Genomic DNA, 461373 nt, shown 5'->3' with positions numbered 1-461373 from the left:
CGCGTGGGTGAGCGAGGCCGAGATCGAGCGTGTCGTCAAGCACGTCACTCGCGAGGCGCGCCCCGAGTACCGCCAGGACGTCGCCGCCGTCGCCGCGAAGAAAGAGATCGACTCCGACATCGGCGACGACCTCGAGCTCCTCCTGGCTGCGGCGGAACTCGTCGTGTCGACGCAGTTCGGCTCGACGTCGATGCTGCAGCGGAAGCTCCGCGTCGGCTTCGCCAAGGCCGGTCGACTCATGGACCTGCTCGAGTCGCGCGAGATCGTCGGCCCGTCCGAGGGCTCCAAGGCGCGCGACGTGCTCGTGACCGCCGAGCAGCTTCCTGGCGTGCTCGCGAAGCTCCGCGGCGAAGAACCCGCGCCGGCTGCTCCTTCCCCGGCACGAGCTCCTGAGCAGCCTGCGGTCGACGAACGCTATGCCGATGACCCCGTCGCGCGACAGTCCGACGGGTACGCCGAGGTCGACGGGGAGTCCGACGAGGACGCCTGGGGCCTCACCGGAAGGGACTGACCATGGATGCCGCGCCCGAATCCACCGCGCGGACGTCGAACTGGAATCTGCCGAACGCGATCACCGTCGTGCGGATACTGCTCGCGCCGCTCTTCTTCTGGATGCTCCTCGCCGACGCGGGGGAGGACGGCTGGCTGCGCTGGGCCGCCGCCGCGGTCTTCATCATCGCGATCGCGACGGACGGCATCGACGGCCACATCGCGCGCTCCCGAGGTCTCGTCACCGACCTGGGCAAGATCCTCGACCCCATCGCCGACAAGCTCCTGACGGGTGGCGCGCTCGTCTGCCTGTCGATCCTCGGCGAGCTCTGGTGGTGGGTGACGATCCTCATCCTCGTGCGTGAGGTCGGGATCACCGTCTGGCGGCTCGTCGAACTCCGCCGCGGCAACGTCGTTCCCGCCTCCTCGGGCGGCAAGCTCAAGACCGTCGTGCAATCGGTCGCGATCTCGCTCGCGCTCGTGCCGCTCTGGACCCTCGTCGGCGACTGGATCTTCTGGGTCAACTGGGTCTTCATGGCCGCGGCTCTCGCACTCACGGTCATCTCGGGCGTGCAGTACATCGCGGCCGCCATCGCGTTGCGGCGCGCGCCTCGCCCATGAGCGACGCCGCTCGACTCCTCGACGCGTTGGCGCGCCGCGGTGAGCGTGTCGCCACCGCCGAGTCGCTCACGGGTGGCCTGCTCGCCGCGGAGATCGTCGCCGTTCCCGGCGCCTCGAACGCCTTCTCGGGCGGCGTCGTCGCGTACAGCACCGAACTCAAGCACTCGATCGTCGGGGTGGATGCCGATCTGCTCGCCGAACGGGGCGCGGTGGATGCCGACGTCGCGTGCCAGCTCGCCGATCGCGTGCGCCTCGTGTGCGCCGTCGACGGGCGGCCGGCGGATGTCGGGATCGCGACGACGGGAGTGGCCGGACCCGATCCTCAGGACGGCCACGCGCCCGGAACGGTCTTCGTCGGGATCGCCTCGGCACGAGGCATCCGTTCGGTTCGACTCGAGCTCGGCGGCGATCGAGATTCGATCCGCCGAGCGACCGTGGCGGCGGCTCTCGCTCTCGCCCTCGAGGATTTCGACTCCGACGCGGAATAGGTGCGGTTACGACGTCGTTACAGGTAGCGCATTCACAAGAAATCGCCAGAGTGCACCGGTAGAGTCGACGCAGCGGGAGTTCGGTGACGGACTCCTCGACCGGCTCTCGGGCCATGGCAGACAGAAGGAGGTTCCGATGATTCTGGTTCGTCAGGAGATCGGCGATGTGCTCAGGGACTTCCGTCTTCAGAAGGGCCGAACCCTTCGACAGGTGGCTTCCAAGGCGAGCGTCGCCCTCGGGTATCTGAGCGAGGTCGAACGCGGCCAGAAGGAGGCCTCGTCAGAGATCCTCGCTTCGGTCGCCGAAGCGCTCGAGACCCCGATCTCGGTGATCATGCGTGAAGTAGGAGACCGTCTCGCGGTCCTCGAAGGCATCGATCCCATCCCCGACACCGTGCCCGACGAGTTCGTGGCCGGTTTCGACGCCGACATGATGGTCCGCTAGGACCGAAGACCCGAGAACGGCAGCCGGCTGAGTCGGCTGCCGTTCCTCTGTGCGAGGTGCCATGAAGCTCTCCGAGTTCCGTTTCGCGATCGAACACGAGTTCGGCGGCGGCTACGCGCGGGTACTCGTTCGCGACCTCGTGCTGCCCGCGCTCGGCGGTCGCACCGCTGAGGACGCTCTCGCCGCCGGTATCGCACCGAAGGACGTCTGGATCGCGCTCTGCGACGAGCAGGGCGTGCCTCTCGAGCGCCGCGCGGGCGTGGGTCGCCCGGACCCTCGTCGCGACTGACACGCCGACACGCGGGCACTGCTTCTCGAAGATAGGTTCGAATCGCGCTAGGCTCCTGCACAACGAAGCGATTCGGGTAGTCCTCCACAGATCGACGCCGACATCCTCGCGATGTCGGAGGTCGCTCCTACGGTCGGAGTACGACGAAACGCACCGCCTTGTCGACGAGGCGAGCGGGGTCACGGCCCCGCCGCGGAGCGCGACAGCCTATAGGCAGCAGCATCGAGATCAGGAGAAGAACATGCCCTCAGCAGTAGACCGCGAGAAGGCCCTCGAAACGGCCCTTGCACAGATCGACCGCCAGTTCGGTAAGGGCTCGGTGATGCGCCTGGGAAGTGAAGAGCGCGCTCCCGTCGCCGTCATCCCCACCGGCTCCGTCGCTCTCGATGTCGCCCTCGGCGTCGGCGGGCTGCCCCGCGGCCGCATCATCGAGATCTACGGTCCGGAGTCGTCGGGTAAGACGACGCTCACCCTGCACGCGATCGCCAATGCGCAGCGCGCCGGTGGAATCGCCGCCTTCATCGATGCTGAGCACGCGCTCGACCCCGAGTACGCCAAGAAGCTCGGCGTCGACATCGACGCCCTCCTCGTCTCGCAGCCCGACACCGGTGAGCAGGCGCTCGAGATCGCCGACATGCTCGTGCGTTCGGGCTCCATCGACCTCATCGTCATCGACTCCGTCGCAGCCCTCGTGCCGCGCGCCGAGATCGAGGGCGAGATGGGTGACTCGCACGTCGGCCTCCAGGCTCGCCTCATGTCGCAGGCGCTCCGCAAGCTGACCGGTGGTCTCAGCCAGACCAACACCACGATGATCTTCATCAACCAGCTGCGCGAGAAGATCGGTGTCTTCTTCGGCAGCCCCGAGACGACGGCCGGTGGTAAGGCGCTGAAGTTCTACGCGTCGGTCCGCCTCGACATCCGTCGTATCGAGACCCTGAAGGACGGCACCGACGCCGTGGGTAACCGCACCCGCGTCAAGGTCGTCAAGAACAAGATGGCGCCGCCCTTCAAGCAGGCTGAGTTCGACATCCTCTACGGCGTCGGCATCTCGCGTGAGGGAAGCCTCATCGACTACGGCGTCGACCAGGCCATCGTCAAGAAGTCGGGTGCCTGGTACACCTACGACGGCGACCAGCTGGGCCAGGGCAAGGAGAATGCCCGCAACTTCCTGCTGCAGAACCCCGACATCGCGCTCGACATCGAGAACAAGATCCTCGCGAAGCTCGGCATCGGAAACGCGGGCGCAGTCGCACCCGTCGAACCCATCGCCCCCAAGGTCGCCGCCCGCAAGGGCGCATGACCCCGCGAGACCGGAGCGAGGAGCACATCATGAGTCGAGACGAATCGACGGGTGACGAGCGCCTCGCTCCGGTCTCGTATCTTCCGGGGGCGAGCGGCGCGGTCCAGGGGCCTGCGTCCGCGAGCGACGCGATCGCAGCGGGTCCGAAGCCCGGCTGGGAGTTCGGCGAAGACGAGACGCCGCCGAGCCCGCGGGTCTCACGCCTCGCTGCGTCCCCGACAGCCGCCTCTCCGGCGGGAGCGCGAGTCACGGTCGCCCGTTTCGGCGCGGGCGCTCGAGACTCCTCCGATCCCGACATCGACGGCTCCGATGAGGATGCCGACGATCTCGAGGACGACGAGACCGAGACGCGCCAGGCGGCCGAAGACCGGCTTCTCCGACGCCTGCGATCGAAGTCGCTCTCGATGGATGAGGCCTATCGTCTGCTGACGGCCGAGGGTGCCGTCGGAGACGACGCCGACGCGATCCTGTCGCGCTTTCAGCGGCTCGGCTATCTCGACGATGCACGACTGGCCGAAGAGATCGTGCGCTCGCATCACGAGCGGAAGGGCATGGGGCGTGCTCTCGTCGAACGAGAGATGTTCCGCCGCGGCATCGATTCCGCGGTCATCATCGAGACGATCGCCGCTCTGCCCGACGACGATGCCGGTGCAGCCCTCGAACTCGCCGAGAAGCGCGCCCGCAGTATGCGTTCGCTCACGTCCGACGTCGCCGAGCGGCGGCTGGTCGGCTTCCTCCAGCGCAAGGGCTACAACGGCTCGGTCGCACGCCAGGCGGCGCGCTCCGCGTTGGGCCTGCGCTGAGACGCTCACGGGCGACGTGAGACTCCGCACACGGCGAACGTAGACTTGTCCGCATCATGAGCACCCTCACGACCTCGCCGAACGCCATCGACGTCTCGTCGGCCTCTCTCGATCCGACCGGTCGGGCACGCACGTACGAAGTGCGCACCTTCGGCTGCCAGATGAACGTCCACGACTCCGAGCGCTTGAGCGGGTCGCTCGAGGCAGCCGGTTACGTGCCGGCGAACGGCACCGAGGCCGACATCGTCGTGATCAACACGTGTGCCGTGCGTGAGAACGCCGACAACAAGCTCTACGGAAACCTGGGCCACCTCGCGAGCGTCAAGAGGCGTCATGAGGGTATGCAGATCGCCGTCGGCGGCTGCCTCGCCCAGAAGGACAAGAACACGATCCTCGAGAAGGCGCCGTGGGTCGACGTCGTGTTCGGCACCCACAACATGGGCTCGCTGCCGAGCCTCCTCGAGCGAGCTCGTCACAACGACGAGGCCCAGCTCGAGATCCTCGACGCCCTCGAGACCTTCCCGTCGACACTCCCGACAAAGCGCGACTCGAGCTACAGCGGCTGGGTGTCCATCTCCGTCGGTTGCAACAACACCTGCACGTTCTGCATCGTGCCCTCGCTCCGCGGCAAAGAGAAGGACCGTCGCCCGGGCGAGATCCTCGGCGAGGTGCAGGCTCTCGTCGACGACGGCGCCATCGAGGTCACGCTCCTCGGCCAGAACGTCAACTCGTACGGCGTCGAGTTCGGCGATCGACTCGCGTTCGGCAAGCTCCTGCGCGCGGCCGGCGCGATCGAGGGGCTCGAGCGCATCCGCTTCACGAGCCCGCACCCCGCGGCGTTCACCGATGACGTCATCGATGCGATGGCCGAGACGCCCGCCGTCATGCCGCAGCTCCACATGCCCCTGCAGTCGGGCTCCGACCGCGTCCTCCGCGCGATGCGACGTTCGTACCGCTCGGAGAAGTTCCTCGGCATCCTCGACCGCGTTCGCGCGAAGATCCCGAACGCGGCGATCTCGACCGACATCATCGTCGGATTCCCGGGGGAGACCGAGGAAGACTTCCTTGAGACCATGCGCGTCGTCGAGGCCGCACGCTTCGCCTCCGCCTTCACCTTCCAGTACTCGATCCGCGCGGGCACTCCGGCGGCGACGATGGACGATCAGGTTCCGAAGGAGGTCGTCCAGGAGCGCTACGAGCGACTGACGGCACTCCAAGACCGCATCTCCCGCGAAGAGAACGAGAATCTCGTCGGCCGTCGGGTCGAACTGCTCGTCGCCACGGGCGAGGGCAAGAAAGATGCCGAGACGCATCGCCTTTCCGGCCGCGCCGAAGACTCGCGACTCGTGCACTTCGAGGTGCCCGAGGGCAGCGACATCCCGCGCCCCGGCGACATCGTGAGCGTCGTCATCTCGCAGGCGGCGTCCTTCCACCTCATCGCCGATTCGCCCGACGGTTCGCCTCTCCGTATCCGACGCACCCGTGCCGGCGACGCGTGGGATCGCGCCCAGGCCGACAGCTGCGGCGTGCCCGCTGCGCCGTCCGACGGCTCGGCACCCGCGCGTGTGTCACTCGGTCTTCCCGCGCTGCGGCCCCGCAGCGACATCCGCCCGCTCATCAAGCCGGGCTTCGGCCCCGACCTCGTGAGCACCGTGCCGATCTACGACGTGAACGACGACGAGCGCTGAGGTGAGCGTCGTCGCCGTCGTCGGTGCGACGGGAACGGGCAAGTCGGCGTTCGCGCTCGACGTCGCCGAGGAGATCGCGCGACACGGGGGCCGCGCCGAGGTCGTGAACGCCGATGCGATGCAGCTCTACCGCGGCATGGACATCGGCACCGCGAAGCTCGCCGTCGGTGAGCGACGCGGAGTGCCCCACCACCTCTTCGACGTGCTCGACGTGACCGAGGAGGCCTCGGTCGCGCGCTACCAGGTCGAGGCTCGCGCCGCGATCGATGCGATCATCGCGCGGGGCGCCGTGCCCATCCTCGTCGGAGGATCGGGCCTCTACGTGTCATCCGTGCTGTTCGACTTCCAGTTCCCGGGCACGGATGCCGCCGTCCGCGCGCGACTCGAGGATGAACTCGAGCGACTCGGTCCCGGCATCCTCGCGCGCCGTCTCGCCGACCTCGATGCGGAGACGGCCGCGGCCATCGGGTCGACGAACGGTCGGCGGATCGTTCGAGCACTCGAGGTCATCGAGATCACGGGAGAACCGGCGGCGGCGCGACTTCCCGACGAGCCCCTCGTGTGGCGCGAGCACCGCACGGTGATGCTCACGACGCCGCGCGACGTACTCGTCGATCGACTCGACCGGCGGGTCGAGGCCATGTGGGCCGACGGCATCATCGACGAGGTAAGGCGGCTGCTCCCTCTCGGCATCGAGCGCGGCGTCACCGCGAGTCGCGCGATCGGTTACCGTCAGGCGATCGACGAGATCCACGGCACCGTCTCGCGAGACGAGGCGATCGCCGAGACGCAACGCCTCACACGCCGATACGCCCGGCGACAGGTCGGCTGGTTCTCGCGCTACCGGGAGGCCGCCCTCGTCGATTCCGGCGATGCCACCGCCGTCCGCGAGCAGATCGCCCGCCTCTCGTCCCTAGACTGAAGTCATGGCGTTCGAACTGACATTCACCAAGGGCCAGGGCACGGGAAACGACTTCGTGCTCTTCTCCGACCCCGATGGTGCGATCGAGCTCACTCCCGAGCAGATCAGCGGTATCTGCGATCGTCATTTCGGGGTCGGCGGCGACGGGATCATCCGTGCCGTCCGCTCGACGAACCTCGCGGCCGGGGCCGCGGCACTCGCTGAAGACTCCGAAGCCGAGTGGTTCATGGACTACTGGAACTCGGACGGCACCGTCTCGGAGATGTGCGGCAACGGAATCCGCGTGTTCGCCCGCTACCTCGTCGAGCAAGGGCTTGCCGAGATCGCCCCCGGTTCGACGCTGCCGATCGGCACCCGCGCGGGCGTGCGCGATGTACAGCGCAGCACCTCGGGCTTCCAGGTCGATCTCGGCCGTTGGCGCCTCGACGGGGGAGAGCCGCTCGTGCGAGCGCGCGATCTCGCCGTTCCCCGACCCGGGCTCGGCATCAACGTCGGTAACCCGCACGTCGTCGTGGCCCTCGCCGACGAGCGCGAGCTCGACGAGCTCGATCTCGGCGTCGCGCCGATCCTCGACCCTCCCGCCGCCGACGGAGCGAACGTCGAGTTCGTCGTGCCGGCAGACCCGCTCGTCCATGACGGGGTGGGTCGCATCCGCATGCGCGTCCACGAACGCGGATCGGGCGAGACGCTCTCGTGCGGCACGGGAGCCGTCGCGGCGGCCCTCGCCGTGCGGCACTGGGCCGGCGCCGGTGCGCCGAACGACTGGCGCGTCGAGGTTCCCGGTGGAGTCGTCGGCGTCAGGATGTTCCCGACCGAGGAAGGCGAGCACGTCGCCCTCTCGGGGCCCGCTGAGCTCGTCTTCGACGGAGTGCTCGCGCTCGGTTAGTGCGTGCGCTTCCGTACGTGCAAGACGCGGTAGCCCTTGCCCGTGGCGGCGCGCACGACGCCGTAGGTGCTCGGCAGCTCGTCCTGCAGCCAGCGCTGCAGCGAGTCGGAACCGAGGTTCCGCTGCACGACGAGCCATGCGTCCGAGTCCGGCTCGAGACGCGGCAGCCAGTGCATGAGCATGTCGTGGAGGATGTTCTTGCCGACGCGGATCGGCGGGTTCGAGCGGATCGTGCGGAAGGTGATCCCCTCGGGAACATCCTCGGGCGTCACGGCGTTGACATTGGAGAGGCCGAGAGTCGCGGCGTTCCGTCGCACGAGGTCGAGCGCCCGCTCGTTCACGTCGACGGCCCAGACGGTCGCCTCGGGAGAGGCGAGCGCGAGGTCGAGGGCGATCGGCCCCCAGCCGCACCCGAGGTCGAGCAGATCGCCGCTCGGGGGAGCGACGGGAGAGTTCGCGAGCAGCACCTGGGTGCCGACGTCGATGTGGTCGGGGCTGAACACGCCCCCCGCGGTCGTCAGCCGCACATCGCGGCCGCCCAGATGGACCGTGATCTCGCGGAGCGCCGATCCGCTTGCGGGTTGCGAGGTGAAATAGTGCTCCGACGCCATACAGGGGAAACTACAGCAGATCCACGGATCTGAGGAACTAGGGTGGAGACGATGACTGAAGCGCAGCACGATGCCCCCGGCGACGACGCCGTCGCGCGCATCCTGAACGGCGCCGAAACACGCTCGAGCGGCTATTCGCTGTTCGGCGATGGTTCGGCGAACGCCCTCCAGACTCGATCCGCGGATGTCGCGGGCGGGAGCGACGGCGAGCAATTCGAGCGCGAGGAACGTGCGGCTCTCCGCCGAGTCGCCGGCCTCTCGACCGAGCTCGAAGACGTCACCGAGGTCGAGTACCGGCAGCTGCGCCTCGAGAACGTCGTGCTCATCGGCGTGTACTCGCAGGGAACGCTCTCCGACGCCGAGAACTCGATCCGCGAACTGGCCGCCCTCGCCGAGACGGCGGGCGCGCACGTGCTCGACGGACTCCTGCAGCGTCGTCCGCACCCCGACCCCAGCACGTACCTCGGCCGGGGCAAGGCCGAAGAACTCGCCGGCATCGTCAAGTCGCTCGGCGCCGACACCGTGATCGCCGACTCCGAGCTCGCACCGAGCCAGCGGCGTGCGCTCGAGGACGTCGTCAAGGTCAAGGTCATCGACCGCACGGCCGTCATCCTCGACATCTTCAGCCAGCACGCGAAGAGTCGCGAGGGCAAGGCGCAGGTCGAACTCGCCCAGCTCGAGTACCTCCTCCCGCGCCTGCGCGGCTGGGGTGACTCGATGTCGCGCCAGGCCGGTGGCCAGGTGGGTGGCGCGGGCGCCGGTATGGGTTCGCGCGGCCCGGGTGAGACGAAGATCGAACTCGACCGCCGACGCATCCACAACCGCATGGCGAAGCTCCGTCGACAGATCGCCGGCATGAAGCCCGCCCGTGAGGCCAAGAGAGCGAACCGTCGCCGGAACGCCGTGCCGTCGGTCGCGATCGCGGGCTACACGAACGCCGGCAAGTCGAGCATCCTGAACCGCATCACCGGAGCCGGGGTGCTCGTCGAGAACGCGCTCTTCGCGACCCTCGACGCGACGGTGCGCCGCAACACGACGAGTGACGGACGCGTCTACACGATCGCCGACACCGTCGGCTTCGTGCGCAACCTCCCTCACCAGCTCGTCGAGGCGTTCCGCTCGACGCTCGAAGAGGTCGCCGATTCCGACCTCGTCGTGCACGTCGTCGACGCCGCGCACCCCGACCCGGCGAGCCAGCTGACGACCGTTCGCGACGTCATCGGTGAGACGGGCGCACGCGACATCCCGGAGCTCGTGGTCTTCAACAAGGCCGACCTCGTGACCGAGGAAGAGCGTCTCATCCTTCGCGGACTGGCGCCGAACGCGGTCTTCGCGTCCGCGCGCACCGGCGAAGGCGTCGACGAGATCCTCGCGGCCATCACGCGCATGCTGCCCGACCCCTCGATCGACGTCGAGCTCGTGATCCCGTACGACCGCGGCGACCTCGTGTCGAGCCTTCACGAGACGGCCCGCGTGCTCGAGACCGAGTACCTCGAGGACGGCACGCGTGTGCACGCCCTGGTCAGCCCGGAGCAGGCGAACCAGCTCGCCGAGTACGCGCGCGCCCAGCCGGTCGGCTGAGTCCGCCGCCGTCCGCGTCACAATCCGAAACGCGCATTTCCGTCAGAGCCGCTGAGTCGTAGTCTCGAATCACTCGTTGCGAGCACCCCGTGCTCGCCGGAGCGACAGCCGAGCCCGGCATCCGCCCGCGAAGAAACGCCACCGCTCGACATCCGTCGGGCGGGGTCAGTCTCCCTCGCGAAGGATCCCCTCGATGCCCGTCTCCAGTCCCTCGGCCGCCGCCGACGCGGCCTGTCGCCCGCGCGTCTCGTTCGAACTCTTCCCGCCGCGGAACGATGCGGCGGCACTCGCCCTCGGCCGCACCATCGATCGCCTCGCCGAGGCCGATCCCGACTTCATCTCCGTGACCTTCGGCGCGGGAGGCACCTCGCGCGGGCCCTCCCTCACGGTGCTCCGCTACATCCTCGACCACACCGACGTCGAGCCGATGGCCCACCTCACGTGCGTCGGTTCGTCGCATGCCGATGCGAACCGACTCGTCCGTGAGTTCCTCGACGCCGGGATCACGAGCTTCCTCGCGCTTCGCGGCGACCCGCCGAAGGGCGCCGTCGACGGCGACGACGCCATCGGCGATCTCGCGTCGTCCGCCGAGCTCGTGCAGCTCATCCACCGCGTGCAGGAGGAGCGGGAGCCGTTCGGCCAGTCGCGCATCCCGGGAACGCGCGCGAGCGAGATCCGCGACCGTCCGCGCCCCGAGCGCGTCGCCGTCGCGGCGTTCCCGACCGGGCACCCCCGGTCGCGTTTCCCCTCGCAAGACATCGACGCACTCCTCGCGAAGGAGGTCGCCGGCGCGAACCTCGCGATCACGCAGCTGTTCTGGTACGCGGACGACTACCTCGGCTTCGTGGATCGCGCCCGCGCTGCGGGCGTCACGATGGACATCCTGCCGGGCATCATGCCGGTCACGACTCCCGCGCGTTTGCGCCGTCTGGCCGAGCTCACCGGGGTTCCCGCTCCGTCCGACCTCGCGATCGCGCTGCAGGTCGAGCCGTCGGAGGCCGGCCAGCTCGAGATCGGTGTCGACTACGCGGCCCGTCTCGGCAGCGAGGTGCTCGCGGGCGGCGCCCCCGGCCTGCACCTCTACACCTTCAACCGCCACGAGGCCGTCCTCTCGACGATCGACCGTCTCACGGTGTCGACCCCCACCCGTTCCAGCCTCTCCGAGAGAATCGAGTACACGATATGAGCAGCACCCCGTTCCCGTCCGGCACCATCCTCGGCTACCCGCGCATCGGTCGTCGACGTGAGCTGAAGAAGGCCGTCGAGTCGTACTGGGCGGGTCGTTCGTCGCTCGACGACCTCGAGACGGCGGCCGCCGAACTGCGTGCGGTCACGCGTACCCGACTCGCCGGACTCGGGCTCGGTCAGGACGACTCGGCGATTCCCGAGACGTTCTCGTTCTACGACCAGGTGCTCGATGCGGCCGTCGCCGTCGGCGCGATCCCCGCGCGTTTCGAGCGTCTGCGCGAGTCGGACGGCTCGATCGGTCTTCCCGCGTACTTCACGATCGCGCGCGGCGAGGGCGACGACGCCCCTCTCGAGATGACGAAGTGGTTCGACTCGAACTATCACTACCTCGTGCCGGAGATCGGACCCGACACCGTGTTCTCGCTCTCGAGCGATCGCATCGTCCGCGAGTTCGAGGAGGCGAAGGCCGCCGGATTCCTGACGCGCCCGTCGATCGTCGGACCGGTCACGTTCCTCCTGCTCAGCAAGGCGGCGGATGACGCGGGCGCGGGCTTCTCGCCGATCGAGCGTCTCGACGACCTGCTCCCCGTCTACGTCGAGCTGCTCGAGCGCCTCGCCCTCGCCGGCGCCGAGTGGGTTCAGCTCGACGAGCCCGGTCTCGTCAACGAGAGCATCACCGTTCCCCGCGATCAGCAGCTCGCCGCCCTCGAGCGTGCGTACGCGGTGCTGGGCGCGGTCGCCGGTCGGCCGCAGCTGTTCGTCGCGGCCCCGTACGGCAGCCTCGACGACGCCCTGCCGGTGCTCGCGGCCTCGACGGTCGACGCGATCGGCCTCGACCTGGTGCGCGGCTCGCTGCCGACCGGGCTCGACGATGCAGCGGTCTCCGCCCTCGCCACGAAGACGCTCGTCGCCGGCGTCGTCGACGGCCACAACGTGTGGCGCGGCGACCTCGCGGGAGCGTTCGCCGCGGCCGAGGGCGTGCGCGCCCTGAGCCCGAACGTCTCCGTGTCGACGTCCACCTCGCTCCAGCACGTCCCGCACGACGTCGCCGACGAGTCGCTCCTCGATGCTCGCCTCGTCAGCTGGTTGGCCTTCGCCGACCAGAAGGTCGCGCAGGTCGTGGCGCTCGCACGCGGCATCCGTGACGGGGGCTCCGCGATCGAGGCCGAGCTCGCCGCCGCCACCGCCGCTCTCGCCGACCGCGCCGACGCGCCCGGCGTTCGCGACGGCGCCGTCCGTGCGCGCCTCGCCGGCCTCGACGACAGCGCCTTCTCGCGTGGGTCGTACGCCGAGCGCCTCGCCGCGCAGGACGCCGCACTCGACCTCCCGCCGCTGCCGACGACGACGATCGGCTCGTTCCCGCAGACCGGCGAGATCCGCCGTGCCCGCGCCCAGCTCCTGAAGGGCGACATCGACGAGGCCGCGTACCTCGAGCTCATGCGCGACGAGATCCGCCGTGTCGTCGATCTCCAGGAGGAGATCGGTCTCGACGTCATCGTGCACGGTGAGCCCGAGCGCAACGACATGGTGCAGTACTTCGCCGAGAACCTCGACGGCTTCGAGGTGACGCAGAACGGCTGGGTGCAGTCGTACGGCAGCCGCTGCACGCGTCCGTCGATCCTGTGGGGTGACGTGTCGCGCCCGGCGCCGATCACCGTCGATTGGTCGGTCTTCACGCAGAGCCTCACCGAGAAGCCCGTCAAGGGCATGCTCACCGGCCCCGTGACGATCCTCGCGTGGTCGTTCGTGCGCGACGACCAGCCGCTCGGCGAGACGGCACGTCAGGTGGCGCTCGCGCTGCGCGACGAGATCGCCGACCTCGAATCCGCCGGCATCGGTGTCATCCAGGTCGATGAGCCCGCACTCCGCGAACTGCTCCCGCTCAAGAACGCCGACCACGCCGACTACCTCGACTGGTCGGTGGGTTCCTTCCGTCTCGCGACGGCGGGCGTTGAGGCGAAGACGCAGATCCACACGCACCTCTGCTACTCGGAGTTCGGCGTGGTCATCGACGCCATTCAGAACCTCGATGCCGACGTCACGAGCATCGAGGCCGCGCGCAGTCGCATGGAGGTCGTCGACGACCTGCAGTCGAGCGGGTTCGACCACGGCATCGGTCCGGGCGTGTACGACATCCACTCGCCGCGCGTCCCGAGCGTCGACGAGGTGCGTTCGCTCCTCGAGAAGGCCGTCGCCGCGATCCCCGAGCGCCAGGTCTGGGTCAACCCCGACTGCGGACTGAAGACGCGCGGATACGACGAGACGGTGGCCTCGCTCCGCAACATCCTCGAGGCCACGCGCGCCGTGCGCGCACAGCTCGCCGACGCGTAGACGCGATCAGCACGACAGAACGCCCCCGGCTCGGTGCCGGGGGCGTTCTCTCGTTCGTGTCGGTCAGACGGCGCGGAGCACGGCGACGACCTTGCCGAGCACGTCGGCCTCGTCGCCGAGGATCGGCTCGAAGGCACTGTTGCGGGGGAGGAGCCACGTGTGGCCGTCGCGCTGCCGGAACACCTTGACGGTCGCTTCTCCGTCGAGCATCGCGGCGACGATCTCGCCGTTCTCCGCCTCTTTCTGCGCGCGCACGACGACCCAGTCGCCGTCGCAGATGGCCGCGTCGATCATCGATTCTCCGACGACCTTGAGCATGAAGAGCTCGCCCTTGCCGACGAGCTGCCGGGGGAGCGGGAACACCTCATCGATCTGCTGCTCGGCGGTGATCGGGATGCCGGCGGCGATGCGACCGACGAGGGGGACCATCGCGGCGTCGCCGATGGGCGTGCTCGAGTAGGAGTCGACGTCGGTCGTCGTGCCCTCGCTCTGAGGCACGTCGATGAGGATCTCGAGCGCGCGCGGGCGGTTGGGGTCACGGCGGAGATAGCCGCTCAGCTCGAGCTGGTTGAGCTGATGGGTGACGCTCGACAGCGATGCGAGCCCGACAGCATCGCCGATCTCGCGCATGCTCGGCGGATAGCCTCGCTGGCTCACCGACCGCTGGATGAACTCGAGGATGGAGAGCTGCTTCGCGCTCAGGCTCTTGCGACGGCGCGTGCGCGCCGGCCGTTCGGCGTCGGTGTCGTTGCTCACTGGTGTGCCCCTCTCCGGGCTCCGCACGTCGTGGGCGGGCCGAGTGTCAGTGGTCCCTGATCGAATGTCACCAGGTACTCGAAACTGTATCGCCGCCGTTCGACCGAGACAAACATCTCTTCGAGTGTGTCGCGATCTCAGAACCGAAATCTTCCGAAGAAGTACTTGAACTTTCGAATAATCGAAGATAGGTTCGGAATACATCTTCGCATGCGGCTCTCCCGGCCGAGGGCCGCATGCGAACACTCAGGAGGTGTGACATGAGCACGGTTATCGCCAGCAGCCCGTTCGTTATCGGTAGTGGTGTCGACGCAGGTCGATCCGTCGCCCCGCGTACCCGTCTGCGTCTCACGCGACGCGGGCGCATCGTGCTCACCTCCCTGGCCGCAGTACCGGTCGTCGCCGTCGCACTCTTCGCGGGGTTGAGCGCTGTTCCCGCGGTGGCCGGCAGTTCCAGCGCCGATGTCTCGTTCCGCTACGTCACGATCGAGCCGGGTCAGTCGCTCTGGTCGTTGGCCGAGTCGCTCGCGCCGACGGTCGACCCGCGCGACGTCATCGCCGAGATCACGAGCCTCAACGGCCTCACGAGCTCGTCGCTCGAACCGGGTCAGCAGATCGCCGTTCCTCTCGGTTACTGATTCGGGCACGGTCGCACAGAGGCGGCCGTCACGCTCGTTAGGCTGATCGGGTGACTTCTCTCGACGACCTCCCGCTGCGCGACAATCTGCGCGGTAAGACCCCGTACGGTGCACCCCAGAAGACGGTGCCCGTCGCGCTCAACGTCAACGAGAACACGCATCCCATCCCCGAGGCTGTCGCCCACGACGTGCTGGGGCGGCTCGCGGCCGCGATCCTCACGCTCAATCGTTACCCCGATCGTGAGTTCACCGAGTTGCGCGAGCAACTCGCCGCCTATCTCGGCCACGGCCTCGTGGCCGATCAGATCTGGGCCGCGAACGGGTCGAACGAGGTGCTCCAGCACATCTTCCAGGCCTTCGGCGGCCCGGGCCGCTCGGTGCTGAGCTTCACGCCGACGTACTCCATGTACCCGCTTCTCGCGGGCGGCACCGACACCCGGTGGATCGGCGTGCCTCGTGCCGACGACTACTCGATCTCGATCGCGTCGGCGGTCGCCGCCCTCGACGAGCACGACCCCGACATCGTCATCCTCTGCGGTCCGAACAACCCGACCGGCACCCCGCTGTCGCTCGACGTCATCGACGCCGTGGCGTCGCACGCTCGCGGCATGGTCGTCGTCGACGAGGCGTACATCGAGTTCGCCCCCGAGGGCACGCCGAGCGCGCTCTCGCTGCTGTCGAAGCATCCTCGACTCCTCGTGTCACGCACGATGAGCAAGGCGTTCGCCTTCGCCGGGGCACGCGTGGGCTACCTCGCCGCCGACCCGGCGGTGACCGACGCGCTCCGCCTCGTCCGGCTGCCGTACCACCTGTCGGCGTTGACGCAGGCGGCCGCCCTGGGTGCGCTCGCCCACTCCGACGAGATGCTCGCGATGGTCGGCGAGATCCGTGAACAGCGCGATCGCATCGTCGTGCGACTGCGCGAGCTGGGTTTCACGCCTCACGAGAGTGCGAGCAACTTCGTGCTCTTCGGCGGGGTGGACGATCCGCACGCGGTGTTCGAGGCGCTCCTCGACCGCGGCGTCCTCGTGCGCGACGTCGGCATCCCCGGTCACCTGCGGGTGACGGCCGGCACCGAAGCCGAGACCAGGACCTTCCTCACCGCCATCGCCGAACTCGCCGCAGAACGCGGCAATAGGATGACCTCATGACGAGCACCACCCCGAACCGGACCGCACGCGTTCAGCGCGAGACGAGCGAGTCGAGCATCGACCTCTCCCTCGACCTCGACGGAACCGGTACGAGCGACATCGAGACCTCCGTCCCGTTCTTCGACCACCTCCTCACGGCGTTCGCGAAGCACTCGCTGACCGACCTGCGGGTGCGTGCGAAGGGCGACATCGAGATCGACGTCCACCACACGGTCGAGGACATCGGCATCGTGCTCGGACAGGCGATCCGTCAGGCGCTCGGAGACAAGCGCGGCATCTCGCGTTACGGCGACGCCCTCGTCCCTCTCGACGAGGCGCTCGCCCAGGCCGTCGTCGACATCTCGGGCCGCCCGTACCTCGTGCACACGGGGGAGCCCGCCGGTTTCGAGTTCCACCTCATCGGCGGTCACTTCACCGGTTCGATGGTGCGCCACGTGTTCGAGGCCATCACGCTCAACGCGGGGCTGACCGTGCACCTCACGGTGCTCGGCGGCCGCGATCCGCACCACATCGCCGAGGCCGAGTTCAAGGCGTTCGCGCGCGCGTTCCGTCAGGCGAAGGCGCTCGACCCGTTCGTGTCGGGCGTGCCGTCGACCAAGGGCGCTCTGTGAGCGCTCCGCGCGTCGTCGTCCTCGACTACGGCTCGGGCAACGTCCACTCCGCCGTCAAGGCGCTCGAGCACGCGGGCGCCGATGTCGTGCTGTCCTCCGACAAGCGCACGGCGGTCGAGGCCGACGGCCTCCTCGTGCCGGGAGTCGGTGCGTTCTCGGCCGTCGTCGACGCGCTGCTCGCGGTGCGCGGCGACGAGATCATCGATCGCCGGCTCTCGGGCGGTCGCCCCGTGCTCGGCATCTGCGTCGGCATGCAGGTCCTCTTCGAACGCGGCATCGAGCGCGGGGTCGACACCGAGGGACTCGGCGAATGGCCCGGAGTGGTCGACGAACTCGAAGCACCCGTCCTCCCGCACATGGGCTGGAACACGGTCGACGCTCCCGAGAACTCCGTCCTCTTCGACGGCATCCGCGACGAGCGTTTCTACTTCGTGCACTCGTACGCGGCGCGCTCGTGGACCCTCGACGTCCAGCCGCCGTTCCCGCAGCCGCGGCTGACCTGGGCGACGCACTCCGATCGATTCCTCGCCGCGGTCGAGAACGGCCCGCTGTCGGCGACGCAGTTCCACCCCGAGAAGTCGTCGGCGGCCGGCATCCGTCTGCTGCAGAACTGGCTCGGCACCCTGTGACGGTGAACGTCGGCGCGTCGGCGGCCGAGTAAGATTCTGTGACTGTGCCGGCTGAGTCCAACCGGTCAGGATCCGAGGATAGTGATGAGCGAGTTCAGCAGGTCGCCGAAGCTGGTGCTGCTTCCGGCCGTCGACGTCGCGGGCGGTAAGGCCGTGCGTTTGACCCAGGGCGAAACGGGTACCGAGACCAACTACGGTGACCCCGTCGATGCCGCCGCGGAGTGGGCCGACCAGGGCGCCGAGTGGATTCACCTCGTCGACCTCGACGCAGCGTTCGGCCGGGGCAGCAACGCCGGTGTGCTGAAGAAGGCCATCCGTCAGGTGCGCGGCGTGAACGTCGAGCTGTCGGGCGGCATCCGTGACGATGAGAGCCTCGAGAACGCCCTCGAGATCGGCGCCAAGCGCATCAACCTCGGCACGGCTGCTCTCGAGAACCCCGAGTGGGCCGCTTCCGTCATCGCTCGCTACGGCGAGGCGATCGCCGTCGGTCTCGACGTTCGCGGTACGACTCTCGCGGCGCGCGGGTGGACCCAGGACGGCGGCGACCTCTGGCAGGTCATGGACCGCCTCGAGGATGCCGGTTGCGCGCGCTACGTCGTGACGGATGTCACGAAGGACGGCACCCTGCAGGGCCCGAACGTCGATCTCCTCCGTCAGGTCATGGAGCGGACTCACCGACCCGTCATCGCGTCGGGCGGCATCTCGAGCCTCGACGACATCGCGGCGCTCCGCGATCTGGTTCCGCTCGGTCTCGAGGGCACGATCGTGGGCAAGGCGTTGTACGCCGGTGCGTTCACGCTCGGCGAGGCCCTCGATGTCGCCGGCTACTGACGACGGCGCGACGCCTGCGCTCCCGGCCGATTCGGCCGGCCAGCCGTGGGCCGGTCGGTCGTTCGAGGCGAACGCGCACTCGGCGGATGACGGCAGCGCGCCCGCCGAGCTGGTCGACGCACTCGCTCGATTCCGCGGGAACGATGTCGGTGCGTCCGTCGTCGTCGACGCCTTCCGCGGGTCGCGCCTGCTCATACCGCTGCTCGCCGAGCTGGGCGAGTCGGCCGAGGGCGTGCACGGTCTCGCGGCCGACAAGAGCCAGGAGCTCTCGATCGTGACCGTCGCCGGACCGGACGGCCGAAAGGTGCTCCCGGTCTTCAGCTCGGTCGAGGCGATGACGCGCTGGAACCCCGTGGCCCGTCCTGTGCCGGCCGACGGTGTTCGGGTGGCTCTCGCTGCGGCGGACGACGGCACGGACCTCGTCGTGCTCGATGCCGGATCGTCGACCGAGTTCGCGATCCGTCGGCCGGCGGTGTGGTCGATCGCGCGCTCGCTCGAGTGGCGACCGAGCTATGCCGATCCTGCCGTCGAGCAGGCGTTCGCCCGGTCGATCGAGACCGAACTCGCGGTCGTCGGGGTCGATCTCGACTCGGGAGACCCGGATCACCGTCTCGCGGGCCCTGAGCTCCTCGTGCGCCTCCGCATCCTCGCGGGACTCACGCGCACCGAGCTCGACGCCGTGCTCGCGCGACTGGCCTCGCGGTGGGCCGCCGACGACGTGATCGCCGAACGCGTCGACTCGCTCGCCGTGCGAATCGTAGCGGCCGACTGAGCTGAGTGCGAGGCCGAATGCGATGTCGGCCGTATCTGATGTGATGGTCAGATGAGCACCGTGCTCGATCTCTTCACGCCGGCGACGCGAACGTGGTTCGCCGAGTCGTTCGCCGCGCCCACCGCGGCTCAGGCCGAGGCCTGGCAGGCCATCTCGCGCGGCGACGACGCGCTCGTGATCGCCCCGACAGGCTCGGGCAAGACGCTCGCCGCGTTCCTCTGGGCGATCGACCGTCTCGCGCATGATCCCGACCGTGAACCCGGTGCGGGTACCCGCGTGCTCTACCTCTCGCCGCTCAAGGCGCTCGGCGTCGACGTCGAACGCAACCTGAGGGCGCCGCTCGTCGGCATCGGCCGCACCGCCGAGCGCATCGGCCAGCCTCTGCCCGCCGTGTCCGTGGGCGTGCGCTCGGGCGACACCCTGCCCGCGGCGCGGCGAGCCCTCCTGACGAATCCTCCCGAGATCCTCATCACGACGCCTGAGTCGCTCTTCCTCATGCTCACATCGAGCGCGCGCGAGACCCTGCGCCACGTCGACACAGTCATCATCGATGAGATCCATGCGATAGCGGCGACGAAGCGCGGCTCGCACCTAGCTGTCTCGCTCGAACGGCTCGACGCGCTGCTCCCGTCGCCCGCGCAGCGCATCGGACTCTCGGCGACCGTGCGTCCGCCCGAGGCCGTCGCGCGCTTCCTCCAGGCCTCGAAGCCGGTCGCGATCGTCGATCCGCCGAGCGAGAAGAAGTTCGACCTGCGGGTCGTCGTGCCGCTCAGCGACATGACCGACCTGTCGGAGTCGGCCGGATCGATCTGGCCCCGCGTCGAGGAGGCGATCCTCGACGAGGTGCTCGCGCACCGGTCATCCATCGTCTTCGCCAACTCGAGGCGCCTCGCCGAGCGACTGACCGCGCGTCTCAACGAGCTCTACGCCGAGCGTGTCGGCGTGCTCGAGCCGGCGAACGCGGTGCCCGCTGCCATGCTCGGCGGGGCGGGGCAGACCTCGGGCGCCGAGCCGCTCCTCGCCCGGGCCCACCACGGGTCGGTCAGCAAAGAGGAGCGCGCCGACATCGAGGCCGACCTGAAGTCGGGCTCGCTGCGCTGCGTCGTCGCGACGTCGAGCCTCGAGCTCGGTATCGACATGGGTGCGGTCGATCTCGTCGTGCAGGTCGAGTCGCCCCCGTCGGTCGCGAGCGGGCTGCAGCGGCTCGGTCGTGCAGGCCACCAGGTGGGCGAGGTCTCACGCGGTGTGCTCTTCCCCAAGCATCGTGCCGACCTCGTGCACTCGAGCGTCGCGGCGGAGCGCATGGTGGCCGGGCTCATCGAAGAGCTCACGGTGCCCTCCAATCCTCTCGACATCCTCGCTCAGCAGACGATCGCCGCGTGCGCGCTCGACACGCTCGACGTCGAGGAGTGGTTCGACCTCGTGCGCCGTTCGGCACCGTTCGCCGCCCTCCCGCGCTCCGCCTTCGATGCCACGCTCGATCTGCTCGCCGGTCGCTATCCGTCCGATCAGTTCGCCGAGCTCCGCCCCCGCATCGTGTGGGACCGCGAGGCCGGCACGATCACGGGTCGGCCCGGCGCCCAGCGGCTCGCGGTCACGAGCGGTGGCACCATTCCCGACCGCGGTCTGTTCGGGGTCTACATGGTCGGCGAAGCCGGGCCGGGTCGCCGTGTCGGTGAGCTCGACGAAGAGATGGTCTACGAGTCACGCGTCGGCGACGTCTTCGCTCTCGGTGCGACGAGCTGGCGCATCCAGGAGATCACGCACGATCGCGTCGTCGTGAGCCCGGCGTTCGGCGAGCCGGGGCGGCTGCCGTTCTGGAAGGGCGACGGCATCGGGCGTCCGGCCGAGCTCGGCCGAGCGATCGGGGCGTTCATCCGCGAGACGCTCGCGGCCGACTCGTCGGCCGCCGCCCAGCGGCTCGCCGCCATCGGTCTCGACACGAACGCCGCCGAGAACCTCATGACATACCTCACCGAGCAGCGCGCAGCGACGGGGCGCGTGCCGAACGACGAGACCCTCGTCATCGAGCGATTCCGCGACGAGCTCGGCGACTGGCGCGTCGTCCTGCACTCGCCGTACGGCATGAAGGTGCATGCACCCTGGGCGCTCGCGATCGGAACGCGTGTGCGCGAGCGGTTCGGGGTCGACGCCAACGCCGTCGCGAGTGACGACGGCATCGTCATCCGTGTACCCGACACCGAGAGCACGCCTCCCGGCGCCGACCTCTTCCTCTTCGAGACCGATGAGATCCTGCCCATCGTCACGGAGCAGATCGGCGGCTCTGCCCTCTTCGCGTCGCGATTCCGGGAGTGTGCCGCTCGTGCGCTCCTGCTCCCGCGCTACAACCCCGGCCGACGCTCACCGCTCTGGCAGCAGCGCCAGCGAGCCAGTCAGCTCCTCGACGTCGCTCGTGACTACGCCGACTTCCCGATCATCCTCGAGACGATCCGCGAGTGCTTCCAGGACGTCTACGACGTCCCCGCGCTCCTCGACCTCACCGGGAGGATCGCCAGTAGGGAGGTGTCCGTCGTCGAGGTCGAGACGCCGCTCGCAAGCCCCTTCGCGTCGAGCCTGCTGTTCGGCTACGTCGGCGCGTTCCTCTATGAGGGCGACTCCCCGCTCGCCGAGCGTCGCGCCGCCGCGCTCTCGATCGATCCCGCGCTCCTCGCCGACCTCCTCGGAACGGTCGAGCTGCGCGAGGTCCTCGACCCGTCGGTCATCGAGACGACCGAGAGCGAGCTGCAGCACCTCGCGGAGAACCGGCGGGCACGTGGAGCCGAGGGGATCGCTGATCTCGTGCGCGACCTCGGCCCCTTGACGGTCGAGGAGATCGGGCTGCGCGTGGAACCCGGAACCGAGGTCGCCGAGGCCCTCGCCGACCTCGCGCGCGCGAAGCGCGTGGCCGAGGTGGGTTTCGCGGGTCGCTCCTGGTGGATCGCGGTCGAGGATGCGGCTCGGCTCCGCGATGCCCTCGGAGTGCCGGTCCCTCCGGGCGTGCCTGCCGTCTTCGGTGAAGCCGTCGCCGACCCGCTCGGAGACCTCGTGGGCCGCTACGCGCGCACCCACGGTCCGTTCGACGCGAGTGCCGTCGCCCTCCGATTCGGTATCGGCACGGCGGTCGCTCTCTCCGCTCTTCGCCGACTGGCCTCCGAGCGCCGTGTCGTCGAGGGCGAGTTCCGCCCGACCGGAACCGGGTCGGAGTGGTGCGACGCCGAGGTGCTGCGCCGACTCCGACGTCGGTCCCTCGCCGCGCTCCGCAACGAGATCGAGGCCGTGCCTCCGCAGAGCTACGCACGGTTCCTGTCGTCGTGGCAGAACATCGGGGGAGGGCTGCGCGGACTCGATGGCGTGCTGTCGGTCGTCGAGCAGCTCGAGGGTGTCCGGCTGCCGGCATCGTCGTGGGAGACACTCGTGCTCCCTGCTCGGGTCTCCGACTACCGGCCCGCGCTGCTCGACGAGCTGACCGCGACCGGTGACGTGCTGTGGGCCGGCGCGGGCGGCATGGCCGGCAACGACGGCTGGGTGAGCCTGCACCTCGCCGACTCGGCGGCGCTCAGCCTGCCGATCGGCGCCGATGCGAGCGACCTCTCCGACCTGCAGCGCGAGATCGTCGCGCAGCTCGGAACCGGGGCAGGCTACTTCTTCCGTCAGCTCGCCGATGCCGTCGGTGTCGACGGTGACGACGAACTCGTCGACGCCCTGTGGGACCTGGTCTGGCGGGGCACGATCACGAACGACACCCTCGCGCCGCTCCGCGCCCTGCTCTCCGGCGGCTCGACGACGCACCGGCAGGCGCCGGTCACTCCGCGCGCGCGACCCGGGCGACCCGGGCGACCGAGCAGAGCCGGCGCACGCGCGCAGCTGCTCGCCCGCACGGGGCCGCCGACCGTCGGCGGTCGCTGGTCGATCCTTCCGCTCGCCTCGACCGACGCGACCGCGCGAGCCGCCGCGCTCGGTGAGACCCTCCTCGACCGCTACGGCGTGGTGACCCGTGGCTCCGCCGTCGCCGAGTCCATCATCGGCGGCTTCGCGCTCGTCTACCGCACCCTCGGCGGGTTCGAGGAGTCGGGCCGCGCCCGGCGGGGCTACTTCGTGGAGGGGCTCGGCGGCGCCCAGTTCGGAGCACCCGGCGCGGTCGACCGGCTGCGGGCTCCGGCGAAGCCGCAGGCGGTGGCGCTCGCCGCGACCGACCCGGCGAATCCGTTCGGCGCCGCCCTGCCGTGGCCCGCTGTTCCCGGAGAGGGCACGCATCGACCCGGTCGGAAGGCCGGTGCCCTCGTCGCTCTCGTCGACGGCGAGCTCGTGCTCTACCTCGAACGCGGCGGGCGGTCGGCTCTCGTCTTCTCCGACGACGGCGAGGTGCTCGAGCGCGCCGCTGCCGCTCTCGCCGCCCTCGTGAGGCTCGACGGCATCGGCATGCTCCGCGTCGAGACGTCGAACGGAGACTTCGTCATCGGGTCGGCCCTCGGTGCGGCCCTGCGGGCGAACGACTTCCGAGAGACACCGAAGGGGCTGAGGATCAGTGCCCGAGGGTGACACCGTCTGGCGACAGGCTCGCCTGCTGCGCGACGCGCTCGTCGGGCTCGAGCTCACGAGCACCGACTTCCGCATGCCGCGCTTCGCGACCGTCGACCTGAGCGGGCGCGTCGTTGACAGCGTCGACAGCCGCGGCAAGCACCTCCTCGTACGTGCGGGCGATGCCGTCATCCACTCGCACCTCAAGATGGAGGGCATCTGGGACGTCTACCCGGCCGGGGCACGGTGGCGGAAGCCGGCGTGGAAGGCCCGCGTCATCCTCCGGAACGAGCAGGTGGATGCCGTGGGCTTCGAGCTCGGAAAGCTCGAGGTCATCGCGCGCGACGACGAGCACGATGCGCTCGGCTACCTCGGCCCCGACCTCCTCGGACCCGACTGGGATGCCGCCGAGGCCGTGACGCGGCTCGGAGCGAGTCCCGAGGCGGAGGTCATCGTCGCGCTCGCCGAGCAGCGCAACCTCGCCGGCCTTGGAAACGTGTACGTCAACGAGCTGTGCTTCCTCCGCGGCATCCGGCCCGACCGTCCGGTCGCCGACGTCGACCTTCCCGCACTCGTCGATCTCGCACGCCGCGTGATCGTCGCCAATCGCGATCGACCCGAACGGGTGACGACGGGTGATCTGCGCCGCGGACGTCGTCTCTGGGTCTACGGACGCGGGGGAGAGGCGTGCCTGCGATGCGGCACCACCATCCAGCGCGGAGAGTTCGGCCGCTCGGCGCTCGAACTGCGCGTGACGTACTGGTGCCCGTCGTGCCAGATCTGAGGGGTGCTCGAGCGCGCCCGGCGGGTCAGTTGACGGGGCCGGTCCACTTCTCGCCGGGGCCCTTGCCGATCGGGTCGGGGATGACCGACGCCTCACGGAAGGCGAGCTGAAGCGAACGCAGACCGTCGCGGAGACTGCGCGCGTGCATGTCGCTCACTTCGGGGGCGGCGGCCGTGATGAGACCGGCGAGAGCGTTGATGAGCTTCCGCGCCTCATCGAGGTCCTGCTGGCTCTCGGGGTCGTCGGCGAGCCCGCACTTCACGGCTGCCGCGCTCATGAGGTGGACGGCCGTCGTGGTGATGACCTCCACCGCCGCGACATCGGCGATATCGCGCGTGGCGTCGGCTGCGGCATCCGAAAATGCGCGGTCGGCGTCGTCGATCGCTCGCTGGTTGTCGTCGAAACCCTGCTCGACCGGGGATGAAGTGTCTTCCACGCCGTTCCTCTGCTAGACTCATGCGGGCTCCGGGGTCACACCCCGGTACGAAAGTGGAGAATCTCCCACCCGCGCAACCGCTTCATCAAGGTTACCGGGTCTTGCACTCCGCTCCGTCGCGGTGATCGAAGGATCACCACGGGGGAGTAGGCAGGGTGCGGCACGAACAGTTCGATCATGTGTTGTGATCGCGCCGTCGTGCGTGGATCTCCGTTCTCGTCTGCACGAGGCATCCGTCTCGTTCGGTAGCCGCAGGCTTGAGTAGAGGAGAACCCGCATCAGCGATCCCCGTACAAACGACCGTATCCGCGTCCCCGAGGTCCGCCTCGTCGGACCGAGCGGAGAACAGGTCGGCGTCGTCAAGATCGAAGTGGCGCTGCGTCTGGCGCAGGAGGCCGAACTCGATCTCGTCGAGGTCGCACCGAACTCCAAGCCCCCGGTCGCCAAGATCATGGACTACGGCAAGTACAAGTACGAGGCTGCGCAGAAGGCGAAGGAAGCCCGGCGCAACCAGGCGAACACGATCCTCAAAGAGGTTCGCTTCCGCCTCAAGATCGACAAGCACGACTACGAGACCAAGATGAAGCGCGCCATCGGCTTCCTGCAGGGCGGCGACAAGGTGAAGGCGATGATCCTTTTCCGTGGCCGTGAGCAGTCCCGCCCCGAGATGGGCGTGCGTCTGCTGCAGCGCTTCGCAGAAGATGTCGCCGAATTCGGTGGCGTCGAGCAGAACCCCACAATCGATGGTCGGAACATGGTGATGGTTATCGCCCCGATCAAGAACAAGTCCGAGGCCAAGGCCGAGGCAAACGCACAACGTGCCGCCAGCAAGGCGGCTCGACAGGAGGAGAACAATGCCTAAGCAGAAGACCCATTCGGGGGCGAAGAAGCGCTTCAAGATCACCGGAACCGGCAAGCTCAAGAAGCAGCAGGCCGGTATGCGCCACAACCTCGAGGGCAAGTCCTCCGTGCGCACGCGTCGCCTGAACCAGGACAAGGTCCTGTCGCCGGCTGACGCCAAGGTCGTCAACAAGCTCCTCGGCCGCTGAGCCGCGCCCGATTCGTTAGGAAGATAGAGAAATGGCAAGAGTAAAGAGGGCTGTCAACGCCCACAAGAAGCGTCGGGTCATCCTTGAGCGCGCCGAGGGCTACCGCGGTCAGCGGTCGCGCCTGTACCGCAAGGCCAAGGAGCAGGTCACTCACTCGCTCGTCTACTCGTACCGCGACCGTCGTGCCCGCAAGGGTGACTTCCGTCGTCTGTGGATCCAGCGCATCAACGCTGCGTCGCGTGCGAACGGCCTGACCTACAACCGCCTCATCCAGGGCCTCGGCCTTGCGGGCGTCGAGGTCGACCGTCGTATCCTCGCCGAGCTCGCCGTGAACGAGCCCGCGACGTTCGCGGCTCTCGTCGAGACGGCCAAGAAGGCCCTCCCGGCCGACACGAGCGCGCCGAAGGCTGCTGCGTAAAGCATCTTCTTCAGAAAGGCCCGGCCCCTCAGGGGTGCCGGGCCTTTCTGTTACCTCCGACCTCTAAGCTGGCGACATGCTCGAGAACCCCCGTTCCCCGCGCGTTCGCGCCGTCGCCAAGCTCGCGCGCAAGGCGGCACGTGCCGATAGCGGCATGTTCCTTCTCGAAGGCCCGCAGGCCGTCTCCGAGGCGTTGACGTTCCGACCCGAGCTGCTCTCCGAGCTGTACGGCACGCCGACGGCGCTCGAACGTCACCCCGAGATCGCCGAGGCGGCCAGTGCGGCCGGCGTCGATCTCGAGTTTGTCTCCGAAGAGGTGCTCGAGACGATGGCCGATACGGTGACGCCGCAGGGCTTCGTGGCCGTGTGCAAGCAGTTCCCGACGGCCGTGAAGGACATCATCGCCGCGGAGCCCAAGCTCATCGCCATCCTCGAAGAGGTGCGCGACCCCGGCAACGCCGGCACGATCATCCGAGCCGCCGACGCGGCGGGCGCCGACGCCGTCATCCTGACCGGGCGCAGCGTCGACCTCTACAACCCGAAGGTCGTGCGAGCCTCGACCGGGTCGATCTTCCACGTCCCCGTCGCCGTCGGCGCCTCGCTCGACGACGTCCGCGATCGTGTGCGTGCCGCGGGCCTCACGATCATCGCGGCCGACATCAAGGGCGACGATCTTCTCGACGCGCGCAACGCCGGCGCCCTCGACGGCCCCACCGCTTGGCTCTTCGGCAACGAGGCGCGGGGGCTGCCGGATGACGCCCTCGGCCTCGCCGATCGGGCCATCACCGTGCCGATCTACGGTCATGCCGAGTCGATGAATCTCGCGACCGCGGCCTCCGTCTGCCTGTACGAAAGTGCGTTCGCCCAGCGCTCCGTCGACCACTAGGTCTCGAGTCGGCCCGCAAACGAGGGTCACGAAACGGTAACCGATCATGTGTCGTCATGTGACGGAAACGCGGCGCTCACTAGTTTGGGAACTATGGAGCCCACAGCGACCCCGGCGACGTCCAACATTTCCGTTCGACGCGGGGAGCCTCTCGTCATCGTCGACAAGGTCAACAAGCACTACGGCGAACTGCATGTCTTGAACGACATCAACACCGTCGTCAACCGCGGCGAGGTCGTCGTCGTGATCGGCCCGAGCGGATCGGGCAAGTCGACCCTCTGCCGCGCGATCAACCGTCTCGAGACGATCGACTCCGGTTCGATCACGATCGACGGCAAGGTGCTGCCCGAAGAGGGTGCCGAGCTCGCCAAGCTGCGAGCCGATGTCGGCATGGTGTTCCAGTCCTTTAACCTCTTCGCGCACAAGACCGTGCTCGAGAACGTCACGATCGGCCCGATCAAGGTCAAGAAGCTCTCGCGCAAGGATGCCGAGAAGAAGGCCATGGAGCTGCTCGAGCGCGTCGGCGTCGCCAACCAGGCCCAGAAGATGCCCGCTCAGCTCTCGGGCGGCCAGCAGCAGCGCGTCGCGATCGCGCGATCGCTCGCCATGAACCCGAAGCTCATCCTCATGGACGAGCCCACGAGCGCGCTCGACCCCGAGATGATCAACGAGGTCCTCGACGTCATGGTCGGTCTCGCGAAGGACGGCATGACGATGATCGTCGTGACACACGAGATGGGCTTCGCCCGCAAGGCCGCCGACCGCGTGCTGTTCATGGCCGACGGTCAGATCGTCGAGGAGGCGACTCCGATCGAGTTCTTCGACAACCCGCAGTCCGAGCGGGCCCAAGACTTCCTGTCGAAGATCCTCGAGCACTGAGGCGACGGCAGGATCTGAACCGCTACCGCGGTCAGGCACCACGGATACACCGAGAGGGGACTACACGATGAAGATGCAGAAGAGGTTCGCAGGCGTCGCACTGGCGGCTGCGGGAATGCTGCTGCTCGCGGGTTGCGCGAGCGGAGGCGACGCCGGAGCGACGACGGCGCCGGTCGAGGAGGCCCCGGAGTTCGAAGCGGGCACGACGATGGCGACGCTGGCCGACGCCGGCAAGATCACCATCGGCACCAAGTTCGACCAGCCGCTGTTCGGCCTGCTCGGCCCCGACGGAGACCCGGTCGGGTTCGACGTCGAGATCGGCAAGATCATCGCCGGCAAGCTCGGCATCGCACCCGAGAACATCGAGTGGGTCGAGACGGTGTCCGCGAACCGCGAGCCGTTCATCGAGAACGGTCAGGTCGACCTCGTCATCGCCACGTACACGATCAATGACAAGCGCAAGGAAGTCATCTCCTTCGCCGGGCCGTACTACATGGCCGGACAGTCGATCCTCGTGCTCGCCGACAACGACGACATCACGAGCGAAGACGACCTCGTCGGCCAGCCCGTCTGTTCGGTCACCGGCTCGACGCCCGCGGCGAAGCTCGCCGAGATCGGTGCCGAGCCCGTGCTCACGGACACGTACTCGAACTGCCTCGAGCCGCTGCGCTCGGGCGCGGTCGTCGCGGTGTCGACCGACAACGTGATCCTCGCGGGCCTCGCCGCTCAGAACGAGGGCGAGTTCAAGATCGCCGGTAAGCCGTTCACCGAAGAGCCCTACGGCATCGGTCTCGCACTCGACGACACCGAGTTCCGCAACTGGATCAACGATGTCCTCGAGGAGTCGTACAGCGACGGCACCTACGAGGCGGCATGGAACGAGACCGCAGGAACCGTCCTGCCGTTCGTCGATCCTCCCGCAGTCGACCGCTACTGATTCGATCCGGGCCGGCGTTGATCGCCGGCCCGGACTCCCTCTGATGGAAGGACTCGCGTGGACGTCGTTATCGACAACCTGCCGCGCTATCTGAGCGGTTTCCAACTGACGCTCCTGCTGCTCGTCGTCTCGGGCCTGGCGGCGCTCGTCATCGGTACGCTCATCGCGGCCATGCGGATCTCGCCCGTCGCGTCGCTGCGCGGCTTCGCCACGGTCTACACCGAGATCGTGCGCAATACGCCGCTGACGCTCGTGCTCATCTTCTGTGCGTTCATCCTCCCGTACCTCGGATCCGATCTGCCGTACCTCATCGCCGCGATGATCGGCCTCGCGGTCTACACGTCGCCGTTCGTCGCTGAGGCGTTGCGCTCCGGCATCAACGGTGTGGCCGTGGGTCAGGCGGAGGCGGCTCGCAGCATCGGCCTCGGATTCGCCCAGACGGTGGGTTTCATCGTCTTCCCGCAGGCGTTCCGCATGACCGTTCCGCCCCTGATCAACGTGTTCATCGCACTCACGAAGAACACGTCGGTCGCCGGCGGCTTCTTCGTCGCCGAGCTCTTCACGGTCGGTAAGGAGTTGGCGAACGCGAACGGCAACGCGGTCATCGCGGTCCTGCTCGGGGTCGCGACGTTCTATCTCGTGATCACCGTTCCCCTCGGGCTCCTCGCGGCCCGCCTCGAAAGAAAGTGGGTGGTTCAGCGATGAGCGGTTCGAGTGTTCTCTTCGATGCCCCGGGCCCGCGTGCGCGCGCCCTCTCGAGGACCTTCTCCATCGTCGCCGGCGTCCTGATCGTCGCCGGCCTCGTCTGGATCTACTTCACGCTCGCCGCTCCGCGGCCGGCGTCGGGCGGCATGGTCCTGCCCGGAATGTTCGACGCGACCCGGTGGGACATCTTCGCCGACCCCGTGGTGTGGCGGTTCATCGGCGAGGGTGCCGTCGCGACGCTTCAGGCGGCGGCCGTCGCCGCCGTGGGCGCGGTCGCTCTCGGTATCGTCTTCTCGATCCTGCGGAGCGCCGAGACGAAGTGGATCAGCATCCCGATCGCCGTCGTGCTCGAGTTCTTCCGCGGCATGCCCGTGCTGCTGATGATGCTCTTCATCCTGCTCGTCGGTTCCACCGGGGCGTTCTGGGCCGTCGTGATCGCGCTCATCGTCTACAACGGCGCGCTCATCGGCGAGTCGTTGCGCGCCGGACTCGCTTCACTTCCGCGCGGACAGCGCGAAGCGGGGCTGAGCCTCGGCATGCGACCTCTGCAGTCGAAGATGCTCGTCGAGTTCCCGCAGGCTTTCCGTCAGATGCTGCCGATCATCGTGGCGCAGCTCGTGGTCCTGCTCAAGGACACGTCCCTCGGCTACATCGTCGGCTACGACGAGTTGCTGCGCCGCACGATCAACAACCTCGGTTCGTTCTACGGCAACCGCTACCTGTTCTCGCTGTTCGTCGTCGCGACGCTCATCTACCTCGCGATGAACCTCGCGCTCTCCTTCTTCGCGCGCTGGCTCTCGAAGCGCACGGCGAGCGGCGGGCGGAAGGCTCGTCGCGGTGGCCGCGGCAGCGGGCCGGTCGGAGGACCGGAAGAGCTCGATCCGTCTCTCGCGACGCTCAAGCTGCAGGCATACGGCACCGATAAATAGCGGAGCTCGTACGAGTACGGTGCGCGTCCTCCGCAGGGCGCGCACCGTAGACTCTTCTCTTGTGTCCGAACCCACCGAGATCACCGAATCCGCGGTGAACGCCGCCGTCGAGGCCGCTCTGCGAGCGATCGATGCCGCTGACGATTCATCCGCTCTGACCCAGGTCCGCGCCGAGCACACGGGCGGCACGTCGACCCTCGCGAAGCTCAACGCGCTGCTGCGCGATGTGCCGAACGACCAGAAGGCCGCCATCGGCAAGCTCGTCGGCGGTGCACGGGGCCGCGTCAACCAGGCCTTCGCCGCTCGCGAGTCGGCGATCGTCGAGGCGGAGGCCACGGCTCGCCTCGCCGCCGAGGCGATCGACGTCACGGCGCTCGGAGCGCTCCGCTCGACCGGCGCCCGTCACCCGCTCATGCTCCTGCAGGAGCGCATCGCCGACATCTTCGTCGGCATGGGATGGGAGATCGCCGAGGGGCCCGAGCTCGAGCACGAGTGGTTCAACTTCGACGCGCTGAACTTCGACGAGGACCACCCGGCTCGCGCGATGCAGGACACGTTCTTCGTCGATCCCGCCGAGCGCCACCTCGTCATGCGCACGCACACGTCGCCCGTGCAGGTGCGTTCGATGATCGACCGCGAGTTGCCGATCTACATCCTCGCTCCGGGCCGTACGTACCGCACCGACGAGCTCGATGCGACGCACACTCCCGTCTTCAGCCAGTTCGAGGGTCTCGCCGTCGACAAGGGCCTGACGATGGCGCACCTGCGCGGAACGCTCGAGCACGTCGCACGCATCATGTTCGGCGACGAGGCGAAGATCCGCCTGCGCCCCAACTACTTCCCCTTCACCGAGCCGAGCGCCGAGCTCGACATCTGGCACCCGACCTTCCAGGGCGGTGCGCGCTGGATCGAGTGGGGCGGCTGCGGCATGATCAACCCCAACGTCCTGCGCGCCGCGGGCATCGACCCCGACGTCTACTCGGGCTTCGCGTTCGGTATGGGCTTCGAGCGCACTCTCATGTTCCGCAACGACGTCTCCGACATGCGCGAGATCATCGAAGGCGACATCCGTTTCAGTCAGCAGTTCGGGATGGTGGTGTGAGATGCGGGCCCCGCTCTCCTGGATCAACGAGTTCACTCCTCTCGTCGAGGGGTCGACCCTCGACGACGTTCATGCGGCGCTCGTCCGCGTCGGACTCGAGGAGGAAGACCTCCATTCGTTCGACCTGCAGGGTCCGATCGTCGTCGGCGAGGTGCTCGAGTTCGTCGAGGAACCGCAGTCGAACGGTAAGACGATCCGCTGGTGCCAGGTGCGCGTCGCGCCTGGCGACGAGACCGCGGCCGACGGCGGCCCGGCCGTGCACGGAATCGTGTGCGGTGCCTCGAACTTCTTCGTCGGCGACAAGGTCGTCGTGACCCTCCCGGGCGCCGTCCTCCCCGGGCCGTTCCCCATCGCGGCGCGGAAGACCTACGGTCACGTCTCCGACGGCATGATCGCCTCGGTGAAGGAACTGGGGCTCGGTGACGAGCACGACGGCATCCTGCGCCTGTCGACCCTCGGACTCGACCCCGAGGTCGGCACCGACGCGATCGCGCTCCTCGGGCTCGACGATTCCGCCGTCGAGGTCAACGTCACTCCCGACCGCGGCTACGCCTTCTCGATCCGCGGCATCGCGCGCGAGTACTCGCACGCGACGGGGCAGCCGTTCTCCGATCCGGCCGCCGGTGTTGCGCCGATCTCGGCATCCGGTTTCTCCGTCGTCGTCGATGACGTCGCTCCCATTCGTGGCCGCGTCGGTGCGACCGGATTCGTCACGCGCGTCGTGCGCGGTGTCGACGCCTCCCGCCCGACTCCGCCGTGGCTCGCCGCCCGTCTGAAGCTCGCCGGTGTGCGCTCGATCTCGCTCCTCGTCGACATTACGAACTACGTCATGTTCGAGCTCGGGCAGCCGATCCACGGCTACGACCTCGACACGCTCCAGGGCGGCATCACGGTGCGTCGCGCGACGGCCGGCGAGACGATCGAGACGCTCGACGGCCAGGTGCGCAGCCTGTCGACGGAAGACCTCCTCATCACCGACGACTCCGGCCCCATCGGGCTCGCCGGCGTCATGGGCGGCGGAACGACCGAGATGAGCGACACGACGCGTGACGTGCTCATCGAGGCGGCGACGTTCGACCCCGTGACCATCGCGCGATCCGCGCGTCGTCACAAGCTCCCGAGCGAGGCGTCCAAGCGCTTCGAGCGCGGCGTCGACCCTCGCGTCGCGGCCGCGGCCGCGAACCGCGCCGCACACCTCATGGTCGAGCTCGCCGGCGGGACGATCGACGCGGTCGGTTCCGACCTGGTGACGGATGACGCGCGCGAAGCGATCTCGCTGCCCGAGGCCTTCGCCGCCGGGCTCGTCGGCGTCGACTTCACGCCGGAACAGCAGCGCGAGGCGCTCGAACTCATCGGTGCGACCGTCGTCGACGCGGAGGACGGCTGGACCGTCACGGCACCGACGTGGCGCCCCGACCTCACGGACCGATGGACCCTCGCCGAGGAGATCGCGCGCATCGTCGGCTACGACACGATTCCGTCGGTCCTGCCGGTGGCTCCGCCGCAGCGCGGGCTCACGCGCGCGCAGGTCCTGCGGCGACAGGTGTCGAACGCCCTCGCGGCGAGCGGTGTGACGGAGGTCGTCTCCTACCCGTTCCTCACCGAGGCGACGAACAACCGCTTCGGTTCGGCCACGGGTGAACCCATCGCGCAGGTGAAGCTCGCGAATGCACTCGATGCGAGCGCTCCCTACCTGCGCACGTCCCTGCTGCCGGGTCTCGTCGAGGTCGCGCACCGCAACCTGTCGCGCGGGTTCGGCGATCTCGCGATCTTCGAAGCCGGTGCGGTCTTCCGCCCCGAGCCCGGGGTGACCTACGGCACCGACACGATCCCGCCCGGAGCGGCGCGGCCGAGTGACGAGCAGCTCGCGGCGATCGATGCGTCGATCCCGCCGCAGCCGCGCCACGTCGCCGTGCTCATCCTCGGCAACCGATCGGTCAAGCAGCCGGGCGTCGCACCCGTGCCCTCGGGCATCGCCGATGCGCTCGAAGCAGCACGCACGATCGTGCGCGCCGCGGGCGGCACGCTCGAGGTGGCCAATGGCTCGCACGCCGCCCTCCACCCGGGACGCACCGCCGAGCTGCGCGTCGCCGGCGAGATCGTCGGCTTCGCGGGTGAGCTCCTTCCGACCTACGCCGACGAGGCCGATCTCCCGCGCGTCGTCGCCGTCGCCGAGATCGACCTCGACCGCGTCATCCGCCTCACCGACGGCATCGTGCAGGCCGCGCCGATCTCGGTCTTCCCGGCCGCCACGCAGGACCTCTCGCTCGTCGTATCGCGCGCGATTCCCGCGGGCGACATCGAGGCCGTCGTGCGCGACGGTGCGGGCGAGCTCCTCGAGTCGATCGCGCTCGTGGACGACTACCGCGGCGCGGGAGTCGGGCCCGACGAGAAGAGCCTGACCTTCGCCCTGCGCTTCCGCGCGACCGATCGCACTCTCACGGCTGCCGAGGCGAGCGAGGCGAAGCTTGCCGGTGCCGCGCGAGCGACCGAGAGCTACGGGGCGACGCTCCGCGAGTGAGCCGTCGAGGGGTCATCGGCAGTCGTCGGTGACCCCTCGGTGCTCTCCTCCGTCTGCCAGCGGAACAGCAGCGCGTAGACCGGGCCGAAGACGAGCCACGCGACGAGGACGAGCGTGATCCGCGCGACCCACGACCAGAGGTCGCCCTCGAACGCCGCCTCGATGCTCGTCGGAACGGTCCAACCGGAGACGGCGATCATCACCAGCAGCGCGGGCACGGCGAGAGACCAGGCGACGAGCGCGCGCAGCCACTCGGCCCACATGCGCCGGATGTACGCAGGACCGCTCTTCGGGTGTCGCGCCGGAGCGGGCCCTCCGGCGAAGCGGTGAGAGAACCAGGCGTCCATGCTGGTGATGATCGAGTGGCCGAATCCGACGGTGAAGCCGAGATAGACGGCGGCGAGGGCGTGCGACCAGTTGGGCGTCGCCCCGTTCGCGAGGTCGATCGCGGTGAGTGTGATGAGTGCGACGTCGACGAGCGGCACGCTGAGCAGCAGCACGCGGCTCACGCGGGTCCATCGCGCGAGATAGCGGGCGGCGAGCCCTCCGACGAGGAGCAGCCAGAAGAGCACCTCTGCACCGAGGATGGCGAAGACGAGCGGGCTGTCGTGCATGAGAGAGTCCATGGTTCGACGATGCCGGTGCGGTGCCCGGCGCGAATCAGCCGGAATCGTGCAGTGCGCCGCCCGGGCATACATCTTTCGATGCAGGGCGCATCCAGCCTTTCGGCGGTCGACGCGGAGGGTCAGCCTTGGTTGGATGGGACAGTGCGCGATACCGGGGTGGGACTGAAGCAGTGGGGGAGTCGTCACGCCGACACCCTCCTCACGGTCGCCTACGCGGCGCTCGGCATGATCCTCGCAGCCCTCGGATTCTCGCTCGAGTGGCGGCCGGCGGCCCCTGACGCGCCCGTCGGCATCGACCTCGCGTTGATCGGCGTGCTCGCCGTCATCCACCTCTTCCGCCTCCGTCGGACGACGCTGTGCCTCGCCCTCTCGGTCGGGCTCGTCGCGGCCGACGCCATCGTCTTCGGTTCCACGCCGATCGGGGCGTTCATCCTCGTCGCCGACCTCGTCTACCTCCTGGGTCGCGACGACGACCGCCGTGTCGTCGACGTGCTCTGGTACGTCTCTGCCGCGACCGCTCTCGCCGCGGCGCTCCTGCTCGCGACGTCGGCCGCTCCGCTCGTCGCACCGTTCGCGGTGATCCCGATGACCCTCGCCATCTCGCTGTGGTGGGGGCGCTCGGTGCGCGCCCCGCGCGTCGAGGCGGAACGCGAGCGGGCGAGGGCCGAGGCGATCGAGCGCGCCGTCGACGCCGATCAGGCCCGGGCGCTCGCCGAAGAGCGCCTGGCGATCGCGCGAGAGCTCCATGACGTCCTCGCCGGTGACCTCGCTGCCATCGCGTTGCGGTCGGAGATCGCGCTGCGGCGCGGCGGAGGCGACGACCCCGTGGTGCGGGAGTCGCTCGAACAGGTGCGCACCGCGGCCCACGACGCGATCGGCAACGTGCGTCGTACGATCGGAGCACTCCGCGACCCTGGCGACTCGGCCGCACCCGGCATGCTCCTCGAGAACTGGCGCGACGTCGTCGAGCAGGCGCGGGCGGTCGGCATCGACATCACGCTCTCCGAGAGCGGCGACACCCGTGCTCTCCGCGGAGACATCGATCTCGCGCTCGCCCGCCTCGTGCGCGAGGCACTCACCAACGTTCGAAAGCACGCGCCGGGCGCGCGCGTGATCATGGTGCTCGACATCGACGAGAACGCGCTCAGCCTCACGGTGACGAACGCGATCGTCGTCGAGGGTGCGGCATCGACGCGCGACGCGCGACTCACGGGAGGCCTGGGCCTCGTCGGAGCGCGGGAACGAGCGCGCCTCCTCGGAGGAACGGTCGAAGCCGGCCCGATCGACGACGAGTGGGTCTTCGCCGCTCGCCTACAGCTGACGACCCGGCTGGAGGCAGCCCCGTGATCCGCGTGCTCATCGTCGACGACCATGCCGCGGTGCGTGCGGGTCTCACCGCACTCCTCGATGGCGAGGACGGCATCTCCGTCGTGGGTGACGCGGCCGATGGCCGCGAGGCGCTCCACCGGGCCGACGTCCTCGATCCCGACGTCGTGCTCATGGACATCCAGATGCCCGTGCTCGACGGCATCGCCGCGACGCGGGCCCTCCTCGAGCGCGATCCCCACCGTCGTATCGTCGTGCTGACGACCTTCGGCTTCGACGAGTACGTCGATGCCGCGATCGGCGTCGGCGCTCGTGGCTTCCTCCTCAAGACGGCCTCGGCCGACGAACTCGCCGACGCCGTCCGCCGTGTCGCGGCAGGGCAGTCGATCCTCTCCCCGGAGGTGACCGAGGCCGTCTTCGCGCGGTTGCGCGCGCCGTCCCCGCCGGCACGGGTCAGCCCGTTCCCCGAAGCCTCGGCGCGTCTCGGCGAGCTGACCGCGCGCGAGCGGGACGTGCTCGACGCGCTCGGCTACGGCGACTCGAACGCCGCGCTCGCCGCACGTCTCGGGATCTCGGAGGCGACCGCGAAGACCCACGTGTCGCGCGTGCTCGCGAAGCTCGGCATCGTGTCGCGCACTCAGGGCGCACTGCTCGCCCGGTTCGAGCGCGACGCCCCATGACGGCGACGTTTTGCACGGCGGGGCGCCCGAGCGCTAAGGTCGCACCATGCAGAGCATCGTGACCGACCAGCGCCTCGCGCAGGTCTCCGGTGCGCGTCGACGTCGGGGCGAGCGACTCTAGGCGACCCTTCGCCGCGGCTCCGGCCGCGCGTCGAGGAGGTCGCCGGTCCCGGTCCCGTTCCTCGACACCCATAAGGTAGATCCATGACGTATTCGGTCGCCGTCTCCGGCGCATCCGGCTATGCGGGAGGCGAACTCCTACGCCTCATCGCCGACCATCCCGAGTTCGATGTGCGTACCGTCACCGCGCACTCGAATGCGGGGCAGCCGCTCACAGCCGTTCAGCCCCATCTCCGCTCGTACACCCATCTGACGCTCGCCGAGACGAACGCCGAGAATCTGCGCGGGCACGACATCGTGTTCCTCGCGCTCCCGCACGGAGCCTCGGGTGCGATCTCCGCCGAACTCGACGAGCATTCGCTCGTGATCGACTGCGGTGCAGACCACCGCCTCGAGAGCGAGGCCGACTGGGCCGCGTTCTACGGGGGAGACTTCTTCGGCGCGTGGCAGTACGGCGTTCCCGAGCTTCCGCGCACGAAGGGCACCCAGCGGGATCGGCTCGCCGGGGCGACGCGCATCGCGGCTCCCGGCTGCAACGCCTCGACCGTCGCCCTCTCGCTCGCTCCCGGCATCCGTGCCGGCGTGATCGACGAGCGCGACCTGGTCACCGTCCTCGCCGTCGGACCGTCGGGCGCGGGCAAGAGCCTCAAGACCCACCTCCTCGCGAGCGAGATGCTCGGCAGCGCGAGCGCGTACGCCGTCGGAGGCTCGCACCGGCACATCCCCGAGATCCAGCAGGCCCTGCGGTGGGCGGGCGCGAACGCGCCGACCATCTCCTTCACCCCGCTCCTCGTCCCCATGTCGCGCGGAATCCTCGCGACGTCGACGGCGAAGCTCGCCCCGGGTGCGGATGCCGCGAGCGTGCGGGCCGCATGGACGGACGCCTACGCGGGCGAGACGTTCGTGCAGGTGCTGCCTGAAGGCCAGTTCCCGCGCACGGCCGACGTGCTCGGCGCGAACACCGCACTCATCGGCCTCGCGGTCGACGAGGCGGCGGGTCGCGTCGTCGTGGTCGCCGCCGTCGACAACCTCGTGAAGGGCACGGCGGGCGCCGCGATCCAGTCCGCGAACATCGCCCTCGGCCTGCCCGAAGCCACGGGCCTCAGCGTGAATGGAGTCGCCCCGTGAGCGTCACCTCTCCTCTCGGATTCGACGCGGCCGGCATCGCAGCTGGCATCAAGGCCTCGGGTGCCCCCGACCTCGCGCTCGTCGTCAACCGCGGCCCACGTCAGGCCGCAGCGGCGGTCTTCACGTCGAACCGCGCCAAGGCCAACCCCATCCTCTGGAGCGAGAAGGTCATCCTCGACGGTCAGGTCGCGGCGATCGTCCTCAACTCGGGCGGGGCCAACTGCTTCACCGGCCCGCGGGGCTTCCAGGTCACGCACCAGACGGCTGAGGCGGTCGGTGAAGCTCTCGACGTCTCGGCCGGCGACGTGCTCGTCTGCTCGACGGGGCTCATCGGCGACCAGCTCGATGCCGACGTCCTCGTGGCCGGCGTCCACACGGCGACGTCGGTTCTCTCCGCCGACGGCGGTGACGATGCCGCTCGGGCGATCATGACGACCGACTCCGTGCCGAAGACCGCCCTCGTGAGCGGCGACGGCTGGAGCATCGGAGGCATGGCGAAGGGTGCGGGAATGCTCGCGCCGGGCCTCGCGACGATGCTCGTCGTGCTGACGACCGACGCCGACGTCGATGCCGCCGGTCTCGACACGGCACTCCGCGCTGCGACGCGTGTGACGTTCGACCGGCTCGACTCCGACGGCTGCATGTCGACGAACGATCAGGTGACACTGCTCGCGTCGGGTGCGTCGGGCGTCGTCCCCGACGCCGCAGCGTTCACCGATGCCGTCACGGCCGTCTGCCGTTCGCTCGCCGAGCAGCTCCAAGCGGATGCCGAGGGCGCGAGCCACAACATCGCGATCGAGGTCGTCGGAGCAGCGTCCGAGGACGACGCCGTCGAGGTCGGCCGTTCCGTGGCGCGCAACAACCTCTTCAAGGCCGCGATCTTCGGCAACGATCCGAACTGGGGCCGGGTGCTCGCCGCGATCGGAACGACCGAGGCCGAGTTCGATCCCTACGCGGTCGACGTCAGCATGAACGGGGTGCGCGTCTGCCACGCGGGCGAACCCGATGCCCCGCGCGACGCCGTCGACCTCACGCCGCGTGCCACCCACGTGCTCATCGAGCTCCATTCGGGCGACGCGACGGCGACGATCCTCACGAACGACCTCACGCACGACTACGTGCATGAGAACAGTGCGTACTCGAGTTGAGAGGGGAGCGCGACATGAATGACGCAGCGGCGAAGGCCGGAACACTCATCGAAGCCCTTCCGTGGCTCAAGCGCTTCCACGGCGAGACCGTCGTCGTGAAGTTCGGCGGCAACGCCATGGTCAGCGAGGAGCTGCAGCGCAGTTTCGCCGAAGACATGGTCTACCTGCACTACGCCGGCATCCGCCCGGTCATCGTGCACGGCGGCGGCCCGCAGATCTCGTCGATGCTCGAGCGCCTCGGCATCGAGAGCGAGTTCCGCGGCGGCTACCGTGTGACGACGCCCGAGGCGATGGACGTCGTGCGTATGGTGCTCACGGGGCAAGTCAACCGCGAGCTCGTCTCGCTCATCAATGAGCACGGCCCCCTCGCGGCCGGTCTGTCGGGCGAGGACGCGGGCCTCTTCCGCGGCCGGAAGCGCGGCGCGATCGTCGACGGCGTCGAGGTCGACCTCGGGCTCGTCGGCGACGTCGTCTCGGTCGACCCCGCCGGTGTGCACGCTCTGCTCGATGCGGGGCGCATCCCGGTCATCTCATCGATCGCACCCGACTCCGACGTCGCGGGTCAGTCGCTCAACGTCAACGCCGATTCGGCCGCGGCTTCGCTCGCGATCGCGCTCGGTGCGGCGAAGCTCGTCATCCTCACTGACGTCGCCGGACTCTACAGCGACTGGCCGAACCGCGAATCGCTCGTATCGGTCATCGAAGTTCCCGAGCTCATCGAACTGCTCCCGCAGCTCGAGTCGGGCATGATCCCCAAGATGACGGCGTGCCTCGAGGCCGTCGAGGGCGGCGTGTCGAAGGCGGCGATCATCGACGGCCGTGTTCCGCACTCGATCCTGCTCGAGATCTTCACGCAGAGCGGCATCGGCACCGAGGTCGTGCCGGCAGGAGGAAACGCATGAACTGGCACGCCGACTTCGACCGCGTGATCATGCGCTCCATCGGTCATCCGCTCGCCCAACTCGTCTCCGGTGAGGGATGCCGCGTGCGAGACTCCGACGGCAACGAGTACCTCGACTTCCTCGGCGGTATCGCCGTCAACGCCCTGGGTCACGCCCACCCGGTGTTCGTCGAGGCCGTGACGACGCAGGCCGGAAAGCTCGCGCACGTCTCGAACTACTTCTCGACACCGCCCCAGCTCGAACTCGCCGACCGCCTCGTGCGGCTGACGGGTGCGGGCGACGGCGGCCGGGTGTGGTTCGGCAACTCGGGCGCCGAGGCCAACGAGGCGGCGTTCAAGCTCGCCCGTCTCAACAACACCAACGGTTCGCGCACCCGCATCCTCGCCCTCGTCGACGCGTTCCACGGGCGCACGATGGGCAGCCTGGCTCTCACGGGCAAGCCGCACATGCGTGCTCCCTTCGAGCCCGTGCCGGGAGGCGTCGAGCACATCCCCGCCACGATCGAGGCGCTTGAGCACGCGATCGACGATTCGGTCGCCGCGCTCTTCCTCGAGCCCATCCAGGGCGAGGCGGGCGTCGTCGATCTTCCCGAGGGTTTCCTCGCCCGTGCACGTGAGCTCACGCGAGCACACGGCGCCTTGCTCATCATCGATGAGATCCAGACCGGTGCCGGCCGCACGGGGGAGTGGTTCGAGTTCCAGCGCGCCGGAATCCTGCCCGATGCCGTGACCCTCGCGAAGGGCATCGGCGGCGGCTTCCCGATCGGCGCGCTTGTCACCGTCGGCGCGGCATCCGACCTCTACTCGAAGGGCCAGCACGGCTCGACGTTCGGCGGCAACCCGCTCGCGACGGCCGTGGCGAACGCCGTCCTCGGCGAGATCGAGGGCGCGGGGCTCGTCGAGAACGCGCGTATCCGCGGTGACGAGGTGCGCGCGCTCATCTCGAGCATCGACTCGCCCCTCATCGCCGAGGTCCGCGGGCACGGCCTGCTCATCGGCATCGGGCTCACCGAACCGCGTGCGGGCGAGCTGGCGACGGCTGCTCTCGCCGAGGGCCTCATCATCAACGCGGCGAACGACGCGAGCATCCGTCTCGCCCCGCCCCTCATCATCGGAGACGCCGAGGTGACCGAGTTCGGCGAGAAGTTCCGCGCCGCTCTCGCTCGACTCGACGCATCAGACACGACCACTCTGGAGAACGCATGACCCGCCACTTCCTTCGGGATGACGACATCACGACCGTCGAGCAGACCGAGATCCTCGATCTCGCCGAGCAGCTGAAGGCCGACCGCTGGTCGCGCACCCCGCTCGCCGGACCGCAGACGGTCGCCGTCATCTTCGACAAGTCATCGACGCGCACGCGGGTCTCCTTCGCGGTCGGCATCGCCGACCTCGGCGGCAGCCCGCTCATCATCTCGACCGCCAACAGCCAGCTCGGCGGCAAGGAGACCCCGAGCGACACGGCTCGCGTGCTCGAGCGCATGGTCTCGGCGATCGTCTGGCGCACGTACGGGCAGGCCGGTCTCGAAGAGATGGCCCGCGGCACGACGGTTCCCGTCGTCAACGCGCTCTCCGACGACTTCCACCCGTGCCAGCTCCTCGCCGACCTGCTGACGATCCGCGAGCACAAGGGAACCCTCACCGGCCTCACGGTCGCCTTCCTCGGCGATGGCGCGAGCAACATGGCGCAGTCCTACGTGCTCGCGAGCGCCACGGCCGGCATGCACGTGCGTGTCGGTTCGCCCCAGGAGTTCTCACCCGCCGCGAGCGTCGTCGCCGACGCCGAGGCCATCGCGGCGACGACGGGTGGATCGGTCTCGATCCACACGGATCCCGTCGCCGCCGTCGCCGGGGCCGACGTCGTCGTCACCGACACGTGGGTGTCGATGGGCAAGGAGGACGAGAAGGCCCACCGCGTCGCGACCTTCGGCGCCTACCGTGTCGACGACGCTCTGCTGGCGCACGCGAAGGACGACGCGATCTTCCTGCACTGCCTGCCCGCCGACCGTGGCTACGAGGTCACCGCCGAGGTCATCGACGGCAAGCAGAGCGTCATCTGGGACGAGGCGGAGAACCGTCTGCACGCGCAGAAGGCTCTTCTCGTCTGGCTCCTCGCGAAGAACGGAGTCGGCGCATGAGCGGTCAGACGAACGAAGGCTCGCTGTGGGGCGCACGATTCGCCTCCGGGCCCTCGCCCGAACTCCAGGCTCTCAGCCGGTCGACGCACTTCGACTGGCAGCTGGCTCCCTACGACCTCGCGGGTTCACGCGCGCACGCCCGTGCGCTCTCGGCCGCGGGCTACCTCGATGCCGATGAGCTCGCCCGCATGATCGCGGGTCTCGATCGTCTCGAGGCCGACGTCGCGTCGGGTACGCTCCTGCCGACGGATGCCGATGAAGACGTTCACGGAGCGCTCGAGGCCGCGCTCATCGAGGTCGTCGGTCCCGAGCTCGGCGGTAAACTCCGTGCGGGGCGCAGCCGCAACGACCAGATCGCGACGCTCGTGCGTCTGTACCTGCGCGACCACGCGGCCGTCATCGGCACGCAGCTCGTGCACCTCATCGATGCGCTCGCGGCTCAGGCCGACGCACATCGCGAGGCGATCCTCCCGGGTCGCACGCACCTGCAGCACGCACAGCCGGTGCTCCTCGCGCACCACCTGCTCGCGCACGCGTGGGCGCTCTCGCGCGACCTGGAACGCATCGCCGACTGGGACAAGCGCGCGAACGTCTCGCCGTACGGCTCGGGCGCGCTCGCGGGTTCGACCCTCGGCCTCGACGCCGCATCGGTCGCGCACGACCTCGGGCTCGGCGGCGTCGTCGAGAACTCGATCGACGGCACGGCGAGCCGCGACGTCGTCGCGGAGTTCGCATTCATCACCGCGCAGATCGGGGTCGACCTGTCGCGCATCTCGGAGGAGATCATCCTCTGGAACACGCGCGAGTTCGCCTTCGTCACGCTGCACGACGGCTACTCGACGGGTTCGTCGATCATGCCGCAGAAGAAGAACCCCGATATCGCCGAGCTCGCGCGCGGGAAGTCGGGTCGTCTCATCGGCAACCTCACGGGCCTGCTCACGACGCTGAAGGGTCTGCCGCTCGCGTACAACCGCGACCTGCAGGAGGACAAGGAGCCGGTCTTCGACTCGGTCGAGACTCTCGAAGTCCTGCTTCCCGCCTTCACGGGCATGGTCTCGACGCTCACGTTCCACACGGAGCGCATGGCCGAGCTCGCACCGCAGGGATTCTCGCTCGCGACCGATGTCGCCGAGTGGCTCGTGAAGCGCCATGTGCCGTTCCGTGATGCGCACGAGATCACGGGAGCGCTCGTGCGTGCGGCGGAGGAACGCGGCGTCGACCTCGCCGGCCTCTCCGACGACGAGCTCGCTGCGGTCTCGCCGCTGCTCGAACCGTCCGTGCGCGACGTGCTCACGATCGAGGGCTCGGTCGCGAGCCGTGATGGGCTCGGGGGCACCGCTCCCGCGCGCGTCGCCGATCAGTTCACCGCTCTCACCGCGCGGATCCGGCTCCTGTCGGCCGCGCTCCCCGAACGGCGCGTCTGATCGATCGCTCCGTCTTCCGAGACGATCCCGTCAGTGTCGCGCCGAGGCTCCTCGGCGCGACACTGACGCACGTCACGGACGCCGGGACCGTCTCGATCCGTCTGAGCGAGGTCGAGGCGTATCGCGGAGTCGGCCGAGACCCGGGTTCGCACGCCCATCGCGGCCCGACGCCGCGCACGGCGACGATGTTCGCCGAGCCGGGGCACCTGTACGCGTACTTCACGTACGGTATGCATGTCTGCCTCAATGTCGTCGCGCACTCGAGCGGTGAGGCGGGTGCCGTCCTGCTGCGCGGAGGCACGGTCGTCGCGGGGCTCGAACTCGCTCGAGAGCGTCGCCCGACGGCATCCATCGATCGCGACCTGGCCCGCGGTCCGGCGCGACTCGGTCTCGCTCTCGGAGTTCCTCTCGCGGCCGACGGCGCAGATCTGCTGTCGTCGCCGTTCTCGCTCACGCTGCCGGCCGAGACGGTGACGTTCGAGTCGGGACCGCGCACGGGAGTGAGCGGAGCGGGCGGCGGCGGCGACTATCCCTGGCGATTCTGGATTCCCGGGGACGCCGGGGTGTCACCGTACAAGCGTCACCCGCGCGCCCTCGGCTGATTTCAACCGGCGAGTACGCGCAGCTCGCTGATCTGCTGGATGCGGTCGGCACTCGTGCGAGCGAGGGGAGCGACCGTGAGCGTCGTCACCCCGGCCTCCCTGAACGCCGCGATGCGCTCGGCGACGTACCCGGCCGGTCCGATGAGCGAGAGCTCGCGCGCGAGCTCGTCGGGAACGGCGGCCGCGGCCTCGTCCTTCCGCCCGTCGAGATAGAGGTCCTGGATGAGGGCGGCTTCGGCCTCATAGCCGTAGCCGGCCACGAGATCGTTGTAGAAGTTCTTGCCCCGCGCGCCCATACCGCCGATGTAGAGCGCGAGGTGCGGCTTGATGAGGGGCAGGAACGCATCGGCGTCCTCGCCGATCGCGAGGGCGGGGCTCGCGACGATCTCGAGCGGGCCGAGTTCGGGGGATCGCTTCGCTCGGCCCTTCGCGAGCGAATCGCCCCACACGCGCGCGGCTCGTTCGGGGTGGAACAGGTGCGGCTGCCATCCCTCGGCGATCTCGGCGGTCTGTGCGACGCTCTGCGGACCGAGAGCGGCAATGACGATGGGGATTCGATCACGTACAGGCTGGTTGATGAGCTTGAGCGGCTTGCCGAGCCCCGTGCCCTCGTCGGCGGGAAGCGGGATGCGATAGTGGCGCCCGTCGTGCTCGAGACGCTCGCGGAGCCAGACCGACCGGCAGATCTCGACGATCTCGCGGATGCGCCCGAGCGGAGCGTCGTACCGCACTCCGTGGAAGCCTTCGATGACCTGCGGGCCGGATGCGCCGATGCCGAGGATGAATCGGCCGTCCGAGACGTAGTCGAGTCCCGCGGCGGTCATCGCGGTGAGCGTCGGGGTCCGCGTGTAGATCTGGAGGATCCCGCTCGCGAGGCGGATGCGTTCCGTCGCAGCGGCGAGATAGCCGAGCTGGCTCACCGCGTCGAACGAGTAGGCCTCGGGAACGACGATGACGTCGAGCCCCGCGTTCTCGAGCTCGCGCACTTCGGCGACGGCCTCGCGGAAGCCGCCTGAGTAGTCGAGCATCATGCCGATGTCCATCGTGCTCCTTCGCATTCCGGTGGTGTCGGGGCGTGGTCGTTCAGGAACTCGCGAGCCTCACGAGGATCGCTGCGGCGCACGCCCAGATGAGGCTCGCGAGCGTACCGATGATGAAGCGTTCGCGGGACTCGGCCGCTTCGAGTTCGGTGAAGCGGCCGACGCCCTTGACGGCCACGACGATGGCGAGGGCCTCGGGGAAGCCGAGCAGGATGGCACCCGCTGTGGCGATGCGCTCGAGGATGCCGATCGTCGTGCCGCCTCGGAGGACCTCTCGACGTTCGGGGAGGACGCCGGGCGCCGTCGAGGCGGGCATGACGAGGATGCCGCCGTGCGCACCGGCTTGGACGCTCCCGCGCATGGCGAGGTCGAGAGCCAGGACGGCCGCAGGCCCGCCGCCGAAGATGGCGATCGCCAGCGAGGCGAGCGAGAGGTAGACGGTGATGCTCGCGGGCGGGGCCTCGGGTACCAGTGCGGCCACGAGAAGAGAGGCTCCGAGCAGGACGGCAGAGATCCACGTCAGTGCTCGGTTGGGCCGGTAGAACGAGAAGACGGCGATGGTCGCGCTCGCGGACACCGCGATGACGAGCACGATCCAGCTGAGCACGGGGGCCAGCTCGACGGGTGCGATCATCGGTCCTCCTCGCTCGTCGACGCCTCGCGGTCGAGGCTCTCCAGCAGCCTACAGAGTGCGGGTTCGGCATCCGCTTCGATCCTGAGGTTCGCTGCTCGCGCCCGTGAACTGACGGCGGGCTGGCTGATGGCGAGTTCGGTCGCGGCATCCGACTGGGGGAGCCCCGAACGCAGCAGGTCGTAGAGCTCCCACCCGGCGGCACTCCGTCGTTGCCGTAGTGCGAGGAGGAGATCAACGAGCGCCTCGGCGTCGCTCGTCGCGACCGCCGATCGCGAACCCGCGAGGACTCCGATGGCGAACCGTGTCAGTTTGCGCTTGGCGCGGTCGACACCGAGCCGCGCGGCGAAGAACGCGTCGCCGGTCGCCTCTCTGACGTCGTCGGGAAGCGGGCGTCGCACGGCGCCCACGCCGAGCCCGACGCTCCACGCGTCCGTGCGGGTGAGTTCGAGCACGATCTCGAGCGCGGTGCCGGCATCGGCGGTCAGTATCTGCAGCTCGTCGCCGGCATTGCGGTCGGCGGCGAGTGCGAGCCGGTCGCGGTACCGATCGTTCAGATCGGTGCGTGCCGGCCCGACCCTGTCGGGGGTCGTGCGGCTGTCGATCTGGTCGGCGGTGATGACGAACATGATGCGTCCCTCCTCAACGTGGAGGCTTATATCGGTTCACATAAGCATACAGGGTTATATCCGCAAACATAAGCCTCTATACCTCATCGTGGCGGAGGCGCGTCGTGTGCGGCGATACACTGACAGGCGTGTCTGCGATCCTCGACGCCCAGAAGAACGATCCTTCCTTCCCCGACGTGTGGGAGGAGATCGTTTGGCGTGGCCTCGTTCACGTCTCGACGAACGAGACCGAGCTGAAGGAGCTGCTCGCGGGCGGATCGATCACGTACTACTGCGGGTTCGATCCCACGGCGCCGAGTCTCCACCTGGGCAACCTCGTGCAACTGCTGCTCATGCGCCGCCTCCAGCTCGCGGGGCACCGCCCGCTGGGTCTCGTCGGGGGCTCGACAGGACTTGTGGGTGACCCGCGGCCGTCGGCCGAGCGCACGCTGAACACCAAGGAGACCGTCGCCGAGTGGGTCGGATACCTCCAGGGGCAGGTCTCCCGATTCCTCTCGGATGACGGCGAGAACGGCGTCACGCTCGTCAACAACCTCGACTGGACGGCGCCGCTGTCGGCCATCGACTTCCTCCGAGAGATCGGCAAGCACTATCGCGTCGGCACCATGCTCAAGAAGGACGCCGTCGCAGCCCGGCTCAATTCGGACGCGGGCATCAGCTACACGGAGTTCAGCTACCAGATCCTTCAGGGCCTCGACTTCCTCGAGCTCTTCCGTCAGTACGGATGCGTGCTGCAGACCGGAGGCAGCGATCAGTGGGGAAACCTCACGAGCGGAACGGACCTCATCCGACGGGTCGAGGGCGAGGGCGTGCACGCCATCGGCACGCCCCTCATCACGAACAGTGACGGCACCAAGTTCGGCAAGAGCGAGGGCAATGCGATCTGGCTCGACGCCGAGATGTGCAGCCCGTACCGCTTCTACCAGTTCTGGCTCAACACCGACGACGCCGATGTCGTCGAGCGCCTGAAGATCTTCACCTTCCTGAGCCGCGCGGAGATCGAGCAACTCCAGTCGCTCGTCGAAGCCGAGCCCTTCCGGCGTGAGGCGCAGCGCACCCTCGCTCGCGAGGTCACCCGCATCGTGCATGGCGACGAGGCGACGGATGCCGTCATCCACGCTTCTCAGGCGCTGTTCGGCAACGGCGATCTCGACGTGCTCGACGCTGCGACCCTCGAAGCTGCTCTCCGCGAGCTGCCGAACACGACGACATCGATCGATGCATCGATCGCGCACCTCCTCGCCGACACCGGTCTCACGCAGAGTCTCAGTGAGGCGAGGCGGGCGATCTCGCAGGGCGGTGTCTACGTTAACAACGTCAAGGTCGACGACGCCGATGCCACGATCGAAGGTCGATCGCTGGCGAGCGGCATGGCCGTGCTCCGTCGCGGCAAGAAGACCCTCGCCGGCGTCTTCGTCGTCTGACCCGCACCGCTGCCCTCGCGTCTGACTATGGTCGGATGTGACGGGCGGGGGAGCGCGGCGATGATGCACACGGCGGGTCCGTCGAAGTCTGACGCTGCGCGAATCGCCGTCGTGCTCTGCCTCGCTGCGGTCGCGGTCGTCGCCTGCTGGGCGCTCGCGCCGATGCGATCGCTGTGTCCGACCGTCTACCCGGCCCCGCCGGAATGCTTCGGGACGGATCGCGCCCCGATCGCCCTGCTCGCGAGCACGATCATCGTCGTCATCGCACTCGTGCTGTTCGTCGTCTTCGTCGTGCGCGGGCGGGATGCGCGAACTCGAATCGGGGCGAGTCTCGGCCGCGCCCTCGGGATCGCCGTCGTCGCCGGCCCTCTGGTCGTGGTGTCGAGTGCCGGTTTCGTCGTCGACGGGGGACTGGTCGCTCTCGGTGCGGTGGTTCTCTCGTGCGCCGTCGGCATCGTTGCGCTGACGCGTGAGCGATCTGAGCATCGCTCAGATGACAGAGAACCCCGGAATTCCGCGGAAGTGACCCGCGACACGCCCGGGATGCAGGGGTGATTTGCGGCACCCCTGGAATCCCCGTAATGTAATCACTCGTCGCCCCAAAGGTGCGGGAAGCGGAAGAGCTTCTCGGCCTCAAGCGGGACAATCCAAGCCTCAGAAACAAGATCACATCTTGGGTCGAGCTTGATGACGTCGGGTCTTATTCCACTCGTGGAGAAGATCGGGCGGAACGAGAAAAGCCTCGTGAGACCACTCCTTATATAAGGGGTGAGAACCGAGAGCGTCCGTTCCTTGAGAACTCAACAGCGTGCACTATGTTCAATGCCAAATTTATACCTCGGCATTGCCTCGTTTGGGGTGATGTGGTGGTTTCTTTGAGATTGATACGGACAGCCAGCAATGTTGGTTGTTTGTTCAGCTAGTATCAAACAATTTTTTTTGGAGAGTTTGATCCTGGCTCAGGACGAACGCTGGCGGCGTGCTTAACACATGCAAGTCGAACGATGAAGGAGAGCTTGCTCTTTGGATTAGTGGCGAACGGGTGAGTAACACGTGAGTAACCTGCCCTGGACTCTGGGATAACTGCGGGAAACTGTAGCTAATACCGGATATGACCTTGGATCGCATGATTCTTGGTGGAAAGTTTTTCGGTCTGGGATGGACTCGCGGCCTATCAGCTTGTTGGTGAGGTAATGGCTCACCAAGGCGTCGACGGGTAGCCGGCCTGAGAGGGTGACCGGCCACACTGGGACTGAGACACGGCCCAGACTCCTACGGGAGGCAGCAGTGGGGAATATTGCACAATGGGCGCAAGCCTGATGCAGCAACGCCGCGTGGGGGATGACGGCCTTCGGGTTGTAAACCTCTTTTAGTAAGGAAGAAGCCTTCGGGTGACGGTACTTGCAGAAAAAGCACCGGCTAACTACGTGCCAGCAGCCGCGGTAATACGTAGGGTGCAAGCGTTGTCCGGAATTATTGGGCGTAAAGAGCTCGTAGGCGGTTTGTCGCGTCTGCTGTGAAATCCCGAGGCTCAACCTCGGGCGTGCAGTGGGTACGGGCAGACTGGAGTGCGGTAGGGGAGAATGGAATTCCTGGTGTAGCGGTGGAATGCGCAGATATCAGGAGGAACACCGATGGCGAAGGCAGTTCTCTGGGCCGTAACTGACGCTGAGGAGCGAAAGCGTGGGGAGCGAACAGGATTAGATACCCTGGTAGTCCACGCCGTAAACGTTGGGCGCTAGATGTGGGGACCTTTCCACGGTTTCCGTGTCGTAGCTAACGCATTAAGCGCCCCGCCTGGGGAGTACGGCCGCAAGGCTAAAACTCAAAGGAATTGACGGGGGCCCGCACAAGCGGCGGAGCATGCGGATTAATTCGATGCAACGCGAAGAACCTTACCAAGGCTTGACATGTACGAGAACGCCTCAGAAATGAGGAACTCTTTGGACACTCGTATGCAGGTGGTGCATGGTTGTCGTCAGCTCGTGTCGTGAGATGTTGGGTTAAGTCCCGCAACGAGCGCAACCCTCGTCGTATGTTGCCAGCACGTAATGGTGGGAACTCATATGAGACTGCCGGGGTCAACTCGGAGGAAGGTGGGGATGACGTCAAATCATCATGCCCCTTATGTCTTGGGCTTCACGCATGCTACAATGGCCGGTACAAAGGGCTGCGATGTCGTAAGGCGGAGCGAATCCCAAAAAGCCGGTCTCAGTTCGGATTGAGGTCTGCAACTCGACCTCATGAAGTCGGAGTCGCTAGTAATCGCAGATCAGCAACGCTGCGGTGAATACGTTCCCGGGCCTTGTACACACCGCCCGTCAAGTCATGAAAGTCGGTAACACCCGAAGCCAGTGGCCTAACCGTAAGGAGGGAGCTGTCGAAGGTGGGATCGGTGATTAGGACTAAGTCGTAACAAGGTAGCCGTACCGGAAGGTGCGGCTGGATCACCTCCTTTCTAAGGAGCAACTCGGAATCCTCTTCGGGGGGTTTCGCAGTGCGCCAGATCACGATCATCAGACCGTTGGGTTTGCTCTGAGTCGTGCTGGTTGCTCATGGGTGGAACATTGACATAGGTGCTTTCGTGAATTGCTTCTGTTGAGTACGCCGGCCCTTGGGTTGGTTGGAAAGGTGGGGGTGGTGAGTGGGGGTACATGCACGCTGTTGGGTCCTGAGGGACCGGACAACATCACCGTCACGGTGGTGGTTTCCCGTAAGGGGGGCTACTGGTGTGGTGGGGGTGTGGCGGGATCTCTCGGATCTCTGCTGAAGGTGGCTGTGGCTGCTGGGGGTGGGGGTTCCGACCGTATTTTGAGAACTACATAGTGGACGCGAGCATCTTAGATTCAACACATTCGTGTGTTGGGTCACAAAGATTTTTAGGACATCACCTTCTGGGTGGTGTTCGACTAATCATTGGTCAATTTCGCAGCACCCTTTGGGTGTTGCAACGAATTCGATCGAACTCATGTGATTTCAAGTTTCTAAGAGCAGACGGTGGATGCCTTGGCATCTGGAGCCGAAGAAGGACGTCGTAATCTGCGATAAGCCTCGGGGAGTTGATAAACGAGCTGTGATCCGAGGATTTCCGAATGGGGAAACCCCGCCAGGCCCTTTGGGTGACCTGGTGACTCCCGCCTGAATATATAGGGCGGGTAGAGGGAACGTGGGGAAGTGAAACATCTCAGTACCCACAGGAAGAGAAAACAATAGTGATTCCGTTAGTAGTGGCGAGCGAACGCGGATCAGGCTAAACCGTGCCTGTGTGATACCCGGCAGGGGTTGCAGGTTCGGGGTTGTGGGACTTTCCGTGATGTGCTGCCGCACATCGACAGTGACGTGTTGCGTATAGACGAACAGGATTGAAAGCCTGACCAGAGACGGTGTGAGTCCGGTAGTCGAAATGCGTGGCCGGCTGGGGAAGTATCCCAAGTAGCACGGGGCCCGAGAAATCCCGTGTGAATCTGTCAGGACCACCTGATAAGCCTAAATACTCCCAGATGACCGATAGCGGACAAGTACCGTGAGGGAAAGGTGAAAAGTACCCCGGGAGGGGAGTGAAATAGTACCTGAAACCGTCTGCTTACAAACCGTTGGAGCCTCCTTGTTGGGGTGACAGCGTGCCTTTTGAAGAATGAGCCTGCGAGTTAGTGATATGTGGCGAGGTTAACCCGTGAGGGGCAGCCGTAGCGAAAGCGAGTCTGAATAGGGCGATTCAGTCGCATGTCCTAGACCCGAAGCGAAGTGATCTATCCATGGCCAGGTTGAAGCGACGGTAAGACGTCGTGGAGGACCGAACCCACTTCAGTTGAAAATGGAGGGGATGAGCTGTGGATAGGGGTGAAAGGCCAATCAAACTTCGTGATAGCTGGTTCTCTCCGAAATGCATTTAGGTGCAGCGTTGCGTGTTTCTTGCCGGAGGTAGAGCTACTGGATAGCCGATGGGCCCCAAAAGGTTACTGACGTTAGCCAAACTCCGAATGCCGGTAAGTGAGAGCGCAGCAGTGAGACGGTGGGGGATAAGCTTCATCGTCGAGAGGGAAACAACCCAGACCACCGACTAAGGTCCCTAAGCGCGTGCTAAGTGGGAAAGGATGTGGAGTTGCACAGACAACCAGGAGGTTGGCTTAGAAGCAGCCACCCTTGAAAGAGTGCGTAATAGCTCACTGGTCAAGTGATTCCGCGCCGACAATGTAACGGGGCTCAAGCACGCCACCGAAGTCGTGGCATTGACGCTATAGATCAGCCGCACCCTTGTGGTGTTGGTTCAGTCGTGTTGATGGGTAGGAGAGCGTCGTGTGGCCAGCGAAGCGGCGGTGTAAACCAGCCGTGGAGGCTACACGAGTGAGAATGCAGGCATGAGTAGCGAAAGACGGGTGAGAAACCCGTCCTCCGGAAGACCAAGGGTTCCAGGGTCAAGCTAATCTTCCCTGGGTAAGTCGGGACCTAAGGCGAGGCCGACAGGCGTAGTCGATGGACAACGGGTTGATATTCCCGTACCGGCGAAGAACCGCCCAAGCTAATCCAGTAGTGCTAACCATCCGAAACCCCCACCGTGCTCCTTCGGGAGTGCATCGGGGGTGGAGCGTGGGACCCCGTTCTGGTGCGGTTAGCGTATTAACAGGTGTGACGCAGGAAGGTAGCCGAAGCCGGGCGATGGTAGACCCGGTCCAAGCGTGTAGGCCGAGAGATAGGCAAATCCGTCTCTCATATAAGGCTGAGACGTGATGGGGAGACGCAAGTCGAAGTCGGTGATCCTCAGCTGCCAAGAAAAGCATCGACGCGAGGTTCTAGCCGCCCGTACCCCAAACCGACTCAGGTGGTCAGGTAGAGAATACTAAGGAGATCGAGAGAATCGTGGTTAAGGAACTCGGCAAAATGCCCCCGTAACTTCGGGAGAAGGGGGGCCTGAGGCGTATTAGGACTTGCTCCGAAAGCGTTCGATGGCCGCAGAGACCAGTGGGAAGCGACTGTTTACTAAAAACACAGGTCCGTGCTAAGTCGCAAGACGATGTATACGGACTGACGCCTGCCCGGTGCTGGAAGGTTAAGAGGACCGGTTAGCCGCAAGGCGAAGCTGAGAATTTAAGCCCCAGTAAACGGCGGTGGTAACTATAACCATCCTAAGGTAGCGAAATTCCTTGTCGGGTAAGTTCCGACCTGCACGAATGGCGTAACGACTTCCCAGCTGTCTCAACCGCGAACTCGGCGAAATTGCACTACGAGTAAAGATGCTCGTTACGCGCAGCAGGACGGAAAGACCCCGTGACCTTTACTACAGCTTGGTATTGGTGTTCGGTGTGGCTTGTGTAGGATAGGTGGGAGACTGTGAAGCGGGCACGCTAGTGTTCGTGGAGTCATTGTTGAAATACCACTCTGGTCACTCTGGATATCTAACTTCGAACCGTGATCCGGTTCAGGGACAGTGCCTGGTGGGTAGTTTAACTGGGGCGGTTGCCTCCCAAAAAGTAACGGAGGCGCCCAAAGGTTCCCTCAACCTGGTTGGCAATCAGGTGGCGAGTGTAAGTGCACAAGGGAGCTTGACTGTGAGACTGACAGGTCGAGCAGGGACGAAAGTCGGGACTAGTGATCCGGCAGTGGCTTGTGGAAGCGCTGTCGCTCAACGGATAAAAGGTACCTCGGGGATAACAGGCTGATCTTGCCCAAGAGTCCATATCGACGGCATGGTTTGGCACCTCGATGTCGGCTCGTCGCATCCTGGGGCTGGAGTAGGTCCCAAGGGTTGGGCTGTTCGCCCATTAAAGCGGTACGCGAGCTGGGTTTAGAACGTCGTGAGACAGTTCGGTCCCTATCCGCTGCGCGCGCAGGAAATTTGAGAGGATCTGACCCTAGTACGAGAGGACCGGGTTGGACGAACCTCTGGTGTGCCAGTTGTTCCGCCAGGAGCACCGCTGGTTAGCTACGTTCGGGATGGATAACCGCTGAAAGCATCTAAGCGGGAAGCCGGCCTCAAGATGAGATTTCCATCCCTTCGGGGGAGAGGCTCCCAGCCAGACGACTGGGTTGATAGGCCGGATGTGGAAGCGAGGACGAAAGACTCGTGAAGCTGACCGGTACTAATAAGCCGATAACTTGACAATCACTACACCCATACGTTTGAACACATTCATGTAAAGGCCGTATGAGGTGGCAGAAGATCTGCTCGCGTCCACTCTGTGGTTCCCGACATACGGTCGGGCAACACACAACACAACATATGTTTCGTGAAACGCCCTACCCACACCCCTCACCGGGGTGTTGGTCGAGAGAGTTTCGGCGGCCATAGCGCGAGGGAAACGCCCGGACACATTCCGAACCCGGAAGCTAAGACTCGCAGCGCCGATGGTACTGCAGGGGGGACCCTGTGGGAGAGTAGGACACCGCCGGACAACCATTACATGATGGCCACCCCACACCGGGGTGGCCATCATGCTTTAACACCACGCACTACAGTTCCACGTAGTCAACGACAGGAAAACAGTGAGCGAGAACGACAACTCCAACGGCAACCGCGACGAGCGGCGAACCGAGCGGGGTGCGCCTCGCTCGAATGACCGCGGCCGGTACGGTGACGAGCGACGAAGCTCGTCCGATCGGCCTCAGCGAGACGATCGGAAGCCCTACGGCGAGCGACCGCAGCGCGATGGTCAGCGTTCCTACGGTGACCGTCCGCAGCGCGATGATCGGAAGCCGTATGGCAACCGCCCGCAGCGCGATGGTCAGCGTTCCTACGGTGACCGTCCGCAGCGAGACGATCGGAAGCCCTACGGCGACCGACCGCAGCGCGATGGCCAGCGCACTTCGGGCGACCGTAAGCCGTACGGTGATCGTCCGCAGCGCGATGATCGGAAGCCCTATGGCGACCGGCCTCAGCGCGACGGTCAGCGTCCCTACGGTGACCGTCCGCAGCGTGACGATCGGAAGCCCTACGGCGACCGTCCGCAGCGTGACGGCGCACGCCCGTCGGGCGACCGCAAGCCGTATGGCGACCGTCCCCAGCGTGACGATCGGAAGCCGTATGGTGACCGTCCGCAGCGTGATGGACAGCGTTCCTACGGCGATCGCCCGCAGCGTGATGGACAGCGTTCCTACGGGGATCGCCCGCAGCGCGATGATCGGAAGCCGTACGGTGACCGTCCGCAGCGTGATGGACAGCGTTCCTATGGTGATCGTCCGCAGCGTGACGACCGGAAGCCGTACGGTGACCGCCCGCAGCGTGACGGCGCACGTCCGTCGGGCGACCGGAAGCCCTACGGCGACCGTACCCAGCGAGACGACCGCAAGCCCTACGGCGACCGTCCTCAGCGCGATGGCCAGCGATCCTACGGGGACCGTCCGCAGCGCGACGACCGGAAGCCCTACGGCGACCGTCCGCAGCGTGATGATCGGAAGCCCTACGGTGACCGTCCGCAGCGTGACGGCGCACGTCCGTCGGGCGACCGCAAGCCCTACGGCGACCGTCCCCAGCGTGACGACCGGAAGCCCTATGGCGACCGTCCTCAGCGCGACGGACAGCGATCCTACGGTGATCGTCCGCAGCGTGACGACCGTAAGCCGTACGGCGACCGCCCGCAGCGCGATGGCCAGCGTTCCTACGGTGACCGCGATCGTGGAGCGCGTGATGAGCGCCCGAGCGACTCGGCACCCCGTCACGACGATCCGTGGCTCGATGATTCGATCGAGGCGAAGCAACTCGATCGCGGAGCTCGCGCTGAACTGAAGACCCTCAGCAAGGAGAACGCCGACTGGGTCGCCCGCCACCTCGTTGCGGCAGGTGAGGTTCTCGACGACGATCCTCAGCTCGCTCATGAGCACGCTCTCGCTGCAGCGCGTCGCGCCGGACGCATCGGCGTCGTGCGCGAAACGCTCGCGATCACGGCATACGCCACGGGCGACTTCACGCTCGCACTCCGCGAGCTGCGGACCTACCGGCGACTCTCGGGCAGTAACGAGCAGCTTCCGCTCATGGTCGATAGTGAGCGCGGGATCGGTCGACCCGATCGCGCACTCGAGCTCGGCCGATCGGTCGATCGCTCGACGCTGCCTCCGTCGGTGCAGGTGGGACTGGCGATCGCGATGTCGGGCGCACGCCTCGATCTCGATCAGCTGGAGATGGCGCGTGCGGAGCTCGAGATCCCGCAGCTCGATGCCGACGTCGCGTACACCTACAGCCCCGCGCTGTTCGCGGCCTACGCCGAGGTACTCGAAGCGCTCGGGCTGAACGTCGAGGCCGGCGCTTGGCGCGGCCATGCTGAGCGTGCGGAAGCGGCTCTCGACGCGCATCTCGCCGACGACGAGACGATCGAGATCTTCGAGCTCGAGGTTCCCGTCGATGAGATCGCGCAATCGACGGATGCCGCTGACGACGTCTCCGAGGATGGAGAGGCGATCGCCGTCGACATCGACGCCGACGAATCCGAGCTCGCTGCTGATGAGCCGGCTCCTGTCGTCGACGAGGAGTTGGATGCCGCGGCCGTCGCCGCCGTCTCGGCGGAGGACGAGCTCGAGGAACTCCTGGCGGAAGCGGAAGCGGAAGCGGAAGCGGAAGCCGAAGCGGAGGCGTCTTCCGAGCCCGACACGGCCGATGCGGTCGCCGAACCGGTGGTGGAGAAGATCGCCGCGCCGAAGGCGAAGCGCGTGTCGAAGGCGAAGGCCGTAGCCGTCGAGACTGCTGAGGTCGAGGAAACGCCGGCGCCGAAGGCGAAGCGTGTGACGAAGGCTAAGGCCGCACCCGTTGAGACTGCTGAGGTCGAGGAAGCGCCGGCGCCGAAGGCGAAGCGTGTGACGAAGGCTAAGGCCGCACCCGTCGAGACTGCTGACGTCGAGGAAGCGCCCGCGCCGAAGGCGAAGCGTGTGACGAAGGCTAAGGCCGCACCCGTCGAGACTGCTGACGTCGAGGAAACGCCGGCGCCGAAGGCGAAGCGTGCGACGAAGGCCAAGGCCGCACCCGTCGAGACTGCCGAGGTCGAGGAGGCGCCCGCGCCGAAGGCGAAGCGCGTGACAAAGGCCAAGGCCGCAGCCACGGAGGCGGACTCGAAGGGAGACGCCGGTGCGCGCTAAGCGGACCGGTCCTACTCCGCTCGAGGGCGTCGACGTGGTCCTGACGGATCTCGATGGCGTCGTCTACGCGGGCCCCCACGCGATTCCCCATGCCGTCGAAGCGCTGAACCGGGCGAGCGAGTCCCGCCGCGTCGGCTACATCACCAACAACGCGTCGCGGAGTGACGCCTCGGTCGCCGCACACCTGAGCGAGCTCGGTCTGAACGTCGCGCCCGCCGATGTGGTGACGTCTCCTCAGGCCGCCATGAGGCTCTTGGCCGAGGTCGTCCCGGCCGGATCCCGCGTGCTCGTGATCGGTGGCGAGGGCATCACCACCGAGCTCGAGCGCAACGGCTACACCGCGACGCGCTCCGCCGATGACGCGCCCGCCGCCGTCATCCAGGGCTTCACGCCCGAGATCGGGTGGGCGCACCTGGCCGAGGCCGCGTTCGCGCTCGCGCCGGATGCCGCGGGCGAGCGGATCCCATGGATCGCGACGAACACCGACTGGACGATCCCCGTCGCGCGGGGCATCGCTCCGGGCAACGGCACCCTCGTCGCCGCCGTCCACACGGCCGTCGGCATCCTTCCGCAGGTCGCCGGCAAGCCCGAGACGCCCATCTTCGACGTCGCGCGAGAGCGCTTCGCCGCCGAGAACGCGATCATGATCGGTGATCGCCTCGACACCGACATCCTCGGGGCCAATCGTGCCGGTATCCGATCCGTCGCCGTCCTGACGGGTATCGATCGTGAGAAGCAGCTGCTCGCGGCCAAACCCGACGAGCGCCCGACCTTCATCGTTCGCGATCTGCGCGAGCTGGACGAGCCGTATCCCGAGATCGAGCGCCGTCGCGATGAGGTGCGGGTGCGTGGTGCACGCGTCAAGCTCAGCGGCAACCGCGTCGAGATCGTGAAGGCCGGCGATGACGCGACCGACCTGCTGCGCGCCGCATGCACGCTCATCTGGGAGTCGGGCACGCCCATCCACGCCCTCATCGTGCCCGAGTCGCTCTACCTCTGACGGGTCGTTGTCGGGGTAACGTAAAGGGATGAGCGACATCCCCGATGACCGAGCCGAGAACGAGCTCGTCTCTCGTATGCGCCTCATCGAAGACCAGCCGCTCGAAGCGCGCGCGGCGTCGTACACGCAGGTGTACGACGAGCTGCGTGCGGCACTCGAAGACGCCGATCCCGCTCGAACCGACGCCCGCACTCCGGGGCCGGGGCGGTCGGTGTAGCCCGTGGCACCTGCTTCCGACGATTCCCTCCGACTCGACGCCGCTCTCGCCGCGCGCGGTCTCGCTCGATCGCGGACGCACGCGGCGACGCTCATCGCCGACGGCCTCGTGAGCATCGACGGTCGACCCGTCGTCAAGGCTTCGATCCGTGTCGCTCCGGACGCCGTCGTGACAGTCGCCGGCGCTGACCACTACGTGAGCAGGGCTGCGCACAAGCTGATCGCGGCGCTCGACGAGTTCGACGTCGTCGTCGACGGTCGTGTCGCGCTCGACGCCGGAGCCTCGACCGGCGGCTTCTCCCAAGTGCTCCTCGAGCGCGGCGCCCGCACGGTCTTCGCGGTCGACGTCGGGCACGGACAGCTCGCCCCCGAGCTGCGTTCCGAGCCCCGTCTCGTCGTCGCCGAGGGCGTCAACGTGCGGCACCTCACCCGAGCGTCCCTCGCTGAGATCGTCGGCTCGAGGGACGTACCCGATCTCGTGACCGCCGATCTGTCGTTCATCTCTCTCACCACGGTGCTTCCCGCACTGCGGGAGACCGCGACCGACGACGCCGACTTCGTGCTGCTCATCAAGCCGCAGTTCGAGGTGGGCCGCGGGGGAGTGCGCGAGGGAGTCGTCCGTGACGCATCGCTTCGACAGGACGCCGTCATGAACGTGCTCTGGGCCGCGCACGACCTGGGTCTTCGAACGGTCGGACTCTCGTCCTCCCCATTGCTCGGAAGTCACGGCAATCACGAGTATCTCGTCCGGTTCAGCGCGATCGAGGGCGGTGATCCGTCAGAATGGACGAAGCGGATTCCGGCCGTGACGGGAGGGTGATCGAGTGAGCATTCGACGGTTCCTCGTCGTCTCGCACACCGGGCGCCGCGAATCGCTCGAGGCGACGACCGAGGTGTGCCACCGGTTGTCCGAGGCCGGGGCTATCGCGGTCATCGACGGTGACGAGTGGGACGATGTCCTCGCATTCGACCCGACCCTCGACGGTTCGGTCGAGCGCCTCGGTGACGGCATCGACGGCATCGAGCTGGCGATCGTGCTCGGAGGCGACGGAACGATCCTGAAGGCCGCCGAATTGGTGCGCGGCTCGACGGCGCCGCTCCTCGGCGTGAACCTCGGCCATGTCGGCTTCCTCGCCGAGAGCGAGCGCGACGATCTGGCCGACGCCGTGGCACGTGCGCTCGCGGGTGACTACCGCGTCGAAGAACGCATGACGCTCGCCGTACGCGTGAAGCGAGACAGCGAAGTGGTCTTCGAGACGTGGGCCCTCAACGAGGCGACGGTCGAGAAGGCGGAGCGCGAGCGCATGCTCGAGGTCATCGTCGAGGTCGACCGTCGACCGCTCTCGAGCTTCGGCTGCGACGGAGTCGTCATGTCGACACCGACTGGCTCCACGGCCTACTCGTTCTCGGCCGGAGGGCCCGTGGTCTGGCCCGGTGTCGAGGCACTGCTCATGGTTCCGCTGAGCGCCCACGCGCTCTTCGCGCGGCCGCTCGTCGTCGGCCCCGACTCGTCGCTCGCGGTCGAAGTGCTCCCGCGCACCGGCGCGTCGGCGGTGCTGTGGTGTGACGGTCGCCGATTCTTCGAACTTCCGCCGGGAGCGCGCGTCGTCGTCACGCGCTCCGACGTGCCGGTGCGACTCGCACGTCTTCACGAAGCGCCCTTCACCGATCGCCTCGTGAACAAGTTCCAGCTTCCGGTCGCAGGATGGCGAGGGCCGATCGCGCGTGATTGACGAACTCTCGATCAGAGATCTCGGCGTCATCGCCGATGCGACGCTGCCGCTCGGTCCCGGCTTCACCGCGGTCACCGGCGAGACCGGCGCGGGTAAGACCATGGTCGTCACCGCCCTCGGCCTCCTTCTCGGCTCCCGAGCGGATGCCGGCGCGGTGCGATCCGGCCAGCCGCAGGCCTGGGTCGAAGGGCGCTGGATCGTCGCCGAAGACGGTGCCGTCGCCGAGCGTGTCGTCGAAGCCGGCGGACAACTCGACGGCCCTGAGCTTCTGCTCGGCCGTTCGGTGTCCGCCGAGGGGCGCAGTCGCGCCGTCGTCGGCGGACGGAGCGCGCCGATCGGTGTTCTCGCCGAGCTCGGCGAACAACTCGTCGTCGTGCACGGTCAGTCCGAGCAGGTTCGCCTGCGCTCGGCGACGGCCCAGCGCGACGCGCTCGACCGTTTCGCCGGTCCCGATCTCGCACGCGCGCTCGGCGAGTACCGCGTCGTCTTCGATCGCTGGCGTGCGACGGCGGACGAGCTCGAACGACTGACGACCGCGCGCGACCAGCGTGCGCGGGAAGCGCGTGACCTGCGCTCCGCGCTCGACGAGATCGAAGCGGTCGATCCGCAGCCCGGCGAAGACGATGAGCTCCAGGCGCGTGCAGAGCGTCTCTCGAATCTCGAAGAGCTCCGATCTGCGGCGGCGCAGGCGCATGACCTGCTCTCGAGCGAGGCGGCCGACGGCGCGATGGATGCCGTCGCACTCGTCGAGACCGCTCGCCGCCAGATCGAGCGCGCCGTCGCGCACGACGCCGTGCTTTCACCGATCAACGACGGGCTGGCGAACGTCGGCTTCCTGCTGGCCGATCTGGCGACCGAACTCTCCGGCTACCTCGCCGGCCTCGACGCCGATGGTGCGCGCGAGCTCGAGGTCGTACAGGAGCGTCGAGCGGTGCTGTCAGCGCTCATCCGGCAGCACGGCACGTCGCTCGACGATGTGCTCGCACTCCGTGAGAACGGTGGCCTCCGCCTGCTCGACCTCGACGGCGACGCCGACCGCGTGGTCGAGCTCGAGGCACTGCTCGCCTCGGACACCGAGCAGATCGGTGAGCTGCGGGCGAGGGTCACCGCACTCCGCGAGGCGGCAGCGGTCGAGCTCGAGATCCGCGTCACCGACGAGCTGACGGCGCTCGCGATGCCCGACGCCCGACTGACCGTGCGCGTCGAGCCGCTCGATGAGCCGTCGTCGCACGGCGGTGACGCCGTCACGCTGCTCCTCAGCCCGCATCCGGGAGCTGAGCCTCGCCCCATCGGCCGCGGCGCGTCCGGCGGCGAACTCTCACGAGTCATGCTCGCGCTCGAAGTCGTCATCGCGGCGACCGACCCGGTTCCGACATTCGTCTTCGACGAGGTCGACGCGGGCGTCGGCGGTGCTGCCGCGATCGAGATCGGTCGTCGACTCGCGAAACTCGCCGAGTCGTCGCAGGTCATCGTCGTGACCCATCTCGCGCAGGTCGCCGCCTTCGCCCGCAATCATCTGAGCGTCGTCAAGGGCACCGACGGCTCGGTCACCGAGTCGAGTGTGCAGCAGCTGACCGGCGATGCACGCATCGGAGAGATGGCCCGACTCCTGTCGGGTCTCAGCGACTCCGACAACGCCCTCGCCCACGCTCGCGAGCTGCTCGATGTCGCAGCCCGTCCCACTCCAGCCTGATAGGATAGAAGCCCGTGGTGGAAATTATTGACGCGGATCGTTCAAACGGCATTACCAAGCACATCTTCGTGACCGGTGGTGTCGTTTCTTCGTTGGGCAAGGGCCTGACAGCTGCCAGTCTCGGCAACCTTCTGACGGCACGCGGCCTCCGCGTCGTCATGCAGAAGCTCGACCCCTATCTGAACGTCGACCCGGGAACGATGAACCCGTTCCAGCACGGCGAGGTGTTCGTGACGGACGACGGCGCTGAGACCGACCTCGACATCGGCCACTACGAGCGCTTCCTCGACATCAACCTGAGCCAGGCGGCGAACGTCACGACCGGCCAGATCTACTCGAGCGTCATCGCCAAGGAGCGCCGCGGCGAGTACCTGGGCGACACCGTGCAGGTCATCCCGCACATCACCGACGAGATCAAGCGCCGCATGCGCCTGCAGGCGAGCGAAGACCCGCGCCCCGACGTCATCATCACCGAGATCGGTGGAACGGTCGGCGACATCGAGTCGCAGCCGTTCATCGAGTCGGCACGACAGGTGCGCCACGAGCTCGGCCGCAACAACGTCTTCTTCGTTCACGTCTCGCTCGTTCCCTTCATGGGCGCCTCGGGCGAGCAGAAGACCAAGCCGACGCAGCATTCCGTCGCCACCCTCCGCTCGATCGGTATCCAGCCCGATGCGCTCGTGCTGCGCAGCGACCGCCCGGTCACAGAGTCGAACAAGCGCAAGATCGCGCTCATGTGCGACGTCGACGAGTCCGCCGTGGTCAACGCGGTCGACGTGCCGAGCATCTACGACATCCCGACGATGCTGCACGACCAGGGCCTCGACTCGTACATCATCGACAGCCTCGGCCTGAAGGCCGACGGAGTCGACTGGTCGGGCTGGAGCGAACTGCTCGACACCGTGCACGACCCGAAGCACGAGGTGCGCATCGGCCTCGTCGGCAAGTACATCGACCTGCCCGACGCCTACCTCTCGGTCACTGAAGCGCTGCGCGCGGGCGGCTTCGCCCAGCAGACGAAGGTCAACATCGAGTGGATCCCGTCCGACGAGTGCGAGACCGACGAGGGTGCGGCGCGTCTGCTGTCGCACCTCGACGGCATCTGCGTTCCGGGCGGTTTCGGCGTGCGCGGTATCGAGGGCAAGCTCGGCGCGCTGCGATTCGCTCGCGAGAACAAGATCCCGGTGCTCGGCCTCTGCCTCGGCCTCCAGTGCATGGTCATCGAGTACGCCCGCCACGAGGCCGGCCTCGAGGGCGCCTCGTCGTCGGAGTTCGATCCCGACACTCGCTTCCCCGTCATCGCGACGATGGAGGAGCAGGTCGAGATCATCGCCGGGGGAGACCTCGGCGGCACGATGCGACTCGGCCTCTACCCGGCACAGCTCGGCGAGGGCACGCTCGCGGCCGACCTCTACGAATCGAACGAGGTCTCGGAGCGTCACCGTCACCGCTACGAGGTGAACAACGCCTACCGCGAGCAGATCGCTGAGGCCGGTCTCGTCTTCTCGGGCATGTCGCCGAACCGCCACCTCGTCGAGTTCGTCGAGCTGCCGCGCGACGTGCACCCGTTCTACATCGGCACGCAGGCTCATCCCGAGCTGCGCAGCCGCCCGAACCACGCGCACCCGCTGTTCCGCGGTCTCGTCGGTGCCGCGCGTGAGCGCCAGCAGGCGAGCCTGCTCTTCGACGACGTGAAAGATGACTGAGCCTCTCGGCGATACCCCGGCGCCGGTTCGGGTGCTCGAGACCGAGACGGTGTTCGCCGGTCGCGTGTGGGACATCCGCCGCGACACGTTCGAGTTCGGTGACGAGACGCTCGTGCGCGAGTACATGGATCACCCGGGCGCCGTCGCGGTGCTCGCCCTCGACTCGGAGGATCGCGTTCTGCTCATCAAGCAGTACCGACACCCGATCGGTCGCCGCGAGTGGGAGATCCCTGCCGGTCTCCTCGATGTCGACGGCGAGTCACCGCTCGTGGGCGCGCAGCGCGAGCTGGCCGAGGAGGCCGATATCGTCGCCGACGAGTGGAACGTGCTCGCCGACTTCGACACGACTCCGGGCGGCAGCAACGAGGCGATCCGCATCTACCTCGCCCGCGGCATCCGTGCGGCGGAGACCGTATTCGAGCGCGGAGGTGAGGAAGCCGACATGGAGACCCGCTGGGTCGACCTCGACGAGGTCGTGCAGGCGGTGCTCGCGCGTCGCGTGCAGAACCCGAGTCTCACCGTCGGCGTGCTCGCCGCGTACGTCTCGCGTCAGCAGGGATGGTCCACTCTCGGCGCGCCCGACGCCCCGTGGGACGCGCACCCGAAGAGCGGCTCCCGCTCCGAATGACGGCGGCGGCCGAGGTCGACACGTTCCTCCGGCATCTCGCGATCGAGCGGGGGCTCTCGACCAACACGATCTCCGCCTATCGTCGTGACCTCGCGCTCTACACCGCGTGGCTCGGCGATAACGGGGTCACCGCGATGGGCGACGTGACCCCGGATCACATCTCGGCCTTCGTGCGCCACCTCGGTACCCGCGAGGAGGCGCCGCTCACGTCGTCGTCGATCGCGCGCGTGACGTCGACGGTGCGCGGCTTCCACCGCTTCCTGCTCGACGAGGGCGAAGTCGAGACGGATGCCGCGCGCGACACGAGACCCCCGAAGCTCTCCGCACGACTCCCGAAGGCGATCTCGATCGACCAGGTCGAGCGTCTGCTCGCGGCGACCGATGGCGACAGCGTTCAGCAGCTGCGCGACAAGGCCCTGCTCGAACTGCTCTACGCGACGGGTGCGCGCGTCTCGGAGGCCGTCGCGCTCAACGTCGACGACGTCATCGACGGCGATGTCGTGCGTCTCTTCGGCAAGGGCGGCAAGCAGCGCATCGTGCCCGTCGGGCGCTTCGCGCAGGCGGCGATCGACGCGTACCTCGTGCGTGCGCGCCCGGTGCTGTCGCCGCGCGGTGCGGCGACGCCGGCGCTCTTCCTGGGGCTCCGCGGCCAGCGGGTGTCGCGGCAGAACGCGTGGCTCATCATCCGCGGTGCCGCCGAGCGCGCCGAGCTCGACGTCGAGATATCCCCGCACACGCTCCGGCACTCGTTCGCGACCCATCTGCTCACGGGCGGCGCCGATGTTCGCGTCGTGCAGGAGCTCCTCGGCCATGCCTCCGTCGCGACGACGCAGATCTACACTCTCGTCACGGTCGACACACTCCGGGATATGTACACGTCTGCCCACCCACGTGCTCGGTAGAATCACCAGAGCACGATCGGGCCGACCGCCCATCGCGCCCGACGACAGCAGTAAGGAACCCACGTGACCCGCACGAAGCACGACCAGGCGGACTCCACGATTCCCCTCGGACCGACGGGGCGACCGTTCCGGGAGTTCCCCGCGCCGCCCGCCCTGAACGGCCACGGTCCGGCGCGCATCATCTCGCTCTGCAACCAGAAGGGCGGCGTCGGCAAGACGACGACGACCATCAACCTCGGCGCGACGCTCGCTGAAGACGGTCGACGCGTGCTCGCGGTCGACTTCGACCCGCAGGGTGCCCTCTCGGCCGGACTCGGCGTGCAGACCCACGACGTCACGACGATCTACGACCTCCTGCTCTCGCGCCACCGCGACCCCTTCGAGGCGATCCAGAAGACGAGCGTCGAGGGTCTCGACGTCATCCCCGCCAACATCGACCTCTCGGCGGCCGAGGTGCACCTCGTCAACGAGGTCGCACGCGAGCAGATCCTCGCGGGCGTGCTGCGCCGCGTCGCGCCCGAGTACGACGTCATCCTCGTCGACTGCCAGCCCTCGCTCGGCCTCCTCACCGTCAACGCGCTCACCGCGAGCCACGGCGTCGTCATCCCGCTCGAGTGCGAGTTCTTCGCCCTGCGCGGTGTCGCCCTCCTCATCGAGACGATCGACAAGGTGCGTGACCGCCTGAACCCCGCGATCGAGCTCGACGGCATCCTCGCGACGATGTACGACTCGCGCACCCTGCACTCGCGCGAGGTGCTCGAGCGCGTCGTCGACGCGTTCGGCGACGAGGTTCTCGAGACCGTCATCACACGCACGGTGAAGTTCCCCGACGCGTCGGTCGCGGGTACGCCGATCACTCAGTTCGCGCCCGAGCACCAGGCGGCGAAGGCGTACCGGCAGCTCGCCAGGGAGCTGGTCTTCCGTGGCGCCATCGCCTGATTCGCCGGCGGAACTCGAGGCCCCGGCCGACGAGAGCCGCTTCCGGGTCGCACTCTCGAACTTCGAGGGCCCCTTCGACCTCCTGCTCTCGCTCATCACGAAGCACGAACTCGACATCACCGAGATCTCGCTCAGCCGCGTGACCGACGAGTTCATCTCGTACCTGCGCGGCCTCGACACCGAGGAGGAGCTCGACCAGGCGAGCGAGTTCCTCGTCGTCGCGGCGACGCTTCTCGACCTGAAGGTCGCGGGCCTCCTGCCGCAAGGCGAGCTCGTCGACGCCGAAGACGTCGCGCTCCTCGAAGCCCGTGACCTGCTCTTCGCGCGTCTGCTGCAGTACCGCGCGTTCAAGCAGGTGGCGAAGTGGTTCTCCGACGGGTTCACCGCCGAGGGCGAGCGCCACCCGCGACAGGTGCGTCTCGAAGACCACTACCGGCAGAAGACTCCCGAGCTCGTGTGGACGCTCTCGGCCGAGGACTTCGCGGCCATCGCGACCCTCGCCCTCACTCCGCGCGAGATTCCCGTCGTCGGTCTCGACCACCTGCATGCGCCGCTCGTCTCGATCCGTGAGCAGGCGGCGCACATCGTCGCCGTGCTGCGTTCCGGCGAATCGGTGACGTTCCGCCAACTCGTCGCGGGAGCCGAGCAGCACGGCATCGTCATCGCGCGCTTCCTCGCGGTGCTCGAGCTCTACCGCCACGCCGCGATCGCTTTCGAACAGCTCGAACCGCTCGGTGAACTCACCCTGCGCTGGACCGCCTCGTCGTGGTCGGAGGAGAATCTCGTGAACCTGGGGGCCGACTATGACCGATGAAGTGATCGACGCATCGACCGAGACGGTCGCAGGCGACGAACAGACGACGGATGACGGCGTCGACGCCGAGCGCATGCTCGAGGCCATCCTCCTCGTCGCCGACGAGCCGCAGAGCGTCGTGCGACTCGCGACCGCGCTCGGCCGACCGGTGCGCGAGGTCCGACAGGCGATCGCGAACCTCGTCGCCGACTACGACGGTGAACTCGACGGGGGAGTGCGGCGCGGTTTCGAGCTGCGCGAGGTCGGCGGGGGCTGGCGCTTCTACGTGCGGAGCGACCACGATGCCCTCGTCGCCGACTTCGTGCTCACCCAGAACCCGTCGAAGCTCTCGCAGGCCGCCCTCGAGACCCTCGCGGTCATCGCCTACAAGCAGCCGATCTCGCGCGGAGCGGTCGCCTCGATCCGCGCGGTCAACGTCGACTCGGTCGTGCGCACGCTGCTCAGCCGTGGCCTCATCACCGAGGTCTCGACCGACCCCGAGACGGGCGCGATCCACTACGGCACGACCGATCTGCTGCTCACGCAGCTCGGCATCAACTCTCTCGACGAGCTTCCGCGCATCTCGCCGCTGCTCGACGACGGACAGGAAGGATTCGACGGTGACATCCGCTGACTCGCACGACCCGGCCGACACCACGACGGGAGTGCGCCTGCAGAAGGTGATGGCCGCCGCGGGCGTCGCCTCGCGACGCGTGTGCGAAGACCTCATCGCCGCGGGTCGCGTGACCGTGAACGGCGTCATGGTGCGGGAGCCCGGCACGCGCATCGACCCCGAGACGGACCGGGTGACGGTCGACGGCACGGCCGTGCAGCTCGACACAACCCGCCGGTACTACATGCTCAACAAGCCGACGGGCATCGTCTCGACGATGCGTGACGAGCGCGATCGGCCCGACCTCCGCCGGTTCACGGACGCCCTCGAGGATCGCGTGTACAACGTCGGCCGACTCGACACCGACACGAGCGGGCTGCTCGTGCTCACGAACGACGGCGAGCTCGCGCACGTGCTCGCCCACCCCTCGTTCGGCGTCGAGAAGACGTACATCGCGAAGGTCGAGGGCCGCCTCGAACCGCGCACGCTCACGACGCTCAAGAAGGGTTTCGACCTCGACGACGGCTTCATCCAGGCTGATCGCGCGAAGATCATCTCCGCGCAGTCGGACTCGACCCACTCGATGATCGAGCTCACCCTGCACTCGGGCCGCAACCGCATCGTGCGACGCATGCTCGACGCCGTGGGCCACCCGGTCGTCGAGCTCGTGCGCCGCCAGTTCGGCCCGCTGCACCTCGGAACCCTGCGATCGGGCCAGGTGCGTGAGTTGACTAAAGTGGAGCTCGGTCACCTGCTGACCGTTTCTCGCGCGCAGAACAGGGAGGACTGAGTGGTCGAGTCCCGTCTGTCCGGGCCCGTTCGCGTCGTCGGCGTCGGCCTCCTCGGAGCCAGTATCGGCCTCGGTCTGCGTGCCCGCGGCATCGAGGTCCAGCTCGCTGACGCTTCGCCGACGCACCTCGCGATCGCCGTCGACTACGGCGCCGGACGCGCGGCCGAGCCGGGCGACGCGCCCGCCCTCATCGTCGTCTGCGTGCCCCCGGATGTTACGGCCGACGTCATCGCTGCAGAGCTCGATGCCTACCCCGACGCCATCGTGACCGATGTCGCGAGCGTGAAGCTCGGCATCCTCGACGATCTCGCGGCACGTGGGGCCGACCTCTCGCGCTACCTCGGGTCGCACCCGCTCGCCGGTCGCGAGCGCGGCGGACCCCTGTCGGGTCGAGCCGACCTCTTCGTCGGTCGCCCGTGGGTCGTGGCCGCTCACGACGGCATCTCGTACCAGCGCGCGAGCGTCATCGACGACCTCATCCTCGACCTCGGGGCGACCCTCGTCGAGATGACGGCCGCCGAACACGACCGTGCCGTCGCCCTCGTGTCGCACGCGCCCCAGGTCGTCTCAAGCCTCATGGCGCGCCGCTTGACGGATGCTCCGCACTCCGCGGTGAACCTCTCGGGCCAGGGCCTTCGCGACGTCACGCGCATCGCCGCGAGCGATCCCGAGCTGTGGGTGCAGATCCTCGGCGCCAACGCCGAGCCCGTGCTCGAGATCCTCCGCGCGTACCGCGACGACCTCGACCGGTTCATCGACGCCCTCGCCGACCCCGCGGCGCCCGGCGCTCGGCGTCGCATCGCCGAGGAGATCGTCGGCGGAAACACGGGTGTGCAGCGCATCCCCGGCAAGCACGGTGTCGACCGACGCTTCACGACGCTCGTCGTTATGGTCGACGACACCCCCGGGCAGCTCGCGCGTCTCCTCCACGAGATCGGCGAGGTCGGCGTGAACCTCGAAGACCTGCGCCTCGAGCACTCGCCCGGCGCGCAGTTCGGCCTCGCCGAGATCCAGATCGTTCCCGAGGCCGCTGAGAGCCTCACCGAAGAGCTGGCCCGTCGCGGCTGGCGGATTGCAGGATGAGTATGACGACCGTCGTCGCCGTCGACGGCCCCGCGGGCAGCGGCAAGTCGAGCGTGAGCAAGGCGGCCGCGCGTCGCCTGGGCTTCGCTTACCTCGATACGGGAGCCGCGTACCGCGCCCTCGCGTGGCACGTCGCCGCGTCGGGGGCCGACGCCTCGCACGCGTCATCCGTCATCGATGCGCTCGAGAGCTTCGACTATTCGATCGGAACCGACCCCGACGGGTATGCCGTGCACGTCGGCGGGACCGACGTGACCGCGGCGATCCGCGAGCCTCGGGTGTCGTCGGTCGTGAGCCTCATCGCCCGCGTGCCGGAGGTGCGTGCGCACCTCACCGCGCTCTTCCGATCGATCATCGCGTCGACCGATCGCCCGGGCATCATCGTCGAGGGCCGCGACATCACGACGGTCGTCGCCCCCGACGCCACAGTTCGCATCCTGCTCACGGCGTCCGAAGAGGCTAGAATGGCGAGACGCTCCGCGGAACTCGCGGGCGAGAAGCCCGCCGACGTCGGCGAACAGCTCAAGAAGCGCGACCAGGCCGATTCGAAGGTCGTCGACTTCATGACCGCCGCTGAAGGTGTGACCACCGTCGATTCGACAGAACTCGACGTCGAGCAGACGATTCAGGCCGTACTCGACGTCATCACGAACTCCGCTGCCGCGCGTGCGCGCACCGAGGGAGGAACCCCATGACCGACACCGACACCGAGTACGACGGCCACGACGACGACCTCGCCGCTCGCCTCGCCGACGTCGATGAGGAGCTCGCGACGCAGCGAGCCGCCGCACTCCGCTCCGGCCTCGACGACTACGAGCTCGACGAAGACGACTTCGGCGTGCTCGACTCCGCGACCGACGACCCCGATGCGATCCGATACCTTCCCGCGCTGCCCGTCATCGCGATCGTCGGACGCCCGAACGTCGGCAAGTCAGCCCTCGTCAACCGCATCCTCGGCCGCCGTGAGGCCGTCGTCGAAGACACCCCCGGTGTGACGCGCGACCGCGTGTCGTACAAGGGTGAGTGGCTCGATCGTCGCTTCACCCTCGTCGACACCGGTGGATGGGAGCCCGACGCGAAGGGCATCGACGCATCCGTCGCGGCTCAGGCCGAGGTCGCGATCGACCTCGCCGACGTCGTGCTCTTCGTCGTCGACGCCCGCGTGGGTGCGACCTCGACCGACGAGCACGTCGTGCGTCTGCTGCGGAAGACCGACCGACCCGTCTTCCTCGTCGCCAACAAGGTCGACGACGCCCGCCAGGAACCCGAAGCCGCAGCCCTCTGGAACCTCGGGCTCGGCGAACCCTTCCCGGTCTCGGCCCTGCACGGTCGCGGCGTCGCCGACATGCTCGACGCCGTCTTCACGAAGCTTCCCCTCGTCTCGGCCGTCGCGAAGGACGAAGTGGGCGGCCCGCGCCGCGTCGCGATCCTCGGTCGACCGAACGTCGGCAAGTCGAGCCTCCTCAACAAGGCCGCCGGCGAAGAGCGCGTCGTCGTCAACGAACTCGCGGGTACGACTCGTGACCCCGTCGACGAGCAGATCGAGCTCGGTGGCAAGATCTGGCGGTTCGTCGACACCGCCGGCATCCGTCGCCGTGTGCACCTCCAGCAGGGCGCCGACTTCTATGCATCGCTCCGCACCCAGGCCGCGCTCGAGAAGGCCGAGGTCGCCGTCGTCATGCTCGACGTCTCGCAGCCGCTCTCGGAGCAGGACGTCCGCATCATCGACCTCGTGCTCGAGTCGGGCCGGGCCCTCGTGCTCGCGTTCAACAAGTGGGATCTCCTCGACGATGAACGTCGCCGCTACCTCGAGCGTGAGATCGAGCAGGACCTCGCGCACGTGTCGTGGGCGCCGCGCGTCAACATCTCGGCGCGCACCGGTCGTCACCTCGAGAAGCTCGTCCCCGCCCTCGAGACGGCTCTCGAGTCGTGGGACACCCGCATTCCGACAGGCAAGTTCAACGCCTTCATCACCGAACTCACGCAGGAGCACCCGCACCCCGTGCGCGGCGGAAAGCAACCCCGCATCCTCTTCGGTACGCAGGCCGCGAGCCGTCCGCCGACATTCGTGCTCTTCACGACCGGGTTCCTCGACCCGGGCTACCGCCGGTTCATCCAGCGTCGCCTGCGCGAGATCTACGGCTTCGAGGGTTCACCGATCGTCGTCAACATGCGTGTGCGCGAGAAGCGCAAGCGCACGTAACGAGACGGTTCACGAGAGCGGGCGGCGAGGAATCGCCGCCCGCTTCGTCGTTCCTCAGACCGTGTCGAGTGCCGTGAATCGGCCGGCATCGATCGCGGTGCGGAACGCCTCGTAGTCGGCGAGGGACTGATCGGCGTACGCGAACGCCCACTCGACGACCGCTTCGTCAAACGCGGTGCCGCCGCCCAGGTAGCCCGCGATGAACGCGGCCTCGGGGCTCTGCGCGTGCGCACGGGCGAGCATCGCTCCGCACGACGTGACGTAGTCGGTGAACGGTTCGGCCTTCAGCGTCTCGATGTCGAACGACGCGTTGCCGTCGCGGAACTGGCGCACGTAGAAGCCGCGGCCCGCCACGGTGAGGTACCCGAGGAACGGATCGGAGGCCGCCTGCAGGATGCGCTGGTTCGAGACCACGCGGTAGCCGTGGTGCAGGGCGCTCAGCTCGGGGTCGAGCGCGGCGGAGGCGTGGGGCGGCAGACCGCCGAACTCGTGCAGCACCGACTCGGTCGCCTGCTTGACCTGCAGGATGAGCGGCTCGCCGTTGGGGCCCGTGAACACCACGATGAAGCACCGCGTGCCGACGCTCCCGACTCCGACGACACGGCGCGCGACGTCGGTCGCCGTGTACTGCGAGAGCAGCAGCGCGATGTCGGGTGAGACGGTGCGTCGGTACTCGTCGACGAGCTCGCTGAGGCGCTCCTCGAGCTCGGCGCTGACGTGCGTGAGGGTGGGTGGAGCCTCGATGATGTGCATCGAACCGTCATCCGCCACCTCGGTGATCTTCGCGAACGCGCGAGCCGACGTGCGCTTCGCGGCCGCCTTCTCGACCTGGCGCACGGCCTTCTGCGTCGCGCTGCCGAACGCCCGCCCGCCGTGCACCTCGGCGCGGAGGTAGTAGCGCGAGACGGGGTCGCGCTTGAGCGCGCCGCGCAGGAATTCGCGGTACCCGCGAGCTGCGCCGAGCGCATCGGCGCGCGCGGCCTCCGGAGAGTAGCCCTTCGATCGCGCGGCGATCACGACGCTCGTGACGAGCCGTTTGACATCCCACTCCCACGGGCCGAACGCCGCTTCGTCGAAGTCGTTGAGGTCGAAGACGAGGGAGCGGTTGGGTGCGGAGAACATGCCGAAGTTCGAGATGTGCGCATCGCCGCACGACACGACGAAGTGCCCGGTGTTCGGTTCGTTCGCGAAGTCGGCGGCCTGCAGAGCGGCAGTTCCCCGATAGAACGCGAATGGGCTCGCGGCCATGCGCGCGACGCGCAGCGGCACGAGGTCGGGGAGCCGCTCGCGGTGCTGCTGCTCGAGGATGCCCAGGGGATCGCGCTCGGGTGCGGGGGAGTAGCGCGCGTGGCTCGACCGCGTGAGGTCTGCGCGAGCGGCGCGGCCGGCGGCATCCCTCTCGTCGTGCGTCGTGACGTGGGCGTGGTCGAGTCGGAGCGTGCCCGCGGCAGCGCCCGCGTGAGCGTTCATCGACCCGGGGAGGGTTCGGCGGTGTGCATGCCGCCAGCGTAGTCCTGCGTGAGGAGCGGGTGGGATGACGGCCGTGAGCTGATCTAGACGGTCGCGGCCGAGGCCGGCCACCACGGCGGCACGAGGAGGCTGAAGTCGGTGAGGAATCCCTCGACGGTGCGATCCTCATCGGTCAGCCACGCCTCGATCGCACCGACCGTGCCATAGGCGATGTAGCGGGAGGCGACGGCGGCCGGCATGCCCGTGCCGTCGTGCTCGGGCAGTTCGACGTTGTGCCGGTCGAGGAGCCAGAGAACTGATTCCTGGAAGTGCGTGCCGAGCATGGCGTGCAGGCTCGCGCCCGCGGAGTCGGGGCCGAGGCCGTGCCGGTACACGTCGGCGTGCTTGTCGATGTGCTCGAAGACGCCGAGGGTGACGGTTCCTATCGCCGCGGTGACCTCGTCGCTCGTCGCGTCTTGAGGCAGGCGGGAGAGGTGGCGCTCGCGCAGGTCGTCGAGCTCGGTGCGGAGGACGGCTGCGAGGAGGTCGGCGGGGTTCCGCGCGTGCTGGTAGAAGGTCGAGCGGTTCACGCCCGATTCGGCGGCGACTTCCGCAGCCGTGATCTGGTCGGCGGGTCGATCTGCGCTGAGCCGGAGGATGGCGTCGGCAAGGTTGCGACGTGAGCGGAGTATGCGCGGATCCATGTCAACGATTGTAGGATCGAATCTGTCCAACACGTGTTGGATAAATACGGAGAAAGGACTCCTCATGCCTCGATTCACCGATCGCGTCGCTCTCATCACGGGCGGCGCCTGCGGAATCGGCCGTTCCACCGCGCTCCGCCTCGCGGCTGAAGGCGGCGTCGCCGTCATCGCCGACGTGCAGGACGACAAGGCTGCGGCCGTCGTCGCCGAGATCGAAGCCGCCGGCGGAGTCGCGCGCGCCGTGCACCTCGACGTGACGAGCGAATCGGAGTGGACGGCCGTCGTCGACGGTGTCGTCGCCGAGTTCGGTCACCTCGACATCCTCGTGAACAACGCCGGCATCGGCGACATCGCTCTCATCGAAGACACGACGATCGAGACGTACAACCGCGTCGTCGCCGTCACGCAGACGAGCGTCTTCCTCGGCCAGAAGGCTGCGAGCGCCGCCCTCAAGGCGACGGGCAAGGGCTCGGTCGTGAACGTCAGCTCGATGTACGGTATCGTCGGCGGTTTCGGCACGAGTCCCGCGTATCACGCCGCCAAGGGCGCGGTGCGTACCCTCACGAAGAACACGGCGATCGCGTGGGCGACCGAGGGCGTGCGCGTGAACTCGGTGCACCCGGGCTTCATCGACACCCCGATCCTCACGGGTGCCGACAAGGAGCAGCTCGCCGCCGCCGAGCCCGTCGGACGCCTCGGCCGGCCCGAAGAGGTCGCCGCTGTCATCCTCTTCGCCGCGAGCGACGACGCCTCGTTCGTCACGGGCGCCGAACTCGTCGTCGACGGCGGCTACATCGCGCGCTGACCCGGAACCCGCTGACCCCCGAGCCCGCGGCATCCGTTCGTTCTCAGGCGAGCGGATGCCGCGTTCGGCGTTTCTCCGCGCTCGCGAGTTGCCGCGAATGCCCCGTGCCGGGTCGCTCGGACGATGCGTTCGTGGCAACTCGCGGGAGGGGCGGGAGGGGGCTTGTCCTCACATTGGGGGACAGGGTTGGGGGAGTCTTGAGGTTTTCCTGAGGGTCGCCTGAGGGCGCGGTTCTAGCGTTGAAGGTAGTCGGGATGTCACCATCGCGGCCGTTCTTTCGCTCCCTACCCGAAGGACACCCCGTGACAGCCGCGCCCACTTTCCGGCCCGCAATGAAGCGTCAGCTCGGCGCCGAGAAACGACTCACCCCGCTGCCCACGCAGCACGAGAAGCCGTCTGACCGCTCGATGCTGTGGGGTCGCGTCGCCATCGTCGCGACCGTCGTCTTCTACCTGATCTACCTCGTCACGACGATCATCCGCCAGTTCCTCGACGGCGACTCGCAGACGTTCCGCTTCACGATGGAGGCCGTCGGCTACGTCATCGTCGTCACGTTCCTCACCCTCTCGGCACTCGTCTACCTCATCGCGAGGCAGGGCGCGCTCGAGCGGTTCAGCACCCACGTGCGTGTGCCCCGCGCCGAGCTCGACCGACACTTCGGTGAGAACGAATCGTCGATGACGGTCCTGGTGCCGAGCTACGCCGAAGAGCCGAACGTCGTGCGGGCGACGCTGCTGTCGGCCGCACTGCAGGAGTACCCGTCGCTCCGCGTCGTGCTGCTGCTCGACGACAACCCGAACCCGACCGACCCCGCCGTCATCGCTCGCCTCGAAGCGACGCGTGCTCTCGCCTCCGACATCAGCGACCTGCTCGCCGAACCGCGCATTCGCCTGACCGATGCGCGCATGCACTTCGAGCTGTGGGCCGATACCGACGGAGTGCTCGGCTCGGACGAGACCCTCGACCTCGCCGAGCACTACGCGTGGGCGGCGAACTGGCTGAACGCCCTCGCCGAGGCCGAGACGGTCGAAGACCACGTCGACGTCTTCTTCGTCGAGCAGGTGCTCGTGGCTCTCGCCGACGAACTGCGCCTGACCGGTCGGGCCATCGCGGCATCCATCGCCGACGGCAGCGGGCTGCCCGTCAGCCGTGCGAGCCAGCTCTACCGCCGCCTCGCGTGGACGTTCGACACCGAGCTCGCCGTCTTCGAGCGGAAGAAGTACGCCTCGGTCTCGCACGAGGCGAACAAGGCGATGAACCTCAACGGCTACATCGGCCTCATGGGTGCGTCGTACCGCATCGAGGAGAGCCCCGCCGGCGACATCCTGGTGCCGACGACGGACGTCGCGAACGCCGATCTCACGCTGCCCGACACCGACTTCCTGCTCACGCTCGACGCCGACTCGATCCTGCTGCGCGACTACTGCCTGCGACTCGTGTACTTCCTGCAGCAGCCCGACAACGCGCGCGTCGCGGTGACGCAGACGCCGTACTCGTCGTTCCGTGGAGCGGGCAGTCGCATCGAGCGTCTCGCGGGTGCGACGACCGACATCCAGCACATCCTGCATCAGGGCATGAGCCGGTACGGCGCGACGTTCTGGGTCGGCGCGAACGCCGTCATCCGCAAGCGCGCCGTCGAAGACATCGTCGAGGTCGAGTACGTGGGCGGCTTCGAGGTGCGCCGCTACATCCAGGACCGCACCGTCATCGAAGACACCGAGTCGAGTGTCGACCTCGGCACGCACGGCTGGACCCTCGTGAACTACCCCGAGCGCCTCAGCTACTCGGCGACGCCGCCCGACTTCGGTTCGCTCGTCGTGCAGCGCCGGCGCTGGGCGAACGGCGGACTGCTCATCATGCCGAAGCTCTGGAAGCAGATGCGGGAGCGGAAGCGCCTCGGCGAACCGATCTCCCGCGTCGAGCTGCTGCTGCGCGTCAACTACATGGCGTCGATCGCGTGGGCGAGCTTCGGCCTCGTCTTCTTGCTCGCGTACCCGTATGACGGACGTCTGCTGAGCCCCGTCGTCGTCATGGCGGCGCTGCCGTACTTCCTCTGCATGGCGAGCGACCTGCGGAAGACGGGGTACAAGGCGAGCGACGTTCTGCGCATCTACGGCTTCAACCTCATCCTCCTGCCCGTCAACCTCGCGGGCGTGCTGAAGTCGGTGCAGCAAGCGCTCACAGGCAAGAAGATCCCGTTCGCGCGCACGCCGAAGGTCAAGAACCGCACGGCCGTGCCCCTGCTCTACGTCGTCGCGCCGCTCTTCATCGTCGGCTTCTCGGCGTTCACGTTCTGGCGCGACTACACGGCCGGCAACTGGGGCAACGCGAGCTTCGCGGCGTTCAACACGATCCTCGCGGCGTACGCGATCGTCGCGTACATCGGCATCGGCAACACGATCGCCGACATCTGGCGCGGCCTCACGAACTGGCTCTACGTCGAGACGAAGCCGAAGGCCGTCGTCGCCGAGCCGGCCGCCGTGACGGCGAGCATCGACTGGCGTTCGGTGCTCTACTACGGTCACGCCGACGGCGCGTCGCACCGCACGCCGCGCCACCGGGTGGAGCGGGCACGGGACGAGGAGCTCGTCGCATGAGCTCGATCGAGACGACCCGTCGACTGTCGCCGTGGCGCGTCGGCATCGCCCTGCTCGCGCTCGGCGGGCTCGGCACCGCCGCGGTCTTCGGCATGCAGTCGTGGGCGGCGAATGCGACGGCCGAGCCCGATGAGCCGTGGTTCGCGGCCTACGTCGACGTGACCGCGACCCCGCACTACGCGTTCGAGACACCTGCCGACCCGACGGCTCCCGACGTCATGCTCTCGTTCGTCGTCGCGTCGCCGACGGCCGACTGCGAACCCTCGTGGGGAGCCGCGTACACGCTCGACGAGGCATCCTCGGCCCTCGATCTCGACCGACGTATCGCGCGCCTGCAGCAGAACGGGGGAGCCGTCGCCGTCTCGTTCGGTGGCCAGGCGAACGACGAGCTCGCCCTCACCTGCACCGACACGTCCGATCTCGAGAAGGCGTACGCCGACGTCGTCGAGCGCTACGGAACCGGCACGATCGACCTCGACATCGAGGGCGACGCGCTCCGCGACCGTGCGGCGAACATACGCCGTGCGACCGCGATCGCCGATCTCCAGTCGGCGCGACGAGCCGCGGGGGAGCCGCTCGCCGTCTGGCTCACCCTGCCGGTCGCGCCCGGTGGGATGACGGAGGACGCGACGACCACGATCGCCGAGTTCCTCGCCGCCGACGTCGACCTCGCGGGTGTGAACCTCATGACCATGAACTACGGCGCGTCTCTCGAGGACGGCGTGACGATGGTGGATGCCGCGGAGTCGGCCCTCTCGGAGGCCCGGCGCCAGCTCGGTGCTCTGTACACCCGCGCCGGCCAGAGCATCAGTGACCGCGACCTGCGCTCGAAGATCGGCGCGACACCGATGATCGGGCAGAACGACGTGAGCGACGAGGTCTTCACGATCGCCGACGCCGAGGAGCTGAACGCCTGGGCGCTCGAGGAGAAGCTCGGCCGTGTGTCGATGTGGTCGGCGAACCGCGACCAGGAGTGCGGGTCGAACTACGTCGCGACGGCGATCGTGTCGGATGCCTGCAGCGGCGTCTCACAGGACGGCGACACGTTCACGGCGGTGCTTTCGGCAGGCTTCACCGGCTCGCTCGCGCTCGACGAGCACCTCATCACGACGCCCGAGCCGACGACCGCGGCCGAAGCCGTCGACGATCCCGCGACGTCGCCGTACCCGATCTGGGCCGCCGACGGTTCGTACGTGACGGGCGCGAAGGTCGTGTGGCACCGCAACGTCTACGAGGCGAAGTGGTGGACGCGCGGCGACCTGCCCGACAATCCCGTGCTCAACTCGTGGGAGACGCCGTGGCAGCTCATAGGCCCCGTCATGCCGGGGGAGACCCCGGTGCCGCAGGCCGTGCTGCCTGCGGGAACCTACCCGGACTGGTCGGGAACGGTCGCCTACCAGAAGCGTGATCGCGTGCTCTTCGGCGGGGTTCCGTTCGAGGCGAAGTGGTGGACGCAGGGCGACAGCCCCGAGGCGTCGGCCGCCGATGCGGACTCGTCGCCGTGGGTCGCGCTCACGCAGAAGCAGATCGACGTACTGATGGCGCCCGCCGCCGACCCGACGCCCGTTCCCTGAACCCGGCTGCCGCTAGAGACCCGGCACGTGGCGGATGTTCGACTGCGCCATCTTCACGGCCTCGGCGGCGCCGCCGTGCAGCACGATCTTCGACATCGCGAGGGCGAATCCCTTGACCTGCGCACCGGTGATCGCCGGCGGTAGTGAGAGCGCCCGCGGGTCGGTCACGATGTCGACGAGCGCGGGGCCGGGGTGCGCGAGAGCTCGGCCGACGGCATCCCTCAGCTTCTTCGGGTCCTCCACCCGCTCGGCGTGGAAACCAGCGCCCGTCGCGATGGCCGCGTAGTCGACCTCGGGCACGTCGACTCCGAAGTCGGGGAACCCGTCGACGAGCATCTCGAGCTTCACGAGCCCGAGGGTCGAGTTGTTGAAGACGAAGATCTTGACCGGCAGGTCGTACGCCGTCGCCGTGATGAGCTCGCCGAGCAGCATCGAGAGCCCGCCGTCGCCCGCGATCGCGACGACCTGACGGTCGGGGTAGGCGACCTGCGCGCCGATGGCCTGGGGGAGGGCGTTCGCCATCGAGCCGTGCAGGTACGAGCCGATGAGCCGGCGCTTCGCCGTCGGCGTGACGTAGCGCGCCTGCCACACGTTGCCCATGCCTGTGTCGGCGGTGAAGACCGCGTCATCCGCCGTCAGCTCGTCGATGACCGAGATCGCGTATTCGGGGTGGATGGGCGCGGTGTTCGCGACATCCGTGTACGTGCCGACGACCGTGTCGAGGAGCTTCGCGTGCTTCTTCAGCATCGAATCGAGGAACCGCGTGCTCGTCTTCTCGGTCACGAGCGGGGCGAGCAGCTCGAGCGTCGCGAGCACGTCGCCGTGCACGGGGTGCGCGACACTCACGCGGCGGCCCAGGTGCTCCGCGTTCGCATCGACCTGCGCGATGACGACCTTCGACGGGTCGGGCAGGAACTGGCTGTAGGGAAAGTCGGTGCCGAGCAGGATGAGCAGATCGGCGTCGTGGATGCCGGCATGCGCGGCGCCATAGCCGAGGAGGCCGGTCATGCCGATGTCGTAGGGGTTGTCGTACTGAATCCACTCCTTGCCGCGGAGCGAGTGGCCGATCGGCGCCTTGATGCGCTCGGCAAAGGCGATGACCTCGTCGTGGGCGCCCTGCACACCGAAGCCGGCGAAGATCGCCACCGTCTTCGCGTCGTTGATCGCCTTCGCGAGGCTCGCGACGTCGGCGCCATTCGGGATGACGCGGGGCTTCTCGGTCAGCACGAGGCTCGGCGTCTCGGCCTTCGACGCGAACTCGGCGACATCGCCCGGCAGCACGATGACCGAGACGCCCGGGCCTGCGATCGAATGGCGGATGGCGGAGTTCACGACGCGCGGCGCTTGCTCGGCCGTAAGGATCATCTCGCAGTAGTTCGAGCACTCGACGAAGAGACGCTCGGGGTGGGTCTCTTGGAAGTAGCTCGAACCGATCTGAGCACTCGGGATGTGGCTCGCGATCGCAAGTACCGGCGCTCCCGAGCGGTGCGCGTCGTAGAGGCCGTTGATGAGGTGCAGGTTGCCCGGGCCGCAGCTGCCTGCCGCGACGGCGAGCTTGCCCGTGAGCTGCGCCTCGGCGCCCGCCATGAACGCGGCGGCCTCTTCGTTGCGGACATGAATCCAATCGATGCCGCCCTTCGCCGAGCCGCCCGTGCGGCGGATGGCGTCGACGATGGGGTTCAGCGAGTCGCCCACGATGCCGTAGATGTGACTCACCCCCGCATCGATCAGTTGGGCGACGAGCTGGTCAGCGACGGTCTTCGGCACAGGATCTCCTCCGGTCGGTCCCTCCAGTCTGCACTCATCATCTGACGTCGTCACGGTGGTTCGGAGCACTCTTCGGATGCCGCTATGATGGTCAAGTTGCCTCGACGAGTTCGGGGCATCGGGCTGTGGCGCAGCTTGGTAGCGCACTTGACTGGGGGTCAAGGGGTCGCAGGTTCAAATCCTGTCAGCCCGACCAATACAGGCTTATTCAAACCTTTGGACTGAGTAAGCGGGTATAGGTCCGAAAGAGAGTCTTCCGCAGAAGTGCGGGAGGCTCTCTTTTCTTTGGCGGGTGGGTGCGTGCTCGCGCTGAGGCGGTGCTGGGAGCGCCAGTCGTGGAGGCCGGCGTTGAGTTCGGTGCGTTCGACGCCGATGCTCACTTCGCGATCGGTGACCTGGACGTCGAGTCGCGTGAAGAACGCAGTGAGCAGCTGGCGGCGGACGTTGTCGGGCAACTGCCTGTAGAGCGCGGCGGGATCTTCGAGGAGGTCGACGAACGCGAAGGCCTTGTCGACCCCCTGTCGGATGCGCTCGACCGTCCGTGTGAGCTTCTCGGTGATGGCGCCCTTCTGGAGCGTCACGTATTCAAGCCGCTGACGCAGCTTCTCGACGGCGATCGTTCCGTCGGCGGCGAGTTCGATGAGCCGCTCCTCTTGGGCTTCGAGCTTCTTCAGTTGCTTGCGGAGGGCGTCTTCCTCTTCCTGGTCCGCGGCTTGGAGCTCGACGAGGGCGCGTCGAACTTCCTCACGAACGGACGCGATGTCTTCTGCATCGAAGCGCTCAGCCGCGACCCGTTGCGCCACCTCGTCTTCGAGTTCGTCGAGTCGCGCCGACGGCATCGAGCAGTGACCGCGCTGCTTCGCGGTGCAAACGTAGTACTCATACGTGCCGCCATGCCCCTTGTTCTGGCTGTAGACGAGTCGACTCGTGCGCCCCTCCGACTTGCATTCGGCGCAGTACAGCAGGCCGCGCAGGAAGTGGAAGTGGATCCGGTCGCGGTCACCTTTGCGATTGCGTCCGTCGAGGATCTTCTGCACCGCGAGGAACAGCTCCTTCGAGATGAGCGGCGTGTGCCTGCCAGGGTGGAGCTTCCCCTTATAGCGGATGACTCCGGTGTAGTACGGGTCGCGCAGGATCATCGCGAGCTGGCTGCTCGACAGCGGCTTGGCGGCCCGCTTGCTCGACTGCCTCGTGGTCAGGCCCTGGTCTTCGAGCATCATCTGGAGCTGCGTGATAGAGAACTGATTTGTGGCGTATTGCTCGAAGGCCCAGACGATCAGCGGTGCGCGCACTGGATCGACATCGATCGTGTTGACGAGTCGTCCGTCGAAGTCCTTTCGCACGTTCAGGTAGCCGAGCTTGGCGCGCCCGACGCTTCCGCCCCGTTCGACCTTGTGCGCCATCTTGATACGGATGTCCTCGCCGCTCATACGGACCTGGAGTTCGTTGACGACGTCGGTGATGGCTTCCATCGCATCACCCATGTAGCCGTCGCCGAAGTTCTCCTTCGCCGAGATCAGTTCGACGCCCTTGTCGCGAAGTTGACGTTTCGTGATGGCAGCGTCGAGGTGATTGCGGAAGACGCGCGAGCGCATGTAGATCACGACGTAGCGGATGTCGGGGTTGGCATCGACGAAGCGGAGGAGCTTCTTGAACTCCGGCCGCTTGTCGATGGTCTGCGCGGACTGGCCCGGTTCGACGAACTCGGGAAGAATCGGCACGCCGAGCTCCTTCGCCTTGCGGATCGCCCACTCGCGCTGGGTGGCGATGCTATTACCGTCCTCGTCGAGGTCGGCTGCGGTGTTGAGCTGGCGCGTCGTGGAAACGCGCAGGTAGCTGATTGCCATGCCCGTGCGGAGCGGGACGTGCATCGTGTCGTCGCCCTTGAATAGGTGTTCAAGCCCTGCGACTGATGTGAGATTCGGTTGCGCCAGGGTGGCTGCCGCTTCCTCGCCTTCTTGGTACATATGAGGCCCTCCTTCGGTTAGGTCCTCCGGATTTACGCTCCTCTCGGCCGGGAAGTCCAGTCCTGCGGCGGCTTCCAGGGCATCTCCACCGCCGTCGACCGGGGTCGCGTCGGCGATGTAGTTTTCACCTCGCTCATCCCGCTCGTCCATGAGCCTTCCCTTCTTGTGTCTGGCGCTCTTTCGTTGGCTGTTCGATGTGAACGACGAGGCCGAGGAGTACGCGAGCGAGCCGACGCGGATCGGGTCGCGCACGCCAGACGGGTGCGAAGTCGATGCGCCTGTCTGCGCGTGGGCGCCCTCGTCGGCGTGGTGGATCGTTACTACTTGTTGAAGGCATAGAGCATGCCTCCCTCGTCGACGAGGTCATAGACTTCCCGGGTGCGCTCAATGATGTAGTCGATGTTCAGTTGGACCGCGTCCGCAGGCAGGCCGTGATCATCAGCCCAGTTGCCGAGCTCGATCTCCCAGTCCTCGAGCGGACTGAGCGCATAGACCGCGTCATCGATGGAGTTGAAGCTGCCGACGTAGTTCTCCTGGAAGCTGTCGAACAGATCCGCCGCCGCGGCGTTCACATCCGGCAACGACAGGAACGCTCTGAATGCGGGGCCGAAGAACTCGTCGCACTCTTCGAGGCGGACGATCAGCTGCTCCATCCCGGCGGCGTCGAGGCTGGCGGGAACATGCACCGTGACTGGCTTACCGCTGGTGGTGAGGGTCGTGCGCACCAGGAGACGGTCGAGCTTGGGTGGCAGGTGCTCGTTCTGATACGTCCGACCGGAGCCGGTCCCCATCTTGTCGATGAGGTACGTGCCGAGCCAGTCGATGAGCTCTTTGGCCTCGGCGGTGGCGCCATCGTCCGTGTAGAGGCGTAGGTACTCCTCGCGAAGATCTACGTAGGTGCTTTCACCCGTCCTCCCGAACTCGGCGAGGGCGGACTCTCTTCCAAACGCGCGCCCGAGCGCGTGGGCGATGCAGCGGGCGGTGTCCTGGTCGACCTCCCGGTGCTCCGCGAGTGCCGCTGCAATCCCGTCCGCAATGGGATGTCCGAAGCGGCAGGAGGCGACTTCGAGTCGACGCCAGTCAGGTGACGTGCGTTCAGGCGCGAGACGCGCCTCGGGTGTGACCGTGGGCTCGTGCTCGCTCATGAGCGCTTCCCCGCGGTTATGATGTAGCGCCCGAGCGCGTCGAGCCAGGGCTCTCGCTCGATCGGGACCGTGACATCGTTGAGTTCAGCGAGCGCAGCTTCGGCGTCGAGGATGCCGGTTCCGGCGAAGCGCTCGAGCGCGCTGCCGGGGCCGTCGTGAATGGTGGCTGCGATGAGTTGCGCGAGGAAGGCGTCGCGGCTGTTCGGGTCGAGCGTGAGCCAGGCGTCGATGATGAAATGTGCGTGCTCGGTCTGGTCGATGGTGCGCATCCACTTCGGGAACTTGGGCATGGCGCGCAGGTTGTTGTTGTTGTCGGCGCCCGCAGGCGCGACGGGGATGGTTGATGAGTTCATGTGATTCCTCCTTTCGGGATGAGTGATGATGACGACCCGTACGGGGCCAGCGTCGCGAGCGTGTGCTCGCCGGTGATGATGGTGAACAGGCCCGGGTCGAGCCCGCGGTCGGCAGCGATGGCTTCGCGGATCTTCTGGGCGCGGTCGATGCCGGGAACGATCCAGACGACGGCCGGGTACAGGTCCCGCGTCTGCTGCTCGATGCCCGTGCGCCAGTGGCGCTGGTAGGTGTGGCACTTTCGAAGTACGGCGGGTAGGTGCTCGGTGGCGCGGTCGACCTCGATGAACGAGTGCGTCTCGGTGTTGGCGTCCGCGGTGACGACCAGGAGGTCGGGCTTGAGCGTGATCACGGATGCGCCGCTGCCGTTGAAGCTGCGCCAGTTGGCCGGCTCGAGTTCGAGCTCGAGGAGCTCGAGGCGGCGGGCGTGAGCCTGCTCAAGCAGACTGACCGCGATGTCGGCGACGGCGAGGGTGTGAGCGGCGAATGTGAGACCTGGCTCGTCGTAGCGTCGCCGCCGTGGTTCGCCGCGTCGGGCACGAAGGTAGCGGTCGCCCGCTGGCCCGAGCTGCCAGATGGTGACGGCCGAGCCGTGCTTGATGCCGCCGATTCTCCGGGCCGGCCGAGTGATTGCACCTCGAGTTTCGAGTCGGTTCAGCACGCGGGTCGTCCCTCGCGTCGCACCGCTCACCGTGACATGTGGACCTAGCGGCTCAGCCGGAAAGTGCAGTCTCTGCAGCTGTCGAGTAGTAAGAAGTCGAAAGCGTTCGAGATCCTCGAGTATGCGAACGTCGCGTTCGGTGAGGTGCTCCTCGAGGTCGAGATGACGAACAGCGGCCATCACTAGGCTGCCCTCCGGGCTGACGTGAAGGCTCGTGCAACGCAGGGGCAGTCCGCGCCTGCACCGGCCGAGGTTCGCCGGAACACGGCCGAACGTGGCGGCGGGTGTTCGTCGTGGAGCGAACAGCGGCTGGAACGTCGAGCGGACAGGGCGATCCAGTGGTTGAAGACGTAACAAACGATCATGCGCGCCTCGCCTTCTGGTTGGTCGGTCGGCCCGCCTGTTCCTTTGGCGACGTGGTTGCTGCGGCTTCGGATGTGGTTGGTGGCAGGGCGCCATAGCGGTCCCGGCTGCGCTGGCGGACTTTCGCGCGAGTACCGAGCGCGGGGCGCGGCGGCAGGGTGCGCCCCGAGCACCATTCGACTGGCACGCCCCCAGCAACCAGGTGGGCGTAGATTTCGAAGCGGGGCAACGCCTGGAAGTCGTCGGCAGACAGTTGCGGGGCCATCCGGGCGAGATCTCGGGCGTCGTCCGGGCCGACGGCGAAGCAGATCTTGCTGCGCGCATTCGTGTCGAGCGCCGCGCGCATGGCGGGTGGAAGCTGGCCCCGGTACTGGTGCGCCAGATGCCAGGCGACGCCATAGGAACGTGAGGTCGCGAGGGCGTCGGCGATCGAAGTCGGCAGATGGAGATAGTTCTGCACTTCGTCGACGAACACCATCCCCGGCCGCTTCGTCGGATGCTTCTCGCGGGCACGCTCCAGCGTCGCGTTCCAGAGTTCGGCGACGATCAGGCTGCCGAGGAGCTTGGCGGCACCGGTGCCGATCAGTGCATCGTTCAGTGGCACCAGGACGACGCTCCGCTCGCGGAAGACGTCGCGGAGCCGGAAGCGCGGTCGTGCCTGTCCGAGCATGCGGACAAGCGGCCCTCGCAGCAGGATCTTGCGGAGCTTGTTGAGCGGCGCGGCGACCATGGCGGCGCGCTGGGCGGGACTGAGCTCCTCGAATTCGGCCCAGAAGGAGGCCAGCGTCGCGTCGTCCTGGATCGCGGCGATCACTGGGCGTCGGAAGGCAACGTCCGTTAGGAGGCGTGGCAGTTCGATGAGCGTGTATGGATCGGTGGCCCGTTGCCCAGCCCGGGCGAGCGATAGGAGCGCACCGTGGATCAGGTACTCGGTGCGTGGCCCCCACCCCTCTTCAAAGACGGCAGCGAGGGCGGCGATGATGCCGTCGACCACGACGTCCGGATCGCGGTCGCCGATGTCGAGCGGGTTGAACCCCACCGGCATCGCGTCGGCAGCGTCCAGTACAACAACGCATTCCGCACGCTCCGGAGCGATGCGATCGAGCACGCTGTCGATCAGTTGCGCCTTGGGCTCGACGACTACGCAGGCCCGACCAGCCTCAATGTCGGAGAGGATGAGGTGCTCCAGCACGGTGGACTTGCCCGAGCCCGTCGGCCCGGTCGCTACCAGGTGCTGCAGCCGACTGGCCGGATCCATCCCGATCAGACGCTCCGGACCCGGTGCGGTACCGGTCGCAAATACCGACGACGTCGCGCTGACGATCTCGAGCACCGGCAAGCGACGCGGATGGGCGCCGGCGATGCCGGGATAGTCGCGCTCGCCGAGCGGCCACGCCAGCATCGACGTCAGTTCGTCCGGTGAAAGCCGAAACGCGGCGCGAGCGGTTGCCGCGCGCCAGCGGCTCGACGAGTCGTAGTTGAGACTGAGTCGAAGTTCAGGACTCTGCAGGAGTTGGACAGCGCCGAATACTTCCCAGACGAGCGCGCCGGTGCGCTTCTGATTTCCAGCAATGACCCCGATTCGGAGCGTCGCCGCGGTCGTCGGCTGGGCGGCACGCTGCTGAAGGCGCCTACGGGTCTCGGGCTCCACGGCGCGGACGCCTTCGAACACGAGGGACGCGAGTGGCTGCATCGGGTCCGCCGACTTCGCTGAGACCGAACGCGCCGCGTGCGTACGTCCCAGGATGAGCTGCAGCGCAACATGATCTTCGCCGCGTCGTGCAGCGAGTGCTTGGTAGATCGCCGACGCGACCTGCTCCGGATCGATGTCGGCGAGTGGCAGGACGCCGGGGTGCGCCACAATGCGGCTGACGGCGGCCACGTCCGGCCGTGTGGCGGGCTCAAGGGCGAGGCCTGGCAGGTGGCCCTGAAGGAGGCGCTTGAGGCGCGGTGTGGCCGCTGACGGGTAGCCGACGAGGTGCTTCACACCGTCAGCGCTGGCGTGTACCTCGAAAATGAGCGGGCGTGGAGCGTCGACGCTCATCAGGCGCGCCATCAGCCGAGTCACGCTGTCGGCGCCGAGTGGGCGCGGCAGATGCAGACGAGTGAGAACCAGGTCAGGCATGCTCGCCTCCTTCGTCACGTTCGACGTGTTCGGCGCGAGCGGCGGCTTCGACGCGAGCTTGTTCGAGGCCGGCGCTAGTGATGATGCGGGCGATCCGCTCGGTGCGCGTTTCGCTGTTGGACTCGGAGAACACCTGGACGCGCCGGTCCACGCTCTTCCGATAGCGGCGGTTGCCGCGGGCACGATTGGTCATGCGCCAACCTCCTTCCCACCACGGATTGGGGTTCGCGTATCAGTCGCAGAAGGTCGGTCGGATCGCCCATGGCCATAAGCCGAATGGGCACAATGGCGCTTATTACGAACTCGAACGGCACATTTGTCAAGCGTTTTGAAGCGTCGTTGTCCATTCCACAACGACTCGACAGAGGTGAACGTGCTCATGCTTAGAATCGCCGACCCCACCAGTAGCGGTAGATGATGACCGCGCACCACCAGACGAGGGCTATGCCAGCGATCAGGAGGAGCCATCCCCAGAAGTGCGCGAGCAGCTCCAAGGCGAGCCAGAGAGCGACGATTCCGCCGAGAATCAGCAGGCAGGCGCGAAAGAAGCGCGTCGGCGTGGGCGCGGGGGTTTCGTCCGGCATCATTCATCACCAGCCCCTCCATCTGCGCCGGCCCGCGTGAAGTCGCTCGGCACCGGATACCCCGGGATCGTGATGTCGGACTCGATCTCGTTGCCCCACACCGACCAGTCCGCGTGGCTGTTGGGACGCTGCCTGGCGAACAGTTCGAGGTAGGGGCCGTCGAGCACGCGCTCGATCAGCGGGATCATTTCTTCGGGCTTCTGGCTGTGCGCCTGCCGCGGGAACAGCAGCGTGGAACGCTGGCCGCGGAACTTGAATGGCGCCTTGCCCCGCACGCCGTGGAGCAAGATCTCGTGCGAGCCGCGGAAGTAGTTCCCGAGCCCCATGTAGTACTTGTCCCAGACGGCGTTCGTCTTGTAGGTGAAGCCCCACGCCTTCATGACCTCCAGCGCCCCGGGCAGCGCCGCGTTGGTCGTCCACAGCAGCAGCGTCGCGTTGTCGGCGGCGAGCTCGGCGATCGGCATCTGCTTGATGCGGTCGAGGTTCATCAGGTCGTAGTGGTTGACGGCGCCGCGGGCGCCGGCCTGGGCGATGTCCCAGGGCGGGTCGGCGTAGATCACGGCGTACTTCTTGTGCGGCGACGCTACTGCGGCGCCCGGTGTCTGGTTGATCATGTCAAGGAACTCCTTTCTCCAGCCCGCAGCGAAGCGTGCGAGCGATGGCGAGGACTGGTTATGCGCGTCCGAAATCGGGTCGTCAATATTCCGGTCGTTGTCGTTGCGAAAACCACAACGAACGGAACACCGGCGAACACTGGTGCGGCGACGCGGACGCGGATGGTCAGCGTCTGCGCCGCCGCGGTTCAGATCACGAGTCCGAGGGCTCGCTCGGCGTGCGCCCCGAGGCGAGGAAGGACTCGCGGATGAGCGCCTTGCGTGCCTCGTGGGCTTCCATACCGAGCGCGTCGGCCAGCTGGAGCACGGTGCGGCGCAGCTCGTCCTGCTTGCGGTCGAGCTCGGCCTCGATGCGCGCACGGCGGCGCTCGCCGAAGGAGTTTCGGACGGCGACCACCAGTTCGCGTGCCCACTGGATCGTCTCGGCGGAGACATCGACCAGGCGGTCGAAGGCGTCGCGGGTCGTGGTCGCCATCACTGCCACCGCCGAATCGCCGCCGAGGCGCCCAGCGTGTAGCTGTCGACGATCTCGCGGTAGCGGGCCTCCCCGAGCGGCGCGACCGTGATGAGGTGCTGCTCGAGCGCGGTCAGGGCACCGACGTGCTCGAGCGCCGCGTGCGTCACGAACGCACGGCCGTCCTCGGTGAGCTTGGCGACGATGGCGCGGGACTGCACCCGCTCCACCTCGCGACGGGTCTGCCGCTGGATGCCCAGCGACAACGAAGAGAGCCCCTGCGGGCTCATGGCACTCCCCGTGGTGGGGAGCAGTTCGGATGCGGTCATCTTCTGCCTCCTGGAGGTAGCTCCCTGCGGATGGGGAGTTCGTACTTCCAGGCTCAGGCGCGGCGTTCGTCCTGTCTTTGGCGCAAAATTGGCAACATGGCAGAGCCCGCTGATCCAGTGCGCGATGAACTGATCCGCGAGCTGCGGCTGTTTCGGCGGGGGCAGGGCGAGCCGACCGTCACGCGAATGACCGGGCTGTTCTACCTCGTCGAAGCGCTCGGTGACGGGATCCTCGAGCGCGCATTCGATGAACTGATGCGCCTCTACGAGCAGCACGGCACCGATCCGGGCACGTCGGTCGGCGCGTTCTTCTACCTGTCAGGTGCGGGCGTGGGGTTGGGCTCCGTGGATCAGCGGCGCACCCAGTATGTGAGCGAGCATTTCGCTGCGGACGTGTCGACACCATGGCGTCGCTCCGAGCGCGGCATCAAGGAGCTTGTGACGCTCATCCGCGACCGCGACGAGCACGCTCGCCCCTGGGCGTTCGTTTCCGTATTCCTGTCCGGCAACGCGTTCCAACCGGTCCTCGACTTCAACCTCCGCAAAGAGGCGTGGGAGCCTCCCGTCGTTGAGATTGACGGCGAGCCGGTTGCGTTCGACTTCACGGTTCGACCGCACCCCACGATGCCCGACTTCGTGCATCGCCGCGTCGTGCTCCCGGAATCATCCCTCAATCTGGATGCTGGGTTCGCCGAGCGCATGGCCGTCGTCCGCGTCGGCTGGAGCATGCCGATCTGGCCAGTATGGAGTGTCTTCGCCTGGACAGCCGATCCCCGGGTCGCTGTTCACCGGCGCACGTTCCGTGAGCGCGCCGTCGAGGTGTCGCTGCAATGGTGGCGACACACACCTCCAGGCGACGTAACCGGCCTCGTCACTGACGGCGCCATCTGGGCCGAACGGCGCGACCCGAACACGATGAACCTCCCAGAGGGCTGGGAGGTTCGCTGAGTGGGCTGCTAGCTCTGCGCCTCGAGGAGTCCGATGGCTTTCCCGACCATGTACTCGATATCGGGGTGCCTGGGGCTTGGGCACACCGTTCCGCTAGCCGCGTTAACGCTGCATTTACTCGGATCGATGGTCGCGAGCCCCTGCTCGAAGTAGACGAAACCAAGGCGACGAGCCAGCTTCTCCTGGACTCTAACCATGTCGGCGTAGACATTCCCTCGTGCTCCAAGCGTGTACAGCCCCCCTTCTTCAGTGACAGCGAACCGGGCACCGTCGACGTAGGGGAGCACCCAGACCTTGCGTCCAGCTTTCGGTCGATTGAAGAAGCTGCCTCCGCCGGTCACTTCGAGCTGTGGCTTCACGCCGTGAGTGACAAGGTACTCCGCGGCACTCCTGCCAACGGCGATGATCTTCGCGGCAGCCACTTCCCCGTCCCGCCGAGCCTTCAGCGCTGCTTCGGTGAGCTTCCGGTTGATCTCCTCCGCGGTCGTCTGACCGGCGGCGATGCCATCTTCAAGCCCCATGTCGCAACGATACCCAGCGGTCGAACTTCTGCCGTCACCTCAGGCCTGTGTGAACTATCCTTCGAGCAGGGAGGGAACCAATGGCAAAGCGAAAGACGACGGGGGCTCCGATTCTGCCCGCCCATCTGTTCGATGAGATCTATCAGCTGTGGGGCGAAGACGGAGCTGTCGAGATCCTCGACAAGGTGCAGCTCGGCGAGATGACAGTCGAGCAGGTCGAAACTGCCCTCCGTCGGCCGGACATCGAGCCCGAGGACTGGCAGCGATTCGAGGAGGGATGGCGCCCCGACGGCTGGTGACTGGGTGCGAACGCGGCATGACCTGAGTCCCGCGACGCTAGTTGGCAATCCATGACTGCCACGCGCCAGCTTGATACGCCCACAATTGCGCGGAACCGGTTGTGATTCCCGCTTGCGAGCAGAGTGTCGCGCTGGGCACATTGAAGGTGTCTCAGTTGGATCGGGACATGCTCGTCACGGAACCGTCCAACCATCGGAAGAGATTGCCGCTGGCGGAAGACGCGATAAGAGCGAACCGAGTCGGATCACTCTGAGGGCGACAGTAGAGAAGGTTGTAGTCGCCAAGGTTTGCGGTCGCGTGACGCCCGTACGATCCGCGAGATGCGCCTAGCTTCGCCGCAGCAAGTTGCGTGGTGTCCTGCGGGTATGCGCCGTTCTCCACGTAGTATGCCTGGAGTTTATTTGCGACCGCGCTCAGGTCACTCTGCACTGCGCTGTCATTAGCGCGCGCCGTGATGCCTTGGTAACTCACGATCGTGATCGCTGCCAGGATCGCGATGACGACTACCACTATGAGCAGTTCGACGATGGTGAAGCCGCGACCGCGTTGCTTCAAGAGATCCACTCGAGGCGAGCGGGGTGCGAGTCCGAAACTGGTGCGTGATGCCCTTCGCGCCAGAACTGCCCTTGACTACGAAGCACGAGCGCGATCATGGCAAGCGATCTGCTGACGTATTTTCCACAACATTGGACTGTGGTTAACTCATCGAAGCACGCGTCGCCTGTGGAGAATTACACGGATGTAAGTACCGAATTGGTCGACTCGACCGTAAATCCGGGCCTAGAAAGCCCTCAGGGGCGCCTCTAGTACCCGAAAAGCCTGCGAATAAGGTTCGGTACCCAAATGGACCCCCAACGCCACCGCTGGCCGTCTGTCGGCGGTGCGCGTTAGGCTATGAACTGCGAGAAAAGCCCCGACCGACTGGTTCGGCGCGAGGCTCGAATCGCAGCAGATCGGGGCTGAGTGTCTTGGTACGACTACTCGACTCTAGAGGCTCAGGTGGCCTCTTCGCGACCCGGTGAGCCGGTCGTCGGGAGATCTGCTTCAACTCAAGAAGCGGAAGGAGTACCTGATGGCGAAGTCGTCGTCACGGTCGTCCGGAAAGCCCTCGAAGGCGGCGCTGAGCAAGGCGGGACGGACGCTTGCGTCCGACTCGTCGAGCAAGACCGCCAAGTCGAAGGCCGGCTCGAAGCTCGGCAAGGGCTGAGCACCGGGGAGGGTCGATCACCTGCTGGTCGGCCCTCCCTACCAGCACTTCACGCGACGCGATACCGCTCCGGGTGCTCCGACTGCTTCGCTACCCGCTCCCGCGAGCGGAGAGGCAGTTCACCAGATGAGCAGTTCGTTCAAGTTCGACAAGAACGCATTCATGCGCGAGGTTCAGCGCGAGGCCCAGAAGGGCATCGATCAGATAGCGCTTGAGCAGAACCGGGAGCTCGAGCGCATGAGCGCCACGTATACCGGTCGCCCAATCGAGGAGATAAAGCCCGCACTGCGGCGCCTGTTTGCGCGCTACGACGGCAAGATCACCGACCCCGAGCTGACCGAGTGGGCGCAGCTGATCAGCGACGGCACGAAGATCACGCTCAAGCCCGACAGGATCCGCTTCTAGGCCATACGCAGAGGGCGTCCCAAGTTCGCGGGCGCCCTCTTCGCATGTCTGCAGGGAGCGGCGCCGATCGGTGTCCGGCCGCATCGATAGCCTCAGATCGTGGTCGATACGAAGCAGACGAAGACGATCGGCGAACACCATGTCGCCGCCGAGCTGGCTCGACGCGGCTGGGCACCGGCCCTCACCCGAGACGGACTCGAACGCACCGACATCCTCGCGGTGCTCGCAGAAGGCACTGAGCGTCGCCTCGTCGAAGTCCAGGTGAAGGCAGCGCGCGGCGCCAAGATGGATTCGATCAGCTGGCCGCTCGGCGCGAAGTCGCAGGCACCGAGCCTGCACGAGCGGGAGTACTTCGTCATGGTCGCAATCCCTCACGATCTCCGCGACCATCCCCGCAGTTTTGTGGTGCCCCGCGTCCACGTCGCAGCGGCGGCTTGGATCGAGCACATGAACTGGCTCACCCATCCCGATGCGCTCCCTGGAAAGCGGAATGCGCCGGTCGAGCGCTCTCGGGTGCTCCTTCGGACCTTTGCCGACTACGAGGACCGCTGGGACCTGCTCGAAGTTGACCAGAGCGCCGCCCCGGTTCTGCTGCCCTCGGGCTTCCGAGACCTTGCGCTCACGGAACGCGTCGGCCTACCGCCAGACCACGAGTGGCACGAGGGGCTTCCGGAGTGGTGAACGAGATCGAGGACGCTTGGTATGCCGAACTGCGCGCCCAGTATCAGCCCGAGCATGTCCGCCTGCTCCTGATCGGCGAGAGCGCACCGACCGACCACGGCGGCACTCGCCCGCGGAATTTCTTCTATGCCGATCACCTCGGGTACGACAACCTCTACCGCGGCGTGGTCGAGGCGCTGTACGACCTCCGTGGGCTGGAGAAGCGCTCGCATGACAAGCGCCCTTGGTTGCGCCGACTCCAGGATGACGGCGTCTTCCTGATCGATCTGGTTCCGTACCCCGTCAACGATGTATCAAGCAAGAAGCAGCGCAAGGCGATTCTTCGCGAGAACGTCCCAAGCTGCATCGAGCGCGCCCGCGCCCTCAACCCGGACGGCATCATTCTCTGCAGCAGCGATGTCTTCGATGCGCTCGCGTTGCCGCTGCGCGAAGCTGGGCTGCCATTGCTTCACACCCACGCCCTGAGCTTTCCGCTCGGCAACGTGCGTGATCAGTTCGTCGCGGACTTCCATGAGGCATACGCTCGCCTGGGCGATCACTAGACAGCACAGCTGCCTGGCGTCGCCCGCCGTTGCGGAATTGACAACGCTCGCGATCGGAAGATTGGCCCCGCGAACAGGCGGTGCATAATCGGCCTCGCTCCTCGTCGGCGTGCGGCGTCGATGATCCCAACCGGGGATCGTCCGTCGCTTCCGATGAGGAGGCTCACCATGAGTGAGAACACCCCTGCCGACGTGCCGGCCTCAGCACTCGGTCCGTTGCGGACGCTCGCCGTTCGCATCACCGATGGCCTGCGGGCACAGCTGGACGTGCTCGCCCAGCTCAACGACCGCACCGTCACCGAAGAGATCCGCCTCGCCCTCGAGTCGTGGGTCGAGACCAGCAAGTCCGACCCGAAGGTGCTCGAGCGCGCCGAGACGGTGCGCGCCGAGATCGAGCGCGAAGCCAAGACCAGGCAGAGCGCGATCGAGGCCATCTTCGGCGGTGCGAGCGGCGGCAAGACGCCGCGCCGGTCGTCGGGTTCCGCCTGACCGCAGTTCGGCATGCAGGGAGATCCGGCTGTTCGGGACTGGGCGCTTCACCGCGCTCGTCCCGGACAGTCGGTACACCATCAACGCCAGCGCTTGCGCGACGTGAGATGCAGACCACGGCAGTCGTCGCAGAAGTAGACGCGCGCTTCCTGCTTCGGACGCGAAGCCTTGTCTTGGTTCTGAATCTGAGCCAGCACCAGCAACGCCGCGTTCCGGTCGCGATAGCGCGTCTTCGTGCAGGTCGGCATGAGCCGGAGTCTTCCAGTGGCCACCGACATGATCAGTTCCTCGTTGCTGCCCCGCGGCTTCGGAAGAGAACCCGAGAGGGGTTCTCGGCCGCGACAACAGTAAGGAGGTGGGACGAATGGTGCGCAGCATCGTCATCCCGCACGACACAGAGCGGCGCCCGGCCCTCGTCGAACTCGCCGATCTCGGCGCGTTCCAGGAGGTGGTCGACGGCTGGCTAGATCTCATCGAGATCCCGTCCATCGGCGTGACCATCTACATGAACGAGGCGGCACGCCTGACGCGTGGGCAGCTCAACACCCGGGCCACTGCGTTCTGGTGGCTGCACAGCGCACAGCCGACCGACTATCCGGTCATCCTCGGCGACGTCGTCCTGACGGGTGTCGGCGACCGGGAGAACGAGGGCGACGTCCCGGAGGCGGTCATCGAGCAGATCTTTCACCGCGACAACTTCGTGGTGCAGGTCCGTCCGTACGACCGCAGCTCCTGGTGCGACTCGTTCGCGCGCTTCGACAGCGTCTTCGATGCCGCCCTCTGGTGTCTGCTGTTCGAGGCCACGATGCGTCCCGGAGCTCGATTCCGCGTGCGGAGCGAGCCACCGATTCACATCGCCGAGCTTCCCCTCTTCGGAGGGGACCGGTCATGGTGAAGGCGCTCGTCATCCCCGCTGCCGAGGATGAGCCGATCACGGAGTGCGAGGTTGACAGGCTCGAGGACTATCGGGCCGTGGGTGGGTGGCTGGATCGAGCTGGTCGACATCCCGGCGATTGGCGTGATGGCCTACGTCCACGAGGAGGGGGTGATGCTCGACCTCCCCTTCAAGCCGCGGGCCACGTTCCTCTGGTGGTAGTTCGTACCCGAAGCCCGCCAGAAGGCCATGCTCGTCGGCCCAGCGCTCATCACGGGGCTGCCCGACCGTAGCGGCGACAGCACCGACGTCCCGAGCAAAGTGGTCGCCATGCTCGCCCATCCGGGAGAGTGGCGCGTTGAAGTGCGGACTGTCGGTGCGATCGGGCTCGTGAGTTCCTCCAGGCATACCTCACGGCCTCCAGTCAGCTGTCGGCGTTCCTCCCGCTATTTGTTCGTCGATGCGCACGCGCACTCGACTACCTCGTCACACAAGCTGAACTTGACGACGCGACGCGGCTCGGGCTCGTGAGCGACACGCTCGCTAACCTCGCAGCAGGGGTCAAGTACTTCTCAGACGCGGCGACCACGCGGTACCTGCTTGAGCACTACCGCGACCTGCCAGCGCTGATCTCAGACAAGCTCGACCCGGAAGCGGCGGGGCGTATCAGGATCGTGTACGGAATGGCCAGCTTGAAGCTGCCTGACCTGGCACCGCTCACGCCGACGGTTCGCGATTCATTCGTCGCCCGGAACGTCTACGACATCACGCGGCAGAATCTGGAAGCGGCCCTCGGAGACGCCGCAAGTCTCGCGCTCGACTCCATCCGGGCCAGTAGCGATGCGGTGTACGGCTACATGATGGAGAACCTCGGGAGCTACCTGGCGGCCGTGGATGGTCACGCCAACACGAACGATTCAGCCGACACATTCACCGTGACGATTGAGGATGTACTCAAGCACGATGCTGATCGACTCGACGACGTGATCGCGAAGGCCTCCGAAGCAAGCCGGATAAGCGACCTCGACGACGTGCCTGAGGCGGCGTGGCCTGCCCTCGCTCGGTCGACGCGCTTCCCTGCGACATTCAGTAACGTCACTCGGTACATGACCCTGGTCGGATCAGTGGACGAAGACCTCGCGCGCGTATTGAAGCTCGACGGACGGATTGCGGACGCGGACAGCGCGAGCGAGGAGGAAAAGGTTGCGCTCGCAGAGTCGATCCTGGCGTCACGGCCGCACCTCCATTCAACTGTGCGGGTGCCGTTGGTGGCGAGTCTGGGGCTCGATGAGCTCCTCGAGACCTCGACTATTCAGGCCGAGAATGGCGCACTCTTTGCACTGCTCGTGAAGAGCAATTTGGTCAAGGATGAATCAGACACCTACGAGCACATCGAGAACATTGATTGGCAATGGCGCGAACAGTTCATCGCGGCTTCAAGCGCGTTCAAGAACTACATGACGCCCGAGCTTGTGGGCGATGACCTCGGCAACCTGCTCTCGAGCGGCAACATCAGCAAGCCAATCAAGCTGGCAGTGTTGGACAACGCGAGCGAGTACTCGCAAGCAACCGATGCAGCTGGGCGTCGCGAACTCGCCCGTTTTGCCCTCGCGAACAAGCGCCAGCTCCCTCTGGACGTTGTCGAGGCACTGCCTGGTGCGCGAACGAGCGCTTCGACCGTCATCGAGCTACTCGCACCGCATCTCGGTGAGATTGATGATGCGAGACTGTTTGCGATACTCAGCGCGCTGGGCACACCCTACTCGCAGCTCACCGAGGTGGGTCGCGATCAACCTAAGGTCTCAAACACCCCATCCGATCAAGCCCTCCTCCGCAGCCTCCATGCGCGGGGAATCGTGAGTACCTGGGACCCGCACGAACGGCCAATCGTCGTGAACAAGAGGCGCAAGTAGACACTTGCCGTCGGCACGGCCGCCGCGGGGACGAGTGCAGTCGTGCCCTACGCCTTGGACGCCGACGGCTTGTTGTCGTTACGGGCATCGATGACCACGATCGACTCCTCGCCTGCAAGCTTCAGCTCGCCGAGGATGCGATCAACCTTCGCCTGTTGTTCGGCCGTGTAGCAGACGATGACTTTCACTGACTTGCGCACGCCGTTGGCCTTCTCATAGATCGCCACCTGATTCTCCAGGTTGCGCTTGAGCTGGCTGTTGCTCGCGAGCTTGAACTCGATGAGAGACTTGTCAAACGCGCCCTTGCTGACCTTGAAGTCGACGGGGCCGCGACCGTTGTTCACCTCTCGATTGACGTCGAACTCGGTCCGGTACCAGATCAGGCCAAAGAAGATCTGGACGTCCGTTTCCCGCGAGAATGGACGGTCGCGTCGGTTGATTACCAGGTAGCCGTCGTTGTTCTCGATGTAGTCCTTGAACGCCTTCGCACGGACGAGCGACTCTTCGTAGCTGCCATGCGGTAGCTGATAGAGGTTGCTGCCCTGCTCGATCGCGGGAATTGCCTCGCGCACTTGCTCCACGAGCGCGTCGTAGACCTCACCTCGACGATCGGCGCTAAGGGCTTCAGCGTGATCACCGTTCTCTTCCTGACGTCGGATGTAGTAGTCGACCAGTTCCGGGAACTTCCAGATCGTGTCCTGCGCAGCCTGCGCATACTCCTTGGGGGACGGACGCTCGCTCAACCGTGAGCGGAAGTAGCTGTCGATCTGGCCGCGCATCTGGTCGTCGTCGATCGCATCGGGGAGATGAGGGAAGCTGTGGATCATGTCACCGTGGTTGATCCACGTGTCGTCACTCGTGAGGATGTCGAACGGCGTCAATAGAACGAAGTCGCTGCCGAGCTTCGGCAGGTAGTAGCGCTTTGTCTTCCAGGCCTTGGTGGCGTAGTCGAACTCGGCTCGGGTCACGGCGAAGGTCGCACAGTCCTCAGGGTTGAGGTGGTTTTGCGCGAACGTCTGCGTGTACTGGAGCAGGTAGTTCTTGATGAGGTTTGTCGTGAAGTCGCTGATGTTGTCGCGGCCCACGCCCTTGCCGATGAGCGCCAGCTTCTCGAGGTGCGGACTCTGCGTGATCAGCTCGTCACCAAAGTTGTTGAAGATTGATCCAAGGGCGCGGTGAAGTTCGCGCGCGAACTTCGGTCCAAGGCCACTCCCGCCGTTGCCAAGAACCGTGAACCCGAGCCAGTTCTGCTTGACCTCCTTGAAGGAGTACAAGTTCTTGATAACCGCGTCATCCAGGTTGGGGTCGGCCTCGTCCCGAAGAAACTTGAGGTACTTGATGATGCTCTCGTGGAGTTCCTGGTATTCGGGCTTGTCGCTGTGGAACAGCAAGAACGGGTCGATGAAGACAGGCAGGTCCGAGACGACACTCACGTTGAAAGCGCCGTACTCTTCGAGCACATCTGACGCGACATTGAACTGGTCTGAGAAGTAGAGTTCTATGCTCTGATTCTACGCGACGAGGCCATTCCGATAAAGCATGAGCGGACTACTTGTCGTTCGCCTCCAGTGGATCGAACCCCGTAGGCGGGCGAAGCGTTACGCCCGCATCGAGGATCGCAACTCGCATCGTCTCCTTTAACCTCGAGCCGCTCCGCCACCTGCGACAGCGACAATCCAGACTCATACAGCCGCGCGGCTTCATTCACCTGCTCCTGGGTCTGTGGCTGCCGTCGCACGACCACGCTGTTCGCCCTCAGGATGCCGAGGATAGTGGACTTGGCGACGCCATACGCCTCCGCGAGGGCCGTTGACGTCTCGCCCGCTTCGTATCGCTCAATCACCGCAGCGCGGTCCTCATCGCTCAGGCGCGTCCACTTCCGGCGCGTAGCGGTGGTCTCGCCAGGGGTTTGCGTATCGGCGGATTCGCGCAGGGTTCGACGCATCGCGGCCGTCGTGACCCCTGTTTCTGAATTTGTGGAACAGAGGTAACAAGGCCGACCGAAAAGCCCTGGTGAGAGGCAACTGTCACCAGGGCTTCGTCGTATCCGGGGATGGTCACTCGCTGGTCCATTCGCCCGATCTGCTCGAGCCGGCCGCCGTCGAAGTGGACCAACCCTGTTCGGCGTCGTCGCCCGCGAAGTGCACCAGAAGGTGCCCGCCGAGTGGACCAGAATCGCGTAGGACAGTGCTCCGGCCCCTTCTGGAAGGGTCGGAGCGGCGTTCGGAGGCGGTCACAGTCGGGGTCCGTCGCGGCGGGTGGTGTCCCTTCTGGTGGGGCTGCGGAGAGGAACAGGTTGGCCTGTTGGGCTGCTTCGGCGAGGTGCCGATGGTCGGCGTGCTGGTAGCCCTCAGTGGTTTCGATCGACTGGTGCCCGAGAATTTCTTGGAGGACGTTCAGGGTGATGCCGACGTCGGCCATCCAGGTGGATCCGATGCGGCGCAGCCCGTGCCAGGTGAGAGGGACTCGTGGACCCGGACACCCCGGCGACAGAGGCCCTGAATGGCGAGAAAATCGTCATCGTCCGAGTGATCGTAGGCTGACGGCATGAGTAGCGCACCGACCCACGGGACCACCATGAACGGCCGCCGTCACGGCGAGCTCGTCGACTACTTCCGCAGCTACCCCGACCAGATCCTCGCCACCCTCTCCAACATGGACGGCGACTCATTCTTCGCCTGGCAACTGTGGGAACTGCCCGAAGGCGCACGACACCACGATGTCGACGTCGTCACACTCGACCAGCGCACCTACATACAGTGCGCAGGGTCCGCAGACGCGATGAGTGTCGAAGTCCGAGCGTTCGATGACGATGGCGTCCCGCACCAGCTGATCGTCGGACGTCCGGGATCCAGGGAAGGCGAACCGGGCGTCGCGATCACATTCGCCGAGAACACACTCCACGTGTACGAGCTTGAAGTGTTCAACGCAACCGAAGCCGCCGGAATCTTCTACCAGTACTTCCTCGACGGAACGATCCCCGCGCAGTACGTCACACGAGAGTTCGATATGACACGGCCGACATCCTGACGTTCGACATCGCGGCGATCGCCCAGCGGGACGCCACTTTCTCCGACGCAGCCACCGAGGTCGGGACCACGCGGCGGCCTCGAACTGAAATTTACGGACGGCGAACGGGCCGGAGAAGCTCCAGCGTCCGCGCGCAACACCCAGCGGTTCGCAGCTCAGCCGATGAGCTCGCACGACTCCACTGGGACGTTGCCGATGAAGACTCCGGTCTTCGCCCACGACCACTCTCCGACATCTAAGTCGTCGCGGTTGAACAGGCCGTCGATCGTCCACGAAATGCCCTCGCCCTGGCGAGTGGTGTGCACACCTTCGAGGACAACGCTCACCTGGTCCCACTCGTCCGAGCTTGGTGCGGAGAGATGAATGACATCGCCAGGAGCAACCTCGCTCGGCAGATCGCTGCTCGTGAGGACTGGGCTGGATGCAAGCTCACCGTCGGCACGTTCGTAGGCGACGGCGTTCACATCGGTGATGGAACTCAGCACGTGACAGGTGGCGAAGTCGAATGAGCCGTCTTCGTTGAGTCGGAGTGCTGTGCGGTCCACTTCCTGACATCCCGTCAGAAGGATGACTCCCGCGCAGGCGAGCGCAGCAGCAACGATTCGAGTTGTGAACGCACTCATGACGGTGACTCTAGTACCCGGCCGTGCTCACCCTCACTGACGGTGGACGAGCGCTCAGCAGTGGCACGACGAGGAGGCAGGCGGCGAGGACGACGAGGACGGCGAGGAGGGCGACGAGTGTCACGGAGACCGCGCTGATGTCGCCACTGGGCAGCAGCGTGAGGAAGATGCTCGTGACGAGTGCCGAGCCGATGCCATTGGCGACCTGTTGGACTGCGCTCAGCGACCCACTGGCCGAGCCTGCTTCGTGGGCGTCGACGTCGTCGAGCGCGGTGTTGAAGATCGAGCTGAAGCAGATGCCGGCGCCGAGACCCATCACGAGGGTGGCGATCGCGAGTTGCCACCAGGTGAGCCCGGGCCCGGCGACGGTGACGACGATGAGCATGAGAGCGAGGCCGGTGATCATGGCTGCGAGTCCGATCACGACCAGACGCCGGGCGAGCTTCACGATCAGGGCGGCGGCGATCCCCGATCCGCCCATGATGCCGAGCGTGAGCGGGATGAGGCTCAGGGATGTCTGGGTGGGGGAGTAGCCGAGCCCGAGTTGCATGAACAGAGAGATGACGTACATCAGTCCGCTGAAGCCGGCGCGCACCAGGGCACCGACGGCGCGCCACCCCTGCATGGCAGTAGCTCACCGATCTCACCGGCACGCTGGATGCCGCGTCCTCTGAGCGTCATCCCATTCTGCGTCGAGTGGGGTCGGCAATCTTCACGTCCGGAGCGCCGGAGGTCAGGTCGCGGTCGGCGACGATGGGAATCGTGGACGGAATTCTCGCCAGCTCCCGCAATCGCGCACTGCGTCGCTCTCACTGTCGCAGACGGAGCGCCCGCACCGCGACCGAATCGGGCCACGATAGTCGGGTGCGTCGCGCAACTGACGGGCATGCTCGATATCGAAGGGAGGGACCGTGATCGCAGACCTCAATCGACTCGTCGAGTACGTCGAGGATCACCTCCGAGACGACATCGACATCGGGCAGCTCTCGACAGTGTTCGGCACGACCGAGTATCACCTGCGACGGATGTTCTCGTCGCTCGCGGGCATGCCGCTGTCGGAGTACATCCGGCGGCGCCGTATGTCTGTCGCGGCGGCCGAGGTGATCGGTGATTCCGACATCTTGGACGTTGCAGTGCGCTATGGCTACGGCTCGAGCGAGGCGTTCGGTCGAGCGTTCCGTGCTGTTCACGGGGTCAGTCCGGGCGATGTGCGGCGGAACGGTGGTCCTCTTCGCTTACAACCGCAGATCAGGTTTCGCCTGACCATCGAAGGGAGCACACCCATGGATACCCGCATCATCGACCGACCGTTGTTCCGACTCATCGGCCACGCAGCCCGCGTGCCGCTCATCCACGAGGGAGTCAATCCGCACATCCAGGCGCACATCGCGTCTCTGCCCGAGGCCGAGCATGCGCGACTCGCGGGACTCAGCGACACCGAGCCGTCGGGATTGCTTCAAGTGACGGCGGATGTCGACCCGGATTACGCAGAGGGAACTGACCTGACCTACCTGCACGGCGTCGCCGTTGGCCAGGACACGCTACTGCCCGCCGGTCTCGACGCGATCGAGGTGCCGGCCGGCTCCTGGGCGGTGTTCCGAACCGAAGGCCCCTATCCTGAAGCGCTGCAGTCGACGTGGGCGGCGACGGCGACCGACTGGTTCCCGTCCAACCCGTGGCGACTGCGGCCCGGCCCGTCGATGGTCGCCGTGCTCGACCGTGCTGCCGACTTCAGCACGGCGACGTGTGAGCTCTGGCTACCGATCGAGCGCACCGATGATCGCGGTGAGGCTACGGCTGATTGACCAGGATCGCGACGAGCGGGCCGCCGAAGTAGATGGCCAGGGTGATGATCCACGGGCCCATGAGGCTCGCGGGCCGCGAGAGCTCTCGGCCGGCCCTGTCGCGGGTCATGCCGCTGAGCACGAGCGCGATGTCGATGAGCGTCCAGACGCCGAACCCGCCGAGGGTGACGAGCTTGAGCGCGCCGGTGCCGATCTTGCCGAGGTAGAAGCGGTCGGCTCCGAGCGTGCCGAGCAAGATGGAGAGCAGCCAGGTGGCGTAGAACGACTTCAGCTTGACTGAGGATGCAGTCGGGCCGGGGGCGACGGGGGTCGCGACGACAGAGGGAGCGCCCATACACAGGTTCCTTCGACGGTGAACGATTCGATCAGCGATTGATCGTTTCAGGGCGCCGCGGCCGCAATCGCGGGCTCACTCGAATCTGCACGCCATTTGCTCACGTCGTGCGCGAATTGATCGTCGGCCATACGCGACTGATAACTTTGTGCGGTTGTCGAAGGGAGACATCGATGCAGCGAGACGGCCTCGGCGAGCGCTCCATCACCGAGTTCCGACACGGCGATTTCGTGCGCGGGGGCGTGCGCGGAACCGGAGGCGACCTCGGCATGCAGGCCAGGGTGCGCGTCTTCGGCGAGACGCTCATCATCGAGGCGTCGGGCACGGGCTCGGAGTTCGAGCGGAGGCCCCTGCGACCGGGTCTGCCCACGATCGACATCATCTTCGTGCAGGAGGGCGGCTTCGCCTACCTCGATCGTGGCGCCTGGATCGAATCACGCGGTCCGCTCATGATCGCCCCGAGTGGACTGCCGAACACCGTGCGCTTCACGAGCACGTGGCGATTCGTGGTGGCCCGATTCTCACGCGAGGCACTTCTGCCGTACGTGCCGATGCTCTCCGACGACGTGAACATCTACTCGACCTTGGCGATTCCCGAGCGCGCGATGCAGGGCTTCCTCGAACAGACCGTGCGCAGCGAAGACGAGGTGTCGCCGTCCGACAGCAGCACGGTGGAGCGTATCGCGCTCGAGATGGCGGGCACCATGCTGCGCAATCGCCTGGGCGACGCGTGGCAACCGGGCACACCGCAAGCCGTGCTGCGGGACCGCGCTTTCGCACTCATCGCGGCGCGGAGCGGCGATGTGAGACTCGACCCCGCCGCGGTCGCCCGCGAGTTGGGTGTCTCGCTGCGGCACCTGCAGACGATCTTCGCCGATGCGAGCAGCTCGGTCTCCGCGGAGATCCGTCGGGAGCGTGCACGGGTGGCGCGATCGATCCTCCAGGACCCGCGATCGGACGCGCTGAGCGTCGCCGAGATCGCCGAGCAGACCGGATTCGGATCGAACGTGAGCATGCGACGCGCTCTCGACGCCCTCTACGGACTGAGCGCGACCGAGCTGCGCATGCGACGCGCCCCCGCCACGGAAACACCGTCGAGGGTCGACGCGTGACGACCGACAGGGCAGACGGGCGCCCCCGGCGGACCCTCCTCGTCGGCTGCGGCACGGTGGGCACCCTCCTCGGCGAGCGGCTCGCCGCGCGCGGCGGCGATGTCATCGGTCTGCGGCGCACCGCCCACGATCTGCCCGCCGGCATCACCGGACTCTCCGTCGATCTCCTCGAGCCGCTCGAGCACCCCCTGCCGGATGCCGACGAGATGGTCATCACCCTCACCCCGAGCATCGGGGGAGCGGCGAACCCGACCGGGTACGTCACCGCGCTCGAGAACCTCGCGCGCGCCCTGCCCTCGACTCCCGCACGAACCGTCTTCGTGTCATCCACCGGCGTCTTCGAGAGCCGCGACCGCGGGCGGGCGCTGACCGAAGCGGATGACCCGGAGCCCGTCACTCGACGAGGCCTGACCCTGCTCGCGGGCGAGAGCCGCGCGCGCGAACTGTTCGGCGCGCACATCGTGCGGCCCGCGGGTATCTACGGCCCGGGCCGCGGGCGCCTGCTCCGCCAGGTCATCGAGCGGGAGCCCGTGCAGTACGGCAAGCGCACCAACCGCATCCACGAGGCCGATCTCGTCTCTGCGCTGGACGCTCTGCTCGAGTCATCCGCACCTCCCGCACTTCTGCACGCCGTCGACGAGCGCCCGGCCCCTCTCGGCGACGTCGTGACGTTCATCGCACACGAGCTCGGCATCGAACCGCCGCCGCGCATCGAGCCCGACGAGGTCAGTGGTGCGATCTACGACGGATCACAGCTGCGCACGCTGCTCGGCGCTCTGAGCTACCCGGGTTACGACGACGGCTATCGCGAGATCGTCGCCGCTCTGCCGCCGTCGACGCTGCGCTGACGCCGGGGCGCAGCGGGGAGCGTCGGAGAGCCCGGGTATCGTGGGATGCGAAACAACGATCAGGGGGATCATCGTGGGGAATCATCGACGCGCCGCAACAAGCCGTGCAGGCCTCTGGGCCATGGGGGCAGTGCTTGCCGCGACACTGACGGGCTGCAGTTTGCCCTCGGCGCCCGCCGCCGACGAGACGCCGACGAGCAGTGAGACCGAGAGCACGTCCGCTCCGACCGCCGGCGAGGCCGAGCGGGAGTTCTACGACAACCTCGTCGTCTACCGTCAGATGGCGCACCAGTCGGACGCGGTTCCGAGTTCATGGAAGACTCCGCCCGAGGGAACCTGGAGTGAGGTCGACGCATCGACGCGTGACCTCTACGTCTCCGTCGGTAAGGAGATGTGCGCGAGCGGCTTCTCAGACACTGGCCTCGCGGAGGGCAACACCGACGTCTACATGTCGTGGCTGAGCGCGCGGTTCCTCTGCCCCGAACATCTCGACGTGGCGGAGAGCGAGCTCGTCGCATTCACGAGCCAGCAGTTGCTCGACGTGCTCGAGTATTCGGTGCTGAAGGGCAACGCGACGACGGAAGACGTCATGCTGGGTCTCGTCTCGTGCGAAGCGGCGATGGAACTCGCGTACGAGCCGCCGCCCGGATACGACAAAGGCTACTTCTGCTGGATCATGCGCGTCAGCGCCATCGGTGAGAGCGGCGACGAGTGGGACTTCCTGAAGTTCTTCGACGGCGAAAACGCTGACGAGGCGGGCTTCGATGCGCTCGCGAAGGAACTCGGAGCGACTTCCGGCGTGCTCGGCGGCCTGCTCGGCGACGAGTAGCGACATGATCGAGTCCGGTGTCGGGAGACGATTCGGCGAGCGCCCGACCGGCAACCTCGATGCACCGGCCGAGGCGATCATCGACGCGGCCGCCGTGTCGTGGTACCCGCCTTTCGCCACCGAGGTGGCGGCCATCCGCGCCGCGTTCGAGCGCGAGGCGCGGTCCGAGATGGAGTCGACCACCGCGGCGATGATCGCTTCAGACCCTCGCCGACGCGACACGGTGACGCCGGCCCCGTGGCGAACCGGCCTCCGAGTTCTGGGCTTCCTCGCGGGAGCGACGGCGCTCGCGGGCATCCTGATCTCCCTGGGTGTGAGTCGCCGCAATCAGCCGCCGATCGATGCCTCGGTGGCCGCGATCGTCGTCGGCATCGCGTCGGTGATCGCGCTCGTGTGCCTCGGTGCGTCGCTGCTCTCTCCGTCGCGCATGGGTGTTCCCAATCGCATGATGTCGATCAGCCTCGGAGTCGCGACGGTCGGCGCACTCGGCTCGGCCCTCGCGCTGCTCACACGGCCGGCCACCTGGGACGAGACGACGATCGTCTGGTGGCTGCTCATCGTGGGCTCAGGCCTGGCGATGGCCGTGCTCCTCGTGATCGTCCTGCGTGCGCGCCACGTCTATGCGCGATCGACGACAGCGGTGACCGACACCGACGTCGACGAGTTGCGACTCGCGATCATTACGCGCGCCCTCGACGCAGCGACGCGGGCCGCAGACGAGGCCTGGAGCCGGGTTCCGCCGGAGACGCGACGTGCGATCGAGAGCGAACGGGATGACGCGATCGACGCCATCGAACAGCGCACTCCTGCCCTCATCGATGCCGTGATGGTGCGCTCCATCGCACCCGGTGCGGCCGGTCTGCCCCACGCCGCCGATACGCTGCACAGCGTCATGCACCTCGGTGCGGCCCAGCTCGCCGACCGTCGCGAGCCCGGGCGATACGGCTACTTCGTGAAGCGCGCCCGTGCGGGCGCCACACGCCTCGACTGAACCGAGCGATCACTCACCGGGCGGTCGGCTTGCCGTCGGCGGCCCATGCCGCGCCCAGGGCGAAGAGCGTCGAGACCCCGTATCGCTCCATCGCCGCGGCGATACGGCGCCGACCCGTGCGCGGATTGATGCCGAGCCGGCGGGATGCCGCGTCGAGAGTGACTCCTCGCTCCATGAGCTCGAGGAGCGGAGCCCACGGCTGCACGGCGTGGCCGATCGGCTCGCCGCGTCGCCAGAGCTCGCGGTACAGGGTCCGGCCGAGCTCGGCGAGGGCCGCGCTCCGCACACCGATCACACTCGACGGCCATCCCTCGCCCCATTCGACCGGCAGGGCGAGCACGTCGCCGTCGATCCAGAACCAGCTCGGAAGCTCGTCGAGGGTGCGGAACTCCACGCCGACGGCGGAGTAGCGCTCCGCGATCGCCACGAGTCGGGGGTCGTCGGCCATCGAACGCGGGAGGAGAGCGCGCACGGACCGCTTTCCGGCGAACAGTTCGGCGAACCGGCTCGCGCGTGCGGGATCGGTCTGTAGGAAGCGCCCGAGGTCGGGGAGCACCGACCAGGCCGTGTCGCCCTGCTCGCGCGCGATGTCGTACCAGAGGTCTTCGGCGGCCCGAGGACCGTGACGGATGAAGACGGGAACGACCTCGCCCGATTCCTCGCCGACGGCCCAGTGGCGCAGCAGCACCGGGAGGTCTGACACGAGCGATTCGATGCGCGAGGCCGCGTCATCCGCCGACTGCCGCATCGCACGCACCTCGCGCTCGACGGCCTCGGCCGTCCACGAGGCCGGTGTCGCGTAGGCGATCGCGCCGTCGCGCACCGAGATCGCACCTCCGCGCGCGAGCCGTTCGACGACCTCGGCGATTTCGCCGGCATCCTCGTGTGCGGTGGTCGCGAGTTCTGCCACGGTGTGCGGGCGGCTGCGGTAGATCAGTTCGAGCAGTGCCTTGTCGTCCATGTCGCCTCCCGCGCGCCGGTAGTCACCATCATGGCGCAGCTGACCGCTTCCGGACGCCCGCTTGCGGTCGTGTCCGCAAGCGGAGGTTGCTCTGTCCGCTTCTGTCCACTCACACTGATCGGAGGGGGACCGGGCCCATGGCTTCGCACGCGTCCGCATGCAATGCCGTGGGTCCGCGGACCCATGGTCGAGCGGAGGCAACGACATGACGAGCAGCAGCACGAACACAGGCGTCGTACGAGGTGGGGCGGTCGCGGCAGCGGTGGCCCTCTCGCTGGGGATCACGGCGTGCACGGGGGAGCCACCCGAAGAGGCATCCTTTTCGAGCGGGGTTCCGGTCGTGCTCGGCGACGAGCCGAGCCAGGACGCCGTCGGCCTCTACACGGATCGGGATGCGGCGGTGGCTGCGGCCGTCGACGCCCTTCCCGAACTCGTCGAGAAGGCACTCGAGCAGACCGGAGTGCCCGGCGCTTCCGTGGCGGTCGTCTCGAACGGCGAGGTCGTGTTCGAGGAGGGATACGGAGTGCGCGACGTGACGACCGACGCGCCCGTCGACGTCGACACCGTCTTCCCGATCGCATCGCTCTCGAAGCCGCTGTCGTCGAGCATCGTCGCGAAGGCGATCACCGATGATGCCGAACTGTCGTGGGAAGACCCGGTCATTGAGTACCTCCCTGACTTCGCGCTGAACGATCCGTACGTCACGGAGCACGCGAAGATCGCCGACTTCTTCTCGCATCGCACGGGCATTCCGACCGGTGGCGGCGATGATCTCGAGGATGTCGGTTTCGACGTCGAGTACATCATGAGCCGCATGGATCAGATTCCTCTCGCGTCGTTCCGCGACACCTACCAGTACTCGAACTTCGGACTCACGGTGGGCGGCGAGGCGGTCGCGGCGTCACGTGGGCAGACGTGGGCGGAGACCGCGCAGGAGCTGTTGTTCGAGCCGCTCGGTATGACGTCGACGACCACCGTCCACGACGAGTACCTCGCGGCCGACGATCGCGCGGCGATGCACGCTCGCACCGGCGAGGGCCAGTACGAGCAGCTCTTCGATCGCGACGCCGACGCCGAGGCGCCCGCCGGAGGCGTCGCTTCCACGGCCGGCGACATCGCGAAGTGGATGACCATGGTGCTCGCGGACGGCGAGGTCGACGGTCAGGCGTTCATCGACCCGCTCGTGCTCGCGAAGACGTATTCCGCGCATTCGATCACGGGCGGCGACGCGAAGAACCTGACCTCGCGAACGTCGCACTACGGGTTCGGCACGAACGTCGGTGCCACCGTGACGGGCCGCGTCAGCATCAGCCACTCGGGCGCATTCGGCTGGGGTACCGCCACGAACGCCACGATGATCCCCGACCTCGACCTCGGCATCGTCGTGCTCACGAACGGAGCGCCGTCGGGTGTTCCTGAGGCGATCGTGTCGGAGTTCGTCGACCTCGTCCAGTTCGGCGAGGAGACGCGACCCTGGCTCGACCTCTGGCCCTCGGTCTTCGCCCACTTCTCCGACCCGGCGGGCGACCTCGTCGGTGAGACGGCTCCCGCGGATGCCGCGCCCGCTGGTGCGTCGAGCGATTACGTCGGCACCTATACGAGCCCGTACTTCGGCGACTTCGTCGTGACCGAGGCGAACGGCACGCTCACGGGCGCACTCGGCCCCGACGGCGGCTACACGTTCGAACTCGACCCGTGGGACGGCGACACGTTATCGTTTGTGCCGACGGGTGAGAACGCTCTGCCCGGCTCGCTCTCCTCGGCGGTCTTCGTTCGCGACGGCGATCGGATCACCGGGGTCACGCTGACGTACTTCAACACGTTCCCGGCGCCCGGGCAGGAGCCGAACGGACTCGGGGTCTTCACGCGCGTTGGTTGAGCCGCCGCCGAGCTCAAACTCGATGCCACGTGGCTCGACGACGGCCGTGTGGTCGGCCTCGTGACGCAGGGGAGCTCGACGTGCGTGCCCAGCGCGACGGATGTCTCGTACGAGAACGGCGTGCTCTCCGTCACGCTCGACGACGGTGAGGCGCAGGCCTGCACCAAGGACCTCGTGCCACGCCTCTCGCTCGTCAGCCTGCCGGAGGACGTCGACCTGACCGCGTCGCTCGAGATCGCCGTGACGTACGGTGACGCCGTCGGCGACACCGATCTCGACGGCATAGCGGGGCTCGGGTCGGGCTCCGCCGAAGAGGGCACGCCGAGCGCGGCCTGGGTCGGCGACGACGAGCTCGCGCTGCTGACGTGGGGTTCGAGTTCCCGTGCCTGCTACCCGGTCGCCGAGTCGATCGTCGTCGACGACGGCGTGATCACCGCGACGATGGCCGAGCCGGCCGCCGACCAGGTCTGCACGTCGGACTACGGTCCTCAGGGCAGCCTCCTCTTCGTCGACGGCGCCGCCGACGACGCGGAGTACGAACTGGTGTTGACGGGCTTCGGCTTCGAGGGGGACGTGCGAGTACCGATCATCGGAACGCCCTGACTGGTCGGGCGCTGATTGTCGGGCACCCGACTCGTCGTCAGCCGAGGAACGGGCGCAGGTCGGGGTAGCCGCTCGTCTGCCACGCGCCATCGACGACGATGTTCTCGCCGTTGATGTACGAGGCGTCGGTGGAGCCGAGGAAGAGGGCCACTGCGGCGATCTCTTCCGGTTCGGCGGCGCGCCCGGTGGGGATGCGCTCCATGTAGGCCTCCGTGACGCCCGGCATCGACATGAGCCCGCCGGTGAGCGGAGTCGCGACGAGCCCGGGCGAGACGGCGTTGACACGGATGCCCTGGTCGGCGAGTTCGAGCGCAGCGTTCTCCGTGAGCATGACGACGCCGGCCTTCGCGGCCGCGTACCCCGCGCCGAAGTGCATGGGTACCAGCGAGTTCAGGGAGGCGACGTTGACGATCGAGCCGGGCTTCTTCTCGGCGAGGAAGTGGGCGGCACCCAGCTTGGTTCCGAGGAACGCGCCGTAGAGGTTCAGGCGGATGTTGAAGTCCCACGTCGCGAGGTCGGTGTCGACGATGCGGCCGGGCTTCGAGCCGCCCGCGACGTTGTAGACCGAGTCCACGCGGCCGAAGCGCTCGAGCGCGCCGTCGAAGAGGGCGGTCATCTCGGCTTCATTGGTGACGTCGGTGCGCAGGCCTGCGACGTTCGGTCCGAAGGTGTCGGACGCCGCCGCCACGGCGTCGGCGTTGATGTCGGCGACGAAGACGCGCGCGCCTTCATCGACCAAGCGGCGGGTCACCGCGGCGCCGATACCGGACACTCCGCCCGTGACGATCGCGACGGTGTCATCAAAACGTGCCATGTCTGCCTTCCCGCGCCGCCTGCTCTGGCGCCGCTGACAGAATCCAGCCTACAGAACTATCTGACAACTGTCTTTATAGATGCGCGTCACAGTAACCACCAGGCGGCCGAGGAGGCGAGCACGATCTGCACAGCACGTTCGACGTCGAGCTCATCGTCGCGCAGCCACTGTTCGATGGCGGCGATCGTACCTCCGGCCGCGTAGGCGATCGCCATCCGCATCGCGGCGTCATCTCCCGCGATCTCGGCGGGCACGATGTTCGGCCGACGTTCCACCCAACCGAGCAGGCCCTCGCGCAGGGCGTCCTCCAACGATGCCCGCACCCGTGCGGCCAGCACGGGGTCCATCGCCGACCGGTACACATCTGCACGCCGGCGCACGTGCTCGAGCAGCACTCGCTCTCCGTCGCCGATCGCCGCATCATCGGGCAGCCCGGCCGTGGCCTCGGCGATCTCGTGGGCGAGGGCGTCGGCGACGAGCTCTTCGACGCTCGACACGTGCCGGTAGAAGGTGTCGCGAGTCACGCCGGCCGTTCTACACACGTCCGCGACGGAGATCTGCGACAGCCGCTCGTTCGACGCGCGTTCGAGCGCCGCGCTGCGGAGACGCTCGCGCGTGCGGCGAGCTCGGGGGTCCATCTGGCCATGGTACGGCCGCTCAGGGGTGCGTCTGCGTTCGCTCGCGACGAAAAGGCCTCGTGAGTTCTACGACGCGCGGCGAGCGGGCGCGGCGTTCCAGGCCTCGATGAAGGCGTTCGCGTCGGCGGCGCCATCGGCGGTGCTGATCGTCGAATCGGCGTCGACGCAGAACGTTCCCTCGGGGCTGTCGACGCAGACCCGCTCGCCCGACCGCGACAGTGATTTGAGCGATCCGGCAGCGATTGCGAGGTCGTCATCGGTCGGTGGGACCGCGAACCCGAGGCGCATCGAATGCTCGGGCTGCACACTGAGCGTCTCGACACCGTCGCGCTCCAGCAGCGCGAGCGCGATGGCCGCGTCGGCCGCGAGTGCCGCCGGCTCCGAGGCGAGGCGGAGGACGGGCGCATCCGCCGCGCCAACCGTGAGCGTCACTGAGTCGAGCGTCGCGGGCGCGCGAGTGACCTCGGCCGCCACGTTCTCGACCTCGGCGAGGGATGCGATCGTGAGAGTCGCCGTCGAGTCGTCGGTCCACACGCCATCGAGGTCGTCACGCGTCTCGTCAGCAAGTGCCGCGAGCAGTGCCCGTACCTCGTGACCGTGCGCTCCGGGTGCGAGGGTCACGAGGTCGCTCGAGAAGAACACCTCGATGCCCGAGCCGTCGAGGGCGTCATCCGTTATCGCTCGCGCACGTTCGACGTCGGCTTCGTCGCGTACACGCACACCGATCGCGGTCTCGCCCGCCTGGAACGCGGTCAGTGCGACAGCGGAGCGCAGCGCGTCGTACGCGGCGAACGCGGCATCCGTCCACGGACCGGGGCGCCCCGTGAACTCGACGGCCTCGGCAGGGCCCGCAAGCCGCCGAACGCTGAGGGTCGGCGACATCCCGGTGTCGGCGAGCAGCGTCGGTGCGTCGGAGAAGAGCGAGCGGATGTCGGTCTCCGCCGTCGCGATCAGCATGACGTGATCGATGTCGGCGTCGTAGTCCGACGAGCTGAACGTCGCGGTCTGCACGCGGGCATCGGCCCTGAGCTGTCCGACGACGTCGAGCAGGTCGGTGTTCGCGCGTGACTCCCGGAGCACGGGTACGCGCCAGTCGTCGAACGCGAGGTCGATGCGCACGCGGTAGTCGTCGCCGAACTCGGCGACACGTGCAGAGAGGTCGACGACCTGCGACTGATCGACGTCGTCGACCAGATGGACGGTGCCGCCGACGCCGCCCGAGAACGGCATGTTGTCGGCGCTCGAGAGATCGAGGCGCGACACCACCGGGTCGTTCGAGAACTCGCGTGTGAAGGACGTGACCGCGGCGTCTCCGGTGAAGCAGCCCGAGAGCAGGAGGGCCAGGGCGGCCGCCCCGGCTGCGAGCGCGATCCGGCGCCGTGTGCGCACGGTGTCTCTGACGGTCACTGCTGCCGTGCCTTCCGCGACCGCCGCACCGCCGCGATCACGATCCCGACGATGCCCGCCACGACGACCCCGACGATGAGGGTGTTCGCCGTGAACGCGAACCAGTCGTACCTCGTGACGATGGGGTCGTGCCACGCGCGTTGCCAGGAGAAGTCGATCGTGGTGGGGAAGCCGATGGGCTCGTAGCGCGAGAGGTCCTGCTGAACCCAGTCGAACGGCCATCCGTAGCTCGCTCGCGCGAGGTCGCTCGCGTTCGAAGCGGTGAACCGGTCGGTGACGAGCAGGTAGAAGGTCACGACGGCGGCTACGGGGAGAAGCACGACGTAGAGAAAGAGCGCGTCCCGGATGCGTGATGCCGGCTGACTCGCGCGACGCTCATCGACGACCTCGTTCACCCCCGGCACTCGATCAGCCTATCGATCCGCGGAACGCACGCGACTGCTCCTCACGTGGCGACGTGCCGGAAGGGAGAGAATTGCCTCTTGCATTACTTATCGGATGAGTTATCGTAAGACATGAAATAAACCCCGAACCCGATCGAGAGACCATGTCAGAGACGACGACACGCGGCCTGCGTCGCCGCAATCGAGCACGAGTGCTCAAGTGGGTCATGTTGAACCCGGGTGCGACGCGACTGAACCTCGCGACCGTCACCGGTCTCTCGCTCGCCACCGTCACGAACGTCGTCGGCGACCTGATCGACGACGGCATCATCGAAGACAGCGGCACGGTTCCCTCGCAGGGCGGCCGCCCCACGACGACGCTCAGCGTGCGTCCCGAGGCGGCCCACTTCATCGGGGTGGATGTCGGCGAGCACGGCGTCGCCGTCGAGGTCTTCGATCTGTCGCTCAACCGACTCGCGAGCAGCTTCCGCTACACGTCGGCGCGCGCCTCCGACCCCGACTCGATCGCCGCCGACATCGAGCACTGCGTGAACGAGGTGCTCACCGAGACCGGCGTTCGCGAGAGCGTCGTCGGCATCGGGCTCGGACTGCCGGGCATCGTCGAGCACCCCGAGTGGTCGAGAGTCGACGACCACGGCGACGCCATGCTCTATGCGCAGTCCATCGCCTGGGACGGCCTCGAGGTCGGAACCCTCGTCAGCCACGACATCCCCGTCTTCGCCGACAACGGAGCCTCCACCCTGGCCCTGTCGGAGCACTGGCTCGGTGCCGCACGCGGAGTCGACCACGGCATCGTCGCGCTCATCGGTCGAGGCATCGGTGTCGGCATCATCTCGGGCGGCGAGATCCTCCGCGGTCGGTCGAGCAGCGCAGGGGAGTGGGGCCACACGATCGTCTCGTGGGGTGGTCGACCGGACGCCACGGGAATCCGCGGAACCCTCGAGGCCTACGTCGGCGGCACCTCGATCGCCGACCGGTGGGCGGAAGCCGGCGGCGACCCCGACGAGGACTACGAACTCGCACTGGCCCAACTCATCGAGGCAGCGCCACGCGATGAGACCGCTGCAGCCGTGCTCGATGACACGGTGGAGCTGCTCGGCGTCGGTCTCGCCAACCTCGTGAACCTCATCAACCCCGGTCGCATCGTCATCGGCGGTTGGGCCGGTCTCGCGCTCGTGGCACACCTCGGCGACCGCATCGCCGATGCTGCGCGTCGCAACTCGCTCGAGCGCTTCGCCGGCCAGTTCGATCTCGTGCCCTCCCACTTCGGCCGTGACGGAGTCGCGCTCGGCGCGGCCCTGCTCGTCGTGCAGGAGTTCATCGACGGCCGTGCAGTGGTCGGTGGCCGCACCATCACCGCACCTCACCAGCGCGCGGGCTCGCCTCGCGTCACCGGGGGCCCTTCGGGGCCCTGAACCGAAACGACGGGGCACTCGCGCCAACGAGTACCCCGTCTGAAATCCCTTCGCACCATGCACACACAGAGAAAAGGAACCTCAATGAAGAGACTAACCGGGAGCATCGTCGCTCCTGTCGCCGTACTGGCCCTCGCCGCAGGCCTGACCGCGTGCTCGTCCGACGGAGGCGGATCGTCCGAGGAGGGCGGTGCGATCACCGTCTGGATCATGGGCGACACCGGCACCGCGTTCGAAGAGCTCGCCGCGGGATACACCGAGAAGACCGGTACGGATGTCAACGTCGAGGCGATCCCGTGGGCGAACCTCAACGACAAGATCACGACGTCGATCGCTTCGGGTTCGGGCCCCGACGTCATCCAGATCGGGCTGTCGGTCCTGCCGACCCTGGCCGATGCCGAGGCGCTCCTTCCTCTCGACGACCTGCTCGGCGACTACCCGGCCCTCGCGGCAGAGAACTTCGCCGACGCCGTCGCCGGTGAGGCGACCCAGATCGGCGGTCAGACGCTCAGCGTGCCGTGGGTCGCCGATACCCGCGTGCTCTTCTACCGCAGCGATGTGCTCGCCGAGGCCGGGTTCGACGCACCGCCCGCGACCTGGGACGAGCTGACCGAGACGGCGACGGCGCTCGCGGCGCGCGGTGACGGCCAGTACGGCTACTACATCCCCCAGTGGGACTCGTCGCTCCCCGTCGTGTGGACCTGGGCCGCCGGTGGCGACGCTGTGGATGCCGAGGGCAACGTCGACTTCGACAACGACGGATTCGAGGACATGGTCGACCTCTACACGGGTCTCTACGCCGACGGACTCGTGCCGACGAACTCCGACTTCGACCAGGTGCAGGGCTTCGTCACCGGAATCACGCCGATGCTCGTCTCGGGGCCGTACCTCGCGAAGTCGATCGAGGACGCCGCCCCGGAGCTCGACGGCAAGTGGGCCGCTGCTCCCATGCCGAAGAATGTCGACAACACGTCGCTCTTCGCCGGATCGAACCTCGGAATCTGGCACAACAGCTCGAAGGTCGACGAGTCGCTCGCTCTTCTCGACTACTTGGCCGACCCCGAGATCCAGCTCGACTGGTACGACAAGGTCAACGAGCTTCCGACGAACAAGTCGGCCCTCGCCGACCCGCGCCTCGCGGAAGACCCGAACGTCGCCGTCTACGTCGAGACGCTCGAGAACGCTCGCGTCGTGCCGCTGGTTCCGAACTGGGACTCGGCCGTCGGTCAGAAGCTCACGGACGCTCTCAACGCGATCGTGCTGACCGGTGCCGACCGGCAGTCGACGCTCGACGCGTTCTTCGCCGAGACCGACGGGCTCGCCGTCCAGTAGTGCCCGGTGGGCGGGGCCGCGTGCCCCGCCCACCCCGCAGTCCACTTGACCACCCCTGCCTCAGAGAGGAGGCCCACTGCATGGCACTCACCACCTCCGCGATACCGCCGCGGATGAAGAAGCGCCGCTCGGTCACGAGCGCCGGCGCAACGCCCTATCTGTTCCTCAGCCCCGCGATGCTGCTGCTCTGCGCCTTCGGCCTTCTGCCGATCCTCGTCGCTGCGTTCGTGAGCTTCACCGACCTCAACATCAAGGGTCTGGCGAACTGGTCGAACGTGCAGTTCATCGGCATCGACAACTACACGACGCTCTTCACCGATGCCGCGTTCTGGTCGGCGATGGGCAACACGGCGATCTTCGTCGTCTTCGGTGTGCCCGTGATCATCGGTGTCTCACTCGCCGTCGCGCTCATGCTCAACTACTCGCAGACCCGGTTCTTCCGCTTCCTGCGCGCCTTCTACTTCATCCCCGCCATCACCGCGATCGTCGCGGTGGCCCTGATCTGGGGATACCTCTACAACACCCAGTTCGGACTGCTCAACTACCTGCTGTCGCTCGTCAACATCCCGCCGCTGCAGTGGCTGTCAGACCCGACCCTCGCGAAGTTCTCGGTCGCCCTCGTCGCCGTCTGGCGCGCGACGGGACTGAACATCATCATCTTCCTCGCCGCCCTGCAGGGCATCCCGCGCGACTACCTCGAGGCGGCCGAGCTCGACGGAGCGAACAGCTGGAAGCGGATCACGCGCATCATCCTGCCGCTCATGCGATTCGCGATCTTCTTCGTCACGGTCACGACTGTCATCAGCTGGCTCCAGTTCTTCGACGAGCCCTTCGTGCTCACCGAGGGCGGGCCGCTCGGAGCGACGACCTCCATCTCGCTCTTCCTCTTCCTCGAGGGGTTCCGACTGAATCAGTTCGGGTACGCGAGCGCCGGTTCTCTCGTGCTCTTCGTGATCATCATCGTCGCGACGCTCGTGCAGCTGAAACTCCGAAAGGCCGACGATGAGTACTAGCCTTCGCGAACGTCGCCCCACCCTCGTTCCGACGAAACCTCCGACCCGGAACGGCCGGGGTACCCGCACCGATCCCACCCGGATGCCCCGCATCCTCATCGGAGTCGTACTCGCTCTCGGCGCCGCGATCACGGCGTTCCCGTTCTTCTGGATGATCTCGACTTCGCTGAAGCCCGCGAGCGAATCGCTGCAGTACCCGCCGACGCCCTTCCCGCAGACGGTGACGTTCGAGTACTACGTGCAGCTCTTCACGCAGCTCGACTTCGGTCGGTACACGATCAACACGGTCATCATCGTGCTGTTCGGCTTCATCGGCATGATCCTCATGGCGATGGCCGGATACGCCTTCGGCAAGTTCCAGTTCCGCGGTCGGGAGCCGCTCTTCGTCCTCGTGCTCGCGACGATGATGATCCCGGTGCAGGTCACGATGATCCCGACCTACCTGATCCTCAACGGCATGAAGCTCACGAACACGTTGATCGGCATCGCCTTGCCGACGCTCGTCGGCGGGTTCGGGATCTTCCTCTTCCGGCAGTTCATGTCGACCATCCCCACCGAGATGCTCGAAGCCGCCCGTCTCGACGGAGCGAGCGAGATCAGGATCTTCTTCCAGGTCGTGCTGCCGATGTCGAAGCCGATCCTCGCGGTGCAGACGATCCTCACGTTCATCGCCGGGTGGAACAGCTTCCTGTGGCCGCTCATCATCGCGGGCGAGCAGAAGAACTACACCCTCTCGGTCGGACTCTCCCTCCTCAACCAGCAGATCGCCATCAATCCGCCGCTGCAGATGGCCGCGGCATCCCTCATGGTGATCCCGATCCTCATCATCTTCGTGATCTTCCAGCGCTACATCGTGCAGGGATTCACGCTCTCCGGCCTCAAATGACCCACGCGACTCACTCTGAAAGCGACACCATGACCACCACTTTCGATGGATTCCTGCGCACCGACGGCACCCGCATCGTCGACGGACACGGCCGCACCCTCGTGCTCCGCGGCATCGGGCTCGGCAACTGGCTGCTGCCCGAGGGCTACATGTGGAAGTTCGCCGACCATGCGAGCTCTCCGCGACAGATCGAGCGCGTCATCCGCGATCTCGTCGGCGACGAGACGGCCCGCGAATTCTGGTCGGAGTTCCGCGCCCGGTTCATCTCCGAGCGCGACATCGAGCGCATCGCCGAAGCCGGGTTCGACCACGTTCGCCTGCCGATCAACTCGCGCGAGGTCATCGATGACGACGGCCGATTCATCGAGGCGGGGTTCGACGCGATCGACGACGTCATCGAGTGGAGCCGTCGCAACGGTCTGTGGGTGCTGCTCGACCTGCACGGTGCACCGGGCGGCCAGACCGGCACGAACATCGACGATTCTCCGAACAACAAGCCCGAGCTCTTCATGGACGAGCGCTACCGCAGACTGACGCTCGACCTGTGGCGCGAGATCGCCACGCGCTACCGCGACAACACGGTGGTCGCGGGCTACGACCTGCTCAACGAGCCCTTGCCGAACGAGTGGCAGGACATCTATCCGGCGGAACTCGTCGCTCTCTACAAGGAGCTGACGGCCGTCATCCGCGAGGTCGACGAGAACCACATCATCATGTACGAGGGCAGTCACTGGGCAACGAACTGGTCGATCTTCGACGAGCGCTGGGACGACAACTCGGTGCTGCAGTTCCACCGCTATTGGTGTGCGCCCGACGAATCGAGCATCCAGGAGTATCTCGACGCCCGTGACCGCCTGGGCGTGCCGATCTACATGGGCGAGGGCGGCGAGAACAACCCGGCGTGGGTCTACACGGCGCACCGTCTCTACGAGGACAACGGCATCGGCTGGAACTACTGGCCCTGGAAGAAGGTCGACACGTTGACCTCGCCGGCGTCCATCGTGCCGCCCGACGGGTGGGGCGAGATCGTCGCGTTCGCGAACGGAGACGGGCCGGCGCCGAGTTCCGATCACGCCCGAGCGGTGCTCGGGGCGTTCCTCGAGAACGCGGCGATCGACTCGTGCGTCTGGCGGTCGGAGATCATTGCGGCGCTCTTCGCCGAAGCCCCGCTCGACGTGCCCGTCTGGGCGTGGGGATTCCGTGGTGAGGGGGTGTCGTGGTCGTCGACGGGAGAGCCGATGGCCGGCGTGCGAGAAGCGGATGCCGTCGCGATCCGTTACGCGGACGGCGAGGTGCGTGCCGAGCACGACTGGCATCGCGTCGACGGGTCGACGACTCCGTCGAGCGACGCGTTCGTGGTCGAGCTGTCGGCGGGCGACTGGCTCGAGTACACCGTTCGCGGGGGAGAGAACGTCGAACTGGATGCCTCGGGCGAGGTGTCGGTCGAACTCGGCGACTCCGCCCTGCGCGTCACTGCCGTGACCGATGCCGTGCTGCGGCGCATCAGCGTCGCCTGATCGACGATCGCCGCTCATGACGACCGAGTACCTCCCCTTCCGTGACCCCGGGCGCCCCATCGACGAGCGCGTCGACGACCTCCTCCGACGCATGACCGTCGAGGAGAAGATCGGCCAGATGCTGCAGCTCGATGCGCGCGACGACCTCGACGACCATGTCCTGAGGCGACACGTGGGGTCGATCCTGCACACCTCGCCCGAACGCATCGTGCGGGCGAACGAACTGACCGATCAGACGCGACTGCGCATCCCGCTCCTCGTCGGCGAGGACTGCATCCACGGGCACTCGTTCTGGCCGGGCGCGACGATCTTCCCGACGCAGCTCGGCATGGCGGCCTCGTGGGATGCAGACCTCGTCGAACGGGTGGCACGCGCGACAGCGGTCGAGGTCTCGGCGACCGGCATCCACTGGACGTTCTCGCCGGTGCTCTGCATCGCGCGCGACCTGAGGTGGGGGCGAGTCGACGAGACGTTCGGCGAGGACCCTGTTCTCATCGGCGAGCTCGCGTCGGCGATGGTGCGCGGCTACCAGGGTGACGGGCTCGACGACTCGACCGCGATCCTCGCGACCGCGAAACACTTCGCCGGGTACTCGGAGACGCAGGGCGGGCGCGATGCGAGTGAGGCCGACATCTCCAGGCGGAAGCTCCGATCGTGGTTCCTGCCGCCGTTCGAGCGTGTGGCACGCGAGGGCTGCCGTACGTTCATGCTCGGGTACCAGACGATGGACGGCGTTCCGATCACCACGAACGACTGGTTGCTGAGCGATGTGCTCCGCGGCGAGTGGGCTTACACCGGCACCCTCATCACCGACTGGGACAACATCGGGCGCATGGTGTGGGAGCAGCGGGTGCAGCCGGACTATGCGCACGCTGCCGCCGCAGCCGTGCTCGCGGGCAACGACATGGTGATGACGACGCCCAGGTTCTTCGAGGGCGCTCTCGAGGCCGTGCGGATCGGGCTCCTCGCGGAGGACGCGTTCGACGCCGCCGTCGCGCGCATCCTCACGCTCAAGTTCGAGCTCGGCCTCTTCGAGAACCCTCGCCTTCCCGCCGACGAGCGTGATGGCGTCGTCGGGAGCGCCGAGCACGCCGCGCTCAACCTCGAGGTCGCGCAGCGTTCTCTCGTGCTGCTCGAGAACGACGGCGTGCTTCCCCTCGCTGCCGACCGGCGCCTGCGGCTCGCCGTCTCAGGGCCACTCGCCGATGACGCGCAGACCCAGCTCGGTGACTGGGCGGGCGGCTCCGGTCAAGCGGGGTGGCTCGACGGTCAACCACGGGACATGATCACGACCGTGCTCGACGGGCTTCGCGGCGTGGATGCCTGGGACGTGCGGTACACGCGGGGCGCCGACATCCTGACGCTCGAACCCGACCCTGCCGGCCCGACGTTTCCGGATGGACAGCCGCGCCCGCCGCTGTTGCAGCCGTGTGTCCCCGACGCCGACCTCATTGCGGACGCCGTCGCCGAGGCGCAGGCGGCGGATGTCGCCGTCGTGGTGGTCGGTGATCGCATCGAACTCGTCGGTGAGGGCCGCTCGACCGCGACACTCGAACTCATCGGAGGACAGAACGCTCTGCTGGATGCCGTGATCGCGACGGGCACGCCGGTCGTCGTCGTGCTGCTCGCGTCGAAACCGCTCGTGCTTCCGTCATCCGTCTCGTCCGCTGCGGCGGTCATCTGGGCGGCGAACCCCGGTATGCAGGGAGGGCGGGCGCTCGCCGATCTCGTCTCGGGCGCCATCGAGCCCACCGGCCGACTGCCGATCTCGTTCGCGCGTCACGCCGGTCAGCAGCCGACGTACTACAACCAGATCCGCGGGCAGCACGGCGACCGGTATGCCGATCTCACGCAGGCCCCCGCGTGGGCCTTCGGTGAGGGACTGAGCTACACGACAGTCGAGTACGGGGACGTGCGGCTGGTGCACACCGAACTGAGTGAGGACGACACGATCGTCGCGGAGGTCGACGTCACCAACACCGGCTCCCGTCCCACCCGCGAGACGGTTCAGATGTACGTGCGCGACGAGGTGACCTCGGCGAGCTGGGCGGACCGCGAGCTGAAGACCTATCGGCAGGTCGACGTCGACCCGGGGGAGACGGTGACCGTTCGTCTCGAACTCCCCGTTGCCGAGTGCACCATCGTCGATGCACGGGAACGACGCGTCGTCGAGCCCGGCGAGTTCACTCTGCTCGTCGGTCCGTCATCGCGGATCGAGGAACTGCGTGCGGCGGCGTTCACGGTCGTTCGGTGACTCGCGCTCACCGGGCGACGAGGTCGCCCGCGACACGCACCATGGCCGTCTCGTCGGCGGGGCCGAAGCCGAACTTCCGGTAGAGACCGTGCGCGTCCGCCGAGCAGGCAGGTCGCGGCCACGGCCGTGACGTGGGGCGACCGGGCCGACACTTCGTAGGCGAGGAGACCTCCGATGCTCGCACCGAGCAGGTGGAGCGGCCGACCGTCGCGTTCGGCATCGATGAGGTCGACGAGCAACTCGACCCAGTCGTCGTAGCGCACCGCCGCCGGATCGGGCGACGACGTCCGCCCATGAGAGGCAGATCGACGGCAGCGACATCGATTCCTCGCGAGGCGAGCACGGCGGCGAGCGGCCAGAGCGCTCCGCTGTGGCCGCCGGCACCGTGCACCACGAGAAGGCGAACGGATGACTCGGGCCGCTGGGCGCGTCTGATGTGCACGTCGTGACCGCGCCACGACCACCACGACTCCTCGGGTTCGAGCGCTGCGGCGGCCTGGAACCCGCGCGGAAGGAACGCCGCGTAGGGGTTCGTGATCATTCCTCCAGGCTACTGAGGGAGACTGCGATGACGAGAGACGTAGCGACGCACAGGAGCACCCATGCAGCAATCCCCTCCACCTCGCGCGAGGAGGATTCGGCGCGCGCTCGCCGCATCCGGCCTGGCCCTCGCCGCCGGGGTGCTCACGTCGTGCGCGACCGCTGCGCCAGAGCCCCGACCGACGACACCGCAACCGACCTTCACCGCGGAGCCCCCGACCGTGACGCCCACACCGAGTGAACCGAGCGACGAAGAACGTGCCGCGGCGACGAGCGCCCTCATCGACGCGATCGCCTCGGGAGACACCGCTGCGGCGAGCGCCGCGATCGACGCCGGGGCCGACCTCGAACAGCGTGGCGAGCAGGGACGCACGCCGGTGGTCGCCGCGACGAAGACCGGTCAGGTCGAGATCGCAGTTCTGCTGCTCGAGGCAGGAGCAGACCCGAACGCGCAGGACGACCTACAGGACTCCGCGTTCCTCTATGCCGGGGCCGAGGGCCTCGACGACATCCTTCGCGCGACTCTCGATCACGGCGCGGACGTGACGTCCACCAATCGCTTCGGCGGAACGGCGCTGATTCCCGCATCCGAGCACGGGTACGTGAGCACCGTCGAGATGCTTATCGAAGCGGGAGTGCCGGTCGATCACATCAACAACCTCGGCTGGACGGCGCTGCACGAGGCGATCATCCTGGGCAACGGAAGCGACGACCACGTGCGTGTGGTCGCCGCGTTGCTGAACGCGGGCGCCGATCCGAGATTGCCGGAGGGCAACGGGGTGATGCCGCGCGACCTCGCGGTCTCGAACGGATACACGGCAATCGTCGCCGAGATCGATCGGGCACTCGCCCCCGCGTAGGGTCTCGGTTATGTCGCGCACTTCTGACGTCGATGCCGAACTCCGTGCGATACCGGTCGCAGACTGGCCCGCCTATCTCGACGCGCATTCCGGTCTTCCCGGCCCCCGTGCGAACCTCACGCTGGTCGATGCCGTCGCGCGCGTAGCCGACGAGGCGGCGATCGATGAGCTCGAACGTGACGGCGGGGAGTATGCGATGCTCTGCGTCGCCGCCGCACGGGGGCGTCGCGCCGACGACCCGGCGATCGAGGTGCGTGCTCGCGCGCTCGCCGCAGACGAACGATGGCGTGTGCGCGAGGGTGTGGCGAGAGGCCTGCAGCTCCTCGGTGATGCGACCCCCGACGCGCTCGCCGCGATCGTGCGTCGCTGGGCGGATGACGCGGATCCGCTCGTACAACGCGCGGCCGTCGCGGCGATCTGCGAACCGCGGTTGCTTCGCGCCCCTGAATCCGCCGCACTCGCTCTCGACGTCTGCCGACTCTGCACCGAGCATCTCGCAGCGCTGCCGCGCACTGAGCGATCGCGCCCCGACGTGCGCTCGTTGCGGCAGGCGCTGGGCTATGGATGGAGCGTCGCCGTGGCCGCCGACCCGACGCCGGGCCTTATCGCGTTCCGGGCTCTGCCGACAGTCGACGCCGACATCGTGTGGATCGTGAAGGAGAACCTCCGGAAGAAGCGACTCTCGGCGCTCGTCTGAACCTCAGCCGTTCGGGCGACTGTGGTCGTCGCTTCGCAGCCACTCGTCGAATGTCATCCGGGCTCGGAGGGACTCGCGCCGCTATACGCTCTGCCTGTGGCTGATACGAAGCAGACGAAGACCATCGGTGAACACTGGGTGGCGAGTGAACTCGCGCGCCGCGGGTGGGCTCCCGCGCTCACGCGCGACGGAATCGAGAGGACCGATATCCTCGCCGTCCACACGGGGTTGGAACGTCACTTGATCGAGGTGCAGGTCAAGTCGATTCGCGGAGACAGTCCGCGGTCAAGTTGGCCTTTGGGCCTCAAAGCACAGCAGCCGCCGAGGAGCCAGCACGAGTGGTTCATCTTCACAGCGATACCCGATAACCACCGTCTGCCGGTGCGCGGCTTCGTAGTTCCGCGGGCGCATGTGGCCGCTGCGGCGTGGATCACCCACTGGCATTGGATAACTGAGCCGGGTATTGCCGCGGGCAAAAGAAACACGACGGTGGATCGTAGTCGTGTCCCTCTGAAGACCTTTGCCGCATATGAGGGGCGCTGGGATCTGCTCGAAGCACCCGCTGATGCTGCCCCGATCCTCCTCCCCGCAGACTTTCACGGCTACGCGCTCGAGTCGCGTGTTGGGTTGCCCGACGGGCATCCGTGGCGGCAGTCGATGCCTGATCCGTGGCGAGTGGAGTAGAACCTACTGAGTAGGTTCGGGACCGTCGGCGTGGGTCGCCCCTGGGTCGGGGAGAACGACGCCATCGAGTGAATCGATGACGGAGAGGAGTTGTAGCCATCCTGAACTCACGAGCGCCGTCACATCTGTGCCAGCGGCACCGAGCTGATTGATTCGGATCGTCCGTCCCCTCGTGTGGTTGGACCATCGGCCGCGCAGTTCTATGTCGGCGGGAAGCCATTCGTACGCTGCGCTCACGGCGTTCGTCTCCGAGTCGATCAGTACGAACAGTGCCGCGTCGAAATCTAGCGTACGAATGATGGAGAAGGTCTGTGACGGGCTCGTTGAGCGATCGACGGAACGTGCCTTCACTTGTATCCGTCGACCATCGCGCGCAATGAGGTCGAACGACTTCTTCGAGTTCTTGGCGAGCACACCCCCGTAAGCGAGTGCGGCCGCATACTCGGCCAGATCTCCGAGCGGCGCGTTCTTGGTGCGCACGAGCCCTCGTCGACGAAGCTCCCGGAGAATGTCTGCATGCATGCGTAGTAGCTGTCCCACGCTGAGCTCTCTCACTCCATCCGGGCCCCCCAACGGATGAGGTTGTGGCTCATTCGTCCGTGCACCCGCCAATAGCGATTCGATCGCGAGCAGGTCGGCATCTCGGCTTCGCCGAAGCCGTCCGCTCGGCTTGCTGTCGAGGTCGCTCGCGCGGATGACAAACAGCCGAAGACCATGCTCGGGGATCACATGATCTCGGCGCTCGTCGTACATGCGTCGTTGAATGCCACGATGTACACCGCTCAACGTCAGTCGTTCGGGTTTGTCGAAGAACGCAATGGGCTCGTCATGTTGGCGCTCGCGGTACTCGACGACGATCCCATGCGTCGGCCAGAAAGAATCGACGGGCAACCTGACTCGGCGGCCGTGAGCGCCCGGGTCACCGAGGAGCCAGTCGAATCGGTGCTGGCGCGAGCCGGCTGAACCGAGAACCTCATCGCAGAGGTCGAGAACGTAGTGTTCGTCGCTGTCCGCTCGCGTCATGTGCCGGAGTCTACTGACGCCGGTGGATTGAACCGGGCCGACGATGGTCGTCGCTTCGCAGCCACTCGTCGAATGTCATTCGGCCTTCGATCGCGCCCGGTCCGCCACGCAGTGACCCCGACGCGAGGCCCGCGCCGTAGGTGCCGGGCAGGCGCACGCTGAGGACTCTGCGACGGATGCCGTCGAAGCGCAGCTGCCGGCGAGCGACGTCGGCGAGCTCTTCATCCTTCGGGCCGACGAGATCGGGTGCCCGGCCAGCGGGCCCGGCCTCCACGACATCGACGAGGTGTTCGCCGACCTCGCGCGCGGCGACGGGGCGCATGAGCGTTTTCGGCAGGATCGCGAGCGGGCCGCGCATGCTCGAGAGCAGCTGGCCCGCGAACTCGTGGAACTGCGCGGCGCGAGCGATCGTGAACGGCACCTCTCCTGCGGTGACCGCGCGTTCCTGGTCGAGCTTGCCCGCGTAGTACGACGCATTGATGCGGTCTATTCCGACGATCGACAGAGCGACGTGATGCCCGACCCCCGCCGCCTTCTCGGCGCGTAGGAGGTTCGTCGTCGACGTCTCGAAGAACTCCCGCGCCGCAGCGGCCGACAGGGTGACGATGTTCGTGACGTCGATGACGGCGTGCGTTCCGTCCAGAGCGGCAGCGAGGCCGTGGCCCGTGATCACGTCGACACCGTCAGCACGGGAGAGCACGACGGCTTCATGGCCGCGCCGATGCACCGCCTCCGCGACGTATCGCCCGACGGTGCCGGTGCCCCCTGCGACTGCGATCCTCATGCATCCACCTTTCGCCACGACCATCATCGACCCGCGACGTCACCGGGCGCATCGCACTTGTAGTCTGAACGCGACAATCGGGCAGGTCGAGGGGATCGAGAGATGCTGCACCGCGATCGAGGGGGCCGATGAACGTGCGCGCATTCGTCGGCGAATCGACCGTCACCCCCGATGCTCTGACCCTCGCCCTCGCTCCGGCACTCACACCGGCCGGCATCGACGACTCGCCGAGTTTCTTCCACGGCTTCGCGTCCGAACCGCAGACGCTCGCACGAGGACTCGTCGTGCTCGCCGACATCACGGCGACTCGGTACTTCCAGTACACGCCCGAGAGCCAGCGCGACCCCGTGCTCACCGCGCAGGGAGATCGCCTGCGAGCGGAGTGCTTCTCGGCGTGCAACGGTGTCTATGCGCGACTCGACATCCTGCAACCCGGACTCGACGGCGGAGAGATCGGCTTCGGCACGACGAACGTCGACATCTCGGCGGCGACGCGGCGTGCCTTGGTGAACGTCGCGCGAGCGGAGCTGCTGCATCTCGACGTCGGGCGCGCTGGTCTCGCCGTCAGCACGCCGCAGACGAGCATCATCGAGCGGCCCGTCGAGATGCCCTCACGCTGGGTGCGAGCACTCGGGAACGTCGCCGAACTCCACCGCGGCATGACACCGGCATTCTCGCTCGATGCCCGGCAGGCGCAGGAGTTCATCGCTTCGCTTCCGTCGGCGACATCGACGGCGCGTTCGGGCTGGTTGGCCGTATCGCGCGGTGGCGTGCGCCTCCTCCCGCGCGACGCCGGGCAGAGCGTCCACATCGCGGGGCTCCACCGCCTGTCAGCCCTCAAGAGGCTGCTTCCGCACGCGCGCGGTGCGACCTTCTTCGGCGATGCACGCACGGGCGCCGCTGCCGTCGCCGTCGACCTGCCCGGAGCCCGAGTGACTCTCGGCGTGACCGACGAGGCGTGGCGCGGGCACTCGGGTGAGGGTTCGCTCCTCGAGGGACTCGCCGATGCGTCATCCCTCGACGACGCCGAACTGATCTCGGCGATCCTCGCCTTCGAGCCGGTCATCGATGTCGATGCGCTGATCATCGAGTCGGGTGTCGCCGCGCACCGCGTGCGCTCGGCGCTCGCCGTCCTCGCCGCGTCGGGGCGCGTCGGCTGGGATGTGAGCGATCGCACGTACTTCCATCGGGAGCTGCCGGATGACACGGAGCGAGTGACGCGCGACAACCCGCGACTCGTCTCGGCCCGCCGACTCGTTGACGAGAATGCCGTGCGCCGCGATGGCGAGCACTGGGCGGTGTACTCGCACGGCGGCGAGTATCGCGTGCACCTCGACCCTCCGCGGTGCACGTGCGCCTGGTACCTCCGGCACGGCATCGGGCGCGGGCCCTGCAAACACCTGATCGCCGCGCGCATCGTCGACGGGGGACAGCAGGCATGACGAACGACAAGCTGGGCGACTCGCTCCGCGTCTTCGCCGAGCTCGGATGGGACCGCGCGCCCCTCGACGAACTGCGCGGGATGACGCTCGGCACGCCTCAGCAGCAGAAGGTCGCTCGGGCCGGTCTGCCTCGGGGGTTCTTCAGCCTGCCGGCGGTTCACGACGCTCAGAGCGAGGCTCAGTACGCGCGCGCCCTCGATGAGCTCACACGCTACGGGATCTTCGCCCTCCGTCTGGGCGTCGATGCGCGGCGAGCGGTCGACATCATGACCGGTGCGACACGTGCGCCCGCCCTCATCGCCGCCCAGATCATCGCCGACCGGGGTCCCGACTACGCCGAGAGCTTCATCGATCGGGCGTGCGTCGCGCGGTGGCGCCTGTGGACGCACTCCGAGTCGGTGTGCGGGGCGATCGCCGTGCACCTGGTGCACCTGCTCGACTTCGAGGTGCCGTTCTCAGCCGAGTACCTGAAGGACTGGTCGATCTTCGCGGCCGCGGCGTTCGGACGGCCGACCGATCTCGTGACGACGGAACGCATCGGGCTCGACGTCATCCGTTCCCGATTCGACGATCACCTGCGCCGCGGTATCGACGTCGGAACGCCCGCGACCGGCCCGTTCGCCGACGTGTTCGAGGCGGGTCTCGACGCCGGCCTTCTGGGACGCGCGGATGCTCGGGAACTCGCGCTCGCCGCGCTCGACTCCTCGGTGCGGCCGGGGGATCGGCGGGTATGGACGCGCATCCTCATCGATCGGCTCGGTATGACGGACGACGAGATCGTCGCGCGCGTCGATGCGCTCGTGCCGCTCATCGCAACGGGCGATGCCGTCGCCATCGAGTGCTTCGCGCTGCCCCTCATCGCGCGGATCGATGACGAGAGACTGATCGATGTCGCGGTCACCGCGCTCCTGGCACCGACGAAGAAGTCGAAGCTCGCCGTCCTCGGCGCACTCGCTGCGCGCTCGACGCCCGCATCGGCGACCGTCGCTGTGCTTGCGGCGCACCTCGCCGCCCTCGCTGACGGCCGCGATCCGGTGATCGCGAGTGCAGCCGAAGACGTCATGCGGGCATGGGAGGCCGCGGTCACTGACACGACAGCGAAGCCGGAGCGCCGCGGGGTATGGCGACGCACCCCTGATGTCTGGGAGGTGCCCCGCCTCGACATACCGGTCTCGACGCCCGAGGCACTCGCCGATCTGGCGGGTGTGCTCCTCGGAATGCCCGATGAGACTTTCGACATCGAGTCGGAGCGCTTTCTCGCCGTGCTCGTCGACCTCGCGTCGACCGACCTCGACGCGGTGCGCACAGCCCTTCGCGGCGTGGGCTCCCGCGCCGTCGGCGGACTGATCGGAGTGCCCTCGTGGCTCCGCGGTGACGCGGCCCCGTATCTCGTCGACGAGAACATGCCCGCCGACATCCTCTTCGCACGCGCGTACGTCGCGACGGGCCGTCTGGGCGAGCTCCCGGTGCTGCTGTCGACTCCGACCTGGATCGATATGCGTATCGACCCGGCAGACCTTCTCGACCGCTTACGGCTCTATGGCGACAACGGTGTCGACGTCGCCGAGGCAGACCTGCAGCTCGCACTCGCCCGCCTCGATCTCGCCCGGGTGACGGACGCGCATCTCGAGGAGTTCAGCGCGCTCGACCTGCCCGTGCGGATCGCGGCGGGTCGTCCTCGGACACCGGACTCCGACTTCGGACCGTGGGAGTTCCTGCCCGGCACGCTGCACTCACAGACGACAGGCTCGTTCATCACCGCGTACGTGCGAGAGCCGATGCGGGAGCCCGACATCGCCTTTCGCGACCACGTCGGTTGGGGTGTTGAGACCTGGGGAGCACGAGATGTCGAGCCGTCGCCCGCGCTCGCCGCCCTACCCTCCCGATTCACTCGTAGAGGTTTCTCCTCGTGGCACTCGAGCGTCGTCCACCCGACGTGGGGTGAGGCTGTGGCGGTCGACGTGCCCCTCTCTGCGTTACCCCACAGCGGGATCGAACTCCGGCAGTCGGTGAGGCGTGCAACGCCGATGGGTCCTGTGGCCTCGGCGCATCTCGTGGGCGCGCTCCGGCTGCTGCATGATCGCGCCGCGGGTGACGCCGTGACGGCGGCCATCGAGGCGTTCGATCGCGGACTGCTGCGCCCGGGCGTCGCTGAGGCGCGTTACCTCGACGGACGCGAACTCGCGGCGCTCGCGCGCGTGCTTCTCGACCTCGCCGACGACGGGCTCGCCTCGGTCGTCTGGCTCTTCCTCGACGGCATCATCGAGCTTGCTCTCGCCGGCACGCGCATGCTCGCGGGCACGGCCGACGTCGCCGAGGCGATGCATGAGCTCGTCGCCGGGGCGATCGCGGCCGTGGATGAGGGGATCGTCGAGGGCGGCATCCTCGCCGTGCCCGGCCTCCGGGCGCTCGCGGCGCGGCCGGGTCGTTCGCGCGCCGTGGTCGTCGCGCGCGAGGTGGTGGCACGCCTCCCCGTCGTCGATACCTCCGCAACGCCGGCGGTCACACCGTCCACGGCTCGGGACTTCGATGAGATCTGGCCTGGCGGAGAAGGGGATCTGCCGGCGATCGACGATGGAGCTCACCTCAGTGCCGAGTGGGTGGACCCGACCGCGCCGACGAAGATGCTCGCGCTCGACGTCCGCCTCGATGATCGCGTGGGCGAGGTGTTCCGTGTGATGTCTGGCTCGATGCGAAGTCTCATCCTCGATCGAGGCTGCGCCGCGAGCAGTCGACGCGAAGACGAGGTGCCTGTTCTCGGCGCCGTGGCCGATGTCGACCTGGTGTGGACCGGAGCGCGCCTCGCCGCCGGCACACGCTTCAGGTCGAGTCGAGAGCCGCAGCCGTTGACGGTCGCGATGCATGCCGCGGTATTGACGACGATCTGCCACGACGGTGATCAGGGCTTAGCGGGCGAATCTCTCGTGACATGGTTGCAGGCCGAGGGCAGGATCGGTTGGCGCGGAATGCAGCTCGCGATTCGCCGGCTTCTTTCGTGGCCGGATGTGAGCCCTGCACGCATGGTGCGCGTGCTCGACAAGCACCCGCGCTCGCTGCCGGTGCTCTGGCCGATCCTCGTCGAATCGATCGCCCATGCCGCGTTGCACGAGGGGCCGCCGCCGCGATGGCTGAACCGCGTGCTCGACGTCGCTCTCGTGTCGGCGCCGTATCTCGCCGAGGCCGCGCGGCGGGGGTGGATTCCTGAAGAAGCCGCACGCTTCCCGGGTCTCGCGGACATCATCGCTCGTGGCGGGTCGTCTGCCGTGGTGACGAAGGCACGCACGCTGCGCTCCGTCATCCTGCCGTGACGGCGCTCTAGTCCTCGCCCTCGAACAGCCCGCCGTCGAGCAGCCAGTGGTAGCGGAGGCGCAACGCGCGCTCGGTGCTCGCGATGATGCTCGCGACGATGAGTGTGACGTTGACGGCGCTCGGCAGATGGATCGGCGAGGTGAACGTGCCGATGTTCTCGGCGACCCAGTCGATGCTCGTCACGAGTTCGAGGAGCTGGGGGAGGCCCAGCACGAGTGAGATCAGCAGAATCGTCACCGACGTGATGCTGAGGGCGCGACTGAGCCCACGGTGCTCGCGATCGAGCCAGGCGCGGCGACCCTCGGCCGATCGCGGGTCGGGCGCGAGTTGACGGTCGCTGCCGTCATCCCCGACGAAGTGGCAGCGGCGCAGGCCGTACGTGCTCGTCTCCACCTCGATCGTTCCGCCGGGAACAGCGAAGGCGGCGGGCAGCTTCGAGAGAGCCGTGTTCGAGCCGTCGCGGTAGAGCTTCGCTCGCACCTCGCCGTCGGAGTCGCCCCACAGTCGCACGTCGACCGACCACGTGTGACGTTCGCCGTCGTCCTCGGTCAGACGCAGATGGAACAACGCCCGCGAGAACGGCTGCCACCACCGGAATCGCTCGAGCGGATGACCGTCGCCGGGCTTCACTTCTCGTCGTCTGCCGTTCGCCCCCATACGATCCAGCCTAACGAGAGCGCTCTGCGGCCTACTTGAACGGTTCGACGACCGACTTGATGGTCGACGGGTCGGCGGTCGACTCGAGCGCCTCGCGCGTCTGGTCGAGGGGGAACGTGCCCGTCACCATCGCGTCGAGATCGACACGGCCCGACGCGGCGAGGGCGATCGCGGTCGGCCACGTGTTCGCGTACCGGAAGACGCCGGTGATCGTGAGCTCTTTGTTCTGGATCGTCGACAGGGGGAGCGGGATGTCGCCGCTGCCCATCCCGACGAGCACGGCACGGCCGCCGGCACGCAGAGCACGGATGCCGCTCTGGATCGCCGGCGTCGCACCCGAGGCATCCACGAAGGAGTCGACGCCGAGAGCGTCGATCTCTGCGGCATCCGATCGGGGGTCGAGCACGCGCGTCGCACCGAAGCGGAGTGCGGATTCGCGTCGGCCCTCGCTGATGTCGGTGACGATGATCTCGGTCGCGCCCGAGGCGCGCGCGACCTGCGCGACGGCCAGGCCGACGGGTCCGGCGCCCGTGACGAGCACGCGGTCGCCCGCCTGGAAGCCGGCCTTCCGCGCGGTCGCGACGGCGACGGAGAGCGGCTCGAGCATCGCGGCGGCCCAGTCGCTGACGTTGTCGGGGAGAGCGTGGGCGAAGTGCGACTGGATCGTCACGTACTCCTGGAACGCGCCGTCGGTGCCGGGCACCGCGTAGAACTCCATGTGCGGGTCGAGGTTGTAGTCGCCGCGCAGCGTCTCGGTCGAACTCGTCGACGGGTGCTGCGGTTCGATCGAGACACGCTCGCCGATGCGTGATGCGTTCACGTCACTGCCGACGGCGACGATCACACCGCCCGATTCGTGGCCGAGCACGAGCGGCTCCTCGACGATCCAGTCGCCGAGGTGCCCGTCGCGGTAGAAGTGCACGTCGGAGCCGCAGACGCCGACGGCGCGCACCTGGACGAGGACTTCGTCGGCTTTCGGCTGAGGTACAGGCCGCTCTTCGAGGCGGATCTCACCCGCGCGGACGAGGACGCTCGCGCGCATCGTCGACGGAACCTGCTGCTCACTCATGCTGCTCCCTTGCTGCTTGTCGAGTTCTCATCACCGAGACTCAAATGTGATTTGTCGTGTGTTGAAATCACATCTATCGTATGTCAAGATCACACGAAAGGTAACACGTGAGGTTCGCCCCTCAGTGTTCGAAATCCCGATGAAGCGGTGCGGAGACCGCCTCATCGACGGGGTAGTTCGCCAGCGCCGGCCCTCCGATCCGACAACGGTGTTGGCCATAAACGGGAGCAAGCAATGCGCGCAGTTGTATTCACATCGGAGGGCGTCCTCGCCCTCGAGGATCGCCCCACACCCACGCCGGGATACAAAGAGATCCTCATCGAGACCGCCGCCGTGGGAATCTGCGGCACCGACACCCACGTGTTCGACGGCGAGTTCGAGGGCACGATCTTCCCTCTCGTTCCGGGCCACGAAGCGACCGGCACGATCGTCGCGCTGGGAGAAGGAGTCAACAGCGGCGTCTTCGACTTCCAGGTCGGCGACCGCGTTGCGATCAACCCCAGCACCACATGCGGTGAGTGCGAGTTCTGTCTCAACGGACACCAGAACCTCTGCCGGTTCTGGAACGGCCTCGGCGTCGTCGCCTCCGACGGCGCATCGCAGCAGTTCTTCACCGCTCCCGCAGCGAACGTCTACAAGCTGAAGCCCGAGACCGACATCTACGAGGCCGCGCTCATCGAGCCCCTCGCGTGTGCGATCCGCGGGTGGGACGTCCTTCCCCGCCGCCTCGGCGACCACGTGCTCGTCTACGGCGCCGGCACCATGGGCCTCCTGATGGCTCAGCTCGCCTCGAAGGCCGGCGCATCGACGGTCACGATCATCGACCTCAACGAGAGCCGACTGCAGGTCGCGAAGGAATGCGGCATCGAACTGCGCTACACGAGCGCGGATGACGCGGAGCGCGAGAAGTGGGATGTCGTCATCGACTGCACCGGCAACATCCGGGCCATCGAAGACGCGCTCACCCGTGTGAAGCCCGCCGGCTTCTTCCAGGACTTCGGCGTCGCCCCCGCCGACCGCACCGCGCAGTTCTCGCCGTTCCGGATCTATCGCGACGAGATCTCGATCGTCGGCACCATGGCCGTGCTCAACTCGTTCGGCCGTGCCGTCGAGCTGTTCGAGGCCGGAGCCATCAACGCGACCGCCATGATCAGCCACTCGTTCACCCTCGACGACTACGAAGAGGCGCTCGAACTGTTCCGCAAGGGCGAAGGACGCAAGCTCCAGATCCGCCCGAACGACACCGAATCGCGGGTCTTCCTGTGAGCGCCGCGCGCGAGACCGCCGCGAAGAAGCGCCGGAAGCCCCTCAGCAAGAACGCCCGACGCGGCATCCTCGCCGGAGTCGTCGTCGTCGCCGTGCTCGGCATCGCCCTCGGCACGAAGGTCGTCTCGACCGACGACCCGCTCGCGCAGGGCAGCGTGCAGTTCGACCCCGCGACCTTCGGCGCCGAGAACTTCCCGACCGTGCAGGAGGGTGTCGAAGAGCGCGCCGTCGACGCGGTGACCCTCGCCGAGGCGATCGCCGCCGACCCCGAGGCCGCAGCGGCCGAATACGCCGTGCAGAGCTCGGGCGGCCCCGTCTTCAGCGTCGAGTTCGAAGGCGTCGTCGGCGAAGGCCAGTCGGGCATCTACGAGGTCGCCGTCGAGGGTGTTCGCGCCGACCTGCTCATCCGCGTGCAGACCGGCCCCGCCATCAACGGCACGGAGCTTCGCGACGCGACGGGCGACATCGCCTTCGGTCAGTTCACGAACCAGATCGAGTACCAGAACGCTGCTGCAGCGCTCAACGACGAACTGAAGATCGAGGTGCTCGCCGACGTCGACACCACCGCCCTCACGGGCAAGACCGTCTCGATCACGGGCGCCTTCACGCTCGTGAACCCCTCGGGCTGGCTCGTGACCCCCGTCAAGGTCGACGTCGAATGAGCGACACGACGCACTTCGACAACGTCGTCCTCGAGGCCCGCAACATCGTCAAGACGTACGGCGGAACGCGAGCACTCAAGGGCGTGAACTTCGAGATCCGCGAGGGCACCGTCACGACGCTGTTCGGTGAGAACGGCGCGGGCAAGTCGACGCTCATGAAGATCCTCTCGGGCGTCGAGCAGCCGACGGCCGGCGAGATCGTGCTCGACGGCGAGCCCGTCACGTTCGCCTCGACGAACGACGCGCGCGACCGCGGCATCTCGATCATCCACCAGGAGCTGAGCCTCGCCCCGAACCTCTCGGTGCGCGACAACATCTTCATGGGCCGCGAGATCATGGGCACGTTCGGCGTCGACTTCGCCGAGGAGTCGCGGCAGGCCCGAGCGCTGCTCGAAGACCTGCAGCTTCCGATCGATCCCGACACGCTCGTCGCCGACCTCCGGGTCGGGCAGCAGCAGGTCATCGAGATCGCTCGCGCGCTCTCGGTCAACTCGCGCATCCTCATCATGGACGAGCCGACGTCGGCCCTCGCCGCGGCCGAGGTCGAGGTGCTGTTCGGCATTATCCGCGACCTCCTCGCGCGCGGTGTGGCGATCGTCTACATCTCGCACCACCTCGAAGAGGCACTCGAGGTCACCGACCACGCCGTGGTCCTGCGCGACGGCACGATGACGGCACGCGGTGAGCGCGCCGACATCGACCTCGAGTGGATCGTGCGCAACATGGTCGGCGAGAACTTCGACCTCGGCTCGCCCCCCACGGGCTACGAGTTCGGCGACACCGTGCTGAGCGTCAAGCGACTCACCGTGGTCGACCGCGAGAACCCCGAGCGCGCAATCGTCAACAGCCTGAACCTCGACATCAAGGCCGGCGAGATCGTCTGCATCTACGGGCTCATGGGCGCCGGTCGCACCGAACTGCTGGAAGCGGTCGCGGGCAAGGAAGCCGTCGCTGCGGGAGACATCCTGCTCGACGGCAGTTCGATCCTCGGCGACTCGATCGCGAACCGCATCGACGCGGGAATCGGGCTCGTTCCCGAAGACCGCCAGCGCGACGGCCTCGTGCAGACCTTCGACGTGGGAACGAACCTCACGCTCGCGAGCCTCGACGCGAGTCTCGTCAACGGAGTCATCTCGCGTCGCGTCGAGAAGCAGCGCTCGAAGGAGCTCATCAGCGCGGTCACGGTCAAGACGCCGGGGCCCGAGCTTCCGATCGGTTCGCTCTCGGGCGGTAACCAGCAGAAGGTCGTGATCGGCAAGATCATCGCCACGAATCCGCGCGTGATGCTCCTCGACGAGCCGAGCCGCGGCATCGATGTCGGCGCGAAGGGCGAAGTCTTCCGCCTCCTCGCCGAGAACGCCCGTAACGGCCTCGCCGTCCTCTACTCGACCTCCGAAGTGGGCGAGTGCCTCAGCATCGCGCACCGAATCATCGTGATGCGGCGTGGTCGCATCTCCGCTGAGTTCACGCCGGACGTCTCCAAAGACATGATCATGGCCGCCTCGGGCGAAGCCGTGACCGCCTGACTCTCTGAGAACGGATCAGACAATGACGACTACAACGACCACGACCATCATCGAAGACAGGAAGAAGTTCTCGCTCGCGAAGCTTCTGCTCGAGGGCCGCGCGTTCCTCGCGCTCATCCTCATCATCGTGGTGTTCTCGCTCCTCTCGCCCAACTTCCTCACGGTCGGGAACGTGCTCATCATGGCCTCGCACGTGGCCATCTACGCGCTCCTCGGCCTCGGCATGCTACTGGTCATCCTGAACGGCGGTATCGACCTCTCGGTCGGCTCGACGCTCGGATTCTCCGCGGTCATCGCCGGCTTCCTCCTGCAGGGAGTGCCCATCAACTTCCTGGGCATCACGCTCTTCCCGAGCCTGCCCGTCGTGGTGCTGCTCTCGTGCGCGGTCGGCGCCGCCGTCGGCTTGGTGAACGGAATCCTCGTCTCCAAGTTCAACGTCGCACCGTTCGTCGCGACGCTCGGCATGCTCTACGTCGTGCGCGGTCTCGCCCTGCTCATGACCAACGGCCTCACGATCAACGACCTCGCGGGCGACCCCGAACTCGGCAACACGGGCTTCGACTGGCTCGGCTTCAACCGTCTGTTCGGTGTTCCCATCGGCGTCATCATCATGGGAATCGTCGCGCTCGCGCTCGGATTCACCCTCGGTCGCACGAAGTTCGGCCGCTGGCTCTACGCATCGGGCGGCAACGAACGCGCCGCCGAGCTCTCGGGCGTGCCCGTGAAGAGCGTCAAGATCTGGGTCTACGTGATCTCGGGCATCTGCGCCGCGATCGCCGGACTCATCCTCGCCTCGACGCTGACGAGCGCGAGCCCCACCGCGGGCAACACGTACGAGCTGACCGCCATCGCGGCCGTCGTCATCGGCGGCGCGGCCCTCACCGGTGGCCGCGGCAACGTGCGCGGCACCCTCCTCGGAGCGTTCGTCATCGGCTTCCTCTCCGACGGTCTCGTCATCGTCGGCGTCTCGGCCTACTGGCAGATGGTCTTCATGGGTGCGGTGATCGTCGTCGCCGTCCTCCTCAACACCCTGCAGTACGGCCGCCGTCGACGCCCCGCGTCGAGCAAGTCGTCACCTCCTCCCGCGGCATCGCCCGATGCGGTCGCTGCGGGCACCCCAACGTCGGCACAGGATGCGTCTGCGAAGGCTGATCGCAAGCTCTGACCGTCGAATCGGCATCGAAGATCGCTGCCGATCCATCAAGAAAGGACCATTCACATGGTGCGCAACAAAGCACTCGGAGCCCTCGCAGTAGCGGGTGCCCTCGTCGTCAGCCTCGCAGCCTGCTCAGACGCCGGCTCGGGAGGGTCCGCGACCGAGGCCGGTGGAAGCGGCGAGGCCGGAGGCCTCATCACGATCATCGTCAACGACCCCGCGAACCCCTACTGGAAGACCGAAGGCGACGTCGCCTCGGCTGCAGCGGAGGAACTCGGCTACGAAGCCACGGTCGGCGCTCACAAGGGCGACACGAACACCGAGAACACCCTCATCGACACCGCGATCGCGAACAAGTCGGTCGCGATCATCCTCGACCCGGCGAACGCCGACGGTTCGGTCGCCGCCGTGAAGAAGGCCGATGCTGCCGGCATCCCCGTCTTCCTCGTCAACGCGGAGATCAACGAGACCGGTATCGCGAAGGCGCAGCTCGTCTCGAACAACGCCCAGGGTGCCGCTCTCGGCGCCCAGGAGTGGGTGAAGCAGATGGGTGAGGCGGGCACGTACGTCGAGCTCTTCGGCGCTCCGTCGGACAACAACGCGCAGACCCGCTCGAACGGCTACCTGACCGTCATCGGCCAGTACCCCGACCTCGTGCAGGTCGGCAGCGAGGTCGCCGACTGGGACCGCACCAAGGGTCACGACAAGATGCAGGCTCTCCTCCAGGCGAACCCTGACATCACCGGTGTCATCGCCGGCAACGACGAGATGGCGCTCGGCGCGATCGCCGCTCTCAAGGAGTCGTCGAAGCTCGAGGGCATCGTCGTCGGTGGCTTCGATGGCGCTCCGGATGCCGTCGCCGCAGTCATCTCGGGAGAGATGGCGTACACCGTGCTCCAGCCCGTCGCCGTCTTCTCGAAGGAAGCCGTCGCGCTCGCGGACGAGTTCATCCGCACCGGCACCGCCCCGGAGACCGAGAAGCAGTCCTTCGACTGCATCCTCATCACCCCGGAGAACGCCGACAAGATGACGGAACCGTTCACCTACTCCGGCTGATCCCGGTTCACAGCCGGCCGCGCGCTCCCGTGCGGCCAGCGGGGGCGGATGCCGCGCATCCGCCCCCGCACCTCCCGACTGACGAAAGACGTGATGAGTTACGTACTGAATGACCCTGCGGCGTTCGCAGACGAGTCGACCGACGGCTTCGTGGCCGCGCACCGCTCGCTCGTGCGTCGTGTGCCGGGCGGCGTCGCCCGGACCACCGCGGTGCCCGAGGGGCATGTCGCCGTCGTCATCGGCGGCGGCTCCGGCCACTATCCGGCGTTCGGCGGCCTCGTGGGCGCCGGCCTCGCCGACGCCGCTGTGCTCGGCAATGTCTTCGCTTCGCCGAGCGCGCAGCAGATCTACACCGTCGCCAAGGCGGTTGCCACCGAAGCGGGCGTTCTGCTCAGCTACGGCAACTACGCCGGCGACGTCTTGAACTTCGATCAGGCCGAGCAGCGCCTGATCGCCGAGGGCATCCCGACCCGCACGGTGCGTGTCACGGACGACATCTACAGCGCCTCGTCGGACGAACGTCAGAAGCGTCGCGGCATCGCCGGCGACCTCGCGGTCTTCCGCGCCGCCGCGTGGGCCGCCGAGCAGGGCCTCGACCTCGACGCCGTCGCGGCGGTCGCCGCCCGGGCCAACGAACGCACCCGATCGATGGGCGTCGCCTTCTCGGGCTGCACGCTTCCCGGCGCGACCGAACCGCTCTTCACCGTTCCCGAGGGCCAGATGGCCGTCGGAATGGGTATCCACGGCGAGCCCGGCATCGGGGTGCAGCCGCTTCCGACCGCGAAGCAGCTCGGCGAGCTCTTCGTCGAAGCGCTCCTCGCCGAACTGCCCGACGGCGTCACGTCCGTCGACGGTGCGCGTCTCGCCGTCATCCTCAACGGTCTCGGATCGGTGAAGGCCGAAGAGCTCTTCGTCATCTACGCGACGGTCTCGACCGAGCTCGAGCGCGCGGGTGCGACGATCGTCGACCCCGAGGTGGGGGAGTACGCGACGAGCTTCGAGATGGCGGGCGTCTCGCTCACCCTGCTCTGGCTCGACGACGAGCTCGAGAGCGCGTGGACTGCACCCGCCTACGCACCGGCGTACCGGAAGGGCGCGGTCGCCACGGGCGACACCGAGCTCTTGACGGATGACGACGCGGCGGCCGAGACCGAGACGATCGCTGCCGCGGCGACGCCCGAAGCCGCCGAGGCGGGTCGCACCGCGCGCGACGTCATCGTCGCGATCCGCGACATGATCGACCGTGAGGCCGACGAACTCGGCCGTCTCGATTCCATCGCCGGTGACGGCGACCACGGCATCGGAATGAAGCGCGGTACCGTCGCTGCGGCCCGCGCAGCCGAAGCCGCAGCCGACGCCGGCGCCGGAGCGGGCACCGTCCTCGCGCTCGCGGGCGACGCGTGGGCCGACAAGGCCGGCGGAACCTCGGGTGCTCTGTGGGGACTCGCTCTCCGTGCCGCGGGCGACGTCATCGGCGACACCGAGGCGCCGAGCGCGCACACCGTCGCGGAGGCCGTCGAGGCCGCTCGCGCCGGCATCCAGAACTTCGGCAAGGCGGTCGTCGGCGACAAGACCCTCGTCGACTCGCTCGTTCCCTTCTCCGACGGCCTGACCGCGCGCGCGAACGAGGGCGCGGCCCTCGCGGTCGCCTGGGCCGGTGCGGCGGATGACGCGACGCGCGCCGCCGCGGCCACGGCCGATCTGCTCCCACGGATGGGCCGCGCCCGACCGCACATGGAGAAGAGCCTCGGCACGCCCGACCCCGGCGCGATCTCGCTGGCCCTCGCCATGCACGCCGCCGCATCCGTCTTGAACCACACGACCGCTCAGAAGGAGGAATCATGACTCGGGAATGGCGAGTGGTCATCGGAAGCGATGACGCAGGATTCGATTACAAAGAGGTGCTGAAGGCCGACCTCGAGAAGGACCCGCGCGTGTCGGAGGTCATCGACGTCGGCGTCGATCACGACTCGCACAGGGCCTACCCGAGCATCGCGATCGCTGCCGCCGAGAAGGTGCGGGACGGCGTCGCCGACCGTGCGCTCCTCGTCTGCGGCACCGGTCTCGGCGTGGCGATCGCCGCGAACAAGGTTCCCGGCATCCGCGCAGTCACGGCGCACGACAGCTTCAGCGTCGAGCGTTCGGTGCTGAGCAACAACGCCCAGGTGCTCACGTTCGGCCAGCGCGTCGTCGGCATCGAACTCGCGCGGCGTCTGGCTCGCGAATGGCTCGGTTACGAGTTCGACGAGTCATCCGCGTCGGCCGAGAAGGTCGCCGTACTCTCGCAGTACGAGCAGACCGGGACCTGTGAGTGACTCGCCGGGCTCCGGCGCAGCGTCGCCGAGCAGAACGATCACCCTCGGCGTCAGCCTCAAGATGTACCTCGGCGTCGACCAGGCCGCCGAGTGGGCCGACGCGGTCGCCCTGATCGCGTCGACGCACGACGCGGTCCGGAGCGGCGCCGTGCGGCTCTTCGTGCTGCCGTCGCTTCCGGCTACGGTCGCCGTGAGCGCGAAGCTCAGCGACTCCGCGGTCGCCTGGGGCGCGCAGGATCTGCACTGGGATGACCGGGGGGCCGTGACCGGAGGAACGAGCGGAGCCGACCTCGTCGAGCTCGGCTGCACTCTCGTCGAGGTCGGTCATGCCGAACGCCGGAAGATCTTCGGAGAGGACGCGGGCGTCACGAGGCGGAAGTTCGCGGCGGCGACGCGGAACGGGCTCACTCCCGTCCTCTGCGTCGGCGAGCGCGAACCGATGCCCGCCGCGGACGCCGCCGCCGAGTGCATCGCGCAGCTCGAGTCCGCCTTCGCCGGTGACCGGGGGAGCACCGAGGTCATCGTCGCGTACGAGCCCGAATGGGCGATCGGCCAGCCCCAACCCGCTCCGCCCGAGCACGTGCGCGCCGTGGCCGACATCGTGCGCGAGCACCTCGCTTCGACCCGAGGTACGGCGGGGGAGACGACCCTCATCTACGGCGGAAGCGCCGGGATCGGCACCCTGTCGTCGCTCGGCGACAGTGTCGACGGGTTGTTCCTCGGCCGCTTCGCTCACAATCCCGCTGATTTCGCTCGCATCATTGACGACGCTGCCGCGCTAACTTGATTCGCGGAGGTATCACCGCAATGGACCTGAGCACCGACGACACTGCCGAGAGCCCGTCGCGTCAGCGACGTCAAGCACTGCGCCAGCGCGCGATCACCGAGGCCGTCATGGCCGAAGGGTCGATCCGCATCGAACAACTGGCCGAACGCTTCGACATCAGTGTCATGACGGTGCACCGCGACCTCGACGATCTCGAGGGGCGGGGTCTGCTCCGCAAGAGCCGCGGCATGGCGACGGCGCTCTCGAACGCCCTCGTCGAGTCGAGCGACGTCTATCGCTCGGGGCGCGAGAGCCTCGAGAAGGATGCCATCGCGCACGCCGCGCTCGAGTTCGTCGAGCCCGGTCAGGCGATCTTCCTCGACGACTCGACGACGGTCATGCATCTCGTGCCGCACCTCCGCACGAAGCGACCCCTCAACGTCATCACGAACACGCTCACGATCATGGATCAGCTGCGCGTCACGAACGGCATCACACTCCTCGCCCTCGGCGGCGAGTACCACAACTGGTGCAGCGCCTTCATGGGCCACATGACGACGACGGCCGTCAAGGCGCTCCGCGCCGACCTCTTCATCATGTCGACGGCGGCCATCACCGACGACGTCGCGTTCCATCAGACGCTCGCGACCGTCGACGTCAAGCGGGCGATGTTCGAGTCGGCGCGCACGCGCATCCTCCTCGCCGACCACACGAAGTTCGAGAAGCGGGCGCTGCACGCCCTGCTGCCGTTGACGGAGTTCGACGCCGTCATCGTCGATGACGGAACCGATCCCGCGCACGTGTCGCGCCTACGTGACAAGGGCGTGACGGTCATCGTCGCCCGCCGGGGTGCGTCGCGCTGAGCCTCGGCGTCAGTCCGCGGTCGTCGCGCTGAGCGCCGCCGCGACCTCCGCGGAGAGCAGCGGCACGGTCACCTCGTCGAACCACGGGTTCTTCGAGCGCCAGCCGCGCGCGAGCGGTGACGGGTGCACGATCGGGAAGTACGGCAGGTGCGACGGGGCGTTCCGCACGTTCTCGGTCAGTGTTCCCGGTCCGAGGTAGTGGCGCTGCGCGTAGGCGCCGATGAGGATCGTCAGGCGCACCTCGGTGAGCTGTTCGAGGATCGGCGGATGCCAGCGATCGGCGAATCCTCTCCGCGGAGGCAGGTCGCCGCTCGCAGCCTTTCCCGGGAAGTAGGCGTCCATCGGAACGATCGCGACGTTCGCCGGATCGTAGAACTCGGCATCCGTGAGTCCGAGCCACGAGCGCAGCAGCCGCCCGCTCGGATCGTTCCACGGCACTCCTGTCTCTTGCGCGAGCCGGCCGGGCGCCTGGCTGATGATGAGCACGCGCGCTCGGGCGTCAGCGATGTAGAGGGGGGCGTAACCCAGGTCGCGAGCCCACGCGTTCGAGGGGTCGGCCATCATCTCCGCGCGGATGTCATCGAGCACCGTCATCCTCAGCCCTGGTCCTCCAGGAAAGACCGCAGCTCGGCACTCAACTCTCGCGGCTTCTCGGTGTTGAGTTCGTGGCGGCCGCCCTCGATGATGCGGAGCCGCGCGCCGGGGATACCCGCGGCGAGGCTGCGGGCGGCCGGCAGGTTCGCGACGTCCTTCGACCCGCAGAGCACGAGTGTCGGCACCGCGATGTCCGCGAGGTCGTCGCGGAAGTCGATCTGCGCGACCTCGGCGAGGACGCCGCGCACGCGCTCGCGGCTCGATCCGTCGGGGGCGACGATCCGCTCGGGGAGAACGCGCATGAGCAGGGACTGCAGCGCCATGAGCGCGCGGGGCGGGTGCACCTGACCGCCCGAGAGCACGAGCGACGCGACCCGGTCGGGTCGCTCGACGGCGATCTGCAACGCGAGCATCGCGCCGAGGGACAGGCCGCAGAGGTGAGCCCGTTCGACACCGCCCTCGTCGAGGGACCGGATGACGGCCGCCGTCGCCGCGGCCATGCTGAAGGGCGGGTCGGATTCGGCGAGCCCGACGGTACGCGGCGCGAACGCCGAGTACCCGTCGGGGAGGTCGTCGATCTGCGCGGCCCACGAATCGGGGCCGACACCCAGCCCGTGCAGGAACACCACCGTCTGCGGATCGTTCATCCCGTCAGGATACGGCGGCTGCGCCCGTCGCATCGTGAACGCCGAAGTTGTCGCGGAGCACGGCGTCGGGGTCGACCCGCTGCTTGATCGCTCGCAGCTTCGCGAGTGTCGCCGGCGGGAACGCCTGCTCGACGATGTGCTCGCCCGTGCGCGACTCGAAACTCAGATAGAGCCCGTCGAAGTGCTCGGCGAGAGACTCCCACAGCGCATCGAATCGCGCCGAACGACCGATCAAGGTGATCGAGAAGTTCGCCGAGCGGTGCGCGTAGGCCGTGGCGTCCTCCGCGACATCGCTGACAGCACCGCCGACGGGCCGGATCTGGAACCAGGGTGCCGATCCCGACGTCGCGAGTGCTGCAGCGGCGCGCGCGGTGTCGGCATCGAGATGGCGGACGAGACCCGATCGGAACGAGGGCTCGCCCTGGCCGTCGTGCGCGACGTCGGATGCATTGGCCATGACCGAGGCGTACGGCAGAAGCTGCACCTGCTGGCCGACGAGTGGGGCGAGGTCGGCGAACGGTTGGAGTCTCGCGATGATCGTGTCGGGATCGGACGAGTCGACGACGCCGTAGAGCTGAGCGCTCGCGGGTTCGGCTGGCCGCCCGGCGCTCAGGATGAGGAAGAGTGTCGTGTCGCGCGGCGACTCTTCGGTGAGTCGACCGAAGTCCTCGAGGAAGGTCGCCGCGTCGTCGACGCGGAACGCCAACTGCGCCCAGCCGACATCGCCGACGACATCCGCTTCGAACTCGAACGAGACCACGATGCCGACGTTCGCGCCGGCGCCACGCACCGCCCAGAACAGGTCGGCGTTTTCCTCCGCCGTCGCGTGCGCGAGGGTGCCGTCGGCGAGCAGCACGTCGGCTGCGACGAGGTGGTCGATCGTGAGGCCGTGCTCGCGGGCGAGGAATCCGACTCCGCCGGCCGTTGCGAGGCCTCCGACGCCGACCCCGCCGTAGTCGCCGCTCGAGAGGGCGAGTCCGTGCGGCTGGAGGGCCGCGGCGACGTCGGTCCAGCGTGCGCCGGGGCCGATGCGCACGCGACGCGCCTCAGGATCGACGACCTCGATGTCGTTCAGGTGCTTCAGATCGATGACGATTCCGCCGTCGTTGGTGCTGCGTCCGCTGATGCCGTGGCCACCGCTGCGGATGCCGAGGGGGAGCGCCGGATGCTTCCGGGCGAACGCGAGGGCGTCCCGCACCGCATCGATCGTGCGCGGTCGGAGGACGAGTCCCGGCGTTCCGCCCCGCATGTACGTCGACTTCGCGGTCGCGTACCCCGAGTCGCCGGGCTCGACGGCGTCGGCGCGCAGCGACTCGGGCAGATCGTCGTACGCGATGCCGTCGCGGCGCAGTGCGATGGCTCGAGCGGGTCGCACGGCATCGACCGCGGTGATGCCGCGTCGCGCGCGTTCGGCGGCGACGGCCTTCCGCATCGGCGCCATGATCTCGCCGGCGAAACGCTCGAGTGACGACGGGTCGTCGCCCATGACGATGAAGGTCGACACGCCCTCGTCGAGTGCGAGGGCCGTCAGCTCGTCGAGGCTCTCGGACCCGGTGACGTTGAGGAGCCGGCGGATCTCGGCGGGATCGCGTCCGACGTCGGCCGCCGCGTCGTCGATGCGCTGGTTGCCCGCGCGCAGGTCGCCGGGCTTCATGTACGGGCGGCTCGGCAGCCAGCCGTCGCCCTTCTCTCCCGTGAGCTTCAGCATGCGCGGCTTGTAGGCGCCGATCCAGATCGGGATGTCGTGGGCGGGCGCCGGTCCGCGCTTCGCGCCGTTCACCGTGTAGTACTCGTCGCTCCGCAACACCGTCCGGTCGCCGACGGCCCAGATTCCGCGGATGATGTCGATCGCCTCGCTCAGCGCATCGACCGCCTGGCCGGGGGAGAGGCGTCGCCCGCCCATGGCCTCGATCGCGTCCCAGAAGCCGCCCGCGCCGAGCCCGAGGTCGAGGCGCCCGCCGCTCAAGAGGTCGAGCGAGGCGGCGGCTCGCGCCGTGACGGGCGCCGGGCGGAGGGGCAGGTTGAGGACGTTCGGGGCGAGGTGGATGCGCTCCGTTGCGGCTGCCGCGTACGAGAGCAGGGTCCAGGTGTCGAGGAATGACGGTTGGTACGGGTGGTCCTGGTAGGTCACGAGGTCGAATCCGAGCGACTCCGAGAGTCGAGCGAGCTGCACCGCGGCCTGAGGCTGCGCGGCGGTCGGTGTCACGAAGGTGCCGAAGCGGAGGGAGTGACCGTAATCCATGAGAGCCCTATCTGTGTGGTGCGGTAGATCGTCTGTGGAACAACCTATCTGCCTCGCAACATATTCCGTTACGATTCTCGTATGGATGACCGTCACGACCTCGGGCGCTCGCTCGGCGCTCTCTTTCGCGCCTGGCAGCTCGCCGTCAACGACGCCGTCGCGGGGCTCCCGCACGGCCCGCGCGGCTACCAGATCCTCACCACTCTCGCCACGGAGCCCGACGAGCCCACGCAGGCCGGACTCGCGACGCTCCTCGGCATCGACCGCACCGTGCTGACGTACGTCATCGACGATCTCGCCGCCGCCGACCTCGTCGAACGCCGCCCGGATGCACGCGACCGACGCGTGCGACGTATCGCGCTCACCCCGGCCGGCGACGCGAGACGCGCCGAGCTGGCCTCGAGCGTCGCCCTCGCCGAGGCCCGGCTGTTTCCGACCCTCGATGCCGAGGAGGCCCGCGTGATGCGCGACCTCCTCGCGCGGGCGGCGACCGGCGTGCACGGTCACGACCGTGACGCGTGCGCCGTCGTCGCCGAGATCATGGAGGACGCGGCGCCCGTCGCTACTCCTCGCTGATCGATCCGCCTGTCATTCTCGGGTCGAACGTCGGGTCCCAGTACATGGTCGGGCACCCTTCGGTCACCGCGTCCGGCCGCAGTTCGAAGTGCCACGGCTCGTTGTCGTAGATGCGGCAGAGCCCGTACGCGTCGCCGTGCTCGTCGAGCCAGGCCGCGGCGGCGAACATGCCGATGTCGATCGCGTCACCCGACACGTGCGCTGACGTCTCGGGCGTCGCGACCCAGCGCGCGGCCTCCTCCTCTGAGCCGTACTCGTCGACGGCCTCACGCAGCAAGCGCTCCTGGTACGCGGCCGAGCGCCATCCGCCGTTGACGAAGAACGTGAGGTCCTCGGCCGCCGCGTCCTCGGCGGCACGGCGGACCGCCGCGAGCAGCTCGGGGTCGAGGTTGCCGACGGCGGGGATGTCGTCGTCGACGACCGTGGTGCCGTCGGGCACCTCCCCGTCGGCGTGCTCCGGAGCAGCCGGGAGACCGGAGCCGAGCAGCGATGACGGCGACGGAAGCGACGACGTCGACGGCGCGAGGAGCAGGTAGCCGATCGTCGCCGCGCTGCCGGCGAGCACGAGGGCGGTGAGGAAGAGGGCGAGGCGACGGGTTCTGGTGCGAGTCATCATGCGTCCAGCACAACGGAGCGCGTGTTGCCCTGCCGTATGCGTTCGGCGATACACCGACGATAGGTCGCACTTCGTACCATCGGAGTATGCGCGTACTGGTGGTCGAGGACGAGCCGTACCTGGCGGAGGCGATTCGCGACGGTCTCCGGCTCGAAGCGATCGCGGCGGATGTCGCGGGCGACGGTCACGCGGCCCTCGAACTGCTCTCGATCAACACCTACGACGTCGCTGTGCTCGACCGCGACATCCCCGGCCCGTCCGGCGACGATGTCGCCGCCCACATCGTCGCGACGGGCAGCGGGATGCCGATCCTCATGCTCACCGCGGCCGATCGCCTCGACGACAAGCAGTCCGGATTCGAGGTGGGAGCCGACGACTACCTCACGAAGCCGTTCGAGCTTCGGGAACTCGTGCTGCGACTGCGTGCCCTCGATCGTCGCCGCGCCCGTCATCGACCGCCGGTGCTCGAGGTCGGCGGTCTCCGCATCGACCCGTTCCGGCGTGAGGTCTTCCGCGACGGTCGATACGTCGCCCTCACGCGCAAGCAGTTCGCGGTGCTCGAGCTGCTCGTCGACGCCGGCGGGGGAGTGATCAGCGCCGAAGAACTGCTCGAACGCGCGTGGGACGAGAACGCCGACCCGTTCACGAACGCGGTGCGCATCACCGTGTCGGGGCTGCGTAAGCGTCTCGGCGAGCCCGACCTCATCGAGACCGTCCCCGGCGTCGGGTATCGCGTCGTCTCCGGCGGAGGCGGCCATGAGTAGGCCGCCGGGGCTCAGCGTTCGCCTGAAGCTCACCCTCAGTTACGCCGGCTTCCTCGTCGTCGCGGGCGCACTGCTGCTCGCGATCGTCTGGGCGTTCCTGCTGCGCTACGTGCCCGACGGCGATCTCACCGGTACGGGTTCGGGCGGGTTCGTGCCCAACCGGTCGGACCTCCTGCGTGCCTTCGCGCCCGCGGCCGCGGCCGTGCTCGTCTTCCTCCTCGCTCTCGGCGTGCTCGGCGGCTGGTTCCTCGCCGGTCGCATGCTCGCGCCGCTCACCCGCATCACCGATGCCGCTCGCCTCGCCGCGCGGGGTTCGCTCGCGCATCGCATCGACCTGCAGGGGCGACAGGACGAGTTCCGTGAACTCGCCGACGCCTTCGACACGATGCTCGGTCGCATCGAGGCGAGCATCGCCGAGCAGAAGCGGTTCGCCGCCAACGCCTCGCACGAGCTCCGCACCCCTCTCGCCGCCACGAAGACCGTCATCGAGGTCGCGCAGGGCGACCCCGAGCGTGACGTCGACGCCGTGCTCGATCGTCTCGCCGTCGTGAACCGACGGGCGATCGATCTGAGCGAGGCGCTCCTCACTCTCAGCCGCGCCGATCACGGCGCCGTCGAGCAGGAGCTCGTCGACCTCTCACTGCTCGCCGACGATGCCGTCGAGATCCTCGTGACGCTCGCCGACTCGCGGGGAGTGGAGATCGACGTCTCCGGCCCTGTCGCGAGTGTTCGCGGGTCGCTCCCACTTCTTCGGCAACTCGTGACAAACCTCGTCCACAATGCGATCGTGCACAATCGGCCCGAAGCGGGCTCGATCTCGATCGTCACACGCATCGATCCGGCGACCGCGACGCTCGTCGTCGAGAACACGGGCGCCGAGCTGCCGGAGGACGTCGTCGTCACCCTCATCGAGCCGTTCCAACGGGGCGCCGCTCGTGTTCGCGGGCACGACGAGGGACTCGGCCTCGGTCTCGCGATCGCCCAGAGCATCGTGCGCGCACACGCGGGTTCGCTCTCGGTCGACGGTCGGGCCGGCGGCGGGCTCCGGGTCACGGTGTCGCTCCCGGCCGCGCGCTGATCAGGCGCGGATCGTCACTCCGAGGTGCGCGCCGAGCACGTCGCTCGGCGCGACGCCGAACACGCGGCGTGCACTCGTCGAGAAGTGCGACGCATCGGCGAACCCCGCGGTCGCGGCGGCATCCGTCAGCGAACTGCCCTCCGCTATCGCCGCCGCCGCGGCATGAAGTCGCAACCACACCCGGTATCGCCGGATCGGCATGCCGACGTGCGTGCGGAAGAGCGCCGAGAGCCGGCTGGGGGACACGTGCACGAGCGCGGCGAGGTCGGCCGCGCCGTCGCTGCGATCGAGGTGCGCGCGCATGTGCGCGACGACCGCGGCGACTCGAGGATCGTGACCGTCGGCGACGACCGGACCCAGAGGGAGCAGCTCGCGTTCGATCTCGTCGTGGATCGTGTCATCCTCACCCCACTCGAACCGAGCCCAGTCGAGCGGAAGCGCGGGGTCGAGCGTGATCTCGTCGGTGCGGAGCACGTAATGAGACTCGAAACGCCGATGCATCGTCGACGTCGGTTCGGCGAAGAACACCGCGACGTCGCCATCCGAGTCGAACTCGTGCGGAACGTCCGGGGGAACGTACATCGACGTGACGTCGTGCCGCACGCCGTCATCGGAGCGGACGCGCAGAGGAGGGGAGATCGCGGCGACGATCGCGGCGGCCGAGTGCCGGTGCAGACCCGCCCGCCCGACGGGCCCGCGGTAGAACGTGCTGCGCGAGCCGATCGAGAGGATTCGCCTCATCGTCACCCCGCGATGCAGTCGGTTTGTACAAGCGCCCGGCTCGTGGGCCTCCCTAGCGTAGCGATCGGAGGAATCATGACGCGAGACACCGACACGACACCGCATTTCGACGCTGCACCGGTGCAGAGAGCGACGATCGACGGAGTGCCGATCGCCTTCCGAGACGTCGGCGACGGGCCACCGATCCTCTTCCTGCCGGGCTGGCCGACGGATGGCCGCACCTTTGCCCCGCTCGTCGACGCGCTTGCGCCACGCTACCGCTGCATCATTCCCGATCTCCCCGGTGCGGGACAGACCAGGTGGGTGAGAGGTCGAGATCTCGGGCCGCGCGCTCAAGCGGCCCTCGTCGAGCGTCTCGTCGCGGAGCGGGGTGCGCTCGACGACCTCACCATCGTCGGAAGCGACAGCGGCGGAATGGTCGCGCGCTGGCTCGCGGCGCGCTGCGCTCCGCGAGCCCTCGTGCTGTTCAACACCGAGATCCCCGGATGGCGGGCACCGTTCCAGCGCCGAGCTCGCACGTTGGCCCGATGGCTGCCCGGCTACACGTCCATCGCGATGAGACAGCTGACGAGCGACCGCTACCTCACCTCGCCCGCGGGCTTCGGCGGCACGCTCGCCGACCACGACCTCCTCGTCGGGAGCTTCCGCGACCGCTTCATCGACCCGCTCACCCGCTCCCATCGACGAATGGATGACGCGCGCCGATCGTTCATCGCCGTGCTCGACTGGGCTGAACTCGACGCCCTCTCCGACATCCATCGGCGCATCACGGCGCCGACGTGGTTCATCTGGGGTCGCGACGACCCGACCTTCCCCGTTACCCGCGCACGGGCGATGCATGCCAAGTTCCCTGACCCCCGCGGCTTCGAACTCATCGATCGTGCCCGTCTCTACGTGCACGAGGACCAGCCGGCTGTGGTCCGCCGGACGCTGACGGGCATCCTCGCCGAGGTGCATGAGGCGCGACGACCGTCGTGAGAGCGCTGTCATCGCTACGCTGAACGTGATCTCACCCCGATGGCGGCGGGCCGGCGTCCGTCGAGAAGGAGCACACCGTGTTCGACACCGTCACGTCCCCGCACCGTCGTCGGCAGCGCATTGGCTTCTTGCTCTTCGACGGCGTCAAGATGCTCGACTTCGTCGGCCCGGCCGAGGTATTCCAAGAGGCCAACCAGCGCGTCGACGGCTACGAGATCGTCATGCTCTCTTCCGATGGGGCCGACGTCACGACATCCATGGGCGTGCGGGTCGGGGTGCACGCCGCGGCGCGGGATGCCGGCGACCTCGACACGCTCATGATCCCCGGCAGCGAGTCGGCGCCGAGCGTCTACGACGATCCCGCCATCCTCGAGGCGATCCGCGGTCTGGCACCGGGCGCACGGCGCGTCGCATCGGTCTGCAGCGGCGCGTTCGCCCTCGCCGCGACGGGCCTGCTCGACGGGCGCCCGGCCACGACGCACTGGAAGTTCGCTCCGCGCCTCGCGGCCGACTACCCCCAGATCGACGTCCAGCCCGACGCGCTCTTCGTGCGCGACGGCCGCATCTACTCCTCGGCCGGTGTCGCCGCGGGCATCGACCTCGCCCTCTCGCTCGTCGAGGAGGATCACGGCGCCGAGGTCGCCCGCATGATCGCTCAGCTCCTGCTCGTGTACATGAAGCGCTCCGGGGGCCAGTCGCAGTTCTCCGCATCGCTGCGGGCCGCTCCGCCCCGCACGGATGTCGCCCGGTCGGTCGCCGAGTACGTCAACGCCGACCCCACCCGGCCCTGCACGATCCACGAACTCGCCAAGTACGCCAACGTCAGCACCCGCCATCTCAATCGTGTCGTGCGCGAGGAGCTCGGCATGTCTCCGCGCGACTACGTGCACTCGATGCGTCTCGACTTCGCGACCGGCTACCTCGAGGACGGTGCGCCCGTCGCTCTCGCGGCCGAGCAGTCCGGGTACACGAGCGTCGTCGCGTTCCGTCGCGCCTTCATCGCACGCCTCGGCGTCACCCCGTCGGAGTACCAGCGCAAGTTCCTCACGACGAAGCGCGTCGTCGCCGTCTGACTCGGGCTCGCTTGATCGACCTGTCCTGAAACGACCGTCACGCGGCCTGATTCGGCTCACGGTGACGGCGGGTGACCTGGGAAGGTGAACCTGAGGCCAGCGACGACTGCGACGGGAGACCGCGTCGGACGACACTGACTCCCTGACTCTCCTCGTGGCCGTATCGGAACAGGAAGAAGAGAATCATGTCTCAGCCCATCACCGTCGTTCTCGTCCACGGCGCATTCGCCGAATCGTCCAGCTGGAACGGCGTCCTCGCCGCTCTGGCCGGCCGCGGTGTGCCCGCGATCGCGACGCCCAACCAGCTCCGCAGCGTCACGACCGACGCCGACAACGTGCGCCGCGCCGTCGGCTCGATCGACGGCCCCGTCCTCCTCGTCGGTCATTCCTACGGCGGAGCCGTCATCACCGAAGCAGCCGTGGGCGCCGAGAACGTCGTCGGCCTCGTCTACGTCGCCGCCTTCGCTCCCGAGCACGGAGAGACGTCCCTCGGCCTCACCGACAAGTTCCCCGGATCGACCCTCGGCGAGACCGTGCGGCCCATCCCGCTCGGCGACGGCACCAACGACCTCATCGTCGACCGCGAGATCTTCCCGTCGCAGTTCGCCGGCGACGTGCCCCTCGCCGACGCACAGCTCGCGGGTGCGACGCAGCGCGCGATCCGCGACTTCGCGCTCGGTGAGCCGCAGCCGGCGGAGACGCCGGCGTGGAAGACGCTCCCGTCCTGGTTCGTCTTCGGTTCGGGCGACAAGAACATCCCCGTCGAGGGCCTGCGATTCATGGCCGAGCGCGCCGGTTCGCGGAAGACCGTCGAGATCGACGGTGCCTCCCACTCGGTCATGGTGTCGAATCCGGATGCCGTCGCCGATCTCATCACCGAAGCGCTCTCTCACCTCTCCTGATCAGCCCCTCCCACACGAAAGAGAAGACGATGCCCTACTTCACGACGTCCGATGGAACCGAGATCTACTACACCGATCAGGGCGAGGGTCAGCCGGTGCTCCTCAGTCACGGCTGGCCGCTGTCCTCCGACGCATGGCAGGTCGAGATCAAGCTGCTCGCCGACAACGGCTACCGCGCGATCGCGCACGACCGACGCGGCCACGGCCGCTCGGCGAAGACGTACACGGGCAACGACATGGACACCTACGCCCGTGACCTCGCCGAACTCGTCGAGCACCTCGACCTGACGAACCTCGTCATCATCGGCCACTCGACGGGCGGCGGGGAGGTCGTCCGGTACGCCGCGCAGCACGGCGCGGGTCGAGTGGTGAAGGTCATTACCGCCGGAGCCGTGCCGCCGCAGATGGTCAAGACCGAGTCGAACCCCGAGGGGCTGCCGATCGAGGTCTTCGACGGCATCCGCGCGGGTGTGCTGAAAGACGCCTCGCAGTTCTACATCGACCTGACCGAGTCGTTCTTCGGTGCGAACCGCGAGGGATCGAACGTCTCGGAAGGCGCGAAGCGCGACTTCTGGCGCCAGGGTATGAACGTCAACCTCGCGGCGGCCTACGACTGCATCGCGGCCTTCTCCGAGACCGACTTCACCGAGGACCTGAAGGCGCTCGACGTCCCGATCCTCATCGCGCAGGGTGACGACGACCAGATCGTGCCGATCGGCGCATCGGGCCGGAAGGCGATCGACCTCGTCTCCGACGGAACCCTCACGGTGTATCCGGGAGCCCCGCACGGAATCTACGGCGACTACCAGGTCGCACTCGACGCCGACATCCTCGCGTTCATCGCGAAGTGATCCGAGCGTCGACGACGAACGCCGGAGCGCCGGGCGGGACACCGCCCGGCGCTCTCGCGCCTCTCCGCGTCACGGTGTTCCGCTGGCTGTGGATCGCGGGTCTCGTCAGCAGCATCGGCAGCTGGATGCAGTCCGTCGGCGCCCAGTGGTTCCTCGTCGAGCAGAACGCGTCGCCCGCCGTCATCGCTCTCGTCTCGACGGCCGCCGCGGCGCCCGTGCTGCTGTTCGGCATCCCCGCCGGTGTGCTCGGCGAGTTCATGAATCGCCGCCGACTGCTCATCGGCGTGCAGGCGGCGCAGGCCGCTATCAGCCTCGTCCTCGTCGTTCTCACGGCGGCGGACCTCATGACTCCTGCGCTCCTGCTCGCACTCACCTTCGCCCTCGGCGCGGCCACGGCCGTACAACTGCCCGCGTATCAGGCGATCGTCCCCGAGATCGTCCCGACGCCGCTCATCGCGAACGCCGCGTCACTGTCGTCGATCGGTGTGAACGTCGCCCGGGCCATCGGGCCGGCCGTCGCCGGTGTCCTCATCGCTCAACTCGGCATCCCGTTCGTCTTCGCCGTCAACGTCGCGAGCTTCCTCTTCTTCCTGCTCGTTCTGGTGCTCTGGCGCGGGTACACCGCTCCGCCCACGAGCCGCGAACCCTTCATCGCGGCGTCGCGGGCGGGGCTGCGGTACGTCGGACACAGCGCGATCGTGCGACGGATGTACGTGCAGCTGTTGCTCTTCATGATCCCCGCCAACGCCCTATGGGCGCTCCTACCGGTGCTCGCGAACGGTCAGCTCGGACTCGCGGCGAGCGGATACGGGCTCCTCCTCGCCGCCGTCGGGCTCGGATCGGTCTGCGGCGCATTCGTGCTGCCACCCCTTCGGGCGAAGATCGGCGTCGGCGGACTCGTGATGGTGTCGAGTGCGGTCTACGGCGTCGGTATCGCCGTCATCGCGTTCTCGACGACTCTCGCCGTGACGCTGCCGATCCTCGTCGTCATCGGCACCGCGTGGATCGGTGTCATCGCGTCGCTCAACGGCACCGTGCAGTCGTTCCTGCCGGTGTGGGTGCGGACGCGTGGCCTGTCGGTCTATCAACTCGTGTTCTACGGCGGGACGGCGCTCGGCGCTGCGGTGTCGGGTGTGCTGAGCGGCATCCTCGGCGTCGCCGCGACGATGGTCGGCACAGGCATCGTGGTCGTCGTGGTCGCTGCCCTTCAGCTCGTCTGGCCGTTCGGATCGACCGTCGACAAGAAGCGCGATGTCGTGCCGCTGCCGTTGACCGATGTGCCTCCCGTCGCGCTCGTGCTTCCCGGCGATGAGGCCTCGACCCGCACACCCGCGAGGGAGAGCGAGTCCGACGGGGCGACGCTCGTCATCGTGCGCTACGCGGTCGCTTCCGCCGACCGGGCCCGCTTCGTCGACGCGATGCAGTACGTCGAGCACTCGCGGCGCCGCACGGGGGCGCGAGCCTGGCATCTCTACGACTCGCGCGAGCAGCCCGGGACCATGGTCGAGGCGTTCACCGTCGGATCGTGGAGCGAGCATCTGCGTCAGCACGAGAGTCGTACGACGGGCTACGACGCCGAGGTGCTCGAGGCGGTGCGCGCATTCGCCTCGGCCGACCCGGTCATCGAGCATCTCGTGGCGGTCGACCGCGACTGAGCGCCGCCGGCTTCGCTACGATCGGTCGGGTATGTCTCGCTCGTTCTCCGACTCGCCGAACGTCCTGTTCAGAGCGTTCGTCGCGACCGTGCGGCGGGTGTCGACCGGGTTCGTCCGTGTGACGCTCCGCGGCGACGATCTCGCCGAGCTCGTGCCGCGGGGCCTCGATCAGCGCATCAAGCTGCTGCTCCCGCAGGGCCGGTATCCCGACGAGCTCCGGCACGCGTTCCTCGCCGAGAGCGACTGGCGGTCGCGGTGGCGGAGCGTGCCTCTGTCCGAGCGACCCGCGATGCGCAGCTACACGATCGGTGAGGCGAGACCTGAGTCGCGAGAGCTCGACATCGACTTCTACGTCCACGCGCGGCCCGGCCCCGGAAGCGCCTGGGCGCTCCGAGCCGCCGTCGGCGACGAACTGCTGCTCTCCGCGCCCGATCGGCGCCTCGAGCAGGGCACGCACGGTGTGCAGTGGGCGCCGGGAGCCGCCCGCCACGTCCTCATCGCGGGCGATGAGACGGCGTTCCCCGCGATCGCCGGCATCGTGCGATCGCTCGCTGGCGATGCGCGAACGGATGTCGCGATCGAGACGGGTCATGCCGACGATGCCGAGCTCGTGACGCGGTGGTCGCCGCAGGCCGTCGTGGTCGAGCGCGGTGACCGACGCGGGGGAGAGGCTCTCCTCGAGCACGTGACGGAGTGGGCGGCGACGCACGGTTCGACGGCTGCCGCGGCGGGAGCGGACTTCTACGCGTGGTGCGCGACCGAGAGTGCTCGCGTCGCCGAGATCCGCGACGTCCTCGCGCGTTCGGGGATCGATTCCGACCGCATCCACGTGCAGGGCTATTGGCACGACCGCGAGAGGGCCGGCCTTGCTTAGGCTAGGCTAACCTCTTGTGCCGTCATCCGGCGGCGTCCCCCTCGATCAGGAGTCGTATGCCTCGTCGCGCTCTCGCCCGTACCGTTCTCAGTTCCCTCGCGCTCGTCGGCGCCGTCGCTCTCACGGCCTGTTCGACCGCCGCTCCCGAGGCCGACACCGCCCCGACGACGGCATCCTCCGCCAGTGAGACACGCGTGTTCACGCACGCTCACGGTGAGACCGAGATCCCGACGAGCCCGCAGCGCATCGTGGTGCTCGAGCCCGTGCAGCTCGATACCGCCGTCGCTCTCGGTGCGACTCCCGTGGGTGCGGCCGTGCTCAACGAGACGGCAGGAGTGCCCGCCTACCTCGGCGACGACGCTGCCGACATCGAGATGGTCGGAACGGTCGCCGAGCCGAGCGTCGAGCGCATCGCCGCTCTCGCGCCCGACCTCATCCTCGGCACGGAGTCGCGTCACTCCGCCCTCTACGACCAGCTGAGCGCGGTCGCGCCGACCGTCTTCATGGCGACCCAGTCCGACCCGTGGCAGGAGAACGTCGCCTTCGTCGCCGACGCGCTCGGAGATCCCGACGGAGCGAGCGAACTGCTCTCCGCCTACGAGGAGCGGTGCGACGAGATCGCCGAGGAGTTCGGCACGGAGGGCTCGACGGCGCAGCTCATCCGTCCGCGTGATGGCATCCTCACCCTGTACGGCCCCACGTCGTTTGCGGGGAGCACCCTCGAGTGCGCCGGGTTCACCACTCCCGAGCGCGCGTGGGAGGACATCTCCCTCGACGTCTCGCCCGAGAACGTCGTCGACGCGAGCGCCGACCTCGTGCTCGTCACGACGACCGACGTCGACGACCCCACCACTCTGCCCGCCGCCATCAGCGACAACGCCGCCGTCTTCCCCGACGTCCACCTCGTCGACCAGTCCTTCTGGATCACCGGTGTCGGCCCGCTCGGCGGCATGACCGTGCTCGACGACCTCGAGCGCATCCTCTCCACGCGCTGACGTGGGTTCTCTCGAGGCGCCGTCCCGCCCGCGTCACCGCGCTGCCGTCGCAGCGTGGTGCGCGGGAGGGGCGCTCCTCGCCCTGACCGTCATCCTCTCGCTCCTCGTTGGATCGAATCCCATCCCGCCCGGCGACGTCATCGCGTCGCTCCTCGGGCACGGCGGCGCCGAGGTCGACTACATCGTGTGGGGTCAGCGGGTTCCGCGCACGGTGGCCGCGATCATCGTGGGGGCGGCCCTCGCCGCGGCGGGATGTCTGATCCAGGCGTTCACCCGCAATCCTCTCGCCGACACGGGAATCCTCGGCGTCAACGCCGGTGCCGCGTTCTTCGTCGCGGTCGGCATCGCGTTCCTCGGCATCGTGGACCCGGGCGCCTACGTGTGGCTCGCGTGCATCGGCGCGTTCGCCCTCACGATCGCGGTCTCGCTCATCGGATCGAGTGCTCGGTCCGGCACGGACCCGATCCGGCTGACCCTCGCGGGAGTCGCGCTCGGCGCGGTGTTCGCGGGTGCGACGACGGGCATCGCCCTCACACACCCCGACGCGTTCGATCGCCTCCGCGGCTGGAACGCCGGCAGCCTCCTGGGTCGCGGCTTCGACGTCATCCTGCCGATCCTGCCCGTCATCCTCGTCGGACTCGTGCTCGCCCTCCTGGCGGCTCCCGCGCTCAACTCGCTCGCCCTCGGGGCGGACGTCGCCCGATCGCACGGTGTCGACGTACGCCGCTCCGACCTCATCGTCGTCACCGGCACGACGCTCCTCGCCGGCGGCGCGACCGCCCTCGCGGGGCCGATCGCGTTCGTGGGTCTCATGGTGCCGCACATCGCGCGATGGACCCTCGGCACCGATCAACGCCGCATCCTCGCGGGGAGCCTCGTGCTCGGCCCCATCCTCGTGCTCGTCGCCGACATCGTCGGGCGCGTCGCGATCGCACCGAGCGAGATGCCGGCGGGAATCGTCACGGCCTTCATCGGTGCGCCGGTGCTCATCGCTCTCGTGCGGCGGCGGAAGGCGACGGGACTGTGACGGGCACCGTGCGGTTCGCGCACCGGCGCCTCGTGCTCGGCGGTCGTCGTGCGCACGTCGTCGTGCGCGTCCGTTCGCTCATCGTCGCCGTCGTCGCGTGCGCGATCACGGCCGTGCTGCTCGTGCTCGCGCTGGCGCTCGGCGACTTCCCCCTCGCGCCGTCCGACGTCGTCGGAGCACTCATCGGGACGACCGACGGGTTGCCGCGGACGGTCGTGCTCGAGTGGCGGCTGCCACGCGCCGCCGCCGCGATCGTCTTCGGCGCGGCACTCGCCGTCGCCGGCGCGCTCTTCCAGACGATCACCCGCAACCCGCTCGCGAGTCCCGACATCATCGGGCTCGCCAACGGATCGTTCACGGGAATGCTCATCGCCCTCATCGTGCTCGGCGGTTCATGGCCCCTGCTCGTGACCGGGTCGCTTCTCGGCGGGCTCGTCGCCGCGCTCGTCATCGTGCTGCTCTCGGCCCACGACGGCCTGCAGGGGTTCCGCTTCATCGTCATCGGAATCGGCGTCTCGGCGATGCTCGCCGCGTTCAACACGTGGCTGCTGCTGCGTGCCGAACTCGAGACCGCGCTCTTCGCCGCCGCGTGGGGCGCGGGCAGTCTGAACTCGGTGAGCGCGACGACCGCGTGGCCCGCCATCGCGCTCCTCGTCGTGATCCTCGCACTCCTGCCGCTCGTCACGCGTCCGCTGCAGCAGCTCGGCCTCGGTGACGACGTCGCTCGATCGACGGGTGTGCTCGTCCGCCGGAGTCGCATCGGAGTGCTCGTCATCGCCGTCGCGCTCGTGAGCGTCGTGACGTCGATCGCGGGGCCCATCGCCTTCGTCTCCCTCGCCGCACCGCAGATCACCCGCAGGCTCACGGGAACAGCGGACATCCCGCTCGTTCCCACCCTGTTCGTCGGAGGCGCCCTGCTGCTCGCCGCCGACATCATCGCGCAGCACGTCATCCCGCTCACCGTTCCGGTGGGCGTCGTCACCGTCGTCTGCGGTGGGGCCTACCTCGTGTGGCTCCTCGCACGCGAGATCAGGAGAGCACCGTGAGCCACGACCCCGTCGACCTGCGCGCCCGTGACGTCTCTCTCGCGTACGACGGCCGTGTCGTCAGCGAGCATCTCGACGTCGTCGTCGAGCCCGGCTCGTTCACCGTCATCATCGGTCCGAACGCGTGCGGCAAGTCGACGCTGCTGCGCGCTCTCTCCGGCCTGCTCGCGCCGAAGGACGGCGCGGTGGTGCTCGACGGCGCCGACATCGCGCGCACACCCACCCGGGCGATCGCCCGTCGTATCGGACTGCTCCCGCAGACCGCCGTCGCCCCCGAGGGCATCACCGTCTCCGAACTCGTCGCGAGAGGGCGGTACGCGCACCAGCGACTGCTGCGATCGTGGTCGCCGGCCGACGAGGCAGCCGTCGCGGATGCGCTCACGAAGACGGGCGTCGCCGACCTCTCGACCCGTCGGGTCGACGAGCTCTCGGGCGGGCAGCGGCAGCGTGTCTGGATCGCCATGGTCCTGGCGCAGCAGACGCCGCTCGTGCTCCTGGACGAACCCACGACCTATCTCGACGTCACCCACCAGATGGAGGTGCTCGACCTCCTCGACGATCTGCATCGCGAGGGGCGCACCATCGTCGCGGTGCTGCACGACCTGAACCATGCGGCGCGCTATGCGACCCACGTGATCGCCATGCGCGAGGGACGCATCGTCGCGCAGGGCACCCCGGCCGACACCGTGACCTCGTCCCTCGTCGACGAGGTCTTCGGTCTCGCCAACGTCGTGATCCCCGACCCCGTCACCGGTACTCCGCTCGTCGTGCCACTCGATCGACGGTCGCGGTAGCACCAGGTGCGGACGCCCGGGACTCGTGCGACACTGGGCGGCGACAGTCAGGAGCCCGCGCATGAACCCCGACCTCGACCTCACCCTCCAGCGCGTCATCCGCGCCCCGCGCTCGCGCGTCTGGGACGCGTGGACCGATCCTGCCCTGCTCGCCTCATGGTGGACGCCCGCACCCACGATCTCGGTCGTCGATCGCCTCGACGTGCGCCCCGGAGGAGCCTTCGTGACCCGGATGTCGGAGGACGGCGTCGACTTCGTGCCGCACACCGACGGTGTGTTCCTCGTCGTGGAGCCGGGGGAGCGACTCGTCTTCACGAACGCGCTCACGAGTTCGTGGCACCCCGCAACACCGCAACCCGTCGCGATGAGCGCCGAGATCATCGTCGGCGAGCACGCCGACGGCACCGACTATCGCGTCGTCGTGAGGCATGGCGATGCGGCGGCTCGCGCTCACCACGAAGAGCTCGGGTTCTTCGAGGGCTGGGGCGCCGTCACTGATGCCCTGGCAGCACTCGCCGAGGGCGACGCGCGCTAGCTCGAGCCCTCGCGCCGCCGCACGATCTCGGCGATCCAGAGCGGAGCATAGGGCGATGTGCAGTTCGGCGCCGTGGGGTAGTCCTTGAGCACTTCGAGGCGTTCGCCGATCGCGATGGCACGCGCGCGGAGGTCGGAGCGGTGGATGCCGACGGCCGCGAGCACCTCGTTCATCGACCACTGCAGGCGGGCGGGCGCGTCCTTCATCTCGCGCTCGATGATGTCGAGAAGACCGTCGGCGTCGATGTCGTCCGGCGCGGCGGCGACGTGTTTCGCGGTCAACGACCAGCCCGCGCTCGCGACGATCGGGTCGGGGTCGGCGAACCAGGCCGCCCGTAGTTCATCGGCATGAGGGCCCTTCTGGACGAGGTAGTTCAGCAGCCAGTCGTGCACCTTCGGCACGCGCGCCTCGCGCAGCATCTCGTCGAGTTCGGGTGCCGAGTATGATCTCGGTCGGCTCGTCAGGATCGCGACCAGGCGTGCGGCGGAGTCGCCCGTGGCCCACAGTTCGCGGGCCAGATCGGGCTGCATGCCGACGCGCTTGGCGACGGCCCGCAGCTGCGTGAGGTTCACCCCGTGGTCGTCGCCGTGTCGCTCGTTGACCGCCCGGATCTTCGGGTCCTCGAGGGCGCCGAGCTCGGCCAGTACCTCGTCGACGGTCGTCTCGGGTGCGGTGCGCGTCGCCACGATACGGTCCTCTCGCTCGGTGAACTGCTGCCAGGGTACGCCGGGTCGTCGGGGCGGGGCGCACCTGGAACACTGGGACGATGACCGAGCCCCGACCGATCGACCTCGACTCCTGGCCCCGCCGCGAACTCTTCGAGCACTATCGCGCCTCGCCGTGCACATATGCCCTGACCGTCGAGATCGATGTCACGGAGTTCGTCGCCGAACTCGCGCGTGTCGGGCGGAAGACCTACGTCGCGCAGATCTGGGCGATCGCGACGATCATCAATCGGCACGACGAGTTCCGGATGACGCTCGACGACGAGGGCCGCCCCTCGGTGTGGCCCGTCGTGCACCCCGCGTTCACGGTCTTCAACGCCGAGCGCGAGACGTTCGCGTGCGTGTGGGCTCCCTACGACGACGAGTTCGCCGCATTCCACGACGTCGCCGCACCGCTCCTCGCCGAGCACGCCCGCGCGACCGAGCTCTTCCCGCTCGGGGCTCCGCCGAACATGTTCGACGTGTCGAGCCTGCCGTGGGTCTCCTTCACGGGCTTCACGCTCGCGATCCGGAACGGCTGGGACCATCTCGCTCCGATCATCACCCTCGGTCGGTACGTCGAGCGCGACGGGCGGGTCGTCCTCCCGCTCGCGTTCCAGATCCACCACGCGGCCGCCGACGGCTTCCACGCGAGCCGCTTCGTCTCCGAGCTGCAGCAGCTCGTCGCCGAACCGACCTGGGTCACGTCCTCCTGACGAGACGACGGCTCGCGAGAGGGGCCCTCGCGGCTCCGCTCGTCACCGGATGGTGAACGAGTCGAAGCGCTCCCTCGGGAGACCCGACAGCTCGACGACGCCGGAGCGCGGTGCCACCCGAGGCAACGGCGATCGTGCGCCCGTCTCGCGGAACCGCTGCACCGCCCAGCGCGTGACCCCGGCATCGGCGAGCCGATGCCCCAGTCGAGCGAGCCCCGCCTCGTCGAACGCACTCGCGTGCACCGTCGTCCGCACCTCGTACCGCAGCGGTCTCTCCGACGACGCTCGAGCGGCGACGGCCCCGAGGACGAGCTTGAGCGATCGCCACGCGTTCTCGGCGCTTCCCGGGCGGCCCGTGACGGCGGCGTAGTCGACCGCCTCGGCCTTGATGTCGAGCCCGATCCAGTCGACGTGGGGGAGCACGCGAGAGAGGTTCGCGGGGTACGCCCCGCCCGAGTGCAGCCCCACGGCGAACCCGTACTCGCGCGTCGCGAGGAGGGCCGGCAGGAGCGCCGCCTGCATCGTCGGTTCGCCGCCCGAGAAGACGACGGCGTCGAGCAGTCCGACACGGCGCGCGAGGAACGCGTCGACGTCCTCCCACGGCAGAGCCCCGGCGGCGCGCGGCGCGATGAGCGCGGGATTGTGGCAGTAGAAGCAGTCCCACGGGCATCCCTGCAGGAAGAGGGTCGCCGCGAGCCGATCGGGCCAGTCGACCGTCGACAGCTTCGAGAGACCCGCGATCCGAAGGTCGGCCGCGACGCACGCACGCCGGGTCACGTCAGCGACCCGAGAGAGCGAGCGACGCGGCATCCTCGCCCTTCAGCTGGTCGAAGTAGAGCCGCTCCGCCGCCTCGCCCTTCTTGCCGATGTTGAACGAGGAGATCGGTCGGAAGTAACCCATGACGCGGGTCCAGACCTCGCATTCGGCGCCGCAGTCGGGGCACGCGACGTGTTCGCCCGAGCGGTAGCCGTGGCTCGGGCAGATCGAGAAGGTGGGGGTCACGGTGATGTACGGCAGACGGAACCGTTCGAGCGCCCGGCGCACGAGCGTGCGGCAGGCCGTCGCCGACGCCACGGCCTCGCCCATGTACAGGTGCAGCACCGTGCCGCCCGTGTACTTCTGCTGCAGCTCCTCCTGCAGCTCCATCGCCTCGAAGGCGTCGTCGGTGAAACCGACGGGCAGTTGCGACGAGTTCGTGTAGTAGGGGTTCACGTCGGTTCCGGCGTGCACGATCCCGGCGTCACCGAACCTCGCGATGTCCTCCTTCGCGAACCGGTACGTCGCCCCCTCGGCGGGACTCGCCTCGAGGTTGTACATGTTGCCCGTCGACTCCTGGAACTCGACCATGCGCGCTCTCACGTGATCGAGGAGTCGCGCGGCGAGGGCTCGACCGGACTCGGTCGTCACATCGTCGGCGTCGCGCGTGAAGTTCCGCACGTACTCGTTGAGTCCGTTGACGCCGATCGTCGAGAAGTGGTTCTGCAACGAACCCAGGTAGCGCTTCGTGTACGGGAAGAGCCCGCCCTCGATGTGGTGGTCGATGAGCACGCGCTTCGCTTCGAGCGTGTCGCGCGCGAGTGCGAGCAGCTCGTCGAGTCGCGCGAAGACGCCGGCCTCATCGCCGGAGTGCAGGAACCCGAGCCGTGCGCAGTTGACGGTCACGACTCCGAGTGAGCCGGTCTGTTCGGCCGAGCCGAACAGGCCGTTGCCGCGCTTCAGCAGCTCGGTGAGGTCGAGCTGCAGTCGGCAGCACATCGAGCGGATCATGTGCGGATCGAGGTCGGAGTTCACGAAGTTCTGGAAGTAGGGGAGTCCGTACTTTGCGGTCATGCCGAAGAGCGCCTCGACGTTCGGTCCGTCCCAGTCGAAGTCGGGGGTGATGTTGTAGGTGGGGATCGGGAAGGTGAAGGCGCGCCCGTCGGAGTCGCCCGCGCTCATGACCTCGATGAACGCACGGTTGAGCATCGCCCGCTCGGCGTCGAGATCGCCGTACGTGAAGCCGCACACCGAGCCCGCGATGAGCGGGCGTTGTTCGGCGAGGTCGTCGGGGCACGTCCAGTCGAACGTGAGGTTCGTGAAGGGCGTCTGGGTGCCCCAGCGTGACGGCACGTTGAGGTTGAAGACGAACTCCTGCATCGCCTGCAGCACGTCGTCGTACTCGAGGCCGTCGAGGCGCACGAACGGAGCGAGGTACGTGTCGAACGAGCTGAACGCTTGAGCCCCGGCCCACTCGTTCTGCAGCGTGCCGAGGAAGTTGACGATCTGCCCGAGGGCGCTCGACAGGTGCTTCGGCGGCGTCGACGAGATCTTGCCGGGTGCGCCGTTGAAGCCCTGCTCGAGCAGCATCCTGAGCGACCATCCGGCGCAATAGCCGGCGAACATGTCGAGGTCGTGGATGTGGATGTCTCCCGCCCGGTGCGCCTCGCCGGCCGCGGGCGCGTAGACCTCGTCGAGCCAATAGTTCGCGATGAGCTTGCCCGACGTGTTGAGCATGAGCCCGCCGAGGGAGTAGCCCTGGTTGGCGTTCGCGTTCACCCGCCAATCGCCTCGACTGAGGTACTCGTCGATCGTCGATCCGACGGCGATCGATCGACGGTCTGATGGCGTTGCTGGCGTGGTCATGGGAGTGCCTCCGAGGTTGTGGAGCGACACCGAGTGGCGCCGCATAAGCACTATATGTAGTGATTATTTTTCACGGCGCTACTAGATGTTGCGTGTCGCGTGTCGCGCGACATACTCGGAGGGCGGTGCTCCCGCGGCGCTCGAACGCGCCCTAACGGCCGAACGGAGCCCGCAGATACGGGGCCGGCGTGTAGTCGACGTCGACGCCGAGCTCGGCCGCAGCCCGGAGCGGGAAGTTCGGGTCGCGAAGGAGCTCGCGGCCCATCATGACGACGTCGGCGAGCCCGCTCGCGACGATCTCCTCGGCCTGACGCGGGCCGTCGATCAGTCCGACGGCGATCGTCGGGATGTCGGCTGCGCCTCGGATGGCCGTCGCGAGCGGTACCTGGTACGCGGGGCCGACGGGGATCGCATCGGTCGGCGCGTTCCCGCCCGACGACACGTCGATCGCGTCGGCGCCGTGTTCGCCGACCCACCGCGCGACGGTCTGCGTCTCCTCGAGCGTCCATCCGCCCTCGATCCAGTCGGTCGCCGAGAACCGGACGAGGATCGGGACGTCGTCGCCGACGGCCGCGCGCACGGCATCGAGGCTCTCGAGCAGCGCGCGAGCGCGGTTCTCGAGCGAGCCGCCGTACTCGTCGGTGCGTGTGTTGCTGAGCGGAGAGAGGAACTCGTGAAGGAGGTAGCCGTGTGCGGCGTGCACCTCGATGACGTCGAAGCCCGCGTCGCGTGCCCGGCGGGCGGAGGCAGCGAACGCGTCGACGACGGCGCGGATGCCCTGCGTCGTGAGCTCGGTCGGCACGGCGTAGCCCGGGTAGGCGATCGCGCTCGGGCCGAACGCCTCCCAGCCGCCCTCCGAGATCGGCACGCTGCCGCGCTCGGGAGCCCACGGCCGGAAGGTCGATCCCTTGCGACCCGCGTGGGCGAGCTGGATGCCGGCGGCGGCTCCCTGCCCGTGGATGAAGTCGACGATGCGGGCGAGCGCATGCTGCTGCTCGTCGTTCCACAGCCCGAGGTCTTCCGGGCTGATACGTCCTTCCGGCACGACGGCGGTGGCCTCGGTCATGACGACACCCGCACCGCCGCGCGCGAGGGCACCGAGGTGCACGAGGTGCCAGTCAGTCGCCACGCCGTCGTGGGCTTCGACGGAGTACTGGCACATCGGGGCGACCCACAGTCGATTGCGCAGCGTGAGACCGCGCAGAGTGATGGGCTCGAAGAGGGAAGTCGTCATCCCTCCAGCCTAGGCACCTCGAGAGGGCCTCCGGCCTCAGGCGAGCGCGTCCCAGCGCGCGAGTGCGCGCTCGGCGAGGAAGGTGACCCATCTCGACGGTTCGCCCGCCGGAACGTCGATGTCGAACCAGACGCGTCCCTCGTAGCGGATCTCCTGGATCCAGCGGCCATCGCTCGGGCGCGCGGAGCGCAGTAGCTCGACGGCTTCGTGCGCCCGCGGGTCGGGTCGCACGCCGTCGTGGAGGGCTGCTTCGGTGACGTAGTCGACCGCCTTGAGCCCCGAGTACCACGCGCGGTACGGGTACTCGACCTACCAGCGGAGACTCGGGTCGGAATCGAGGAGCCAGTCGACGACTGCGGTGTCGATCATGCCGACAGGCTCGTCCGATTCGTCACGGACCGACCAGTGTCGCCCCGCCCACGTCGAGTCCGTCGTGCTCGATCATCCAGGCGACCGACTGCCGTGCGGCCTCGTCGGCCGAGTAGCGCGGAGAGTAGCCGAGACGTTCCACGCCGTCGACGATGCTGCAGACGTGGTTGCGCACGAGGTGCTCCCAGCTCGTGTTGGCCGAGGCCTCGTCGGTGCTCGCGCGGAAGTCCTCCCACGAGCCCGGAACGAGATCCGCCTCGCGGCCGAACCAGGCGGCCGCCCGCTCGGCGAAGCCGCGCACGGTCAGGGCCTGACGGGCGACAGCGTGGAACGCGTACCCGATGGCCGCCTCAGGCTGGGTGACGGCGAGCTCGAAGAGCTGCGCGACGTCGTCGGCGTGCACGTGGTGCATCGCCTCCGCCCCGACTCCCGGCACGCGCAGGGCCGACCCCGTGGCGAGGGCCGTCCACACCCGGTGGTCGCGGTTTCCGACCGGATTGATGACGTCCCAGCCCGGGCCGCTGATGTGGCCGGGGTGGATGACGGTCGAGGGCACACGGTCCTGGTCGAGGAGCAGACGCTCGATGGCGTACTTCTGCACGCCGTAGTCGCCGAAGGGGCGCTTCTCGACGGCGTTCTCGCGGAGTGGCAGCGCGTCGCTCAGCCCGTGGGTCCAGATCGTGCCGCAGTGCAGGAGGTGCGGGGGAGTGTCGAGGCCCGCGAGCGAGTCGAGCAGATGCGCGGCCGACTGCTCCGAGAAGCAGATGAGGTCGATGACGGCGTCGGGTTCGAGTGCGGCGATGCGCGGGCCGAACGTTCCGGCGGCGTCCTCGGCCTCGCGGTCGGCGTGGACGACGTCGATCCGGCTCCACGCGTCATCCGCCCCGTAGGGGGCGCTCGAACCGCGACTGACCACGGTGACGGCGTGCCCGGCCGACACGAGGCGGGGGATGAGGTACGTGCCGATGTGACCGGTCGCTCCGATGACGATGATGCGCATCTGTCGAGGCTAAGCGACGTCGGCGCGCTCGTGTAGCGGAACGCGTCTCGACCCCACTTGTCGACCGGTTCACCGAACTGCCACTATGTGCTCAGAGCGCCCGCGGGAGGCGTCTGATCATGCGGGGAGATCACGTGGTAGAGGTAATCACGCAGACGAAGCAGTCCGGCTGGGCACGGTTCTGGAACCACGGCGGCTGGTGGCGCGCCCTCCTGCTCGTCGTGGGGTACCTCGTGATCTACGAGGGCATCGGCCTGCTCATCGGAACGGCCTTCCACGACCAGATCGACACGAAGAACCTCTTCGCGACACCCGAGAGCATCGTCTTCGGCATCGCGCTCGCGATCCTCATCGCCGGGCTGCTCGCGCTCACCTTCACCTGGTCGGTCGGCTGGCTCCGCGAGGTCTTCGGGCGGCAGCCGGTAGCCGGGCGCGGGTGGATGTGGATCGCGGTGCCGCTCCTCGTCATCCCGATCATCCTGCGCGCGGCGGGAACCGATTGGTCGAAGTACACGGTCGCCGTGATCCTGACGACCCTCGCCTTCGGGTTGTGCGTCGGATTCGCCGAGGAGCTCGTGACGCGCGGACTCGCCGTCAACATCCTGCGTCGCGGTGGGTACAGCGAGCGCGTCGTCATGGTGATCTCGTCACTGCTCTTCGCGCTCATGCACTCCATCAACGCGCTGAACGGCCAGGCGCCTCTCACGGTCGTCATCACGGTGCTCTACACCTTCGGATTCGGAACGATGATGTACCTCGTGATGCGCGTCACCGGCAGCATCATCTGGCCGATGCTCCTGCACGCGGCGACCGACCCCACGACGTTCCTCGCGACCGGCGGCATCGACACGACGACCGCGAGCGCGGGCTCCGCCGAACTCCTGAGCCTCGCCGGAATCTTCAACTGGATCTACATCGTCTTCGCCATCGTGGCGATCTTCCTCGTCAAGGGAACGGTGTTCCCCGAGCGCAAGCGCCTACGCTGACACGCGTCGACGGCGGCTCACGGCGAACGCCACGAGCCGCCATCCGACGAGGAAGGCGCCGAGCGACACGGCCGTGACGATCACGAACGACAGGGCCGTGCCCTGCCCGCTGAGCGCACGGAACAGCATCGTGACGGCGACCGTGACGATCCAGACCGGCACGCCGGTGCGGAGCGGTGCGGTGGGTCGGCGCCACGCGAGCGTGACGAGCCAGGCGATGCCGAGCGCCGCGATGAACGGCCAGGCCGTCGTCATCAGCCCGACGCCGCCGTCACCGAGGAGCCCCTCCGCGTGACTCGCGCGACCGATCGTCGCGAAGGCGAGCACGATGACGAGGTCGCCGAGGAATGCGCCGAGGGCGATGCGCGTCGACCGGCTCACGCGTCGAGCTCGAGGCCGATCGCGGCCGAGCATCGAGCGAGTTCGTCGGTCGAGAGCTCGAGGTCGGCGGCGCGCGCCGAATCGCTGATCGAGGCGGCGCGGCGAGCCCCCGGGATCGGGATCACGACGTCGGCGAGCGAGAGCTCCCACGCGAGGACGACCTGCTGAGGGCTGACGCCGCGGTCGGCTCCGATGTCGGCGAAGACGCCGAATCGGTCGCCGACCGATCGACCCGCGCCGCCCGTGCCGCCGAGCGGGCTCCAGGGCAGGAAGGCGATGCCGCGTTCCGCGCAGTGCCGGAGTTCGTCGAAGCTGCCGGGATGACGCGGGGAGAACTCGTTCTGCACGCTCGCGAGGTTTCCCTCGCCGAGCACCTCGACGGCGATGTCGATCTCCTCGACGCTCGCGTTCGAGATGCCGATCGCGCGGATCTTGCCCTCGTCGCGCAGCGTCGCGAGGTGCTGGATGATCTCGCCGTAGACGATCCAGCGGTCGGGGCGGTGGTACTGGTACAGGTCGATCGCCTCGACGTCGAGCTGTCGGAGCGAGGCCTCGACGGCCGCCCGGAGATAGGGAAGTGAGCCGTCGCGGCCCCAGACCTCGCCGTCGGCGCGCGTGATGCCGCCCTTCGTGCCGATCACGATCTGCGAGGCATCCCCGCCCCAGCTCTTCACCGCGCGGCCGACGATGCTCTCGTTGTGACCGACCGTGTCCCACGAGGGGGCGTAGATGTCGGCCGTGTCGATGAAGGTCACTCCCGCGTCGAGTGCGGCGTGCACCGTGGCGATGGCCGATTCGTCGGACGGGATCTGCCTGTCGTTGTTCATCGAGAGCGGCATCGCTCCGAGACCGATCGCCGAGACCGTGTAGGGGCCGAGGGTGCGGGTGCGCATGGAACTCCTTCGTCGAAAGCGTCCTTCCATTCTCGCCCTCAGTCGCCGGGATTCAGGATGACGTTGCCGACCTTTCGTCCCGAGTCGACGCGCTCGTGAGCGCGCACGGCCTGCGCGAGCGGGTAGGTGCTGTCGATGACGCTCTCGAGCCGGCCCGTCGCGAGGAGCTCGACGAGATGCTCGACGTCGACGGCGCGCTCGGCACCCGACCCTGATTTCACCCGGCGACGGAGGCTGAGCGTCTCCGAGAGGTCGGCGACGGCGAGCAGCAGCGTTCCGCGCTCGCTCAGGAGAGTCACTCCGCGGCGAGGCGAGATGTTGCCGACGGCGTCGAGCACGATGTCGAAGCGATCGGTGAGCGTGAGGGGCGGGGTGACCGTGTAGTCGACGACGCGGTCGGCTCTGAGTCGGCGCGCGAGATCGAGGTTCGCCGTGCTCGTGACGGCTGTCACGGTCGCGCCGGCGTTCTTCGCGAGCTGTACGGCGTTCGTGCCGATCGCGCCCGATGCGCCGTTCACGAGCACCGTGTCGCCCGGGCGCACGGTCACCGTGTCGCGCAGGAAGTGCAGCGCCGTGAGGCCGCCGAAGATGACTCCGGCCGCGTAGCCTTACGCATGTAAGTACGCAAGGCCCCGGAGGGATGACATGGCTGAACGACCCGCTCTCACTCGCGATCGCGTCATCGAGGCCGCTGTCGCCGTCGCCGATCGCGGTGGCCTCGCCGCGGTGAGCATGCGCAACGTCGGTCGCGAGCTCGGCGTCGAGGCGATGTCGCTCTACAACCACGTCGCCAACAAGCAGGCCCTGCTCGACGGGCTCGCCGACGTGGCCTTCGCGAGCATCGCCCTCCCCGTCGCCACGGCGCCGTGGCGAGACGAGATGGTCACGCGCGCCGATTCCGCACGCGCCGTGCTCTCGAGTCATCCGTGGGCTCTCGGTCTGCTCGAGTCCCGATCCTCGCCCGGCCCCGCCGTACTGATCCACCACAACGCCGTGCTCGCGTGCCTCCGCACGAACGGCTTCTCGATCGCACTCGCCTCGCACGCCTTCTCGGTGCTCGACGCCTACGTCTACGGGTTCGTGCTGACCGAGGTGAACCTGCCCTTCGACTCGGCCGACGGCCCGGAGGACTTCGCGGCGGGATTCGAGGTCCCGGCCGACGAGTACCCGTTCGTTCGCGAACTCATGACGGAGCTCGTCGTGGGCAAGGACTACGCGTTCGGCAACGAGTTCGGGTACGGCCTCGACATCATCCTCGACGAGCTCGAGAGGCGCCTCGCCGCGGAGTGACGGCGCACCGCTTGACCCCGACGTAACGTCAGGGTCTTCACTCGAAGCATGAACCTCGTTCCCTTCGTTTACCTCGCGTCGTACACGCTCTCGCTCCTCGGCAACTCGATCGCGGCCATCGCGCTGCCCCTCATCGTGCTGCAGTCGACGGGCAGCGCGCTCGGCGCCGGTGCGGTCGCGGCCGCGAGTGCGATTCCCGCGTTCGTCGTCGGTCTCGTCGCGGGCGTCGTGATCGACCGCATCAACCGGTTGACGGCCTCGGTGATCTCCGACGTCATCTCGGCGGCGGCTCTCGCGGCGCTGCCGATCGTCGATCTCGTGACCGGCCTCGACATCGGGTGGTTCGTCCTGTTCGGCATCATCGGCACGATCGGCGACGTCCCCGGCATGACGGCTCGCGAGGTGCTGCTCCCCGCGATCGTGTCGAACGGCCGGATGACGGCGGACCGGCTCCTCGGCCTGCGTGAGAGTCTCGGTGCCGTCGCCCTGCTCCTCGGCCCCGCCGCCGCGGGCACGCTCCTCGTCGTCTTCGACGGCTCGACGGTCCTGTGGATCACGGCGGCGACGTCACTCTCGGCCGCGGCGCTGACACTGCTCATCCCGCATCGCGTCGGCGCGATCGCGCCGCGAGGGGAGGGCGCCGTCGCGACGGGCGGGTGGGGAGCGCTCCGCGAGGGCTGGCGTGCACTCTTCCGCAGTCGGTTCCTCGTCGTCGTGACGGCGCTGACCGTCGCCTCGGCCGTCGCCCTCGCCGGTCTGCAGGGTCTCGTCCTCCCCGTGTACTTCACCCTCGAGGGCCACCCCGAGATGCTGGGCTTCGTGCTGAGCGCGCTCGCCCTCGGCATGCTCGTCGGCGGAGCGACCTACGCGTTCGCCGCGACCCGACTGCTCCGGCGGGTGTGGCTGCTCACGGGCCTCGTCGGAACGACGATCGGCCTCGCCATGATCGCGGCCCTCGCGTCGGTGTGGCTCGTCTTCGCCGGCGCCTTCGTCGTGGGTCTCGCGAGCGGGCTCTTCGGAGCGCTCCTCGGCGTGCTCATGATCGAGCGCATCCCCGACGCCGTGCGCGGCCGCGTCCTCGGCACGCAGAACGCGATCCTGACGCTCGCGGCTCCGCTCGGAATCGTCGTCGCCGCGGTCGTGACCGAGTACGTCGGGGTGGGCGCGGCCGTCCTCGCGCTCGTCGCCGTCTGGGTCGTCGCGGCCGTCGGAGGGCTGTGCGCCCGCTCCCTGCGTACGCTCGAACCCGAGGCGCACGCACCCTGCGCCGACGACGTGAGGGCGGTGGAGCATGCAGAGCGTTGAACTCGCGCGACTCGCGGGGGTGTCCGTCCGCGCTCTGCGGCACTACCACTCGGTCGGCGTCCTCCCCGAGCCGCCGCGATCCCACTCGGGCTATCGCCGGTACTCGGTGCACGACCTCGTGCGGGTGCTTCGCATCAAGCGACTCGCCTCCCTCGGCATCCCGCTCGAGGGCATGCCTCCTCTCCTCGACGACGATTCGACGTCGGCCGCACCGCTCCTCGAGCGGCTCGACGCCGAACTGGCCGCCGAGATCGAACGGCTCGAGCGGCAGCGAGCACTGATCGCCGACCTGCGCGAGAACGGAACCCCGCCCGCGCTTCCTCCCGCACTCGCGCGCTTCGTCGGCCTGGGAGGAACGCTGCCGCCGTCATCCGCCCTCGATCGTCTCGACCGCGATCAGGCCGTGCTCCTCGCGCACGTCGTCGGCGACGAGGGCCTGCCGGGCATCGTCGAGGCGTTCGAACGGCTGGCCGTCCCCGAGCTGCGCGAGGCGACCGTGCTCCTCACGCAACGGTTCGACGCACTCGACGACGCCACGCCGCGCGAGGACGTCGACGCGTTCGTCGCCGACTTCGCCGTCCTGTTCGGGCCCGTCGTCGCGGAGCTGACCGCGACGGGGCTCTTCGCCGTCCCCGATTCCGCGACCGACCTGCTCGCGACCCTCGCCGGCGACCTCCTCAACGAGACTCAGCAGCGCGTCATCGAGCGGTTCGACGAGCTCTTCCCCGCGCCGCCCCGCGAGGTGCCGCCACCGGTCTAGCCTTGACGTCGTGAGTACGGGAACCGTCGACCATCGCCGCCTGCCGGTCTACGACGCGGGCTCGGTCGAGGTGCCGTTCGTGATCGCCGGCGCGAACGAGCAGATCATGCGCAACACGCACTGGGACGATCACTCGCACCCCACGCACGAGCTGCTCTGGAACGAGCGCGGTGCGTCGACGGCGACGATCGGGTCGCGCACGTGGACCGTGACGCCGTCGGTGGGGCTCTGGATTCCCGCCGGGGTGCTGCATTCCGGGTGGATGCCGGCCGGCACGTGGTACCGCGCGGCGCAGTTCAGCGTCGTCTCCGTGCCGTCCATCTCGGCCGATGCCGTCGCCGTCGAGATCTCGCCGCTCCTCAGGCAGTTGCTCGAGCGCCTCGCGGGCGAACTCGAGCCCGACGCGCGCTCCCGCACCGAGGCCGTCGTGCTCGACGTGCTCACACCCGCGTCGCGAAGCCTCCTGCTCCGCATGCCCCGGTCCGAGCTCCTCGCTCCCATCGCCCGCGCGCTCCGCGACGATCCGGGCGACACGACGCCGCTGAGCGAGTGGGCCACGCGACTCGGTGTGAGCACACGCACGATCACGCGCGACTTCCGCGCCGAGACCGGTCTCGGGTTCGGTCAGTGGGTCGCGACGGTACGCGCGCACCACGCGATCACCGAACTCGCGCAGGGGGTGCCGATCGACGAGGTCGCGGCGATGGTGGGGTACACGTCGGCGAGCGCGTTCGGCACGGCGTTCCGGCGCATCACCGGCGAGAGTCCCGGGCGCTTCCGAGCCTCCTGAGCGGTGTCCGTTTCGCGAGATCCGCTGTCTCTTCTGCTCGATTGCAATGCCGTGACCTCTCGCCTACCTTTGGTAAGGCAATCCTTAGCTCGCTGATGAGCGTCGTACGTCGACAGCCGTGAGCGACCCTCGAACCGGTGACACACCGGTCGGTTCCGCATGCCCCGACGTCGATGCCCTCGGTCCGAGCGTCACCCCCCCCTCCGAAAGGACACCATGCCTCGCGCATCCCGTTTCGTCGCCCTCTCGGCGGCCGCCCTCCTCACGGCCGGCCTCGCCGCCTGCTCGACCCCGTCGGGTGACGACGCGGCGAGCACCGACGGCGACACCATCACGATCGAGCACGCCCTCGGCACGTCCGAGGTTCCCGCGAACCCCGAGCGCGTCGCGACCGTCGCGTGGGCCAACCAGGAGGTGCCCCTCGCACTCGGCGTGGTTCCCGTCGGAATGGCGGCGGCGAACTTCGGCGACGACGACGGCGACGGAGTGCTGCCGTGGGTGACCGAGAAGCTCGAGGAGCTCGGCGCCGAGACGCCCGTGCTCTTCGACGAGACCGACGGCATCGACTTCGAGGCCGTCGCCGACACGAACCCGGACGTCATCCTCGCCGCCTACTCGGGCCTCACGCAGGAGGACTACGACACGCTCAGCGAGATCGCTCCCGTCGTCGCGTACCCCGAGACCGCATGGGGCACCTCGTGGCGCGACATGATCTCGTTCAACGCGGCCGGCATGGGAATGGCCGACGAGGGAGAGGCGCTCATCGCCGACCTCGAGAAGGAGATCGCCGACACGGCCGCGAAGCACCCGTCGCTCGAGGGCACGACCGCGATGTTCCTCACGCACGTCGACACGGCCGACCTCAGCGAGGTGAGCTTCTACACGACGCACGACACGCGCACGATGTTCTTCGAGGACCTCGGCCTCACGTTCCCCAAGAGCCTCGTCACGGCATCGGCGACGACCGACAAGTTCGCCCTCACGCAGAGCGCCGAGCAGGCCGACGCCTTCGACGACGTGCAGATCATCGTGACGTACGGCGGCGACGAGCTCGTCACGGCCCTCGAGGGCGACCCGCTGCTCTCGCAGATGCCCGCCGTCGCGAGCGGCTCGATCGTGAGCCTCCCGGGCACCAGCCCGCTCGGCACCGCGGCGAACCCGACCCCGCTGTCGATCTCGTGGATCCTCGACGACTACGTGACGCTGCTCGCCGAGGCCGCCGACAAGGCCCAGTGACCTCTCTCCCGTCGCACACTCCCGTCTCGGGTGCCGCCGTCGTGCGGCGCCCGAGACGTCTGCGGTCGGCCTGGCTCCTCGCCGTGCTGGCCGTCCTCGGCGTGCTCGCCGTCGCCTCGATCGTCGTCGGGTCGCGTGACGTCGATCTCGACGACGTCCTCGCGGCACTCGGCGGCGGCGCCGACGGCTTCGGGCAGGCCTCGGTCGCGAAGCGCATTCCGCGAACGCTCCTCGCGATCATCGTCGGAGCGGCCCTCGGGGTCTCCGGCGCCGTCATGCAGGGCGTGACGCGCAACCCGCTCGCCGATCCCGGCATCCTCGGGGTCAACATGGGTGCCGCTCTCGCCGTCGTCGTCGGCATCGCGTTTTTCGGGCTCGTCTCGGCGACGAGCTTCATCTGGGTCGCGATCCTCGGTGCGGCGGCCTCGGCGACGTTCGTCTACATCATCGGGTCGCTCGGGCGGGGCGGCGCGACGCCGCTCAAGCTCGCGCTTGCCGGTGCTGCGACGTCGGCCGCTCTGATCTCGCTCATCACGGCGATCATGCTGCCGCGCAACGACATCGCGGGAGGCGTGCGGTCGTGGCAGATCGGCGGCGTCGGGGGAGCGAGCCCCGAGAGCATCCAGCAGGTGCTGCCCTTCCTCGCCGTCGGTTTCGTCATCTGCTTCCTCTCCGCCCGCGGCCTCAATTCGCTGGCTCTCGGAGACGACCTCGCCGCCGGACTCGGTGAGCGGGTCGCGATCGCCCGGGGCACCGCCTCGCTCGGAGCCGTCATCCTGTGCGGTGCGGCGACGGCCGTCGCAGGCCCGATCGCCTTCGTCGGCCTCGTCGTGCCCCATGCCGTGCGGCTGCTCATCGGCGTCGATCACCACTGGGTGCTGCCGTTCTCGGCCGTCGTCGGTGCGGCACTCCTCACGGCGGCCGACGTGATCGGTCGCATCATCGCCCGGCCCGCCGAGATCGACGTCGGCATCATCACGGCGCTCATCGGCGCGCCGTTCTTCATCTACATCGTGCGGCGCCAGAAGGTGAGTGCCCTGTGAGCATCGCCCTCGACACCCTCGCCGCGTCGATCCGCAGCTCCCGCCGGCGACGCAGCCGACGGCGTCGCGTCACGATGGTCGTGCTCGCGGTGCTCATCGCCACGGTCTTCGTCGTGAGTCTCATGGTGGGCCAGACCTTCTATCCGCTCGCCGACGTCATCGCCGTGATCGCGGGGCAGGACGTCGCGGGAGCGACCTTCACCGTCGGGCGTCTGCGTCTTCCGCGCGCGGTGCTCGCGATCCTCGTCGGGCTCTGCTTCGGGCTCGGCGGAGTGACGTTCCAGACGATGCTCCGCAACCCGCTCGCGAGCCCCGACATCATCGGGATCAGCGCCGGGGCGAGCGCCGCGGCGGCCTTCGCGATCGTGACGCTCTCGCTCGGCGCCGCCCAGGTCTCGGCCTTCGCCATCGTCGTCGGCCTCCTCGTCGCGCTCGTCATCTACGCGCTCTCGTTCCGCAGCGGAGTCGTCGGCACGCGCCTCATCCTCATCGGCATCGGCGTCGCGGCCATGCTCGAGAGCATGACGGCGTACGTGCTGTCGCAGGCCGCCGAGTGGGACCTGCAGGAGGCGATGCGCTGGCTCACCGGAAGCCTCAACGGGTCGAGCTGGTCGCAGGCGCTCCCCGTGCTCATCGCCCTCGCCGTGCTCGGGCCCGTGCTGCTCTCGCAGTCGCGGAACCTCTCGATGAGCCAGCTCGGCGACGACACGGCGTCGGCGCTCGGCGTGCGGGTCAACCGATCGCGCCTCGTCGTCATCATCGCCGCCGTCGGCCTCATCGCGTTCGCGACGGCAGCGGCCGGACCCATCGCGTTCGTCGCGTTCCTCGCCGGTCCGATCGCCGCGCGCATCGTCGGCCCCGGCGGCTCCCTCCTCGTCCCCGCCGCTCTCATCGGAGCGCTCCTCGTGCTCGTGGCCGACGTCGTCGGGCAGTACGCACTCGGCCTCCGCTACCCGGTGGGCGTCGTCACGGGAGTGCTCGGCGCTCCGTATCTGATCTACCTGATCATCCGCACCAATTGCGCGGGAGGCTCGCTATGACCCACGACCACTCACTCAGCGTCGAGGGCCTCGCCCTCGGCTACGGCGATCAGACCGTGATCACGGGGCTCGACCTCGTCGTTCCTCCCGGCCGCATCACGGCCATCGTCGGCGCCAACGCGTGCGGCAAGTCGACGCTCCTCCGCTCGATGTCGAGGCTCCTCGCGCCGCGCGCGGGCCGGGTCGTGCTCGACGGCCGCGAGGTGCATCGGATGCCGGCGAAGGAGCTCGCTCGCACCCTGGGGCTGCTCCCGCAATCACCGATCGCACCCGAGGGCATCACGGTCGCCGACCTCGTCGGCCGCGGTCGGCACCCGCACCAGGGCATCCTGTCGCGGTGGAGTGCGGCCGATGATCTCGCGGTCGCGGAGGCGCTCGAGGCCACCCACACGGTCGACCTCGCGGATCGACCCGTCGACGAGCTCTCGGGCGGCCAGCGCCAGCGGGTGTGGATCGCGATGGCGCTCGCGCAGCAGACCGACCTCCTCCTCCTCGACGAGCCGACGACCTTCCTCGACGTGAGCCACCAGGTCGAGGTGCTCGATCTCCTCACCGACCTCAACCGGTCACGCGGCACGACGATCGTCATGGTGCTGCACGACCTGAACCTCGCGGCGCGCTACGCGGATCACCTCATCGCCCTGCAGGCGGGCACCGTGCACGCGGCGGGCGAGCCGGTCGACGTCCTCACGGAGGACTGCGTGCGCGCGGTCTTCGGTCTCGACAGCCGTGTCATCGTCGACCCCACGTCGGGCAAGCCCCTCATGCTGCCGCTCGGTCGTCATCACGTGGCGGCGTGAGTCAGATCCAACCCTGTTGCCAGGCCTTCTCGGCCGCTTCGTGCCGCGACGACGCATCGAGCTTCGTCATCGCCGCCGAGAGGTAGTTGCGCACCGTGCCCGAAGCGAGGTGCAGTCGGTCGGCGATCTGCTGCACGCTGAGCGTCGATCGGCTGAGGCGCAGCGCGTCGAGTTCGCGGTCGGTGAGCGGGCAGCGTTCGGCCGACAACGCGGTCGCCGCGATCTCGGGGTCGACGTAGCGTCGGCCGGCGGCGACGTCGCGGATGACGTCGGCGAGCTCCTCGGCGGGGGTCGACTTCGGTACGAATCCCGAGACGCGCGTGGCGAGTGCTCGCCTCAGCACACCCGGGCGAGCGTGCCGCGTGACGATGACGACGCGGGTCGCGACGGAGTCGAGGATGCGCGCGGCGGCCTCGAGTCCGTCTGCCTTCGGCATCTCGAGATCGAGCAGACACACGTCGGGGGTCGTCTCGCGAGCGACCCGCACGGCGTCCTCACCGTTGTCGGCGGAGCCGACGACCTCGATGTCGTCCTCCAGATCGAGGAGGGCGATGAGGGCGCCGCGGATGAGGTGCTCGTCGTCGGCGACGAGCAGACGGATGACGGAGCCGGGCTCTCTCACGCCGCTCATGCGTTCACCCGCACGGGAACCCACGCGCGCAGCTCGAAGCGCCCGCCGTCGGCATCCTCGTCGGTGTCGAGCACGCCGCCGAGTGCGGCGAGCCGCTCACGGAGGCCGGCGAGTCCGGTGCCGGGTGCGCGGGCGGACCGAGCCGTCGCCGTGAGCCCGTCGTTGGTGACGAGGATCGATGTGCCGTCGTCGATGCGGGTCAATCGGATGCCGACGGTCTCTGCCGCACTGTGCCGCAGGATGTTCGTCGTCGCCTCCCGCACGACGAGCGCGAGCACGCGCTGCGTCTCGGGATCGTCGATCGTGGTGTCGACCCGCACGTCGCAGACGGCACCCGCGGCGGTGAGCACCTCGCGCGCGTTCTCGAGCTCGTCGTCGAAGCTCGTCTCGCGGTAGCCCGCCACGAGGGAGCGCGTCTCCTCGAGCGCCTCCTTCGCGATGAGGCGCGCCTCGTGCAGGTGTCCGCGCGCGGCCTCGGGGTCGATCGAGAGGAGTCTCTCGGCCAGTTCGGTCTTGAGCGCGATGACCTGCAGGTGGTGTCCCTGGATGTCGTGGAGGTCGGCGGCGAACCGGAGGCGTTCGCGGGCGACGGCGAGGTCGGCCGATGCCCGACGGTTGCGGTCGAGGGTCACGACGATGCCCCACCACCAGATGCTCGACATCACCATGACGGGGAGGAGCCCCGCGTAGATGCCGATGAACCACAGTCGGTCGGCGTTCTCGAGCCCGACCTCCAGGGGCCGACCGAGGATCGCCGCCGAGAGCGGAGCGTGGACGAGCGATACGACGGCCGCGGCACCGATCAGGACCCAGCGGTGCAGCACGGGCAGGAGGCACGCGACGAGCGAGAGCGACATCCAGAGGGGGAGCACCGAGGCGATGACGCTCGTCGACGAGACGAGGCCGACGATCCACGCGAGTGCGGCGGGTGCGATGAGCGCGATCGTCCACCGGCCGGGCACCCCTCCGCCGAGGCCCGCGCGCAGGAACCAGCAGTACCGGATGTGCAGGGCGGCGGCGACGATGGTCAGCACGAGCAGCGTGCCGTCGACGAGTGACGGTGCCGTGCGGAAGGCGTTCGTCACCGCGACGACGACGACCGCGTCGAACACGACGTAGAAGAAGACGACCGAACCCAGTGTGTACGCCCATGTGGTCTGCACGCTTCGACCCGACTCGCCGCGGGCGATGGTCGACGGGGTCTCGGGGGGCATGCCTTCGAGCGTAGGCCAGTGACAGATGTCACGGTCAGCGCGTGACGCCGCGGCACTGCCCCGGGAAGGGCAGCGCCGGAAGTATGGGATCACGCCGTCATTCGCCGACGAAAGGAACCCCCGTGATCGACTCCCTCCAGGACTTCACCGCCTCTCTCCCCGCCGTCGCCCAGTGGCTCGGAATCATGCTCGCGGGGGCCGTCCCGTTCATCGAGTCGTACTTCGGAGCGGTCATCGGTGTGCTCGCCGGCCTGAACCCCGTCGTCGCCATCGTCGCCGCGATCGTCGGCAACATCCTCTCGATGCTCATCGTCGTGCTCACGGCCCACGGTGTGCGCTCGAAGGTCGTCGAGCGCGGCACTCCGAAGCCCGAGTCGCCGCGACGTCGGAAGCTGCGTGAGCGATTCGACCGCTACGGCGTCGCGGGCGTGAGCCTCCTCGGCCAGACACTGCTGCCGAGTCAGATCACGTCGGCCGCGATGGTGTCCTTCGGGGCCTCGCGCAACGCCGTCATCCTCTGGCAGATCATCTCGATCATCATCTGGGGCGTCGCGTTCGGCGTGCTCGCGACCCTCGGCGTCTCGTTCATCGGCTAACGTTCCCCTCGGCGGATGACGCGGAAGGGGCCTGCCATCTACATCAAGATCTGTGGACTCTCGACCGAGGCATCCGTCGAGGCGGGCGTCGCGGCCGGCGTCGACGCGATCGGATTCGTCTTCGCTCCGCGGAGCGTCCGGTTCGTCGAACCCGAACGCGCGGCGACGCTCGGCCGCCGTATCCCCGAGGGGATCGAACGGGTCGGCGTGTTCCAGAACGCGAGCCTGGCCGAGGTGCGCGATATCGCACGGCGCGCGCGGCTGACGACCGTGCAGCTGCACGGCACGGTCGAGGATGCCGATGTGCATGCTCTTCGCGATGAGGGACTCCGGCCGATCCGCGCGCTCAGCGCCGCGAGCTTCGCCGAGTACCGTGCGAGCGCACGACCGGCCGAACGCCTCCTGCTCGACGCCGAGGAGCCTGGTGCTGGTGTGCCCTTCGACGTCACGGCTCTCGGCGGCGCTCGCCCGACCGGGTTCTGGCTGCTCGCGGGCGGCCTCACTCCCGAGAACGTCGTCGAGCGGATCCGTGCCCTCTTGCCGAGCGGCGTCGACGTGTCGAGCGGTGTCGAATCGGAGCGCGGCGTGAAGTCGCTCGCGCGCATCGCCGCGTTCGTCGATGCGGTGCGAGCTACGGGCGCCGAGCCTACGGACGCCGAGCCCGCTGCCGCCCGATAGGCACGACCGACGGCGTTCCCGTCACGGGGTCCGGCACGACGATGCACGGCAGCCCGAAGACGTCCTCGACGAGCAGCTTCTTCACGACGAAAGTCGAGCGATCGGTGCCGCTCGAGTGGCACGATAGCCCTATGGCGCGACGGGGGCTTCCATCATGACGGGCAACGACGCGGCCGATCGTGTGCCGATCGCGCCTCAATCGATCGATGCGCCGCTCAGTCGCTCCGCGATCTTCCTCGTCGTCACGATTGCACCGTCGGCCGATGCCCTCGACGCCGTGCGCTCGGCTCTTGCCGACCTCGACGGACTCGTCAAGACCGTCGGCTTCCGCGACCTGAACGGCCGGCTCTCGTGCAACGTCGGCATCGGCAGCGAGGCGTGGGCGCGCCTCTCCTCACGCGAGAGCCCCGCCGAACTCCATCCCTTCCCCGTCATCGCGGGTTCCGTGCACACGGCCGTATCGACACCGGGCGATCTGCTCTTCCACATCCGGGCCGAGCGCGAAGACCTCTGCTTCGAGCTCGAGCGCCTGCTGCTCGACGCCCTCGGAGACGCCGTGACGGTCGTCGACGAGGTGCAGGGGTTCCGCTACTTCGACTCTCGCGACCTGCTCGGCTTCGTCGACGGAACGGCGAATCCCGTCGGTCTCGATCTGCCCGCGTCATCCCTCGTCGGCGATGAGGACCCGGCGTTCGCGGGCGGGAGCTATGTCGTCGTGCAGAAGTACACGCACCCCCTCGATGCGTGGGCGGCGCTCAGCACCGAACACCAAGAGGCGATCATCGGGCGCACGAAGATCGACAACGTCGAACTCGACGACGCGACCTCGGGCCAGAAATCGCACAAGACCCTCGCGACGATCGTCGACGAGAACGGCGACGAGCACGACATCCTGCGCGACAACATGCCGTTCGGGCGACCGGGCCGGGGCGAGTTCGGCACGTACTTCATCGGCTACGCGCGGCACCTCTGGGTCATCGAACGCATGCTCGAACGCATGTTCATCGGCGACCCCGTCGGGTCTCACGACCGCCTCCTCGACTTCTCGACCCCGCTCACGGGCACGGCGTTCTTCGCGCCGCCGCTCGACATGCTCGGAGCCCTCGACGCCCCGGAGCCGGATGTGCGCGACGACGTCGAGGAACGCCCTCCCGCGGCATCCGGGCTCGGAATCGGTTCACTGAAAGCGCACCCCATCGAAAGGCACGAATCATGACGGACCACCTGCTTCGCGGGCTCGCCCCGATCACCGACGCTGTCTGGGACATGCTCGACGACGAGGCGAAGACGCGCCTGTCGACGGCGCTCGGGGCGCGGAAGCTCGTCGACTTCGCCGGCCCGCACGGATGGCAGCACTCGGCCACGAACCTCGGTCGGGTCGGACCGGTCGTCGCCGCTCCGGCCGATGCCGTGATCGCTCGCACGCGCTCGGTGCTGCCGCTCGCGGAGGTGCGTGCCGACTTCACCCTCAGCCGCTCGGAGCTCGATGCCGGAGCCCGCGGGGCGCTCGACGTCGATCTCGGCGCCCTCGACGCGGCAGCACGCCGCATCGCGACGGTCGAGAACGCCGCGGTGTTCGCGGGATGGGACGCCGTCGGCATCACGGGCATCACGCAGGCGACGCCGCATCCGCCGATCTCCCGAGACGACGACCCGCGGCGGTTCGCCCAGCAGGTCGCCGCGGCCGTGGCGGTGCTGAAGGACGCGGGTATCGACGGACCCTACGGGCTCGCCCTCGGCCGCGACGACTGGGTGAACGTCGTCGGCGGCAACGACGCGGGCGGGCAATCCCTCCTCGAGCACCTGCGGCGCATCCTCGACGGTCCGGTCGAGTACACGCCGGGTGCCGAGGGCGCCGTCGTGCTGAGCCTCCGAGGCGGCGACTTCGTCTTCGACTCCGGCGAAGACCTGTCGCTCGGCTACAGCTCGCACACCAGTGAGAGCGTGAGTCTCTACCTCGAAGAGACGTTCAGCTTCCGCGTCGCGACGCCCGAGGCGGCCATCGCGCTCGTGTAACGTGCGGCCGGCGTCGCCTACCGTGGGAGCCATGCCTGCTCACCCCGATTGGATAGCGCACCGCCGTGGCGACGGCGAGATGCTCGGCTGGATGCTCCCCGACGGTGAGGGATTCGTCGTCATCGACCTCCTCGGGCGCCCGCGCACACCGCCTCTCGAGTGGCTCGACGCCGAGGAGATGCTCGAAGCCACCGGCATCGGCTACCTCGCCGACCCTTACGAGCTGCGACTCGACGACGGCCGCTGGTTGCGCGTGCGCATCGTCGAGGTGTCGACGGATGTCGTGCGTGTGAAGAAGGAGGACTGGGGTGCCGTCGACATGCCGGGACTCCACTACACCGTGCCGTTCCCGGTCGATGAGAGGCTGAGGACCCTCGCCTGAGCGGGGGCTGCGGCGTGCCTCAGGCCGTCGTGCGCTCGAGCTCGGTCACCCAGTGCCGCAGGAATGCCGCGCCGGCCTCGTCGTGGATGAGGTCGCCCTCGACGATCACGTCGTACGGCTTCTCGAGGATGCCGTCGCTCGGGCGCACATCGACGTGCGAGACGTCGTAGCCCGTCGCGTGCAGTTCGTCGGCCATCTTGTAGTCGCTGCGTGAGTCGCCGATCGTGCGCCAGCGCTTCGGCACCTCGCCGAGCGACAGGAAGTGCTCGAGGGCACGGCGCGCACCCCGGTCCTTGTCGAGCAGCACCGACTCGATATCGGTCGAGATGATCGTCGGGTCGAGGCGGAACGGGGTCTCTCCCGAGTCGTCGGGGTGACGGCGATCGCCGTGCGAGACGCCGACGCCGTGACGGATGGCGGCGTCGTACGCGGCGTCATCGAAGGCGTCGCGTCGTGCGCGGAACGCGTCGTTGCTGACATCCGTGCGCTGTTCGACCGAGATCATCGCGCGCTTCGTGTCGTCGAAGAAGACGATGTCGGAGAACTCGTTCTCGACGAGAGAGCGGATCTCGTCGACGAGCGCCGCCGGGGGAGCGACCGACTCATCGATGATCACGTCGCCGAGGCCGTCGGACGAGATCGTCGACCACGTCGCGCCCTTCTCATAGACGCCGAACATGCGTGCGCCGGGGGTGTCGAGCGCCTCGGCGAGCCCGCGAGCGAGGAGCGGCGCGATGACGGCGTCGCGGATGAACGCGTCGGAGCGCCCCGTGATGAATGCGATCGGCACGCCGATGCGCGTGAGCGTGACGATGTCGTCGAGGATGCTCTCGATCGCGATGGTGCGCGTCTCCGGGCTCGCGATCGGCCCGTCGACGTCGAAGAGAATGCCGAGATCGGGGGAGGAGGGCGGGGTGCTCGCAGCTGAAGACGTCACCGTCTCATCCTCCCATCTCGCCGCGGATGGCTCGTCGCGGGGTGATGTGCGGAGTTGTCCACAGGTGCTCGGTAGGCCGGCGGGATGTCGGTGGTTCGAACTAGTCTTCTAATGTGATCGAATCGACGGATGAGACGGGCGGTGTGCCCGAGGGTGCTGATGGTTCTGCTGGCGCTCGTGGCGTGACGATCTCGCAGGCCGAGCTCCTCGACATGGTCATGACCGACGCCGAGCAGTTTGCCTTCGAAGCGAACCGGGTCGCGGCCCGTCGTCTCGCGACCATTGGCCGGGCGATTCGGATGGCTCAGGAGAACCCGCACATCTACGTGCTCCCCGAACTCATGACCCGTGCTGAAGCGCGTGACTGGGCGGTGCGTGCCGCGGCGACCGAGCTGTCGATGCGGTTGCTCATTCCGACAGCGACCGTCGTGAACGAAGCCGCCGAAGCACACACGCTCGCCGCACGGTTACCGAAGCTGTGGCTCGAGTTCCTCGACGGAGCGACGTCATATCCGATCGTGCGTGCCGCCGTCGAAACCATCACCGGGTGGGACGACGCCGACGCCATCGCACGCTTCGACGACGAACTCGCCGGAATCGCCGGACGCGTCACCGTCGCCTCGTTCCGGTCTCGCGCGAAGCGCTTGCGCGACCGGCTCAGCGCCGCGACCCTCGCCGAACGCCACCGACGCGCCCTCACCGAACGACGGGTCGTGTTCGAGGACGCCCCCGAAGGCATGATGTGGCTCCACGCGTTGGTGCCCGCACTCGACGGAGTCAAGATCCGCACCCGGTTGAACGCGACCGCCAAGCAAGCCTCACGGGTTACCGGTGAGACCCGCACCCGCGATCAGCTGCGTGCCGACCAGTTCTCCGCCTGGCTCACCGGCACCGGAACCCCGACCGCCGTGCAGACGCGTGTCCTCGTCACCGTGCCGCTCATCGCGGGACTCCTCGAGAAGCCCGTACGTGATGCGCGTGTGAGTACTGAAACAACAGGTAGCGCTCTTCCCGAGCACCCCTGGCTCGATGTCGCCACGATCGACGGATACGGACCGATCAGCACCGAGACCGCCCGCCAGATCTTCGACACCGCGACCGCATTCCGATGCCTCATCGTCGACCCCATCACCGCCGAACCGCTCCACCTCGACCGCACCCAATACCGGCCGAGCCAGGCACAACGCGACTGGTTGACCCTCACCTACCAACGCTGCTCCAGACCCGGATGCAACAGCCTCGCCGCGACCTCCGATATCGACCACATCCACGACTGGGCCCACGGCGGCAGAACCGACATCGACAACCTGGCACCACTCTGCCCACCCGACCACACGCTCAAACACACCACGTGGCTCGGCCCCGAACAGCCACCCGAACCGAGACCCGAACAGGCACCCGAAACGAGACCCGAGCAGTCACCCGAGTCGAAGAAGAGCGCCGACGTTCGAGCAGCTCTCGAGCACCTCCTCACGTCGAGCGCGCCCTCCGACGGACCCGACTCGGACCGCGCCACCCGCGACTGGCCCGACGAGAACCTCACCCTCGACCCGAAACCACCCCGCCGCCGCTGGGCCAGCCCCACCGGGTACACCAGCGACACCGAACCGCCACCCTTCTAGCGTCGGTAGGCTCCCGCGACGAGCGGCCGAGACCGAGCTGCCGAGACCGACCCGCGCCGAGACCGACCCGCGCCGATACCGACCCGCGCCGATACCGACCCGCGCCGCTACTACCGAGTGACCCGGTACCAGACATCCGTCGAGAGCGGGCTCTCGGTCACGCTCACGCGCTCGAGACGCACCTGCTCGCACGACTCGCTCTCGAAGAGACGCGTGCCGCTTCCGAGGAGCACGGGAACGATGAAGACGAGCACCTCGTCGAGGATTCCGTGCTCGATGCACTGGCGTGCGACATCCGCGCCGAGCACATTGACGTACTTCTCTCCGGCCGCCGCCTTCGCCGCGATCGTCATCTCGAGCAGGTCGTCGCCGAAGAACACGTCATCGGGAAGCTCGTCCGACGGCGCGGCGTGCGTGAGCACGTACTGCGGCCCGTGCCACTGGCCGCCGAACGCTCCCTCGTGCTCCGGGTCTCCCGCATTGGGGTCGTCGCCCCCGTAGGTCCGCGCTCCGACGAGCAGCGCTCCGGTCTCGTTCATGAGTCGATCGGCGAGGTCGTTCTGCTCCGCAAAAGGAGTGAGCCACGACATGTCGCCACCCGATCCGGCGATGAAACCGTCGAGCGACATGGTGGCCGAGTAGATCAGGCGTGCCATCGTTCCTCTTCTCTCGTGAGGCCGACGCACACTCGGCGGCCGCAGGGGCGGGCGTCGACGGAGTCACTCCAGACTACGCGGGCACCTCCGCGGCACCGCGGGAGGTACCGGAGGCAGCGCGCCGGCCGGCCTCCCACTCGAGCAGCGCGCGTCGTTCGTCATCGCGAGGCGCGAGCGCGATCGGGTCATCCGCCCCGTCGAAGACGCGGACGGGCCGCGTGGCATCCCACTCCGTCCAGTCGGCGCGACCCGACCGGATGAAGGTCAGCCACGACGCGTGCATCGAGCGCGCGAGCGAACGCGGGGGAGCCTCGCCGACGAGCGGGGCGGCATCCGTCGTCTCGGCGTTGTCGAAGACGAAGGGGATCTCGACCGCGTGCGCTGCCCCGAGCACATCGCCGTCGGCGCTCTCGACCGGGCTGCGCCAGGCGAATTCGAAGATCCACGTCGCGGCACCCTCAGTCAGGCGCCCGTCCGCGACATCCTGGGCTGGGGCGCGGAGGATGAGCTCGGTGACGATCGCGCCGAGGATCTCGCCCGGGCGCGCTCCGGGACGCGCGTCGCGGAACGTCGCGACGAGCGAGCTCGGCATGCGCTTCGCGACCCGTGCGCCGAGGAGCATGAGTTTCGAGATCTTCCGCAGCCGACCCGTGGGCACGAACCACAGGCGGTACTCCTCGGTCGTCGTACCGATGAGCAAGGGCAGGTTCGCCGACACCCCGGAACGCAGCGCATCGCGCGGGTTCTCGGGTACGAGTTCGCCGCCGATCGTGAGCGTGAAGGAGGGCCCGGAGGTGAGCGGACTGCCCCCGGCGAGCACGTGCTCCTGGGCCTCGAGCAGCCGCTCGGGCGTGACGGCGGCGAAGGCCTCGCGCGTCGCCGCGATCCCCAGGTGCTTCGCCATGGCGTCGGTCACGCGTCGCGCTTCGCTCTCGGGCTGAGCGTCGAGGGGACCGCTCTGCACGATGGTACGCGCGAACAACGTCTCCGCGTCGGGCATCGCGAGCAGCGCCGCGGTCAGAGCCCCTCCCGCCGACTGACCGCCGACCGTGACGTCGGCTGGGTCGCCGCCGAACGCTGCGATGTTCTCCCGCACCCACTCGAGGGCGGCGCGGAGGTCGGCGAGCCCGAGATTGCGTGGAGCGTCGTCGAGCACCGAGAAGCCCTCGGCGCCGAGGCGGTAGTTGACCGCGACGACGACGACGCCCTGCTCCGCGAATCGCGAGCCGTCGTAGGCGTCGAGCGAGTTGGCTCCGCGCGTGAGGCCTCCGCCGTGAATCCACACGAAGACGGGATGGCTTCCGGCCGGGTCCTCGTCGGGCGCCCACACGGCGAGGTTCAGGATGTCGGTGCCAGCGATCTCGCTCGTCGGCAGGATGGCGCCCAGCGGGCCGGGGTATGGGGTCTGCGGCGACGTCGCGCCGAAGACCGTCGCGTCGCGGATGCCGTCCCACGGCTCGACCGGTTGCGGAGCGCGGAAGCGATTCTCGCCGAACGGTGCGGCGGCGTATGGCACGCCCCGGAACACCGCGACACCATCGGCGGCACGACCCTCGATCGTCCCCGCCGGAAGATCGATTCTCCGCGCTGCCGTCTCCGCTGCCATGGCGTTCCTCTCGTCGGACTTCTGAGACTAGAACGGATGTCGGTGAGTGCGCCTATCGTGCTGTCATGTCTCCTGCCGGAACCGCGTCGTGACCGTCGTGGCGCGTGTCTGCGGCATCGTCGAGGGCGATGCCGCGCCGTGCGGCCGACCGGTGCCCGCCGAGGCGGCCCTCAACGTGTGCGCCCGCCACCTCGTCGTCATCTACGACGGCGTCGCGGGGGCCGTCGGTGAGACCGATCTGCTCCCCGCGCCCTGCGCGTGGTGCGGCTGCCGTATCGGGGTGCACTACCCCTCGGGCTGGGTCTGCGCCGAGTGCGAGTGGCGATTCGGCGATGCCCCCGACGACGTGCAGGCTCCACCGCGCGTCGAGGTCGTCTACTACGTGCGCTACGCCGACCGCATCAAGATCGGCACGAGCGCCGGGCCCCGGGCACGCATCGCCCAGCTGCCGCACGACGAGGTCCTCGCCTTCGAACGGGGCGGCCGCGAACTCGAAGCGCGCCGGCACTCCGAGTTCGCGGCGCATCGTATTCCGCGAACGGAATGGTTCGAGGAGCACGTCGCGCTCACGCACCACATCGACGCGCTCCGCGACGGCGTCGACGACCCGTGGCAGCTCTATCGGTCGTGGGTCGCGCGAGCGGCGGCGAAGGCCCTGCTCTGACCGCTCGTCACTCGTGACCGATGATGCGGGCGCACAGTTCCATCGTGTGCACGTTGTCGGCCGCGGTGCTCGCGTGCGTGAGGTCGCCCGCGGCGAACGCCCGCATCTGGTCGACGAAGCCGCGTACGAAGAGGTCGCGCTCGACGCCCGACATCGCGCTCTCGACGGTCCGGTGGACGCTCGTCGTCTCGGTGAGATCCGTCCACGACGGCGCAGCCGTCCCCGTGCGATGAAGCGTCAGCTCGCCGACATCCCGCACGGTTGCGATGCCGCGCGTGCCGACCACTCGCAGCACTTCGGTCTCGCTCGAGTAGGAGGGCAGCCCGACGAGGTCGAGCGAGCCGACGACGCCCGACTCGAATCGCAGGGCGACGGCGAGGGCCACCTCCGGGCCGGTCGAGTTCGAGTGAGTCGTGACGTCGACGACCTCGCCGAAGAGGTGCCGCACGAGATCGATGACATGGATCGCCGCGAGGTGAACGAAGTCCGCCTCGGTCCGGCAGAACGCCGTGCTGTCGCAGCCGAACGTCAGCTGGAAGGAGCGCACGTCTCCGAGCGCGCCGTCACCGATGAGCGCGCGAAGACGCCGGTACGACGGAGCGTGCCGCTTCATGAATCCCACGACGACCTCGACGCCCGCACGTTCGGCTGCCGCGGCGATCGACCGGGCCTCGTCCACCGAGGTGCCGAGCGGCTTGTCGACGAACACGGCGGCGCCGTGGGCGATCGCGGCGTGCACGAGCTCGGGCTGATCGGCGGGCTGGGCGACGACGGCCACGCGTCCGACGGCGGGGTTCTCGAGAAGCTCCTCCGCGTCGCCGTAGGGAACGCCGTCGGAGCCGAAGCGGCGGAGCGCAGCGCGAGAGCGATCGATGTCGCGCGTCGCGATCGCGTCGATGCGCACACCGGCGATGACCGCGGCCGGCAACAGATTGCGGGACGCGTGGAACCCGGCGCCGATGAACGCGATCGACGGCGAAGGTTCGAGACGCTCGACGACCTCGAAAGCCGTCGCGATCGCGGGTTCCGCCGTGCCGAGCGTCCACTCGTCGTCGCCCGTGAACTCGCGGATCGCGGGAACGAGACTCGACCAGTAGTCCGCATGCGCGGCACGCCACTGCGCTATCGACGAGGCTTCGTGGACGATGAGGTCCTCGGTGATGTCGTCCGAGCTCGTCAGTTCGACCCGCGTGTAGCGGATGACGGCGACGGGCCGGTTCGTGGAGTCGACGAGCACCCGTCGTTCGCCCTCGACGGGAATGGGGGTACCCGACATCCGGTACGCGATCCGGAGGTTCGTCGATCCGGTCTTCCGCCCGCTCAGCACCTGGCCGACGGTGAACTCGCGGAACTCTCCCGGCTCTCCGAAGGCGAGGGGAAGGAGCGCGGACGTCGCAGAGTCGGTCATGGTTCCCCATCCTTGCCGATCCGGCGGCAGCCCGGCCGGTCGGTCGCGCGAGCCGCGAAACGGATGACAGGCTAGGCGCACGATCAAGAGGAGATCCCGTGAGCCTGTTCCGCCGACCCGCACCCCGCCCGACCCCCGAGGCGAAGCCGGTCACCCGCTCGGCGAGTGCGCTCTGGACCGATGGTCCCGGCCGGCTCGCTACCCGCGCCGTCCAGATCCTCGCCGTCCTTGCGGTCGTCGCGATCTTCGTGTGGGGGATGACGCAGCTGAGCCTCGTCATCATCCCCGTCATGATCGCCCTCATCCTCGCCTCCGCGATCCACCCCGTGCTCTCGTGGGTACGCGGGAAGGGCGTGCCGTCGATCCTCGCGACGTGGCTCGCGCTCATCGCGATCATCGTCGTGCTGAGCGGGCTCGTCTTCCTCATCGTCCAGGCAGTTCGGTCGCAGTGGAGCGAGCTCTTCGACAGCGCAGCCGAGGGCATCGACCAGTTGCGCGATTTCGTGCTCGGGCTGCCGTTCTCGATCACCGATGAGCAGATCCAGGACGCGACCGACGCGGTCACCGACTTCCTGACGAGTGCGCAGTTCGGTTCGGGTGCCATCGCGGGCGTTTCGGCGACGGCCTCGTTCATCACGGGTCTCGTGCTCATGGTCGTCGTGCTGTTCTTCTTCATGAAGGACGGCCCGCGCATCTGGGAGTTCCTCCTCCGCCCGTTCGAGGGCGTGGCGTACGAGCGCGGCAAGCGCATCGGCACCAAGGCCGTCGACACCCTCGGCGGTTACGTGCGCGGCACGGCGACGGTCGCGGCGGTCGACGCCATCGGCATCGGCGTCGGTCTGGCGATCCTGCAGGTGCCCCTCGCGCTCCCTCTCGCCGTCATCGTGTTCGTGCTCGCGTTCATCCCGATCGTGGGTGCGACGCTCGCGGGCGTGCTCGCAGCCTTGGTCGCCCTCGTCGCGAACGGTCCGGTCGTCGCGCTCATCGTCATCGCGATCGTCGTGGGTGTGAACCAGCTCGAGGGCAACTTCCTCCAGCCCATCGTCATGGGCCGATCGCTCCGTCTGCACGCGCTCGTCATCCTGCTCGCGTTGACCGCAGGAACCATCGTCGGCGGCATCGTCGGAGCGGTCCTCGCCGTACCGATCACGGCTGTCGCGTGGGGCATCGTGAAGGTCTGGAACGGTCCGAACGAGCCGGCTCGACCGGCGCGGCAGAAGCGCGCGGAAACGGTCTGAGCGGCCCTGTCGAAACCGGCGATTTCGTCTACGGAAGAATCCGAATTCTCAGGGCATTAACAGCATTCACCCGGTGACCGTGGAGACGGCGTCGACATACTTGCGGCTTTGTATCGCGCCCCCGCGATGCACCCCCCACTGAAGCCGAAACGATTGTTGATGAGGTCCGCCACGCGCTCTGCGCCGCGGACCGAATGTGAAGCCTATGCGAAACCTTTTCCCGTCCAGTCCCGCCAGCACCACCCCTGAAACCGGCTCGCCCCGCGAGCACGGACGCCGACGTAAGAGCCGGCCGATGCGCGATTCGATCCTCGCCGCCGGAGCCATCGTCACCATCGGAGCCCTCGCCGGCACCGGGTTCGTCATCCAGTCGGCCGTCACCGCTCAGAACGAGCGCATCGCCGAGACGGCCGCACTCACGAACAGCCGAGGCCTCGACGCCGAGCACCTGCAGCACGCGAGCACCGTCCTCGATGCGCGAGCCGCGCAGAAGGCCGAGATCACCCTCGCCGATGCGAGCGCCGCGATCGCCGCCGCCGCGGGCAAGACCGATGCTGCAGCACTCGAGACGACCGTCGCGTCGCTCGCGCAGCACGACCTCCTCGCCCCGAAGCGCATCTTCCTGCTGTCCGAGCAAGCCGCCGAGCAGGCCGCCGCCGTGAAGGCCGCGACCGCCGAGGCCGACCGGATCGCTGCTGAGGCCGCCGCGGCAGCGGCCGCTGAAGCCGCTGCCGCCGAGGCTGCTGCAGCCGAAGCCGCCGCATCGGCGAGCGTCGGCGCCTCACGCCCGACCGCTCCCTCGAACCCGAGCGAGGCCCAGGCCATCGCTCGCGACATGATGGCCGCGAACTACGGCTGGGGCGACGACCAGTTCGGTTGCCTCGTCGCGCTCTGGAACAAGGAGTCCGGCTGGAACGTCAACGCCTACAACTCGTCGAGCGGCGCCACGGGAATCCCGCAGGCCCTGCCCGGCAACAAGATGGCGAGCGCCGGCGCCGACTGGCAGACGAACCCCGCGACGCAGATCGCGTGGGGCCTCGGCTACATCGCCAACCGCCACGGCTCGCCGTGCGGTGCGTGGGAGCACTCGGAGTCGAGCGGCTGGTACTGATCCCAGCTCGGTGACCCACGACGGCCCCGATCCGCGCGAGCGGACGGGGTCGTCGTCGCGTCCGGTACAGTAGATCGACCGACAACCTTTAAGACCGTCCTGTGAGGCGGAGAAGGGAGTCAGCGTGGCTGCGCGTACCGTGCTGCAACAGGCTGATATCGCCCGAGCGATCACTCGAATCGCTCACGAGATCCTCGAATCGAATCGTGGGGCCGAGAATCTCGTTCTCCTCGGCATCCCGACACGGGGCATCTTCCTCGCCGAACGCCTCGCCCGCGTGATCCGCGAGATCTCCGACGTCGAGGTTCCGACCGGCACGCTCGACGTGACGATGTACCGCGACGATCTGTCGCGGACTCGTACGCGAACGCCCGGCCCCACCGACATCCCCACCGGCGGCATCGACGACCGCGTCGTCGTTCTCGTCGACGACGTGCTCTACTCGGGCCGCACGATCCGAGCGGCGTTCGACGCGCTCGGAGATCTCGGCCGCGCCCGTGCCGTGCGACTCGCCGTCCTCGTCGATCGCGGTCACCGCGAGTTCCCGATCCGCGCCGACTTCGTCGGGAAGAACCTTCCGAGCGCGAGCTCGGAGCGCATCAACGTGCACCTCGCCGAGATCGACGGCGACGACAGCGTCACGATCGATGGGGGCGTGCAGTGATGCGGCACCTCCTCTCGACCCGCGACCTCACCCGCGCCGAGGCGATCGAGATCCTCGACATCGCCGAGGACATGGCCGCCGTGCAGTTGCGCGAGGTCAAGAAGCTCCCGACGCTCCGCGGCAAGACCGTCGTCAACCTCTTCTTCGAGGACTCGACCCGCACGCGCATCTCGTTCGAGGCCGCGGCCAAGCGGCTCTCGGCCGACGTCATCAACTTCAGCGCCAAGGGCTCGAGCGTCTCGAAGGGCGAGAGCCTCAAGGACACGGCGCAGACTCTGCAGGCGATCGGCGCCGACGGCGTCGTGATCCGGCACGGCGCGTCGGGTGCACCCCAGACGCTCGCGACGAGCGGATGGATCGACGCCGGCGTCATCAATGCCGGCGACGGAACCCATGAGCACCCCACGCAGGCCCTCCTCGATGCGTTCACGATCCGACGCCGCCTGCACGGCGCGGCATCGCGGGGTCGAGACCTCGCGGGGGTGAGAGTCGTCATCGTCGGCGACATCCTGCACTCGCGCGTCGCGCGATCGAACGTCTGGCTGCTGTCGACCCTCGGCGCCGACGTCACGCTCGTCGCTCCGCCCACGCTCGTTCCCGTCGACCTCACGGCGTGGCCCGTCACGGTCGGCTACGACCTCGATGCGGCCCTGGCCGCCGGCCCCGACGTCGTCATGATGCTGCGCATCCAGGCCGAGCGCATGAACGCGGCGTTTTTCCCGAACAGCCGGGAGTATTCGCGAACCTGGGGGCTCGACGACGAGCGATTCCACAGGCTCGCGCCGACTAGCATTGTCATGCACCCCGGGCCGATGAATCGCGGACTGGAGATCTCCTCCGCCGCCGCCGATTCCCCCCAGTCGACGGTGCTCGAACAGGTCTCGAACGGAGTCTCGGTGAGAATGGCTGCCCTCTATCTGCTGCTGTCGGGCGAACGCGAGGCCACGGCATGACCCGCCACCTCGTCACGGGCGCGACGCTGCCCGACGGCACCCGCGCCGACATCCTCTTCGACGAGACGATCCTCGCCGTGGGGTCGAACCTCGACGCGACGGGCGCGACCGTCGTCGACGGCGACGGGCTGCTCGCACTGCCGGGTCTCGTCGACTTGCACACGCACCTCCGCGAGCCCGGTTACGAGCAGAGCGAGACGGTCCTCACGGGAACGCGCGCGGCCGCGGCCGGAGGATTCACGGCGGTGTTCGCGATGGCCAACACATCGCCCGTCGCCGACACCGCCGGCGTCGTCGAGCAGGAGCTGCGGCTCGGCGAGGCGGCCGGCTTCGCGACCGTCCAGCCGATCGGCGCCGTCACCGTCGGACTCAAGGGTGAACGTCTCGCCGAACTCGGCGCCATGGCCTCGTCTCGTGCGCGCGTTCGGGTCTTCTCCGACGACGGGTTCTGCGTCTACGACCCTCTGCTGATGCGCCGTGCCCTCGAGTACGTGAAGGCCTTCGACGGCGTCGTCGCCCAGCACGCTCAGGAGCCGCGCCTCACCGAGGGCGCGCAGATGAACGAGGGCGCACTGTCGGGCGAGCTCGGCCTCACCGGCTGGCCCGCCGTCGCGGAAGAGTCGATCATCGCGCGCGACGTCCTGCTCGCCGAGCACGTCGGCGGCCGACTCCACGTCTGCCACGTCTCGACCGCTGGTTCGGTCGAGGTCATCCGGTGGGCGAAGGCGCGCGGCATCGACGTCACCGCCGAGGTCACGCCCCACCACCTCCTCCTCACCGAAGACCTCGTCGCGAGCTACGACGCGCGCTTCAAGGTCAACCCGCCCCTCCGCTGTGCCGAAGACGTCGAGGCGCTCCGTGCGGCACTCGCCGACGGCACGATCGACATCGTCGCGACCGACCACGCCCCGCACCCCGTCGAGGCCAAGGAGAGCGAATGGGATGCCGCGGCGAACGGCATGGTCGGCCTCGAGTCCGCTCTCTCGGTGGTGCATGCCTCCGTCGTCGAGAACGGTCTGCTCGACTGGACCGACGTCGCGCGCGTTCTCTCGAGCGCTCCCGCTCGCATCGGGCGCCTCGACGGCCAGGGGCAGCCGATCGCCGTCGGATCGCCCGCGGAGATCACGCTCTACGACCCGACGGCCTCGCGCGAGTTCTCGACCGGTGACCTCGCGGGCCGCAGCGTCAACTCGCCGTACCTCGGCCGTGCACTGCCCGGCCGCGTCGTCGCGACGTTTCACGCGGGCTACGCGACGGTCCTCGACGGCGCCGTGCGACCCGTCGACGAGATCGCGGAGGCCGCACGTGGATAAAGTGCTGCCCACCGTCATCACGGTCGTCGTCGTCGCCCTCGCGGTGACACTCATGATCCTGTCCTGGCGTGCGCGCCGCCGACGCGACTCGGGGCTCTCCGCCTACGAGCTGCCCGCGACGGCCGGCGACGAGATCCTCGCGGCCGACGTCTTCTACGTCGCGACGACCCCGCACGAGGTTCCCCACGAGCGCCTCGCCGTGCGCGGTCTCGCCTTCCGCGCCTCCGCACGACTCGCGGTCACCGCCGACGGTCTGCGCCTCGAGATCCCGGGGGAGTCGGAGACGTTCATCCCGACGAGCGCGATCACGGGGGCCGACCGAGCCACGTGGGCGATCGACCGCGGTGTCGAGCCGCACGGTCTCGTCGTCGTGACGTGGACCGCCGACGGTGACGACGCGCACCCGTCGGTCGACAGCTACTTCCGTGCCCGATACCTCGACGACACGTCGAAGATCATCGACGCACTCCGTTCACTCATCGCCGGACGCACCGGCAGCATCATCGAAAGAGAGGCCTGACATGGCGACTCCCGGAACCCGTTCGGGCGGCCCCGCCGTCCTCGTCCTCGAGGACGGCACCCGGTTCACCGGTCGTGCATACGGCGCTCGCGGGCGCACGCTCGGCGAGGCCGTCTTCGCGACCGGCATGACCGGCTACCAGGAGACCCTGACCGACCCGTCGTACGCGGGGCAGATCGTGCTCATGACCGCGCCGCACATCGGCAACACTGGTGCGAACGACACCGACATGGAGTCGTCGCGCATCTGGGTCGCGGGCTTCGTCGTGCGCGACCCCTCCCGCGTCGTGTCGAACTTCCGCGCGCAGCGCAGCCTCGACGACGACCTCGTCGACGGGGGAGTCGTCGGCATCAGCGGCATCGACACGCGCGCGCTCACCCGCCACATCCGCTCCGGCGGTGCGATGCGCGCCGGCATCTTCTCGGGCGACGACGCGACGCTCTCGAACGCCGAGCAGCTCGAACTCGTGCGCTCGGGCGCCGAGATGAGCGGTCAGAACCTCTCGGGCACGGTGTCGACGTCGGAGCGCTACTCGCTCCCCGCCGTCGGCGAGAAGGTCGGGACGGTCGCCGTCCTCGACCTCGGCGTCAAGAACTCGACCCTCACCTACCTCGCGGAGCGCGGCTTCGACGTCGAGGTGTTCCCCCAGTCGGTCACGGCCGACGAGATCCTCGGCATCGCGCCGAGCGCCCTCTTCTACTCGAACGGCCCCGGCGACCCGAGCGCGTCCGACCAGCACGTCGAGATCCTCCGCACCGCGCTCCGCTCGGGCGTGCCCTACTTCGGCATCTGCTTCGGCAACCAGCTCCTCGGCCGCGCCCTCGGCTTCGGCACCTACAAGCTGCCGTTCGGTCACCGCGGCATCAACCAGCCCGTGCTCGACAAGGCGACCGGCCGCGTCGAGATCACCGCGCACAACCACGGATTCGCCGTCGACGCGCCCATCGAGGGCGTGAGCGACTCGCGTGAGGGCTTCGGCCGCGTCGAGGTGAGCCACTACGGCCTCAACGACAACGTGGTCGAGGGCCTCAACTGCCTCGACATCCCGGCGTTCTCGGTGCAGTACCACCCCGAGTCGGCGGCCGGCCCGCACGACGCCAACTACCTCTTCGACCGCTTCCGCGACATGGTGCTCGCGACCACCGCCAACAAGGAGACTCACGCCTGATGCCCAAGCGCGACGACATCAACAGCGTTCTCGTCATCGGGTCCGGCCCGATCGTCATCGGCCAGGCGGCCGAGTTCGACTACTCGGGAACCCAGGCCTGCCGCGTCCTCCGCGCGGAGGGCGTCCGCGTCATCCTCGTGAACCCGAACCCGGCCACGATCATGACCGACCCCGACTTCGCCGATGCGACCTACATCGAGCCGATCACGTCGGAGATCATCGAGTCGATCATCATCAAGGAGCGCCCCGACGCGATCCTCCCGACCCTCGGCGGCCAGACCGCGCTCAACGCGGCGATCGCCCTGCACGACGCGGGAATCCTCGAGAAGCACGGCGTCGAACTCATCGGTGCGAAGGTCGAGGCGATCCAGAAGGGTGAGGACCGCCAGCTCTTCAAGCAGCTCGTCCTGGATGCCGGTGCCGACGTCGCCCGCTCGCACATCGCCCGCACGCTCGAGGAGGCGAAGACCTTCGCCGAGGACCTCGGCTACCCGCTCGTCGTCCGGCCGTCCTTCACGATGGGCGGACTCGGTTCGGGATTCGCCTACGACGAAGCCGATCTCGTGCGTTACGTCACCGCCGGCCTCCACTCGAGCCCGACGACCGAGGTGCTCCTCGAGGAGTCGATCCTCGGCTGGAAGGAGTACGAGCTCGAGCTCATGCGCGACACGGCCGACAACACGGTCGTCGTCTGCTCGATCGAGAACGTCGACCCCGTCGGCGTGCACACGGGTGACTCGATCACCGTGGCGCCGGCGCTCACGCTCACTGACCGCGAGTACCAGAACCTCCGCGACATCGCGATCGACATCATCCGCGCCGTCGGCGTCGACACCGGTGGCTGCAACATCCAGTTCGCCATCGACCCGAAGGATGGCCGTGTCATCGTCATCGAGATGAACCCGCGTGTCTCGCGGTCGAGCGCGCTCGCCTCGAAGGCCACGGGCTTCGCGATCGCGAAGATCGCCGCGAAGCTCGCCATCGGCTACCGCCTCGACGAGATCCCGAACGACATCACGAAGGTCACCCCCGCGAGCTTCGAGCCGACGCTCGACTACGTCGTCGTCAAGGTGCCCCGGTTCGCGTTCGAGAAGTTCCCGGCCGCCGACCCGACGCTCACGACGACCATGAAGTCGGTCGGCGAGGCGATGGCGATCGGCCGCAACTACGCCTCGGCGCTGCAGAAGGCCCTCCGCTCGCTCGAGAAGCGCGGTTCGAGCTTCCACTGGGGCGACGAGTCGCGCTCGGTCGACGAGCTGCTCGAAGAATCGCGCACGCCCACCGACGGCCGCATCGTGCTCGTGCAGCAGGCGCTCCGCCTCGGTGCGACGATCGAGCAGGCCTTCGAGGCGACGAAGATCGACCCGTGGTTCCTCGACCAGATCGTCCTCATCAACGAGATCGCCGACGAGGTCCGCACCGCCGAGGCGCTCGACACCGACCTCCTCCGCCACGCCAAGGACCACGGCTTCTCCGACGCCCAGATCGGTCAGCTGCGCGGCTTCGGCGAGGCCGATGCCCGCGAGGTGCGTCACATCCTCGGCATCCGCCCGGTGTTCAAGACTGTCGACACGTGCGCCGGCGAGTTCCCCGCGCTCACGCCGTACCACTACTCGAGCTTCGACCAGGAGACGGAGGTCACTCCGAGTGACCGCCGCAAGGTCGTCATCCTCGGATCGGGTCCGAACCGCATCGGTCAGGGCGTCGAGTTCGACTACTCGTGCGTGCACGCGTCGTTCGCCCTCTCGGCCGCCGGGTACGAGACGATCATGATCAACTGCAACCCCGAGACCGTCTCGACCGACTACGACACGAGCGATCGTCTCTACTTCGAGCCGCTCACGCTCGAAGACGTGCTCGAGGTCATCCACGCCGAGATGCAGTCGGGTGAGCTCGTCGGCGTCGTCGTGCAGCTCGGCGGCCAGACCGCTCTCGGCCTCGCAAAGGGCCTCGAAGCCGCCGGTGTGCCGATCCTCGGAACGAGCCCTTCGGCGATCGACCTCGCCGAGGAGCGCGGCCTCTTCGCCGGCATCCTCGACGACGCCGGGCTGCTCGCCCCGCGCAACGGCACGGCCGTCGACCTGCAGGGCGCCGTCACCATCGCCGAGGAGATCGGGTACCCCGTGCTCGTGCGCCCGAGCTACGTGCTCGGCGGCCGCGGCATGGAGATCGTCTACGACTCGCCGTCGCTCGCGGACTACTTCGCGCGCATCGAGGGCCAGGGCATCGTCGGCGCGGGTCACCCGCTGCTCGTCGACCGCTTCCTCGACGACGCGATCGAGATCGACGTCGACGCACTGTACGACGGCGAGGAGCTCTACATCGGCGGTGTCATGGAGCACCTCGAAGAGGCCGGCATCCACTCGGGCGACTCGAGCTGCACCCTCCCGCCCGTGACCCTCGGCCGCGCTCAGATCGACCGCGTCGTCGAGGCGACCGGCAAGATCGCCCGCGGCATCGGCGTGCGAGGCCTGCTCAACGTGCAGTTCGCGATCGGCGCGGGCGTGCTCTACGTGCTCGAGGCGAACCCGCGTGCGAGCCGCACGGTGCCGTTCGTCTCGAAGGCGCTCGGCATCCCGCTCGCGAAGGCCGCGTCCCGCGTCATGGTCGGCGACTCGATCGCGTCGCTCAAGGCCGAGGGCCTCCTCCCCGAGCAGGACGGCTCTCGCGTGCCGTTCGACTCGCCCGTCGCCGTCAAGGAGGCCGTGCTTCCCTTCCACCGCTTCCGCACGCGCGACGGCCGCATGGTCGACTCCGTGCTCGGCCCGGAGATGCGCTCGACCGGTGAGGTCATGGGCATCGACCGCGACTTCCCCCGCGCGTTCGCGAAGAGCCAGCTTGCGGCGTACGGCGGGATGCCGCTCGAGGGCACCGTCTTCGTCTCGGTCGCCGACCGCGACAAGCGTTCGATCATCCTCCCGGTCCTCCGCCTCAAGGAACTCGGTTACCGCATCACGGCGACCGAGGGAACGGCCGAGGTGCTCCGCCGCAACGGCATCGAGTCGGAGATCGTGCTCAAGTTCAACGAGAAGAGCGACGACAGCGCCGACTCGGTCGTCGAACTGATCAACCGCGGTGAGGTCGACGTCGTCATCAACACGCCGAGCGGTCGTTCCGCGCGTGCCGACGGCTACGAGATCCGTGCCGCTGCCGTCGGCGGCGACATCCCGCTCTTCACGACGATCGCCGAGCTCTCGGCGGCCGTCGCGTCGCTCGACGTCGTGCGTCACGGCTTCGACGTGACGAGCCTGCAGGAGTACGCCGAGAGGCGGCAGGCCGCACTGTGAGCGATACGGCGAGTTTCGGCGACCGCCTCGGCGCGGCGTTCGATCGGTTCGGGCGCCTCTGCGTCGGCATCGACCCCCACGCGAGCCTGCTCGATTCGTGGGGGCTGACCGACGACGCCGACGGCGTGCGTGAGTTCGGACTGCGCGTGGTGGACGCCGCGCACGGCCGCGCCGGCATCGTCAAGCCGCAGATCTCGTTCTTCGAGCGCTTCGGTTCTCGCGGATTCGCGGCGCTCGAACGGGTGCTCGCCCACGCGGCGTCGGCGGGTCTTCTCGTGATCGGCGACGTCAAGCGCGGCGACATCGGTTCGACGGTCGAGGCCTACGGCGACGCATGGCTCTCTCCGGGGTCCCCGCTCGAGGTCGACGCCATCACGCTCTCGCCGTACCTGGGACTCGGCTCGCTCGCCTCGACGCTCGAACGAGCCGAGTCGCTCGGCAAGGGAGCATTCGTCCTCGCCGCGACGTCGAATCCCGAGGGAGCGGCCGTCCAGCAGGCCGTCCTGCAATCGTCGAGTCGCGAGGGCGACACGGTCGCCGCCGCCATGGTGGGCGGCGTCACCGACTGGAACGCGCGACGAGCGGATGGCGCTGAGGCGCGTTTCGGCTCGATCGGAGTCGTCCTCGGCGCGACGCTCGACCTCTCGCGATTCGGGATCGACCGCGATTCCGAGCAGCCCGGCCCGATCCTCCCCGTTCTCGCTCCGGGCTTCGGCAGTCAGGGCGCCGCCGTGTCCGACATCCGCTCGACCTTCGGAGCGCTCGCGCGCGGCGTCATCGTGAGCGAGTCCCGCTCGCTCCTCGAAGCGGGCCCCGACGGGATCACCGACGCGATCGCGCGCCGGGTCGACGAAGTGGAGAAGGCACGTGGCTGAGTCGGTCGATCGCGGTCACGGTCCGATTCCCGAGGTCGACCGCGTCGCGGCCTCTCGCGCCGCTGTGGCGGCGCGCCGGGCACGCGCCGAAGTGAAGGCCGCCGTCACGTCGGGGGAGCGCAGCCCGCTCGACGTGCTGCGCGTCGCCTTCGACGACCCCGAGGGCGTCGAGGGAAGACTCCGGGTCACCGAGTTCCTCACGGCGATGCCCGCGATCGGTGTGACCAAGCGCGAGCGCATCCTCGAGCAGCTCGAGATCTCGCCGGCGAAGCGGCTCGGCGGCCTCGGCCGTCTGCAGCGCCGACGCCTGCGTGAGTTCGTGAGCGCCTGGGTCGCCGCCCACGGCGGAACGGGCAGCCGTCTCGTCGTGCTCGCCGGGCCGACCGCCGTCGGCAAGGGAACGGTCGCGGGGTACATCCGCGACAACCATCCCGACGTCAAGCTCTCGGTGTCGGCGACGACGCGGAAGCCGCGCCCCGGCGAGGTCGAGGGGGAGCACTACTTCTTCGTCGACGACGCCGAGTTCGACCGTCTCATCGCCGAGGGGGAGCTCCTCGAGTGGGCGACGGTCCACAACGCCTCGCGCTACGGAACGCCGCGCGGACCCGTCGACGACGCGATCCGTGCCGGTTCGAGCGTCCTGCTCGAGATCGACATCCAGGGCGCACGGGCCGTTCGCGAGGCCATGCCCGAGGCGACGCTCATCTTCCTCCAGCCGCCGACCTGGGACGAACTCGTCCGTCGACTAGTGGGGCGCGGCACCGAAGGACCGGCCGAGCAGCAGCGTCGGCTGGAGACCGCGAAGGTCGAGCTCGAGGCCGCTTCCGAGTTCGATCACGAGGTCGTGAACCGCGACGTCGCCGAGGCCGCTCAAAAAGTCGTAGACTTGATGAAGCCCACAAAGCCGCTCGGTCGAGCGCGCTCACGGCCCTGACTTCCCGCGACCACCGCCCGGAGCGCGGTTGACGCCGATCCGTAAGGAGCATCCCCATGGCTGACAAGCTGACCGGAATCATCGACCCGCCCATCGACGACCTGCTGTCGAAGGTCGACTCGAAGTACGCACTCGTGATCTTCGCCTCGAAGCGCGCGCGTCAGATCAACGACTACTACGCCGACCTCCACGAGGGCAGCCTCTTCGACAACGTCGGCCCGCTGGTCGACTCGTCGATCGACGACAAGCCGCTCTCGGTCGCGATGCACGAGATCAACGAAGACAAGCTCCAGATCCGCCCGGCCGAGTAGACCGAGCCGAGCGAGCGACATGGCGAGGCTCACGGTCGTCGTCGGCATCACGGGCGGCATCGCGGCGTACAAAGCCGTCGGTGTCGTCCGTGCGTTCGTTCTCGCGGGTCATGACGTCCACGTCGTGGCGACCGAAGCCGCCCTGCGGTTCGTCGGTCGTCCGACCCTCGAGGCGATCTCGCGCAACCCGGTCCACGATTCCCTCTACGAGGGGGTCGCCGAGGTGCGTCACGTCGCCATCGGGCAATCCGCCGACCTCATCGTGATCGCCCCTGCCACGGCGAACACCATCGCGAAGCTCGCGGCCGGCATCGCCGACGACCTCCTCGGCAACACGGTGCTCGCGAGCGAGGCGCCTCTCGTCATCGCCCCCGCGATGCACACCGAGATGTGGCGGAACGCCGCGACCGTCGCGAACATCGCGACGCTCCGCTCCCGCGGCGTCACGATCGTGGGGCCGGCCTCCGGCCAGCTGACCGGTTCCGATTCGGGCCCCGGTCGTCTCGAGGAGCCCGAGGTCATCGCCCGGCGGGCCCTCGAGCTCGTCGAGCCCCGCCGCACCGATCTGGCCGGCCGCCGCATCGTCATCACGGCGGGCGGCACGCGAGAGCCCCTCGACCCCGTCCGCTTCCTCGGCAACCGCTCGAGCGGCAAACAGGGCGTGGCCCTCGCCGAGGCGGCGCGCTCCCGCGGAGCCGAGGTCACGCTCATCGGAGCGAACCTCGAAGTGGCGCACCCCGAACGCTGCGACGTCGTGGCCGTCTCGACGACCCTCGAACTGCGCGACGCCGTGCGTGCCGCTGCCGCGACGGCCGACGTCGTCATCATGGCTGCCGCCGTCGCCGACTACCGGCCCGCCGAGGTGCGCGACTCGAAGATCACGAAGGAGGAGCAGGGCGACGAGCTCACCCTGCGACTCGTGAAGAACCCCGACATCCTCGCCGAACTCGCCTCCGAGCGACCCGCCGGGCAGACGATCATCGGCTTCGCCGCCGAGACCGAGCCCGACGACGCGCTGCTCGTCGAGCGCGGTCGCGCGAAGCTCGCCCGCAAGGGCGCCGACTTCCTCGTCGTCAACCGCGTCGGGTGGCACGAGGGCTTCGCGACCGACGAGAACTCCATCGTCGTGCTCGCCGAGGGCGGCCACGTCGTCACAGAGGGCAACGGAGACAAGCTGTCGGTGGCCAACCGCATACTCGACGTGATTGTCTGACACGATCGACCTGATCGACACGAGCCGTCCGGCTCGAGAGGAGCACTGCGCAGTACATGAGCGAACTTCGCCACTTCACGTCCGAGTCCGTCACCGAGGGTCACCCCGACAAGATCTGTGACCAGATCTCCGACACGATCCTCGATGCACTGCTCACCGTCGACCCGCACAGCCGGGTCGCCGTCGAGACGCTCGTGACGACCGGCCTCGTCCACGTCGCCGGCGAGGTCGCCACCTCGGGCTACGTCGAGATCCCGGCCCTCGTGCGCGAGAAGATCACGTCGATCGGCTACAACTCGTCCGACGTGTGGTTCGACGGCCGCTCGTGCGGCGTCTCGGTCTCGATCGGCGGGCAGTCGCCCGACATCGCGCAGGGCGTCGACGACGCGTACGAGTCGCGCGAAGAGACGAGCCTCGACGCCTACGACAAGCAGGGCGCGGGCGACCAGGGCATCATGTTCGGGTACGCCACGACCGAGACCCCCGAGCTCATGCCGATCCCCATCTGGCTCGCGCACCGACTCGCCGAGCGCCTCGCGCACGTCCGCAAGAGCGGCGAGGTCGATTACCTGCGTCCCGACGGCAAGACCCAGGTCACGATCGGCTACGACGGCCAGGTGCCGCGCACGATCGAGACGGTCGTGCTCTCGACGCAGCACTCGCCGTCGATCTCGACCGAGCGCCTGCGTGCCGAGGTCGAGGAGCTCGTCATCCTTCCCGTCCTCGAGACGGTCGATCTCGACGCCCGCTCGCTCCGCACGCTCATCAACCCCACCGGTCGCTTCGAGATCGGCGGGCCGCAGGGCGACGCCGGCCTCACGGGTCGCAAGATCATCATCGACACCTACGGCGGCGCGAGCCGTCACGGCGGCGGTGCGTTCAGCGGTAAGGACCCGTCGAAGGTCGACCGTTCGGCCGCCTACGCCATGCGCTGGGTCGCGAAGAACGCGGTCGCCGCGGGCCTCGCCGACCGACTCGAACTGCAGGTCGCCTACGCGATCGGCAAGGCGGCCCCCGTGGGCCTCTACGTCGAGACGTTCGGCACGGCGCACGTGCCCGAAGAGCGCATCATCGGTGCGATCCGCGAGGTCTTCGATCTTCGCCCGGCGGCGATCATCCACGAGCTCGACCTTCTCCGCCCGATCTACGCGCAGACCGCGGCCTACGGCCACTTCGGCCGCGAACTCCCCGACTTCACGTGGGAGCGTCGCGACCGGGTCGACCAGCTGCGCTCGGCTGCCGGTCTCTGACGTGGGTGCGCCGTCCGGCGCACCCGTCCTCGTCGCGCGGGTGCTCGTCGACTCGCCACTTCCTCAGCTCGACCAGCTGTTCGACTATCGCGTTCCCCCTGCTCTCGTCGCCGAGGTGATCGCGGGCATGCGCGTGCGGGTGCCGCTTCGCAGCGGAGGCCGCATCGCGACGGGCTGGATCGTCGAACTCGCCGACACGAGCGAGTTCGCGGGGCGCCTCAGCGATCTCGAGGGCATCGTGTCGAGTGCACCGCTCCTCGCGCCCGACGTGTGGCTCCTCGCGCGGAAGCTCGCCGACCGTGCGGCGGGCAACGCGAGCGACATCCTCCGCGTGGCGATCCCGAGCCGCTACGTCCGTGTCGAGAAGGCGTGGCTCGAGGCCCGACAGGCCGGGGGAGGAGCGGCATCCGACGCGTCATCCGTCGACGAGATCGCGGAGCCGATCGTGCCCGCCGCCGGGTCGTTCGCCGAGTCGGTCGAGCCGGGGCGTCGTCTCGCGCTGACCCCGCGGCCGCGCCTCGTCGAACTCGCGTCGGGCACCTGGGTCGGCGGCTGGGCCGTCGATCTCGCCGAGGCCGCGGCCGCGACCCTCGCGACGGGGCGCACGTCGCTCCTCTGCGTCCCCGACTACCGCGATCAGGAGCAGCTCGAGGCGGCTCTCGCCGAGGCGGTTCCGGCCGGCGCCATCGCGCGACTCGATGCACGGCAGCCCGGGGGGCGCCGCTTCGCCGACTTCCTCCGGTGCCTCGACGGCGAGCCGCTCGTCGTCATCGGAAACCGATCGGTGCTCTACGCACCCGCCGAACGGCTCGGGCTCATCGCCGTGTGGGATGACGGCGACGCCCTCCTCGCCGAGCCGCACGCACCGGGCGTGCACGCGCGCGACGTCGCGCTCGTCCGCCAGGAGCAGAGCGGCGCGGCGCTCGTCTTCGCCGCGCACTCGCCGAGCGTCGAGGTCGAGCGTCTCGTTCGGGTGGGCTGGCTCGACGTCGTCGCGCTCCAGCGCACCGAGAGGCCTCGCATCGTCGTCACCGCCGGGCAGCCGGGGGATGTCTCGCACGCGCGCATCCCGTCGAGCACGTGGACCGATGCACGCGAGGCACTCGCTCACGGCCCGGTGCTGATCCAGGTCGCCCACCCCGGCTTCGCTCCGCTCCTCGCCTGCGCGACGTGCGGCGAGAACGCGCGGTGCACGCGGTGCGCCGGGCCCCTGGGGCTCGGTTCGCGCGGCGGAGTGCCGCGCTGCCGGCTGTGCGGCGCACTCGCCGCCGACTGGTCATGCGGGGAGTGCCACGGCACCGCCATCCGCCCCGCTTCCGTCGGTGCCGGGCGCACGGCCGAAGACCTCGGGCGCGCGTTCCCCGGCACGCGGGTCATCATCTCCGACGGCGAGCGTCCCGTCCTCCGGGTCGGACCCGAGCCGGCACTCGTCGTCGCGACGCGCGGTGCGGAGCCGATCGCCGAGGGCGGGTACCGTGCGGTGCTGCTCCTCGACGGTGAACGGATGCTCCTGCGCGAGTCGCTCCGCGTCGCCGAGGACTGTCTGCGCTGGTGGTCGAATGCGGCGACTCTCGCGGCTCCCGGCGCGCCCGTCCATCTCGTGGGGGTATCCGGTCGCATCGCGACGGCCCTCGCGACGTGGCGGCAGGCCGAGTGGGCACGCGACGAGCTCGACGCGCGTCGAGCCCTGCGGTTCCCGCCCGCCGTGCGGATCGCGACGATCCGCGGACGCCGGACGAGCCTTCTCGAGGCTCTCGAAGCCGTTGCCGAACTGGGCGACGGCGTCGACGCGCTCGGTCCCGTGCCGGAGGACGACGGCATCGAACGCGCCATCGTGCGCTTCGACTACGCGCGCGGAGCCGAGGTCGCCACGACCCTGCGTGCTGCCATGATCCGCGTCGCGACGCGTCGACGTCGACCTGTCGCGGGTCAACCACCGCGGCCCGCTCCGACACTCAGAGTCCGATTCGACGATCAGGAGATCCTCTAATGCGCCTCATCTTCGCGGGCACGCCCGCCGTCGCCGTGCCGAGCCTCGACGCCCTCGTCGCCGGCCCGCACGAGGTCGTCGCCGTCGTGACCCGACCCGATGCCCCCCTCGGTCGGAAGCGTGTGCTCACACCCTCGCCGGTCGCGGCGCGCGCCGCGGAGCTCGGCATCCCCGTCGTCCGCGCGGCTCGCCTCGATGAGGCCGCGACGACCGAGATCGTCGCGTTCGGCGCCGATCTCGGTGTCATCGTCGCGTACGGCGGACTCGTGCGCGAGCCGCTCCTCTCCGCTCCGCGGCACGGCTGGATCAACCTGCACTTCTCGCTCCTTCCCCGCTGGCGCGGCGCCGCCCCCGTGCAGCACGCGATCATCGCGGGCGACGCGACGACCGGGGCCGCGGTCTTCCAGCTCGTTCCCGGGCTCGACGCCGGGGCCGTGTTCGACGAGATCACCCGCGACGTCGGAGCGGACGAGACGGCCGGCGAATTGCTCGACGCCCTCTCGTACTCGGGAGCCGCGTTGCTCGCGAGCGTCGTCGACGAGATCGCGGCGGGCACGGCCGTCGCGCGCGAGCAGGAGGGCGAGCCCACGCTCGCGCCGAAGCTCGGCCAGGACGACGCACGACTCGACTGGACGGCGCCGTTCGACGAGGTCTACAACCGCTTCCGCGGCGTCACGCCCGAGCCGGGCGCCTTCACGACGATCGCGGGCAACCGACTGAAGGTTCTCGAAGCCCGCGCCGCGGCCGACGACGCCCCCGACCTCGAGCCGGGCGCGCTGCTCGTCGAACGGTCCCGCGTGCTCGTCGGAACGGGGTCGCGCCCGCTCGAACTGCTCCGCGTCCAGGCGGCGGGCAAGCCCGCGGCTGCGGCGGCCGACTGGGGCCGCGGCCTCCCGCCCGGCACCGAGCGCCTCGACGCGTAGGGTGAGACGGTGCAGCAGCAGAGTCGACCCCCGCAACTGTCTCCCGCCCGCATCGTCGCCTTCGAGGTGCTCGAGGCCGTCGAGATGGATGACGCGTACGCGAATCTTCTCCTCCCCGTGCGTATCGGGCGAGCGGCGCTCTCCGACGTCGATGCTCGTCTCGCGACCGAGCTGACCTACGGCACGCTCCGCATGCGTGGGTTCTACGACCGCGTCATCGAGATCGCCGCGAACCGACCGACCTCGAAGATCGATCCGCGCGTCCTCGACGCGCTCCGCCTCGGCGCGCACCAGTTGCTCTCGACCCGCATCCCCACGCACGCGGCCGTCAACGAATCGGTCGAGCTCGTCCGCCGCTACGCCACACGTTCGGCAATCGGCTTCGCGAACGGCGTCCTCCGCGCGATCTCCCGACGATCGACCGACGAATGGCGCGACGATGTCTCGGCCGAGGCGAGGACCGACGACGAACGTCTCGCCGAGCTGTCGTCGCACCCCGAATGGGTCATCCGCGCATTCCGGGGCGCGCTCGAGCGCGACGGTCTCGGCGACACGCTCGACGAGCTGCTCGAGGCCGACAACGTCGCCCCGGTCGTCAATCTCATCGCATTGCCCGGCGTCGGCCTGGGCGAACCCGACGACTACGGCACCCCGAACCGATACTCGCCCCTCGGCTTCACGCGCGACGGCGAGGGCGCCCTCGAGCTCGACGTCCACGGCGGCCGCATCCGCGTGCAGGACGAGGGTTCGCAGCTCGCCGCCCTCGCGCTGTCGCGTGCGCGGCCCGTCGTCGCGGGGGAGCGGTGGCTCGATCTCTGCGCGGGCCCCGGCGGCAAGGCCGTGCTTCTCGCCGCCGAGGCTCTCGCATCGGGGGCGGTGCTCGACGCGAACGAGGTCATCCCCGTGCGCGCCGATCTCGTCCGTTCCGCGCTCTCGGCCGTGTCGACCGGCATCCCCGTGAGCGTGGTCGACGGTCGTGCGATCGGTGACGAGAGGCCCGGGTACTACGACCGGATCCTGCTCGACGCGCCGTGCACCGGCCTCGGTGCGCTCCGCCGCCGGCCCGAGGCGCGCTGGCGGAAGAGCCCGCGCGACGTCGCCGAGCTCACGCGCCTGCAGGGTGAACTCCTCGACTCCGCCGTCGCTGCACTCCGCCCCGGAGGCATCCTCGCCTACGTCACGTGCTCGCCGCACACGGCCGAGACGCACGGCGTCGTGAAGGGCGCACTGTCGCGCTGGGGCGACACTCTGACGCCGCTCGATGTGCCGACGGTACTCGACGGCCTCACGCGTCATCCGCTCGACCTTCCCGCCGGCCCGCACGCGCAGCTCTGGCCGCACCGCGACGGCACGGATGCGATGTTCATCGCGCTGCTCGAGAAGCACTGACGCCGCGGCGTCGGCTCTAGGCTGGAACCATGACGACCCGGATCAATCCGAGCATCCTCGCCGCCGACTTCGCGAACTTCGAGTCGGAACTGCAGCGCATTGCGACGGCCGACCTCGTGCACGTCGACATCATGGACAACCACTTCGTGCCGAACCTGACGTTCGGGCTGCCCATGGTCGAGCGCCTGCAGCAGGTGTCGCCCGTGCCGCTCGACGTGCACCTCATGATCGACGACGCCGATCGCTGGGCGCCGGGCTACGCCGAAGCAGGCGCCTTCTCGGTGACGTTCCACGCCGAGGCCGCCGCCGAGCCCGTCGCCCTCGCGCGCCGGCTCCGCGAGATCGGCGCCCGTGCGGGCATCGCGCTGAAGCCCGGCACCGACGTCGAGCCGTACCTCGAGCTGCTTCCCGAGTTCGACCAGGTGCTCATCATGACGGTCGAGCCGGGATTCGGCGGCCAGAGCTTCATGAACGAGACGATGCCGAAGCTCCGCCGCACCGCCGACGCGGTCGAACGCGCCGGGCTCGACGTCTGGCTGCAGGTCGACGGCGGCATCTCGCTCGACACGATCGGCATCGCCGCCGAGGCCGGAGCCAACACGTTCGTCGCCGGATCCGCGGTGTTCCGCGGCGAACCGGCCGAACAGATCGCTCTCCTGCGCGAAGCGGCGTCACGGCCCCACGCGCACTAGTAGCCTTGAGGCGTGAAGACTTTCGACGACCTCTTCGCCGAGCTCAGCGAGAAGGCCGCATCGAGGCCCGAAGGTTCGGGCACGGTGCGACAGCTGGATGCCGGTGTGCACGCGATCGGTAAGAAGATCGTCGAGGAGGCCGCCGAGGTGTGGATGGCCGCCGAGTACCAGAGCGATGACGAGACCGCGGAAGAGATCTCGCAGCTCCTGTACCACCTGCAGGTCCTCATGATCGCAAAGGGTCTCGCTCCGGCCGACGTGTACCGACATCTCTGAGGCTCACCTCGACCGTCGACCACTCGTACTGACTGAAGGCCTCCCCATGACTGATTCACCCGCGCTGCTGCGCATCGCCGTGCCCAACAAGGGCTCGCTCTCCGAGACCGCCGCCGAGATGCTCGCCGAGGCCGGTTACACCGGCCGCCGCGACGCGAAGGAGCTGCACGTCGTCGATGCCCGCAACGGCGTCGAGTTCTTCTACCTGCGCCCGCGCGACATCGCGACCTACGTCGGATCCGGCGCACTCGACGTCGGCATCACGGGGCGTGACCTGCTGATCGACTCGGGTTCCGTCGCGAGCGAGACCGCCGAGCTCGAGTTCGCCCGCTCGACGTTCCGCTTCGCGGGCCCCGCCGAGCGCTTCAGCGAGCTGTCCGACCTCGAGGGCGTGCGCGTGGCGACGAGCTACGCGGGCCTCGTGGGCAAGTTCCTCGCCGATGCGGGCGTCAACGCGACCCTCGTTCCGCTCGACGGCGCCGTCGAATCGGCCGTGCGCCTCGGTGTCGCCGACGCGATCGCCGACGTGGTCGAGACGGGCACGACGCTCCGCAAGGCCGGCCTGTCGATCTTCGGTCCCGTCATCCTCGAGTCGAGCGCCGTGCTCGTGAGCTCGCCGACCGAGCAGCCCGGAACGGCGACGCTCGTGCGCCGCCTGCAGGGCGTCCTCGTCGCGCGGCGCTACGTGTTGCTCGACTACGACGTGCCGGTGAGCCTCGTCGAGGAGGCGACGCGACTCGCCCCCGGGTTCGAGTCGCCGACGATCTCGCCGCTCCACGACCCCGAGTGGGTGGCCGTGCGGGTCATGATCCCGCGCAGCGACATGAACCAGGTCATGGACGACCTCTACGCCATCGGTGCACGTGCGATCCTCGTCACCGCGATCGCCGCAGCGCGACTCTGAGGCGGCGGAGATGAGTCTCGCGGTCCGCGTCATCCCGTGCCTCGACGTCTCCGACGGACGAGTCGTCAAGGGCGTCAACTTCCAGAACCTGCGTGACGCGGGCGACCCCGTCGCGCTCGCCCGCCGGTACTACGAGCAGGGCGCCGACGAGCTCACCTTCCTCGACGTCACCGCGACGGTCGACGACCGCGCGACGATGTACGAGACGGTGACGGCCACGGCCGAACAGGTCTTCATCCCGCTCACGGTCGGCGGCGGCGTGCGCACCGTGGCCGATGTCGCCCGGCTCCTCGCGTGCGGCGCCGACAAGGTCGGCGTCAACAGCGCGGCGATCGCGCGGCCCGAACTGCTCGCCGAGATCGCCGACCGCTTCGGCGCCCAGGTCCTCGTGCTCTCGCTCGACGTCAAGCGTTCCTCGCGCACCGCGTCGGGCTTCGTCGTCACGACCCACGGCGGCCGCACCGAGACCGATCTCGACGCCCTCGAGTGGGCGGCGCGTGCGATCGAACTGGGCGCGGGCGAACTGCTCGTGAACTCGATCGACGCCGACGGCACGAAAGAGGGCTTCGACACCGAGCTCATCGCGCTCATGCGCGGCATCAGCTCCGTGCCCGTGATCGCCTCGGGCGGCGCCGGTCGTGTCGAGCACTTCGCTCCCGCGATCGATGCCGGAGCCGATGCCGTGCTCGCGGCATCCGTCTTCCACAACGGCGAGCTCACGATCGGTGAGGTCAAGGCGGCACTCGGTGCTGCAGGAGAGGTGGTGCGCTGATGGACGAATCGATCGTCGACCGCGTCGTCTGGAACTCCGACGGTCTCTTCCCGGCCGTCATCCAGCAGTGGGACTCCCGCGAGGTGCTCATGCTCGGCTGGATGGACCGTGAGGCGCTCCGCCGCACCCTCACCGAGGGCCGTGTCACCTTCTGGTCGCGTTCGCGTCAGGAGTACTGGCGGAAGGGCGACACGTCGGGCCACGCCCAGTTCGTGAAGTCCGCCGCCCTCGATTGCGACGCCGACACCCTCCTCGTCGAGGTCGAGCAGATCGGCGCCGCGTGCCACACCGGCACACGCACATGTTTCGACGCCGACCGCCTCGACGTGGTCGTCGGCACCCCTGAGCAGGAGGCACGATGAGTGCGACGACGACGCGCGAGTCCTTCGACGCGACCCTCGCCGGTCACCGCGTGGTGCCCGTCGTTCGCGAGCTCTTCGCCGACGGCGAGACACCCGTCGGCATCTATCGCAAGCTCGCGGGCGGGCGACCCGGCACGTTCCTCCTCGAATCGGCCGAACAGGGCGGCATCTGGTCGCGGTTCTCGTTCGTCGGCGCCGGCTCCTACGGTGTCCTGACGCAGGACGGCGACGCATCGACGTGGCTCGACTACGGACTCTCGCGCGAGCGCGCACTCGGTGACGGCGCACCGCTCGCCCCGCTCGAGACCCTGGCCGCCCTCTTCGCGCGGTGGGAGACGCCGCGCCTGCCCGGCCTGCCTCCCCTCACCGGCGGACTCGTCGGGTTCATCGGGTGGGAGGCGATCCGTCAGATCGAGCGTCTGCCGAACCAGCCGGCCTCCGACTACCCCCTGCCCGGTCAGGCGTTCAGCTTCGTCTCGGAGCTCGCCGTCATCGACCACCGCGTCGGCACGGTGCAGCTCATCGCGACGGCGCTCAACGACGGCACCGACGATGCCGACGCCCTGTGGGATGACGCTCAGGCACGACTCGACGACCTCCAGCGTCGCCTCGCGGCCCCCTCCGAGGCCTGGCTCGCCGAGGTCGATCTGACGGTGCGACCGGATGCCGTCTCGAACACGCCGCGCGAGGACTTCCTCGCCGCCGTCGAGACGTCGAAGCAGTACATCCGTGACGGCGACATCTTCCAGGTCGTCATCTCGCAGCGCTTCGAGCAGCCGAGCGAAGCGCACCCGATCGACGTGTATCGCGTGCTCCGCAGCCTCAACCCGAGCCCGTACATGTACCTCCTGAGCCTCGACGACCCCGACGGCGAGACGTACTGGATCGTCGGTTCGTCGCCCGAGGCTCTCGTCAAGGTGCAGGATGGCCGCGCGTACACGCACCCGATCGCGGGCTCGAAGCCCCGCGGCGCGACGCCCGAGGAAGACGCCGAACTCGAGTCGGTGCTCGCGAACGATCCCAAGGAACGCGCCGAGCATCTCATGCTCGTCGACCTCGCTCGCAACGACCTCGCGAAGGTGTGCGTCGCGGGCTCGGTCGAGGTGACCGAGTTCATGCGCGTCGAGCGCTTCAGCCACATCATGCACCTCGTCTCCTCGGTCGAGGGCGACCTCTCGGCATCCGCCAACGCCATCGACGCGTTCCGGGCGACGTTCCCCGCGGGAACCCTCTCGGGCGCTCCGAAGCCGCGCGCGCTCGAGATCATCGACGAGCTCGAGCGGGCGCAGCGCGGCGTCTACGGGGGAGTGGTCGGGTACTTCGACTTCGCCGGCGACGCCGACCTCGCGATCGCGATCCGCACGGCGATGATCCGCGACGGCGTCGCTCGCGTGCAGGCGGGTGGCGGACTCGTCGCCGATTCGATCCCCGCCTCCGAGTTCGAGGAGTCCCAGAACAAGGCCGCGGCACCGCTCCGAGCCGTCGCCATCGCGAACGCGATGCGGAGAATCGGCCAGTGACGGGTCGTCGCGCCAAGCTCGTCGTCATCCTCGCGATCATCCTCGCGAGTGCCTTCGGCCTGATCGGGTGGACGCAGACGTGGTTCACGGCGGATCTCACCGACTCCGACACGGTTCTCGCTGTCTCGGGCCAGGTGGCCTCGCCCGCCTTGTCGGCCCTGTCCCTCGCCGGACTCGCACTGGCCGGTGCGCTGGCGATCGCCGGCCCCGTCATCCGCATCGTGCTGTCGCTCCTCGCTGTCATCCTCGGGGCGAGCATCGCCCTCGCCGCCTCGCTCAGCCTCGGCGATCCGGTCAGTGCCGTCGGCCCCGCCGTGACCGAGTCGACGGGCATCGCCGGGTCGGCCTCGATCGCCGCCCTCGTCGAGTCGGTCGAAGCGACGTCCTGGCCCGCGGTGACCATCGCGGCGGGCATCCTGCTCGCGCTCTCCGGCCTGTTCGCCGTCGTCACGACCCGGCGCTGGCCCGGTTCGACGCGCCGCTATCGCGCGGTGCGCTTCGACGCGACGGATGACGGTGCCGAGCGTTCGACTCGGCCGACGTTCGGCGACGAGCCGTCGGCACGCGATCGAGCGATCGACGAGTGGGACGACCTCAGCCGCGGCACGGACCCGACCGACACCACCCGTTAGACTTGGGGTTCAATCCCCGCTGTGAAGGAGCATCATGAGCACTGATTCCGACGATCTCGGCCACGGACACTCTCCCGCCGCCTGGACGGCCGTCATCATCATGCTCGTCGCGTTCACGATCGGCACGGTCGCATTCTTCTTCGAGGCGGCCTGGCTCGTCTGGGCGTCCGCAGGGCTCCTCCTCGTCGGAGCGCTCTCCGGCTGGGTCATGGCGAAGGCGGGCTACGGGGTCAACGGCCCCAAGTACGCGCCGAAGGCGCACTGACCCGTGCTCTCGGACCTGACCGCGGGGGCGGTCGCCGACGCTGAGGCGCGCCGCGAACACCGCCCTCTGCACATCGTCGAGGCCGAGGCACTCGCACGCCCGGCGGCGATCGACGCGCTCGAGGCCCTATCGCCGAGCGATCGGGTAAAGATCATCGCCGAGGTCAAGAGGGCGAGTCCCTCCCGCGGCGATCTCGCCGAGATCCGCGACCCCGCAGCGCTCGCCCGGCTCTATGAGCAGGGCGGCGCGAGCGCGATCAGCGTGCTCACCGAGGGTCGACGGTTCAAGGGATCGCTCGCCGATCTCGAGTCGGTGCGCGCCGCGGTCTCGCTCCCCGTCCTCCGCAAGGACTTCATCGCCGAGCCGTACCAGGTGTTCGAGGCACGCGCCGCCGGTGCCGACCTCGTCCTCCTGATCGTCGCGGCGCTCGAGCAGGCGACCCTCGCCGAGCTCCACACCCTCATCGGTGAACTCGGCATGACGGCTCTCGTCGAGACGCACAGTGCCGACGAGGTCGCCCGAGCGGCCGACATCGGTGCTCGTGTCATCGGAGTGAACGCCCGCGACCTCTCGACGTTCGAACTCGATCGCGACCTCTTCGGCTCGCTCGCCGGGCAGATCCCGGCCGGCGCGGTGAAGATCGCCGAGTCCGCGGTCAAGACCGCCGAGGATGTCGCTCACTACCGCTCCGCGGGCGCGGACGTCGTCCTCGTCGGCGAGGCTCTCGTCACGAGCGACCCGCTGAAGACCCTCTCCGACTTCCGATTGGTGTGACCATGTCCCTCAGAACTGAGGAAGGCCCCTACTTCGGCGATTTCGGCGGACGCTTCGTCCCCGAATCGCTCGTCGCCGCTCTCGACGAGATCAGCGAGGCCTACGAGGAGGCGCGGAACGATCCGGCCTTCCGCGAGGAGCTCGTCGAACTCGGCCGCTCGTACAGCGGTCGTCCGTCGATCATCACCGAGGTGCCGCGGTTCGCCGAGCACGCCGGGGGAGCGCGCATCATCCTGAAGCGCGAAGACCTGAACCACACGGGATCGCACAAGATCAACAACGTGCTCGGTCAGGCGCTGCTCACGAAGCGTCTCGGCAAGACGCGCGTCATCGCCGAGACCGGAGCCGGCCAGCACGGCGTCGCCACGGCGACCGCCGCGGCTCTCTTCGGTTTCGACTGCACGATCTACATGGGCGAGGTCGACACCGAGCGGCAGGCGCTCAACGTCGCCCGCATGCGACTCCTCGGCGCCGAGGTGATCCCGGTCACGACCGGTTCACGCACCCTCAAGGACGCGATCAACGAAGCGATGCGCGACTGGGTGACGAACGTCGATTCGACGATGTACGTCTTCGGTACCGTCGCCGGCCCGCACCCGTTCCCCGCCATGGTCCGCGACTTCCAGAAGATCATCGGCGAAGAGGCCCGCGCCCAGGTGCTCGAGCTTACCGGTGCGCTGCCCACGGCCGTCGCCGCGTGCGTCGGCGGCGGGTCGAACGCCATCGGCATCTTCCACGCCTTCCTCGACGACGCCGATGTGGCGCTCTACGGCTTCGAGGCCGGCGGCGACGGGGTCGAGACCCCGCGCCACGCGGCGACGATCTCGAAGGGTCGCCCCGGTGTGCTCCACGGTGCGCGCAGCTTCCTCCTGCAGGACGACGACGGCCAGACGATCGAGTCGCACTCGATTTCCGCCGGACTCGACTACCCGAGCGTCGGACCCGAGCACTCGTGGCTCTCCGCCATCCACCGCGCCGAGTACCGACCGGTGACCGACGCCGCGGCCATGGAGGCGCTCCGTCTCCTCGCCCGCACGGAGGGCATCATCCCGGCCATCGAGTCGGCGCACGCCCTCGCGGGAGCCCTCGTCCTCGGCCGCGAGCTCGGCCCCGACTCGACGATCCTCGTGAACCTCTCCGGTCGCGGAGACAAAGACATGGAGACGGCCGCTCACTACTTCGAGCTCCTCGACGCCGACGCCTCCACCGGTGAAGGAGACGCATCGTGACGAGTGTCGCGCCCGTGATCCGCGCCCGCCGTGAAGCGGGCAGCGGTGCACTGATCGGCTACCTCCCCGTCGGCTTCCCGACGCTCTCCGAGAGCATCGATGCCGCCGTCGCCCTCGTCGAGAACGGCGTCGACGTCCTCGAGCTCGGTCTCCCGTACTCGGACCCCGTCATGGACGGCCCCGTCATCCAGGCCGCGACGCAGCGAGCGCTGAGCGAGGGCTTCCGCTTGCGCGACGGATTCGAGGCCGTGAAGCAGGTCGCCTCGCGTGTCGACGCTCCCGTGCTCCTCATGACCTACTGGAACCCCGTCGTGCAGTACGGCGTCGATCGGTTCGCCGACGACCTCGCCGCCGCAGGCGGAGCCGGTCTCATCACGCCCGACCTCATCCCCGACGAAGGCGCCGATTGGATCGCCGCCTCCGATCGTGCGGGGCTCGATCGCGTCTTCCTCGCGGCGCCGTCGTCGACCGATGCGCGCCTCGACCGCGTGGTCGAGGCGAGCCGCGGCTTCGTCTACACCGTCTCGACGATGGGCATCACGGGGGCGCGCACCGACATCGACTCTGCCGCCCGCACCCTCGTCGATCGCCTTCGCACCGCGGGCGTCGAGAACGCGTGCGTCGGCCTCGGCATCTCGACCCCCGAGCAGGTGCGCGAGATCCTCGCCTACGCCGACGGCGCCATCGTCGGTTCGGCGCTCGTCCGTGCCCTCGCCGAGGGCGGAGTTCCCGCCGTCGGCGCATTGGCCGCCGAGCTCGCACGCGGCACCGCGCCGAGTGAAGTACCCTGACTGAGGCCCCGCGCTCCGCGTGATGCGGAGCCTCGGAACGAAAGGCAGTCCACCAGGTGATCGCACCGCTCTCCATCCCGAGTCCCGACCCCGTGTGGCAGGTCTGGGAGATCCCCCTCTTCGGATGGGTCATCCCGATCCACACGTACGCGTTGTGCATCCTGCTCGGCATGGTCGTCGCCCTCATCTGGACGTCGCGCCGACTCACGAAGCGCGGCGGCGAGCCGGGCGTCGTGCTCGACGTCGCCCTGTGGGCGATCATCCTCGGCATCATCGGCGCGCGTTTCTACCACGTGTTCACGCACCCCGGTGACTTCTTCTACGAGGGCGCCAACCCGTGGGAGGTCTTCGCGATCTGGAACGGCGGCAACGCCATCTTCGGCTCGCTCATCGGCGGCGCGGTCGGCGTCTTCATCGGCTGCAAGATCACGGGCCTCCGGTTCTGGTCGTTCGCCGATGCACTGGCACCCGCGCTCCTCGCGGCGCAGGCGCTCGGCCGTCTCGGCAACTGGTTCAACCACGAGCTCTTCGGTCTGCCGACCGACCTGCCCTGGGGCCTCGAGATCGAGTCGACGAACCCGGCGTTCCCCGCCGGCCTCGCCGAGGGCACGCTCTTCCACCCGACGTTCCTCTACGAGATGATCTGGAACATCATCGGCATCGCGCTCATCGTGTGGCTCGAGCGCAAGCTCAACCTCCGATGGGGCCGCGCCCTCGCCGTGTACCTCATCTGGTACGGCCTCGGGCGCAGCTTCCTCGAGTCGATCCGTGTCGACCCCAGCGAGCTCTTCCTCGGCATCCGCTCGAACGTCTGGGCGTCGTTCGCCGCGATCGCGATCGGCATCATCATCCTCATCGTCCAGAGTCGTCGCCACACCGGACTCGAGCCGTCGGTGTACGTGCCGGGTCGCGAATGGCACGCTCCTGACCCTGATGTAGACTCTGACGACACCGACTCTGCCGCCGACGAGACAACCGATGAAACCGACGTCGCGGCCGAGAAGGCAGAGGCCGCAGCCACAAGCACGAGCGGAACCCCGTCGCAGGAGAGATCGACCCCGACTCCCTGATCGCGACATCCGCCGCGGAGCCGATGACGACTCCGCACAGTGCGACATCCTTCCGAGAGGGCCGACGACGTCCCGAGGTCACTAATTCACGAGGACGGTCAGATATTGGCGCTCACTCCAGTTTTTTCGAGGTTCGGTACGACACCGGCAGCGCAGGGTCTCTACGACCCCGCGCATGAGAAGGACGCCTGCGGTCTCGCGATGGTCGCGACGCTCCGCGGCACGGCCGGGCACGACATCATCACCACGGCGCTCGACGCCCTGCGCAACCTCGAGCACCGCGGTGCCGTGGGCTCCGACGCCGGAACCGGTGACGGCGCGGGAATCATCACGCAGATCCCCGACGAGTTCCTCCGCGCGGTCACGACGTTCGCGCTGCCGCCCGTCGGCCGTTACGCCGTCGGGAACGCGTTCCTCCCGACCGACCCCAACGAGCGCAGCCGCACGAAGCGCAACCTGCAGGCACTCGCCACCGCCGAGGGCCTCTCGATCCTCGGTTGGCGCGAAGTTCCCGTGCGCCCCGACGAGCTCGGCAACCTCGCGCGCGCCGCGATGCCCGTCATCCAGCAGCTCTACGTCGAGAGCGCGTCGGGCGAGCTCGAGGGCATCGCGCTCGACCGCCTGACCTTCCGTCTGCGCAAGCGCGCCGAGCGTGAGCTCGAGCTCTACTTCGCGTCGCTCTCGAGCCGCACCATGGTCTACAAGGGCATGGTCACGACGCTCCAGCTCGAGCCCTTCTACCCCGACCTCTCCGACGAGCGCTTCACGTCGAAGCTCGCTCTCGTGCACTCGCGGTACTCGACGAACACCTTCCCGTCGTGGCCGCTCGCGCAGCCGTTCCGCATGATCGCGCACAACGGCGAGATCAACACCGTGCAGGGCAACCGAAACTGGATGCGCGCTCGTCAGTCGCAGCTCGAGTCGGAGGCGCTCGGCGACCTCCGCCCGCTGCTTCCGATCGTCACCCCCGGTGCGAGCGACTCGGCGTCGTTCGACGAGGTCGTCGAGCTGCTGACCCTCGCGGGCCGCAGCCTTCCGCACGCCGTCATGATGATGGTCCCCGAGGCGTGGGAGAACCAGGCCGAGATCGACCCCGAGCGGCGCGCGTTCTACGAGTACCACTCGATGCTCATGGAACCGTGGGACGGCCCCGCCGCGATCGTCTTCACCGACGGCTCGCTCGTCGGTGCGACGCTCGACCGCAACGGCCTGCGCCCCGGTCGCTACGTCGTGACCGACGACGGGCTCGTCGTCCTCGCGAGCGAGATCGGCGTCATCGACGTGCCCGCAGCGAAGGTCGTCCGCAAGGGCCGACTGCAGCCGGGTCGCATGTTCCTCGTCGACACGGTCGAAGGCCGTCTCATCGAGGACGACGAGATCAAGTCCGAGCTCGCGGCGTCCGAGTCGTGGGGCGAGTGGCTCGACGAGGGGCGCATCAAGCTCTCCGAACTGCCCGAGCGTGAGCACATCGTGCACCCGCCGGCATCCGTCACCCGCCGTCAGCGCACCTTCGGCTACACCGAGGAAGAAGTGCGCATCCTCCTCGCGCCCATGGCGCGAGCGGGAGCGGAGCCGCTCGGTGCGATGGGTTCCGACACGCCGATCGCCGTCTTGTCCGACCGGCCGCGCCTCCTCTTCGACTACTTCACGCAGCAGTTCGCGCAGGTCACGAACCCGCCGCTCGACTCGATCCGCGAAGAGGTCGTCACCTCGCTCGGCACGAGCCTCGGCCCGGAGCGCAACCTGCTCTCGGCGGGCCCCGAGCACGCTCGACAGGTCTCTCTGACGTTCCCCGTCATCGACAACGACGAGCTCGCGAAGATCCAGCACATCGACCCGCGACCCGACAGCTCGACGACGGTCACGATCCGCGGTCTGTACCGCTTCGACGAGGGCCCCGACGCGATGCGTGACCGCATCACCGCTATCTTCGGCGAGGTCGACGCGGCGATCGAGGCCGGTTCGCGCTTCATCGTGCTGAGCGACCGCGACTCCAACAAGGACCTCGCGCCGATCCCGTCCCTCCTGCTGACGGCAGCCGTGCACCACCACCTCATCCGTGCCGAGAACCGCATGAAGGTCGGTCTCATCGCCGAAGCCGGTGACGTCCGCGAGGTGCACCACGTCGCACTCCTCGTCGGATACGGCGCGTCGGCGGTCAACCCGTACCTCGCCATGGAGACGTGCGAAGACCTCGTGCGCAGCGGTGTCATCACGGGCATCAGCCCCGAGAAGGCCGTCGCGAACGTCATCAAGGCGCTCGGCAAGGGCGTCCTCAAGATCATGTCGAAGATGGGCATCTCGACGATCTCGTCGTACGCGGGTGCTCAGGCGTTCGAAGCGGTCGGTCTCGACCAGGCGTTCGTCGACGAGTACTTCACCGGCACGACGTCGAAGCTCGGCGGTGTCGGCATCGACGTCGTCGCGGCCGAGAACCTGCACCGCCACACGGCCGCCTACCCGGCCGACGCCGCGGTGACGGCGCACGAGCGCCTCGCCACGGGCGGCGAGTACCAGTGGCGTCGCGACGGTGCACCGCACCTCTTCAACCCCGACACGGTGTTCCGTCTGCAGCACTCGACGCGCAACCGTCGCTACGACATCTTCCGCGAGTACACGAAGCTCGTCGACGACCAGGCCGAGAACCTGTACACGCTGCGCGGCATGTTTGCTCTGCGCACGGGTCAGCGCGCCGCCGTGCCGATCGACGAGGTCGAGTCGGTCGAATCGATCGTCAAGCGCTTCTCCACGGGGGCGATGAGCTACGGCTCGATCTCGAAGGAAGCGCACGAGACCCTCGCCATCGCGATGAACCGCCTCGGCGCGAAGTCGAACACGGGTGAGGGCGGCGAAGACCTCGAGCGTCTGCTCGACCCCGAGCGCCGCAGCGCGATCAAGCAGGTCGCGTCGGGTCGCTTCGGTGTCACGAGCATGTACCTCACTCACGCCGACGACATCCAGATCAAGCTCGCCCAGGGCGCCAAGCCCGGCGAGGGAGGTCAGCTGCCGCCGACGAAGGTCTACCCGTGGGTCGCTCGCACGCGTCACGCTACGGCCGGCGTCGGACTCATCTCGCCGCCCCCGCACCACGACATCTACTCGATCGAAGACCTCAAGCAGCTCATCTTCGACCTCAAGCGAGCGAACCCGGGTGCCCGCATCCACGTCAAGCTCGTGAGCCAGTCGGGCATCGGCGCGGTCGCGGCGGGCGTGGCGAAGGCGCTCTCCGACGTTATCCTCGTCTCCGGACATGACGGCGGCACGGGCGCGAGCCCCCTGAACTCGCTCAAGCACGCGGGTACGCCGTGGGAGCTCGGTCTCGCCGAGACGCAACAGACGCTCATGCTCAACGGCATGCGCGACCGCGTCGTCGTGCAGGTCGACGGTCAGATGAAGACCGGTCGAGACGTCATCATCGGCGCCCTGCTCGGTGCAGAGGAGTACGGTTTCGCGACCGCCCCGCTCATCGTCGAGGGCTGCGTCATGATGCGCGTGTGCCACCTCGACACGTGCCCGGTCGGCGTCGCGACTCAGAACCCTGAGCTGCGCAAGCGCTTCACGGGCAAGCCCGAGTTCGTCGTCAACTTCTTCGAGTTCATCGCTCAGGAGGTGCGCGAGTACCTCGCGGCCCTCGGCTACCACAGCCTCGACGAGATCATCGGTCGGCGCGAGCTGCTCGATGTCGCGAACGCGGTCGACCACTGGAAGGCCTCGGGCCTCGACGTCTCGCCGATCCTCATCGGGCCGGACTTCTCCGACTCCGAACCGCGTCGGAACAGCCGCACGCAGGACCACGAGCTCGAGGAGCACTTCGACAACGGCCTCATCGAGGCGAGCGCCGACGTGCTCGCGAACGGCGGGAAGGTCGAGATCTCCCTGCCGATCCGCAACACGGAGCGTGCCGTCGGCACGATGCTCGGTCACCACGTGACGACGCGCCACGGTGCGAACGGGCTCCCGGCGGGATCGATCGACGTGACGCTCACGGGTTCGGCCGGGCAGTCGCTCGGCGCCTTCCTTCCGAGCGGCATCACGCTGCGCCTCGAGGGCGACTCCAACGACTACGTCGGCAAGGGTCTCTCGGGCGGACAGATCATCGTGCGCCCGCCGCGCGACGCCGCGTTCGCCGCGGAAGAGAACGTCATCGCCGGCAACGTCATCGGTTACGGTGCGACGCAGGGCAGCCTCTTCATCCGCGGAATCGTGGGGGAGCGGTTCCTCGTCCGCAACTCCGGTGCGACGGCCGTCGTCGAGGGCGTGGGCGACCACGCGCTCGAGTACATGACGGGTGGGCTCGCGCTCATCCTCGGTACGACGGGCCGCAACCTCGGCGCGGGTATGTCGGGCGGCACCGCGTACGTCCGCGGTCTCAAGAAGGAGCGCGTCAACCGCGACTCCCTCGGTTCGGGCGAACTCGAGCTGCACCCGCTCGGCAGTGCCGATCGTGAGATCGTGCGCGACCTGCTCGAGCAGCACGTCGAGCACACCGATTCGACGCTCGCGCGCGCCATCCTCGACGACTTCGAGAACGTCGTCGAAGACTTCACCAAGGTTCTCCCGCGTGACTACGCGGCCGTACTCAAGACCCGCCAGCACGCCGTCGACGAGGGGCTCGACCCCGATGGCGACGTCGTCTGGACCCGCATCCTGGAGGTGACCGGTGGCTGACCCGAAGGGCTTCCTCAAGACGACCGAGCGCGAGCTGCCGAAGCGGCGCCCGGTTCCCGTACGCATCATGGACTGGAAAGAGGTCTATGAGGCGGGCGACTCGGCGCAGCTGCGTCGTCAGGCCGGCCGCTGCATGGACTGCGGCATCCCGTTCTGCCACCAGGGCTGCCCGCTCGGCAACCTGATCCCCGAGTGGAACGACCTCATGTGGCGCGGCGAGGGCCGCGCGGCGATCGAGCGTCTGCACGCGACGAACAACTTCCCGGAGTTCACGGGTCGGCTCTGCCCGGCTCCGTGCGAGTCGGCGTGCGTGCTCGGCATCAACCAGCCGGCCGTGACGATCAAGCAGGTCGAGGTCTCGATCATCGACCAGGCGTTCCAGAACGGATGGGTGCAGCCGCAGCCTCCGGGGCGTCTGACCGGTAAGACCGTCGCCGTCGTCGGCTCGGGCCCCGCGGGTCTCGCCGCGGCCCAGCAGCTGACGCGCGCGGGCCACACCGTCGCCGTCTACGAGCGCGACGACCGCATCGGCGGCCTCATCCGCTACGGCATCCCCGACTTCAAGATGGAGAAGAAGCAGCTCGATCAGCGCCTCGCGCAGATGACGGCCGAGGGCACGCGCTTCCGCGCGGGCGTCAACATCGGCGTCGACATCACGTGGGACCAGCTGCGCGAGCGCTATGACGCCGTCGTGGTCGCGACCGGCGCCGTCGTGCCGCGCGACCTCCCGATCCCGGGCCGCGACCTCTCCGGCGTGCACTTCGCCATGGAGTACCTCGTCGAGGGCAACCGGGTGCAGGCGGGCGACACCGTCGAGAACCAGATCACCGCAGAGGGCAAGCACGTCGTCGTCCTCGGCGGTGGCGACACGGGTGCCGACTGCATCGGTACCGCTCACCGTCAGGGCGCGGCCTCCGTCACGAACCTCGCGATCGGTAAGCAGCCGGGCATCACGCGCCCCGAGTCGCAGCCGTGGCCCATGCAGCCCACGCTCTTCGAGGTGCAGTCCGCGCACGAAGAGGGCGGAACGCGCCAGTACCTCGCGTCGACGGTCGAGTTCCTCGCGAACGAGGTCGGCGAAGTGCGGGCGATCCGCCTCGCCGAGACCGAGTACATCGACGGACGCCGCGTGCCGAAGGCGGGAACCGAGCGCGAGATCCCCGCGGATCTCGTCCTCCTCGCTCTCGGCTTCACGGGTCCCGAGTCGGCCGACCTCTCGTCGCAGCTCGAGCTCCCGTTCACCGATCGTGGCAACGTCGACCGCACCGATGACTACGCGACGAGCATCCCTGGGGTGTTCGTCGCCGGAGACGCCGGGCGCGGCCAGTCGCTCATCGTCTGGGCGATCGCCGAGGGTCGTGCTGCGGCCGCCTCGGTCGACCGCTACCTTGAAGGGGAGACATCGCTCCCGAGCCCGATCACCTCGTCGGCGCACGCGATCTCCCTCTGAAAATCCCCACCACAACACACAACGAGCAGAGCGCCTCGGCGCGGAAGCACGGAGCACACAACTGATGAGACGAGCGAAAATCGTCGCAACCCTCGGGCCGGCTACGTCGAGCTACGAGCAGATCCGAGCGATCATCGATGCGGGGGTCGATGTCGCACGCATGAACCTCAGCCACGGCAGCTACGACGTCCACGAGGCCGTCTACCAGAACGTCCGGAAGGCCGCGAACGACTCCGGCCGTGCCGTCGCCGTGCTGGTCGACCTCCAGGGCCCGAAGATCCGTCTGGGCAAGTTCGAGGGCGGCCCGTACGACCTCGCCGAGGGTGACATCTTCAAGATCACGACCGAAGACGTCGTGGGCACGAAGGAGCTCGTCGGCACGACGTTCAAGGGCCTGCCCCAGGACGTCAAGCCGGGCGACTTCCTCCTCATCGACGACGGCAAGGTGCGCGTCGAGGTCGTCGAGACCGATGGCACCGTCGTGACGACGAAGGTCATCGTCGCGGGCCCCGTCTCGAACAACAAGGGCATCAACCTGCCCGGTGTCGCCGTCAACGTACCGGCCCTCTCCGACAAGGACGAGGCCGACCTGCGCTGGGGCCTCGAGCTCGGCGCCGACATCATCGCCCTCTCGTTCGTGCGCGACGCCGCCGACATCGAGCGCGTCCACGAGATCATGGACGAGGTGGGCCGCCGCGTCCCCGTCGTCGCGAAGATCGAGAAGCCGCAGGCCGTCGACAACCTCGAAGAGATCGTGGAGGCGTTCGACGCCGTCATGGTCGCCCGTGGTGACCTCGGCGTCGAGCTCCCGCTCGAGGCCGTCCCGATCGTGCAGAAGCGCGCCGTCGAGCTGGCCCGCCGCATGGCGAAGCCCGTCATCGTCGCGACGCAGATGCTCGAGTCGATGATCCACAGCCCGGTGCCGACCCGCGCCGAGACGTCCGACGTCGCGAACGCCGTCCTCGACGGTGCTGACGCGGTCATGCTCTCGGGTGAGACGAGCGTCGGCGAGTACCCCGTCGTCACCGTCCAGACGATGGCGCGCATCGTCGACTCGACCGAGCAGCACGGTCTCGACCGCATCCAGCCGCTCGGCACGAAGCCGCGCACGCAGGCCGGAGCGATCACCCTCGCCGCCGTCGACGTCGCCGACTTCGTCGAGGCCAAGTACCTCTGCGTGTTCACCGAGTCGGGCGAGTCGGTGCGTCGTATGTCGCGTCTCCGCAGCTCGATCCCGATCCTCGCGTTCACGCCCGACCAGGCGATCCGTCGCCGCATGGCTCTCAACTGGGGCGTCGAGTCCTTCGTCGTCGAGCGCGTGACGCACACCGACCAGATGGTCGGCCAGGTCGACGAGGTCCTCGCGAAGACCGGCAAGGCCGCTCTCGGCGAGAAGGTCGTCATCATCTCCGGTTCCCCTCCCGGAATCCCGGGAACGACCAACGACATCCGCGTGCATGTCGTCGGCGAGGTCCTCTGACCCCGTCGTGACGAAGGGCCGGTGCGAGAGATCGCACCGGCCCTTCTTCCGTTGTCGCGACGTTCGTCAGAGCGTGCCGCGGGGTGCGCTGCGATAGCGGATGTCGCGGGCGTCGTCGACCTCGCGGCGGATGCGTTCGGCACGGATGTCGCTGAGGGCCGTGTCGCGCGGCTCCATGACGAGTCTCTCCTCGGCCGCGATGCCCGCCTGCAGCTGCCGGCCGCGCTCCACCTCGGAGTCGAACTCGGCGCCGAGGAGCACGGCGAGGTTCGCGATCCACACCCAGATGAGGAAGATGAGCGCGCCCGCGAGCGAGCGGTAGATGCGGTCGTACTGCGCGAAGTTCGCGACGTAGAGGAAGAAGCCGGCCGACGACGCGACGAGGACGAGCAGCGCGATGCCGGCCCCGAGGCTGAGCCAGCGGAACCGGCGCTGGTGCACGTTGGGCGTCGCGTAGTAGAGCATGCCGATGAGGACGACGGCGAGGGCCACCGCGAGCGGCCAGCGCAGGATGCCCCAGACCATGAGCCAGGGTTCGCCGATACCCCAGGCGGCGGCGACGTCGTCGGCCGTCGGCCCCGCGATGATCACGCAGCAGGCGATGAGCGCCCAGAGCAGGATGATGGCGAGGCTCACGGCGAGCTGCTCGGGCTTCAGCCGCGGGAAGCGTCGTCCCTCGTCGATCTCGTAGATGCGGTTGAGGGTGCGTGAGAACGCACCGACATAGCGTGAGACCGCCCAGACGGTGACGAGCGCACCGACGATGAGCGCGTACCAGCCGGCCTGCGAGGCGAGCTCGTCGAGTGCACCGCGCACGTTCTCGGTCGACACGCCCGGGAAGACCTCTTCGAAGCGGGCGAGCACGGCGTCGATGGCGACGCCCTCGTCGCTGAAGACGACGAAGCCGGCGACGATCGCGATGAGTGCGGGGAAGATCGCGAGGACGGCGTAGTAGGTCAGTGACGCAGCAGCGTCGGGCAGATCGTCGAAGCCGAAACGCCGCGCGGTGCGGACGATGATGTGCCGCCAGGTCTCGCGCCGCAGCTGCGTGGGCCGGGTGGGTCCGGGGGTATCGTTCATCGCCGATCTCTACCCTTCAGATGGTGCCGGTGGTGGGGGTCGAACCCACACGTCCTCTCGGACAAAGCATTTTGAGTGCTCCGCGTCTGCCATTCCGCCACACCGGCTCACGAGCCTGGATCAGGATACCGTAGGCTTTCAGGCGTGACTGACACCGAGAACACTTCCACGGCGCCCCGTCGCGTCGTCGTGGCCGAGGACGAATCCCTCATCCGACTCGACATCGTCGAGATCCTCCGCGACAACGGATTCGACGTCGTCGGCGAGGCCGGTGACGGCGAGACGGCCGTCGCGCTCGCGACCGAACTGCGTCCCGACCTCGTGGTCATGGACGTCAAGATGCCGAAGATGACGGGCATCCAGGCCGCCGAGCAGCTCGGCAAGGGCCGCATCGCGCCCGTCGTGCTCCTCACCGCGTTCAGCCAGAAGGAGCTCGTCGAGCAGGCGAGCGAGGCCGGTGCTCTCGCGTACGTCGTCAAGCCGTTCACGCCCAACGATCTTCTCCCCGCCATCGAGATCGCCCTCGCGCGTCACGCGCAGATCATCGCCCTCGAGGCCGAGGTCGGCGACATGGTCGAGCGCTTCGAGACCCGCAAGCTCGTCGACCGGGCCAAGGGCCTCCTGAACGAGAAGATGGGCCTGTCCGAGCCCGAGGCGTTCCGCTGGATCCAGAAGGCGTCGATGGACCGCCGACTGACGATGCACGATGTCGCTCAGGCGATCATCGAGCAGCTCGCGCCGAAGAAGTCCTGATCTCTCACACCCCTCCGGGGTGTCCCACCGAACGCCGTCGCCTCCGGGCGGCGGCGTTCGTCGTTCACGAGGCGGGGCGGTCCTTCACGAGATTGGTGATGCGGATCGTCGAGCAGCGGCGACCCTGTTCGTCCGTCACCGCGATCTCGTGGGTCGTGAGCGTGCGTCCGAGATGGATGGGCGTGCACACCCCCGTGACGAAGCCCTCGGTCGCCGAACGCGTGTGGGTGGCGTTGATCTCGATGCCGACGGCGAGCCGGCCGGCGCCGGCGTAGAGGTTCGCCGCCATCGACCCGAGCGATTCTCCGAGGACGACGTAGGCGCCGCCGTGCAGGAGCATCGCGGGCTGCGTGTTGCCCTCGACCGGCATCCGGGCGACCGATCGTTCGACGGTGAACTCGAGGAACTCGATGCCCATCTTCTCGGCGAGGGCACCGATCCCGCGGGACTGCAGGTATTCGAGGGCGGCGTTGCTGGTCTCGGTCATGGTCACCTTGCGTGGGGCCGACCGCCTGTCGGAGGCGGCTTGTAGGCTGGGCTCGTGTCGGACGCAGAAAAGCCTACCCTCCTCGTCATCGACGGCCACTCGCTCGCCTTCCGGGCGTTCTACGCGTTGCCGATCGACAGTTTCCAGACCCGCGACGGTCAGCACACGAATGCCATCCACGGCTTCCTCGCGATGCTCATCAACCTGTTGCGCAACGAGAAGCCGACGCATATCGCCGTCGCCTTCGACATCTCGCGGTACTCGTTCCGTACGCGCGAGTACCCCGAGTACAAGGGCACGCGTGGCGAGACGCCGTCCGAGTTCATCGGTCAGGTGCCGCTGCTCCAGGAGGCCCTCGCGGCCATGAGCATCCGCACGATCGTCAAGGAGGACTTCGAGGCGGACGACATCCTCGCGACCCTCGCCGCGCGCGGCAGTTCCGAGGGCTATCGCGTGCTCGTCGTCTCGGGAGACCGCGACTCGATCCAGCTCGTCACCGACGAGGTGACCCTCCTGTACCCGTCGGTGCAGGGCGTCTCGCAGCTGAAGCGCTACGACCCCGAGGCCGTGCTCGAGCGCTACGGCGTCCGCCCTGAGCAGTACCCCGAGATCGCCGCCCTCGTCGGCGAGACGAGCGACAACCTCCCCGGCATCCCCAAGGTCGGCGAGAAGACCGCCGTCAAGTGGCTCGGCCTCTACGGCTCGCTCGACGGCATCCTCGAGAACGCCGAATCGATCAAGGGCGTCGTCGGCCAGAGCCTCCGCGACAACAAAGAGAACGCGATCCGCAACCGTCGTCTCAACCGCCTCGTCACGGATGTCGAGCTGGGCGTCGAACTCGACGAGCTCGAAGCGCGCCCGATGGACGAGCAGGCCGTGCGTGCGATCTTCGGTCGCCTCGAGTTCAAGACGCTCCTCGACCGCGTCCTCAAGGCCGCCGCCGAGTCGTCCGGCGTCGTGAACGGCGGTGAGTCCGCCGAGGAGGCGCCGACATCGCAGGCGGCGCCCGAGGCGCAGCCGCTCCTCGACGAAGAGCTCGCCGGATGGTTGAAGCGTGCCGTCGCCGCCGAGCCGGCGGGGCTCGGGCTCTCGTTCGAGATCCTCGACGGCCAGGTCATCGGTGCCGGCATCGCCACGTCCACCGAGAGCGTCACGGTGCCGTGGCAGGCCGGAAGCCGCGACTACGAGCCCTTCGAAGAATGGCTCGCGAGTGATGCGCCGAAGATCCTCACCGACGCGAAGCCGCAGCTGAAGGCCGCTCGTCGCAGCGGACTCACGGTCAACGGCCTCAGCGTCGACCCCCTCATCGCGGGCTGGCTCGTGCGCCCCGGTGGCCAGGAGAAGACCCTCGCTGACCTCGTCTTCCGCTACCTCGACGAGACGCTCCCCGTGCCCGATCCGTCGCAGCTCGTGCCCGAAGAGGGTGCGAGCGCAGGCCCCGCGACGCACGCGTGGTTCTCGCTCCGCGTCGCGCCCGTCGTGCTCGCCGAGATGAGCGAGGGGGAGCGCCGCGTCCACGACGAGATCGAGATCCCGATCACGCTCGTCCTGACCGAGATGGAGCTCCGCGGGGTGAGCGTCAACCACACCGAGCTCGCCGAACTCTCGTCGCAGCTCGGAGAGCGTGCGGCGACGATCGCCCAGACGGCGTTCGCCGAGATCGGCCGCGAGGTCAACCTCGGTTCGCCGAAGCAGCTGCAAGAGGTGCTGTTCGACCAGCTCGGCATGCCGAAGACGCGCGCGACCAAGACGGGCTACTCGACGGATGCCGGGGCACTCGCCGACCTGCAGGAGTCGAACCCGCACCCATTCCTCGGCCTGCTGCTCGAGCACCGCGACGCGACGAAGCTCCGCCAGATCGTCGAGACGGTCGACAAGTCGATCGACGGCACGGGTCGCGTGCACACCAGCTACGTGCAGGTCGGCACCGCGACGGGCCGCATCTCCTCGAACGACCCGAACCTGCAGAACATCCCGATCCGCACGGAGGAGGGGCGACGCATCCGTGCGGCCTTCCAGTCGGGCCCCGAGTACGAGAACCTGCTCACGGCCGACTACTCGCAGATCGAGATGCGGATCATGGCTCACCTGTCGGAAGACCCGGGGCTCATCGAGGCCTTCAACGCGGGGGAGGACCTCCACCGCTTCGTCGGTGCCCGCATCTTCGGCGTCGCTCCCGAAGACGTGTCGCCCCACATGCGCACGAAGGTCAAGGCCATGTCGTACGGTCTCGCCTACGGCCTGAGCGCCTTCGGTCTCTCGAAGCAGCTCCGCATCGAGCAGTCCGAGGCGCGTCAGCTCATGAAGGACTACTTCGAGCGATTCGGCGCGGTGCGCGAGTACCTCCGCAACGTCGTCGAGCAGGCGAAGGTCGACGGCTACACCGAGACGATCTTCGGCCGCCGGCGCCCGTTCCCCGACCTCCACAGCCCCAACCGCGTGCTGCGTGAGAACGCCGAGCGTGCAGCGCTCAACTCGCCGATCCAGGGCTCGGCGGCCGACATCATCAAGATCGCGATGATCGGCATCGAGACCGACATCCGTGAGCGCTCGCTCGCCTCCCGCATGCTCATGCAGGTGCACGACGAGCTCGTCTTCGAGGTCGGTTCGGGCGAGGCCGTCGTCCTCGAGGAGATCGTCCGTACTCGCATGGCCGGTGCTGCCGATCTCACGGTTCCGCTCGACGTCCAGGTCGGTATCGGAGCCAACTGGGACTCCGCTGCACACTGACGGCTCGGCCCGTACGGCCGGTGAGTAGGCTCGATTCATGGCAACAGAGAAGAGAGAACCCACTCCGGTCGACACGATCGCCGAGGAGTGGGTCGACACCCTGGTCGAACTGAGCCCCGTGCTCGGAACCTACATCGGACGGACGGCGGGCGACGGCGCGTTCGGGGACTACTCGCCGGCGGGTCAGGAACGCTACATCGGCGAGGCGAAGCGCACGATCGCCCGTCTCGACGCAGCGACTCCCGTCGACTCCGTCGACGAGGTGACGATCGCCGACCTGCGCAGCGAACTCGCACTCGATGTCGAGAGCGACGACGCCGGCCTCCACCTGCGCGACCTCAACGTCATCGCGAGCCCGTCGCAGGAGATGCGAGAGATCTTCGACCTCATGGCGACCGACGAGGTCGGCGACTGGGAGAACATCGCGTCGCGACTGTCGAACCTGCCCGCCGCGGTCGACGGCTACATCGAGACCCTGCGCCTCGGCATCGAGCGGGGCACGACCCCGGCGATCCGCCAGGTCCGCGAGGTCGCGCTGCAGGCCCGCAAGAATCAGAAGCCCGACGGCTTCTTCGGCGCCTTCGTCGCGGGTGCGGCCGTCGACGGAGGAGAGCTCCCGAGCGCCCTCGCGGCGGAGCTCGCCCGCGGAGCCGAGGCGTCGGCGCACGCGTACGGCGTCCTCGCCGACTTCCTCGAGAACGAGCTGGCTCCGGCCGCCCGCCCGGGCGACGCCGTCGGCCGCGAGATCTACGAGCTGCAGTCGCGTCGGTTCCTCGGTGCGAAGATCGACCTCGACGAGACGTACGAGTGGGGCATCGAGGAGCTCGCACGCATGGTCGAGGAGCAGGAGTCGATCGCTCGCGAGATCGTTCCGGGTGGGGGAGTCGCCGAGGCGATCGCCTTCCTCGACGGCGACACGAGCCGGAAGCTCATCGGCACCGACGCCCTGCAGAAGTGGATGCAGGAGACGAGCGACCGTGCCGTCGCCGAGCTCGGCGCCACGCAGTTCGACATCCCCGACGAGATCCGGACGCTCGAGTGCATGATCGCCCCGACGCAAGAGGGCGGCATCTACTACACCGGGCCGACCGACGACTTCTCGCGGCCCGGTCGCATGTGGTGGTCGGTGCCCGAGGGCGTCACCGAGTTCGACACGTGGCGCGAGCTCACGACGGTCTACCACGAGGGTGTTCCCGGACACCACCTCCAGATCGGTCAGGCCGTCTACAACCGCGCGAAGCTCAACACCTGGCGGCGTCAGCTCGCCGGTACGTCGGGCCACGCCGAGGGCTGGGCGCTCTACGCCGAGCGACTCATGGAGCAGCTGGGCTACCTCGACGATCCCGCCGACCGCCTCGGCATGCTCGACGGTCAGCGGTTGCGTGCGGCGCGCGTCGTGCTCGACATCGGCGTCCACCTCGAGAAGCAGCTCCCCGAGGGTTCCGGCCCGTGGACGGGCGAGTACGCCTTCGAGTTCCTGGGGCAGAACGTCAACATGAACGACGGGTTCGTGCGCTTCGAGGTCAACCGCTACCTCGGGTGGCCGGGTCAGGCGCCGTCGTACAAGGTCGGTCAGCGCATCTGGGAGCAGATCCGCGACGAGTACCGCGCGCGCGAGGGTGCCGCCTTCGACATCCGCGACTTCCACCGCCGCGCGCTCGACATCGGCGGCGTCGGTCTCGACACGCTCAAGAAGACACTGCTCGGTTGAGTCGGTCGTCCGCGCCCGGCGCCGTCTCGCCCTATGAGGCGGTGCTGGGCGCGCGCATCGACGACCTGCATCCACGGCTGCGGCGTTACTTCTCGACGATCCCCGACGGGCATGTCGGTGTGGGTCGCGGGGTGTTCGATGTGGTCGGTTCGCCGCGACGATCGGTCTGGCCGCTCCTCGCGGTCCTCGCGCGATTCGGCGTCGCATTCCCGGGGTACGAGCGCGGCGTCGCGTTCGACGTCGTGAACACGCCCGTCACCGGTCGTGCTGCGGTGGCCGCCGAACGCACGTTCCATCTCCGGTCGGGAACCGCCGTCATGCGCGATCGCATCGCGCATGTGTCGGGAGCGCTCGTCGACGATCTCGGTCGCGGCGGCATCCTGCGGGTTCGGTTCGTCGCGGCGGTCGACGGGGCGGCACTCGTGCTGCGATCCGATCGAGTCGGGTTCCGACTCGGGCGCGTGCGCGTGCGCCTGCCGCGTCTCGTGGCGCCTCGAGTCACGCTCACCGAACGCTTCGACGACGATCGCGGTGAGCAGGTCGTCGCGTGCACCGTCGAACTTCCGGTACTCGGGGTCATCTACAGCTATCGCGGGAGCTTCGACTACCGCATCGAGTCGAGAGGATGACACGGATGCAGTGCGTCGTCTTCGCCGGAGCATCCGGCTTCATCGGTCGGCGTCTCGTGGCGTCGTATCGCGAGGGCGGAGACTCGGTCACCACGATCGGTCGCGGCGGAGCCGACGTCACCTGGTCCGACGTCGACGGCCTCGTACGCGCCGTCGACGGCGCCGATCTGCTCGTGAACCTCGCCGGCAGGACGGTCAACTGCCGATACACGCCGGAGAACCGCGCCGTCATCCTCGATTCACGCGTCGAGACGACGCGGCAGCTCTCCGACGCGGTACGGCGGAGCGCCGAGCCTCCCGGCGTCTGGATGAACTCGGCGCGCTCGTCCCGCTCGCGCGACTCGCGCGCTTCGGCCTCGGCGGGGCGCAGCTCGACGGACGGTGGCCGAACACGGCGGCTCGCCGCCGGGCCGGCACGTACCACGCGTTCGCGGCGCGCGGCGGGCGTCAACGATTCAGCTGGGTGCACATCGACGACGTCATCGACATCGTCCGCTTCGCCCACGCGTCGCCCGAGCTGAGCGGGGTGTTGAACGTCGCGGCTCCGGAGGCGTCCGACTCGCGCGGACTCATGTCGACGGTGCGCCGAGTGCTCGGTGTGCCGATCGGGCTGCCGGCGCGGCGGTGGATGCTCGAGATCGGTTCGGCCGTCATCCGCACCGAGACGGAACTTGTGCTCAAGAGCCGCTGGGTCGCCCCCGAGCGGCTCCTCGCGGAGGGCTACCGCTTCCGTCATCCGAGCCTCGAACCGGCGTTGCGGTCGATCCTTCGAAAGAGCTAGGATTGAGAGTCACTTTTGTGACGTCCTATCCGCATGCCTCTCGCGGACAATCACTCATCACCACCGCCGCGCGAGGCCCGAAAATGTCCATACTGGAGTATTTACTCAATGACAACCGTAACGACCAAGGCACCCAAGCAGGTCGCGATCAACGACATCGGCTCTGCTGAAGACTTCCTTGCCGCGGTCGAAAAGACTCTGAAGTTCTTCAACGACGGAGACCTCATCGAGGGCACCGTCGTGAAGATCGACCGCGACGAGGTCCTCCTCGACGTCGGCTACAAGACCGAGGGTGTTATCCCCTCCCGCGAGCTTTCCATCAAGCACGACGTCGACCCCAGCGAGGTCGTCAACGTCGGCGACTCCGTCGAGGCCCTCGTTCTCCAGAAGGAGGACAAGGAAGGCCGACTCATCCTGTCGAAGAAGCGCGCTCAGTACGAGCGTGCGTGGGGCGACGTCGAGAAGATCAAGGAAGCCGATGGCGTCGTGACCGGTTCGGTCATCGAGGTCGTCAAGGGCGGTCTGATCGTCGACATCGGCCTCCGCGGCTTCCTCCCGGCTTCGCTCATCGAGCTCCGCCGCGTTCGCGACCTCACGCCGTACCTCGGCCAGGAGATCGAGGCGAAGATCCTCGAGCTCGACAAGAACCGCAACAACGTCGTGCTCTCGCGCCGTGCGCTCCTCGAGCAGACTCAGTCCGAGTCGCGTTCGACGTTCCTCGCGAACCTGCACCCGGGCCAGATCCGCAAGGGTGTCATCTCGTCGATCGTCAACTTCGGTGCGTTCGTCGACCTCGGTGGAGTGGACGGCCTCGTTCACGTCTCCGAGCTCTCGTGGAAGCACATCGAGCACGCCAGCGAGGTCGTCGAGGTCGGCCAGGAGGTCACCGTCGAGGTTCTCTCCGTCGAGCTCGACCGCGAGCGCGTCTCGCTCTCGCTCAAGGCCACGCAGGAAGACCCCTGGCAGGTCTTCGCCCGCACGCACGCGATCGGACAGGTCGCACCGGGTAAGGTCACGAAGCTCGTCCCGTTCGGCGCGTTCGTTCGCGTCGCCGACGGCATCGAGGGCCTCGTGCACATCTCGGAGCTCTCGGGCAAGCACGTCGAGCTGGCCGAGCAGGTCGTCTCGGTGGGCGAGGAAGTGTTCGTGAAGGTCATCGACATCGACCTCGAGCGTCGCCGCATCTCGCTCTCGCTCAAGCAGGCCAACGAGGGTGTCGACCCCGAGGGCACCGAGTTCGACCCGGCGCTCTACGGCATGCTGACCGAGTACGACGAGCAGGGCAACTACAAGTACCCTGAGGGCTTCGACCCCGAGACCAACGAGTGGCGCGAGGGCTTCGACGCCCAGCGCGAGAAGTGGGAGCAGGACTACGCTGCCGCCCAGGCTCGTTGGGAGTCGCACAAGAAGCAGGTCGCTTCGGCTTCGCTCGCTGCAGCCGCTGACGACTCGTTCGCGGGCTCCAGCTCGTTCACGAGCGAGAGCGCCGGAGCCGGCACGCTCGCCGACGACGAGTCGCTCGCCGCTCTGCGCGAGAAGCTCTCCAGCAACAACTAGTCGCTCGTCGACACCGGAAGGCCGGGCCCCTCGGGGCTCGGCCTTCTGCGTTTCCGGAGCAGGCGACGGGCGATCAGGATGACGCCGACGATGCTGCCCGCGATGCCGATGATCACGAGCACGGGGAGGATGATCGCGAACAGCGACATCGCGATGCTGCCGAGGTCTTCGACGACGCTCGCCACCGGTCCGCCGAGACCGGCCGTCGTCGCGGTGATGAGGGGCCGGATCGACGACTTCGCGAGGTGCACGAGCAGGGCGATGACGATCCCCGCGACGACGGGCACCCACTGGTTCGACGAGAAGAACGCCGCGGGGTCGGTGACCGCGACGGTCGTCGAGGCGGAACCCGAGCCGAACGCGAGTCCACCCGAGGTGGGCCGGATGACGGTCTGGATGACGTCGTTGACGGAATCGACGCCGGGCACCTTGTCGGCGACGAACTCGATCACGAGGAGCGCGGCGAGGATGACGAGCACCCACTCGTTCGACAGCCACGCCCACCCCGCCGGGAGCTCGATGAGCCCCGTGAACCGATCGAGCGCCCCGATGAGCAGGAGCGGGATCCAGGCGTTGAGTCCGGCCGCGAAAGCGAGCCCTGTTCCCGTCAGAATCTCGAGCACGTGGCGCCTCCTTCGTGGGGGTTCCGGTCGCTTCGAGTCTCGCACGGATAGAGTGAGCGACATGTACGTCATCGCGCTGACCGGCGGAATCGCCTCGGGAAAGTCGACGGTCGCCCGTCGTCTCGTCGAGCACGGTGCGGTCTTGATCGATTCGGACGTTCTCGCCCGGCGCGTGGTCGAGCCGGGCACGCCGGGACTCGCCGCAATTCGCGAGGCATTCGGTCCCGAGGTGCTGCGCCCGGACGGAACGCTCGACCGAGAAGCGCTCGGTGCGCGTATCTTCCACGACGACGAGGCGCGTCGGACGCTGAATGCGATCGTGCACCCGGCCGTCAAGGAGCTCGGCGCGAGGCTTCGGGCCGAGGCCGTCGCAGCGAACCCCGCGGCGATCATCGTCCACGACATCCCGCTCCTCGTCGAGTCGGGGCGGGCGGACGAACCGTTCGACCTCGTCATCGTCACGGAGGCTCCGAAGAAGACGCGCATCGCACGGCTCGTCGACGAGCGCGGTCTCGATCCCGTCCACGCCGATGCCCGGGTCGAATCGCAAGCCACCGACGAGGAGCGGCGTGCGATCGCCGACGTCGTCATCGATACGAGCGGTTCGATCGCGAAGACCATGAGCCAGGTCGACGCCGTCTGGGGTCGTGTGCGTGAGGAGATCGCGGCGCGCTGAGGCGCCGCCGCTACGCCGACGGTGAACGCCGGCGGGCATGTCAGAGGTCGAATCTAGACTGAACCCCATGCAAGCCACGCGATCGGTGCGACCCTTCGAAGTCGTCAGCGAGTACACCCCGAGCGGTGACCAGCCCACGGCCATCGCCGACCTGGCCGCACGCATCAATGCGGGCGAGACCGATGTCGTCCTCCTCGGCGCGACGGGAACGGGTAAGTCGGCGACGACGGCCTGGCTCATCGAACAGGTGCAACGGCCGACCCTCGTGCTCGCGCACAACAAGACGCTCGCGGCCCAGCTGGCCAACGAGTTCCGCGAGTTACTGCCGAACAACGCCGTCGAGTACTTCGTCTCGTACTACGACTACTACCAGCCCGAGGCGTACGTGCCTCAGACCGATACGTTCATCGAGAAGGACTCGTCGATCAACTCAGAGGTCGAGCGGCTCCGCCACTCGACGACGAACTCGCTGCTCAGCCGTCGCGACGTCGTCGTCGTCTCGACGGTCTCGTGCATCTACGGCCTCGGTACGCCGGAAGAGTATCTCGGGGCGATGATGCCCCTGCAGGTGGGGCAGCGCGTCGATCGTGATTGGCTCATCCGTAAGTTCGTGTCGATGCAGTACCAGCGCAACGACGTCGACTTCTCGCGAGGCACCTTCCGCGTACGCGGAGACACCATCGAGATCATCCCCGTCTACGAAGAGCTCGCCATTCGCATCGAGATGTTCGGCGACGAGATCGAGGCGCTGTACACGCTTCACCCGCTGACCGGCGACATCGTGCAGAAACTCGACGCCATTCCCGTCTTCCCGGGTTCGCACTACGTCGCGAGCACCGAGGTCATGCAGCGAGCGATCGGCACCATCCGAACCGAGCTCGAGGAGCGCCTCGCCGAGCTCGAACGCGATGGCAAGCTCCTCGAGGCCCAGCGCCTCCGCATGCGGACGACGTTCGACCTCGAGATGATGGAGCAGATCGGCTTCTGCTCCGGTATCGAGAACTACTCCCGGCACATCGACGCGCGGGCTCCCGGTGAGGCGCCGCACTGCCTGCTCGACTATTTCGCCGACGACTTCCTCGTCGTCATCGACGAGTCCCATGTCACCGTTCCCCAGATCGGGGCGATGTACGAGGGCGACTCGTCGCGCAAGCGCACCCTGGTCGAGCACGGCTTCCGCCTGCCGAGCGCGCTCGACAACCGCCCGCTCAAGTGGGACGAGTTCAAGGCGCGCGTCGGTCAGACCGTCTACCTGTCGGCAACGCCCGGCAAGTACGAGATGGGGATCGCCGACGGCGTCGTCGAGCAGATCATCCGCCCGACGGGCCTCGTCGACCCGCAGATCGTCGTCAAGCCGAGCAAGGGGCAGATCGACGACCTGCTCGAACAGATCCGACTGCGCGTCGATCGCAACGAACGCGTGCTCGTGACGACGCTCACGAAGCGCATGGCCGAGGAACTCACCGACTTCCTCACCGAGGCGGGTGTGAGGGTGCGCTACCTGCACTCCGACGTCGACACCCTCCGCCGCGTCGAACTCCTGACCGAGCTCCGCGCCGGCATCTACGACGTCCTCGTCGGCATCAACCTCCTGCGCGAGGGACTCGACCTTCCCGAGGTGTCGCTCGTCGCGATCCTCGACGCCGACAAGGAGGGCTTCCTCCGTTCGTCGACGTCGCTCATCCAGACGATCGGTCGCGCCGCCCGTAACGTCTCCGGCGAGGTCCACATGTACGCCGATGTGATGACCGATTCGATGAGTCGGGCGATCGAGGAGACGACGCGTCGCCGTGAGAAGCAGGTCGAGTACAACACCATCAACGGTATCGATCCGACGCCGTTGCGGAAGCGCATCGCCGACATCACCGATGTCCTCGCCCGAGAAGAGGCCGATACCGCCGCGCTCCTCGCCGATCGTGAGTCGCGGAAGAAGTCTCCTGTTCCGAACCTCCGGCGCGAGGGGATCGCGGCGGCCGGTGCGAACGAGCTCGAGTCGCTCATCGCCGATCTCAACCAGCAGATGCTCGAAGCGGCGGGTGAGTTGAAGTTCGAACTCGCGGCGCGACTGCGCGACGAACTCGGCGACCTGAAGCGCGAGCTGCGGCAGATGGAGAAGGCCGGACACCTCGGTTAGGCGTCCGGAGCGCTGATCGTTCGCTCTCAGCAGAGGCGTTCGGGGGAGAGTGTCAGAGGTGCTGCATAGACTCTCAGAGTGCCTGTATCCCGCCTAGAAACCCAAGCGCATTTGAGCGTTCGCGGTGCCCGCGTCCACAACCTTCAGAACGTCGACGTCGAGATCCCGCGTGACGCGCTCGTCGTCTTCACCGGCCTCTCCGGCTCGGGAAAGTCGTCGCTCGCATTCGACACGATCTTCGCCGAGGGCCAGCGTCGCTACGTCGAGTCGCTCTCGGCGTACGCCCGCCAGTTCCTCGGTCAGGTCGATCGCCCCGACGTCGATTTCATCGAGGGTCTGAGCCCCGCCGTCTCGATCGACCAGAAGTCGACGAACCGCAACCCGCGCTCGACCGTCGGAACGATCACCGAGATCTACGACTACATGCGTCTGCTCTGGGCGCGCATCGGTGTCCCGCACTGTCCCGTGTGCGGTGAGCGCATCCAGCGTCAGACGGTGCAGCAGATCGCCGACCAGCTCATGGAGCTCGACGAGGGCACGCGGTACCAGGTGCTGAGCCCCGTCGTCTCGCAGAAGAAGGGCGAGTTCGTCGACTTCTTCAAGGAGCTCGCGGCTCAGGGCTTCTCGCGTGCGGTCGTCGACGGCGAGGTCATCCAGCTCTCGGCTCCGCCGACGCTCAAGAAGCAGGTCAAGCACGACATCTCCGTCGTGGTCGACCGTCTCGTCGCCGGCCCCGACATCCTCGGTCGACTCACCGACTCCCTCGAGACGGCGCTGCGGCTCACCGACGGCCTCGTGCGGGTGAACTTCGTCGACCTCGAGGGCGACGAGGCGTACGCGACGTTCTCCGAGAAGCTCTCGTGCCCCAACCAGCACCCCATCCAGCTGACCGAGATCGAGCCGCGCACCTTCTCGTTCAACGCTCCCTTCGGCGCGTGCCCCGAGTGCTCGGGCCTCGGCACCCGCATGTCGGTCGACGACGAGTTGCTGCTCGGCGATCCCGAGCTGAGCATCGATCAGGGCGTCATCCTGCCGTGGACGACGCAGGGCAAGGGCCTCTACCAGTATTACGAGAAGCTCCTCGAGGGTCTCGCGCGCGATCTCGACTTCTCACTCTCGACGCCGTGGGCCGAACTCAGCGACGACGTGCGCCGGGCCGTGCTCCACGGCGAGAACTTCGAGGTGCGCGTCAAGTGGCGCAACCGTTACGGCCGCGAGATGAGTTACACCTCCGGCTTCGAAGGCGTCGTGCCCTACATCGAGCGTCAGTACCTGCAGGCCGAGACCGACGTGCAGCGTGCGCGTTGGTCGGAGTACCTGCGCGAGGTTCCCTGCCACGTGTGCGACGGCAAGCGCCTCAAGCCCGAGGTGCTCGCGGTGCACGTGCACGACCAGAGCATCGCCGACGTCTGCGAGCTCAGCCTCACCGACGCACGCGATTTCATGGACCTCCTCGAGCTCTCCGACCGTGAGGTCAAGATCGCCGCGCAGGTCCTCCGCGAGATCAAGCTGCGCCTCGACTTCCTCATCCGCGTCGGCCTCAGCTACCTGAACCTCGCCCGCGCCGCGGCGACCCTCTCGGGCGGTGAGGCGCAGCGCATCCGATTGGCCACCCAGATCGGTTCGGGCCTCACCGGCGTGCTCTACGTCCTCGACGAGCCGAGCATCGGTCTGCACCAGCGCGACAACCGACGCCTCATCGAGACGCTCATCGCACTCCGCGACCTCGGCAACACGCTCATCGTCGTCGAGCACGACGAAGACACCATCCGCACGGCCGACTGGATCGTCGACATCGGCCCCGGCGCCGGTGTCGGGGGAGGCCGGGTCGTCCACTCGGGCAACTACGACGACCTCCTGGCGAACCCCGAGTCGATCACCGGCGACTACCTCGCCGGTCGCCGCGAGATCGCGGTGCCGACGAAGCGCCGACCCGTCGACCCGAAGCGTCAGATCGAGGTGCAGGGGGCTGCGGCGAACAACCTGCGCGGCATCGACGTGAAGTTCCCGCTCGGCACGCTCACGGCGGTCACAGGGGTGAGCGGCTCCGGCAAGTCGTCGCTCGTCAACGACATCCTCTACCGAGTGCTCGCCAACCGACTGAACGGTGCCCGCAAGGTGCCCGGCAAGCACAAGCGCGTCATCGGACTCGACAACCTCGACAAGGTCGTGCACGTCGACCAGGCGCCCATCGGGCGCACGCCGCGCTCGAACCCCGCCACCTACACCGGCGTCTTCGACCGAATCCGCACGCTCTTCTCCGAGACGAACGAGGCGAAGGCGCGTGGCTACCTTCCGGGTCGCTTCAGCTTCAACGTCAAGGGCGGCCGCTGCGAGGCGTGTTCGGGCGACGGAACGATCAAGATCGAGATGAACTTCCTGCCCGACGTGTACGTCGCGTGCGAGGTCTGCGGCGGCCAGCGCTACAACCGCGAGACCCTGCAGGTGCACTACAAGGGCAAGAACATCGCCGAAGTCCTCGACATGCCGATCAGTGAGGCGGCCGACTTCTTCGAGCCGATCTCCGCGATCCACCGCTACCTCAAGACGCTCGTCGATGTGGGGCTCGGCTACGTCAAGCTCGGTCAGAGCGGGACGACGCTCTCGGGCGGCGAGGCGCAGCGCGTGAAGCTCGCGACCGAGCTCCAGCGCCGGTCGAACGGTCGAAGCATCTACGTGCTCGACGAGCCGACGACGGGTCTCCACTTCGAAGACGTCCAGAAGCTGCTGAAGGTGCTCGGCAAGCTCGTCGACAAGGGCAACTCCGTCATCGTCATCGAGCACAGCCTCGACGTCATCAAGTCGGCCGACTGGGTCATCGACATCGGACCCGAGGGCGGTTCGGGCGGCGGACAGGTCATCGCGACGGGCACGCCCGAGCAGATCGCCGACGTCGAGGCGAGCCACACGGGCCGGTTCCTCCGCGAGATCCTCGACGACGCCGTACCCTCGCGCGCCGTCGCGGCGAGCTGAGGTCACGGGTCGGCACATGTCGCAGACGGTGAGCTACCGGCCGAAGGCCGGTGAGATTCCGACGACTCCGGGCGTCTACCGGTTCCGTGACGACGGCGGCCGGGTGCTCTACGTCGGCAAGGCGAAGAACCTCCGGGCCCGGCTCAGCAACTACTTCGCACCGCTCCGCACCCTGCACGAGCGCACCCGACGCATGGTCACGACGGCGTCGAGCGTCGAGTGGACGGTGGTCGGCACCGAGGTCGAGGCACTCCAACTCGAGTTCACCTGGATCAACGAGTTCGACCCGCCGTTCAACGTGCAGTTCAAGGACGACAAGTCCTACCCGTACCTCGCCGTCACCCTCGCCGATGAAGCGCCCCGTGCGCTCGTCACGCGTCGACGCGGCATCCCCGGTGCGCGGTACTTCGGTCCGTACCCGAAGGTCTGGGCGGTGCACGAGACGATCGACACGCTGCGTGCGCTCTTCCCGATGCGCGCGTGCAAGGACTCCGACTACAAGCGGGCGATGCAGTCGGGAAAGCCGTGCTTCCTCGGCCAGATCGGTCGCTGCTTCGGGCCGTGCTCCGGCAAGGTCACGATCGCCGAGCACCGTGCGGTCGTCGACCGCTTCGTCTCGTTCATGCAGAGCCAGGATCGACGGATCGTCACCGATCTCACGCGCGAGATGAACGAGGCCGCCGCGCGCCAGGAGTACGAGCTCGCGGCGAAGCGTCGCGATCAGGTGCAGGCCGCGCAGGCGTTCTTCGAGAAGAGCGCCGTGGTGCTGCGCGACTCGGTCGACATCGACCTGTTCGGCATCGAGCACGACGAGCTCGCGGCGGCGGTCCAGCAGTTCATCGTCCGCGGCGGTCGCATCCGCGGTGTGCGCGCGTGGACCGTCGACAAGGAGCTCGACGTCCCGCTCGGCGACCTCGTCGACTCGGTGCTGCAGAACGCGTACGGCACCGACGAATCGCCGCCGACCGAGATCGTCGTGCCCGAGCTCCCCGACGACGCGGCCGCGCTCGAAGACTGGCTGAGCGGGGTGGGGCGACGCCGGGTGCGCATCCGTGTCGCTCAGCGCGGCGAGAAGGCCGCGCTCCTCGCGACCGCGACGCAGAACGCCAAGGGCGCGCTCATCCTCTACAAGACGCGGAGGAGCGCCGACTTCACCGCCCGGTCACGCGCTCTCGAAGACATCCAGAGCGCGCTCGGCATGACCGAGGCGCCGCTCCGGATGGAGTGCTTCGACGTCTCTCACCTGAGCGGCACCAACATCGTGGCGTCCATGGTGGTCTTCGAAGACGGTCTTCCGCGGAAGGACGAGTACCGACGGTTCACGATTCCCCAGTCGACGGATGACACCGACTCGATCCATCAGGTGATGACGCGGCGACTCGCGCGCATGGTGATCGACGAGGAGGCCGAGCCCGAACCCGATGCCGATGGCGTCGTCGTCCAGCGCAAGCGATTCGCGTACCGACCGAACCTTCTGATCGTCGACGGCGGGCAGCCGCAGGTCGCGGCGGCGGCGCGCGCTCTCGCCGAAGCCGGCGTGACCGACATCGCCCTCTGCGGCATCGCGAAGCGGCTCGAGGAGATCTGGCTGCCCGACTCCGACTACCCGGTGATCTTCCCGCGCAACAGCGAAGCCCTGTTCCTTTTCCAGCGCATCCGCGACGAGGCCCACCGTTTCGCGATCGTGCACCAGCGATCACGGCGGAAGCGCGACATCTCGACGATCCTCGCCGAGATCCCCGGTCTCGGCCCGGCACGCGTGAAGGAGCTTCTGCGTTACTTCGGGTCGGTGTCGCGGCTCAAGCAGGCATCCGTCGACGACATCGCCGAGGTCCGCGGTGTCGGTCCCGCCCTCGCGACTGCGATCCACGCTCATCTGCGCGACGGCGCCGCCGCGGCTCGATAGGCTGGGGGGAGTGGACGCGGAAGGGGCTCCGAAGACGATGACGGACGAACCCGAGACGATCGGATCCGCGAACGACGACGGCGAGACGACGCCCGACGAGCGCGAGATGCTCATCGTGACGGGCATGTCGGGTGCCGGGCGCTCGACGGTCGGCAACGCCCTCGAAGACCTCGGCTGGTACGTCGTCGACAACCTCCCGCCGCAGATGCTCCGACCGCTGAGCGAGCTCGTCGAGCGCGCGGGAGCGACGCTTCCGCGCATCGCGGCGATCGTCGACATCCGCGGCCGCGACTTCTTCTACGAACTCCGCGACATCATTCAGGGCTTGCGCAACGGATTCGACGTCCGCGTCGTCTTCCTCGACGCGACGGATGCCGCGCTCGTGCGTCGCTTCGAGTCGGTGCGTCGCCCCCACCCGCTCCAGGGCGATGGAACGATCCTCGACGGCATCGTCGCCGAACGCGCGCGGATGGCCGAGATCCGCGAGATGAGCGATCTCGTCATCGATACGTCCGACCTCAACATCCACCAGCTCGCGACCATCACGACCGAGAGCTTCGCCCACGAGTCGACCGCGGGCGTGAGCGTCACGCTCCTGACGTTCGGGTTCAAGTACGGACTGCCCACCGACGCCGACCTCGTCGCCGACGCGCGGTTCCTGCCGAATCCGTTCTGGGTCGAGGAACTCAAGTCGTTGACGGGGCTCGACGACGCGGTCTCCGACTACGTCCTCGGCCAGCAGGGAGCGCGCGAGTTCGTCGACGACTATGCTCGTGCTCTCGAGCCCGTGCTCGCCGGCTATCAGCGTGAGAACAAGCGTCACGTGACGATCGCCGTCGGGTGCACGGGCGGGAAGCACCGCTCGGTCGCCGTCGCCCGTGCGCTCCAGGACAAGATCGCTGCCCTTCCGGGTGCGATCGTGAGCATCAAGCATCGCGACGTCGGTCGCGAATGAACGTCGCCCCGACCGAGTGTCGTGTGGGCGTCGACAGAACGAATGGATGATTGAGTGGCACTGACCGCTGAGGTGAAGGAAGAGCTGGCGCGCCTGGCCGAAGGCCGCACGACGGCTCGCGCGGCAGAACTCGCGACGATTCTGAGGTTCGCCGGAGGACTGCACATCATCTCGAATCGCATCGCGATCGAGGCCGAACTCGACTCGCCGGCACTCGCGAAGCGCGTGACGCGGGACATCGCCGAGATCTACGGCATCCGTGCCGACGTCTCGGTGATCTCGGCGTCGGGGCTCCGTCGCACGCCGCAGTACCTCGTGCGTGTCCTCGACGGCGGCGAGACCCTCGCCCGCCAGACCGGACTGCTCGACGCTCGTCGTCGCCCCGTGCGCGGCCTCCCGAACAAGCTCACGACGGGTTCGCGCGAGGACGTCGCGGCGATCTGGCGCGGCGCATTCCTGGCGCGGGGGAGTCTGACCGATCCCGGCCGCTCGGCAGCGCTCGAGATCACGTGCCCCGGCAACGAGACGGCGATGGCGCTCGTGGGTGCGGCGGGCCGCCTGGGCGTCTCGGCGAAGGCGCGCGAAGTGCGCGCGGTGCACCGTGTCGTCATCCGTGACGGTGAAGCGATCAGCGCGATGCTCGCGCACATGGGCGCCACGGCGACCGTCAGGAACTGGGAAGAGCTGCGTCAGCGCCGCGAGGTGCGGGCGACCGCGAACCGACTCGTGAACTTCGACGACGCCAACCTCCGCCGCTCGGCGCAGGCCGCGGTCGCGGCGTGCGCGCGGGTCGAGCGTGCGCTTGAGATCCTCGGCGACGACGTGCCCGAACACCTGCGCTACGCGGGCGACCTGCGATTGCGATTCCGCGAGTCGAGCCTCGACGAGCTCGGTCACCACGCCGATCCGCCCATGACGAAGGACGCCGTCGCGGGACGCATCCGCCGACTGCTCGCGATGGCCGACAAGAAGGCCGTCGAGACCGGTGTCCCCGGCACCGACGCGAACCTTCCGCCTGACCTCGACGACGTGTAGCGCGGGGAAGCAATCAGGCTCGAATGTGTTGTCTTCACTAGACTCGACAGAGTCGCTCGAAGCACGGCACTGATGTGCTCCGGCACTTGACAAGGAGAAAAGCAATGGCTGATTACACCCTCCCGTCCCTCGCCTACGACTACTCGGCGCTCGAGCCGAGTATCAGCGCGACGATCATGGAGTTGCACCACTCCAAGCACCACCAGGCGTACGTGACCGGCGCGAACACGGCGATCGCTCAGCTCGCCGAAGCTCGCGACTCGGGCAACCTCGCCAACGTGAACAAGCTCGAGAAGGACCTCGCGTTCAATCTCGGCGGTCACGTCAACCACTCGATCTTCTGGACGAACCTCTCGCCGAACGGCGGAGACAAGCCGACCGGCGACCTCGAGTCGGCGATCGACGACCACTTCGGTTCGTTCGACAAGTTCCAGGCCCACTTCACGGCGACGGCGCTCGGCGTCCAGGGCTCCGGCTGGGCCGTCCTCGCCTGGGACTCCATCGGCGAACGCCTCATCATCGTGCAGTTCTTCGACCAGCAGGCCAACTTCCCCGCCGGCATCGTGCCGCTGCTCATGCTCGACGTCTGGGAGCACGCCTACTACCTCGACTACAAGAACGTGCGCGCCGACTACGTCAAGGCCTTCTGGAACATCGTCGACTGGGCGAACGTTCAGGAGCGCTTCTCCGTCGCTCGCGAGAAGACCTCCGGCCTGCTGCTACTGTCTTAGCGGATGGTGTCCCTGGACGCCGTCCGGGGACACCGCAGTCCGTTCGTGTTCATCCCCAGTATGCGCGTCACCGCGCCCCAGAAACAGGAGTAATCCGTGTCCGTAAAGATCGGAATCAACGGCTTCGGCCGCATTGGTCGCAACTACCTCCGCGCGGCTCTCGCGCAGGGTGCAGACCTCGAAATCGTGGCGGTGAACGACCTCACCGACAACAAGACGCTCGCTCACCTCCTCAAGTACGACTCCGTCAGCGGACCGCTGACCGAAGAGGTCTCCTACGACGACGACTCGATCACGGTCGGCGACCGCAAGATCAAGGTCTTCGCCGAGCGCGACCCCGCCAACCTCCCGTGGGGCGAGTACGGCGTCGACATCGTCATCGAGTCGACGGGTCGCTTCACCAAGGCGGATGACGCCAAGAAGCACATCGCCGGCGGCGCCAAGAAGGTCCTCATCTCCGCTCCCGCGACCGGTGACGACGTCACCATCGTCATGGGCGTCAACGAGGGCGACTACAACCCCGAGACCGACGTCATCATCTCGAACGCGTCGTGCACCACGAACTGCCTCGCGCCCCTCGCGAAGGTCTTCAACGACGCCTTCGGCATCGAGCGCGGCTTCATGATGACCGCTCACGCGTACACCGCCGACCAGAACCTGCAGGACGGCCCGCACAGCGACCTCCGTCGTGCCCGTGGCGCTGCGATCAACATCGTCCCCGCGTCGACCGGTGCAGCCAAGGCCATCGGCCACGTGCTGCCCGAGCTCAACGGCAAGCTCAGCGGCTCGTCGTACCGCGTGCCCGTCCCCACCGGCTCGATCGTCGACCTCACCATCGTGACGCCGACCGAGGGCCTCACGGCCGAGCAGATCAACGCCGAGTACAAGGCTGCTGCAGCCGACGGCCGCCTCGCCGGCTACCTGCAGTACACCGAGGACCCGATCGTCTCGAGCGACATCCAGGGCAACCCGCACTCGTCGATCTTCGACGCCGAGCTGACCAACGTCAGCGGCAACCTGGTCAAGGTCTCGGCCTGGTACGACAACGAGTGGGGCTACTCCAACCGTCTCGTCGACCTGACCGAGTACGTCGCCGAACGTCTCTGAGCGGCAACGGAATGGCTCTGCGCACGATTGACTCCCTCGGATCGCTCGCGGGCAAGCGCGTCGTCGTCCGGTGCGATCTGAACGTCCCTCTGAAGGACGGCGTGATCACCGACGACGGTCGTGTGCGGGCCTCCGTACCGACCATCACCGCGCTCGTCGAGCAGGGTGCCCGCGTCGTGGTGATCTCTCACCTCGGCCGCCCCGACGGCACCCCCGACGAGCGCTACAGCCTCGCGCCGGCAGCTCACCGTCTCGGTGAGCTGCTCGGCCGCGAGGTCGCCTTCGCGACTGACACGGTCGGCGACGACGCGGCACGCGTGGTCTCCGCCCTCACCGACGGTGACGTCGCCGTCCTCGAGAACCTGCGCTTCAACGCGGCCGAGACGAGCAAGGACGCGTCCGAGCGCGAGGCGTTCGCCGCGCAGCTCGCCGAGTTCGCCGACGCCGTCGTCTCCGACGGCTTCGGTGTCGTCCACCGCAAGCAGGCGAGCGTCTTCGAGCTCGAGAAGCTCCGCCCGAGCGCGGCCGGTCTGCTGATCGCCGCCGAGCTCGAGGTGCTCGACCGACTGACCGAGACCCCCGAGCGCCCCTACGCGGTCGTCCTCGGCGGCTCGAAGGTCTCCGACAAGCTCGGTGTCATCGGTCACCTCCTCCCGCGGGTCGACTCGCTCCTCATCGGCGGCGGCATGCTCTTCACCTTCCTCGCGGCCCTCGGCCACAAGGTCGGGTCGAGCCTGCTCGAGGCCGACCAGATCGAGACCGTGCGGGGTTACCTCGCCGAGGCCGAGCGCCTGGGCGTCGACATCGTCCTCCCGACGGATGTCGTGGTGGCCGAGAAGTTCGGCGGTGACGCCGCCCACGTGGTGACGGCCGCCGACTCGATCGAAGAGACCCCGTTCGGCTCCGCCGGGCTCGGCCTCGACATCGGCCCGGAGACCGCAGCGCGCTTCGCCGAGGTCATCCGTGGTTCGAAGACCGTGTTCTGGAACGGCCCGATGGGCGTGTTCGAGCTCGCTCCGTTCGCGGCGGGTACGCGCACGGTCGCCGAGGCACTCACGCAGGTCGATGGGCTGAGCGTCGTGGGTGGTGGCGACTCCGCCGCCGCCGTTCGTGCGCTCGGGTTCACCGACGAGCAGTTCGGCCACATCTCCACCGGAGGTGGGGCCAGCCTCGAGTTCCTCGAGGGCAAGAAACTTCCCGGACTGGAGGTCCTCGGATGGCTGTGAACGGCCGCACCCCGCTTCTCGCGGGAAACTGGAAGATGAACCTCGACCACCTGCAGGCGATCGCCTTCGTGCAGAAGCTCGCCTGGAGCCTGGCCGACGCGAAGCACGACTTCGACTCGGCAGAGGTCGCCGTCTTCCCGCCTTACACCGACCTGCGCTCCGTGCAGACGCTCGTCTCGGCCGACAAGCTCCCGATCGCCTTCGGCGCGCAGGACCTGTCCGTCCACGATTCGGGTGCCTACACGGGCGAGATCTCGGGTGCGTTCCTCGCTCAGCTCGACTGCACGTACGTCATCATCGGTCACTCCGAGCGCCGCACGCTGCACGGTGAGACCGACGAGGTCGTCGCCGCGAAGACGAAGGCGGCCCTCCGTCACGGACTCGTTCCGGTCGTCTGCGTCGGCGAGACGGCGGAAGACCTCGAGAAGCACGGCCCGAGCGCTGTGCCCGTGGCACAGCTGCGCGCGGCCCTCGACGGCCTCGCCGAAGGCTCGGAGATCGTCGTCGCCTACGAGCCCGTGTGGGCAATCGGTTCCGGTCAGGCGGCGACGCCCGAGCAGGCCGAGCAGGTCGCCGCGGCTCTGCGCCCGGTCATCGCCGAGATCCTCGGCGCCGACGCGGCTGCCGCGACGCGCATCCTCTACGGCGGTTCGGTGAAGGCGGCCAACATCGCCGGCTTCATGCGTGAGCCGAACGTCGATGGCGCACTCATCGGCGGCGCGAGCCTCGATCTCGACGAGTTCTCGAGCATCGTCCGTTTCCAGAAGCACGTGGGAGTCTGACGGACCGAAGGGTTCGTCGCGGCTATACTCATTGAGGTCGCACCGACGTTCGTGGTGCGCAGAGAAAGGTAACCGGTGGAGATTCTCCAGGTCGTATTGCAGGTGCTGCTCGGACTCACGAGCCTCCTGCTCACTCTGCTCATCCTGTTGCACAAGGGTCGCGGCGGTGGTCTCTCCGACATGTTCGGCGGAGGCGTCACGTCCAACCTCGGTGCATCCGGCGTCGCTGAGCGCAACCTCAATCGCATCACGGTCATCCTCGGACTCGTGTGGGTGACGTGCATCATCGTGCTCGGCATCATCACCAAGTTCGACGTCGCCGTCTGAACGGGAGCGGATCATGGCTTCAGGTAACAGTGCAATCCGTGGCTCGCGCGTCGGCGCCGGCCCCATGGGCGAGCAGGATCGTGGATTCCACGCTGACCGCGTAGCGATCAGCTACTGGGACGCGCTCGGCAACGAGACGGTCCGCTACTTCGCGGCGAACCTTCCCGACGAAGAGATCCCCGAGACGATCGACTCGCCGCAGTCCGGCCTTCCCGCCGGTCGCGACAAGGAGAACCCGCCCTCGCTCGCGAAGGCCGAGCCGTACAAGACGCACCTCGCGTACGTGAAAGAACGTCGCACCGAAGAGGAGGGCGTCTCGCTCCTCGAAGACGCACTCCAGCAGCTTCGCGAGCGTCGCGGTCAGGCGCCCAAGGACTGACAAGAACATCAGCTCGAGCTCCGGCTCGAACGGCGAAGGCCCGAGACCATGTGGTCTCGGGCCTTCAGCGTTGATGCGCTGTATCGGTCTAGTAGTCCGGGCTGATGAGGCGCTCGGGAACTTCGGCGGCCGCCTCGCGGTCGACGAAGAAGACCGTGCGACGGCGTCCCTTGATGCCCGCGACGGGAACCTCGTCACGGCTCGCACCCGCGAGGGCGAGGCCGAGCGCTGAGGCCTTGTCGGCACCGGCGAGCACGAGCCAGATGCGGTCCGATGCGTTGAGCACCGGTCGCGTGAGGCTGAGTCGCTCGGGCGGCGGTTTCGGCGAGTTGCGCACGGGGATGACGGTCGCGTCGGTCACCTGGATTCCACTGCGGTGAGGGAAGAGCGAGGCGATGTGACCGTCGGGACCGACACCGAGGAACGTGATGTCGAACACGGGGGTGTCGGCGCCCTCGGGAGCGTGCAGCGCGAGTTCGCGCGCGTACGCCTCGGCCGCCTCGTCGAGTGTCAGTCCGCCGTCGGATGCCGGCATGGCGTGCACATTCGCCTCGGGGATGTCGATCGCATCGATGAGCGCGGCGTGGGCCTGCCCCTCGTTGCGCTCGGCGTCGCCGAGCGGAACCCAGCGTTCGTCGCCCCACCAGAGGTGGATGCGTTGCCAGTCGATCGTGTCGCGCGCCGAGGACTGTGCGACCTGCTCGAGCACCGCGTTGGCTATCGAACCACCGGTGAGCACGATGTGCACGACCGGACGCTCGTCGAGGAGGTCGACGACCTTGGTGAGGAATCGTGCAGCGACGGAGCTCGCGAGAGCGGGCTTGTCGGGGTGCACGATCACGCGGCGATCGTTGGTCATCAGGCTCCTTCGGTGACGAGGGACGGCTTGCCGACGAGGTCGAGTCCAGCCGTGATCACTTCACCGTACAGCTCATCGGGGTCGAGACGACGGAGCTCGTCCGCGAGGCAGTCACGAAGGTTGCGGCGGGGGAGGGCCAACTCGTGCGTCGGCTGACCGGGCTGCCGGAGCGTCGCGACGCTCGGCTGGTCGCGGACGAGCTGGATGTCCCCGGAGGCACGCGTGAGTTCGACGCCATGGATGCCGTGGGCCGCGGGCTCGCCCGTCAGCGTGCACGTGGTCTCGGCGCCGAGCTGCATCTTCAACCAGGCGGCGAAGAGCGTCGTCGACGGCGAGTCGGCGGAACCCGTGACCGAGACGGCCGTGACCGACTCGAACGGCGGCTGGTCGAGCACCGCGGCGAGCTGCGCACGCCACAGGGTGAGGCGAGTCCACGCGAAGTCGGCATCGCCGGGCGTGTAGTTCTCGGAGAGCACCTCGAGCGCCGCCTGCGGGTTCGGCTGGGCCGAGGCGTCGGTGATGCGTCGCTGCGCGATTCGACCGAGCGGGTCCGTGCCGGGGTTCTTCGGAGCCGCCGCCGGCCACCAGGTGACGACGGGTGCGTCCGGAAGGAGGAGACCCATGACGAGGCTCTCCTCGTTGTCGGCCGCATCGCCCCAGGCCCTGAGGATGATGACCTCGCTCGCGCCGGCGTCGCCGCCGACACGGATCTCGGCGTCGAGCCGGGGCCCGCTGCCGCTCTCACTCGGTCGCGGTGCGACGACGATGACGCGCATCGGGTGCTCGCGCGAGGCTTCGTTCGCCGCCTCGATCGCTTCTTCGTCGAGGCCGTCGGCCGACGTCACGATGATGAGGGTCAGGACGCGCCCGAGGGCGACCGCGCCGCCCTCTTCGCGGAGCTTGACGAGGGCCTTCGAGACCTGGCTCGTCGTGGTATTGGGCAGATCGACGATCACGGGCGTCTCCAAGTTCTTCCATCGCGGCTGAGCAGCTCATCGGCCGAGGCCGGGCCCCACGAGCCGGGGCTGTACTGCTCCGGCTGGGGCTGAGTGGTCCAGAACTCCTCGATCGGGTCGAGGATCTTCCACGAGAGCTCCACTTCCTCCTGGCGGGGGAAGAGCGGCGGGTCGCCGAGGAGCACGTCGAGGATGAGGCGCTCGTAGGCTTCGGGGCTCGCCTCGGTGAACGCGTGGCCGTAGCCGAAGTCCATCGTGACGTCGCGCACCTGCATGCCGGCACCGGGAACCTTCGACCCGAAACGGATCGTCACGCCCTCATCGGGCTGCACGCGGATGACGAGAGCGTTCTGTCCGAGCTCGGACGTCTGGCTGTCGGCGAAGAGCTGCTGAGGTGCGCGCTTGAACACCACGGCGATCTCGGTGACACGTCGACCCAGGCGCTTTCCGGCGCGCAGGTAGAACGGGACGCCGGCCCAGCGACGCGTGCCGATGGTGAGCTTCACCGCGGCATACGTCTCGGTCGTCGACTCGGGGTTCATGCCGTCTTCCTCGAGGAAGCCGAGAACCTTCTCGCCGCCCTGCCAGCCGCCGGCGTACTGGCCGCGAGCGGTTCCCTCGGCGAGGTTCTCGGGCAGACGGACGGCGGAGAGGACCTTCTCCTTCTCGGCGCGCAGATCGCTCGCGTCGAACGAGATCGGCTCCTCCATCGCCGTGAGGGCGAGGAGCTGGAGGAGGTGGTTCTGGATGACGTCGCGTGCGGCGCCGATTCCGTCGTAGTAGCCGGCGCGGCCGCCCACTCCGATGTCTTCGGCCATCGTGATCTGCACGTGGTCGACGTAGTTCGCGTTCCATATGGGCTCGTAGAGCTGGTTCGCGAAGCGGAGCGCCAGGATGTTCTGGACCGTCTCCTTGCCGAGGTAGTGGTCGATGCGGAAGACCGAGTCGGGCGGGAAGACCGACGCCACGACGTCGTTGAGCTCGCGCGCGGTCTTCAGGTCGCTACCGAACGGCTTCTCGATGACGACGCGACGCCACTGGCCCTCGCGCTGCTCGGCGAGTCCCGAGCGGCGCAGCTGCTCGGTGACGATCGGGAACGACTTCGGCGGGATCGAGAGGTAGAACGCGTGGTTGCCCATCGTTCCCCGGTCGCGGTCGAGCTCGTCGACGGTCGCGCGAAGGCGGTCGAACGCCTCGTCGTCGTCGAACGTGCCGGGCACGAAGCGGATGCCCTGAGCGAGTTGCGCCCAGACATCCTCACGGAACTCGGTACGTGCGTACTGCTTCACGGAGTCGTGGACGACCTGCATGAAGTCCTGGTCCTCCCAGTCGCGTCGCGCGAAACCGACGAGCGCGAAGCCGGGGGGAAGGAGGCCGCGGTTGGCCAGGTCGTACACGGCCGGCATCAGCTTCTTGCGCGACAGGTCACCCGTCACTCCGAAGATGATGAGGCTCGACGGTCCGGCGATGCGGTTGAGGCGGTAATCCTTGTCTGACCGCAGGGGGTTGTTGTCCTGCGAGATCTCGACCGGTGTCATCCGATTCCTTTCGGGCGTCTCAGGCGAGAGCGTCGAACAAAGCGCCGACGCCGGTCTCGGGGTCGGTGAGGGTCAGGCTGAGCACCGGGCGGCCGTGCTCGGCGAGCACCTGGGCGTCGCCGTTGGCCTGGGCCGTGATGAGCTCTCCGAACGTGAAGGGGCGTTCGGGGATGTCGAGGTCGCTGCTCGAGGCCGTGAGGATCTGAAGGAATGCGCCGACGGCCGGCCCGCCCTTGTGGAACTGTCCGGTCGAGTGGAGGAAGCGCGGTCCCCACCCGAAGGTGACGGGGCGCTCTGCACGGGCGGCGAGAGCCGCACGCAGACCTTCGAGCTGGGGGAGCGCGATGCGATCGACGTAGGCCTGGACCGACAGGTAGCCGTCGGCCGGCAGCTCGTCGAGCAGCACGTCGATGGCCGACACGAGGTCGCTCGAGGCGCCGATGACGTCGGGCGTGCCGCGCACCTCGATGCCCTGCGACACGAATGCCGCGGGCGCGGGCTCGGGACGGTCGTCGAGCAGTCCACGCGTCGCGATCTTCGCCGACTCGACGTCGGGCTGATCGAACGGGTTGATGCCGAGCAGTCGTCCGGCGACGGCCGTCGCGTACTCCCACAGGAGGAGCTGTGCGCCGAGCGTGCCCGATACGTGGATCTCGCCGGACTCGTCGTGGCGGAACAGGTGCTCTCCCGCATCCGAGACGAGGCGCACGACCTGCACGTCGGCCAGGCCGAGTGCGAGTTCGGGGGCGTCCGTCTCGAGGACGACGGGGAGGAGGCCGGTGCCGTCCTTACCGGTCGACTCGGCGATGAGCTGCTCGGCCCAGTCGGCGAAGCCCACGATGTGGGTGCCGTCGGAGACGATGGCGAGCTTGTTGCGGAGGGGAGACGTCGCCGCGATCGCGGCGCCGAGCACGAGGCCCGGGTTGTCGTCGGTGTCGACGGCGAGCGAGAGCTCGATCGTCTCGGCCTCGTCGAGGATCTCGCTGATGTCGACGCCGGCGAGGCCGGACGGCACGAGACCGAAGGCCGTGAGCGCCGAGTAGCGTCCGCCGACGTTCGGGTCGGCGTTGAAGACGCGGTAGCCCGCGGCGCGAGCCGATTCGTCGAGGGGCGAGCCCGGGTCGGTGACGATGACGATGCGCGACGTCGGTTCGATACCGGCCTCGGTGAAGGCGCGCTCGTAGACGCGCTTCTGGCTGTCGGTCTCGACGGTCGAGCCGGACTTCGACGAGATGACGACGGCCGTGGTGGTGAGGCGGTCGCCGAGAGCGGACAGCACCTGCCCGGGGTCGGTCGAGTCGAGCACGGTGAGGTGAGCACCGGTGGTGCGCGTGATGACCTCGGGAGCGAGGGACGAACCGCCCATGCCGCCGAGCACGATGTGGTCGACACCGGCAGCGCGGAGCTCGTCGCGGAGCGCGTAGATCTCGGGCACGAGGGGGCGCGAGATCGCGACGGCCTCGGTCCAGCCGAGACGCTTCGACGCTTCGTCCTCGGCTGCGGGGCCCCAGAGGGCCGGGTCCTGTGCCGTGATGCCGGAGGCCACACGGTCGGCGACCAGCGCGGGCACCGCGGTGCGGACGGCCTCGGCCGCCGCACCGCTCACCGACAGGCGGACGCTCATCGAGCGTCCTCGAGTGCGGCGGTGACCGTCTCGAGGAGTTCGTTCCACGAGATGACGAACTTCTCGACACCTTCGTTCTCGAGCACGAGCGTGACGTCGTCGTAGTCGACGCCGACGGCGGCGAGTTCGTCGAGGACGGCCTTCGCCTCGGCGTACGAGCCGGTGACGGTGTCGCCGGTCACGACACCGTGGTCGAACGTCGCCTCGAGGGTCTTCTCGGGCATCGTGTTGACGACGCCGGGAGCCACGAGTCCGGTCACGTAGAGCGTGTCGGGCAGGTTCGGGTCCTTGACACCCGTCGAGGCCCACAGCGGGCGCTGCTTGTTCGCACCGGCCGCGAGCAGCTCGGCTGCGCGTTCGGTGGCGAACTGCTGCTCGAAGAGCTCGTACGCGAGCTGAGCGTTCGCGACGCCCGCCTTGCTCTTGAGCGCGAGCGCTTCGTCGGTGCCGATGGCCTCGAGCCGCTTGTCGATCTCGGTGTCGACGCGCGACACGAAGAAGGAGGCGACCGAGTGGATCGTCGAGAGGTCGATGCCCGCGGCACGAGCCTTCTCGAGACCGGCGAGGTACGCCTCGATGACGGCCTGGTAGCGGCTGAGCGAGAAGATGAGCGTGACGTTGACGCTGATGCCCGCACCGATGACCTCGGTGATGGCGTCGAGGCCGGCGAGCGTCGCGGGGATCTTGATGAGCGCGTTCGGACGGTCGACCTTGGCCCACAGCGCCTTCGCCTCGGCGACAGTCGCGGCGGTGTCGTTCGCGACGCCGGGCGTGACCTCGATCGAGACACGGCCGTCGAAGCCGTTGGTCGCGTCGTAGATGGGGCGGAAGAGGTCGGATGCGTCCTGCACGTCATCCGTCGTGATCTCGAAGACCGCGTGGTCGACGTCGGCTCCTGCCGCGGCGAGGGTCTTCACCTGGGCGGCGTAGGCCTCACCGTTCGAGAGCGCGCTCGCGAAGATGCTCGGGTTGGTCGTGACGCCGACGACGTTCTTCTCGGCGATGAGTGCGGCGAGGTTGCCGGTGGCGATGCGCTCACGCGAGAGGTCGTCGAGCCAGATGCTGACGCCGGCTTCTGAGAGCGCGGCGAGGGGGGACGTAGCCATGGTGTCTGTTCTCCTTCGTTCGCGTCAGGCCGACGCGAGGGTTTCTTCGACTGCTGCGAGGACGGCTTCGGTGGTGATTCCGAACTCGCGGTAAAGGGTCTTGTAGTCGGCGCTCGCACCGAAGTGCTCGATCGAGACGGCGCGGCCGCGGCTTCCGAGGAACGGGGCCCACGTGAGGGCGAGACCGGCTTCGACGGAGACGCGCGCGGTGACGGATGCCGGCAGGACGCTCTCGCGGTACTCGGCCGACTGCTCGGCGAACCACTCGAGGCTCGGCGCCGAGACGACGCGGGCGTTGACGCCCTTCTCAGCGAGAACGGCGCGTGCCTCGACAGCGATCTGAACCTCGGAGCCCGTCGCGATGATGATGACGTCGGGGGTTCCGTTCGGAGCCTCGGCGAGGACGTAGGCGCCCTTCGCCGTGTTCGACGCCGCCGCGAAGACGTCGCCGGACGCCTCGCCCTCGCCGCGCTCGAACACGGGGATGTTCTGGCGCGTGAGCGCGATGCCCGCGGGCCCGCCCTGGCGCTTGAGGATCTCGAGCCACGCGTGGGCCGTCTCGTTGGCGTCGGCGGGACGCACGATGTCGAGACCCGGGATCGCACGGAGCGTCGCGAGCTGCTCGATCGGCTGGTGCGTCGGGCCGTCTTCGCCGAGCGCGACGGAGTCGTGGGTCCAGACGAAGATCGAGGGGACCTTCATGAGCGCGGCGAGACGAACGGCCGGACGCATGTAGTCGGAGAAGATCAGGAACGTGCCGCCGAAGGCGCGCGTCGGTCCGTGCAGCACGATGCCGTTGACGATCGCCGCCATCGCGTGCTCGCGGATGCCGAAGTGCAGCACACGGCCGTAGGGGTTGCCCGAGAACTCGTGCGTCGACCACTGCTCGGGGATGAACGACGGGGCGCCGTTGATCGTCGTGAGGTTCGACTCGGCGAGGTCGGCGGAGCCGCCCCAGAGCTCGGGGAGCACACCGGCGAGGGCATTGATGACCTTGCCCGATGCGGCGCGCGTCGAGACATCCTTGCCCGCTTCGAAGACGGGGAGCGACGACTCGAGGTCGACGGGGAGCTCGCCCGCGAGGAGGCGGTCGAGCAGCTGCTTGCGCTCGGGGTTCGCGGCGGCCCAGGCGTCGAAGCCCTTCTGCCACTCGGCGCGCTCGGCTGCGCCGCGCTCGACGGCGCCGCGCGTGTGGGCGATGACCTCGTCGGCGACGACGAACGTCTCGGCGGGATCGAAGCCGAGCACCTCCTTCGTCGCGGCGAGCTCCTCAGCGCCGAGGGCGGAGCCGTGGATCTTGCCCGAATTCTGCTTCTTCGGGGCGGGCCAGCCGATGATCGTCTTGAGGATGATGAGCGACGGCTTCGACGCCTCGCCCTTGGCGGCCTCGATGGCGTCGAAGAGCTCCTGCACGTCTTCGACGTACTCGCCCGTCTTCTTCCAGTCGACGACCTGGACCTGCCAGCCGTACGACTCGTAGCGCTTCTGGACGTCTTCCGTGAAGGCGATGTTGGTGTCGTCCTCGATCGAGATCTGGTTGGAGTCGTAGATCGCGATGAGGTTGCCGAGCTGCTGGTGGCCGGCGAGCGAGGACGCCTCGCTCGTGACGCCTTCCTGCAGGTCGCCGTCGCCGGCGATGACGTAGACGAAGTGGTCGAACGGCGAGGTGCCCGCGGCGGCCTCGGGGTCGAACAGGCCCCGTTCGAAGCGCTGGGCGTAGGCGAAGCCGACGGCGGACGCGAGGCCCTGGCCGAGGGGTCCGGTCGTGATCTCGACACCGTCGGTGTGTCCGTACTCGGGGTGACCCGGGGTCTTCGAGCCCCACGTGCGGAGAGCCTTGAGGTCGTCGAGCTCGAGTCCGTAGCCGCCCAGGTAGAGCTGGACGTACTGCGTGAGCGACGAGTGGCCCACCGAGAGCACGAAGCGGTCGCGTCCGAGCCAGTCCTGGTCGGAGGGGTCGCGACGCATGACCTTCTGGAAGAGGAGGTATGCGGCGGGAGCAAGGCTCATCGCCGTACCCGGATGTCCGTTACCGACCTTCTCCACGGCATCGGCGGCGAGAATCCTCGCCGTGTCTACTGCCTTCTCGTCGATAGCATCCCAGTTCAATGCAGCCACGTGCTACGTACCCTTCCAATCGGGGCGAGTAAGCGGGGGACCCCCGGACTCGCTGGATGACGTGCGCCGACGTCACCCGAGCGAGCTGCACTCCAGGCTTTTGACGTCTGCGCGGCCCGCGCGCGGCAACACTGACCGGCGAGCTTCTTCAGTATAGAGAACCCCGTATGCCGACACCGTTGCGTGACGTTCACAGTCAGCGAAACCGAATTGTGAGGCGGGAGGACTCACGGTGCCCATGCTCTAAACTGTGGGCGGGCCGCATGTCTACGCGCGCGCCCGCAAGCCGTGAAGAGGAACGATGGTCGCAGCCGTTGAATCGAGAGGGACGCGTCCTCGACCGACCCTGAAGCGCAAGGTGACGGCGTACATCGCTCTCACCAAGCCGCGCGTCATCGAACTCCTGCTCGTCGTGACCGCTCCGACGATGATCCTCGCCGTCGGCGGGCTGCCGAACCTCTGGCTCCTCGTCGCGACGCTCATCGGCGGTGCCATGAGCGCGGGCTCCGCCGGCGCCTTCAACTGCTACATCGATCGCGACATCGATCGCGTCATGAACCGCACGAAGAAGCGCCCCCTCGTGACGGGGGAGTTGAGCGACCGAGAGGCGCTCGTGTTCGCCTATGCCCTCGGCGTCGCGTCGATCGTCTGGCTCGGCGTCTTCACCAACTGGTTCGCCGCGGCCCTCTCGCTCGTCGCGATCCTGCTCTACGTCGTCTTCTACAGCCTCATCCTGAAGCGCCGTACGGCTCAGAACATCGTCTGGGGCGGCGTCGCCGGCTGCATGCCCGTTCTCATCGGCTGGGCCGCGGCCACCGGCAGCCTGACCTGGGCGCCCGTCATCCTCTTCCTCATCATCTTCCTGTGGACGCCGCCGCACTACTGGCCCCTCTCGATGAAGTACCGCGACGACTACCGCGCGGCCGGTGTGCCGATGCTCGCCGTCATCCGCGGCCGTGCGCAGGTCGGCCTCCAGGTCATCCTCTACGCGTGGGCGACCGTCGCCTGCTCGTTGCTGCTCATCCCCGTCGCCGACATGGGCATCGTGTACTCGGCCGTCGCGCTCGTCTCGGGCGGCTGGTTCATCTACGAGTCGCACCGCCTCTACAACCTCGCGATCCGCCACGAGAACGTCTCACCGATGCGCGTCTTCCACGGCTCGATCGCCTACCTGTCGCTGCTCTTCCTCGCGGTCGGCATCGACCCGCTGCTGCCGTTCTGACGCACTAGGCGTCGACGGGCTGGAGCTCGCCCGCCGGCCACGTGCCGAGGTCGACGACCGTCCGGTCGCCGAGCGGGGCGTCGAGTTCGACCTCGAACGGCGTCCACGGGTTGCTCGGGCAGGTCGCACTCTGATCCTTGGCCGGCTCGATGCCGACGACGAGTTGCACCATCGTATCGGTCTCGATGACCTCGACGACCTTCACGCGACCGGCCGCGTCCCGCCCTGAGTTGCAGTCCATCTCGAGTGCGAGGAGAGGCAGCGTCGTCGAGGAGCGGTCGACGTCTCCCAGTCCGAGTTCGGGCGTGGTGAGTCCGTCGAGGGGGACGGCGAACGCGCACGATGTCGACTCCATGAGTCCCCAGTCGTCGACGAGGGGGATGGCGTGCTGATCCGCTCGCGCCACCGTGATCAGGAACCAGTCGTCGCCCTCGAGTGCGACGGGGTCGCCCTCGTTCGCGGTCCGCACCACGGTGATGCTGTCGGGGGTCTCGGCGGCAATGATCCAGTCGGCCAGATCCGGCCCGATGGCCAGGTCCTGGGCGAGGGCCGCCGCTGCCGCGGGAGCCGCGTCGCTCGCCGGACGCGCGGCCTCGAGAGCGTCTCGCGACACGCTCGTCCCGCGGCAGTCGAACGCATCGGGGAGCGTGCGGGTCTCATCGGCGACGGACTCGGCCTGCGGGTTCGCTGCCGTGTCGGTGGCGCACGCGCTGAAAGCCGCGATGGCGAGCAGGGGAAGCAGCAGGGAGAGACCTCGTCGTGCGCTCATGCGCGCAGACTAGCGAAGCGCGGCGTCAGCTTCCTGGGAATCGACGGCGTGCGGTGCGACGGCATCGGCCGACTTCAGCTTCAGGATGACGACGGTCATGGCAGCCGCGGTGAGGGCCGCGAGCACCATGTGGATGCCGACGAGGAGCGGGGGGAGGCCGTTGCGCGCCTGGATGAGGCCCACGACGATCTGGACGATCTCGACGGCGAGGAGCACCGCGATCCACCGGGCGCCGCGGAAGCGCACGCGGAGCGCCGCGATCAACAGGACGACGGTGAGGGCGAAGAGCGCGTACCCCGGCCAGGCGTGGATGTGCTCGAGGAGCTCCGAATCGAAGCCCGTGCGGCCGGCGGCCTTGTCGCCCGAGTGCGGACCGGAGGCCGTCGTGAGGACGCCGAAGATGATCGTGAGGGCGAGCACGCCGCTCGTCGCGTGGACGAGCCCCGAGAACCATCGGGGGACGACGAGCGCGCGCGGGCCCGGAGCGGCTCCCATGCGCACGATGAACGCCGTCGTGACGCAGACGAGCGAGAGCGAGGCGATGTAGTGGAAGCCGACGATGAACGGGTTGAGGCCCGTGAGCACGGTCACGCCGCCGACGAGCGCCTGAGCGATGACGCCGAGCACGACGATCTGGGCGAGGAGGAAGAGATCGCGACGCTCGGTGCGGAGGTTCCAGCAGAGGACGAGCACGATGACGGCGATGATGCCGACGACGCCCGTCATCGTGCGGTTCGCGAACTCGATGATGCCGTGGATGCCCATCTCGGGCGTCGGGATGAGCGACTCGGGAGTGCACGTCGGCCACGTCGGGCAGCCGAGACCCGAGCCCGTGAGCCGGACGGCTCCGCCCGTGGCGATGATGATCGTCTCGCAGACGAACGACAGCCAGGCGAAGATGCGGATCCGACGGTCGATCCGGTCGGGGAGCCAGGCGATGAAGCGGTTCACGGAACTCGATCCTGTGACGAGGGTGTGAGCCCGGGCGATCGGTGCCCGAAACGCGGCGACCCTGTAGACTATGAAGGTTGATGAACCGGTGCGAACTCGCACGCGGACACTGGTAACTGGTGGCCGGGGTTCTCGACCATCTTAGATTCGCACTGACGCCACCCGCACATCGTCCCCCGTTCGCCCGCACCTCGGCGGGCGCCCCGGGAATGAGCCGGACTGATATCCGGTTGTCGGGAAGGAGAAGAGGGAGCTACATGTCGGATGTCTTGATCGATCGACCGGAACTCGAAGGACTCGGTGTCTACGAGTTCGGCTGGGCCGACTCCGATGCCGCAGGTGCCTCGGCACGCCGCGGCATCTCGCCCGAGGTCGTCGCCGACATCTCGGCGCTGAAGGGCGAGCCCGAGTGGATGCTGAAACGTCGCCAGCGCGCGCTTCAGCTCTTCGAGCAGAAGCCCATGCCGTCGTGGGGCGCTGACCTCTCGGAGATCGACTTCGAGAACATCAAGTACTTCGTGCGTTCGACGGAACGCCAGGCCCAGACGTGGGAAGACCTTCCCGACGACATCAAGAACACCTACGAGAAGCTCGGCATCCCCGAGGCCGAGCGTCAGCGTCTCGTCGCCGGTGTCGCCGCTCAGTACGAGTCCGAGGTCGTTTACCACCAGATCAACGAAGAGCTCGAGCGCCAGGGTGTCATCTTCATGGACACCGACACGGCGCTCAAGGAGCACCCCGAGTTCTTCGAGGAGTACTTCGGCACCGTCATCCCCTCGGGCGACAACAAGTTCTCTGCGCTCAACACGGCGGTGTGGTCGGGCGGCTCGTTCGTCTACGTTCCCCCCGGCGTCCACGTCGAGATCCCGCTGCAGGCCTACTTCCGCATCAACACGGAGAACATGGGCCAGTTCGAGCGCACGCTCATCATCGCCGACGAGGGCAGCTACGTTCACTACATCGAGGGCTGCACGGCTCCGATCTACAAGAGCGACTCGCTGCACTCGGCCGTCGTCGAGATCATCGTGAAGAAGAACGCGCGCGTTCGCTACACGACGATCCAGAACTGGTCGAACAACGTCTACAACCTCGTCACGAAGCGTGCGACTGCCGCCGAGGGCGCCACCATGGAGTGGATCGACGGCAACATCGGCTCCAAGGTGACGATGAAGTACCCGTCGATCTTCCTCATGGGCGAGCACGCCAAGGGTGAGACCCTCTCCGTCGCGTTCGCCGGCCCCGGCCAGCACCAGGACGCCGGCGCGAAGATGATCCACATGGCGCCGCTCACGCAGTCGTCGATCGTCTCGAAGTCGATCGCGCGCGGCGGTGGCCGAGCCGGTTATCGCGGCGAGGTGCGCATCGACGCGAACGCCCACCACTCGGCGAACACGGTGCGCTGCGACGCGCTCCTCGTCGACACGATCTCGCGTTCGGACACGTACCCCGCGATCGACATCCGTGTCGACGACGTGCAGCTCGGGCACGAGGCGACCGTCTCGCGCGTCTCGGAGGAGCAGCTGTTCTACCTCATGAGCCGCGGTATGCCCGAAGACGAAGCGATGGCGATGATCGTGCGCGGCTTCATCGAACCGATCGCGCGCGAGCTCCCGATGGAGTACGCAATGGAACTCAACAAGCTCATCGAGATGGGCATGGAAGGCAGCGTCGGCTAGGAATGACGGTCATCGAACAGAGCACAGCCCTGCCCGCAGGCCAGCACGGCATCCGGGCGCACAGCGACACCCTCGTTCCCGTCCAGACGCGTTCCGAGCGGTTTAAGTCGACGAACGTCGAGGACTTCGCCGCCGTCACGGGGCGCGAGCTCGAGTGGAAGCTCTCGCCCGTCGGTGTGTTCGCCGACCTCACGAGCGGCGAGCTCGACGGCTCGCGTCTGCCGATCGAGTCGACGGATGTCGCGGGAGTGACCACCTCGTGGATCCCGCTCACCGACGCTCGCGTGGGCTCCGCCGGACTCCCCGAAGAGCGTGGGTCGGCCAACGCGTGGTCGAGCGCCGGCGAGGCCCTCCTCGTGAGCGTCTCCGGCGAAGAGGCGAAGACGGCGTTCATCCGCCGCTCGGGTCTCGGAGCCGCGCCGCGTGCCGCGCACACCGTCGTCGAGATCGCCCCGTTCAGCCAGGCGCTCCTCGTCATCGAGAGCTCGGGCCCCGCCCGGCTCTCGGAGAACGTCGAGATCCTCGTCGGCGAAGGCGCGAACGTCACGGTCGTTTCGGTGCAGGAATGGGACGACGACGCCGTGCACCTCGCCTCCCACTTCGCTCGCGTCGGCCGCGATGCACGCCTCAAGCACATCGTCGTCACGCTCGGCGGCCGCGTCGTGCGTCTCAACCCGTCGACGCACCTCGCTGAGCCGGGCGCCGACATCGAAGCGTTCGGTCTGTACTTCGCCGACGCCGGTCAGCACCTCGAGCAGCAGGTCTACGTCAACCACGATGCGCCGAACACGCGCAGCCGGGTGAACTACAAGGGCGCCCTGCAGGGTGCGGGTGCTCGCACCGTCTGGATCGGCGACGTGCTCATCGGCCAGAAGGCCGCGGGCACCGACAGCTACGAGCAGAACCGCAACCTCGTCCTCACGGACGGCACGCGCGCCGACTCGGTTCCGAACCTCGAGATCGAGACGGGTGACATCGCCGGTGCCGGTCACGCGAGCGCGACCGGCCGCTTCGACGACGAGCAGCTCTTCTACCTGCAGGCTCGCGGGATCACCGAGGAGGAAGCGCGACGCCTCGTCGTGCGCGGCTTCCTCAGCGAGATCGTCCAGCAGATCGGCAACACCGACCTCGAGGCTCGACTGCAGCTCGCGCTCGAGGCCGAGCTGACCGCGGGTGTGAACTGACCGTGGCCGCCGTCCGCGTTCTGGCCGTCGACGACCTTCTGCCGAATCAGGCGATCAAGGTCGATGTCGACGGTGTGGCCATCGCCGTCGTGAAAGACGACGCCGGTGACATCTTCGCCATCGGAGACACCTGCACGCACGGCGACATCTCGCTCGCGGAGGGTTTCGTCGAGGACGACACCCTCGAGTGCTGGGCGCACGGCTCGAAGTTCTCGCTGAAGACCGGCAAGCCGCTCACGCTGCCTGCGTACGAGCCCGTGCCCGTCTACCGCGTCGACATCATCGACGGAGGGGTCTGGATCGACCCCGCCTCGACCCTGACCATCAACTGACACCGCCGGCGAGCACGCCGCGAAGGAAAAGAGTACGAATTCATGTCCGTTCTTGAGATCAAGAACCTGCACGTCAACGTCGAGACCGATCAGGGAACCCGCGAGATCCTCCGCGGCGTCGACCTCGTCATCCGCGAGGGAGAGATCCACGCGATCATGGGCCCGAACGGCTCGGGCAAGTCGACCCTCGCGTACACGATCGCGGGCCACCCCAAGTACACGGTCGTCGGCGGCGAGATCCTCCTCGACGGCGAAGACGTCCTCGAGATGAGCGTCGACGAGCGCGCACGCGCCGGTCTCTTCCTCGCGATGCAGTACCCCGTCGAGATCCCGGGCGTCACCGTCACGAACTTCCTCCGCACGGCGAAGACGGCCATCGACGGTGAAGCACCCGCGATCCGCGGCTGGTCGAAGGAAGTCTCGGAGTCGATGAAGGCGCTCCGCATGGACCCGGCTTTCGCGGCGCGCAACGTCAACGAGGGCTTCTCGGGCGGCGAGAAGAAGCGGAACGAGATCCTGCAGCTCGAACTGCTCAAGCCGAAGTTCGCCGTCCTCGACGAGACCGACTCCGGCCTCGACGTCGACGCGCTCAAGATCGTCTCCGAGGGCGTCAACCGCGCGAAGGCCAACACCGGTCTCGGCATCCTGCTCATCACGCACTACACGCGCATCCTCCGCTACATCAAGCCCGACTTCGTGCACGTCTTCGTCGCCGGCCGCATCGCCGAGCAGGGCGGCTCCGAGCTGGCCGATCGCTTGGAAGACGAGGGATACGATCGCTATCTCGCCGACGCGCCCGTAAGCTGAACGCATGGTTGCCACGCTCAGCCCGGAGCTCTTCGACCAGGTCGAAGAGTCGCTCAAAGACGTCATGGACCCGGAACTCGGCATCAACGTCGTCGACCTCGGTCTCATCTACGACCTCGGTTGGGATGACGAGAACAACGCTCTCATCATCCACATGACGTTGACGAGCGCAGGGTGCCCGCTGACCGATGTGCTCGAAGAGCAGACCGCGCAGGCGCTCGACGGTGTCGTCGACGCCTTCCGCATCAACTGGGTGTGGATGCCGCCGTGGGGCCCCGAACGGATCACCGACGACGGTCGCGACATGATGCGAGCCCTGGGCTTCGCCATCTGAGCGGAACGTCGAATGACGAAGGCCGGCACCGCGGAAGCGGCGCCGGCCTTCGTCGTTCGGGCTGCTCAGGTCAGGCGAGACCGCGGCGCTCGAGGAGCGGCTCGATGACGGCATCGCGGCCGCGGAAGTCGCGGAACGCGTCGAGCGGGTCGCGGCTGCCGCCGACGCCGAGCACGAAGCGCCGGAATCGGTCGCCGTTCTCGCGGGTGAGGCCGCCGTTCGCGCGGAACCACTCGACGGTGTCGGCGTCGAGCACCTCGCTCCAGATGTACGAGTAGTAGCCGGCGTCGTACCCGCCGGCGAAGGTGTGCGCGAAGTACGTGCTCGAGTACCGGGTCGGGACGACCGGGTTGTCGAGACCGGCCGCCGCGAGTGCGTTCGCCTCGAAAGCGGCGACATCGGTCACGGCAGCAGCCTCCTCGGGGCTGAGACGGTGCCATGCCTGGTCGAGCAGGGCGGCGGCGAGGTACTCGCTCGTCTGGTGCCCCTCGTTGAACTGCTCCGACGCCCGCAGCCGGTCGACGATCGCCTGCGGCATCCGTTCGCCGGTCTCGTGGTGGACGGCGTAGTTCGCGAGCACCTCCGGCCACAGCATCCACATCTCGTTCACCTGGCTCGGGAACTCGACGAAGTCGCGGTAGACGCTCGTGCCCGAGAACTTCGGGTAGCGCACGCGGGCGAAGAGCCCGTGCAGCGCGTGGCCGAACTCGTGGAAGAGCGTGTTGGTCTCGTCGTACGTCAGGAGCGTCGCCTCGCCCGCGGCGGGCCGCGGGATGTTGAGGTTGTTGACGACGACGGGCAGAGTGCCGAGCAGGTCGGACTGCGAGACGAGCGAGTTCATCCACGCGCCGCCCCGCTTCGAATCGCGCGTGTAGAAGTCGCCGACGAACAGGCCGACGGGGGAGCCGTCGGCATCGTGCACCTCGAAGACACGGGCATCGGGGTGGTAGGCGACGAGGTCGGGTCGCTCGGTGAACTCGATGCCGTAGAGCGCCGTCGCTGCATGGAACACGCCGTCGACGAGAACCCGTTCGAGCTCGAAGTACGGCCGCAGGGCACTCGTGTCGACGTCGTACTTCTCGGAGCGCACGATCTCGGTGTAGTAGGCCCAGTCAGCGGCTTCGAGGCGACGGGCGGTGGGATCGCGATCGACGACGGCTTGGAGGACGTCCTGCTCGGCGCGTGCGTTCCGCGCGGCAGCGGGAGCCAGCCGATCGAGCATGTCGGCGACGGCCTCGGGAGTCTTCGCCGTCTCGTCGGCCGTGACGAAGGCCGCGTGGCTCTCGAAGCCGAGCAGGCGCGCACGATCGGCGCGCAGGCGCACGATCTCGAGAACGAGTTCGCGATTGTCGTGCTCGCCTCCGTGGATGCCGCGTGCGCGGGATGCCGCGAGCAGCCGGTCACGCGTCTCGGGCCGACGGAGGCTCGCGAGATAGGGGTGACCCGTGAAGAGGACGAGGCTCACGAGGTATCCGTCGAGACCGCGCTCGGTGGCCGCTCCGGCGGCGGCGGACAGCTCGCCCGAGCTCAGCCCCTCGAGTTCCGCGGCGTCGAGCACGTGCACCGCGAGTTCGTTGGTGTCGGCCAACAGGTTCTTCTCGAAACGCGTCGTGAGCGACGAGAGCCGCTGGTTGTAGTCGCGCAGCACCTCCTTCGCGTCGTCGTCCAGTGCCGCTCCGGCGAGGGTGAACTCGGTGTGGTACCTCTCGACGAGGTACCGCGATTCGGCGTCGAGCCCCGATTCTCCGAGGCCGGCGTGGATCGCATCGATCTTCGCGTAGAGGCGGGAGTCGAGTCGGATCGAGTCGGAGTGCGCGGCGAGGATCGGCGCGAAGCGCTCTTCGAGGGCGTTCGTCACCTCCGTGCTGTCGGAGGAGCTCTTGTTGTAGAAGACCTCGAGCACGCGAGTGAGGAGTTGGCCGCTCTCCTCCAATGGGAGGAACGTGTTCTCGAAGGTCGGCTCGGCCGGGTCGTCGATGATCGACTGGATCTCGGCGCGATGCTCGATGATGCCGCGTTCGATGGCCGGGGCGTAGTCGGCGTCGGTGATCCGAGCGAAGTCGGGCAACTGGTACGGCAGTGTGCTGGGGGAGAAGAAGGGGTTCGCTTCGCTCATCACTCCACCCTAGTTGCGTGCCCCTGTGCGCTCCTCGTGCGTCATAGGCTCGATGGATGAACGATCAGCGCGATGATTACGTCCACGGCCACCACGAGAGCGTCCTCCGCACCCACGCGTGGCGCACCGTCGAGAACTCGGCTGCCTATCTCGCCCCGCACCTCGCGCCCGGGCTCGCGGTGCTCGATGTCGGGTCGGGCCCGGGCACGATCACGATCGACATCGCCCGCCGGGTCTCACCGGGTCGGGTCGTCGGCATCGATGCGTCGCAGGACGTCGTGGAGCGCGCACGCGGGCTCGCCGAGTCGGAGGGAGTGACGAACGTCGAGTTCGCTGTCGGCGACGCGTACGCTCTCGAGCTGGACGACGAGAGCGTCGACATCGTGCACGCGCACCAGGTGCTCCAGCACGTCGCCAGGCCGGTCGACGTGCTGAGGGAGATGCGCCGGGTACTGAAGCCGGGCGGCATCCTCGCCGTCCGCGAGGTCGACTACGGCGGTGTCATGATCGATCCCGCGACGGCGGCGCTGACCGAGTGGCTGTCGGTCTATCGCGAGGTGCACCGCTGGGGCGGGGGAGAGCCGGATGCCGGGCGACGGTTGACGTCGTGGGCCCATGAGGCGGGCTTCTCCGACATCCGCTCGACGGGGTCGCTGTGGGTCTTCGCGACGCCCGCCGAGCGCGACTGGTGGGGTTCGGCGTGGGCCGAGCGCGCGACCGAGTCGACGTTCGCGACGCACGCGATCGAGTCGGGCCACGCCGACCTCGAGACGCTCGAGCGCATCGCCGCGGGCTGGCGTGCGTGGGCGACGGCCGACGAGGGGTGGCTCGGGATGCCGCATGGAGAGATCATCGCGCGTCGATGAGACAAGTGCAAAGGTAAATTTGCAAACAAAGCATTGCAAAGAGATCTTTGCATTGCTAGTCTCGAATCATGAGCGACAACGACACCCCGCAGCGCACCCGCCACGAGCGCATCGCCGATCTCGGCGCGCTCAAGGCTCTCGCTCACCCGGTCCGCATCGCGCTCTACGACCTGCTCTCGCAGTACGGTCCCGCGACGGCGAGCGGCCTCGGTGAACGCATCGGCGAGTCGAGCGGCTCGACGAGCTATCACCTGCGTCAGCTCGCCGCGCACGACCTCATCCGCGAGGTCGAGGGCCGGGGGAGTGCGCGCGAGCGATGGTGGGAGCGCACGCCCGGCGGTCTGTCGATCGTCGCGACCGAGACGCGCTCCGATCCCGCCGCCATGGAGATGACCCGCACCGTCGTCGAGCACTGGAACGCCAACCGGGCCGAACTGCTCGACGAGTTCAGTCGGCGCGGGCCCGTCGAACTCGATGACGCCTGGTTCGAGGCATCCGTGATCTCGACGCTCAACTTCCGACTCACCGCCGAACAGCTCGACGAGTTCGTCGCCGAGTGGCAGGACCTCGCCGACCGTCTCTACGAACGGTTCCACGGCTCCGATCTTCCCGGTTCCCGGCCGGTGCAGGTGCACTTCAACGCGTTTCCCCTCATGGGCGGTGAAGCGTCATGAGCGCGCTCGCACTGAGCCACACGCGCGGCGTCGCCCGTCCTCGCGGTCTCTCGCGCGTGGCGATCGCGCTCGGAGCACGTCTCACCCGCTGGGGTCGACGGCACGCCGAGCTCTCTGCACGCCGCGCCGTGCAGCACGCCGAACTGACCCGAGAGATCGACGAGCGTCGCGCGCGTCTTCCGATCGTGCTGCTGTCGGGCCGATCGCTCGACTGATCGAGTCGGCTCAGCTCACCAGTCGTCCGAGTCGTCGTCGGCGGGCGCGACACCCACCGGTACGCTCGTGCCGTCGTCGAGCTCGAGCCGCGGTCGACCTTCGAGCCACGTCAGCGTCCACGTTAGTCCGCTGATCTCCGCGCCGCGAGCGGCCTCGTATGCTGCGACGGTGTCGCGCACCTCGGTCGAGAGGCTCGCCGGTCCGGCGGAGCCGACGGCCCATCGCGTGCCGAGCTGCATCAGAGCCGGATCTCGTAGGTGACCCACGACGTGCGGTCGGCGACCTTGTCGTAGACCTTCTGGGCCGCTTCGTTGGACTCGGCGGTGATCCACCGCACGAGGCTGTGGCCGCGCTTCTCGCCGATCTCGCGCACGGCCTCGATGAGCTGCGTCCCGACGCCCGACCCGCGGTGCTCGGGGTCGACGAAGAGATCGTCGAGGTAGAGTCCGCGACGCGATTCGAGGGTGCGCGGAACCTCGCGGAAGTGCGCGAAGCCGACGAGCGTGTCACCCATCTCGCCGGGCTCGACGGCGACGACGGCCTCGAGCTCGTGCGAGGCGTCGTGCAGCCACTGCCAGACGGTCAGTGCCGTCTCGTCGCTGAACGGGCTCTCATAGAACTCGGCGTAGCCCGCGAAGAGCGGGATCCACGAGAAGAAATCGCGGTCGCCGATCGGGCGCACGGTGATGGTCATGCTCGTCCTTCTTCCTGTTCCGCGAGCGTGATGGCGCTCACGGCGAGTTCGTCGCCGTCGACGAACGTGAGTTCCGCGATGCGTCCGACGGCACGGAGGTCGTCGGAGGCGCCCGCGAGGAGCGTGGTGACGTCGGCCGGGCCGGCGATGACGGCGGAGGAGACCGCCGTCTTCTGCGAGGCCTTCGCGTCGGTCTTGGCGCGGCGGATGCCGGTCAGGGCGACGCTCGCGAGACGGAGGAGCTCCGGCTCGCCGATGTGGTCGCCGAACTCCTCGACGGTCGGCCACGCCGCGACGTGCACCGAACCCTCGTGGGTCCACGACCATGCCTCTTCCGCGGCGAACGGGATGTAGGGCGCGAACAGACGCAGGAGCGTGTCGAGGGCGGCGCGGAGAGCGGCGACGGCCGAGGCCTGCGCGGGGCCCTGCTCGCCGTAGGCGCGCTCCTTCACGAGTTCGAGGTAGTCGTCGCAGAACGTCCAGAAGAAGCTCTCGGCGACCTCGAGTGCGCGCGCGTGATCGTACGACTCGAGCGACTGCGTCGCCTGGCGGACGACCTCGGCGAGCGTCGCGAGCATGCTGCGATCGATCGGCTCGGTGATCGCGGCGTCGAGTCCGCCCTCGAACCCGAGGATGAACTTGGACGCGTTCAGGACCTTGATCGCCAGTCGGCGACCGATCTTCACCTGCGTCGGGTTCTGCGGGTCGAACGCCGCGTCGGTGCCGAGGCGCGAGGATGCCGCCCAATACCGCACCGCGTCGGATCCGTGCTGTTCGAGCAGGCCCGACGGCGTGACGACGTTGCCCTTCGACTTCGACATCTTCTTGCGGTCGGGATCGACGATGAAGCCCGAGAGCGCCGCGTGCGCCCAGGGGGCGACGCCGTGCTCGAGCTCGGCGCGCAGTGTCGTCGAGAAGAGCCAGGTGCGGATGATGTCCTGGCCCTGGGGGCGGAGCGAGTAGGGGAAGACGATGTCGAACAACTCGGGGTCGCGCTCCCAGCCGCCCGCGAGCTGCGGGGTGAGCGACGAGGTCGCCCACGTGTCCATGACGTCGTGCTCGCCGATGAAGCCGTTCGGCTGATCGCGCTGCGACTCGTCGAAGCCCGGTGCCGCCTGCGACGACGGGTCGACGGGCAGGAGGTCGGCCGTCGCGACGATGGGGGAGTCGAAGATCGGGTTCGCGTCGGCGTCGAGCGGGTACCAGACGGGGATCGGCACTCCGAAGAAGCGCTGGCGCGAGATGAGCCAGTCGCCCGTGAGGCCGCCGACCCAGTTCTCGTAGCGCACGCGCATGAAGTCGGGGTGCCAGTCGATGGAGGCGCCGTGTTCGAGGAGCGTCGAACGCAGCTTCTCGTCGCGGGCGCCGTTCGAGATGTACCACTGGCGGGTGGAGACGATCTCGAGCGGGCGGTCGCCCTTCTCGAAGAACTTCACCGGGTGCGAGATCGATCGCGGCTCGCCGATGAGGTCGCCCGACGCGCGGAGGAGGTCGACCATCGTCTGCTTGGCCGAGAAGACGGTCTTGCCGGCGATCTCGGCGAACGCGGCGACGCCGGCCTCGGAGGTGATGGCCTCGGGGGCCTCGCCGAGGATGCGGCCGTCGAAGCCGATGATCGCGCGGTTCGGCAGGTCGAGTTCACGCCACCACACGACGTCGGTCACGTCGCCGAACGTGCAGATCATGGCGATGCCCGAGCCCTTGTCCTTCTGGGCCAGGTGGTGGGCGAGCACGGGCACCTCGACGTCGAAGACGGGGGTGCGCACGGTCGTGCCGAAGTAGGGCTGGTAGCGCTCGTCGTCGGGGTGGGCGACGAGAGCGACGCACGCGGCGAGGAGCTCGGGGCGCGTCGTCTCGATCTCGATCGTCTCGCCGCCCTCGCGGTGGAACGACACGCGATGGTAGGCCGCCGGCTGTTCGCGGTCCTCGAGCTCGGCTTGGGCGACGGCCGTGCGGAAGGTCACGTCCCACAGGGTCGGAGCCATGGCCTGGTACGCCTCGCCGCGCTCGATGTTGCGGAGGAACGCGAGCTGCGAGGTGAAGAGCGCCTCGTCGCCGATCGTGCGGTAGGTCTGGGTCCAGTCGACCGAGAGGCCGAGCATGCGCCACAGCGCCTCGAACTGCTTCTCGTCCTCGGCGGTCAGCCGCTCGCACAGCTCGATAAAGTTGCGTCGGCTGATGGGCACCTGGTCGGCCGCCTTGACGCTCTTGCCCTCGCCACCCTCGAACGGAGGAACGTAGCCCTCGACGTACGGGAGCGACGGGTCGCAGCGCACGCCGTAGTAGTTCTGCACGCGGCGCTCGGTCGGCAGTCCGTTGTCGTCCCAGCCCATCGGGTAGAAGACGCTCTTGCCGCGCATGCGCTGGAAGCGGGCGACGACGTCGGTGTGCGTGTAGGAGAACACGTGGCCGATGTGGAGCGAGCCCGATGCGGTCGGCGGGGGAGTGTCGATCGAATAGATGCACTCGCGCGTCGCGGACTCACGATCGAATCGGTACGTCCCCGAGTTCTCCCAGGTGTCGCCCCACTTCGACTCGAGTCCTTCGAGGGCGGGCTTGTCGGGAATGCGCGGCGAGGACACGGGGGCTCCGATTCGATATGTGCGGCACCGAGTCGGTGGAGAGGTGCCTGAGTGTCGTAGACCACTCACGATACCGGAGGGTGCCCCGAGACGTTCACTGCACGGATGCCGCGTGCGCGAGTTCCTCGTCGAATCCGCGCACCGCGGGCGCGAGCGCGGTGGCGACGAACGGTTCGAGAGCCCCGCGCGAGACGCCGGCGGCCGACCAGGCGCCGAGCGCGGTGACGATGGCCGCGGTGACGGCGTTGGCCGCTCCGCGGACACGGATGTCGTGGGTCGGCAGACCGGTGCGCCCGGCGAGGTGCAGTCCGATGAGCTCGGACACCGCGGCGACGCGGTCGGCCGCCGTCGATCGCAGATCGTCGATGCTTCCGATGATGGTCGCGTGCGTCAACACCCACGGCACGGAGGAGGGGCCGAAGTCGGCGGCGACCGCGAGCACGGCCCGGGTGACACCCTCGAGCGGAGCCCAGGAGTCGTCGATCTCGGCGAGCGTGCGTCGGAGCGTGCGGTCGGCACCGTCGATGCCGACCCAGAACACATCGGCCTTGCCGCTGAAGTAGTTGAAGAACGTGTTGCGCGATACCCCGGCCCGCTGGGCGATCTGTTCCACGCTCGTCTTCGCGTATCCCTGTTCGAGGAAGAGCTCGGTCGCCGCGTCCTCGAGCATCGCCCGGGAGACCGCTCGAGGCCGTCCGCGTGCTGCTCGTGTCGTCGTCATGGGAATAACTGTACTGCGTCCAGGATTGCTATACGGTGGAGTCACCGCCCCCTTATCGAACAGGATCCCCATGCCCACTCGACGCTCGCGCGCCGCCCTCGTCGGCGCAGCACTCTTCGGAATCACGGCTCTCGCGCTCACGTCGTGCGCGACCGATGCCGGTGGCTCGGCCGACAGCGAGATCGTCTGGGCGATCGAGGGAGCGAACCTGTCGGCCGGTCACATGGACCCGCAGACGAGCCAGCTCGACGTCTCGTCGATGGTGCAGCGTCAGGTGCTCGACTCGCTCGTCTTCCAGGAGGCCGACGGCACCTTCTCGCCGTGGCTCGCCACGTCGTGGGAGGTGTCCGACGACGGGCTGACCTACACCTTCGAGCTACGTGACGACGTGACCTTCCACGACGGCGAGGTCTTCGACGCTGCTGCCGTCAAGGCGAACTTCGACCGCATCGCCGACCCCGAGACCGCGTCCGCGCAGGCGGCGAGCATGCTCGGCGGCGACTTCTACGCGGGTACCGAGGTCATCGACGCCGACACCGTCGCCGTCTCCTTCACCCAGCCGTACGCGCCCTTCCTCCAGGCGGCGAGCACGGCCCTCCTCGGCTTCTACTCGCCCGCTGTCCTCGCCGACCACGCCGACGAGCTGAAGGCGGGCGGGCCCGGCATCACCGTCGGCACCGGACCGTTCGAGCTCACCGAGTACACGCCCGACCAGGAGATCGTCTACACCCGCAACGCCGACTACGCGTGGGGCCCGCACGACGGCCGCCCCGCGGAGGTCGAGACGCTCCGCGTGAGCATCCTGCCCGAGGCATCCGTTCGTGCCGGCGCCGTGCAGAGCGGTGAGGTCGACCTCGCGAGCCAGCTGCCCCCGAACGCCGCGACCGACCTCGGCGACGCCGTGACGGTCGAGTCGAAGGAGCTGCCGGGTCTGCCCTACTCGCTCTACCTCAACGAGAAGTACGGCGTGTTCGCCGACCAGCTCGTGCGCCAGGCGTTCGAGCGGGCGATCGACGTCGACACCGCGGTCGACAGCATCTTCTTCGGCCAGTACCCGCGGGCGTGGAGCATCCTCGGCCCGACGACCCCCGCGTACGACGCGAGCCTCGAGGGCACCTGGCCGTTCGACGCCGCCGAGGCCGACAGCCTCCTCGACCAGGCCGGCTGGACGGAGCGCGACGCCGACGGCTACCGCGTGAAGAACGGTGAGCGTCTGAGTGCGCGCTGGATCGCCTGGACCCCCGTTCCCGACGACCGCGCCGCTCTCGCCAACGCGATCCAGTCCGACCTCAAGGACGTCGGCTTCGAGCTCGTCCGCGAGGTCCTCGAGCCCGGCGCGTACAACGAGCAGTACGGTCCGAAGACGTTCGACCTGACCGACTGGGGCTTCTCGGGGGTCGACGCCGACCTACTGCGCAGCCACCTGCACACCGAGGGATTCCAGAACGCGTCCCAGGTGAGCGACCCCGCCGTCGACACGCTGCTCGATGAGGCCGTCGCGACGACCGACGCGTCGGCACGCGCAGCCGACTACGCCGAGCTCCAGCAGTGGAACGCCGAGCACGTCGCGATCGTGCCTCTCTACGTGCCATCGCTCATCACCGCCGTCGGCACCGGTGTGGACGGCCTCCAGTACGATCTGTACGGCCGCCCGCTGTTCTACACGGCGACCGCCAGCTGACCGTCGCCGAGGGGCGCGGCGAGAGGGAGACCATGCGGGGCGCTCAGGTCGTTCGAGCCGTCGGCGCGCGCCTCCTCGGCGTCGTGGTCGTGCTCTGGGGCGCCGCGACCCTCGCCTTCCTGACTCTGCGGCTCATCCCCGGCGATCCCGTCGACGTCATGCTGGGGCCGCAGGCGCAGGTGAGCGACGCGGTCAAGCAGGGCATCCGCGAGGACCTCGGCCTCGATCGCCCCCCGGTGGTCCAGTACGTCGACTACCTCGCGCGGCTCGTCCAGGGCGATCTGGGCATGTCGTACCAACTCCGGATGCCGGTGGTCGACGTCATCGGTCGGCAGTTGGGCGCGACGGTCCAACTGACCGCTCTCGCCCTGGCTCTCGCCGTCGTCGTGGCGCTCGTCGTCGCCGTCGTCGCGCGAGGCCGCACGCTGCGCTCGATCGGTGCGGCCGTGGAGCTCGTCGTCGTCTCGGCGCCCGTGTTCTGGATCGGTCTCGTGCTGCTCACGATCTTCTCGTTCACGCTGCACTGGTTCCCCGTGGCCGGCGGCAGCGGGCTGCCCGGGCTCGTGCTCCCCGCCGTGACCCTCGCACTACCGATCTCGGCGCTCCTCAGCCAGGTGCTGCGCGACGGACTCGAACGCGCCGAGCAGCAGCCGTTCGCGACGACGGTGCGGGCACGCGGTGCGAGCGAAGTCCGCCTCGTCGGCGTGCACACCTTGCGGCATGCCGCGACGAACGCGCTCACGCTCACGGCCTATCTCATCGGGTCGCTGCTGGGCGGTGCCGTGCTCGTCGAGTCCGTCTTCGGGCGCCCCGGTATCGGCCGGGTCACCCTCACCGCGATCACCGACCGCGACATGCCCGTCGTCATGGGCATCATCCTCATGAGCGCACTCGTCTTCGTGATCGTGAACCTCCTCGTCGACCTCGCGCACCGCGCGCTCGACCCGCGGATCGCGGTGAACTCGTGACGGCGGGGCGACGGCTCGTTTTCGGAGCAGCCGTCCTCGTGCTCGGCGTCCTCGTGACGATGGCGCTCTGGCCGACACTCTTCACGAGCGTCGACCCGCTCCGCACGGATCCCGCCAATGCCTTCCTGCCGCCGTCGACCGAGCACCTGTTCGGCACCGACCAGAGTGGGCGCGACGTGTTCTCCCGCGTCGTGCACGGCGCGCAGTACTCACTCGGAGTCGGTTTCGGTGCGACGACCATCGCCGTCGTCATCGGGCTCGTCATCGGAGCGCTCTCCGCGCTCGCCCCGCGCGCCGTCGACGGGGCCATCATGCGCGGCACCGACATCCTCCTCGCGTTCCCCGAGTTCCTCATCGCCCTCGTCGTGATCGCGATCCTCGGTCCGGGCCCCGTGAACGTGGCCGTCGCGGTGACGATCGGGGCGATCCCCGTGTACCTGCGTCTCGCGCGAGCCGAGACGCGCACCCAGCTGACGGCCGACCACGTCGAGGCGGCGCGGCTGCTCGGTATCGGCTCGGCGCGCGTGCTCACGCGTCACGTGCTCCCCGCGACGGCGTCGCCGCTCCTCGTGCTCGCCACGATCGGCATCGGCACGGCGATCATCGCCGCGGCCGGCCTCAGCTTCCTCGGCCTCGGCCCGACGGAACCGACGCCCGAGTGGGGTCTCATCCTCTCGGGTGGGCGCAACTTCCTCGGGCGTGCCTGGTGGATCGCCGTGTTCCCGGGCCTCGCGATCACGGCGACGGTCGTCTCCGCGACCATCATCGGGCGCACGCTCCGTGCGCGTTCAGAGGGGCGGGACGGTTCATGACGGCACTCAGCATCCGCGACCTCCGTATCGACATCGCGGACACGACCCTCGTCGACGGCGTCACGTTCGACGTCGCCCCGGGCGAGATCGTCGCGGTCGTGGGCGAGTCGGGTGCCGGCAAGTCGCTCACGGCTCGAGCGCTCCTCGGGCTCACGCCGCCCGGCGCTCGCGTGAATGCCGCGGAGCTCAGGGTCGATGGAGTCGACATGCGTCAGGCGAGCGAGACCCGGTGGCGGCGTGCCCGCGGATCGACCATCGCCCTCGTCTCGCAGGACGCCCTCGTCTCCCTCGACCCGCTGCGCACGATCGGCGCGGAGGTCGCCGAGCCCCTCGTCATCCACCGACGGTCGCTCTCTCGAACGCAGCGACGGGAACGGGTCGTCGAGCTGCTCGACGACGTCGCCCTGCCGCTGCCCGAGAGGCGCGCACGCCAGTATCCGCACGAGTTGTCGGGCGGGCTCCGGCAACGGGCGCTCATCGCCTCGGCCATGGCGGGCGACCCGCGGATCCTCGTCGCCGACGAGCCGACGACGGCGCTCGACTCGACCGTCCAGGTGCGCATTCTGACCCTCCTGCGCGCGATCGCCGACCGCGGCGTCGCCGTCGTGTTCGTGAGCCATGACCTCGGCGCCGTCGCGCGGATCGCCGACCGCGTGCTCGTCATGAGCGCGGGCACGGTCGTCGAACACGGCACGACGGCCGACGTCCTCAGCCATCCTCGATCCGACGCGGCTCGCGTGCTCGTCGCGGCGATACCGCAGTCCGCCCGGCTCGAACGCCCCGCGCCGTCCGGTGCGGTCGCGCCGGTGCTCGAAGCCCGCGACCTCGAGGCCTCGTTCAGCACGCGGCGCGGGACGACCGTCGCCGTCGCCGGCGCATCGTTCACGCTCGAGCGCGGTCGCACGCTCGGAATCGTGGGGGAGTCGGGCTCGGGGAAGACGACCCTCGCCCGTCTGCTGCTCGGCACACTGACGCCCGACCGAGGCACGGTGCTCATCGACGGCGACCCGTGGAACCCTCTGCCCGAGTCGTCGCGTCGCGCGAGGCGCACGCGCATCCAGCTCGTGCACCAGAACCCCGGCGCGGCGTTCGATCCGCGGTGGACCGTGGGTCGCTCCCTCCTCGAGGCCTCGCGTGCGGGTGGAGGCTCGACGCCGTCATCCGCTCGCGTCACCGAGCTCCTCGAACTCGTCGGGCTCGATCCGGCGCTCGCCCGCCGACGGCCGCGCACTCTCTCCGGCGGTCAGCGGCAGAGGGCGTCCATCGCCCGGGCCCTCGCCGTCCGGCCCGAGATCCTCGTGCTCGATGAACCGGTCTCGGCACTCGACGTCTCCGTGCAGGCGCGCATCCTCGCCCTCCTCGAGCGGCTCCAGAACGACCTCGATCTCGCGCTCGTCTTCATCTCCCACGACCTCGGTGTCGTGAGGCGCATGGCCGACGACGTGCTCGTCATGCAGGGCGGCGAGGTCGTCGAGCAGGGCGTGGCGGCCGAGGTGTTCGCCCGCCCGCGGCATCCGTTCACGACGGCGCTCCTCGACGCTGCGCGCGTTCCGCCCGTCGGTTAGACTCGGGGTATCGACTGCGATCCGGCCATCACCGGGGAGTCTTCGGAGGAACGGCGTCCGCGCTCAGTAGAACCGAACGGGGCAGGCCCGTCACAGCCGTCGTATGAGTGGTCCCGGTCTGCCGGGGCAAGCGAGGTGGTACCGCGGTGGGGCTCGACGAGCACCGCCGTCCTGGCGACGCACACCGATTCTGGAGTGAGAGTGTACCCGCGCACCCCCGATGACGACTCGACCGTCGTCCCCTCGCCGAGCTTCCCCGCGCTCGAAGAAGAGATCCTCGCCTACTGGAAGAGCGACGAGACGTTCCAGGCGTCGATCGATCAGCGCGACGGCTCCGACGAGTGGGTCTTCTACGACGGGCCTCCGTTCGCGAACGGCCTCCCGCACTACGGCCACCTGCTGACCGGGTACGCCAAGGACGTCTTCCCGCGCTTCCAGACGATGCGCGGCAAGCAGGTGCACCGTCGCTTCGGCTGGGACACCCACGGTCTGCCCGCCGAGCTCGAGGCGGAGCGTCAGCTCGGCATCACCGACAAGAGCCAGATCGAAGAGATGGGCATCGCGGCGTTCAACCGCGCGGCCAAGGAATCGGTGCTGCGCTACACGGGCGAGTGGCGCGACTACGTCACCCGTCAGGCACGCTGGGTCGACTTCGACAACGACTACAAGACTCTCGACACGACCTTCATGGAGTCCGTGCTCTGGGCGTTCAAGACCCTGCACGACAAGGGCCTCGCGTACGAGGGCTACCGGGTGCTGCCGTACTGCTGGCGCGACCAGACGCCGCTCTCGAACCACGAGCTCCGCATGGACGACGACGTCTACAAGATGCGTCAGGACCAGTCGGTCACCGTGACGTTCCCTCTCGTCGGTTCGAAGGCGGAGTCGCTCGGCCTGACCGGCGTGCGCGCCCTCGCGTGGACGACGACGCCGTGGACCCTTCCGACCAACGCCGCCCTCGCCGTCGGACCCGACATCGAGTACGCGGTCGTGCCCGCCGGTCCGAACGGCACGCCCGACGCGACCGTCCTGCGCGAGCGCGACGGTTCGATCGGCGACACCGAGGTGCTCGGCGCCGAGTACCTCATCGCGCTCCCGCTCCTCGGCAACTACGCGAAGGACCTCGGCTACGAGTCGGCGGCCGATGCCGTGGCGAGCGTCTCGCGCACGGTGCGCGGCTCCGAGCTCGACGGCGTCTCATACGACCGGCTCTTCGACTACTACGCGGATGTCGACGAATACGGCATGCAGAACGCCTGGCGTATCCTCGTCGCCGACTACGTGACGACCGAGGACGGCACGGGAATCGTGCACCAGGCCCCCGCCTACGGCGAGGAAGACCAGAAGATCTGCGAAGCCGCAGGCATCCCCGTCATCATCTCGCTCGACGACGCGGGCCTCTTCCTGCCCGCCGTCTCCGACGTCACGGGCCTCCTCTGGAGCGACGCGAACAAGCCGCTCACCCAGCTGCTCCGCGCCGAGGGGCGGCTCCTCCGCCAGGCGAGCTACGAGCACTCGTACCCGCACTGCTGGCGCTGCCGCAATCCGCTCATCTACAAGGCCGTCTCGAGCTGGTTCATCACGGTGCCCGAGATCCGCGACCGCATGGGCGAGCTCAACCAGGAGATCTCCTGGGTTCCCGACAACGTCAAGGACGGCCAGTTCGGCAAGTGGGTCGCGGGTGCGCGCGACTGGTCGATCAGCCGCAACCGTTACTGGGGTTCGCCGATCCCCGTGTGGAAGAGCGACGACCCCGAGTACCCGCGCGTCGACGTCTACGGTTCGCTCGAAGAGCTCGAGCGCGACTTCGGTGTGCTCCCGCGGAACCCCGAGGGCGAGCCCGACCTGCACCGCCCGTACATCGACGACCTCACGAGGCCGAACCCCGACGACCCGACCGGTGCGTCGACCATGCGTCGCATCCCGGATGTCTTCGACGTGTGGTTCGACTCGGGATCGATGCCGTTCGCGCAGGTGCACTATCCCTTCGAGAACCGCGAGTGGTTCGACACCCACCACCCCTCCGACTTCATCGTCGAGTACATCGGTCAGACGCGCGGCTGGTTCTACGTCATGCACGTGCTCTCGACAGCGCTCTTCGACCGCCCCGCCTACACGAACGTCGTGAGCCACGGCATCGTGCTCGGCAGCGACGGGCAGAAGATGTCGAAGTCGCTCCGCAACTACCCCGATGTGTCGGAGGTCTTCGACCGCGACGGCTCCGACGCGATGCGCTGGTTCCTCATGGCGAGCTCGGTGCTGCGCGGCGGCAACCTCGTCGTCACCGAGGAGGGCATCCGCGAGGGCGTCCGACAGGTCATGCTCCCGCTCTGGAGCACGTGGTACTTCTTCGCGCTCTACGCCAATGCGGCGGGCTACGAGGCCGAACGACGCACCGACTCGACGAACGTGCTCGACCGGTACCTGCTCGCGAAGACGCGTGAGCTCGTGACGGCCGTCGCCGCCGACTTCGAGGCGTTCGATTCGACGCTCGCCGCGGCGAAGCTGCGAGACTTCGCCGACGTGCTCACGAACTGGTACGTGCGCCGATCGCGCGATCGGTTCTGGGCAGGTGTCTCGGCCGACGGCGAGGGCCGTGAGGCGTTCGACACGCTCTTCACCGTGCTCGAGACGCTCTGCCGCGTCGCCGCGCCGCTCCTGCCCCTCGAGACGGAGAAGATCTGGCGTGGGCTCACGGGCGGACGCAGCGTGCACCTCGCCGACTGGCCCGACGCCGACGAGTTCCCCGAGGACCACGAGCTCGTCGCGGCGATGGACGCCATCCGCGAGATCAGCTCGTCGAGCCTCGCCCTCCGCAAGCAGGCGGGTCGTCGTGTGCGTCTGCCGCTGGCATCCCTCACCGTCGTCGCTCCGCAGACGGCCGCACTCGCGCCGTTCGAGGCGATCCTGCGCGACGAGCTCAACGTCAAGTCGGTCGCGCTCGTCGAGTTCGACGAGGGCAGCGCCGAACGCTACGGCATCACGAAGCGCCTCACGGTGAACGCCCGCGCGGCGGGGCCGCGTCTCGGCAAGACCGTGCAGCAGGCGATCCAGGCCGCTCGGAACGGCGACTGGAGCGTCACCGCCGGAGTCGTCACCGCCGGCGGCATCGACCTCGTCGAGGGCGAGTACGACCTCGTGCTCGAGACGGCCGGCGCGGCGGAGGGCACCGCACTGGCGCTCCTCGCCGATGGCGGGTTCGTGCTCCTCGACACGGCGACGACCCCCGAGCTCGAGGCCGAGGGCCTCGCGCGCGACGTCGTGCGTGTCGTGCAGGACGCCCGCAAGGCGGCCGGACTCGACGTGAGCGACCGCATCCGTCTCGGCCTCGGTCTCGATGCCGCGGGCGTCGAGGCGGCGATCCTGCACCGAGAGTTGATCGCGCGCGAGACGCTCGCCGTCGAACTCGACATCGTCGAGGGCGAGGGCGAGGGCGACGACGCCAAGCCGGTGGGCGACGGTTCGTCGCTCGTCGTGAGAGTGGAGAAGGCATGAGCGGCACCGACGAATCCGAGGAGTTCCGCGAGGCGGGAGACGCCGTCTACGAGGCCCTCCTGTCGCGCATCGGCGAAGGATCGCCGCGCCCGCGGCTCGAGCCCACGCGGCGTGCGGTCGAGCTCCTCGGCGACCCGCAGCGCGCGTACCCGATCCTGCACATCGCCGGCACCAACGGCAAGACGAGCACGTCGCGCATCGCCGAGAGCATCCTGCGGGCCTACGGGCTGCGCACCGGTCTCCTGACGAGCCCGCACCTCGAGCGGTTCAACGAGCGCATCCTCATCGACGGGGTTCCCATCAGCGACGAGTCGCTCGCCGTCAACTGGGCCGATATCGAGCCGTACCTCGAGATGGTCGACGACGAGCTCGTGACCGCGGGGGAGAGCCCGCTCACCTTCTTCGAGGCGCTCACGGTGCTCGCCTTCGCGGTCTTCGCCGATGCGCCCGTCGACGTGGCCGTCGTCGAGGTCGGCATGGGTGGCGAGTGGGACTCGACGAACGTCGCCGACGGTGACGTCGCCGTCATCACGCCGATCGACCTCGACCACACGAACCGGCTCGGCTCGACCGTGACCGAGATCGCGCGCACGAAGTCGGGGATCATCAAGCCCGCGTCATCCGTCGTGTCGGCACGCCAGACCCCCGATGTGCTCGCCGTGCTCGAGAACGCCGCCGAGCTGACCGAGTCGACCCTCGCGGTCGAGGGCGACGGATTCGAGCTGCTCGACGCCCGCGTCGCGGTCGGCGGTCAGATGATCGACGTCCGCGGGATCGCGGGGGAGTATCGCGAGCTCTACCTGCCCCTGCACGGAGTGCACCAGGCGCAGAACGCCGTCGTCGCGATCGCGGCCGTCGAGTCGTTCCTCGGCGGCGGAGGCACATCTCTCTCGTACGACGCCCTCGAAGAGGGCCTCGCGAGCGTCACATCGCCCGGCCGCCTGCACCTCGTCGGCATCGAGCCGAGCGTGCTCGTCGACGCCGCCCACAACCCGCACGGAGCGGCGGCCCTCGTCGCCGGGATCGGTCGGTCGTTCGACTTCGACGAGATCGGCTTCGTGTTCGGCGCACTGGCCGACAAGGACGTCACGGGCATCCTCACTGCCCTCGCGCCTGCGGCAGCGGCGTTCTTCGTGACGACCCCCGACTCCGACCGGGCGCTGTCGGCCGACAGCGTCGCCGACCTCATCGCCGGCGTCGCTCCGAGCGCGCTCATCGAAGTCGTCGATCGTGCCGACGACGCCCTCGTCGCAGCACGCGAGTGGGCCGCCTCCGCACCGCGTCGCGCGGTCGTCGTAACGGGTTCGATCGTGCTCGTCGGCGAAGCGATCACCGTCGCCGAGCGCGAGGGGTGGATGTCGGCATGAGCGCCGAGTCGCCCGCCGCGCCGCGCCCGGCGCGTTCGATCCGTCAGACGCTCGCGTCGATCGTGCTCGCCTTCGAACTCGTCGTCGTCTTCCTCGCGGCGCTCGTGATCTGGGGTCTCGACGCGGCGCCCTTCGGCCTCCCGGCCTGGAGCGCGCTCATCGCCGGTGGCGTACTGCTCGTCGGAATGATCGCGGCCATCGGCCTGCTGCGCGTCGAGGCCGGCTTCATCCTCGGATGGGTGCTCCAAGTGCTCATCCTGCTCGCCGGATTCCTCAATCCGGCGCTCTTCATCGTCGGAGCGCTCTTCGGCGGCATGTGGTGGTACTGCATGGTCGTCGGCGCGCGCATCGATCGCCAACGAAAGGAACTCGCATGACCGCTCCCATTGAAGAGACTCTCGTCCTCATCAAGCCCGACGGCGTCTCCCGCAACCTGACCGGTGAGATCCTCCGCCGTATCGAGGCCAAGGGCTACTCGCTCGTCGACCTTCGTCTCGTGCAGGCCGACCGCGACCTGCTCTCGGCACACTATGCCGAGCACGAGGGCAAGCCCTTCTACGAGCCGCTCATCGGCTTCATGGAGTCGGGCCCGATCGTCGCCGCGCGCATCGCGGGCAACCGCGTCATCGAGGGCTTCCGTTCCCTCGCCGGCACGACCGACCCGACGACGGCCGCCCCCGGCACGATCCGCGGAGATCTCGGCCGCGACTGGGGCCTCGCCGTTCAGCAGAACCTCGTGCACGGCTCCGACTCGCCCGAGTCGGCAGCGCGCGAGCTCGCGCTCTGGTTCGCCTAGACACCACCCACCGGGAAGGCCGGCACTCGCATCGCGCGAGGGCCGGCCTTCGTCGTGTACAGCGGTAGCGGACGGCCGATCAGCCGAACAGGCCTTGCAGGTCGAGGATGGCGCGGGGGATGGCATCCATCCGCACCTGCGCGAGAAGGATGACGACGGCATAGCTCGCGAGCGTGATGATGGGAATCCACCCGAACCAGCCGCGGGCAAGACGCCGGACGCGCGCCGACGTCGGGATGCGCCCCTCGCGGAGGTTGTCGAGCGTCACGATCCAGAAGACGGGAATGGTGACGGCCCACGTGAGCATGCACCACGGGCACAGCACGTCAAGGACGTAGATGCTCTGGTAGATGAGCCAGCCGACGAAGATCAGTGCGCCGGCCACGCCGATGTTGAAACCCGCCCAGAACCATCGGGGGAGTCTGACTCCGGCGAGGAGCGCCACTCCGATCGTGATGACGACGGGCCACGCCATGAGGCCGACGATCGGGTTGGGGAAGCCGAAGACGGCGCCCTGCCACGACGACAGGTTGGTGCTGCAGCCCAGGAAGATGCCGACGTTGCAGGACGGCACATGGTTCGGGTCGGACAGCACGAGGAACTTCTCGACGGTGAGCTCGAACGCGGCGAGGAGGCCGAGTGCGCCGAGCGCGATGAGCCAGAGCGCAGGGAATATGCTCCGACGGGAATGTGGCGCGTTCGACGACATGAACGGATTATCTCACGCGGCTCGCGCACGATCCTGTGAGCGCATGCGATAATGAAGGAAGTCGCCGGGCCGCGCCCGTGTCGACGCCAACGAAACTTGGGGAGCGCATGACGCTCCCACACGGCGGTGAGACAACCGCAGAAGTGGCAGCCCGAGCACCGTGCCGGCTGCAGAAGTGACACGATTCGCGGGTCCGCATGGCGGCTACCCGCTTGAGAGAGTACCGGCAGGGTTGGCGCGGTCAGCCCGGTCGTCGAGGAGTGCACCAGTGATGGTGGAAAGCAACAACAACACGAACGAGAATCCGGCACCGAAGAAGCGAGCACTGTTCGGCGGACGCCGGTCACGATCGCGGGCGACGACCGAATCGGTAGCCGCGGCGGCCGCTGCGAACGCGCCGGTCGAGACCGCGACGAGTCGTGGCGAAGGCGTGATCAGCGCTCCGCCCGTCGAGGCGCCGACTCCCGAGGCCGCTCCGGTTGACACGCCGGCTGCCGAGGCCGTTGCGGCTCCCGCGGCGGACGAGACGCCGGTGCAGTCGGCCGACGCGGTCGCCGAGCCTGAGGCCGCGCAGCCCGCCGTCGAGGACGACGAGCCCGCTGCCGATGAGCCCGCTGCCGCCGAGCCCACGTCCCCGATCCCCGCCGTCCTCACGACGACGTCGCTCATCTTCCACGCGCCGCCCGTGCTCGTCACGCCCGACCGTCCCGAGCGCCCCGAGCGATCGGAGCGTTCCGATCGCTCCGACTCGCCCGCCGGCGACGACGAGGGTTCGAGTGCGCGTCGCCGCACGCGTCGACGCAGCGGCGAGGACGCCCGTGCGAACGGCGACGAGCCGCAGAACACCGTCGTCAAGGTGCGTCAGCCCCGCGAGCCCGAGCTCATCACCGAGCCGCAGCGCGTCAAGGGCTCCACTCGACTCGAGGCGAAGAAGCAGCGTCGCCGCGATGGTCGCGATGCCGGCCGTCGCCGTGCCGTCATCACCGAGGCCGAGTTCCTCGCGCGTCGTGAGTCGGTCGACCGTTCGATGATCGTGCGACAGAAGCAGGGCCGCATCCAGATCGGCGTCCTCGAAGACGGCGTCCTCGTCGAGCACTACGTCGCCCGCAACCAGGAGGCGTCGCTCATCGGCAACGTCTACCTCGGCCGCGTGCAGAACGTCCTCCCGAGCATGGAGGCCGCCTTCGTCGACATCGGGCGCGGCCGCAACGCCGTGCTCTACTCCGGCGAGGTCGACTGGGAGGCGGCGGCAGAAGCCGGTCAGCCCAACCAGCCGCGCCGCATCGAGCTGGCGCTCAAGCCCGGCGACAAGGTCCTCGTGCAGGTCACGAAGGACCCGGTCGGCCACAAGGGTGCTCGTCTCACGAGCCAGGTGTCGCTGCCCGGCCGCTACCTCGTGTACGTGCCGAACGGCTCGATGAATGGCATCAGCCGCAAGCTCCCCGACACCGAGCGTGCTCGCCTCAAGAAGATCCTCAAGGAGGTCCTGCCCGAGAACGTCGGCGTCATCGTGCGCACCGCGGCCGAGGGCGCGACCGAGGAGCAGCTCACGCTCGACGTCACCCGCCTGACGTCGCAGTGGGCCGACATCTCGAAGAAGGTCGAGTCGATGCAGGCTCCGGCTCTCCTTCACTCCGAGCCCGACCTCCTCATCAAGATCGTCCGTGACGTCTTCAACGAAGACTTCCAGCGCATGGTCATCTCGGGCGGCGAAGCGCGCGAGACGATCACGAGCTACCTCCAGGGTGTCGCTCCCGATCTCGTGGAGCGTGTCGAGGAGTACTCCGGCGATCGCGACGCGTTCGACGAGTTCCGCATCAGCGAGCAGATCGAGAAGGCGCTCGACCGCAAGGTCTGGTTGCCGTCGGGCGGTTCGCTCGTCATCGACCGCACCGAGGCCATGACGGTCGTCGACGTCAACACCGGCAAGTTCGTCGGCTCGGGCGGAAACCTCGAAGAGACCGTCACCAAGAACAACCTCGAGGCCGCCGAAGAGATTGTGCGTCAGCTGCGACTGCGCGACATCGGCGGAATCATCGTCGTCGACTTCATCGACATGGTGCTCGAGTCGAACCGTGACCTCGTGCTCCGCCGCCTCGTCGAGTGCCTCTCGCGCGACCGGACGAAGCACCAGGTCGCCGAGGTCACGTCGCTCGGTCTCGTCCAGATGACGCGCAAGAAGCTCGGCCTCGGCCTGCTCGAGTCGTTCAGCGAGTCGTGCGAGACGTGCGCCGGCCGCGGGATCATCGTGCACCACGACCCGATCGCCAAGCACCGTCCGGCGCCTCAGACCGAGCGTCGTCGTGGCCGCGGAGCGGGCAACGGCGGCGGAGCCTCCAACGGTTCCTCGAACGGGAACGCACCGGCCGCCAACGTCGATTCGTCGAAGCCGAGCGTCGGCACGCACGGCATCACCGAGGACGCGAAGAACGCCCTCGCCGCCATCGCCGCGAGCACGCTCGCTCACGATGCCAAGGCCGACAGCGCCGAGGCCGTCGAGGCGGCGGCGACCGAGGCCCCGGCCGCGGAGTCGACGACGTCGACGGATGACGCACCTCAGCGCGAACCGGGAAGCCGGAGCCGCCGCGGCCGCAAGGGTCGTCGCTCGTCGAACTCGACTCCGGCCGAGTCGAACGACGACGCGTCGGCGCCCGAGTCTGCTACTCCCGCGTCATCCGCGCCCGTCATCGAGCTGCCCGAGGTCGCTCCGGCCGTCGAGAAGCCCGTGCGACGCCGCGCTCCCGACGCCGAGAACCTGCTCGACTCCGTGCTCGAGGCGCTCCCCGCTCCGAAGCAGCCGGGCGAGGGTCGCGCCTCGCGCAGCCGTCGCGTGTCGACGGCCGCCGTCGTCGGCAACGCGTCCGACCCGGTCATCACCCGCCACGACGTCTGAGTGCGTCGGGTCGCCGCTCGATGCGGCGACCCGACACCTCACGCCCGGCGTTCGCGCTGGGTGACGCGCAGTCCGCTCGCGCGGAGGCGCACGACGAGTTCCCGGTTCGAGACCGGCACGGCGCCGCTGTCGACGAGGTCGGAATAGCGCTCGGCCGGCACGTCGTAGTGGTCGAGGTCGAAACCGCGCCGGGGGATTCCGGCCCGGGCCGCGAAGGCGTGCAGCTCGTCGAGGTCGCTGTCGCTCACGAGGTGGCTCCACAGGGTTCCGTGGGCGGGCCACATCGGCTGGTCGATGAGCACGGTCATGGAGCCGATCTTAGGCTCGTACGGGGTGCGACACGCGCTCGCCCTCGTTTGACCGGGGTACAACCATGACGTAGACTCGACCGTTGGCGCGTGTCGGCTTATCCCCGTGTGCGCCCACAGTTTCCCGGCATGATCCCCCCACTGGTTCATGTGCAGAGTGACTTCCCTGTGAAATCGGAGCGCAGGCTCCCCAGAGATAGGTACATGTAGTGGTTTACGCAGTAGTGCGCGCCGGTGGCCGCCAGGAAAAGGTCGAGGTCGGAACCATCGTCACGATGGACCGCGTGAAGTTGAAGGCTCGCGAGAACGGAACGGTCCAGCTGGCCGCCGTCCTCCTCGTCGACGGCGACACCATCACCTCTGACGCCGCGGCGCTCGAGAAGGTCACGGTCACCGCCGAGGTCCTCAGCGACCTCCGTGGCCCCAAGATCATCATCCAGAAGTTCAAGAACAAGACCGGCTACAAGAAGCGTCAGGGGCACCGTCAGGAGCTCACGCGCGTCAAGATCACCGGCATCAAGTAGCCGCGAGGAGAAGGCAGAATGGCACACAAAAAGGGAGCTAGCTCCACCCGCAACGGCCGTGACTCGAACGCTCAGCGCCTCGGCGTGAAGCGCTTCGGCGGCCAGGTCGTCGGCGCAGGCGAGATCATCGTCCGCCAGCGCGGCACGCACTTCCACCCGGGCGCTAACGTCGGCCGTGGTGGCGACGACACGCTCTTCGCTCTCGCTGCCGGCTCGGTCGAGTTCGGTCAGAAGGGTGGCCGCAAGGTCATCAACATCGTGGCGGCCGCCGAATAGGCATTCGTCGTTTGTCGTGAGGGCGGGCTTCGGCTCGCCCTCACGTGTTTGCAGCCCCTGTCTGTGGGTTGAACCTCTCGAAAGGACTCGTTCACATGGTGAGCTTCGTCGATAATGTGACGCTCCACCTTCGTGCGGGCTACGGCGGCAACGGTTGCGTCTCGGTCCGTCGGGAGAAGTTCAAGCCACTGGCCGGCCCGGACGGCGGAAACGGCGGCCACGGCGGCGACATCGTGCTCGTCGCCGACCCCCAGGTCACGACCCTGCTCGGCTACCACCGTCGTCCGCACCGTTCGAGCGACAACGGCGGTCCCGGAATGGGCGACCACCGCGCCGGAGCCGCGGGCGAGGTCCTCGAGCTGTCCGTGCCCGTCGGTACCGTCGTGAAGACCCCCGACGGTGAAGAACTCGCCGACCTCACCGAGCCCGACATGCGCATCGTCGTCGCGGCCGGAGGAATCGGCGGACTCGGCAACGCCGCTCTGTCGTCGACGAAGCGCAAGGCCCCCGGATTCGCCCTGCTCGGCACCCCGGGCTGGGAGGGCGACGTCCTCCTCGAGCTCAAGACCATCGCGGATGTCGCGCTCGTCGGTTATCCGTCAGCAGGAAAGTCGAGCTTGATCGCCGCGCTGTCCGCCGCGCGGCCGAAGATCGCCGACTACCCGTTCACGACGCTGCACCCGAACCTCGGCGTCGTCCAGGCCGGGGAGCACCGCTTCACCGTCGCCGACGTCCCCGGACTCATCGAGGGTGCATCCGAGGGCAAGGGACTCGGTCTCGAGTTCCTCCGCCACGTCGAGCGCTGCCAGGCGCTCCTGCACGTCATCGACTGCGCGACCCTCGAGCCCGGCCGTGATCCGCTCACCGACCTCGACGTCATCCTCGGCGAACTGGGCGCGTACCCGGTTCCCGAAGGCCAGATCCCGCTCCTGGAGCGCCCGCAGTTCATCGCTCTCAACAAGATCGACGTCCCCGAGGCGAAGGAGCTCGCCGACTTCGTGCGCGGCGAGTTCGAAGCGCGCGGGTACCGCGTGTTCGAGATCTCGACGGTGAGTCACGCCGGTCTCCGTGAGCTCGGCTTCGCCCTCGGGCAACTCGTCGACGACTCGCGCGCGGCAGCAGCCGTCGAGGCCGCAGCGGCACCGCGCATCGTCATCCGTCCGCGCCCCGTGCGCGAGAAGGACTTCGTCGTGCGTGCCGAGGGCGGAAGCTACGGCACGATGTACCGCGTGCTCGGCGAGAAGCCCGAGCGCTGGGTCGCTCAGACCGACTTCGCGAACGATGAGGCCGTCGGCTACCTCGCCGACCGCCTCGCTCGTCTCGGTGTCGAAGACCAACTGGTTCGTGCGGGTGCCGTCGCCGGCTCCGCCGTCGTGATCGGCCCCGGCCAGGGCATCGTCTTCGACTGGGAGCCGACCCTCACCTCGACCGCCGAGCTCATGACGGCGCCGCGAGGCACCGACATCCGCCTCGACGAGAACCGTCGAGCGACGCGCGAGCAGCGCAAGGCCGAGTACCACGACCGCATGGACGCGAAGGCCGAGGCCCGAGCCGAGCTGCAGCGTGAGCGCCAGGCCGGCATCTGGTCGGACGACGAGGACGAGGACGAAGACCAGTTCGAGGTCGTCGAGGAGCAGAAGTGACGCTTCTCGATCGTTCCGCCATCGCTTCGGCGAGGCGCATCGTCGTCAAGGTGGGGTCGTCGTCGATCAGCGGCGAGAACGCGACTCAGATCGGTCCGCTCGTCGACGCTCTCGCTGCCGCGCACGCGCGCGGCGCCGAGGTCGTCCTCGTCTCGTCGGGTGCGATCGCCACGGGCATGCCGTACCTCAAGCTCGATGCACGCCCGAGTGATCTCGCAACACAGCAGGCCGCGGCATCCGTCGGTCAGAATCTGCTGATCTTCCGTTACCAGGACTCGTTGCGGCGCTACGGGATCGTGGCGGGACAGGTGCTTCTCACCGCCGGCGACCTCGAGAACCCCACGCACCGCAGCAATGCCCAGCGCGCCATGGAGCGTCTCCTCGGACTCCGCATCCTCCCCATCGTCAACGAGAACGACACGGTCGCGACGCACGAGATCCGCTTCGGCGACAACGACCGGCTCGCGGCCCTCGTCGCCGAACTCGTCGACGCCGACCTCCTCGTGCTCCTGTCGGACGTCGACGCGCTCTACACGAAGCCGCCGCACCTCCCGGGGGCCGAGCGCATCGTCGACGTTCCGCACGGCGACGCCCTCGCGGGCGTCGAGATCGGTTCGGTCGGCGCTGCAGGAGTCGGCACCGGGGGAGCGGAGACCAAGGTCTCCGCTGCTCGCATCGCGGCCGACAGCGGCACCGCGGTGCTCATCACGGCGACTCCGCTCGTCGAATCGGCGCTCCGGGGCGACGCCGTCGGCACGTGGTTCGCGCCGGCTCACGTCGAGGGCGCCACGCCCTAAACTGAAGGGATGTCGGAAACCGTCATCCTCACCCCCGCCGTCGTCGACCTCCTCGAGAAGTCCGTCGACGCCGCTCGTGCTCTCGTGACCGCGTCGACATCGACGAAGAACGCCGCCCTCGAGGCCGTCGCGCGCGACCTCCGGGCCCACTCCGCGTCGATCGTCGAGGCGAACGGGCGCGACCTCGCGGCCGGTCGCGAGAACGGTCTCACCGACGGTCTCCTCGACCGGCTCACGCTCTCCGAGGCGCGTATCGACTCGCTCGCCGACGCCGTCCTCGACATCGTGTCCCTCGCCGACCCCGTGGGAGAGTCGGTCCGAGGTAGCGCTCTGCCGAACGGCATCCGGATCGAGCAGGTCCGCGTTCCCCTCGGCGTCGTCGGAGTCATCTACGAAGCCCGACCGAACGTCACCGTCGACCTCGCTGCCCTCGCCCTCAAGAGCGGCAACGCCGTTGTGCTGCGTGGCGGCAGTGCCGCCGAGAACACGAACCGCGTCCTCGTCGACGTCATCCAGGGAGCGATCGAGTCGGTCGGACTTCCGCGCGCGGCCGTCGAGACGGTCGACGCGTTCGGGCGTGACGGTGCCCGCCAGCTCATGCAGGCGCGCGGGTACGTCGACGTGCTGATCCCGCGGGGGAGTGCGGGCCTCATCGCCGCCGTCGTCGACGAGTCGACGGTTCCCGTCATCGAGACCGGTGCGGGCGTCGTCCACATGTTCCTCGACGAGTCGGCGCCCCTCGACTGGGCCGTCGATCTCGTGCACAACGCGAAGGTCCAGCGCCCGAGCGTCTGCAATGCGCTCGAGACCCTGCTCGTGCACTCCGCGTCGGCCGACGCGTTGCTGCCGCCCGTGCTCGCGAAGCTCGCCGAGTCGGGCGTGACGATCCATGCCGACGAGCGCACCCGTGCGCTCCATCCCGCAGCTGTCGCCGTCACCGACGACGACTTCGCCACCGAGCACATGAGCCTCGACATCTCCGTCGCGGTCGTCGATTCGCTCGACGAGGCGCTCGCGCACATCCGTCGGTACTCGACGAAGCACACCGAGTCGATCATCACGAACGATCTCGGCAATGCCGAGCGCTTTCTCAACGAGGTCGACGCGGCCGCCGTCATGGTGAACGCGTCGACGCGCTTCACCGACGGAGGCGAGTTCGGCTTCGGCGCCGAGGTCGGCATCTCGACGCAGAAGCTCCACGCGCGCGGCCCGATGGGGCTCACCGAGCTCACGAGCACCAAGTGGCTCGTGCGTGGCAGCGGTCAGTCGCGCGGCTGAGGCCGGTAGACTGGTCCAGCGCTTTCCGAAACGACAGGAGCCTCCCTTATGAGTCTGGTGACCGCAGTCCTCGCCGAGACCGAGCACGCCCGCGAGCTCCCGATGGATTCGTGGCTCTACGGCCTCGTCGCCCTCGTCATCTTCGCCGCCCTCGGTTTCGTCGTGTGGTCGTACCGCGACGTCGCCAACCGCCACGCCGCCAAGGCTGAGGCGTACGCGAAGGCCCACTCCGGAGAGCACGGCCACAGCGGTCACTGACCGACGTGACTGAGATGACGACCACGGAGGCCGCGGGGGGCCGTTCCCCCCGGATCGGCATCATGGGTGGAACGTTCGACCCCGTCCACCATGGCCACCTGGTCGCGGCGTCCGAGGTCGCGCAGTCGTTCGACCTCGACGAGGTCGTCTTCGTGCCGACCGGTCAGCCCTGGCACAAGTCGGGTGTCACCGAGGCCGAGCACCGCTACCTCATGACGGTCATCGCGACGGCGTCGAACCCGCGCTTCACCGTGAGCCGCGTCGACATCGACCGTGCGGGCACGACCTACACGATCGACACCCTGCGAGACATCGCCCGTGAACGTCCCGGCGCCGAGCTCTTCTTCATCACGGGTGCCGACGCCATCGCCCAGATCCTCACGTGGAAAGACGTCCCCGAGCTCTGGAACCTCGCGCACTTCGTTGCTGTGAGCCGCCCGGGTCATCCGCTCAACGCCGCGGGTCTTCCCGAGCAGGACGTAAGCTTGTTGGAAGTCCCCGCTCTCGCCATCTCGTCGACCGATTGCCGGGAGAGGGTGCGTCGGGATTTCCCCGTCTGGTACCTGGTGCCCGACGGGGTCGTCCAGTACATCTCCAAGCACCACCTGTATCGGAGTGTGGAATGACGTCAGAAGATCCGCCGCTGACACGTCGTGAGTTGCGCGAGCGCGAACGCCAGCTCGCCGGAAAGACCGCGACCGGCACGCTGACCGCGCAGCCGGCGCCTCTCACCGCGCCGACCCCCGTGACGGATGCCGGTGGCGGGCGCCGCGCGACGGTCGAGTCGACCACGCGCGGCGGTGAGGCTCCGACGCTCACTCCGCCGCAGAAGCCCGCCGCTCCCGAAGCACCGAACCCCGCGGTTTCCGAGCCCACCCCCTCGCCGGTGAGCCGTTTCGCTCCGCCGACGGCATCGACGCCGATCGTGTCGACGGACGACCGCGACGAGGCGAGCGGCGGTGCTCCCGAGCGCACGCTGACGCGCCGCGAGCTGCGCGCACTCCTCTCGTCGAACACGGCTTCCGACATCGACGACTCCGACGACACCGGCGGCCCCTCCGTGGGCGGCTCGGCCGATCGGCCCGTCCCTGCGGCGTCGACGCCGGCGATCGACCGCGTGCCCGCGGGCAACTCGGCGACCGCGTCGACCCTGCTCGACGAAGCGACTCCGACGACGTCGCCCGTCGGTCACTGGTCGCACGACATGCACGTCGACGACGCGACACGCGACGAGCCCTTCGACCAGTTCCTCTCGCGGGGCCCCGTGCCGCGGTCGGCGATGCCGACCACGACGAACGCGCTGATCCTCCCGAACCTGCCCGAGCATCTCGGGGGAGCGGGCGGACCGGTCACGAGCGAGGTCATGGTCACCGGATCGGTCGACCTTCCTCGCGGCCTCGGCGCCACCGGGGCGATGCCGAGCCACATCGACTCGCCCGACATCGATCGCCTTCTCGACGAGGTCGACGATCACCACACCGATCCCACGGGTGCCCAGCCCATCTCGGCCGCGCGAGCGGTCAGCACGCAGGGCCCCAACCGCGACGTCATCACGCCGCCGAAGAAGGAGGGCATGAACGTGCCCCTCGTGCTCGCGGTCACCGCCGGCATCCTCACGATCGGGGTCATCGGTACCCTCATCGTCGGCTACGTTCTGGGCGCCTTCCAATGAACCCGAGAGCGAGCGCATGACTGCATCGAACCACGCCCACGAACTCCTGAACACCGCTATCGCGGCTGCCGACGCCACGGGCGGGGTCGACCTCGTCGCTCTCGACGTGTCGGGTCCGCTGCCCCTCACCGACGTCTTCCTGCTCGTCACGGGCCGTTCGGAGCGCAACGTCATCGCGATCGCCGACGAGGTCGAGAACGCCCTCATCGCGAGCGGATCGAAGCCGCTGCGCCGCGAAGGCCGCCAGGAGGGCCGTTGGGCGCTGCTCGACTTCGGCGACCTCATCGTCCACGTCTTCCACGAGGAAGAGCGCATGTACTACGGCCTCGAACGCCTCTGGAAGGACTGCCCGGCGATCCCGATCGGTGCTCTCACCGGCCAGTCGACCGACGCCTGAACGGCGAGCACTCCTCAATTTCGCAGTAGCCGGGAGCGTGTAGTAACCTCAATGAGTTGCCTCCACTGCGGAGGTTACGGGTCTGTGGCGCAGCTGGTAGCGCACCTGCATGGCATGCAGGGGGTCAGGGGTTCGAGTCCCCTCAGATCCACCAACACCCCGATCTCCTCGTGAGACGGGGTGTTCGTGTTTTCGGGCGGCGTTCGGCGCGTTTCATCCGTTCCCGCCGCGACACGACGATTCGACGATCGGTCGGACCCGGCCTCGGCACCCCAGATCAGGTGTCATTGCGCGGAACGGCGCCGAATTCCCTTGTGCCCGTGATCGGCGCGCCCTTACGATTCAGCAGGATTTTCGTCCCTGTACGAATCCGCACGGGAGCAGACATGCGGCAAGGGAAGCGGCGCACACCGATCGTGGCGATCATGACGGCCGCAGTGATCGCGGTATCCGGTTCGTGTGTGCCGGTCGCGGCATTCGCTGAGGAGATCGTTCCGGTGCCGTCGGTGCAGCCGGCTGTCGAGACCCCGGCGCCCGAGGCCCCGGCACCCGAAACCCCGGCACCCGAAACCCCGGCACCCGAGACGACGGATGACGCGCCCGAGGTGAGCGATCCGTCGGCGCCGCCGTCGGAGGCGCCCGTCGAAGACGCTCCCGACGCGAGCGAGACTCCTGCACCGGTCGAGGACGAGAGCCCGCAGCCGACGCCGGCAGCCGTCGAGGGCGATGCTCCGGTGCCGACGGATGCCCCCGAGCACGCATTCTCGGCACACGCCGCGGGCACCATCGGCGAGCAAGAACCCAACAACACCACCGCGCAGGCGCAGGTGCTGCCGCTCGGCACGACCCTCTCCGGTCGATTCGGCCCGCGGGGCACGTGCGACAACAACTTCTACGACTGCGATATCTACAAGATCACGTCGCCCGAGAACGGCAAGCTCACGCTCGACCTGAGGTTCGCGAGCACACTCGGCACCGACGGTTCGTTCACGGTCCGCGTGCTCGACGCGAGCGGGCGAAGCATCCACCGAGTCGATGTCAGTTCCTCCGACTACACGGGGGCACCGCTTCGCGGCAGGTTCATCTCGGTTCCGAAGGGCGTGTCGTACATCTCCCTCACGGCACGGGTTCAGTCCTTCGGCGGAACACCGCTCTGGAACAATCAGACGTACACGCTGAAGGCGACGGTCGAGAAGCGCGTCGTCGAGATCGAACCGAACGGTGCAACGAAGTCCGCGACGCCGATCGCGGCGGGCCAGGTCGTGTACGGCGCGACGGGCAACGGCGACTGCAACAACAACTTCTACGACTGCGACGTGTACCGTCTGAGCCTCGGCAGCGCGACCGTGGTCTCGGTCAGCTTCGTAGCGTCGTGCAGCCTGGCGACCGAGCGCCCGTACCGGGTGCGACTCCTCGACAATGCCGGCAAGATCCTGCAGACGAAGGAGCTCGGTGGCCCGGAGTGCTCGTCGGGTTCGACGTTCAGTGCGACGGCCCCGGCGGGCAACGCGTACATCGAGGTGTACGCGCGAGCCGGCCGTATCGCCGACGGCCTCGAGTACCGACTGAAGGCCGGCGGCGTTCTCACCGCATCGACGCCGACGATCACCGGCACGGGTCAGCAGGGAACCACACTCACGGCCAAGCCCGGCGCGTGGGGCCCGGGAGCGGTGTCCCTCGCCTACCAGTGGAATCGCGCGGGCGCTCCCATCGCCGGCGCGACCGCCGCGAGCTACAAGGTCACGGCGGCCGACGCGAAGCGCGAGATCTCTGTCACCGTCACCGGCACCAAGGGCGGCTACTCGCCGGTCTCACGCACCTCGGCGAAGAAGCTCCTGCCCGCGGCGCCCGTGCAGCAGAAGCTCACGACGGCGACCCCGACGATCTCCGGTGCGACCACCGAAGGTGCGATCCTCACCGCCGCTCCCGGAGCGTGGAAGCCGAGTCCGGTGACCTTCGCCTACCAGTGGAAGCGCGACGGTGCAGTGATCTCCGGCGCGACGGGGGCGAAGTACAAGATCACGAAGACCGACCTCGGCCGCGCGCTGACCGTCACCGTGACGGGGTCGAAGAGCGGATACACGACGGCCTCCGTCACGTCGGCGAAGAAGGCGATCCCGAAGCCCGCCACCCCGCAGCCGCAGACGTTCACGACCGCGACGCCGTGGATCTCGGGAGGCAACCGCGTCGGGGCCGTCGTCACCGCCAACACCGGTACGTGGAAGCCGGTGCCGACGTTCCGTTTCCAGTGGTACCGAAACGGTGCGGCCATCCCTGGTGCGACGGCGGATCGCTACACGCTCACGCCGGCCGATGCCCGGGCCACGCTCAAGGTCACCGTCATCGGTTCGAGGTCGGGCTACGTGTCCGCCTCGACGGTCAGTGGCGACTTCGGCGTCTCGGGGAGCTTCGGCGACACCCTCGGCGCGGTGTCGACGCTACCGACGAACATGTACCTCGAATCGGGCAACGGCCGGTACCGCGCCGTCATGCAGACCGACGGCAATCTCGTGGTCTACGACAACGGCCGCGCGATCTGGGCCAACGACAGGCGAGGCGCGAACGCGTCGCTCACCATGCAGGGCGACGGCAATCTCGTCTCGTACGCGGGTGGACGGGCGATCTGGGCGACGGGAACGACGGGGCGCGGCGCGGTCAGACTCGTCATGCAGAACGACGGCAATCTCGTGCTGTACACGGCTTCCGGCCAGGCGGTCTGGGCGAGCGGGAGGTAGCCGCGCCCGACCGAGTCGTGCGGGGATAATGGCACGATGCAGCTCAACGCGGAGACCATCGGATCCGGCGAACGCCACCGACCTGCACAGCGTCATTGCGCGGAGTCGTGAGCTGTTCGATGCGTCGATGGCGATCGGAGTGTTCCGCGACGTCGCGTTCCACCCGATCAGGATCGCGGCACCCGAGGTGCCGTCGACGATCGTCCTCTCGGACGAGTCGCCCGCGGTTCTTTCCGATGCGATGGCCGCCGAGCTCGAGGCGGTGGGATGGCAGATCAGGCGTTTCGCCGGCGTGCATCACGACATGCACCTCGAAGACCCTGACGGAACGCTCGCGCTCATCGCCGACGTGCTGTGAGCCATCTCGCGTACGCGAGTGATCAGCGCCGCGGGCGCTTGCGGTTCTGAGGTCGCTTCGACGCCGACGGGGGAGCGGCGGGCGCGGGCGGGCGCACGACGACCCATGAGGTGATCGCTGCGATCACGCCGAGCCCCGCCGCCCAGAGCATGATGGCGCCCTCGACCCAGCTCGCGGGCATGTCGCCCGTCGCCCAGACGCACACGATCGATGCGGCGATCGCCGCGGCCGGGCCGAGCCACCAGAACACGTCGCGCAGCGTTCCCTGCGTCATCCGGCGGCCGCGGAGGAGGGATCTGCCGACGGCGATGACACCGATGAGTATCGCGAGACCGGCCGTCGATGTGACGACGATGATCGGCAGGGCCCACGCGAACGCCTGAGCATCGCGCGCCTCGGCGTCAGGGCCCGCCCAGGTGCCCTCCGGGAACTCGAGGAGCACGCCCAGGTCGGAGTACGTCGAGCGCGTCGGGTAGCCGTACTCGCCCTCCGTGACGGTCATCGTGTGCACGACCCCCGCGTCAGCGCTGTCGCGGCTCTCGACGAGAGTGCCGTACTCGACTTCCGTGAGGTACTCGGGTGCGCCGAGTTCGTCGTCGAGCGTACCGAACGCGTACGACGAGTCCTTCCAGTCGCGGGCTTCCTCGGCGGTGTCGGGGTCTTCGCGCAGCCACCCCGAGCTCAGGGCACGGTCGCTCACCGAGTCGTCGATGCGCACGGAGATCGTGACCGGGTCGGGAGCGGAGGGGTGCGTCCACCCGCTCTCCCAGCCGTCGAGGAGGCCGGCCCAGCGGATGCGGTCGACAGGGTGTCCTTGCTCTCCCGACACGGGTGAGCCCTCGCCGATGACGGCGGGTGACGTGTAGGCATAGGTGACGACGGCCTCGGCCTCGCCGACGCGGACGTCGCCCATGACCGTCGTGATCGTCGAGACATCGAGGTTCTCGGTGACCTCGAACGGCACGGATTCGCCATCGATCGAGACGTCGTCGACGACGAGGCCGAGGTCTTGTCCGTCGATCGCGTTCATGACGGGCACGGCGAACTGCGGCACTCGGCGCGAGTCCTCGTCGAACTCGATGCCGAAACGCAGGGTGGCATCGATCCTCGGCCGGTCGCCATCGGAAGAGATGTGAGCCTCCACCTCGGCGCTGTCGACCTGCACGTAGAGGGTTCCTCGCGACTCGAAGTCGTACCGATCGTAGGTCGACACACGCTCGTACGGGTTCGGCACGAGAGCGACCATCGCGATGGCGCCCGCGACGATGAGCACCGCCGCGGCGCGGAGGATGAGGCGCGGCCACGAGAGGAAGTCTCCGGTCCGCCATCCCCGCCTCGACGCTCCCTCGCCGAGTTCGCGGTCGACGAGGGCGACGATGCTGCGGCCGGCATCACGCGGGTCGGCCGTGACGACCGCGTAGGGAAGGAGCGCGTCGTCGATCGTGACGCGGTCGAGCATCGACGTCTGATCGGCATACGCCTCGACGCCGAGCAGATGTTGACGGGCGAGCGCACCCTTGCGGGTCAGCGGGCGCGCGGAGAGCGCGATGCCGAGCACGATCGCGGAGATGACGAAGGAGACGAGGGCGAAGAGCCCGGGCCACCAGATGACCGCGAGCGTCTCCTGGTGGGAGAGCTGCCGGATCGTGGCGAGCTGCACGAGTGTGAGCGCGAGGGGCGCGGCGATGAAGCCGTCACGCACGAAACCGCGCGGGATGCGGCGGAAGCCGTCGGCGATCTGCGCGTGGCGTGCCCGATCGAAGAAGTACGCGGTGCGTGCGCGGAATCGATCTCCCACGCGACCCGTCCGGTGAGCGGCACGACCGACGGCAGCGAGGGCCTCCGGTCGTCGACTACGAGAGGAGTCGGCGAGGGCCGCGAGGGCGAGGGCGAGTTCACGCGTTCGGGGCCGACGCATGATCTGCGCCGCCTGGGCCGCCGAGACGTTCTTCGGCGGCGCGTACTGAGCGACGTACCAGGGTCGCCCGCGCGCATCGCTCCACGCGACGGCGCGCGCCGCCAACGAGAACGGAAGCGTCAGCAGCAGGATGCCGAGCGGGATGAGCGGCCCGAACGTCTGCAGGATGAAGAGCGGAGTGGGCGGCGGCATCGTGAACGTGCCCTCGGGGAACACCATGCGGAACCACGACAGGGAGTACGGCGGCATGTTCTGGTCGACCGAGAACGCGTAGACGTTCTGGCCGGCGGGGGAGTCGTCCTCACGGTCGAGCCAATCGGCTCCGCTGACGAGGGTCCACGCCACGCCCCCGAAGGGCTGTCGCACGAGGAGCTCGTCGAGTTCGTCCGGCAGCGTGACGCTGACGTTCAGTGCCGAGAAGGCCTGCGGCCAGCTCGGCCCGAAGACGCTCCACTCGAGCAGGTCGACGGGACCGCCCGTGACGTCGTCGGTCGCGGTGTAGGCGAGATCCGACAGTCGATAGCGGATGACGAATTCATGGTCACCCCGCAGCCGTTCGCCGGTATCGAGTTCGATGTGCAGACGGTCGGCCGTCGAGCGGACATCCGGTTCGACCGACGTGCCGTCGATCTCGACCTCGAGGCCTCGCGGGGCGAGATCGTGCCCCTCGTACTGCGTCGCGAGGATGCGCTCGATGCCGGACTCGTCGACGTCGTCGGGGAAGAACGCCGTGATCGTCTCGACGACGTCGGCGTGCAGTCGGCCGTCAGCGTCTCTCGAGATCGTGTAGTCGGCGTCGAAGTCGCGCGCGATCCAGGTCTCGGTCGCCGTGCTCGCCGACTCGGTGATGTCGTCGAGGCTGAGCGGAGGATTGATGACGGGGCCGACGAGAAGGAATGCCGCGATCGCCGCGATCGTGACCCAGACAGCGCGGATGCCGTAGCGCAAGGGTGTGCCGCCGTGCGACCGGAGCCAGGCCTCGAGGCGTGTGAGCCACCGCGAAAGCAGCGCCCACAACGGCGTCGGTCGGGGCCGGGTGTCCGGAATACGTTCGGCGTCGTCGGGGACAGTCGTCCCCGTCTCGTCAGTACCAGTCACTCTCGCTACCCCCGCCGTCAACGGTAGTCGGTCGCGCGAGTGACGGTCGCCGACGGTGCCGTCGGGAGAGCGGGGTGACGCGTTCTCGGCATCCTCACAGGAAGTTCAGGTGCGGATACCCTAGATTCGCAGAACCAAGGGGAGTACTCCGCCACGGTTGGCTCGTCAATACGGATGTGTGTTGCATCCCGGGCGACCGGTCCCTCATCGAGGGATGGAGAAGACCTTGCGTCGATGCGTTCGCGCTTGGTTTGGAGCCTGCCTTGAATGTGACCCCCCTGGTCTGGATCATCACGATCGCCGTCACGATCGCGTTCTTCGTATACGAGTTCTTCGTGCACGTGCGGAAGCCGCATGAACCGTCGATCGGGGAGTCGGCGCGATGGTCGGCCTTCTACATCGGGCTCGCACTGCTCTTCGGCGTCGGTATCGGCGTCACCGTCGACTGGACCTACGGCGGTGAGTACTTCGCCGGCTATCTGACCGAGAAGGCCCTGTCGATCGACAACCTCTTCGTCTTCCTCATCGTCATGACGGGCTTCGCCGTTCCGAAGAAGTACCAGCAGAAGGTGCTGATGATCGGCATCGTCATCGCGCTCATCCTGCGCGGCGGCTTCATCGCGGTCGGCGCCGCCCTCATCGAGAACTTCTCGTGGGTCTTCTACATCTTCGGTGCGTTCCTCCTGATCCTCGCCTACCAGCAGGCGCGCGGTGGGCACGGCGGCAACCCGGCCGACGGCTGGTTCATGAAGTTCGTGCGCCGCATCCTGCCCGTCACCGACGAGTACCACGGCGACCGGCTCACGGTCGTCAAGGACGGTCGCCGCTGGGTCACGCCGATGCTCCTCACGATCATCGCCATCGGATTCATCGACCTCGTCTTCGCGCTCGACTCGATCCCGGCGATCTACGGTCTGACCGAAGAGGCCTACATCGTCTTCACGGCCAATGCATTCGCCCTCATGGGTCTCCGCCAGCTCTTCTTCCTCATCGGTGGACTGCTCGAACGTCTCGTCTACCTCGCACAGGGCCTGGCCGTCATCCTCGCCTTCATCGGCGTGAAGCTCGTGCTCCACGCGCTGCACGTCAACGAGCTGCCCTTCATCAACGGTGGTGAGCACGTCGAGTGGGCGCCCGAGATCCCGATCTGGTTCTCCTTGACCTTCATCGGTGCGACGATCGTCGTCGCCACCGTCGCGAGCCTCATCAAGACCCGCTCCGACGCCCGCAAGGCGACGAGCACGCTCTCCCGGACGCCGGAAGAGGTCGAGAAGGAGATCTCCGAGTAGGACTTCGCGTCCGCGGGCTGTTCCGGTGGCCCCGAACTGGGGTCACGCCCGACGCGGCCGCTCTGAAACAAACGGTGCTTATCCGGAAACAGAGTCTGAGAGGGCCGATCGGCGCTCTGCACTCGAACGCCGGGGGTCGGCCCATGATTGAGACCAGACGACCGAGGAGCCTCCTGCCCTGGACGCTCCAGTCGATCCTCCGCGAGGGCGTGACGCCACGCCCCGCGGAGGACTTCGGGTGGGTCAGGGTGACCGTGCGTGACGACGACGACGGCCCGGCCGAATGGCTCGGGAGCTACGACCGGGCCGACGCACTCGTCGTGGTCGCGCGACTCGTGGCGGGGCTCGTCGAGTTCGACGCCTTCGACCCCGAGGTGCGCGAGGCCGCGGTGGGCAACGGCTTCGTGATCGTCAAGCATCCGCGCCTCGCGACGCTCGCGGGTCATCATGCGGCAGCGGTGGCTCGGGGGGAGCGCGACGGCGCGGCCGCGCTTCTCGTCGCCCTGCGCGGTGAGGTCATCGCCGCGGCGCATCGCGGCGAACGACTGACGGCGATCGCCCGCTCGGCCCGCCTGACCCCCGAGCGCGTGCGCTCATGGTCGAGGTCGTCGCTCCCGAGCATTCGCTGACACGTGACGCGGCGCACGCCGCGTCGTCTTGACCTGTCTTCCCGTGCCCCTCAGACTGGGGCCACCCACCTGAACCAGCGGAGGAACGCATGTCCGAACAGAGCCCGCAGAACGCGCCGGCACCCACCATCGAGATCGACCCGTTGGCGACCACGGTCCTCCCTGAGGTGTCTCCGAGCGAGGCGCGTCGCGGTGCGGCCGAGCAGTTCCGTTTCATGCTCGTCGTCATCATCGGCGTCACGGCCCTGTTCCTCGCCTTCCTGATCTTCATCGCCTTCGGGAGCGGAGCCGACGGAGTCGTCGCTCTCGCCGTGATCGCGGCCCCCATCGTCACGATCGTCGCCGCGTACTACGGCATCACGCTCGCCATCGGTCAGGTCAGGTCGGCGCGTTCCGCCGCCGAACTCGCCGAGGAACGAGCACTCGCCGCTGAGGCCTCGGCACGCGAGTCGGACGCGTGGGCCGCCCAGATGGAATCGGGGCTGCGTCTGGCCGTCTCGAAGCTCACCACATCGGGTATCAGCACGCGCGACGTCGAGCGCGCAGCGGGAACGCCCGACGAGTTCTTCTAGAGATCAGATCTCGGCGATTAGCGCGACGGGGCGCTCGATGCATCGGCCGACGAACGTGAGGAAGTCGGCGGCGACCTGACCATCGCACACGCGGTGGTCGAAGACGAACGACAGCTCGACGACCGTGCGGACGCAGATCGCTCCCTCGACGACCCAGGGCCTCTCGACGAAGCGGCCGATACCGAGTATCGCGACCTCGGGGTGATTGATGATCGCCGCCGAACCGTCGACGCCGAGGGAACCGAAGTTGTTGAGCGTGAACGTGCCGCCGCGGAAGGCGTCCGCCGGCGCCGATGCGGCGCGCGCGGCACTCACTGCTCCGTCGATGCCGTGCGCGAGATCGCGGAGCGAGAGCTCGCCGGCCCCACGCACGACGGGCACCATGAGCCCCCGGGGCGTCTGAGCCGCGATGCCGAGGTTCACGTGATCGTGGTGAACGATCTCGGACCTCTCGCTGTCGAACGACGCGTTGAGCACGGGGTGCCTCACGAGGCCCGCGATCGCGAAACGGGCGAGCAGCGCCGTCAGGCCGAACCGTTCTCCCGTCGCCGCCTGGATCTCGTCTCGTGCGGCGAGGAGCGGTGACGCATCGACATCGAGCCAGATCGTCGCCTCGGGTATCTCGCGGCGCGAGCGTGCGAAATGGTCCGCTGCTGCTCGACGAAGCGGTTCGAGCGCCTCGCGGCGGTCGGCACCGGGCGCAGAAGTACGTGTCGGGGCGTCATCCGTCGGTGCGGTGTCCGAGGCGCGCGCGGTCGCCTCGCGTGCGGAGACGACGGCCTCGACGTCGCGACGCATCACGAGGTTGTCGGCGCCGGAACCGAGGAGCTGCGACGCCTCGAAGCCGTTCTCGCGAGCGAGGCGACGGACGAGCGGAGAGACGACGGGGGAGCGACGGTCGGGGTCGAGCGGCATGCCGGTAGACCGAGGCGCCGCTTCGGTGACGGGCTCCGTCGTTCGTCCGAATCGGCGGCCCGATCGCGCCGATGCCGTCTTCGCCCGCGTTCCGTAGCCGATGAGGACGGCGCCCGACGCGTCGCCGTCCGGTGAGGCGGGGGATGACTCGGCGACAGCCGTCTCTCCGGTCGCCGCATCGATCTCGACGAGCACATCGCCCTCGTGGATGACGTCACCGATGGCGGCGCCGAGGCGCTCGACGCGACCCGCGTGCGGGCACGGGAGCTGCACGACGGATTTGGCCGACTCGACCTCGACGATCGGCTGATCGACCGTGACGACGTCGCCGGCCTCGACGAGCCACGTCACGACGGTCGCCTCGGTGAGCCCTTCGCCGAGGTCGGGGAGCAGGAACGTCTCACTCATCGCGCCTCCCACTGCCACGTCTCGATCGCATCGAGCACGCGTTCGGCCGTCGGCAGGAAGTACTCCTCGAGCTTCGGCGACGGATACGGCACGTCGAATCCCGTGATGCGCAGCACGGGCGCCGACAGGTGGAAGAAGTTCCGCTCGGTCACGCGCGCCGCCACTTCAGCGCCGTAGCCGCCGAACTGCGCCGCCTCGTGGATGACGGCCGCTCGGGAGGTCTTCCGCACGGAGGCGCCGACCGTCTCGTCGTCGAAGGGCGAGAGCGAGCGGAGGTCGACGACCTCGATCGAGAGACCGTCGGCCGCGGCCTGGTCGGCTGCGGCGAGCGCCGTCGCCACGGTCGGGCCGTAGGCGAGCAGAGTGACGTCGTCACCCTCCCGGACGACGTGCGCGCGATCGAAGGAGGTCTGTCGTGCGGGGAACTCGACGTCGGCGCGCATCCAGTAGCGGCTCTTCGGCTCGAGGAAGATGATCGGATCGTCACTGTCGATCGCTTCGCGCAGCATCGAGTAGGCGTCGGCGGGGTTCGACGGGGTGACGACCGTCAGCCCGGGCGTGGCCGTCCAGTACGCCTCGGAGGAGTCGGAGTGGTGTTCGACGCCCCCGATGTCTCCCGAGCACGGGATGCGGATGACGAGGGGCATGCCGACCCGGCCGCGGGTGCGGTTCCGCATCTTGGCGACGTGCGAGACGATCTGCTCGAACGCGGGGTAGCTGAATGCATCGAACTGCATCTCGACGACGGGGCGCAGACCGTAGAGGGCCATGCCGACGGCGGTGCCGACGATGCCCGATTCCGCGAGCGGCGAATCCCAGATCCGGTCGGAGCCGAACTCGGCCTGCAGTCCATCGGTCACGCGGAACACGCCACCGAGCGGCCCGACGTCCTCGCCGTAGACGACGACGCGTTCGTCGGCTGCCATCGCGTCGCGGAGAGCGGTCGTCAGTGCACCCGCCATCGAGGTCGTCGTCATCGCGCCGCTCGATCCCGCTCGTCGGCGAGGAATGCACGCTGCTCGCCGAGTGCGACACGACGCGTCGCGTAGACGTGCTCGAAGAGTTCGAGCGGGTCGTGGTCCGCCTCGACGTTCATCGTCCGGCGGGTGTCGGCCGCGAGCGCCTCGGCTTCGTCCGCGATGCTCGAGCGCTCCTCGTCGCCCAGGAGCCCGTCCGACACGAGGTACTTCTCGAGGCGCTCGATGGGGTCTCTGCGCTTCCAGTGCTCGACGTCGCGCGACTCCCGGTACCGCGTCGGGTCGTCGGTCGTCGTGTGCGCCTCGATGCGGTAGGTGAGCCCCTCGACGAGGGTCGGGCCGCCGCCGTTCCGAGCGCGTTCGACCGCGTGGCGGGTGACCGCGTACATCGCGGCGACGTCGTTCCCGTCGACGTGGTAGCCCGGCATCCCATAGCCGACGGCCTTGTCCGCGAGGGTCGCGGCGCGCGTCTGTCGCTCGAGCGGCACGCTGATCGCGAACTGGTTGTTCTGTACGACGAAAACCGTGGGCGCCTGCCAGACCGCAGCGAAGTTGAACGCCTCGTGCGCGTCGCCTTCGCTCGTCGCGCCGTCTCCGAGGAAGGTGAGCGCGACGATCGGGTCACGGCGGAGGCGCGCGGCGTGGCCGAGACCGACGGCGTGGAGCGCCTGGGTGGCGAGCGGTGTCGCGAGCGGCGCGATGCGGTGCGCCCGCGGGTCGTAGCCCGAGTGCCAGTCGCCCCGGAACTGCGAGAGGATCTCAGCCGGAGCGACTCCGCGCGTCAGGAGGGCGATCGAGTCGCGATACGTCGGGAAGAGCCAATCGGTGGCGTCGAGAGCCGCGACCGCACCGATCTCGCAGGCCTCCTGGCCGAACGCGGACGGGTACGTCGCGAGTCGCCCCTGCCGAGTGAGGGCCGTCACCTGCACGTCGAACCGGCGTGCGACGACCATCCGACGGTAGATGTCGCGGAGGATCTCCGGTTCGGGGAGCGCGAAGCCGCCGGCATCCTCGCTCCGGATCGCGTGACCGGCGTTGTCGAGCAGGCGGAGGGGGGTGAGCGTGGGGAGCGTGCGGCTCTCGGAGCTCTCGACGTTGAGACTCATGTCCTCATCGTGCGTCACCCGAGTGCGCTGATCGATGAGGCGGATGGGCATCGGGAACGTTCGGCGCGCATCGCACCGAGCCCGAACCATCCGTCCGGCGCGAGGCCACCGGTGCGTGCCATGCGTCCTCGCCGATCAGCTCCAGATGTCGAGGGTCTGGGCGGGCGCGTGCCCCGTGATCTCCTCGAGGACGAGGTGCGATCGCGTCGACGCGACCCCCGGCATGTCGTGGATGTTCCGCAGGATCGCCTGGCTCAGTTGCTCGTGGTCCGGAGCCGACACGGTCAGGATGATGTCGATGTCGCCGCTCACGGCCTGCACCTTCTCGACGAACGGCAGCTTCGCCAGATCGGCCGCGATGCGTTCCCACGACACGTCGGCGATCCTCACGACGACGAGCGCCGTGACGTGGAGGCCGATGGCGGCGCGATCGACGTGGGCCCCGAATCCCGTGATGACGCCGCGCGCGACGAGGCTCTGCATACGGTTGTGGGCGGCCGTGCGTGAGACGTGGACCCGTTCGGCGATGGCGCGGACCGAGAGCCGTCCGTCGCGACTGAGTTCGGCCACGATCTTCCGATCGATCCCGTCGAGCGTCGCTTCACCGTTGTCTCTCATCGCCGTCCTCGCCGATCACCTGCGGCACATCGGTGTGCCGCCTCCAGACTAAGCGCGACTCTCCGAACCCGCTCGTCGAAGCGCCGCCCGAAGCGGAGCTTCACGCACGAACGCCGGCAGGAGCGGATAGACGAAGCGGATGACGCGGATCCACGCGGTGAACACGGCGTCGGCGCGTGCCGTCCAGCGCAGACCGAACAGCGGGCGGACGCTCGGGGGGAGGAGCCCCGTCGTCATGATTCTGAGGAGAGGGCGCAGCGGACGCAGGGCGAGCGGCAGTCGCGCCTCGACGAGGAGGCTGCGGGCGACACCCCGCACGGTGTCGTCCACCCGGAGCTCGGCGAGACGCTCGTGCCAGTACTCGGCGAAGGCGGCGCGATCGGCGGGCCACAGGTCGTCGGGCATCTGCAGCGCACTGCCGAGCAGGGCGTAGTCCCGGTAGAGGGCGTCGGCGTCGCTGTCGGCGAGCCGACCGAACACGGTCTCGGTGACCGTGACCGCCGTGTCGTAGATCGTCGCGGCGACCCACAGCTGGAGTGCGGGATCGAAGGCCGAGTAGGTCGGCTCGCCCTCGGTGCGACGCACGGGCCCGTGCGCTCGATTCACCCGACGGGCGACGCGGGCGGCTTGCTCGGGCGTGCCGTTGATCACGACGTAGACGAACTCGAGTGTGGCGCGCAGACGATCCATCGGCCGACCCACGAAGTCGCTGTGCGCTGCGACACCGTGACCGATCGCGGGGTCGGCGATCTGGAGCAGGATGGCTCGGGCGCCTCCGAGGAGGAGCAGTACTTCACGGCCGAGGGGAGAGGCTTCGGCGCGAGCGCCGACGTCGGAGCGCGGCATCAGTACCAGTTGAAACGTTCGGAGTGGTCCCAGGCGCCGCACGGCGATCCGTAGCGGTTCGCGATGTAGCCGAGTCCCCACTCGATCTGCGTCGCCGCGTTGGTACGCCAGTCGGCTCCGGCCGATGCCATCTTGTCACCGGGCAGCGACTGGGGGATCCCGTACGCTCCGCTCGAGGGGTTGTACGCGTCCGCGCGCCATCCCGACTCGCGGTTCCAGAGCCACACGAGGCAGTCGTACTGGTCGCCGCCCCAGCCTCGAGCGGCCACGGCGCCGGCGGCGTACGCGCGCGCACCGTCGGGATCCGAGACGACGCCCGACGGCGGGGGAGCGGTGATGCCGCCGTTGCCGCCGCCTCCGGAGCCCTCGGAGTTGTCCTCCTGGTCCTCGTAGGCCGCGCGCGCCGCTTCTCCCTCGCGGTACTCGCGTTCGAGCGCGGCCGACGTGTCCCTGAGGTACGCGAGCTGCGCGTAGAGCACGTCGGCGGCCGCGCGCTCTGCCTCGAGGCGATCCTCAGCCGCCGCCTCGGCCGCGACGGCGGCATCACGGGCGGCCTCGGCCTCGGTGGCGAGCCGGTCGCGTTCGGTCTCGGCGACATCGGCCTGAGCGGCGAGCAATCGTGCGCTCTCGCGTTCGGCCGTCGCGCGGGCCTCGATGACGGAGAGGGTCTCACCGACGCGCGAGGAGAACTCGAGCCGCCGCAGGAGAGTGCTCGAGTCGCCCGAGGAGAACATCACCTGAGCGGTCAGCGAGCGGCCCGTCGACCGGTAGAGCTGTGCGCCCAGGCGGCCGAGCTGTTCGCCCGCGGTGGCGGCCGTCGCCTCCGCCTCACGGACGGAGGTCGCCAGCCGGTCGGCACGGTCGCGGGCGTTGGCGGCGAGCACGCGAGCGCTCTCGGCCGCGGCGCTTGCGGCGACCGCCTCGTTTCCGAGTCGTCCCGACTCGGTTTCGAGACCTGCCAGGCTCGCTTCGATGCGCGTCGCCTCCGTCTCGCGAGCGCCGACGTCGGCACGAGCGGCTTCGACCTCGTCCCACGAGGGGTAGTCGGCCGCGGCGGCAGGGGGCGCGAGGAGCACCGTCATCGCGAGTGCGGCGGCGGCAGTGAACGCCGCAGCACGAGCTGTCGATATCGAGCGCACGATCTCCTCCGTCATCCCGAACAGCGAGCTTAACCCGCGCGCCCGGTGCCGTGGGGAGGGCGCGCCCGCCTCAGGTTCACTCGGTAGACTCCGACCCATGGTTCGCCGAGCGGGTGCGATGGCCGTGCTCGCGGCCTCTCTCGTCGTGCTGTGCGGCTGCTCGCCGTCGTCGACGCGGCCGACACCGACCTCCGAAGCCACCCCCGATGCGGTGCCGACGGCGACCGCGATCGACCCCGTGCGCCTCGCCGTCGATGAGCGACTCGAAGCGATGACGCTCGAGCAGAAGATCCGCTCGATGCTCATGCTGCACTACCCCGGAACCGACCCGGCGCCCGTCCGCGAGTTCGCCGATCACGTGCAGCCGGGCGGTCTCATCCTCATGGGCGACAACATCGGATCCTCCGAGGAGGAGGTGCGCGCGTTCACCTCGGCGCTCAGTTCCGACGAGATCTTCCCGCTGCTCCTCGGCATCGACGAGGAGGGCGGCGACGTCACGCGACTCCCGTGGGACGAGCTCCCGGCCGGCAGCACACTCGCCGACTCGGCGCCCGAGCTGACGACGGAGGCGTTCACCGCACGCTCGGAGCTCCTCGAGAGCGCGGGGCTCTCCGTCAACTTCGGCATCGTCGCCGACGTCACGGCCGACCCCTCTTCCTTCATCTACTACCGCGTGCTCGGTCACGACCCCGCCTCCGCCGCCGATCGCGTCACGCGCGCGGTGCAGGCCGAGTCGGGCCATGTGTACAGCACCCTCAAGCACTTCCCCGGCCACGGCGGGGCACCGGGCGACTCGCACTCGTCGATCCCGGTGGCCGGCGCGTCACTCGACGAGTGGCGTGCGACCGACGCCGTGCCGTTCGCTGCGGGCATCGCGGCGGGCGCGCCTCTCGTCATGACCGCTCACGTCGCCTATCCCGCGGTCGACTCCGCGCCGGCATCGCTCTCGGCGGCCTGGCACAACATCCTGCGCGACGAACTCGAGTTCACGGGCGTCACGATCACCGACGACATGCTCATGCTTCAGCGCAACGGCCTCGCCGAGTTCGCCGATCCCGTCGAGAACGCCATCCGTGCCATCGCCGCGGGCAACGACATGCTCGTCTACGTCCTCCCCGCCGACCCCGGAGACGTCGACATCGATCTCGATGCGCTCGTGTCATCCGTCGCCGCCGCGATCGACTCGGGCCGGATCTCCGAGGACGCGATCGATGCGTCCGTCGACCGCCTGCTCTGCCTGCGTTTCGCGCTCGGCGGCTAGTCCGAAACTTTTCTCGGCGGATGCGGAATAAGCTCGCGTCTTCCATGCGTTTGCATCCATGAACGTGCATCCAGCATTGAGGAGAGAACACCTATGAGCGAGACCACCACCGTCGACATCCCGGGCTACCGCGTCGGAACCTGGACCATCGACCCCACGCACAGCGAGGTCGGATTCAGCCTCCGTCACCTCATGATCAGCAAGGTGCGCGGCAAGTTCGAGCGCTTCGAGGCCACCTTCGTGACCCCCGAGAACCCGCTCGAGACGACGGTGACGGCGAAGGCCGAGGTTGCTTCGATCAACACGAACGAGCCGAACCGCGACGCACACCTCCGCACCGGTGACTTCTTCGACGCCGAGACCTACCCGACGATCGACTTCGTCTCGACGGGCGTCCGCATCGAGAAGGGCGACTTCCTCGTCGACGGCGACCTCACCATCCGCGGCGTCACGAAGCCCGTCACGTTCGACTTCGAGTTCGGCGGCTTCGGCGGAGACCCCTACGGCAACTACAAGGGCGGCGCCACGGCGAAGACCGTCGTGAAGCGCGAAGACTTCGGCCTCACCTACAACGCGGCTCTCGAGACCGGCGGAGTGCTCCTCGGCGACGACGTGACCATCACCCTCGAGCTCCAGGCTGCTCTTCAGCAGGACTGACCCCGCCGAGCACACGCCGGGCGAGACGATCGACGAGCGGGGTGAACAGGAACCCCGCGAAGGCGATCGATCCGAGCCACGGTGACGCGGCGACGACGACGACTCCGACCGAGAGGGCCGAAACGGCCCCCGATCGCGAGTCGCGTCGTCGCCGTTCGTCGTATCCCTCCTCGGTCAGCGAGCGCTTCGGCGACGTCAGGTACCAGACCTGCGCGGCGCTCATGATGAGGGCGAAGAGGAAGTTGATCGGCAGGGCCATGCGCCCGAGCGCGACATCCTCGTACTGATTGGCGATCGTCGTCGTGAACGGGATGAGCACGACGGCCAGGAGCCTGCCCGTGTTCAGCCACAGGGCTGTCGAGTCGACGCGCTCGACGTACTCGAAGCTCGCCGAGTGCAGCATCCACAGCAGACAGATCAAGAGGAAGCTGATCAGGAAGCTGATGACGACCGAGCTGTTGCCGACGATCGCGTGCCAGAGATCGGCGCTCGACGAGATCGTGCCGAAGTCGGACGTCGTGAGGTCGAGCACGAGGATCGTCGCGGCGATCGCGAAGACACCGTCGCTGAACGCCTCGACACGTCGGGTCGAGACCTCGTCCGGTCGTCGGGTGGAGCGGAGCCTGATCATGCGTTCTCCTCGAGGGTCGCGGTGGTGCCGTGGAAGTCGGCCCAGCGGCGGATGTCGCGGGCGAGAGCACGACGGTCGCGAGCCGCGAGCGTCGTGAACGGTCTCGCCGTCACGGTGGGAGCACTCGGCGTGCCGCTCCGCGCCCACGTGCCGATGACGCGCCCGCCGCGCACGATGACGGGCTGGAACACGCCGTTGCCGCCCGGGATGACGGCGGCGGCGTGAGCCGGATCGCACACGAGACTCCGGTCGCGGTAGCCGAGGAAATACTCGTCGAAGGCCGCGAGGGCGAGCACGCCGGAGGTCGTCTCGGGCGGCGGCGCGACGTCACGCAGTCGCCACAGCTCGACGTCGCGGTGGGAGAGCTGCTCGACACGATGCCGTGCCTCGGCGAGGGCGCGCCGGGCATGGCCGAGCGTCAGTCCCGTCCACCACGCGAAGTCCGCTAGGGATGCCGGGGCGTGGCCCGCGAGATAGCGCGTGAAGAACTCGCCGAGGGCGGCGTCTCCGTCGAGTTGTCGTCTCGTCGATGGCGGCGTCCACTCGCGGGAGAGGACGAGTCGTTGGGCCCGCCCCTCGAGCGGACCCCAGCAGAGCAGCCCCCGCAGGGAGAGGATGACGATGAGGTGGTACCCGCGCTGACCGCTCACGTCGATGCCGGCCGTGGTCCACACGTCGTGCATCTCGGCCCGCGAGAGCGAGCGACCGCCCTCGAGGGCCGCTTCGGCCGACGCGGCGGCGCGACCGATCACGTGATCGTCGATACCCTCCCGCGCGTAGACCGCGCTTCCGCTCCTCAGGACGCGGTCCGCGGTCAACCCCAGGATCCAGGCGAGATCGCCCGCGGGCAGCAGATGGAGGGTGCCGCGCATGGGCCACGATCGCACGACGGAACCGGAGTCGATGAGCGCGCGAACGTCGGCGACGTCCGATCCGCCCGTCCGTGACCCCACCGCCCAGAGCGCCGCGGGCAGATCCTGTGCCTGCAGCGCGAACATGCGCTCGACGGCCGCGAGGGGAGTCGCGAGCCGGTCGACGACAGCGTGCGAGTGCACTCGTTCGGCACGGAGACGTTCGTCGGGCGCGGGCATGTGTCGATTCTGGCCGCGACGACCGGCTCGTGCCAGTACCTCGCTCCCGGCATCCTCGCACCCGGGAACCCGTAGACTGTGACGTCGCGCCTTTTCGGCGCCCTCCCACCACCCCACTCTCTTCCAAAGGAATCCGCCGTGCTCGCCGTTCACGATCTCGAGATCCGCGTCGGCGCACGCGTACTGATGGAGAACGTCGCGTTCCGCGTCTCCGACGGCGACAAGATCGGCCTCGTGGGCCGCAACGGCGCCGGCAAGACCACCCTGACGAAGACGCTCGCCGGCGAGACGCTGCCGAGCAACGGGCGCATCGACCGTTCCGGTGAGATCGGGTACCTGCCGCAGGACCCCCGCTCGGGAGACCCCGACGAGCTCGCACGTACGCGCATCCTGAACGCACGCGGTCTCGGCGAACTCGTCGAGGGCATGCGCGAGGCCTCCGTCGCGATGGCGAGCGACGACCCGAAGGTCGCCGAGAAGGCCATGAAGCGCTACGGCAACCTGACCGATCGCTTCACGGCGCTCGGCGGGTACGCGGCCGAGGCCGAGGCGGCGTCGATCGCGTCGAACCTGAACCTTCCCGACCGGATCCTCGATCAGCAGCTGAAGACGCTCTCGGGCGGTCAGCGCCGCCGCATCGAACTCGCCCGCATCCTCTTCTCCGACGCCTCGACGATGATCCTCGACGAGCCGACCAACCACCTCGACGCCGACTCCGTCGTCTGGCTGCGCGAGTTCCTGAAGACGTACAAGGGCGGCGTCATCGTCATCAGCCACGACGTCGAACTCGTCGGCGAGACGGTCAACCGCGTCTTCTACCTCGACGCGAACCGTTCGGTCATCGACATCTACAACATGAACTGGAAGAACTACCAGCGTCAGCGCGCGGCCGACGAAGATCGCCGCAAGAAGGAGCGCTCGAACGCCGAGAAGAAGGCCGGTGCCCTGCAGATGCAGGCCGCACGCTTCGGCGCGAAGGCCTCGAAGGCCGCCGCCGCGCACCAGATGGTGGCTCGCGCCGAGAAGCTCCTCGCCGGCCTCGACGAAGTGCGTGCCGTCGATCGCGTCGCGAAGCTCCGGTTCCCGACGCCCGCGGCCTGCGGTCGCACGCCGCTCCAGGCGAGTGACCTGTCGAAGAGCTATGGCTCGCTCGAGATCTTCACGGCCGTCGACCTCGCGATCGACCGCGGCTCGAAGGTCGTCATCATCGGCCTGAACGGTGCAGGAAAGACGACGCTCCTCCGTATCCTCGGCGGCGCGGACAAGCCCGACACGGGCGTCATCGAGCCCGGTCACGGTCTCCGCATCGGCTACTACGCGCAGGAGCACGAGACGATCGACGTCAAGCGTTCGGTGCTCGAGAACATGGTCTCGTCGTCGCCGAGCCTCACCGAGACCGAAGCGCGCAAGGTGCTCGGCTCGTTCCTCTTCACGGGCGATGATGCGCACAAGCCCGCCGGGGTGCTCTCGGGCGGCGAGAAGACGCGACTCGCCCTCGCCATGATCGTGGTGTCGGGTGCGAACGTCCTCCTCCTCGACGAGCCGACGAACAACCTCGACCCCGCGAGCCGCGCCGAGATCCTCGACGCGCTCGCGCACTACGAAGGAGCCGTCGTGCTCGTCTCGCACGACCCGGGTGCCGTCGAAGCGCTGAACCCCGAGCGCGTGCTCATCATGCCCGACGGAACCGAAGACCACTGGAGCCGCGAGTACCAGGAGCTCATCGAGCTCGCCTAGTCACGGGCGAGCGACGACTTGTCGCTCAGTCCGCGTCATCCATCGCCGTGACGGCGACCGGGAACGATCGCGACGTGAGGAAGCCGTTCAGGTACTCGACGTGCTCGTCGCACGCGAGCCAGGTCTTGGTGCGGCCGTCGGTGTGGATCTTCGGATTCGACCACTCGATGCGCCATGTCGCCGCCTCTCGGCAGTTCGCGCGAGAACACGTCGGCCGAGTCAGTTCACCGCCGATCACGCGTCGTCCTCGTCGTCCCGACGCGGACCGGGCACGGCGTCGCCGTTGTCCAACCGCACGATGGCGCCGGGGCGCTCGACATCGGCTCCACGTCGCTTCGAATCGACGTTCGCGACGATGACCGCGAAGTAGGGGAGGAAGATCGCTCCGGCCGCGAAGATCGCGAGCCACCAGCCCTTCGCGAACAGCAACCCGAAGATGCAGAGCACACGGATCGACATCGCGATCGTGTACTTGATCATGCGGGAGCGTCGCTCATCGTCCGGCGATGCCGGCAGCGACGTGATGGAGTGGTGTTTCATACCCTGACCCAGCTCGGAGCCCAGAGATTCTGGTGTCTCCAGCCTACGTCGCCTCGGCTGCGAAGGCGCTCTCGATATGCTGTCATGGGCCCGCGCAGGCCCCGCACTGAACGGAGCACACATGTCGGAGAGCCGTACCGTCCTCGTCACCGGAGGCAACCGCGGGATCGGGTTCGCCATCGCGAGCGAGTTCGTCGCCCAGGGACACCGGGTGGCCGTGACGGCGCGATCCGGAGAAGGCCCCGAGGGAAGCCTCACGGTGCGCGCCGACGTCACCGACTCCGCATCGATCGATGCGGCCTTCTCGATCGTCGAAGCCGAACTCGGCCCGATCGAGGTGCTCGTCGCGAACGCGGGCGTCACGCGCGACACCCTTCTCCTCCGGATGACGGAAGAGGATTTCGAGACCGTCGTCGACACCAACCTCACGGGTGCCTTCCGCGTCGTCAAGCGCGCCTCGAAGGGCATGCTCAAGGCGCGCTTCGGCCGCATCGTCCTCATCTCGAGCGTCGTCGGTCTGTACGGCTCGGCCGGGCAGGTCAACTACGCCGCATCGAAGGCCGCGCTCGTCGGCTTCGCGCGCTCGATCACCCGTGAGCTCGGCGCCCGCAACATCACGGCCAACGTCATCGCCCCGGGCTTCATCGAGACCGACATGACCGCCGAGCTGCCCGAGGCCCAGCAGGCCGAGTACAAGGCGAACATCCCGCTCGCGCGCTTCGCGACGCCGCAGGAGGTCGCGCGCGTCGTGACCTGGATCGCGGGCGACGACGCCGGATACATCTCGGGCGCGGTCATCCCCGTCGACGGCGGCCTCGGCATGGGTCACTGACCCGAGACGAGAGGGTCGCTCAGGCCGGGAGGCCGAGGAGCGGCAGCACCTGACGCAGGTCGGGGGAGTCGATGACGACATCGGCACGCTGCCGGACGAGCGGTTTCGCGCAGAAGGCGACTCCGAGGGCGGCGGTCTCCATCATGAGGAGATCGTTCGCCCCGTCACCGATGGCCACGGTGCGAGAGAGCGGTACGCCCACGGTTCTCGCCCACTCGCTGAGGGCGGCCGACTTGGCCGCCGCATCGATGATGGGGCCGTCGACGCGGCCGGTGAGCCGCCCGTCCTGGATCTCGAGACGATTGGCGCGACCGAAGTCGAGGCCGAATCGCGCGACGAGCGGATCGAGCAGCTCGTGGAAGCCTCCGGAGACAACGCCGACGGCTCCTCCCGCGGTATGGACGGCATCGACCATCTCCTGCACGCCGTCGGTCGGGCGGATGATCGCACCGACCTCGTCGAAGACCGACTCGGGCAGCCCGGCGAGGGTCGCGACACGCTCACGGAGGCTCTCGGCGAAGTCGAGCTCACCGCGCATGGCGCGTTCGGTCACGTCGGCGACGAGCTCGCGCGAACCCGCCACGTCGGCGAGGAGCTCGATCACCTCGTCACGGATGAGGGTCGAGTCGACGTCGAGGACGATGAGGAAACGCGCCGGGCTCATGCCTGTGCGCGCACGCGTGAGCCCTTGCCCACCACGGTGATGCCGCTGTCGGTCACGATGAAGCCGCGCGCACGGTCGACGTCGTGATTGACACCGATCTGAGCACCTTCTTCGACGACGACCTCCTTGTCGAGGATGGCGCGACGGACGGTCGCTCCCGCCTCGATGCGTGCACGATCGAAGATGATCGAGTCGGCGACGTGCGCTCCCGAGCCCACGATGGCCCAGGGGCCGAGCACGCTGCGCTCGACGTGGGCGCCCGAGATGACGGATCCGAGGGACACGATCGAGTCGATCATCGTGCCGAGCGAACCGCGCGCGTCACGCGTGAACTTCGCCGGCGGCGAGTTGAGCTGCTGGCTGAAGATCGGCCACTCACGGTTGTAGAGGTTGAAGACGGGCAGTACCGAGATGAGGTCCTGGTGCGCCTCGAAGAACGAATCGATCGTTCCCACGTCGCGCCAGTAGTAGCGGTCGCGGTCGGTCGAACCGGGCACGTCGTTGCGGCGCAGGTCGTAGACGCCGGCCGTGCCCTTCTCGACGAAGCTCGGGATGATGTCGCCGCCCATGTCGTGGCTCGAGTCGGTGCGCTCCCCGTCGCTCAGAACCGAGTCGATGAGGGCCTGAGCATTGAAGACGTAGTTGCCCATCGAGGCGAGCACTTCGTGCGGGGCGTCGGGCAGACCGATCGGGTCCTTCGGCTTCTCGAGGAAGCGGTTGATGCGCTCGGGGTCGTCGGGGTCGACCTCGATGACGCCGAACTGGTCGGCGAGGCCGATCGGCTGGCGGATCGCCGCGACGGTCGCCTCGGCGCCCGAGTTGATGTGCGCCTCGATCATCTGCGCGAAGTCCATGCGGTACACGTGGTCGGCGCCGACGACGACGATGATGTCGGGGTGCTCGTCGTAGATGAGGTTGAGGCTCTGCAGGATGGCGTCGGCCGAGCCCGAGAACCAGCGCTTGCCGAGTCGCTGCTGTGCGGGAACCGATGCGACGTACGAGTTCAGGAGCCCGTTCATGCGCCACGTCTGAGAGACGTGGCGGTCGAGACTGTGCGACTTGTACTGGGTGAGGACGACGATCTGTCGGAGCCCCGAATTCAAGAGATTCGAGAGCGCGAAGTCGATCAACCGGTACTGCCCGCCGAACGGAACAGCCGGTTTCGCCCGGTCTTCAGTGAGGGGCATGAGGCGCTTACCCTCACCACCGGCGAGAACGATGCCGAAGATCTTCCTGGGTGCCATGGGACAACACTAGGGCAGCCGATCAGACTGCACGAGCAACTCTCTGCAGGCTCTCAACGTGCGCTAGCGTTGCCGCATGCGCGTCGATCTGCTCACCCGCGAATATCCGCCCGAGATCTACGGAGGCGCGGGAGTCCACGTCGCCGAATTGGTCACCGCCCTGCGGCGTCACATCGATGTCGAGGTGCGCTGCTTCGGCGCTCCGCGCGAGGAGATCGGCGTCACGGCGTACGGCACGCCGCCCGGCCTGGCCTCGGCCAATCCGGCTCTCACGACGCTCGGTGTCGACGTCGAGATGGCGGCGGATGTCGGGGGAGCCGACATCGTGCACTCGCACACGTGGTACGCCAATGCGGGCGGGCACCTCGCGAAGCTCCTGCACGGCATCCCGCACGTCGTCACGGCGCACAGCCTCGAGCCTCTCCGGCCGTGGAAGGCCGAGCAGCTCGGCGGCGGCTACCGCGTCTCGAGCTGGGTCGAGAAGACCGCGTTCGAAGCGGCGGATGCCGTCATCGCCGTGAGCGGCGGCATGCGACGCGACATCCTGCGGAGCTACCCGTCGATCGATCCCGAGCGCGTTCACGTCGTCTACAACGGCATCGACCTCGAGCGCTGGCGCCCGGTCGACAACCCGGATGCTGTTCGTGCGCTCGGAATCGACCCCGACAAGCCGGCCATCGTCTTCGTCGGGCGCATCACGCGGCAGAAGGGTCTTCCCTACCTGCTGCGCGCGGCTCGCGAGCTCCCCGCCGACGTGCAGCTCGTGCTGTGCGCCGGAGCGCCCGACACCCCCGAGATCCTCGCCGAGGTCAGCGGCCTCGTCGAAGAGCTCCAGAAGGAGCGCGGGGGAGTCGTCTGGATCGAACGGCACCTGCCCCACCACGAACTCTCCGCCGTTCTCACGGCGGGCACCGTCTTCGTCTGCCCGTCGGTGTACGAGCCGCTCGGCATCGTGAACCTCGAAGCCATGGCGTGCGGGCTCCCCGTCGTCGGCACGGCGACGGGCGGCATCCCCGAGGTCGTCGTCGACGACGAGACCGGAATCCTCGTACCCATCGAGCAAGTGGATGACGGTACGGGCACGCCGATCGACCCTGAGCGCTTCGTCGCAGACCTCGCGCGAGCACTCACCGAGGCCGTCTCCGACACCGAGCGTGCCGCCCGCTGGGGTGCCGCGGGGCGTCTGCGGGCCGAGCGCGAGTTCAGCTGGGGCCGGATCGCCGATGACACGCGAGCGATCTACGCGACTCTGCTCGGCTGAGACCTCCGAGCGGGCCGGGCAGCCCTCCGCCTCCCGATAGCATGGAGGAATGGCGACGACCGTTCTGCAGCTCGAAGATGTCTCGGTGATCCGCGAGGGGAATGCGATTCTCGATTCCCTCACTTGGACGGTCGATTCCGACCAACGCTGGGTCATCCTCGGGCCGAACGGCGCGGGCAAGACCACGACGCTCCAGATCGCCGCCGCGGCGCTGCACCCCACCTCCGGCACGGCGAGCGTGCTGCAGGAGCAGCTCGGCAAGGTCGACCTCTTCGAGCTGCGCCCGCTCATCGGTTTCGCCTCCACCGCGATGGCACGCCGCATCCCGCGTGACGAGACGGTGCTCAACGTCGTCCTCACCGCCGCCTACTCGGTGACGGGACGCTGGAACGAGGAGTACGAGGAGATCGACACCAAGCGCGCGAGCCGCGTCCTCGCCGAGTGGAAGCTCGACTACCTCGCCGAGCGCCGCTTCGGAACCCTGAGCGACGGCGAGCAGAAGCGCGTGCAGATCGCGCGATCGGTCATGACCGACCCTGAACTCCTCCTCCTCGACGAGCCGGCCGCGAGCCTCGACCTCGGCGCCCGCGAAGAGCTCGTCTCCCTGCTCGGCGGCTACGCGAGCTCCGACACGTCGCCCGCGATCGTCATGGTCACGCACCACGTCGAAGAGATCCCGCGCGGCTTCACCCACGCGCTCCTCCTCGCGAACGGCAAGGCCGTCGCGTCGGGCCCGCTCTCCGAGGCCCTGACCGCCGAGACCCTCAGCGAGGCGTTCGGCATGCCGATCGAACTCACCGAGCGCGACGGGCGCTACACGGCGCGCGCATCCTGACGCGTTCCACACCACGGCGACCTCTCTGCTAAGATTGGTGGCTGGCTCACGTAGCCGAAAGCTTTCTCGCCGTCTGGCGGTTAGATCCCATTCATTCAAGCAACTAGGAAGTCCGATGAAGGCAGCTATTCACCCCGACTACGCACCGGTGGTTTTCCGCGACCTCGCTTCGGGTGCGACGTTCCTCACCCGTTCGACCGTCTCGAGCGACAAGACGATCGACCTCGACGGTGTCACCTACCCGGTGATCGACGTCGAGATCTCGTCCGAATCGCACCCGTTCTACACGGGCAAGCAGCGCATCATGGACTCGGCCGGCCGCGTCGAGAAGTTCAACCAGCGCTTCAAGGGCTTCGGCGCCTAAGCCAGGTTCACCACGAAGGGCGGAGCGCATCGCGCTCCGCCCTTCGTCGTACCCGGCCGATGCCGGGGCTGAGCGTCAGCGCTCGGGCCAGGCGCCCGACGTCACGAAGTCGGGCGTGCCGTTCGCCCGGCGCCACGCCTGGTAGCTCTCGGCCTGCTCGCGGCTCCACTCGACCTGGCGCGCGTGGATGGCCGCACCGTCGAGAGAGGCGACCTCAGGGAACGCGCGCGCGATGGCCTGGGCGACCCGCCCGGCCGCGATGGCGTCGGCACCGGCGTCGTGAGCGCCCTCGAGCACGACCCCGTAGTGGCCGGCCGTCACCTCAAGCGTTCGCTTGCCGCGACGATAACGATCAAGGGCCTTGTCGAGCACGAGCGGATCGATGACGGGCGACGGCGCGTCGAGGGGCGTGAGCCCATGGCGACGTGCCTCTCTGTTGAGCAGGGTCAGGTCGTACGGAGCGTTGTAGGCCACGAGGGGGCGGCCCACCACGAGCGCCGAACGCAGCGTCTCGATGATGTCGGCGATCGACTCGCGCGCCGGTGCCCCATGCGACACGGCGTACTCGGTCGAGATGCCGTGGACCGCGGCCGCTCCGGCGGGGATCTCGACACCGGGGTCGATGAGCCAGTCTCGACGCTCGACGACGACGCCGTCGCGATCGAGCACGCCCACGTGCGCCGTGACGATGCGAGAGGTCTCGACATCGATGCCGGTCGTCTCGAGGTCGAAGACGGTCAGAGAGTCGGTCCAGGTGAGGGTCGTCGTATCCACGGCCTCACTCTACGGTCGACGTCCGACACGGCGGCTCGTCTCGTCCGCGCGTCGGCAGCCCGGGTTGCCGTGTCTCGGAGCGAGCGCTCGTAGAATAGTTCGGATGAGCGTCGAATCCCCGTATGCCGATCTCCTCGATCGGATCCCGGTCACCGAGCGAGTGTCCGAGGTGCTCGGTTCGCCGACCCACTGGTGGGAGTACGGCGAGCCTGCGACGGCCGAGGGAACGACGCTCGTCGTCGTGCATGGGTTCCGCGGCGACCACCACGGTCTCGAACCGGTCATCGCCCATCTGCCCGGCATCCACATCGTCTCGCCCGACCTCCCGGGTTTCGGGGCGTCACCGCCCCTCGACTTCGTGGCCCACGACGTCGACGGCTACGCGACGTGGCTCGGCGCCTTCATCGACAAGCTCGACTCGCCCGGCCGCATCGTCGTGCTCGGCCACTCGTTCGGATCGATCGTCGTCTCGGCGGCTCTCTCGCGCGGGCTCGACGTCACGGCGGCGATCCTCGTCAACCCGATCGCTGCTCCCGCACTCGCCGGACCGCGCGGAATCCTGACGCGGCTCGCGGTCGTCTACTACCAGGCCGCGACGGCGCTGCCCGAGAAGGCCGGATTCGCCCTCCTCCGCAACCGGGCGATCGTGCGCGTCATGAGCGTCTCGATGGCGAAGACGCGCGACAAAGACCTCTTGCGATTCATCCACGACCAGCACGACCGCTACTTCTCGGCGTTCGACGACCGCCGGGTCGTGCTCGAGGCGTTCCGCGCGTCGGTCAGCCACGACGCGAGCGAGTACGCCGCGCACGTCGAGGTGCCCGTGCTCCTCATCGCCGCCGATCGCGACGACATCACCCCCGTCGAGGCGCAGCACCGACTCGACGAGAGCCTCGCCGACTCGCGCCTCCACGTCATCGACGGCGTCGGGCACCTCATCCACTACGAGAAGCCCGCCGAGGCCGCCGAGCAGATCATCGCGTTCCTGAACGACGTGGCGCCGTGAAGGTCGTCGTCGACTGCCGCTACACGCGCTTCGACCGGCACGACGGAATCAGCCGCTTCACGGCGGGCATCGTGGGTGAGCTCGCGAAGCTCCACCCCGTGACGATGCTCATCAACGACCACCGGCAGCTCGCCCTGCTGCCCGACCTCCCGTGGCAGCTCGTGTCGTCGCCGACGAGTGCGCGCGAACCTCTCGTCGCGCTCCAGGTCAACCGGCTGAAGCCCGACGTCGTCTTCTCGCCGATGCAGACCATGGGCTCGTGGGGCAGGCGCTACCGGTTGCTCCTCACGGTGCACGACCTCATCTACTACGAGAACCGCACGCCTCCGCGCGATCTGCCAGGCTTCGTGCGGCTGCTCTGGCGCCTCTATCACCTCGCGTGGTGGCCGCAGCGGCTGCTCCTCAACCGAGCCGACGGTGTCGTCACGGTCTCCGAAACGACGGCGGCCCTCATCGAGAAGCACCATCTGACCGATCGGCCCGTCACCGTCATCCCCAATGCCGCCGACGAATTCGCCGTCGCGACCGAGCCGCGCTCCCGGCCCGAGACACGCGCCCTCGTCTACATGGGCTCGTTCATGCCGTACAAGGGCGTCGACACCCTCGTTCGCGGCATGGCGCAGCTCCCGGGGCACGAACTGCACTTGCTCAGCCGCGTGAGCGATTCCGAGCGGGCGCGCCTCGAGGCGCTCGCGCCGGGAGCCCGACTCGTCTTCCACAACGGCGTGACGGATGCCGCGTACGCCGAGCTCCTCGGACGCGCGACGGCACTCGTGCACGCGTCGAAGGCCGAGGGATTCGGCATCCCCCTCGTCGAAGCGATGCGTCTCGGCACGCCGATCGTGGCGACCGACATCCCCATCTTCCGCGAGATCGGCGGCGACGCGGCACTGTTCTTCCCCGCCGACGACGCGACGGCGTTCGCGCGGGCCGTGCAGCGCCTCGATGCCGACGACGAGTGGACGAAGCGCTCCGAGCTCTCTCGAGCCGCCTCCGAGCGTTACACGTGGGAGGCCTCGGCGCGCACACTTCTCGCGCTGCTCGAACGAACGGCGACGTAGCCCGCCGACTCTCAGCGTGCGGTGCTCTCCACGCGGTCGCTCGCGAGATCGACCGGGGGACCGGGGCGGAACTTCTCGAGCACGAGTTCCCCGTCGGCGACGCGGAAGTCGTGCGCCGAGAGATTCGTGATCATGGTGCCGCCGGGCGGCACGTCTTCGGCGAACGCCGCGCGCACGAGAGTGCTGATGACTCCGCCGTGCGTGACGACGAGCACCTCGTCGTCGGCGCCGAAGCGGTCGGCGAGAGCGACGAGTGCGGGCCGCACACGGTCGACGACCGCCTCGCGAGACTCGAGCCCCGAGACATCCGTCTCATCGGGGAATCGGCTCTGTCGCTCGGCGAAGGTGAGCCCCTCGAGGTCGCCGTGATGACGCTCGACGATCTCGTCGACGATGATCGGCGAGCCGAGGCCGAGCTCGAGGGCGATGATCTCGGCCGTCTCGCGGGCGCGCGAGAGCGGGCTCGCGACGATTCCGGCCCACTCGACAGACGACAGTCGCTCGGCGCCTTCGCGGGCCTGACGTCGGCCCGTCTCGTTCAGTGGGATGTCGGTCGACCCCTGGATACGGCGGTCCCGGTTCCAGTCGGTCTCACCGTGGCGGACGAGGACGAGTCTCATGGGCACCCTTCGATCGAGGGGCCGGTGATCACGCGAGCAGGCCGCCGGCGATGGCCTCGAGGGTCTCGCTCGTCCCCGCTTCCAGCTTAAGGGTCGCGCGCGAGTCGCCCTTCGTGACACCGCGGTTCACGACGACGATCGGCATGCGGCGCTTGCGAGCGAGTTCGAGCAGGCGGATGCCGGAGTTCACGACAAGCGACGACCCGGCGATGAGGAGCACGTCGGAGCGCTGCACGAGGGAAGCGGCCGCCTGGAACTTGTCGACGGGCACGAACTCGCCGAAGAACACGACATCGGGCTTCAGGACGCCGCCGCACACCGTGCACTCGGGCACGACGAGGTGGTCGATGTCGTCGACCTCGACGTCGCCGTCGGGAGCGAGACGGATCGCACCCGGCGTCGAGAAGTCGGGGTTGGCCGCTTCGAGACGCTCGGCGATCGCGGAGCGTGCGAAGTGCTGACCGCAGTCGAGGCACACGACCCGATCCATGCTGCCGTGCAGGTCGACGACATGACGGCTGCCGGCGCGAGTGTGGAGACCGTCGACGTTCTGGGTCACGACGCCCGAGACGACGCCGCCGAGTTCGAGGGTGACGAGCGCCGCGTGGCCGCGGTTCGGTCGAGCGATTCCGAAGCTCTGCCAGCCGAGGTGGCTGCCGGCCCAGTAGCGTTTCCGCGCCCGCTCCGACGCGACGAAGGTCTGGAACGTCATGGGGTTCCGCACCGGGGCGCCCTCACCGCGGTAGTCGGGGATGCCCGAGTCGGTGCTCACGCCCGCGCCCGTGAGCACGGCGGTGCGCGCTCCGGAGAGAAGGGACAGCAGCTGCTGCAGTTCGACATCCGTGAGCGCAGGCGCATCGAGCGTCGTGGTCATCGCGACCTCCTTCGAGAGCGTGTGTCGAGTCTAGACACAACAGTTTTCGAGAATGTTTCGGCGGACTGGCAGTCTGAGGGGGTGAGTCCCCGAATCGTGCACCTCTCCGACCTGTCCGACCCGCTCCTCGCCGACTACACGGGGTTGACGGATGTCGCGCTCCGCAGCTCTCGGGAAGAGAGCGAAGGGCTCTACATCGCCGAGTCGGCGAAGGTCATCGGCCGGGCGATCGCCGCGGGGCACGTGCCCCGCTCCCTCGTCATGGAGGAGAAGTGGTACGCGGGCCTCGAGACGGTGCTCGAGCCCTTCGACGTTCCCGTCTTCATCGCGCCGCCGGCGCTCGTCGAGGAGCTCACGGGGTTCCGCGTGCACCGGGGTGCCCTCGCATCGATGCACCGCCCGACCCTGCCCTCCGTGGCCGAGTTGCTCGCGGATGCGCGCCGGGTCGTCGTGCTCGAGGACATCGTCGATCACACGAACGTCGGAGCGATCTTCCGCTCGGTGGCCGGACTCGGTGCGGACGCCGTGCTCATCAGTCCGCGGTGCGCCGACCCGCTGTATCGGCGGAGCGTGCGCGTGAGCATGGGAACCGTCTTCCAGGTGCCGTGGACGCGGCTGCCCGACTGGGATGACGCGGTCCCTCTTCTCCACGACCTCGGCTTCCACCTCTCGGCTCTCGCTCTCGCCGACGACGCGATCGACCTCGACACCCTCGCGGCCGACCCGCCCGAGCGGCTCGCCCTCATCTTCGGCTCGGAGGGCGACGGCCTCAGCCGCGCGGCGCTCGATGCCGCCGACAGCGTCGTGACGATCCCCATGCTGCACGGCGTCGACTCGCTGAACGTCGCCTCCGCCTCGGCGGTCGCCCTCTATGCGCTGCGCCTCCCGAGGCACTCAGACACCCTCGCCTAGGATCGACGGGTGCCACCGACATCCTCGACGAACGACGCCCGGCGCCGAATCTATGTGAGGCGGCGCATCGTCGTCTTCTCGGCGCTGGCCCTCGTGCTCGCTCTCGTGATCGGCGGCGGCGTCTACACCTCGAGCGCCCTCGCAGCGCCCGTGCCCACGCAGAGCGCGACGGTCGCCGACCGGGTCGACGCGACGCAGCCCGCCGTGCCGATCGCGTGGCCCGACTTCGGTCGTGGAGCGCTCGGCGCCGTCGGGATGCCCGGCGTGCTGACCTCGAGCGGCGATCAGGGCGCCGTGCCCATCGCGAGCATCACCAAGGTCGTGACGGCTCTCGTGATCCTCGATGCGCAGCCGCTCGCCGAGGGCGAGGCCGGCCCCACGATCGAGTACGGCGAGCGTGACGCCGACATCTACTACGACGTCATCGCCGAAGGAGGATCGGTCGCGCCCGTCGCGGTCGGCCAGACGCTGTCGCTCCGTCAGAGTCTCGAGGCACTGCTCATCCCGTCGGCGAACAACTACAGCATCTCGCTCGCCGAGTGGGCCTACGGCTCGGTCGACGCCTACCTCGCCGCGGCGCGCGCCTGGCTCGACGCTCGCGGCCTCACCGACACCCAGCTCGCCGATACGAGCGGTCTCGACGCGGGCAACACGTCGACGCCCGCGAACCTCATCGAGATCGGCAAGCTCGCTCTCGCCGATCCGACGATCGCGTCGATCGTCGCGGAGCAGGCGGCCGACCTCCCGGGAATCGGCGTCGTCGACAACACCAACAAGCTCCTCGGCTGGAACGGCGTCGACGGCATCAAGACGGGCACGACCGACGAGGCCGGCGCGTGCCTGCTGTTCTCGGCCGACTACCTCGTCGGCGACCAGACCGTCACGGTCGTCGGTGTGCTCCTCGGCGGCGACACCCACTCCGAGTTGAACGCGGCGATCCGATCGGTGCTCGAATCGGCGGTTCCCGCGTTCCACATCGTCGACGTCATCGCGGAAGGCGATGCCGTCGCGACCTACTCGACCGTCTGGGGCGACGAGGCGACCGCGCGTGCGAGCACGGCGGCGAGTGTGCTCGTCTGGAACGACACCCCCATCACGCAGACCGTCGTCGCCGACGACATCACTCTCGCTGCGGAGGGAACCGCGGTCGGCAGCGTGCAGGTCACGGCGGGCGAGACGACGATCGACGTTCCGATCACCCTCGACGCCGCGATCGACGACCCGGGCTTCGAGTGGCGGATGACGCACCCCGGCGGGCTCGACGGGTGAGTCGCCACCCCGGGTGAGGCCGTCGTCCGGCGAACCGCCGGGAGGCGTCAGGCGAACGGACCCGCTTCGGGGCGCTTGGGGCGCACATGGTCGCCGGACGACTGGTGCCTGATGCGGCGCAGCACCCACGGCACGAAGTACTCGCGCGCCCACAGCAGGTCCTCCGTGCGCGCCTGCCTCCACGGGACGACGGGAACCGGCTCGGGCTGCATCGGTTCGAGGTCGTTCTCGACGTTGAGCGCCTGCAGCACCATGCGCGCGACGGTGTGATGTCCGAGGGCGTTGAGGTGCAGGCGATCAGGGGCCCACATGCGCTGGTCCTGGATCTCGGCGAGCGACCACTGATCGGCGACGATGCAGTCGTACTTCGTCGCGATGGCGCGGAGGTTCTCGTTGTAGATGGCGACCTTGCCGCGGATGGATCGGAAAACGGGGGAGAAGCCGACGTCGACGCCCGTGAAGAGCACGATCGTCGCGTGATCGCGCGACAACCGCTCGATGGCGTGCTCGAAGAGCGCGGAGATGGCATCGGGGTCGGTTCCGGGGCGGATGACGTCGTTGCCGCCCGCGGAGATCGTGATGAGATCGGGCTTCAACGCGAGCGCCGGCTCGATCTGCTCGTCGACGATCTGCTGGATGAGGCGGCCCCGGACGGCGAGGTTGGCGTACGCGAACTCCGGATTGCCCTGGTTGAGAACCTCGGCGACGCGATCGGCCCAGCCGCGGTTTCCGCCCGGCGAGGTGGGTTCAGGATCACCGATTCCTTCCGTGAAGGAGTCGCCCAGGGCGACGTATCGCGACCAAGGATGAGGCTGCGTGACCATGCCTCCATTCTGCACCGTCGTGTCAGAGGCATCAGGTAGGTTCTCTTGAAGTGAGCACAGCGATCCCTTCCGGTCACGTGCCCGGCACCTCGGCGGCCGAGCACCTTCCGCCGTCCTACCCTGAGCGCGCCGCATGGGGCACCGCCGGCAAGCTGCGCGCGTGGCAGGCCGAGGCGATCGACGCCTATCTCGCGGCGTCACCGCGCGACTTCCTCGCGGCGGCCACACCGGGCGCCGGCAAGACGACCTTCGCGCTGCGCCTCGCCTCGGAGCTCCGTCACCGTCGTGAGATCGACCGCATCACGGTCGTCGCGCCGACCGAGCACCTGAAGAAGCAGTGGGCCGACGCGGCCGCGCGCGCCGGCATCCGGCTCGACCCGACCTTCCGCAACGCGCACGGCCGTTACGGGCGCCACTTCCACGGCGTCGTCGTGACGTACGCGCAGGTCGCGACACGCCCGGCGCTGCACCGCGAGCTCACCCAGAGCGGCCGCTCGCTCGTCATCCTCGACGAGGTGCACCACGGCGGCGACGCCCTGAGCTGGGGCGATGCCATCCGCGAGGCCTTCGAGCCCGCGACGCGACGGCTCTCGCTCTCGGGCACCCCGTTCCGCTCCGACACGGCTCCCATCCCGTTCGTCGAGTACGCGCCCGACGAGCGCGGCATCCGCCTCTCGCGCACCGACTACAACTACGGCTACGGCCGCGCCCTCGCCGACGGCGTCGTTCGCCCCGTCATGTTCATGGTCTACGCCGGGCACATGCGCTGGCGCACCCGGGCCGGCGACGAGATGGAAGCGAAGCTCGGCGAAGACAACACGAAGGACATCACGTCGGCCGCGTGGCGCACCGCACTCGAACCGACCGGCGAGTGGATCCCCGCGGTGCTGCGCGCCGCCGACCGACGGCTGAGCGAAGTGCGTCAGGCGATCCCTGACGCCGGTGGCCTCGTCATCGCGACCGATCAGTCGACCGCGCGCGCGTATGCGCAGATCCTCCACGAGATCTCGGGGGAGCCGGTCACGATCGTGCTCTCCGACGAGAAGGAGGCGAGCGATCGCATCGAGCAGTTCTCCGAGAGCGAGCGCCGCTGGATGGTCGCGGTGCGCATGGTGTCGGAAGGCGTCGACGTTCCTCGCCTCGCGGTCGGCGTCTATGCCACCTCGGCGTCGACCCCGCTCTTCTTCGCCCAGGCGATCGGTCGCTTCGTGCGGGCGCGTCGCCGGGGCGAGACCGCCTCGGTGTTCCTGCCGAACGTGCCCGGCCTCATGGCGCTCGCGAACCAGATGGAGCTCGAGCGCGACCATGCACTCGACAAGGTTCCGGATGACGACGCCGAGGGCGACCTGTACAACCCGGAGGACGCGCTCGTCGCCGAGGCGAACCGCGAAGACAAGGCCTCGGAAGAACTGACCCACGAGTTCACCTGGGAGGCGCTCGGTTCGACGGCGGCGTTCGACCGCGTCGTGTACGACGGCACCGACTTCGGCACCCTCGCCGAACCCGGCAGCGACGAAGAACTCGACTTCATCGGTCTGCCCGGCATCCTCGAGCCCGAGCAGGTCTCCGAACTCCTGCGCCATCGACAGGCGCGTCAGGCCCGGCGGGCGACCGAGCGCACGAAGAACGCGCCACCCGCGACCGACGACACACCCGTCGCCCTCTACCGCACGCTCAAGGAGCAGCGCACGCTGCTCAACAGCCTCGTCGGAATGTGGTCGAAGCTCTCGGGCGAGGCGCACGGCATCATCCATGCCGAGCTGCGCCGGGTGTGCGGCGGGCCGGCGGTCGCTCAGGCGAGTGTCACGCAGCTGCAGGCGCGCATCGACCACCTGCGGAAGCGTCTCTCCTCGCACTGAGCGTCGGCGCGGTCAGAGCACGGGTCGCGGTGCGGATATTCTGAGTCGACGCACCGCGTGAGCGCCGGGAGGCAGCCATGGCAGAGATCGCCGAACTCGACCGTATCGACAAAGCGCTCCTGCGCGCTCTCTCGACGAACGCCCGAGCATCAGGCGCCGCACTCGCGGCCGAAGTGGGCGTCGCGGAGTCGACGATCTCGCTCCGCCTGCGGCGACTCCAGACGCAGGGCCACATCCGCGGCTTCCGCGTCGACATCGATCCCCTCGCCTTCGGCGCATCGCTCCAGGCGCTCATCGCCGTGCGACTCGTCAAGCACGACCGCAGCGAGATCGACGCGTTCCGGCAGGTGGCCCCCCACCTTCCCGGCGTGCTCGGTCTCTTCCACATGGCGGGAGCCGAGGACTACCTCCTCCACGTGATCGCCCGCGACGCCCGCGAACTCCGCGAGTTCGTGCTGACGCACCTCACGGGTCATCCCGCCGTCGCCCACACCGAGACGAACCTCATCTTCGAGCACGTCGACGGTGACGGCTGGTACGAACTCGTCGGCTGATCCCGCGCCGTTCGGGAGCCCGAAAAGCTGCCAATCCGGGCATCCGGCGCCGGTGACGTGCCGCTCGATCGCTAGGGTGATCTCTCGGCCGGTGACCCGGTCGGAACGGAGTCTCCCATGCAGTCGGCCACCCGCAAGGACAAGAGCCGGTGGCGACGCTACCTCGCCAACGAGCGTGCCGAAGCGGCCGTCTACCGTGAGCTCGCCGCCCGTCGAGAGGGCGAAGAGCGTGCCATCCTGCTCGCCCTCGCCGAGGCGGAGGGCCGGCACGCCGCCCACTGGATCGAGCTGCTGGGCGACGAGGCGAAGGGGCTCCCCGAGGCGGACCTCCGCACCCGGGTGCTCGGCGGTCTCGCGCGCCGATTCGGCTCGATCTTCGTGCTCGCTCTCGCGCAGCGTGCCGAGGCACGGTCGCCCTACGCCGACGATCCCGACGCGACTCCGGCGATGGCGGCCGACGAGCGGATCCACGGCGAAGTCGTGCGGAGCCTCGCCGCTCGGGGCCGGCGACGCCTGTCGGGCACCTTCCGTGCCGCGGTGTTCGGCGCGAACGACGGACTCGTCTCCAACCTCGCCCTCGTTCTCGGCATCGGAGCGACCGGCGTCGCGACCGAGGTCGTCCTGTTCTCGGGAATCGCGGGACTTCTCGCCGGAGCTCTGTCGATGGGCGCCGGCGAGTACGTGTCCGTGCGGTCGCAGCGTGAGCTCCTCGAAGCGTCGACGCCCGACCCCGCCGCCCACGACGCACTTCCCGACCTCGATCTCGAAGCCAACGAGTTGGCCCTCGTCTACCGCGCCCGCGGCATGAGCGAGGATGACGCCATCGCGCGCGCCGAGCGCACCCTCGCCCGCGTGCACGCGACAGGTTCGTCGCACGGAGTGCTCACGACCGCGACGGGGTCGGTGACGGCGACGGATGACGACGACGAGGCGATCGGCACGGGGCTCTCCGCCGCGCTCTCGAGCTTCTGCTTCTTCGCCTCGGGCGCGATCATCCCCGTGCTGCCGTACCTTTTCGGTCTCACCGGGTTCGTCGCCGTCGCGGTGGCGGTTGTGCTCGTGAGCATCGCGCTCATCATCACGGGCGCCGTCGTCGGTGTGCTCTCGGGCGCGTCGCCTCTCAAGCGCGCGATGCGTCAGCTCGCGATCGGTCTCGGCGCGGCGCTCGTGACCTACGTGCTCGGTCTCGCCTTCGGCACGACGATCGGCTGAGGATCGGGCTGAACCGGGTTGCTGAGCTCAGCGACTCGGCGTCGTCACGAAGTCGATGAGTTCCTCCACACGGCCGAGGAGCGCCGGCTCGAGGTCGTTGAAGGTCGTGACGCGCGAGAGGATCCGCTGCCACGCGCGTGCGATGTCGGCCTGATCGGCGTGCGGCCAGCCGAACGCCTCGCAGATGCCGTGCTTCCACTCGGTGCCGCGGGGGATCACGGGCCATGCCGAGATTCCGAGGCGGGCGGGCTTGACGGCCTGCCAGACGTCGATGAACGGATGACCGACGACGAGCGCATCACGCCGGAACGGGCCGGCCGCGACGGCCGCGGCGATGCGGCTCTCCTTCGACCCCGGCACGAGGTGGTCGACGAGCACGCCGACCCGGCGCCCCGGCTCCGGTCGGAAGTCGGCGAGGATCGCTTCGAGGTCGTCGATACCGGCGAGGTACTCGACGACGACGCCTTCGACCCGGAGGTCGGCGCCCCACACGCGTTCGACGAGTTCGGCGTCGTGACGCCCCTCGACGAAGATGCGACTCGGCAGCGCCACGCGTGCGGGAGCGTCGTCGACGGCGAAGGACCCCGACGCCGTGCGTGTGCGACCGGTGGGTGCCTTCGGCTTCGGCGCGGTGAGCTGCACGGCCTGGCCGTCGACGAGGAAGCCGTGCCCCAGGGGGAAGAGGCGGCGCGCACCGAAACGGTCTTCGAGCACGACGTTGCCCTTCTCGATACCGACGACGGCACCACAGAAGCCGTTGGACGCGAGTTCGACGACGAGGTCGCGCTCGGCCTCGAGGGTCGGGATGGTCTTCCGGCCCGCGGCCCGCCAATCTCCGGAAAGGACGTCCTGGCCGTATCTGTCGTCGAAGCCCATCACCGGTCGAGGCTAACCGACACCGCGCACCGCCGGCGGGCGACACGGCGGAGGATCTCCGCGCTCACCGGAAGTCACGCGAGCGATGCGGTGCCGACACGGTGAGCGACTCGAAACGATCGGCGACGAGGTTCGTGACCCCCTCACGGGAGCGTTCGAGGATCCCCCGCACGATCATCGCGGGAGCTTCACGCGCGACCCGCCGATACCGGTTCCAGACCCCGACCCCCGCGATGACGTTGAGCGTTCCCGATTCGTCCTCGAGGTTCAGGAACGTGATGCCACCGGCCGTCGCCGGTCGTTGACGGTGGGTGACGACACCGCCCACCTCGATACGTCTGCCCGAGTGTGCGGAGCTCAACCGATCGATCCTGATGGCTCCGCGCACATCGAGACGTTCGCGGACGTAGCGGATGGGGTGGTCGCCGGGCGAGATGGCCATCGACCACAGGTCATAGACGACCTGTTCGGCGGGGGAGAGCATCTCGAGCAGGGGCGGCTGCACGACGACGACCGCACCCGGCAGGAAGTCGGCACGGTCCTGAGAGGCCTCACCGGCCATCCAGAGCGCCTCACGCGGCTGCAACGCGAAGCTCTCGAAGGCACCGGCGGCTGCGAGCGACTCGAGCTGCTCGGTCGAGAGCCCCACGCGCCGAGCGAGGTCGGCCATGTCGCGATACGGGCCGTCGGCCTCGCGCTCGGCGACGATGCGCTCGGCAAGCTCGTGCCCGATGCCCTTCACATCGGCGAGACCGAGACGCACGGCGAATGCCGCGTCGCGTCGGTGGGCCGCGGCTTCGGACGGAGCCCCGCGGTCGAAGAGACCCACCGGGGGCTGCAGCGCGTCGGTGCACGAATCGCGCCCGCTGGGAGACGCGTCGCCGTCCGTCATCCGTTCGAGTACGGCCTGCGCGCCCGAGCGTGCGATGTCGGGGCGTCGGGTCTCGACACCGTGCCGGTGCGCATCGGCCGTCAACGTCTGCGGCGAGTAGAAGCCCATGGGCTGTGCGCGGAGGAGCGCGGCGAGGAAGGCCGCGGGGTAGTGCAGCTTCAGCCAGGAGCTCGCGTACACGAGCACCCCGAAGCTGATCGCGTGGCTCTCGGCGAAGCCGAAGTTCGCGAACGCCTCGATCTTCGCGTAGATCGTGTCGGCGGTCTCGAGCGGGATGCCGTTCCTCTCCATGCCCGCGTAGAGCTTGTCCTTGAGTTTCGAGATCTTCTCGATCCCGCGCTTGGAGCCCATGGCCCGGCGCAGCAGGTCGGCGTCCTCCGCCGTGCAGTCTCCGACGGCGACGGCCATCTGCATGAGCTGCTCCTGGAAGAGGGGCACGCCCATCGTGCGGTGCAGCACGGGCTCGAGCTTCGGATGCAGATAGGTGATGGGTTCCTGCCCCGTCGCCCGGCGGATGTAGGGATGCACGGCGCCGCCCTGCACGGGGCCGGGGCGGATGAGCGCGATCTCGACCACGAGGTCGTAGAAGCGCCGCGGTTGGAGCCGCGGCAACGTGCCCATCTGTGCGCGGCTCTCGACCTGGAAGACGCCGATCGAATCGGCGCGGCACAGCATGTCGTAGACCCCGGGCTCCTCCTTCGGGATCGAGACGAGATCCCAGCTCTCACCCGTCGCATCGCGGATGAGGTCGAAGGTGTACTGCAGGGCGGCGAGCATGCCGAGACCGAGAAGGTCGAACTTCACGAGTCCCATCCAGGCGCAGTCGTCCTTGTCCCATTGCAGGACGGTGCGGTTCTCCTTGCGCGCGTGCTCGATCGGGCAGACCTCGCCTACCGGCCGATCGGTGAGCACCATGCCGCCCGAATGGATGCCGAGGTGACGGGGGAAACCGAGCAGGCTCTCGGCGAGTCCCACGACGGGCGCGGGGATGTCGTGCTCGATGCTCGCGATCTCGGCGCCCCAGCGCTCGACCTGCCGCGACCAGGCGTCCTGCTGACCCGTCGAATACCCGAGGGCCTTCGCCATGTCGCGCACCGCGACCTTCGGGCGATAGCTGATGACGTTCGCGACCTGCGCGGCGTTCCGCCTGCCGTACTTCGCATAGACGTACTGGATGATCTCCTCCCGCCGGTCGGAGTCGAAATCGACGTCGATGTCGGGCGCCTCTTCGCGGAGGCTCGAGAGGAAGCGTTCGAACGGCAGGTCGAAGAAGATCGAGTCGACGGCGGTGATATCGAGCACGAAGCAGATCGCCGAGTTCGCGGCCGACCCCCGCCCCTGACAGAGGATGCCGCGGGAGCGCGCCTCTCGGACGATGTCGTAGACGATGAGGAAGTAGCCGGGGAAGTCTTTCTCCTCGATGACGTCGAGCTCGCGTTCGAGACGGGCTCGGTGCCCGTCGGGCAGCCCGGGGTAGCGTGCGGCGGCTCCGCGCCAGACGAGTTCGCGGAGCCAGCTCATCGGCGTGTGCCCCGGCGGTACGTCTTGCTTCGGCAGGTTCGGACGCGCACTGCGCAGGGTGAAGGAGAGTTCGTCGGCGAGTTCGACGGTGCGGGAGACGGCGTCGGGATGACGGGAGAAGCGCGCCGCCATCTCCGCGCCGCTCCGCAGGTGCATGAGATCGGTCGCCGGGAGCCAGCCGTCGAGCTCGTCGAGGCTGCGTCGCGCGCGGACCGCCGCGAGGGCCTGGGCCAACCGGTGGTCCTTCGGGGCGGCGAAGTGCACGACGTTCGTCGCGAGGGTCGGGAGTCCGAGCTCGCGCGCGAGACCGGCGAGCACCTCGTTGGTCGACTGGTCGTGGGGATGACCGTGGTCGAAGAGCTCGACGAAGACGTTGTCGCGGCCGAACCGTTCGCCGAGTCGCACGAGCTCGTGCTCGGCCGCCTCGGCGCCGCGTTCGTCGAGGGCGCGGCGCACACTGCCCTTCCGGCATCCGCTGAGGATCGCCCACGTGCCGGCGGCTTCGTCGGCGAGCCGATCGAGGTCGTAGACCGGGCGCCCTTTCTCGCCGCCGTCGAGCTGGCCGTTCGTGATCGCTCCCGCGAGCCGGTGGTACCCCTCCTCGCCGCGGGCGAGAGCGAGGAGGTGCGGGCCCTCGGGGTCGGGGACGCCGTTCTGCGGAGCCGTGAGCCCGAGGGAGAGCTCGGCGCCGAACACGGTGCCGAGACTCGGGTGGCTTTCGGCGGCCTCGGCGAAGCGCACCGCTCCGTAGAAGCCGTCGTGGTCGGTCAGAGCGAGCCCCGAGAGGCCGAGTCGGTGGGCCTCTTCGACGAGGTGCTCGGGCTGACTCGCACCGTCGAGGAAGCTGAAGTTCGAGTGCACGTGCAGCTCGGCATAGGGGACCACGGGCCCGTCGGGAGTGTCGAGGTCGTCGTGGGGTCGGTACGGCTGGCGCTTCCTGCTCCACGCGGGCGAGTCACCGCCGTCGGCGATCACGGCGCGTTGCCCGGGCCGCGATCTCTCCGACAGTGAGCGTTCGAGATCGGACCAGGGGATCGGGGGATTGCTGAAGCCCATCAGTCGTACCTCGCTTCGGCCCACCAGCGATCGCCGTCGCGCACGAGCAGCCAGGCCGTTCCCGAGTCGTCGATGATCTGGAACCGATGGATGCGGCGGGCGTTCTCCGCGTCCCACCAGCGTTCGACGACGGGCCAGGGGCCGGCCCACGCGCGGACGGCGAACTCGCGGTAGTCGGGGTCGGTGAAGGACTCGGGCGCGCCGTTCGCGACGCCGCGATCATCGAGTGAGAGCGGAGAACCGTCGGCGATGCGGAGCGAGACGCCGACCCGGTCGGTGTACACGGTCGACGGGACCAGTTCGGCGATACGGCCCGGCCAGGGGCGGTCGGCGGTTCCCGCGGGCGCCCGGTCTCCCCACGGGACGAGCACCTGACGATCGGCGAGCATGCGGCCGCCGCCGAGGGTCGGTGTGAGCACTCCCTCGTGCCCGAGGATGCTCTGCACACGCGAGAGCCCGTGGTGCACGCGTTCGTCGGGCCCGGAGCCCCACAGGCCCTCTTCGTGGTTGCCCGTCGAATCGACGCGCTCGGGGAAGAAGTGCACCCGAGCGATCGGGGATCCGAGGGAGGACTCGCCGCTGCCGGCTGTTCGTTCGCTTCCGGAGCCCTGCAGCTGCCACCGGACGCGATCGACGACCTCGGGGGCCGAGAACCACCGCGGATGCAGCCAGATGCGCGTCGAGACCTGACCCCGGTCGTCGTGGACCTCGACCCTGAGACCCGTGCAGACGAGCCTGACGGCTCGCATCCGATCGATGAACTCGTCGGCGCGAGCACGGATGGCGAAGGCGACGCTGTCGATGCGGTCGAGCGGAGGTTCGAAATCGATGGTGATCTCGAACTCGGGAGGGAGCGACCTCGGCACCACCCGGGCTCCGTCGCGGGCCCCGGCCCGGGCATGGGCGAGCGCACCCTCCGGGCCGAACCGACGCAGCACGTCGGCCGCGGGGAGCGCAGCGAACTCGCCGAGCGAACGGACTCCCAAGCGGTGGAGGAGCGTCGCCGTGCTCGCGGTCGTCACGAGGGAGACGGGCAGGGGTGCGAGGAAGCTCGCGGCGGATCCCTCGGCGACGATGAAGACAGGGGGCTGCGCCTGATCGCTCCCGGGCACCCTGATCGCCGCACGAGCGGCCTGCTCGGCCGCCAGGAGCCCGTCGGCGACACCGACGCAGGCCTCGACCGCCTCGGCCTCGCGAACGGTCGCGAGAAGTGCCCGAGCGGCTTCGGCTTCGCCCCCGTAGTACCGGGCCGGCCCTCGAGCCCGCATCGCGAGCGCGCCCGGCCGCACGACCTGCACGGCGGGGACCGCTTCTTCGACGACGCGGAGCACGGGCTCGAAGGCCCGCGCATCGAGCGCGACGTCGTACGGCAGCACGATGACGTCGGGACAGCGGTACTGCGCCTCACGCACGCGGAGACCCCGGATGACGCCCTCACGCCGAGCGGATGCCGACGAGGCGAAGACGAGACCCTTCTCGATGAGCGCGACGGGGGCGTCGGGGGAGAGGCGCTCTGCGGTGATCGCCGCGATGACGGGCCAGTCGGGGCACCACAGCACGATCGTTCGGTCGGCGGTCATCCTGCGGCCCTCTCAGGGAGCGGGATCATGCGCAGCCGACCGTCGTCGGGCTCGGCGGAGGGCCGGTGCCCCGGTCGCGACCGTTCGGGCAGCCACAGCTCGGTCTCGCGTGCGCGTTCGAAGCCGCCTCGCCCGGCCACGCGCACCGTCGCCCGTCGGGAGTCGAGCTGGCCGTGGCCCCGGCCGAGCCCGCCCCACGTGCTCTCACCGAGACTCACCCGGGCCTCGGTCTGCGGCCAGTTCCCGTCGACGACGAGCGTCGTGCCCCGTTCGCGGAGCCGGGCGGCCAGGCGGGACGCCTCGCCGGGGGTGACCCGGTCGAGTGCCTTGACGGCGACGACGGGGATGACGTCGGCGAGAGCCGCAACGACCTCGAGCCAATGCCGCCCGGGGCGAGGGACGAGGACGAGGCGATCCAGGTCGATGCCGAAGCGGGTTGCTGCTTCGATGCCGAAGTCGGGGAAGCCGACGACCGCGCACCACCGGCCGGCCTCGGACGGTCCGGCGAGGAAGCTCATGATGAGGCTCGTCGATCCCGCGACGCTGTAGACCGAGCCCTCTCGCATGCTGCCGCCGAGGGCGCGAGTGAGCGCCGGCGTCGTCGGGACGGCTCGGGAGTCGAGCTTCGTCGCCTGCATGCCGCGGATGCGGGACTGGAGTTCGCGCACGGTGTCACCGCGTGCGCCTACACTCGCCCTACCGTCTCGTGAGACACCGTCGTCGACGGCTATCGAGGGGGCGAGCGAGGTCATACTCCATGTTCGAACACATGTTCGAATGCGTCAAGTCCGCCCGGTGTGTCGCGCTCCACCGATGTGTCGACCGGCCCGCGTCCGGGCTCCTGTCAGTGCGGGCCGATAGCCTGTCGGCATGTGCGGACGCTTCGTCATCTCCGATACGGCCCCCGATCTCGTCGCTCTCTTCGACATCGATGAGGCGGGGGAGGCCCTGCCCGATCCCTCGTGGAACATCGCACCGACCGACCCGATCGCCGTCGTCCTCGAGTCGAACAAGGGCGGCCCCGTCGTCAGGCGGCTCGAATCGGCACGATGGTCGCTCGTGCCGAGTTTCGCGAAAGAGCTCACGCTGCCATACCCGACGTTCAACGCGCGCGCCGAGGGCATCACCGAGAAGGCGAGCTTCCGTGCGTCCGTCGCGTCCAAGCGCGCCCTCATCCCCGCCGAGGGCTACTACGAGTGGCAGACCGTCGAGAAGACGAAGACGCCGTTCTTCATCCACCCGCCCGAGGGCGTCCTGGCGTTCGCCGGACTCTACTCGTGGTGGCGCGATCCGACGAAGGCCGATGACGACCCCGCGCGCTGGGTGCTCTCCGCCACGATCCTGACGACCGACGCGACCGGTGCCCTGGCCGACATCCACCCACGCACCCCGGTCATGCTGCCCCCCGAGTACTGGGACACCTGGCTCGACCCCGAGACCGAGGGCGACCAAGATCTCGTCGACGCGGCCGTCGACGCCTCGCACGAGGTCGTCTCCGGGCTCGAGCTGCACGAGGTCGCGCCCCTCCGCGGCAACGGTCCCGAACTCATCCTCCCGCTCCAGCCCTAGCCGCTCGGCGGCATAATCGAAAGATGCCCGTGTTCCCGCCTGCAGACGCCTATCGCGTGCTCGGCGTGGACGAAACAGCGTCCGACGACGATCTCCGACGCGCGTATCGCCGGCTTCTGCGGTCGACGCATCCCGATCTCGGCGGTGACGTGGCCCGGTTCCACGCCGTGCAGGTCGCCTGGTCGCACATCGGCGAGCCGATCGCCCGAGCGCAGTACGACGCACGTCGCTCGTGGCCGTCGACACCGGGCCGCGCGCCCCGAGCAGCGGGAACCCCTCGCCATGCGGCACCGCCGCCCGCTGCGGGAGCGCGCACGTACGGCACGCCGGGCGGTTCCTCGCGAGAGCGCTACCTCTCGGGGCTCCGGACATGGCTCGGGCTCCCCACGCTCCCGCCGAATCCCTACGCCCCCGAACTGCTGAGCCGCGTTCCCGCACGACTCTCCGAGCTGTATCTCGCCGCTCGTGCCGAGGAACGCACCGCCGTCGTGCTCTCGGCGCTCGACCTGCGGCACTCCGTCTGGAACGACGTCGCCGTCGCGGGTTCCGCGGCGACGATCTCGCACGTCGTCCTCGCGCCGACAGGACTCGTCGCCGCCTTCTCGACGACGTGGCCGAGTCCGCTCCTCGTGCATCGCGGAGACGTCGTCGTCGACGGCATGCCGCGGAACGCCCGACCGGTCCGCGAGATGCTGCGACTGACCCGCGCCTTCGAGAGCTCTGTGTCGGTGCGCGTGACGGGCGTCGTCGTGATCGCGGCGGATGACCCGGCGATCGCACAAGACGTCGAGGAGATCCGCGCGCGCCCTCTTCCGACGCTCCTCGCGCCGCGGTCGCGCCTCAGCGGCATCATCCGCGACGGCTTCCCCGGCGTCGAGCGAGGCGTCGGCGGAGACACTGCAGCGACGGCGGATCGCCTTCGGACCGGCATCCTCTTCGCGTAGATCGAGCCGAGGAATGCGACAGAAAAAGTCGCAGAAAAAAGTCCTGGAAAATGCGAAGAGCCGGATCTTTCGATCCGGCTCTTCGACTTCTCAACACAGTGTGCGCGAGGGGGGACTTGAACCCCCACGCCCGTTAGGGCACTAGCACCTCAAGCTAGCGCGTCTGCCATTTCCGCCACCCGCGCCTGTAGTTGTGAGCTGCGGTTTCCCGCGGCCCGAGGTAAGACACTAGCACGGTTTTTGAGGCACCTCGAACCACGTCGGGAACGACGCCCGGCGAGGGTAGTTTGAAGGGCATGGTCCCGGAATTCACTCCTGAGAACAGTGCGCCCGCCCTCGACGAAACCGTGGTGATCGCACGCGATCTCATCCGCATCGATACGACGAATCACGGCGAGGGTCGATCCAACGGCGAGACCGAGGCGGCCGAGTACGTCGCCGCGCGGCTCGAGGGCATGGGGCTCCGTGCCGAACTCTTCGACGCCGCACCCCGCCGCACGAGTGTCGTCACGCGGGTGAAGGGTCGGAACCCCGACAAGCCCGCCCTCGTCGTGCACGGCCACCTCGACGTGGTTCCCGCCGACCCGCGCAACTGGAGCGTCGACCCGTTCGGCGGCGAGATCCGCGACGGACTGCTCTGGGGCAGGGGAGCGGTCGACATGAAGAACATGGACGCCATGATCATCACGGCCCTCGGCGACGTCCTCGCCGACGGCGGACAGCCCGAACGCGACCTCGTGATCGCGTTCTTCTCCGACGAGGAAGCGGGCGGCCTCGAGGGGTCGAGCTGGATGGTCGACAACCATCCCGAGCTCTTCGCCGGTGCGACGGAGGCGATCAGCGAGGTCGGCGGCTACTCGATCACGGTCGGCGGAGAACGCGCGTACCTGCTGCAGACGGGCGAGAAGGCCCTCCTGTGGGTCCGGCTCGTCGCCCGCGGGCGCGCGGCCCACGGCTCGCGGCTCATCCGCGAGAACGCCATCACACGCCTCGCCGAGGCCATCGCCCGCATCGGTCGACGCGAGTGGCCGATCCACCTCACCGAGACGACCACGCAGCTGCTCGGCGAGATCGCCCGGGTCCTCGGCGTCGACCATCAGAAGGTGAGCCCCGACGAGCTCGTCCTCGAGACCGGTTCGGCGGCCGGATTCATCCAGGCGACGCTGCGCACGACGAGCAACCCGACGCTCCTCGATGCGGGCTACAAGCACAACGTCATCCCCGACCGCGCCGAGGCCCTCGTCGACATCCGCACCCTTCCCGGCGAGGAGGAGGCCGTGCTCGCCGAGATCCGCGAGCTCGCGGGCGAGTTCGTCGACGTCGAGATCGTGCACCGCGACGTGGGCCTCGAGAACCCGTTCTCGGGCGAACTCGTCGACGCCGTCGTCGGCACGCTCGAGCGCCACGATCCGGGGTCGCCGGTCTTCCCGTACCTCCTGAGTGGTGGCACTGACAACAAGGCGCTCAGCCGACTCGGCATCCGCGGTTACGGTTTCGCGCCGCTCCGGTTACCGGCTGATCTCGACTTCCCGGGAATGTTCCACGGGGTCGACGAGCGCGTCCCTCTCGACGCATTAGTATTCGGCAGGCAGGTCCTGCGCGACCTCCTCGCCACTTACTGACAACCGGAAGCGCGGTACATGGAGCTCCTCAACGCCATCATCCTCGGCATCGTCCAGGGTCTCACCGAGTTCCTCCCGATCTCCTCGAGCGCCCACCTGCGCGTCGTGGGGGAGTTCCTCGGCACGGGGGGCGACCCGGGGGCCCGCTTCACCGCGATCACCCAGATCGGCACCGAGCTCGCCGTCGTGATCTTCTTCTGGCGCGACATCGTCAGGATCATCAGCCAATGGGCGAAGTCGCTCGCCGGGCGTGTTCCGCGCAACGACCCCGATGCGCGCATGGGGTGGCTCATCATCATCGGCTCCGTCCCGATCGTCGTGCTGGGATGGTTCTTCCAGGACCAGATCGAGACGGTGTTCCGCAACCTGTGGATCACCGCGACGATGCTCATCGCCTTCGGCATCCTGCTCGGCATCGCCGACCACGTCGGCGCGAAGCGACGGAAGCTCGGCGACATCACCTACCCGCACGGCGTCATCTACGGGTTCGCTCAGGCGATGTCACTCATCCCCGGCGTCTCGCGTTCGGGCGGCACGATCACCGCGGGTCTCTTCCTCGGCTACGAGCGGGCCGCAGCGGCGCGCTACGCCTTCCTCCTGGCCATCCCCGCCGTCTTCGGCAGTGGTTTCTACCAGGTCTACAAGTCGATCGCCGAGCCGTGCACGGCCGCCGCCACGAACTGCAAGCCCGAGATCTTCGGGCCGTTCGAGACGCTCATCGCGACCGTCGTGGCCTTCGTCATCGGCCTCGTCGTGATCGCGTTCTTCATGCGCTACATCTCGAAGCGCAGCTTCCTGCCGTTCGTGATCTACCGCATCGTCGCCGGCGGCGCGCTCATGATCCTGCTCGCGACGGGCGTCCTGCTGCCGTAGCGAACGGATGACGCGGGGGAGTCAGCTGCGCGGATGCCGCGGCTCATCGCCCTTGTCGTCGCCGCGCTTGCGGAGATAGCGCTCGAACTCCTCGGCGATGGCCTCGCCGCTCGCCTCGGGCGCGTCGACCGTGTCGCGCGCCTGCTCGAGACCCTCGATGTACGAGGCCATGTCCTCGTCCTCCGCGGCGAGAGCGTCGACTCCGGCCTCCCAAGCAGCGGCATCGGCTTCGAGCTCGCCGACGGGGATCGAGAGTCCCGTGAGCTCCTCGAGCTTCCGCACGAGCGAGAGCACGGCCTTCGGCGACGGAGCGTTGTGCACATAGTGCGGCACGGAGGCCCAGAGCGAGAGCGTCGGGATCCCCGCGGTCTCGGCGGCGTCGGCGAGCACGCTGAGGATGCCGACGGGCCCCTCGTAACTCGGTCGGTCGATGTCGAGAGCGCTGCGCATCTCGTCGTTGTCGCTCGTCACATACACCGACAGCGGTCGGGTGTGCGGAGCGTCGGCGAGCATCGCGCCGAGGAAGACGATCGCGTCGACGCCCGCGGAGAGCGCGGAATCGATGAGTTCGGCGGCGAAGGCCTTCCAGCTGCGGGCGGGCTCGGTTCCGATGAGGATGTGCAGCCCGTCGGCGCCGACGCCGGAGACCCGTTCGGGCTTCTCGGAATCGTCGACGGGAACCGAGATCGGCGCGGGCGCCCACACCGTGGCACCGGGCCACGTGAGCGAGCGTCGGCCGCGCTCGTCGAACGCGATCGTCGGTCGGGAGAACTGGTAGTCGAAGTACAACTCGGGGTCGACGGTCGTGTGCTCGATGAGGTCGAGACGATCGCTCACGGCCTTGACCGCTCCCGTCGCCGCCTCGCCGGCATCGTTCCAGCCCTCGAAGGCGACGAGGAGAAGTCGACTCCCGATCGTGCCGTTGGGATTGGCTGGCATGGACCCCGCTTCCGTCGTGACCGGAGTACCCGGTCGAGTTCCAGGATAAGACCTGCCCGTAGACTTGCGGCTCGTGACCACTCCACTGCTTCCCGCCGCCGTCCTGTGGGACATGGACGGAACCCTTGTCGATACCGAGCGCTACTGGATCGCCGCCGAGACCGCACTCGTCGAGTCATTCGGCGGCCGGTGGACCCACGAAGACGCGCTCCAGCTCGTCGGTTCGGGCCTCTGGAGCTCGGCCGAGGTGCTCCGCGGTTACGGCGTCGACCTTCCCGCCGACGAGATCGTGGAGAACCTCACCGAGAGCGTGCGCCGCCAGCTCGTCGAGCAGGGCGTGCCGTGGCAGCCCGGTGCGAAGGAGCTCCTCGAGGAGATCCGCTCGCGCGGCATCCGCACGGCCCTCGTCACCATGTCGATCCGTTCGATGGCTGAGGACATCGTGGGCGGCATCCCGTTCGACGCCTTCGAGCTCCTCGTCACGGGCGATTCGGTCGACAACCCCAAGCCTCACCCCGAGCCCTATCTCGCCGCGGCCGCGGCGCTCGGCGTCGCCCCCGAAGACTGCGTCGCGATCGAGGATTCGCCTCCCGGCGTGGCGTCGGCCATCGCCGCGGGGATGACGACGATCGGCGTTCCCCACATCCTCGACCTCGACGACACGTCGGCGACGGTCATCTGGCCCACACTCGACGGCCGCACCGTCGATGACATCGTCGCGGCGTTCCGCTCGGCGACCGACGCGGAGGAGACCGCATGAACGACGCCCGCCCCGCCTCGAGCGGCCCCTTCCGCGCGGGCGACCGTGTCCAGTTGACCGGCCCGAAGAACAAGCTGCACACGATCACCCTCGAGCCCGGAAAGCTGTTCCACTCGCACCGCGGCCCCATCGCGCACGACGACATCATCGGTCTGCCCGACGGCTCCGTCGTGGCGAACAAGATCGGCGAGTCGTACCTCGCGCTCCGCCCGCTGCTGCAGGACTTCGTGATGTCGATGCCGCGCGGTGCGGCCATCATCTACCCGAAGGACGCCGCGCAGATCCTCGCGCAGGCCGACATCTTCCCCGGTGCCCACGTCGTCGAGGCCGGCGTCGGTTCGGGTGCGCTGTCACTGTGGCTCCTGCGCGCGATCGGTCCCGAGGGCCGCCTCGACTCCTTTGAGCGTCGCGAGGAGTTCGCGGATGTCGCTCGCGGCAACGCGGCGACCTTCTTCGGGCACGACCCCGAGAACTGGTCGATCACGCTCGGCGATCTCGCCGAGGTGCTCCCCGAGGTCGCCGACGAGGGCACCGTCGATCGCGTCGTGCTCGACATGCTCGCTCCGTGGGAGTGCCTTCCCGCCGTCTCCGCCGCGCTCAAGCCCGGCGGCGTGCTGCTCTGCTACATCGCCACGGCCACCCAGCTCTCCCGCGTCGCCGAGGCGATCCGCGGCTCGGGTCTCTACACGAACCCGTCGTCCTCCGAGACGATGGTGCGCGGCTGGCACGTCGAGGGTCTCGCGGTCAGGCCCGACCACCGCATGATCGGCCACACCGGCTTCCTCCTGACCGCCCGTCGTCTCGCCCCCGGCACCGAACTGCCCGAGCTCAAGCGCCGCCCGTCGAAGTCGGACTACTCCGACGCGGACGTCGAGGCGTGGACGCCCGGAGCGCTCGGCGAGCGTTCCGTGAGCGACAAGAGCCTCCGCAAGCGCGTTCGCGCCTCGGAGACCGCGGCCGAGCTCGCGAAATCGCGTGACGCCGACTCCCGTTAGGATTCATCGGGGCGGTCAACGCCCGTTCGGAAAGAGGAATCGAGGATCCGTGCGCCGTCAGATCGCGCCCTTCGCTGCTGCTGCAGTGCTCGCCCTGTCGCTCGCCGGCTGTGCCACGAGCGACGAGCCCGCTGCGTCACCCAATGCCGACCTGGTGTCGGTGACCGGCGAGTTCGGTGAGGCAGTGACCGCCGACTTCCCGACCCCGATCTCCGTCGACACCACCGAGTGCCGCACCGACATCGCGGGCACGGGCGATCGCATCGACGACGGCCAGCTCGTCATCGCCTCGGTCACCGCGTTCGACGGGTCGACCGGCGAGCAGCTCCAGGCGACCGCGCCGCAGGCCTTCCCCGTCGGCAAGACCAACGACGGCTTCGACAAGGCACTCGCGTGCGCGTCGGCCGACTCGCGCGTCGTCGCCGTCATCGCGAGCGCCGAACTCGGTCAGGGCGATGGCGAGAGCAACTCGTTCGTCGTCGTGTTCGACGTCACGCAGACCTTCCCGGCTCGTGCCGACGGCGACCCCCGCCCCGGCCGCGACGGATTCCCCGCAGTCGTCCTCGCCCCCGACGGACGCCCCGGCATCACGGTTCCCGACGCCGACGCGCCGAAGGACGTCGAGTCCTCCGTGCTGCGCCAGGGTTCGGGCGACACGTTCGAGGAGGGCCAGACGGCCGTCTTCCACCAGGCCATCGTCAACTGGGACACCAACGACCTCGTCTCGACGACGTGGGAGGCCGGCACGCCGAACGCGGTGCTGCTCGACCCTGCCTCGGCCGATGCGACCCAGAAGGCCATCACCGACGCCATCGTCGGCCAGCAGGTGGGCAGCCAGCTCATCGTCATCATCCCGACCGAGAACGGCTCGGCGACGGTCAACGTCATCGACCTGCTCGGGGTCATCGGCTGATCGGACGGATGCCGGTGACCGACGTCACCGGCCGGTAAGATCGCCTCTGTGCCTGCGAACCGAGCCTCATCGAGCGAGCCTCCCGTGCCCGTCGAGGAGCGTCTCTTCAGCCTGGTGCTCGCGCTCCTCGCGACCGAGACCGGCCTGACGAAGTCGCAGATCCTCTCGACGGTGCACGGCTACAGCCAACGTCACGAGCACGGCGGTCAGAACGCGAGCCTCGAGCGTCAGTTCGAGCGCGACAAGGACGACATCCGCGAACTGGGTATTCCGATCGAGACGATCGACTCGCCCGACAGCCCGGGCGACAACCGCACGGCGCGGTATCGGATCCCGAAGGGTCTCTACGACCTCCCGTCCGACATCACGTTCTCTCCGGAAGAGCTCTCGCTCCTCGGTCTCGCCGCCACGGTCTGGCGTGAGGGCTCACTCTCGACGGAGTCGAGACGAGCGCTGACCAAGCTCCGCTCGTTCGGCATCGAGTCGCAGGAATGGGTCATCGGCTACGCGCCGAAGCTCCGTGTGCGTGATGCTGCATTCGAGCCGCTGAGCGTCGCCGTCGACCGGCGCCAGCTCGCCCGGTTCGGCTACCTCAAGCCCGGCGAGGCGGCACCGCGCACGCGCACCGTCGAGCCGTACGCCGTCGTGCTGCACGACGGTCGGTGGCACCTCTTCGGACACGATCGCGACGCCGACGACTCGCGCACGTTCCTCCTCTCCCGCATCGTCGGGGATGTCGAGCTCGATGCCGAGGGGTCGTTCGACGATCCCGGAGCCGGGCAGGCCGAGAAGGCGATCGCCGGGCTCGACGACGTGTGGCGCGCTCGCACCGCGACGCTCGATGTCGTGCGCGGCAGCGATGCCGACATCCGTCTCACGAAGCGGCCCGGCGCGGAACGCGCGGGGGAGCGCCTCGTCGTCCACTACACCGACGCCAACGTGTTCGCCGACGAATTGACGGGCTTCGGCCCCGAGGTGCGCGTCGTCGAACCCGCCTCACTCGCCGATGCCGTGCGTGCGCGTCTGCTCGCGGTCGCCGAGGCCCACCGTACGGGGGAGATCTGATGGCCGCACCACTTCGGGCCCAGGACAAGCTCACGTTCCTGCTCGCCCTCGTACCCTTCCTCATCGACCGTTCGCGCGTGAGCGTCGCCGATGCCGCCCGCCATTTCTCGACGACGCCCGAGCACATCCGTCAGGCCGTGACCGTCATCGCGATGTCGGGCGTGCCCGGCTCGACGAACGCCTACCTGCACAACGATCTCTTCGACATCGACTGGGACTCGTTCGAGCAGCACGACGAGATCGTCATCGTGCACCAGGTCGCGATCGACGACTCGCCGCGCTTCTCGTCGCGTGAAGCCGCCGCTCTCATCGCCGGGCTCCAGTACCTCTCGGGCCTTCCCGAGAACATCGACCGCGATTCGATCGCGTCGCTCATGGCGAAACTCGCGCGCGGCGCGTCGTCGACGCCGAGCGCCGTCGCGATCGCCGGAGGAGACGTCGATTCGACGCTCGCGACGATCCGTGACGCCGTGTCGGGTTCGCACAGCCTCGAGTTCGACTACGTCAATGCGCGAGGCGAGAGCGAACGTCGCGTCGTCGACCCGCTGCGCGTCGAGTCGGCCGATCGCGACTGGTACCTGCGCGCCTGGTGCCACCGCCGAGAGGCGGTGCGCACGTTCCGACTCGACCGCATGAGCGAGGTCCTCGTCTCCGACGTGCCGGTCGCCGATCATCCCGACGTCACGCTTCCCGACACGCTCTTCCAGAACTCGGCCGACGACCTCACCGTCACGCTCGACGTCGCGTCGAGCGCATTGCCGCTCCTCGCCGACTATCGGGCGCGCATCGAGGATGCCGGAGCGGAGGTCACTCGCGTGTCGGTGCGCGTCGCGCATGTGCACAGCCTGAAGCGGCTCGTCGCCGGCCTTCCCGGTGTGGTCCGCGTCATCGATCCGCTCGAGGCGCGCGCCGCCGTCGCGGAGTGGGCTGAAGCCGGTGCCGCGCTCTACGAGGGCGATGATCAGGTCTCGGGTTAGACTGGACTCTCGCTCTTCACGATCGGATGAATCATCATGTGGCAAGGTTTCACGGGCTGGCACGCTCTGATCATTCTCGTCGTGATCCTTCTGTTGTTCGGCGCACCCAAGCTTCCCGCGCTCGCTCGCAGCCTGGGTCAGTCGATGAAGATCCTGAAGTCGGAGGTTCGGAGCGACTCCAGCGAGGCGCCGAAGTCCGACGTCACCACTGACACGACGGGCGACGAGCCGCAGAAGCCGGTCTCCTAGCGCGTGAGCGCCCGGCAGACTCGCGGTGAGAACCGCGAGAAACGGATGTCGCTCGGCGCCCACCTGGTGGAACTGCGCCGTCGACTGTTCGCTGCTGCGATCGCGATCGTCGTCGGCGGCATCATCGGCTGGATCCTCACCGACCTGTTCATCTGGGACGCGATCCAGGAGCCGGTCTCGAAGGTCGCCGAAGCGCGTGACGGGGCGACGGGGATCATCTTCCCGACCATCACGAGCGCCTTCGATCTGCGTCTGCAGATCGCGCTGACCGTCGGCATCGTCGTCTCGAGCCCGGTCTGGCTCTACCAGATCTTCGCGTTCTTCGTCCCCGGCCTCAACCGACGCGAGAAGCGCTACACGTTCGCCTTCCTCTTCAGCGCTGTACCCCTCTTCTTCGCGGGCTGCGCCGCCGGCTGGTTCGTGCTGCCGAACATCGTGCGCATCATGACGAGCTTCGTGCCCGAGGGGGCCGCGAGCCTCCTCACGGCGCGGGAGTACTTCGACTTCGTCCTGAAGCTCGTCGTCGCGATCGGTGTCGCGTTCGTCGTGCCGGTCTTCATCGTGCTGCTGAACTTCGTGGGGGTCTGGAGCGCGGCCGCGATCATCAAGGCGTGGCGCGTCGCGATCCTCGTCATCGTGCTCTTCACGGCGATCGCCACGCCGTCCGCCGACGTGATCTCGATGTTCCTCCTCGCGATCCCCATGATCGGCCTGTACTTCGCGGCGTGGTTCATCGCCTATCTCCACGATCGACGGGTCGCGAAGCGAGCGGCCGAACTCGACGCGGAACTCGCGGGCTGACGGGCGATCTTCCCAGCGCGGCTGTCTAGGCTGGGGGAGTGATGACCCTCTCCCCGGCCGAACGTTTCGCCGCCGCCCAGTCGCGTCAACGGCAACCGCGAGTCGAGGGGTTCGCCGCGCGTCAGCGTTTCGACCTCGATCCGTTCCAGCGTGCGGCCTGCATCGCGCTCGACGAGGGCCGCAGTGTCCTCGTCGCCGCCCCGACAGGTGCGGGCAAGACGATCGTCGCCGAGTTCGCGGTCTACATCGCGATGCAGGAGCCGCGCGCGAAGGTCTTCTACACGACGCCCATGAAGGCGCTCAGCAACCAGAAGTTCCAGGAGTTCCAGGCCGAGTACGGCTCCTCCGAGGTCGGGTTGCTCACGGGCGACACCAACATCAACGCCTCCGCCCGGATCGTCGTCATGACGACCGAGGTGTTGCGCAACATGCTCTACGCCAACTCGCCCTTGCTCACCGACCTCGCCTTCGTCGTGATGGACGAGGTGCACTACCTCGCCGATCGGTTCCGAGGCGCCGTGTGGGAAGAGGTCATCATCCACCTGCCGGAGTCGGTGCGGATGGTCTCACTGAGCGCGACCGTCTCCAACGCCGAGGAGTTCGGCGATTGGATGCAGGCCGTGCGGGGCGACACCGACGTGATCGTCTCGGAGGAGCGCCCCGTTCCTCTCGAACAGCACGTGCTCGTGCGTCAGAAGATGCTCGACCTGTTCGACTCGTCGGGTACGGCCGCGACGCACCGGGTGAATCCCGAACTCGTGCAGCTCGCCAAGGCCGGCGGCCGCTCGATCCAGGGTCGTTCGTCACGCGGGCGGCGCGGCGCCGACCGGGGCCGCTGGCACGCCGAGGCGAATCGCGTCGGCCGACTCGACCGGCCCGACGTCGTCGAGATGCTCAACGGCAAGAACCTGCTGCCGGCGATCTTCTTCATCTTCTCTCGCGTCGGCTGCGACCAGGCGGTGCGTCAGGTGCTGCGTTCCGGCATCCGTCTCACCGACTCGGCCGAGCGCGAAGAGATCCGCGCGATCGTCGAAGAACATTGCCGCACCCTGCTCGATGAAGACCTCGCCGTGCTCGGCTACTGGGAGTGGCTCGAGGGCCTCGAGCGCGGCGTCGCCGCCCACCACGCGGGTATGCTCCCGGCCTTCAAGGAGGTCGTCGAAGAACTCTTCCAGAAGAAGCTCGTCAAGGCAGTCTTCGCGACCGAGACCCTCGCACTCGGCATCAACATGCCCGCGCGCACGGTCGTTCTCGAGAAGCTCGAGAAGTTCAACGGCGAAGCTCGCGTTCCGATCACGCCCGGCGAGTACACCCAGCTCACGGGCCGCGCGGGCCGCCGAGGCATCGACGTCGAGGGCCACTCCGTCATCCAGTGGGTCGACGGCCTCGACCCTCAAGCGGTCGCCTCGCTCGCCTCGCGCCGCACGTACCCGATGAACTCGAGCTTCCGGCCGACGTACAACATGGCGGTCAACCTCATCGAGCAGTTCGGGCGCGAACGCACGCGCGAGATCCTCGAGTCGAGCTTCGCGCAGTTCCAGGCCGACCGTTCCGTCGTCGACCTCGCGCGCACGGTGCGCAAGCAGCAAGAGTCGCTCGCCGGCTTCGAGCGGTCGATGCAGTGCCACCTCGGCGACTTCCGGGAGTACTCGAGCATCCGCCGAGAGCTCGGCGACCTCGAGAAGAAGGCATCGAAGGCGGGGCTGTCCCACGGCAACCGCGAGCGCATCCAGCGGCAGATCGCCGATCTGAAGAAGCGCATGAAGGCGCACCCGTGCCACGGCTGCTCCGACCGCGAGGCGCACGCCCGCTGGGCCGAGCGCTGGTGGCGTCTGCGCCGCGAGAGCGACGACCTCGCCCGACAGATCCGCACGCGCACCGGAGCCGTCGCGAAGATCTTCGACCGGGTGACCGACGTGCTGCTCGAGCTCGACTACGTGCGCGTGTCGGACGCCGGCGAGGCGACGCTGACCGATGCCGGCGTGTCCCTCCGCCGCATCTACGGCGAACGCGATCTGCTCGTCGCCGAGTGCCTGCGTCGTGGCTACTGGAACGACCTCGATGTCGCGGGACTCGCCGCGATGGCCACGGCGCTCGTCTTCGAACCGCGGCGCGAAGAGAACCCCATCGATGATCGCTACCTCCCGCGCGGCGCATTCCGGCGCGCCCTCGAATTGACGACGGATGCCTGGAGCGAGCTCGACGACGTCGAACGCGAACACCGTCTTCCGGGTACCGAGCCGATCTCCACCGGACTCAGCCTCGCGATGCACAGCTGGGCGCGGGGTCTCCCGCTCGGGTCCGTGCTAGAAGAGGCCGACCTTGCTGCGGGTGACTTCGTGCGCTGGTCGAAGCAGACGATCGATCTGCTCGATCAGATCTCGCTCGTCGCGCCTCCGGAGCTCGCTGCGACGGCGCGTGCCGCCATCGATGCCGTGCGGCGCGGGGTCGTCGCCTACGCGACCGTCGCATGAGCGCACCGACTGCCGCCGAGGTCACCGCCGCGCGCCCCGTGGCCGCCCGGCCTTCGCCGTTCCTCCCGCTGTGGGCGGCGCTCATCGTCAGCGGTCTCGGGGGAGTGGTCTACGACCTCGCCTTCCCCGACGTCTCGATCTGGCCGCTCGCCTTCGTCGGCATCGCGATGACTCTCGTGTCGCTCATCGGTCGTCGAGCGGGCAGCGCGTTCCTCGTCGGGCTCGTCTTCGGGCTCGCGTTCTACCTCAACCACGTCTCGTGGACGAGCCTCTACCTCGGCCCGGTGCCGTGGCTCGCCCTCTCGGTGCTCGAGTCGCTCTTCGTCGCCGGGGGAGCGGTGCTCATCACCCTCGCGTACCGGTGGCTCCCGCGGGCGTGGCCAGGCCGAATCGGCCGTCTCGTGGTGCTCCCGCTCGTCGTCGCGGGGCTCTGGGTCGTCCGTGAGGCGGTCACGGGTTCGTTCCCCTACGGCGGGTTCCCCTGGGGGCGCGCCGCGCTCAGCCAGTCGGAGAGCCCGTTCGCCGACGTCGTGTCGTGGGTCGGGTCGACCGGGCTCGGGTTCCTCATGGTGCTGCTCGTCGCCGCCGTCATCGAGTGGTCACGTGTCCGCGCGCTGCGCGACGTCCGCACCGTCATCCCGGCTGCCGTCACGCTCGCCCTCCTGCTCGGCCTGCCGGCGTGGCCGACGACTTCGGCGGGCGAGTACACGGTCGCGAGCGTGCAGGGCAACGGCCCGGCGGGCTACTTCGACGAGCGGCAGCGGGGCGATCTGCTCGCCTCGTCGCTCGCGGCGACCGAGCCGATCCTCGACACTCCCGGCATCGACGTGATCCTCTGGCCCGAGGGCGGGTCCGACATCGATCCGACGCGCGACGCGACGACGGCACGTCTGCTCGACCGCCTCACGGAGGAGGCCGATGCGCCGCTCCTCCTCAACACGGTGACGACGACGGGTGACGAGTTCTTCAACACCTCGATGCTGTGGCGTTCCGGCGAGGGCTCGGTCGCGACCTACGACAAGATGCATCCCGTGCCGTTCGGCGAGTACATCCCCGATCGCGACTTCTACTACGCGCTCGCCCCCGACCTCATCGGCCTCGTGCAGCGCGGATACTCGCCCGGCACGAAGCCGCCCGTCTTCGATCTCGACGGAACCATCGCGGGGCTCGCGATCTGCTTCGACGTCATCTACGACGACGTCATCTGGCAGGGCGCGCGCGAGGGAGCCGAGCTCTACCTGCTGCAGACGAACAACGCCGACTTCCGCGGGACGGACGAGAACATGCAGCAGCTCGCCATCGCGCGCCTCCGCGCCATCGAGACGGGACGCTCGATCGTCAACATCTCGACGGTCGGGACGAGTCAGGTCATCGATCCGACGGGCAGGACGATCGATGCGCTTCCCGCGTACGAGGCCGGTGCAATGGTGACGGATGTCGAGCTGCGGACCGGACTCACTCCCTCGGTCGTACTCGGTGCCGCTGTGCCGTGGACCATCGCTCTGGCATCACTCGGCACCCTGCTGGCGGCAGCAATAATCGCCCGCCGACAGAGTCGACGGGCGATCATCTCGGGCGACTAGGCCCCGATCTTCTGCTGTCCACCGCGACGTGCGCGGAGGTAGGCGAGTCGCTCTTCGAGCAGCTCTTCGAGCTCGGCGCGCGTGCGGCGCTCGAGCAGCATGTCCCAGTGGGTACGTGCCACCTTCTCGCCGGATCGATCGATCTCGACGGGCTTGGCGTCGACGAGGCGGGTCGCCTCGTGTCCGCACGTGCGGCACTCCCACACATCGGGAAGCTCGGCGTCGCTCGCGAAGACCATGACAGTCTCGCGTCCGCAATCGGCGCACAAGTACGTCGTTTGCGCGCGATCGGCGAAGATCACGCCGTCCTCGCTCTGAAGGCTCTGTGAGCCCAGCCGCATCCCTCGTAGACTCCGGTCAGCCATGGCCGTTCTCCTCTCGCTCTCCCCAAATCCTCATCAGTTATAAACGACGAAGCTGGGCGTTCTCTTTCCGCGAGGGGCTGTTCTGCCAGGGGACTCTCAGGGTCGAGGTGATCGGCGTCGCACGACGTCGAGTGCCTGATCGGCGCGATCGGTGATGATGCCGTCGACGCCGAGATCGAGGAGCCGCTGCATGTCGTCGGTCTCGTTGACCGTCCAGACGTGCACCTCATGGCCCGCCGCGTGCACGCGGTCGACGAACGTGCGCGACACGATGCGCAGGGCACCGTAGCGTTCGGGCACCTGCACGGCCGAGACATCGGCGAGAGCGCGGCGCACCGCTCCGGCCGAGAGCGCGGCACGTACCCGAGCGATCGTCGCGCTTCCGGCCGACGAGGCGACTCGCGGGAGAGCCGCGAGCACGCGCTTCCTGCGGGCATCGGAGAACGAGGCGATGAGGACGCGCTTCTCGGCACGGGTTCGGGCGATGGCCCGCGAGATCGGCAGCGCCGCGGCATCCGTCTTCACGTCGATGTTGAAGCACGTCTCGGGGAAGGCGTCGAGCGCCTCCTCGAGCGTGCAGAAGCCTTGAGCCGAGCCGAGGTCGATCCTCCGGAGTTCCGGCACCGTCAACTGGTCGATGCGCACCGGTCGTCCGGCGACCCGTTTGAGGTCGGGGTCGTGCGCCACGATCGCCACGCCCTCGTGACTCACGTGCACGTCGGTCTCGATGTAGCGCACTCCCGCCGAGACGGCACGCGCGAACGCGAGGAGGGTGTTCTCGGGCGCGTCGACGGCGAGTCCGCGGTGTGCGAAGACGCGGGGGAGCGTTCCCCCGAAGAACTCGACCTGCATGCTCAGACGGGCGGCCGGTTCTGCGTGCCGTCGCCCTTGACGCCGAATGCCGCACCGATGTTCTTGACGGCGTCCGAGAACTCGCTCGGCACGATCCAGAGCTTGTTCGCGGTTCCCTCGGCGATCTTCGGAAGGGTCTGCAGGTACTGGTAGGCGAGGAGCTTCGGGTCGGCGTCGCCCTGGTGGATGGCCTCGAAGACCGTGAGAATCGCCTTCGCCTCGCCATCGGCTCGGAGGATGGCCGCCTGGGCGTCGCCCTCGGCGCTCAGGATGGCCGCCTGGCGGCGCCCTTCGGCCTCGAGGATCGCGGACTGCTTGGTTCCTTCGGCGGTGAGGATGGCGGCGCGCTTGTCACGCTCGGCGCGCATCTGCTTCTCCATCGAGTCCTGGATGGAGAGGGGCGGGTCGATCGCCTTGAGCTCGACGCGCGACACGCGGATTCCCCACTTGCCGGTCGCTTCGTCGAGCACGACGCGCAGCTGCCCGTTGATGTTGTCGCGGCTCGTGAGCGCCTCTTCGAGGTTCAGGCCGCCGACGACGTTGCGGAGCGTCGTAGTCGTGAGCTGCTCGACCGCGCCGAGGTAGTTGGCGATCTCGTAGGTCGCCGCGCGGGCGTCGGTCACCTGGAAGTAGACGACGGTGTCGATCGAGACGACGAGGTTGTCCTCGGTGATGACGGGCTGCGGCGGAAAGGAGACGACCTGCTCGCGCATGTCGACGAGCGGGCGCACCCGGTCGATGAAGGGGACGAGGATGTTGAGCCCCGGGTTGAGCGTCTTGTGGTATCGACCGAGCCTCTCGACGACGCCCGCGTACGCCTGCGGGATGATCCGGATGGCCCGGAACAGCACGATGACGACGAAGATCGCGACGACGACGAGCAGCACGACGATGAAGATCTGAAGAACGAGTCCTCCGACGTCAGGCATGATGTGTCCTCTCTCTTCAGACGGTGGCGCGTTCGACCGGGACGACGACGACGGTCGCCCCGTCGACGACGGTGACGAGGACGTCCTCGCCGGTCTCGATGGTGCGTTGCTCGGTGCTCGACGCGATTCGCGCCGTCCAGGTCTCGCCGTTCGCGAGCTTGACGAGCCCGCCGGTCTCGACGATGGGCGAGACGACTCGGCCGCGCATGCCGAGGAGCGCCGCGATGTTGCTCGGCGTCGGATCCTCACCGGTCCGGAGCTTCTTCAGGAGGAGCGGACGGATCGTGAAGAGCAGGAGCACCGACACAATCGCGGCGAGCAGGATCTGCACCCACCACTCCCAGCCGAGCAGTTCGGCGCCGAGGCCCGCGATAGATCCGAAGGCGATCATGAGGAACGTGAACTCGAGGGTCAACAGCTCGATGATGACGCAGATCACGATGAACGAGAGCCAGATGATCCACAGATAATCGGTGATGTCGATCATCGCGTTCCTCTCGTCGTCGTGAGCGTGATTCGAAACTAGCAGCCACGGCGTCAGACCGACCCCCTTGGTAGGGTCGTGGACTGTGAACACTCCTCTCGCTCCCGGCTCGCTCGCCGGAAAGACCGCACTCGTCACCGGCTCGTCGCGTGGAATCGGAGCCGACACGGCTCGCTACCTCGCCGCCGCCGGAGCCCGCGTCGTCATCAACTACCGCAACAAGGCCGCTCGCGCCGAGAAGCTCGTCGGTGAGATCACCGCAGCGGGCGGAACGGCGATCGCCGTCGGCGCCGACCTCACCGATGCCGACTCCGTGCGGGAGCTCATCACGACCGCCGCCGACACCTTCGGCCCGCTCGACGTGCTCGTGCTGAACGCCTCGGGCGGCATGGAGTCCGGCATGGCCGCCGACTACGCGCTCACGCTCAACCGTGACGCCCAGGTCAACGTCGTCGACACGGCGCTCCCGTACCTCGCGGCCGGTGCCCGCATCGTCTTCGTCACGAGCCACCAGGCCCACTTCATCCGCACGACGGCGACGATGCCCGAGTACGAGCCCGTCGCCCTCTCGAAGCGCGCGGGTGAAGACGCCTTGCGCGAGAAGATCCCCGCCTTCGATGCCGCCGGCATCGAGTTCGTGGTCGTCTCGGGCGACATGATCGAAGGAACGATCACGGCGACCCTGCTCGAGCGGGCCAACCCGGGCGCGATCGATGCGCGCAAGCAGGACGCCGGTCGTCTCTACAACGTGTCGGAGTTCGCGGCCGAGGTCGCTTCGGCCGTCGTCGAGCCCGTGCCCGCTGAGAACACACGCTACGTCGGCGACGTCTCCGGCTTCGCGGCCGAGTAGGCGCCCCGATGCGCGCCGTCGACATCGAACTGCTGTCGAACCTGTCACGACCCACGCTCGATCCGTCGGGTGAGCGGGCCGTCGTCGCCGTCACCCGTCCTCACCTCGCGGCCGATGCCTACGTCGGTCAGCTATGGGAGGTCGCACTCGATGGTTCGGTGCCGCCGCGGCGACTGACCCGGGGGTTCCGTGACGGCTCCCCGCAGTTCTCGCCCGACGGATCGGCACTCGCCTTCCTCCGCGCAGCACCCGGTGAGCCGACTCAGCTCGCCGTGACCGACGCGCGCGGCGGGGAGCCGATCATCGTGACCGATGCCGAACTCGGTGTGGACGCGTTCCAGTGGTCGCCCGATGGGTCGACTCTCGCCTTCCGCGCGCGCGTCCCGGAGCTCGGACGATACGGATCCGTCGACGGCATGTCCGCCGGAGCCGAGGCTCCCCGCCGCCTCACGACGCTGCGCTACCGCTCGAACGGCGTCGGCTACACCGGCGATCGCCCCGCGCGCGTGCACCTCTTTCCTTCCCCCGACCTGCAGGGTGCACCGTTCGTCGCCCCGATCGCCGAACGCGACGGATCGACGCAGGAGGCGTCGCCCGTGACTCCCGGCGTCGCGCTCTCGAGCCCGGAGGGCGACGCCGGTGCGTTCACGTTCTCGCCCGATGGCACCGAGCTCTGGGTCGTCGAAGCACTGCACGACGAACGCGACATCGATCTGAACTCCGGCGTCTACGCGTATGGCATCGAGGCGGGCGAGAGTGCGCGCCGCGTCATCCTCTCGCCGACCGCCGGCCTGTCGATCGGCGACCTCGTCGTCGGTTTCGACGACGTGCCGGTCGTCCTCGCGAGTAAGACGGGGGAGTCGGGGCGCGATTTCGTCGCGCGCAACACCGGGCTCTTCGTGATCGAGGGCGATTCAGCGACCCGGCTGACCGATGCCGAGACGATCGACCTCGGCGAGGTCGGAAGTCGCATCACCCCGGCGGGTTCCGACGCCGTGTTGGTGCAGAATCGCACGCGCGGCCGTGTCGAGCTCCTCTCCGTGACGCGGACGGGCGACGTGACGCCGGTTCTCGACGGAGCCGTCGAGGTCACGGGTGCGGCGGCGGGGAACGTCGTCGTCGCCTCCGTGCAGTCGGCCGAGAGTTTCGGCGACCTCGTCGTCATCGACGGCGCCGGTCACCGTCGGCTGACCGACTTCTCCGCCGACATCCGCGCCGCGGGCATCGCCCGGCCGCGGGAGATCACCGTCCCCACTCGCGACGGGTCGACCGTTCACGGTTGGATCGTCCGCCCGGAAGGCGACGGCCCGCATCCGACGCTCCTCATGATCCACGGCGGTCCGTTCTCGCAGTACTCGGTGCACCTCTTCGATGAGGCGCAGGTGCTCGCCGATGCGGGCTACGCCGTCGTCTTCTGCAACCCGCGCGGCTCGGCGGGCTACGGCGAAGCGCACGGCCGCGTCATTCGTCAGAAGATGGGCAGCGTCGACCTGACCGACGTGCTCGACTTTCTCGACAGCGCTCTCGCGTTCGATAGCGCGCTCGACGCGACCCGCCTCGGGATCCTCGGCGGATCGTACGGCGGATATCTGACGGCCTGGGCGATCGCGCACGACCACCGCTTCGCCGCGGCGATCGTGGAACGCGGCTTCCTCGACCCCGAGTACGTCGTCGGCACCTCCGACATCGGCGACTTCTTCGCCGACGAGTACACGGGAACGGATGCCGCGCTGCAGCGTTCGCAGAGCCCTCAGGCCGTCGTCGATCAGGTGAGGACGCCCACCTTCGTCATCCACTCGGAGAACGACCTGCGCTGCCCGCTCGGGCAGGCGGAGCGCTACTACGCGTCGCTCAAGCGCAACGGGGTCGAGACCGAATTGCTCGTGTTCCCGGGGGAGGATCACGAACTGAGCCGTTCCGGACGACCGCGTCACCGCGTCGAGCGGTTCGAGGCGATCATCGAGTGGTGGAACCGGTACCTGCCGGTCTGAGCCCGTAAACGACGAAGGGCGACCCCGAGGTGGGGTCGCCCTTCGTCGTCGTCTGCTCAGACGGTTGCGACGCCCTTGCCGAAGGTGAAGGCACGAACGATCTGCAGCACACCGAGGACGATGAGGCTGATGCCCGCGAAGATGAAGAGCACCACGGTGCCCCACAGCGGGGAGAAGAGCACGACGATACCGGCGATGAGGCTGACGATTCCGAAGAAGATCGCCCACCCGCGCGAACCGGAGTCACCACTCTGAACGAGGGCGACGACACCCTCGACGATCCACAGCACACCGATGAAGACACCGAGGAAGATGCCGAGGATGACGGCCGAGTCGGTGAGGTTCGTGAAGACGATGATGCTCGAGATCACGAGCAGCACGCCGAGGATGATGTCGAGGGCACGCGCACCGCCGCTCAAGCCCTTGGCGAAGAGTCCGATACCGAGGTAGGCGAGTCCGGCGACGATGAAGTACACGCCGATGAGAGCCGTGAGGACGAGTGCTGCTTCCTTCGTCCAGACGGTGATGATGATGCCGATGATGAGGGCGACCACGCCGCTCACTCCGAGGGCGACGCGGATCGCGCTGATGGCGGACTTCGTGAGGTCTTTCCCGTTGAGCGAGAACGAGGCGAAGGCCGAGGGCTGTGTGGATGACATGGGTAGACCTTTCCTGGGTGGTACCTGTGTGGCCAGACTATTGCGGCGTGTCGCGTAGCCACCAGCGACACGCGCGGCGGTTCACCAGAAGTCCACCCGTCGCTGTGGCGCTGTCGCACGTCCGAACTATGCTGACGGCCGAGGACGAGGAGCACCACGATGAGCACTGCAGCGAGCCCGGCGGCGCACGGGCGCCACGATGCCGACAGCCACGACCGCATCCGCGTGCGCGGCGCACGCGAGAACAACCTGAAGGACATCAGCGTCGAGCTGCCGAAACGTCGGCTGACCGTGTTCACGGGAGTCTCGGGCTCGGGCAAGAGCTCGCTCGTGTTCGGCACCATCGCCGCCGAGTCGCAGCGCATGATCAACGAGACCTACAGCGCGTTCGTTCAGGGCTTCATGCCGACGCTGGCCCGGCCCGACGTCGATGTGCTCGACGGGCTCACGACGGCCATCATCGTCGACCAGGAGCGCATGGGCGCCAACTCCCGCTCGACGCTCGGCACGGCGACCGATGCCAACGCTCTGCTCCGCATCCTCTTCAGCCGGTTGGGGGAGCCGCACATCGGTTCGCCGCAGGCGTTCTCGTTCAACGTCGCGTCGGCGCACGGCGCTGGCGCGCTCACGGTCGAGAAGGGCACGAGCAGTAAGGCCGAACGGCGCGACTTCACCATCACGGGCGGCATGTGTCCGCGCTGCGAAGGCATGGGAACCGTCAACGACATCGCTCTCGACCAGTTGTATGACGCGAGCAAGTCGCTCGCCGACGGCGCACTCACGATTCCCGGCTACAACGTCGACGGCTGGCTCGTGAGGATCTTCAGCGAATCCGGATTCCTCGACCCGGCGAAGCCGATCCGCGACTACACCGACGTCGAGCTGCACGACTTCCTCTACAAGGAGCCCGTCAAGGTCACGTTCCAGTCGATCAACATGACGTACGAGGGCCTCATCCCGAAGATCCAGAAGTCGTTCCTGTCGAAAGACAAAGAGGCGATGCAGCCGCACATCCGTGCGTTCGTCGACCGGGCGGTGACATTCACGGCGTGCCCGGAATGCAACGGCACGCGCCTGAGCGCCGGCGCGCGGTCGTCGAAGATCGGGGGAATGAACATCGCCGATGCATGCGCGATGCAGATCAGCGACCTCGCCGAGTGGGTGCGCGCCCTCGACGAACCCTCGGTGGCGCCGCTTCTCGAGACGCTGCAGGCGACGCTCGATTCCTTCGTGAAGATCGGCCTCGGCTACCTCTCGCTCGACCGGCCGTCGGGCACGCTCTCAGGCGGCGAGGCGCAACGCACGAAGATGATCCGTCATCTGGGTTCGTCGCTCACCGACGTGACGTACGTCTTCGACGAGCCCACGGTCGGGCTCCACCCCCACGATATCCAGCGCATGAACGAACTCCTCCTGCGCCTCCGCGACAAGGGCAACACTGTGCTCGTCGTTGAGCACAAGCCCGAGACGATCGCGATCGCCGATCACGTGATCGACCTCGGGCCCGGTGCCGGATCGTCGGGTGGCACGATCTGCTTCGAGGGCACCGTCGACGAGTTACGAGCGAGTGACACCCTCACGGGGCGACACCTCGACGACCGCGCGACGCTCAAGAGCACTGTGCGAGAGGCGACCGGTGCGCTCGAGATTCGCGGTGCGCACGCGAACAACCTGAGGGATGTCGATGTCGACGTACCGCTCGGAGTGCTCGTCGCGATCACCGGAGTCGCCGGTTCGGGCAAGAGCTCGCTCATCCACGGCTCGCTGCCCGACGACGCCGGCGTCGTCTCGATCGACCAGGGGGCGATCCGCGGATCCCGTCGTTCCAACCCGGCGACCTATACCGGGCTCCTCGAACCGATCAGGAAGGCGTTCGCGAAGGCCAATGGGGTGAAGCCGGCGCTGTTCAGCGCGAACTCGGAGGGAGCGTGCCCGAACTGCAACGGTGCGGGCGTCGTGTACACCGACCTCGGCATCATGGCCGGCGTCGCCGCAACATGTGAAGTGTGCGAGGGAAAGCGTTTCCAGGCCTCCGTGCTCGAGTACACGCTCGGCGGCCGCAACATCGACGACGTCCTGACGATGTCGGTGGGGGAGGCGGAGCAGTTCTTCGCCTCAGGTGACGCTTGCATTCCCGCGGCGCACGCCATCCTGGCTCGACTCGTCGACGTCGGGCTCGCGTACCTAACGATCGGCCAGCCCTTGACGACGCTGTCCGGGGGAGAACGGCAGCGCCTGAAGCTCGCGACGCACATGGCCGAGAAGGGCGAGATCTACGTCCTCGACGAACCGACCACCGGGCTGCACCTCGCCGATGTCGAGAACCTCCTCGGGCTGCTCGATCGTCTCGTCGACTCGGGCAAATCCGTCATCGTGATCGAGCACCACCAGGCCGTCATGGCACACGCCGACTGGATCATCGACCTCGGCCCGGGCGCCGGTCACGACGGCGGCCGCCTCGTCTTCGAGGGCACTCCCGCCGATCTCGTCGCCGCGCGTTCGACGCTCACGGGGGAGCACCTGGCAGCCTACGTGGGGGAGTGACCGTCGACCCTCAACCACCTCACGATACGAAGGAGCGCACATGACTTCGTTCGCGGCCGGTTCGGCCATGCCAATCCTGCGGGTCGTCGATGCAGAGCGTGCCAGATCGTTCTATGTCGATGTCTTGGGCTTCACCGTCGAGTTCACGCACCGATTCGGTGCGCGAATGCCGGTCTTTCTCGGCGTGCGACTCGGCAAGACCACGCTGGGGCTGAGCGAGCACCACGGCGATGGTACGCCCGGCTCCGTCGTCTGGATCCCCCTCCGGCGTCTGACGGCGTATCACTCGTTCGTGTCGAAGGCTGCGGGCGGGCACCTGCGACCGGGTATCGACGCAGACGCGCCCGTCGGTCCGACGATGAGCATCATTGACCCGTTCGGTAACGAGCTTCGCTTCTGCGAATCGAGGTAGCGACGCTCACGTGGTTCGCCCAGCCGACTGTGTGTCGTGTCAGGCCTTCATCCGTGACGACGACGCGACCTCGCGCGGGCGGCGGATCTCGATCGAGAGCGCCGCGGCGATCACGCACATTGCAGCCCCGCCCCACCAGGCGTAGGTGTACTCGCCGAACACATCGCGGATGACTCCCGCTCCGAGCGCCGCTGCAGCAGCACCCAACTGGTGGGCGGCGAATACCCAGCCGAAGACGATCGTGCCGCGGTCACCGAATATCTCTCGGCAGAGCGCCGCCGTCGGAGGAACGGTGGCGACCCAGTCGAGGCCGTAGATGACGACGAACACGACCATGCTCGGGTGGATCGAGTCGGAGAGCAGCCAGGGCAGCGCGAGCAGCCCGACGCCGCGAAAGACGTAGTAGGCGACGAGGATCTTCCGTGGGTCGAACTTGTCCGTCAGCCATCCCGACGCGATCGTTCCGGCGATGTCGAAGACGCCCACGACGGCGAGCAATCCCGCTGCGGCTGTCGTCGCCATGCCGTGGTCATGCGCCGAGGGAATGAAATGGATGCCGATGAGGCCGTTGGTGGTGGCGCCGCAGATCGCGAAGGCGATCGCGAGCGCCCAGAACGAGCGGTGCTTGACCGCGAACGTCAGTCCTTCCCAGGCGCGGCGGGTCGCTCCGCCCGTCGCCCGAGGGGGAGCCGCATACGTTTCCGGATCAGCACCGTAGGGGAGTGCTCCGCGATCCTCGGGGTAGTCACGCAGCACGAGCCAGACGATGGGCACGGCCGCGAGGGCCGCGACCGCGACGATGAGGGATGCCGGTCGCCATCCTTCCGTCTCGGCGATCGACGCCACCGGCGGGAGGAAGATCAGCTGACCGGTAGCCGATCCGGCGGTCAGCACGCCCATCACGAGGCCCCGCCGACGAACGAACCAACGATTGGCGATCGTCGCGGCGAAGACGAGGGCCATCGAGCCGGTGCCGAGCCCGATGAGCACACCCCAGAAGACGAGGAGCTGCCATGAGGCGGTCATGAACACGCTTCCGCCGGCGCCGAGTGCGATGAGGATGAGAGCCGTCGCGACGATCTGCCGCACGCCGAAGCGGTCCATGAGTGCCGCGGCGAAGGGCGCGGTGAGTCCGTAGAGCACGAGGTTGATGCTGACCGCGAACGACATCACGCTCGTCGACCACCCGAACTCCTCGTGCAGGGGAACCAGCAGGGCGCCGGGTGCGGCTCGAAATCCCGCGGCGGCGAGCAGGGCGAGGAAGGCTGCGGCGGCCACCCACCACGCAGGATGCACGCGACGCGGTGAGGATGGCGGGCGCTGAGGCGAGGGGATCATTGATAACTTTCTTCAACGAAGTTAGAGTGGGTGCGAGCCTAGCCCGAATGACCGATCGAAGGAAAGGGCCCCATGCCGCTGCGATCTGACTGGTCGGGGGAGTTCTGCCCCATTCGTCGATCTCTCGACGTGCTCGGCGACCCTTGGGTGCTCCTCATCATCCGTGATGTGCTCCACGGCCGGGGACGCTTCGATGTGCTCAGAGACAACCTCGGCATCTCGGAGCCCGTTCTCAGTCGTCGACTGCAGACCATGGTCGAAGCCGGACTGCTCGTACGCGTCGACTACGCCGACGGACCACGGACTCGTCAGGGCTATGCAGCGACGGACGCAGCGGCTGAGCTCTTGCCGGTGCTTCAGCAGCTCGCCGTCTGGGGCGAGCGTCATACGGTCATGCCCGCGGGCGGCGCACACATGGCGCTCATTCACGAGACGTGCGGTGACGAGACGACGTCCGGTGAAACGTGCAGCTCGTGCGGCGCCGCGCTGAGCGCCGGGCAGATGACCTGGGTCAAGCCATGGAAGCATGCGCGCGATCGGCTCCAGCCGGCGGGAACATTGCTCTAAGCGGGGCGTAACGGCTGCGCACGCTCATCGACTGCGCACTTGCGGCCGCGCGCGGTATTGCCTGCACAGGGCACAACGGACCCGCGCTCGACCGCATGCTCTTCGACGCCATCGAACGAGACAACACCCGACGCAACCTCATCCACGAACTCGACATCGTGACCAACTGGGGGAGCAGCACCACATGAGCGCGGAGGTCGTGCTCACCATCTCGACGAGACCGAAGTGGAAGCAATGGCAGTTCGGCGTCTACGACGTCCGAGACGTCCGCGTCACCACCCAGGCCCGCCGACTGATCGAGCACGACCTTCGCCGCTTCCGAGTGGAGACAGTGGAGGTAACGGCGCTATCTGCCGGGGGAGACCTATTCATTCTGAAGGCAACACGGCGCGTGACCTTCAGCTCGTCCTTTATCGCGGTCGCCCCACAAGATGAACAGATCAACGTTGCGTGAGTTAGACCGTCTTCCAGCTATCTATCGTCGAGATGGCGCTCGAGATTGCCTGGAAACCATTGATCGCTGGCTGCACGCTCTTTCTAATGCTGACGTTCGCAGTCGCGACATACCGAAGCTGTTGGATGGGTTCCTCGAATTGGCTGACGACCGCACGCAGCCCCTCGATACTGCGGAGCTCAGCGAGAGTTCGCTCAAGTTGGTCTTCGGCAGAAGCGAGATTCAACGAACGGAGCTCCTCAGCGACGGCTCGAAGTCGAGCATCAGTCGAAACCGCCGTCGCCTCGAACTCTCGCCCCAGCTGCTCAAGATTTAGCGCAGGAGTTTTGAGATCGTGAGCTAGGCGTACCGCAGCTGCTTGCTTCTGGGTGGTTGTGAGCGTCTTACCCTCAATTCCGTTCGCAGCTGCAGTAGCCGCCGATGTGAAGTCGGTCATCACGCCCGGTATCTGACCGGTGAGTTCAGTCAGACGTTCGATATCCTTCGACAGCTCAAGAGAATCAGCTACAACGACATCATCATCATCAGGTTCGCCGAGTCCGACGACAGTAGCTATCGCAGATTCCTGTTCAGCGAGGTGAGTTTCTGCAAGCTGGAGAGCTTCCTCAAGATGCTTCACCATCTCGTAGATGGCACGCCGCCACTCGGCGGAGTCATAACCGGCGAGCCAGGCAGGTTCGACGTTCTTGTAGTTCAGCTGCTCAACGATCTGCACTTCCTCGCGATCGTCTTCAGGCGATATCCGCTCAGCGCCCGTGAGAACGATTGGAAGGATGAGGCGCGTTACGCCAAGGTTCTTCGCGTTCTCATGGAACAGGAGCAGCTCTTCCTTACAGGCAGGACTTTCGAAGTATCGCTGCGAAACGATAGGGATGAAGAACGTGGCGCCCTTGACGCTCCCTGAAATACTCGCGCGCCAGTCTGCACCCCAGCCGATGGACTCCCTATCCAAGAAGATCTTTAGCCGTCTGCCCGTCGACGCATGAAAACGCTGCTCGAGGTCAGTTTTGATCTGGTCTACGACATTGGCAAACCCGGCGTTATCCGCTCGGTTGTAACTAATGAATCCCTGAACTTCAAGTTCGGCGTCTTCGCTCATCTTTCGACGGTACCGACGATCGTCGCGTCTCACTCGTCCCTTAACTGGTTACAGATCGACTACGCCGCAAGGGTCCAATCGCGCGAGCTGGCGAGAAGCCGCACGATGTCTCCACCTGTCACACGGCCGTCGTTGACGATGAGGAACCCGGATCCACCCGTGTAGGAGCCGATCGAACGACGTCGGATCGTCCGGATGTGCGCGGGCACCTCGATTTCGCAAAATTCGGTGTCGATCGCGCCTGTAATTGAGTCAATGACGTCGACCGTGCGCCATTCAATCTGCTCGGGCACAGCGACTTGCTCCCAGTACCGCCTCACGAACACCCCGGAGCGAACTCCGCCGTTCTTGGCGGGCACCTGAATGATTGGGCGGTACCGAGCACCGGTGTGTCCGACAACCGTTCTGCTGCGTTTTACGGCCATCGGGCGAGCGAGCTTCCGCAGATGACGCTCGACGATCACCGCATCAGATTTCTCGCCCGAAACCTAGGATCGAGACCATGCGCGAAGCACTGACTTGTCAGTCGACCACAGCCCCGCTTCTTTCGATCCTAATGTGTCCGATAATGCACATTATGTCAACAAAGCAATTCCGTCCCTTCTCATCGCCGCGCCTCCACCTCACGATTCCGTCACAGAGCACGTGCCACCGCTGACCAACTCGTACGGCGAAGACGTGAAACGCAGATCACTCCTCGCGGCGCCTGTCGCATGCGCGCTGATGGTCGCGCTGACCTCGTGCGGTCCAGCAGTGATCGGCACGCTCGGAATCGCCCGTCAGGACGACGGCTCGCTCACCGTGATGATTCGCATCTGCGAGGAATCCGTCGATTCGATCGCACTGAGGGCGATCAATTCCTATCCGGTTCCCGAACATGACAAACCCGATGACGGCCGGTGGGCGAGCGTGCGTGACGAGCTCGCGCCACTTCCCACGACAGTGATCGACTCGGTGGACATCCCTCTCCCCTTCGAGGAAAGCTCAGTTCGGTCCGACATCCTCTACGAGCTCATGGCGTACGGTCAGAACGGCACTGCCCACTCTGCGTACTTCAGCGCAGCCGATCTCGCGGCCGTCGAGCCTGGATTCGTCCTCACGCCCGCTGTGCGAGCGAGCAGCGACGCCGTCCTCACTCCCCCGGAGTTCGAGTCCCGCGCCGGTGAAGCGTGCTCGTGACGCGCACCGGAACTCAGAACTCCTCGACGATCCCGATGATGACGCCCGCGGGTCCGCGCACGTAGCAATAGCGACAGACATCCTCGTAGCGCGCGATATCGCCGACGAGCCGCGCGCCGTGCGGGTTGAGGTTCTCGAGAGTCTCGTCGAGAGAATCCACGACGAAGGTCAGTCGCGGGATTCCCGTGACGTTGACCGGGGCGTCCGGCATGCCCGGCTGCACGGCAGGGTTGTGGAAGGTCGACAGCTCGACGCGACTCTGACCATCCGGCGTACGCACGACCGCGATATCCGTCTGCACGTCGTCGAGCGCGAGGAGACGGTCTGCCCACTCCCCGCTCACCGACGCACGCCCCTCGACCTCCAGACCGAGTGCGACGAAGAACGCGACCGCTGACTCGAGGTCGTCGACGACGTACCCGACGTGATCCATGCGACGAACAGCCATGAGTGCCGCTCCCCTCAGCGCGAGAACGTCACGTGGATGACGCCGCTCTCGGCGACCTCGGAGGTGACCTCGTATCCGAGATCGAACTCCCGCAGGTCGTCCCATAGCCGCACACCGCGTCCGAGCACGATGGGAACGATACCGACGTGGAGTCGATCGACGAGCCCCGCGGCGAGGAAGTCGCGCGCGACGCTCACTCCCCCTCCGATACGGATGTCCGCTCCGCCGGCCACCTCATGGGCACGCGCGAGCACATCCGCCGTCGACGTCGCGAGGAACTCGAATCGGGTCCCGTTCGCGAACTCGAGCGGCGGACGCTCGCGGTGCGTCAGTACGAACACCGGAACATGGAACGGAGGCTCGTCTCCCCACCAGCCCCGCCAGTCAGGATCGTCCGGGTACGTGTGCAGGCCGAACATCGCGGCTCCCATGATCTCCGCGCCGATATCGTCGAAGTACGCCGACGCGTAGCGATCATCGACTCCGGTCGTGCCCGCACCCGACGTGTCGTGCAACACGCGCTCGTGAAAAGTCCTGGTCGCGGCGTAATCCGCGACGAGCCGCCCCCAGTCCTCCCCCATCGGGTCCTCCGGGGTCTGACCTGTCGGCATCGCCACGCCGTCGAGCGAGATGTTGAGATCGATACGAACCGCCATGGTGGCCTCCGGGTGCGTGTGGTCGTGGGGTCGAACCTGCCAGACGGCGGTTCCGTCGTCAATCGGCATCATCGCAAGGCAGAGCAGTGAGAGCATCTAGTCGAGGATGACGAGCTGCTCCGTCGCTCGCGTCATCGAGACGTAACGGTCGACGGTGCCCTCGATCCCCGCCCCGAACGCGGCAGGATCGACGACGATGACGAGATCGAACTCGAGCCCCTTCGCGAGCTCGGGCGTGAGCGAACTCACACGATCGGTCGCCGCGAAGGTCTCGTCACCGATGACGCACGCGACCCCGTCGGGGTGCGTGTCGAGCCACTCGCCGAGGAGATCCGAGAGCTCTGCGATGACTCCGCGGCGCACCGGTCGTCCGCTCCGGCGAATCGATGTCGGCACGTTCGCATCGGGCAGCTCGGCCCGGATCATGGGCTCTGCGGCCTCCATGACCTCTTCCGGCGTGCGGTAGTTGATGGTGAGCGACGCGAGATGGATGTCGCGGAGGCCGACACGCTCGAGTCGCTCGATCCACGTCTCGGTGAAGCCGTGTCGCGCCTGCGCTCGATCTCCGACGATCGTGAAGCTTCGCGACGGACAGCGTCGGAGCAGCATCTGCCACTGGGCGTCGTTCAGTTCCTGCGCCTCGTCCACCACGATGTGCGCGAACGGTCCGGCGAGAAGGTCGGGCATCGCCCGGGGAACCACGTCCTCGTCGACGAGGGAGTTCTTCGTGTCCTGCCCTCGCAACATCGACATGAGCAGCAACTCCGAATCGTCGGCCGCGATCAAGTCGTCGATCACCCGATCACGTTGCTCCTGATCCGCGGCGAGGGCCGCGGCGCGCAGATGTGCACGCTTCTCCGCTTCCGGGTCGCCGAACCTTTGTCGGGCCGCATCGAGCAGCGGAAGGTCGGCGTCGGTCCATGGCCCTCCTCGCGTCCGCCACAGGAGACCGCGCTCGACGTCATCGAGCACCGGCGCGCACTCCCGGAGGTAGTCGGGCGCAGCCCAGAGGTCGGCGACGATTCCGGCGGGATCGAGGAGGGGCCAGGCGCGCGAGAATGCCGCGCGGAGGTCGGCATTCTTCGCGATGATGCTCCGAGCGCGGTCGCTCGGCACCTCGTCATCCAGCCCCTCCGCAGCGATCGCGATGAGCTCGTCCCAGACCTGCTCGCGGGCGTCGTTGTGAGAGGCATCCGGCTCGGCGGCATCGAAGGCGACGGCCCAGTCGCTCGCACTCAGCCACACGTCCGCCCACGGTGTCTCGACGAGAACGCCGTCGCGCGGAGGCTGTTCATACCGCTTGACGGCGCGCGCGATGACGTCGTCCGCATTGAGTGATTCCTTGAGCCTCGCGACATCCGCGTCGGCCTCGACGACCGCACCTGCTCCCTCCACGACGAGGTCGCGCAGCGTGCACGTCTGAACGCCCTCTTCGCCGAGGTTCGGCAGCACGTCCGACACGTAGGCGAGGTACGGCTGGTGCGGCCCGACGACGAGCACTCCCCCGCGCCGGGCGTCCAGACGCGGATCCGAGTAGAGAAGGTACGCGGCCCGGTGCAGCGCGACGACCGTCTTACCCGTACCCGGTCCGCCGTCGACGACGAGAGCCCCTCGAGACCCCGCTCGGATGACGGCGTCCTGGTCGGCCTGGATCGTGCCGAGCACATCGCGCATGCGCGGCGACCGGCTCTGGCCGAGGCTCGCGATGAATGCCGACTGATCGTCGGGCGACGCCGCCTCCGATGCCTCCTCGAAGCTGAAGACCTCGTCCCAGTAGTCGCTGACGAGTCCGCGCGTCCAGCGATAGCGGCGCCGACTGACCACGCCGAGCGGATGCGCGAGCGTCGCCGCGAAGAACGGCGCCGCAGCCGGAGCACGCCAATCGATGAGCAGACGTCGCCCATCGCGGTCGGTCAGACCGAATCGCCCGATGTAGAGCGGCTCAGGATCGTCGGCCGTCACGATCCGGCCGAGGCAGGCGTCGAGGGTGAATCGCCGGAGAACGCGAAGGCGTGCCGTGAGGCGATGGATCTCGATGTCTCGATCCATCGCCTGCTGCCCGATGCCTCCGGCCGAGCGCCGCTCGATCGCGAGCCGGTCGACGAGCTCGGAGACCGACTGTTCCCGACACTCCGCGATGGCCTGGAAGTGCGCCTCATCGGCTTCGATTCGAGCAGGCTCACGCTTCGCGCTGAGCCGATCAGGGAGGTCGAAGGCACGGGTTCCGGTCGTCACGATCGACAATTCTGTGCCTCCGTGGGGGCCTTGCGGCAAGCCCCTCCCCCGACGTTAAACTGGACGTGCAGGCACACGGTCGCGCCCTCCCGCCGTCTCGATAGACTCGGCGGGTGACCACCACCACCCTCCTCGAGTTGCCCGTCGGGCGATCGGAGGTTGTCGGCGCCCTTCACGCCGGTCCGAGAGTCAGCCCCCTTCCTCGCTGATCACGAGCGCCAGCGCTCGCTTCGTCACCACGCACTCGTGTCGTTGTGACGCCTCTTCTCTCCGACCTCTCGCCGACCGCTCGTCGCGCGTCGGCATGTTCTCAGGACTCTCCTCATGCAGAAACTCACCCTGGACGACCTTCGATCCAGCTTCATCAACACGTCGCTCCGCGAGCGACAGTCGATCACTCCCCCGTCCGACGTCGACTCGATCGACTGGGACGGCCTCGACTTCATCGCCTGGCGCGACCGCAAGCTCGCCGATGTGGGCTACGTCGTCGTCGAGATCGACGGCGTCCCGACGGGGGCGCTGCTCCGTCGCGCCTCGGGACAGGTCCGCTCTCGGCCGCAATGTTCATGGTGCGAGGACATCCACCTGCCGAACGACGTCATCATGTTCATCGCCAAGCGCGCGGGCCGCGCGGGACGCATGGGCAACACGATCGGTACGCTCGTGTGCGCCAACTTCGAGTGCTCGACGAACGTACGTCGGCGGCCCCCGCTCGCCTACGTCGGCTTCGACGTCGAGGCCGAGCGTCGCCGCCGAATCGCCGTGCTCTCCGAGCACGTGCGCGACTTCATCCGAGACGTGGCGACCGACGCCTGACCACGCGGTGGCCGTCGTCGATCACCGGCGGCGGCCCCGCAGCGCATCGATTCCTGCTGCCGCGAAGGCGACGATGGCGCCGATACCGAGCCAGAGACCCGCGACCGCGGGCTGGACGGCGACGTCTCCCGCCGGTTCCGGGGTCGTGAGATAGCCGACGGATGACACGCCGGCGACGACGCCGACGACGGTGAGCGACAGCTGGCGGATGAGCCCGCGCAGCAGTCGACGGTCTCGGTGGTCGGCGAGCAATCGAATGTTGACGTTCAGATCGCCGGTCTCGAGCGCGTGCCCGATGCGGTCGATGCGCCTCGGCAGACGCCTGACGCCGGGCAGCAGTGCGAGGAGCTCGGTGGTCAGTGTCTCGCGGAGCCTCCGCGGAGACATCTGATCGCGGATCTGCTCGGCGGCGAGAGCCCGGGCCTCTTCGAGGATGTCGAAGTCGGGAAGCGTCGAACGCAGTGACCCCTCGAGCACCGCGAAGCCGCGTCCGGCGGCGATGAGCTCGGCGGGTACCGACATGCCGTAGCGCACGAAGATCGCGACGGCGGCGTCGACCGTGGCCACGCTGATGCGCGCACCCGGGCCCAACTCGAACGCCACGAACGCACTGAGCTCTCGGCGGAACGCCTCCTCGTCGGCACCGTCACGGAGACGCGCGAGGGTCAGCAGGCCGTCGGCGATGAGTTGATTGTCGGATTGCAGGTAGGCGATGAGCAGCTCCTGCACCGACTCGCGCAGCTGCAGATCGAGTCGACCCACGGATCCGAAGTCGACGAGAGCGGGCTGGCCGTCCGGCAGGATCATGATGTTGCCGGGGTGGAGGTCGGAGTGGTAGATGCCGTCGAAGACGATCTGACGCACGAACGAGCGCAGCACGGAGCGCAGTGCGGGTGCGACCTCTGCTGACACCGGGCCCGGTCGCTTGTTGATCGCGGTGATCGTGTCGCCCTCGAGGAACTCCATGACGAGCACGCGCTCGCTCGAGAGCGACTCGACGAGTTCGGGAAGACGGATGTCGTCGCTGCGCCCACCCCGCGCTTGCATCGCTCGGAGGGCGGTCAGATTGAGTGCCTCCAGGCGGAAGTCGAGCTGACGAACGAGGTCGGCGCCGTACTGCTCGGCCACCTGGCGAATGCCGAGCATGCGTGCTTGCGCCGACGTGCGGTCGATGAACGAGACGAATCGGAGTGCGATGTCGACGTCGCGCTCGACCTCGGGTGCGATTCCCGGGCGAAGGATCTTGACGGCTACTGTTCGGCCGCTCGGTAACGTCGCCCGATGGACCTGACCGATCGAGGCTGCCGCGACGGGCTCGCTGTCGAAGTCGAGGAACACCTCATCGAGAGGAGCACCGAAATCCGTCTCGAGCATCGCACGCACATCGACCCACGGCGCGGGTGCCACGTCGCGTTGCAGATGGGACAGCGCCGTCACGTACTCGTGCGGGAGCAGATCGGACCGCGTCGAGAGAACTTGGCCGAGCTTCACGAACGCGCCGCCCGCTTGCTCGAGCGCTCGGCGCAGGCCCTCCGCTTGCTCTGCACGCAGGTCGGCCGTGGCGAGATCCGTCGTGAAGTCGAGTTTCCGCCAGGGCAGCAGGCCATTGCGCCGAGCGATCCTCGCGAGTTCGGCGAAGCGGCGACCCCGCCCGAGCGATGCTCGCTCTTTCGGTCGCGAACTGCGGTCTTCCGCGAGCGTGAGGCCCGGTCCGGGCAGACTCCGTGCGCTCACTCTGGCCTCCGATTCGACGTGCCGGTCGGCGGGTTCCGACTCCGCACACGATAGTCCTCTGCACCGACAGGCCGCCCAGCTTCGCGTCATCCGGCTAGCGTTGTGGCATGACTGACACGCCCCACCGTCCCGTCACGCTCGTCACCGGCGGCAGCCGCGGCATCGGCGCCGCCATCGTGCGTCGCCTCGCCCGCGACGGGCACGACATCGCCTTCACCTACCGCGACCGACGGGATGCCGCTGAGGAGGTAGCCCGTGATGCACGCGAGCACGGTGCGCAGGTCAGCATCCACCGCGTCGACATGGCGGACCTCGCCGACGTGCTGTCGCTCCTGCCCGCTGTCCTCGCCGAGTTCCCTGCCGTGACCGGCCTCGTCAACAACGCCGGCATCACGGGTCGAATCGGAGGCTTCCTCGACGTCGACCTCGCCGAGACACGCGACGTCCTCGAGATCAACGTGCTGGCACCGCTCGCTCTCAGTCAGGCGGCCATCGCTCATATGTCCACCGCACGCGGCGGTCGCGGCGGGTCGATCGTCAACATCTCGTCGGGAGCGGCGACGACGGGAGCCCCGGGCACGTACGTCCCCTATTCGATGAGCAAGGCGGCGCTCAACATGCTCACCGTCGGCCTCGCCAAGGAGTTCGGCCCCGAGGGAATCCGCGTGAACACCGTCTCACCCGGAACGACTCACACCGACATCCACGCGGCCGCCGGCCGTCCCAACGCGCCCGCAGAGCGCGCCCCGAACATCCCCCTGCGCCGAGCCGGCGAGCCCGAGGAGATCGCGGGAGCCGTCTCGTACTTGCTCAGCTCCGACGCGTCCTACACGTCGGGCACCGACCTGCGCGTGACCGGAGGCAACTGACGCCTTCAGTGACGGTGACGACCGAGTTTCTCGATCCGCTCCTCCGACGCCGGCATGCCGAGCTCGCCGAGGGGGCCGTCGTTCGCCGGGAGCGGCAACCGTTCATCGGTCGGGCAGATCAGCACGAAGTCGTGGGACGACCGGTCGATCGCATGCTCGAACATGGGATGACCACACACGGGGCACGGGTCGGAGCTGGTGGGTCGTTCGATGGCGTCGTTGCCTGACATGCCGTCATGGTACGCCCGTGGAGGTTCGCGCGACAGCGTCGAGTGGCTCAGCGCGAGTGGAAGCCCGACTCGACGAGCGACGCCAGTGCATCGACCGCCTCGTGCGCTTGACCGTCCGCCGAAGCGATCTCGGCCGACATGCCCTTCACGAGACCGAGCGACATAATGCCCAGCAGGCTCTTCGCGTCACGCCCGTTGACCGTGATGTGGGCGTTGAAGGTGCCGGCGAGACGCACGAGCTCCGCGGCGGGCCGGGCGTGAAGCCCCTCGTCGTTGATCAGCACGACGGTGCGGCGGTACACATCGGCCGCGAGCTCGGGAGCGCTCTGCAGAGGTTCGAACGCGTCGAGTGAGCCGCGTGCGGCGGCTGCGACATCGTCGACGTCTCCCCCGCTCTCGGCCGAGACGGCCGCGGCGACCGCGCCCTCGACGAAGGGAGCACGAGCGATCCTCACTCGATCGCGTGATTCCGCGGAGAGGAAGTCGAGGACGGACTCCGCCGTGAGGATCGCCGAGCCGAGGTCGCCGAGCACGACCGCTCCGTGGCCGTCGTCCGCCTGCTCGAGGGCCGCCATGACGCGCTCGAAGCTCGTGCCGATGGCATCCGAGCCCGATCCCTCGCGTCCGCCGGCAGCCACGATCCGCACGTTCGGCGCCATCTGGGCGGCGAGTTCGACGAGGCCGGTGGCCAGGTGCTCACTGTGCGAGACGACCACGATCCCGACATCTCCCGCTCGACCCACGATCTGCCTCTCCACTCGAGTGCTGTTCCCCTCCCACGGTACGCGCCTCCGCGGGCGCGCGACCCGTTATGCGGATGTCGCCCGCACCCACTGATCGAGCTTCGCGGTCGCGGCGCCCGAATCGATCGTCGTCGCGGCGACCGCCATCTTCTCGGCGAAGCGCTCGAGGATGTTGCGCTGAGCCTCATCCGGATTCCGGGCGAGATCGAAGGCGACGAGACCCGCAGCAGCGTTCAGGAGCACGATGTCGCGAACGGGACCTTCCTCACCCGCGAATGTCCGGCGCACGATCTCGGCATTGTGTGCGGCGTGCCCGCCCACCAGATCCTCGATTCGAGAGCGAGCGATACCCAGGTCGCGGGGGTCGAGGTCGTGCTCACGAACACGACCGAGCGACACCTCCCAGATGTGGCTGTGGCCCGTCGTCGTCAGCTCGTCGAGGCCGTCGTCGCCCCGGAACACGAGGGCGGTCGCTCCGCGCGTCTGGAACACGCCGACGATGAGGGGGACGCGATCCAGGTGGGCGACGCCGACGGCGGACGCCTCGGGGCGGGCCGGGTTGCAGAGCGGGCCGAGGAAGTTGAAGACCGTCGGCACACCGAGTTCCTTCCTCACGGCGGCGGCGTGCTTGAAACCCGGGTGGAAGGCGGCCGCGAAGGCGAAGGTGATGCCCGCCTCGTCGAGAACGGCCGCGACTCGCTCGGCGGGAAGCGCGAGATCGATGCCGAGTGCACCGAGGACGTCGGATGACCCGGAGGCCGAGCTCGCCGCGCGGTTCCCGTGCTTGACGACGGGCACGCCCGACGCCGCGGCGATGATCGCCGACATCGTCGAGACGTTCACCGTGCCGAACCGGTCGCCGCCCGTGCCGACGACGTCGAGGGCCATCGGATCGACGGAGAGGGGCACGGCGTGATCGAGGATCGCGTCGCGGAACCCGACGATCTCGTCGACGGTCTCCCCCTTGGCGCGGAGGGCCACGAGGAACGCCGAGAGCTGCGCGGGAGTCGCGAGACCGAGCATGACCTGCTCCATGCACCACGCGGCGTCGCCGACACTCAGATCTTCTCCGGCGAGGAGACTGGTCAGGACGGCGGGCCAGGAGCGCGAGTCGAGCATGGGGACGATCCTACTGGCCCCATCTCACAGGGGATTCCCGGCCGATTCTCGGCGCTACTTAGGTTCACCTAAGCAACTTCGCATCGACACGGGGTACCGGGGTGGGCAAAAAACACGCGCTCTTTCGGCCATAATGGAGGGGTGACGAGCACCTTGACACCACCCCGCGCGACAGCGCCCGTGATCAACCGTCCGAACAGCGTCGCGGTCGGTACGATCGTCTGGCTCGGTAGCGAAGTCATGTTCTTCGCCGGCCTCTTTGCGATCTACTTCACGCTCCGTTCGACGTCTCCCGAGCTGTGGGAGTTCGAGGCGAACCGCCTGAACATCCCCTTCGCGGCGATCAACACGACGATCCTCGTGGCGTCGTCGTTCACCGCTCAGTTCGGTGTCTTCGCCGCTGAGCGCATGCAGCCCCGCGCGACCGGCTGGAAGCCGACGCAGTGGGGCCTCGTCGAGTGGTTCATGCTGAGCTACGCGCTCGGCGCCGTCTTCGTCGCCGGTCAGATCTGGGAGTACGCGACCCTCGTCTCGGAGGGCATCGCCCTCGACTCGAACGCCTACGGCTCGGCCTTCTACCTCACCACCGGATTCCACGGTCTTCACGTGACAGGCGGTCTGATCGCCTTCCTCCTCGTGATCGGACGTGTCTTCGCGGTCAAGAACTTCGGACACAAGGAGGCGACGAGCGCCATCGTCGTCTCGTACTACTGGCACTTCGTCGACGTGGTCTGGATCGGCCTGTTCTTCGTCATCTACATCCTCAGATAGTGAGCAGGAGTCACCCCTTCAGCATGGCCGGGAACAGGAAAGCAATGACCAACTCGAAACGACGCACGGGACGCCGTCATCCGCTCGCCACCGTGGCGCTGCTCGCACTCGGACTCCTCTTCACGGGTGGTGCGTACGCTGCGATCAGCGCGGGCACCTCCGCGCAGGCGGAGATCGACGGCAACTCGCAGCAGACCATCGACGAGGGCAAGAAGCTCTTCCAGGCGAACTGCGCGACGTGCCACGGTCTCTCCGCTCAGGGCACCGACGAAGGCCCGAGCCTCATCGGCGTCGGCGCCGCCTCGGTCGACTTCCAGGTCGGAACGGGCCGCATGCCCATGCAGATGTCCGGCCCGCAGGCCGAGCAGAAGCCCGTCCAGTTCACGGATGACCAGGTCAAGCAGCTCGCGTACTACGTCGCGTCGCTCGGCCCCGGCCCCGACATCCCCGCGGACCACCTCGTCAACGGCGGCGGCGACGCCGCTCTCGGTGCCGAGCTCTTCCGCATCAACTGCGCCATGTGCCACAACGTCGCCGGCGCCGGTGGAGCTCTCACCGAGGGTAAGTTCGCTCCCCCGCTGACCGACGTCTCCGGCGTGCACATCTACGAGGCCATGGTCACCGGCCCGCAGAACATGCCCGTGTTCAACGACCTGAACATCTCGCCGGAAGACAAGCGCGACATCATCACGTACCTCAAGTACGTACAGGACAACCGCTCGCCCGGTGGCTTCGAGCTCGGCTCGCTCGGCCCCGTCGCAGAGGGACTGTTCATCTGGATCTTCGGCCTCGGGACGATTGTGGCGATCACTGTGTGGGTCACCGCGAAGTCGAACTAGCCGGTACTGAAGAAGCTTAAGAAGGAGAACCATGGCACAGGACGACAACAGCGGTAAGGACATCGCCGCTGCGGGCTCGTCGCACGCCGAGCACGGCCCCGAGGTTCCGGTCGGCACGGCCGTGATTTCGGCTGACGCGTTCGAGAACCCGGGCTTCCCGGAGCACCGCAAGCGCGTCACCGACATCGACCCGAAGAAAGAGAAGTCGGCGGAACGAACCGTCTACACCCTCTTCTACATCTCCATCGTGGGAAGCATCTGGGCGATCATCGCCTACATGATCTTCCCGATGGAGTCGAACAACGTCGGCGAGGTTCGCCTCAACAACATGTTCGTCGGGCTCGGAATCGCTCTGGCTCTCCTCGCCGTCGGCTTCGGCATCGTGCACTGGGGCAAGTCGCTCATGCACGACGTCGAGAAGGTCGACGAGCGCCACCCCGTTCGCGGAACCGACGAGACGCGCGCCGCAGCGGTCGAGATCTTCCGCGTCGCCGACGAGGAGTCGGGCTTCAGCCGTCGTTCGATGATCCGCAACAGCCTCATCGGTGCTCTCGCGGCATCGGCGCTTCCCGCCGTGGTCCTGTTCCGCGGCTGGGCTCCTCAGGACCAGCTTCCGGTCGAGCTCCTCAGCCACACCATGTGGAAGCGCGGCACTCGCCTCGCCATCGACCCGAGCGGCGTTCCGATCAAGGCGTCCGACGTCACGATCGGTAGTGCGTTCCACGTCATCCCCGAGGGTCTCCAGGACATGGAGCACGGCCGCCTCGAAGAGAAGGCCAAGGCTGCCGTCCTCCTCATGCGTCTCGACCCGAAGGACCTCAACGAGGCTCCCGACCGCGTCGACTGGTCGTACGACGGCATCGTCGCCTACTCGAAGATCTGCACGCACGTCGGCTGCCCCGTCGCACTCTACGAGCAGCACACCCACCACCTGCTGTGCCCGTGCCACCAGTCGCAGTTCGACGTGACCGAGCACTGCGCGGTCATCTTCGGACCCGCGGCCCGGCCGTTGCCTCAGCTGCCCATCACCGTCGACGACGAGGGCTACCTCGTCGCGCGCAGCGACTTCACCGAACCCGTCGGTCCGAGCTTCTGGGAGCGTCATTGAGCACCGCAACCACCGTCAACGCTCCCCCGAAGAAGAAATCGGGCGGATTCACCGGCGCGGCCGCGAACTACATCGACGAGCGCACGAGCATCTCCGGACTCGTCAAGGAGCTCGGTCGTAAGGCCTTCCCCGATCACTGGTCGTTCCTCCTCGGTGAGGTAGCGCTCTTCAGCTTCATCGTCATCCTGCTGTCGGGAACGTTCCTGACGTTCTTCTTCCAGGCGTCGATGGCCGAGATCCACTACGAGGGCTCTTACGTGCCCCTCAAGGGAATCGAGATGTCGGTCGCCATGGCGTCGACGCTCGACATCTCGTTCGACGTACGCGGCGGTCTTTTCGTCCGTCAGATGCACCACTGGGCGGCTCTGCTGTTCGTGGCGGCCATCGGTCTCCACATGCTCCGCATCTTCTTCACCGGTGCGTTCCGCAAGCCGCGCGAGATCAACTGGGTCATCGGTTTCGTCCTCTTCATCCTCGCGATGGCCGAGGGCTTCACCGGCTACTCCCTCCCCGACGACCTCCTCTCGGGCAACGGTCTCCGCATCATCGACGGCATCATCAAGGGAATCCCGCTCGTCGGCACCTGGATCTCGTTCCTCCTGTTCGGCGGAGAGTTCCCGGGCACGGCGATCGTGGGCCGCTTGTACACGCTGCACATCCTGCTGCTGCCCGCGTTGCTCGTCGCGCTCATCGCGATCCACCTGGTGTTCGTCGTCGTGCACAAGCACACGCAGTACGCAGGACCGGGCAAGACGCAGCAGAACGCGGTCGGCCCGCCCATCCTCCCGGTGTACGCCGCGAAGGCCGGTGGCTTCCTCTTCATCGTCTTCGGTGTCATCGCGCTCATCTCGTCGCTGTTCACGATCAACCCGATCTGGAACTACGGACCGTACGACCCCTCGCCGGTGTCTGCCGGCACCCAGCCCGACTGGTACATCGGCTTCGCCGACGGCGCCCTGCGATTGATCCCGCCGCACTGGGAGTTCGTGCTCTTCGATCGCACGTGGTCGTTCAACATCCTCGTGCCGCTGATCGCGATCGGTATCTTCATCGTCCTCGCGCTGATCTACCCGTTCATCGAAGCGTGGGTCACGGGCGACAAGCGCGAGCACCACATCGCCGACCGTCCCCGCAACGCCCCGACCCGTACGGCCATCGGTGCTGCAGGCGTCACGTTCTACGCCGGCCTCTGGGCGGCGGCGAGCTCCGACATCCTGGCGACGCACTTCATGCTGACGATGGAAGGCGTGATCCACGCGCTGCAGGCCATCACGTTGCTGGGCCCGATCCTCGCCTACTTCGTGACGAAGCGCGTGTGCCTCGCGCTTCAGAAGAAGGACCGCGAGATCGTGCTGCACGGTTTCGAGTCGGGACGCATCGTGAAGCTCCCGGGCGGCGAGTTCATCGAGGTGCACCAGCCCCTCGACGAGTACGACCGTTGGCGCCTGGTCAGCTTCGAGAGCTACGAGCCGCTCATGATCCGCCCGAACGCGCGCGGCAAGATCGGCCCCGCTCAGCACCTCCGCGCAGCGCTCTCGCGCTGGTTCTTCGAGGACCGCATCGCTCCGGCGACGAAGACGGAACTCGAGCAGAACCACCACGGCGAGCACTGATCGTCACAGCATTCGGGCACCGCATGATCGGTTCGGCTTCGGCCGACCGGCTGCGGTGCCCGACCTGTTTCCGGGCGCTCTCCCCCACGGATGACGCAGGACGAACCTTCGGCTGCGATTCGGGGCATCGCTTCGACGTGAACCGTCGCGGCTACATCTCGCTCCTCGGTCCGAAGCGCCCCGCGTTCATCGCCGATTCCGCGGAGATGCTCGACGCCCGGGCGACGTTTCTCGCTGCCGGACACTATGCGCCGATCGCGGACGCGGTCGGGTCTGCCGCCGCATCGCGTTCCGAGCAACGTACCGAGAGCACGATCGTCGCCGATCTCGGCTGCGGCACCGGATACTACTCAGCGGCCGTCCGTGCCGCGCTGCCGAACGCGGAGTTCATCGTCAGCGACCTCTCGCCCGAGGCCGTGCGACGCGCCGTACGCGGCATTCCCGATTCCCTCGGGCTCGTCGCCGATATCTGGGCGCCGCTTCCCCTCGTGGATGACGGCATCGACGTCATCCTCAATGTCTTCGCTCCGCGTCACGCGTCCGAGTTCCTGCGCGTTCTGCGGCCGGGCGGTACCCTCGTCACCGTCGTGCCGACGGAGCATCACCTCACCGAGCTGCGAGAGTCGGGTCACGCGATCGAGGTGCAGCCCGACAAGGCCGACAGAGTCATCGCGTCGTTCGGCGGCTTCGCGCTCGAGGACCGCACGAGAGTCGAGTACTCCATGGATCTCGACGAATCCGACGTCGAACACGTCATCGCGATGGGGCCTTCTGCCCATCACCGCTCCCCCGATGCGGCGTCGTTGCCGTCTCGTGTGACGGTGAGCGTCGACGTGCTGACGTTCGTGAGCGGATCGCTCGAGTGAGACGTCTCCCCGCGCGAGCTCGAGTCATCTGACCCGGTAGTGGTAGCCGTCGGCCTCTGCGAAGCCGGCCGCCGCGTAGAGTGCGCGGGCCGGGGTGTTCGACGCGACGACCTGAAGACCGATGGCAACGACATCACGCTCTCGCGCTGCGTCCCGAGCCGCGCTGATGAGTGCGCGGGCGATTCCCTGCCGTCGTGCCTCCGGACGCACCGCCATGCAGCTGAGTACCGCGACGTCATCGATGACGGTGAGGCGCGCAGTACCCACCACGGCGGACGGCAGCGCGGCGGAGAGGTAGAGCGATGGAGTGCGCTCGAGGATGCGCTTCACCTCAGCGGCGTACTCCGCCCGGCCGTCGACCCCGACGTAGCAATCGAACCAGTCCGCAGCGCATTCAACCGAGACGTTGACTCTCACGCGCGCGCGGTCCGCGCCGGCCGATACGCAGAGCACGAGGTCATCGTCGACGACGTACTCAGCAGAAAGCCACGACCTCACCCACAGGGGCGAGGTCGTGGCGAATGCTGCTGAGAGAGTCAGCGCGCGAAGTTACCGCGGTAGTACTCGAACACCCAGCCCACGAGGCTGATGAAGCCGACGCCGAGGGCGATGAAGCAGATCCAGAAGCCCACGGCAAGACCGAGGAAGAGCAACGCAGCCGAACCTGCGAGCAGGATGGGCCACCAGCTCCACGGGCTGAAGAACCCGAGCTCGGCGTCACCGTCGTCGATGTTGGCATCGACGCGGTCCTCGGGCAGCTCTCCACCCTGGGCCGAGTGCACACGTCCGACGTAGAACGCGATGAAGCCGGCGAGGATCGCCGAGAGGGCCATGGAGACGGTGCCGACCCACTCGGGGTGATTGTTCCCGTCAGCGAAGAACGTCCAGACGCCGTAGACCGCGGCCGACAGCAGGAAGAAGACCGCAAGCACCCAGAACAGAACGACATTCGTGCGCATGCTACTTGACCTTTTCCGAGTCGATGTCGTACGTCGGGGCGTCGGGAGCGTCCTTCGCGGGACCGATTCCGACGGGGATCCCCGCTTCAGGGTGGTTCAGGTCGAATGCCGGACGCTCCGAACGGATGCGCGGGATCGACGTGAAGTTGTGGCGAGGCGGCGGGCAGCTCGTCGCCCATTCGAGCGACGCTCCGTAGCCCCACGGGTCGTTGACCGTGACCCGCGGAGCGCGTCGTGCGGTCAGGTAGACGTTCAGGAAGAACGGGATGAGCGAGACGGCGAGGATCATCGCGCCGATCGTCGACAGCTGGTTCATCCAGGTGATGTTGTCTTCCGGCAGGTACGAGTAGTACCGGCGGGGCATGACGACCACACCGAGCCAGTGCTGGATGAGGAACGTCGTGTGGAAGCCGATGAAGAGCAGCCAGAAGTGCCACTTGCCGAGCTTCTCGTTGAGCATCTTGCCGGTCCACTTGGGCCACCAGAAGTAGAAGCCGGCGAACATGGCGAACACGACCGTGCCGAAGACGACGTAGTGGAAGTGGGCGACGACGAAGTAGGTGTCAGAGACGTGGAAGTCGAGCGGGGGCGACGCGAGGATGACACCGGTCAGACCACCGAAGACGAACGTGATGAGGAAGCCGAGCGTCCAGATCATCGGCGTCTCGAACGTGACCGACCCTCGCCACATCGTGCCGATCCAGTTGAAGATCTTCACACCCGTAGGCACCGCGATGAGCATCGTCATCAGTGCGAACCACGGAAGGAGCACCGAACCGGTGACGTACATGTGGTGGGCCCACACCGTCACGGAGAGGGCGGCGATCGCGATCGTCGCGTAGACCAGCGTCTTGTATCCGAAGATCGGCTTGCGGCTGAACACCGGCAGGATCTCCGACACGATGCCGAAGAACGGCAGCGCGATGATGTACACCTCGGGGTGTCCGAAGAACCAGAACAAGTGCTGCCAGAGGATGACACCGCCGTTGGCAGGGTCGTAGACGTGGGCGCCGAACACGCGGTCAGCAGCAGCGGCGAGCATTGCCGCGGCGAGCACCGGGAAGGCCATGAGCACGAGGATCGACGTCACGAGGGTGTTCCACGTGAAGATCGGCATGCGGAACATCGTCATGCCCGGAGCGCGCATCGTGATGATCGTCGTGATGAAGTTCACGCCACCGAGGATCGTTCCGAAGCCCGAGAGGCCGAGGCCGATCATCCAGAGGTTTCCACCGATACCCGGTGAGAAGGTCGTCGACGCGAGTGGCTGATACGCGAACCAACCGAACGATGCCGCACCCTGCGGGGTGAAGAAGCCGGCGACGGCCATGAGCGAACCGAAGTTGAACAGCCAGTACGAGAAGGCGTTCAGTCGCGGGAACGCGACGTCGGGGGCACCGATCTGCAGGGGCATGAGCGCGTTCGCGAAGCCGAAGAAGAGCGGCGTCGCGAACATGAGAAGCATGATCGTGCCGTGCATCGTGAAGAGCTGGTTGTACTGCTCACGCGTCTGGACGATCTCGAGGCCGGGCTCGAAGAGCTGTGCGCGGATGATGAGTGCCATCACGCCGGCGATGCAGAAGTAGATGAACGACGTGATGAGGTACATGTAGCCGATGACCTTGTGGTCGGTCGACGTGATCCACTTCACGAGGATGTTGCCCTTGCGCTCGACTTTCGACGAGCCGGGCGGAGCCGTCCGGGGAGCTGGTGCTGTCGTGGTCATGGCGGCTTAGTGCTCCTCTTTCAGCTCGGGCGCGCCCGTGCCGGGCAGATTCGTGTTGCGGTCGTACTCGCTCGAGAGCTGGCCTTCCTGGCCCAAGTCGCGGAGGGACTGGATGTAGTCCTCGTACTCGGCCTCGGAGACGACCTCGACGTTGAAGAGCATGAGCGAGTGGTACTCGCCGCACAGCTCGGCGCACTTGCCGGCGTACGTTCCCTCGCGCTCGGGGATGACGGACATGATGTTCGTCTTTCCCGGGTACATGTCCTTCTTGTAGAGGAAGTCGACGACCCAGAAGGAGTGGATGACATCGCGCGATTCGAGCTCGATCTCGATCTTCTTGCCGACGGGCAGGTAGAGCGTGGGCAGCACCGACTGGTCGATCGAGCCGGGCTCGCCGTTCGGGTCGAGCTGCGCCTGGATGCCGGGCGAGTAGACGTCTTCGTCGACGTAGTTGAAGTCCCATGCCCACTGCTTGGCCACGACCTCGATGGTCACGTCGGGCTCGTCGAAGCGCGCCTCGATGGCCGCCTGGTCACGCGCGGTGAAGGCGAAGAAGCCCAGGACGAGGATGAGCGGCACGACCGTGTAAAAGATCTCGATCGGCATGTTGTAACGCAGCTGAACGGGAAGGCCGGTCTGGCCCTTGCGGCGGCGGTAGGCGATGACGGCCCAGATCGTCAGACCCCAGGTGATGAGGCCGACGATCAGCAGGACGATCCAGGACGTGACCCAGAGTCCGGCTACTCGCTCGGTGTTGTTCGTGACGGGGGGCTGCCCCTCTTCGAATCCCGGCAGGAAGCCGTTGAGCTGAGCCTGCGTGCACCCGGCGAGTACAAGACTGAGTGTCGCCGCGATCGGAATCGCAGCCCATCGGAGACGGCGGTTGTTGCGCACCGGTGACCTTTCGGAGGACTCGGGGGCGCTTCACAGGGAAGCGCCATGATCTCGTTCTAGCCTACTCCGACTCTGTGCCGCACATGTGCACCCCGCGCGGATGTCGCCGTTTCGCGAGCCGCCCCCGAACCCCGGAAACACCGGACGGGAGGCCGCTCTGCGGCCTCCCGTCCGGGGAAGAAAATCGTTCTGAAACTCAGTGGAACGAGTCTCCGCACGCGCAGCTGCCCTGAGCGTTCGGGTTGTCGATCGTGAATCCCTGCTTCTGGATCGTGTCCTCGAAGTCGATCGTCGCTCCGTCGAGGTAGGGCACGCTCATCTGGTCGATGATGACCTCGACACCGCTGAAGTCGACGACGGCGTCGCCGTCGAGGTATCGCTCGTCGAAGTAGAGCTGATAGATGAGGCCGGAGCAGCCGCCGGGCTGAACGGCGACGCGCAGGCGCAGGTCGTCGCGACCCTCCTGCTCGAGCAGGCTCCGCACCTTCGACGAGGCGTGCTCACTGAGCAGCACGCCGTGCTCGGCGGTGGAAGTAGCCGTGATCTCGGGGCTGTCGGTCTGAGTCATGACACTCCTCGGTAGTTCGGTCGCTCGCGGGACGCGCGCGGATTTCGTCAGTCTAAACCGTGAAACACGGAGATCGGCCTGTGCATTCCCTACTCGTTCGCTGCGGAGTCCAACCGGGCGAGGAAGAGCGCTTCCGACAGCACGGCGCGGCGGAACACCCCGAGGTGGAGCGACTCGTTCGGACTGTGCGCACGCGAATCGGGGTCTTCGACTCCGGTCACGAGGATCTGCGCCGACGGGAACACCCGCACGAGGTCGGCGATGAACGGGATCGAGCCACCGACACCGATGTCGACGGGCTCGCGGTCCCAGGCATCCGCCATCGATTCGCGCATCGCCGCCACGGCCCACCCGCTCGTGTCGACGAGGAACGGCTGACCGGTGTCGACGTCGTCGATCTCGATGTGCGCACCGAAGGGAGCGTGTGCACGGAGGTGCTTCTCGAGCGCCTCGAACGCCTCGGCGGCGTCCTGCCCCGGGGCGATACGTGCGCTGACGCGCACCGAGATCGACGGCGACAACGTGTTCGACGCGTTCGCGACGCTCGGTGCGTCGATTCCCGTGACGGTGATGGCCGGCTGCGCCCAGATGCGCGAGAGGATGCTGCCGCGCCCGATCGGCATCACGCCGTCGAGGAGTCCCGCCTCGTCGCGCAGCTGCTCCTCGGAGTAGTCGGGCGTCTCGAACTCGGTGCTCGTGAGGCCGTCGACGGCGACGGCGCCCTCGTCGTCGTGGAGCGTCGCGAGCAGACGGATGGTCGCGAGCATGGCGTCGGGCACCGGTCCGCCGAACATTCCCGAATGCGACGCGTGAGAGAGCGTCGACACGGTGAGGCGGAGTGTGACGTTGCCGCGCAGGGCGACCGTGACCGCGGGGGTGTCGATGTCCCAGTTGTTCGAGTCGGCGACGATGATGACGTCGGCCTCGAGCGCCTCGCGGTTCTCGGCGAGGAAGTTCGCGAACGATCGCGAACCGAACTCCTCCTCGCCCTCGACGAAGAGGACGATTCCGAGGTCGGGGTCGCCTCCCCCGACCTCGAGGAGCGAACGGATGGCAGCGATGTGCGCCATCACGCCGGCCTTGTCATCCGCCGAACCGCGGCCGTAGAGCCGCTCGCCGACGACCGTCGGCTCGAACGGGGGCGTCGACCAGTGCTCGTCGTCGCCGGGCGGCTGAACGTCGTGGTGCGCGTACAGCAGTACCGTCGGGCGTCCGTTCTTTGCCTCTCGGCGGGCGAGTACGGCCGGCTGGCCCTGCTCCCCCGACTCGGTCGCCGCACGACGGATCTCGACGGTGTCGAACACCTCGAGGCCCCGCGCGAGCTCGGCGACGGCCTCGGCGCTCGTCGCGACATGGGCGGCGTCGAAGGCGGCCCACGACACCGAGGGGATGCGGACGAGACGCGAGAGATCGGCGATCGTGCGCGGCAGCCCGAGCTCGACGGATTCGCGGATGGCGGAATCGAGCGGGTGAACTTCGGTCGGCAGGGTCTCTGTCATGCGGGTAATCTTAAGGGAACCGAATCCGAGGACTGATGTGAGCAAGCGAAGCGTGCCTGAGGGCGTCGAACCCGTCATCGAGACCGTCGAAGAGACGGAGGCCCGCCTGAAGCAGGGCAAGGGCACCCCGACTCCCTCCCGTCGCGAGCAAGAGGCCGCGCGCAAGCGCCCCCTCGTTCCGGACGACCGCAAGGAAGCGGCGAAGCAGGCGCGCGCGAAGGCTGCTGCGGCTCGTGATCGAGCTCGTGTCGGTATGGCACAGGGAGACGAGCGCTTCCTCCCGACCCGCGACAAGGGTCCGCAGAAGAAGTTCGTCCGCGACTACGTCGACGCTCGCTTCTCCGTCGGCGAGGTCCTCATCCCGGTCATGTTCGGTGTCATCCTCCTGACACTCCTGCCGAGCGTCGAAGCCCAGATGATCTCGATCCTCGTCCTGTGGGCGTTCTTCGCGATCGCCGTCATCGACTGCATCCTGCTCGGCTTCCGCCTGCAGAAGAAGCTCGCGGCGAAGTACGGCGAATCGCGCGTCGAGCGCGTGCGCTGGTACGCGGCCATGCGCGCTCTGCAGATGCGCCCCATGCGTCTTCCGAAGCCGCAGGTCAAGCGTCGCCAGTTCCCGAGCTAGGTCGTCCCGACCCGACCATCGGCACGATCAGTCGCGCCGGTACGCTCCGCCTCGGATGAGCGGCAGACGCGTCTCTTCGTCGCTCAGCGATCCGTGCTGGCCGACCATGCCGTGCGACTGCACGTTCGGATCCCGTCCGTCGTAGTAGGCGATCCCCGAGCGCGCAGCGATGACGATGTCGCCGATCCTCGGTGCCACCGCGGGATCCACGTCGCCGAAGAGCCCCGCGTCGATCGCCTCGTCGCGCGAGAACACCCACGCGCGGTGGCCCTCGGCGGCGCGCCACGCGTCGAGCAGGGCCGCGCGCCCCGCATCGTCGAGTTCGGGTTCGAGGTAGAGGTACCGGCACCGTGGCTCTCCGCCCACGTGGCGCACACCGACCAGGAGGCCCTGGTCGCGGTCGAGGAACACGTGCTTGTGCGCCGGCACGTCCACGATCCCATGATCGGCCGTGACGATGAGGCCGACGTCGCGGGGCAGGCGGGCGTCGAGGGACGCCAGTTCGGAGTCGAGCGTCTCGAGGGTGGAGGTCCACCGCGATGATTCCCACCCGCTCGCGTGCGCGATCACATCGAGTTCGGCGACGTAGACGTAGATGATCGCGCGGCCGCCGGTCGACGCGAGGCGCTCCGCCTCGGCGAAGCGCTCGGTGAGCGTACCGGCGATGACGTACTCCGCGCCGCGCAGGATGGCGCCGGTGAGCCCGGAGGTCGCATAGCGCGGCAGTCCGACGGCGAACGACGGGAGGCCCCGAGCGGCGGCCCGCTCGAAGACCGTCTCGCTCCGCTGCCACTCCGGGCCGAGCAGTCCGTGATCCCAGCCGTTCAGCTGGTTGACGATCCGGTCGGCCTCGGTGTCGAGCGTCGCGTAGCCGACGAGGCCGTGCTGTCCCGGCGGGGTTCCGGTCGTGAGGCTCGCGATTCCGGCAGCCGTCGTGCTCGGGAAGTGGCCGATCGCGATGTCGCGTCTGCCGAGCCGTGAGGCGAGGAACCGGGCGTGTCCGGCGCGTGACTTGATGTTCGAGGCGCCGAGTCCGTCGACGAGCACGACGATCGCCGCGCGGGCCGGGGGCAGGCCGAGGATGTTGGGTTCGGCCTCGAGGCTCGCGAGGCAACTCGGCAGGACGTCGGCAAGGCGCACGGCCCCGTCGGGGGCCGCCGGTAGCATGGGGGGCATCGCGCTCAGTCTGGCACAGACCGTCTGAGCCTCCCCCGCCGCATCCCGTAGAAGGACCTCCGTGCAGAGAGCGAAATCGCAGCCCGACGACATCGTGGAGAAGATCGAAGACGTCGACGTCGCGTCCGAGATGCAGGGCTCGTTCCTCGAGTACGCCTATTCCGTCATCTACTCGCGCGCTCTCCCCGACGCGCGCGACGGACTGAAGCCCGTGCAGCGCCGAATCCTCTACCAGATGAGCGAGATGGGTCTCCGCCCCGATCGGGGTCACGTGAAGTCGGCTCGTGTCGTCGGCGAAGTGATGGGAAAGCTCCACCCCCACGGCGACACCGCCATCTACGACGCTCTCGTTCGTATGGCTCAGGCCTTCACTCTGCGTGTTCCCTTCATCGACGGACACGGAAACTTCGGCTCACTCGACGACGGTCCCGCCGCGCCCCGCTACACCGAGGCCCGCCTCGCCGCCGCCGCTCTCGCCATGACGGCCGATCTCGACGAAGACGTCGTGGACTTCGTGCCGAACTACGACAATCAGCTCACCCAGCCCGATGTGCTCCCCGCTGCGATACCCGCACTCCTCGTCAACGGCGCGAGCGGCATCGCCGTCGGCATGGCGACGAACATGGCTCCGCACAATCTCATCGAGGTCGTGGCCGCCGCGCGCCATCTCATCGAGAATCCGTCGGCCGAGCTCGACGAACTCATGGAGTTCGTGCCCGGCCCCGACTTCCCCTCGGGCGGAACCATCGTGGGCCTCGCCGGGGTGCGCGATGCGTACGCCAACGGGCGCGGCTCGTTCAAGACGCGCGCACGTGTCTCCGTCGAGTCGATCACGGCCCGCAAGACCGGTCTCGTCGTCACGGAGCTCCCCTACCTCGTCGGGCCCGAGAAGGTCATCGAGAAGATCAAGGACGGCGTCAACGCTAAGAAGATCACCGGCATCTCCGATGTCACCGACCTCACCGACCGCACGAACGGCTTGCGCCTCGTGATCGGGATCAAGACCGGCTTCAACCCCGACGCCGTGCTCGAGCAGCTCTACCGGCTCACACCCCTCGAAGACTCGTTCAACATCAACAACGTCGCCCTCGTCGACGGCCAGCCGCAGACGCTCGGACTCCGCGAACTCCTGCTCGTCTTCATCGGCCACCGCATCCGCGTCGTCACCCGTCGCTCGCAGTATCGACTCGCGCGCCGCCGTGAGCGTCTCCACCTCGTCGAGGGACTGCTCGTCGCGATCCTCGACATCGACGAGGTCATCCAGGTCATCCGCGCGAGCGATGACTCCGAGCAGGCCCGCACGAAGCTGCAGGACGTCTTCGACCTCAGTCAGCTGCAGGCCGAGTACATCCTCGAGCTGCGCCTGCGACGCCTCACGAAGTTCTCCCGCATCGAACTCGAGGCCGAGCGCGACGCGCTCCTCGCCGAGATCGCGACGCTCGAAGAGCTCCTGAGCAGTGAACGGAACATCCGCGCCCTCGTCTCTCGCGAGCTCGGTGAGGTCTCCGAGAAGCACGGCACGCCGCGCCGCACACTCCTGACGGAGGCCCGCGCGACCCCGACGGGAGCGGCCGCCAAGCGCGCCGCCGCCGCAAGCCTCGAACTCGCCGACACCGCGTGCCGAGTGCTGCTCAGCGCGACGGGTCGTGTCGCTCGCGTCGACGCGACCGAGGGCGAGCTCGTCGTCACTCCCCCGGCCCGACGCAGCAAGCACGATGCGATCCTCTCGACGCTCGACACCACGAGCCGGAGCGAGATCGGTGCCGTCACGAGCCGCGGGCGCCTCATCCGGTTCTCGCCGCTCGAGCTTCCCGTGCTGCCCGGCAACTCGGTCCAGCTCGGCGCCGGCGTCCGCGTCCACGACTACCTCGCACTCGCCGACCGTGCCGAGCGCGTGCTCGCGATCGTGTCGCTCACGTCCGAGACTCCGATCGTCGTCGGCACGCGCGACGGCGTGGTCAAGCGGGTCGCGCCGGGCGCCTACCCGAACCGTCCCGACTTCGAGGTCATCGCCCTCAAGGGCTCCGACGAGGTCGTGGGTGCGACGAGCGCCGCGGATGACGACGAGCTGGTCTTCACGACGAGCGATGCCCAGCTCTTGCACTTCTCCGCGTCATCCGTGCGCCCGCAGGGCACGACAGCCGGGGGAATGGCGGGCATCAAGCTCGGCGCGGGCAATCGCGTCATCCACTTCACCGCGCTCACTCCTGCCGAACTCGAGGAGTCGGTCGTCGTGACGATCGCGGCCGGCGCCGACACTCTGCTCGGCACCGAGCCCGGGTCGGGCAAGGTGTCGTCGTTCGCGGAGTTCCCCGGCAAGGGTCGCGCGACCGGCGGCGTCCGTGCGCAGCGCTTCCTCAAGGGCGAGAGCGAACTGGCTCTCGCGTGGGTCGGACCGGCACCGGCGCACGCCGTCGGAATCGACGGAAGCGTTCGCGCTCTCCCCGAAGCCGGAGCGAAGCGCGACGCATCCGGCGTCATCCTGGATGCCGTCGTGGGCGCGGTCGGTCGACGTATCGGCGGTTGAGCCGAAGAACGCCGAAGTTCGCCTGAGTGCGGCCCCTCTGCGACGACGTCAGGCGTCGATGCGCTCGCGGCTGAGGTCCGTCGCCGAGTCGATGATGAACTCCTTGCGGGGAGCGACCTCGTTGCCCATGAGCAGTTCGAAGACACGGCCGGCGTTCTCGGCGTCCGACACTCCGACGCGACGGAGCGTGCGCTGCCGACGGTCCATCGTCGTGGTGGCCAGCTGGTCGGCATCCATCTCGCCGAGTCCCTTGTAGCGCTGGATCGGGTCCTGGTAGCGCTTCCCCTGCTTCCGCAGTGTCGCGAGAACGCCGTGGAGTTCCGCCTCGGAGTACGTGTAGATCGTCTCGTTCGGCTTCGATCCGGGGTTCATGACGACGACGCGATGCAGCGGCGGGACCGCCGCGAACACGCGTCCCTCTTCGATCATCGGGCGCATGTAGCGGAAGAAGAGCGTGAGGAGGAGCGTGCGGATGTGCGCACCGTCGACGTCGGCGTCGCTCATGATGATGACCTTACCGTAGCGCGCTGCCGACAGGTCGAAGCTGCGCCCCGAACCGGCGCCGATCACCTGGATGATCGATGCGCACTCGAGGTTCGAGAGCATGTCGGACACGCTCGCCTTCTGCACGTTGAGGATCTTCCCTCGGATCGGCAGGAGCGCCTGATGCTCGCTGTCGCGCGCGAGCTTGGCCGTGCCGAGGGCGGAATCTCCCTCGACGATGAAGAGTTCACTGTGCTGCACGTCGGACGAGCGGCAGTCGACGAGCTTCGCCGGCAGGGACGAGCTCTCGAGCGCGTTCTTGCGACGCTGGGTCTCTTTGTGCGCTCGCGCCGAAATGCGCGACTTCATCTCGGCGACGACCTTGTCGAGCACAAGCGCGGTCTGTGCCTTGTCGTCGCGCTTCGTCGACGAGAAGCGCTCGGCGAGCGACTTCGCCACGACGTTCGCCACGATCGCGCGCACAGCGGGAGTTCCGAGGACCTCCTTGGTCTGCCCCTCGAACTGCGGCTCGGGCAGGCGAACGGTGAGGACTGCCGTGAGACCGGCGAGCACGTCATCCTTGTCGATCTTGTCGTTGCCGACCTTCAGACGTCGCGCGTTCTGCTCGACCTGGGTGCGGATGAACTTCAGCAGGCCCTGGTCGAAGCCGTTCTGGTGCGTGCCGCCCTTCGGGGTGGCGATGATGTTGACGAAGCTGCGCGTGACGGTCTCGTACCCCGTACCCCAGCGCAGAGCGATGTCGACCTCGCACTCTCGTGTGAGCTCGGTGGGCAGCATCGCGCCGTTCTCGTTGAGGACGGGGACGGTCTCGGTGAACGTGCCCGAACCGGTCAGGCGCCACGTGTCGGTCAGCGGCGAATCGACGGAGAGGTAGTCGACGAACTCCGCGATGCCCCCGTCGTAGCGGAACGAGTGGACCTCGCGTTCCTCGAGACGCTCGTCGGCGATCTCGATGCCGAGACCGGTCACGAGGAAGGCAGTCTGTCGAGCGCGTCCGAGGAGCTCCTCGACCTGGAACTCGGCGCCGCGCGTGAAGATCTGACGGTCGGCCCAGTACCGCACACGCGTTCCCGTGACGCCCTTGGCGACCTTGCCGACGACGCGCAGCGTGCTCGACTTCTCGAACGGGGTGAACGGAGCATCAGGGCTCGGCGCGCCCGTGTCGGCGAACGTCCCGGGCTCACCACGGTGGAACGACATCGTGTACGTCTTGCCGTCGCGATCGACCTCGACGTCGAGCCGCTCCGACAGCGCGTTGACGACCGAGGCTCCCACGCCGTGGAGACCGCCGGACGACGCGTACGATCCGGATCCGAACTTGCCGCCCGCGTGGAGCTTGGTGAACACGACCTCGACACCGGTGAGACCCGTCTTCGGCTCGACATCGACGGGGATGCCGCGCGCGGTGTCACGCACCTCGACACTGCCATCGGGGTGGAGCACGACGTCGATGCGGTCACCGTGTCCGGCGAGGGCCTCGTCGACCGAGTTGTCGATGATCTCCCAGAGGCAGTGCATGAGACCGCGGGCATCGGTCGAACCGATGTACATTCCCGGTCGTTTGCGCACAGCCTCGAGACCCTCAAGGACGGAGAGGTGGCGTGCGGAGTAGTCGGAGTTCACGATTGACGAGCCTAGTTCGCGCCCCCGCGCGTGAGGCGCACCGACACCCGACCGCCGCCGATCGACTACGCGCACAGCGAAATGCCCCGAGATGTGGCATAGGGTCAACGGTCCACGTGTTTACATTGATGAACCCGAAATCCCGGGACGCACGACGGAGGAGGCACCATGACTCAGTTCACCAGCACGAACGGTTCCGTCGACGAACTCGAGACCCCGCACGAACTCACTGCGCTCGACCGCTGCGACAGCTGCGGAGCACAGGCGTACATCCGGGTCGTCGTCAACAGCGGCGAACTTCTCTTCTGCGCTCACCACGGGCGCAAGTACCAGGAGAAGCTCTCGCAGATCGCCCACAGCTGGCACGACGAGTCGGCTCGGCTTCTCGGAGACTCGAAGCCGTAGACCCGATTCAGTCTTCGGGAAGAGACAGGGAACGCAGAACAGCGTTCCGCGCTCCCTTCGCGAAGTCGTCGACTTTCACCGCGGCCGAGCCGACCTGGTACTCGATACCTCGTCGCTCGGCCGCTGTCGTCAGCATCTGATCAGCGAGCGTCGGGTTCTTCGCGAGCACCGGTCCGTGCAGGTGCGTGCCGATCACGGTTCCCGTGACGACGCCTTCCTGGGCGGATCCGCGGCCGTTGCCCGCGCCGGCGACGACACGGCCAAGCGGTGATGCCTCGGCGCCGACGTAGTCGCGCTCGTGGTTCTCGAACCCGACGAGTCGGGCACCCTTGCGCGTGATGACGAGATCACCGGTGACACGCCCCTCGACGCGGGGAACGGCTCGACCGGGCAGCACGCCCAGGCCCTCGAGCTGCTCGCCCGAGGCGAACTCGATACCCCAGCTGAGGAGCTCCCAGCCGGTTCCGACGGCGAGCACACCCACTCGATCGGTACCCCAGCGGCGCAACTCGTCGAGCATGTCGAACAGTCGCAGTCGCGCCTCCCCGAGACTCGCGTCGCTTCCCGATCCGATGACGACGAGGTCGGGTTCGCTCGGAAGCTCGGCCGCGCGCTCGACGGTACTGACGCGAGCGTCGATCCCCGCCCACTCCGCACGGCGCAGGAGCACGCGCGCGTTCTCCGCGTCACCGTTGGTGTTGAGCAGCGACGGGAGCAGCGAAACGATCTCGAGGGTCATGCGGTCTCCGTCATTCCGAGGTGGGCGCGTGCACGCCGCATCGAGTCGGCGGTGAAGACGATCGTCTTCACTCCGACCTCGGGGGTCGGTAGAGCGAGGAAGTCGTCGATCGCGCGGTGGAGATCGTGCTCGATCCGATCGACCGCTACTCCCCCGTACACGAGGTGGAGAGCGGCTTCGTCGGCCTTCGATCCGCTCACGATCGCCACGCGTCCGAGGCTCGACGGATCCACGGGCCAGAAGTACGACGGATCGCGCACATCGGAGCCCATGGCGAAGAGGATGGGGCTCGTGCCGGGTGCGATGCTGTCGACGTTCAGTTGGAAGCTCGCCGGGTTCTGCACGAGCACGAACTCGACGAGCTGACCGCGAACGGTCGTCCGCTCACCGCGGCCGAAGACGGCGGGGATGTCGGTGAGGGCCTTCGCCGCGATCTCCGAGGAGAACCGCTCGCCGAGCACGGCCTCCGCCGTCGCATAGGCTGCAGCGGCGTCGACCGCGTAGTGGATGCCTCGGGCTGGGAGCCCGACGACGATCTCGTCGCCGCGCGATGTGAGGACCGTCGAACGATCGACGACCGACTCGACGCGCACTCCCTCGCCCGGCGTGAGGCGAGCGTCGGTTGTCTGCGTGTACCCGAGTCCGCGGGGCGCACTCGCGAGCACCTCGGCGGAGACACCGAACCGATGCACGGCGATGCCGTCGACCACACGATCGGCGAGGGTCTCGAGATACGCGTCGTCCGCGTTGATCACGACGGATTCACGAGCTCGGCCGGCGATGCGGCCGAGCATGCCGGCGACCATCTCGGAGTCGTGGAACCGGTCGATCTGGTCGACCATGATGTTCGTGAGAGTCACCGTACGTGCGTCGATCCCTCGCATGACGAGCGCACCGTGCCCCTCGTCCATCTCGAGCACGCCGATGTCGCCGGGCACGCGGCCCCGCCAATCCGATTGCTCGAGCAGCGCCGAGGTCAGCCCCTGACTGATGTTCGCGGTCGACGGGTTCGTGAAGACCGAGAGGCCGTGGGCACGCAGAACGGCCACGAGCATCTTCGTCGTCGTCGACTTACCGCTCGATCCCGAGACGATGAGGAGCCCGTCTCGGAACCCTCCGAGGGTCGCCGGAAGGTACCCCGGTGCGATCCGATTGACCACGAGGCCGGGCACCGCCGAACCGCCGCCCGGCTTTCGCAGGCGCGCGAGGACGCGCACCACTCGGCCGACGGCGACCGCCGGAGCGTACCGCACTGCTCTCCTACTCGAGGTAGTCGCGCAGCGACTGCGACCGCGACGGGTGGCGGAGCTTCGCCATCGTCTTCGACTCGATCTGGCGGATGCGCTCACGCGTCACGCCGAACGTGTCACCGATCTGGTCGAGCGTCTTCGGCATGCCGTCCCCGAGACCGAAGCGCATGCGGATGACACCCGCCTCACGCTCCGACAGCGAGTCGAGCAGACTCTCGAGCTGCTTCTGCAGCATCGTGAAGCCGACGGCGTCGGCGGGGACGACGGCCTCGGTGTCCTCGATGAGGTCGCCGAACTCGCTGTCGCCGTCTTCACCGAGTGGCGTGTGCAACGAGATGGGCTCGCGACCGTACTTCTGGACCTCGATGACCTTCTCAGGAGTCATGTCGAGCTCACGGCTCAGCTCTTCAGGCGTGGGTTCGCGGCCCAGGTCCTGGAGCATCTGGCGCTGCACGCGAGCGAGCTTGTTGATGACCTCGACCATGTGCACGGGGATGCGGATCGTGCGGGCCTGGTCGGCCATCGCGCGCGTGATCGCCTGACGGATCCACCACGTGGCGTAGGTCGAGAACTTGAAGCCCTTCGTGTAGTCGAACTTCTCGACTGCACGGATGAGACCCAGGTTTCCCTCCTGGATGAGGTCGAGGAACTGCATGCCGCGACCCGTGTAGCGCTTCGCGAGCGACACGACGAGACGGAGGTTGGCTCCGAGGAGGTGCGACTTGGCACGCTGGCCGTCGCGCGCGACCCACTGGAGCTCGCGGCCGAGCTGCGAGCGCTTCTCGGCGTCAGCCATGTGCGCCAGCTTCTCTTCGGCGAAGAGACCCGCCTCGATGCGCATGGCGAGCTCGACCTCTTCGGCCGCGTTCAGGAGCGCGACCTTTCCGATCTGCTTCAGGTAGTCCTTGACGGGGTCGGCCGTGGCGCCGGTGATCTGAGCCGAGTAGACGGGGACTTCGTCTTCGTCGTCGACGGCACGCAGAACGATCGCGCCGGTCGGGTGCGGTTCTACGGGGATCGCGGGCTTCGCCTCGTCGTCGTCGGAGTCGTCCGTCGAGTCGTCGGTGCCGACCTCGACGTCGACGACAACGGTCGGCTCGTCGGAGTCGCCCTCGTCGTCGTCTTCACCCTCGGGCGACTCGTCGGACGAAGCGGTCTTCTTCGCCGCACGAGCGCGCGTCGGCTTCGTCTCGGTCGCGGGCTTGCCTTCGGACGCCGCCGGCTTCCGCGCGGGCGCCTTCTTCGCCGCCGGCTTCTTTGCCGGGGCCTTCGTCGCTGCAACGGTCTCGGGCTCGGCGGCCTCAGACGTCGGTGCGGCGGATTTAGTGGTGGCAGTCGCCATTCGAAAACCTCTCAACGCTGCAGTCTCGGGATGATGCAGCTTCGCCGGAATCGATCCGGCCAGTGGTAAAAGTGACATTACGAAGACCCATGTCAAGTCCGCGGAGATCTGGCTGCGAAAGTCGCTGCCACGCGGACGTGAACGGGTCCTGCTTCAATTATAACCCGTGACGGCGACGCTCGTCGCCCGGTGAGCCGCTTCAGCGGCCGTTGCGGCCCTTCCAGGCCCTGACAACTGCAACCCACAGGGGCGCCACGGCTATTCCCTCCTGCTCGAGAACAGCCGCCCGTGTGCGCCGTCGAGCGATGAGGAGTCCGACGACGCCCGCGCCCACGACCACGAACTGCACCGACAGCGCGACACGGAACGAGTCGAGCGCATACAGATTGCTCTCGAGACCGGTCGCCACCCGGGCGTGGTCGAGCGCGTCGAGGATGATTCCGACGAGCAGCATGATGAGGAAGCTCGCGGAGAAACCGCCGACGTTCACGATGCCGTTCGCCGACCCGAGACTGCGGGCGGGATTGAACGTGCGCGCGTAGTCGAATCCGATCATCGAGCCCGGACCGCCCACGCCGATGACGATGATGAGGGCGGCGAGGAGCCACGTCGGAGGCACGCCCGGCCAGAGGAGCACGACGGCCCACGCGACGCCCATCGCCGCGACGATGCCGAGCACGACATTGCTCCGGCGGTTGGGGTAGCGAGCGGTGAGCACGCCGAGCACGGGGCCGATGACGAGCCCCGACCCGGTCAGCAGGACGAGCAGCCACGCCGCCACCTGCTCCGAGAGGCCGACCGCGTAGACGAGGAAGGGGAATCCCCAGAACAGGGCGAAGACGGTGCCCGACGACTGGGTGACGAAGTGAGCCCAGAAGCCGAGGCGCGTTCCCGGGCGCTTCAGGGCGCGGCCCAGCTCCCTCATCGCGTCGCGCCACGAGACATCCGCCCGTTCGTCCGGCGCCCCGCGGGGGTGGTCGGCGACGACGAAGAAAACGAGCGCGAAGGCGAGCAGAGCGAGCGAGGCGGCCGAGAGGAACGCGGCGCTCCAGCCGAACTCACGAAGGACGAACGCGAGCGGCACCGCGGACAGCAGTTGACCGAGCTGCCCGGTGTTACCGACCCATTGCGAGAGCTGGGGCACGATCCGACCGCTGAACCACGAGGCGACCAGGCGCATCATCGAGACGAAGATCGTCGCATCGCCCGCGCCGACGAGCACCCGGCCCGCGATCGCCCAGCCGATCTCCGTCGACAGAGCGAGAGTCGTCTGCCCGACGATCATCACGAAGAGCCCCGAGAGCATGAGCACGCGAGGCCCCAGGCGGTCGATCAGCACGCCGACGGGAATCTGCATGCCCGCGTAGACCGCCAGCTGCACGACGGCGAGCGTCGACAGGAGGGCTGCCGAGACCTGGAACCGATCGGCTGCCGCGACCCCGGCGACCCCGAGGGATGTCCGTTGCAGGACCGCGATCACATAGGCGAAGGCGGCAACAGCGATGACGACGCGGGCGCGCCTACTGTTCACGAGGCGAGCGGGGGCTCGTCATCGCTCCCGCGTCGGAAGGCCAGGAACTTCTCGAGCTCGGCCGCGATCTCGTCGGCGGACGGCAGCTCGCCGTCCTCGTCCGTCAACGGAGAACGCAGCGTCGTGCCCTCCATATAGGCGTCGTGCCGCTCCTCGAGTGTTCCGACGAGCTTCGCGAGCTCGCCGTTCTCCGCGACCTGATCGTCGATGCGTGCGAGGAACTCACGCCCCTGAGCGCGGAGCTCGTCGGTCGGGAAGATGAGCCCCGTCGAGGCGCTGATGCTCTCGAGTGCCGCGACGGCTGCCGCCGGGTACTCGGTGTCGGCGAGGTAGTGCGGAATGAGGAGCACGAAGCCCACCGTCGGGTGGTCGAGCGACTGGAGCCGGTACTCGATGAGGTGCAGTGCGTTCGAGGGCACCTGCGTGTGCGGACGCCAGACCGACATGGAGTCGATCAGGTCGCTGCGGTTGCCGCTCACGGTCACGCCGATCGGGCGCGTGTGCGGCACCGGCATGGGGATCGAATGGACCCACGTCGTCGATGCGACACCGAGCGACTCGACGAGACCGATGACGGCGGCCGAGAAGCGATTCCACTGGAAGTCGGGCTCGAACCCCGAGAGGAGGAGGAACGGCCGCCCGAGTTCGTCGCGCGCGAGGTCGAGGCTCAGGCGAGCGGGTTCGTAACCCGTCAGGTGGTCCTGGTCGAAGTAGATGATCGGTCGACGCGCTCGGTAGTCGAGCAGTTCGTCGGGATCGAACTGGGCGACGACCTCGGTGTCGAGCGTGTCCAGCAGATAGCTGGAGAACTGGGAGACGGCGCCCCCGGCATCCGCAAAGCCCGTAAGTGCCGCGACGAGATGCAGTCCGGTCGGCACCACGACGTCGGAGTTGAGGTCGTAGAGGCCCCGAGGATCACGCATTCCCCCATCGTACCGACGGGGGAAGGCCCCCCGACCGAGCGCGGCAAGCTCTGAGCGAACACGACCAGACATGCGCTCGTCGCACCCGTGTGCTGGCCTGAGTCAATTCGTGCAGGTAGTAAGGTCGTAGGGGCGAGAAACGCTCGCCGAAGACCGCGTGCCTGCGGGTCACCATCCGCTAGGGCACGGTGCGTCGCATATCTATGCGCGAGGGAGATAACCGAGTGTCAGAGCAGAACTTCGACATCGTCGTTCTCGGCGGCGGAAGCGGTGGCTATGCAGCCGCGCTGCGCGCCGTCCAGTTGGGCTTCACCGTCGGACTCGTCGAGAAGGACAAGCTCGGCGGAACGTGTCTGCACCGGGGTTGCATCCCGACGAAGGCCCTCCTCCACTCCGCCGAGGTCGCCGACGTGGCCCGCGAGTCGGAGAAGTACGGCGTCAACGCCACGTTCGAGGGAATCGACATCTCGGCTGTGACCTCGTACCGCGAGGGCATCGTCTCGAGCAAGTGGAAGGGCCTCCAGGGCCTGATCAAGGCTCGCGGCATCACCGTCATCGAGGGCGCAGGCAAGCTCGTCTCCCCCACCACGGTCCAGGTCGGCGACGACCGCATCGTGGGCAAGCACGTCATCCTCGCGACCGGGTCGTACTCGCGTTCGCTCCCCGGCCTCGAGATCGGCGGCCGCGTCATCACGAGCGAGCAGGCACTCGAGCTCGACTTCGTGCCGAACAAGGTCGCCATCCTCGGCGGCGGCGTCATCGGCGTCGAGTTCGCGAGCGTCTGGAAGTCGTTCGGTGCCGACGTCACCATCATCGAAGCGCTCCCCCACCTCGTCCCCAACGAGGAGGAGTCGATCTCCAAGCAGTTCGAGCGTGCGTTCCGCAAGCGCGGCATCGAGTTCTCGCTCGGCGTTCGATTCCAGGGCGTGACCCAGAACGAGTCCGGTGTCGTCGTCACCCTCGAAGACGGAAAGACGATCGAGGCCGACCTGCTCCTCGTCGCCGTCGGTCGTGGCCCCTCGACGTCGGGCCTCGGCTACGACGAGGTCGGCATCACGCTCGACCGCGGATTCGTCATCACCGACGAGCGCCTCGCGACCAACATCCCCGGCGTCTACGCCGTCGGCGACATCGTCCCCGGCCTGCAGCTCGCGCACCGCAGCTTCCAGCAGGGAATCTTCGTCGCGGAAGAGATCGCCGGTCTCAACCCGATCGTCGTCGAAGACGCCAACATCCCCAAGGTCACCTACAGCGACCCCGAGGTCGCCTCCGTCGGTCTCACGACGGCGAAGGCCGCCGAGAAGTACGGCGCCGACGCGATCTCGACCTACGACTTCAACCTCGCGGGCAACGGCAAGAGCCACATCATCGGAACCGCAGGCTCCATCAAGGTGGTCCGCGTGAACGACGGCCCCGTGCTCGGCGTCCACATGATCGGTGCACGCGTCGGTGAGCTCATCGGCGAAGCCCAGCTCGCTGTGAACTGGGAGGCGTACCCCGAAGACATCGCGCCGTTCATCCACGCGCACCCCACCCAGAACGAGGCTCTCGGCGAGGCATTCCTCATGCTCGCCGGCAAGCCGCTCCACGCGATCTGATCCGCCGGCCCGCCGGCACCGACTAATAAGCTAAGAAGCGTCACACGCTGTGAAGGAGACAATCGCATGAGCGAATCCGTCAGCCTCCCGGCACTCGGAGAGAGTGTCACGGAAGGCACGGTCACCCGCTGGCTGAAGAACGTGGGCGACCGCGTCGAGGTCGACGAGCCCCTGCTCGAGGTATCGACCGACAAGGTCGACACCGAGATCCCCTCGCCGGTCGCCGGCGTCATCGAGGCGATCCTCGTCCAGGAGGACGAGACCGTCGAGGTGGGAACCGCCCTCGTCACGATCGGCGACGGCAGCGGATCCGCTGACGCCCCCGCAGAGGAGGCACCGGCAGCTCCCGCCGAGGCACCGGCTGAAGCACCTGCTGCTGAGGCTCCCGCCGCTGAGACACCCGCCGCGCCCGAGCCCGAGGCGCCGGCCGCACCCGCTGCTCCGGCTCCTGTCGCACCGGCGCCCGCCGCGGCACCGGCACCGGCCGCTGCTCCCCCGGCCGCCGCGCCGGCACCCGCCGCTCCGGCTGCCGCACCGGCACCGGCTGCCGCTCCGGCTGCCGCACCGGCACCGGCTGCTGCACCGGCGCCCGCCGCTGCTGCCGCACCCGCACCGGCCGCAACGGGTTCGCACGCTGCTACGAGCGGATACGTCACTCCGATCGTGCGCAAGCTCGCCAACGAGCAGGGCGTCGATCTGGCCAACGTCACCGGCACCGGCGTCGGCGGACGCATCCGCAAGCAGGACGTGCTCGCAGCCCAGTCGGGTTCGTCGGCTCCGGCCCGCGAAGCCGCACCGATCTCGCCTCTGCGTGGCACGACCGTCGCCATGACGCGTCTTCGCAAGGTCGTCGCCGAGCGCGCTGTGGCGTCGATGCAGTCGACGGCTCAGCTCACCACGGTCGTCGAGGTCGACGTGACTCGCGTCGCTCGCCTCCGTGACAAGGTCAAGGGCGAATTCCTCCAGAAGACCGGCAACAAGTTGTCCTTCCTGCCGTTCTTCGGTCTCGCTGCGGCTGAGGCGCTCAAGGCGTACCCGATCATCAACTCGACCGTCGACGGCGACTCGATCGTCTACCCCGAGAGCGAGAACATCTCGATCGCGGTCGACACCGAGCGCGGTCTCCTCACACCGGTGATCCGCAACGCGGGCGACCTCGACATCGCGGGCTTCGCCGCCCAGATCGCCGACCTCGCCGCTCGCACGCGCGACAACAAGCTGAAGCCCGACGAGCTCGCCGGCGGCACCTTCACGCTCACCAACACGGGCTCGCGCGGCGCGCTGTTCGACACGCCCGTCGTGTTCCTGCCGCAGAGCGCGATCCTCGGCACCGGTGTCGTCGTCAAGAAGCCCGTCGTCGTGAGCGAAGACGGATTCGACTCGATCGGTATTCGTTCGACGGTCTACCTGGCCCTCTCGTACGACCACCGCATCATCGACGGTGCGGATGCCGCTCGCTTCCTCACCACGATCAAGGCTCGCCTCGAAGAGGGCGACTTCGAGGGCGACCTCGGTCTCTGATCACTCCGCGAAGATCTCTCGCAGACGCCAACCGGCCTCGCCCCTCACGATGAGGGCCGAGGCCGGTTCGCTGTCTCCCGGCAGAGCATCGATCGACAGGAGCACGGCTTCGCCCATGGTTCCCGTGACCCGGATCTCCGCCTCCCACGTGCGAGGCAACTCGTCGATCTGTTCACCGTTCTGAGCGGCGATGATCGCTCGGCGATCCGCGTCGAGAATGGCCGATCCCGGCTGCTCGATCGCCTCGAGGCAGCTCACCGATAGTTCCGCCCTGCACTCGGCGCGACGCTCGAGAAGCCCGCGGAGTGCGGTGACGGCGTCGTCGGTGGCCTTCTCAGCGATCTCCGTACCGCGCGCGCCGGCGCTCGTCTGCTGCGGCTTCGGCGCTTCCGATGGCTCGGTGACGACGCTCGACGACTCGCTCGCGGCATCCACCGCGGGCGAGCTCGGAGGCACCACGGTGAGGAGCACGACGGAGCTCGCCGCCGCGATGCATGCGCCGACGATCACGACGGGTCGGCGCGCTGCGAGCAGGCGACTCAGTCGTGTTCGAGCCGCAGCGACCCATGACGTCTCGAGGAGCGCCGCGATCGTCTCGAGCAGATCGTCCGGAACGACGGACCGCGCTCGCGCCGTCGGTGCGATCGTCGCTGCCGATTTCGTCGACCGTCGCGTGACCGGAACAGGCTCAGGGTGCACCACCGGATTCAGATCGACCGCGGCGGGCGACGCGATGTCGAACACGACCCGCTCCAGTTCGGCGAGGCACGCGACGAACGGCCGCGTGGCGATCCGCTCGCGTAGCCATTCCGCCGGTGCGACGGCGCCGGGTGCGCGCTCGATGCCCGCCCAGACGCCGTCGAGCAGTTCGGCGAGATGCTCATGGTCGGCGCGAACGGCGCCGAGATCGCTCGTGCCGTCGGGCAGCGCGTGCCGGACGACGGCACCCGCGCCCACGAACGCCGGTCGGCCGTCGGCGGAGAACTGCACCGCCGACGAACGCATCCGACCGTAGACGAAGCCGACGGCGTGGAGGGCGGCGACGGCTTGGACGAGCGAGGCGGAGACCGTTACGGCTTCGTTCACGGAGAGCCTCCTCTGGTGGAGGATCGACGCGAGAGACGGCCCGCCGAAGACCTCCTGCACCACGCACAGGCGGCCGTCCGGCATGCTGCTGAGGTCGATGAGGCGCGGCCATCCTCGACCGTCGACACGATCGAGGGCTTCGAGTTCGAGGGCCGTCACGTCGTCGTCCGCCCTGCGATACACCCGCACAGCGACGGGCTCCTCATCGGGAGCATCATCTCGCCGTGCCAGGTACACCTCGACCCGCCCTCCCGCGCCGAGCCGCCTGACGACGCGATAGCCGGCGATCGTCGCCGGCACGGGGCCACCCGCCGATGCATCCGTGTCGCGCCCGCCCCTGTCATCCACTCGTCGTCTGCCCACGTCGGACAGCCTCACAGCGTGCCGCAGCGTCCACCGCTCGGGCGGTGACGATCTGTGCACGTGAACGGTTACGCCTGCGCTGTGGAGGACGAGACGAGGCTCCTAGACTGATGTCATGCTCGACTTCGTCGTCGCGGGGCTAAGCGCCAACTCCGTGCCGTACCGAGAGGGTCTCGACCTTCAGCGCGCCGTCCATCGCGCGGTCGTCGCGGGCGAAAGCCCCGACACCGTCCTCCTTCTGGAGCACCCCTCCGTCTATACCGCGGGCCGACGCACGTCGCCCGACGAGAGACCGACCGACGGCACACCCGTCATCGACGTCGATCGAGGCGGCAAGATCACCTGGCACGGGCCCGGGCAGCTGATCGGGTATCCCATCGTGCGCCTTCCCGAACCGGTGGACGTCGTCGCCCACGTGCGCCGACTCGAAGAGGTCCTAATCATCGCCCTCGCCGACATCGGGGTCGCCGGTGTGCGTGTTCCCGGGCGAAGCGGGGTCTGGTTCGGTCCCGCCGGCCACGAGGACAAGATCGCCGCGATCGGAGTGCGGATCGCCGAGGGGGTGAGCATGCACGGCTTCGCGCTCAACTGCGACAACTCGCTCGATCCCTATGACAGCATCATCGCGTGCGGCATCCGTGATGCAGGGGTGACGACCATCTCGCGCGTCCTCGGCCGTCGCGTCTCCCCCGGCGACATGATCCAACACGTCGAGAACGCGTTCCGCTCCGTACTGGCGGTGACCGCATGACCGCCGCGCCCGACGGGCGTCGCATGCTCCGCCTCGAGATCCGCAACTCGGAGACGCCCATCGAGAAGAAGCCGGAATGGATCAAGACCCGCGCGAAGATGGGGCCGGAATACCGTCGACTCCAGGACCTCGTGAAAGGCGAGGAATTGCACACGGTGTGCCAGGAAGCCGGATGCCCCAACATCTTCGAGTGCTGGGAGGATCGCGAAGCGACCTTCCTGATCGGCGGCTCGCAATGCACTCGCCGATGCGACTTCTGCCAGATCGACACGGGCAAGCCCGCCGACTACGACATCGACGAGCCGCGGCGGGTCGCGGAATCGGTCGCGACGATGCAGCTGCGCTACGCGACGGTGACGGGAGTCGCTCGTGACGACCTCCCCGATGAGGGCGCCTGGCTCTACGCCGAGACGATCAGGCGCATCCACGACGCGAACCCCGGCACTGGGGTCGAGATCCTCGTACCCGACTTCTCGGGCAATCCCGCACTTCTCGGCGAGGTGTTCTCCGCACGTCCCGAGGTGTTCGCGCACAACGTCGAGACGGTCCCTCGCATCTTCAAGCGGATCCGACCCGCATTCCGCTACGAGCGCTCGCTCGACGTCATCACCCAAGCTCGGGACGCGGGACTCATCACGAAGTCGAACCTCATCCTCGGCATGGGCGAGGAGCGGCACGAGGTGTCGACAGCACTCCGCGATCTGCACGAGGCCGGCGCCGACATCATCACGATCACCCAGTACCTGCGCCCGAGCCCCCGCCATCTGCCCGTCGCTCGCTGGGTGCGCCCCGAGGAGTTCGTCGAGTTGAGCGCGGAGGCCGAGGCCATCGGATTCGCCGGCGTGCTCTCCGGCCCGCTCGTGCGCTCGTCCTATCGCGCAGGCAGACTCTGGGCGAAGGCGATGCGCCGGAGCGGGCGTCCGATCCCCGACCGGTTGTCGCACCTGAATGTCGAGGAGGGCGGTTTTCCCCAGGCGGTGGGATGACACCGGCGCGTGTCTCCACGCGGTCGGCGAACACGGTCGGCACGATCCTCCGGCCCCGGTATTCTTGTCGGCATGGCACGCAAGAAGGAGTCGTCCTCCGTGACGAAGGAACCCGGTCGCATCAAGCAGATGTGGCAGGTCTTCCAGATGACCCGTCGCTACGACTCGAAGGCGCAGTGGTGGATTCTGTTGGGCCTCGTCGGCCCGATCATCCTCGGAGTGGGCGTCGGCATCCTGCTCAGCGGAGGCAACGGCTTCACGATCGCCCTCTGGGTCATCGCCGGCCTCCTCGCCGGCATCCTCGTCGCGATGATCATCCTGGGTCGTCGCGCCGAGCGCGCCGCCTACTCGCAGATCGACGGGCAGCCGGGCGCCGTGGGTGCCGTGCTGAAGAGCGGCCTGCGTCGCGGCTGGATCGGCAACGAGATGCCCGTCGCCGTCAACGCCAAGACCCAGGACGCCGTCTACCGCGCCGTCGGCCGCGGTGGTGTCGTGCTCATCAGCGAGGGCCCGCAGACGCGTACCCAGCGCATGCTCGAGGAGGAGAAGCGGAAGGTCGCGCGCATCCTCCCCAACGTTCCCGTATCGACGATCGCCGTCGGCCACGGTGCCGGCGAGGTCGAACTGCACCGCTTGGGCCCGGCGCTCAAGAAGACCAAGAAGGCGATCACGAAGCCCGAGGTCGTCGCGGTCAACAATCGTCTGAACTCGCTCCAGACGCAGCTGCCGATCCCCAAGGGTATCGACCCGCTGCGCGCGCGCCCGCAGCGCGGCAAGATCCGCTGATCGCTCGGCGCTGATCTCTCGATCAGCACCGCCGGGCGTCAGGCCCGGATGAGGACGGTTCCTGCGACCTTGTCGTGGAAGCCGCGCTGGTCGGAATCCCAGGCGAGAGCCGGGATGACGATGGCGAGAAGCAGCGATCGGACGACGGGTCGCCACAGGCCGACCCACCCTCCGCTGATCGGCACGATGCGCATGCCGAGCAGGCGGTGTCCGATGCTGCCGCCGATCGTGGGGATGAAGATCATCTGCATGAGCGCGAAGACACCGATCGTGATGAGCGAGTGCGCTGCGGACTCGTACGGCGCGAACAGCAGCGCGATCACGACCGCCAGGCCGTAGTCGACGACGAGCGCCGCGATCCGTCGCCCGACGCGAGCGACGGAGTGCTGACCCCGCTCGGGAAGGCCGAGTCGCTCCCCCGGCCAACGGCTCGGTGCCAGTTCGCCGAAGGTGGTGGGTTTCGATCCTGAGGAGCTCACTCGTGAAATTCTACCGTCGGGGCATCGCGTAACATGGCGGAAACAATTGCGACACGGCAGGGAAACCCCTGGGCGTTAGCGTCGGACTCGGCAGCCCAGGCCTTCGTCTGAACACGCCAATCATCCAGATTCCGCACACTCTTGGAGATACGTCACATGTTCAGTGATTCATCCGAAGTCCTTACGTTCATCAAGGAGACGGACGTCAAGTTCCTCGACATCCGCTTCACCGACCTCCCGGGTGTGCAGCAGCACTTCAACATCCCGGCCTCGACGGTCGACGAGGAGTTCTTCACCGTCGGTCAGCTGTTCGACGGTTCGTCGATCCGCGGCTTCGCCAACATCCACGAGTCCGACATGCAGCTCATCCCTGACGTGTCGACCGCGTACATCGACCCCTTCCGCGTCGAGCGCACGCTCATCATGGTCTTCGACATCTACAACCCGCGCAACGGTGAGATCTACTCGAAGGACCCGCGTCAGGTCGCCAAGAAAGCTGAGAAGTACCTCGCCTCGACCGGCATCGCCGACACCGCGTTCTTCGCCCCCGAGGCCGAGTTCTACATCTTCGACGACGTTCGTTACAACGTCGACCAGCGCTCGAGCTTCTACAGCGTCGACTCCGAAGAGGGCGCCTGGAACACCGGCCGCAAGGAAGAGGGCGGAAACCTCGCCAACAAGACGCCCTACAAGGGTGGCTACTTCCCCGTGAGCCCCGTCGACAAGCAGGCCGACCTGCGCGACGACATCTCGCTCAAGCTCATCGACGCGGGCCTCATCCTCGAGCGCGCGCACCACGAGGTCGGCACCGGCGGACAGGCGGAGATCAACTACCGCTTCGACACCATGGTCCACTCGGCCGACGACATCCTGAAGTTCAAGTACATCGTCAAGAACACGGCCGAGCAGTGGGGCAAGACCGCGACGTTCATGCCGAAGCCGCTCTTCGGCGACAACGGTTCGGGCATGCACACCCACCAGTCGCTCTGGAACGACGGCAAGCCGCTGTTCTACGACGAGGCCGGCTACGGCGGTCTCTCCGACATCGCCCGCTGGTACATCGGTGGCCTGCTGAAGCACGCTCCCGCCGTGCTCGCGTTCACGAACCCGACGGTCAACTCGTACCACCGCCTCGTGCCCGGCTTCGAAGCCCCCGTCAACCTGGTCTACTCGGCCGGTAACCGTTCGGCCTCGATCCGCATCCCCATCACGGGAACGAACCCCAAGGCCAAGCGCATCGAGTTCCGCGCGCCGGACGCCTCGGGCAACCCGTACCTCGCCTTCGCCGCGCAGCTCATGGCCGGCCTCGACGGAATCAAGAACCGCATCGAGCCGCACGAGCCCGTCGACAAGGACCTCTACGAGCTTCCCCCCGAGGAGGCCAAGTCCATCCCCCAGGTTCCCGGTTCGCTCGGCGAGGCCCTCCTCGCTCTCGAGGCCGACCACGACTTCCTCCTCGAGGGCGGCGTGTTCACCAAGGAGCTCATCGAGACCTGGATCGACTACAAGCGCGAGAAGGAGCTGAAGCCGCTGGCTCAGCGTCCCCACCCGTTCGAGTTCGAGCTGTACTACGGCGTCTAGTCACCTGACGTGACAGAGGGGCGTGGCCATCCGGCCACGCCCCTCTGTCGTACTCAGACGACCGATGAACCCCGGTTCTCGCTGGATCTCTACATCGAGACCGGCGAGGCCGGGGTTCTGTCGTTGCGCTAGCGACTTACACGTAACTGCCGACCGTCGTAGCCGACGACATCTCCGAACTGGAGCTGGCGCCCCCGACGCCGATCGACCTCGCCGTTCACGGTCACGTAGCCGTCGATGATGGCTTCTTTCACGTCGCCGCCGGTGTCGAGCAGGCCCGCGAACTTCACGAACTGACCCAGCCGCACCGCCTCGCCGGAAATCGGGACATCATCGATCGGAGGCGTATTCGTCATGCTCGAATGCTATTCGACGCCGGGCCCGCGACCTGTCGGGCAGAGCTTCAGCGGTCCGCGCCCGGCGTTCACGGTGTCGGGCTCCTCATCGACGAACCGCGCACGGAGCGCGTCGAGTTGCTCGGTCGTGAGGCCGAGACCGTCCCGGGCGTAGCCCTCGATGTCACCGAAGCGCGATCGCATCTCATCGAGGGCCGCATCGAGGTACTCGCCGCGCACGCCGAGCACCGGGAGCAAGAGTTCGCGGTCGACTCCGTGCGCCGCCGCGGCGTCGAGCACCGGTGCGAGCGCGGGCAACAGGTCGGCGTTGGTCTCGAGATAGTCGACGAGCACGTCGTCGGGGTCGACGCCGAGGAGGAGCAAGAGTGACGCCGCAGCCCACCCGGTGCGGTCCTTGCCCGTCGTGCAGTGGAAGAGAGCGGCACCCGCGCGATCGCCGTCGATCAAATCGAGATAGAAGGCGCGATACGCCGCGAGTGCCGAGGGGAGGCTCACGATGTTCCGGTACGACTCACGCATGAGGGCGACTCCTCGCCCATCGCTGAGGGATGCCGCGAGGCCGGCCGGATCGCTCGCGAGCTGACCGACGCTCGCCGCGACATCCGTCGTGCTGTCGGCGAGCACGTCGAGTCCCACCGAGCGCACTCCGTCGGGCAGGATGTCGGGTGCATCCGCTCGTTCGGCAGCCGTCCGCAGGTCGTAGACGGTGCCGATACCCAGCCGGCCGAACGCGACGAGGTCGTCTCCGCCGAGCCGCGCCAGGGTCGCCGAACGATAGATGACGCCGGACCGCACGGTGCCGTCACCGGCTGCGAGACCGCCGAGGTCGCGCAGGTTAGGCGCGCTCTGCAGCGGCACTCGGCGATCGATCGGTGTGGTCATGCGAGCTTCTCCTCGGAGTGTGGTGGTCGCGACACGAGTTCCAGTATGGCGACGAGAACGCCGCCGATGGGCGCTGTACGGATACTCGCGCGCAGTGTGAGAGATGTCACCGGCCGCGCGTAGGCTGAACCGGCTATGACGAACCGACGCACCGCTCCCCCCACCCGTTCGCCTCGACTCTCGCCTGTCCGCCTCGAGGGCCTCACCGCGGGTGACGCGCTCGACATCGAGAGCGGCGCGCACCTCGACGGCTTCGAGCTCGACGCCCTCACGCTCGACTCGATCGAGCTCGCATCGGCGAATCTGAGCGAGTGTCGACTGGCATCGATCACCGCGATCGACGTCGATCTCGCCGGCGCCCGAATCTCGGACTCGGTCATCGAGCGATGGAACGTGCCCGTGCTCGCCGCACGGCGTTCCACGTGGCGCGACGTCGAGGTGCGTGACTCCCGCATCGGCTCGGCCGAGTTCTACGGTTCCGAGGTGCGCAGCGTGCTGTTCGAGAACTGCAAGCTCGGTTTCGTCAACCTCCGCGGAGCGACCTTCACCGACATCCGGTTCGTCGATTGCACCATCGACGAGCTCGACCTCGGCCAGGCGACCGTGTCGCGGCTCGCGTTCGAGCGGACATCCGTCGACCAGATCGAACTGGCGGGCGCGACGCTCGAGCACACCGATCTTCGGGGCGCTCGACTCGCGGTCGTCAACGGGGTCGACCGCCTGCGCGGCACGATCGTCACCCCCGAGCAGTTGAGCCTGCTCGCTCCCCTCATCGCCGCGAACCTCGGTATCGACGTCGACGACTGAGCGTGACGACGCGGATCAGATCGACGGTTCGTGTCTCTCGACGGTTCCGTAGAAGCCTCGCTCGAAGACCGCACGCGATCGACGGGTGATCTGCAGGTAGTCCTGTTCGAGCATCGACGCCGAGCCCGGCGGGTATTCGAGGAGCCGTGCGACGCCTTCGAGTTGAATGCGGTCGACGGGAAGCACATCGGTCGTCTTGTTGAGCCAGAGTGTGAGCGCCGAACGCGCACGCGAAGCGAAGACCCAGGCTGCGCGAAGCAGCGCGGCATCGTCTGGCGTGATCAGTTGCGCCTCGACCGCCTCGGCCAGCGCGGCCAGCGTCGACGTCGTGCGGAGCGCGGGCACGGATGACGCGTGCTCGAGCTGCAGGAGCTGCACGAACCACTCCACGTCGCTCAGCGAACCACGCCCGAGCTTCAGATGGCGCGTCGGATCCGCGCCCTGCGGGAGGCGCTCGTTCTCGACGCGGGCCTTGATGCGCTTCACCTCGCGCACGGCAGACTCATCGATCTCCGCCGGGTAGCGAACGGTGTCGGCGAGGGCCTCGAAATCGCGGATGAGCGCCGAATCTCCGGCGACCCCGCGGGCACGAAGGAGCGCTTGCGCCTCCCACGTCAGCGACCAGCGCTCGTAGTACGACCGGTAGGCGTCGAGTGATCGTGCGAGGACACCGTTGCGCCCCTCGGGTCGCAGGTCGGCATCGAGGTCGAGAGGGAGGTGCGCGTCGCTGCCGAGACGGATGAGCTCCGAGACGATCTTCTGCGCGCGCTGCTGAGCCGCTTCGCCCTCGAGGCGACCGGGACGGAAGACATACATGACGTCGGCGTCGGAGCCGAAGCCGAGTTCCGCACCGCCGAAACGGCCCATTCCGATGACGGCGAACTCGATTCCATCGTCGGCGAACTCGCCGGCCCCCTCGGCGCGAATGGCATCGACGAGCCCGCGCACCAGATTCTCGGTGACATCGCTGAGAGCCTGCCCGAGCTGCTCGACCGTGATCCGCTCGAGGATCGCGGCGAAGGCGAGCCGGAGCACTTCACGGCGGCGCGCCGTGCGCAACACCTTCGCCGCAGCCTCGGCCGTGCCGTGACGCGCGACCACGGCCTTGGTCTCCTCAGAGAGGACGGCGAGCGTGCGAGGGCGCAGGTCGTCGTCATCCTCGAGCCAGGCGACCGACTCGGGTGTGCGCTCCAGGAGCTCGCCCGCGTAGCGCGACCCGGCGAGAATACGCGTGAGCCGGTGACCGGCCTCGGACGAGTCACGGAGGAGCCGCAGGTACCAGTGCGTCGTGCCGAGCTTGTCGCTCAGTCGCCGGAAAGCGAGGAGCCCGTAGTCGGGATCGGCGCCCTCGGCGAACCAACCGAGCATGACGGGCAAAAGGTGTCGCTGGATCGTCGCGCGACGCGAGACCCCGGCGGTCAGCGCACCGATGTGAGCGAGCGCACCGCGCGGGTCGCGGAAACCGATCGCCGCCAGACGGTCTTCCGCCTGCTCGCTCGTGAGGCTGAGCCCGGACGACGGAAGCGCGGCGACGGCGGAGAGGAGCGGTCGGTAGAAGAGACGCTCGTGCAGACCGCGCACGCGCTGACGCGTCGACTGCCACACCTCGCGAAGCTGCGTGGCGTTCGGAGCGAGCCCCGACGCACGCCCGATCACGCGGAGTTCGGCATCGCCGCGCGGCATCAGGTGCGTACGCCGCAGTCGCTCGAGCTGCAGACGGTGCTCGAGCAGGCGGAGCACGCGGTAGTCGTGTGCGAACTCCGCGGCCTCGACGCGTCCGACGTAACCGGCATCGGCGAGGGCGGCGAGAGCGGGCAGCGTGCCGGCCTGGTGCACCGAGGCGTCGGTTCGACCGTGCACGAGCTGCAGGAGCTGCACGGTGAACTCGATGTCGCGCAATCCGCCCGGACCGAGCTTCACCTGGATGTCGATCTCGTCGTCGGGGATGTGCGCGGTGACGCGCTCCCGCATGCGCTGCACCGACTCGACGAAGTTCTCACGCGATGCGCTCGACCAGACCTTCGGCGCGACGGCTTCGACGTAGCGGGCCCCGAGCGCGCGGTCACCCGCGAGCGGGCGCGCCTTCAGCAGCGCCTGGAACTCCCAGCTCTTCGCCCACCGGTCGTAGTACTGCACGTGCGAATCGAGCGTGCGGACGAGGGCGCCGTCCTTGCCCTCGGGCCGGAGGTTGGGGTCGACCTCCCAGAGGTCGGGCTCGACGGATGACGCCGAGATGGCCTTCATCGTGAGCATCGCGAGTCTCGTGGCGATCTCGATCGCTCGATCGGCGCCGAGGTCACTGCCGTCGGCGACGTCGGCCACGAAGATCACATCGACGTCGCTGACGTAGTTGAGCTCCGATGCCCCCGCCTTGCCCATACCGATGATGGCGAGTCGCGTCGCCTCCACCTCGTGAGCGGGGAAGCGTCCGAAGGCGCGCTCGCCCTCGGGCAGAGATACGGCCTGGCGGGCGAGATCGAGCGCGGCGTCGAGGGCTGCTCCCGCGAGCTCGGCGAGCGAGGCCGCGACGAGATCGACGATCGCGACGGGATCGACGCTCGTGAGGTCGAAGATCGCGAGCTCGGCGAGACGCCTGCGGTACTGCACGCGAAGCGCGGACCAGGCGGTCTCGGCCTGGTCGGGCCCGCCCGTGCCGCGGCCGTCGACGACCGCGAGCAGGTCGGAGCGCACATCATCGGGATCCGGGATCGCCACGACGGGCTCGGCGAACACGTCGAGTTGGTCGGGGTGCCGCAGGAAGAAGTCCGCGAGACCGCGCGATGCTCCGAGCACGCGCACGAATCGCGCAGCGGCCTGCCCGTCGGCGAGCAGAGCGGAGACGGCGTCCGGTGCGCGTTCGTGCAGCTGCAGCACGGCGATGACGGCGTCGTCGGGATCCGCAGCGATCGCGAACGCGTCGAGCAGCAGCCCGGTGGCTACGCCCGACGCCCGGGCGAGTTCACCCACTCGCTCCGCGGAGGAGTCGAGTGAGGTGAACCCGGTCCGTGCGAGTTCGGTCAGAGTCGGCTCGGTCGGCACGCTCGCAGGCATCGAGACCCGGTCAGAGGATCTCGAGGTTGCGCTGCAGCTCGTACGGCGTCACCTGAGACCGGTAGTCGCGCCACTCCTGACGCTTGTTCGCCAGCACGTAGTTGTAGACCTGCTCACCGAGCGTCTCGGCGACGAGCTCCGACTCCTCCATGTACTGGACGGCGTGGTCGAGGCTCGCGGGGAGCGACGCGTACCCGAGGGCGCGGCGCTCGGTGTCGGAGAGGCTCCACACGTTGTCCTCGGCCTCGGGAGGCAGCACGTACTCCTCCTCGATGCCCTTCATTCCGGCGGCGAGCAGAAGCGAGAACGCCAGGTAGGGGTTCGACGCCGAGTCGATCGCGCGATACTCGACGCGCGCGCTCTGGCCCTTATTGGGCTTGTACAGCGGCACGCGCACGAGCGCGGAACGGTTGTTGTGGCCCCACGTGACGAAGCTGGGCGCCTCGTCTCCGCCCCAGAGTCGCTTGTACGAGTTCACGAACTGGTTCGTGACGGCGGCGATCTCCTGCGAGTGACGGAGGAGGCCCGCGATGAAGTGACGGCCCGTCTTCGAGAGCTGGTACTGCGCACCGGCCTCGTAGAACGCGTTGGCGTCGCCCTCGAAGAGCGAGAGGTGGGTGTGCATGCCCGAACCGGGGTGCTGCGAGAACGGCTTCGGCATGAACGTCGCGTAGACGCCCTGCTCGATGGCGACCTCTTTGATCACGGTGCGGAACGTCATGATGTTGTCGGCCGTCGTGAGAGCGTCGGCGTAGCGCAGATCGATCTCGTTCTGGCCCGGGCCGGCCTCGTGGTGGCTGAACTCCACGGAGATGCCGAGGTCTTCCAGCATGCGCACCGAACGACGACGGAAGTCGTGAGCCGTGCCACCCGGAACGTTGTCGAAGTAACCGGCCGAGTCGACGGGCTCGGGCCCGTGCTCGCCGAACTTCGACGACTTCAGGAGGTAGAACTCGATCTCGGGGTGCGTGTAGAACGTGAACCCGCGATCGGCGGCCTTCTCGAGCGTGCGCTTCAACACGTTCCGCGGGTCAGCCACAGCGGGCTCGCCGTCGGGCGTCGTGATGTCGCAGAACATACGACCGGTGGGGTCGATGTCGCCGCGCCACGGCAGCGTCTGGAACGTCGTCGGATCGGGGTGGGCGAGGAGGTCGGACTCGAAGCTCCTCGTCAGGCCCTCGATCGCCGATCCGTCGAAACCGAGGCCCTCGGCGAAAGCGCCTTCGACCTCGGCCGGGGCGATCGCGACCGACTTGAGCGTTCCGACGACATCGGTGAACCAGAGGCGAACGAACTTGACACCTCGTTCCTCGATGGTTCGAAGAACGAAGTCGCGCTGCTTATCCATCCACACCCTCTCTCGCTCCTCTCAGATTAGTGCGTCGGAGACGCTTTCCGCGCCCCGTGCAGCCGAGTCGTCGCGAGCCGCCGCCGATAGACTCGACCCATGTCTGAGCAGCCCTCGAACGACGCCACGTCACCCGCGAAGATCGAGGGGAGCAACGAGCAGAATCCGTACGGCGGAGGAGGCGCCGCTGCCGGCGCGAAGCGCGTTCGCACGCGGCACTTCCAGAACGCGAAGCGCGACGGCATCAAGATCACCGGGCTCACGAGCTACGACCAGTTGACGGCCCGCATCTTCGACGAGGCCGGCATCGACTTCCTCCTCGTCGGCGACTCCGCCGGAAACAACGTCTTCGGCTACTCGACGACCCTGCCGGTCACGGTCGACGAGCTCATCCCCCTCACGCGCGCCGTCGCGGGTGCCGTCACTCGCGCCTTCGTCGTCGCCGACATGCCCTTCGGCTCCTACGAGTCCGGCCCCGACGAAGCCCTGCACACGGCCGTCCGGTTCATGAAGGAGGCCGGCGCCCACGCCGTGAAGCTCGAGGGCGGAGAGCGCAGCCACAAGCAGATCCGGCGTGTCGTGCAGGCCGGAATCCCGGTCATGGCGCACATCGGCTACACCCCGCAGAGCGAGCACGGCCTCGGCGGGCACATCATCCAGGGTCGCGGCGACGGTGCCGAGCAACTTCTCGCCGACGCACACGCCGTCGAGGACGCGGGCGCCTTCGCCGTCGTCCTCGAGATGGTTCCCTCTGACATCGCGGCGCGCGTCACGGCCGAGCTGTCGATCCCCACGCTGAGCGTGGGGGCCGGGCCGCACACCGACGGCCAGCTCCTCGTCTGGACCGACTGGGCCGGGCTCACGGTCGGGCGCATCCCGAAGTTCGTGAAGCAGTACGCCGACCTGTCGGGCATCCTCCACGGTGCGGCGAAGGCGTGGCAGGCGGATGTCGCGTCAGGCGTCTACCCGGCGCCTGAGCACAGCTACGAGTGAGCGGCGCTCAGTCGTCGTTGGCGTCGTCTTCCGCCCACTTCGCGCTGTTCTCGCGCAGCTTCTCGAGGGCGTGCTCAGCCTCCACGTGCGTGGCGAAAGGCCCGACACGATCGACCGAGGGCGAGAGAAGTCCGTGCTCGACCTCTCCGGATCGCATGTTGTACCAGTAGGCGTGTTCGGCGTCCGTCATAGGGTGATCTTATGCCCAAAGACCCCGCCGGCCACCTGATTCCCGGACGCCTCTCCCCCGCCCTGACGGTGCCCGCGAGCATCGCGCGCCCCGAATACGTCGGGCGACCCGCTCCGCGGGAGCACACGACCGGCGACGTCTACACACCCGATGAGATCGAGAAGATCCGGGCGTCGGGTCGCATCGCGGCGGGAGCGATCGAGGCCGTCCGGGCAGAACTGCACGTCGGCATGACGACCTCCGAGATGAACCGCATCGCCCACGACTACGTCGTCGGCCACGGCGCCTACCCGTCGACGCTCGGGTACCGCGGCTACCCGGCCTCGTCGTGCACCTCGGTCAACGAGATCATCTGCCACGGCATCCCCGACGACACCGTGCTCGAGGACGGCGATCTCGTGAACCTCGACGTCACGGCGTACCTCGACGGCTTCCACGGCGACCTCAACCACACGTTCATCGTCGGCGAGGGCGACGAGCAGGTGCGCGACCTCGTCGACCGCACGCGAGAAGCACTCGCCCGCGGCATCCGTGCCGTCGCCCCCGGCCGCGAGGTCAATGTCATCGGTCGCGCGATCCAGTCGTACGCGCGTCGTTTCGGCTACGGGGTCGTGCGCGACTACACCGGGCACGGCGTGGGCGCCTCGTTCCACTCGGGGCTCATCATCCCGCACTACGACGAACCGCGGTACGACACCGTGATGGAACCCGGGATGGTCTTCACGATCGAGCCGATGCTCACGCTCGGCACTCACGACTGGGAGATGTGGGATGACGGCTGGACCGTCGTCACGGCCGACCGGAGCTTCACCGCGCAGTTCGAACACACCCTCGTCGTGACAGAGCGCGGCGCGGAGATCCTCACGCTCCCGTAGGCGTCCGACCGGTAGTGTGCAGGCATGGCACGTGAACACGGCATCGGTATCGACATCGGCGGAACGGGCATCAAGGGGGCGATCGTCGACCTGTCGACGGGTGAACTCGTCACCGACAGGATCAAGGTCTCGACCCCCGAGGGCGGTCGTCCCGACGACATCCTTGACGCCACGGCGAACCTGCTCGGCCGACTCGAAGAACAGCACCCCGGCGCCCAGTCGCTGCACGTGGGCGTGTGCTTCCCCGCCATCGTGCGCTACGGCAAGACCCTCTCGGCGGCGAACGTCTCCGACGAGTGGATCGGGCTGCCCGCCGAACGGCTCTTCGAGGAGCGTCTCGGCACGCCGATCCACTTCATCAACGATGCGGATGCCGCGGGCTACGCCGAGTCGCAGTTCGGTGCCGCTCGCAACGTCCCCGGCCTCGTCATCCTCACGACCCTCGGCACGGGCATCGGCTCGGCCTTCCTGTACGACGGCGTGCTCGTGCCGAACACCGAGCTCGGTCACCTCGAGATCGACGGCAAAGACGCCGAGCACCGCGCCGCGTACTCGGCGATGGAGCGGGAAGACCTCGAATGGTCTGCGTGGGCGAAGCGGTTGCAGCGCTACTACTCGACCGTCGAGTTCCTCTTCTCGCCCGACCTCTTCGTCGTCGGCGGCGGCGTGTCGAAGCACCACGAGAAGTTCCTGCCGCTCCTCGACCTGAAGACGCCCATCGTTCCCGCCGTGCACCGCAACAATGCGGGCATCCTCGGCGCTGCGGCGATGGCCGCGACGTTCGGCGTCGATGAGGGCGAGCGGGCCGGCTGATACGCCGGGTTCTGTTCACGCAGCGAACTGCGCTGGACGGCCATCTCTCTCGGGACTACGTTGCCGCAGCCCTCTAGCGGCCTACCCGGGAACGGGACGGGCAGCCCCATCGTTCCCTGTCTGACCTTGCTCCGGACGAGGTTTACCGAGCCGACTGAGTCACCTCAGCCGCTGGTGGTCTCTTACTCCACCGTTTCACCCTTACCGGAGCCGAAGCTCCGGCGGTCTGTTTTCTGTGGCACTGTCTCGCGGGTTACCCCGGGTGGGTGTTACCCACCGTCCTGCCCTGTGGAGCCCGGACGTTCCTCGGCGCACACCCGAAGGTGTGCGACGCGACCGTCTTGCCGACCCACTCGCTCTGTCGAGATTACAGGCCGAAGCTCTGCTTCATGTCCATCGAGCGGTTCGCGAGCGCGTCTGCGCGCGAGTTCTCGGCCCGCGGGATCCACTCGAACGTCACGGGACGCCCGGCGATGAGGCTGCGTGCCTCGACGGCGAGCTTCTGCATGTCGGGGTGCTTGATCTTCCAGCGACCGGCCATCTGCTCGACGACGAGCTTCGAGTCCATCCGCACGTGGATCTCGGCGTTCGGGTCGATCGTGAGGGCACGACGCACGCCCTCGAGCATGCCCGTGTACTCGGCGACGTTGTTCGTCGCGATGCCCACATAGGCGCCGAGCTCAGCGATGATCTCGCCCGTCGCCGCATCGATGACGAGCGAGCCGCCCGCGGCGACACCCGGGTTTCCCCGCGATCCGCCGTCGGCCTCGACGACGAGCTTGCGGGCCATCAGATGCCCGACTCGTCGGTGCGGACGAGGATGCGCTCGCAATCAGGGCACTGGATGACGTCGTCGGGCGCCGCACGGCGCACGGCCTCGAGGTCGGAACCCGTGAGCGTGATCGTGCAGCCGCCGCACGTGCGCGCCTGGAGGAGCGCCGCGCCCACTCCGCCGCCCGCGGCGCGGCGACGCTCGTAGAACGCCTGCAGCTCGTCGCTGATGGTCGAGGCGACCGCCTCGCGATCGCGCGTGACCTGGTCGCGCTCGGTGGCGAGTTCGCCCGACGCCGCGTCGCGCTCGGTGCTGACCCGGATGACGTCGGCCGAGATCGTCTCCCGAACCGCATCGATTCCGGCGACGACGCCCTCGGCGTCCTCCACGCGCTGCATCACGGCGATCTCGATGTCTTCGAGGTCGCTCAGGCGCTTGCGCAACGACGTGAGCTCGGACTCGAGTGCGTTCACGTCCTTGACCGACGACGTGTGCGTCAGTCGGTCGGAGTCACGGGCGATACGTGCCTCGACGGTGGCGACGTCGGACTCGACGCGACCGAGCTCGATGCGAGCGTCTTCGAGCACTCCCGATGCCTCAGCACGGCGACGACGCTCGGCGTCGTCTCGTGCGTCGAGTTCGGCGAGGGCCGTCGTCTGCGGCAGGGCGCTCAGGCGGTGGGCGAGCTGCTGCAGACGGGTGTCGAGTCGCTGCAGGCGCAGCAGCTCCTTCTGCTCGGCCGGGCTGGATTTCACGGGGTCTCCTTCGAAGTGCGGGATGTCATCGGACGATCGCGAAATCCCACGGATCCGTGCGGATGTCGCTCACGACGATGTCGAGTTCGGGGTGGGCTCGGCGGAGTTCGGCGGCTGCGGCGTCGAGCCACAGCCATTCGCTCGCCCAGTGGGATACGTCGATGAGTGCGGGACCGCGGCCGGAGAGCTTCGTCTGCTCGCGGGCTTCGGAAGCCGGGTGGTGGCGCAGGTCGGCGGTGATGTAGACGTCCGCGCTCTGAACGGCCGGGTGGCTCAGAAGGGAGTCGCCCGCTCCCCCGCAGACGGCGATCGTCTGCACCTCGCGGTCGTAGTCGCCCGCGACGCGGACACCGCTCGCCGTGGCGGGCAGCACGTCGACGAGGAGTCGAGCGAGTCGGCCGAGCGTGGTCGGCTCGCTCAGCCGACCGACGCGGCCGAGGCCGATGGCCGGGTCATCGCCGGGAACGATCGGCACGGATGACTCGAGCCCGACGCGATCGGCCAGCACGGCCGAGGTGCCGGATGCCACGACGTCGGCGTTCGTGTGCGCCGCGAGCAGCGCGCAGTCCGAGCGGATCAGGCGCGCCAGGAGCGCACCCTTGTAGCGGTCTTCGGCGACGCTCGTGACCCCGCGCAGCAGCAGCGGGTGGTGGACGAGCAGGAGGTCGGCATCGACGGCGACGGCTTCGTCGACGGTGTCGGCGACGGCATCGACGGCGAGGAGGATTCGAGAGATCTCGGCGGCCGGATCACCGCTCACGAGGCCCACCGAGTCCCACGATTCGGCACCGGCTCGGGGCCAGAGCTGTTCGGCCGTCTCGAGGAAGTCGTTCAGTCGGAGCGGCATCCTCTCAGCCTACCGTCGCACCTGCTCTCCGACGGGCGACGCGTGCCGTCAGGCGATGTCCTTCGCGAACGGCAGCGACGGCTGGGCGCCGGCACCCTGCACCGTGATCGATGCGACAGTGGTCGCGTACTCGCACGCCCGACGAAGCGTCGTCTCGCTGAGAGCATCGCCACCGGCATCCTTCTCGGCCGCGATGACCGAGCTGAGACCGGCGATGAAGGAATCACCGGCCGCGGTCGTGTCGACCGCGACGACGCGTTTCGCGGGAATGCGACGCAGGGTGTCCGGCCCCACGAGAGCGACGCCATCGCCGCCGAGCGTCACGACGACCCACGCGACTCCGCGGGAGAAGAGCGGCGCGCAGGCCTCCCGCAGTGCATCGTCGTCGGTCGGCGCGACGCCCGTGAGCTGCTCGAACTCGAGCTCGTTCGGCACGAGCACGTCGGTGAGGTCGAGGAGGCTCGCGCCGTCCTCGTGAGCGGGCGCGGGGTTCAGCACCGTCACGGCGCCTTCCTCGCGCGCACGGCGGAATGCAGCCGCTGTGCTCTCGAGCGGAACCTCGAACTGCGCGACGACGACGTCGGCCGAGGGGAAGAGGTGTGTCGCCGCCTCGATGCGGGCGACCGACAACTCGGCGTTGGCGGCGGGAACGACCACGATGTTGTTGTCGCCGTCGTCGGCCACCGTGATGAGTGCCGTGCCCGTCGCGACGCCGTGAGCACTCGAGACGTGCGAGACGTCGATGCCCTCGCTCGCGAGATCGTTGCGGTAGTCGTCGCCGGCCGCGCCCTCACCGACCGAGCCGATGACGGCGACCGAGGTGCCGAGGCGAGCGAGCGCGACGGCCTGGTTGGCGCCCTTGCCGCCGCGGGACTCCTGCACCGACGTGCCGAGGATCGTCTCACCGACCGCCGGTATGCGCGCCACCGTCACGGTGATGTCGACATTGATGCTGGCCACGACGACAGCCCTAGGCATACGTCCCCTCCCGATCGGTGTCGAGATACGCGCTCGTGAACTCGTCGAGGTCGAGCACGCTTCCCGGAAGCCCGAGGCTTCTCGCCAGATCGCTGAGGTGCGGCTGCGTGAGCATCGCCTCCTCGAGCACGGCGTCGTTCCAGAATACGTCGCGGGCCGAGGCGTCGGCGATCACGCGCTTGTTCGCCATGACGACGACGCGCTCGAAGTTGTCGACGACGAACTGCATGTCGTGCGTGATGGTGATGACGGTCTTGCCTCGGGCCTGCAGCGACTGCATGATCCGCGCGATCGTCTTCATGCCCGCGAGATCCTGACCGGCCGTCGGCTCGTCGAGGATGAACGCGTCGCAGTTCATCGCGATCGTCGACGCGATGGCGACGAACTTCCGCGTCGAGAACGGGAGGTTGTAGGGGTTCTCGTCGAGGTCCCCCGCGATCCCGGCGATCTCGGCCGCGGCGTACACCGTCTCTTCGAGCTCGCTCCCCGTCATCCCCAGGGTCTTCGGACCGAACTCGATCTCGCCGTACACGTCGTTGTGGAAGATCTGATCGTCGGGGTTCTGGAAGACGTAACCGACCGATCGCGAGACCTGCGCCGTCGTGCTCGACGCCGTGTCGACGTCCTTCACGAGCACGCGCCCCGACGAGGGCCGCAGGAGCCCGTTCATGAGCTTCGCCGTCGACGTCTTGCCCGCGCCGTTCTGACCGACGAGAGCGACCGACTCTCCCGCGGCGAACGAGAGCGAGAGGTTCTCGACCGCGGTGAATCCGTTGGGGTACGAGAACGTCACGTCCTCGAGGGTGATGATGCTCATCGGCCGGCCTCCATCGATCGGGTGAGTGTTCGAGCCGCCTCGAGAGTGCGCACGGCATCGCTCTTCGTCACGGGGATGTGATCGAGCGGCACGCCGGCGTCGCGGAGGGCGAGCGCCGCACGAGCGAACTCGGGATACGCGACGCCGTACTGCGGCAGCTCGGGCGACGAGAAGACCTCGGCGCTCGCTCCGTGCATCGCGAGTGCGCCGTCGTGAAGCACGACGACCGAGTCGGCGTACTCGGCGATGAGCTCCATCTTGTGCTCGACGAGGATGATCGACTTCCGCCGCTCCTTCAGCAGACTGATGATCTCGAAGATCTCGTTCGTGCCCTGAGGGTCGAGCTGCGATGTGGGCTCGTCAATGACGAAGATCGGCGGGTCCATCGCGAGCGTCGAGGCGAACGCGACTCGTTGCTTCTGCCCGCCCGACAGGTCGACGGGATTCTTGTCGCGGAGGTGCTGGATGTTGATGAGATCGAGCGTCTCCTCCACGCGAGAGCGGATCGTCGCGACATCCACCCCGAGGTTCTCGAGCCCGAACGCCACCTCTTCGTAGACGGTGTCCTTCGACCCGCTGATCTGCACGAACGGGTTCTGGAAGACGAAACCGATCTGCAGGCCGAGGAGTCCGAGGTTCGTCTCGGCGATGTCCTGGCCGTCGATGCGCACCGAACCGGTGAGCTCACCGGTGTGGAACCGCGGGATGAAACCACGCACGATGTTGCAGACCGTCGTCTTGCCCGAGCCGTTCGCGCCGACGAGGGCGCACAGCTCGCCCTCCTCGACCGAGAACGAGAGGTCTCTGATGGTCGGGGCATCGGCGGTCGAGTACGTGAACGACACGTGGTCGAGTTCTACAGCAGCCACAGGGCGATCCTTCCGATGACGATGAGCACGAAGAGTGCGATGAGGACGACCTGGATGACGACGTCGCGGCGTTCCTTCGTGACGACGTAGAGGCGCGTCTTTGTGACGGGGGCCGTGAACGCACGGGACTCGAGCGTGATGACCCGCTCCTCCGTGCTCGCGATCGATGAGAGCACGAGCGGTCCGAGTGTCGGGACGAACGCCTTCATGCGCGTGAGCAGCTTTCCCTCCGTCTCGACGCCGCGAGTCTTCTGCGCATCCATGATGGTCGCCGATTGCTTCCGCATCTCGGGGATCATCTGGATCGCCGAGAGGACGACGTAGGTCGCGGACGGCGCCATTCCGGCGTTCTCGAGCGCGGCCGTGATGTCCTTCACAGGAGTGATGAGGAAGAAGAGCAGGAGTGCTGCTCCGAGGGCGAGGATGGCCGTGACGATCGTCGTCGCGTTGTTCAGGCTCTCGACCGTGACGCTCAGGTTGCCCCACTTCCAGAGCACCGTCTCTCCCCCGCCGAACAGGGTGCGGATGCCGAACATGAAGATCGCCAGCACGAGCAGGGTGTTCCGCACCGTGCGAAGGAACTTCGGTCCGATGCCGGCGAGGAACGCGAGCACGATGCACGCGAGGAAGGCGCCGATGCTGTACCAGTAGGTCGGCACGATGAAGGCCGTGATGCCGAGGAAGAGTGCCCCGATGAACTTGGTGCCCGGGTAGAGGCCCGTGATTGATTTCTGCATGTCCACTCGATGTCGTGGGTGGGTGAGGGGGTCGGTGCGACCCGGCCGAGGCGCGGGCCGCACCGAATCGCCTAGCTGCCGGATGTCTCGCGGACCCGTGACCGCTTGGCACGCGTCGTGTAGAGGTGGCCGTACTTGACCTTGCTGAGGTACCGCGTCGGCAGGCCCTTGATGACGATGTAGACGACGAGCACGGAGATGAGCTTGTCGGCGATCTCCTGGAAGAACTGCACCGAGAAGACGCTCGTGAAGATGTTGTTGCCGGCGGCGAGCAGGGTCGCCGTGATGATCGACCCGGTGCTCCCGGTCGCGCCGCCGAAGACGATGGCGGTGATGAGGCCCGAGCAGATCGTCGCGACGAACGTCAGGATGAGGCCCGCGATGATGACCGTCCAGAGCTTCGTGAACATGCCGCGCTTCGCGAGGAGGCCCGCGACGATGCCGACCATGATGGACGTCAGCGCGTACGGGAAGTAGACGGGGTTGAAGATGCCGTTGATGCAATTGGTGAGGAGACCGGTGACGGCTCCGACCCACGGACCGGCGATCGCGCCCACGAGGATCGTCCCGATCGAGTCGAGGAAGATCGGCAGGCGCAGCAGCTGGCAGAGCTGGAAGCCCACGATGTTGATCGCGATCGCGACCGGGATGAGGAGGAGGGCGATCAGGCTGAAATCGCGCTTGAAGAAGCCTTGCTGAGTGGACACGAGTGACCTTTCTTCGTTGAAAGAGTGATGCGGGTTCAGGCGAAGGACGCCAGGGAGGTGTGGAGCAGGTGCGCGAATCGGTCTCGATCGATGTCGAAGCCGACCAGGGCATTGGGTTCACGGCCGCTCGACGCGTTGTAGTCGACGACCGTCGCTCCGAGAGTCGGGCCATCGCTCGTGACGATGTCGACGCGGGTCGCGACCATGGTGAAGAGTGAGGGGTCGATCAGGTAGGCCACGGCGCACGGGTCGTGCATGTGAAGGCCTTCGACGTGATCGTCCGGGGCGAGGAACGGCCGGGTCGTCGAGCGGTCGTAGAACTCGAGGAGGCCGGCGAAGACCTCGCCGGTTCGTGTTCCGAGGGCTCGGATCGCTTCGATCTCGGGCGTGAAGATCTGCGCCTTGTGCGTGACGTCGAGTCCGAACATCGCGATCGGCACGCCCGCGTTGAAGACGATGTCGGCGGCCTCGGGGTCGACGTAGATGTTGAACTCGGCCGCCGCCGAGTAGTTGCCGCCGAAGCACGCCCCGCCCATGATCGAGATCTGCGCGATCCGGTCGCGGAGATCGGGGTACGCGAGCAGGAAGATCGCGATGTTCGTGAGCGGGCCGGTGGCCACGAGGGTGATCGGTTCGTCGGACGACTCGACGAGCTGTGCGATCGCCTCGACCGCGCGTCGGCCGTCGGGCTCGACGGTCGCTTCGGGAAGCTCGGCCCCGTCGATCCCCGATTCGCCGTGCACGTAGTCGGCGATGATCAGCTCGCGGCGGAGCGGGCGCGGTGAGCCCTGCACGACGGGGATGTCCTCACGACCGGCCAGGGCGAGGAGTCGGCGCGCGTTCGCGAACGTCTTCTCGGGCCGCTGGTTGCCCGCGCACGTCGTGACGAGTTCGACCGAGACCGCCGGGGAGGCGAGAGCCATGAAGAGGGCGACGGCGTCGTCGTGGCCCGGGTCGCAATCGAGCACCATCCTCACGACGTCGGATCGATCACTGACGGTAGACGGGACTGCCACAACAACTCCTTTGTGTGTGCGAACGGAACGTGACTCAACACGTGTTGATGACGATACAACACGTATTGCGCTTGATGCAACACGTGTTGATACGATGGGCTCGTCGACGGTGACTCGCTCGCGAGTCGACCCGGATGCACCCCAACGAAAGTGGAAGCACATGGTCGTTTCTCGTGCAGATGTCGCCCGGCGGGCGGGAGTCTCCCCCGCCCTCGTCAGCTATGTCACCAATGGCGGGCCGCGGCCCGTGTCCGCCGCAGCTCGCGCCCGCATCGAGCAGGCGATCGACGAGTTGGGCTACACCCCCAACACCATCGCTCAAGCGCTCCGCGGCTCGTCGACGCAGACCGTCGCGCTCCTCGTGCCGAGCGCGGTCAACGGCTTCTTCGGTGAACTCGCGACAGCGATCGAGGAACAGCTCTACGCGACGGGCAATTCGCTCGCCGTGGGCATCACCAACGACGAGGAAGAGCGCGAGATGCGCTACATCGAGTCGTTCGCCGCCCGCCAGGTCGACGGCATCATGGCAATATCGTCCAACTCCGAGAACACGCTCGGTCTGCTCTCCCGCAGCACGGTGCCCGCGATCATCCTCGACCGCATCCACCACGGGCTCGACCTCTCGTCGGTCACGATCGACAACCGAGCCGCCGCGCACAGTGTCGTGCAGCACCTCCTCGAACACGGACACTCGATCGTCGCGTGCGTCGGCGGGCGCATCGGCACGAGCTCGGCCGACGAGCGCGTCGACGGATGGCGCGAGGCGACGTCGACCGGGGCCGGCGACGACCGCTATCTCGCGCGAGCCGACTTCACCGAGATTGGCGGTTACGAGGCGACGCGAACGCTCCTCGAACGCGAGGGCACGCCGCCCGCAGCCCTCTTCGTCTCCTCCGACGTTCAGGCCGTCGGTGCGATCCGGGCGTGCGCCGAACGCGGGATCCGCGTCCCCGACGACCTCGCGATCGCCTCGATCGACGGCACCGTCGCAGCGTCGTTCATGTCGCCGTCGCTCACGTCGTACCGTCAGCCCATCGAGAAGATCGCGGAGACCGCGGTCGGCCTTTTGCTCGCCATGACGGGCGACGAGGGCGACGCGCACAGCCACCTCACGATCGGCGGTGAACTCGTGCTCGGCGGCAGTTGCGGGTGCCCGGAGCACCCGATCTCGGCGAGCGGTGGCTGAGGACGATGTCATGCTGTCGATGAGCTACAGATTTGCCTCAGCGCTAATCCCTGAATATTCGCGTACTCTACGGCGCTCCGATGCCATACGTATAGCTACCGGTGTCCCAGTTCATTGTCGAGTTGTAACTGTAGCCACTCAGCGTGCCGTCGCCGTTGTCTACGTTTGCAACGAAGCACTCAAATACTGTGGTCTGTTCGGTCAGGTCATCCGTCGATCCGCCGTTCACAGGACTGCAGTCGATTGAAAGCACTGGGCCGTCGATGAGCCCGTCAGCGATGTGTTTCTCAGCCATCGCGCGGATGGAATCCTCGATTCCTGGGACGCTGTCAGCGCGAAGCTTCCGCTCGCTCGCTTCAGCCTCTTTGGCTGCCGCTGCCTTCGCGTCCGCTGCTCGTTGTGCAGCCTCTTCCTTCACCGCAGCGCGGTCAGCCGCCTCCTGCGCAGCGACCGCGGCTTGCTGATCCGTGACCAGCTTCCAAACGAGTGCGCCACCGCCTACCACCAATAGAACCGCGACGAGCACGCTTGCGACGAGCACAGACGTTCGTCGGGACGACCGATGAGTTGGCGTCGCTTCTGCAGGCTCAGTAGGCAGAGGAGAGCGGGATGGCTCAGGAAGACTCAGCCAACTCTCGCCATTCCAGTATCGCTGGGAACCATCCGGAGTTGGGTACCAACCGGCCGGTGGTTGAGGCGCATCGTCAGTCATTACAAGCCCTTAATCACGGCAAGCGAACGCTGATAGCAGAACTGAGGCGAATGTAGCAGTGAGCAACTGACTCGATCGAACCGTGAACGATGCCGCACTTTTGAAGTGCACGTCGACCATCTCGGACATGTCGATCACAAACGCACTTGGGGCCCGCGCGAACCCCATAATTCAACTCGACGTCGGCGTCGCATGAGTGCGCTGCGCGCGATGTGCACAGATAGCGCTGAGAGAGGAGACTGTGGGCCCTACCGGGCTCGAACCGATGACATCCACGGTGTAAACGTGGCGCTCTACCAACTGAGCTAAAGGCCCGTCTGAAAGACGACTTCCGCCATCATAGCGGAGCGTAGACTCCGCTCATGGCCGACGACCAACGCTCTCGAACGGCGCCAGCCGAGCACCGCTGGCCCGTCGTCATCGCCGTGCTCATCGCACTCGCACTGCACCTGTTCCTTCCGAGCTCGCTCCTCGAGGTCCAGCGCTACATCGTCGCCGTCGTCGTGGTCGCGCTGCTGATCCCGCTCATCGTGCTGAACCCCCACCGGCTCGTGCGGCAGACGCGCTGGTCGCGGAACCTCGAGATCGTCACGGCGCTCGTGCTCGTCGCGGCGAACCAGATCACGCTCGTGCTCCTCGTCTTCCAACTCGTCGAGCGCGCCGGAGACGGGACGGCGCTCCTCGTGGCATCCCTCCAGGTGTGGACGACCAACGTCATCGCGTTCGCGCTGCTCTACTGGGTGATCGATCGCGGCGGCCCTGTCGCTCGCGTCCACGTACCGCGCGAAGACCTCGCGCACGCCGACTTCCGGTTCCCGCAGGACGAAGACCACGACGCCGTCGTCGAGGTCGCCCGCGGGTCGTCACGCACGAGCGACTGGGTGCCGTCGTTCGTCGACTACCTGTACTTCTCGCTGAGCAACTCGATGGCGTTCAGCCCGACCGACACGATGCCGCTCACGCACCGCGCGAAGCTCCTCATGGGCCTCGAGTCGTTCGCGGGGTTCATCCTGCTCGCGCTCGTCATCGCCCGCGCGGTCGCGCAGATCGGCTGAGCGGAGTCAGCCGACGAGCTCGGCGACCGCGTCGCGGTACGCCTCGAGCGAACGCGGCTGGCCGGGTGCCGTGATGAAGCTCGATCGGATGACGCCGTCGCGGTCGATCACGAAGGTGGCGCGGTTCGCGAAGCCCTTCTCCTCGAGGAAGACGCCGTATTCCTTGGCGACCTGGCCGTGCGGCCAGAAATCGGCGAGCAGCGGGAAGGTGTAACCCTGCTCCTCGCCCCACGCGCGCAGCGTGTACTTCGAGTCGACCGAGATGCCGATGAGTTCGACGTTCGCGTCGGCGAAGATTCCGATGTTGTCACGGAGTTCGCAGAGCTCGCCCTGGCATGTTCCCGAGAACGCGAGGGGGAAGAACACGAGCGTGACCGGCTTGACTCCGCGGAAGTCGGACAGATGCACGGTCTGACCGAACTGATCGATGAGTTCGAAGTCGGGGGCCAGTGTGTCGTTCTCAAGTGCCATGGTCGCCGAGCCTACCCGCCTAGACTCACTAAGATGGCGGGGGTGCTCGACGAGCCGTGACCCGGCCGCCGATGCGAACGTCTCCCTGAATGCGCCAACTGCGCGCGAGAGAAAGGTCGACCGTGACTGTCAACGACCAGGACCCGTACTCGGTGGAAGCCTTGGACTCCGATCCCGAAGAAACGGCCGAGTGGTCTGAATCACTCGACGCGCTCGTGGCCGCTCATGGCCACCAGCGTGGCCGCGAGATCATGCTGAGCCTCCTCAAGCGGTCGAAGGAACTGCACCTCGGCGTGCCGATGGTTCCCACCACCGACTACTTGAACACCATCGCTCCCGAGAACGAGCCCGAGTTCCCCGGCGACGAGGAGATCGAGCGCCGCTACCGTGCGTGGCTCCGCTGGAACGCCGCGATCATGGTGCACCGCGCTCAGCGCCCCGGCATCTCGGTCGGCGGCCACATCTCGACCTACGCCGGAGCCGCGTCGCTCTACGAGGTCGGCTACAACCACTTCTTCCGCGGCCAGGACCACGCCGGCGGCGGAGACCAGATCTTCTTCCAGGGCCACGCCTCCCCCGGCATGTACGCCCGCGCCTTCCTCGAGGGCCGCCTCGGCACCGACCAGCTCGACGGATTCCGTCAAGAGAAGTCGCACGCCCCCTACGGCCTCTCGTCGTACCCGCACCCGCGCCTCATGCCGCAGTTCTGGCAGTTCCCGACCGTGTCGATGGGTCTCGGCCCGATCAACGCGATCTACCAGGCCCAGGCCAACAAGTACCTCACCAACCGCGGCATCAAGGACGCGAGCGACCAGCAGGTCTGGGCGTTCCTCGGCGACGGTGAGATGGACGAAGTCGAGAGCCGCGGTCAGCTGCAGGTCGCTGCCAACGACGGCCTCGACAACCTCAACTTCGTGATCAACTGCAACCTGCAGCGTCTCGACGGCCCGGTGCGCGGAAACGGCAAGATCATCCAGGAGCTCGAGAGCTTCTTCCGCGGTGCCGGCTGGAACGTCATCAAGGTCATCTGGGGCCGCGAGTGGGACGACCTCCTCGCCCGCGACAACGACGGCGCGCTCCGCAACCTCATGAACGTCACGCCCGACGGCGACTACCAGACGTACAAGACCGAAGACGGCGCCTTCGTGCGCGAGAACTTCTTCGGCCGCGACCCGCGCGCCCTCGAACTCGTCAAGGACTACACCGACGAGCAGATCTGGGGCCTCAAGCGCGGTGGCCACGACTACCGCAAGGTCTATGCCGCCTTCAAGGCCGCGAGCGAGCACAAGGGCCAGCCGACCGTCATCCTCGTGAAGACGATCAAGGGCTACGGTCTCGGACCGAGCTTCGAGGGCCGCAACGCGACCCACCAGATGAAGAAGATGACGCTCGAGAACCTGAAGACGTTCCGTGACGCCATGCACATCCCCATCTCGGACGCGCAGCTCGAAGAGAACCCCTACCTGCCGCCGTACTACCACCCGGGCGAGCAGGACGAGGCGATCCAGTACCTGCACGAGCGGCGTCGCGCGCTCGGCGGCTACGTGCCCGAGCGTCGCACGAAGCACACCGAGTTCACGCTGCCGGACGACTCGGCGTACGCGATCGCGAAGAAGGGCTCCGGAACGCAGGAGATCGCCACGACCATGGCGTTCGTCCGACTGCTGAAGGACCTCATGCGGTCGAAGGACTTCGGCAACCGCATCGTCCCGATCATCCCCGACGAGGCGCGCACGTTCGGCATGGACGCGTTCTTCCCGAACGCGAAGATCTACAACCCGAACGGCCAGAAGTACACCTCGGTCGACCGCGAACTTCTCCTCGCCTACAAGGAGAGCCCGCAGGGCCAGATCATCCACGTCGGCATCAACGAGGCCGGTGCACTCGCCGCCTTCACCGCCGTCGGAACGTCGTACTCGACGCAGGGCGAGCCCCTCATCCCGATCTACGTCTTCTACTCGATGTTCGGGTTCCAGCGCACGGGTGACGCGATGTGGGCAGCCGGCGACCAGATGGCTCGCGGCTTCATCATCGGCGCGACCGCCGGCCGCACGACGCTCACGGGCGAAGGCCTGCAGCACGCCGACGGCCACTCGCCGCTCCTCGCGTCGACGAACCCCGCGGTCGTGTCATACGACCCCGCCTACGGCTACGAGATCGGCCACATCATGCGGTCGGGTCTCGAGCGCATGTACGGCGGATCGCACCCCGACCCGAACGTCATGTACTACTTGACGGTCTACAACGAGCCGCTCGTTCAGCCGGCCGAGCCGGAATCGGTCGACGTCGAGGGCATCGTCCGCGGCATCCACCGCATCTCCGAGTCGAGCACGGCGGGCCCCAAGGCTCAGCTGCTCGCCTCCGGCGTGGCGGTGCCGTGGATCATCGAGGCTCAGGAACTGCTCGCGAACGACTGGGGCGTCTCGGCCGACGTGTGGTCGGTCACCTCGTGGTCGGAGCTCCGTCGCGACGGCCTCGCCGCCGAGAAGCACAACTTCCTCGACCCCGACGGCGCCGTGCGCGTTCCGTACCTCACGACGAAGCTCGCCGGCGCAGCCGGACCGTTCGTCGCCGTGTCCGACTTCATGCACGCCGTTCCCGACCAGATCCGCGCCTTCGTGCCCGGTGAGTTCGCGACCCTCGGTGCGGATGACTTCGGCTTCAGCGACACGCGCCCCGCCGCGCGTCGTTACTTCACGATCGACGGCCCCTCGGTCGTCGTGCGCACGCTCGAACTCCTCGCCCAGCGCGGCGAGATCGATCGAAGCATCCCCGCGCAGGCCATCGCGAAGTACCGACTGCACGACGTGAACGCCGGCACGACCGGCTCGGCCGGGGGCGAGAGCTAAAACCGAGTGGCCAAGCCCCGAACGAAGGACGAGACGCTCGCATGGTTGCGGACGATCTCGGGTGAACTCTCCACGGCGACTCTGAAGCGCCTCGAGGACACCCTGCCGTGGTACGGCGACATGCCCCCGGGCCGTCGCTCCGCCGTGGGTCTCGTCGCCCAGGCGGGCATCACGTCCTTCATCTCGTGGTTCGACGACCCTCGATCGACGCCCTGGATCGCCGCCGACGTTTTCGGTGCGGCTCCTCGTGAGCTGCTGCGATCGGTGAGTCTGCAGCAGACGCTGCAGCTCATCCGGGTGACGGTCGAGGTCGTCGAAGACCGCGTGAAGGACGGCAGCGAGTCGCTCCGCGAGGCGATCCTGCTCTACTCGCGCGAGATCGCCTTCGCCGCGGCCGACGTCTACGCACGCGCCGCCGAGGCGCGTGGGCTGTGGGATGCCCGTCTCGAGGCTCTCGTCGTCGACTCGATCCTGTCGGGCGAGTACGACGACGAGCTCCCGAGCCGCATCGCTGCCCTCGGTTGGCACGGCCACGGAGAGGTCGCCGTCCTCGTCGGAACGACGCAGCCTCACGTCGACGTCGATCAAGTGCGCCGTGCGGCGCGCCACATGCAGGCCGACGTGCTCATCGGCATCCAGGGCAATCGGCTCGTCCTCGTCATCGGTCGCGCCGAACCGCGCGAGCCCGCCGAGGCCGAGAACGGCAGCGAGACGATCGGTACCGCTCCGGCGCTCGGGTTCCAGGAGATCGCGGTCGCCCTCGAGCCGCACTTCGGACCGGGCCACCTCGTGCTCGGGCACGAGGTGCCGAACCTCGTCGACGCGTCGAAGAGCGCACGGGCAGCCCTCGCCGGGTTCGCCGTGGCGAAGTCGTGGCGACATGCGCCGCGGCCCGTGCTCGCCGACGACCTCCTTCCCGAACGCGCCCTCGCGGGCGACTCCCTCGCGAAGGCGACCCTCGTCAACCGCATCTACCGGCCCCTGCAGGCCCACTCGACCGAGTTGCTGACGACGCTCTGGTGCTACCTCGACAACGGCCGCTCGCTCGAGGCGACCGCGCGCGAGCTCTTCGTGCACCCGAACACCGTGCGGTATCGCTTGAAGCGCGTCTCCGACGTCATCGGCTGGGATGCGACCGGTGCGCGCGAAGCGCTCATCCTGCAGTGCGCGCTCATCATCGGCTCGATGAGCGATCACGAACCGGGCAAGCGCCGCTCGTGATGCCACGCCCGTCACTCTCGACAACGCTTTCGACGAGAGCTTGTGGCATGTCTACACTCCGATGGCTCGGTCGAACGGCAGACTAGAGGGATGATTGTCATCGTCTGCCCGGGTCAGGGCTCGCAGACTCCTGGATTCCTCTCGCCGTGGCTCGAGCACGACGGTTTCGCCGATCGCCTCGGCGCGCTGTCGGCCGCTTCGGGTGTCGACCTCCTCACGCACGGCACCGAGAGCGACGCCGACACGATCCGAGACACCGCGGTCGCGCAGCCGCTCATCGTCGCCGCCGGCATCCTGAGCCTCGAAGCCCTCCTCGCCGATGGCCGACGCGAGAAGGTCGGCGGAATCGCCGGTCACTCCGTGGGCGAGATCACCGCAGCGGCCGGCGCGGGAATCCTGAGCGCCGACGACGCCCTCGCGCTCGTCACCGAGCGCGGTCGAGCGATGGCGGATGCCGCCAGCCAGGTGCAGACCGGCATGAGCGCCGTCATCGGTGCCGATGAAGCCGAACTCCTCGCACGTCTCGACGAGCTCGGTCTCTACCCGGCGAACGTCAACGGCGGCGGTCAGATCGTCGTCGCGGGTGAACTCCCCGCTCTCGCCGCTCTCGCCGAGAACCCCCCGGCACGCGCACGCGTCATCCCCCTGCAGGTCGCGGGCGCGTTCCACACCCGCTTCATGGAGCCGGCCGTCGCACGCCTCAGCGAGGTCGCCGCGTCCCTCAGCCCCGCCGACCCGACGCTTCGTCTGTGGACGAACAACGACGGCACCGTCGTCGACTCGGGTCGCCGCTTCCTCGACCTCATCGTCGGCCAGGTGTCGTCGCCCGTGCGCTGGGACCTCTGCATGCAGTCGTTCGCCGATGCGGGCGTCACGGGCATCATCGAGGTCGTCCCGGCCGGCGCTCTCGTGGGCCTCGCGAAGCGCGGGCTCAAGGGAATCCCGTCGGTCGCGGTCAAGACGCCCGACGACCTCACCGCCGCGTACGAACTCATCGACTCCGCCGCCTGAGCGGGAACGACGCAACGAGAAAGCCGCACATGACGCCTCCCACCCTTCAGCAGTCGCACGGACCCGCCTACACGCGCATCTACGCGCTCGGCGCCGCTCGTGGCGACCGTGCCGTGCCGAACGACGACCTCGTCGGTCCGATCAACTCGTCGGACGAGTGGATCCAGCAGCGCACCGGCATCGTGACCCGCACGCGTGCGAGCTCCGACGTCGCCGCCGTCGACCTCGCGACCGAGGCCGCCCGTGAGGCGATCGCGAAGTCGGGCGTCTCGCCCGAACTCATCGACCTCGTCATCATCGCGACGATCTCGAACGTGCAGCAGACTCCGTCGATGGCCGCCGTCGTCGCCGATCGCGTCGGTGCGAACCCGGCCGCGGCCTACGACGCCAACGCGGCGTGCGCGGGCTACGCGTACGCGGTCGCTCAGGCCGACGCGCTCATCCGCACGGGTGTCGCGCACTACGCCCTCGTGATCGGCGCCGAGAAGCTCTCCGACATCGTCGACCCGACCGACCGCTCGATCTCGTTCCTCCTGGGCGATGGTGCGGGAGCGGCTGTGATCGGCCCGAGCGACTTCCCCGGTATCTCACGAACCATCTGGGGTTCCGACGGCTCGAAGGCCGACGCTGTGGGCATGAACAACACGCTCACCGAGTTCCGCGACGGTGCCGCCGAGTGGCCGACGCTCCGCCAGGAGGGCCAGACGGTCTTCCGCTGGGCCGTGTGGGACATGGCGAAGGTCGCGAAGCAGGCTCTCGACGCCGCGGGCGTCACCTCGGCCGACCTCGCCGCCTTCATCCCCCACCAGGCGAACATGCGGATTATCGACGAGTTCGCGAAGCAGCTCAAGCTCCCCGAGTCGGTCGTCATCGCGCGCGACATCGCGACGACGGGCAACACCTCGGCGGCGTCCATCCCTCTCGCCACGCACCGGCTGCTCGACGAGCACCCCGAACTGTCGGGCGGACTCGCCCTGCAGATCGGATTCGGCGCGGGGCTCGTGTTCGGCGCACAGGTCGTCGTCCTTCCCTGAACCACGTCGTCGCGGCCCGTCGCGACGCGTCCGACCCCCATCCCCCTAAACTGATCTCGGTCATCCGAGACACCCCAAGGAGAAAAACAATGGCATTGTCCACCGAAGAAGTCCTCGCCGGCCTGGCCGAGCTCATCAACGACGAGACCGGCATCGCGACCGACACGGTTGAGCTGGACAAGTCGTTCACCGACGATCTCGACATCGATTCCATCTCGATGATGACGATCGTCGTCAACGCCGAAGAGAAGTTCGACGTCAAGATCCCCGACGAAGAGGTCAAGAACCTCAAGACCGTCGGCGACGCCGTCAGCTTCATCGTCAAGGCCCAGGACTAGCGCGACCTGTCGTCGGGACGGGCCATCGGCCCGCCCCGACGACAACCGTGTCCCTCTTCCCGTTCTCTGCTCGGAGTTCCTCGAATGACCAAGAAGATCGTTGTCACAGGTATCGGTGCGACCTCGCCTCTCGGCGGAACCGCCCGCGACAGCTGGAAGGCCCTCCTCGCCGGCGAGTCGGGTGCATGCACCATCGACGCCGAATGGGTGTCGAAGTACGAGATCCCCGTGACGTTCGCGGCACAGGCCAAGGTTCCCTCGGCTGACGTGCTCGCGCGCCACGAAGTCAAGCGACTCGACCCGTCGAGCCAGTTCGCCCTCATCGCCGGCCGTGAGGCCTGGGCCGACGCCGGCGCCCCCGAGGTCGCCCCCGAGCGTCTCGCCGTCGACTGGTCGACCGGCATCGGCGGCGTCTGGACGCTGCTCGACGCGTGGGACACCTTGCGCGAGCGCGGCCCCCGCCGCGTGCTGCCCATGACGGTTCCGATGCTCATGCCGAACGGGCCGGGAGCGGCGATCGGAATGGACCTGCACGCCCGTGCCGGCATCCGTACGGTCGTCTCCGCGTGCGCCTCGAGCACCGAAGCGATCGTCAACGCGTACGACCACCTGCAGCAGGGCTTTGCGGATGTCGTCATCGCCGGTGGTTCGGAAGCCGCGATCCACCCGCTGCCCATCGCCTCATTCGCCGCGATGCAGGCGCTCTCGCGTCGGAACGACGACCCGACGACGGCCTCACGCCCCTACGACGTCACGCGCGACGGCTTCGTGCTCGGAGAGGGCGCTGCGGCGCTCGTCCTCGAGACCGAGGAGCACGCGAAGGCGCGCGGCGCTCGTATCTACGCCGAGGTCCTCGGCGGTGCCGTCACGAGCGACGCGTACCACATCACCGCTCCCGACCCCGAGGGCTCGGCTGCGGCGCGCGCGATGATCGCCGCTATCGAAGGCGCGGGCGCGACCCTCGCCGACGTCAAGCACATCAACGCGCACGCGACGTCGACGCCCGTCGGCGACATCGCCGAGTACAACGCGCTGCGGCGCGTGTTCGGCGCGGGCCTCGATGACATCGCCGTCACCGCGACGAAGGCCTCGACCGGTCACCTCCTCGGCGGAGCCGGGGCCATCGAAGCGCTCTTCACGGTGCTCGCTCTTCACGAGCGCATCGCTCCGCCGACGATCAACCTCACCGAGCAGGACCCCGAGATCCCGCTCGACGTCGTCACGTCGCCGCGGGCCCTCGGCGACGGTGAGCTGCTCGCGATCAGCAACTCCTTCGGCTTCGGCGGTCACAACGCCGTCGCCGCGTTCCGCGCCATCTGATTCGTGGAGTAAGAAGAACCCCGGCTCGGATCTCTCCGGCCGGGGTTCTCTTCTTCTCGATCCTCGGATTTCGCTTACGCGGTGCCAGGAAGCCGTCCGACACTCGCTTCTCGCGCCAAGCCGAGCGATCGAAGTCTCTATCCCACTTTGTGCAGCCAGACGACGGGTGCGAAATCGCTCGCGTGGCGGAACGGTTCGAGTTCGTCGTCCCACTCCTGACCGAGCGCGAGTCGGAGCTCACGGTGCAGTTCGACGGCGTCGGCCCCGGCGACCTCCATGGCGTAACGCACACGGTCCTCCGAGATGACGGAGTTGCCGGCGGTGTCGGTCTGAGCGACGTGGATTCCGAGTTCGGGCGTGTGCATCCAGCGCATGCCGTCGCTACCCGGCGTCGGGTCCTCGGTCACCTCGAAGCGCACGTGCTCCCAGCCGTGCAGAGCCGACGCGATCTTCGCGCCCGTGCCCTGCGGGCCTTCCCAGAAGTACTCCGCGCGCTGGGCGCCGCGCAGCACGGGCTGCGCCGACCAGTCGAAGTTGACGCCCTCGCCGAGGGCGCTTCCGACGGCCCACTCGACGTGCGGGCACATTGCCGCAGGTGACGAGTGGACGTAGATGACACCCCTCGCGGTGTGCGCGCGACGGGTGGATGCGTCCGCCATGGTGTTCTCCGTTCCTTCGAGGTGCGTCTTCCCCTACGACCTCAGAACGTGAAACTGGCGAATGTTCAACTGTGACGCCGATTATGCCTCATCTTCCTGGGGAATGACAAGGCTGCGATTCGCCGTGTCGCGCGCGGCTCCCGACAGGCGCGAACACTATGCTCGGTATACCTTTAGTCGAGCGTCAGGAGAATCCGTGAGCGTCCGCGATTCGCTGCTCGCCGCGCTCCTTCCGGGGCCGGCGTATGGCTTCCAGCTCCACCGCGAGATCACGCAGCGTGTGGGCGAGCGGCGCGAGGTGAACGTCGGCCAGACGTACGCGACGCTCGACCGGCTGACCCGGCAGAAGCTCATCGAGCCCGCGGGAAGCACCGACGACGGGCTCCCGCTCCACCGGCTCACGCCGTCGGGGCGCGCCGCCGTCGAGCGGTGGTTCGCGGGCACGGATGCCGCGGGGGCCGATGCGAGCGACGAGACGGTCGAGCGCGTGCTCGTGGCACTGTCGCTCGCCGAGGTCGACGCCCCGGCTGTCATCGCCGCCGAGACCTCGCGCTGGGCGGCGCGCCCGCGCGACCGACGCCCCGCGGCCTCACCGCTCGCCGCCCTCGCGGCCCGCGCGGATGCGGCACGCACGGAACGCATGCTCGAGTGGCTCGCTGACGCAGCGCGCCACGCCGAGGAGCGTGAGCGATTCGTCGTCGAACGTTCGAATGAGCGGCCGCGTCGAGGGCGGCGCCCCGCCGCATGACTCAGGCCGTCTCGACGTAACTGTCGACGATCGCGAGATCGAGCGGGAAGTCGACCGGGAAGGTGCCGAAGAGGAGGCGCCCCGCCGAGCGGGCCGCTTCGACGACGGCATCGGCGACGGCATCGGCGTGCCGCGCGGGAGCATGCACGATGATCTCGTCGTGCAGGAAGTAGACGAGATGGGGCTGCGCGCGGAAGACCGGTCCGGCGAGGGAGCTCGACTCCGCGTCATCCACCGGGTCGAGGGCGGCGAGGCGACGCCGGAGCTCGGCCATCCAGCAGAGCGCCCACTCGGCCGCCGTTCCCTGTACGACGAAGTTGCGCGTGAAGCGGCCCCAGTTGCGCGCCGACTGCCGCGCTCGACGTTCCTCGGCCGGGGTCGCGTCGGGCTCGGTCGCCCGCGACTGCACCTCGCGCCAGTCGGGTGACGGCCGAGGTGAACTGCGGCCGAGGAGGGTCGAGACGACTCCCCCGCGTTCACCGGTGCGTGCCGCATCGTCGACGAGGCCCATCGCTCGCGGATACACCCGGCCGAGACGGGGCGCGAGCCGCCCGCTCTCACCCGTCGTCGCACCGTACATCGCCCCGAGCATCGCGAACTTCGCCTGCTCGCGCGTCTCGACGGCGCCGCTGTCGACGATTCCGGCGTAGAGATCGGTGCCGCGCGCGGCCTCGGCCATGGCCAGATCGCTCGCCATGCCCGCGAGAACCCGGGGTTCGAGCTGGGCGGCGTCGGCCACGACGAGCTTCCAGCCGGGGTCGGCGACGACGGCCGCGCGGATCTGCTTCGGCAACTGCAGCGCACCGCCCCCGTTCGTCGCCCACCGACCCGTGACGACGCCGCCCGGCACGTAGTCGGGCCGAAACCTCGAGTCGTGGATCCACTCGTCGAGCCACGTCCACCCGTTGGCGCTCAGCAGGCGCGAGAGTTTCTTGTAGGCGATGAGTGGAGCGATCGCGGCGTGGTCGTGTTCGGCGAGCTCCCAGCGATTCGTCGTCGAGACGGGGATGCCCGCACGGCCGAGCGCGCGGAGGAGCTTCTGCTGGGAGTCGAGGTTGACCGTCTCGTCGCCGAGAGCCTCGCGCACGACATCGGCGATCTGCTCCATCTTCGCCGGTTTGCGCCCGGGTGCGGGGCGATCGCCGAGCAGATCGCTCAGCACCCGATCGTGCACCGTCGCGCTCCACGGCAGGCCTGCTGCGTGGATCTCGGCGGCGATCAGCGCACCGGCGGATTCGGCGGCGAGGAGCAGCCGCAGACGCCCGGGGTCGGCGCTCGACGCGAGTCGCTCGCGTTGACGTTCGAACTCCGCGAGCGTCTCGCGCGCGTCATCCGTCGACGTCGGGGAGTCGAGAGGGATGTCGAGGTCGAAGAGCGCCTCGCCCTGACGATGGGGCGTCAGCTCGGCGACGATGGGCGCGTCCCACGCGTCGCGAGGTCGATCGGTGGGCAGGGTGAGCGCCGAGTCGCGGAGGATCGCATGGGAGAGCCGGAGGTCATGACAGCGTTCGACGCGCACGCCCGCGGCGAGCAGCACGGGGTACCAGTGCGCGGTGTCGTTCCAGACCCAGCGGGGTCGGTCGGCCTCGGCCCGCGCAGCATGGGCGGCGAAGCCGTCGTCGGCGACCTCGGAGGTCGCGACGAGAGAGCCGCCGTCGTCGAAGGTGTGAAGGGCGATGCGCTCCCGTCCGAGGCGTCCGACGACGATCTGCACTCGTCCATTCTCCCGCCCACCTCCGACACGAATGTCGGTGGTGGATTGCAGGATGTCGCCATGCTGATTTCTGTACCCGCGCGGGGTCGCCGCGACGAGAGGATCTGAGATGGTCGCGGTCGCTTTCCGCTGCGGGCACGGGGCACGGGCGGGCGATGCCGGGGTGCTCTCACTGTCGCGCGCGTGCCCGCTCTGCATGCTCATCGCCGAGACCCAGCGCTCGCGCGGCGAACTCCTCTCGAAGGTCGCGCCGCCGTACCGCGCGTCGCTCGCCGCCGAGACGCGCATCGGTGCGGTGTACGAGTGGCGCTGTGCGCGCGGTCACGACCGGTACGAGGCGACCATCCGTGAGGTGCTCACCGGCCCGAGCTGTGCGAAGTGCAAGGCCAATGCGGCCGGGCCGTCCTCCCAGCGCGAGGCGGGCGTCGCGTACATGAAGCCGGGTCTCCGAACCGCGACGTCGCAGACCGAGCAGAGGCTCAAGATCCTGCTCGGCGAACGCATCAGACTGCACCACAAGGTCAACGCCGTGCGCATCCGCCGCATGTTCTACGGGCAGCAGGAGGTCTGGCCCGACATCCTCGTTCCCCAGCTGCGCATCGCCGTCGAGTACGACGATCCCGGCAAGGCCCGGCGCTGGCACCGCGGCCTGAAGGAGGCCTCCGACATCGAGAAGGATGACGCCCTGCGCGACGTCGGCTGGGAGATCATCCGCGTGCGCGCCGGTGGGCTCGAGCCCCTCGGGCCCTACAGCGTCGTCTGCAAGGGCCTGACCGTGGCAGCGGTCGACGAGGTCGTGCGACTCATGCGTGAGATCCGAGGCGATGCCGCCGTCGACGCTCTCGCAGTCGCGCCCGCCGCGGTCTGATCAGTCCTCGTCGTCGTCGCGGAACGTGCGCACGAGGTGCATGACCGTCAGCGTGAGCGCCCCGAGGATCGAGACGACGGCGAGCACGATCAGCACGATGCCGCCGGGAGTGTCGAAGTTCATACGTCGAGGGTATCGGCCCGGAATCGAGAGCGACCGGCCACGACGCGGTCACGCCCCACCGAATCGAGTGCGGCGGGGCGTGACCGTGCGTGCGGAGTAGGGCGGGTGGGACTTGAACCCACGAATCGGCCGGTTATGAGCCGGCTGCCTTAACCAGCTTGGCTACCGCCCCTCGGGCACAGTGATCAGAGTACCGGAGGAGAAACGCTTGGTCGGCGACCCGCGAGCGTGTGCCGCCTCGGTTCACTCCGAGCGAGTGGCCGACGCGTCTTCGGTGACCGGATCGGCCACCGGCTCACCGCGATACAGACTCTCGAACGTCGAGAGGGTGCGGTTGATGTCGTGCGCCGCGATGAGTCGGATCGACTCCTTCTTGAGGCGCTCGAACTCCTCCGGGCTCGCCTCGAGCACGACCTTCAGCTTGTCGGCGAGGTCCTGCGCGTTGCTCGGCTCGAAGAGGTAGCCGTTCTCGCCGTCGTGCACGAGGTGGGGCAGCGCCATCGCGTTCGCCGCAACGACGGGAAGGGCCGAGGCCATGGCCTCCATCGTGACGATGCTCTGCAGCTCGGCGATCGACGGCATCGCGAGCACGGTAGCGCGGTGGTAGGCCTCGCGCAGTTCTTCGTCGGTGACGTAGCCCGTGAAGACGACGCGGTCGGCGATGCCGAGAGTCACGGCGAGCTGCTGCAGGTTCTTCATCTGGTCGCCGCCGCCGACGATCTCGACGGTCGCATCGAGTTCGGCGGGAAGGAGCGTGAGTGCGCGCAACAGAACGTCGATCTGCTTCTCGCCCGTGACGCGGCCGACGAAGAGGATGCGGTTCTCGGTGCGCGGCTCCCAGTTCGGGGAGTAGTTGTCGGCGTCGATGCCGCACGAGATCGCGTGGACGCCGGTGAGGCCGGTGTGCTTCTCGAGGAAGTCCGCGGCCTTCCGCGTCGGAGTCGTGACCGCCTCGGCGCGACCGAACGTACGACGCGCGGCCTTCCAGGCGAGCCCGACGGCCCACTCCTGAAAGCCCTTGGGCAGGAGCGTGAACTCGAGCATGTTCTCGGGCATGAAGTGGTTCGTGCCGATGATGCGGATGCCGCGCTTCTGCGCCTCGATGCCGAGACCGCGGCCCGTGATGATGTGCGACTGGAAGTGCACCACGTCGGGCTTGACCTCGTCGATCACGCGGGCACTGTTCTGCTTGATGCGCCACGGCATGGCGAAGCGCAGCCAGTCGTGGGGGTACCAGCGCCAGCTGTAGAGACGGTGAGCCGTGACGGTCTGTCCCTCGTACACCTCCGGCCACGTTCCGTGCTTGCGGCTCGCAGCCGGAACCATGACGTGCACCTCGTGTCCGCGAGCGACAAGACCGGCGGCGAGCCGCTCCGCGAAGCGAGCGGCTCCGTTCACGTTGGGAGCGAAGGTGTCGGCGCCGATGAGGACGCGCAGCGGTTTCGGGGTCTCCGGGGATTCGGCTGACGCCGTCGTACCGGAAGTGTCTGACACGGGGTGATGTTCCTCACAGTCGGGGAGCAGAGTTCGTGGCCCTGCATCACGGCCGGGCACACACGGGCACCGGAGCGATTGTCCATTGTAACCATCCGGTCACGACGCACGCCCCGAACGACGCCGCGCGCCGCCTACAACTGTGTCTGCGGGTGGTACTTCGCGAGACGGAACACGCCCCAGATGGCGATGACGCCGGCGATGATGTAGACGACGATCGCCCACGGCGGGGCCTGCGACGCCTCGCCCAGCACGATGATTCCGATCGCGACGGCCACGAGCGGGTCGATGACCGTGAGACCGGCGATCACGAGGTCGGGCGGGCCGGATGCGTAGGCGTTCTGCACGAAGTAGGCGCCGAGTGCCGTCGCGGCGAGCAGCGCGATGACGCACGTGAGCGTCAGCCACTCGAAGTCACCCTGCTGCAGTCGACCGATGACGACCTTGGCGAGGGTCGCGACGAAACCGTAGAGCACGCCCGCGCCGAGCACGTAGAAGATCGCCCGCATGCGCTTCCGGAGGAAGGTGAAGGCGAGCCCGAATGCGGCGAGCACGACCGCGAGGATGATCAGGATCGTGATGAGGTTCTGCTCGGTCACGGGCTTGTCGACGGCGGTGAATGCGGCGACGAAGACGAAGAGGAACACGCCGCCCACGCACATGATGATCGCGATGACCGACTGCCGGTTCACCTTGACCTTCGCCACGCGGGAATTCACGACGGCCGTGATCACGAGGGCGATCGCGCCGAGCGGCTGCACGACGATGATCGGTGCGAACGAGAGGCTTCCGAGCTGGAAGAGGATCGCGAGACCCAGCATGAGAGTTCCGATGACCCACGAGGGTCGTGCCAGGAGGAGAGCGAGCTGCTTTCCCGACATCCCCTTGCCGACGGATGAATCGGTGCGCGCTTCGACCTTGCCGACCCCGCGGTGCTGGAACTGCGCCCCGAGCGAGAGGAAGACGGCACCGACGAGGGCCAACGGAATGCCGATGAAAGCGGCGGGATCGCTCGCGATCTCCTGCGTGATGTCGTTCAGGTCGGGGTTCACTCGATGACTGTAGCGCGCGTGCCCTCGATATCCTGGGCGAATGGCCGTACTCCCCATTCGAATCTCCGGAGATCCCATTCTCCACTCCCCCGCCGCCCCGATCGTCGCCTTCGACGACGACCTGCGATCGCTCGTCGCCGACATGTTCGAGACGATGGATGCCGCGCCGGGCGTGGGCCTCGCGGGCCCGCAGGTCGGCGTTCCGCTCCGACTCTTCACCTACGGCTGGGTCGACGAAGACGGCGAGCGGTGGCGAGGGGTCGCCATCAACCCCGAGCTGTGGATCACTCCGACCGCGACGGGCCCCGTCGACGAGGACGAGGAATCTGAGGGCTGCCTCTCGTTCCCCGGCGAGCGTTTCGGGCTGCGTCGGTCGGAGCGCGCGATCCTCCGCGCCGTCGACCTCGAGGGCGAGCCCTTCGAGATCATCGCCGAGGGATGGCTCGCACGGATCTTCCAGCACGAGTTCGATCACCTCAACGGCACGCTCTACATGGATCGCCTCGGTGAGAAGGACTCCCGGATCGTCGCGAAGATCACCAAGAAGCTCGGGTGGGGCGTTCCCGGCAACTCGTGGATGCCGGGAGTCGACGACCTCGAGGGCTGAGGCTCCTTAGAGGAAGTTGCGGACCGCCGCCGCGACGAGCGCCGCGACCAGGACGACGACGATGAACGGCACCCGGAGCGCATAAAGCGCGGCGGCGACGATGAGCGCGGGAACACGCGCATCGACCTCGATGCTCTGGCCGACGCCGAGCGTCTGTACGGCGATGAGCGCCGCGAGGAGCGCGACCGTCAGGAGGTCGGCGATGCGCGCGGGTCGCTCGCGTTCGAGGAGCTTCGGCGGCACGAGGTACCCCGCGAACTTCATCGCGACGCACGCGACCGCGGCGAGGATGACGACCTGCCAGAGCGTCATGCCGAGACCTCCCGACGACCGAAGAGGTTGAACCATCCGACGACGAGGGCGACCGCCGCAGCGACGAGCACGGGGATGCCGGGCATGAGCACCGGGGTCACGAGAGCGGCGACCACGGCTGCCGCCACGGCTGTCGCGCCTGCCTGAAGCGAGGTCAGTCTCGGCCAGAGGAGTCCGAGGAACGCGGCGGCCGCCGCAGCGTCCAATCCCCAGAGACGGGTGTCGCCGATCGCGTCGCCGATGAGCGCGCCCAGCAGGGTCGTGAGGTTCCAGCCGACGAAGATCGCCGCGCCCGTGACCCAGAAGCCGAGGCGCCGGCGACCGGTGCCCTCCTGGGCGAGCGAGACGGCGACCGACTCGTCGATCGTGAGCCACGGCGCCGCGAGACGACGCCACCCGGTGGGCCGCACGACCGGCGCCATCCTCATGCCGTAGACGATGTTCCGGAGGCCGAGGAGAGCCGCGCTCGCGATTCCGGCCGGGCCGGCGGCGACTCCACCACTCGCGAGCACGCCGACGAGCGCGAACTGCGAACCGCCCGTGAACATCACGAGGCTGAGGAAGCAGGTCTGCCAGACGTCGAGACCCGATGCCACGGCGAGAGCACCGAACGAGATGCCGTAGGCCGCCGTCGCGAGGCCGACGGCGAGACCGTCGCGGATGACCCGTCGCCGGCCGTCGACGTCGCTGCCGTCATCCGTCGCCGCGTCGGAATCGTCGCGTTCGGGCATGACGTCATCGTATTCGTTCGGATGAATATCGGATCGCGTGAAACGAAACGCCTCTATCCGGCAACGATAGTGATGTGAGGGCAGATGAGGACGGCCCGGCTCAGCCGGTCTCGTCGTCGACCCTCGACGACGAGGTGCACGCCCGTTACTCCGTCTTCTACGACGCGCACTACCGACGGATCCTGCGCGCCGCCTACAACCGCGTCGACGATCTCGACGAGGCGGAGGACCTCACCGCGGAGGTGTTCATCACCGCGTGGCGGCACCGAGACGACGCCGACATGGTGTTCCGGCTCCCCTGGCTCTACTCGACTCTCCGCAACCACATCGGTTCTGAGTACCGACGACGGGCCCGCGCGGCGCGGCGCGTCGAACGGGTGGGAGGCGAGCTGGTCGACCCCGATCAGTTCGCGGACTCGGAGCGATCCATCACCGTGCGACGGGCGATCGCCGAGCTCGAACCCATCGATCGCGAGCTGATCTGGTTGGCGTACTGGGACGAACTCTCGCGCGACGAGATCGCGAGCATCGTCGGCTACAACTCGGCGACCCTCCGCGTTCGTCTCATGAGGGCACGCCGACGTCTTGCACGAGCGCTCGCCCACCTCGACCACACATCGCCGTCGACGACCGCGGAAGGAGGCGAACGATGAAGAAAGACGACCTGACTCGCCTCATCCGATCGGCACGCCCCGAACTCCCGATCGACGATGCGACGATCGACGCCCGGAAGGCCGCGCTGTTCGATCGGATCGTCGGTGACGAGCCGAGCGACGAGCTCGCAGCGCGCCGCGTGCGACGCGCACCCGTGCGACTGATCTTCAGCGTGGCCGCCGTCTTCGTCATCCTCGTGCTCCTCGGCGCCGGCACGTTCCTCGTGCCGCGCCCCGGGCAGGCGTTCGCCGTCACCCCACCCGTGCTGCAGGCCGAACCGCTCAGTTCGACCGCGAAGGAGGTCCTCATGGATGCCGCCGATCAGCTCATCCCGACGTCGGGCGAGCCCCCGCGCACGTTCTCGTATCGGGCTTGGCAGCTGCAATCGACCGACCCGGGCAACGGCGCGCTGAGTTCGGTCGTGCAGCCCGCCGAGATCACCGTCTCGACGGCGCCGGACGGCTCGGTGTCGCGCATCGCGCGAGCGACCGTCCCGTACCCCGAGGACGCGGGGACGGTGCGACCGGGCGATGAACTGTGGCGACTCGAGTATGCGCCCGGCGAGTACCAGCCGGTCTTCCCCGACCCGCCCACCGATGCCGCCGCCGTCGGCGAGTATCTCGCACGGTACGGCGCGCTCCCCGAGGAGCCGACGTCGGGCGACTACATCCTGGCGATCCAGATGCTCCTCACCGAGCGCACCCTCGCGTCGACCGAGGAGGCGGCGCTGCTCCGCTTCGTCGCGTCGCTGCCCGACCTCATGGTGAACGGCACGGTGACGGATCGACTCGGCCGGCAGGGAGTCTCGGTCTCGACGACATCGCGCGCGCCCGGCGAGTTCATCGACTCCCTGATCGTGTCGCCCGCCGGCGCGGGCATACTGTCGTCGGAGATGACCTACATCGGTTCGGATCGCACCGACATCGCGTCACCCGCGATCGTGCTCTACTACGCCTGGGAGAAGTGACCACATGCGACGATTTCTGACGGTACTCGGAGCGAGCGCCGCGTCGGCGCTGTTCGTGCTCGGCCTTGCGCCCGCCGCCGCGGCCCACGCCGACGACGACGATCAAGCCGAGGGGAAGAACCCGCTGCAGGACCAGGTCGACCGGATCCTCGAGGCGCATCCCGGCGGAACGCAGATCGCTGCGAACCAGATCGCCTGGGACGGAGGCGACGTCGTCCTCACGATCCCCTCCGAGGACGTGAGCGGCCTCGCCGCGGTGGGGAGCTGTGCCACCGGACGATTCTGCGCGTACAGCGGATCGAACCAGGGTGGACTGCAGCTGTCGTTCTCGAGCTGCACGGGAACGAACTCGATCGCGCCGATCGGTGCGGTGCGGTCGGTGACGAACGCTCGATCGTCGGGCACCGTCTCCGCCTTCAACGGGTCGTCCGTCGTGCTCACGGTGGGTGCGGGTTCGACCACGAACACGAGTGCGACGATCACTCGGCTCGGCTGCTGAGGCTCGTCAGCGACTCACACTCTCGATCAGAGGGGGCGCAGTGCGGAGGCATCCTCGAGCTCGGCGTCGATGAGCGGTACGCCCGAGGCCCAGACGTTCATCGCGTCGAGCACGGGCCGGAGTTCCTGACCGATCTCGGTGAGCTCGTAGACGACGCGCGGCGGGATCTCGGCATAGGCCGTGCGCGACACGATGCCGTACGCCTCGAAACGTCGGAGTCGACTCGTCAGCGTGTGCGCACTGATTCCGGGTAGCGCGTCGCGCAGTTCGGTGAATCGCTTCGGCCCGGTGAGGAGCTCGCGCACGATGAGCGTCGCCCACGGCCCGTCGAGCAGGCTCAGGAATCGCGCGATTCCGCATTCGGGCCACGGCGCCGGCGAGAAGGTCATGGATCGAGCATAGCCTTTAGTGCAGTTGATGTAACTGGTGCACTGTGTGCACTAATAGACGTATGACCTACATCATCCACGGCGCCACCGGCGCCCAAGGCTCCCCTGTCTACGCCGCGCTCGTCGCAGCCGGCCACGATGTCACCGCCGCGGTGCGCGATCCCTCGGCCTTCGACGGGACGGCGGTCGCCGTCGACTACTCGTCGGTGCCCTCGCTCGAAGCCGCCTACCGAGGTGCGGACGGCGTCTTCATCCACCTGCCCATCGGCATGCCCGATCAGCAGCGCGCCTACGCCGAAGCGATCGTGACCGCGGTGACGAATGCGCAGCCGACACGCGTCGTCGCATCGACGAGCGGGTACGGAGCGGCGACAGACGACGACAGCCCCGTGTCGGTGCTCGTGCGCGGACTCCGCGCGAGCGGCGCGTCCGTCGCCATCGTCGAGCCCCGCCTCTACCTCGAGAACCTGCTGCTCCCCACGGTCGTCGCGCCGCTCCACGACGAGGGCGTGCTGCGCTACCCGCTGCGCGACGACTACGCGGTGTCGTGGAGCTCGCACCTCGACGTCGCCGACGTCGTCGTGCGTCTCCTCGCCGATCACAGCGTGACGGGTTCGGTCGCCATCGGTGCGCTTCCGGCCCTTCTCGGCGCAGATCTCGCTGCCGGGTTCGCCGCACACCTCGGTCGCGACGTGCGGTTCGAGGCTCAGGACCCCGACGACTTCGGAGCCCTCATCACGCCGCTCTTCGGAGCAGAGGGCACGGCACCGGTCGTCGCCGGCTACCGCTGGCGCCTCACGCAGGCCGATGACGTGATCGACGAGGCCCGGAGCGCTCAGAAGCTCCTCTCGCTCGAGCCACGAAGTGTGTCGCAGTGGCTCCGCGACGTCGGAGTCTGACACCGGCGTCCACCCACGAAGAAGGCCCGGTCTCCTCAGAGACCGGGCCTTTCTTGCTCCCCCACTTGGACTCGAACCAAGAACCTACCGGTTAACAGCCGATTGCTCTGCCAATTGAGCTATGGAGGATCGCTTGTTCAGCATCGCTACTTTAGCAAAGGTCGCGCCCAGTCCCAATTCGAGTGAAGCTCGCTTTCGGACCATCGCGATCAGTACCCCGCGCCGACGTCAACGATACCCGTGAAAGCGCCTCCGTGCAGGAACGCGCGCACGTTCGATTCGATCCTCTCGGCCAGTAACGGCGCGGTCATCGAGGGGGTATCGGCCGCGTGCGGCGTGACGATCGTGTTCGGGGCGGTCCACAGCGGATGCCCGTCGGGAAGCGGTTCCGGATCGGTGACGTCGATGCCCGCGCCGCCGATCGAACCCGTGGTGAGGGCCGCGACGAGGGCGTCGGTATCGACGAGCGATCCCCGCGCGATGTTGACGAGCAACGCGTGGGCGGGCAGCAGGTCGAGTTCTCGCGCGCCGATGAGCTGCGCCGTCTGCTCGGTCGCCGCGGCCGCGAGAATGACGACGTCCGCGTGCGGAAGGAGCGCCGCGAAGTCGTCGCCCGTGACGGTGCGAACACCCTCGACGGGCTGCGGTCTCCGCCTCACGATCGTCACGTCGGCTCCGAACGGCTCCAGCAGGCGCACGAGCTCGAGTGCGATGCCTCCCGCGCCGACGATGACGACGTTCGCCCCGTACAGGGAACGCCCTTCCTCGCGGTGGGACCACGACCGCGTCTCGAGACGCAGAGGGATGACGCGGAGGAGCGCGAGCATGAGCATGAGCGCGTGCTCGGCGACGGGCTGCGCGTACGAACCCTTCGCGCTCGTCCAGAGCAGCCCGGGGCGATCGGAGCCGCGCAGGGTCGCCGCGAACGCATCGACCCCCGCCCAGGGAAGCTGCACCCAGCCGATGAGCGGATGTGACGCGAGCACCGACTCGAGCTCCTCGGCACCCGTCGACGACAACCAGACGATTCCGCGCGTGTCGGGGCCGAGCGGGGCGACCACTCCCCCGGCGGCGGCGACGGATGACGCGAAGAACTCGTCGTACTCGGGCAGGATCGCGATGCTCCCGGGCTCGGGTCGCCGGTCACCGAGGTCGACCGGGGCATCGGCGAGCACGGCGCGGTGCCGCGGGCGTGCCTCCGTCATTCGGCGGCCGAGAGTTCGAGACCCGCTTCGGCGAGTTCGTCGGCGAGGCGCACGACGTACGGGTGGATCGGATCGGAGAAGACCTCGTCGAGGGTGCCGAGTGCGACGAGCCGGCCGCGATCGAGCACGGCGACGCGATCGACGAGACGTTCGAGCACCGAGAGGTCGTGGCTCACGATGAGCGCGGAGAAGGTGCGTTGGGCCTGCAGCTCGTGGATGAGGTCGACGATCGAGTCGCGCACCGTCACGTCGATGCCCGTCGTCGGCTCATCGGCGACGAGGAGCGCCGGGCCGAGCACGAGAGCACGCGCGATGGCGACGCGCTGACGTTGACCCGAGCTGAGCTCGTAGGGGTACGAGTCGAGCACCGTGAGCGGCAGACGGACGGCATCGATGATGGTCGCGACGCGCGACATGAGGGCGGATCGGTTGTAGCTCGGGTCGCGCACGAGGATGGGCTCGCCCACGATCTCGGCGACGCTGCGGTCGGCCGGGAGCACCGCGCCGGCGTCCTGACCGACGTGCCCGACATCGAAGTGCAACTCGGCGCTCGCCCGGCGGCCGAGGCCGCGCAATTCGTAGCCGAGCACCGTCGCCTGCCCGCCCGTGATCACGGGGTGCACCTCACCGGCGCGCGCCTTCAAGAAGTCGCCCGAGATGACGTCGGCGACCGTGCTCTTCCCGGAGCCCGATCCACCCAGCAGGCCGACGACCTCGCCGGGTTCGATGCGCAGGCTGAGTCCGTGCACGGCGACGTGTGCGGGGCTCGGACCGTGCGCAGGGTATTCGATCGTGAGATCGCTCAAGTGGACGGGGAAGCCGTGTGCGGCACCGTGACTCATGTGGCCTCGCGGAGGTCTCGGAGCGCCTCGCGACGCTGGCGTTGTTCGACGGGATCGGGGACGGGGAGTGAAGCGAGAAGACGTCGGGTGTAGGGATCGCTCGGCGAACCGAGGACCTCGGCACCCGTGCCTTCTTCGACGAGCTTGCCACGGTGCAGCACGGCGATGCGATCGGCGAGGATGTCGACGACGGCGAGATCGTGACTGATGAAGAGCGCGGCGAAGCCGAACTCGCGCTGGAGCTCGGCGAAGAGTTCCAGCACGCGGGCCTGTACCGACACGTCGAGCGCGGACGTGGGCTCGTCGGCGATGAGCAGTTCGGGTTCGAGCGCGAGAGCACGAGCCAGACTCGCCCTCTGGCGCTGGCCGCCCGAGAGCTCGTGCGGGTAGCGGTCGCCGTAGGCACGCGGCAACTGCACGGCCTCGAGTAGCTCGTCGACGCGAGCGCGCGCCGAACGAGGATCGCGGGCGCGCCCGTGCACGACGAGCGGCTCGGCGACGCACTCGGCAATCGTGAGGAGCGGATTGAAGCTCGACGCCGGGTCTTGGAACACGAAGCCGATTCGACTGCGGAGCGGACCGAAGGTGCGCTCGCGCACGCCGTTCATCTCGGTTCCGAGCACGGTGAGCGAGCCGCCGGTGATCTTCGTCAGACCACCGATCGCACGGCCGATCGTCGTCTTCCCCGAGCCCGACTCGCCGACGAGACCGATGACCTCCCCCGGTCGGATGTCGAACGAGACCCCGTCGACAGCCGTGAACGACGGCTTGCCGAAGCGGCCGGGGAACTCGATGCGGAGATCACGTGCCATGACGACCGGAACACGTGCCTCCCAGTCATCCGTTCGGAGAGCGAGCCGATCCTCGGCCGTCGCCGTGCCCTGACCGACGTGCGGCACCGCGGCGAGCAGCTGCTTCGTGTAGTCGGCCCGCGGAGCGCTGAAGAGCTCCGCGACGCTCGCCTGCTCGACGATGTCGCCCTGATACATCACGGCGACGCGATCGGCGAGGTCGGCGACGACTCCCATGTTGTGGGTGATGAGCACGATTCCCGTGTTGAACTCGTCGCGGCACCGGCGGAGCAGATCGAGGATCTCAGCCTGCACCGTGACGTCGAGTGCGGTCGTCGGTTCGTCGGCGACGATGAGGCCCGGCTCGAGCACGAGTGCCATCGCGATGACGACGCGCTGCTTCTGGCCGCCCGAGAACTGGTGCGGGTAGTAGTCGACGCGCGCCTCGGGGTCGGGGATCCCGACCCGGCGCAGGATGTCGATGGCTCTCGCCCGAGCATCCTTCCGCGACATCCGGGTGTGCGCGCGAAGTCCCTCGATGATCTGCCAGCCCACCGTGTAGACGGGATTGAGCGCCGTCGACGGCTCCTGGAACACCATCGCGACATCGGTGCCGCGCACATCGCGCAGCTGACGCGTCGACAGGCCGATGACGTCGCTCTCACTCGAACCGTCGCGGCTCGAGAGCACCACGGCGCCGTTCGCGGTCGCCGTCTCGGGCAGGAGACCGAGGATCGTCTTCGCCGTGACGGACTTACCCGACCCCGACTCGCCGACGATCGCGAGCACCTCGCCGCGATCGACGTGCAGCGAGACGTCGTTGACGGCCTTGACCGCACCGGCGTCGGTCGCGAACGACACTCCGAGGTTGTCGATTCTCAGCACCGTCGTCATCGTGTCTCGATTCCGTGTTCGTCGAACGATTCTCCGTCTTCGAGCCCGCCGAGCCCGCCCGGACCGGCGGTGAGTGAGCCGCCGGGCACGACGGACGTCTCGGCGACGACGCCGGCCGACTGCGCGACGGCCCGGCGACCGCGGAGGCGCGGGTCGGCGAGGTCGTTGAGGCTCTCGCCGACGAGGGTGATGCCGAGCACGACGAGGACGATCGCGAGGCCCGGGTAGAGGGCCGTCCACCAGATGCCGCTCGTGACGTCGGAGAGGGCGCGGTTCAGGTCGTAGCCCCACTCCGCGGCGGCCGTCGGCTCGATGCCGAATCCGAGGAAGCCGAGACCGGCGAGCGTGAGGATCGCCTCCGACGAGTTGAGCGTCACGATGAGCGGCAGCGTGCGGGTCGCGTTCCGCAGCACATGTCGGAACATGATGCGGTTCGAGCTCGCGCCGATGACCTTCGCGGACTCGACGTAGGCCTCGGCCTTGATGCGCACCGTCTCCGCGCGGATGACCCGGAAGTACTGCGGGATGAACACCACGGTGATCGAGATCGCCGCAGCGAAGACACCGCCGACGAGGCTCGACTGACCGCCCGAGATGACGATCGACATCACGATCGCGAGGAGGAGCGACGGGAACGCGTAGATCGCGTCGCACACGACGACGAGCACACGATCGAGCCAACCGCCGAAGTACCCCGAGACGAGCCCGAGGAGCACGCCGGCGAAGATCGAAAGGATGACGGAGACGACGATCACGAAGAGCGCCGTCTGCGCACCCCACAGCACGCGCGACAGCACGTCGTACCCGCCGACGGTCGTGCCGAAGAGGTGTTCGGCCGACGGCGGCTGCTGCGCCCCGAAGATGCCCGCGTCGTCCCGCCGCTGCGCGAAGCCGAAGGGGGCGATGAGCGGGGCGAAGATCGCGGTGAGCACGAAGACGCCCGAGACGACGAGGCCCGCGATGAGCATGCCGCGCTGCAGGCCGACGCTCTGCTGCAGCTGATGGACGACGGGAAGACGGGACGCCAGGGATCGCTTCGGCGCACGGGAGACGGTACTCATGTCAGTACCTCACTCTCGGGTCGATGATCGCCGCGAGAATGTCGACGAGGAAGTTCGTGAGAGCCACGATGATCGCGAGGAGCGCGACGATGCCCTGCACAGCGACGAAGTCGCGCGACTGCAGGAACTGGGCGAGCATGAAGCCGAGACCCTTCCACTCGAACGTCGTCTCGGTGAGCACCGCGCCTCCCAGCAGCAGAGCGATCTGCAGGCCGATGACGGTGATGATCGGGATGAGCGCGGGGCGGTACGCGTGCTTCCGCACGAGCCGGAATTCGCTCACACCGCGAGAGCGTGCGGCGTCGACGTAGTCGGTCGAGAGCGTGCCGATGACGTTCGTGCGCACGAGTCGGAGGAACACGCCCGCCGTGAGCAGGCCGAGCGCGATCGACGGCAGCACGGCGTGTGCGAGCACGTCGCCGAGCACGGCCGGGTTTCCCGTCATGAGCGCGTCGATCGTGTAGAAACCGGTCGTGTTCGGAAGCACCTGCATCTGCAGTTCGGCGCCCGTCGAGGCACGACCGGCGACCGGCAACCACTTGAGCCAGACGGCGAAGACGAGCTTCAGGAGCAGACCCGCGAAGAACACGGGCGTCGCGTAGCAGAGGATCGCGAAGACGCGGAGGAAGGCGTCGGGCGCCTTGTCGCGGAAGTAGGCGGCGACCATACCGAGCGGAATGCCGACGATGAACGCCACGATGAGCGAGTAGAAGGCGAGCTCGAACGTCGCGGGGCCGTAGGTGAAGAGCACGTCGATGACGGGGCGGCCCGTCGTGAGCGTCGTGCCGAAGTCTCCGCGCAGGAGCTGGCCGAGGTACTCGATGTACTGCTCCCACAGCGGGCGGTCGTATCCGGCCGCGGCGATGAGCTCGGCCAGCCGGTCGGGCGGCACGCGCCCGCCCTGGGCCGCCGTGATCGGATCGCCCGTCGTCCGCATGAGGAAGAAGACGAGCGTCACGAGGATGAAGATCGTCGGGAAGATCAGGAGGAATCTGACGAGCAGATATCTCCAGAGTCCGCCCCCGCCGCGGCGTTTCGCCGCTCGGGGCGCGGCCGCTCCGTCGGAGGAACCCGGTGGAACGGTTGCGGTGGTCACAGTCATCCCTCGCCTTTCAACGCCCGAAGGCGGGTGGCCCGCTCGTGAGCGGCCCACCCGCCTTCGGTTGTGTTGGTGGAACTCTACTCGGCGGACTCAGCCCTTCGAGAGAGCCGCGTACCGGAACTTGAACGACGCGTCGAGAGTGTCTTCAGCACCCTCGACATCCGCGCCCACGACGGCGAGCTGTGCACCCTGCATGTACGGGATCGTCGAGAGGTCGGCCGCGACGGCGTCCTGGATCTGCTCGATGAGCGCCGTACGCTCGGCCGGGTCGACCGTGACGGCCTGCTGGAGGATCAGGTCGTTGACGGTCGGGTTGTCGTAGTGGTTGGCGAGGAAGTTGTCGGCCAGGAAGAACGGCGTGAGGTAGTTGTCGGCGTCAGAGTAGTCGGGGAACCAACCCAGCTGGTAGGCCGGGTAGAGGTCGGCGACGCGGTCCTTCGAGTACTGCACCCACTCGGTCGACTGGAGGGTGACCGTGAAGAGGCCGCTCGAGTCGAGGTTGTCCTTGATGACCGCGTACTCGTCACCCGACGAGGGGCCGTAGCGCTCGGCGACGTACTGGATGTTGATCGGCACGGGCGTCGTGATGCCGGCGGCCGTGAGCGTCGCCTCGGCCTTGGCCGGGTCGGGTGCGCCCTGACCATCGCCGTAGAGGCTCTTGAGCGACTCGTTGGCACCGGTCAGTCCCTCGGGGACGTAGGAGTACAGGGGCGTGAACGTGCCCTTGTAGACCTCTTCTGAGATCGCTTCGCGGTCGATGAGGTCGGCGATCGCCTGGCGGACGGCGAGAGCCTTGGCCGGGTCGGCCTCGGGCGTCGTCGCACCGAACGGCATCGTGTCGAAGTTGAAGACGAGGTAACGGATCTCGCCGCCGGGGCCGTCGACGATCTTGACGTTGTCGTTCGAGCGGAGGTCTTCGATGTCGGTCGCCGAGAGCGTACGGTTCGCGACGTCGATGTTGCCCTCTTGCACGTCGAGCTTCAGGTTCGACGAGTCGGTGTAGTACTTGACGTTGATCGAGTCGGTCTTCGCCGCGCCGAGGAGACCCTCGTAGTCGGGGTTGGCCTTGTACGCGATGAGGTTGTTGAAGTCGTAGCTCGTGATCGTGTACTGACCGGCGAAACCGTTGCCCGCGACGATGTCGTCGTCGCTCGTGATCGAATCGGCCGAGAAGACCTCCTCGTCGACGATCGGGCCGACAGGGCTCGACAGGATCTGCGGGAAGATCTGGTCGTTCTCGCTCAGCAGCGTGAAGACGACGGTCGTGTCGTCGGGTGCGGCGACCGAGTCGAGGTTGTAGAGCAGCGACGACGGACCATTCGGATCGGCGATCGCGAGCTGGCGGTCGAACGTGAACTTGACGTCCGACGAGGTGAGGTCGTTGCCGTTGGCGAACTTCAGGCCCGGCTTGAGCGTCACGGTGTACTCGGTGGGACTCGTGAACTCGGCGGACTCCGCGATGTCGGGCTCGACGTCGGGGCTGCCGTAGGGCGTGTTCATGAGGAACGGATAGACCTGGTTCATGACCGCGAAGGAGCCGTTGTCGTACGAGCCGGCCGGGTCGATCGAGGTGATCTGCTCCGTCGTGCCGATCGTCAACACTCCCCCGCCGCCGGTGTCGGTTCCGGCGGAGCAGCCGGCGAGCACGAGTGCCGCGGCCGAGATTCCCGCCGCCGCGCCGAGAGCGCGCCGACCCTTCATGGTTCTGGATGCCATATCCGTCTCCTCATTCCTCTGAGTGTCGCGCCGGACGCAACCGACTGGCTGCGGCGGGCATCTACTAGGACTAACACACCCCCCAAGCGAGGCGCATGCTGAGTGAGGAATGTTTACCGATCTGCAACATGTGCCGAAGATGAGCCATGATCGGTCGTCGAACCTGCACGACCTGCGATCGAGGTAGCGAAGGGATGACGCGAGCGACTGCTACTCGGATCGCAAGGCACGACGGTCGGCCTCGACGAGCACGAGTGCCCGCTGCACGGCGCCGTAGGCCTCGACGTCGGTGCGGTCGGTGCGCTGCAGGCGCCCGAGCAGTTCGGCCTTCTGCCGCAGCAGTTCGCGATCGATGAGCGCCGTCACCACACCGCGCACGTACGCCGTGAGCTCACGCTCGGTGCGCTCGGGCAGTGGCGCGACGACGAGTTGCTGCACGAGGCCGGCGAAGGGCTTCGGCACGTCGGCGAGGAGCGTGTCGATGCCGGTCGGGGAGGCGAGCGTGTCGATGTTCGCCGCGATCCCGTCGCGCACGACGGCGAGGGCCTGATTGCCGAAGCGGCAGTCGACGGCCTGATGCAGGAGGTCGGGGCCGAGGATGTCGGAGTGCTGCAGGATCGCCTGCAGGGCGTCGCGCTCGAGCCGCGTCGCGGGGTCGGCGGGCAGGTCGGAGATCGAGTACGGCCGCTCGGTCGCGGGTGCCGTCGCGGCATCGCCCTTCGCCGGAGCCTCCGTCGACGTGCCGCGGTCGCGGCGGCCCGCCGACGCGACGGCGCGCGACACCTCGGCGAGATCGACGCCGAGCATGCGGGCGAGTTCACGCGCGTACCCGGGCCGGATCGACGGGTCGCGGATGTCGGCCACGATGGGCGCCGCGGCGCGGAGCGCGGCGACACGACCCTCGACGGTCTCGAGGTCGTACCGCGAGAGGGTATGCCGGATGACGAACTCGAACATCGGGGTGCGCTGCTCGATGATGGAGCGCACTGCGGCGTCGCCGCGAGCCAGACGCAGGTCGCACGGATCGAGGCCTTCGGGAGCCACGGCCACGAAGGTCTGGGCGGCGAACCGCTGCTCCTCGGCGAAGGCACGCATCGCGGCCTTCTCACCGGCCGCGTCGGGGTCGAACGTGAAGATGACCTCGCCGATGCCGGAGTCGTCGCCGAGGACGCGGCGGAGCACCTTGATGTGGTCGACGCCGAACGAGGTTCCGCATGTCGCGACGGCGGTCGTCACGCCCGCGAGGTGGCACGCCATGACGTCGGTGTACCCCTCGACGACGACCACCTGCTGCGATCGGGCGATGTCGCGCTTGGCGACGTCGAGACCGTAGAGCACCTGCGCCTTGTGGTAGATCTGCGTCTCGGGGGTGTTGAGGTACTTCGGGCCCTTGTCGTCGTCGAGCAGGCGACGGGCGCCGAAACCGACGGTCTGCCCGGTGACGTCGCGAATGGGCCAGACGAGTCGCCCGCGGAAGCGGTCGTAGACACCACGATCGCCCTGCGAGACGAGGCCGGCTGCGGCGAGCTCCTCGTCACGGAAACCCTTCGACCGCAGGTGCTTCGTGAGTTCGTCCCAGCTCTTCGGCGCGAAACCGACTCCGAAGTGCTTCGCGGATGCCGCGTCGAATCCGCGCTCACCGAGGAAGCGCCGACCGGGCTCCGCCCCCGGCGACGACAGGCGTTCCTCGAAGAACTCGGCGGCGGCGGCGTTGGCGGCGAGAAGGCGCGCACGGTTGCCGTGGTCGCTCGCCTGGCCGCCGTCCTCGTAGTGCAGTTCGAACGCGATGCGACCGGCGAGACGTTCGACGGCCTCGGCGAACGTGACGTGGTCCATCTTCTGCAGGAACGTGTAGACGTCGCCCGACTCGCCGCACCCGAAGCAGTGGTAGTAGCCGAGCTGGGGGCGCACGTGGAAGCTCGGGCTGCGCTCGTCGTGGAACGGGCAGAGGCCCTTGAGCGACCCGACTCCCGCCGACTTGAGACTCACGTGGTCGCCCACGATGTCGGCGATGTTGGTGCGGGCCTTGACCTCGTCGACGTCGCTCTGGCGGATGCGACCGGCCATCAGTGCTGCACCAGGCGTTCGTGCCACGCGAGCGCCGACTGATCGGTGAGGCTCGCGACCTGGTCGACGACGACACGACGGCGCGCTGCGTCGTCTCGGGCGTCGCGCCACTCGGCGGCGAAGCCCGGGTCGAGGTGAGCCGAGCCCGTCTCGAAGAGCACCTCCGCGAGACTCGAGAGCACGTCGCGCTGGTGCGCGTAGACGGGCTGACGGGTGTTGCGCGACATCACGTACGCCGCGACGATCCCCTTGAGCACGGCGATCTCGGCCGCGATCTCACGGGGCACGACGACATCGGCGCCGAAACGGGCGAGGCTCGACTGCGGGAACGCCGCGCGCGTGGCATCCGTCGCCGCGGCGGCGAAACGGCCGATGAGCTGACTCGTGAGGTTCTTGAGACGCCCCTGATCTTCGCGGGACGCCGACCAGCCCGACGGCCAGCCGTCGAGCGAGTCGAGCCGGTCGAAGGCGGCGATGAGCTCGTCGTGCGAGATCGCGCCGCCGATCCACTCGAACATGGAGTCGACGAGATCGTCGTGATCGACGCGGCTCGAGAGCGTCGAGACATCGATGTAGCCGCCGACGATGGCGTCCTCGAAGTCGTGGACGGAGTACGCGATGTCGTCGGAGAGATCCATGACCTGGGCCTCGATGCAGCGCACACGCGGCCGGGCTCCGGCGCGGAGCCACTCGAAGACGGGCAGATCATCACTGTAGAAGCCGAACTTGGAGCGCCCGCTCGGGTCGGGGATTCCCTCCGATTCGGGCCACGGGTACTTGCAGCTCGCGTCGAGGCTCGCACGGGTGAGGTTCAGGCCATAGCTCTGCCCGTCGGCACCGAACACCTTCGGCTCGAGGCGTGTGAGCAGGCGCAGGGTCTGGGCGTTGCCCTCGAAGCCGCCGATGTCGGCGGCCCAGTCGTTGAGCGCGCGCTCCCCGTTGTGGCCGAAGGGCGGGTGCCCGAGATCGTGGGCGAGGCACGCCGTGTCGACGACGTCGGGGTCGAGTCCGAGACTCGTCGCGAGCTCTCGCCCGACCTGAGCGACCTCGAGCGAGTGCGTGAGTCGGTTGCGCGCGAAGTCGAGCCCCGCCGTGGGACTCAGTACCTGGGTCTTCGCCGCGAGACGGCGGAGCGCACTCGAGTGCAGCAGTCGCGCGCGGTCGCGGGCGAAGTCGCTCCGCGTCGACGTGTGCTCTTCGGGGAGCCAGCGCTCGGCATCGACGTCGCTGTATCCGTTCGCATCGACAGCCGCCACCGTCATCCCCCGCTCGTGTCGAGTTCGGCTTCGACGAGCGTGCCCCGCTCGGCGCCGACGAGTTCCTGCGAATCGAGCCATCCGTCGGGAAGCGCCGGTCGCTTCGGCGTGCCGGCGCGACCGCGCGGACCCTCGGCCCCCTCGCCCGGGTAGGCGACGTCGGGGTCGAGCGTGCCGAGCAGGTCGTCGAGCGACGCGAGCGACTCGACGGTCGCGAGCTTCGCGCGCAACTCGCCGCCGACGGGGTAACCCTTGAAGTACCAGGCGACGTGCTTGCGGATGTCGCGGCAGCCGCGCTCTTCACTGTCGAAGAACTCGGCAAGCAGTTCGGCGTGACGGCGGAACGCGTCGGCGACCTGTCCCAGATTCGGCTCGGCCTTGACGCTCTCACCGCGGAACGCCGCAGCGAGGTCGCCGAAGAGCCAGGGACGACCGAGGCATCCTCGACCGACCACGACACCGTCGCAGCCGGTCTCGGCGACCATGCGCAGGGCGTCGTCGGCCGACCAGATGTCGCCGTTGCCGAGTACGGGCGTCGACGTGATCGTCTCTTTGAGCTTCGCGATGGCCGACCAGTCGGCCTGACCCGAGTAGAACTCGGCGGCGGTACGCGCGTGCAGCGCGATCGACGCGGCGCCCGCGCCCTCAGCGATGCGACCGGCCTCGAGGTAGGTCAGGTAGTCGGAGTCGATGCCCTTGCGCATCTTCACCGTGAGCGGCACGTCGCCGGCGGCCTTCACCGCGCCCTCGACGATCGAACGGAAGAGTCCGATCTTCCACGGCAGGGCGGCGCCTCCGCCCTTGCGCGTCACCTTGGGCACGGGGCACCCGAAGTTCAGGTCGATGTGATCGGCGCGGTCTTCCGCGACGAGCATCGTGACGGCCTCGGCCACGGTCTTCGGGTCGACGCCGTAGAGCTGGATCGAGCGCGTCGTCTCGCTCTCGTGGTGCGTGATGAGCCGCATCGACTCAGGAGTGCGCTCGACGAGGGCTCGAGAGGTGATCATCTCGCTCACGTACAGACCCGCGCCGAACTCGCGGCAGAGCCGACGGAACGCGGTGTTCGTGATGCCCGCCATGGGCGCGAGGACGACCGGCACCTCGAGCTCGATCGGACCGATCGAGAGCTGGGGAGCCGGGCTTAGGGTGGAAGGCGCAGTCATCTTCATCGATTCTTCCAGAAACCCGGTGCCCCATGAGCCTGTCCCCCACTTCCGACTCGCCCGAGGGCGTCGAGAGGGTGCGAACGGATGCCGCGTCGCGCGGTATCACGGTCGAGATCACGCCGCGCCCGGAGGCCTCGAGCCTCGCAGAGGCCGCCGAACTCCTCGGACTGACCCCGGCCGACATCGTCAAGACGCTCGTGGTCAAGCGCAGCGACGACACCTACCTGTTCGCCCTCGTGCCCGGCGGTCGGAAGATCTCGTGGCCGAAGCTGCGTGCCCTCGTCGGCGTCAACAAACTGCAGCTGCCGGGCGCCGACCTGGCGTTCGCCGCAACGGGGTACGAGCGCGGAACGATCACGCCTCTCGGCTCTCGGAACCCGTGGCCCGTCTACGCCGACGAGAGCATCGTCGGTCGACGGATCGCGATGGGCTCGGGTGCACACGGCTACAGCGCCTTCGTCGATGCCGACGAGCTGATCGCCGGGTTCGGTGCAGTGGTCGCCGACATCAGCGACCCCGAGTAACGACGCTCACGCCGACGGGATCTCGCAGACGTCTCCGTCGCAGACGGGCGCGTTCGCCGCACCCGCGAGTCCGACGAGCGGGGTAAGCGGCGTCGTATCCGTTCCGCTCATGCCGTCGCCCCGGCGTTCTCGGTCGCGACCTGGGTGAGCATCTGGGCGAAGGCCTCGGGCGGCTGTGCGCCGGAGACGCCGTACTTGCCCTCGATGACGAAGAAGGGAACGCCGTTGATGCCGTACTCGCGCGCCTGCTGCTGGTCGGCGCGCACGGCGGACGTGAACTCGCCCGACTCGAGCGCAGCGCGTGCGGCTGCGCCGTCGAGGCCGATCTCTTCGGCGAGGGCGATGAGGTCGTCGACGCGACCGAC

The 461373-nt window shown here is 68.1% G+C and carries 444 protein-coding genes, 7 tRNA genes, 3 rRNA genes, 1 other RNA gene and 2 pseudogenes (2 of these 457 only partly in view); 287 read left to right on the top strand and 170 right to left on the bottom strand.

Features of this window, described 5'->3' with window-relative positions; translation table 11 throughout:
- The 10 genes from BJ972_RS05010 to dapF form a co-directional block, all read left to right on the top strand.
- A protein-coding gene (locus tag BJ972_RS05010; protein WP_129172723.1) for an FtsK/SpoIIIE family DNA translocase crosses the window boundary here: on the top strand, positions 1–511 show its 3' portion. 2300 nt of this gene lie to the left of the window's left edge; 511 of the gene's 2811 nt are visible here — the last part of the coding sequence; its start codon lies off the left edge, out of view; the stop codon is at positions 509–511.
- Between the two features lie 2 nt (positions 512–513).
- Entirely contained in the window at positions 514–1110 is a 597-nt protein-coding gene (gene pgsA / locus BJ972_RS05005; protein ID WP_129172722.1) for a CDP-diacylglycerol--glycerol-3-phosphate 3-phosphatidyltransferase, read from the top strand.
- Positions 1107–1598 (top strand): CinA family protein, encoded by a 492-nt coding sequence (locus tag BJ972_RS05000; protein WP_129172721.1) that lies wholly within the window; start codon positions 1107–1109, stop codon positions 1596–1598. Before pgsA ends, BJ972_RS05000 begins: the two co-directional genes overlap by 4 nt.
- Positions 1599–1734: 136 nt before the next feature.
- Complete coding sequence (locus tag BJ972_RS04995; RefSeq protein ID WP_129172720.1) at positions 1735–2043, top strand: helix-turn-helix domain-containing protein; 309 nt, start codon at positions 1735–1737, stop codon at positions 2041–2043.
- A 61-nt stretch (positions 2044–2104) separates the two neighbouring features.
- Positions 2105–2332 (top strand): DUF3046 domain-containing protein, encoded by a 228-nt coding sequence (locus BJ972_RS04990; RefSeq protein ID WP_129172719.1) that lies wholly within the window; start codon positions 2105–2107, stop codon positions 2330–2332.
- Positions 2333–2573: 241 nt separating this feature from the next.
- The gene (gene recA, locus BJ972_RS04985) at positions 2574–3632 is read left to right on the top strand and encodes a recombinase RecA (protein WP_129172718.1); all 1059 of its coding nucleotides are present in this window, start codon (positions 2574–2576) and stop codon (positions 3630–3632) included.
- 29 nt (positions 3633–3661) lie between these two features.
- The gene (locus tag BJ972_RS04980; RefSeq protein ID WP_164989872.1) at positions 3662–4435 is read left to right on the top strand and encodes a regulatory protein RecX; all 774 of its coding nucleotides are present in this window, start codon (positions 3662–3664) and stop codon (positions 4433–4435) included.
- A 56-nt stretch (positions 4436–4491) separates the two neighbouring features.
- On the top strand, positions 4492–6123 hold the full coding sequence (miaB, locus tag BJ972_RS04975; RefSeq protein WP_129172716.1) for a tRNA (N6-isopentenyl adenosine(37)-C2)-methylthiotransferase MiaB: 1632 nt from the start codon (positions 4492–4494) through the stop codon (positions 6121–6123).
- Between the two features lies 1 nt (position 6124).
- Positions 6125–7045 carry a tRNA (adenosine(37)-N6)-dimethylallyltransferase MiaA gene (gene miaA / locus BJ972_RS04970; RefSeq protein ID WP_129172715.1) on the top strand — a complete coding sequence of 307 codons (921 nt, stop codon included), beginning with the start codon at positions 6125–6127 and terminating at the stop codon, positions 7043–7045.
- A 4-nt stretch (positions 7046–7049) separates the two neighbouring features.
- Positions 7050–7931 (top strand): diaminopimelate epimerase, encoded by an 882-nt coding sequence (gene dapF, locus BJ972_RS04965; RefSeq protein WP_129172714.1) that lies wholly within the window; start codon positions 7050–7052, stop codon positions 7929–7931.
- On the opposite strand, the gene BJ972_RS04960 is transcribed toward dapF, so the two are convergent.
- Positions 7928–8542, bottom strand: coding sequence for a class I SAM-dependent methyltransferase (locus BJ972_RS04960; RefSeq protein WP_129172713.1), 615 nt, complete (start codon positions 8540–8542; stop codon positions 7928–7930). The two genes, dapF and BJ972_RS04960, sit on opposite strands and share 4 nt — an antisense overlap.
- Before the next feature lie 51 nt (positions 8543–8593).
- Here BJ972_RS04960 and hflX point away from each other — a divergent pair, with 51 nt between their 5' ends.
- From hflX to metE, 3 genes are all read left to right on the top strand, one after another.
- On the top strand, positions 8594–10123 hold the full coding sequence (hflX, locus tag BJ972_RS04955) for a GTPase HflX (protein ID WP_129172712.1): 1530 nt from the start codon (positions 8594–8596) through the stop codon (positions 10121–10123).
- Between the two features lie 193 nt (positions 10124–10316).
- Entirely contained in the window at positions 10317–11309 is a 993-nt protein-coding gene (locus BJ972_RS04950; protein ID WP_129172711.1) for a methylenetetrahydrofolate reductase, read from the top strand.
- The gene (gene metE, locus BJ972_RS04945; protein WP_129172710.1) at positions 11306–13642 is read left to right on the top strand and encodes a 5-methyltetrahydropteroyltriglutamate--homocysteine S-methyltransferase; all 2337 of its coding nucleotides are present in this window, start codon (positions 11306–11308) and stop codon (positions 13640–13642) included. Before BJ972_RS04950 ends, metE begins: the two co-directional genes overlap by 4 nt.
- A 63-nt stretch (positions 13643–13705) precedes the next feature.
- Here metE and lexA read toward each other — a convergent pair whose 3' ends face one another.
- Positions 13706–14398, bottom strand: a complete 693-nt coding sequence (lexA, locus tag BJ972_RS04940) for a transcriptional repressor LexA (protein ID WP_129172709.1) — start codon at positions 14396–14398, stop codon at positions 13706–13708.
- 260 nt (positions 14399–14658) lie between these two features.
- Here lexA and BJ972_RS04935 point away from each other — a divergent pair, with 260 nt between their 5' ends.
- The 8 genes from BJ972_RS04935 (at position 14659) to BJ972_RS04900 (ending at position 24332) form a co-directional block, all read left to right on the top strand.
- The gene (locus tag BJ972_RS04935) at positions 14659–15036 is read left to right on the top strand and encodes a LysM peptidoglycan-binding domain-containing protein (protein WP_129172708.1); all 378 of its coding nucleotides are present in this window, start codon (positions 14659–14661) and stop codon (positions 15034–15036) included.
- 50 nt (positions 15037–15086) lie between these two features.
- Positions 15087–16187, top strand: a complete 1101-nt coding sequence (locus BJ972_RS04930) for a histidinol-phosphate transaminase (protein ID WP_129172707.1) — start codon at positions 15087–15089, stop codon at positions 16185–16187.
- Entirely contained in the window at positions 16184–16798 is a 615-nt protein-coding gene (hisB, locus tag BJ972_RS04925; RefSeq protein WP_129172706.1) for an imidazoleglycerol-phosphate dehydratase HisB, read from the top strand. Before BJ972_RS04930 ends, hisB begins: the two co-directional genes overlap by 4 nt.
- Positions 16795–17427 (top strand): imidazole glycerol phosphate synthase subunit HisH, encoded by a 633-nt coding sequence (hisH, locus tag BJ972_RS04920; RefSeq protein WP_129172705.1) that lies wholly within the window; start codon positions 16795–16797, stop codon positions 17425–17427. Before hisB ends, hisH begins: the two co-directional genes overlap by 4 nt.
- Before the next feature lie 84 nt (positions 17428–17511).
- Positions 17512–18258: a bifunctional 1-(5-phosphoribosyl)-5-((5-phosphoribosylamino)methylideneamino)imidazole-4-carboxamide isomerase/phosphoribosylanthranilate isomerase PriA gene (gene priA / locus BJ972_RS04915; RefSeq protein ID WP_129172704.1), complete on the top strand. Its 747-nt coding sequence runs from the start codon at positions 17512–17514 to the stop codon at positions 18256–18258.
- Complete coding sequence (locus BJ972_RS04910; RefSeq protein WP_129172703.1) at positions 18242–19030, top strand: SseB family protein; 789 nt, start codon at positions 18242–18244, stop codon at positions 19028–19030. Before priA ends, BJ972_RS04910 begins: the two co-directional genes overlap by 17 nt.
- A 51-nt stretch (positions 19031–19081) precedes the next feature.
- Positions 19082–23569, top strand: a complete 4488-nt coding sequence (locus BJ972_RS04905) for an ATP-dependent helicase (protein WP_129172702.1) — start codon at positions 19082–19084, stop codon at positions 23567–23569.
- On the top strand, positions 23556–24332 hold the full coding sequence (locus BJ972_RS04900) for a DNA-formamidopyrimidine glycosylase family protein (RefSeq protein WP_129172701.1): 777 nt from the start codon (positions 23556–23558) through the stop codon (positions 24330–24332). The genes BJ972_RS04905 and BJ972_RS04900 overlap by 14 nt, the downstream gene beginning before the upstream one ends.
- A 25-nt stretch (positions 24333–24357) precedes the next feature.
- On the opposite strand, the gene BJ972_RS04895 is transcribed toward BJ972_RS04900, so the two are convergent.
- On the bottom strand, positions 24358–24714 hold the full coding sequence (locus BJ972_RS04895) for a DUF1844 domain-containing protein (protein ID WP_129173357.1): 357 nt from the start codon (positions 24712–24714) through the stop codon (positions 24358–24360).
- A gap of 331 nt (positions 24715–25045) precedes the next feature.
- Between BJ972_RS04895 and infC the strand changes: the two genes are divergently transcribed.
- From infC to pheT, 10 genes are all read left to right on the top strand, one after another.
- On the top strand, positions 25046–25630 hold the full coding sequence (gene infC / locus BJ972_RS04890) for a translation initiation factor IF-3 (protein ID WP_129172700.1): 585 nt from the start codon (positions 25046–25048) through the stop codon (positions 25628–25630).
- Positions 25623–25817 carry a 50S ribosomal protein L35 gene (gene rpmI, locus BJ972_RS04885; RefSeq protein ID WP_129172699.1) on the top strand — a complete coding sequence of 65 codons (195 nt, stop codon included), beginning with the start codon at positions 25623–25625 and terminating at the stop codon, positions 25815–25817. Before infC ends, rpmI begins: the two co-directional genes overlap by 8 nt.
- 31 nt (positions 25818–25848) lie before the next feature.
- A complete protein-coding gene (rplT, locus tag BJ972_RS04880; RefSeq protein WP_129172698.1) occupies positions 25849–26235 on the top strand; it encodes a 50S ribosomal protein L20 in 387 nt (128 codons plus the stop codon).
- A gap of 76 nt (positions 26236–26311) precedes the next feature.
- Entirely contained in the window at positions 26312–27121 is an 810-nt protein-coding gene (locus BJ972_RS04875; RefSeq protein ID WP_129172697.1) for a TrmH family RNA methyltransferase, read from the top strand.
- Between the two features lie 93 nt (positions 27122–27214).
- On the top strand, positions 27215–28000 hold the full coding sequence (locus BJ972_RS04870) for an amino acid ABC transporter ATP-binding protein (protein WP_129172696.1): 786 nt from the start codon (positions 27215–27217) through the stop codon (positions 27998–28000).
- A 67-nt stretch (positions 28001–28067) separates the two neighbouring features.
- Positions 28068–28937, top strand: a complete 870-nt coding sequence (locus BJ972_RS04865; protein ID WP_129172695.1) for a glutamate ABC transporter substrate-binding protein — start codon at positions 28068–28070, stop codon at positions 28935–28937.
- A 57-nt stretch (positions 28938–28994) separates the two neighbouring features.
- Positions 28995–29642 (top strand): amino acid ABC transporter permease, encoded by a 648-nt coding sequence (locus BJ972_RS04860; RefSeq protein ID WP_129172694.1) that lies wholly within the window; start codon positions 28995–28997, stop codon positions 29640–29642.
- Positions 29639–30571 carry an amino acid ABC transporter permease gene (locus BJ972_RS04855; RefSeq protein WP_129172693.1) on the top strand — a complete coding sequence of 311 codons (933 nt, stop codon included), beginning with the start codon at positions 29639–29641 and terminating at the stop codon, positions 30569–30571. The genes BJ972_RS04860 and BJ972_RS04855 overlap by 4 nt, the downstream gene beginning before the upstream one ends.
- Positions 30572–30632: 61 nt before the next feature.
- Positions 30633–31673 (top strand): phenylalanine--tRNA ligase subunit alpha, encoded by a 1041-nt coding sequence (pheS, locus tag BJ972_RS04850; protein ID WP_129172692.1) that lies wholly within the window; start codon positions 30633–30635, stop codon positions 31671–31673.
- A 1-nt stretch (position 31674) separates the two neighbouring features.
- Positions 31675–34194 (top strand): phenylalanine--tRNA ligase subunit beta, encoded by a 2520-nt coding sequence (pheT, locus tag BJ972_RS04845; RefSeq protein ID WP_129172691.1) that lies wholly within the window; start codon positions 31675–31677, stop codon positions 34192–34194.
- On the opposite strand, the gene BJ972_RS04840 is transcribed toward pheT, so the two are convergent.
- A complete protein-coding gene (locus BJ972_RS04840; protein ID WP_129172690.1) occupies positions 34170–34820 on the bottom strand; it encodes a hypothetical protein in 651 nt (216 codons plus the stop codon). The genes pheT and BJ972_RS04840 overlap by 25 nt on opposite strands.
- A gap of 156 nt (positions 34821–34976) precedes the next feature.
- Here BJ972_RS04840 and BJ972_RS17540 point away from each other — a divergent pair, with 156 nt between their 5' ends.
- The 9 genes from BJ972_RS17540 to BJ972_RS04795 all read left to right on the top strand — a co-directional run bounded on the left by BJ972_RS17540 (position 34977) and on the right by BJ972_RS04795 (position 44287).
- Entirely contained in the window at positions 34977–36167 is a 1191-nt protein-coding gene (locus BJ972_RS17540) for a sensor histidine kinase (protein WP_179419922.1), read from the top strand.
- The gene (locus BJ972_RS17640; RefSeq protein WP_129172688.1) at positions 36164–36826 is read left to right on the top strand and encodes a response regulator; all 663 of its coding nucleotides are present in this window, start codon (positions 36164–36166) and stop codon (positions 36824–36826) included. The genes BJ972_RS17540 and BJ972_RS17640 overlap by 4 nt, the downstream gene beginning before the upstream one ends.
- A 204-nt stretch (positions 36827–37030) precedes the next feature.
- Entirely contained in the window at positions 37031–38074 is a 1044-nt protein-coding gene (gene argC, locus BJ972_RS04825; protein WP_129172687.1) for an N-acetyl-gamma-glutamyl-phosphate reductase, read from the top strand.
- A complete protein-coding gene (gene argJ / locus BJ972_RS04820) occupies positions 38071–39222 on the top strand; it encodes a bifunctional glutamate N-acetyltransferase/amino-acid acetyltransferase ArgJ (protein WP_129172686.1) in 1152 nt (383 codons plus the stop codon). The genes argC and argJ overlap by 4 nt, the downstream gene beginning before the upstream one ends.
- Positions 39223–39236: 14 nt before the next feature.
- Positions 39237–40124, top strand: a complete 888-nt coding sequence (argB, locus tag BJ972_RS04815; protein WP_129172685.1) for an acetylglutamate kinase — start codon at positions 39237–39239, stop codon at positions 40122–40124.
- Entirely contained in the window at positions 40121–41329 is a 1209-nt protein-coding gene (locus tag BJ972_RS04810; RefSeq protein ID WP_129172684.1) for an acetylornithine transaminase, read from the top strand. Before argB ends, BJ972_RS04810 begins: the two co-directional genes overlap by 4 nt.
- Positions 41326–42261, top strand: coding sequence for an ornithine carbamoyltransferase (gene argF, locus BJ972_RS04805; protein WP_129172683.1), 936 nt, complete (start codon positions 41326–41328; stop codon positions 42259–42261). Before BJ972_RS04810 ends, argF begins: the two co-directional genes overlap by 4 nt.
- Positions 42258–43685: an argininosuccinate lyase gene (argH, locus tag BJ972_RS04800; protein ID WP_129172682.1), complete on the top strand. Its 1428-nt coding sequence runs from the start codon at positions 42258–42260 to the stop codon at positions 43683–43685. The genes argF and argH overlap by 4 nt, the downstream gene beginning before the upstream one ends.
- Entirely contained in the window at positions 43682–44287 is a 606-nt protein-coding gene (locus tag BJ972_RS04795; protein WP_129172681.1) for a DNA-3-methyladenine glycosylase, read from the top strand. Before argH ends, BJ972_RS04795 begins: the two co-directional genes overlap by 4 nt.
- Positions 44288–44289: 2 nt before the next feature.
- Here the strand turns inward: BJ972_RS04795 and BJ972_RS04790 are convergent, their stop codons facing one another.
- Genes BJ972_RS04790 through BJ972_RS04780 form a run of 3 tightly spaced genes read right to left on the bottom strand, consistent with a single transcriptional unit; the run spans position 44290 to position 46587 of the window.
- The gene (locus BJ972_RS04790; protein ID WP_129172680.1) at positions 44290–45330 is read right to left on the bottom strand and encodes an LLM class F420-dependent oxidoreductase; all 1041 of its coding nucleotides are present in this window, start codon (positions 45328–45330) and stop codon (positions 44290–44292) included.
- Between the two features lie 40 nt (positions 45331–45370).
- Positions 45371–45961, bottom strand: a complete 591-nt coding sequence (locus tag BJ972_RS04785) for a hypothetical protein (protein WP_129172679.1) — start codon at positions 45959–45961, stop codon at positions 45371–45373.
- Positions 45958–46587 (bottom strand): DNA-binding protein, encoded by a 630-nt coding sequence (locus BJ972_RS04780; protein ID WP_129172678.1) that lies wholly within the window; start codon positions 46585–46587, stop codon positions 45958–45960. The genes BJ972_RS04785 and BJ972_RS04780 overlap by 4 nt, the downstream gene beginning before the upstream one ends.
- A 128-nt stretch (positions 46588–46715) precedes the next feature.
- Between BJ972_RS04780 and tyrS the strand changes: the two genes are divergently transcribed.
- The 5 genes from tyrS to rrf all read left to right on the top strand — a co-directional run bounded on the left by tyrS (position 46716) and on the right by rrf (position 54400).
- Entirely contained in the window at positions 46716–48011 is a 1296-nt protein-coding gene (gene tyrS, locus BJ972_RS04775) for a tyrosine--tRNA ligase (RefSeq protein WP_206736483.1), read from the top strand.
- Between the two features lie 60 nt (positions 48012–48071).
- Positions 48072–48566, top strand: a complete 495-nt coding sequence (locus tag BJ972_RS04770; RefSeq protein WP_129172676.1) for a hypothetical protein — start codon at positions 48072–48074, stop codon at positions 48564–48566.
- Positions 48567–48947: 381 nt separating this feature from the next.
- A 16S ribosomal RNA gene (locus tag BJ972_RS04765) occupies positions 48948–50469 on the top strand.
- 516 nt (positions 50470–50985) lie between these two features.
- Positions 50986–54112, top strand: a 23S ribosomal RNA gene (locus BJ972_RS04760).
- Positions 54113–54283: 171 nt separating this feature from the next.
- A 5S ribosomal RNA gene (gene rrf, locus BJ972_RS04755) occupies positions 54284–54400 on the top strand.
- Together the 16S, 23S and 5S rRNA genes form the textbook arrangement of a ribosomal RNA operon.
- 58 nt (positions 54401–54458) lie before the next feature.
- Here the strand turns inward: rrf and BJ972_RS04750 are convergent.
- The gene (locus tag BJ972_RS04750; protein WP_129174700.1) at positions 54459–55820 is read right to left on the bottom strand and encodes a hypothetical protein; all 1362 of its coding nucleotides are present in this window, start codon (positions 55818–55820) and stop codon (positions 54459–54461) included.
- A 45-nt stretch (positions 55821–55865) separates the two neighbouring features.
- Between BJ972_RS04750 and BJ972_RS04745 the strand changes: the two genes are divergently transcribed.
- The 16 genes from BJ972_RS04745 to der all read left to right on the top strand — a co-directional run bounded on the left by BJ972_RS04745 (position 55866) and on the right by der (position 71370).
- On the top strand, positions 55866–57071 hold the full coding sequence (locus BJ972_RS04745; protein ID WP_129174698.1) for a ribonuclease E domain-containing protein: 1206 nt from the start codon (positions 55866–55868) through the stop codon (positions 57069–57071).
- Positions 57061–58071, top strand: coding sequence for an HAD-IIA family hydrolase (locus BJ972_RS04740; RefSeq protein WP_129174696.1), 1011 nt, complete (start codon positions 57061–57063; stop codon positions 58069–58071). Before BJ972_RS04745 ends, BJ972_RS04740 begins: the two co-directional genes overlap by 11 nt.
- Before the next feature lie 28 nt (positions 58072–58099).
- Entirely contained in the window at positions 58100–58288 is a 189-nt protein-coding gene (locus tag BJ972_RS04735) for a hypothetical protein (protein ID WP_129174694.1), read from the top strand.
- A 3-nt stretch (positions 58289–58291) separates the two neighbouring features.
- On the top strand, positions 58292–59107 hold the full coding sequence (locus BJ972_RS04730) for a TlyA family RNA methyltransferase (RefSeq protein ID WP_129174692.1): 816 nt from the start codon (positions 58292–58294) through the stop codon (positions 59105–59107).
- A gap of 4 nt (positions 59108–59111) precedes the next feature.
- On the top strand, positions 59112–60020 hold the full coding sequence (locus BJ972_RS04725; protein ID WP_129174690.1) for an NAD kinase: 909 nt from the start codon (positions 59112–59114) through the stop codon (positions 60018–60020).
- Positions 60013–61713 carry a DNA repair protein RecN gene (gene recN, locus BJ972_RS04720; RefSeq protein WP_129174688.1) on the top strand — a complete coding sequence of 567 codons (1701 nt, stop codon included), beginning with the start codon at positions 60013–60015 and terminating at the stop codon, positions 61711–61713. Before BJ972_RS04725 ends, recN begins: the two co-directional genes overlap by 8 nt.
- Positions 61714–61730: 17 nt before the next feature.
- A complete protein-coding gene (gene pyrG / locus BJ972_RS04715) occupies positions 61731–63419 on the top strand; it encodes a CTP synthase (protein WP_129174750.1) in 1689 nt (562 codons plus the stop codon).
- Positions 63412–64047, top strand: a complete 636-nt coding sequence (locus BJ972_RS04710; protein ID WP_129174686.1) for an NUDIX domain-containing protein — start codon at positions 63412–63414, stop codon at positions 64045–64047. The genes pyrG and BJ972_RS04710 overlap by 8 nt, the downstream gene beginning before the upstream one ends.
- Positions 64044–64949: a site-specific tyrosine recombinase XerD gene (gene xerD, locus BJ972_RS04705; protein WP_129174767.1), complete on the top strand. Its 906-nt coding sequence runs from the start codon at positions 64044–64046 to the stop codon at positions 64947–64949. The genes BJ972_RS04710 and xerD overlap by 4 nt, the downstream gene beginning before the upstream one ends.
- Positions 64950–65012: 63 nt before the next feature.
- Positions 65013–65888: a ParA family protein gene (locus BJ972_RS04700; protein ID WP_129174684.1), complete on the top strand. Its 876-nt coding sequence runs from the start codon at positions 65013–65015 to the stop codon at positions 65886–65888.
- Positions 65872–66702, top strand: a complete 831-nt coding sequence (locus BJ972_RS04695; protein WP_129174682.1) for a segregation and condensation protein A — start codon at positions 65872–65874, stop codon at positions 66700–66702. The genes BJ972_RS04700 and BJ972_RS04695 overlap by 17 nt, the downstream gene beginning before the upstream one ends.
- Positions 66692–67315, top strand: coding sequence for an SMC-Scp complex subunit ScpB (gene scpB, locus BJ972_RS04690; RefSeq protein WP_129174680.1), 624 nt, complete (start codon positions 66692–66694; stop codon positions 67313–67315). Before BJ972_RS04695 ends, scpB begins: the two co-directional genes overlap by 11 nt.
- Complete coding sequence (locus tag BJ972_RS04685) at positions 67302–68084, top strand: pseudouridine synthase (RefSeq protein WP_277871233.1); 783 nt, start codon at positions 67302–67304, stop codon at positions 68082–68084. The genes scpB and BJ972_RS04685 overlap by 14 nt, the downstream gene beginning before the upstream one ends.
- Positions 68085–69167 (top strand): prephenate dehydrogenase, encoded by a 1083-nt coding sequence (locus BJ972_RS04680; RefSeq protein WP_129174678.1) that lies wholly within the window; start codon positions 68085–68087, stop codon positions 69165–69167.
- Positions 69164–69862: a (d)CMP kinase gene (cmk, locus tag BJ972_RS04675; RefSeq protein WP_373366808.1), complete on the top strand. Its 699-nt coding sequence runs from the start codon at positions 69164–69166 to the stop codon at positions 69860–69862. The genes BJ972_RS04680 and cmk overlap by 4 nt, the downstream gene beginning before the upstream one ends.
- Positions 69859–71370: a ribosome biogenesis GTPase Der gene (gene der, locus BJ972_RS04670; RefSeq protein WP_129174676.1), complete on the top strand. Its 1512-nt coding sequence runs from the start codon at positions 69859–69861 to the stop codon at positions 71368–71370. The genes cmk and der overlap by 4 nt, the downstream gene beginning before the upstream one ends.
- 54 nt (positions 71371–71424) lie before the next feature.
- On the opposite strand, the gene BJ972_RS04665 is transcribed toward der, so the two are convergent.
- Together BJ972_RS04665 and BJ972_RS04660 are read right to left on the bottom strand one after the other, a co-directional pair.
- The gene (locus BJ972_RS04665) at positions 71425–72840 is read right to left on the bottom strand and encodes a DUF2252 domain-containing protein (RefSeq protein ID WP_129174674.1); all 1416 of its coding nucleotides are present in this window, start codon (positions 72838–72840) and stop codon (positions 71425–71427) included.
- 83 nt (positions 72841–72923) lie between these two features.
- Positions 72924–73523 (bottom strand): TetR/AcrR family transcriptional regulator, encoded by a 600-nt coding sequence (locus BJ972_RS04660; RefSeq protein WP_164989926.1) that lies wholly within the window; start codon positions 73521–73523, stop codon positions 72924–72926.
- Positions 73524–73587: 64 nt separating this feature from the next.
- Here BJ972_RS04660 and BJ972_RS04655 point away from each other — a divergent pair, with 64 nt between their 5' ends.
- The 3 genes from BJ972_RS04655 (at position 73588) to BJ972_RS04645 (ending at position 78499) form a co-directional block, all read left to right on the top strand.
- Positions 73588–74328, top strand: a complete 741-nt coding sequence (locus BJ972_RS04655) for an SDR family NAD(P)-dependent oxidoreductase (protein ID WP_129174670.1) — start codon at positions 73588–73590, stop codon at positions 74326–74328.
- A gap of 332 nt (positions 74329–74660) precedes the next feature.
- The gene (locus BJ972_RS04650; protein WP_257022824.1) at positions 74661–76925 is read left to right on the top strand and encodes a glycosyltransferase family 2 protein; all 2265 of its coding nucleotides are present in this window, start codon (positions 74661–74663) and stop codon (positions 76923–76925) included.
- Positions 76922–78499, top strand: coding sequence for a chitinase (locus tag BJ972_RS04645; RefSeq protein ID WP_129174666.1), 1578 nt, complete (start codon positions 76922–76924; stop codon positions 78497–78499). Before BJ972_RS04650 ends, BJ972_RS04645 begins: the two co-directional genes overlap by 4 nt.
- Before the next feature lie 12 nt (positions 78500–78511).
- On the opposite strand, the gene BJ972_RS04640 is transcribed toward BJ972_RS04645, so the two are convergent.
- Complete coding sequence (locus BJ972_RS04640) at positions 78512–80266, bottom strand: pyruvate dehydrogenase (RefSeq protein WP_129174664.1); 1755 nt, start codon at positions 80264–80266, stop codon at positions 78512–78514.
- Between the two features lie 119 nt (positions 80267–80385).
- On the opposite strand from BJ972_RS04640, the gene BJ972_RS04635 reads away from it, so the two are divergent.
- A tRNA-Pro gene (locus tag BJ972_RS04635) sits at positions 80386–80462 on the top strand.
- Here the strand turns inward: BJ972_RS04635 and BJ972_RS04630 are convergent.
- The 4 genes from BJ972_RS04630 to BJ972_RS04615 all read right to left on the bottom strand — a co-directional run bounded on the left by BJ972_RS04630 (position 80425) and on the right by BJ972_RS04615 (position 84459).
- The gene (locus tag BJ972_RS04630) at positions 80425–82485 is read right to left on the bottom strand and encodes a recombinase family protein (RefSeq protein ID WP_129174662.1); all 2061 of its coding nucleotides are present in this window, start codon (positions 82483–82485) and stop codon (positions 80425–80427) included. The genes BJ972_RS04635 and BJ972_RS04630 overlap by 38 nt on opposite strands.
- Before the next feature lie 68 nt (positions 82486–82553).
- A complete protein-coding gene (locus BJ972_RS04625; protein WP_129174660.1) occupies positions 82554–83378 on the bottom strand; it encodes a hypothetical protein in 825 nt (274 codons plus the stop codon).
- Entirely contained in the window at positions 83375–83731 is a 357-nt protein-coding gene (locus BJ972_RS04620; protein ID WP_129174658.1) for a hypothetical protein, read from the bottom strand. Before BJ972_RS04620 ends, BJ972_RS04625 begins: the two co-directional genes overlap by 4 nt.
- Positions 83728–84459 (bottom strand): replication-relaxation family protein, encoded by a 732-nt coding sequence (locus BJ972_RS04615; RefSeq protein WP_241830802.1) that lies wholly within the window; start codon positions 84457–84459, stop codon positions 83728–83730. Before BJ972_RS04615 ends, BJ972_RS04620 begins: the two co-directional genes overlap by 4 nt.
- On the opposite strand from BJ972_RS04615, the gene BJ972_RS17125 reads away from it, so the two are divergent.
- Complete coding sequence (locus BJ972_RS17125) at positions 84454–84576, top strand: hypothetical protein (protein WP_257023015.1); 123 nt, start codon at positions 84454–84456, stop codon at positions 84574–84576. The genes BJ972_RS04615 and BJ972_RS17125 overlap by 6 nt on opposite strands.
- A gap of 175 nt (positions 84577–84751) precedes the next feature.
- Here BJ972_RS17125 and BJ972_RS04610 read toward each other — a convergent pair whose 3' ends face one another.
- The 6 genes from BJ972_RS04610 to BJ972_RS04585 all read right to left on the bottom strand — a co-directional run bounded on the left by BJ972_RS04610 (position 84752) and on the right by BJ972_RS04585 (position 88859).
- Positions 84752–86878: a type IV secretory system conjugative DNA transfer family protein gene (locus BJ972_RS04610; RefSeq protein ID WP_164989924.1), complete on the bottom strand. Its 2127-nt coding sequence runs from the start codon at positions 86876–86878 to the stop codon at positions 84752–84754.
- A complete protein-coding gene (locus BJ972_RS04605; RefSeq protein WP_129174654.1) occupies positions 86871–87071 on the bottom strand; it encodes a hypothetical protein in 201 nt (66 codons plus the stop codon). Before BJ972_RS04605 ends, BJ972_RS04610 begins: the two co-directional genes overlap by 8 nt.
- Before the next feature lie 190 nt (positions 87072–87261).
- A complete protein-coding gene (locus BJ972_RS04600) occupies positions 87262–87465 on the bottom strand; it encodes a hypothetical protein (protein WP_129174652.1) in 204 nt (67 codons plus the stop codon).
- On the bottom strand, positions 87462–88076 hold the full coding sequence (locus BJ972_RS04595) for an MT-A70 family methyltransferase (RefSeq protein WP_129174650.1): 615 nt from the start codon (positions 88074–88076) through the stop codon (positions 87462–87464). The genes BJ972_RS04600 and BJ972_RS04595 overlap by 4 nt, the downstream gene beginning before the upstream one ends.
- A gap of 193 nt (positions 88077–88269) precedes the next feature.
- The gene (locus tag BJ972_RS04590; RefSeq protein ID WP_129174648.1) at positions 88270–88551 is read right to left on the bottom strand and encodes a hypothetical protein; all 282 of its coding nucleotides are present in this window, start codon (positions 88549–88551) and stop codon (positions 88270–88272) included.
- Positions 88551–88859: a hypothetical protein gene (locus tag BJ972_RS04585; RefSeq protein WP_129174646.1), complete on the bottom strand. Its 309-nt coding sequence runs from the start codon at positions 88857–88859 to the stop codon at positions 88551–88553. The genes BJ972_RS04590 and BJ972_RS04585 overlap by 1 nt, the downstream gene beginning before the upstream one ends.
- Before the next feature lie 96 nt (positions 88860–88955).
- On the opposite strand from BJ972_RS04585, the gene BJ972_RS04580 reads away from it, so the two are divergent.
- Positions 88956–89807: a hypothetical protein gene (locus tag BJ972_RS04580; RefSeq protein WP_129174644.1), complete on the top strand. Its 852-nt coding sequence runs from the start codon at positions 88956–88958 to the stop codon at positions 89805–89807.
- An 8-nt stretch (positions 89808–89815) separates the two neighbouring features.
- Here BJ972_RS04580 and BJ972_RS04575 read toward each other — a convergent pair whose 3' ends face one another.
- Positions 89816–90328 (bottom strand): hypothetical protein, encoded by a 513-nt coding sequence (locus BJ972_RS04575; protein WP_129174642.1) that lies wholly within the window; start codon positions 90326–90328, stop codon positions 89816–89818.
- Positions 90329–90408: 80 nt separating this feature from the next.
- Here BJ972_RS04575 and BJ972_RS04570 point away from each other — a divergent pair, with 80 nt between their 5' ends.
- Positions 90409–90627 (top strand): hypothetical protein, encoded by a 219-nt coding sequence (locus BJ972_RS04570; RefSeq protein ID WP_129174640.1) that lies wholly within the window; start codon positions 90409–90411, stop codon positions 90625–90627.
- Between the two features lie 151 nt (positions 90628–90778).
- On the opposite strand, the gene BJ972_RS04565 is transcribed toward BJ972_RS04570, so the two are convergent.
- Complete coding sequence (locus tag BJ972_RS04565) at positions 90779–91192, bottom strand: type IV pilin protein (protein ID WP_129174745.1); 414 nt, start codon at positions 91190–91192, stop codon at positions 90779–90781.
- 508 nt (positions 91193–91700) lie between these two features.
- Between BJ972_RS04565 and BJ972_RS17120 the strand changes: the two genes are divergently transcribed.
- The 5 genes from BJ972_RS17120 to BJ972_RS04545 all read left to right on the top strand — a co-directional run bounded on the left by BJ972_RS17120 (position 91701) and on the right by BJ972_RS04545 (position 93952).
- Complete coding sequence (locus tag BJ972_RS17120) at positions 91701–91835, top strand: hypothetical protein (RefSeq protein ID WP_257022708.1); 135 nt, start codon at positions 91701–91703, stop codon at positions 91833–91835.
- Between the two features lie 126 nt (positions 91836–91961).
- On the top strand, positions 91962–92240 hold the full coding sequence (locus BJ972_RS04560) for a hypothetical protein (RefSeq protein WP_129174638.1): 279 nt from the start codon (positions 91962–91964) through the stop codon (positions 92238–92240).
- 99 nt (positions 92241–92339) lie between these two features.
- Positions 92340–92921, top strand: coding sequence for a hypothetical protein (locus BJ972_RS04555; protein ID WP_241830799.1), 582 nt, complete (start codon positions 92340–92342; stop codon positions 92919–92921).
- The gene (locus BJ972_RS04550) at positions 92915–93463 is read left to right on the top strand and encodes a hypothetical protein (protein WP_129174634.1); all 549 of its coding nucleotides are present in this window, start codon (positions 92915–92917) and stop codon (positions 93461–93463) included. Before BJ972_RS04555 ends, BJ972_RS04550 begins: the two co-directional genes overlap by 7 nt.
- 168 nt (positions 93464–93631) lie before the next feature.
- Positions 93632–93952 carry a YlcI/YnfO family protein gene (locus BJ972_RS04545; protein ID WP_129174632.1) on the top strand — a complete coding sequence of 107 codons (321 nt, stop codon included), beginning with the start codon at positions 93632–93634 and terminating at the stop codon, positions 93950–93952.
- An 80-nt stretch (positions 93953–94032) separates the two neighbouring features.
- Here BJ972_RS04545 and BJ972_RS04540 read toward each other — a convergent pair whose 3' ends face one another.
- Entirely contained in the window at positions 94033–94200 is a 168-nt protein-coding gene (locus tag BJ972_RS04540) for a hypothetical protein (protein WP_164989923.1), read from the bottom strand.
- A 116-nt stretch (positions 94201–94316) separates the two neighbouring features.
- Between BJ972_RS04540 and BJ972_RS04535 the strand changes: the two genes are divergently transcribed.
- Both BJ972_RS04535 and BJ972_RS04530 read left to right on the top strand, forming a co-directional pair.
- Positions 94317–94847 (top strand): DUF3846 domain-containing protein, encoded by a 531-nt coding sequence (locus tag BJ972_RS04535; RefSeq protein WP_129174629.1) that lies wholly within the window; start codon positions 94317–94319, stop codon positions 94845–94847.
- Positions 94848–95353: 506 nt separating this feature from the next.
- On the top strand, positions 95354–96739 hold the full coding sequence (locus tag BJ972_RS04530) for a hypothetical protein (RefSeq protein WP_129174627.1): 1386 nt from the start codon (positions 95354–95356) through the stop codon (positions 96737–96739).
- 47 nt (positions 96740–96786) lie between these two features.
- Here BJ972_RS04530 and BJ972_RS04525 read toward each other — a convergent pair whose 3' ends face one another.
- Both BJ972_RS04525 and BJ972_RS04520 read right to left on the bottom strand, forming a co-directional pair.
- Complete coding sequence (locus BJ972_RS04525; RefSeq protein ID WP_206736508.1) at positions 96787–98199, bottom strand: DUF8370 family protein; 1413 nt, start codon at positions 98197–98199, stop codon at positions 96787–96789.
- 403 nt (positions 98200–98602) lie between these two features.
- Positions 98603–99160, bottom strand: coding sequence for a hypothetical protein (locus BJ972_RS04520; RefSeq protein ID WP_164989922.1), 558 nt, complete (start codon positions 99158–99160; stop codon positions 98603–98605).
- Positions 99161–99316: 156 nt separating this feature from the next.
- Between BJ972_RS04520 and BJ972_RS04515 the strand changes: the two genes are divergently transcribed.
- Positions 99317–99769 (top strand): hypothetical protein, encoded by a 453-nt coding sequence (locus BJ972_RS04515; RefSeq protein ID WP_129174624.1) that lies wholly within the window; start codon positions 99317–99319, stop codon positions 99767–99769.
- Positions 99770–99924: 155 nt separating this feature from the next.
- On the opposite strand, the gene BJ972_RS04510 is transcribed toward BJ972_RS04515, so the two are convergent.
- Positions 99925–100392 (bottom strand): hypothetical protein, encoded by a 468-nt coding sequence (locus tag BJ972_RS04510; RefSeq protein WP_129174622.1) that lies wholly within the window; start codon positions 100390–100392, stop codon positions 99925–99927.
- Between the two features lie 10 nt (positions 100393–100402).
- Positions 100403–101017, bottom strand: coding sequence for an MFS transporter (locus BJ972_RS04505; RefSeq protein ID WP_129174620.1), 615 nt, complete (start codon positions 101015–101017; stop codon positions 100403–100405).
- 286 nt (positions 101018–101303) lie between these two features.
- Here BJ972_RS04505 and BJ972_RS04500 point away from each other — a divergent pair, with 286 nt between their 5' ends.
- Positions 101304–102197, top strand: a complete 894-nt coding sequence (locus tag BJ972_RS04500; protein ID WP_129174618.1) for an AraC family transcriptional regulator — start codon at positions 101304–101306, stop codon at positions 102195–102197.
- On the opposite strand, the gene BJ972_RS04495 is transcribed toward BJ972_RS04500, so the two are convergent.
- Positions 102184–102531, bottom strand: a complete 348-nt coding sequence (locus BJ972_RS04495) for a TM2 domain-containing protein (RefSeq protein WP_129174616.1) — start codon at positions 102529–102531, stop codon at positions 102184–102186. The two genes, BJ972_RS04500 and BJ972_RS04495, sit on opposite strands and share 14 nt — an antisense overlap.
- A gap of 173 nt (positions 102532–102704) precedes the next feature.
- Here BJ972_RS04495 and BJ972_RS04490 point away from each other — a divergent pair, with 173 nt between their 5' ends.
- The 4 genes from BJ972_RS04490 to BJ972_RS04475 all read left to right on the top strand — a co-directional run bounded on the left by BJ972_RS04490 (position 102705) and on the right by BJ972_RS04475 (position 106311).
- Positions 102705–103643, top strand: coding sequence for a helix-turn-helix transcriptional regulator (locus BJ972_RS04490; protein ID WP_164989920.1), 939 nt, complete (start codon positions 102705–102707; stop codon positions 103641–103643).
- A complete protein-coding gene (locus BJ972_RS04485) occupies positions 103640–104491 on the top strand; it encodes a sugar nucleotide-binding protein (protein ID WP_129174612.1) in 852 nt (283 codons plus the stop codon). The genes BJ972_RS04490 and BJ972_RS04485 overlap by 4 nt, the downstream gene beginning before the upstream one ends.
- A 160-nt stretch (positions 104492–104651) precedes the next feature.
- On the top strand, positions 104652–105320 hold the full coding sequence (locus BJ972_RS04480; RefSeq protein WP_179419919.1) for a hypothetical protein: 669 nt from the start codon (positions 104652–104654) through the stop codon (positions 105318–105320).
- 4 nt (positions 105321–105324) lie between these two features.
- Positions 105325–106311, top strand: a complete 987-nt coding sequence (locus tag BJ972_RS04475; RefSeq protein WP_129174608.1) for a hypothetical protein — start codon at positions 105325–105327, stop codon at positions 106309–106311.
- 13 nt (positions 106312–106324) lie between these two features.
- Here the strand turns inward: BJ972_RS04475 and BJ972_RS04470 are convergent, their stop codons facing one another.
- Positions 106325–107272: a hypothetical protein gene (locus tag BJ972_RS04470; protein ID WP_129174606.1), complete on the bottom strand. Its 948-nt coding sequence runs from the start codon at positions 107270–107272 to the stop codon at positions 106325–106327.
- 205 nt (positions 107273–107477) lie between these two features.
- Between BJ972_RS04470 and BJ972_RS04465 the strand changes: the two genes are divergently transcribed.
- Positions 107478–109151 carry a serine hydrolase gene (locus BJ972_RS04465; protein WP_164989919.1) on the top strand — a complete coding sequence of 558 codons (1674 nt, stop codon included), beginning with the start codon at positions 107478–107480 and terminating at the stop codon, positions 109149–109151.
- A gap of 84 nt (positions 109152–109235) precedes the next feature.
- Positions 109236–109754, top strand: a complete 519-nt coding sequence (locus tag BJ972_RS04460) for a hypothetical protein (protein WP_129174602.1) — start codon at positions 109236–109238, stop codon at positions 109752–109754.
- A 37-nt stretch (positions 109755–109791) separates the two neighbouring features.
- Here BJ972_RS04460 and BJ972_RS04455 read toward each other — a convergent pair whose 3' ends face one another.
- The 4 genes from BJ972_RS04455 to BJ972_RS04440 form a co-directional block, all read right to left on the bottom strand.
- Complete coding sequence (locus BJ972_RS04455) at positions 109792–110568, bottom strand: SDR family NAD(P)-dependent oxidoreductase (protein WP_129174600.1); 777 nt, start codon at positions 110566–110568, stop codon at positions 109792–109794.
- An 86-nt stretch (positions 110569–110654) separates the two neighbouring features.
- On the bottom strand, positions 110655–111206 hold the full coding sequence (locus tag BJ972_RS04450) for a TetR/AcrR family transcriptional regulator (RefSeq protein WP_129174598.1): 552 nt from the start codon (positions 111204–111206) through the stop codon (positions 110655–110657).
- Positions 111207–111272: 66 nt separating this feature from the next.
- Complete coding sequence (locus tag BJ972_RS04445; RefSeq protein ID WP_129174596.1) at positions 111273–112613, bottom strand: hypothetical protein; 1341 nt, start codon at positions 112611–112613, stop codon at positions 111273–111275.
- A complete protein-coding gene (locus BJ972_RS04440; protein WP_179419918.1) occupies positions 112610–113017 on the bottom strand; it encodes a hypothetical protein in 408 nt (135 codons plus the stop codon). The genes BJ972_RS04445 and BJ972_RS04440 overlap by 4 nt, the downstream gene beginning before the upstream one ends.
- A 143-nt stretch (positions 113018–113160) precedes the next feature.
- Between BJ972_RS04440 and BJ972_RS04435 the strand changes: the two genes are divergently transcribed.
- The 6 genes from BJ972_RS04435 to BJ972_RS04410 all read left to right on the top strand — a co-directional run bounded on the left by BJ972_RS04435 (position 113161) and on the right by BJ972_RS04410 (position 121434).
- The gene (locus tag BJ972_RS04435; protein WP_129174592.1) at positions 113161–114432 is read left to right on the top strand and encodes an ROK family transcriptional regulator; all 1272 of its coding nucleotides are present in this window, start codon (positions 113161–113163) and stop codon (positions 114430–114432) included.
- Between the two features lie 84 nt (positions 114433–114516).
- On the top strand, positions 114517–115764 hold the full coding sequence (locus tag BJ972_RS04430; RefSeq protein WP_129174590.1) for an extracellular solute-binding protein: 1248 nt from the start codon (positions 114517–114519) through the stop codon (positions 115762–115764).
- A gap of 80 nt (positions 115765–115844) precedes the next feature.
- Positions 115845–116777 (top strand): carbohydrate ABC transporter permease, encoded by a 933-nt coding sequence (locus BJ972_RS04425; RefSeq protein ID WP_241830798.1) that lies wholly within the window; start codon positions 115845–115847, stop codon positions 116775–116777.
- Positions 116778–116859: 82 nt separating this feature from the next.
- On the top strand, positions 116860–117663 hold the full coding sequence (locus tag BJ972_RS04420; protein ID WP_206736507.1) for a carbohydrate ABC transporter permease: 804 nt from the start codon (positions 116860–116862) through the stop codon (positions 117661–117663).
- A gap of 29 nt (positions 117664–117692) precedes the next feature.
- A complete protein-coding gene (locus tag BJ972_RS04415) occupies positions 117693–119180 on the top strand; it encodes a glycoside hydrolase family 5 protein (RefSeq protein ID WP_129174586.1) in 1488 nt (495 codons plus the stop codon).
- 16 nt (positions 119181–119196) lie between these two features.
- Positions 119197–121434 (top strand): exo-beta-d-1,3/1,6-glucosidase, encoded by a 2238-nt coding sequence (locus tag BJ972_RS04410; protein WP_129174584.1) that lies wholly within the window; start codon positions 119197–119199, stop codon positions 121432–121434.
- 7 nt (positions 121435–121441) lie between these two features.
- On the opposite strand, the gene BJ972_RS04405 is transcribed toward BJ972_RS04410, so the two are convergent.
- Positions 121442–121975 carry an alpha/beta fold hydrolase gene (locus tag BJ972_RS04405; RefSeq protein WP_206736506.1) on the bottom strand — a complete coding sequence of 178 codons (534 nt, stop codon included), beginning with the start codon at positions 121973–121975 and terminating at the stop codon, positions 121442–121444.
- A 220-nt stretch (positions 121976–122195) separates the two neighbouring features.
- Here BJ972_RS04405 and BJ972_RS04400 point away from each other — a divergent pair, with 220 nt between their 5' ends.
- The 3 genes from BJ972_RS04400 (at position 122196) to BJ972_RS04390 (ending at position 124215) form a co-directional block, all read left to right on the top strand.
- On the top strand, positions 122196–122834 hold the full coding sequence (locus tag BJ972_RS04400; protein ID WP_241830797.1) for an ankyrin repeat domain-containing protein: 639 nt from the start codon (positions 122196–122198) through the stop codon (positions 122832–122834).
- Positions 122835–122844: 10 nt separating this feature from the next.
- Positions 122845–123531 carry a HEAT repeat domain-containing protein gene (locus BJ972_RS04395; protein WP_129174580.1) on the top strand — a complete coding sequence of 229 codons (687 nt, stop codon included), beginning with the start codon at positions 122845–122847 and terminating at the stop codon, positions 123529–123531.
- A 96-nt stretch (positions 123532–123627) separates the two neighbouring features.
- Entirely contained in the window at positions 123628–124215 is a 588-nt protein-coding gene (locus BJ972_RS04390; protein ID WP_129174578.1) for a hypothetical protein, read from the top strand.
- A gap of 3 nt (positions 124216–124218) precedes the next feature.
- Here the strand turns inward: BJ972_RS04390 and BJ972_RS16940 are convergent, their stop codons facing one another.
- Together BJ972_RS16940 and BJ972_RS04380 are read right to left on the bottom strand one after the other, a co-directional pair.
- Positions 124219–125238, bottom strand: coding sequence for a DUF6998 domain-containing protein (locus BJ972_RS16940; protein WP_206736505.1), 1020 nt, complete (start codon positions 125236–125238; stop codon positions 124219–124221).
- Between the two features lie 10 nt (positions 125239–125248).
- Entirely contained in the window at positions 125249–126022 is a 774-nt protein-coding gene (locus tag BJ972_RS04380; protein ID WP_129174576.1) for an SDR family oxidoreductase, read from the bottom strand.
- Positions 126023–126627: 605 nt separating this feature from the next.
- On the opposite strand from BJ972_RS04380, the gene BJ972_RS17780 reads away from it, so the two are divergent.
- Positions 126628–127464 (top strand): SWIM zinc finger family protein, encoded by an 837-nt coding sequence (locus BJ972_RS17780; RefSeq protein WP_373366835.1) that lies wholly within the window; start codon positions 126628–126630, stop codon positions 127462–127464.
- Positions 127461–130772 carry a DUF7824 domain-containing protein gene (locus BJ972_RS04370; protein ID WP_129174572.1) on the top strand — a complete coding sequence of 1104 codons (3312 nt, stop codon included), beginning with the start codon at positions 127461–127463 and terminating at the stop codon, positions 130770–130772. Before BJ972_RS17780 ends, BJ972_RS04370 begins: the two co-directional genes overlap by 4 nt.
- A gap of 7 nt (positions 130773–130779) precedes the next feature.
- Here the strand turns inward: BJ972_RS04370 and BJ972_RS04365 are convergent, their stop codons facing one another.
- Both BJ972_RS04365 and BJ972_RS04360 read right to left on the bottom strand, forming a co-directional pair.
- On the bottom strand, positions 130780–131430 hold the full coding sequence (locus BJ972_RS04365; protein ID WP_129174570.1) for a hypothetical protein: 651 nt from the start codon (positions 131428–131430) through the stop codon (positions 130780–130782).
- A 31-nt stretch (positions 131431–131461) separates the two neighbouring features.
- Complete coding sequence (locus tag BJ972_RS04360; RefSeq protein ID WP_206736504.1) at positions 131462–132499, bottom strand: NAD(P)-dependent alcohol dehydrogenase; 1038 nt, start codon at positions 132497–132499, stop codon at positions 131462–131464.
- Positions 132500–132733: 234 nt separating this feature from the next.
- On the opposite strand from BJ972_RS04360, the gene BJ972_RS04355 reads away from it, so the two are divergent.
- The 9 genes from BJ972_RS04355 (at position 132734) to BJ972_RS04315 (ending at position 142109) form a co-directional block, all read left to right on the top strand.
- The gene (locus BJ972_RS04355; protein WP_129174569.1) at positions 132734–133765 is read left to right on the top strand and encodes a zinc-dependent alcohol dehydrogenase family protein; all 1032 of its coding nucleotides are present in this window, start codon (positions 132734–132736) and stop codon (positions 133763–133765) included.
- Entirely contained in the window at positions 133762–134427 is a 666-nt protein-coding gene (locus BJ972_RS04350; RefSeq protein ID WP_129174567.1) for a DUF2291 family protein, read from the top strand. The genes BJ972_RS04355 and BJ972_RS04350 overlap by 4 nt, the downstream gene beginning before the upstream one ends.
- Positions 134424–135953, top strand: coding sequence for a sugar ABC transporter ATP-binding protein (locus tag BJ972_RS04345; protein ID WP_129174565.1), 1530 nt, complete (start codon positions 134424–134426; stop codon positions 135951–135953). The genes BJ972_RS04350 and BJ972_RS04345 overlap by 4 nt, the downstream gene beginning before the upstream one ends.
- A gap of 22 nt (positions 135954–135975) precedes the next feature.
- Positions 135976–137118 carry an ABC transporter permease gene (locus BJ972_RS04340; protein ID WP_129174562.1) on the top strand — a complete coding sequence of 381 codons (1143 nt, stop codon included), beginning with the start codon at positions 135976–135978 and terminating at the stop codon, positions 137116–137118.
- 54 nt (positions 137119–137172) lie between these two features.
- Complete coding sequence (locus BJ972_RS04335; RefSeq protein WP_129174560.1) at positions 137173–138165, top strand: D-ribose ABC transporter substrate-binding protein; 993 nt, start codon at positions 137173–137175, stop codon at positions 138163–138165.
- A 93-nt stretch (positions 138166–138258) separates the two neighbouring features.
- Positions 138259–140010, top strand: a complete 1752-nt coding sequence (locus BJ972_RS04330) for a dihydroxyacetone kinase family protein (protein ID WP_129174558.1) — start codon at positions 138259–138261, stop codon at positions 140008–140010.
- Complete coding sequence (locus BJ972_RS04325) at positions 140007–140480, top strand: ribose-5-phosphate isomerase (RefSeq protein WP_129174556.1); 474 nt, start codon at positions 140007–140009, stop codon at positions 140478–140480. The genes BJ972_RS04330 and BJ972_RS04325 overlap by 4 nt, the downstream gene beginning before the upstream one ends.
- Positions 140473–141267 carry a triose-phosphate isomerase family protein gene (locus BJ972_RS04320; RefSeq protein ID WP_241830796.1) on the top strand — a complete coding sequence of 265 codons (795 nt, stop codon included), beginning with the start codon at positions 140473–140475 and terminating at the stop codon, positions 141265–141267. The genes BJ972_RS04325 and BJ972_RS04320 overlap by 8 nt, the downstream gene beginning before the upstream one ends.
- A 20-nt stretch (positions 141268–141287) precedes the next feature.
- Complete coding sequence (locus BJ972_RS04315) at positions 141288–142109, top strand: DeoR/GlpR family DNA-binding transcription regulator (RefSeq protein ID WP_129174554.1); 822 nt, start codon at positions 141288–141290, stop codon at positions 142107–142109.
- Positions 142110–142118: 9 nt separating this feature from the next.
- On the opposite strand, the gene BJ972_RS04310 is transcribed toward BJ972_RS04315, so the two are convergent.
- From BJ972_RS04310 to BJ972_RS04300, 3 genes are read right to left on the bottom strand one after another with little or no spacing between them, the layout of a single operon-like run.
- Complete coding sequence (locus tag BJ972_RS04310; protein ID WP_129174552.1) at positions 142119–142703, bottom strand: uracil-DNA glycosylase family protein; 585 nt, start codon at positions 142701–142703, stop codon at positions 142119–142121.
- 2 nt (positions 142704–142705) lie between these two features.
- Positions 142706–143350, bottom strand: a complete 645-nt coding sequence (locus tag BJ972_RS04305) for an alpha/beta fold hydrolase (protein WP_129174550.1) — start codon at positions 143348–143350, stop codon at positions 142706–142708.
- 4 nt (positions 143351–143354) lie between these two features.
- The gene (locus tag BJ972_RS04300) at positions 143355–145592 is read right to left on the bottom strand and encodes an LLM class flavin-dependent oxidoreductase (RefSeq protein ID WP_129174548.1); all 2238 of its coding nucleotides are present in this window, start codon (positions 145590–145592) and stop codon (positions 143355–143357) included.
- Between the two features lie 81 nt (positions 145593–145673).
- On the opposite strand from BJ972_RS04300, the gene BJ972_RS04295 reads away from it, so the two are divergent.
- Entirely contained in the window at positions 145674–146168 is a 495-nt protein-coding gene (locus tag BJ972_RS04295; RefSeq protein ID WP_129174546.1) for a MarR family winged helix-turn-helix transcriptional regulator, read from the top strand.
- Here BJ972_RS04295 and BJ972_RS04290 read toward each other — a convergent pair.
- On the bottom strand, positions 146155–146781 hold the full coding sequence (locus tag BJ972_RS04290) for a M15 family metallopeptidase (protein WP_129174544.1): 627 nt from the start codon (positions 146779–146781) through the stop codon (positions 146155–146157). The two genes, BJ972_RS04295 and BJ972_RS04290, sit on opposite strands and share 14 nt — an antisense overlap.
- An 89-nt stretch (positions 146782–146870) precedes the next feature.
- Between BJ972_RS04290 and BJ972_RS04285 the strand changes: the two genes are divergently transcribed.
- A complete protein-coding gene (locus tag BJ972_RS04285; protein ID WP_129174542.1) occupies positions 146871–147548 on the top strand; it encodes a response regulator transcription factor in 678 nt (225 codons plus the stop codon).
- Complete coding sequence (locus tag BJ972_RS04280; protein ID WP_129174540.1) at positions 147541–148626, top strand: sensor histidine kinase; 1086 nt, start codon at positions 147541–147543, stop codon at positions 148624–148626. The genes BJ972_RS04285 and BJ972_RS04280 overlap by 8 nt, the downstream gene beginning before the upstream one ends.
- Here BJ972_RS04280 and BJ972_RS04275 read toward each other — a convergent pair whose 3' ends face one another.
- On the bottom strand, positions 148627–149367 hold the full coding sequence (locus BJ972_RS04275; protein WP_164989918.1) for a helix-turn-helix domain-containing protein: 741 nt from the start codon (positions 149365–149367) through the stop codon (positions 148627–148629). It abuts the gene before it with no gap.
- Between the two features lie 75 nt (positions 149368–149442).
- Between BJ972_RS04275 and BJ972_RS04270 the strand changes: the two genes are divergently transcribed.
- From BJ972_RS04270 to BJ972_RS04220, 11 genes are all read left to right on the top strand, one after another.
- Positions 149443–150345, top strand: coding sequence for an alpha/beta fold hydrolase (locus BJ972_RS04270; RefSeq protein WP_164989917.1), 903 nt, complete (start codon positions 149443–149445; stop codon positions 150343–150345).
- Positions 150346–150422: 77 nt separating this feature from the next.
- On the top strand, positions 150423–151418 hold the full coding sequence (locus BJ972_RS04265; protein WP_241830795.1) for a GlxA family transcriptional regulator: 996 nt from the start codon (positions 150423–150425) through the stop codon (positions 151416–151418).
- A gap of 185 nt (positions 151419–151603) precedes the next feature.
- On the top strand, positions 151604–152320 hold the full coding sequence (locus tag BJ972_RS04260) for an alpha/beta fold hydrolase (protein ID WP_129174538.1): 717 nt from the start codon (positions 151604–151606) through the stop codon (positions 152318–152320).
- A 29-nt stretch (positions 152321–152349) separates the two neighbouring features.
- Positions 152350–153171: an alpha/beta fold hydrolase gene (locus tag BJ972_RS04255; RefSeq protein WP_129174536.1), complete on the top strand. Its 822-nt coding sequence runs from the start codon at positions 152350–152352 to the stop codon at positions 153169–153171.
- A complete protein-coding gene (locus BJ972_RS04250; protein WP_129174534.1) occupies positions 153168–154826 on the top strand; it encodes an MFS transporter in 1659 nt (552 codons plus the stop codon). The genes BJ972_RS04255 and BJ972_RS04250 overlap by 4 nt, the downstream gene beginning before the upstream one ends.
- Positions 154827–154857: 31 nt before the next feature.
- On the top strand, positions 154858–155700 hold the full coding sequence (locus BJ972_RS04245; protein ID WP_129174532.1) for a siderophore-interacting protein: 843 nt from the start codon (positions 154858–154860) through the stop codon (positions 155698–155700).
- Positions 155701–155756: 56 nt separating this feature from the next.
- The gene (locus BJ972_RS04240) at positions 155757–156695 is read left to right on the top strand and encodes an ABC transporter substrate-binding protein (RefSeq protein ID WP_129174530.1); all 939 of its coding nucleotides are present in this window, start codon (positions 155757–155759) and stop codon (positions 156693–156695) included.
- Between the two features lies 1 nt (position 156696).
- Positions 156697–157722, top strand: coding sequence for an iron chelate uptake ABC transporter family permease subunit (locus BJ972_RS04235; protein ID WP_129174528.1), 1026 nt, complete (start codon positions 156697–156699; stop codon positions 157720–157722).
- Positions 157719–158768, top strand: coding sequence for a FecCD family ABC transporter permease (locus BJ972_RS04230; RefSeq protein ID WP_241830794.1), 1050 nt, complete (start codon positions 157719–157721; stop codon positions 158766–158768). The genes BJ972_RS04235 and BJ972_RS04230 overlap by 4 nt, the downstream gene beginning before the upstream one ends.
- Entirely contained in the window at positions 158765–159562 is a 798-nt protein-coding gene (locus BJ972_RS04225; RefSeq protein WP_129174526.1) for an ABC transporter ATP-binding protein, read from the top strand. The genes BJ972_RS04230 and BJ972_RS04225 overlap by 4 nt, the downstream gene beginning before the upstream one ends.
- Positions 159563–159623: 61 nt before the next feature.
- Complete coding sequence (locus BJ972_RS04220) at positions 159624–160097, top strand: SRPBCC domain-containing protein (protein WP_129174524.1); 474 nt, start codon at positions 159624–159626, stop codon at positions 160095–160097.
- Here the strand turns inward: BJ972_RS04220 and BJ972_RS04215 are convergent.
- Positions 160094–160783, bottom strand: coding sequence for a DNA alkylation repair protein (locus BJ972_RS04215; protein WP_241830793.1), 690 nt, complete (start codon positions 160781–160783; stop codon positions 160094–160096). The two genes, BJ972_RS04220 and BJ972_RS04215, sit on opposite strands and share 4 nt — an antisense overlap.
- 80 nt (positions 160784–160863) lie before the next feature.
- Here BJ972_RS04215 and BJ972_RS04210 point away from each other — a divergent pair, with 80 nt between their 5' ends.
- Positions 160864–161517, top strand: coding sequence for a CatA-like O-acetyltransferase (locus BJ972_RS04210; protein WP_129174520.1), 654 nt, complete (start codon positions 160864–160866; stop codon positions 161515–161517).
- 42 nt (positions 161518–161559) lie between these two features.
- Here BJ972_RS04210 and BJ972_RS04205 read toward each other — a convergent pair whose 3' ends face one another.
- The 5 genes from BJ972_RS04205 to BJ972_RS04185 form a co-directional block, all read right to left on the bottom strand.
- Positions 161560–162294 (bottom strand): anaerobic ribonucleoside-triphosphate reductase activating protein, encoded by a 735-nt coding sequence (locus BJ972_RS04205; protein ID WP_241830792.1) that lies wholly within the window; start codon positions 162292–162294, stop codon positions 161560–161562.
- 1 nt (position 162295) lies between these two features.
- Positions 162296–164140 (bottom strand): ribonucleoside triphosphate reductase, encoded by a 1845-nt coding sequence (locus BJ972_RS04200; RefSeq protein WP_129174516.1) that lies wholly within the window; start codon positions 164138–164140, stop codon positions 162296–162298.
- A gap of 151 nt (positions 164141–164291) precedes the next feature.
- Positions 164292–165374, bottom strand: a complete 1083-nt coding sequence (locus tag BJ972_RS04195; RefSeq protein WP_129174514.1) for an NADH:flavin oxidoreductase/NADH oxidase — start codon at positions 165372–165374, stop codon at positions 164292–164294.
- Positions 165375–165410: 36 nt separating this feature from the next.
- Entirely contained in the window at positions 165411–165605 is a 195-nt protein-coding gene (locus BJ972_RS04190) for a hypothetical protein (protein ID WP_129174512.1), read from the bottom strand.
- A 160-nt stretch (positions 165606–165765) separates the two neighbouring features.
- Positions 165766–166743 (bottom strand): NAD-dependent epimerase/dehydratase family protein, encoded by a 978-nt coding sequence (locus tag BJ972_RS04185; RefSeq protein WP_129174510.1) that lies wholly within the window; start codon positions 166741–166743, stop codon positions 165766–165768.
- 134 nt (positions 166744–166877) lie between these two features.
- Here BJ972_RS04185 and BJ972_RS17525 point away from each other — a divergent pair, with 134 nt between their 5' ends.
- On the top strand, positions 166878–167729 hold the full coding sequence (locus BJ972_RS17525; protein WP_241830791.1) for a CPBP family intramembrane glutamic endopeptidase: 852 nt from the start codon (positions 166878–166880) through the stop codon (positions 167727–167729).
- Here BJ972_RS17525 and BJ972_RS04175 read toward each other — a convergent pair.
- From BJ972_RS04175 to BJ972_RS04165, 3 genes are read right to left on the bottom strand one after another with little or no spacing between them, the layout of a single operon-like run.
- Complete coding sequence (locus tag BJ972_RS04175; RefSeq protein WP_129174506.1) at positions 167721–168110, bottom strand: DUF3054 domain-containing protein; 390 nt, start codon at positions 168108–168110, stop codon at positions 167721–167723. The two genes, BJ972_RS17525 and BJ972_RS04175, sit on opposite strands and share 9 nt — an antisense overlap.
- Complete coding sequence (locus tag BJ972_RS04170) at positions 168107–169003, bottom strand: aldo/keto reductase (RefSeq protein WP_129174504.1); 897 nt, start codon at positions 169001–169003, stop codon at positions 168107–168109. The genes BJ972_RS04175 and BJ972_RS04170 overlap by 4 nt, the downstream gene beginning before the upstream one ends.
- 38 nt (positions 169004–169041) lie before the next feature.
- Positions 169042–169551, bottom strand: a complete 510-nt coding sequence (locus BJ972_RS04165) for an NAD(P)-dependent alcohol dehydrogenase (protein ID WP_206736502.1) — start codon at positions 169549–169551, stop codon at positions 169042–169044.
- Between the two features lie 97 nt (positions 169552–169648).
- Here BJ972_RS04165 and BJ972_RS04160 point away from each other — a divergent pair, with 97 nt between their 5' ends.
- From BJ972_RS04160 to BJ972_RS04130, 8 genes are all read left to right on the top strand, one after another.
- Positions 169649–170293 carry a TetR/AcrR family transcriptional regulator C-terminal domain-containing protein gene (locus tag BJ972_RS04160; protein ID WP_129174500.1) on the top strand — a complete coding sequence of 215 codons (645 nt, stop codon included), beginning with the start codon at positions 169649–169651 and terminating at the stop codon, positions 170291–170293.
- A gap of 48 nt (positions 170294–170341) precedes the next feature.
- Complete coding sequence (locus BJ972_RS04155; protein WP_129174498.1) at positions 170342–171598, top strand: MFS transporter; 1257 nt, start codon at positions 170342–170344, stop codon at positions 171596–171598.
- Positions 171585–172358, top strand: coding sequence for a MerR family transcriptional regulator (locus BJ972_RS04150; protein WP_129174496.1), 774 nt, complete (start codon positions 171585–171587; stop codon positions 172356–172358). Before BJ972_RS04155 ends, BJ972_RS04150 begins: the two co-directional genes overlap by 14 nt.
- 10 nt (positions 172359–172368) lie before the next feature.
- On the top strand, positions 172369–173148 hold the full coding sequence (locus BJ972_RS04145) for a helix-turn-helix domain-containing protein (RefSeq protein WP_241830790.1): 780 nt from the start codon (positions 172369–172371) through the stop codon (positions 173146–173148).
- 216 nt (positions 173149–173364) lie between these two features.
- The gene (locus BJ972_RS17110) at positions 173365–174384 is read left to right on the top strand and encodes an iron-siderophore ABC transporter substrate-binding protein (RefSeq protein WP_129174494.1); all 1020 of its coding nucleotides are present in this window, start codon (positions 173365–173367) and stop codon (positions 174382–174384) included.
- On the top strand, positions 174381–175427 hold the full coding sequence (locus tag BJ972_RS17105) for a FecCD family ABC transporter permease (protein WP_129174492.1): 1047 nt from the start codon (positions 174381–174383) through the stop codon (positions 175425–175427). Before BJ972_RS17110 ends, BJ972_RS17105 begins: the two co-directional genes overlap by 4 nt.
- Before the next feature lie 2 nt (positions 175428–175429).
- Positions 175430–176467 carry a FecCD family ABC transporter permease gene (locus tag BJ972_RS04135; protein WP_373366834.1) on the top strand — a complete coding sequence of 346 codons (1038 nt, stop codon included), beginning with the start codon at positions 175430–175432 and terminating at the stop codon, positions 176465–176467.
- Positions 176464–177267: an ABC transporter ATP-binding protein gene (locus tag BJ972_RS04130; protein ID WP_129174490.1), complete on the top strand. Its 804-nt coding sequence runs from the start codon at positions 176464–176466 to the stop codon at positions 177265–177267. The genes BJ972_RS04135 and BJ972_RS04130 overlap by 4 nt, the downstream gene beginning before the upstream one ends.
- A 1-nt stretch (position 177268) precedes the next feature.
- Here BJ972_RS04130 and BJ972_RS04125 read toward each other — a convergent pair whose 3' ends face one another.
- Positions 177269–177898, bottom strand: a complete 630-nt coding sequence (locus BJ972_RS04125) for a response regulator transcription factor (protein ID WP_129174482.1) — start codon at positions 177896–177898, stop codon at positions 177269–177271.
- Positions 177895–179112 carry a sensor histidine kinase gene (locus BJ972_RS04120; RefSeq protein ID WP_129174480.1) on the bottom strand — a complete coding sequence of 406 codons (1218 nt, stop codon included), beginning with the start codon at positions 179110–179112 and terminating at the stop codon, positions 177895–177897. The genes BJ972_RS04125 and BJ972_RS04120 overlap by 4 nt, the downstream gene beginning before the upstream one ends.
- Before the next feature lie 122 nt (positions 179113–179234).
- Between BJ972_RS04120 and BJ972_RS04115 the strand changes: the two genes are divergently transcribed.
- The 5 genes from BJ972_RS04115 to BJ972_RS04095 all read left to right on the top strand — a co-directional run bounded on the left by BJ972_RS04115 (position 179235) and on the right by BJ972_RS04095 (position 182784).
- The gene (locus BJ972_RS04115; protein WP_129174478.1) at positions 179235–179708 is read left to right on the top strand and encodes a hypothetical protein; all 474 of its coding nucleotides are present in this window, start codon (positions 179235–179237) and stop codon (positions 179706–179708) included.
- 15 nt (positions 179709–179723) lie between these two features.
- On the top strand, positions 179724–180386 hold the full coding sequence (locus BJ972_RS04110) for a phosphoribosylanthranilate isomerase (RefSeq protein ID WP_129174476.1): 663 nt from the start codon (positions 179724–179726) through the stop codon (positions 180384–180386).
- Between the two features lie 154 nt (positions 180387–180540).
- The gene (locus tag BJ972_RS04105) at positions 180541–181602 is read left to right on the top strand and encodes a Dyp-type peroxidase (protein ID WP_129174473.1); all 1062 of its coding nucleotides are present in this window, start codon (positions 180541–180543) and stop codon (positions 181600–181602) included.
- Positions 181599–182402: a family 1 encapsulin nanocompartment shell protein gene (locus tag BJ972_RS04100; protein ID WP_129174471.1), complete on the top strand. Its 804-nt coding sequence runs from the start codon at positions 181599–181601 to the stop codon at positions 182400–182402. The genes BJ972_RS04105 and BJ972_RS04100 overlap by 4 nt, the downstream gene beginning before the upstream one ends.
- Before the next feature lie 31 nt (positions 182403–182433).
- Positions 182434–182784 (top strand): hypothetical protein, encoded by a 351-nt coding sequence (locus tag BJ972_RS04095; RefSeq protein WP_129174469.1) that lies wholly within the window; start codon positions 182434–182436, stop codon positions 182782–182784.
- A gap of 19 nt (positions 182785–182803) precedes the next feature.
- Here the strand turns inward: BJ972_RS04095 and BJ972_RS04090 are convergent, their stop codons facing one another.
- Positions 182804–183721: a hypothetical protein gene (locus BJ972_RS04090; RefSeq protein WP_129174467.1), complete on the bottom strand. Its 918-nt coding sequence runs from the start codon at positions 183719–183721 to the stop codon at positions 182804–182806.
- Between the two features lie 113 nt (positions 183722–183834).
- Between BJ972_RS04090 and BJ972_RS04085 the strand changes: the two genes are divergently transcribed.
- On the top strand, positions 183835–185343 hold the full coding sequence (locus BJ972_RS04085; RefSeq protein WP_129174465.1) for an HNH endonuclease signature motif containing protein: 1509 nt from the start codon (positions 183835–183837) through the stop codon (positions 185341–185343).
- 110 nt (positions 185344–185453) lie between these two features.
- On the opposite strand, the gene BJ972_RS04080 is transcribed toward BJ972_RS04085, so the two are convergent.
- Positions 185454–185999 (bottom strand): dihydrofolate reductase family protein, encoded by a 546-nt coding sequence (locus BJ972_RS04080; RefSeq protein ID WP_129174463.1) that lies wholly within the window; start codon positions 185997–185999, stop codon positions 185454–185456.
- A 73-nt stretch (positions 186000–186072) separates the two neighbouring features.
- Complete coding sequence (locus tag BJ972_RS04075; RefSeq protein ID WP_129174461.1) at positions 186073–187605, bottom strand: carboxylesterase/lipase family protein; 1533 nt, start codon at positions 187603–187605, stop codon at positions 186073–186075.
- 88 nt (positions 187606–187693) lie between these two features.
- Between BJ972_RS04075 and BJ972_RS04070 the strand changes: the two genes are divergently transcribed.
- Positions 187694–188269 (top strand): GIY-YIG nuclease family protein, encoded by a 576-nt coding sequence (locus tag BJ972_RS04070; RefSeq protein ID WP_241830788.1) that lies wholly within the window; start codon positions 187694–187696, stop codon positions 188267–188269.
- 7 nt (positions 188270–188276) lie between these two features.
- On the opposite strand, the gene BJ972_RS04065 is transcribed toward BJ972_RS04070, so the two are convergent.
- Positions 188277–189677, bottom strand: coding sequence for a Gfo/Idh/MocA family oxidoreductase (locus BJ972_RS04065; protein WP_129174459.1), 1401 nt, complete (start codon positions 189675–189677; stop codon positions 188277–188279).
- 98 nt (positions 189678–189775) lie between these two features.
- Between BJ972_RS04065 and BJ972_RS04060 the strand changes: the two genes are divergently transcribed.
- From BJ972_RS04060 to pyk, 31 genes are all read left to right on the top strand, one after another.
- A complete protein-coding gene (locus BJ972_RS04060; protein WP_129174457.1) occupies positions 189776–190915 on the top strand; it encodes an AI-2E family transporter in 1140 nt (379 codons plus the stop codon).
- Positions 190916–191210: 295 nt separating this feature from the next.
- Positions 191211–192026, top strand: a complete 816-nt coding sequence (locus BJ972_RS17100; RefSeq protein ID WP_241830787.1) for an aggregation-promoting factor C-terminal-like domain-containing protein — start codon at positions 191211–191213, stop codon at positions 192024–192026.
- A 124-nt stretch (positions 192027–192150) separates the two neighbouring features.
- A complete protein-coding gene (pyrR, locus tag BJ972_RS04050; protein WP_129174455.1) occupies positions 192151–192690 on the top strand; it encodes a bifunctional pyr operon transcriptional regulator/uracil phosphoribosyltransferase PyrR in 540 nt (179 codons plus the stop codon).
- Positions 192690–193643 (top strand): aspartate carbamoyltransferase catalytic subunit, encoded by a 954-nt coding sequence (locus tag BJ972_RS04045; RefSeq protein WP_129174725.1) that lies wholly within the window; start codon positions 192690–192692, stop codon positions 193641–193643. Before pyrR ends, BJ972_RS04045 begins: the two co-directional genes overlap by 1 nt.
- Positions 193640–194956 (top strand): dihydroorotase, encoded by a 1317-nt coding sequence (locus BJ972_RS04040; RefSeq protein WP_129174453.1) that lies wholly within the window; start codon positions 193640–193642, stop codon positions 194954–194956. The genes BJ972_RS04045 and BJ972_RS04040 overlap by 4 nt, the downstream gene beginning before the upstream one ends.
- Positions 194949–195476, top strand: a complete 528-nt coding sequence (locus BJ972_RS04035; RefSeq protein WP_129174451.1) for a PH-like domain-containing protein — start codon at positions 194949–194951, stop codon at positions 195474–195476. The genes BJ972_RS04040 and BJ972_RS04035 overlap by 8 nt, the downstream gene beginning before the upstream one ends.
- Before the next feature lies 1 nt (position 195477).
- Complete coding sequence (carA, locus tag BJ972_RS04030; protein WP_129174448.1) at positions 195478–196644, top strand: glutamine-hydrolyzing carbamoyl-phosphate synthase small subunit; 1167 nt, start codon at positions 195478–195480, stop codon at positions 196642–196644.
- Positions 196644–199931, top strand: coding sequence for a carbamoyl-phosphate synthase large subunit (gene carB, locus BJ972_RS04025; RefSeq protein WP_129174446.1), 3288 nt, complete (start codon positions 196644–196646; stop codon positions 199929–199931). Before carA ends, carB begins: the two co-directional genes overlap by 1 nt.
- Positions 199928–200806, top strand: a complete 879-nt coding sequence (gene pyrF / locus BJ972_RS04020; protein ID WP_129174444.1) for an orotidine-5'-phosphate decarboxylase — start codon at positions 199928–199930, stop codon at positions 200804–200806. The genes carB and pyrF overlap by 4 nt, the downstream gene beginning before the upstream one ends.
- Positions 200799–201740: a guanylate kinase gene (gene gmk, locus BJ972_RS04015; RefSeq protein WP_164989915.1), complete on the top strand. Its 942-nt coding sequence runs from the start codon at positions 200799–200801 to the stop codon at positions 201738–201740. The genes pyrF and gmk overlap by 8 nt, the downstream gene beginning before the upstream one ends.
- Before the next feature lie 56 nt (positions 201741–201796).
- A complete protein-coding gene (gene rpoZ, locus BJ972_RS04010) occupies positions 201797–202051 on the top strand; it encodes a DNA-directed RNA polymerase subunit omega (protein WP_129174442.1) in 255 nt (84 codons plus the stop codon).
- 19 nt (positions 202052–202070) lie between these two features.
- The gene (gene coaBC, locus BJ972_RS04005; protein WP_129174439.1) at positions 202071–203264 is read left to right on the top strand and encodes a bifunctional phosphopantothenoylcysteine decarboxylase/phosphopantothenate--cysteine ligase CoaBC; all 1194 of its coding nucleotides are present in this window, start codon (positions 202071–202073) and stop codon (positions 203262–203264) included.
- A gap of 56 nt (positions 203265–203320) precedes the next feature.
- A complete protein-coding gene (gene metK / locus BJ972_RS04000) occupies positions 203321–204514 on the top strand; it encodes a methionine adenosyltransferase (RefSeq protein ID WP_129174436.1) in 1194 nt (397 codons plus the stop codon).
- Position 204515: 1 nt separating this feature from the next.
- A complete protein-coding gene (locus BJ972_RS03995) occupies positions 204516–206504 on the top strand; it encodes a primosomal protein N' family DNA-binding protein (RefSeq protein ID WP_129174433.1) in 1989 nt (662 codons plus the stop codon).
- Entirely contained in the window at positions 206504–207427 is a 924-nt protein-coding gene (gene fmt, locus BJ972_RS03990; RefSeq protein WP_129174430.1) for a methionyl-tRNA formyltransferase, read from the top strand. Before BJ972_RS03995 ends, fmt begins: the two co-directional genes overlap by 1 nt.
- Before the next feature lie 9 nt (positions 207428–207436).
- A complete protein-coding gene (locus tag BJ972_RS03985; RefSeq protein WP_373366806.1) occupies positions 207437–208816 on the top strand; it encodes an RsmB/NOP family class I SAM-dependent RNA methyltransferase in 1380 nt (459 codons plus the stop codon).
- A gap of 29 nt (positions 208817–208845) precedes the next feature.
- On the top strand, positions 208846–209508 hold the full coding sequence (gene rpe / locus BJ972_RS03980) for a ribulose-phosphate 3-epimerase (RefSeq protein WP_129174427.1): 663 nt from the start codon (positions 208846–208848) through the stop codon (positions 209506–209508).
- A 12-nt stretch (positions 209509–209520) separates the two neighbouring features.
- Positions 209521–209784 (top strand): phosphoribosyl-ATP diphosphatase, encoded by a 264-nt coding sequence (locus BJ972_RS03975; protein ID WP_129174424.1) that lies wholly within the window; start codon positions 209521–209523, stop codon positions 209782–209784.
- A gap of 64 nt (positions 209785–209848) precedes the next feature.
- On the top strand, positions 209849–210688 hold the full coding sequence (gene hisG, locus BJ972_RS03970; RefSeq protein ID WP_129174719.1) for an ATP phosphoribosyltransferase: 840 nt from the start codon (positions 209849–209851) through the stop codon (positions 210686–210688).
- 10 nt (positions 210689–210698) lie between these two features.
- Positions 210699–211460: an imidazole glycerol phosphate synthase subunit HisF gene (hisF, locus tag BJ972_RS03965; RefSeq protein WP_129174422.1), complete on the top strand. Its 762-nt coding sequence runs from the start codon at positions 210699–210701 to the stop codon at positions 211458–211460.
- Complete coding sequence (hisI, locus tag BJ972_RS03960; RefSeq protein WP_129174419.1) at positions 211460–211822, top strand: phosphoribosyl-AMP cyclohydrolase; 363 nt, start codon at positions 211460–211462, stop codon at positions 211820–211822. The genes hisF and hisI overlap by 1 nt, the downstream gene beginning before the upstream one ends.
- A complete protein-coding gene (locus BJ972_RS03955; RefSeq protein WP_129174416.1) occupies positions 211819–213342 on the top strand; it encodes an anthranilate synthase component I in 1524 nt (507 codons plus the stop codon). Before hisI ends, BJ972_RS03955 begins: the two co-directional genes overlap by 4 nt.
- On the top strand, positions 213339–213974 hold the full coding sequence (locus tag BJ972_RS03950) for a Trp biosynthesis-associated membrane protein (protein ID WP_129174413.1): 636 nt from the start codon (positions 213339–213341) through the stop codon (positions 213972–213974). The genes BJ972_RS03955 and BJ972_RS03950 overlap by 4 nt, the downstream gene beginning before the upstream one ends.
- A 34-nt stretch (positions 213975–214008) precedes the next feature.
- On the top strand, positions 214009–214239 hold the full coding sequence (locus BJ972_RS03945; protein WP_129174410.1) for a DUF6704 family protein: 231 nt from the start codon (positions 214009–214011) through the stop codon (positions 214237–214239).
- A 3-nt stretch (positions 214240–214242) separates the two neighbouring features.
- On the top strand, positions 214243–215013 hold the full coding sequence (gene trpC, locus BJ972_RS03940; protein WP_129174407.1) for an indole-3-glycerol phosphate synthase TrpC: 771 nt from the start codon (positions 214243–214245) through the stop codon (positions 215011–215013).
- Positions 215014–215015: 2 nt separating this feature from the next.
- Complete coding sequence (trpB, locus tag BJ972_RS03935; protein ID WP_129174405.1) at positions 215016–216242, top strand: tryptophan synthase subunit beta; 1227 nt, start codon at positions 215016–215018, stop codon at positions 216240–216242.
- Entirely contained in the window at positions 216236–217033 is a 798-nt protein-coding gene (gene trpA / locus BJ972_RS03930; protein ID WP_129174402.1) for a tryptophan synthase subunit alpha, read from the top strand. The genes trpB and trpA overlap by 7 nt, the downstream gene beginning before the upstream one ends.
- 56 nt (positions 217034–217089) lie before the next feature.
- Positions 217090–218103 (top strand): prolipoprotein diacylglyceryl transferase, encoded by a 1014-nt coding sequence (gene lgt, locus BJ972_RS03925; RefSeq protein ID WP_129174400.1) that lies wholly within the window; start codon positions 217090–217092, stop codon positions 218101–218103.
- Between the two features lie 201 nt (positions 218104–218304).
- The gene (gene gltB, locus BJ972_RS03920) at positions 218305–222771 is read left to right on the top strand and encodes a glutamate synthase large subunit (RefSeq protein WP_241830786.1); all 4467 of its coding nucleotides are present in this window, start codon (positions 218305–218307) and stop codon (positions 222769–222771) included.
- On the top strand, positions 222764–224221 hold the full coding sequence (locus tag BJ972_RS03915; protein ID WP_129174395.1) for a glutamate synthase subunit beta: 1458 nt from the start codon (positions 222764–222766) through the stop codon (positions 224219–224221). Before gltB ends, BJ972_RS03915 begins: the two co-directional genes overlap by 8 nt.
- Before the next feature lie 64 nt (positions 224222–224285).
- Positions 224286–225701 (top strand): pyruvate kinase, encoded by a 1416-nt coding sequence (gene pyk, locus BJ972_RS03910; RefSeq protein ID WP_129174392.1) that lies wholly within the window; start codon positions 224286–224288, stop codon positions 225699–225701.
- Positions 225702–225767: 66 nt separating this feature from the next.
- On the opposite strand, the gene BJ972_RS03905 is transcribed toward pyk, so the two are convergent.
- Positions 225768–226781, bottom strand: a complete 1014-nt coding sequence (locus BJ972_RS03905) for a YihY/virulence factor BrkB family protein (protein WP_129174390.1) — start codon at positions 226779–226781, stop codon at positions 225768–225770.
- 21 nt (positions 226782–226802) lie between these two features.
- Positions 226803–226888: transfer RNA gene (locus BJ972_RS03900), tRNA-Leu, on the bottom strand.
- A gap of 37 nt (positions 226889–226925) precedes the next feature.
- Here BJ972_RS03900 and BJ972_RS03895 point away from each other — a divergent pair.
- Complete coding sequence (locus tag BJ972_RS03895) at positions 226926–227534, top strand: ANTAR domain-containing response regulator (RefSeq protein ID WP_129174388.1); 609 nt, start codon at positions 226926–226928, stop codon at positions 227532–227534.
- Between the two features lie 64 nt (positions 227535–227598).
- Here the strand turns inward: BJ972_RS03895 and BJ972_RS03890 are convergent, their stop codons facing one another.
- Positions 227599–228021, bottom strand: a complete 423-nt coding sequence (locus tag BJ972_RS03890) for a hotdog fold thioesterase (protein ID WP_129174383.1) — start codon at positions 228019–228021, stop codon at positions 227599–227601.
- Between the two features lie 54 nt (positions 228022–228075).
- Between BJ972_RS03890 and polA the strand changes: the two genes are divergently transcribed.
- The 6 genes from polA to rpsA all read left to right on the top strand — a co-directional run bounded on the left by polA (position 228076) and on the right by rpsA (position 235429).
- On the top strand, positions 228076–230751 hold the full coding sequence (gene polA, locus BJ972_RS03885) for a DNA polymerase I (RefSeq protein WP_129174381.1): 2676 nt from the start codon (positions 228076–228078) through the stop codon (positions 230749–230751).
- Positions 230752–230788: 37 nt separating this feature from the next.
- Positions 230789–232462, top strand: a complete 1674-nt coding sequence (locus BJ972_RS03880) for a DUF885 domain-containing protein (RefSeq protein WP_129174379.1) — start codon at positions 230789–230791, stop codon at positions 232460–232462.
- Complete coding sequence (locus BJ972_RS03875) at positions 232459–233091, top strand: DUF4166 domain-containing protein (RefSeq protein WP_129174377.1); 633 nt, start codon at positions 232459–232461, stop codon at positions 233089–233091. The genes BJ972_RS03880 and BJ972_RS03875 overlap by 4 nt, the downstream gene beginning before the upstream one ends.
- A complete protein-coding gene (locus BJ972_RS03870; RefSeq protein WP_306457466.1) occupies positions 233088–233612 on the top strand; it encodes an NAD-dependent epimerase/dehydratase family protein in 525 nt (174 codons plus the stop codon). The genes BJ972_RS03875 and BJ972_RS03870 overlap by 4 nt, the downstream gene beginning before the upstream one ends.
- Positions 233555–233872 carry a DUF1731 domain-containing protein gene (locus tag BJ972_RS17520; protein ID WP_308790461.1) on the top strand — a complete coding sequence of 106 codons (318 nt, stop codon included), beginning with the start codon at positions 233555–233557 and terminating at the stop codon, positions 233870–233872. Before BJ972_RS03870 ends, BJ972_RS17520 begins: the two co-directional genes overlap by 58 nt.
- A gap of 108 nt (positions 233873–233980) precedes the next feature.
- Complete coding sequence (rpsA, locus tag BJ972_RS03865) at positions 233981–235429, top strand: 30S ribosomal protein S1 (protein ID WP_129174375.1); 1449 nt, start codon at positions 233981–233983, stop codon at positions 235427–235429.
- Here rpsA and BJ972_RS03860 read toward each other — a convergent pair.
- On the bottom strand, positions 235426–236052 hold the full coding sequence (locus BJ972_RS03860) for a DUF4126 domain-containing protein (protein ID WP_129174373.1): 627 nt from the start codon (positions 236050–236052) through the stop codon (positions 235426–235428). The two genes, rpsA and BJ972_RS03860, sit on opposite strands and share 4 nt — an antisense overlap.
- Before the next feature lie 61 nt (positions 236053–236113).
- On the opposite strand from BJ972_RS03860, the gene coaE reads away from it, so the two are divergent.
- The 12 genes from coaE (at position 236114) to BJ972_RS03800 (ending at position 250283) form a co-directional block, all read left to right on the top strand.
- On the top strand, positions 236114–236728 hold the full coding sequence (coaE, locus tag BJ972_RS03855; RefSeq protein WP_129174371.1) for a dephospho-CoA kinase: 615 nt from the start codon (positions 236114–236116) through the stop codon (positions 236726–236728).
- Between the two features lie 67 nt (positions 236729–236795).
- On the top strand, positions 236796–238862 hold the full coding sequence (gene uvrB, locus BJ972_RS03850; protein ID WP_129174368.1) for an excinuclease ABC subunit UvrB: 2067 nt from the start codon (positions 236796–236798) through the stop codon (positions 238860–238862).
- 78 nt (positions 238863–238940) lie between these two features.
- Entirely contained in the window at positions 238941–241835 is a 2895-nt protein-coding gene (gene uvrA, locus BJ972_RS03845; RefSeq protein WP_129174366.1) for an excinuclease ABC subunit UvrA, read from the top strand.
- A gap of 16 nt (positions 241836–241851) precedes the next feature.
- Positions 241852–243741 carry an excinuclease ABC subunit UvrC gene (gene uvrC / locus BJ972_RS03840; RefSeq protein WP_129174364.1) on the top strand — a complete coding sequence of 630 codons (1890 nt, stop codon included), beginning with the start codon at positions 241852–241854 and terminating at the stop codon, positions 243739–243741.
- Positions 243742–243778: 37 nt separating this feature from the next.
- Entirely contained in the window at positions 243779–244696 is a 918-nt protein-coding gene (gene rapZ / locus BJ972_RS03835; RefSeq protein ID WP_129174362.1) for an RNase adapter RapZ, read from the top strand.
- Positions 244697–244750: 54 nt separating this feature from the next.
- Positions 244751–245731: a DNA-binding protein WhiA gene (gene whiA, locus BJ972_RS03830; protein WP_129174360.1), complete on the top strand. Its 981-nt coding sequence runs from the start codon at positions 244751–244753 to the stop codon at positions 245729–245731.
- A gap of 104 nt (positions 245732–245835) precedes the next feature.
- Positions 245836–246462 carry a superoxide dismutase gene (locus BJ972_RS03825; protein WP_129174358.1) on the top strand — a complete coding sequence of 209 codons (627 nt, stop codon included), beginning with the start codon at positions 245836–245838 and terminating at the stop codon, positions 246460–246462.
- Between the two features lie 96 nt (positions 246463–246558).
- Positions 246559–247569 carry a type I glyceraldehyde-3-phosphate dehydrogenase gene (gap, locus tag BJ972_RS03820; protein ID WP_129174356.1) on the top strand — a complete coding sequence of 337 codons (1011 nt, stop codon included), beginning with the start codon at positions 246559–246561 and terminating at the stop codon, positions 247567–247569.
- 11 nt (positions 247570–247580) lie between these two features.
- Positions 247581–248795 carry a phosphoglycerate kinase gene (locus BJ972_RS03815; protein ID WP_129174354.1) on the top strand — a complete coding sequence of 405 codons (1215 nt, stop codon included), beginning with the start codon at positions 247581–247583 and terminating at the stop codon, positions 248793–248795.
- Positions 248786–249577: a triose-phosphate isomerase gene (gene tpiA / locus BJ972_RS03810; protein ID WP_129174352.1), complete on the top strand. Its 792-nt coding sequence runs from the start codon at positions 248786–248788 to the stop codon at positions 249575–249577. Before BJ972_RS03815 ends, tpiA begins: the two co-directional genes overlap by 10 nt.
- A gap of 75 nt (positions 249578–249652) precedes the next feature.
- Complete coding sequence (secG, locus tag BJ972_RS03805; RefSeq protein WP_129174350.1) at positions 249653–249904, top strand: preprotein translocase subunit SecG; 252 nt, start codon at positions 249653–249655, stop codon at positions 249902–249904.
- A 13-nt stretch (positions 249905–249917) separates the two neighbouring features.
- Entirely contained in the window at positions 249918–250283 is a 366-nt protein-coding gene (locus BJ972_RS03800; RefSeq protein ID WP_129174348.1) for an RNA polymerase-binding protein RbpA, read from the top strand.
- Positions 250284–250371: 88 nt separating this feature from the next.
- Here the strand turns inward: BJ972_RS03800 and pgl are convergent, their stop codons facing one another.
- Genes pgl through tkt form a run of 6 tightly spaced genes read right to left on the bottom strand, consistent with a single transcriptional unit; the run spans position 250372 to position 258484 of the window.
- Complete coding sequence (gene pgl / locus BJ972_RS03795) at positions 250372–251142, bottom strand: 6-phosphogluconolactonase (protein ID WP_129174346.1); 771 nt, start codon at positions 251140–251142, stop codon at positions 250372–250374.
- A complete protein-coding gene (locus BJ972_RS03790; protein WP_129174344.1) occupies positions 251142–252098 on the bottom strand; it encodes a glucose-6-phosphate dehydrogenase assembly protein OpcA in 957 nt (318 codons plus the stop codon). The genes pgl and BJ972_RS03790 overlap by 1 nt, the downstream gene beginning before the upstream one ends.
- Positions 252095–253636: a glucose-6-phosphate dehydrogenase gene (gene zwf, locus BJ972_RS03785; RefSeq protein ID WP_129174342.1), complete on the bottom strand. Its 1542-nt coding sequence runs from the start codon at positions 253634–253636 to the stop codon at positions 252095–252097. Before zwf ends, BJ972_RS03790 begins: the two co-directional genes overlap by 4 nt.
- 19 nt (positions 253637–253655) lie before the next feature.
- A complete protein-coding gene (locus BJ972_RS03780; RefSeq protein ID WP_129174340.1) occupies positions 253656–255260 on the bottom strand; it encodes a glucose-6-phosphate isomerase in 1605 nt (534 codons plus the stop codon).
- Positions 255257–256366, bottom strand: coding sequence for a transaldolase (gene tal, locus BJ972_RS03775; RefSeq protein WP_129174338.1), 1110 nt, complete (start codon positions 256364–256366; stop codon positions 255257–255259). The genes BJ972_RS03780 and tal overlap by 4 nt, the downstream gene beginning before the upstream one ends.
- A gap of 24 nt (positions 256367–256390) precedes the next feature.
- Positions 256391–258484 (bottom strand): transketolase, encoded by a 2094-nt coding sequence (tkt, locus tag BJ972_RS03770; RefSeq protein ID WP_129174336.1) that lies wholly within the window; start codon positions 258482–258484, stop codon positions 256391–256393.
- A 301-nt stretch (positions 258485–258785) separates the two neighbouring features.
- On the opposite strand from tkt, the gene BJ972_RS03765 reads away from it, so the two are divergent.
- Entirely contained in the window at positions 258786–259706 is a 921-nt protein-coding gene (locus BJ972_RS03765) for a heme o synthase (protein WP_129174334.1), read from the top strand.
- 4 nt (positions 259707–259710) lie between these two features.
- Here the strand turns inward: BJ972_RS03765 and BJ972_RS03760 are convergent, their stop codons facing one another.
- The gene (locus BJ972_RS03760) at positions 259711–260475 is read right to left on the bottom strand and encodes a hypothetical protein (protein ID WP_129174332.1); all 765 of its coding nucleotides are present in this window, start codon (positions 260473–260475) and stop codon (positions 259711–259713) included.
- A 9-nt stretch (positions 260476–260484) separates the two neighbouring features.
- On the bottom strand, positions 260485–261426 hold the full coding sequence (locus tag BJ972_RS03755) for a COX15/CtaA family protein (protein WP_129174330.1): 942 nt from the start codon (positions 261424–261426) through the stop codon (positions 260485–260487).
- A 257-nt stretch (positions 261427–261683) separates the two neighbouring features.
- Here BJ972_RS03755 and sufB point away from each other — a divergent pair, with 257 nt between their 5' ends.
- From sufB to BJ972_RS03730, 5 genes are read left to right on the top strand one after another with little or no spacing between them, the layout of a single operon-like run.
- Positions 261684–263102 carry a Fe-S cluster assembly protein SufB gene (sufB, locus tag BJ972_RS03750; protein ID WP_129174328.1) on the top strand — a complete coding sequence of 473 codons (1419 nt, stop codon included), beginning with the start codon at positions 261684–261686 and terminating at the stop codon, positions 263100–263102.
- Between the two features lie 2 nt (positions 263103–263104).
- Positions 263105–264286, top strand: coding sequence for a Fe-S cluster assembly protein SufD (gene sufD / locus BJ972_RS03745; protein WP_129174326.1), 1182 nt, complete (start codon positions 263105–263107; stop codon positions 264284–264286).
- A gap of 2 nt (positions 264287–264288) precedes the next feature.
- Complete coding sequence (locus BJ972_RS03740) at positions 264289–264618, top strand: non-heme iron oxygenase ferredoxin subunit (protein WP_129174324.1); 330 nt, start codon at positions 264289–264291, stop codon at positions 264616–264618.
- A gap of 42 nt (positions 264619–264660) precedes the next feature.
- Positions 264661–265425 carry a Fe-S cluster assembly ATPase SufC gene (gene sufC, locus BJ972_RS03735; protein WP_129174322.1) on the top strand — a complete coding sequence of 255 codons (765 nt, stop codon included), beginning with the start codon at positions 264661–264663 and terminating at the stop codon, positions 265423–265425.
- A 4-nt stretch (positions 265426–265429) separates the two neighbouring features.
- Positions 265430–265759, top strand: a complete 330-nt coding sequence (locus BJ972_RS03730; RefSeq protein WP_129174320.1) for a metal-sulfur cluster assembly factor — start codon at positions 265430–265432, stop codon at positions 265757–265759.
- 70 nt (positions 265760–265829) lie between these two features.
- Here BJ972_RS03730 and BJ972_RS03725 read toward each other — a convergent pair whose 3' ends face one another.
- On the bottom strand, positions 265830–267875 hold the full coding sequence (locus BJ972_RS03725) for a M3 family metallopeptidase (RefSeq protein ID WP_129174318.1): 2046 nt from the start codon (positions 267873–267875) through the stop codon (positions 265830–265832).
- A gap of 56 nt (positions 267876–267931) precedes the next feature.
- Between BJ972_RS03725 and BJ972_RS03720 the strand changes: the two genes are divergently transcribed.
- From BJ972_RS03720 to BJ972_RS03710, 3 genes are all read left to right on the top strand, one after another.
- Positions 267932–268741, top strand: coding sequence for a methyltransferase domain-containing protein (locus BJ972_RS03720; protein WP_129174316.1), 810 nt, complete (start codon positions 267932–267934; stop codon positions 268739–268741).
- Between the two features lie 68 nt (positions 268742–268809).
- Positions 268810–269415, top strand: a complete 606-nt coding sequence (locus BJ972_RS03715; protein WP_129174314.1) for a helix-turn-helix domain-containing protein — start codon at positions 268810–268812, stop codon at positions 269413–269415.
- The gene (locus BJ972_RS03710) at positions 269412–269630 is read left to right on the top strand and encodes a hypothetical protein (RefSeq protein ID WP_129174312.1); all 219 of its coding nucleotides are present in this window, start codon (positions 269412–269414) and stop codon (positions 269628–269630) included. Before BJ972_RS03715 ends, BJ972_RS03710 begins: the two co-directional genes overlap by 4 nt.
- Positions 269631–269645: 15 nt before the next feature.
- Here BJ972_RS03710 and BJ972_RS03705 read toward each other — a convergent pair whose 3' ends face one another.
- The 4 genes from BJ972_RS03705 to BJ972_RS03690 form a co-directional block, all read right to left on the bottom strand.
- A complete protein-coding gene (locus tag BJ972_RS03705) occupies positions 269646–269870 on the bottom strand; it encodes a hypothetical protein (protein ID WP_129174310.1) in 225 nt (74 codons plus the stop codon).
- Positions 269870–270325, bottom strand: coding sequence for a GNAT family N-acetyltransferase (locus BJ972_RS03700; protein WP_129174308.1), 456 nt, complete (start codon positions 270323–270325; stop codon positions 269870–269872). The genes BJ972_RS03705 and BJ972_RS03700 overlap by 1 nt, the downstream gene beginning before the upstream one ends.
- Positions 270322–272907 carry a valine--tRNA ligase gene (gene valS / locus BJ972_RS03695; RefSeq protein WP_241830785.1) on the bottom strand — a complete coding sequence of 862 codons (2586 nt, stop codon included), beginning with the start codon at positions 272905–272907 and terminating at the stop codon, positions 270322–270324. The genes BJ972_RS03700 and valS overlap by 4 nt, the downstream gene beginning before the upstream one ends.
- A 94-nt stretch (positions 272908–273001) precedes the next feature.
- Positions 273002–273628: a TetR/AcrR family transcriptional regulator gene (locus tag BJ972_RS03690; RefSeq protein ID WP_164989914.1), complete on the bottom strand. Its 627-nt coding sequence runs from the start codon at positions 273626–273628 to the stop codon at positions 273002–273004.
- Positions 273629–273698: 70 nt separating this feature from the next.
- Here BJ972_RS03690 and BJ972_RS03685 point away from each other — a divergent pair, with 70 nt between their 5' ends.
- The 8 genes from BJ972_RS03685 (at position 273699) to ndk (ending at position 284312) form a co-directional block, all read left to right on the top strand.
- Positions 273699–275309 (top strand): ABC transporter substrate-binding protein, encoded by a 1611-nt coding sequence (locus BJ972_RS03685; RefSeq protein ID WP_129174304.1) that lies wholly within the window; start codon positions 273699–273701, stop codon positions 275307–275309.
- A 32-nt stretch (positions 275310–275341) separates the two neighbouring features.
- Positions 275342–276277, top strand: coding sequence for an ABC transporter permease (locus BJ972_RS03680; protein ID WP_129174302.1), 936 nt, complete (start codon positions 275342–275344; stop codon positions 276275–276277).
- Positions 276274–277089 (top strand): ABC transporter permease, encoded by an 816-nt coding sequence (locus BJ972_RS03675; RefSeq protein WP_241830784.1) that lies wholly within the window; start codon positions 276274–276276, stop codon positions 277087–277089. Before BJ972_RS03680 ends, BJ972_RS03675 begins: the two co-directional genes overlap by 4 nt.
- The gene (locus BJ972_RS03670) at positions 277086–278654 is read left to right on the top strand and encodes a dipeptide ABC transporter ATP-binding protein (RefSeq protein WP_129174300.1); all 1569 of its coding nucleotides are present in this window, start codon (positions 277086–277088) and stop codon (positions 278652–278654) included. The genes BJ972_RS03675 and BJ972_RS03670 overlap by 4 nt, the downstream gene beginning before the upstream one ends.
- Positions 278655–278849: 195 nt before the next feature.
- On the top strand, positions 278850–282149 hold the full coding sequence (gene ileS, locus BJ972_RS03665; RefSeq protein WP_241830783.1) for an isoleucine--tRNA ligase: 3300 nt from the start codon (positions 278850–278852) through the stop codon (positions 282147–282149).
- A complete protein-coding gene (locus BJ972_RS03660) occupies positions 282146–283516 on the top strand; it encodes a bifunctional folylpolyglutamate synthase/dihydrofolate synthase (protein WP_129174298.1) in 1371 nt (456 codons plus the stop codon). Before ileS ends, BJ972_RS03660 begins: the two co-directional genes overlap by 4 nt.
- Entirely contained in the window at positions 283513–283893 is a 381-nt protein-coding gene (locus tag BJ972_RS03655) for a DUF4233 domain-containing protein (protein WP_129174296.1), read from the top strand. Before BJ972_RS03660 ends, BJ972_RS03655 begins: the two co-directional genes overlap by 4 nt.
- Complete coding sequence (gene ndk, locus BJ972_RS03650; RefSeq protein WP_129174294.1) at positions 283890–284312, top strand: nucleoside-diphosphate kinase; 423 nt, start codon at positions 283890–283892, stop codon at positions 284310–284312. The genes BJ972_RS03655 and ndk overlap by 4 nt, the downstream gene beginning before the upstream one ends.
- A 79-nt stretch (positions 284313–284391) precedes the next feature.
- Here the strand turns inward: ndk and BJ972_RS03645 are convergent, their stop codons facing one another.
- A complete protein-coding gene (locus tag BJ972_RS03645; RefSeq protein ID WP_129174292.1) occupies positions 284392–285021 on the bottom strand; it encodes a vitamin K epoxide reductase family protein in 630 nt (209 codons plus the stop codon).
- Between the two features lie 271 nt (positions 285022–285292).
- Here BJ972_RS03645 and BJ972_RS03640 point away from each other — a divergent pair, with 271 nt between their 5' ends.
- Positions 285293–287914 (top strand): Rne/Rng family ribonuclease, encoded by a 2622-nt coding sequence (locus tag BJ972_RS03640; RefSeq protein WP_129174290.1) that lies wholly within the window; start codon positions 285293–285295, stop codon positions 287912–287914.
- 38 nt (positions 287915–287952) lie between these two features.
- Here BJ972_RS03640 and BJ972_RS03635 read toward each other — a convergent pair whose 3' ends face one another.
- Positions 287953–288222 carry a DUF4031 domain-containing protein gene (locus BJ972_RS03635; protein ID WP_129174288.1) on the bottom strand — a complete coding sequence of 90 codons (270 nt, stop codon included), beginning with the start codon at positions 288220–288222 and terminating at the stop codon, positions 287953–287955.
- Positions 288223–288431: 209 nt separating this feature from the next.
- Here BJ972_RS03635 and rplU point away from each other — a divergent pair, with 209 nt between their 5' ends.
- The 12 genes from rplU to BJ972_RS03575 all read left to right on the top strand — a co-directional run bounded on the left by rplU (position 288432) and on the right by BJ972_RS03575 (position 298160).
- The gene (rplU, locus tag BJ972_RS03630) at positions 288432–288746 is read left to right on the top strand and encodes a 50S ribosomal protein L21 (protein WP_129174286.1); all 315 of its coding nucleotides are present in this window, start codon (positions 288432–288434) and stop codon (positions 288744–288746) included.
- 18 nt (positions 288747–288764) lie between these two features.
- Positions 288765–289022, top strand: a complete 258-nt coding sequence (rpmA, locus tag BJ972_RS03625) for a 50S ribosomal protein L27 (RefSeq protein ID WP_129174284.1) — start codon at positions 288765–288767, stop codon at positions 289020–289022.
- A gap of 95 nt (positions 289023–289117) precedes the next feature.
- On the top strand, positions 289118–290665 hold the full coding sequence (gene obgE, locus BJ972_RS03620) for a GTPase ObgE (RefSeq protein ID WP_129174282.1): 1548 nt from the start codon (positions 289118–289120) through the stop codon (positions 290663–290665).
- Positions 290662–291462: a glutamate 5-kinase gene (proB, locus tag BJ972_RS03615; protein WP_129174280.1), complete on the top strand. Its 801-nt coding sequence runs from the start codon at positions 290662–290664 to the stop codon at positions 291460–291462. Before obgE ends, proB begins: the two co-directional genes overlap by 4 nt.
- A 9-nt stretch (positions 291463–291471) precedes the next feature.
- A complete protein-coding gene (locus BJ972_RS03610; RefSeq protein ID WP_129174278.1) occupies positions 291472–292740 on the top strand; it encodes a glutamate-5-semialdehyde dehydrogenase in 1269 nt (422 codons plus the stop codon).
- A gap of 48 nt (positions 292741–292788) precedes the next feature.
- Positions 292789–292998, top strand: coding sequence for a hypothetical protein (locus tag BJ972_RS03605; protein ID WP_129174275.1), 210 nt, complete (start codon positions 292789–292791; stop codon positions 292996–292998).
- A gap of 14 nt (positions 292999–293012) precedes the next feature.
- Positions 293013–293624 carry a nicotinate-nucleotide adenylyltransferase gene (gene nadD / locus BJ972_RS03600; protein ID WP_179419916.1) on the top strand — a complete coding sequence of 204 codons (612 nt, stop codon included), beginning with the start codon at positions 293013–293015 and terminating at the stop codon, positions 293622–293624.
- Positions 293621–294670, top strand: a complete 1050-nt coding sequence (locus BJ972_RS03595; protein ID WP_129174271.1) for a hypothetical protein — start codon at positions 293621–293623, stop codon at positions 294668–294670. Before nadD ends, BJ972_RS03595 begins: the two co-directional genes overlap by 4 nt.
- 16 nt (positions 294671–294686) lie before the next feature.
- On the top strand, positions 294687–295067 hold the full coding sequence (rsfS, locus tag BJ972_RS03590) for a ribosome silencing factor (protein WP_129174269.1): 381 nt from the start codon (positions 294687–294689) through the stop codon (positions 295065–295067).
- Between the two features lie 78 nt (positions 295068–295145).
- Positions 295146–295221 (top strand) — tRNA-Ala (locus tag BJ972_RS03585).
- A gap of 271 nt (positions 295222–295492) precedes the next feature.
- Positions 295493–297802 (top strand): hypothetical protein, encoded by a 2310-nt coding sequence (locus BJ972_RS03580; protein ID WP_129174267.1) that lies wholly within the window; start codon positions 295493–295495, stop codon positions 297800–297802.
- A 127-nt stretch (positions 297803–297929) separates the two neighbouring features.
- Entirely contained in the window at positions 297930–298160 is a 231-nt protein-coding gene (locus BJ972_RS03575; protein WP_129174265.1) for a hypothetical protein, read from the top strand.
- Between the two features lie 22 nt (positions 298161–298182).
- Here BJ972_RS03575 and BJ972_RS03570 read toward each other — a convergent pair whose 3' ends face one another.
- Positions 298183–301176, bottom strand: coding sequence for a DUF2207 domain-containing protein (locus tag BJ972_RS03570; RefSeq protein WP_164989913.1), 2994 nt, complete (start codon positions 301174–301176; stop codon positions 298183–298185).
- Between the two features lie 263 nt (positions 301177–301439).
- Here BJ972_RS03570 and BJ972_RS03565 point away from each other — a divergent pair, with 263 nt between their 5' ends.
- The 3 genes from BJ972_RS03565 to BJ972_RS03555 all read left to right on the top strand — a co-directional run bounded on the left by BJ972_RS03565 (position 301440) and on the right by BJ972_RS03555 (position 303666).
- Positions 301440–302465 carry a TerC family protein gene (locus BJ972_RS03565; protein ID WP_129174261.1) on the top strand — a complete coding sequence of 342 codons (1026 nt, stop codon included), beginning with the start codon at positions 301440–301442 and terminating at the stop codon, positions 302463–302465.
- Positions 302466–302608: 143 nt separating this feature from the next.
- Positions 302609–303094, top strand: coding sequence for a hypothetical protein (locus BJ972_RS03560; RefSeq protein ID WP_129174259.1), 486 nt, complete (start codon positions 302609–302611; stop codon positions 303092–303094).
- 89 nt (positions 303095–303183) lie between these two features.
- Positions 303184–303666: a hypothetical protein gene (locus tag BJ972_RS03555; RefSeq protein WP_129174257.1), complete on the top strand. Its 483-nt coding sequence runs from the start codon at positions 303184–303186 to the stop codon at positions 303664–303666.
- A gap of 3 nt (positions 303667–303669) precedes the next feature.
- Here the strand turns inward: BJ972_RS03555 and BJ972_RS03550 are convergent, their stop codons facing one another.
- The 6 genes from BJ972_RS03550 to BJ972_RS17095 all read right to left on the bottom strand — a co-directional run bounded on the left by BJ972_RS03550 (position 303670) and on the right by BJ972_RS17095 (position 309690).
- Positions 303670–304989 (bottom strand): dihydrolipoamide acetyltransferase family protein, encoded by a 1320-nt coding sequence (locus tag BJ972_RS03550; RefSeq protein WP_129174256.1) that lies wholly within the window; start codon positions 304987–304989, stop codon positions 303670–303672.
- Positions 304986–305966, bottom strand: a complete 981-nt coding sequence (locus tag BJ972_RS03545; protein WP_129174255.1) for an alpha-ketoacid dehydrogenase subunit beta — start codon at positions 305964–305966, stop codon at positions 304986–304988. Before BJ972_RS03545 ends, BJ972_RS03550 begins: the two co-directional genes overlap by 4 nt.
- Positions 305963–307072 (bottom strand): pyruvate dehydrogenase (acetyl-transferring) E1 component subunit alpha, encoded by a 1110-nt coding sequence (pdhA, locus tag BJ972_RS03540; RefSeq protein ID WP_129174253.1) that lies wholly within the window; start codon positions 307070–307072, stop codon positions 305963–305965. Before pdhA ends, BJ972_RS03545 begins: the two co-directional genes overlap by 4 nt.
- 135 nt (positions 307073–307207) lie before the next feature.
- The gene (locus BJ972_RS03535) at positions 307208–307690 is read right to left on the bottom strand and encodes an Lrp/AsnC family transcriptional regulator (RefSeq protein WP_129174251.1); all 483 of its coding nucleotides are present in this window, start codon (positions 307688–307690) and stop codon (positions 307208–307210) included.
- Positions 307691–307738: 48 nt separating this feature from the next.
- A complete protein-coding gene (locus BJ972_RS03530) occupies positions 307739–308536 on the bottom strand; it encodes an oxygenase MpaB family protein (protein ID WP_129174249.1) in 798 nt (265 codons plus the stop codon).
- Positions 308536–309690, bottom strand: a complete 1155-nt coding sequence (locus tag BJ972_RS17095; RefSeq protein WP_241830782.1) for an aggregation-promoting factor C-terminal-like domain-containing protein — start codon at positions 309688–309690, stop codon at positions 308536–308538. Before BJ972_RS17095 ends, BJ972_RS03530 begins: the two co-directional genes overlap by 1 nt.
- An 82-nt stretch (positions 309691–309772) precedes the next feature.
- Here BJ972_RS17095 and BJ972_RS03520 point away from each other — a divergent pair, with 82 nt between their 5' ends.
- Both BJ972_RS03520 and BJ972_RS03515 read left to right on the top strand, forming a co-directional pair.
- Positions 309773–310936, top strand: coding sequence for a glycoside hydrolase family 3 N-terminal domain-containing protein (locus BJ972_RS03520; protein WP_129174247.1), 1164 nt, complete (start codon positions 309773–309775; stop codon positions 310934–310936).
- Positions 310937–311029: 93 nt separating this feature from the next.
- Positions 311030–311593 (top strand): YceI family protein, encoded by a 564-nt coding sequence (locus tag BJ972_RS03515; protein WP_129174245.1) that lies wholly within the window; start codon positions 311030–311032, stop codon positions 311591–311593.
- Here BJ972_RS03515 and BJ972_RS03510 read toward each other — a convergent pair.
- A complete protein-coding gene (locus tag BJ972_RS03510) occupies positions 311556–312224 on the bottom strand; it encodes a TMEM175 family protein (RefSeq protein ID WP_129174243.1) in 669 nt (222 codons plus the stop codon). The genes BJ972_RS03515 and BJ972_RS03510 overlap by 38 nt on opposite strands.
- The gene (locus tag BJ972_RS03505) at positions 312221–313315 is read right to left on the bottom strand and encodes a winged helix DNA-binding domain-containing protein (protein ID WP_129174241.1); all 1095 of its coding nucleotides are present in this window, start codon (positions 313313–313315) and stop codon (positions 312221–312223) included. Before BJ972_RS03505 ends, BJ972_RS03510 begins: the two co-directional genes overlap by 4 nt.
- 138 nt (positions 313316–313453) lie before the next feature.
- Here BJ972_RS03505 and BJ972_RS03500 point away from each other — a divergent pair, with 138 nt between their 5' ends.
- Positions 313454–315052, top strand: a complete 1599-nt coding sequence (locus tag BJ972_RS03500; RefSeq protein ID WP_129174239.1) for an ABC-F family ATP-binding cassette domain-containing protein — start codon at positions 313454–313456, stop codon at positions 315050–315052.
- Positions 315053–315077: 25 nt separating this feature from the next.
- Here the strand turns inward: BJ972_RS03500 and BJ972_RS03495 are convergent, their stop codons facing one another.
- Both BJ972_RS03495 and BJ972_RS03490 read right to left on the bottom strand, forming a co-directional pair.
- Positions 315078–315290 carry a hypothetical protein gene (locus BJ972_RS03495; RefSeq protein WP_129174237.1) on the bottom strand — a complete coding sequence of 71 codons (213 nt, stop codon included), beginning with the start codon at positions 315288–315290 and terminating at the stop codon, positions 315078–315080.
- Positions 315287–315592: a DUF3099 domain-containing protein gene (locus tag BJ972_RS03490; protein WP_129174235.1), complete on the bottom strand. Its 306-nt coding sequence runs from the start codon at positions 315590–315592 to the stop codon at positions 315287–315289. The genes BJ972_RS03495 and BJ972_RS03490 overlap by 4 nt, the downstream gene beginning before the upstream one ends.
- 121 nt (positions 315593–315713) lie before the next feature.
- On the opposite strand from BJ972_RS03490, the gene fabG reads away from it, so the two are divergent.
- Entirely contained in the window at positions 315714–316424 is a 711-nt protein-coding gene (fabG, locus tag BJ972_RS03485) for a 3-oxoacyl-ACP reductase FabG (protein WP_129174233.1), read from the top strand.
- 19 nt (positions 316425–316443) lie between these two features.
- Here fabG and serB read toward each other — a convergent pair whose 3' ends face one another.
- Together serB and glgC are read right to left on the bottom strand one after the other, a co-directional pair.
- Positions 316444–317088 (bottom strand): phosphoserine phosphatase SerB, encoded by a 645-nt coding sequence (gene serB, locus BJ972_RS03480; RefSeq protein WP_129174231.1) that lies wholly within the window; start codon positions 317086–317088, stop codon positions 316444–316446.
- A complete protein-coding gene (glgC, locus tag BJ972_RS03475; RefSeq protein ID WP_129174229.1) occupies positions 317085–318332 on the bottom strand; it encodes a glucose-1-phosphate adenylyltransferase in 1248 nt (415 codons plus the stop codon). Before glgC ends, serB begins: the two co-directional genes overlap by 4 nt.
- Positions 318333–318408: 76 nt before the next feature.
- On the opposite strand from glgC, the gene glgA reads away from it, so the two are divergent.
- From glgA to BJ972_RS03460, 3 genes are all read left to right on the top strand, one after another.
- Positions 318409–319593, top strand: coding sequence for a glycogen synthase (gene glgA / locus BJ972_RS03470; protein ID WP_129174227.1), 1185 nt, complete (start codon positions 318409–318411; stop codon positions 319591–319593).
- 49 nt (positions 319594–319642) lie between these two features.
- Positions 319643–320428: an ABC transporter ATP-binding protein gene (locus tag BJ972_RS03465; protein WP_129174225.1), complete on the top strand. Its 786-nt coding sequence runs from the start codon at positions 319643–319645 to the stop codon at positions 320426–320428.
- A 115-nt stretch (positions 320429–320543) separates the two neighbouring features.
- Positions 320544–320792: a type B 50S ribosomal protein L31 gene (locus BJ972_RS03460; RefSeq protein ID WP_129174223.1), complete on the top strand. Its 249-nt coding sequence runs from the start codon at positions 320544–320546 to the stop codon at positions 320790–320792.
- Positions 320793–320867: 75 nt separating this feature from the next.
- On the opposite strand, the gene BJ972_RS03455 is transcribed toward BJ972_RS03460, so the two are convergent.
- A complete protein-coding gene (locus BJ972_RS03455; RefSeq protein ID WP_129174221.1) occupies positions 320868–321566 on the bottom strand; it encodes an exonuclease domain-containing protein in 699 nt (232 codons plus the stop codon).
- A gap of 103 nt (positions 321567–321669) precedes the next feature.
- Between BJ972_RS03455 and BJ972_RS03450 the strand changes: the two genes are divergently transcribed.
- Positions 321670–322572 (top strand): alpha/beta fold hydrolase, encoded by a 903-nt coding sequence (locus tag BJ972_RS03450; protein ID WP_129174219.1) that lies wholly within the window; start codon positions 321670–321672, stop codon positions 322570–322572.
- On the top strand, positions 322569–323633 hold the full coding sequence (locus BJ972_RS03445; RefSeq protein ID WP_129174217.1) for a glycosyltransferase family 4 protein: 1065 nt from the start codon (positions 322569–322571) through the stop codon (positions 323631–323633). The genes BJ972_RS03450 and BJ972_RS03445 overlap by 4 nt, the downstream gene beginning before the upstream one ends.
- An 11-nt stretch (positions 323634–323644) precedes the next feature.
- Here the strand turns inward: BJ972_RS03445 and BJ972_RS03440 are convergent, their stop codons facing one another.
- A complete protein-coding gene (locus BJ972_RS03440; protein WP_129174215.1) occupies positions 323645–324253 on the bottom strand; it encodes a histidine phosphatase family protein in 609 nt (202 codons plus the stop codon).
- Between the two features lie 28 nt (positions 324254–324281).
- Positions 324282–325127, bottom strand: a complete 846-nt coding sequence (locus tag BJ972_RS03435; RefSeq protein WP_129174213.1) for an NAD-dependent protein deacetylase — start codon at positions 325125–325127, stop codon at positions 324282–324284.
- An 81-nt stretch (positions 325128–325208) separates the two neighbouring features.
- On the opposite strand from BJ972_RS03435, the gene BJ972_RS03430 reads away from it, so the two are divergent.
- Positions 325209–326039: a TrmH family RNA methyltransferase gene (locus BJ972_RS03430; protein ID WP_241830780.1), complete on the top strand. Its 831-nt coding sequence runs from the start codon at positions 325209–325211 to the stop codon at positions 326037–326039.
- A 9-nt stretch (positions 326040–326048) separates the two neighbouring features.
- Complete coding sequence (locus BJ972_RS03425) at positions 326049–327308, top strand: D-alanyl-D-alanine carboxypeptidase family protein (protein WP_129174211.1); 1260 nt, start codon at positions 326049–326051, stop codon at positions 327306–327308.
- Positions 327309–327355: 47 nt separating this feature from the next.
- Here the strand turns inward: BJ972_RS03425 and BJ972_RS03420 are convergent, their stop codons facing one another.
- A complete protein-coding gene (locus BJ972_RS03420) occupies positions 327356–328132 on the bottom strand; it encodes an SGNH/GDSL hydrolase family protein (protein WP_129174209.1) in 777 nt (258 codons plus the stop codon).
- A gap of 50 nt (positions 328133–328182) precedes the next feature.
- Between BJ972_RS03420 and BJ972_RS03415 the strand changes: the two genes are divergently transcribed.
- From BJ972_RS03415 to BJ972_RS03405, 3 genes are all read left to right on the top strand, one after another.
- Positions 328183–329991, top strand: a complete 1809-nt coding sequence (locus tag BJ972_RS03415) for a DEAD/DEAH box helicase (protein WP_129174207.1) — start codon at positions 328183–328185, stop codon at positions 329989–329991.
- A 77-nt stretch (positions 329992–330068) separates the two neighbouring features.
- Positions 330069–330545, top strand: a complete 477-nt coding sequence (locus tag BJ972_RS03410; protein ID WP_129174205.1) for an Lrp/AsnC family transcriptional regulator — start codon at positions 330069–330071, stop codon at positions 330543–330545.
- A gap of 117 nt (positions 330546–330662) precedes the next feature.
- A complete protein-coding gene (locus tag BJ972_RS03405) occupies positions 330663–331757 on the top strand; it encodes a VIT1/CCC1 transporter family protein (RefSeq protein WP_129174203.1) in 1095 nt (364 codons plus the stop codon).
- 27 nt (positions 331758–331784) lie between these two features.
- On the opposite strand, the gene BJ972_RS03400 is transcribed toward BJ972_RS03405, so the two are convergent.
- The 4 genes from BJ972_RS03400 to imuA' all read right to left on the bottom strand — a co-directional run bounded on the left by BJ972_RS03400 (position 331785) and on the right by imuA' (position 338350).
- A complete protein-coding gene (locus BJ972_RS03400; RefSeq protein WP_129174710.1) occupies positions 331785–332633 on the bottom strand; it encodes a DUF3097 domain-containing protein in 849 nt (282 codons plus the stop codon).
- Between the two features lie 64 nt (positions 332634–332697).
- On the bottom strand, positions 332698–336102 hold the full coding sequence (locus tag BJ972_RS03395; protein WP_129174201.1) for an error-prone DNA polymerase: 3405 nt from the start codon (positions 336100–336102) through the stop codon (positions 332698–332700).
- Positions 336102–337682 carry a DNA polymerase Y family protein gene (locus BJ972_RS03390; RefSeq protein WP_129174199.1) on the bottom strand — a complete coding sequence of 527 codons (1581 nt, stop codon included), beginning with the start codon at positions 337680–337682 and terminating at the stop codon, positions 336102–336104. Before BJ972_RS03390 ends, BJ972_RS03395 begins: the two co-directional genes overlap by 1 nt.
- The gene (imuA', locus tag BJ972_RS03385; RefSeq protein WP_179419915.1) at positions 337679–338350 is read right to left on the bottom strand and encodes a DnaE2-dependent mutagenesis accessory factor ImuA'; all 672 of its coding nucleotides are present in this window, start codon (positions 338348–338350) and stop codon (positions 337679–337681) included. The genes BJ972_RS03390 and imuA' overlap by 4 nt, the downstream gene beginning before the upstream one ends.
- A 202-nt stretch (positions 338351–338552) precedes the next feature.
- Between imuA' and BJ972_RS03380 the strand changes: the two genes are divergently transcribed.
- Positions 338553–339251: an SOS response-associated peptidase gene (locus tag BJ972_RS03380; RefSeq protein WP_129174197.1), complete on the top strand. Its 699-nt coding sequence runs from the start codon at positions 338553–338555 to the stop codon at positions 339249–339251.
- 23 nt (positions 339252–339274) lie between these two features.
- Positions 339275–340195: a DnaJ domain-containing protein gene (locus tag BJ972_RS03375; protein WP_129174195.1), complete on the top strand. Its 921-nt coding sequence runs from the start codon at positions 339275–339277 to the stop codon at positions 340193–340195.
- Positions 340196–340296: 101 nt separating this feature from the next.
- On the opposite strand, the gene BJ972_RS03370 is transcribed toward BJ972_RS03375, so the two are convergent.
- Positions 340297–340380, bottom strand: a tRNA-Leu gene (locus tag BJ972_RS03370).
- Between the two features lie 111 nt (positions 340381–340491).
- Here BJ972_RS03370 and BJ972_RS03365 point away from each other — a divergent pair.
- Complete coding sequence (locus BJ972_RS03365) at positions 340492–341817, top strand: M20/M25/M40 family metallo-hydrolase (RefSeq protein ID WP_129174193.1); 1326 nt, start codon at positions 340492–340494, stop codon at positions 341815–341817.
- A gap of 18 nt (positions 341818–341835) precedes the next feature.
- Positions 341836–342690: an undecaprenyl-diphosphate phosphatase gene (locus BJ972_RS03360; RefSeq protein ID WP_129174191.1), complete on the top strand. Its 855-nt coding sequence runs from the start codon at positions 341836–341838 to the stop codon at positions 342688–342690.
- Between the two features lie 21 nt (positions 342691–342711).
- Here BJ972_RS03360 and BJ972_RS03355 read toward each other — a convergent pair whose 3' ends face one another.
- Positions 342712–343629 (bottom strand): proteasome assembly chaperone family protein, encoded by a 918-nt coding sequence (locus BJ972_RS03355; protein WP_129174189.1) that lies wholly within the window; start codon positions 343627–343629, stop codon positions 342712–342714.
- A gap of 73 nt (positions 343630–343702) precedes the next feature.
- On the opposite strand from BJ972_RS03355, the gene BJ972_RS03350 reads away from it, so the two are divergent.
- Genes BJ972_RS03350 through lnt form a run of 9 tightly spaced genes read left to right on the top strand, consistent with a single transcriptional unit; the run spans position 343703 to position 353446 of the window.
- Positions 343703–344389, top strand: coding sequence for an HAD family hydrolase (locus BJ972_RS03350; RefSeq protein ID WP_241830779.1), 687 nt, complete (start codon positions 343703–343705; stop codon positions 344387–344389).
- Positions 344386–345384 (top strand): tRNA (adenine-N1)-methyltransferase, encoded by a 999-nt coding sequence (locus tag BJ972_RS03345; RefSeq protein ID WP_129174187.1) that lies wholly within the window; start codon positions 344386–344388, stop codon positions 345382–345384. Before BJ972_RS03350 ends, BJ972_RS03345 begins: the two co-directional genes overlap by 4 nt.
- 49 nt (positions 345385–345433) lie before the next feature.
- Positions 345434–346297: an FKBP-type peptidyl-prolyl cis-trans isomerase gene (locus BJ972_RS03340; protein WP_129174185.1), complete on the top strand. Its 864-nt coding sequence runs from the start codon at positions 345434–345436 to the stop codon at positions 346295–346297.
- Between the two features lie 48 nt (positions 346298–346345).
- Positions 346346–347362, top strand: a complete 1017-nt coding sequence (locus BJ972_RS03335) for a helix-turn-helix transcriptional regulator (protein ID WP_129174183.1) — start codon at positions 346346–346348, stop codon at positions 347360–347362.
- Complete coding sequence (locus BJ972_RS03330; RefSeq protein ID WP_129174181.1) at positions 347362–348339, top strand: helix-turn-helix transcriptional regulator; 978 nt, start codon at positions 347362–347364, stop codon at positions 348337–348339. Before BJ972_RS03335 ends, BJ972_RS03330 begins: the two co-directional genes overlap by 1 nt.
- A 36-nt stretch (positions 348340–348375) precedes the next feature.
- Complete coding sequence (tatA, locus tag BJ972_RS03325) at positions 348376–348588, top strand: twin-arginine translocase TatA/TatE family subunit (RefSeq protein WP_129174179.1); 213 nt, start codon at positions 348376–348378, stop codon at positions 348586–348588.
- 45 nt (positions 348589–348633) lie between these two features.
- Positions 348634–349389: a twin-arginine translocase subunit TatC gene (gene tatC, locus BJ972_RS03320; protein ID WP_129174177.1), complete on the top strand. Its 756-nt coding sequence runs from the start codon at positions 348634–348636 to the stop codon at positions 349387–349389.
- A gap of 41 nt (positions 349390–349430) precedes the next feature.
- Entirely contained in the window at positions 349431–351863 is a 2433-nt protein-coding gene (locus BJ972_RS03315) for a DEAD/DEAH box helicase (protein WP_129174175.1), read from the top strand.
- A complete protein-coding gene (gene lnt / locus BJ972_RS03310; protein ID WP_129174173.1) occupies positions 351860–353446 on the top strand; it encodes an apolipoprotein N-acyltransferase in 1587 nt (528 codons plus the stop codon). Before BJ972_RS03315 ends, lnt begins: the two co-directional genes overlap by 4 nt.
- Here the strand turns inward: lnt and BJ972_RS03305 are convergent.
- From BJ972_RS03305 to BJ972_RS03290, 4 genes are all read right to left on the bottom strand, one after another.
- Positions 353443–353811, bottom strand: coding sequence for an RNA polymerase-binding protein RbpA (locus BJ972_RS03305; RefSeq protein ID WP_129174171.1), 369 nt, complete (start codon positions 353809–353811; stop codon positions 353443–353445). The genes lnt and BJ972_RS03305 overlap by 4 nt on opposite strands.
- 96 nt (positions 353812–353907) lie before the next feature.
- Complete coding sequence (locus tag BJ972_RS03300) at positions 353908–354663, bottom strand: glycerophosphodiester phosphodiesterase family protein (protein ID WP_129174169.1); 756 nt, start codon at positions 354661–354663, stop codon at positions 353908–353910.
- A 2-nt stretch (positions 354664–354665) separates the two neighbouring features.
- Positions 354666–355592, bottom strand: a complete 927-nt coding sequence (locus BJ972_RS03295; RefSeq protein WP_129174167.1) for an SPFH domain-containing protein — start codon at positions 355590–355592, stop codon at positions 354666–354668.
- A 16-nt stretch (positions 355593–355608) separates the two neighbouring features.
- On the bottom strand, positions 355609–356079 hold the full coding sequence (locus BJ972_RS03290; RefSeq protein ID WP_129174165.1) for an NfeD family protein: 471 nt from the start codon (positions 356077–356079) through the stop codon (positions 355609–355611).
- Between the two features lie 82 nt (positions 356080–356161).
- Between BJ972_RS03290 and BJ972_RS03285 the strand changes: the two genes are divergently transcribed.
- Entirely contained in the window at positions 356162–356926 is a 765-nt protein-coding gene (locus BJ972_RS03285) for an SDR family oxidoreductase (protein ID WP_129174163.1), read from the top strand.
- An 8-nt stretch (positions 356927–356934) separates the two neighbouring features.
- Positions 356935–358917: a S9 family peptidase gene (locus BJ972_RS03280; RefSeq protein ID WP_129174161.1), complete on the top strand. Its 1983-nt coding sequence runs from the start codon at positions 356935–356937 to the stop codon at positions 358915–358917.
- 56 nt (positions 358918–358973) lie between these two features.
- Here BJ972_RS03280 and BJ972_RS03275 read toward each other — a convergent pair whose 3' ends face one another.
- Positions 358974–359576, bottom strand: a complete 603-nt coding sequence (locus BJ972_RS03275; RefSeq protein WP_129174159.1) for an HdeD family acid-resistance protein — start codon at positions 359574–359576, stop codon at positions 358974–358976.
- 159 nt (positions 359577–359735) lie between these two features.
- On the opposite strand from BJ972_RS03275, the gene BJ972_RS03270 reads away from it, so the two are divergent.
- A complete protein-coding gene (locus BJ972_RS03270; protein ID WP_129174157.1) occupies positions 359736–362120 on the top strand; it encodes an ATP-binding cassette domain-containing protein in 2385 nt (794 codons plus the stop codon).
- A gap of 40 nt (positions 362121–362160) precedes the next feature.
- Positions 362161–362532, top strand: coding sequence for a glyoxalase superfamily protein (locus BJ972_RS03265; RefSeq protein WP_129174155.1), 372 nt, complete (start codon positions 362161–362163; stop codon positions 362530–362532).
- A gap of 39 nt (positions 362533–362571) precedes the next feature.
- On the opposite strand, the gene BJ972_RS03260 is transcribed toward BJ972_RS03265, so the two are convergent.
- Entirely contained in the window at positions 362572–363870 is a 1299-nt protein-coding gene (locus tag BJ972_RS03260; RefSeq protein ID WP_129174153.1) for an MFS transporter, read from the bottom strand.
- A gap of 72 nt (positions 363871–363942) precedes the next feature.
- Here BJ972_RS03260 and BJ972_RS03255 point away from each other — a divergent pair, with 72 nt between their 5' ends.
- Positions 363943–364437, top strand: coding sequence for a winged helix-turn-helix transcriptional regulator (locus tag BJ972_RS03255; protein ID WP_129174151.1), 495 nt, complete (start codon positions 363943–363945; stop codon positions 364435–364437).
- A 184-nt stretch (positions 364438–364621) separates the two neighbouring features.
- The gene (locus BJ972_RS03250) at positions 364622–364891 is read left to right on the top strand and encodes a hypothetical protein (protein WP_129174149.1); all 270 of its coding nucleotides are present in this window, start codon (positions 364622–364624) and stop codon (positions 364889–364891) included.
- Between the two features lies 1 nt (position 364892).
- Here BJ972_RS03250 and BJ972_RS03245 read toward each other — a convergent pair whose 3' ends face one another.
- Positions 364893–365990: a toll/interleukin-1 receptor domain-containing protein gene (locus tag BJ972_RS03245; protein ID WP_129174147.1), complete on the bottom strand. Its 1098-nt coding sequence runs from the start codon at positions 365988–365990 to the stop codon at positions 364893–364895.
- A 59-nt stretch (positions 365991–366049) separates the two neighbouring features.
- Complete coding sequence (locus BJ972_RS03240; RefSeq protein WP_129174145.1) at positions 366050–366454, bottom strand: hypothetical protein; 405 nt, start codon at positions 366452–366454, stop codon at positions 366050–366052.
- A gap of 94 nt (positions 366455–366548) precedes the next feature.
- Here BJ972_RS03240 and BJ972_RS03235 point away from each other — a divergent pair, with 94 nt between their 5' ends.
- Positions 366549–367169, top strand: coding sequence for a hypothetical protein (locus BJ972_RS03235; RefSeq protein ID WP_179419914.1), 621 nt, complete (start codon positions 366549–366551; stop codon positions 367167–367169).
- 13 nt (positions 367170–367182) lie between these two features.
- Here the strand turns inward: BJ972_RS03235 and BJ972_RS03230 are convergent, their stop codons facing one another.
- The 3 genes from BJ972_RS03230 to helR form a co-directional block, all read right to left on the bottom strand.
- Complete coding sequence (locus BJ972_RS03230; protein WP_129174141.1) at positions 367183–367617, bottom strand: VOC family protein; 435 nt, start codon at positions 367615–367617, stop codon at positions 367183–367185.
- Positions 367618–367631: 14 nt separating this feature from the next.
- Complete coding sequence (locus BJ972_RS03225) at positions 367632–368273, bottom strand: dihydrofolate reductase family protein (RefSeq protein ID WP_129174139.1); 642 nt, start codon at positions 368271–368273, stop codon at positions 367632–367634.
- Positions 368274–368369: 96 nt separating this feature from the next.
- Complete coding sequence (helR, locus tag BJ972_RS03220) at positions 368370–370511, bottom strand: RNA polymerase recycling motor ATPase HelR (protein WP_206736510.1); 2142 nt, start codon at positions 370509–370511, stop codon at positions 368370–368372.
- A gap of 321 nt (positions 370512–370832) precedes the next feature.
- Between helR and BJ972_RS03215 the strand changes: the two genes are divergently transcribed.
- Positions 370833–371324 carry an FBP domain-containing protein gene (locus tag BJ972_RS03215; RefSeq protein ID WP_129174129.1) on the top strand — a complete coding sequence of 164 codons (492 nt, stop codon included), beginning with the start codon at positions 370833–370835 and terminating at the stop codon, positions 371322–371324.
- A gap of 21 nt (positions 371325–371345) precedes the next feature.
- Here BJ972_RS03215 and BJ972_RS03210 read toward each other — a convergent pair whose 3' ends face one another.
- A complete protein-coding gene (locus BJ972_RS03210) occupies positions 371346–373058 on the bottom strand; it encodes an ABC1 kinase family protein (RefSeq protein WP_164989911.1) in 1713 nt (570 codons plus the stop codon).
- A 107-nt stretch (positions 373059–373165) separates the two neighbouring features.
- Between BJ972_RS03210 and BJ972_RS03205 the strand changes: the two genes are divergently transcribed.
- Complete coding sequence (locus BJ972_RS03205) at positions 373166–373927, top strand: SDR family NAD(P)-dependent oxidoreductase (RefSeq protein ID WP_129174125.1); 762 nt, start codon at positions 373166–373168, stop codon at positions 373925–373927.
- 5 nt (positions 373928–373932) lie between these two features.
- Here BJ972_RS03205 and BJ972_RS03200 read toward each other — a convergent pair whose 3' ends face one another.
- The 3 genes from BJ972_RS03200 to trpD form a co-directional block, all read right to left on the bottom strand.
- Positions 373933–374157 (bottom strand): hypothetical protein, encoded by a 225-nt coding sequence (locus tag BJ972_RS03200; protein WP_129174123.1) that lies wholly within the window; start codon positions 374155–374157, stop codon positions 373933–373935.
- A gap of 47 nt (positions 374158–374204) precedes the next feature.
- Positions 374205–374900, bottom strand: a complete 696-nt coding sequence (dhaM, locus tag BJ972_RS17635) for a dihydroxyacetone kinase phosphoryl donor subunit DhaM (RefSeq protein WP_241830778.1) — start codon at positions 374898–374900, stop codon at positions 374205–374207.
- Between the two features lie 66 nt (positions 374901–374966).
- Entirely contained in the window at positions 374967–376019 is a 1053-nt protein-coding gene (gene trpD, locus BJ972_RS03190) for an anthranilate phosphoribosyltransferase (protein WP_129174121.1), read from the bottom strand.
- Between the two features lie 141 nt (positions 376020–376160).
- On the opposite strand from trpD, the gene ctaE reads away from it, so the two are divergent.
- The 5 genes from ctaE to BJ972_RS03165 are packed head-to-tail and all read left to right on the top strand — an operon-like array spanning position 376161 to position 381216.
- Positions 376161–376790 carry an aa3-type cytochrome oxidase subunit III gene (ctaE, locus tag BJ972_RS03185; protein WP_129174119.1) on the top strand — a complete coding sequence of 210 codons (630 nt, stop codon included), beginning with the start codon at positions 376161–376163 and terminating at the stop codon, positions 376788–376790.
- A 44-nt stretch (positions 376791–376834) separates the two neighbouring features.
- Entirely contained in the window at positions 376835–377629 is a 795-nt protein-coding gene (qcrC, locus tag BJ972_RS03180; RefSeq protein WP_129174117.1) for a cytochrome bc1 complex diheme cytochrome c subunit, read from the top strand.
- A gap of 31 nt (positions 377630–377660) precedes the next feature.
- Complete coding sequence (gene qcrA, locus BJ972_RS03175; RefSeq protein ID WP_129174115.1) at positions 377661–378737, top strand: cytochrome bc1 complex Rieske iron-sulfur subunit; 1077 nt, start codon at positions 377661–377663, stop codon at positions 378735–378737.
- Positions 378734–380350 carry a cytochrome bc1 complex cytochrome b subunit gene (gene qcrB / locus BJ972_RS03170; protein WP_129174113.1) on the top strand — a complete coding sequence of 539 codons (1617 nt, stop codon included), beginning with the start codon at positions 378734–378736 and terminating at the stop codon, positions 380348–380350. The genes qcrA and qcrB overlap by 4 nt, the downstream gene beginning before the upstream one ends.
- A 23-nt stretch (positions 380351–380373) precedes the next feature.
- Positions 380374–381216, top strand: coding sequence for a methyltransferase domain-containing protein (locus tag BJ972_RS03165; RefSeq protein WP_129174111.1), 843 nt, complete (start codon positions 380374–380376; stop codon positions 381214–381216).
- Between the two features lie 24 nt (positions 381217–381240).
- Here BJ972_RS03165 and BJ972_RS03160 read toward each other — a convergent pair whose 3' ends face one another.
- The 6 genes from BJ972_RS03160 to BJ972_RS03135 all read right to left on the bottom strand — a co-directional run bounded on the left by BJ972_RS03160 (position 381241) and on the right by BJ972_RS03135 (position 386862).
- Positions 381241–381714: a GNAT family N-acetyltransferase gene (locus BJ972_RS03160; protein ID WP_164989910.1), complete on the bottom strand. Its 474-nt coding sequence runs from the start codon at positions 381712–381714 to the stop codon at positions 381241–381243.
- A gap of 38 nt (positions 381715–381752) precedes the next feature.
- A complete protein-coding gene (locus BJ972_RS03155; RefSeq protein WP_129174107.1) occupies positions 381753–382175 on the bottom strand; it encodes a cytochrome c oxidase subunit 4 in 423 nt (140 codons plus the stop codon).
- A 1-nt stretch (position 382176) separates the two neighbouring features.
- Complete coding sequence (gene ctaD, locus BJ972_RS03150) at positions 382177–383901, bottom strand: aa3-type cytochrome oxidase subunit I (protein WP_129174105.1); 1725 nt, start codon at positions 383899–383901, stop codon at positions 382177–382179.
- Positions 383902–383907: 6 nt separating this feature from the next.
- Positions 383908–384795, bottom strand: coding sequence for an aa3-type cytochrome oxidase subunit II (ctaC, locus tag BJ972_RS03145; RefSeq protein ID WP_129174103.1), 888 nt, complete (start codon positions 384793–384795; stop codon positions 383908–383910).
- A 196-nt stretch (positions 384796–384991) separates the two neighbouring features.
- Positions 384992–385363 carry a HesB/IscA family protein gene (locus BJ972_RS03140; protein WP_129174101.1) on the bottom strand — a complete coding sequence of 124 codons (372 nt, stop codon included), beginning with the start codon at positions 385361–385363 and terminating at the stop codon, positions 384992–384994.
- Between the two features lie 89 nt (positions 385364–385452).
- Complete coding sequence (locus tag BJ972_RS03135) at positions 385453–386862, bottom strand: dipeptidase (protein ID WP_129174099.1); 1410 nt, start codon at positions 386860–386862, stop codon at positions 385453–385455.
- Positions 386863–386899: 37 nt separating this feature from the next.
- Between BJ972_RS03135 and BJ972_RS03130 the strand changes: the two genes are divergently transcribed.
- Positions 386900–387487 (top strand): DUF3043 domain-containing protein, encoded by a 588-nt coding sequence (locus BJ972_RS03130; RefSeq protein WP_242351081.1) that lies wholly within the window; start codon positions 386900–386902, stop codon positions 387485–387487.
- A 27-nt stretch (positions 387488–387514) separates the two neighbouring features.
- Here the strand turns inward: BJ972_RS03130 and BJ972_RS03125 are convergent, their stop codons facing one another.
- Complete coding sequence (locus BJ972_RS03125) at positions 387515–388663, bottom strand: alkaline phosphatase family protein (protein ID WP_206736500.1); 1149 nt, start codon at positions 388661–388663, stop codon at positions 387515–387517.
- A 61-nt stretch (positions 388664–388724) separates the two neighbouring features.
- Between BJ972_RS03125 and BJ972_RS03120 the strand changes: the two genes are divergently transcribed.
- A complete protein-coding gene (locus BJ972_RS03120; RefSeq protein WP_241830776.1) occupies positions 388725–391190 on the top strand; it encodes a DNA gyrase/topoisomerase IV subunit A in 2466 nt (821 codons plus the stop codon).
- A gap of 48 nt (positions 391191–391238) precedes the next feature.
- On the opposite strand, the gene BJ972_RS03115 is transcribed toward BJ972_RS03120, so the two are convergent.
- Positions 391239–393320: a DNA gyrase/topoisomerase IV subunit B gene (locus BJ972_RS03115; protein WP_129174702.1), complete on the bottom strand. Its 2082-nt coding sequence runs from the start codon at positions 393318–393320 to the stop codon at positions 391239–391241.
- Positions 393321–393485: 165 nt separating this feature from the next.
- Here BJ972_RS03115 and BJ972_RS03110 point away from each other — a divergent pair, with 165 nt between their 5' ends.
- Positions 393486–393722, top strand: a complete 237-nt coding sequence (locus BJ972_RS03110) for a DUF7455 domain-containing protein (RefSeq protein ID WP_129174095.1) — start codon at positions 393486–393488, stop codon at positions 393720–393722.
- A 7-nt stretch (positions 393723–393729) separates the two neighbouring features.
- Here BJ972_RS03110 and BJ972_RS03105 read toward each other — a convergent pair whose 3' ends face one another.
- The 5 genes from BJ972_RS03105 to BJ972_RS03085 all read right to left on the bottom strand — a co-directional run bounded on the left by BJ972_RS03105 (position 393730) and on the right by BJ972_RS03085 (position 399507).
- Positions 393730–394461 (bottom strand): type 1 glutamine amidotransferase, encoded by a 732-nt coding sequence (locus BJ972_RS03105; RefSeq protein ID WP_129174093.1) that lies wholly within the window; start codon positions 394459–394461, stop codon positions 393730–393732.
- Positions 394458–395714 (bottom strand): MurT ligase domain-containing protein, encoded by a 1257-nt coding sequence (locus tag BJ972_RS03100; RefSeq protein ID WP_129174091.1) that lies wholly within the window; start codon positions 395712–395714, stop codon positions 394458–394460. The genes BJ972_RS03105 and BJ972_RS03100 overlap by 4 nt, the downstream gene beginning before the upstream one ends.
- Positions 395715–395721: 7 nt before the next feature.
- A complete protein-coding gene (locus BJ972_RS03095) occupies positions 395722–397053 on the bottom strand; it encodes an RNA polymerase sigma factor (RefSeq protein WP_129174089.1) in 1332 nt (443 codons plus the stop codon).
- Positions 397054–397252: 199 nt separating this feature from the next.
- Positions 397253–398584 carry an MFS transporter gene (locus BJ972_RS03090; RefSeq protein ID WP_129174087.1) on the bottom strand — a complete coding sequence of 444 codons (1332 nt, stop codon included), beginning with the start codon at positions 398582–398584 and terminating at the stop codon, positions 397253–397255.
- Positions 398581–399507: a proteasome assembly chaperone family protein gene (locus BJ972_RS03085; protein ID WP_129174085.1), complete on the bottom strand. Its 927-nt coding sequence runs from the start codon at positions 399505–399507 to the stop codon at positions 398581–398583. Before BJ972_RS03085 ends, BJ972_RS03090 begins: the two co-directional genes overlap by 4 nt.
- Positions 399508–399731: 224 nt before the next feature.
- Here BJ972_RS03085 and lpdA point away from each other — a divergent pair, with 224 nt between their 5' ends.
- The gene (gene lpdA, locus BJ972_RS03080) at positions 399732–401105 is read left to right on the top strand and encodes a dihydrolipoyl dehydrogenase (RefSeq protein ID WP_129174083.1); all 1374 of its coding nucleotides are present in this window, start codon (positions 399732–399734) and stop codon (positions 401103–401105) included.
- A gap of 66 nt (positions 401106–401171) precedes the next feature.
- A complete protein-coding gene (gene sucB / locus BJ972_RS03075; protein WP_179419913.1) occupies positions 401172–402626 on the top strand; it encodes a 2-oxoglutarate dehydrogenase, E2 component, dihydrolipoamide succinyltransferase in 1455 nt (484 codons plus the stop codon).
- Here the strand turns inward: sucB and BJ972_RS03070 are convergent, their stop codons facing one another.
- Entirely contained in the window at positions 402627–404075 is a 1449-nt protein-coding gene (locus tag BJ972_RS03070) for a serine/threonine-protein kinase (protein WP_129175318.1), read from the bottom strand.
- A 115-nt stretch (positions 404076–404190) separates the two neighbouring features.
- Between BJ972_RS03070 and lipB the strand changes: the two genes are divergently transcribed.
- The 3 genes from lipB to BJ972_RS03055 all read left to right on the top strand — a co-directional run bounded on the left by lipB (position 404191) and on the right by BJ972_RS03055 (position 406598).
- The gene (gene lipB, locus BJ972_RS03065; RefSeq protein WP_129175316.1) at positions 404191–404826 is read left to right on the top strand and encodes a lipoyl(octanoyl) transferase LipB; all 636 of its coding nucleotides are present in this window, start codon (positions 404191–404193) and stop codon (positions 404824–404826) included.
- Positions 404823–405812, top strand: a complete 990-nt coding sequence (lipA, locus tag BJ972_RS03060) for a lipoyl synthase (protein ID WP_129175314.1) — start codon at positions 404823–404825, stop codon at positions 405810–405812. Before lipB ends, lipA begins: the two co-directional genes overlap by 4 nt.
- A 72-nt stretch (positions 405813–405884) precedes the next feature.
- Positions 405885–406598 (top strand): DUF4191 domain-containing protein, encoded by a 714-nt coding sequence (locus BJ972_RS03055; protein ID WP_129175312.1) that lies wholly within the window; start codon positions 405885–405887, stop codon positions 406596–406598.
- 38 nt (positions 406599–406636) lie between these two features.
- Here the strand turns inward: BJ972_RS03055 and BJ972_RS03050 are convergent, their stop codons facing one another.
- On the bottom strand, positions 406637–407077 hold the full coding sequence (locus BJ972_RS03050; protein WP_241830817.1) for an RDD family protein: 441 nt from the start codon (positions 407075–407077) through the stop codon (positions 406637–406639).
- 156 nt (positions 407078–407233) lie between these two features.
- On the opposite strand from BJ972_RS03050, the gene glnA reads away from it, so the two are divergent.
- Positions 407234–408658 carry a type I glutamate--ammonia ligase gene (gene glnA, locus BJ972_RS03045; protein ID WP_129175308.1) on the top strand — a complete coding sequence of 475 codons (1425 nt, stop codon included), beginning with the start codon at positions 407234–407236 and terminating at the stop codon, positions 408656–408658.
- A 128-nt stretch (positions 408659–408786) separates the two neighbouring features.
- Here the strand turns inward: glnA and BJ972_RS03040 are convergent, their stop codons facing one another.
- Together BJ972_RS03040 and BJ972_RS03035 are read right to left on the bottom strand one after the other, a co-directional pair.
- Positions 408787–409014, bottom strand: a complete 228-nt coding sequence (locus BJ972_RS03040; protein WP_129175306.1) for an RNA-binding S4 domain-containing protein — start codon at positions 409012–409014, stop codon at positions 408787–408789.
- A 9-nt stretch (positions 409015–409023) separates the two neighbouring features.
- On the bottom strand, positions 409024–409896 hold the full coding sequence (locus BJ972_RS03035; protein ID WP_129175304.1) for a tyrosine-protein phosphatase: 873 nt from the start codon (positions 409894–409896) through the stop codon (positions 409024–409026).
- Positions 409897–410031: 135 nt separating this feature from the next.
- Here BJ972_RS03035 and BJ972_RS03030 point away from each other — a divergent pair, with 135 nt between their 5' ends.
- Positions 410032–410703, top strand: a complete 672-nt coding sequence (locus BJ972_RS03030; RefSeq protein ID WP_129175302.1) for a pentapeptide repeat-containing protein — start codon at positions 410032–410034, stop codon at positions 410701–410703.
- A gap of 15 nt (positions 410704–410718) precedes the next feature.
- Here BJ972_RS03030 and BJ972_RS03025 read toward each other — a convergent pair whose 3' ends face one another.
- Together BJ972_RS03025 and BJ972_RS03020 are read right to left on the bottom strand one after the other, a co-directional pair.
- The gene (locus tag BJ972_RS03025) at positions 410719–413754 is read right to left on the bottom strand and encodes a bifunctional [glutamine synthetase] adenylyltransferase/[glutamine synthetase]-adenylyl-L-tyrosine phosphorylase (RefSeq protein WP_129175300.1); all 3036 of its coding nucleotides are present in this window, start codon (positions 413752–413754) and stop codon (positions 410719–410721) included.
- Positions 413755–413764: 10 nt separating this feature from the next.
- On the bottom strand, positions 413765–415102 hold the full coding sequence (locus tag BJ972_RS03020) for a glutamine synthetase family protein (RefSeq protein WP_129175298.1): 1338 nt from the start codon (positions 415100–415102) through the stop codon (positions 413765–413767).
- A 99-nt stretch (positions 415103–415201) separates the two neighbouring features.
- On the opposite strand from BJ972_RS03020, the gene panB reads away from it, so the two are divergent.
- Positions 415202–416095 (top strand): 3-methyl-2-oxobutanoate hydroxymethyltransferase, encoded by an 894-nt coding sequence (gene panB / locus BJ972_RS03015; RefSeq protein WP_129175296.1) that lies wholly within the window; start codon positions 415202–415204, stop codon positions 416093–416095.
- Between the two features lie 7 nt (positions 416096–416102).
- On the opposite strand, the gene BJ972_RS03010 is transcribed toward panB, so the two are convergent.
- Complete coding sequence (locus tag BJ972_RS03010) at positions 416103–416285, bottom strand: SPOR domain-containing protein (protein WP_129175294.1); 183 nt, start codon at positions 416283–416285, stop codon at positions 416103–416105.
- Positions 416286–416296: 11 nt separating this feature from the next.
- Between BJ972_RS03010 and map the strand changes: the two genes are divergently transcribed.
- A complete protein-coding gene (map, locus tag BJ972_RS03005) occupies positions 416297–417160 on the top strand; it encodes a type I methionyl aminopeptidase (protein WP_129175292.1) in 864 nt (287 codons plus the stop codon).
- 24 nt (positions 417161–417184) lie between these two features.
- Positions 417185–417937 (top strand): annotated as a pseudogene (gene ppgK / locus BJ972_RS03000) (polyphosphate--glucose phosphotransferase); the annotation flags it as partial.
- Positions 417938–417957: 20 nt separating this feature from the next.
- Here ppgK and rnpB read toward each other — a convergent pair.
- The 10 genes from rnpB to BJ972_RS02950 all read right to left on the bottom strand — a co-directional run bounded on the left by rnpB (position 417958) and on the right by BJ972_RS02950 (position 425471).
- Positions 417958–418325, bottom strand: an RNA gene (gene rnpB / locus BJ972_RS02995) — RNase P RNA component class A.
- Positions 418326–418340: 15 nt separating this feature from the next.
- Positions 418341–418763, bottom strand: a complete 423-nt coding sequence (locus tag BJ972_RS02990; protein WP_129175290.1) for a reverse transcriptase-like protein — start codon at positions 418761–418763, stop codon at positions 418341–418343.
- Complete coding sequence (locus BJ972_RS02985) at positions 418763–419500, bottom strand: zinc ribbon domain-containing protein (RefSeq protein ID WP_129175288.1); 738 nt, start codon at positions 419498–419500, stop codon at positions 418763–418765. The genes BJ972_RS02990 and BJ972_RS02985 overlap by 1 nt, the downstream gene beginning before the upstream one ends.
- 25 nt (positions 419501–419525) lie before the next feature.
- Positions 419526–420347 carry a Nif3-like dinuclear metal center hexameric protein gene (locus tag BJ972_RS02980; protein WP_129175286.1) on the bottom strand — a complete coding sequence of 274 codons (822 nt, stop codon included), beginning with the start codon at positions 420345–420347 and terminating at the stop codon, positions 419526–419528.
- Positions 420348–420395: 48 nt separating this feature from the next.
- Entirely contained in the window at positions 420396–421307 is a 912-nt protein-coding gene (locus BJ972_RS02975) for a ribokinase (protein WP_164989939.1), read from the bottom strand.
- A gap of 10 nt (positions 421308–421317) precedes the next feature.
- Positions 421318–422142: an energy-coupling factor ABC transporter ATP-binding protein gene (locus BJ972_RS02970; RefSeq protein ID WP_129175281.1), complete on the bottom strand. Its 825-nt coding sequence runs from the start codon at positions 422140–422142 to the stop codon at positions 421318–421320.
- Positions 422139–423011, bottom strand: coding sequence for an energy-coupling factor ABC transporter ATP-binding protein (locus tag BJ972_RS02965; RefSeq protein ID WP_129175279.1), 873 nt, complete (start codon positions 423009–423011; stop codon positions 422139–422141). The genes BJ972_RS02970 and BJ972_RS02965 overlap by 4 nt, the downstream gene beginning before the upstream one ends.
- Positions 422999–423748, bottom strand: a complete 750-nt coding sequence (locus BJ972_RS02960) for an energy-coupling factor transporter transmembrane component T family protein (RefSeq protein WP_129175277.1) — start codon at positions 423746–423748, stop codon at positions 422999–423001. Before BJ972_RS02960 ends, BJ972_RS02965 begins: the two co-directional genes overlap by 13 nt.
- Before the next feature lie 71 nt (positions 423749–423819).
- On the bottom strand, positions 423820–424455 hold the full coding sequence (locus BJ972_RS02955; protein ID WP_129175275.1) for an ECF transporter S component: 636 nt from the start codon (positions 424453–424455) through the stop codon (positions 423820–423822).
- A 35-nt stretch (positions 424456–424490) separates the two neighbouring features.
- Positions 424491–425471, bottom strand: a complete 981-nt coding sequence (locus BJ972_RS02950) for a nucleoside hydrolase (RefSeq protein ID WP_206736515.1) — start codon at positions 425469–425471, stop codon at positions 424491–424493.
- 160 nt (positions 425472–425631) lie between these two features.
- Here BJ972_RS02950 and BJ972_RS02945 point away from each other — a divergent pair, with 160 nt between their 5' ends.
- Positions 425632–426657, top strand: a complete 1026-nt coding sequence (locus tag BJ972_RS02945) for a LacI family DNA-binding transcriptional regulator (RefSeq protein WP_164989938.1) — start codon at positions 425632–425634, stop codon at positions 426655–426657.
- 67 nt (positions 426658–426724) lie between these two features.
- On the opposite strand, the gene BJ972_RS02940 is transcribed toward BJ972_RS02945, so the two are convergent.
- The 3 genes and pseudogenes from BJ972_RS02940 to BJ972_RS02935 form a co-directional block, all read right to left on the bottom strand.
- Entirely contained in the window at positions 426725–427198 is a 474-nt protein-coding gene (locus tag BJ972_RS02940) for a DUF2510 domain-containing protein (RefSeq protein ID WP_241830823.1), read from the bottom strand.
- A gap of 69 nt (positions 427199–427267) precedes the next feature.
- A pseudogene (locus BJ972_RS17630) lies at positions 427268–427369 on the bottom strand (DUF2510 domain-containing protein); the annotation flags it as partial.
- Positions 427370–427611: 242 nt separating this feature from the next.
- Positions 427612–427684: transfer RNA gene (locus BJ972_RS02935), tRNA-Val, on the bottom strand.
- 47 nt (positions 427685–427731) lie between these two features.
- Between BJ972_RS02935 and BJ972_RS02930 the strand changes: the two genes are divergently transcribed.
- A complete protein-coding gene (locus BJ972_RS02930) occupies positions 427732–428424 on the top strand; it encodes a hypothetical protein (protein WP_129175269.1) in 693 nt (230 codons plus the stop codon).
- 6 nt (positions 428425–428430) lie between these two features.
- On the opposite strand, the gene BJ972_RS02925 is transcribed toward BJ972_RS02930, so the two are convergent.
- The gene (locus BJ972_RS02925) at positions 428431–428895 is read right to left on the bottom strand and encodes a peroxiredoxin (RefSeq protein ID WP_129175267.1); all 465 of its coding nucleotides are present in this window, start codon (positions 428893–428895) and stop codon (positions 428431–428433) included.
- A gap of 122 nt (positions 428896–429017) precedes the next feature.
- On the opposite strand from BJ972_RS02925, the gene aceE reads away from it, so the two are divergent.
- The 6 genes from aceE (at position 429018) to BJ972_RS02895 (ending at position 436668) form a co-directional block, all read left to right on the top strand.
- A complete protein-coding gene (gene aceE, locus BJ972_RS02920; protein WP_129175265.1) occupies positions 429018–431744 on the top strand; it encodes a pyruvate dehydrogenase (acetyl-transferring), homodimeric type in 2727 nt (908 codons plus the stop codon).
- 6 nt (positions 431745–431750) lie between these two features.
- Positions 431751–432965: a PucR family transcriptional regulator gene (locus BJ972_RS02915; RefSeq protein WP_129175263.1), complete on the top strand. Its 1215-nt coding sequence runs from the start codon at positions 431751–431753 to the stop codon at positions 432963–432965.
- 90 nt (positions 432966–433055) lie between these two features.
- Complete coding sequence (locus tag BJ972_RS02910) at positions 433056–433976, top strand: ACP S-malonyltransferase (protein ID WP_129175261.1); 921 nt, start codon at positions 433056–433058, stop codon at positions 433974–433976.
- A gap of 29 nt (positions 433977–434005) precedes the next feature.
- Positions 434006–435010, top strand: a complete 1005-nt coding sequence (locus BJ972_RS02905) for a beta-ketoacyl-ACP synthase III (protein ID WP_129175259.1) — start codon at positions 434006–434008, stop codon at positions 435008–435010.
- Between the two features lie 89 nt (positions 435011–435099).
- Positions 435100–435348, top strand: coding sequence for an acyl carrier protein (locus BJ972_RS02900; protein WP_055818711.1), 249 nt, complete (start codon positions 435100–435102; stop codon positions 435346–435348).
- A gap of 84 nt (positions 435349–435432) precedes the next feature.
- Positions 435433–436668 (top strand): beta-ketoacyl-[acyl-carrier-protein] synthase family protein, encoded by a 1236-nt coding sequence (locus BJ972_RS02895; RefSeq protein WP_129175257.1) that lies wholly within the window; start codon positions 435433–435435, stop codon positions 436666–436668.
- Positions 436669–436805: 137 nt separating this feature from the next.
- Here BJ972_RS02895 and BJ972_RS02890 read toward each other — a convergent pair whose 3' ends face one another.
- Positions 436806–437327, bottom strand: a complete 522-nt coding sequence (locus BJ972_RS02890; protein ID WP_129175255.1) for a DUF3145 domain-containing protein — start codon at positions 437325–437327, stop codon at positions 436806–436808.
- A 196-nt stretch (positions 437328–437523) separates the two neighbouring features.
- On the opposite strand from BJ972_RS02890, the gene BJ972_RS02885 reads away from it, so the two are divergent.
- Positions 437524–438075 (top strand): PadR family transcriptional regulator, encoded by a 552-nt coding sequence (locus BJ972_RS02885; protein ID WP_164989937.1) that lies wholly within the window; start codon positions 437524–437526, stop codon positions 438073–438075.
- Position 438076: 1 nt separating this feature from the next.
- On the opposite strand, the gene BJ972_RS02880 is transcribed toward BJ972_RS02885, so the two are convergent.
- Positions 438077–439789 (bottom strand): bifunctional 3'-5' exonuclease/DNA polymerase, encoded by a 1713-nt coding sequence (locus tag BJ972_RS02880; RefSeq protein ID WP_241830816.1) that lies wholly within the window; start codon positions 439787–439789, stop codon positions 438077–438079.
- A 109-nt stretch (positions 439790–439898) separates the two neighbouring features.
- On the opposite strand from BJ972_RS02880, the gene BJ972_RS02875 reads away from it, so the two are divergent.
- Positions 439899–440657: a putative endonuclease domain-containing protein gene (locus tag BJ972_RS02875; RefSeq protein WP_164989930.1), complete on the top strand. Its 759-nt coding sequence runs from the start codon at positions 439899–439901 to the stop codon at positions 440655–440657.
- Here BJ972_RS02875 and BJ972_RS17090 read toward each other — a convergent pair whose 3' ends face one another.
- The 4 genes from BJ972_RS17090 to BJ972_RS02860 all read right to left on the bottom strand — a co-directional run bounded on the left by BJ972_RS17090 (position 440658) and on the right by BJ972_RS02860 (position 443326).
- Positions 440658–440780 carry a hypothetical protein gene (locus BJ972_RS17090; RefSeq protein WP_257022685.1) on the bottom strand — a complete coding sequence of 41 codons (123 nt, stop codon included), beginning with the start codon at positions 440778–440780 and terminating at the stop codon, positions 440658–440660.
- A gap of 97 nt (positions 440781–440877) precedes the next feature.
- Positions 440878–440952 (bottom strand) — tRNA-Ile (locus BJ972_RS02870).
- A 71-nt stretch (positions 440953–441023) separates the two neighbouring features.
- The gene (locus BJ972_RS02865) at positions 441024–442274 is read right to left on the bottom strand and encodes a glycosyltransferase (RefSeq protein WP_129175248.1); all 1251 of its coding nucleotides are present in this window, start codon (positions 442272–442274) and stop codon (positions 441024–441026) included.
- A 134-nt stretch (positions 442275–442408) separates the two neighbouring features.
- Complete coding sequence (locus tag BJ972_RS02860) at positions 442409–443326, bottom strand: DMT family transporter (protein WP_241830815.1); 918 nt, start codon at positions 443324–443326, stop codon at positions 442409–442411.
- Between the two features lie 40 nt (positions 443327–443366).
- Here BJ972_RS02860 and def point away from each other — a divergent pair, with 40 nt between their 5' ends.
- Complete coding sequence (def, locus tag BJ972_RS02855) at positions 443367–443933, top strand: peptide deformylase (RefSeq protein WP_129175244.1); 567 nt, start codon at positions 443367–443369, stop codon at positions 443931–443933.
- A gap of 6 nt (positions 443934–443939) precedes the next feature.
- Here def and BJ972_RS02850 read toward each other — a convergent pair whose 3' ends face one another.
- Both BJ972_RS02850 and BJ972_RS02845 read right to left on the bottom strand, forming a co-directional pair.
- On the bottom strand, positions 443940–444245 hold the full coding sequence (locus BJ972_RS02850; protein WP_129175242.1) for an AzlD domain-containing protein: 306 nt from the start codon (positions 444243–444245) through the stop codon (positions 443940–443942).
- Entirely contained in the window at positions 444242–444976 is a 735-nt protein-coding gene (locus tag BJ972_RS02845; RefSeq protein WP_129175240.1) for an AzlC family ABC transporter permease, read from the bottom strand. The genes BJ972_RS02850 and BJ972_RS02845 overlap by 4 nt, the downstream gene beginning before the upstream one ends.
- Before the next feature lie 74 nt (positions 444977–445050).
- Here BJ972_RS02845 and BJ972_RS02840 point away from each other — a divergent pair, with 74 nt between their 5' ends.
- The 3 genes from BJ972_RS02840 to BJ972_RS02830 are packed head-to-tail and all read left to right on the top strand — an operon-like array spanning position 445051 to position 447096.
- Positions 445051–445629 carry an RNA polymerase sigma factor gene (locus BJ972_RS02840; protein WP_129175238.1) on the top strand — a complete coding sequence of 193 codons (579 nt, stop codon included), beginning with the start codon at positions 445051–445053 and terminating at the stop codon, positions 445627–445629.
- Positions 445626–446597: a hypothetical protein gene (locus BJ972_RS02835; RefSeq protein WP_129175236.1), complete on the top strand. Its 972-nt coding sequence runs from the start codon at positions 445626–445628 to the stop codon at positions 446595–446597. Before BJ972_RS02840 ends, BJ972_RS02835 begins: the two co-directional genes overlap by 4 nt.
- Positions 446598–446601: 4 nt before the next feature.
- Complete coding sequence (locus BJ972_RS02830) at positions 446602–447096, top strand: peptidase inhibitor family I36 protein (RefSeq protein WP_129175233.1); 495 nt, start codon at positions 446602–446604, stop codon at positions 447094–447096.
- A gap of 26 nt (positions 447097–447122) precedes the next feature.
- Here BJ972_RS02830 and BJ972_RS02825 read toward each other — a convergent pair whose 3' ends face one another.
- Entirely contained in the window at positions 447123–447485 is a 363-nt protein-coding gene (locus BJ972_RS02825; RefSeq protein ID WP_129175231.1) for a winged helix-turn-helix transcriptional regulator, read from the bottom strand.
- A gap of 62 nt (positions 447486–447547) precedes the next feature.
- Here BJ972_RS02825 and BJ972_RS02820 point away from each other — a divergent pair, with 62 nt between their 5' ends.
- Complete coding sequence (locus BJ972_RS02820; protein ID WP_129175229.1) at positions 447548–448384, top strand: SDR family oxidoreductase; 837 nt, start codon at positions 447548–447550, stop codon at positions 448382–448384.
- Positions 448385–448440: 56 nt separating this feature from the next.
- On the opposite strand, the gene BJ972_RS02815 is transcribed toward BJ972_RS02820, so the two are convergent.
- The 10 genes from BJ972_RS02815 to dusB form a co-directional block, all read right to left on the bottom strand.
- Positions 448441–448513: transfer RNA gene (locus tag BJ972_RS02815), tRNA-Asn, on the bottom strand.
- An 80-nt stretch (positions 448514–448593) separates the two neighbouring features.
- On the bottom strand, positions 448594–449589 hold the full coding sequence (locus BJ972_RS02810) for an NAD(P)-dependent oxidoreductase (protein ID WP_129175227.1): 996 nt from the start codon (positions 449587–449589) through the stop codon (positions 448594–448596).
- Entirely contained in the window at positions 449586–450431 is an 846-nt protein-coding gene (locus BJ972_RS02805; RefSeq protein ID WP_129175225.1) for an ATP-binding cassette domain-containing protein, read from the bottom strand. Before BJ972_RS02805 ends, BJ972_RS02810 begins: the two co-directional genes overlap by 4 nt.
- Complete coding sequence (locus tag BJ972_RS02800; protein WP_129175223.1) at positions 450428–452116, bottom strand: ABC transporter ATP-binding protein; 1689 nt, start codon at positions 452114–452116, stop codon at positions 450428–450430. The genes BJ972_RS02805 and BJ972_RS02800 overlap by 4 nt, the downstream gene beginning before the upstream one ends.
- The gene (locus BJ972_RS02795; protein WP_129175221.1) at positions 452113–453177 is read right to left on the bottom strand and encodes an ABC transporter permease; all 1065 of its coding nucleotides are present in this window, start codon (positions 453175–453177) and stop codon (positions 452113–452115) included. Before BJ972_RS02795 ends, BJ972_RS02800 begins: the two co-directional genes overlap by 4 nt.
- Before the next feature lies 1 nt (position 453178).
- Complete coding sequence (locus tag BJ972_RS02790; RefSeq protein ID WP_129175219.1) at positions 453179–454279, bottom strand: ABC transporter permease; 1101 nt, start codon at positions 454277–454279, stop codon at positions 453179–453181.
- 90 nt (positions 454280–454369) lie between these two features.
- Positions 454370–455995, bottom strand: a complete 1626-nt coding sequence (locus tag BJ972_RS02785; RefSeq protein WP_129175217.1) for an ABC transporter substrate-binding protein — start codon at positions 455993–455995, stop codon at positions 454370–454372.
- Between the two features lie 210 nt (positions 455996–456205).
- Positions 456206–458062 (bottom strand): DNA primase, encoded by a 1857-nt coding sequence (dnaG, locus tag BJ972_RS02780; protein WP_129175359.1) that lies wholly within the window; start codon positions 458060–458062, stop codon positions 456206–456208.
- Positions 458062–459324, bottom strand: a complete 1263-nt coding sequence (locus BJ972_RS02775) for a deoxyguanosinetriphosphate triphosphohydrolase (protein WP_129175215.1) — start codon at positions 459322–459324, stop codon at positions 458062–458064. The genes dnaG and BJ972_RS02775 overlap by 1 nt, the downstream gene beginning before the upstream one ends.
- On the bottom strand, positions 459321–460481 hold the full coding sequence (gene dusB / locus BJ972_RS02770; RefSeq protein WP_129175213.1) for a tRNA dihydrouridine synthase DusB: 1161 nt from the start codon (positions 460479–460481) through the stop codon (positions 459321–459323). The genes BJ972_RS02775 and dusB overlap by 4 nt, the downstream gene beginning before the upstream one ends.
- Before the next feature lie 32 nt (positions 460482–460513).
- On the opposite strand from dusB, the gene BJ972_RS02765 reads away from it, so the two are divergent.
- Positions 460514–461008: an aminoacyl-tRNA deacylase gene (locus tag BJ972_RS02765; RefSeq protein WP_129175211.1), complete on the top strand. Its 495-nt coding sequence runs from the start codon at positions 460514–460516 to the stop codon at positions 461006–461008.
- Between the two features lie 107 nt (positions 461009–461115).
- On the opposite strand, the gene BJ972_RS02760 is transcribed toward BJ972_RS02765, so the two are convergent.
- On the bottom strand, positions 461116–461373 hold the 3' end of the coding sequence (locus BJ972_RS02760; protein WP_129175209.1) for a DsbA family oxidoreductase. The gene runs 408 nt beyond the window's last position; only the last 258 of its 666 coding nucleotides appear in the window; the start codon falls outside the window, past its right edge — the gene reads right to left on this strand; its stop codon occupies positions 461116–461118.

The organism is Agromyces atrinae (assembly GCF_013407835.1).
GTDB lineage: Bacteria > Actinomycetota > Actinomycetes > Actinomycetales > Microbacteriaceae > Agromyces > Agromyces atrinae.
The sequence above is the reverse complement of the archived record's forward strand: the minus strand, read 5'-3'. Positions and strand labels throughout refer to the sequence as shown.

Bases quoted from the DNA above. Each gene is read 5' to 3' on its own strand.
- BJ972_RS04125 (WP_129174482.1), bottom strand. From the start codon at position 177,898: ATGAGCGGCGTGAGAGAGCCCGGCTCCGTCATCCGTCTGCTCGTCGCC.
- BJ972_RS04355 (WP_129174569.1), top strand. From the start codon at position 132,734: ATGCGCGCAGTTGTATTCACATCGGAGGGCGTCCTCGCCCTCGAGGAT.
- BJ972_RS17100 (WP_241830787.1), top strand. From the start codon at position 191,211: ATGCGCGATTCGATCCTCGCCGCCGGAGCCATCGTCACCATCGGAGCC.
- BJ972_RS04080 (WP_129174463.1), bottom strand. From the start codon at position 185,999: ATGGCACGCCTGATCTACTCGGCCACCATGTCGCTCGACGGTTTCATC.
- lipA (WP_129175314.1), top strand. From the start codon at position 404,823: ATGACCGCCGCGCCCGACGGGCGTCGCATGCTCCGCCTCGAGATCCGC.
- dapF (WP_129172714.1), top strand. From the start codon at position 7,050: ATGGCGTTCGAACTGACATTCACCAAGGGCCAGGGCACGGGAAACGAC.
- BJ972_RS03435 (WP_129174213.1), bottom strand. From the start codon at position 325,127: ATGACCACGACGCTCGATGCGCCTGCGCTCACGGATGTCGAACTGCAG.
- cmk (WP_373366808.1), top strand. From the start codon at position 69,164: ATGAGTATGACGACCGTCGTCGCCGTCGACGGCCCCGCGGGCAGCGGC.
- BJ972_RS03760 (WP_129174332.1), bottom strand. From the start codon at position 260,475: ATGAGCGCACGACGAGGTCTCTCCCTGCTGCTTCCCCTGCTCGCCATC.
- BJ972_RS03305 (WP_129174171.1), bottom strand. From the start codon at position 353,811: ATGGCTGACCGGAGTCTACGAGGGATGCGGCTGGGCTCACAGAGCCTT.
- metE (WP_129172710.1), top strand. From the start codon at position 11,306: ATGAGCAGCACCCCGTTCCCGTCCGGCACCATCCTCGGCTACCCGCGC.
- uvrC (WP_129174364.1), top strand. From the start codon at position 241,852: ATGTCGCAGACGGTGAGCTACCGGCCGAAGGCCGGTGAGATTCCGACG.
- BJ972_RS03780 (WP_129174340.1), bottom strand. From the start codon at position 255,260: ATGAGCGTCCGCCTGTCGGTGAGCGGTGCGGCGGCCGAGGCCGTCCGC.
- BJ972_RS03355 (WP_129174189.1), bottom strand. From the start codon at position 343,629: ATGCCAGCCAATCCCAACGGCACGATCGGGAGTCGACTTCTCCTCGTC.
- BJ972_RS04515 (WP_129174624.1), top strand. From the start codon at position 99,317: ATGAACGGCCGCCGTCACGGCGAGCTCGTCGACTACTTCCGCAGCTAC.
- BJ972_RS03730 (WP_129174320.1), top strand. From the start codon at position 265,430: ATGGTTGCCACGCTCAGCCCGGAGCTCTTCGACCAGGTCGAAGAGTCG.
- BJ972_RS04575 (WP_129174642.1), bottom strand. From the start codon at position 90,328: ATGGGGCTTGAAGATGGCATCGCCGCCGGTCAGACGACCGCGGAGGAG.
- serB (WP_129174231.1), bottom strand. From the start codon at position 317,088: ATGAGCCCGGCGCGTTTCCTCATCGTCCTCGACGTCGACTCGACCCTC.
- BJ972_RS04240 (WP_129174530.1), top strand. From the start codon at position 155,757: ATGCCTCGTCGCGCTCTCGCCCGTACCGTTCTCAGTTCCCTCGCGCTC.
- BJ972_RS17780 (WP_373366835.1), top strand. From the start codon at position 126,628: ATGCCCTCACGCTGGGTGCGAGCACTCGGGAACGTCGCCGAACTCCAC.
- BJ972_RS04220 (WP_129174524.1), top strand. From the start codon at position 159,624: ATGAACCCCGACCTCGACCTCACCCTCCAGCGCGTCATCCGCGCCCCG.
- BJ972_RS03290 (WP_129174165.1), bottom strand. From the start codon at position 356,079: ATGATCGACATCACCGATTATCTGTGGATCATCTGGCTCTCGTTCATC.
- BJ972_RS17090 (WP_257022685.1), bottom strand. From the start codon at position 440,780: ATGAACTTCGACACTCCCGGCGGCATCGTGCTGATCGTGCTCGCCGTC.
- hisF (WP_129174422.1), top strand. From the start codon at position 210,699: ATGAGTCTCGCGGTCCGCGTCATCCCGTGCCTCGACGTCTCCGACGGA.
- BJ972_RS04570 (WP_129174640.1), top strand. From the start codon at position 90,409: ATGGCAAAGCGAAAGACGACGGGGGCTCCGATTCTGCCCGCCCATCTG.
- BJ972_RS04345 (WP_129174565.1), top strand. From the start codon at position 134,424: ATGAGCGACACGACGCACTTCGACAACGTCGTCCTCGAGGCCCGCAAC.
- BJ972_RS03465 (WP_129174225.1), top strand. From the start codon at position 319,643: ATGGCGACGACCGTTCTGCAGCTCGAAGATGTCTCGGTGATCCGCGAG.
- BJ972_RS03010 (WP_129175294.1), bottom strand. From the start codon at position 416,285: ATGACGGACGCCGAACACGCCTACTGGTACAACATGCGATCCGGAGAG.
- BJ972_RS04870 (WP_129172696.1), top strand. From the start codon at position 27,215: ATGGAGCCCACAGCGACCCCGGCGACGTCCAACATTTCCGTTCGACGC.
- BJ972_RS03605 (WP_129174275.1), top strand. From the start codon at position 292,789: ATGAGTCTGGTGACCGCAGTCCTCGCCGAGACCGAGCACGCCCGCGAG.
- BJ972_RS04865 (WP_129172695.1), top strand. From the start codon at position 28,068: ATGAAGATGCAGAAGAGGTTCGCAGGCGTCGCACTGGCGGCTGCGGGA.
- map (WP_129175292.1), top strand. From the start codon at position 416,297: ATGCCCAAAGACCCCGCCGGCCACCTGATTCCCGGACGCCTCTCCCCC.
- BJ972_RS03490 (WP_129174235.1), bottom strand. From the start codon at position 315,592: ATGAAACACCACTCCATCACGTCGCTGCCGGCATCGCCGGACGATGAG.
- BJ972_RS16940 (WP_206736505.1), bottom strand. From the start codon at position 125,238: ATGACGCGAGCGGACAGCGACGAACACTACGTTCTCGACCTCTGCGAT.
- rsfS (WP_129174269.1), top strand. From the start codon at position 294,687: ATGACTGCATCGAACCACGCCCACGAACTCCTGAACACCGCTATCGCG.
- BJ972_RS03400 (WP_129174710.1), bottom strand. From the start codon at position 332,633: ATGGGCTTCGACGACAGATACGGCCAGGACGTCCTTTCCGGAGATTGG.
- BJ972_RS03945 (WP_129174410.1), top strand. From the start codon at position 214,009: ATGAGCACTGATTCCGACGATCTCGGCCACGGACACTCTCCCGCCGCC.
- BJ972_RS03440 (WP_129174215.1), bottom strand. From the start codon at position 324,253: ATGAGACTCGTCCTCGTCCGCCACGGTGAGACCGACTGGAACCGGGAC.
- BJ972_RS02930 (WP_129175269.1), top strand. From the start codon at position 427,732: ATGGCCGACGACCAACGCTCTCGAACGGCGCCAGCCGAGCACCGCTGG.
- BJ972_RS03025 (WP_129175300.1), bottom strand. From the start codon at position 413,754: ATGCCTGCGAGCGTGCCGACCGAGCCGACTCTGACCGAACTCGCACGG.
- hisI (WP_129174419.1), top strand. From the start codon at position 211,460: ATGGACGAATCGATCGTCGACCGCGTCGTCTGGAACTCCGACGGTCTC.
- carB (WP_129174446.1), top strand. From the start codon at position 196,644: ATGCCCAAGCGCGACGACATCAACAGCGTTCTCGTCATCGGGTCCGGC.
- BJ972_RS03905 (WP_129174390.1), bottom strand. From the start codon at position 226,781: ATGAACGATACCCCCGGACCCACCCGGCCCACGCAGCTGCGGCGCGAG.
- BJ972_RS04780 (WP_129172678.1), bottom strand. From the start codon at position 46,587: ATGTTCGTCATCACCGCCGACCAGATCGACAGCCGCACGACCCCCGAC.
- BJ972_RS03035 (WP_129175304.1), bottom strand. From the start codon at position 409,896: ATGACCACACCGATCGATCGCCGAGTGCCGCTGCAGAGCGCGCCTAAC.
- rpoZ (WP_129174442.1), top strand. From the start codon at position 201,797: ATGGCTGACAAGCTGACCGGAATCATCGACCCGCCCATCGACGACCTG.
- BJ972_RS04980 (WP_164989872.1), top strand. From the start codon at position 3,662: ATGAGTCGAGACGAATCGACGGGTGACGAGCGCCTCGCTCCGGTCTCG.
- BJ972_RS04470 (WP_129174606.1), bottom strand. From the start codon at position 107,272: ATGGACGACAAGGCACTGCTCGAACTGATCTACCGCAGCCGCCCGCAC.
- metK (WP_129174436.1), top strand. From the start codon at position 203,321: ATGAGCGAACTTCGCCACTTCACGTCCGAGTCCGTCACCGAGGGTCAC.
- BJ972_RS03640 (WP_129174290.1), top strand. From the start codon at position 285,293: ATGGTGGAAAGCAACAACAACACGAACGAGAATCCGGCACCGAAGAAG.
- BJ972_RS03375 (WP_129174195.1), top strand. From the start codon at position 339,275: ATGCCCGTGTTCCCGCCTGCAGACGCCTATCGCGTGCTCGGCGTGGAC.
- BJ972_RS04580 (WP_129174644.1), top strand. From the start codon at position 88,956: ATGGCAGAGCCCGCTGATCCAGTGCGCGATGAACTGATCCGCGAGCTG.
- BJ972_RS04360 (WP_206736504.1), bottom strand. From the start codon at position 132,499: ATGAGTGAGCAGCAGGTTCCGTCGACGATGCGCGCGAGCGTCCTCGTC.
- BJ972_RS04855 (WP_129172693.1), top strand. From the start codon at position 29,639: ATGAGCGGTTCGAGTGTTCTCTTCGATGCCCCGGGCCCGCGTGCGCGC.
- tatA (WP_129174179.1), top strand. From the start codon at position 348,376: ATGTGGCAAGGTTTCACGGGCTGGCACGCTCTGATCATTCTCGTCGTG.
- BJ972_RS03125 (WP_206736500.1), bottom strand. From the start codon at position 388,663: ATGCCCCCCATGCTACCGGCGGCCCCCGACGGGGCCGTGCGCCTTGCC.
- sucB (WP_179419913.1), top strand. From the start codon at position 401,172: ATGAGCGAATCCGTCAGCCTCCCGGCACTCGGAGAGAGTGTCACGGAA.
- BJ972_RS03330 (WP_129174181.1), top strand. From the start codon at position 347,362: ATGGCCGCACCACTTCGGGCCCAGGACAAGCTCACGTTCCTGCTCGCC.
- BJ972_RS02960 (WP_129175277.1), bottom strand. From the start codon at position 423,748: ATGCAGAAATCAATCACGGGCCTCTACCCGGGCACCAAGTTCATCGGG.
- BJ972_RS04075 (WP_129174461.1), bottom strand. From the start codon at position 187,605: ATGGCAGCGGAGACGGCAGCGCGGAGAATCGATCTTCCGGCGGGGACG.
- BJ972_RS03215 (WP_129174129.1), top strand. From the start codon at position 370,833: ATGCAGAAACTCACCCTGGACGACCTTCGATCCAGCTTCATCAACACG.
- BJ972_RS02835 (WP_129175236.1), top strand. From the start codon at position 445,626: ATGAAGAAAGACGACCTGACTCGCCTCATCCGATCGGCACGCCCCGAA.
- BJ972_RS03530 (WP_129174249.1), bottom strand. From the start codon at position 308,536: ATGCCGCGCTCCGACGTCGGCGCTCGCGCCGAAGCCTCTCCCCTCGGC.
- BJ972_RS03040 (WP_129175306.1), bottom strand. From the start codon at position 409,014: ATGACGAATACGCCTCCGATCGATGATGTCCCGATTTCCGGCGAGGCG.
- BJ972_RS02790 (WP_129175219.1), bottom strand. From the start codon at position 454,279: ATGACTGTGACCACCGCAACCGTTCCACCGGGTTCCTCCGACGGAGCG.
- BJ972_RS03765 (WP_129174334.1), top strand. From the start codon at position 258,786: ATGGTCGCAGCCGTTGAATCGAGAGGGACGCGTCCTCGACCGACCCTG.
- BJ972_RS03155 (WP_129174107.1), bottom strand. From the start codon at position 382,175: ATGCGCACGAATGTCGTTCTGTTCTGGGTGCTTGCGGTCTTCTTCCTG.
- def (WP_129175244.1), top strand. From the start codon at position 443,367: ATGGCCGTACTCCCCATTCGAATCTCCGGAGATCCCATTCTCCACTCC.
- BJ972_RS02945 (WP_164989938.1), top strand. From the start codon at position 425,632: ATGGTCGTTTCTCGTGCAGATGTCGCCCGGCGGGCGGGAGTCTCCCCC.
- argH (WP_129172682.1), top strand. From the start codon at position 42,258: ATGAGCGGTCAGACGAACGAAGGCTCGCTGTGGGGCGCACGATTCGCC.
- BJ972_RS04335 (WP_129174560.1), top strand. From the start codon at position 137,173: ATGGTGCGCAACAAAGCACTCGGAGCCCTCGCAGTAGCGGGTGCCCTC.
- BJ972_RS04910 (WP_129172703.1), top strand. From the start codon at position 18,242: ATGTCGCCGGCTACTGACGACGGCGCGACGCCTGCGCTCCCGGCCGAT.
- BJ972_RS03255 (WP_129174151.1), top strand. From the start codon at position 363,943: ATGCCGCTGCGATCTGACTGGTCGGGGGAGTTCTGCCCCATTCGTCGA.
- BJ972_RS04315 (WP_129174554.1), top strand. From the start codon at position 141,288: ATGGACCTGAGCACCGACGACACTGCCGAGAGCCCGTCGCGTCAGCGA.
- BJ972_RS03800 (WP_129174348.1), top strand. From the start codon at position 249,918: ATGGCTTCAGGTAACAGTGCAATCCGTGGCTCGCGCGTCGGCGCCGGC.
- BJ972_RS04790 (WP_129172680.1), bottom strand. From the start codon at position 45,330: ATGGACATCGGCATGATGCTCGACTACTCAGGCGGCTTCCGCGAGGCC.
- BJ972_RS02900 (WP_055818711.1), top strand. From the start codon at position 435,100: ATGGCATTGTCCACCGAAGAAGTCCTCGCCGGCCTGGCCGAGCTCATC.
- tatC (WP_129174177.1), top strand. From the start codon at position 348,634: ATGTCGCTCGGCGCCCACCTGGTGGAACTGCGCCGTCGACTGTTCGCT.
- sufD (WP_129174326.1), top strand. From the start codon at position 263,105: ATGACGGTCATCGAACAGAGCACAGCCCTGCCCGCAGGCCAGCACGGC.
- der (WP_129174676.1), top strand. From the start codon at position 69,859: ATGACCGACACCGACACCGAGTACGACGGCCACGACGACGACCTCGCC.
- trpB (WP_129174405.1), top strand. From the start codon at position 215,016: ATGTCCCTCAGAACTGAGGAAGGCCCCTACTTCGGCGATTTCGGCGGA.
- BJ972_RS03300 (WP_129174169.1), bottom strand. From the start codon at position 354,663: ATGCAGGTCGAGTTCTTCGGGGGAACGCTCCCCCGCGTCTTCGCACAC.
- recA (WP_129172718.1), top strand. From the start codon at position 2,574: ATGCCCTCAGCAGTAGACCGCGAGAAGGCCCTCGAAACGGCCCTTGCA.
- BJ972_RS04045 (WP_129174725.1), top strand. From the start codon at position 192,690: ATGCGGCACCTCCTCTCGACCCGCGACCTCACCCGCGCCGAGGCGATC.
- BJ972_RS04595 (WP_129174650.1), bottom strand. From the start codon at position 88,076: ATGATCAACCAGACACCGGGCGCCGCAGTAGCGTCGCCGCACAAGAAG.
- BJ972_RS04540 (WP_164989923.1), bottom strand. From the start codon at position 94,200: ATGCCGACCTGCACGAAGACGCGCTATCGCGACCGGAACGCGGCGTTG.
- dusB (WP_129175213.1), bottom strand. From the start codon at position 460,481: ATGACTGCGCCTTCCACCCTAAGCCCGGCTCCCCAGCTCTCGATCGGT.
- BJ972_RS03450 (WP_129174219.1), top strand. From the start codon at position 321,670: ATGAGCGTCGAATCCCCGTATGCCGATCTCCTCGATCGGATCCCGGTC.
- BJ972_RS04495 (WP_129174616.1), bottom strand. From the start codon at position 102,531: ATGGGCGCTCCCTCTGTCGTCGCGACCCCCGTCGCCCCCGGCCCGACT.
- BJ972_RS04465 (WP_164989919.1), top strand. From the start codon at position 107,478: ATGACGAGCAGCAGCACGAACACAGGCGTCGTACGAGGTGGGGCGGTC.
- BJ972_RS04875 (WP_129172697.1), top strand. From the start codon at position 26,312: ATGCTCGAGAACCCCCGTTCCCCGCGCGTTCGCGCCGTCGCCAAGCTC.
- BJ972_RS03410 (WP_129174205.1), top strand. From the start codon at position 330,069: ATGGCAGAGATCGCCGAACTCGACCGTATCGACAAAGCGCTCCTGCGC.
- BJ972_RS04395 (WP_129174580.1), top strand. From the start codon at position 122,845: ATGTCGCGCACTTCTGACGTCGATGCCGAACTCCGTGCGATACCGGTC.
- ctaD (WP_129174105.1), bottom strand. From the start codon at position 383,901: ATGACCACGACAGCACCAGCTCCCCGGACGGCTCCGCCCGGCTCGTCG.
- pyk (WP_129174392.1), top strand. From the start codon at position 224,286: ATGAGACGAGCGAAAATCGTCGCAACCCTCGGGCCGGCTACGTCGAGC.
- BJ972_RS17095 (WP_241830782.1), bottom strand. From the start codon at position 309,690: ATGACGGAGGAGATCGTGCGCTCGATATCGACAGCTCGTGCTGCGGCG.
- BJ972_RS03580 (WP_129174267.1), top strand. From the start codon at position 295,493: ATGACGGCCGCAGTGATCGCGGTATCCGGTTCGTGTGTGCCGGTCGCG.
- BJ972_RS02800 (WP_129175223.1), bottom strand. From the start codon at position 452,116: ATGACGACGGTGCTGAGAATCGACAACCTCGGAGTGTCGTTCGCGACC.
- BJ972_RS04435 (WP_129174592.1), top strand. From the start codon at position 113,161: ATGTCAGAGACGACGACACGCGGCCTGCGTCGCCGCAATCGAGCACGA.
- BJ972_RS02785 (WP_129175217.1), bottom strand. From the start codon at position 455,995: ATGGCATCCAGAACCATGAAGGGTCGGCGCGCTCTCGGCGCGGCGGCG.
- BJ972_RS04380 (WP_129174576.1), bottom strand. From the start codon at position 126,022: ATGAGGATCGCAGTCGCAGGGGGCACCGGCACCGTCGGGCGATACGTC.
- BJ972_RS04505 (WP_129174620.1), bottom strand. From the start codon at position 101,017: ATGCAGGGGTGGCGCGCCGTCGGTGCCCTGGTGCGCGCCGGCTTCAGC.
- hisB (WP_129172706.1), top strand. From the start codon at position 16,184: ATGACGAGCACCACCCCGAACCGGACCGCACGCGTTCAGCGCGAGACG.
- BJ972_RS04750 (WP_129174700.1), bottom strand. From the start codon at position 55,820: ATGAGCGAGCTGAGGATCGTCGTCGAGAACCTCACCTGCCGCAACGAG.
- gltB (WP_241830786.1), top strand. From the start codon at position 218,305: ATGGTCGCGACGCTCCGCGGCACGGCCGGGCACGACATCATCACCACG.
- BJ972_RS04120 (WP_129174480.1), bottom strand. From the start codon at position 179,112: ATGCCCCCCGAGACCCCGTCGACCATCGCCCGCGGCGAGTCGGGTCGA.
- pgl (WP_129174346.1), bottom strand. From the start codon at position 251,142: ATGACCAACGATCGCCGCGTGATCGTGCACCCCGACAAGCCCGCTCTC.
- BJ972_RS04625 (WP_129174660.1), bottom strand. From the start codon at position 83,378: ATGAGCGAGCACGAGCCCACGGTCACACCCGAGGCGCGTCTCGCGCCT.
- BJ972_RS02875 (WP_164989930.1), top strand. From the start codon at position 439,899: ATGGTCGCGGTCGCTTTCCGCTGCGGGCACGGGGCACGGGCGGGCGAT.
- BJ972_RS17120 (WP_257022708.1), top strand. From the start codon at position 91,701: ATGGCGAAGTCGTCGTCACGGTCGTCCGGAAAGCCCTCGAAGGCGGCG.
- glgC (WP_129174229.1), bottom strand. From the start codon at position 318,332: ATGGCACCCAGGAAGATCTTCGGCATCGTTCTCGCCGGTGGTGAGGGT.
- BJ972_RS03680 (WP_129174302.1), top strand. From the start codon at position 275,342: ATGCGGGGCGCTCAGGTCGTTCGAGCCGTCGGCGCGCGCCTCCTCGGC.
- BJ972_RS02820 (WP_129175229.1), top strand. From the start codon at position 447,548: ATGACCTACATCATCCACGGCGCCACCGGCGCCCAAGGCTCCCCTGTC.
- BJ972_RS04310 (WP_129174552.1), bottom strand. From the start codon at position 142,703: ATGACGGTGCTCGATGACATCCGCGCGGAGATGATGGCCGACCCCTCG.
- BJ972_RS02810 (WP_129175227.1), bottom strand. From the start codon at position 449,589: ATGACGGAGGCACGCCCGCGGCACCGCGCCGTGCTCGCCGATGCCCCG.
- argB (WP_129172685.1), top strand. From the start codon at position 39,237: ATGAATGACGCAGCGGCGAAGGCCGGAACACTCATCGAAGCCCTTCCG.
- lipB (WP_129175316.1), top strand. From the start codon at position 404,191: ATGCTCGACTTCGTCGTCGCGGGGCTAAGCGCCAACTCCGTGCCGTAC.
- BJ972_RS04370 (WP_129174572.1), top strand. From the start codon at position 127,461: ATGACGAACGACAAGCTGGGCGACTCGCTCCGCGTCTTCGCCGAGCTC.
- BJ972_RS03815 (WP_129174354.1), top strand. From the start codon at position 247,581: ATGGCTCTGCGCACGATTGACTCCCTCGGATCGCTCGCGGGCAAGCGC.
- BJ972_RS03685 (WP_129174304.1), top strand. From the start codon at position 273,699: ATGCCCACTCGACGCTCGCGCGCCGCCCTCGTCGGCGCAGCACTCTTC.
- BJ972_RS04155 (WP_129174498.1), top strand. From the start codon at position 170,342: ATGAACCTCGTTCCCTTCGTTTACCTCGCGTCGTACACGCTCTCGCTC.
- BJ972_RS04510 (WP_129174622.1), bottom strand. From the start codon at position 100,392: ATGAGTGCGTTCACAACTCGAATCGTTGCTGCTGCGCTCGCCTGCGCG.
- xerD (WP_129174767.1), top strand. From the start codon at position 64,044: ATGACGGCGGCGGCCGAGGTCGACACGTTCCTCCGGCATCTCGCGATC.
- BJ972_RS03515 (WP_129174245.1), top strand. From the start codon at position 311,030: ATGAGCGAGACCACCACCGTCGACATCCCGGGCTACCGCGTCGGAACC.
- BJ972_RS03380 (WP_129174197.1), top strand. From the start codon at position 338,553: ATGTGCGGACGCTTCGTCATCTCCGATACGGCCCCCGATCTCGTCGCT.
- uvrB (WP_129174368.1), top strand. From the start codon at position 236,796: ATGCAAGCCACGCGATCGGTGCGACCCTTCGAAGTCGTCAGCGAGTAC.
- BJ972_RS02825 (WP_129175231.1), bottom strand. From the start codon at position 447,485: ATGACCTTCTCGCCGGCGCCGTGGCCCGAATGCGGAATCGCGCGATTC.
- BJ972_RS04300 (WP_129174548.1), bottom strand. From the start codon at position 145,592: ATGGATTACGGTCACTCCCTCCGCTTCGGCACCTTCGTGACACCGACC.
- BJ972_RS04655 (WP_129174670.1), top strand. From the start codon at position 73,588: ATGCCTCGATTCACCGATCGCGTCGCTCTCATCACGGGCGGCGCCTGC.
- BJ972_RS03105 (WP_129174093.1), bottom strand. From the start codon at position 394,461: ATGACCCTCGAGATCGTTTCGCTGCTCCCGTCGCTGCTCAACACCAAC.
- BJ972_RS03670 (WP_129174300.1), top strand. From the start codon at position 277,086: ATGACGGCACTCAGCATCCGCGACCTCCGTATCGACATCGCGGACACG.
- fmt (WP_129174430.1), top strand. From the start codon at position 206,504: ATGCGCCTCATCTTCGCGGGCACGCCCGCCGTCGCCGTGCCGAGCCTC.
- hflX (WP_129172712.1), top strand. From the start codon at position 8,594: ATGACTGAAGCGCAGCACGATGCCCCCGGCGACGACGCCGTCGCGCGC.
- BJ972_RS04475 (WP_129174608.1), top strand. From the start codon at position 105,325: ATGATCGAGTCCGGTGTCGGGAGACGATTCGGCGAGCGCCCGACCGGC.
- BJ972_RS03030 (WP_129175302.1), top strand. From the start codon at position 410,032: ATGACGAACCGACGCACCGCTCCCCCCACCCGTTCGCCTCGACTCTCG.
- BJ972_RS03655 (WP_129174296.1), top strand. From the start codon at position 283,513: ATGAGCGCCGAGTCGCCCGCCGCGCCGCGCCCGGCGCGTTCGATCCGT.
- nadD (WP_179419916.1), top strand. From the start codon at position 293,013: ATGACGACCACGGAGGCCGCGGGGGGCCGTTCCCCCCGGATCGGCATC.
- fabG (WP_129174233.1), top strand. From the start codon at position 315,714: ATGTCGGAGAGCCGTACCGTCCTCGTCACCGGAGGCAACCGCGGGATC.
- BJ972_RS03610 (WP_129174278.1), top strand. From the start codon at position 291,472: ATGTCGGAAACCGTCATCCTCACCCCCGCCGTCGTCGACCTCCTCGAG.
- rpsA (WP_129174375.1), top strand. From the start codon at position 233,981: ATGACAACCGTAACGACCAAGGCACCCAAGCAGGTCGCGATCAACGAC.
- BJ972_RS04210 (WP_129174520.1), top strand. From the start codon at position 160,864: ATGACCGAGCCCCGACCGATCGACCTCGACTCCTGGCCCCGCCGCGAA.
- BJ972_RS04665 (WP_129174674.1), bottom strand. From the start codon at position 72,840: ATGAACGCTCACGCGGGCGCTGCCGCGGGCACGCTCCGACTCGACCAC.
- BJ972_RS04305 (WP_129174550.1), bottom strand. From the start codon at position 143,350: ATGAACGATCCGCAGACGGTGGTGTTCCTGCACGGGCTGGGTGTCGGC.
- BJ972_RS04270 (WP_164989917.1), top strand. From the start codon at position 149,443: ATGACGCGAGACACCGACACGACACCGCATTTCGACGCTGCACCGGTG.
- BJ972_RS04535 (WP_129174629.1), top strand. From the start codon at position 94,317: ATGGTGCGCAGCATCGTCATCCCGCACGACACAGAGCGGCGCCCGGCC.
- obgE (WP_129174282.1), top strand. From the start codon at position 289,118: ATGGTGAGCTTCGTCGATAATGTGACGCTCCACCTTCGTGCGGGCTAC.
- BJ972_RS02765 (WP_129175211.1), top strand. From the start codon at position 460,514: ATGAGCCTGTCCCCCACTTCCGACTCGCCCGAGGGCGTCGAGAGGGTG.
- rplT (WP_129172698.1), top strand. From the start codon at position 25,849: ATGGCAAGAGTAAAGAGGGCTGTCAACGCCCACAAGAAGCGTCGGGTC.
- BJ972_RS03715 (WP_129174314.1), top strand. From the start codon at position 268,810: ATGAGCGACAACGACACCCCGCAGCGCACCCGCCACGAGCGCATCGCC.
- BJ972_RS03725 (WP_129174318.1), bottom strand. From the start codon at position 267,875: ATGAGCGAAGCGAACCCCTTCTTCTCCCCCAGCACACTGCCGTACCAG.
- BJ972_RS04415 (WP_129174586.1), top strand. From the start codon at position 117,693: ATGACCACCACTTTCGATGGATTCCTGCGCACCGACGGCACCCGCATC.
- qcrC (WP_129174117.1), top strand. From the start codon at position 376,835: ATGACCAACTCGAAACGACGCACGGGACGCCGTCATCCGCTCGCCACC.
- BJ972_RS04365 (WP_129174570.1), bottom strand. From the start codon at position 131,430: ATGGGGGCGAACGGCAGACGACGAGAAGTGAAGCCCGGCGACGGTCAT.
- BJ972_RS02830 (WP_129175233.1), top strand. From the start codon at position 446,602: ATGCGACGATTTCTGACGGTACTCGGAGCGAGCGCCGCGTCGGCGCTG.
- BJ972_RS03395 (WP_129174201.1), bottom strand. From the start codon at position 336,102: ATGGGCTTCAGCAATCCCCCGATCCCCTGGTCCGATCTCGAACGCTCA.
- BJ972_RS02845 (WP_129175240.1), bottom strand. From the start codon at position 444,976: ATGCCCGAACGCGACGATTCCGACGCGGCGACGGATGACGGCAGCGAC.
- BJ972_RS04110 (WP_129174476.1), top strand. From the start codon at position 179,724: ATGACGCGGAAGGGGCCTGCCATCTACATCAAGATCTGTGGACTCTCG.
- BJ972_RS05000 (WP_129172721.1), top strand. From the start codon at position 1,107: ATGAGCGACGCCGCTCGACTCCTCGACGCGTTGGCGCGCCGCGGTGAG.
- BJ972_RS04560 (WP_129174638.1), top strand. From the start codon at position 91,962: ATGAGCAGTTCGTTCAAGTTCGACAAGAACGCATTCATGCGCGAGGTT.
- ndk (WP_129174294.1), top strand. From the start codon at position 283,890: ATGACCGCTCCCATTGAAGAGACTCTCGTCCTCATCAAGCCCGACGGC.
- BJ972_RS04960 (WP_129172713.1), bottom strand. From the start codon at position 8,542: ATGGCGTCGGAGCACTATTTCACCTCGCAACCCGCAAGCGGATCGGCG.
- BJ972_RS03315 (WP_129174175.1), top strand. From the start codon at position 349,431: ATGACCCTCTCCCCGGCCGAACGTTTCGCCGCCGCCCAGTCGCGTCAA.
- BJ972_RS03405 (WP_129174203.1), top strand. From the start codon at position 330,663: ATGCAGTCGGCCACCCGCAAGGACAAGAGCCGGTGGCGACGCTACCTC.
- BJ972_RS03270 (WP_129174157.1), top strand. From the start codon at position 359,736: ATGAGCACTGCAGCGAGCCCGGCGGCGCACGGGCGCCACGATGCCGAC.
- BJ972_RS04105 (WP_129174473.1), top strand. From the start codon at position 180,541: ATGACGGGCAACGACGCGGCCGATCGTGTGCCGATCGCGCCTCAATCG.
- BJ972_RS03635 (WP_129174288.1), bottom strand. From the start codon at position 288,222: ATGACCGTGCTCATCGACCAGCCGATGTGGCCCGCCCACGGAACCCTG.
- rpe (WP_129174427.1), top strand. From the start codon at position 208,846: ATGACGACCCGGATCAATCCGAGCATCCTCGCCGCCGACTTCGCGAAC.
- BJ972_RS02795 (WP_129175221.1), bottom strand. From the start codon at position 453,177: ATGAGTACCGTCTCCCGTGCGCCGAAGCGATCCCTGGCGTCCCGTCTT.
- tal (WP_129174338.1), bottom strand. From the start codon at position 256,366: ATGGCTACGTCCCCCCTCGCCGCGCTCTCAGAAGCCGGCGTCAGCATC.
- scpB (WP_129174680.1), top strand. From the start codon at position 66,692: ATGACCGATGAAGTGATCGACGCATCGACCGAGACGGTCGCAGGCGAC.
- BJ972_RS03660 (WP_129174298.1), top strand. From the start codon at position 282,146: ATGAGCGGCACCGACGAATCCGAGGAGTTCCGCGAGGCGGGAGACGCC.
- BJ972_RS03520 (WP_129174247.1), top strand. From the start codon at position 309,773: ATGGTTCGCCGAGCGGGTGCGATGGCCGTGCTCGCGGCCTCTCTCGTC.
- BJ972_RS03460 (WP_129174223.1), top strand. From the start codon at position 320,544: ATGAAGGCAGCTATTCACCCCGACTACGCACCGGTGGTTTTCCGCGAC.
- BJ972_RS03700 (WP_129174308.1), bottom strand. From the start codon at position 270,325: ATGACCATCACCGTGCGCCCGATCGGCGACCGCGATTTCTTCTCGTGG.
- BJ972_RS02905 (WP_129175259.1), top strand. From the start codon at position 434,006: ATGACGCCTCCCACCCTTCAGCAGTCGCACGGACCCGCCTACACGCGC.
- BJ972_RS02980 (WP_129175286.1), bottom strand. From the start codon at position 420,347: ATGCCGCTCCGACTGAACGACTTCCTCGAGACGGCCGAACAGCTCTGG.
- BJ972_RS04410 (WP_129174584.1), top strand. From the start codon at position 119,197: ATGACGACCGAGTACCTCCCCTTCCGTGACCCCGGGCGCCCCATCGAC.
- BJ972_RS02805 (WP_129175225.1), bottom strand. From the start codon at position 450,431: ATGAGTCACGGTGCCGCACACGGCTTCCCCGTCCACTTGAGCGATCTC.
- BJ972_RS03295 (WP_129174167.1), bottom strand. From the start codon at position 355,592: ATGCCTGACGTCGGAGGACTCGTTCTTCAGATCTTCATCGTCGTGCTG.
- BJ972_RS04340 (WP_129174562.1), top strand. From the start codon at position 135,976: ATGACGACTACAACGACCACGACCATCATCGAAGACAGGAAGAAGTTC.
- BJ972_RS04620 (WP_129174658.1), bottom strand. From the start codon at position 83,731: ATGAACTCATCAACCATCCCCGTCGCGCCTGCGGGCGCCGACAACAAC.
- rpmI (WP_129172699.1), top strand. From the start codon at position 25,623: ATGCCTAAGCAGAAGACCCATTCGGGGGCGAAGAAGCGCTTCAAGATC.
- BJ972_RS03020 (WP_129175298.1), bottom strand. From the start codon at position 415,102: ATGGATAAGCAGCGCGACTTCGTTCTTCGAACCATCGAGGAACGAGGT.
- BJ972_RS03505 (WP_129174241.1), bottom strand. From the start codon at position 313,315: ATGCCCGCGCCCGACGAACGTCTCCGTGCCGAACGAGTGCACTCGCAC.
- BJ972_RS02925 (WP_129175267.1), bottom strand. From the start codon at position 428,895: ATGGCACTTGAGAACGACACACTGGCCCCCGACTTCGAACTCATCGAT.
- BJ972_RS04490 (WP_164989920.1), top strand. From the start codon at position 102,705: ATGCAGCGAGACGGCCTCGGCGAGCGCTCCATCACCGAGTTCCGACAC.
- BJ972_RS04810 (WP_129172684.1), top strand. From the start codon at position 40,121: ATGAACTGGCACGCCGACTTCGACCGCGTGATCATGCGCTCCATCGGT.
- BJ972_RS03205 (WP_129174125.1), top strand. From the start codon at position 373,166: ATGACTGACACGCCCCACCGTCCCGTCACGCTCGTCACCGGCGGCAGC.
- BJ972_RS03230 (WP_129174141.1), bottom strand. From the start codon at position 367,617: ATGGCTGTTCGTCGCATGGATCACGTCGGGTACGTCGTCGACGACCTC.
- BJ972_RS04280 (WP_129174540.1), top strand. From the start codon at position 147,541: ATGAGTAGGCCGCCGGGGCTCAGCGTTCGCCTGAAGCTCACCCTCAGT.
- BJ972_RS04275 (WP_164989918.1), bottom strand. From the start codon at position 149,367: ATGAGGCGAATCCTCTCGATCGGCTCGCGCAGCACGTTCTACCGCGGG.
- BJ972_RS04160 (WP_129174500.1), top strand. From the start codon at position 169,649: ATGGCTGAACGACCCGCTCTCACTCGCGATCGCGTCATCGAGGCCGCT.
- BJ972_RS04585 (WP_129174646.1), bottom strand. From the start codon at position 88,859: ATGACCGCATCCGAACTGCTCCCCACCACGGGGAGTGCCATGAGCCCG.
- BJ972_RS03390 (WP_129174199.1), bottom strand. From the start codon at position 337,682: ATGACCGCCGACCGAACGATCGTGCTGTGGTGCCCCGACTGGCCCGTC.
- BJ972_RS04260 (WP_129174538.1), top strand. From the start codon at position 151,604: ATGTCTCAGCCCATCACCGTCGTTCTCGTCCACGGCGCATTCGCCGAA.
- BJ972_RS04420 (WP_206736507.1), top strand. From the start codon at position 116,860: ATGCCCCGCATCCTCATCGGAGTCGTACTCGCTCTCGGCGCCGCGATC.
- BJ972_RS04650 (WP_257022824.1), top strand. From the start codon at position 74,661: ATGAAGCGTCAGCTCGGCGCCGAGAAACGACTCACCCCGCTGCCCACG.
- BJ972_RS04770 (WP_129172676.1), top strand. From the start codon at position 48,072: ATGATGCACACGGCGGGTCCGTCGAAGTCTGACGCTGCGCGAATCGCC.
- BJ972_RS04455 (WP_129174600.1), bottom strand. From the start codon at position 110,568: ATGGCACGTTTTGATGACACCGTCGCGATCGTCACGGGCGGAGTGTCC.
- BJ972_RS03535 (WP_129174251.1), bottom strand. From the start codon at position 307,690: ATGAGAGACAACGGTGAAGCGACGCTCGACGGGATCGATCGGAAGATC.
- BJ972_RS03710 (WP_129174312.1), top strand. From the start codon at position 269,412: ATGAGCGCGCTCGCACTGAGCCACACGCGCGGCGTCGCCCGTCCTCGC.
- panB (WP_129175296.1), top strand. From the start codon at position 415,202: ATGTCTGAGCAGCCCTCGAACGACGCCACGTCACCCGCGAAGATCGAG.
- BJ972_RS04185 (WP_129174510.1), bottom strand. From the start codon at position 166,743: ATGCGCATCATCGTCATCGGAGCGACCGGTCACATCGGCACGTACCTC.
- BJ972_RS03110 (WP_129174095.1), top strand. From the start codon at position 393,486: ATGACTCAGTTCACCAGCACGAACGGTTCCGTCGACGAACTCGAGACC.
- BJ972_RS03705 (WP_129174310.1), bottom strand. From the start codon at position 269,870: ATGCAGCTCGGCACGCGATGGGCCGTCGGCTCCGCCGGACCGGCGAGC.
- BJ972_RS03225 (WP_129174139.1), bottom strand. From the start codon at position 368,273: ATGGCGGTTCGTATCGATCTCAACATCTCGCTCGACGGCGTGGCGATG.
- BJ972_RS03690 (WP_164989914.1), bottom strand. From the start codon at position 273,628: ATGACGACGACACGAGCAGCACGCGGACGGCCTCGAGCGGTCTCCCGG.
- rapZ (WP_129174362.1), top strand. From the start codon at position 243,779: ATGACGGACGAACCCGAGACGATCGGATCCGCGAACGACGACGGCGAG.
- BJ972_RS04645 (WP_129174666.1), top strand. From the start codon at position 76,922: ATGAGCTCGATCGAGACGACCCGTCGACTGTCGCCGTGGCGCGTCGGC.
- BJ972_RS03550 (WP_129174256.1), bottom strand. From the start codon at position 304,989: ATGAGTGAGACGTTCCTGCTCCCCGACCTCGGCGAAGGGCTCACCGAG.
- BJ972_RS03595 (WP_129174271.1), top strand. From the start codon at position 293,621: ATGACGTCAGAAGATCCGCCGCTGACACGTCGTGAGTTGCGCGAGCGC.
- BJ972_RS02970 (WP_129175281.1), bottom strand. From the start codon at position 422,142: ATGAGCATCATCACCCTCGAGGACGTGACGTTCTCGTACCCCAACGGA.
- lnt (WP_129174173.1), top strand. From the start codon at position 351,860: ATGAGCGCACCGACTGCCGCCGAGGTCACCGCCGCGCGCCCCGTGGCC.
- BJ972_RS04095 (WP_129174469.1), top strand. From the start codon at position 182,434: ATGCCTGCTCACCCCGATTGGATAGCGCACCGCCGTGGCGACGGCGAG.
- BJ972_RS04290 (WP_129174544.1), bottom strand. From the start codon at position 146,781: ATGACTCGCACCAGAACCCGTCGCCTCGCCCTCTTCCTCACCGCCCTC.
- BJ972_RS04295 (WP_129174546.1), top strand. From the start codon at position 145,674: ATGGATGACCGTCACGACCTCGGGCGCTCGCTCGGCGCTCTCTTTCGC.
- BJ972_RS03260 (WP_129174153.1), bottom strand. From the start codon at position 363,870: ATGATCCCCTCGCCTCAGCGCCCGCCATCCTCACCGCGTCGCGTGCAT.
- BJ972_RS03720 (WP_129174316.1), top strand. From the start codon at position 267,932: ATGAACGATCAGCGCGATGATTACGTCCACGGCCACCACGAGAGCGTC.
- BJ972_RS04950 (WP_129172711.1), top strand. From the start codon at position 10,317: ATGCCCGTCTCCAGTCCCTCGGCCGCCGCCGACGCGGCCTGTCGCCCG.
- BJ972_RS03545 (WP_129174255.1), bottom strand. From the start codon at position 305,966: ATGACGACGACCTCGATGGCGGGTGCACTGACGACCGCTCTCCGCGAC.
- BJ972_RS04150 (WP_129174496.1), top strand. From the start codon at position 171,585: ATGCAGAGCGTTGAACTCGCGCGACTCGCGGGGGTGTCCGTCCGCGCT.
- BJ972_RS03575 (WP_129174265.1), top strand. From the start codon at position 297,930: ATGGCGATCGGAGTGTTCCGCGACGTCGCGTTCCACCCGATCAGGATC.
- BJ972_RS04200 (WP_129174516.1), bottom strand. From the start codon at position 164,140: ATGACCACGCCAGCAACGCCATCAGACCGTCGATCGATCGCCGTCGGA.
- BJ972_RS04405 (WP_206736506.1), bottom strand. From the start codon at position 121,975: ATGATCACGAACCCCTACGCGGCGTTCCTTCCGCGCGGGTTCCAGGCC.
- BJ972_RS03140 (WP_129174101.1), bottom strand. From the start codon at position 385,363: ATGACTCAGACCGACAGCCCCGAGATCACGGCTACTTCCACCGCCGAG.
- BJ972_RS04995 (WP_129172720.1), top strand. From the start codon at position 1,735: ATGATTCTGGTTCGTCAGGAGATCGGCGATGTGCTCAGGGACTTCCGT.
- BJ972_RS03825 (WP_129174358.1), top strand. From the start codon at position 245,836: ATGGCTGATTACACCCTCCCGTCCCTCGCCTACGACTACTCGGCGCTC.
- BJ972_RS02890 (WP_129175255.1), bottom strand. From the start codon at position 437,327: ATGGCGGACGCATCCACCCGTCGCGCGCACACCGCGAGGGGTGTCATC.
- BJ972_RS04935 (WP_129172708.1), top strand. From the start codon at position 14,659: ATGAGCACGGTTATCGCCAGCAGCCCGTTCGTTATCGGTAGTGGTGTC.
- pgsA (WP_129172722.1), top strand. From the start codon at position 514: ATGGATGCCGCGCCCGAATCCACCGCGCGGACGTCGAACTGGAATCTG.
- BJ972_RS04430 (WP_129174590.1), top strand. From the start codon at position 114,517: ATGAAGAGACTAACCGGGAGCATCGTCGCTCCTGTCGCCGTACTGGCC.
- BJ972_RS02910 (WP_129175261.1), top strand. From the start codon at position 433,056: ATGATTGTCATCGTCTGCCCGGGTCAGGGCTCGCAGACTCCTGGATTC.
- BJ972_RS02775 (WP_129175215.1), bottom strand. From the start codon at position 459,324: ATGACGGTGGCGGCTGTCGATGCGAACGGATACAGCGACGTCGATGCC.
- BJ972_RS04590 (WP_129174648.1), bottom strand. From the start codon at position 88,551: ATGGCGACCACGACCCGCGACGCCTTCGACCGCCTGGTCGATGTCTCC.
- BJ972_RS03200 (WP_129174123.1), bottom strand. From the start codon at position 374,157: ATGTCAGGCAACGACGCCATCGAACGACCCACCAGCTCCGACCCGTGC.
- BJ972_RS04425 (WP_241830798.1), top strand. From the start codon at position 115,845: ATGGCACTCACCACCTCCGCGATACCGCCGCGGATGAAGAAGCGCCGC.
- BJ972_RS04785 (WP_129172679.1), bottom strand. From the start codon at position 45,961: ATGATCGCACCCGTCGAGCTGGCCCCCGTGCTCAGCTGGATCGTGCTC.
- BJ972_RS03645 (WP_129174292.1), bottom strand. From the start codon at position 285,021: ATGTCGTCGAACGCGCCACATTCCCGTCGGAGCATATTCCCTGCGCTC.
- BJ972_RS04660 (WP_164989926.1), bottom strand. From the start codon at position 73,523: ATGGATCCGCGCATACTCCGCTCACGTCGCAACCTTGCCGACGCCATC.
- BJ972_RS03135 (WP_129174099.1), bottom strand. From the start codon at position 386,862: ATGACAGAGACCCTGCCGACCGAAGTTCACCCGCTCGATTCCGCCATC.
- BJ972_RS04450 (WP_129174598.1), bottom strand. From the start codon at position 111,206: ATGGACCCCCGAGCTCGCCGCACGCGCGAGCGTCTCCGCAGCGCGGCG.
- BJ972_RS04600 (WP_129174652.1), bottom strand. From the start codon at position 87,465: ATGATGCCGGACGAAACCCCCGCGCCCACGCCGACGCGCTTCTTTCGC.
- glnA (WP_129175308.1), top strand. From the start codon at position 407,234: ATGTTCAGTGATTCATCCGAAGTCCTTACGTTCATCAAGGAGACGGAC.
- rpmA (WP_129174284.1), top strand. From the start codon at position 288,765: ATGGCACACAAAAAGGGAGCTAGCTCCACCCGCAACGGCCGTGACTCG.
- BJ972_RS04990 (WP_129172719.1), top strand. From the start codon at position 2,105: ATGAAGCTCTCCGAGTTCCGTTTCGCGATCGAACACGAGTTCGGCGGC.
- priA (WP_129172704.1), top strand. From the start codon at position 17,512: ATGAGCGAGTTCAGCAGGTCGCCGAAGCTGGTGCTGCTTCCGGCCGTC.
- zwf (WP_129174342.1), bottom strand. From the start codon at position 253,636: ATGACACCGGTCGAGATCTCGCAGGACAACAACCCCCTGCGGTCAGAC.
- BJ972_RS03280 (WP_129174161.1), top strand. From the start codon at position 356,935: ATGCGCGCCGTCGACATCGAACTGCTGTCGAACCTGTCACGACCCACG.
- BJ972_RS03165 (WP_129174111.1), top strand. From the start codon at position 380,374: ATGATCGGTTCGGCTTCGGCCGACCGGCTGCGGTGCCCGACCTGTTTC.
- BJ972_RS03955 (WP_129174416.1), top strand. From the start codon at position 211,819: ATGAGTGCGACGACGACGCGCGAGTCCTTCGACGCGACCCTCGCCGGT.
- BJ972_RS04710 (WP_129174686.1), top strand. From the start codon at position 63,412: ATGACTGAGCCTCTCGGCGATACCCCGGCGCCGGTTCGGGTGCTCGAG.
- BJ972_RS04610 (WP_164989924.1), bottom strand. From the start codon at position 86,878: ATGCCTGACCTGGTTCTCACTCGTCTGCATCTGCCGCGCCCACTCGGC.
- BJ972_RS03345 (WP_129174187.1), top strand. From the start codon at position 344,386: ATGAACGACGCCCGCCCCGCCTCGAGCGGCCCCTTCCGCGCGGGCGAC.
- BJ972_RS04735 (WP_129174694.1), top strand. From the start codon at position 58,100: ATGAGCGACATCCCCGATGACCGAGCCGAGAACGAGCTCGTCTCTCGT.
- BJ972_RS04065 (WP_129174459.1), bottom strand. From the start codon at position 189,677: ATGACCGACTCTGCGACGTCCGCGCTCCTTCCCCTCGCCTTCGGAGAG.
- BJ972_RS03275 (WP_129174159.1), bottom strand. From the start codon at position 359,576: ATGTCATCCACACAGCCCTCGGCCTTCGCCTCGTTCTCGCTCAACGGG.
- BJ972_RS03510 (WP_129174243.1), bottom strand. From the start codon at position 312,224: ATGATCAGGCTCCGCTCCACCCGACGACCGGACGAGGTCTCGACCCGA.
- coaE (WP_129174371.1), top strand. From the start codon at position 236,114: ATGTACGTCATCGCGCTGACCGGCGGAATCGCCTCGGGAAAGTCGACG.
- pheT (WP_129172691.1), top strand. From the start codon at position 31,675: ATGCGGGCCCCGCTCTCCTGGATCAACGAGTTCACTCCTCTCGTCGAG.
- BJ972_RS04905 (WP_129172702.1), top strand. From the start codon at position 19,082: ATGAGCACCGTGCTCGATCTCTTCACGCCGGCGACGCGAACGTGGTTC.
- BJ972_RS03555 (WP_129174257.1), top strand. From the start codon at position 303,184: ATGTCCGAACAGAGCCCGCAGAACGCGCCGGCACCCACCATCGAGATC.
- BJ972_RS03420 (WP_129174209.1), bottom strand. From the start codon at position 328,132: ATGGTCACGCAGCCTCATCCTTGGTCGCGATACGTCGCCCTGGGCGAC.
- BJ972_RS03095 (WP_129174089.1), bottom strand. From the start codon at position 397,053: ATGGCGACTGCCACCACTAAATCCGCCGCACCGACGTCTGAGGCCGCC.
- BJ972_RS04195 (WP_129174514.1), bottom strand. From the start codon at position 165,374: ATGACGACTTCCCTCTTCGAGCCCATCACTCTGCGCGGTCTCACGCTG.
- qcrA (WP_129174115.1), top strand. From the start codon at position 377,661: ATGGCACAGGACGACAACAGCGGTAAGGACATCGCCGCTGCGGGCTCG.
- miaB (WP_129172716.1), top strand. From the start codon at position 4,492: ATGAGCACCCTCACGACCTCGCCGAACGCCATCGACGTCTCGTCGGCC.
- BJ972_RS03360 (WP_129174191.1), top strand. From the start codon at position 341,836: ATGGAGCTCCTCAACGCCATCATCCTCGGCATCGTCCAGGGTCTCACC.
- BJ972_RS04325 (WP_129174556.1), top strand. From the start codon at position 140,007: ATGACTCGGGAATGGCGAGTGGTCATCGGAAGCGATGACGCAGGATTC.
- BJ972_RS04040 (WP_129174453.1), top strand. From the start codon at position 193,640: ATGACCCGCCACCTCGTCACGGGCGCGACGCTGCCCGACGGCACCCGC.
- BJ972_RS03365 (WP_129174193.1), top strand. From the start codon at position 340,492: ATGGTCCCGGAATTCACTCCTGAGAACAGTGCGCCCGCCCTCGACGAA.
- BJ972_RS03245 (WP_129174147.1), bottom strand. From the start codon at position 365,990: ATGAGCGAAGACGCCGAACTTGAAGTTCAGGGATTCATTAGTTACAAC.
- BJ972_RS04605 (WP_129174654.1), bottom strand. From the start codon at position 87,071: ATGACCAATCGTGCCCGCGGCAACCGCCGCTATCGGAAGAGCGTGGAC.
- BJ972_RS03880 (WP_129174379.1), top strand. From the start codon at position 230,789: ATGGCAACAGAGAAGAGAGAACCCACTCCGGTCGACACGATCGCCGAG.
- BJ972_RS02990 (WP_129175290.1), bottom strand. From the start codon at position 418,763: ATGGCCCGCAAGCTCGTCGTCGAGGCCGACGGCGGATCGCGGGGAAAC.
- argF (WP_129172683.1), top strand. From the start codon at position 41,326: ATGACCCGCCACTTCCTTCGGGATGACGACATCACGACCGTCGAGCAG.
- carA (WP_129174448.1), top strand. From the start codon at position 195,478: ATGGCGACTCCCGGAACCCGTTCGGGCGGCCCCGCCGTCCTCGTCCTC.
- argC (WP_129172687.1), top strand. From the start codon at position 37,031: ATGACGTATTCGGTCGCCGTCTCCGGCGCATCCGGCTATGCGGGAGGC.
- pdhA (WP_129174253.1), bottom strand. From the start codon at position 307,072: ATGAGTCTCAACGTCGAGAGCTCCGAGAGCCGCACGCTCCCCACGCTC.
- BJ972_RS03085 (WP_129174085.1), bottom strand. From the start codon at position 399,507: ATGCGTGATCCTCGGGGCCTCTACGACCTCAACTCCGACGTCGTGGTG.
- BJ972_RS03870 (WP_306457466.1), top strand. From the start codon at position 233,088: ATGACACGGATGCAGTGCGTCGTCTTCGCCGGAGCATCCGGCTTCATC.
- BJ972_RS04285 (WP_129174542.1), top strand. From the start codon at position 146,871: ATGCGCGTACTGGTGGTCGAGGACGAGCCGTACCTGGCGGAGGCGATT.
- dnaG (WP_129175359.1), bottom strand. From the start codon at position 458,062: ATGGCCGGTCGCATCCGCCAGAGCGACGTCGACGAGGTCAAGGCCCGC.
- trpD (WP_129174121.1), bottom strand. From the start codon at position 376,019: ATGCTCGACTCGCGCTCCTGGCCCGCCGTCCTGACCAGTCTCCTCGCC.
- BJ972_RS03890 (WP_129174383.1), bottom strand. From the start codon at position 228,021: ATGACCGAGACCAGCAACGCCGCCCTCGAATACCTGCAGTCCCGCGGG.
- BJ972_RS03265 (WP_129174155.1), top strand. From the start codon at position 362,161: ATGACTTCGTTCGCGGCCGGTTCGGCCATGCCAATCCTGCGGGTCGTC.
- BJ972_RS02850 (WP_129175242.1), bottom strand. From the start codon at position 444,245: ATGACGCTCTGGCAGGTCGTCATCCTCGCCGCGGTCGCGTGCGTCGCG.
- sufC (WP_129174322.1), top strand. From the start codon at position 264,661: ATGTCCGTTCTTGAGATCAAGAACCTGCACGTCAACGTCGAGACCGAT.
- BJ972_RS04130 (WP_129174490.1), top strand. From the start codon at position 176,464: ATGACCCACGACCACTCACTCAGCGTCGAGGGCCTCGCCCTCGGCTAC.
- glgA (WP_129174227.1), top strand. From the start codon at position 318,409: ATGCGCGTCGATCTGCTCACCCGCGAATATCCGCCCGAGATCTACGGA.
- BJ972_RS03250 (WP_129174149.1), top strand. From the start codon at position 364,622: ATGAGCGCGGAGGTCGTGCTCACCATCTCGACGAGACCGAAGTGGAAG.
- BJ972_RS04330 (WP_129174558.1), top strand. From the start codon at position 138,259: ATGAGTTACGTACTGAATGACCCTGCGGCGTTCGCAGACGAGTCGACC.
- BJ972_RS04840 (WP_129172690.1), bottom strand. From the start codon at position 34,820: ATGGACTCTCTCATGCACGACAGCCCGCTCGTCTTCGCCATCCTCGGT.
- BJ972_RS04520 (WP_164989922.1), bottom strand. From the start codon at position 99,160: ATGGCCGACGTCGGCATCACCCTGAACGTCCTCCAAGAAATTCTCGGG.
- BJ972_RS03055 (WP_129175312.1), top strand. From the start codon at position 405,885: ATGGCACGCAAGAAGGAGTCGTCCTCCGTGACGAAGGAACCCGGTCGC.
- BJ972_RS17110 (WP_129174494.1), top strand. From the start codon at position 173,365: ATGCCTCGCGCATCCCGTTTCGTCGCCCTCTCGGCGGCCGCCCTCCTC.
- BJ972_RS04545 (WP_129174632.1), top strand. From the start codon at position 93,632: ATGAGTGAGAACACCCCTGCCGACGTGCCGGCCTCAGCACTCGGTCCG.
- sufB (WP_129174328.1), top strand. From the start codon at position 261,684: ATGTCGGATGTCTTGATCGATCGACCGGAACTCGAAGGACTCGGTGTC.
- BJ972_RS04170 (WP_129174504.1), bottom strand. From the start codon at position 169,003: ATGCGCACCCGCACCCTCGGCCCCTACACGGTCTCGGCGATCGGTCTC.
- BJ972_RS02895 (WP_129175257.1), top strand. From the start codon at position 435,433: ATGACCAAGAAGATCGTTGTCACAGGTATCGGTGCGACCTCGCCTCTC.
- tpiA (WP_129174352.1), top strand. From the start codon at position 248,786: ATGGCTGTGAACGGCCGCACCCCGCTTCTCGCGGGAAACTGGAAGATG.
- BJ972_RS03560 (WP_129174259.1), top strand. From the start codon at position 302,609: ATGATTGAGACCAGACGACCGAGGAGCCTCCTGCCCTGGACGCTCCAG.
- BJ972_RS04255 (WP_129174536.1), top strand. From the start codon at position 152,350: ATGCCCTACTTCACGACGTCCGATGGAACCGAGATCTACTACACCGAT.
- BJ972_RS04245 (WP_129174532.1), top strand. From the start codon at position 154,858: ATGTCTCGCTCGTTCTCCGACTCGCCGAACGTCCTGTTCAGAGCGTTC.
- BJ972_RS04100 (WP_129174471.1), top strand. From the start codon at position 181,599: ATGACGGACCACCTGCTTCGCGGGCTCGCCCCGATCACCGACGCTGTC.
- coaBC (WP_129174439.1), top strand. From the start codon at position 202,071: ATGGCGAGGCTCACGGTCGTCGTCGGCATCACGGGCGGCATCGCGGCG.